This window comes from Chryseobacterium vaccae (assembly GCF_009602705.1).
GTDB lineage: Bacteria > Bacteroidota > Bacteroidia > Flavobacteriales > Weeksellaceae > Chryseobacterium > Chryseobacterium vaccae.
Window position 1 is genome coordinate 1,268,771 of sequence record NZ_VSWH01000001.1, and the last position, 461,373, is coordinate 1,730,143.

Sequence of the window (461,373 nt, forward strand, 5' to 3'; positions counted from 1 at the left end):
GCTTCGTAGTTACAATAGAGATAGATAACTCATTATAGGAATCATTATCACAATAATGGTAAGCATATGCTGTGATTGCAAGCAGGCCACGTCCAGGTGTAATTGAAATAGGTTTCACAATATCACGAACTTCTGCTGGGATGAGCTTTTTCAGCATTTTCATATCAGCAGTATATATTGCCGTTATACTACTGTTACTGTAATAGAAATTAGGAGAGTATGTTGTAAACCCGACCTCCTTTTTCTGTTTTTGAATAGTTTTAAACCAGCTCAGATCAATTTCAGGCGCTTCTTTTTCAACTACTGACAAAGGTGGGTTTGAACGGAATCTGTCATAAAGTCCTCCCTTTAAAACAGGAACCTGATGCCCTCCTAAATTGATGATTGTCTGGTTGGATTTGAGCGTATCCATTTTACTATAATTTTTATTCCGTTCAGAAATTGAAACATTTTTGTCCGCAATCTGCGAGTTAAAAGAAATTGTGCCTTTTACATCGATAGCTGCCATACCATTGGAATACATACCCATACTGGCAGTTATAACTAACATTTTAAATGTGTTCATACTATATTGTTTTAAGTATGACAAAGTTCTAAAGACTGGAAACAAACAGTGTATCCGAATTAAGGTAAGTTGTAACAGAATCTCTGTTGAATAAAATTGGATTAGTAATTTAAAACGATACTATGTCATTCGAACACCAAAAAATCACGGAAAATCATATGTTTTTCGCTAAATTATTTTCAATCGCTGTTCAAATGCAAACAAGGAAATTTCCTTTAAAAAATGATTTATTTTCTCATCATTACCTAAAGTTTCTCCTACTCTTGCCCCAGATTTTTCTAATTTTATTCCAAATATTATTTTTATAAACTCCGGTAACATATTCAGAATATTTTCATTGGTTATTACTTTCTCAGGAAAAAATAATCTTACTATTCTTTGTTTTGTTAATATATCAGAAACCTCATAAATGTCTCCTAAATGACAAAATATATTATTCCCTTCTTTTTTTCCAAACATTCCTACTCCTGCCTTTAATGCTTGCTCACGTAATTCTGAAGCATAATTCCTTAAATAGACTTTACAACTGTTCTTAATGAGAAAATAGTCATCGTAATCGATTTTACCCATTGAAAAAAGCTGATGTGCATTTAAACTTCTGTCAATCGATTTATCCATTGCCCTTCCTATCTCTCGTTTTTTGCTTTGATAAGCTTCTTGTCTTCCTTTATCAATCTCTTTCAAAAAATCATTGGCTACCTTTAAAAAAGGAATATCAATCTGTACTTCTTTAAGGAAAATTAGAAAATTAGTATTAACAAAATCTGTTCTAATACGATACTTGCATTCTCTGGTGCAGTGGTAATAATAGTATTTCTTATATTTTCCCTGCGAAGAACTTGCAGTTAATGTTTTTCCACAGATAGGACACAAAAGAACACCTCTTAATATGAAGTTTTCATTAAGTACTTTTTTCTTTTTGACAAACTTTGAATTATTTGATTCCTGTAATACTTTTTGAACTCCCTCAAACAATATTATAGATACAATTCCTGTATGTAATCCACTAATAACCTTGCTTTCTTCATTTTCAGATTCAGGAACTTTAATTTGTCCACAATAAATGGGATTTCTAATTAATCTATAGAAAGCGCTCATACTACATCTCAAGCCTTTAGAGAAAGCATGCTTATATATTTCTGATATTGTAACTCTTTTTTCTTTTATTATCTCTTCAAAAGCTTCACGAATTATAGAAGCTTCAGGACCATAAGGAGCAATATATTTTTTTCCATCCGCTGTTACTTTATTCCGATATCCTAAAGGAGCTCTATTGATCCATCGACCTTCTAGCCTTGCTTTTTGCATACCTAAACTTACATTCCGGCTTCTTTTATCATTTTCGACTTCAGATGTAGCCAAATATACCGCAAGTATAATCTTACTTTCTGGTATAGAAAAATCTATTGGTTGATCAATAGCTTGAAGAGAAACTTCCATACTTCCTAGTTTCTCAAGCATTAAATAAGCATCTGTAATGTTACGGCTAAACCTATCCCAATAAGTAAAGAGTATAGTGGCCGGACGATGTTTAAGAGATTTAATCTTAATCATTAATCTATTCCATGCAGGTCGATTAAATGTTTTCGCTGAATAGTCCTCGAAAATAGTTTCTGTAATAATCAGGTTATTATATTTACAATAATGCACAAGACGCTCCAACTGGCTGCGCTGGGAATATCCTTTTACAGCCTGCTCATCGGTACTAACTCGTATGTAGAGATAAATGGCAGACATAGTTAGGTCGCTTTTATTAGAAGAAGCCTTTACCTAAAAACGTGAAAATTATGTATTTTATTGAAAAAATTAATGGCTTTTTATTTTTGTATGCTGTTATTTTTTTGTTTAAAAAAATCATTACCTTTTTGATATACGACTTATTTATTGTTAAATATTTACTAAATCATCTGTATATATTTAATCTTCCCATCAATCTCACCTACTCCAATCCAAGTATGTGCAAAAAGCTGAGTTTTTTTATAATGAATGTACTTGCTTAATTTTTCTTTTAGTAAATGTTCATCTTTTGCAATCATATATGTAAATCCAAGCCCACCACGCTCTTTAGTAAAAATCGAACAATCATGCAGCTGCTTATCTTTTTGAAATTGCTTTATATTTTTTTTATATCTTTTAGAAAGTTCAGTGATAGATTTTTTATTAAACTCCATCAACTGCACAGAAGTTTCTATGGACTGTGGTAAATTTGAATCATCAATTTTTGAAATCAATTCTTTAAATTCAATATTCGAAAAATAAGAAGGTTTTCTAATATATTTATTTGGCAAATTGAATTTATACATATAATAGTTATTGATAAAATCAGTCTCAGGTTCAAAATAAAAATGATTCACCCCATCGTTTTTATTCTCTTCAATCATAAAGCTCAATTGAGCCCCTCTTTGTTTTAGAAAATAACCAATCAAGTCAAGTTCTTCATAAATATAGGTATTTTCATAAGTTAAAAACTTATTTCTTACTTTTAAATAACTGATTAACAAAGAAGGTGTTTCAAAAAAGTCATTTACAACAACTAAATCATATATACTTATAATCCATGGAAAATGATTATCATCAAAATAGTTTAGTTTATCTGAAGTTTTTAAAATAGGAACAATATTCCCTAGTTGTTCCAAAGTTAACGAAACCAATACAACTTCTTTAAAATCATTGAGCTGTAAATTTACTTTTTGTTTATTCTTATTCTCAAATACGACATCTTTATTTTCTTTTAAATATGAAAGAGTTCTTAAACATTGACTATAAGATCCCTTTATTATATCATTTAAATGATCATCAGTTTTAAGTTTATGCCCTGATTTTGCTTTAGATGACAACCTGTTTGCTTTTGCTTCAATAATAAATAAATAATCATTAAAGACGAGTAGCCCATCTGTTTCAAACCTATTTTCCTTATTACCATAAAACATATTTGAGTAAAAAGTAGATTTTGGTAAAATGTTTTTAAAATATATTTCGGACTGGCGTAGCAAAAAATCATGTTTATATGAGATAAATTTTCCATACAGCTTTACGTTTTTTTTAAATTCATTTTCAAAAGCGTCCTCAACTACCCATACCAATAACGGAATTGATGGAATAACATATTTATTATTATACTTGATTAAGGGCTTTTGTTTTAGAATAGAATTAGGTTGATATATGTTTTCAGAATTTTCAACAGAAGTGAAGCCACATGAAAATCTATCTAAAAAATTCTCAACATTTTCTAAAGGTATTTCTAAAAAATCAGCTAATTCATATGCTGAAAATGTTCCCGCCTTATTAAAATTAGCCAATAATTCATTAAAAAAATAAACCTTATATATTTTACGAATTTCTGAATCTGATAATTTTGCTATTTCTTCTATATTATCAACTTCAATTATTAATTCATTTTTAGAAATTTTCCCATTTTTAAATCCAATTGTTTGTTTTGAATGATATCTAGCCCTTTCTTCAACCTCATTGAGAAATTTATTGTACTTAAAATTTAAAAATCTAGCTATGTTATCTCGAATTGTAATAGAATTATCCAGAGTAAAGCCAAAAATGGACATAATTTGATTTCCAAAAGGTTTAAATAACTCTTTTGAAAAAATTAAGTGATGTTTAGGATGACCTGGGTTTCTTACTTTTTTTGATTCGTTTTCAATTTTAGATACAATTTCATTAAAAACATCATCTTTCTCTTCTTCTTCAAACATTTGCTTCGCATCTGTCATTGTACAATATTTCAACGTTGCTCTTTGAATGTTTAAAAAATCTTCTAAAATTTCTTCGGTAAGAATAGATGTGTCATCTACAAAATCACTTTTTAGACATTGACAAGCTACTACTTCCGAAACAAAAAAATGTTTATCGTCCCTATAATCAGTATATTCTTCAGAATTATGAAGATGATTGTAAAATGCAATATAAGAAATAAGGTCAAAAGAGTTTATCTTGCTACAAATATCTTGGATTATAGATAAATTGGATTGAATTTCAATTGGAAGTTCATTTTTCCATTTATCTATTAAATTCGGTTCAGTCATTTATTAATGTTTTTGTATTAAAAAAAATAAAATTTAACACCTAAAATAGCTATAATTGTATGAATATTTTTAATAATAAAACTCTTCCATAAAATCCTTTCTTTGCTCATCCTCAATTTCCTTTTTCTTCCAACCTATTTTTTGTTCGAAATAATCTATATGCTCTGAATAGTCTAAAATGTTTGGTAGTGCATTTATCATTTTTAGAATATCCTGATAAAATTCAATTTTCTTCTGAATTAAAGGAACTCGACTGCCCGACCAACTTTCACTTCGTCCAAAATTAATTTTCCTTGTTAGAGTAACTTCCTTATTGATAAGAAGAAACTCTCTAAAACATTCGACAAACCAACCATTAAAATTATGATACACAACTTCAATAAGCATTAACACAATCTTTTCATTTTTGCTATGTTTTTGAGTAAGTTTAATAATGAGCGATTTTACTTTTTCTGTTCTATCCTCATTGACATCCCTAAAACTGAATAAAGAATAAATATCTTCTTCAACAATAAATGTATATTGTTCATTTGCTAAAGCTGTCAATAACAAATCTTCAATCAATTCTTCATATTCCTCGTATTCCCACAACGTACTTGTGTTAATTTTTTCCAACCTCAAATTGGATGAATATCCCAATCCAATTTTTCCATTTTTTAAACTGTCATTGATGAAGTTTTTATCCAAATCTAAAAGGGCTTTTAATTCTCTTCCCTCATAGTCAAAGTGAGAATCTATTTCATATTGTGCCCAGTAAGCATCTTTTAAAAGTTCAGGATGTTTAATAAAGTATGATGAACAATCAGCACAAAAATCAATCCCAAAATCACGTATTGTTTTACGTGTCTTAGTGAGTATGATGCTTGTCAAATAGGTGATGATATTGTGATTTTCAAATTCAGAATTTTCTTTTTTATATTCTTCAAATAAAGGTCCATATTTTAGGTAATCAAGCATTCGATGGATATAAATATATTCGTCAGGCTTTAAAAAAGTATTTATGAAAAGCTTAAAAAAAACTTCATTGACCTGTTCTTCGGGTAACATTACTATTAATACAGATTCCCAATAAGGTTTTCCTTGAAATTCATAATCATTCATTATGTCCAAGAGTTCTTTTCCCGTCATAATAAGTTCGACCAAAGCAATATTTATTATGGTGGTTCGCAATGGAAAAAGTACTCTGCCACTAAAAAACAACTTTAGAGCATTTTCAAATTCAGATTTACTCTTTCTTGCTATGGAAATATAAATATCAGTAACTGCTGATTCTATATGCCATCCGTTATTATCTTTCTGCTGCTTATACAAAGCATTAATATTTAATAGAAATTTCTCTAGACTTTGCCAATCTGTTGCTTTTACAAAAACATCAAACTCTTGCCTTTTTTCTTTTTCAGATTCCTGGATAGATTTTCCCTCTCTATATTCCCAATCCGGTTTTAAAAACTTGGAAAGTTTTCTTATATCAGATTCAATAAACTCATTCCAGCTTTCAGGGTATACAGCTCCCGCTTCTGTTAAATGTTTGGCAAGAACACTTACAAACTTACAATGTGCATATTGTTTATTATCCAATTTTTCAGAAATGAGCTTTTGATAAATTGGTAATTCATCTACATAAATACTTTTGTCAATGTCTCCACCCGGATAAATGATTTGATGTAGTGCTTTTTGCACCTGTTCATTTTCGATTTCAAATAAATGATAAAATTGATTAAGAATGCGATCCCTTAATTTCATTAATTCATCTGATTTATATAAATCAAAATTATAAATTGTAAATGCGTGTCCTTTTGCTGAACGAAATTCATCATAATGCCAACCTAAGAGTGCCTCTGATAAGTTTAGAAAAATACCATTTGCAAATGTTTTTTGAGCATTAATTAAATTATCATCTAACAACATATCCAGCAACATATTTTGCCGTAAGTATCCTTGTTCTCGGTCCTCTAATGTATATTTAAAGTCATCGTGAATGAATTTTAAAATTTCGGATAATCGGCTTGGTTGTTTATTTAATAATGCTAAAGTCAGCTCAAGCGAAGGTTTGAATAATTCATTAGGATGGCTCCAAAAACCTTTTAACAGTTCAAAATGTTTCGTAGCTCTGGTATGGTCATTATGGACATAACTAAATTTAAGTGTTTCAATATATTCTTCCTGTGGAAGGTTTTCTATCCATTTTTTCAAATACAATAGGCAATCCCGACCTTTATAAAACCAAAATAGATTGTAAAAAGCATACAATTCTTCATCGGTTTTTATTTGCTTTATTACTTCATTCAAATGCAGTAATACTAAGTCTCTTACATGATAGTAAACAAATGTGTTATTCACATCTATAAGCGTAGTACGGATTCTATTTGAAAGTTTCTCTATAAAAGTAGCAATCCATTCTGCATAATTGATAACGGAAGATTTATTATCAATAAAACATTTATAGAATGTATAGGTTGCTAGCACCTGGTCTGATACTTTAACTATCTCGTTGGAATAAACATCTAATATTTCATTGTTATGAAGTTCCATTATAGCAGTCCATAGTTCATTCCAGTCAATATTAAACTTGTTTGATAGAATTATTTTCAATTCTTCATTGTTTCTGTCTAGAACACCAAAAAATGAAACAATAGCAAGAGATTTAAGAATGATTGGATTATTGAAAATGCCTATCTCTTCGGAGATTTTTTTAAAGTATTTTTCATACAGTAATACAGGGCTATTTAAATAATTAGTTTCAGAATCAGGGGTAACGGAAGAAGTAGCCATTAGTGCAACTCTTGCATTACCTTTGGCTAAATCCACTATTTTTCTTTTGATATCACTATGATACTTCAGATTGGGTAGAGCTGCTAGAATTATTTCCCTTATTTCTTCATCCTTAAATTCAGGTATATTAAATTCTTTATACAAATAACTATCAAGCGTAACCGAAACTTGTTTTTTTACATAATCTCTGGTTGTAATTATAACTTTTGCTGAATAAGATTGTGAAGCTTCTATTTTATTAAGCAAATAATTTAGATTATTGATTGATTTATTGGCATCGTCAAACAATATTATGTGTTGTTTTCCAGGTAAAAAAAGATGTTGATAATCATCCAATAATGACACTCCTGAACTTTGGATAACGATTGGAACATAATTATCCCTTGAAAGTTCCTCTAAGATTTTGACTGCCAATTTAGATTTGCCGACACCTGCTCCACCTGACAATAATAAAATATCGTATTTCTTTAAAGCCTCAATACTATTTTTAAGTTCCTCTTCTCTACCAATAAATTTATTGGTAAGTGATGGCTGTATGCCTTTTCCTGTTTTCAAAAGGAATTGTTCAAGTGTATAGATGTCCCCTTTTACAACTTGAATGTTGAGATACTCGTCAGCTAATTTAGGAATATCAAATATGAGGAATGGCAGATTCTGAATATTTAAAACCTCGAACTTTGTGCTTGGATTATATGATTTTACTTTAATATTTAATAGGTTATGTTCTTCTGCACTTATTTTTTCATTACAAGCTAATATGACTTTTTCTATTTTCTCTTTTTCTATTGTCGTTATATCTTCCTTAAAACAATGATCCACATCTTTTGAAAGTTTATCAAAAAAGGATTTTGATTCTCCTAATCTTTCCTTAGTAGTGCATTCAACAAAAATATATTTATCTTCATTTACAAAAAAGGAATCAGGTGTCCCTTTACTTGTTTTCTCTTTTCCAACAACAGCACCAGGAGCACCAATAAATTTATTCCCTTGTAAGTATAATAAATGATTTACTAAGGTTTGAAAACTTGCTTGGTTGATTGCCTTTAATGCATTCTCTATTTGAGTTATAGTATTCATGAGCTAATAAGTCTATACTAGCAAATATATTAAAAACAAGATTTAGAAAAATTATAATGAAATGAGGACCTATATTGCAGGTTGTCATTAATATAAAACTCAACAGGATTCAAACCAAATCAAATCACCATAGAATGTTAATTATCAACCAACTACACCTAAAATAGTTTCTATATCCGTAAAAAAAGAGTTTGAATAGCGTCCTGTCAAGTTCACAAGACGGGGATTAAAATTTTTCAAATTTTGATCCCCTCTTTTTTTCCTCCTATTTCCCTCTTAATCAAAAAGATATATTTAGCAAAGCTATTGATTTTAGCGGTTCGAAAAACTGTTCCATCGAAAACTAACTTTTCAGGAAATATCGAACCGACAATTGCCCGCTTATCTATAAGATTTGCACTTTTATAGCGATCAGCAATATTTGTAACAGCGTTAAGGGCTAATGCCAACTTCTTCTCAATTTCATTTTCAGGATTAGATTTCATTGCGAGAAGTTTCTCTTCTAATTCCTCCAACTCTTTTTTATATCTATTCTTAATATCCCTAAAATCATCTTCATCAATTTTGTCTGCAAGAAACATATCTCTTGCTCTAGAAATTCTTTCCTTAAGAGCTTTAATTCTGTCCGTAACATTGTTCCTTTCATCCGCTACACTAGTTGATACATTATTAAAATTATTAAGGATAATTGTATTAAGAACTTTGCGAATGCCAGGCTGAAACTCATACTTTGAAAGTTCATTAACAAACAATTCGTTTACAATTTCAGAATTATGCCTAAAACCACATGCAGAGCTACAATGATAGTAGTAATAATGCTTCTTTCTTCCTTTAGAACCACTTGCTGTCAGATTATTACCACACTTGGGGCATAGTAATAATCCTCGAAGTGGATACCTTTCGTCCTTAATTTAAACTAAAAATATCTTTCTCCATTTTGTCACCGTGTTCCGGCTTAGCTTAAAATGGTTTGCTAACTGGCTATTATTCAATTGATATTTTTTCTGATAATCTAAAATTTGCAGAATATCAGATTTCTTATAAGAGTGCTGTTTTTGGTTAAATTGTTCAGATTCTTTGTCCAAATTCCCAAAAATCTTCTGGTTAAGACTGAGGATATCGACGGCAGATAAACATTTTTTATCGAGCAGCGGTAAGCATTCCTCTATTTTATCCGGAAATTTCTGATGTAGGATATCTCTATAAATGGTTTTGTAATCGGGACTGGTATTTGGATTATATTTCATTTTTCTTGTATTTGATTATCCATTTGTATAATGTTGTTTTAGGGATCCTGTATTTTATTATTACCTCGTCCTTTGTCATTTTATTGGTCACAATCAGTTCCAATATAAAATCTATAATTTCTTTGGTATAGACGTTTTTTCGGAATTGTGGGAGTGAAGATTTCTTAGTTTTTGTATTATTTGCTACCGTTGATGGTGCATATAAGATGATATGCTGGGAATATATTCTGAAAAAATCATATTCCAAAAGCTTGCTCCACTTTAACAGAATTTCAGTGTTGATACTTTTAGCCTTATACATTTCTTCGATCTCTTTTTCCTGACATTTCAAAAAATTGCAGATACGGGATACTTCTATCCCGCTTTCTGCAACCCTATCATTTATCATTTGTCCTATGTGAATATTTTTGAATATCATTTTTATTTTTTTTCTCTTGATACTAATTTCAGAACAAAGGCAAACAGCAGGGTGTTTACCTTTTATTCAGAAAATCAACAAATCTGTTTTATCTCGTGGTATATCCACCGTTTGCAAAGATGGTCTGCCCAGTGATCCACCAACCATCAGTTACCAGAAATTCTACGAGAGGAGCAATGTATTTAATATCTGTAAGCCCTCCTAAAGCAGATGCTGATTTATGATAAGCTACCGCATCATCACTTTCCTGACCATAGAAAAACGGTGTATCCATAGGCCCGGGAGCAACTGCAGTTACAGAAATACCACGGTTTCCGAATTCTTTAGAAGCAGCTCTGGTAAAGTGCTCTACCGGGGCTTTCATGCCTTCATAAGTAGAATAAAGACCTGTATACGCAGCAAGCAAAGAAGTTACAATCGTACAGATTTTTCCGTTGTCATTCAATTTTTTACCCGCTTCCTGAATAAAGAAGTATGCGACTTTAGAATTAATGTCACTCATGCTGTCATATTCAGCTTCTGTGGTATCTATAAATGGTTTTTTTAGTACTTTTCCTACAGTGTTAATTGCAATATCAATACCTCCGAACCTGTCAACGGCTGCATCAAACAGCTTCGTAACATTTTCTACTTTGATAAGATCGGCCTGTACCAAAATTGCTTCGGCCCCTAATGATAAAACAGCAACTAAGGTTTCTTCTGCTTCTGCTTTTGTACTTTCGCTGTTGTAGTGAATAACAAGCTTCGATCCTTTTGCCGCAAGATTACGGCTTAACAATCCACCAAGGTTTTTACCTCCTCCGGCGATTAATACTACTTTTCCATTTACATTGTGTGTTGTCATAAAATTTTATTTTAAAAATTGTTTTTTTTGGCATTTGATTTAATGCCATGCTGAGCTGTCGAGGTATGTTGAGATCCTTTCATTAAGTCCCGAACCACGTTCAGGATAACATTGTAATGTCATGTTGAGCATTGACTGAAGGTCAACGAACGTAGTTCTGAAGTGAAGTCGAAACATCTTCTTTATTATAGCCCCATCGTTCCCCAGGATGACAGTAGTTTGTTTTTTTTAAAACCTAACAGGTTTAAGAAACCTGTTAGGTTTGTTAATGATTAATCAGGGCAGGTCTGTGTAGTGATACAATGCCAAGCCATAGAAGGCTCACCTTCTTTCTGCGTGTACATCTTCATACATTTGTTGGTAGTATCGTACACCATCATCCCTTCTACAAAGTTGGCTGGTGCAATCCCTACAGGATTACCTCCGCTAAAGGCTACTTTATTAGGTACAAAACCTTTGGTTTTCGCTTCTAATGCTATCCAGCCTCCTTTTCTTACCATTGGCCAGTTATCAGCATTCACTCCAGCTCTATTGAGAGCAGTAATACCTACTTTGGTGTCTAATGCAGTACCGGCTGTAATACCAGGTTTGTAACAATATGGTGGAGTACAGTTTGAAACTGATGCATTTGCAGAACTTCCTATAGCCTGTCCTGTTCCTGCAATCGTAGGTATCCCCATTGTTGTTACGGTATTGCCTACCGTATTACCCAGGTTTTGAATAACAGGACCTGCTGTTCCGGTATACCCTCCTCCTGTATTACCTCCCGGCATAGAAGAGTTCACAAGATTAGCCATAGTAAAGCCTCCTGCACCTTCTATAGCATCAGGACAGCCGTCTCCGTCAGAATCAAGATCTAAATAATTAGGAATGCCGTCTCCATCGGTATCACAGGTTTTGCGTCCGAATAAACCATAGCCAACAGCGTCATTTGTTCCAAAGTTATTACTGGTGAGTGTAACAGAAGTAACCAGATTATTTCCTACCCCTCTAAGAAGAAGCCATTGATCATTCACTGAGCCTATTGAAGAAATAGCTCCCGTTACAGGATCATAGTTCATTACAGCAGAAGAAAGACTCGCCATATAATTGGTTGTCAAGTCTTTTATCATCCAGCCATTTACATCTCCACCGTTAATCTTTAAAGAATAGGTGGCTGATGCAGCTCCATTGGAAAGACCATCCAGATCCTCTATGTAAAATGCAAGTTCATTGGCCGGAACTCCCGGTGAAAAACTATACGTTAAACTTACAGAGTTATTGGTATGGGATTTAAAGATCCTTTGGGTAGCTCCATTAGTGTCTACATAGAAATTATTCAGGTTATCATTAAAGTTAGCGGCTGACTGTAAGCCTGTAGTTGGAGCAGTAACAGTAAGGTTAGACGCTGTATTCCCCTTCCATGTACCGCTTACGTTCTGTGCATAATATCCGCCACAGTTTTCAATCAGATTGGGGATACCATCATTGTCATTATCTAGATCGATAATGTCTGGCTTTCCATCATTATCAGTATCGATACATGCATTCACATATGAACTCTGAGAATATCCTATCCCCTGCCCTCCATTGGCTATCACAGGTATTCCGTTAGCGCCTACTGTATTGCCAAGGTTTTGTGAAACCGGTGAAGCAGATGTTCCTGTATAGTCTGCACCCGAATTACCACCCGGCATAGCTGAATTTACAAGATTAGCTGTAGTAAAGCCTCCTGTTCCTTCTATAGCATCAGGGCAGCCGTCTCCGTCAGAATCAAGGTCTAAATAATTAGGAATGCCATCTCCATCAGTATTACAATATACCCTAATTGCAAATACTACACCTTGTTGTGATCCTGATACAGGCTTGAAAGACAGAGTCGTGTTTATTGTAACACTTTGCCCTTTTGTTGAGAATGCAGGGAAATTATTGGTATCTTCTGTAGCAAAATAAGTAACAGTATTTGTACCGGCCCCTGTTGTACTACTTGAGGTACCAGAACCAAATTTTTCTATTTGCTGGAATACACTTCCTGTTGTAGTAACAATTAATTTTTCCTGATCACTATTCTTAGTTGATTCTGCATCAAATACAGCAACTTCTATTGGATAAGCTAAAGGCTGACCACTTAATGCATTTATTGCACTAATTGTAACATCAAAGCTTTGACTACCTTTATCTACTGCCGAAGTGTATAATGCTTCATTCTTATTATTCTCATTGAGGTTTTTGCTAAGTATTCCAGATATAGATCCTCCCCAGGTAATAGCAGACAAATCAGTTCCCACAAGTGGTTGTGTAGAAGCTGGTGAAGTTGATTTTTGATAGTTTGATATTGTCGCAGTATATTGTATCCCTTTATAGGTAAAATTAGTCGTTGTACCATTAGCGATTGGGCTATTTGGCCAATTAAAAAAGACATATTGCCCAGGTTTTGTAACACTGGTACTTTGTGTGGTCATATTAGCCGAATTCTGATCACAGTACATTTCATCTGTATCTAGTATGCCATCATTATCACTGTCCTGATCACACATATCAGCAACTCCGTCACCATCTGTGTCTGTACCGTAACAAGGGTCCACTGCAAATGTGATAAATTTCCCATCTGCTACATTTTGGTTAAATACCCATTTTGCTATTGCATTCGATGTAGGGTTTACTTTTATAACGTTTGTAGTAAAAGCAGCATCATCCGCTATCAGCATTATCACTTTACCTGATGTGGTAACAAATGTTCCACTGTTATAGGCTGTAAGATCTGCCTCAATGAATAAAGAACCGGCATCAGCATCTTTTTCCTGTGCCATCCAAACTCTCTGGATTCTCTTATAGGTATTTGTACCTACTGTAACATCCACAGGTGCGGTAGTCACATTGTTGTTATCTCCTAATAAGAAGTAAGTTTTATCGCTGGTAAAGCCTGTACGTGCTGCATTTAAGTTCGGATTTACAAAATCATTAGTGGTAGCCACTGTAAGGATTGTTCCTGCATTGACCGATTTAGAAACCTTTTGCTCAAAAAGACCGATGTCTTCTCTTGCTACACCAAATACGTTGTTGTTGAAAACTGTATTAGTTCCTCCGTTCCAGACCATATTGCCGCCAGCATCCAGGTAATGGTCTGTATTTACACGACCCATTGTAATACCGTATTTAATAGCCAGATAAGAATCTACTCTTCTGCGTTCAGTTGCTGTTATATTACCGGCTCCATAGATGATGGTTTCTCCAAGATGACCTATAAATCCACGGTTATCACTGCTTGTACTTAACGAAAATCGGGAATCACCAAACAAATGTCCACCGTTCAGATTTCGTATTCCTGTACCTGCATGATTTGTCGTTCCAAAGTTTGCTGCACCGTTAAGAGCTCTTGTTGTTGAATTAGCGGTAAACGTATGATACATAATACTAGGAATCGTAGTAGAAAAGGCTCCTGCAGGAGTAAATACGCCTGTATCAGTGCTTCCACCTGTGTTGGAAAGTCTTTCTATTCCGTTATCCATTTGAATGGCTAAACCATCCCATCTGCGTAAACCTCCTTCCAGAACAGCATTGTCTACTGCCGATCTGAAGATACTTGGCCACTGTCCTCCGCTTGTCATGCCTTCCTTCGTAAATGTAAATACATCATAAGAATCAGCTGAAAAGGTTCTTACCGTATAATTACCCAGCGACTGTGTTCCTGCTGTGAAATTAATACCCGGGTTAAAGTTGAAGTAAGTGGAAGTACCGGTTACATACTTCGGTAAAGGATTGGTTCCCAGCTGTGCAACGGTAGTTCCGCTCCATACATCTTTCCAGGTAGTTACATCTGTTGCTGGGCCTGTGTTTGCAGCATCCACATCAGCTCTGTACCAATAAGAAAGACTGTTGGTAACCCCTCCCGGTGCATGCCCGAAACCTGCAAAGGTGAAGTATTGCCCGTCTGTTAAAGTTACATTGGCAGTGTTGTAAACCACACCATTCACGGTAACTTCCGCAGTCATTGGTGTGAAAGTGTTGCCACCTGCAAAAGTTTGATCCGAAGACTGTACCAGATACAGGTTTTTAATTCCTTTTGGCCATGCTACCGTAACTGTTCCTACAGTTCCTGTATTCTGTACCTTCCAGATAGATTCAAAACGGAAGTTGGTTGCTCCATTAGAACCTGCTGTATAAGATAATGGTATAGCAAGCTTTTTCTCCAGACCGTTATCTCCCCAAACCAGGTATTGCTTGTTATTAAGAGAGCTGGTGTTTGCGTCATTGGTATTGGCTAAACCTGTAGTGGAGATCAGTACCTGATTTCCAACATTTACAGAGTTACTTTGTTTTTGGTTTATGGCTCCATTAATGTCATCATGAACTATACCGGCAATATTAGAAACATATCCTGCATTGGTCGTTAAATTATAAACGCTAACATTGTCTGGGTTTATATAGTCATGAGAAAGAGTAGTACCATATTTTAAAGCCAAATAAGTATCTACCTTTTGTTTTTCCAGTGTATTCAATATGTTTTTATACCAAATTACCTCTTGGATATCTCCATTAAAAAATCCTAAGCCATTAGCAAAGCCAATCTTTAAATAAGGTCCTGCGACACTACTTCTTTTATTTTGCCCTGTAATGGTTGCTTCGCTACCATTTAGTCCCAGTATTAAATTGTCTGTTCCTGTTGCCGTTCCATCACCAGGATATGGATGAGCAAAATAAATAGATGTTTCATTTAATTTAGCTAGTAGTGAAGTTACAGTTTGATTGATTCCATTAGAAAATCTATAAAAATTAGGACTAAGACCAGATCCATTTACATTAGCATTTAAACCTGGCTCGTGACCTGTATTTATCTCATTATCTAAACCGGTAATTTGTCCATTAGTAGCTCCGGTTGCTCTTGCTACTCCATAAATGGAAAGCGGCATATAAGAAACACCATCATTATTAAAATTTCCGAAAACAGGATTTATTTGAGCATTATAGTTTGTTGAATAATTTGGATCAAGAAAATTATAATACTTGGTTGTAGAATACCCTGTTGTCCAGGTATTAAAGTTATGCTGTTGGTTTCCTGGGTTGGTGGTTACACCGTTAGTACTTGTAAGATCTAATTTGTTAATCGATGCGTCTATCCATTGTGTTGAACTTACATTTTCAGACTTATACCACACCCCAGGAAAGGTAGCAATACCCCCCGGATTATTAGCAAGTCCTGCCAAAGTAAAATACTGTCCGTTTCCTAATGTAACAGTAGCAGTGTTGTACACCACGCCGTTCACGGTAACTTCCGTTGCCATTGATGTAAAGGTATCTGTTCCGTCAAAAGCCGCATCAGTAGACTGTACAACATATAAATTGTTCACACCTTTAGGCCACGCAACGGTTACTGTTCCTACAGATCCTGTATTTTGGGCCTTCCAAATTGATTCGAAGCGGTAATTAACATCTCCGTTAGCACCACCTGTATAGGCCAAAGGTGTTGTAAGAGTCTGCTTTAAACCATTATCACCTACCAGAAGGAATTGCCCATCGCTCAACGTATTGGTGTTCGCTGCATTGGTATTCGCCAAAGAATTTCCTGCACCGATAATCAATTTCTGATCAGTGTTAACACTCTTGGATTGTTTTTGATTTAATGCAGATACATCTTCTCTTCCAATCCCGATAATATTATTATAATAAGCACTATTATTAGTTCCATTCCAGATTACATTTCCTGTTGCACTTAAATAATTTCTATTCTGTGTACTGCTTAAGGTCTGCCCATATTTAACAGCTAAATAAGATTCCACTTTTGTTACCTCATCATCCGTAAGTTTATTCGGGAAGATGATTACTTCATTCTGCTGCCCGTTCAATCTTGCATAATCGCTGTCTCCCCCTACTCTTAAATCATTTCTTGTAGCATCAAGCAATACATTCTGAATATTGGTATTGAAAACCTGATGATTTCCTCTGAGTGATAATAACACTGAATTATTACCCGCAACTCCGGCTCCGTTTTCCCAGGTACCACCACCGATATAATGTCCGGTAGTAGATCCTGTGCTTATTGCATCGTATTCACCAATTACGGGATACAGCAATAAATTATTGGTTCCCGAAAAACTGTAAAGTCCCGGATCATCAGACGCCGGCCCAAAACCTAACATCATTGCAATACCCGCAATGTTACCTGCCGAAAACAATGCACCCTTGCTGCGATCCAGAATATTAACATTTCCGTTTGTAGAAGGCTGGTACAACAGAATATCGTTTGAGCCGTCGAAAGTGACAGTCGGATTAAAGTTCGTTAATGTTGTACTGTTAGAATACACCGGTCGGTTTGCCAGAGTTGCCTGGGATATATTTGTTCCAATACCATTGAATTCGTTCCATTGCTGGATAGTGGCATTGTTAGCAGCTGAAGTTGTTCCGGCATCCGAATAAACTGCGGCATCTGCACGGTACCAGGCCGCTGAAACGATACCACCCGGTGCGTACATATATCCTGCAAAAGTAAAATACTGCCCATTTGCTAATGTTATACTGGCTGTATTATAAACCACACCGTTTATGGTAACTTCCGTAGCCATTGGGGCAAAGGTATCTGTTCCGTCAAAAGCTGCATCGCCAGACTGTACTAAGTACAGGTTTTTTACACCTTTAGGCCATGCAATGGTTACTGTTCCTACATTTCCTGTGTTTTCTACTTTCCATATAGCTTCGAAACGGTAATTAACAGCTCCGTTAGAACCTCCTGTATATACCAATGGGGTTGTAAGGCTTTGTTTCAAACCATTATCTCCAACAATAAGGAATTGCCCGTCAGTCAACGTATTGGTATTTGCGGCATTGGTATTGGCTAAAGAATTTCCTGCACCGATAATTAATTTTTGGTTTGGGTTCTCGCTTCGGGATTGCTTCTGATATAATGCACCATTATTATCTCTTGCAATACCCAGAATATTATTCTGATAGGTAGCAGAAGTATTCCATACCACCGTATTACCGGAGCTTACATAATTTCCCAACAATGTTGACCCCCATTTAACCGATAAATAAGAATCTACACGCGCTTTTTCTGAAGCGGAAAGAGGATTTGCAAATACAATCGTCTCATTGAGCTGACCGTTAAGACTTCCCCAGTTGCTATCACCACCTATTCTGAAGATACGGGTAGTATTACCTACACTAACATTTCCATCCGTATTGGTGTAAATATTTTCGTTACCATCCAGCCATACTTTAGCTAATACGTTAGAACCCGGAGTTCCACCACCATTCAGCCATGAAGAACCTGCAACGAAAGCTTTTGTGGCCGTAAACGAATTGGTAGAGTTAGTAGTATAGCCACTTCCTGCCGTATAAAACAAGAGTTTGTCATTCGGGGAAGCCTGAGATGTGTGCAACCCGGGATAATCCATAGTAGCATCAAAACCTGCCAGTCCTGCTGCACCTACTGTATTCATTTTACCGGAAATATAGATACTTCCCTGAGCACGGTTTATAATAGCATTTCCGTTGCCGGGGTCTGCTGCCATAAAGTCGGCATTAAAGGATACAGTTGGGTTGAAGTTAGCCAACATACTCTGGTTAGAGAAAGTTGGTCTTTGCCCGGCAGTTGCCTGAGCAAGGTTGTATCCTGTTCCCATCTGGTCATTCCACTGCTGAACAGTTGCGTTATCTGCTGCTGCGGTGGTACCTGCGTTGGAATACACACCGGCATCTGCCTTGTACCATACAGCGGCCGTTACCCCGCCGGGAGCCTGTCCCAGTACAAACCATGTAGGCAAAACCATACATATTATTAATAGAAGTTTTTTCATAGGGATTTAGTTAATAGTTTTCGGATGATTTATGTAGTACTATCGGACACAAAAAATGTCAATTTTGTGAAGTGTCCAATACTAAGGTTTCCAGAAAGACCATACTTTGCCGTTGTATACAGCAAGTTGTTTCTTTGTGGTATCATACACCATCATTCCCGGTGCCGGGTTGATGATATTGGTATGGGGACTTGCCACTTTGGGTAAAATCATTGCTTTGTCTGTATCGGTTAAAACCAGGATACCATTGGTTCCATTAGCTGAGGCATTGGTTCCGATGGCAGTTTTTGCTGTAGACAGCTCTGTTTTATCCGCTCCCTGTATAGACAGATCTGCTGTTCCTATCGTAGCTGCAGTACCATCATCTTCACTAAGGTTGACCCATACTCCGCCATTCTTCAGGTACTTTACTTTATGATCCGTTGTGTCATAAATGGTACTTCCCTCTTCAGTAATACCGCTTTTATCGGTTACGTAAGGAAGGATAAGTCCCTTATTTTCTGTATTGGCAAATTCCAGAGAAACAGATGTGTTGCTTACCCCCTCTTTGCCAATTGCCACTTGAGATTTTACTGCCGTTGCAGTGACCAGCATTGCCAGTATCAGAATGTTATTTTTCATAGTAGGTATTTTATGCTCATTTTGGGAGCGGTTTTTTGTTACTTTTATTTGTCATATTGATGAGAGATCCTTCGGCTGTTCTGCTTCGCTCCACGCTCAGGATGACAGAGCACTCTTTTGGAAGAGGTACACCTGTCATGTTGAGCAGAGCGTAGCGGCACTGAAACATCTCTGTTTGTTTGAATATCTTCGCTTTTGTGAGATCCTTCGACAGGCTCAGGATGGCATGGTAAATATCCTTTGGCTTTTTACTGTAACAACTTTATTTCTTAATTAATTTAAAGCCCTGAGATTCGTTGTTTATTTTTACGACATAAACACCGGCGGTCAAATCGGAAATATCTATTTTGTTGTCTGAAACTTTTGATACAGATTTTACAAGAGCTCCGGCCGTAGTGTAAATTTTAACTTCAGAAACCGATTTTGAAGACTGTATGGATACAAAATCTTTTGCAGGATTAGGATATAATAAGGTAGATTTTTTATCAGATGAAATATCGTTAACCCCTAAAAAAGCATCTGTACAGGTAACCTGCGTAGGTATATTGGTATTTGCAGGAGTACCGTCACCATTACCTAACTGATACACATTATCGGTTCCCCAGGCCCAGATGGAAGTATCTGTTTTCAAAGCTCCGAAATGATACCCGCCCACTCTTAATGCCAATGTTTTCCAATTGGTATCTGTTCCAAGCTGAGTTGGCGTATTTCCGGAAGTTCCGGTTGTACCACCATGATCCACCCCAAAAACATATAACGTACCATCGCTTTTTATGATAGCAGACCCATCCCATGATGTTGCGATATAAGTATAATTATTAGCAGCTTCTACCGCTTGTGGTGTACTTATCGCTCCTGCAGGAGCAAATCCCAGTCTTCCATTACTACTATTCCCCCAACCAAATAACTTACCGGTAGTTTTAAGTCCCAATGCATGCTCTACCCCACATGAAACCTCCTGCCAGTTAGTATCTGTTCCGACTTGTAAATAAGATGTAGCTATTCCTGCCGTTGTACCTGTACCGGTGATTCCTAATCCATTGGTTCCTGTAGACCAAAGTGTACCATTGGTTTTGATCCCGAATGAGTTATAATATCCTGCAGACGCTTTTTCCCAGTTTGTAGCGAGTGAAGTTTCCTGTTGCCATGATGTTTGGTTTACCAGGTTTCCGTTGGCAAGCTGTCCGTAAGGGTTAGCGCCTACCCCCCACATTGTACCATCTGTCTTTACAATCAGACTGTGATGATAACCAGCAGAAAAAGATTTAACATTCTGAGCCATCAGAAATGGTGCATATTGACTTACAGTAGTTCCTGTTGCTAAATTTCCCCATGTATTATCGCCCCAGCCATAAAGATTGTTGTTGGATTTTTTTGCCAAAACAAACCATCTTCCGACCGAAATATCTGTCCAGTCTGTATCGGTTCCTATCTGTGTAGGATGCTGTACTATTGTTGTAGTACCAGAGCCATCACCAAGAATACCGTTGATGTTTTGTCCCCACATCCAAAGTGTTCCGTCTTCTTTTAAAGCAACACTGAATGTTTCTCCCTGTGAGAATTTCTTCCACCCGGTAGTGGAACATTGTGCGTTAATCGTGCTGAAGCTAAATAAAAACATACCCAGACCAACTGCTGCTGCTTTTTGCTTGTTTGAGAAAAATGTAGTGTGTACCATAATTTGATTTTTTGTGGTTAGTAAATTTGATTTTTTATAGATTTATTGTTATCATGTGTTTATATGAACTTCTTCTCTTTTGTTTGAGATCGACTTCGTTGAACCGTTTCGTTAGGTTTCTTCAACTCCGCTTAGGATGACAGTGCATCGTTTTGAGATCCTGAGCGTGAAGCGCAGCGGCGCCGAAACATCTCTTTTATGTTAAGATTTAATTACTAAGCACAGGTGCTGTACCTCCTGCAGCACACGGAGTGATCACAAGACATACATTACTTACATTATTAACAAGGTTACTGCTTAGCCCGCTTATATTGCTACTTCCGTTGGTAAATGCTGCAGGGTTACTGCCGCAACTTGTATTGGTCTGCCCTGCTGCATTGGTTACATTTACGGTAATGGTAGCTGTAGTATTGGCAGCGATGGAATATCCTGATGTCGCTATGGATGTTCCTCCTGCAGTGACTGTAGTTGTACCCCCTATAAGACCTGTTACCACAACATTAGGGTTAGAAGCAATTCTCAATCCGCTTGGCAGGGTATCTATAAAGCTAAGACCCGATAATGCTGTACTTCCTGATTGGGTATTGTTCACTGTAAAAGTATAGGTAGCAGTTCCTCCCTGTTGGATAATAGCTGGTGAGATGCTTTTGCTTAAACCTGCTACAGGAGTTATGGTAGGAGAAAGATTGTCATATAACTGATATACAGTACCACTCGACATCGCTGATCCAGTCTCTCTCCATTGACCAAATGTCACATATTCTTCCGTTCCATCGGCAGTATAGGTAAGCGTTACAGGTACCCAGGTGTTTCGTCCCGCAGCACCATAGACTGCAGTATTGCTTGCAGGTATCAATACCCTTTTCAATGGATTCCAAGAATTTAGCATACCGCCAGCACCCGCAGCAGTTGAACCTACGCCAGTTGCGTTTGAACTTGTGGGTGCGACAGCTGAAAAGCATACGCCTAAAAAACCTTGTTCTGCTGGTATTAGATCAACAAAGTTTAGCCCTGTATAAAATGTTGTTCCTGATTTACCATAGAGGTGCATGGTGTAGAATGTAAAAGAATAGGTAACACCTGCTGTCAGCTTTGTCGACAATTTGTTGGTGATATACTCTTTTATATTATTTGCCCCTCCTACTATCTGTTCCAGAAAACCTGCAGCATAGGCAGATCCACTTTGAGCACTTACAGGGGTAAACGGGGCAACACCTGTGGCAGAAATACTGATACGATAATCACTGTTACTTGGGTTAGGAGGTCCATAGTAATAATCACAGGTTCCCGCTGTTGACTGTATCCAGTTGGCTGCTTTGTTCATTTGTGATCCCCCATTTGGATACGAACTTGCCGTAGAAGGCGAACCTACTAATAGTTCAAAATCGGGATTACTTAATGCCTGTGCTGCTGTTGTATTGAGGACTCCAGCCAAAAGAAAGCTTCCCAGTGCTAATGCTTTGGTGCTTGCTTTTGTTTGGGTTAAAATATGTTTTGTTTTATTCTTCATTTTGTTTGTTTTTAATAGTAAAGATTGTCTTCAGTTTTGCTCGGTTTGTCATGTTGAGCAGAGCGAAGCGACGCCGAAACATCTTTTTGTCTTTTATATGAACTTCTTCCCTTTGAGATCCTTTGGTTGCTTCGCTTCGCTTCACACTCAGGATGACAGAGTACATCCCTTTTAGAACACCTGTCTGTCATGCTGAGCTTGCAGAAGCATCTTTTATATATTCATTTTTCAGTTGATATTAGGACCTGTATTTCCTGCATTACAACAAGGGGTGATTGTTACTGTTACTGCAGAGCTTGCCGGACTATAACAACTGTTAGTACTGTCATAATAATAGGCATAGTATGTACCTACTGTTGCTGCCGTTGGTGTAGCATAGACAGTCCCAGTATGGGTATCGTTGGTAAACCATACCAGTTGTGAAGTACCTGGTGCTGTAGCCGTATGTAAACTATTGAGGTTTACGGTTGTCGCAGAGCAATTGGCAGAATTATTTAATGTTGTACCTGTAAGCGGAACTGCAGTATTACCTGCAGTACACTCCACAATAGAAGCAGAGCAAATACCTATTAAAGATCCCGTCATACCACCTAGCCCACTCATTGTAAGTGTTGTAAAAGAAGTAGGAGAAGTTAGCTGGAAAATCCCGCCTCCGCCTGGACTAGGTGGTGCTCCTGCTCCAGAAAATATACTGTTCCCATTGATTACAGAATAGCAATTATTAGTTGAACTAATGGAAATTGCTCCTCCATTGGATGTAAAATAGAATTTTTCATTATTATTACCACCTGCAGCAGCTAATAAAATGATAATATTATTGACAGGCTTAGAAAAAGTAAGGACTGTCTGCCAAGGTCCAGTATCAATGCCAGTAGTAGCACCCACATAAAGATTATTATTGGATAAGTTAACACCAGAACAACCTGAAAATGCACCAAACTGTGAAACATAGCCCGTAGAAGCAGAAGTTACCGAAACCCCATTAACAGTAATTGTTCCATTAGGGGGTATGTTGGCAGTAGTACCTGTGCATGTTTGTGCTTTTGCTGTCGCAACACTGATAAAGAGTATCATTATTCCTAAAGCCAATGTCTTGATTGAGATAAGGGTTTTCTTAATGAAATTATTATATGTTTTGTTCATCTTGTTCGTTGTTATTTTTTATTAAAAAGACGCTTCTGGTTTTGCTCGGTTTATCATATTGAGCAGAGCGTAGCGGCGTCGAAATATCTCTGTTTTGTATGAACGTCTTCGCTTTTATGAGATCCTTCGACTGTTTCGCTTCGCTTCACGCTCAGGATGACAGAGTGTCATCCTGAGCGCAACCGAAGCATCTTATTTATTTTTAGTCCGGGCAGGTTTGTGTGGTTACACAATGCCATGCCATTGCAGAATCACCATCTTTCAGGGTGTACATTTTCAGACACTTGTTGGTCGTATCATACACCATCATTCCTTCTACAAAATCTGCAGCTGCAATACCTACCGGGTTTCCCCCTGAGAATGCTACACGGTTTGGTACGAAACCTTTTGTTTTAGATTCCAATACCAACCATCCGCCTTTTCTTGTCATTGGCCAGTTGTCTGTATCTGTAGTGCCGGCTCTTCCAAGAGCAGTGATTCCCACTTTGGTATTTAATGTAGAACCTCCTGTAGTAGCACCCGGCTTGTAACAGAAACATGATGGTACAGCAGCGCTTGATACACAAGCAACAGCATCTGCATAACGTACATAGTAGTTAGTAACCGTACTTGCTACTCCTGTAAATGAAGGAGATGACTGCCAGTTTACATTATCAAGACTATACTCGTAGATAGCACCCAAAGGAGCTGTTACCGTAAGCGTAGAAGCATTACAGTCTCTGCTTGCTGCAAGATTCTGTGGTTTGTTCATTTCAAAACGGATATCATCTAAAGCGATATCATTACCATCACCTCCCGGAGCATTGTTCAGAAGAACCAGATCTAATTGTGTAGAAGTAGGAACAAAGTTCATTGAGTACTCATTCCATACATTATGTGCTGTTATATCACCAGATGAAACCTGGTTCAAAACAGTACCGCTGGCAGGATCTATTACCTGGAACGTAGCATTTGGCTTTATTACATCATCACTAAGGCTCATCAGCCAAGCCGAGAATTTATAAGATTTCCCGGGTACCAGATTGGTAAACTTGCGACGGAAGAAGATTCCTTTGTCATAAGAAGCGTTGATGGTCATCATTCTTCCCGTACCATCGTTACTGGTATGGTCATAAGGAGGATCATCATTCCCCCCCCAGAACTGGCCTACATTTGCTACTACTTTATAATAACCATCTTGTGCAAAATTGTTACCTGTTGCATAATGGTAGCTTGTTTGTCCCGCTAAAGGAGGCCCCACAGTACCAGCGGCATCTGAACCAAAATCTTCAAAGAAAACAGTGCTACAATCATTACCCATGGCAAAAGTATTCACCAACCCGTTTGTAAATACGGCATGTACTGTTTCACCTAAAGCAACATTCACGGTAACAGACTGGTCTGCAAAGTTGCTGGTAGAATTGGAAGTAGGGTCATACACGTCTATACTTTGTAATTCCCATCCGGAAGTTGCCGTTTCTTTGATGGTATAGGTTCCTACAGGAACTTTTATCATGATAGAGTTCCCCTTGTTTGTTGTTCTCACTCTTTCATCATCCAGCCAGGTTGCCGTAGTACCAGCAACCACACGGGTATAGATTGAGCTTAACATTGAATAGGCAGGATTAGTACCCCATGCCTGATCTTTATGACCCGCTGTTATTCTGCCTGCCAAAAGCCTGCTGGTTGTTTCATGTACCCCCCATGTGGTACCGGAGATCCATTTACGGGCAGAACCAACTTCGTTTGAAGAAATTACCTCTCCCGCAGAAGTTACAGCAACATCATCTACATATCCCGGAGTTCCCAAAGATGTTTTCACCCCTGCAGATGTTAATCTGTAGACTATTGTTCCGTCTGTTACAATTGCGTCACCATTAGATGGATCGGCATCAACACCTTTAAGGTTATTTGTGGTAGTTCCCACCTGAGACCATGCAGTACCAGATCCGCTGTAGATCCATATCGTGTTGTTGGAAGTCATAATATAAGGTGTAGTATTCCATGCAGAGCCTACGTCTGTCGCATTTAGTGTGCCGTAGTTCGCAGGACTACCTATCACTGTAGGTGCTGCCACACCATCGTATCTCAATACCTGACCTGCAGTATTGGTGAAGTAACAATCGTTACCTGCAGCTCCGTCTACTTTTGTTGCCGTAGTTACCGTAGTCTGTACCCAATCTGAGCTTCCTGCATTTCTATAATACAAAGTTCCGTTGGCATCTACTGCCCAAAGGCGACCGTTTTCTGAAGAACCCAGATCACTAAGATCTACTTTGGTCTCCTTATCATTAAGTGTAAAGGCTGTAACAGGACCTCCGTTTACGGTAAAGTTAAAGTCTACACTTGAGTTTTCATCTAATGCCTTTTTATTAACGTAGATGTAACCATAATCGGTAACAGGGCAAACACTATCTATCGCTACCATTACCGGACTACCTACCGGTGAGTAACAGTTGTTGGCAGCGTCATAGAAGAAAGGCCAATAAGTACCATTTGCTACTGCAAGAGGGTTGCTTACCTGCGTACCTGCAGTTCTTGTGCTCGTAGTGTACCATACTAAGGTAGAACCATTTGGCACAGAACCGTGAGGTAAAGCGCTAAGATTTACCGTAGGATAGTTACAGCAGGAATTTCTTACCACTGTTGCTTTACTTCCCGGGCTGTAACAAGTATTGGTAGAATCATAATAAAATGCCCAATAGTTGGTAGGGGTAGCTGTTGCATTTACTGTAGTGCTGCTAAGCAGTGTAGATGCAGACGGCGTTGCTGAATTGTGCCATTGCAGCACAGATCCTGCAGGAGCAGCTGCCACCGCAATTGAATTAAGGTTCACCGTTTGTGTGGTTGCAGGTGCCGTACATGGCGCGCAAGCATTGATAGTTACTGTTACTGGAGCAGACGCCTCAGAGTAACAACCATTGGAAGTGTTGTGATAAAAAGCATAGTAGGTACCTGCCGTAGCAGTTTCAGGTGTAGCGTAAGCAGTACCTGTGTGTGCATTATTGGTAAACCATACCAAAGTAGAACCCACAGGAACTGCTGCTGTATGTGCCTGTGTATTTAAATTAACCGTAGCAGAAGGACAGCTGTTTGATACTGCTGTATTGACTGCCGGTGCTGCAGATCCTACATTGCTTACCGTAACGGCAGCGCTTGCAGAGCTATAGCAGCTATTTGATGTATTTTGATAAAACGCATAGTAGGTACCTGCTGTAGCAGCTGTAGGGGTAGCGTACGCTGCACCTGTATGTGCACTATTGGTAAACCATACCAACTGTACGCCTGCAGGTGTTGTACCACTCTCTAAACTGTTAAGATTAGCAGTGGTTGCAGGGCAGTTAATTGCCAATGAGTTAGCCGATAATGACGGCGCAGCTGCAGTATAATAACTTACTGTTGCAGGAGATCCCATCGTTCTGGATTTACCCGATGCTACCGTATAAAAAGCATAGTACGTACCTGGTGCTACAGCAGTAATGTTGGTCATTACAGCGCTACTGGCATCATTGGTAGCGTGCCATTCTACTTCACTTGGATTGGCTTCTGAGTTAGCGTTGTTAAGACTAGCTGTTGTACCTTGGCAAATAACTAAGTCTTTTACAGCAGGGCCTATGTTTACGGCGCATACTGAAATAATAGATGTACTATAGCTATAGGTAGGAACCACAGTATCGGCATTGCTATTATTTCCCATACTACCGTAAACTAAATGTCCAACATAGCCAAATCGGTCCGTCCCTTTTTTTATATTTATAGTAGTATGACCACTTGTTTCTACAGCGGCAACTTGATCGGTTACTTTAAGCCCGTTTGCAGCAGCACTTCTTCCTGGCATATAGATAGGATTATAGTAGGTATTGTCTGCCGCACCGCCAATCATGAAACCACTATTAGATCCCCAAGCCCACAGTTTGTTTTGATAAGTTAATACATTGATTGCGCTAAATGCGCCCGCTCCGTTTTCAGAATGTTCACTAGGTGAAATCCAAGCAATGTTTTCTAATGATCCAGTACCTTGACCATCCTGATTGGTTACTTTTTGTGGCTGTACCCAGTTCGTTTTATTAACCGTTGTTCCATCTCCTAATTGTCTGGCAGAATTGTCTCCCATAGAATAAAGCTTACCATCCTTCGCTAACAGATAGTATGATTGCGATGATGTTGTGCCTCCAGTCATCCCAATCATTTTAGGAATAGCTCCTGAAGGTATTGACACTTGTGTTGCGTAAGTTCTGTTGGCAACAGCAGATCCATCGCCAAGATAAGTTCCCGTACCCCAAGTATAGAGTTTTCCGTCTGAAGTCAAAGCAAACAAAGCACTGTGCATACCTCGCATGGCAACTACATTGGTAAGGTCTGTGGTTGCTGATGTTTTGACACGATGCCAGATAACGTTATTGGTTACGTCCTGCGCTGTTCCATCTCCATTTTTATTACCCGTAAACGATAATACCCAAGCATCACCACTGCAAGTCACAATAGCCAATGTACCATAAGAACCGAACATCATCTTTACTTGCCCCGGTAATACCCCTGCAGGTAAACCATCGGTTTTACCATTGACACTAATCTTACCAAAAGCTGCGGTACTTTTAATAGTAGAACTAATTAACGTATTTGTTCCTCCCCATACGTAGAGACCATCCGTAGTTAATAAAACATGCTGTTCAGGTAAACCACCTGCCGTAATATATCCTCCAGTTGCTTTCAATGGTGTCCCTATATAATTATAGCCATTTGCCGGAGTTATGTCTCTTGGAGAAAGTAAGTTTCCAGTTCCGTTGCTATCGGTCTGTGCTCCCCATGCTTTGAAGGTTCCATTACTTTCTTTTACTATGGTTGAATGAAAAATAGATACTATATTGTCATATTCTATGGTATTCGGATCAGAGCTATTTACATAAGTGTTAGAATTACATCCCGATACACATTGAGCTTGTATTATGCTATTACTCATAAAGAGCAATAGCATCAGAAGCAGCTTTTGTTTTTTTAGAACCCTTGCTATGGGTTTCGTTGGTTGTTTTTTCATCATAAAGTTTTTGTTTTGAATTTTTGAAATATCATATCGTACTTACTGCTTTGCCATCGGTATTTAAATGGGTGGCAAGGTTCAATAATTAAGGTATGCTCCGGAGGAACAGCCTTTTGAGACATGATTTCTTTTCTTTTCATCATTTTTGAAATTGTAATTATTATTCTATTTATATTGTTGTATTCTTTTATGGTGAGATCCTTCGACTGTTCTGCTGTGCAGAACTACGTTCGCAAACTTCGTTACAAGCTGTGCTTGCTCCTCATTTGTGCTCAGGATGACAATGCATTTGTTATGTTGAGCAAAACGAGGTTTTTGAAATAACAGTGCATTGAAACAGTAATCTGTTTTTATGAAATGAACTTAGGCGGAGGTCTTTGAAAATTTTGTAAAAAGTAACAACCGGAGAATAACCGGCTTTTATAGAAAATAGCAAGAAAAATACTGATAGTAAGAATCAATGCCCCAATCATCTTCACTTCATTTCCTATGATGCATTTGAAGCTGAATGATGTACTTCCGAAAGCATAAACCTCCAATATCGAAATGTGTAAATGAGTATCTGATTTTGGATTATTACTGAATCTGTAAACTTCTTTCAGGTTTTGTTTAGGTTTAAAAGTTTTTTGGCAAGATTTTTTAGTTTGCAGTTTCTTTGCAACCAGTAACTTTTGAAGACTTTTTGGCTTAGTGTGGTTTTTTTTTGTTTTAACAGAGGTAATATGCTGATTTCCCAAACCGGAAATTACTGCATCTTCCGCAATTACTATTTTTGCACCTCCATCAATTTCTATATGGTTATAAGCTTCTTCCGGTCTGCCAACTGCCTGCATCATGTGGAAACCTGCAAACAGAAAAAACAACAGAAAAAATCTTCCCTTATGATGAGGGAGGGAAGATTTACGCTTCATGGTTGTATTTTCAGAATCCATATGGGTGCATTCTTTTAAAGTTAACCTTGGGCATACCTCCCGGTTAACTTAAATAATGCTGCGATAATATCATTATAAAGAAGCACTCACAAGCATACAAAGGGTATTATTCCGGAATAATACCCTTTGTATTTATTTTACAAAAAACTAAATAACAATTGGTTACATTGTAAATAACATTGTAATTGTTATTTTATGTTGCTCACAATAAAAGGAACAAGTAGATATTTGTACTTTTGCTAAAATCGTTTTATCATATGAAATATCTCTTTTATATTCTCTCTCTCTTAATATCAGCATCTACAATTAAAGCACAAAGTTCTGCGGAAATGAAAATTTCAGTTATTGATAAAAAACTAAATGAGATGCCAAAAAATCTGGCAAGTAATTCGAACCGAGAAAAAGTATTACTTGAGATAAAAAAAGAATCTGAAACGTTAAAATATACTTCTGGAATCTTGCAAAGCATTGATTATTTAATGAGATTATATTCTAATCAAGGAAAATATAAAAAAGCGGCTGAAATAGGAAATGGAATCAAAGAAATAATTCCGGATAATCCAACTTCTAAAGAAAAAAGGGTTATCTCTAACATATTTCGTACAAGAGCATCTGTTGTAAGTAATTTTGGTTTTTTAGAGGAGGGACTAAAAGATTTTAAAACAGCGATAAGCTATGCAAAAGAGATTGAAAATAATGATCAAAAGTTTTATAATCTTTCCCTATGCTATGAAAATATTACACTCTATTATGGTATCAAACATTTCGAAAATAAAAAATATAGAGATTCTATTATATATTATCATAAAAAAAGTCTCGAAAAAGCATTTCAAATTAGTGATAAAAGTTCTATAATATCTCAGAGTTTAAAATATGATCAGATTGCTTTTAATGATATACGAATGGGTATATTCTATCTCGAACAAGTTGATACTAAAGGAAGTCTGCAATCAGCAGAGAAGTATCTTTTACGGGCATTAAAAATACATGAAAATAAGACATATCAAATACCAGCAAGCAATAAAATTATATTGCTCAACCAGCTCAGCTGGCTGTACATGGAAAAAAAAGATTATAAAACTTCAATTAGTTATGCAAAACATGCTCTCAATTTAGAAAAGCAATATCAAGATCCTTATAACAGAGTAGAGTCCCTTGAGTTTCTTGCCTATTGTTATACGGAGATTGGTGAAAAAGAACAATCGGCAATCTACATGGGTCAATATGCTTCCCTTAAAGACAGTCTTAGTATGATGGAAAAAAATAATACTAAGGAGCCTTTAAAACAGATTGTGTCAGATATAGATAATACCCACAAAAAAAACACTAAAAATCAGTTTATATTGATTGTAGGGATTGTTTTCGTTGCAGCTTTAGCTACATTGTTTTTTTGGAGAAGACAAAATAAACGCCTTCATCAAAAATACAATGCATTAATCACCAAATTAAGCCATCAGGAAGAAAATATCCCGTTACATGAAAATGCAGAACATAAAGAGACTAAACCTGCTTCGGTAATAACTGATGATATTTCAAGAGCCTTACTTCAAAAACTTGAAAAATTTGAAAAATCTGAGAAGTACCTCCGGAAGGACATCAGTTTAGCATGGCTTGCCCATCATCTTGATACCAATACTAAATACCTCTCTGAAGGTATTAAGAAACACAGGGATACTAATTTTTCGGATTATATTAATGGGCTTAAAATTAATTATATTGTTAACAAACTTTATGAAAATCCTGTCTACAGAAAATACAAGATAAGCTACCTCTCTGAAGAATGCGGATATGCCACTCCACATGTATTCCGAAGCTCCTTTAAAAAAGAAACCGGCATTACACCTTCTTATTTTATTAAGGAGCTGGAAAATGAGGAAATATCGTGATTAATTATATTCTTACTAAGGTTTTAATTTTGGCGATAATATACTTGAATACATCAAGTTAAAATTTGATTATTAAACTCTTCTGAATATTCAATTGCAATAATATAGATTATACTTTTGGGAGCTAAAAACTAAATCCCACATTCTTTTATTGTCGTTGGTACATAAATATATTTAATATCAAAGTATATTTTCAAAAATGAGTTATACTTCGTATATATTAAAAATGACAAATATCTTCTTATTAAGTTTCGAAAAAATAATCAACACTCATTAAATGAATTAGTCAATACTTAATCTGACAGTTATAATCAAATTAAATAACTTTAAAACAGATTAAGTATTATGACAACACAACAAAAGATTATCAAAAACAAGTTAGGCGTACTTGAATTAGCACAACATTTAGGAAACGTATCCAAAGCCTGTAAGGTGATGGGCTATTCCCGAGACAGTTTTTATAGATTTAAAGAATTGTATGAGCAAGGAGGTGAATTAGCATTACAGGAAATCTCCAGAAGAAAGCCAGTATTAAAGAATCGTGTAGATGAAGTCATTGAAAAAGCTGTTGTTGATATAGCTATTGAAAACCCTGCTTTGGGGCAGCTTAGAGTAAGTAATGAACTTAAAAAGAAAGGTTTCATTGTATCACCAGGTGGAGTCAGAAGTATTTGGTTAAGACACGATCTACATACGTTTAAACTAAGATTGAAAGCCCTAGAAGCCAAATCTGCTCAAGATGGTGTAGTCCTTACTGAATCTCAACTTTCAGCACTAGAAAGGGCTAAGGAAGAGAAAAAAGCTCATGGAGAAATTGAAACTCATCATCCTGGATATTTAGGAGCTCAAGACACTTATTACGTAGGCAATATCAAAGGAGTTGGACATATTTATCAACAAACTTTTATTGATACATATTCAAAGGTAGTATTTGCAAAGCTATATGACCGTAAAAATGCTCTTATTGCTGCTGACATGCTTAATGATCAGGTAGTCCCTTTCTTTGAGCAGCAGGAACTTCGTTTACTCAGAATTTTAACAGACCGAGGAACGGAATACTGTGGAATAAGAGAACAGCATGAATACCAGCTCTATTTGGCCATTGAAGATATCGATCATACGAAGACCAAGGCTAAAAGCCCTCAGACCAATGGTATTTGTGAACGTTTTCACAGGACGATACAGGACGAGTTTTATGCCATAGCTTTCAGAAAGAAAATTTACAGAAGTATTGAAGAACTGCAATTAGACCTGAACAGCTGGTTGTCGTATTACAACAATGAAAGAACGCATACAGGAAAACATTGTTACGGTAAAACACCGATGCAGACGTTTCTAGATAGTAAAACTATTGCAAAAGAGAAATTATTGGAAACTCTTGCAGAGGAACAAAAAATCCTTACTTTTGGAAGTAAGGATAATATTGGATAACTGACAATTATTTTTAACCCCTAACTGTCAGATAAAGTCGTGGCTATTACACATTAAATAACTTTAGAATTCTATCAAGATCTTCTAGAAATTGGTTCGAAGATAATACTGCCGAGGTCACAAGACCGACATTTGAAGATCTCGCTCTTTGATGTCGGTTTTTTTTATTTCTTAATCCGTTGTTATACTGGCAGATATATAAGTGTATTAATTTCTTCTATAGTATTGTTTTCCATTGTTAATTGAAATTTTTCAATCCACTCGTTTAAAAGCCTATTTTTTCTAACTACTTTTCCAAATTAAAGTTTATTGCTTCTTTTATTAATTCATTTAAGTCATTCCATTGATTACATTTTTTTAGATAGAATGGTTCCATCCAGTCATAATCTTTTATTATACAAACGTTAAAATATCCTTCAATATCAAATGAAGGATTCCATCCAACATCTAATAAATTGCCATTTGCCAATTCAACTTGTAACAAATCTTCCTTTAAATTGTCAATATTATTTTCAATGCCCAGCGATATATCTATTGTACTTAGATCATCAAATACTATTTTACTTTTATTTCCAATTATTCCTTTTATGTTAAATGATTTCATTATAAATTTATTTAGTTAATTTTAAATATACGATACTGTACTTAAATACACCAAGTTAAAATTTGATTATTAAACTCTTCTGAATATTCAATTGCAATAATATAGATTATACTTTTAGGAGCTAAAAACCAAATCCCACATTCTTTTATTGTAGTTGGTACATAAATATATTTAATATCAAAGTATATTTTCAAAAATGAGTTATACTTCGTATATATTAAAAATGACAAATATCTTCTTATTAAGTTTCGAAAAAATAATCAACACTCATTAAATAACTTTAGAATTCTATCAAGATCTTCTAGAAATTGGTTCGAAACTAAACCTATTAACAGTTTCTGAAAGAAAAATAGTAGAATTACTATCTGCTCAAAAAACCAGTAAGCAAATTGCAGAACTTCTTTTCCTGTCCGAAAAAACAGTAGAAGGACACCGTACCAGAATTATAGAAAAATTGGGGATTCCAAAAGAAAAAAAATGCATTACTGATTTGGGCAATACAGAATTATAAAAAAATCCTTGTAGATTTAAAAATAATTATTAAAAAATGAAAGATGTCTTTCACCCTATTATAAACCTACCGGAACATTATTAATATCATAATTTTTTGAAAGTATATTCATCATAGACTGTGTTAATGAGCTCATCAGAATGAATGTTTCGTGAGAAAATAGGATAATGAAAACGATCTAATTTATTGAGAATACGGATCAGATCCATTTTTTCATTATAATTAAGATTCCCGGCAACAATATTAGTAGCCTGACGAATTTTTTCCATTTGCTTTTCCAGCACCATTAATCCTCTCTCAGAAATATGGATTAATTTACTTCGTTTATCCAAATCAGAATCTGTTTGTTCAATCAATCCCTGACGCAGAAGTCTTGTAATGATAAGCATACCAACAGGCTTATCGTGAATATTTTTTTTGATGAGAGCCATCTTAGTCATCTCACCAAAAGCTTTTAAGTTGATCAAGTAAATAAAGTCTTCCTGAGTAGAAAATTCAGAATCTGTGATAGCCGACTTTGAATAGGTCTTAGCATATCGGTTAAGATGAACAAGTAATGTACTAATTGCGCTTTCCGCTGTTCTTCCATTCTCTTTTCCTTCCCAGTATGGCTCATCACCAGCACGCGTAGACTCAAGATTCTCCTTACCAGAAACCCACAGTTTAAAGCCCTCAATAGTGGGTGGATAGGAATTCGGAGATGTTTTATTATCTGATTCGAATTGCTCAAGAAGAGTCATAAAGTCTTTGATAAGGGTAAAATTCATGTCAATTAAAATACTATACAAATATACCTGCTTTTAATTTAATCTCAACTTTTTACTAGAGTGTATACAATTTTGATTTTTTATATTTAATAGTAAATGATACCGGCAGAAGAAAACCGAAATAAAAATTGTATTAATTATAAATAAGTATATTCCTGGAACGAGAAAAAGATAAAACTATCTATATTTTTCTATAAAAGGAATTTACTTTAAATATTTGCCAATTGAAAAAAGAATACAAATAAACTATAAATACTTATTATATACATTGTCCGAAACTTTAAAAAGCTCCGGACAGTATGTATTAAACTAACATTAATTGGTTTTTTTTCTCCATTCAGCCTTCACATCTTCAGCGGCATCTTTGGTATTTTCCCAGGCTTCATCAGCTTTATCCTTAATATCATCCCAGGCATCTGAAATATTTGACTTCACCCTTTCCAACCAGTCTTCATGAGAAGCTTCCTGATCATTATCTCTTTTTTCATTGATATAATCTTTGGCTTTATCCGCTAACTCACTTATTTTCCATTTTGAATTATCAGCTGCGTTTTTTAAAGAATTTTCGGTTTCATTAACTGCATTTTCTGCTTTGTTATAATCTGAATTATTCATAATAATATATTTAAAGTAATCGGTATATAAATAAACAATATTTATGCCTAAAAAACTATTTAGAATGTTAAAATTTATTAAACTTTAAACACCATTGAAGAAACTCCTCTCATATTCAAAACTATAAGCCTTCTATTGTCCGATTCTAAGTCTCAATCATATCTTCATGTAAAGAATAAACTATTTATTTCTGCTAAGCTTTTTAATCATTCCTTTAAAAATAATCCCATGAAACGGAAGAACCATAAACCAATATATCCGGTAGCGCCAGTAAGCAGTATTTTTTCCATGATGACACGATTTAAAGGTATGATAAAAAAACATTACCCTTCAGATAAAAGATTATATCTTCTCCAAAAGATGACCGAAATAGTCCTTTTTTCTAACGAGATAGCTTTCATTTATTCCATTGGGTTCAATTTCTAAAGGAATTCTACGGTTGAGATTGATGCTGCTGCTCTCAACAGACTTAATCTTTTCCGGATTATTGGTCAGCAGGTTTATTTCCTTAATATTTAAAATATCCAGCATTTCAACTGCTATATCAAAGTTTCTTCCGTCTGCCGGCAGTCCCAGTTTCAAATTAGCCTCAACAGTATCAAAACCTTTTTCCTGAAGTTCATAAGCCTTCAGTTTATTGATGATCCCAATATTTCGTCCTTCCTGTCTGAGATAAACAATAACTCCCCCATTTTCAGACATATATTTCATAGCAGCATCCAGCTGTTGTCCGCATTCACATTTTTTTGAATGAAAGACTTCTCCGGTAATACATTCCGAGTGAAAACGAACATTGACCACCTTATTAAAATCAGTATTCTCGGCCACTAAAACCAAATGAGGGCTCCAGTTTTCTTCATTTTCTGAAAATGCATACATCGTGAATAATCCGTAATCTGTAGGGATTCTTGATTTTGCTTGTATTTTGAGCATAAGTTCGATTTTAATTTAAAATTAATTGATCATCTATTTGGCAAACGGACTTTCTTTATCCTGTTTCACCCAGATGAGCTTTGATGTATCATAGCCTATTTCCTGTGCTTTGATCATAAAATTCTGTTTTACACTTTCAGGTATGCTTTTTTCACGGGAAAGAATCCACAGGTAATCTAAATTTTTCCCGGCAACCAATGCATATTGGTAATCTTCAAGTGCAACAATATTATACCCAGCATAAAAGGGTCCGAAAAAACTTACCTTCAATGCAGCTGTATTCTTGTTCTCTCTAAATTTCGCAGTACCATTAACAGAAACCCATTTATTCTTTTTAAAATTGTATCCGCTGTTAACTACTTTTACACTCCCGTCTACATTAAGACTGTATTGAGCCATTGCATTATCAAGGTCTTTTTCAAAACGATAATCAAATCTTGCAATTTCATACCATGTCCCTAAATACCTGTTAACATCAAACTGATTGACTGGCTGTGCTTTTTCAGGCATTGAAGAACATGATGTGAAGACACTAAATAATACTAAAATTATTAAGAACGTGAGAATGATTTTATTTTTCATTTTTAGTTATTTTTTTAAAGAAATAAATATTGAGTAAAAACTGACTGTATCCGTAAACGGTATCTTCAATAGGGATGGTTCCCATTCTGACCCCCAAAAAATCATCAGGATTATAGTTAACAACTGGTGAAGGAATTATAGAGCCCGTCAGTATTCCATTCACTGCAAAAAATCCGGGCATCAAAATCAGATATACAAAACTTGCCTTTCCTATCCATTCTTTTTTAGCAATAAAATGCAGATAGCAAAGGGTTATTAACGTTACAATAACTGTCAGCAAAGTATATATTCTCTCATAGTAAAGAAGTCCTGCCAAACAGAGAACAATAACAGCCGTAAACACAATAAGATTATTAAAGAGATCAGCCCATGCCAGCTTAAAAAATTTTTCAAGGCAATAGTAAGTAAAAACACAGGCGAATGGAATACAGTAAAAGAACAGCCATTCTTCTATAGGAAGCCCTGAAATTTTAACCCCTAATGTATACCTGTAATCAAACCACCATACACCTTTTCCTGTGAACCATATATCCCACACAATAAAAGGAATTGCTACGATTGTAGATGACAACAGAAACTTTCCGAAAAGTTTATTAAACTGTATTCTTCTGTCAAAAGAAGCCAAAAAGCAAATAATGACTGTGAAAAAATTAATCAGTATGTAAGTATATTGCATCATTTTTTATTGAAATACATTTTAAAATAGACCATAGGAACCCACAAAAAGCCAAAGCACTCTCCTTCTTCTTTTCCTAAATGTTTGTGGTGCTGTTTATGAGCACGTCTGATGGCAAGCAAATAGGGGTTCTTTGTTTTTGTAAAAACCTTTGCTCTTTGATGAATAAAAATATCATGGACAAAGAAATAGGCCATTCCGTAAAGACTTATTCCCAAGCCAACAAAAAACAGATAATTGAATTCCTGCCTTACCCCTGCATATAATAATGCAATAGCAGGGCTGGCAAAAATGAAAAAGAACAGATCATTCCTCTCCAGCTTCCCGTCATGGCTGTGATCATGATGATCGCGGTGCAGGCCCCACAAAAAACCATGCATAATATATCTGTGGATCAGCCATGTGGCGCCTTCCATGGAAATAAAAACACACAAAACGATCAGAAAATTCATATTAATTATGTTCTTGGTTAAAAAGATCATTCAACACTCTGTATCTGAAATCGAAAATACTTCTGAGCTTTTCTTTAACAAACAAGCGATGGGCTATTCTTCCTAAAACCCCAAACGGGAGTTCATAATCTACAGTATCTTTCATCAATATACCATTCTCATCAGGAATAAACTCATGAAAATGATTCCAATGCTTATAAGGGCCTTTTTTCTGAAAGTCCGTAAAGCTTTTACCCTCTTCTACCTGACTGATAATGGTTTTCCACTTCATCGGAATTCCCAATACAGGAGAAACTGTATAATCTATTTCCATTCCTTCAAAAATAGATTCATCCTTAATATCTGAAAGAACCACAAAACTCATGTTTTCAGGCGTTATTTCGGATAAGTTATGAGGGGATGAAAAGAATTTCCATGCCGTCTCAATATTGCACCTCAAATGCTGTTCTCTATATAATCTGTACATCATTTATTTTTTTGTTAAACTCCTTTTAAACAGTGCATGTATTACAAATAAGCAGATTTGTATCTTATATAGCTTTTGAATGCAACCAACAACTTCTGTGAATTGGCAATCCTGATTCTCTGCTGCAAAATATGCTGAGAACTTGTTTTCTTTATTTTTTCAAATAGCAGCAGATAGTATCTGTAGGCCAAGTATACTCCGAACATCGAAGAGCTTGGAAGCTTCTTAATTCCTTGTAATGCTTCTTTAAATTCTTCTTCAATTTCTTTTTCAATCTGGGCTTTTACAGTATTATCAAAGACAGACATATTCAGAGACGGGAAATAGGTTCTACCCAAAATCTGATAATCATCTTTCAGGTCCCGTAAAAAATTTACTTTTTGAAAAGCAGATCCCAACTTCATGGCAAATGGTTTAAGTTTTTCAAATTGCTGTTTATCGCCTTCTGTAAATATCTGCAGGCACATAAGACCTACCACTTCTGCAGAGCCATAGATATACTCATTATAAAGATCGGAGTTGTAGTCTATTTTTTGCAGATCCATTTCCATGCTGTGCAAAAACTGATCGATCAATTGAATATTAATATCATAGTGGCGAACCGCTTCCTGAAATGAATGTAAAATGGGATTGAGTGATATACCGTCCTTCAGCGCTTCATAAGTTTCGTTTTTTAGACTTTTCAAAAGCTTCTCTTTATCATACCCATGAAAGCTATCAACAATTTCATCTGCAAGACGCACATATCCATAAACAGCATAAACAGCAGGTCTGATAGAAGGCTTCAAAGCCAATATTCCTAATGAAAAACTGGTACTGTATTTTTGAGTAGTATACTTGCTTACCTTGCGAGACAACTCATCAAACAATTTTTTCATATTATTTTATTTTTAGTTTATTAACCTCTCCTGCTACAATCTTTCCAGAAATAACTGACGGGGGAACTCCTGGTCCCGGAACAGTTAACTGGCCGGTATAAAAAAGATTGCTGATCTTTTTATTCCTTATTTTAGGCTTCAGAACAGCAGTCTGTGATAAAGTGTTGGACAATCCATAGGCATTCCCCTGATAAGCATTATAATCCGAAATAAAATCACTTACACAATAGCTTCTCTTGTATTCAATCCTGGAGATAAGATCGGTTTCTCCTGTATGTTTTTCAATTCTTTCCAGCATTTCCTTCAGGTATTTTTCTCTTACAGTCTCCTCATCATGTATTCCCGGTGTGAGGGGTAACAGTAAAAAAAGATTTTCACACCCTTCAGGAGCTATATCCGGATCAGTTTTGGAAGGGCAGCACGCATAAAAAAGCGGTTTAGCAGGCCATTTTTTATTTTTATAAATGCAGTCTATATGATCATCAAGATTGTTTTCAAAAAATAGAGTATGATGTTTTAAATGAGATATTTTCCCTTTGATTCCCAGGTAATAAATCAGACATGAAGGAGCAAAGGTTCTCGTTTTCCAATAGGCATCATTATAGTTTCTAAGTGATTTGGAAATTAATGTTTCTGTGTGATGGTAATCTGATGATGCAATCACTGCATCAAATTCATAATCTTTACCATTTGCTGTTATTGAGACCACTTTCCCGTTTTCTGTATTGATTTTCTTTACCTCATGATTGAAATGAAAAGTTACCCCCTGCTTTTCTGCAACGTCTTTCATACCAAGAACAAGTTGATAAAAACCTCCCATGGGGTATTTGGTCCCCAAAACATATCCCCCATAATTCATAAGACTGTAAAGTGCGGGAATATTCTGAGGTGAGGCACCAAGGAATATAACCGGGAATTCCATCAGGGATCTGAGTTTAGGATCAGAAAAATAACCTGAAACATATTTCCTGAAATTACTCAAAAGATCAAGCTTCAGTGCACTGCCTGCTATTTTTAAAGAAGCAAATTCCAACCAGTTATAACAAGGTTTTGTGACAAAGTCTTTCATTCCTACCTCATACTTGAATTGAGCAGACTGCATGAATGTATCATACTTCTTCCCCGCTCCTTTTTCTGTTTTTTCAAATAACTCCCGGATCTCATCATTTTTCTCAGGAACTGAAATCTTTTCTTCTGAAAAGACCATCTCAAACTGGGGATCTAAAGAAACAAGCTTAAAAAAATCAGAGACTTTGCAGTCAAAATCGCTGAAAAAGCCTTCGATAATATCAGGCATCCAGTACCAGCTGGGCCCCATGTCAAAAACATACCCTTGTTCTGTTCTAAATTGCCTTGCACGACCTCCCGGCTGGTCATGTTTTTCAAATACATGCACTTCATTTCCTGATTTAGCAGCATATGCAGCAGCAGACAGCCCTGAAAATCCAGAACCAATTACAGCAATTCTCTTTCTTAAGTTTCCAGTATCCATTGTTACTTATTTAATAGTTTTAACAACTCTATTTAATACGGCATCAGCTCAACCTTTTATATGCAATATCCAACAGATCCCTCGTATCCAGATTCATATGGTAAAAAGAATTATGAAATTCATCCAGTTTAGAGAGTATCGCTATGAGCAGCATTTGTTCAGAGTGAGCAAGATTCCCCACTACAACATTTGAGGCTTTACGGATTTCATCCATATTTTCCTCCAATACAGTAAGCCCTTTCTCTGTTATCTGAATATGCTTTGTTCGTTTATCTTTTTCAGAGACTGTCTGCTCAACCCAACCATGACGAATTAATCGATTAATAATAAGTATACCTGAAGATTTTTCATGCACATTATGTCTTATCAATTCCATTTTTGTCATTGCTCCCATCGTTTTCAGACCTATCAGATAAATAAAATCATCCTGGCTTGAAAAAACTGAATTGCCAATTGATCTGGAGTAAGTTTTTGCATACCTTCCCATCCTTATCAATAATGTATTGATGACACTATCAGAACTTCTTCCCGATTCTTTACCTATCCAACATGGATCTATTGATTCAGAAGTATTTTTACAGGAAGAATTGATCCACTCCGTAAAACCCTGAAGATCGTTGCTGTATAACGACTTACCTTCATTTTGCTCCATAAATTGCTGAACAAGTTCTACAACTGATTTTATAAGATCAAAATTCATAACCTATACATTAGTATACAAATATACTTATAAAAGTTTACAAATATACTTATATGTTATTTTATTTTAAAGCTAAGGAATTACAATATGGAGATTTAAAGATTTACCTCTAAAGAAAGAGTAGACACCTAAAAATACAAAACACTAACAAACAACAACTTAAACAACAAGAAAGAAGGTTAAAAAAAAGAGAGTCATGAAAGGGAGATTAACAAGCAATAGTATATTTATAAACCTAATTATATTTTTAATATAAAAATATGGGCCATAATATACTTGAATACACCAAGTTAAAATTTGATTATTAAACTCTTCTAAATATTCAATTGCAATAATATAGACTATACTTTTGGGAGCTAAAAACTAAATCCCCCATTCTTTTATTGTAGTTGATACATAAATATATTTAATATCAAAGTATATTTTCAAAAATGAGTTATACTTCGTATATATTAAAATGGCAAATATCTTCTTATTAAGTTTCAAAAAAATAGTCAACACTCATTAAATAACTTTAGAATTCTATCAAGATCTTCTAGAAATTGGTTCGAAGATAATCCTGTCGAGCTCACAAACGCCAAACAGCGCCACTTTAAGACAAGTGGCGCCGTTTATTTTATCTTCGATTTCAAAATAAGCCAATTGTTTTGGTTTTAGATATTTCTTGCTGCAAGATATTCCGGTGTTTTTGTAGGACTGATAAATTCTGTTGATCATTTAAAGTACATGATCAAAGTAACATCCAGTGAGCGATATACAAAGATACTTCCGTATACGATTTTGAACCTAAAAGGAGCATAAAAGAAGTCAGAAAATCAGCGTATTCCATAATTTCATTGAATCACAATCATTTTTTTATGATAGAAAATTTACTGATTATACAGCCTGAGAATCTTCACCAATTCAGGTATGGATCGTATCTTCAGCTTCTCAAACAACCTGTTTTTGTAAGTACTGATCGTCGATGAATGGAGATTCAGTTGATTAGAAATTTCTTTGAGGGGAAGACCTTCTGCAATCTTATTGGCAATTTGCAATTCGCGGTCTGATAGTGCTTCAAAGGGAGAGTTTTTTGTTGCACCAGTTAATGATTCTAAAAAAATCGTTTCTTTTATATTATCACTGACATATCTGCCCTTACTAAGCATCGCCGTTAAGGCAGTCTCAATTACTTCAGTGGAGCTTAGTTTGCTTAGATAGCCTCCTGCACCCATTTTCAGATAACGCATTCCATATAACTCTTCATCCTGTGAAGAAAATATTAGAATTTTTAATTCAGGTTGGTGAATTTTTATGTAATCTATTGCTTCCTGAACAGTACCATTAGGCATATTAACATCCATAATGGCCAGATCAAATTCTTCTTTCAGAATTAATTTGTACAGCGATTTATAATCTTCTACTTCTGAAATTATGGCATCGGGTCTGAATCGTTTGATTGTTTGTATCAAACCCATCCGGACGATACCATGATCATCTGCCACAACAATGCGAATGTTTACTTTTAAACCCATCATTCTATAAATTTACGTAAAAAAAGGGAAACCGTAGTGCCTTTATTTTCAGTGGAAATGATTTGTACGTTTCCAGACAGCAAGGAAATAAAATTCTTTACAATTTTCAAGCTTAATCCAACTCCTTTCTCGCCCGCAGTTCCCAGGAATATGGGATTATCATAAGTGTAGATCGCAGATAAATACTTTTCATTCATTCCTGTCCCGAAATCAATTATAGAAAGCACAATCTCATCACCTTCCGTAATCACCTGTAAATAAATATCTTGCTCCGGAAAGGAATATTTTAGCGCATTGTTAAAAATTTTGTCTAAAACGTATTCGAGCAACAGGCGATCGCTTGTAAGAAATACATTGTGATCACCTTTAAAATAAAATTTAATGCTTTTTTCTTTTAATTTTGCAGCATATTTTTCTTCTAAATAGTGAAAAAGATCCATCACCATGATTTTAACGGGTTTAATCTTAAAACCTCCGTATTGTGTTTTTATCCAAGTAATGCTGTCCTGGATCGTTTGCAGATTCTTCAGGGTATCACGTTTTACCTGTGGCAACAACTTAAAAAAATCTTCCTCACTTATGGTCTTTTGCTCTAGCCCTTCTATAAGCCACACAAAAATTCCAAACAGTTCTTTTGAGTCATGAGACAATATCGAGATCAGTCCGTTCTTGAAATTGATTTCGTTTTCCAGTCTTTCAATTTTTAATTGTAGTTCGTTGATAAAATCATTCATAAATTCAGTATCATGGTTTTAGAATCTGTTTGAATTATTTTTAAAAAAAAAGTAGAAAAGGTTATATTGTTTAAACTCGAATAAAACATATGGTTCAGACCTTTCTTCCAGAAGTTGGCAAGTTATAAAAAATATCATATTAGTAAAAAGAAAAATCAAATGGGATTTACTTGAAATAATAAATACCATATTTTATCCACTAAAAACGGCTGTGCCTATCGTGACATTCCTGGAGGGTTTCCACCCTGGCAAATCGTTTACCGGCATTACCGAGATGGTGAAAGATGGAACATGGGACAACATCACCAAGGTTACTGATTGCAAGCAGCCGAATGATGCAAGATAAAAAATGGCAACCTGAAGCGGTAATAATTGATAGCCAGGATTGATTCAAAGAAAGAAAACGTTTCTATATACAGATACCCAGGAAGTCTTTTGGAAAGTTTTGTATTTTTGAACCAATTGCTATGATGAAACCACAGCTGTAAAACATTGGCATAAAATGGACTCAGAAAAGAAATTATTGGAAGACATACAGCTTATTTATGCCGATGGATTTTGGAGGAACTTTTCGTAAGCAAATGAAAACAAAATATGAGATCGAAGTGGAAATACCTAAAATCCCGATTACACTAAAAGGCAAAGTTGAAATTTATTTTTTCTAGATACATTTAATCTATCAATATCGTGATGATCCGACGATTGATTATTCCTATTAAAGTGGCCCATAAGGAGGAGTTATTAAATGGCCGTAAAGCTATAATAAACATTGATAGAGTAAGTCGTATTTTCCTTCCCTACCAAACTTTGGGCTCCTGCAGGTGGTATGGTATATCTTACGTTCAGTCCCCGGTCCAAAACCGGTGTTCCGTTAAAGAGTATTTTTTGGGGAGTTTTAGATAAGGGCACATTTACAGAACTTCCATCCACGCCAATTTGTAATATGTTGGAATTGATGTCGGTCTGCAGGCCGCCTTTTTTGAAATAATTTTCGTCCGATTTTACATAGAGTTCAAAATTTTCATTATTGGACAACATAATTTGGTTTGGAATCATCTGTGACTGACCATCGGTGTAATGGGCTGCGGTATTAAAATTGAAGTTTACATTGCGCCCGGAACTTGGGATGGTGATCTCAGACAAAGGAAGTACCTTTAACTGAACAGCCGTATTTTGCAAACTGTTAATTGAGTTATCTGTACTGCTGGCATTGAAGTTCAAATCAAACGTATATGTTCCGGCTTCAAAAAAAAAGTTTTTAAAATCTTCCGCAGACACATAAAGTTGCGGAACGAAATTGTTTCTGTTTCCAGCTACAACACTGAAATTAGCAGCTGAAAAATTCTGAAAATCGGAAGATAAGGCTTTGGTTGTGAGTGAAGATCCGTTACTGCCCAATTTAATGCTTGCTATATTTCTGGTTCCCGGAACACCTTTAGAGGACGTAAACTGAACTGTTGTGGCAGTAGCTTTCGCCCAAAAATTAAAATCAACCGTATTTGCGATTTCCGTATTCCCCAAATCCCACACCCGCGTGCTTGTACTGCGGTAGTCATTCAAAGAAGAGATTTCTATGTATTTTGTTAAAGAGTTTGCTACCCATCGTATAGCTGAAGGAATGACTAAAATTGTTTTAAAATTACGTGGTGTGAAGTCATTATAATTCTGAGTGATATCCATGGAGTAATTCCCGGCCCGGAAGGCATTGGCACTAAATTGGGAGGCAGGAATTTTAAATGTAAAGTTGATATTTCCCCGGTTGAATCCGCCCCCGATACTGATAGATGGCGGTTCAAACCATTTTACAGAGCTTGTACTGAATGACTGAAAACCTGGTAAATAACCTGAAAATCCAGTAGACGGCAACTGCCCGCCCATACTTTCTAACTGCCACAGAAGAGTGGAACCGGGTAAAGTAAGTGAGGAAGAAGAATGAGTAAAAGTTGGTCCGGAAACAGAGGTAAATGTAGGAGCTGTTGGGAGTAATCCTAAAAAGGCATAATCCCAGTTTGTTCTGTTGCCATTCGTCATTACCCTTGTAGGTACTGAGGTAAATTCGCTCCTGTTAAAAATATTATTTTCAGGAACCGACAAGTACACATCCTGAGCTTTCGTAGCTGCAGACCCGCAAAACACGGTAAAAATTCCTATTAAAAAAGTTCTCATCTTTTTCATACTTTTAAATTTAAAACTTTTTCACCTTAATGGTGGTGTCTTTCTTCTTATATTCAAAAACCACGGTTTTTGAATAACCTTCTTTTGGCACCTGAATAGTTTGGGTGGGTTGTGTATAGCTGTATTTATCATTTTCAATATAGAGGTTGTATTTTCCATCTTTCAGGAAAAGCTCAAACTCATTTTTTTGATTAACCACTGCGGTGTAAATTTTACCATCTTCAGCTTTTGCATATACCAAAATTCCTGTTACATCCGTATCTACAGTATCGTAAGCTTGTTTGATCTCAGTTAATTTCCCGCTTACCCTGATGTTTTTTACCAAGCCCACTTTACGGTTGATATTGTTATGTACCATAATGACAGGATCCATCATCAACCGGGAACCCGCACTTTCGTTCACCTTCAGTGTGTAAGTACCTTCAGGCACATTCTGAAAAATTACTTTTCCATTCTTATCCGTCATCGCTACATAATTGTCCAGTTTTACAATTTCATTAGTAAGTACAGATTCACCGGACTCCAGAAGTCCATTGAAATTTTTATCTTCAAAGAACTGGAACGCCACTTTATGATTTCCGAGAGCCGTAGCTGTGGTAAAATATTTTTTAATCCCCACTCTGAACTGGTAATAACTGCCACTGCTTGCATATTCAGCCGTGGATTTATAACCGGAAAGATTAAAATACCCCGTGGTGGACCAGGAAGGTGAAATCTTATATTCCAGATTACCGGTGATATTGCTGTTTAGATTTTTATAAAGTTCCGAATAGAAGGTTCCTAATGAAAAAGATCCGGTCAGACTATGATTTAGCATCTGGAAATTATATGAGGCGTATACATTATAGTTGGCGAAATTACGGTTTACATCATAATAAGAATTTAAATCAAAGACACTGGTTGCATTCCATTGGGCTGTTCCATTAAGGGAGAATGATTTATATCTGTAAGATAAAGTTGTTTTCAAACTGTTGAACCAGTCTGGTTTATTGTTTTCTTTTGAATAAGAATATTCTGCCGTCAGGTTCAATCCGTGTGCTCCTAATGTAGTACTGATGCTGGCTTCCAGCCGGTAAGAAAAAAGTTCCTGTGATGTGTAAAAATTAGCTGTTTTTTGTTTTTCAACCTTTGGATAAAGTAGGAAATTCCACTTCTTTAAAGAAAACTGATAACCTAGTCCCAAAGCTTCTGTACTGTTGAAATAATAACGCAAATTAGCTGTATTCTCAGGTTGGATTGGCTCACTCTGGAAACTCAGGAATTCAGGTTCTACCTGCGAATTCTGATATTGTATAAAAGCGCGCTGAGAAGCAGAAAATTGGAGACCAATCCGCTGATTTGAGAAAAAGGATCCCCGCTTGATCCCTGCATAACTTTTGGTCGCAAAGGAATTGACAGATTGTATATCCCATTTTCCTATTTTCCCCTCGTAATTGGCTCCCATTGAAGCCCCTGCGTTTTCATCGTTGTTCGAAAGACCTTTTTCCTGGCTCAGACCCACCTCCGTACGGATTGTATGTTTATCGTTAATTAACAATGATGTTACCGCGTTCGCTACCTGTGTATCTATCTTAAGACGCGGATCATGGTCGAAAATATAGGATACTTTCCCATTGAAAGATTTAGCATTCCCAAAAGCATATTTTGCTCCCGCCATGGTAGATCCTTCTGTTTGCTGGAAATAAGTACCATACAGATTATAATTGTTTTCCAGTGCAAGAATTTCAATCTGATTATTTTTACCAAATTTGGTAGAAACCTTCCCTCCTCTTCCGAAAACCGGATAATCGTAATCGCTGCTATTAACATTCCCCACCCGTAATACCGTATTTTTTCTCTCCAGTTCCAGCCAGGTATCATACAGATTATAACGGCCGTCTTCAAGATAGTAGTCTGCGCCAATATTGAAGCGTGATTTTAAATTCTCTGTCACCCGAAATGCTGTGTTTCCTCTCAATTGAAGATAATTGAGACGTGAACTGTTTTCATTATAACTCATTTCTGCAAAATTATTTCCACTCACCGCTTCGTTTCCCCGGTCAATTTGTCTGTTATGTGATAAAACGACTAAGTAGAGCGTGTTGCTTCCCACGATTTTATTGTCAAGCAGGTCTGTCACAATTGCATTAATATTAAATTCCGGATAAAGTGTATTCTGTTTTCTGACTGCAATTTTGATCTCAACCGTTTGCTTTTCTAAACCTTCCAGCGAAACAGTTTGTTGTTTTGGCAAAATTTCCAGACCATCAGGAATGGATTGCAAATCAATCTTAACGGTTCGTTTACTATAACCTTGGTTTTCTACAATCAGCAGAATTGAGGATTGAGGTAAAGCAGGGTTAATGAAATTTTCGTATGTGGCGGTATAAATTGCAATGTTTTTATTCTCGCCTTTAGCAACGAGGAAGGAAGCGCTTTCAGTTCTGGTGGCCGTTGGGGTGGCGTAAGAAACCTGAAATTGAATCTGATTGGATCTCAGTTTCATAAAATCCACGTTGGCGATCAATTTCACGGGAAGGTTTTTAGACTGCCCCGCACCTAAAGTAAAGTCATTTTGGGGATAAAAAAGCAATCCCGGATATTTTTCCTGAGGGATGATATTCTGAATGATAATCTCTTCAGAACTTTTATTCTCAATAACCAGGAAATTAGTAAAAGTAGCCCCCTTCTCAACAGCTACACTGTCATTTTCAAAATAGATTCGGATATCCTTCTTTTCCTGCGCAAAAGCCAACGAAAAGTGCAGAAGAACAAATACAAAAAATAAGATTGTTCTTCTTAGGACTGATATCGATATTCTATTCTGTGTTTTCAAAACGTAATTTTAAAATTTAAAGTTTTTTTCTCCTACACGTAAATCATTGGATTCTGCCATTTTAATAATAACCACGCCAAGGAAGTTTCCTGAAATTTTCTCTGGTAAGGAAAACTGAACAACCTGATTGGTATCCGGAAGCATGGAGATCGAAATTGCGGGTAATTTTATTTCCTTACCACTGTCTTTGTCGGTAAGTTCAAACGCAACGGTGGCATCATTGATAGTGTTTCCATCATTATGGATGCTTACTGCAACCTTTCTGTTCGCTGTATTCTCAGTACTCATCTCTGAAATATTGGTAATATCCAGACTTTTTACATGGTTTCCCGGTGGAGTGTAAAAGATGTGAAGCCCCATCTCAAATAAGGTGATAATACCAATACCATTCTGAATACGTGCCTTATCTGCCTGCTGGGGAAGCTGGGTAAAAAACAGCATGCTGTTTGTAACGGCAGAATTTGATGCGTTTGCCGGAATCTGCATGGTTACTGCAATCTCCTTTGTACTTTTCGCAGGAACTGTTACGGTGTTTTCTAAGGTGGATACCCAGGAGGCATTGGAAGTTTTTGAACTGCCTGCTTCAAGATAAACCTTATTTCCGTCTTCTTCTCTAACCCAATCTTTATAGTTGAGATTAAAAACATAATCCTTATCCGAGCTGTTTTGAAGCGTAACTGTTTTTGTTACTTTTTCTCCTGGGTTACCGGTGAAAAACAAGCGTGTAGGCGACATAGAAATACTTTGTGCCAGAAGTGAGGAAACCCCTGTGAGGATAAAGAAAATAAAAAGGTGGATAAACTTGTGCATGATGTAAATAGTTTAATAATATAAGACTGAAAACGTAGCAAAAGGAACCTTTGCAAACTAAAATTTTATTATAAAGCAGTCGCGGTATAAGTTACTGTTTGCGTATACGTTCCGGCAGGTTTACCTAAAATATCAGATGATGATGATTTCGCCGCGGGAATGGTGTAGTCCAGATTCAGTGTTAATGCACTTCCAAGAGGAGCATTTGCAACCAAGGTTTTTTCTCCTGCAGATAAAACTATATCGTTTTTTGTCCCTCCCATTGTTCCCGCAGCCGTTGCAGCTTTGATAGTCAAAACATCTACAGGGATTGAGTTTGAACCATTGACGAAATTCGGGCCGCCTGCTTTTACTTTAACATTAAAGTTCTTCGTTGAAGTAACCTTCAAAGAGTTGGCTTTAGTAATCGTCTGATCAGAGTTATAGTCCATTGCAGTAACATAGTTAAAAGCAACTGTACCACCAATTGCAGTACTTCCTGCATCGATAGAGATTACATCGTTCAGGGTAATGGTTGCGGTTGTGGTTGCGGTTGTATTTTGAGCCTGAACATTATTAGTTCCTAATATGATTGCTCCAATAGTGAAGGCTGAGATTACGATTTGTTTTGTCATGGTAGTAATATTTAATTGTTATTTTGTTTAATTGTTCTCTTTTGAACATTACAAATCTACAACGGCGGTAAAAGTTTCTTTGTAGTGGAAAAAGGAAGTTCATGTAGTAAAATAACTACAGGATTACTCATTTGGTTTAAATAGAAAAACCCTCAATACTTAGAAAGTGCTGAGGGCATATATATTGATGTGTTTTTTTATTATAAAGCAGTCGCGGTATAAGTTACCGTTTGTGTATACGTTCCGGCAGGCTTACCTAAAATATCAGAAGATGATGATTTTGCCGCTGGAATGGTGTAGTCCAAATTCAATGTTAATGCACTTCCAAGAGGAGCATTGGCTACTAAGGTTTGATCCGTAGCGGATAAAACTACAGCGCTTTTTGTTCCGCCCATTGTTCCGGCAGCCGTAGCTGCTTTGATAGTCAAAACATTAACAGGGATTAAGTTGGTTCCATTCATAAAATTAGCACCCCCTGCTTTTACTTTAACATTAAAGTTCTTTGTGGAAGTAACTTTTAAAGAGTTGGCTTTAGTAATTGTTTGATCAGAGTTATAGTCTGCAGCAGTAACATAGTTAAAGTCAACCGTATTACCAATTGCTGTACTTCCTGCGTCGATAGAAATTACATCGTTCAGGGTAATGTTCACGGTTGTTGTTGCGGTTGTATTTTGTGCTTGAACATTGTTAGTTCCTAGCATCATTGCTCCAATAGTGAAGGCTGTGATTACGATTTGTTTTGTCATGATAGTAATATTTAATTGTTATTCTTATTTAATTGTTCTCTTTTGAACATTACAAATCTACAGCGGCGATAAAAGTTTCTTTGTAGTGGAAAAAGGAAGTTCATGTAGTAAAATAACTACAGGGTTACTCATTTGGTTTAAATAGAAAAGCCCTCAATACTTTTGCATATTAAGGGCTTTTCTATTTTAAAATTGGTGTTTACTTACAATGCAGTGGCAGTATAAGTTATTTTTTGGGTATACGTTCCCTGTGGTTTTCCCAGAAGTACCTTGGAAGCATTTTCCGCTGAAATAGAGTAGGCAATATTTAAAGAATGTTTGTTACCTAAACTTGCATTACTCACCAGCACCTGATCAGTTGTAGATAAAGTGACCTGATTCAGGGTTCCCTCCAAACTTCCGCCCGGTATTGCTTTTACCTGTAATATATCTACAGGAATTACGTTTGCACCACTTACAAAGTGTGTACCTTCAGATTTTACTTTTACATCAAAATTTTTGGAGGAAATAATGACTAAACTATTGGGAACGGTCACATTTTTTGCTGAATTATAATCATTTGTGTTCCCATAATTAAAATCTACAGCGCCTTCTGAAGCAACAGAGCCAATGTCCATTGCAATAACGTCTGATAAAATAATATTTACTGATGTACTCACCTGCTCTGAATTTTGTGCCATAACCTGTTTGGTTCCTAAGGCGATTGCTCCCAGAGACAGCGCAACGATAGAGATTTGTTTTTTCATGATTAATAAATTTAAAGAGGTGTATAAAATATTGTCATTCAGAACTAATTATAAATCTAATAACATTATCCAACATTACCAAAGCCTTTTTCATCATTGGCTACATATTGTCATCATAAAGTTTACGGATATTTCAATCTAGAGCTAATTCTTATTACGATCTTTTACTGTTATCAGTATCATAATACTTAAGGAAATTATTGAACGGCCCGGTAAATGTTTACAACAATATATATGAAACAATTATGGGCGGACAGTCATTAATCAATACATTAACATAAACCAATATACAACACCACAACATATAAGTATAATTATTTTAATTAAAATATCACATATATATTTAGTTATTATTATTTATTACGCATTTAATAATGAAAAATCATTATTTTAGTAATAAATTAAAAACTAAAACCAAATGGGGACTTTCAAAATTTTCATAGTTGACGATGACCCTTTTTTCGGAGAAATGTTAAAATACCATCTCCAGCTAAATCCTGACTACGAAGTTCAACTTTTCAGCACAGCAAAAAACTGTCTTTCAGCGCTTTTTCTTAATCCTGATATTATCTGTATAGATTTTGGACTTCCGGATATTCAAGGTGATGAGCTTTTTAAACAGATCAAAAATCTGTATCCTGATCTTCCCATTATCGTTATCAGCGGACAGGAAAACATAGAGGTAGCAATCAATTTTCTCAAACAGGGAGCAAAAGATTATATCGTAAAAAATGAGCATACAAAAGAGCTTCTGTGGAGCTCTATTATCAGGCTGAAAGAAAATATCTCGCTGAAACAGGAGGTGGAAGACCTGAAAGATGAACTTGAAAAAAAATACACTTTTGAGAACACCATCATTGGACAAAGCGAATCTATAAAAGGTATATTTTCAAAAATAAATAAAGCGCTAAAATCCAGTATTAATGTTTCAATTACCGGGGAAACGGGTACAGGAAAAGAAGTGGTCGCGAAAGCCATTCATTATAATTCACTCAGAAAGAACAAGCCCTTTGTAGCGGTAAATATGGCTGCTATTCCTAAAGAACTTGTAGAAAGCGAATTTTTCGGTCATGAAAAAGGAGCATTTACAGGAGCTGCGGAAAGAGCTTCCGGAAAGTTTGAGCAGGCTAATGGAGGAACCATTTTTTTGGATGAGATCGCAGAGCTTGATCTCAATATCCAAAGTAAACTGCTCCGCGCTCTACAGGAAAGGGAAATTACAAGAGTAGGCGGAAACCAGAAAATAAAGCTGGATGTAAGAGTGATTACAGCAACCCATAAAAATCTCGCCCAGGAAGTAAAAAAGGGCACTTTCCGGGAGGATCTGTATTACAGAATTATAGGCCTCCCTATTGAACTCCCACCCTTACGTGAAAGAGAACAGGATACTTTAATTCTTGCCAGGCATTTTATAGACTTATTTTCAAAGGAAAATAAAATCAAACCTTTAGGGTTATCTGCTGAAGCTAAAAAAAAACTTCTCGCTTATAATTTCCCCGGAAATGTAAGAGAATTGAAATCTATCATTGATCTGGCATGTGTAATGTCTGACCATTCTGAGATAATGGCAGATGATATTAGTTTTTATACCCTTGAAAAAGATTCAGAGTCTTTTCTCGGCGAGCAAAAAACATTAAAACAATATACTACAGATATCATCCTACATTTTCTGAAAAAAAATAATAATGATGTGATTAAAACAGCAAAGTTTCTGAATATAGGCAAATCAACAATTTACAACCTGATTAGTCATGCTGAAACTAAAAAACTAAATAACAATTAGATGAAAGTTGCCAAATTACTTTTTATAAACGGAGAATTCAGATATGAAAGAAATGATGAAAACCTTGACTATCAGAAAGCTCAGCTCGTTCTAGGATATGGAGCAAGAAATCTTATTGAAGACAATCATTTTTTCTTACAGCTCAAAGAGAAATTCCCCCATGCAGAGATTACCTTATCATCATCGTCCGGAGAAATTTTCTGTAATGAAGTATATGATAATACGGTAACCGTTACCATTATCAGTTTCTCAACATCTTATATTAAAACTTCACAGATTAATATAGATGATTTTCCCAGCAGCTACGAAGCCGGGAGAACCCTAATGGAAAAACTTCCTAAAGAAAACCTCAAATGGGTATTTGTTTTATCAGATGGCAGTCGTGTCAACGGCAGTCAGCTGGTTCAGGGACTGAACTCCGGACGCCCTGATCATGTGTTAATTTCAGGAGGATTGGCAGGTGATGGGGATAAATTTGAAAAAACAGCAGTTGGCCTAAACCAGGTTCCTGCATCTAATCAGATTGTAGTAATTGGTTTTTATGGAAAAAATTTGGAATTATCTCATGCTTCATACGGAGGTTGGGAAAGTTTCGGACTTGAGAGAACAGTTACCCGTTCTCATCATAACATCCTATGTAAAATCGATCATAAAAATGCCCTTGATCTTTATAAAAAATATCTCGGAAAATATGCAGAAGAACTCCCGGGTTCAGCACTTCTTTTCCCTCTTTCTCTTAAATCTGACAATACCTCCTCTTCTGTTGTACGTACCATCCTTTCTATTAATGAGAAAGATAATATGATGGTCTTTGCAGGCGACCTTCCCGAAGGAAGTAAAGTAAGATTTATGAAGGCCAACATGGACCGGTTGATTGATGCAGCCAATGATGCAGCCAATGAATGCCTTGAAATAATTCATAATAAGCCTAAAATGGGAATTATTGTAAGCTGTGTAGGAAGAAAATTAGTTTTAGGAGACCGGACTGCTGAAGAAGTGGAAATGGTAAGAGATGTTTTTGGCCCTGACACCATCATTACAGGTTTCTATTCATATGGAGAGATATCCCCTCTGAAGCCCTTTGATGATTGTGCCTTACACAACCAGACTATTACCATTACCACCATTAACGAAACTGAATGAAATGGAACCGGAATTTCACAACCTATTAAAAAGACAGATCAACAAGTATCTTACAGAAGACTGTAAGTCTCATCCGCAGTTCAAAAATTTCATCAATGCTGTGAATCAGTCTTATCAATCTTTTGAAAGGGATAAAGAACTCATGGATCATGCTTTTAAACAAAGTGAGGAAGAGTATCAGGAAATCTACATCAACCTTAAAAATGAAAATATTTTAAAGCAAAAGTCGATCTCCAATCTTTATGAGTCCATCAAAATTCTTGATCCTGCCATTGAATATCTGGATTCTGAGGATCTTACAGAGCTGTCATCTTATGTATCTGAACAGTTGAGAAAAAGTTTTTTTTTGCAGGAACAGCTTAACAAGCAACTAGAGTTTCAGAAACTGCTGATGAATATATCTTCAGAGTATATTAATATTCCTATAGAAGAGGTATCCGAAAGCGTGAATAGTTCTCTTAAAGAGATGTCGGAATTTGTAAATGCAGACAGAAGCTATATTTTCAGATATGATTTTGCAGAAAACACCTGTTCCAATGTTTATGAGTACTGCAATGAGGGAATAACTCCTCAAATAGACAACTTGCAGAATATACCACTTGATATCATCAGTGAATGGGTGGAAGCCAACCAAAAAGGAGAAAGCATTTATTATCCGGATGTTCAGGAATTACCGAAAAGTAATCTTAAAAACCTCTTACAGGAGCAGGATATCAAAAGTCTACTTGTAATACCAGCCATGCTTCAAAATGAATGTCTTGGCTTTGTAGGTTTTGATTTTGTCAGGAATTACCATAAAGTATCACATACCGAGAAAAATCTTCTCACTATTTTTACTCAGGTTCTTGTCAATGTACGTGAGCGCCTCGTTCTTGAGAGAAATCTTTCCAGAACAGTAGAAATCCTGAAAAAGCTACTGGCGAATTTACAGTCCGGAATATTAATGGAAGATGAGAACAGACAAATTATATTTACCAATGATTTGTTTTGCAAAATGTTTAATATTCCAATTTCCGCAGATGATATGATCGGAATAGATTGTACAAATTCTGCGGAAGAATCTAAAGCTCTTTTTAAGAATGAAGATTATTTTGTCCAGAGAATTAATGAAATACTTAAAGAAAAGAAAATCGTAACCAATGAACTCATGGAAACCAGGAATGGGAAGTTTTTAGAAAGACATTATATTCCCATTTTCATTAAGGATCATTACAAAGGACATCTCTGGAAGTATAATGATGTAACGGAACGTGTTGTTACCCAAAACCAGCTCAAACAAAGTGAAGAACGCAACAGAATGATCATGGATTCAGCCATGAGTGCCATCATCATTACCAACCACAAGGGGCAAATTACTTTTTGGAATAAAAGTGCGGTCAATACCTTCGGCTGGACAAAAGAAGAAGTAGAAGGTAAAAAAATTCTTGAAAAAATTATTCCGAAAGCAGATAAAACGCTCTACACATCAATGCTGAATAAACAAGTGGAACGAAACGTTATCAAAAAAAACGGAGAAGAACTTACGGTAGAAATATCAGTTATTGCCGTAGAACAGGATGATAACAAATATTACTGCTACTTCATTAAAGATATTTCTGAAAGAAAAAGAGCGGAAGATCGCATCAAGAGACAAGAGGAAAAATACCGGAACATCATTGCCAATATGAATTTGGGCTTGCTGGAAGTAGACAACAACGAAACCATCCGCTATGCCAATCAAAGTTTTTGTGATGTATCCGGCTATGATCCTGATGAGTTAATTGGCAAAAGCCCCTCACAGCTATTTGTATACGGAGACAATAATCTTGAGTTTGTAAAAGAGCAGATCCTATTAAGAAAAAAAGGAGTTTCAAGCGTATACCAGCTTCCTGTAAAAAATAAGAGAGGAGAAATTAGATGGTGGGCAATAAGCGGAGCGCCCAATTATGATGATAACGGTAATCAACTTGGTTCGATAGGAATCCACCTTGATGTTACAGACCAAAAAAAACTGGAAGAAGAACTAAAACAGGAAAAAGCTAAAGCATTGGAGGCATCCAAAGCCAAGGAAGTTTTCCTCGCCAATATGAGCCATGAGATAAGAACACCTCTTAATGCTATTATAGGTTTTCTACGAGAGTTAAAAAGAATAAACCTTAATGCCACCCAAAAACAGTTTGTAGAAAACAGCTATAATGCTTCACAACATTTGTTATCAATTATTAACAATATTCTTGATATCTCCAAAATCGAATCCGGCGAAATGTCTCTGGAAAGCAAAAGCTTTTCATTACAAGAAAGTATCGAAAACGTTATTACCATTCTCCAACCTAAAGCAAAACAAAAAAAGTTACAACTATACGCTGTTTTTTCAAAGTCCCTCACCCCTACTCAAAAAGGTGACTCCTTAAAGATAGAACAGATTCTGTATAATATTATGGGCAATTCATTAAAATTTACAGATAAAGGTGAAATAAAGGTGGATTGTAATGTTCTTAAAGACTTTTCCCGTTATCAGACAGTCTCTATCTGCATTACTGATACCGGAATCGGAATGAGTGAAGAGTATGTAAACAGTATCTTTAAAAAATTCAATCAGGAAGACAGCTCTATTTCCAGAAAATATGGCGGTACAGGTCTCGGAATGACAATTACCAAAGAGCTAGTCTCATTAATGAAAGGAAAAATAGAAGTAAACAGTGAGAAAAATAAAGGAACTGCTATTACCATCACTTTCAATGTTGACAAAGGAAATGAAGAATCATCTTCAAAATCTTCCCAAAAGAAACAGAAAATTTCTATTCGGGGAGTTCATATCTTGCTAGTTGAAGATAATGAGCTGAATCAGCTGGTTGCAGAAAATTCACTGACCCATTTTAAGTGCAGTGTTACAAAAGCTGACAATGGCAGAATGGCAGTAGATCTACTAAGAAAAGAAAAGTTTGATATTATCCTGATGGATATCCAGATGCCTGAGATGGATGGTATAGAAGCCACCAAAATAATACGGGAAGAACTTGGAATCGAAACCCCCATCATCGCCCTTACCGCAAACGCTTTCAAAACAGAGATAGACAATTGTATTAGTGCAGGAATGGATGACTATATTACCAAACCGTTTATTGAAGAGAACCTGCTCAATATTATTCACAAATACACCAAAATTCAAAAAAGAACCAACACAACGATATCCAATATGAACAAAACACTTTATGATCTTAAAAATATACAGATGCTCAGCAGAGGAGATGAGGATTTTATTCAGAAAATGCTTTCCATATTCATTTCGCAGACCCAGGAAACAATTCCTTTGGTAGAAAAAGCATTTGAGGAGAAAGACTATGCAGAAATAGCCAGGCTCATCCATAAGATCAAGCCCAGTATAGAAGGCATAGGTATCTATTCCATTAAAGAAGAAGTAAAGCAGCTGGAAGTATCAGCAAAAGAACAGCATACAGATCTTACTGAACTGTATACTCTATTTGAAAACATAAAAAAAACTCTTACTACCGTAATAATCCAGCTGAAGGAGAAGATTAAATAAGGAGAAACCATCCAAAATCAAGACTCAATTCCATATTTTGGAAAAATACAATATTTAAATAATTGATTTTCAAATAATTAAATACAGGCGCAATAATAGACTCATTGTTTTCAAATTAAAAATATGGAAACAAATAAGCAAAATTTAAAGTTTTTTATTGTAGATGATGACAGATTCTGCGCAAGTGTGTATGAGCAGTATTTGAAAAATCATCATTATGAAGACATTATTTGCTTCAGCAGTGGCGAAGAATGCCTGGATGAACTTCATCAGAAACCAAACATCATTTTTCTGGATCACAATATGGAAGACCTGAACGGTTTTGAGGTTCTAAAGAAAATCAAACGTTTTGATCCCAACATTTATGTGATCATGGTCTCTGCACAGGAAAACATCGATACTGCTGTAAACACACTTAAATACGGAGCATTTGACTATCTGGTAAAAGATGGGAATGTTTCCGAAAAAATGACAGAAACTATAGACAAGATCTTGAAAATAAGAGAAGAAATGTCTCAAAACAAATTAAAAGGTTTCCGCAAATTCTTTTCAATTCTATTTTAAAAAAACTATGGCAAAAAAATTCATCATATCATCCATTTTCCTGCTTTTACTCCTTTCCTGTAAAACATATAATGTACAGGAAGAAGAACAGCCATCCCGAGGTATGCAGGATTTCAGTTTCGACCCCAACTATTAGTTTCGACCCCAACTACGAATACAGAATTCGCAAAGATGACAAAATAACGCTTTCAGTTTGGGGACAGGATGATCTGAGTGTGGGATCCGTCTATGGAATCTATAATTCTAACGAGGTTTATGGAAAATGGCTTTTGGTGGATATTAACGGAAATATTGAAATTCCAAAATTAGGAACAACTTCTGTAATCGGGAAATCTTTGCCCGAGCTGAAGGAAGACATAAAAACAAAACTTAAAAAATGGCTTGTGAACCCTATTGTTGATGTGAAAGTTCTTAACAAAGAAATTGCCGTGATGGGTGAAGTACGAAATCCTGGAGTGATTCAGGTCGATAAGGATCAGAATACATTACTTGAGCTTATCTCAAAAACAGGAGGTTTTGAAATGTATGCCAATTTAAAATCAGTGAAAATTTTAAGACAGGAAGGAGAAAACGCAAGGGTTACCAACATAGACGAAAGATGTTCCCAATCAGAATATTATGCTCCATCCGGGAGACTATGTTATTGTACCCTCTAAGAAAAGTAAGGACTTTTATAAAAGAGTTTCCACAATCATTCCTTTTACAACAGTTACTTCCGCTGCAGGAATATTAATTGGGCTTTTATAAAAAAAAGATCATGAACAACGAAAATATACGGTTTCTGAAACACTTATAGAAGGCAACATTAGCCTTGCAAGAATTGGCATTTTGATCATTGGCAGTATCCTGGCTTTCCTCAAGTACAATTTTTCACAAAAAAACAAAATATTTTTAGGAAACTCCGGGGCACTATTTTTAGGATATCTATTAATTTGCCTGGGTATTTACATTACGAAGTTTGATCACAATACAGCGCATTTCCCTTATGGTATCTTCTTCATTCTGTTTGTATTTACCATCCCGGTCATAGATTCTGTAAGAGTATATACTGATAGAATTTTAAGAGGAAAATCTGCCTTCAAAGCAGATAAAACGCACATCCATCATCATCTTTTACAATTGGGTCTGTCTCACAAAAAAATTACTTTGATCTTTGTATCAATCAATGTTATTGTTCTTGCTATTCAAGTCATCTTTTTCAAAAACTATTCAGTTTATACCATACTATTATCCTTCCTTGCTTTCATCCTAATATTTAAGCTGATCAAAACGATCAATCTTTTTTTAACCTGGAAAAACAACATCAAACAAATGGAAAATTCATAAACATATTGCTCACTTCAAATGTCTGAAACTAAAATTGCAAGAAATTTAGTATTCTATAAAATTACATGATAAAATTAAACTTTTGTAATTCTTGTGTAATTTGGTTCAACCTAACCAAATGGCATCGAGAAAAGTGTTTGAAGATACTCTTAAAGTTCAGTAACCATAACAATTGTTAAGAATTTAAATATTGTTACCTCACAGCAGAGTAAAAAGAAGCCGGTATCTATAAATATTAATGGAGAATAAGTAAAACTATTTTCTTCGTAAAAAGAAAAAAATTACCCCATTAATAGTAATACCGGCTTTGTTCAATTAAGTAAACCTATATTAGCTTTTTGCAGTCCAAGCTTCCGCCTGAAGTTGCTTCACAAAATCTTCAGTTTCTTTTGGATGAACATTTCTGAAGTTTGAATTATCATCTAAAACTACATCAACAATACAATCAGCCATTGATTGAGGATCTAATTGATGCGCCAACGATTCTGCAGCACCATCAAATGCAGATAGTGGTGTAAAATTAGTCTCCGGATTATACCAACGGAAGATTGAATCAACCCCACGGTCATTAAACCCTGTACCAAAAACTCCTGGGTTACAGGTTGCAATTTTAATATTAAATTGTGCCAGTTCTGTTTTTAAACCTTCTGCTATTGCCCCCATGGCATGCTTAGACGAACAATATGCGGCAACATAAGGAACTGTCCATAATTCACCCATTGAAGTTGTGAAGACAATCTTTGCTGCTTTCTTCTGTTCAACCCATTTTTTTATAAACCCCTGTGCAACCAGAAGTCCTCCGAATACATTAACATCAAACATATCTCGGATCAAATCAATTGGTTGTTCTGCGATTGGTCCACCTTGCATTATTCCTGCATTGCTTACCAAAATATCTATATCATATTTCTGATGAATATAGTCCAGATCACGTGCATCAGTTACATCCAACTTATCAACAATAAGGTCAACACCTTGTTCAGCCGCTTCTCTTTTAAGGTCACTTACTTGTGGATAAATCTGCGCTGTTGCAATTACCTTATGTCCTTTTTTTGCCAGATCAAAAGCTACAAGTTTACCAAATCCACTTGCAGCTCCTGTAATTAAAATAGTCTTGCTCATTTTTGTATTTTTTAAACGTGATTAATTATTTATTTATTTATTTATTTATTTATTTATTTGTAAAGATCAAAATTCAAACGACAACTCATCTCGCCATAAAGTCCATTTTCATATCGCTGGATGGTTCTTTTTGAATTATTTTTTGTATTAAATGTACAGCCAGTTCTAGCTTTTAAAAATGTATTACGCACTGTATGCTTTTCCTGTTGTTTTAAAATTGCTGGCCCCATAATCTAAAATTTTCATCATTTGCGAATTGAATGACGGGGCCAATCAATTTTTTTATTATACATACTTTAAAAAATATGAAACCCGATTAATAAGCTAAATATTTACTGTTATAAACAATGCTCCAGATTATTTAATAAATGTATATTTCTGTTATGCAAAAATGTATCGATAGTTAAAAGTCCAATGAATAAAATTGCAAAACCAAGACTTATTCCTTTGTAATAATCTTTTATGAAAAACAACGATAATAAAGCACAAGCTGCCCCGAGAGCAACCCAGATTAATCGCAATTTTTTATAAGTACTATTATCTTTCTGAACTTTCTTGTATTCTGTCTTAAGCACCTGCATCGGACGCTCTTTTATCTTTATCTCTAATTCCTGAACATCATTACTTCGTACCGAAAGAAGATATGTTCCATAACATAAGTTGACTACAAGAAGAAAAGAGATTGGAATAACCATCCCTTGTCCAAGGCTCCACCCACCGCTTTTAAACAGCAGAACTATAATAGGAATAAGAACTATAGCCATCAGGACCATCCATCTACCCTGCTCAATTTCTCCTTTTGTCCATATTTGAAAGTACTGAATCATCTCGATTTTTTCCATTAAAGCAATATATTTACTTAAGCAATCTCAGAGGTTGTAGTTCCGTATTTTACTTTGAACGAAGAGTAGAAATGAGACAGATTCTCAAAACCAAGGTCAAGATAAAAATTGGTGGGTTTCTGTTTCTTATATTTAATCAGATGATAAGCTTCCTCCAGACGCTTGTCTTTAATCCATTGTTTTGGCGGACAATTGAAAACCTTTGCAAAGTCACGTTTAAAAACGGAAATACTTCTACCTGTTAGTTTAGCAAAAGTTTCCAGAGGAACATTGAACATGTAGTTATTGGTCATGAATTCCTCCAAGTCAATAGCATGAGGTTTTGAAAAGTCAAAAAGAATATATTTAAAATCTGGGTTACTGTCTAAAAGCAGTTCGATGGCTTCCCTAATCTTTAAGTCAGCCAATTTCGGTGTGGCTTGCTTTGTTTTATTGATATATGGAGCCAGTGAAATAAAATAACTCTTCAGAAACTCATTAGGCTCAAAGAACATCTTCTGCTTTCCGTTGTAACGTTCCTTAACTGTAATCTTATTTTCCAAAGCATACTGTTGTAAAGTTGCTTTGTCCAATGTAATTGCAATAAACTTATAGTTGCCTGATTTTGAAGGATATTTAATGGTGCGAATCAACTGGTTTTTTCTAACCAGTACAACTGTATTTTCCTTTATTATTATTGAGTCCTGCTCGTGGAATACCTGTGTTTCACCAGCTAGCTGAAATCCCAAAAAATGGTCAGGATAAAATTCTTCTGTCCCACGTTGTGTTTCATAAATGCACGAATACACCAGCTTGTCAAAAATCATTTCGCGTGAAGATTCCATAATATTTTTTTTAGTTACAAGATTGCGGAAGCTCCAGAACTTGCAATTTCTTTATCCTGATCTGTTGTCCCACCAGAGCTACCAATGGCACCGATAACAATACCATCCTTATTTTTTATCACAACACCACCTGCAATTGTCAACAGGCCGTCATTCGAATTAATCATGCCATATGAGTGAAGTTCTGCTCCCGCAATAATTGTCCCCATAACATCACTGTCCACACCGAACATTACAGCTGTTTTTGCTTTTTTTATTGCAAAATCAACAACTCCATAAACACTATCTAATCTGGCAAAAGCGACCAAATGCCCTCCCGTGTCTACAACTGCAATACTTACAGGTAAATTTAAACTTCTTGCTTTTTCAATTGCAGTATTTAATACCAAATTTGATTGTTCATAACTGATATTCATTTTATTTATATTTTATTATTTTGAATTATCCTCTCTTAATGGGCTGTATTTTTTAAAATTTTTTCTAAAACGTCTCTCCCCTATTTCAACATCGTACGTTTTTCCTTTTCTACACTACAACATAAGCAGCTAAAATTGACAAAGAACCATTTAACTCATCCTGTAATAATCATAATGTAAAATTAAAACAATCAAAATGAGGTTTATAGTTTTATTTAGCTCAATTTTATATTTCTAAAAAGTCCAATGATTTAGAATACACATAGCCAGATCAGCGTAAAAATTCTTTATTTAATACATTTGCAAAATGAGATTGTTATTTAATCTACAACACTGATCAAGTATAAATCTCGCCAAAAGCAAAATATTGTATTTTTGAACAGATTGCTTTTACCCTAATGAACAGAGCTACTTTATTTAAAGGCGATATTCTTTGAGTGAAATTGATATAATAAAGATTTTGAAAAGTTCAAAGGTCTTATCCCATACCTGTTATCTTTAGCTCCTTTAAATCAAGCTGCAATTCGGCATTACGAATTTCATCATCACTAAAAAACTTCTCCTTCCGAAGTTTGAATAATTCCTTTCGCTGCAAAGCATAAATTAATAATAAGTTACTATCATAAATTTCCTTCTTTTTATTTTCCAGTGAAAGTGTATTCTTGTTCAAGGAATCATTCTCACTCTCCAGCTCTGCTTTATAATATTGTAAAACTTCAATTTCCTGAACATTATCAGTTCTTTTATTATTTACATAGTTCAAAGCAACAGTATTCAATCTAAACTGAATACCAACCCTTTGTTTATCCTCAGGAACTATTTCGTCGATTTCGCGTACTTTTATCAATCTGATTAAAAACGGAAGGCTTAGTCCCTGAAAAACAAGGGTAACAAAAATGACAATAAAAGTGATAAAGATTATCAGGTTACGATGTGGAAACCGAACATCGTCGTTAATCATTATGGGAATGGATAATGCTGTAGCCAATGAAACAACTCCCCGCATTCCTGACCAGCTGAGCACCATAGATCCCTTCCATCCTCCTGATGGATTCATTCTTGCTTTAGCGCTCATTAAACGGAGAAGATAAGTGGATGAAAATACCCAAAGAAAACGAACCCCTATTGTAATTACACTTATTGCCACTCCATATTTTACAGCGTCCATAATTGAATATCCTTCCAAGCCAGAAACTATTTCCGGAAGCTCCAGACCAATCAATATAAAGACCAGCGCATTCATTACAAAGATCATGGTAGTCCACACTCCGAGCATATTCAATCTTGTACTTCCTGTCTGAAATACTTCATGAGATCGGTAAGACATAAAAAGTCCACCAGTTACAACAGCCATCACTCCCGAGTAATGGAACTGTTCAGCAATTAGGAAAAGAATATAGGGGGTCATCACCGTCAAAACTCCATCAATTGCAGGGGTTGTCGGAAGGAATCTATGGATAACATACATCATATTAGCACCAATCAGACCGATGACAATTCCCATTCCTGCTACAAGAAAAAAATCACCGGTTGCTTCCTCCATTGAAAAAGTGCCTGACAAAACAGCAATTAAGGCAAATTTGAATACGATCAGTGAGGATGCATCATTAATCAAACTTTCCCCTTCTAAAATTGTCATCAATCTTTTGGGAACATTCATTCCTTTGAGAACTGTGGCGGCAGCCACTGCATCGGGCGGTGAAACAATTCCCCCTATCAAAAAACCGAGAGCGACTGTAAAACCAGGAATAAGGGCGTAAGATGAGAATGCTATTATTGAAGAAGTAAAAAAAACAAGCCCAAAAGCAAGTAAGGCAATTGGATATTTCCATTTCCAAAAATCATTCCACGAAGTATACCAAGCTGCTTCATATAGCAATGGTGGAAGAAAAATCAAAAAAATGAGATCCGGATCCAAATGAAGTAAAGGAACCCCCGGTATGAAACTGATGCCCAGTCCGGCAACTACCAAAAAAATTGGGTAGGCTATTTTCACCTTATTGGCAAGTAAAACCAACAGCATTACCACAAAAAGCAAACCTAATATGATTAATAAATTGTTATGCATAAAAATTATAGCTTTAAAGATCAATAGAATTAATAATTATGGTTTTCATTACTTCTGTTAAATTCATAGTAAGTTTTATTATTACCTTTTAAACAAACCTAAATTTTCTAGAGATATAGTAAAAATGAGCCATCCAAGATGCTTGTTTCCTAATATTCTGTCAGTCTGGTACATATATATAATCTGAGGATTAAGCCATTCTAAAAGCTTTATTTCTCCACCAAGAATAATACGATTTCTATTAATTGTTCCATTATCAAGGTTTAAAAAAACTTCATCATAAAGATAGATGTTTAGCTCTTTTTTTAATAATTGGGTCCTATGGTTTATTCCTAGTCGATTTCTATAGAACGACAGGTCAGCCAAGTCTTTCCTAAAGCGGTAAAAATACATATTACGGTCTGTAATTGTCCAATTTTTAGCAACCGGAAACGAAAAGACAGCACTTGCCAGGATCTGATGCTCATATAATGTGGAAATACCATCAGGTTTTATACCAGCATAGGTATAACCTGGAATAAAGGTCAGGTATTTATTAATCACAAAACTGGGCAGAACAACCAACGCCTTTAAATTGTCACTTGGACTATATCCTGCGTATATTGTCAGTTTATTGTTTTTAAAAGTATTTGCACTTACTCCGGCTACAAAAAAAGAACTTTTGCCATCTATATCCTGAGCGTATAAGGAATTTACATTTATTACAAACAAAAAAATAGCGACAAATAAAGTCTTGTTTTTCATAGTATTATTTATTCTATTTCTGTTGTAGTGGCTTTATACTTTAATTTAAAAGAAGAATAAAAATGTGACAGATTCTCAAACCCAATGTCAAGATAGAAATCTATTGGTTTCTGCTTTTTATATTTAATCAGATGGTAGGCCTCCTCTAATCTTTTATTTTTGAGCCATTGTTTAGGTGTACAATTAAAGATCTTTGAAAAATTCCGTTTAAATGTTGAAATACTCGTACCAGTTAATTTTGCAAAGGTTTCTAAGGGTACATTGAACATAAAGTTTTTATTCATAAAACCTTCAAGATCATTTTTTTGTGACTCTGAAAAATCAAATAAAACGTATCCAAAAACCGGATTACTATCTATAAGTAATTCTATAACCTCTTTGATTTTCCCATCCACCAATATTGCAGTTGCTTGTTTTGTTTTATTGATATAAGGAGCTAACAAGAGAAAGTAACTGTGTAAAAATTCACTGGGCTCAAAAATAAACTCATCGACTTCATGATAATGTTCTTTGATTTCTATTTCATTTTCTATTGCATACTGTTTTAAAGTTGCATTATCCAATGTAATTGTAATAAATTTATAAACACCTGATTTTGACGGATAATTAGTAGTTCGGAATAATTGGTTTTTTCTTAATAATACCGCCATATTCTCTTTGATCAAATGAGTACTTTGTTCAAGAAGTATATGGGTTTCCCCTGCCAGTTGAAAACCTAAAATATGTTCACCATAGAAATCTTCTTTTCCTCGCTGAGCTTCATATAAACATGAATACTCCAGCCTGTCAAATATAAATTCGCTCATTGTCTTCATAGGTTCATTTTTTGTTATTTGTTTCACCTGACCGGAATACCCAATTATTATTACCAAAGCTATTTGAAGAAATATCGCGCTATTAGAGCAATATTCTTAATTCGATATAATGATAGAGTTCTCTTTACAAAATTACAGGTAAACAAATCATAGTTTTATATGTATTTAGCTCAAGTACATATTGCTAAAAGGCTCAAGTCGACTTTAAATCGCTCTATAAATTAAAAATATAGAAAACTTCACCATCAAAAATGATATAGATTCATAGGTGTAAAGAAGAAAAATAAAAAAAACCGTCCTTTCTGGACGGTTCGCTTAATGACAAACAATATAGTATTAACCTCTTACAGATTGTCGTCAGACAGTAAATTTAATTTACTTGGCCCAATATTGAAGGATTCTTCCTTCATAATTACTATCGGGTCTTTGATTGAATCTGTGAGGTCTCCAGTTTGCCCATCCGGCAGAACATGAACTGGCTCCTCCATAATCATCCGTACTGTTTGAACATGTACCAATGTGGTGATTAAGTTGTGCTTCAATACTCATCCAGATCCCAAACGTATCATTAAGATCATACTTATTAAAGGTTGCCTGACTTCCATTGCTGGAAGTATAAGTTAAATTATTGCCTGGCGTATTTGAACCTGCATAGCCCACACCTCCCCATATTCCAGTAAAATCTCCTGAAAGACTGTATAAGCCAGGTATAAGATAAGCAAAGTTCTGATTATTGATTTGATAAAATGTGTCACCAGTTGTTGGCTTTCCAAAATTAAAGCCAAAAAGTTTCCCAGTGGATGTATTTCCCCTTGTACTATAGTTTCCTGTTGCAGGGTTTCCATCTGTAATTTCAACATTTAGATAATTATTAGGAACCCATACATCACTTATTGGGGCTACGGTACTACCTTCAACCTGACTGGCAGATGCTCCTATGGCTGTATTATGCCCCTTTTCTTTAATGCTGAATCTATATTGCTTATTTGTACTATGACTACCAATGTTATTGACAACCGCAGAAGGAAGTGAAAAAGCATATTCATTAAAAACTCCGGTTTCTGTTGTTATTAAATTTCTCGACGGCTGATTTCCGATGGGCTGATTATAGCTTTTCTCAACTATCAGGATCTGTCTTTCCGAAAGTGATCTTATGAGTGTCCAACCTCCATTGCTCATATCACAATAGGTTTTGTACTTGTTTCCCGATGCATCTTTTATCCAATAATACCCATCCGTAGAAGACGAAGCAGTGGTTAAAATATCGGTACATCGGTTTGCAGGGTTTACAAATGTTCCTATTGAAGTTTTTGCTGTAACTGCTACCGAACATGAGGAAGCTCCTCCAGGTGAAGTAAAGGAATAAATGTTGGTACCAGGAGCAGTAGGCGTACCTTGGCCAAATAATCTAATGCTTGTTGTGGATGAAGTAACGCTGATGGAACCAGACGAAAATTTAATTCCATTGATCATGGCCGTTTCCACAACAGCTGTTCCCGGTGTAGTTACCGAAGTAACAGGTACATCAATATAATTTGTTCCATCTAATGCGATAGAGCTAGAATAAGTACCATTTACTGTCGCTGCACTACAATTAAGATTAAAGGTCGTAGATGATCCGCCCACATTTACCGTTGGGAGTACACACCCTGGATTAACTGCTATTCCATTGAAACTTAATGAGAGCGTATTATTCTGGGGGCCATTAACCGGTGTTCCCTGCCCATCAAGAACTACGGTTTGAGAACCGGTTTGGGAAAAGACTCCTGATTTGTTAAAGGAATATCCATTGGATGTGTTTCCAACAATTTGATAAGTCCCAATCTCCGTTACATTAATAACCAAAGTATATGTATTGTTACTGTTTAGAGCTGTTCCTGCAGTGAATATTCCTGAAGGGCCTGTGGGAGGTGTACAGCTGATAATATTGAATGAAGCAGGTTCATACGTCCCACATAAACTCTGCCATCTCGAAGTGCTGGTAACGTAATAATTAAAACAGTTGGTTGTTGTATTGTATATCAACAAACCATTGGCAGGAGAGACAATGGCTGAGCGTTCACTCTTTGACAACCGAGGAACCAGCAGCCCTCTATTCGAAGCAGTGATATCCAGCTGGGCACTGGGATCAATGGTGGAACTACCGATGCCAATTTGTCCCGTCTGATAGATATTCTCTGTGCTCAAGGTAGCTCCAGATCCCGTAGCCTTGGATATCCAGGGTTCACTTCCTCCAGTGGAAATCCATAAGCTATTAGGAGCATCATAATAGTAATAACCCGGGCCATGCACTTTTGCTGTCTTTCCTGAAATTCCGACACCATCAGTAACGAATATCATTACACCATTCTGATTATCTCCATAATCACCATCTTTTGCCGCCAAATCCGTGACCGTAAAGCTGGGAATCAACAGTCCTTCCGGGGTATTGACTTTGTTTGTCTTTTTAACATCGAGAGTTGCTTGAGGATTGGGAGTGTTTATTCCAACTTGTCCATAAAACATTCCAATTCCCATAAAAAGTGCCATGCAAAATGTCTTTTTTTTCATATTTGAGGTTTAATTAACATTGTCTCTTATTGTGTTTTTAACTTTGCCATATTAATTCTATTGATCGAAATTATATGGCCTTTTTATACATATTTGCCGATTAATACATTTTTAAAAATGAATTAATCGGCAAATTTAGCATCCAGACTCTACATACATATTTTAAAAAAGTCCAAATAAGAGTCTCTATTTAGTCCTAGTTTTTATAACAGTTTGTTTGGAGCAATTTTTTATAAAATTCTTCTGTTTTCTTCAATCGTATTTTTATACACTGTAGAACTATTAGCATTTATAAGTTATTGATCAAATAGTCATTTGTCCTAATTCAATTTCGGGATATTTCCTAACTTATTCCTCATTAAGATTGATTTCTCTTTGTGTAAACACAAAAAAGAACAATCATTTTCCATTTTTTATATTTTTAATAGTGTTAAAAATAATTAATCATGAAAACGACAATTGAAGAACTGTTTGCAGAAAAAATAAGCAATCATCATAGTACATGAAATACTGTATTAGATAATACTCAACCTCAAAACTATATTTGCAATCATTGGAAAGTAGAAATTAACCCAGATATCACGACTAATACTGACGACGGACATTTATAGTTAGTGATGGTTACCTCTCTTCCATAATTACATTAGTCAAAGGATACAACCTTTAACCTGTATTTTACAACAAATGTTTTATCGCAAAAGGAAAGTTCGAATTCAAAAATTCAGGACAATTGAGGATAATGGATATTAATATTGAGACAGATATCTTCTAACGACCATATTTTTGATGTAAAAAAGATAAAATGGTAGAAAAAGGAACAAGAAAATCCGAATTTCACACTACAACTAAGCACTCCACCATCCATATTATCTTCCATATTAATACCCAGAATAAAGTATTACCTTATAAAGTATAAAATTTATAAAAAGATAGGTAGTGAAAAAAAACTAATTTAGCACAACAAATCAATATCATAAAAATATTAACCATGAAAAATTAATTTATGAAAAATTTACACTAAAAAACTACCCTCTGCTCTAATACTCTCAAAATCAAACATTCTTGAAAGTAAGCAGAGCACCACTATCAACCCTAACATAGAGCCGAACTTTTAATCAATCCATTGTTTTTACCGTCAACCGCGATTGATTTGAGATTGAAACCCTCCAATCTCTTACATATCTACATCATAAAAGGATAAAATTTTGAATTAAGTTGCATTTTAAATAGAGGCTTCTTGCTGATATATGTAAACTTGATTTCATTGTACAATCTTTTAAATATCTGCCTATTTCCGCTTGAGAACACGAGTTGGAAATAACTATTCTCCTATGTAAAATTAAAAACAATAAAAATCATGAACACATTTGAATTACTTAACAATCAATTTAAGTACCCCCTTCCCAACATTAAAAAATCCTAATGCAGAATTATTACAGGATATTACCGAAAATCAATGGATTGATGGAGAATACCTTTGGCTGTATGAGCAAAACCATGATCTTCGTAAAAAGTACAAGAAAACTAAAACAGCACATATTGCTGCCCAATGGTTTCCTACTGCCTCACCTGATAGATTCAAACCGATTTGCAGGCTTATGCTGTGGACCCTTTACAATGATGATCTTTATGAAGAGAGTGGACCCCGAAAATATTGATCATGTCCGTCTACAGTCAATAGCAGTATTAAAAGGTGAAATAAGTGGTGAAAATTCAGGAATACCTTTAGGAAAAATGTTAGCTTCTCTAAGAGAAGAATTACTACAATTTATCCCAGAAGAATCAATCTCTCGTTTCACACAAATGATTGACAGATATTTTATGGGTTTGGAAACGGAGCTCACATATAAAAAGAAGAAAACTTTCCCTACAGTAGAGGAATGCATTGCATTGAGAGAAAATTCAATTTGTCTCTATCCATTTTTACAGCTTACAGAAGTGGAAACCGGTATCATCCTTCCTCAGGAAATTCATGAACATCCTGTAATTCGTCGTTTACAAGCTCTTGCCTGCATTTTCCCTCTATATATCCTATCAATATATTCGAGTAGTTTCTCAAGACTTATTTAATAACCCATCTTTCAGGAACGACAATATACCGTCCGAATCCGCCGTTGGTATTCATCCCCAAATCAAAACCTGTTACCAAAACCTCATCTCCGCTTTTCCACACTTCAACCGTTCCGGCAGCATCGACTCCCGGTATGTCGGGGTATTTCCTAGTCACACCTTTATTGCCTTTGGCGGATAATGCATCTTATAATTAAGAGAACTGTACTCTACTCTTATCAATACTTTCCCATCAGGAATATCTTCAATTTGCTTTTCTACAATTTTTGAGCTGTAAGTGCCACCTTCCTGCTCTGCAGTTTCTAAAACCTGATATGTTTTGGCCATAATGAGTTTTTTTGTACTAATTTAATAAACAGAAGAAACTTCTTTACCTTCAAACTTCAACTGACGGAACCTACTGTTTTCACGCAGTAATTCGATATCATAACCGCTTTTTTCATTCAGATAAATCTTAAGTTCAGCTTTCACAAGATTTCCAGACATCAGATGGCCCGCAAATTTTCTATCATCTGAAATAAAATGAAAATGAAACGGAGAAAGATCAACATTACTTAATAAAGATGGAGTAAAATAACCGACCATTGTTCCTTTAATATTTTTTGCCTTGTATTGAGGCCTCACCTTCATTAAAGTTGCAAGCTCAGTGGTATCGTCGGGAGAAACAGGATCTGCCCCTCCCACAGTAATATCTGCCCAGGTTCCTTCAATTTTAATAGCATAAGGTAGATTCTGAGTGGTTAACATTTCCTGAACTTTACCTTGTAATTCCTTGAAACTTCCCGTGAAAGATAATTTTTTCTCGACATCAGGATTAAAATAAGTGAGTGAAGTAAAGGGCGATTTCAGATTTTCTGATGCTACCTCCACCTTTCCGGAGGATTGAATCCTGTAAACAATTCCATCCAGAGCAATAAGTTCTCCGTCGAGATGATTAAATGTTCCCAGTCCGAAATCTCCGTGTGTTTTTAATTCTTTAACAGTGTGAGTTCCTTCGTAAATTCCTCTGCGCATTGCATCAATCATAGAATAATGCCAGATTCGTTCATCCTGATATTTTTTTTGACTTTTAACAGGCTGTTGCGCAATACCTGAAAAAGGAGACAGCAAAGCCAGAAGAGATAGATTAAAGATTGTTTTTTTCATAATAATAAATGGAAATGATTGTGTGTAAAATTTCAGATAAAAATCTATTTTTTCTCAAAATAATTATCCTTTCCCTCAATCCAGTCTTTTCTTGCCGGACTGAAAAAATCGATGTCAATGGTATCATCCTCCAATGCAGTAAAACTGTGCGGAACATTAGGTGGAATAATGATTCCCTGCCCTGCTTTCACAATATATTCTTTGTCCAGAATATTCACTTTTACACTTCCTTTGGTAATCAGAGAATATTGTTCGTTGATGTGTTGATGAATGGGAACCACTGCTCCTTTTTTATACGTAAAATATCCTATAGTTCCCTGTTCGCCGGAAATCATTCCTCTTGTGAGAAGCTCATTCACAGGTTTTGTTGGTAATTCTTTTAATGTAAATGTCTGTACATTTTGTGCAGAAACGGTTGCTGCAAAAAACAGACTTATGTTTAATAGTAAATTCTTCATTTTATAAAATTTTAATTGATTGGGTTTTAAATTTTAATTCTAAACACTTTAAAAGGCTTTTTAAACTGTTCTTTCCCATCGTGAAACCAGGGCATCAGCTGAATCTGAGAGTTGGAAATATATAAATACCCATCATCAGAAATGCTGTAACTGTCTGGCCAAATCAGCTTTTCATCATCCTTTACAATTGTCTGCATTTTCAAATCCGGAGTCATTTTTACAATTGAATTTTTCTCCAAATCTCCCAAATACAAGTTTCCTTTTTTATCGAAAATCATCCCGTCTGTCGTAATAAATTTTCCTAAATCTTCTACATTTTTGTTTAAAACAGCTTCATTTGTTTTAAAATCTCTCAACAAATCGGTTTTAATTCTGTACATACGATTATCCGTAAGCGGTTTATAGTATAAATATTGATTATCAGGGGTCAGCGCAATACCATCTGAATTTACCTTTAAAAGAGAACCATCGCCTTTTTTAAGTTCCTTTCCTAAAGGAGAAAAATGATAATTCGGGTCAGATTTAACTGAAGAAGAATTGGCTAAAACCAATCTGGATTCTCCTGTATTAATATTTAAAACCACAATTCCACCCGTATTTGAATTGGTTAAATATGCAAAGCCATTCTGGTTATCCACACGAACATCATTGATGTAAACATTTTCACCCCCTGCACTTTCAGGAAACCTATAGATTTTTTCAATTTTATTGGTAGCTAAATTAATTTTCACCACTTTACTGCTATGCTGATACACTTTTCCAAGCCCGATTCCTGCAGCATCTACCACCCAAAGAAACCCTTTATCATCGGTAACTACAGACTGCACGGTCACAAATTTGTTTTGTCCGTCTTCACCTTTTTTAAAGCTGTTCCATTCTGCATTGGGATAAGGAACCGGTTTTCCGTCTTTTACCTCAACAACTGAATAAGAATGCGTGTCCAGCCAATAGGGATAATTCACAAAAACCCGGTTATCTTTTGCAACGGCAACACCCGTTAATTGATAAGTGCTGTCCGAGAAAACCTCTTCTAACTGTGCATTTTTTTCTGTTGAAATTTCATTCTCAGACTTTGGATTTGCCTGATTGGGAGATTTGTTGCAGGCTGTCAATGAAACCAATGCCATTGCCAATACTGTTATATTTTTTATGTTCATTTTATTAATTTTAAATGTTAGATTTTATAGAGTAACTACAATTTTACCAACCGTTCTGCCTGTTTCCTGTTCCAGATGTGCCTCTCTCATTTGCTCGAAAGGAAAAGTTTTTGATACGTGAGGCTTTACAGCACCACTTTCCAATAAAGAAGCAATCTGTTTCATATCTTCACCACTGGATTGTACGAGAATGAAATACCCCTTTACCCCTTTAGATTCTGCTTTGGAAGTTACTTCTTCATTCAAACCTGTTGGAATACTGATGATTGAACCGCCTTCTTTCGTCACTTCAAGGGAATGGCCGATATTGTCCCCGCCAATGGTATCCAATACAAAATCAAAAGTTCTGCCCGCTGATTTCCAGTCGAAACCGTGATAATCAATATGTGAATCCGCGCCTAAACTCAAAACAAAATCTTTGTTTTTTGAAGAAGATGTCCCTGTCACTTTCGCTCCTAAATGTTTGGCAATCTGTACCGCAATATGTCCCACTCCACCTGCAGCCGCGTGAACCAAAACATTTTGACCTTCCTGAATATTCGCATTGTGAACCAAAGCCTGATAGGCCGTAAGCGCAACCAAAGTGGAAGCTGCCGCATCTTCGAAAGAGATGTTTTTTGGTTTTAAAGCTAATTGACTGTCCGGAGCTGCAACATATTCCGCGTACGCTTTGCCGTGCCCGGGGAAATTAACCATTCCGAAAACCTCATCGCCCACTTTAAAATCTGAGCTTTGGGTTTCTTCTACAATTCCAGAAATATCCCAACCCAAAATCAATGGATTTTCTGTTTTTATTCTTCCGTAAACACCTTTTCCAGCACGGCTTTTTACATCTACCGGATTGATGCTGATGGCTTTTACTTTTACTAAAACTTCGCCTTTGTTAATCGTTGGTTTTGCCAATTCTACGTATTCTAAGTTTTCTACGTTTCCGGCTTCTTTTAATACAATTACTTTCATAATATTGGTATTTTTTAATGTTATTTATTTTTGAATTCCTTTATCGCCTTCGATTCTCGGAAAATTAACGAAAAATTTTCCATCCGAACTTGTTGTAACACCATTCCAGACTATATCAGATGTTGCAACTGTTTCTAATTGTGCATTCGATAGTCCGAAGAAAACAAATACTGTAAGAAGGTTGAATTTAGTTTTCATTTCAGTTTGATTTTCAATGATTTTGATAAGCCAAAGGTAGAAGCATTACAGCTGAATAAATAATACATTTCGGGGGAAGAATAGCACATATTTACAGAAATAAAAAAGACTGTATCAAAGCGAAACAGTCTTCTATATAATTATAATTGATTTAAATTCAATTCATCTGCGATTTCCTGAATTCCAATGGTTTCATTCCCGTTTGCTTTTTAAACAATCTCGTGAAATAAGAGGCATTTTCAAAGCCTAATTCATAAGCGATTTCAGCGACTCCCTTTTCTCCCAGTCTCAATAGATTTTTCGCTTCGGAAATCATAAAAATATGAATCAGTTCCATTGCGGTTTTTCCTGTTTCCTGCTTTAATAAATCACTCAGATATCTTGGGGAAACAAAAAGCTGATCGGCCAAAAATGCTACATTAGGAAGTCCGTTTTTCTCCAGCAAACCTTCGCTGATGTATTTTCTCAACGCATCATTGAACTTTGAGGCCGTCTTTCCGGTCACCTGTGCTCTGTCGATAAACTGTCTTTTGTAATATCGCTGTGCATATTTTAAAATCGAGGAAATATGGCTTAAGATAATCTCACGGCTGTATTCATCAGGATTATTAAAATATTCTCCCTGAATTTTTGAGTGAAGTTCCAGAATAATCTGCTCTTCTTTTGGAGAAAGGTGCAAAGCTTCTGTCACTTCATAATCAAAGAAACTATATTTTTCAATTTCCTTGAAAAGCTCGTGACCGTTCAGGTAATCTTCGTGAATCATCAGCATATAGCCTTTTTCTTCAAACTCAAGATTTTTCATCTCGATAATCTGCCTTGGTTTCGCAAAAAACAGACAGCCGTTGTTGTGGTCGTACGGTGTGCGGCCGTACATAAAAATCCCTGATTTTATTTTCTTAAAAGCAATGACATAACAGTCTGTCGTAAATTCCCGATTTCCCAGGGTACACGCCGACTGACAGCCAATCATACTGAAAAGCGGATGTTCCGGAGCGTCCCAATGATTACCCAAGTGTAATTCGGTAAGGGTTTTGTAATGTTGCATCGGTTTAATTTTATCTAAGTTAAAATAATTTACCGGAAACAGGATCTAATTTTATCCTAAAAATAGGTTAATGTATCCTGCCGTAAGCTCCGGGTGCTGATGTTGAGGGCCGTGCCCCACATCATTCAAAATAATATGCTGCATTGTAGGTGCATTTTTCAACAACGGAAACCAGTTTTCTAAAGCTGATATTGTGATCTCCGGAAATCGCCAGAACGGGAGATTTCAGTGTTTTGTAACTTTCTCTGAAGTTCAGCTTATCTTCTTTCATTGTTCCTGAACCTGCAATATATTTCTGGAAAACCTCTATTGTAGAAGGAGTTAATGAACGATGAACGCTCTAATCTCTGCCCTATTCTTTCGTGAGATTCTTTGGCTGGCCGTCTGCTTTTTTCGGAAGCCGGATCAAAGAACAGATAATATTCATCTTCCAAATCATTAATCGGTTTTAAAGCGTGGTCAAAAAACACCTGTTCTATTGGAATTTCATTTTCTCCCGGAGGATTTGTTCCGATTAAAACAGTATCAATTCCCAAATGGTCTGCCAAAGCAGGAACCATATTCGCCACTTCTGAAATTTAATTAATGCCCATGAGCAGCAATACTCACTTCTCTCCAGTTTTGGATATCATTTAATCTTTTTGTGTAAACCTCGTTGACAACGTGATAAGCAATTTTACCAAACAATAATCTTTGCGGAGGATTTTGATTATCAATAAGATTCAAAACTGGCTCTACCGTAGCTTCCGGTTTTCCCCAGGTATCAGGATTATCTCCGCTTTCTGCAAACGCAGCACGCACCGGATTGTAATCTGCAATATCCGAGGAAGTCTGGACTGCTGAAGCTCCTGCCCAATCCGTTGCAAATCCGTTGGGTTCAATTAAAGTAGTTTTGATTCCTAAATGTGCTGTTTCCGAACCGATAGTTTCAATTAAACCTTCCACAGCGAATTTTGAAGCGTTGTATAATCCTAAAAGCGGTAAAGTTGTTAATCCCAAAAAACTGGAAATCTGAATAATATGTCCGTTTTTTTGTTTTCTCATCACGGGTAAAACCGCCTGTACCACCCAAAGTGAACCGAAAAAGTTGGTTTCCATCTGTTCTCTCGCCTGCTGTTCCGTTGTTTCTTCCGTTGTACCGAATAAACCAAAACCTGCATTATTAATCAAGACATCAATTCTTCCGAAATGTTTTTCTACTTGTTCTGTTACTTCAAAAACTTCTGAACGGTTGTTAACATCCAATTTCAAAGGAAGAATATTGTCTCCGTATTTATCTTTCAAATCCCGCAGTGCAGAAATGTTTCTTGCTGTTGCCGCTACTTTGTCTCCTCTTTCCAAAAGTGCTTCTGCCCATAATTTTCCGAATCCTCTTGATGCTCCTGTGATAAAAATTGTCTTTCCCATTTTTAAAAATTTTAATTGTTTTGTTTTTAATTTTGATAGGACAAAGTTATCTCACATCAGAACCAAACTTGTAGCTCATATCAGCGGAAGAATAGCACAGAATTACGAAAAACTTTTTTGATTTAAAATTTTAGCCCACAATCCAATCATTTACTAATATCTTATTCTTCATTGATTAAAATCTTCATTCAACAGTTAAAGACAGTTAAAGCCAACTATGATCTAATTATATCTATTTTGCTTGTTACATGAATAAAAATTATATTGTAAAAAGCTTTGCAACTCCAGAAAACTTAATGCTAGATTTGGGATAGCCAGTTCTTGTTTAATTTGGCTCAAACGAATTAAATATTCTACAAAAGAGTTTGTATAGAGGTGGAAGACGTCACCAACATTCAAACAGCGTTACTTCAAGATTACCCTTCTCAGCCTATCTTCATTCTCATCACCCCAGTACCCTAATGCAGAAATTATCGGAATTAAGGTCTTCCCAAAATCTGTGAGGGAATATTCAACTTTTGGCGGAACAACCGGGTAAATTTTCTTAGTCACGAGCTCGTGCTCTTCAAGCTCTTTCAATTGGATATTTAAAACCCGTCTTGAAGCATCCGGAATTTTACGCTGCAATTCACTGGGACGCAGATGTCCTTCATTGATAAACCATAGCAGACGGATCTTCCATTTTCCGTAAAGGACTTCCCCAATAAGGTCGAGACCGCAGTTTAAATTCAAAGGTATTTTTCTCTCACGCATAAACAAATTTAGCCCAATGTACCCAATTGTACAATAGGGGAAAAAATTATCCCTATGCGATTAGGTTTTCCGTTATTGCCTGAAAGAGTGATAGTTCAGAAATTTGTATCAAAGAATCAGACAATGCAAAATCAATTTAATTACAACAATGAACTTCAAGGTAAAATTGCCCTGGTAACCGGAGGTACGAAAGGAACCGGAAAAGCAATTGCAGAAAGGCTGTTAGAAGCTGGCGCAACGGTTATTATCACCGCAAGAAACGCACCTGAAGAAGAAAAAAGCCACCTTCATTTTATTTCAGCTGATTTAAGTGAGGCAGAAGGAGCTCAAAAAGTAATCAGCGAAGTGCTGTCTCATTACGGCAGGCTGGACATTCTTATCAACAATCTTGGCTCTTCATCAACACCCGCAGGCGGCTTTACCGTGTTATCTGATGAAGACTGGGAGTCAACCCTACGGGCTAATCTGCTTGCTCCTGTTCGACTGGACAGAGGTTTTTTACCCCAAATGATAGAGCGAAAAACAGGGGTTATTATTCACATCGCTTCAATTCAGGGCAAATTGCCTTTGTACGACTCTACTTTGCCGTATGCAGCGGCAAAAGCAGGATTAATCAATTACAGCAAAAGTTTATCTAATGAAGTTACACCCAAAGGTGTTCGTATGCTGACTGTTTCGCCGGGATGGATAAAAACAACGGCAACAGATGCATTTTTGGAAAGGATCGCCAAAGATTCAAATACTTCTGTTGAGGAGGCTCAAAAAAGTGTTATGGATGCGCTTGGCGGAATACCTTATGGCAGACCTGCCGAACCGCAGGAAGTCGCTGAATTAGTAGGTTTTCTTGTTTCACCAAGAGCTAATTATTTAACCGGAACTGAATTTGTCATCGATGGAGGCACTGTGCCAACCATTTAATAATCTTAAAATACAATACAATGAATTTACCAGACATTATCTCAGAATTAGTAAAAGCGCAAAATGAATTTAACAGTTCAGCGTATGCAAATTGTTTTACCGAAAATGCAGAGGTATATGATGAAGGCCAAACCCATAACGGAAAAACTGAAATTGAAAACTGGATTGACAAAGCCAACAAAGAATACCAGGCCACTATGAAACCATTACACTATAATGAAAATGAAAACATCTTATCTGCAGAAGCTTCAGGAAATTTTCCAGGCAGTCCTGTTGTTTTGAAATATCATTTTCAATTATCTGACGGATATATTCAATCATTGAAAATAACAGTTTAATATTTTAGCTGACAAAATTAATCAGAGCTGAGGCTTCCGTAGCCGCAGTTTAATTGGGCTCAATAGAACCAAAATCATCTATAAAAGTGTTTGAAAATAGTCCTGTCTTGGTCACCAACAGCCCAATGGCGTCACTTTAATACAGGTGGCGTCTTTTTTTTAATTCACCGGAACTGTTTTCTACATTAAATTTCTTATACAAATTAATAAATCATTTCAGTTGAACTCATTCTCAATCCCTTAAAAAGTTATCAGCATTCATAAAAATTCGTTATTATCAATTCGCAGCAAAGAACTATATTTAAAAACAAATTTTATATTAAAAAATTGATTTATACAACACTTTTAAATATTGCTGTTTTTCAGGGAATAGTCTTAGGCGTAGTCATTTTAAAATCTTCTCTGTTCAATAGTAATTCAAATAAGTATTTAGCTTACTTACTATTTGCACTTTCCATGGTTTTGCTGAATTATGTTTTTGAAATTGAAGGTGCATTCAGGTCCTATCCTTTGCTACGTTTTCTGGACTATATTGAATGGATATTTTTACCTCCCGTCTTCATTTTCCTTTTTATAATCAACCGGATTGATGATACCATAAAGAACAGACAAAGAACTTATTTGTATTACATTCCGTTTGTTTATTCCTCTACTTTTACTATTATATATCATCTTAATGATATTTTAGGAATTTATAAAATCGAAGATTCCGGCATTTTCATAATCAATATACTTAGACTAATTCAGCTTTTATTTGCCTTTATCATCATCCTGTTTCCACCTTTTTACTCTTATTTTATGATAAAGTACTTAAAAGATCCACAAGAGAAAAAATGGGTAATTGTTTTATTAACTTCTCTCTATTTATTGTTATCTACCTGGCTCATCACGTATATGACCGGCTTCTTTTTTGGAATAGACATTTCCTCTACTATGAGCGGGCTGGCTTTATCGGCAACATTTATCATGCACTGGACAGCTTATATAGGCATTTACAAATACAAACTTGCCAAAAACAAAGATGCCATCTACAATTTTCTAAACAACGATTTGGTTATTATACATCCCAATCTGCAAATTGCAGAAAACAGTATACCGCAAGAAAATAGCCCTGCAGAAGAATCCAGAGAATCTATAACGGCTGACAATCTTTATTTTCAAAAACTTGAACTGCTTTGCAAAGAGCAGCACATGTATACCGACAGTACATTAAACAGAGAAAAAGTAGCTGAAAAACTAGGGATAAGCGCCGGATATGTTTCACAAATTGTAAACACAATAACAGGAGACAACTTTGCCCATTATATCAATCAATACCGGGTGGAAGCCGTGAAGGAAATGATATCAGATCCGGAATATGAAAACTATAATCTGCTGACAATGGGATTGGAAGCCGGCTTTACTTCAAAAACAACTTTTTTTAAAGCCTTTAAAAAAGTTACCGGTCAGACACCCAATGAATATAAAAACACAAGCAAATAAGTACCATTTTGTACATTTTTAAGCTTTTGAAACCCGTTCTAATTTTTATTATTTGAGTTTTGCAGCAAAATAATTCAAATAACTTTTTTATGAAAAAAAAACTTTTACAGCTCATTGTTTTGCTTGCTTTTTATTCTGTCAATGCTCAAAGCGAAACTGATACAAATCCATATCAGAAAAACAATGAAATTAAATTAAATTTACTTTCGCCTTTATCCGGTGCTGTGGAAGTAGGTTATGAACGGTTTCTCAACAAAAATTCATCATTAGGGATTTCTGCATTCAAGGTATATGAGCATTCAACAAATGACGATATGAATTACTATATCTCTCCCTACTACAGGTATTATTTTGGAAAAAAATATGCTTCCGGTTTTTTTGTCGAAGGATTTGGAATGCTTACTTCAATTGATGGAAAAAAAATGTATGCAGCAGACAACGTAACATTCACCGAAGGTAAAGATGTTTATGATCTTGCATTAGGTGCTGGTTTTGGATGGAAACTAGTTACAAAGAAAGGATTTGTTTTTGAAGCCAATACAGCCTACGGAAGACTTGTTTTCAATGCAAATAAAACGGATCACGATCAGGTTCTAAAACTTGGAGTAAGTGTTGGCTACCGATTTTAAAATCAAATACGCCTAAGCAAAACAAGACTTTTGTTTTCCACAAAGATCCTATTACCTTAATACAAATTAAATCATATTATCCGTAAAATATTTGTGCGAGGGTACAATACAATCGAAGTAAACTAAAGTCAAATATTTAATATTAATTAACCTGAATTCGGGTTAAGGAGTTTAAATATAAAAGATTGGAAGATGGAAGAAGGAGGCTGGAATTTACAATGTAATCTTTAATACAGTAAAAAAAATCCCGTTAATACGGGATTTTAGTTTCTTCTATTTAAACTTATTTGATCTCTACAGGAACTGAGATTTTATCCCAATCCATGGTGAATCCATTACTGTTTACTTTATAAACTAAAGTTTCCTGTGTTGTTGGTAAAGCTTTTGTTTTTACATCAACACGTAAAGCATCTTTAGCTTGTTCGTATTTATAAGCTCCCCATTGTTTAGGTTCTTTGTTAAAAATTGCTGTCCAGGTTCCGCTTTGTTTAGGAATTAAGAAAAAGCTGTATTTACCTGCAGGTAGTTTTTTACCCTGAACGGTAATATCTTTATCCGTTTCGAAAGTAGTTGCTTCATTGGCACCCGCACGCCAGACTTTATCATAAGCTTCCAAACCACCCCAGATGGTACGCCCTTTAACAGAAGGACTGCTATAGGCAATGGTAATGGTTGCCTCTTTAATTTTTCCCGTTGCAGTAGCCGGCGGGCTGGCAGGTTTTTTAGTGTCCTGTGCAAAGGCATTCATGGAGATTGTCATTGTCGCAACAAGTACGGCAGCTGATTTAATGATGGATTTCATAATATTTTTGTTTGTATGTTTACTTTGTTCGTTTACGAATTTACTGCTTTCGGCTTATAAAACAATAAACCAATTGCAGAAAATATAATTACCGCCGCTGCCCCAATTACATTAAGCCAAAGGAAAGAAACGATATCAAACTTATAAACGGCAATAACCGCAATTTCTGATAATATTGCAGCAATAAATACATTTGAGCCGGTGATTTTTTTATAGTAAAATGCCACCAGAAAAATCCCCAATATCGGACCGTAGAAAAGAGAGCCTAATACATTCACCGCTTCAATAAGGGAGCCCATTTGAGTAGCAAACATGGCTACGCCGATTGAGAAAATCCCCCAGGCTAAAGTATGCAGGCGGCTATACCTCAATTCGGTGGCATCATCAGGAATTTCTTTTTTAAATATCAAATGAACATCTTTTAATGAGCAGGCGGCCAGGGAATTGAGTGCTGCAGAAATGGAACCCCAACTGGCCAGAAAAATGACGGCAAACAGTAAACCGATCATTCCTACAGGTAAGGTATTTTTTACGAAATACAGGAAAATGTAATTGGTATCTGTTTTCTCGGCATTATAGTTTGATTTATTGATCGCTTCCTCTACCCTGCCGTGAAGTGCTTTTACCTCGGTTTGTGTATTTTTAAAATCCTGAATTGTTTTTTTGAGTTGAGGAGAATTTTCTTCTTTCAGCTTTAGAATTTCTTTGGATTCTGCATTAAATTTTATCTGTAAATCCTGATGCTCTTTTTCAAAAACCGCAGCCTGTTCAGGTTTTGTTTCCTTTAAATATTGATAAGAGCGTTCGTTAAAATAAATCGGAGCCGGTTTCAGAGAAAAGAATGCGAAAAGCAAGGCACCGATCAGGAGAATAGCAAACTGCATCGGAATTTTAACCAATCCATTCAACAGCAAGCCCATTTTTGCATTGGTATTGTCTTTCGCAGTAATGTATCTCCCAACCTGACTCTGATCCGTCCCAAAGTAAGAAAGTGCCAGAAAAAAACCGCCGATCAGCCCGCTCCAGATATTGTATTTGTCTTTCCAGTCGAATTCTGTGGTGATGACATTGAGCTTTCCGGACTTCCCCGCCAGATACAGCGCATCATTAAAACCAATTCCATTCGGCATATTCTGAATAAGCAGATACCCTGCAAAAGCCATGGTTCCCAGAATAATCAGAAACTGTAATTTTTGGGTGTGGGCGATCGCTTTTGCACCGCCAACATAGGTATAAATCAACAGAATACCACCTGTTAAAACATTGGTTAAATAAATATTCCAGTTTAAAACGCTTGATAAGATGATACTCGGAGCATAAATGCTGATTCCCGTTGATAAGCCTCTGGAAAAAAGAAAAAGCAGTGAAGTGAGCACCCTTGTTTTTTTATCAAAACGGTTTTCTAAATATTCATAAGCAGTATAAACGTTTAAGCGCTGAAAAATCGGGATGAAAGTAATGCAGATCACAATCATCGCCAGAGGCAGACCAAAGTAATACTGCACGAAACGCATCCCGTCTGTATACGCCTGGCCCGGTGCTGAAAGAAATGTAATGGCACTGGCCTGCGTGGCCATAATACCAATAAGTACAATGTACCAGGGCATTTTATTATCCGCTTTCAGGTAGGATTCGTTGCTTTTTTGGCCACGACCGATGAATACGCCGTAAACCACCACTGCAACCAATGTAAAAATGAGAACTGTCCAATCTATATTACTCATGCCCAGAATTTAGTAAACCAATAATAAAATACGATCTGCAATACTAATGCAACGGCTAATAGTACGTACCAGATATTCCAATTTTTAAGTTGCTTGTTCATAAGTTTTTCTGTGCAGATAAAAAGTTAAAAAATAGACGTGCCGCACCCACATTTCCCGCAGGCAGCTGTCTGAAAAATGCCAGCGGTGTATAAATAAAATTACCTTTTCCGTATTTGGCATATAAAGTTGATCCCTGCAGTGGCTCTTCATCTGTATCGTGCATTTCAAAAAGCGGTTCATATGCTGCATCCCATTGAGCAGGGAAATAGGCGCCACGCTCCTGTACCCAGCCTTTAAAATCATCCGCCGTAATTTTATTCGGAAAGTTCAGTAATTTATGATTGGGATTTAAAAACGTAACCACAGCATTTTCTTCGGTAACCCGCTTATTGGCAATACTGAAATTGTACATGCCCAATTGATCAACGGTTGTATCCTGGTTCGTATTATACTGCATCACCAGATTACCTCCGGCTTTTGCATAAGACCATAAAAAAGGCATCCAGCGTCCCAGTTTTTTCTCTGTGTTGTTGGCACGAACACCAAGCACAATAGCATCATATTGTGAAAGTTTGTTTTGGCTGCCGTTTCCAGCAGATTCATCTATGTTACCATAAAAATCTTCGTCTTTCAAAACATCTACCTGAACACCTGCAATACGCAGGAACTCAGGAATGAAATCGCCCGCACCTTCTATGTAACCCACTTTTTTAACCTTCGCCTGAATGTCGCCTTTCATTACGGTTACCGTTGCAGGCGCAAAATATTGTAAGGAGGGTAAATGCGGATACTGAATTAATACCTGTTTTTTATTATACGTTACTCCATCTGCAACAAAGTTTGCATCCAATTGTAAGCGGGATGAATGTATTGCGGCAAGCTTAGTTTTTGGAATAACGTAATCGATGGTCGTATCTTTTCCATTGAGTGAACTTACATCAGCGCCGCCTAACCGTTCTCCGTTATACATCAGGTTTACTTTTCCATTGCTAAACTTTTTGCCGGAATTAACCTTAAGATTTAAACTCAAATGTAGATCTTCATTTTCTTTAACCACATAAAGCGGTTGTGTAAATTTCAGTTCCAATGCAGGAACAATACGCAGGGCTTCAACCACATCACCACGCACCGGATCTAATTTCTTGAAAGATAAAGGAAGCTTAACCTGAAACTTTTCCGAACCGATTTTTAAACCAAGCAAAACATTCAGTGTTGATTCTGCCTCAGGCAAACCTACTAGAGTATCATTCGGTACAGAGAAAGTTGCTGTATTTACGGGAGGTTTTGCCAACCAGTAAGGTTCTGTGAGAGCTGCATCTGCAGGAATCTGAAGGTCATGCTGAATGGTAATCAGAGAATCTTTTGATAGCTTTCTGTTGAAGCTTTCTGATTGACCTAACCATTGTACATTGTCTAAAACGACAGGGTTTTCAGCTCTTGAAATTAAATTTAACCTGAAATTATAATGATCCCCGGCAACCGCTTCAGCCTGATTGGTAACGACCTCGCCCATAAACCCGGCACAGCTTAAAATGATATGGTCAAGAGATTTAATTTTATCCTTTTTCAGGTCTGTATCTTTTAGCTCCGTTACCTTTTTTCGTAAAGCAAGCAAAGCAGGCAAGCTAAGTTCCGGCTTATTGAAATTGAAAGCGGAAATAATTTTATCTAATGACTGGTCAATATCAGCGTTTCCTTGTGAAGTCCAGGTTTTGGTTACTCCGTCAAAAAGTGTTGTTTTTGCAGGCTCACCAGTAACATGGGCAAAATATTCAGTTCTGATGCCGGCTACAGACTGTGTTCCCGCACCCTGGCTTTTATGTAAACTTCTGCTTAATCCTGCCAATTCACCATAGCCCATTCCCAATTGCGCATCATATTGCCCAACGGTAACTTTCAGTTGATTTTCAGCGGTCGTATTGACCCCGCCAAAGCGGAAAGTATTCCACAAGACTCGTTTGGGCTGCCATACATTAACATATTTCAGTTGATCCGGGAAAGCCTTTTTATCGCCTGCCAGCTTAAAAGCTTTTTCCGCAACCACGGCTGAAGCCGCATGCTGTCCGTGGCCTGCCGCCGCATTAGGAGGAAACCGACAAATGATCACATCCGGACGGAATTGACGGATTACCCAGACTACATCCGCTGTAATGCTGTCTGCATCCCATTGTTTAAAGGTATCGGTCGTATTTTTAGAGAAACCGAAATCAATCGCCCGGGTAAAAAACTGCTGGGCACCGTCTAATTTTCTGGCCTCTAAAAGCTCATGCGTTCTGATTAAACCCAATGCAGCACCCTGTTCTGTTCCCAATAAATTCTGCCCGCCATCACCTCTGGTTAAAGATAAATAGCCGGTTTCTACATTCTGCTCGTTAATTAACCAGGAAAGCAATCCTGTATTTTCATCATCGGGATGAGCCGCAAGGTATAAAACTTTAGGCAGCTGCTTAAGGGTTTTGAGTTCGCGGTAAATTTCAGATGATTTGGAAGGCCGAACCTGCTGGGCCGAACAAAAAACCGTATAAAAGCCAAGAATAAATACAGTACTTACTTTTTTGAACATTTGAATTTGCTTTGCAGGGCAAATATAAGTAAATCATCTTTCTTTCAGCCTTAAAAGAATCGGACTATGAATTTCACAAAGAAACTGCTTAATTTTTTATTAAACCACAAAAGTCACAAAAGCTTTTTAAACACTTAAGCTATTTCAAGTTATATACTTTGTGTATAAGAAGTACACTAAAGTTTTTTTGAAAATCAAAGATTTTCATCTTATGTGCACATAAAGTGTGCGGTATTTCCCTACACTTTCTAAAGTGTACTAAGGTGTTTAAAAAATAAAACTTTTGTGATTTTTGTGGTTAAATTTAAACAGAATCTTGTGTTTTTCTAATGGTATTCTGCGTAAGATAGATATAATTAAACATGCAAAATGTGGCTGCCGCCCCGAAAGTATGCCATAAAAAGTGTGTTCCGAAGCTAAACCATTCCCATTTATCAGCAATGCGGAAAGTGAGTGCAAGAACAAACGACAATACAGCAAAGCCTACCCATTTTCCGGCTTTCCATTGGGTATAGATTAAATACCTTAATACCGAGAAAAGGACAAATGAAGCCATGATTGCATAATTTATGTTGATAAAAAGAGAAGTATTATCTACCAAAATCCAATTTCTCAACGCAAACATCAATATCAGATATACAAGAACCATTACAACGGCATAGTACCATCTGGTGCTCTGAGCTACAAAATAAAATCCGGCAGACAAACAGAGCAGCATAATGGGCATCCAATCCATCATGATAAATACCGGCCATTGTCTGAATGCATGATAAACAGTTCCCCCTAGGGCACCAATATATAATAAGATTAAGCAGTAGGTTAAAAAAGGATATTCCTTAAAATTACCCTTCATTTTAAGGGTCCAAAAAATGGCTATGGCTAAAAATAAAAGAGCCGTTACGGCATTGAATGGCTCAGGGAAAAGCTGAGCCATATCTGTTTCTTTATATAACATGCCTCCATCCGGAGGTAGTGGGTTTATTGGCATTGTCTTTACTATACTTCTTCTAAATATAGAAAAAATTATGGCATGATACACCCGGATGTACCCGATTGTATTTTATAAAAATGTTAATTCTTTTCTCACTGCTCAATAGAGCATATTTGAAATTATTTTTTGATTAAAAAAGATGAACGTAAAGCTTTTATTATGAATGAGGAGAGAAAACCTAACAGGTCTCAAAAGATCTGTTAGGTTTAAAAAAATCCGCGTCATCTGCACAATCCGCAAGAGAAAACATCTACAAGATCTGTGTATTCTGTGATCTGTGGGAACCAATAATACAAGAAAACAGAATTAACTTTGCTGATTAGATGAAGCGGACGTTTTAGCAGTATGCCTAGCTACCAATCAAGTTGCAGCACTTTGCTCACTTTGATCAATCAGCTATTTTCTTTTCTCTCCTTCTTTGAAGAATAAGGTGTGCGGCATCCAGCATTTTCACCGTGTGGATGTAGGGCATCACGATATTCCTTTCCGGTAGATTTTCATAGACGCCCATTGAGAAATAAACGATTCCGGACATAAAATAATCAAATTCTTTGAGGGTGTATTCCCTGAATGCTTTTTTGAAAACCAGCAGAGGATTCCGGTATTCCTTCTCCGAAAGCAGGCCAAGAACCAACGGAGAAATCTTTTCCTGCCGGGTATCGACCGTCCATTTCCTATCCTTCAGCATGATGAGATAGCCTGCCCGGATCAATGACCTCATCGACTGGTGAAACTGGAAGATCACCGCCGGATCTTCATGGATCCAGCTATTTCTCTTTACCGCATAATTCATCATGTTGCTGAGAATTTCTTTGGAAACATCCAGCTCATTGAACTGAAAAAAAGTTTCCATCAGCTGCAACCCGGAGCGCTTTTTGCCTGCCCGAAACCGGGGATTGAAATTTGTTTTTATCTTTTTCATTGTTTGTATTTTTTTAATGTTATAATCTGCAATGCTTTTTATAATTTCTCGCAGATTTTGCAGATAACGCAGATATTTACTAGTCTGTTTAAATAGTTAGATCTACACAACGCATATTTTTTATTTTGATCCGTGCTTTTATTTGAACCATTAAGGTTTTTAAGCGATTAAGAATAGCTAAGATCATATCTGAAGCTATTTTTTAAACCACAAAAGTCACAAAAGACTTATTTTAAACACTTTAGTGATTTTTAAGTTTAATTACTTTGCGCATAGAAGTTCACTTAAGCCTTTAAAAATCTTTGATTTTTATTCTTTTGAGAACTTTTATTATATCTAAAATCTGTGCAAATAGCTTTTGTTTCTTTTGACTACGTCGAACCTTCGGTTTGTGGTTAAGTTTAAAAAATTTAAACTAGTTTTTTACTTAAAATCTTCATTCTTCTTAATGGTTTATTTTTTTTCATGTGTTTGTATTTTTAGAATGCATGAAACCACCAGCCTACCGATGTACGCTGAGTTGTATGGTAAATGATGAATAGAAATAAAATCTGTTTTCCCGTGAAAGCCCTGAAGCCGCAATGGATTGTACACTCCATTGTACCCTATCATGATACTTTATGTAGTGAAACCACTTAGAAAAAGATGATTGTAGAAAAGCAGAACAGCATGAAATAAAAACGGCATGGGACTCTACAATATCCGCAATAGAGGTACTGGTATACCCAACACACAGATAAGAGAGCCCACGCCTAGGTCGTGAGCTTCCTGCTTATCGTCTTGTGTGTTTAAAAATTACCAGTTTTCTATTACAAGATTCTAAGCAATAGCTTCTATTATTTTTTTGAAGTATCGCAAAGCTACTTTATTGTAGCTTATTGGGCAAATGTAAGAAAAAAACATTAAAACACATATATGTGTTGATGAAAAATTTTAGAAAGCTCAAACTTTACTGAATGTATAAATGGGAAATAGAGGAATTAAAATTTCAAATTGGAAAGCTTATTCAGTTGCATAGGCTCAAAAGAGGGCTTTCACAATTACAACTTGGAAATGAACTCAATATCTCAAGCAACCATGTTGGTAGAATTGAAAGAGCAGAAACTAATCCTACCATTGAAAGTCTTGTTACATTCTGTAATTTTCTTGAGATTGATCTATTAAATTTATTTACTAAACTCAATGAAAAAGAATTAAAGAAGATTGAAAGCGAAATCGATCAACTACAAAAAGAATTTAAAAACCAAAATAAGAGAAAATCCTGACGAAAGTTGGGATTTTTTTGTGGCCAAGCTTTTTAAATCTTTAAGAAATTCAGTGAAAATACTGATTCAAATTTTTAATGTAATTCTTATTTTTGATGTTTACGGAAATCCGTAAACAATTAAGAATAATAGTTTTGTATATTTAGTAATCATATAAAATTCATAACTAATAAAATATAAATGTTTGGAAAACCATAAAATTAAATTATCAGAACAGATTACATTTCACTTTATAAGTATTGATTCTTATCCACCAAAATTAAAAAATTATATTGAAGAAAATATTCATAAAATTTGGAATGGAGATAATGAAGTTATTGAAAGTAGCAATGATATTAGAATTACAAAAACAGAAATTAAAAATTTATTAGAGAACAAAACTGACTTGCAAAAGAATGGTATTGTTTCTGAATTTTTTTGTCATTTATATTTACGTGCGAAGAACTTCAACCAACATTTTCTTTTTAGTAATTTGGAAGAAAAAGGAATGAAAAAAGGTTTTGATGGTTTATATGGCATCAATAATGAATTTTATATTTATGAAAGTAAATCTTCCTTAGAAACAACTCATGATGCCACTCATAATTCTAATATCAGTGAAGCCTACAATGATTTAAAAAAGAAAATTGAAGGTTTAAATACAACTAATAATCCATGGAAAAATGCTTATAATCATGCAACCCTGAGATCTGTAAATTTTAACGATACTATTTCGAAAACTTTAAAAAAACTTTCAAAAGAATATGTTGATAAAAAGTTTGAAAAAATTGATAAATACAATATAATTCCAAGCTCAACAATTTTTCTTGGAGCTAGATACAATGTGATTGATAAAAAAGACCTTATTATTAAGATGGACAATCTAACCAAGAATTATAGTTGCAAACATTTAGATGTACTTTGCTTAAACAAAAATACTATTCAAAACTTTATAGATTATCTAGATGAGTAAAATTACAAGTGCTGAAAAAAGACAGTTAAGTACATTAAAAAGCAATGCAGAGTTTACAAACTGTTTTAAAAAACTAATTTTCAACAATGAATTAACATTTGAGGAAGCTCAATATATACTTAGTGTGGCTCTAATATTCTTTAGATACTATAATAATGACAAAAGATTAAAAGGTTATTTCAATATAGCATACTATATAATTTTGAAATATAGCTTGGTTCACAACGATTATAGACCTCTCTATGATATTTCATTACAGATAGGTTTTTATCCAATTTCTGAATTTATTTTAGCTAATAGCTTATTAAACGAACAACATTTACATGAGTTTATAATAAATCAAGAAATAAGAACCTTATACAAAAATTCAAATTATATTGAAACTGTTGAACAACATAATAGGTCTAAAGAAATTTTAGAGAGAATTTCTATGGAGGATTCAGCATACATTGCACCAACCTCATTTGGAAAAAGCTCAATAATTCGTGAAGTTATTAAACAAAATGACTTTTCTAAGATTGCAATTATAGTTCCTACTAAATCACTTATAACTCAAACTTATATTGATATTAGAAATTTAGGTTTAAATTATAAACTTATTTTGCATGATGAGATGTTCAACGGAGAAAATCGATTTATAGGAGTATTAACACAAGAAAGAGCTACAAGACTCATCAATAAGTTTAATGTTAAATTTGATATATTATTTATTGACGAAGCTCATAATCTTTTAAAAAATAATAGCAGAAATCACTTATTATCAAGACTTATTATGCTAAATTATAAAAACAATACAAATCAAAGAGTATTATATCTGTCTCCTTTAATAAATGATTCAAAAAACTTAAAAACCAAATTCACATCTGAAGGACAAATATTTGAAAGTAGTATAAAACATAACCTAAAAGCTTTTGATGTTTTTTATTTAGATAAAAAAGGAAAACTTTCGTTGTTTGATAGATTTTCTAATGAATTATATCAACTAGATAAAAATATTCTTTTTATCAATTACATAATTACAAATGCTCAGGGAAAGAATTTCCTGTATAACTATCGGCCTAAAAATGTAGAATTAATTGCAAAAAAAATTTCTTTCTCACTTGAAGATATAGAGAATAATGTTTTAGCCAATATATCAAAGACTATTGCAACTGAAATATCGGAAGACATCGATTTGGTTGAATTAGTAAAAAAAGGAATTATATATTTACATGGTAAACAGCCAACTATCCTAAAAGAGTACCTCGAACATCAATATAAAGACACTCCATATTTAAAATTTATCATAGCTAACTCGGTAATTTTAGAAGGTATAAATTTTCCAATTGACACATTATTTATTACATCGACATATAGATTAAATGTTAAAGATCTTAACAATTTAATAGGAAGAGTTAATAGATTAAATTATGTTTTCCAAAACTCATTATCTAAACTTGTATCTAAAATACATTTTATTGATTCAGAAGAATTTACCGACAAAACAAGCAATATGGTAAATAAGCTTTCTTTACTTAGAGAACATACTTTTAAAGACGAAAATAAAAATCCTTTATTAGAGAATTATAATATTGATGATCTTAAATTACCAAAAGACAAACTTGAACAACAAAAAGAAAAAGACCAAAAACTAATTAATTTAACAGAGTTTTTAATTAATGAAAAAGAGGACTCTTTGGAGAATAGAATTAAGCATAGTTTTATAGAAAATAACATTGATGATTTTTACTGGAATATAGAATTTGTAATTCCATCAATTATTAAAAATTTTGAAAAAATATCAAATAAAAGTAATGTTGTATCAACTATTTATGAAGTTTTTATCCTGAATATTGAGAATCAAATTAAGGACTATGAAATTGAACGATTGAAAAATGAAAAAGCTAGAAACTACTATAAGAACTATATTGATATAATACAATTATTAAGTTTAAAAGACAAAATAATTAACACATTAAATTATTTTGAGGTTAAGGCTAAGGATATAATTGATAGTTACTTATTTATTGGTAGTTCTTTTGGAGAAGCAATTAACCCATCTCCAAAATATAAAAATTACCTGCAAGAAGTATATATAAATTTACATGGAAAAAGTAGACAACAGTTAGCAAATATTTCTTTGGTTAAAATTAAGCTGGAAGAAGATTTCGTTAGTTTTAAATTAAAAAAATTGATAACTTTTCTTTATGACTTCGAATTAATAACAAAAGAAGCCTACTTTTTAGCTGTCTATGGAACGGTTAATGAAGAAGTAATTAATCTAACGAGAATTGGCCTAGGACCTAGTGTAACGAAAATGCTAAAAGAAAACAATCAGATAGAAAATATTTCTTTCGATCAAAATGGAAATTTAATATCTAATGATGCATTTAAAAATTTTTTAGCAAATCAATCAGAACTATTTAAGTTTGAAATTAATAAGTTTATAAAATAAATAATTACTCCCACGCTATCCGAAGTCTCCTAACTTTGAAGCAAGTTTAAAGGAAATAATCTTATTTACCAGCTCAACACATCATAAATTAAAAACAAAAAAATCCCAACCTTGGACTGCCCCCAAAAAGTTAGACACTTTTTAGGGGCATTTTTTTATGTATAGAAAAGAAAAATTTAGCGTTGCTTTCAAATTAGAATGTATTAATCTTCACAAAAACTCTTATCGTTCGATTGAATCTATAGCAACAGAGAAAGGATTTAATGAAAGCAATCTGCGCAAATGGATTGGTTTTTATAACAAGTACGGAATCTCGGGGCTACAACCGAGAAAAAACAAGAGCTATTCCCTGAATTTTAAGGTTAAAGTTCTAAAAGCCATCGAAACAGAACATATCTCCCAAAGGGAAGCATGTATCCGATTCGATATCGCAGCTCAGTCTAGCGTGTTGAATTGGCAAAGGGATTACGAAAAAAGTGGTATTTTAGGGTTAAAGAACAAACCCAAAGGAAGACCCTGCATTATGAGTGATCACAAGCGTAAGAAAAGAAAGTCCGATAAGCCATTGACCAGAGAAGAAGAACTTTTATTGGAAAACGAAAGGCTTCGAGCTGAAATTGATTTTCTAAAAAAGTTAGACGCCTTAACTCTCAAAAAGAACAAGCAGAGGCCATCGAAGGATTAAGGCGAAAATATGACCTGTCACTCCTGCTGGATTGTACAGGTATGGCCAGAAGCAGTTTCTATTACCATCAGAAAGCTCTTGATAAAAAAGATAAATATGGAGAAGTAAAAACTTTGATAAAACAGATTTATCATAGGCATAAAGGCCGGTTTGGATACCGTCGTATTACTTTGATTATGAAACAGCAAGGAATTGTAATTAATCATAAAACGGTCTTAAGACTGATGAAGACCCTAGGATTGAAAAGTATCGTTAGGGTTAAAAAATACAGATCTTACCGGGGAGAGCAAGGCAGGATAGCACCAAATATTCTGGAGAGGAACTTTAAGGCAGATCAGCCAAACAGAAAATGGGCCACTGATGTGACAGAATTTAACGTCTCGGGCAGTAAATTGTATCTTTCGCCGATAATTGATCTTTACAATGGCGAGATTATCAGTTACGATCTCTCGGAAAGGCCTGCCTTTGCACAGGTTGTAAATATGCTCAAAAAAGGGCTCAGAAAAATCAAGAATACTGAAAACCTCATTATCCACTCTGATCAAGGCTGGCAATATCAGATGAAAGCCTATCAGCATCTGTTAAAAGAAAAAGGCATTATCCAAAGTATGTCCCGCAAAGGAAACTGCCTGAATAATGCGGTAATAGAAAACTTCTTTGGAACTTTAAAATCTGAAATGTTCTATACTAAGAAATTTAAAACCATTGATGAGCTCAAAAAAGAAATAAAGAAGTATATCAATTACTACAATAACGACAGGATAAGACTTAATCTAAAAGGAAAGAGTCCGGTACAGTACCGAACTCTTTCATATAATAATATTGTTTAATTTTGTCTAAACTTTTGGGTGCAGTCTACCTTCGTTGGGATTTTTAAGCAAAACAACCTACAATTCAATCATTGCAGGATCTACCTTATTTTTTCACCAGCTCTACTCTACGGTTTTGCGCCTTCCCTTCTTCAGAACTATTATCTGCAATCGGGTTTTTGCTGCCGAAGCCTTCTGCTGAAAGTCTTGCTTTATCAATACCGGAAGTGGTGATAGCATTCAATACGGCTGTAGCACGGTCTTTTGAGAGTTGGATATTATGAGCATCATTTCCGCTGTTATCCGTATAGCCGTTAACGGCGAGTTTCAGATTGCTGTCGGTTTTCAGGACTTTTGTTATTTCATCTACGGCTGTTTTGCCATCGGGTTTTAAGGTCGCTTTGTCTGTATCAAAATTAATGTGCAATACGGCCTTGCCTGTGGCATCCAATGCTTTTTTTATGTCATCAGATTTTAATATGGAAATTGTTTGCTCAAACGGGGCTTTCTGTAGAATTTGTATGGCTCCGGTCGCTGTATTTCCATAGAGCTGAATATAAATATCATCGCCATTTGTCCTTCTTATGACATACACTTTTACGGGTTCATTCCAATAATCTATAGAACCTTCTTCTCCAAAATATTTGGCATCTTCTTTTATTCTGTCAAGCTCCTGCTGAGGAACTTTACCATCAAATATTTTTACACCGCCCACCTTTGTAATGGCATCATCATAGCTTTTCAAAAAATAGGGTAACGACCAGTCTTCTTTATTGCTTTTCTCGTTTACGACATAGGTTTTCCAAACTTTTCCTTCTATTGGTGTCATTACGCCTTTAAGAGGAAAAAACAGCATATCATAACTTCTTTGTACGGGTTTGTTTTGGAATTCCAGGCCTTTGGGGAAACTGAAAAAGGGAAAATCACCCACTTCTGCGGAGGAAACCGGTATGGAGTTGATGTCAAAGCTATTTGTTCCTCCCGAAGACTTTTCTATAGCTGTGGGAGTTTCTATGGCGACCGTATCCTGTGCAGTACCTGTTTTTTGCTCAGATTTTTTATTACAAGCAGCAAGCAAAGCGCCTATTGATAGAATAATCAGCGTTTTTTTCATGTTAATAAATTTAGTTTTTGGGGGTATACAATTCTTTTAAATAAGGAGAAATAAAACAGTACAAATCTTTCATCTTCAACATTGTCCGGTATGTTTTTATACTGTACTATTTTCTGCGACACTAACTTACAAATAAAATACGAATGGGAAATCCCTGGCCTTAATGAAATCAATTGAAAATTATCTGTTTCTTAGAGACTGTTTAAATTTCTAAATTTGATTTTTTGTATACCATTCAAATCTTTAAACAGCTTTATTCGGATAAAATCATCTATACTTCTTTAAGCTTTCCTATTTAAATATTAAATTGCACCTACTTTAAAAACCATGGACAAATACAGCTTTTTGGAAATAGCGGCGCTTATCGGGATATTTTTGGTGCTGTTTCTTGCCTTGTTTTTACTTACTGTTAAAACAAAATATAAATTAGGAAACCGCCTTCTCGCTTTCTTCCTTTTTACAAATGCTGTAGATGCATTGAAATTTTTGATGCGTGATTTCCCTGTTAATTTCATCAATCTTGAGGCGTTTCGCTGGAGTATTAACTATTTGGTTCCGGCATCGTTTTATCTCTATGTATTGTCCGTTTGTTTTTCCAACTTTCGATTAAAACCGAAACATTTATGGCACACCATTCCGTTTATTGCCTTCAATTTGTATATGGCGTATGGGATTTATTTTGAAGACAGAGCTTCGAAAGTGAGTTTCATCAATGCTTTGAGCGAATCACCTATCATGCAGTTTTTTCATATTCTTTTCGAAGTTCTATTTCAGGTTTATTTTATTGCTTCATTTTTGGTGATTAGAAAATCTAAAACCATCTATCTCGAGAATTATACAAATCCGGATATCTCTATCCTAAATGCACTTTATAAAATAACAATTCTCTATTATGCCTTACATTTTATAGTCCTTATAAGATGGCTGGTTACTTTTATCTTTGGGTTGGGGGAAATCAGATCCTGGATTGTAACCCTCGATGGGTTTGCATTTTTATTTTGTACCTGCTGGTATCTATTTGTTGCGCTCAACAAGCCTGAATTTTTCAGAGGAGTGAATTCCGATCTGAAACCTATTAAAGAAGGTATTCCGAAACAGAAAATCAGCCCCTTAACAGTTGAAGAAAAAGATAAGGAAATCAAACTCTTAAAAGATTTTATGCTGGAAAAAGAACCTTATCTGGATTCGTCATTAACTATTCAGGATTTATCTGAGCAGGTAAAAATTCCCGTAAAAGATTTATCTACTCTGATTAACCTGTATATGGATAAACACTTTTTCGATTTCGTGAATGAATATAGAATTGAAAAAGCAATGCAGATCCTGAAAGATCCTTCTCAAAAAGAACTGACTGTTTTGGAAATCTTATATCAGGTTGGCTTTAATTCCAAATCTTCGTTTAATACTTCCTTCAAAAAATATACGGGAAAAACACCAACAGATTTTAGAAAACAAGCTTTGTAAAATCCGATTTTTCCCGGAAAATGAGTTCGATTTTTTTTAATCGGTCGCGTATTAACATGCTCTGGCGCATTTTTGCAGCAAAATAATTAACCTGAGTTCGGGTTAAGGGGTTTTATAAAAGGTTGGAAGATGGAAGAAGGAGGCTGGAAGTTACTTTTAGTTATAGCTACTGAAAACCTCTGTAAAATCAAATTAGCTAAAAAAGAGGGCAATCTATTATTGATGACCTTCAGAACCTCCCTCTTCCATCTCCCAGCTTCAAAACTCTATAAATCAAAAATTCTTATCCCGAATTGACGTTAATTAAAAATAAAATGAATTACTATCAAAAAGTTTTCTGCAGCTTTGGTTCACCCATCAGGAAAATTGTTGTACTCAGGTTTATCAAAAGAATAGCATAAAATCAAATTCAAAAAATTACTCATGAAAAATATAATTGTAACCTTTCTTTTTCTTTTTTCAATACATGCATATGCTCAAAAAATTGAGAAAAACAGCCAAATCGTCAGGAATCAAATTGATTCTGTAATGACAAAATCTTACGAAAGAGGTTTATTTAATGGAAACGTCCTTATCGCTAAAAATAATAAAATCATCTATCAAAAATCATTTGGCTTTACAGACGAAACGAAACAAACCCCTTTAACTGATCAGTCAATATTTAACCCGGGCTCTATTGCAAAGGAATTTAATGCGGTCTCCATCATGATTCTAGTGGAACGTGGCCTCCTTAATCTTGATGACCATATATCTAAATTTAATTTAGGACTGCCTAAATGGTCAGAAAAAGTTACCATAAGACACCTTATTAATTATGCCAGCGGTATTCCTAAAATCGAAAACAAACTCATAATTCCGAAAAATGATGAAGAGGCCTGGAAGATTCTGAGAAACAATGATACCTTGTTGTTTGAACCCGGAACCAGTTACAGCTATGATAATAGCAATGTGTTTTTGCAAAGAAGAATCATTGAAAAGGTAACCGGAATATCCTATCAGGAATTTGTCACTAAAAATATAATTAAACCGTTGAAAATGACCAATTCAGTATTCGATCCGGAATTGGGTTATAAAAACCGAACCTCTTGTTATGATATGGACAACGTCCGATGCCCGGAACTGGAATTTATAAGCGGCTGGCTTTGGGTAGACAGCAATGATCTGTACAAATGGCTTCATGCCATGAATTCTAATCGTTTAATATCCAAAAAATCCTTTCAGACTTTATTGAATAATCCATACGCAAAAGACGAAGGCGGATCACTTGGCAGATACTTTGAAAAAGAAGACCTACAAAGACACAATGGCGTCTCGTATAAATTTGAATCCATTTTTTTAAACGATTTTAAAAATAACATTACGATCATTCTATTGTCCAATAATCTCAATAGAGTTTGGGATCTGGGACATATTATTCACAACTTAATGCTGGGAAAAGCGTACGAAATTCCTAAAAGGTCTATTTATCAAGCCATAAGAAAGGAATCGCTTAACGATGTCAATAAAGGTATAAAGACCTATTTCTTGCTCAAAAAAAATTCTGAAAAAGAATACAGTTTTGAAAACCCAGGTGAACTGAATAAATTAGGATATGAATTATTAAGAGGTGGAAATGTAGATTCAGCTATTAAAATTTTCAGTCTTAATGTTTCTGTGTTTCCTCAATCAGCCAACGTTTATGACAGCCGTGGGGAAGCTTATTTCAATAAAAAAGAATATCAGTTATCAAAAGATGATTATCAGAAATCATTAGAGCTAGACCCAGCCAATAACAATGCGAAGGAAATGATTTTGAAAATCAATCAGCTTTTGGCCACTAAAAAATAAATCATCGACAAAAATGTTTAGATAAACGGGCATTAAGTAACTTAAGGAGACAGCTATTTACGGGTTGTCTCTTTTTTATGCCCGCTATATAATGGATATTTTCCCTAAAGTAACGAATCGTAATATTAAAGCTGTTTAAACTTTTTATTAAACCACAAAAGCCACAAAAGATTTATTTTAAACACTTTAGTAATTTTTAAGTTTAAATACTTTGCGCATAGAAGTTCACATAAGCCTTTAAAAATCTTTGATTTTTATTCTTTTGACTACGCTGAACCTTCGGTTTGTGGTTAAGCTTAAAATGAGTTTAACAGACTTATTTTATATTTTTAATGTCCTGCTAAAAAGTTTAAACAAGTTTATCATGAAAACTAAAAAATAGACACTCGTTCTCCGAAGTCTCCTGACTTTGGAGCAACTTTAAAAGAATGATTTCATTTTACTAGCGCAAAGTCTTCCGACGTTGCGTAGTAGAGCCTTTACAAAGTACTGTTTGAATAAGGAATAGCTGTTTTCAATCTGGTTTCCAATTCTTTGCGGTTAATTTTGTGCAATTTCCCGTTTAAAAGAGAATACCACAAATTTTGTTCATGATCCAAAAACATATTACAGTGACGGTACATATTGAATCGCGGATCAGAGATCTGCTCACTAAAATTGAAAACATAGCCTATTTCGAAATGCCCGTCGGTAAAAACCAAACGGTCGTTACCTGCTATGAACCAGATTCCTTGAAGCGCATCATCCTTTACGGCGTTATAAAATACACCTTCGCCTGTAATTGCAGTAAGTTTGTTTTGAATTATTTTCGGAACTTCATCTTTCCCAAGTTCAAAGACACCGTTCCCTGAAAAAAGCAGCTGTCTATCCGGAGAAAGAATAGTCATGGCTTTATTTTGCATGATACTGTTAAGATACAAAGGGATTTCCTTTTTGAAAACTTTGCCCAAATCAATATTGGTTACATTGAACGAACTATCAACAATGGATAAATTCAAACCGAAAAAAATGACAGATTGGTTGCTATTTACACCAATTGACAACCACTTTGGATTATTAGAGTAAGCACTTATCTTAAGTTCGCTATATCTGAAACGTTTTTCTTCATTTGATTGCTTCTTAGTCATTAAAACCCCTTTGTTGTCGAGAATAACTTTCCAATAATCGTCTTCAAAATAATTAACTATTTTGGTTGGTGCTTCGTTGATTTTTTCAAAACTTTTATTGGTAATTAATAACTGATTTTCCAGATAAATAGCATAAGCACCTTGTGTTGCTATGATAAAGCTATCATAAGTGACTGGGGTAATTTCTTTTAATTCAATCCTTTTCTGTGGCTCCGACAACCTGTAATAAACAATAGCCTGATTTTTGTTATCCAAAAAGAGCAGGCGGCTCTCCCATTTGTCAAAATATACATGATGTTTTTCAAAATCTATAACAGCACACGATTCGCGGTCTATGAAATTAGGTGAATAGCCACCGATTCTATTAAGCCAATATTCATTTTGCAGCCTGCTTTTACCAAATGGGTCCCTGTACCATTTTGAGTATTTAACCGTATACTTTTCATAAGCATACGATTCTCCAGTCATATTGGCATCTTTCCAGAAAACAGCAGGCATGAAAAAGATACCGCTGGAATATTGCTTTTTCTTTCCGGTAATCTGAACCATCCAGAGCGGACAGTCTTCAAATGTAACAAAAGAGACATCTCCCTCTCTCGGGTAATCAAAACCGTTCTTACCAAAACCCAGATATTTCTGAAGCGCCAACTCACCCTCATCACTAAAAAAGGTAGTTGCAATTAAACTCAGATACTGCACGGCGTCACTTCCAACCTGTCCTTTTTTATCGGTTTTACCATAAACATAATCCACGAAAAGTTCCATGCAGATCCATTCGTCGAAATCAAAACGTGTAAGAAAATCTTGAAGTTCCTGCGTTGCCTGCCCAAAATGCCTGCAATAGTCAATGATTTCAGATTTTGAAAGGATGGGTTTGCCTGCAGGAATATCGTTCCATTGCAGATTAAAAGTTTGTGTAGCCATTGTTTTTAGTTTTTTATTGCAGGATGTTCAACGGGTGAGTAATGATGATCAAAACAGCAGGTATAAAGAATCCTTACTTTATTTTTATACCTGCTGATCTTCTCATATAGTTCCATTGACAATATTTGTTTTTTAAAAAGGCAGAATGAAAAGCCCTTGCCAAGCTTTATTATTTAATTCCTGCTGATGAGGAAGAGTAAAAGCTAGATTCCTGACAGTTTATACTTGGGTTTATCAATTTAATGAAAATTATACTTTCTAAACAAAATATACTATAAATTATATAAAGGATTTTTTTGAACCGAACGAACATCAAACGGCTATGAATGCCTATTTCATTTGATCAGCTTATTATTTATTAAGAATGTTTTAATGTCATTAACTACTTCGTTCGGGCGTTCGTCTTTTACGCCATGCCAGGTGTTTTCATAAACTTTATGGACAATAAAAGGCGGGTGCTCAGCTGTAAGTTGATCGTTTTCTTCTTTAAAATCGAACCAGTCATTTTTGCTGATAGGGTCCAAAATGAGCACAGGTTTATTCAGATTTCGATAAATAATTTTAGGATTTAGCTGATGCGTTGAAGCACCAAAAGCCGTTTTAGAAGTAAAAGGAGTGTAAATAATAGCAATGTTTTCTTCTGCAGAATTTTCGCCGGTAAGTTCTTCTGCTCCTGGGTTTATTTCATATTTCCCGTTTGCGTTTTTCTTGATCCGGGCGTAAGAAGTAAAAATTTCTTTTTTCAGTTTCTCATTTCCTTTTCCTTTTATACCCCAATTGTTATACATAAACCAATAAGCATCAAAGTCGTTATCAAAAACCATTGTTTTTTTATTGGCATAATATTGTTTTGTTTCTTCAATATCTTTCCCAATGTTAGCCTGCTTTGCCTGAAAATCCCAGGCCACAGAACCGCCATCTTCCAAAATAAGAGCCTGAACCATTTCCGGATAAGCATCATAAAATGCCGAACTTATGGTTCCTCCTCTTGACCAGCCTCCGATAATTGCTTTTTTGACTTTCATTTTATCTAATAGAAATTTGATATCATCTGCAACGTGATAAACAGACAGGTCTTTTTGAGAGATGGGTGTAAATCCGTGTCCGTAGTAATCAATTGCAATGACGTGAAGATTCATTTTTACCAATTGGTCTATCACTTCGTATAGTTCATAGCCATTGCTATACGTTCCGTGAATCCAGACAAGTGTTGGATTTTTTTTATTTCCCCACTCTAAATAATGCATTTTTACATTATTCGTTTGAATATAATTTCCGTGTTGTTTTTCGTATTTATCAAACTCGGGTTTTAAATTCTGGAACAGATTCCGTTGTGCTATAGAATCTACGGAAGCGTTTGTTTGCGCTTTTACCGATAAATACACAATGAGAGAAAGCAATAGAATGATATTTTTTTTCATGGTTTACCTGTTTTTAAATTCTTTCTACCTGTTTTTTAAGGAATTTAGACAGTTTTTGTAAATATTGATTAGAGCTTCTGATACAATTTTGGGATCTTGCTGGTGTATTCCATGGCTGTAACGCGGCAACAACATCAGCTGGCTATTGCTGTTATTTTTTATCATCTCTGCATAATGGTTTATTCTTAATTCATCCAGCTCCTTCCACCACGGGATTAAATTGATCCCTAATTTCAGATTTTCGTTCATCTCTGTTTCATAATTTTCAATGTGCTTATTGTAAGAAATCATTACGGTTACGGGAATGTCCTTAAGGGGTGGTAAGGATTTGTATTTTCTAAAGAATTCCGGTGAACTTTCATTCAGTTCTCTCTTTGCCTCATTTCGAAAACCATCTGATGTTAAGGGATCATTTATGATGTTTTTAAGGTTGATCACAAATAACTCCCTATAACCTGTAGAACTTGATGTATTAATTTTCACTTTGTTGTCTTCGTCTTTTGTAAGCATAAAATCTGTAGGATCTATGAAAAAAAGACCACAAACTTCATTCGGATACATTGAGGCATACAAACGTATAAACGGTCCGCCTATTGAGTGTCCTACTAATAGATAAGGCGGACTTATTTTTAAAGCGGCTAACAAATCGTGAAGTCTTTTGATAACATCTTCATCTGTTTTTATGGAAGCATCTATTTCTGACTCCCCAATTCCATTCCTGTCATAAACTATCCCCGCAAAACTTTTTTGAACGAAAGGAAACAAACTTCCATATCCCCCACCTCCTGAACCGAGGCCACTTTCAAAGATTACTATGGGTTCATTAGGTTTTCTTTCATCAAGTCCAAAAGTTTTATATGCTATTTGCTTATTGTTAATGGATACAAATTTTCTTTCAGAAGTCTGTGAAAAAACCAGTGTTATTGAAAAAAAAGTAATAAATACAGATATGATTATGGATTTCATTTTTTTTGATTTGGCATAAGTGTCAGGTCCTAAAACTCCTGTTAACTCAGAAATATACACAATGTACATTCTGAATATTTTAAACAATATTAATGAATTTTTAGATGATAATATACTCTAATGTACGATTTAACCCTAACATTACTTTTAGGTAAAAACACCAATTGATTTTCAAATATATACATCCAAAATAAATAAATTCTCATTTACGCCATGTGACATTATTGTATAGAAATATAAAAACCGGATGATTGACATCCGGTTCCTGTTTTTTTTGTGATAGCCTGAATTTAGTTTCTGGAAATACTCAGGTTAATGATCTGGTAATTGCCATTCTGCATATCAACCTGTACTTTATAAATACCGGTCGCCAGCTCGGAAACACTGGTCGTCCCACCACTGCTTGTGATCTGGAAACGCTTTCTGATCTGCGAATTCATGTCGTAAATCGTAACATCCGTCTGGTTATTTCTGAATTCAGGACGGTTATTGTTGTCAAGAAGATATAGCTGAATCTGATGGTCGGCTGGATTTGGAGTGATCCCAAAACCTCCTCCATTGTTATATTTTATGGTGACAGGCATCTCTTTGAAAGCTGAGCAGCCACATGCATTACAAGCCCTTACCTTCACCGTTCCATTGGTAGCATTATTGCTTTTTACCTTAATTAAATTCTGATTAGCAGTACTGGCTAACAGTTCCCAGTTTGCCGGAGTAGTGGAGAAACTCTGAACCGTCTGGAAATTACCCGGTAATTGCCATTCATAGTGCGTAGCATCCTGTACAGGATCTACTTCATACGTTAATACCGGAGATATAGGCGGGTTACCGTTTGGCATTGGGAAAACAGTAATTGTTGATGGTCCGTAGATATCCGCAGGCTGGGCAGGCCCTCCTACCATTACCAGTCTTATAGAGCTTTTTTTACCACAGGTACCTCCTGAATCAATGATAACTGTTATCATACTTGTTCCGTGATATGTTGAATTCGGATTTACTTTTACCGTGATGCTGGATGTTCCCTGCCCGGAAACCAACTGAAGGCCATTTCCTACGACCCATGTAAAAGTCACCCCGGAAACATTGATGCCCGGAACACTATAGGTTTGGGTAGCTCCCGAACACACTCTGTTGGCACCTGTTATAATAATGTCTCCACAAAATGCCAAACAGTCTGTATTGGTATAATTGGTCGTGTTATTCAGCAGTTGTGATAACTCATTTCCCAGGAAATTTCCGGTTTTCTCACTAAAGCTGATATGTTTAAAATTATTATTGGATTCTGCAACAAATTCATGGAAAGGAGAACTAAGCCCGCTGCCTTGCAAATTACTGCTGGCATATGATCTTTTATAATCCTGCAGCGTTAAGTTCCCATTCGTTCTCTTGATCCCCAAAGCACTTGGAACCGGTATAAAACTAAAGGTTGGATTTACAATATATCCGGAAACAAGATCTACATCCGTCTTATAATACCCTCCTGCAAGATTTTCAGTAGGAAGTACCGTATTGCCGATATAACCTCTTTTATTGGTTACATCATAGGTGATTGTCCAGTTGATCCCCAGCCACTTCACTCTGAATTTTTTATCATATTTAAGGATTCCGCGGTAAACTTCCCTGTCGCTATTGGTGGTTTCAGGGATCGTCTTGATCTGAAAATCAGCACGCAGCTGGGACGGAAGAGGAATGGTTGAAAATAATACAAGCCCCAGATTATTGGTGGTTGCTCCCCAGAACGTCATGGAAAGATTAATTAAAGTACTGTTAAGCTCGTTTAATGAAGCGGTTTCCTTCTGATAACGGAAAAGATTATCTCCGGCGTTATAGCCCTGGTTCATTCCACACATACTTCCATTGCTGATGGCTACATTCCGGCTTTGTGCAGGATATCCGAGAGCATCAAATTCATTTTGCCAGTTCTGATGATAAGAAGTATTGAACTGCCAGTTAGGAGCGATATAATTTTTCGTCATTTGCAGGGCAGCAGGACAATCTACAATCGTTAACACATCGCTGCCTCCAAAATCAGTAATGAAATTCTGATTGAACAGTCCTATAATATCAAGGACAAAAGGAACCACATGATCTCCCAATGCATGTAAAAACGGATTGGAGGAATAAAGCTCGTTAGCGTGACGCAGCATATACTGGGCACCTACAGGAATATTGGCTCCATCAAGCGGTGAATCGTGGGCAATGAACAGGCCTACCTCATGGTTATAATTCTCCTGTTCCAGTTTTACCAAGGCATATTTGCTAACCAATCCGCCCATACTTTGCCCCAGCAGTACGTTGGGAGCAGTGCTGCCATTGGCTGCTTTCTGACTGTTTACATATTTTATAATCTTTTTCAGCGTTTCGGCATTCTGTCTGATATCGCCTATCCCATTGCGCCAGTCAACATAAATAATATCGTACTTCTGGCCGTTTGATAAGATATTCTGCAGCTGCGGAGAAGCGCTTAAGCTTGCTTTAAAATTGGAAAGAGACAGGTCACCACCCACTTTTTCAGGAGTCAGGGCGCTGCTTAAATCAAATCCCTCAGCTACAATAAGCGGACGTGTAATGCGCTTGTCATTATCGTTGATATAGTCTATACGGAGGGTTGCACTGTGTTTTCCATTATTGATTTTAACATTGTTCAGGTCTCCGAACAGGCCGCCAATCTCTATAGGAAACTTGATTCGTTTGATCTTTCCGGAGGCTAATGTTACCGAAAAAGCCCAACTGTATTTACCTTCTGTAGAATAGTTCAGAGTTATGGGTTCGTCTAACCTTAGGATCTGCTGCGGATTACCACCTCCAAAATCAGCTGAAATAGATTGTATTTCTTCTGATCCATTTCCCAGCAAAAGCTCTCTGGGCAGGACAACATTAAACTTTAAAGAATTCATCCGGTTGATGGGTGCAGTAAGAACAAATATTTCATCTTCCTGATAAGGATTCTGCCATACACCATTGTTGTACACATCTTTAAACTGCTGGTTTTCTACCGTTATTTTGTTTTCGTCATAAGCATTCATCGCAAACTTAGAGAATTTTGCATAAAGCCCCGAAAGAACAAGTGTAGGAGCTGTACTCTCCTCATTGTTGTATTCCTTTCTATAGCTCACCCATCTTGCAGCCATTTCCGGCATTGTAGGGAGGTTTCTGAGGCCATTTTCATGAATAACACCAGAGAAAAGTTCTTTATATACGCTGCCATAGATGTGAATGTCCATTTCCTGTGCTTTTTCACTGTTATATTGTTCTATATCAGTAAGGCCCCAGGCGTAATCGAGCAAAATACCATGGGGTATCCTCTCCCGTTCCAGTTTCATAAACGGTTCCGCCATTCTCTGGGCGAATCCTTCCATATTTTCTTCTGTTTGTGCATACATACCCAGTGTAAAAAAGCTGAGTAATAATAAAAGTAGTTTTTGTTTCATAAAATATTGGGTTTAGTTGGTTGTTCTATGTTGATAATGGTATAGGATTAATAGCCTCAATACCGATATGTATTCTGGAAAAAATAGCAATAAGTTGAATAGCAGGCCTTTTGAAAGGACTGGAAATAATGGTTAAGAAAACGGAATTACAGGGGCAACAAGCCCCGTTTTCGGAAGTTCTTTACTCAGGATTGAGACTTAATTCACAATACAGTAAATGAACCTGTTCAACATCATGATGTTTTATCATTCTAAGTGAACATGAAAGGCACTAAAAAAAACAAAGCGGTAACTTTTCTCCAATATATAACATTTTTTAATACAAACAAAATATATTTTATGTAAAATATTCAATACAATTTAATTATGATTGAATTTTAACCTATTACATCACATTAAAAAGAAGGACAAACAACGAATAAAACAATGTTTTCGACATTTTGAAATTAACATTGAAATTATTATTAAAAAATAATAATTTTTAGTAAAAAATCAATCAATAACACACATAAATAGATAAACTTCCTACAAGCCTTATAATACAATTTCACTATAGAATAGTTCTGGGGTTACAAGTTTAACAGATTTCTATCCGTAATCAGCAAATCCCATTACAGCTCCCTACGAATCTTCATTTAATTTTCTGTATTCAGGTTTAAATTTTATATTTAGGGGAAATTAATAATCTTTACTGACCGTATGAAAAAATCATTAATGCTGTCTACCTTCTTCGGAGGTATTACTTATTTACAACCACGGCATTTTTCAAAATATTTCAAATTGCAACCAAGAATCATACAATTTATGGGGATTAAATCTTTATCGCCGGATAAAAAATAAACTAATACAATGGAAACAACTACTGAAAAACCCTTTACAATACGTTTTTATAAAGAAGAATTTTTCGATGAGGAAAAGCTTTATATGGAAGCAGCTACAGAATGCCTGATAAGTGAAATCACCTGTCGTGTAACACTGGATAACTCTCTTGCGGAACAGACCTGCATGAGCTCTGGAACACCTTCCAATACTATGGATGCAGATATAGGGTCTGCATTTTATGATATCATAAAAGATGTATGGACGGAAAATCCCGGTAAAGAACAGGAGTATTTTACATTTAATATCAATACTAAAATTACAACCACTGAAACACCCTCAAGACTGTTGGAAGCCAAACATGCTGTCCGTGTCAAAAATCCGTTATTCGGAATAAAACGGGAAGAATGGCCAGAATGGGAAGAACCACAGTTTGATATACCTGAAATAGTAAAGGATAAAGCACCACAAAAGGATGATTTTACCATCAGTGTCTCACCTCAATATACAGAGGGAGATATGTGGGATTTCCTTGATGAAACAGCTTATTTTGATTTGACAGTTTCATCAGACAAGCCTATTAAGAAAATAAACGTTACCGCAAACTTCATGCATGAGCAACAAAACGAAAATCTCTCTGTAGAGGTAAATCCGGAAGCACAGTCACACGAGCTGAGAATTGAGGTCTCCGGCAACCTGTTGGATCAGGTGAAGGAACTCGGCAGCTTCAGCCATAGTGAGTACGAAAAGTTCGATTATATATTCAAATTCGAAATCATTGATGTAGAAGATAAGAAGCACATGCGAAAAGTAACTGCACAGCTTCCTAATCCCTACTATGAAGACATAGAAGCTGAAAAACAGATTGCCCGTGAAGTACTGGCTGAGGTATTCCGGAAAAAATATAACGAAGACATTGCTGAGCTGAAAATAGAAAGCCAGTCGGGCTGGTGGGCATGGAAAAAGGATGATGCTTCGTTTCAGTATGGATGGAATGATGATGAGATCCTGCTATACCGTTACTTTGGCTCTGTAGATTATGATGCCGATCAGGACGAGGTATGGGATGAAATGCAAAAGCTGACAAAGCTGACTGACGGTGCAGGAAAATTTGTGTACACAGACAGCTATTTTGTACTGAAATGCCAATTCGGCCCGGGATGGATAGAAGCGGATGATCTGGAAAAGAGGCTTGATGAGTTCGAAAAGTTCGCCGATTCGGAAGAGCTTGCAAAATTCCTGGCGGCATATGAAGGAGAAGGTTAAGACTGAAAAACGCTTACATAATTTTTTAATTTCACAAAAGGATCAACAAGGAATATTGATGCAGTGTATGAATATTCCTTGTTTAAAATGACAAATCCCAACAAAGGCCAAGACTCGTTAATAAAATAATCTCAGTTCGGGATAAGAATTTTTGATTTGTAGAGCTTGGAAGCTGGGAGATGGAGGTTCTGAAGGTCATCAATAATAGATTGCCCTCTTTTTTAGCTAATTTGATTTTACAGAGGTTTTCAGTATCTATAACCAAAAGTAACTTCCAGCCTCCTTCTTCCATCTTCCATCTTCCATCCTTTTATATTTAAACTCCTTAAAAATATGATTTTCGAAACTGAAGCGGAGTTATTCCTGTATGTTTTTTGAAAAATTTAATCAGATGGTTAGACTCCTTGAAACCAAGCTGATAAGCAATTTCATCAATCTGCAGGTTCTTATAGATTAAATCTCTCTTGATTTGTAAAATCAGATGCTCAGAAATCCAGTTGTATGGTGTTTTATTTTCTACTTTTTTAAAAGCATTTTCAATACTTCTGATACTTTAATATATTTTTAGAATCCTGTTTACAGGATTCTTTTTTTGCTGTTTACCAATTAAATCAGTATTTGGTTCAGTGCACTTTTATAACATCCTAAAATAAATTCCGTATAATATAATTGTGCATCTAAAACCTGGATTTTGTCATGAAGCTCTATCCGTTTGGAAAGCACGGTCTCTCCTTGATAACTGAATGAGCAGAACGAGAAAATTTTAAATCCCGAATTTCTTACGGAGGCCGCATATCCCGTAGAGGCAATACCCCAATCTGTTCCGAATAATGTAGCGACCTTTACAGCCATTATATCTGCCATATTTTGTGTTTCAAAACCATTTTCCCGGACTTCGTTCTGATTAATATCCAAAAAACCGCCTTTTTCCGGTAATGTAAAGGTAGTTACCCCTCCTTTGTAAAATAAAGATGCATTAGACATCTGGGAAAAAGCCAGCTGTATCAATCCTGAAGTTACACTTTCCGCAATAGAGACCGTTTCGTTCATTGTAATGAGTGAAGTACTGATATAATCCAGTAAATTTTGCTGAAATTTCATGACATCTATTATTAATATTGATATAAAAAACTTTATAAAATCCTTTTTACGCTACTGAAATCAATTTTCAGATAACGTCATAATCATTTAATGTTGTTGCAAAATAATGTTCAATTGTGTCCCTGGCATTTTTGCACATCCATAAAAGATCTTCCCTTGGGGTATCTTCAAAAATAAAATCATCATGAACCTCAATAATGAACTCGCTCACTTTTTCAGTGTTCATCAGATCATAAACCATTAAATCATTAAGGCTATCTAATCTGCATTCTTCCTTAAAAAAAGGAATTTTGCGGAAAAAGGAATTCTTGAACTGAAAAAGATGTATAATTTTCATGACTGGTACTTTATATTAATTAAGACTAACATTTTGTTCTCAAAGTTTATCTCATTATTGTTTACAAATTCTTTTCTTAGAGATTCTGTATATGGCCTGTAGGAAAAATACTGTAGATTACTTTTTATCATAGGTATAAAAGGACAGAGGCCATTGGCTTCTATCCCTTATTAATTAAAACCTTCTAAAAACAGCTCTACTATTTTATCGGGTTTTAATGAACTCATTATCAAAATTGAGAATTCTTAGGTTGATTAGTCTCTTTATTATAATGTATCTTACCTTCCTATGGTCTGTCCCTTCGGGTGTTGTGTTCTCAGGTTAAATGTCAGCTATTATTTTGCTGCTGCTCAACTAAAATCAGAATAGTTATATTACCTCTGATGGATTTTGAGGATTTCCTGAGTATTATAATACAAAGATGACTGTTTCAATATACAGTAAGCTACATATATTTATAATAATCTTACATATATCCCATGTTTTACAGATCCTCCAGATTCCCAAATCTTCTCTGTTTCAATTGTTTATAGAAAGAAGGTGAAAGTCCGGTGATCTTTTTAAACTGATTAGAGAGATGAGCAACACTGCTGTAATTCAGCTTATAAGAAATCTCTGTAAGATTAAGTTCATCATATAATAGTAACTCTTTTACCTTTTCCACTTTATTGATAATGATAAAATGTTGTAGGGTCATACCTTTCACCTCAGAAAAAGTGTTGGCCAGATAGGTGTAATCATAGCCTAATTTTTCACTTACATAATCTGAGAAATTTTCCTTGGGAAGAACATCCGAATAATGAATCATTTCTATGACTACATTTTTTATTTTTTCTATCAGGATGCTTTTTTTATCATCTAATATTTCAAGTCCGGTTTTCAGTAAATTTTCTTTCAGGATTTGTCTTTGTTCAGTACTGATATCATCCAATAATTCTACAGTACCCAGATCTACAACGGCATTTTTAATACCCAGCCTCTCCAGTTCCTGATGAACAACCATTTTGCAGCGCAAACTTACCATATATTTTATATACAACTTCATCATCCTTACTATTTATACCTGTCAATCATTTCATTAACAGCAATTTACTCAAAGTTACTTTATTAAATTGGAAATAACTATGATTTATATAACAAATTGAAAGACTATTGCAAAGCTTTCTTTTTTTAATGATCGAGATTTACACTAAACAAAAATATTTTACAATGTCAAAAGAAAAAGACGGGAAAAAGAAGCAAGATAAAACACCACCCTCAAAATCCGCAAAAGAGAAACGGGAGGATAAAATAAACAAACGAAGAGACAGGGAAAATGAAGCCCGAAATACCAGCAACTGAATGGTACCCATAAAAAAAGAAGGAATTATACTTAGAAAAACCGAATTAGCCTTTGAGAGCGAAGGTGTTTTAAATCCGGCTGTCATTCGGGATAATGGGAAGATACATTTATTTTACAGAGCTGTAGCAAAGAACAATTTCTCCAGTATCGGCTATTGTATATTATCGGACTATCAGACCATAGAAACCCGGTTCAGCAGCCCGGTTATTATTCCGGATTCTGAAGAAGAAAAGCATGGTGTTGAAGATCCAAGGATCGTAAAAATTGATCATTTATTTTATCTTACCTATACCAGTTATGATGGCCTTAACACAGCGGGAACCCTGGCTATCTCAAAAGACCTGAAATCATGGAAAAAAGCTGGGATTATAGTTCCCAGGATCTCCTATAAAAAATTTAAGCTTTTAGCAGAATCCCAGGGGCCGATAGCAGAAAAATACAAAAGATTCAATAGCCTGCCTGCCGGTCATAAAAAAAACAAGGATGTATTTCTATGGGATAAAAATGTAGTTTTCTTTCCTAGGAGGATAAAAGGAAAATTATATTTTCTTCACCGTATAAGGCCTGATATTCAAATTGTTGGTATAGAAAATATTGAAGATCTGAATCCTGATTTCTGGGAAGATTATTTTCTGCATTTTAAAGACCATATTGTGCTCTCTCCCAAATATGACCACGAATTAAGCTATATAGGAGGAGGATGCCCCCCGATAGAAACTGAGCACGGGTGGCTGATGATTTATCATGGTGTACATGACACGATTGAAGGATATGTTTACAGCGCCTGTGCAGCTTTATTAGACCTTGACCATCCTGAAAAAGAGATCTCAAGACTCCCCTATCCTCTTTTTAAACCTGAGGAAAAATGGGAACTGAAGGGAGAAGTTAACAACGTCTGCTTTCCCACCGGTGCTATTGTAGAAGAGGATATACTTTATATTTATTACGGAGCCGCAGACGAAAGAATTGCTGTTGCCTCCTTAAGCATCCGGGAACTATTGCAAGAATTACTGCACTACACATTATAATTGATCATTTCATAGGAAATGGCAGACTTTAAAATAAAAATCAACATGAATAAAAATATAAATTCAGACGTGGAGGAAAAAGCAAAAAGACGACCTGTCCAAAGTACAAAAAACACAACTTATTATAGGCCTGAAATTGTCTTTATCAGTACTTTTCCTCCTAAGGTGTGCGGTATTGCAACGTATTCCCAGGACCTGATAAAATCTCTTCAGCTAAAGTTCAGTGAATCATTTAAAATAATTATTTGCCCCATGGAAACTGAAGATGAGAATTATCAGTATCCGGAAAAGATAGAATACCGCTTAAATACATCCGATACGATTTCTTATTTGGAACTGGCGGATAAAATCAATAAAAATGACAATATCCAGCTTGTCATGCTTCAACACGAGTTCGGTTTTTTTAATGAATCCAAAAATGGATTATCTCTTTTTCTCCAGAATGTAAAGAAAGACATCATCATTACTTTTCACACCGTTCTGCCCAAACCCAATCAGGAATTAAAAGAAAAGGTAATGGAAATCAGCCGATTATGCAAATCTGTTATTGTGATGACCGGTATTTCAGCGGATATCCTGTCAAATGACTACGATATTCCTTTTGAGAAAATCATCATGATACCGCATGGAACCCATTTATTGCCGTTTATCGATAAAATTTCACTGAAAACAAAATACGGATTGAAGGATAAAAAAGTACTTTCAACATTCGGTTTACTGGGATCCGGAAAAAATATTGAAACAACGTTAAAAGCCCTGCCTGAAATTATCTCTCAAAATCCGGATGTGATGTTTCTGATCATTGGAAAAACACATCCCGGTATTGTAAAGAACGAAGGTGAAAAATATCGGGACTTTCTGCAGGAAACCATTAAAAAGCTCCATCTGGAAAAACATACTCTCTTCATCAACCAGTATTTGCCCTTAGATGAGTTACTGGATTATCTGCAGCTTACAAATATCTATCTTTTCACCTCAAAAGACAGACATCAGGCAGTAAGCGGTACCTTTTCCTATGCCATCAGCTGTGGATGTCCTATTATTTCTACCCCTATTCCGCATGCCCTGGAAGTATTGAAAGAAGACATGGGAATTATTATTGATTTTGAAACTCCTGAGCAGCTCTCTAGTGCTGTGAACAAATTACTGCAAAATGAAAATGCACAGGAAAAATTACGGTCAAAAAATTTAGAAAAAATGGCTCCGACAGCCTGGGAAAACTCTTCTGTTTCACATGCCTTACTATTTCAACAATACAGCCAGGATAAAATGACATTACATTATACCTTACCTACCATCAATCTAAGTCACATCAAAAACATGACAACAGATTTTGGAATGATTCAGTTTTCCAAAATCAACAAGCCTGATATAGACTCTGGCTATACTCTGGATGATAATGCCCGTGCCCTGATTGTGGCCTGCAGACATTATGAACTGAACAGAGATGAATCAGATCTTACCTTAATTTCAACTTATCTGAATGTCATCAAGTTTTGCCAGCAACCAGACGGAAGTTTCCTTAATTATGTGGACAGGCAAAAGAAATTTGCCCAACAGAATTATGAAACCAACCTTGAAGACTCTAACGGAAGGGCCATCTGGGCATTAGGCTATTTGCTTTCTATAAAAGAGATTTTACCACAGTTCTATTATGATGAAGCGGATTCTATCATTGAAAAAAGTCTTTCCTCTGTAGAAAAAATTCATTCCACCAGGGCAATGGCCTTTATTATAAAAGGATTACATTATCAGAACTCTGAAAACAATATTCCATTATTAAAAAAACTGGCCGACCGGCTGGTAAAAATGTATCAGCATGAAAAACATAGTGATTGGCATTGGTTTGAAAGTTACCTTACCTATGGCAACAGTTTACTGCCGGAAGCTTTATTATGTGCGTGGATTACCACCAAAGACGAAATTTATAAACAAATTGCGGATGAATCTTTCCGGTTTCTGCTTTCTAAAATATTTGCGGAAGGAAATATTAAAGTGATATCCAACAAAGGATGGCTGCAAAAAGAAATTATTAAAAATCCTGAAACAATTGGCGGAGAGCAGCCCATTGATGTTGCTTATACAATTCTGGCATTATCTACGTTCTACAAAGTTTTTAAGGATGAAAAATATTTACAGATGATGAAAGATGCCTTTAACTGGTTTCTGGGGAAGAATCATTTACATCAGATCATCTATAACCCTGCTACAGGAGGCTGCTATGATGGTCTTGAAGAAAAAAATGTTAATCTCAATCAGGGAGCAGAATCTACAGTAAGTTATCTCATGGCCAGACTCTGTTTTCCCCAATAGCAATTCTTAACGACTGCTGCCATCGGATATTTCTGATTAATCTGAAATTTGAAGAAGTACGTATTTAAGGTACTATCGTAATGAAAAGATAGATTAAAAATATAGCGATCAGTACAATTCCCTGCATGATATTGGTTCTGCCTGTTGCCAGTGAAACGGTAATAATAAAAAGTGATAATCCCAGAAGTATCGTGGATTTGATATCAATCCCTAATGACATTCTTATCCCGGTCATTACCGATATAATGGCAATGGCAGGAATGCTCAGGCCAATACTTGCTAAAGCAGAACCAAAAGCAAGATTTAAAGATGTCTGTATCTGATCACTTTTTGCAGCCCTGAATGCAGCCAATCCTTCCGGAAGGAGAACAATACCGGCAATAATAATACCTACCAGAGATCTTGGAGCACCAACAGAAACTACAATATGCTCAACATCCTTTGAAAGAAGCTTTGCCAGCAAAACCACTATTCCCAGGGATAAGGTCAATAATATACAGCTGATATACAATTGTCTTTGCGAAATCTTTTCTTGGCTATCCTTTACAGATTTGTTTGCAGACATCTTATTTTGCGGAGAAATGAAAAAACTCCGGTGCCTGAACGTCTGAATCATGGTAAACCCGAGATAAAGTCCCAAAGAAATCAAAGCTATAAAAAGCAGCTGAAAGGAGGTATATTCACCTCCGAGATGGCTTATTGTATAATTGGGCAGGATAAGCACAAAAATAATAACAGATGTAAGCGTTATTAGGGCCGTACTCACCCCCTGCAGTGTAAAGCTTTGTTCCCTATACCTTAGAGAGCCTATCACAATACAGCTCCCTATGATTCCGGTAAGGATAATCATCACTGCCGCAAAAACCGTATCTCTGGCAAGAGTGATGGTTTCTAAACCTTTGGCTCCCATCATGATGGAAATAATCAACCCAACCTCTATTACGGTAATGGCAAATGCCAGAAGTAAGGTTCCGAAGGGCTCTCCCAAACGATGGGCTATCACTTCGGAATGGTAAACTGCCGCAAGAACACTTCCCATTAGAAATAAAGCGAGAATCGCAGAGTAATACCCTGAAGAAAAAACAGAGTTTCCAAAATAAGAGAGCCACGCCAGAAAGGGAACTAAAAATGTCCACATCCCTAAATATTTTTTTGTATTCATAAAAACAGTACTAATTTTTTACAATTGAATTGTCCTTTAGAGAAAATCAAAAGGGTTTATATTTCCTTTTTTGAAAACAGCTTCGATTACCCGTTTGAAGCAGCTTAAAGACATTATATCAGAAAAATCAGATGGTAAAAAGAAGAAATAGGTCAGAACTTAAAGTTTTCAATTGGCAGCTCAATGCAGTTATGCAGCAAGGTACAAATTATCAATCACTTATTTAGAATTATATAGAAAACATTTTACACCGGAGCTTTTGTTTCAGAGCTAAAAATAATCCGGAAAATCTGCAAAAGTGTGATATGTGCAACATAAAAAAAGCAATCTGTAATACAATAGATTATAAAACACCCAACTTTGTATTGTAGCAATTAAGCTACATTAAAATCCACATTATGGACACCAACCCTAATAAAAGTGACAAATCTTTCAAAATTCCAAAGGACTGGAATGTACAGTCAAAACAACTGAGAGAAAAATTTTCAACATTAACGGATTATGACCTGAAGCTTGAAGAAGGCAAGGAAAAAGAAATGCTTGAAAGAATTGGAAACAGACTCAGAAAAAACCGTGAAGAGGTTCTTAATATTATCAAAGAAATTAATCTTTCATAAATTGTTTCAGGAAAGTTAAAACCTATGAGAAAGGTATATTTATCAAAAAGTTTTAACTGAAAAAGGGATGGAAAATTAAACAGTTCTGTCCCTTTTATTTATAATATCCCCACTCTTTCACCTTTAACCGAACTGTGATGAATCATAAAGAACTTGAAAAATCAAAAGTATATATTACCCGCCAGATTGTAGGCTATATTTCAAATTCTGTTGTCAGCAGAACACTACTGGAAAAAATAACCGGCAATATCTGTGCACTTTCGTTTGATGACAAGGAAGGACTATCAGAAAAAATATCTCCTTTTGATGCTGCTGTGCAGATTATCGAGGGTAAAGCAGAAATCATTATAGACGGAGCATCTTATTTTTTAGAAGAAGGTGAATGCATTATAATTCCTGCCCATAAATCCCATTCGATAAAAGGAAATAAACGCTTTAAAATGATATTAACAATAATAAAAAGCGGCTATGAATAAAGTAGATACCATATCATTTCTAACAAAAAAGATATTAAAAAAAACGATTGAAATTCAAAAAGAATTTCCTGAATTGTATGATCTTTTAGACGAAACTCCGCTATTTTTTTCTTTTGCAGAGAAAAATATCACAATCAGAGATTTAAGACAATATCTTATTTCACTTATAATACAGAAAAAGTCGTTTGAAAAAGGGACTATCAAAAAATATGATTTACAATAAAACTCTAATGAAAAAGCTGAATAAACTTCCCAATAACAGATTGGGGATCAGAAATAAGAAAAACATTTTAAGAAGGACCTATTACTCTCAGTTTGTCGCATTGTTCTATATAAGAAATACCAGTATCACCCTGGAAAGAGATGTAACAGAAATTCTTCGGATGTTAAAGGAACTGCAGCATCTTAATAACAGATCCAGATTGATCTTTAGTACCCATTGCAGCTTAAGCAAACATAATCTGTGGCAGTCTGTTTTAGATGATCTGACTGACAACATAAAGTATATTAAAATACAGTTTGAATATACTCTGGAAAATATGATTAAAAAAAATAAAATCAATTCGTCTATATTCTGGAATCAAAACAAAATTTATACTGCTGAACTGGAAGAGGGCCATAAAAAACTGATCCGGCTTGCTGCTGAGATTTTACCGGAAGAAGAAAGGTTATCATGGAAAACAACCATCTGTAACTTTTATGATGAAATTTTTTCTTTGCTCATCCCACTTACAGCAATATGCAGACTTGAATCAGACTTTATTGAAAAACATTCTCTTAAAATCTTTAATACCATCAGCATGGATATTATTAAAGATATTCCGAAAAATTACACCTTAAAAAAAGCAAAGGAATACGAATATGAGTATTTGAAAGCATTAACAGATTACAGCCATGAATTCAGCAAAAAAAATAATTTCTGGGACAGCCTATTATATATACTTTCTGGCGGAATGTATCAATTACCCACAGAACGTACTATGTTTAAAAGATGGATCAACAGAAAAATGAAAAATAAACTTGTTCAGTCCCATCCAAACTAAATCTATCATCATATTAAATATTCTGCAGTGAAAACAATACACCTTTTTCGTTTTAAAGATTCCATTTTTTGTAAAATCCCTTTCTTCAAAGAAGAGCATAGGTTGAAAACTGATGTAACAGAATTCGATTTAATGAACATTGAAATAGTAACTGAGTATGTCGTTAAAACCCATGATGATTTTACTTTTGAGAACACATCCAGGAATGATCTTTTATCAATGTGCAGAAAAGCTCAAAAAACAATCGAACATTATTTTGTGATAGGGCTGGATAATTATGACATTATATGAAAAGATTACTTAACTACATTTAAAGGATTCTTAAAAGAAGATTTTGAATTAAAACCAGTTTTGTGCAGGATTTCAAGGGTGCTTACCTTACTTTCTGTATTATTTTTTTAAACTGCTGAGGTTCCGTGTAGCCGGAACAAAATGCCCTTCTTACACGAAACCCCTTTTAACAGTTATCTCTTTTTATGATTTTTACAGAATAATTATTCTACAACTTCTATATTGGTTATTTTACCATTTTTCCAAAGAGTAGTTACTTTGGCCTTAGTGCCGAGAACATTGGTAATATTGAAAATATATTTTGATCCGTCTTCCGTAAAGTAAGAAAGTTCCGCTTTATTACTCATCATGTTACTGGCAGTAAGAAAACCTTCCTGTGTTGCAATCTCATGAACATTTTTTCCGGTTTCAACATAAGGGGCAAAACCTTCCAGCAACCCAATGGCTTTATTTTCAGAATAAGAATCAAGGATACGCTGTACATCTTCAGGAATAGAATTTTTGCTTTTTGTTGCAGCCGGGTTCAGAACAGTATATTCTGTCTCGGAAGGAGTGGTAATTACAATTTTGTCGATGGTGGTATTTTCATCTACAAGATAATAAGCATCCTCGAATCCTGAATCTACATCATGCGTATAATACATAAGATCGTCTTCATACTTCAGTTCTTTATCTTTGCTGAAGGCTTTAAGAAAAATCATTTCCTTATTCGGGTTTTTCACCTCTAAATAGATATATTTCTTACCTTTTGGCGCCACTTTCACCATTTCGTCTTTAACCGCACGCAACACTTTTCCTTCCTCCAGTTTTATGATCGTTACAGGATTTTGTTCTACTTTAAATTCTTTGCCTATTTCTACATTGGTAGCCTCTTTTCCGCAAGATGTAGCAAGAAGCGTAAGGGAAAGAAGCGGGATTAAAAAAAACGAGTGTTTTCTCATAAGTTTAATGATTTTGAATTAATAGTATTAGTTGATATGATTATTAAAATTTTTCCTTTTTGAATGATTGACAATGCAATAATAGATGAAAGTGAAATATTAATTTTGATCAATGAACATTTGCCGGAGTTTTAAATACATTCGTTGAGATTTTAAACAAATTTGTCGGAACGACCGTTTTTATTATCAACAGAACTGTACTGTCTTCTGGTTTGGTATTATAATCAAAAAGCAACCTTTATTAAATCAGGCCACCCCTTTCTATAAATTTTCATTTTGGCACCAGAATCAAAGAATTATTTTCTTTTTGACTTGAACAAAAATACTATTTTTCACCATTATTCAATCATAAATAACAGAATTAAAGCACAAATCACATACATAAATACCCATAAGCACTTATTATGAATTAATCAAAAATAAATCAAATTATTTATGAAATATTTATCACCATTACTTTAATAGACTATTGAAAATTAAACCTATATTAAAGTGAAATCCCGTTAAAAAAAACGGGATCACCTATAGGGAACAAGACCAAAAATTCCAGCCATTTGATATTGGCTTTTTTTCGAACTATTTATTTTTTATCATTTGCTGTTTCCCCCTTCTTTGAAATTTCAGTTTTTTCGATGGTGTTCAGTGATAAAATATAAAGAATAACAATCCAGACAGCATTAGCTAATCCAAATAACATTAATATTATGTCTGTCGTTGATAAAATATTCATTTTTTACCGTTTAATTTTGTCTGAAACCATCTTCAACTTATTGAACTTTACATTTTAAAACCGCTGCTTAACCTGAACACGGATTCATTAAAAGACTGGAGGCTGGGAGAAGGAAGCTGGAAGTTAATTTTTAGTTATAATGGTTATTTTTCATGGTTTTTATAGCTTCTATCCCCCGGCTTCAAACCTGTTCCGTATCCCGGGCACTGCCGTTATACAGATCATCAGTTTAAAAATGGCCTGTTGCGATATAGAACATAAGCCAGCCCAGACAGCCGACTGCCAGCCTCCAGATCAGTTTTTTTAATAAATTATTTGATATTGCTTTTCCTGTTTCCAGGTGCCCGTCTGTATTTTCATTGGCCGTTCCCACTTTTTTTGAAAGTTTAGTTCCTGCCACTGCGCTTAATGACAATATATAAAGCACCGCAACCCAGGCTGCATTGGCAAATCCAAGAAACATTAATATCATGCCTATTATTGATAAAGTATCCATGTTTTATTAGTTTTAATTTTATTTTTTTTAATTATTTTAAACTCACTGAGCTTTGGATTTTAAATTATCTAATTATTAAAATTTTAAAACAAGCTCACAAGGATTGCTTTGCTTTTAGGCAGCTACTGTTCTCTTTTTTAAATGCAGCTTATAGCTCATGAAAGCACATGCTGATGAAACTGCTAAAGCAACCAATGCGATTAAAGCAACTGTTTTAGGATTCATTCCTGAGTATTTACCTGCTGCGATATCAGGAGCACTGAACCATACCGCAAGTGCCAGAATGGCTACTGCTATACTTAGTTTTGTTACCAGTTCTTTTTTCATAAATGCTGTAATTACCATTACAAAAGCCAGAACCGCTAACAAAATCCCTAATTTCCCTGTATATTCCACCTGCCATCTTGGAGGTGTTTTTGATATAATATCCAGATTTTCCTGAATCTGAGGATCATCTATCTTGGTAATGTCTACTCCTTGTTTCTTTAATTCATCAATTTCTTTTTGTGCATTATCTACCATAGCGTAGACCTGGTCTAGCTTTTGAGAATCTCCATCAGTTCCCATTCTATTTTCTATACCCTTAAATTGAAATACAGATAAAGCTCCGCCTATTATAAAGGCTAAAACCATAAAAATTAAAGTTAATACTCTCATAAAATTGTTGTTTAAATTGAATAATGGTTAATAATATTTTATGCTTTACTCAAGCACTTTTCAAAAATAAAGTAAAAGTTTTTTCAGGTTTCAGTGAATGAACATTCGTAAGGAATCCGAGGAAATTCGTTGAGCTTCCGAATTTGTGAATACTAAAATGGATGTACCTAATACTCGTAATTTTTTATTCATGCTCTCAGTTGTTACATCCGGATTCGTTTCCGGATGGTTATTAGTTTTTTATTTATTTTGTTGTGTAGACTACGGCTTTTTATGGTTTTACAGCTCGAATATACAGCATTGTTCATCGTGAATTTCAGCCAATGAATATTCGCCGGATATTAAAAAATATCTGATGGTTTTTACAGGAAATCTGTTTTCTAAAATTTAAAATCTCTGGTTACAGTTCAAAAGTTTGGCAAAGGTTGTCCAGAAGCATTAAAAACTCTTCTTTTTTCCGTACCGAAAGTGGTATAGCCGTTTTGTTTTTCATGATAATGGTATTCCCGCCATCGGCTTTAATAAAATGATCAAAGTAGGCCATATTAATTAAATGCGATTGGTGTGTTCTGAAGAAATTAAATGGGGTAAGCATGTTTTCATATTCCTTCAGATTGGTAGAAACCACCAGCTTTGGAGCATTGATGAAATAAAAGGTCGTATAGTTTTTATCCGACTCACAGTTGACAATATCCTGAATATTCACAGAATAGATCTTCTCAGCGGTTTTAAGGATCAGATTCTGGAGATTCTTCGGGCGCTCGAGATTGGCAAACAAATTACTGAGCTTCATATCAAAAATATCTTTGCTCAAAGATTCTTCTGCTTTTTTTACAGCTTCAATCAATTCGCCGGTATTGAGGGGTTTTAATAAATAATCAATAGCAGAAAAGCGGAAGGCTTTTATGGCAAAGTCTTCGTATCCTGTAATGAATATCACTTTAAAGGTAATGGGGCTTAGTTTTTGAAGCAGATCAAAACCGGTACCATCGGGCATTTCTATATCCAGAAAAACAATATCGGGTGACAGCTGTCTGATTATTTTTATTCCTGACTCCACTGAATCGGCCTGTCCGATGATACTGATATTCGGGCAGTTGTCCTTAATCAAAGTACCGTTCTTCTGTCTGATTTCTTCATTGTCATCAATTACGATGGCTCTTAACATGGTTGCGCTAGTTTTCACAAATATAAGGTATTTTAAACATAACTTTGGCTCCTTTCAGCTTTCCTTCCGAATCTACCCTGTTTTCTGATATAATTTCAAAATTTTTGTTTTGGGTATAATTCAGCAGTCGCTCTCTGGTAATTCTCATCGCCATTGATTTATGGCCAGGCTGCTTCTTTTCATCATTGAAGCCCAAACCATTATCCGTTATTTCAAAGAATAATTTTTCATGGTTTAACGAAAAAACAATTTCAATCATCCCTTTTTCATCCTTATTTCTCATCCCGTGTTTAATTGAATTTTCGATAAACGGCTGAGCAAGCATTGGAGGTATAAAAAAGGATTCCGTATCAGATATTTTTTCAACATTGATCCTGAAATCAAACTTGTCTTTGTACAGAAGTTGCTGTATGGATAGGTAATTTTCAATCATATCCACCTCTTCTTTCAGCGAAATATAATTCTCATTAGAATTTTCCAGGATCTGCCTTGTCAGTTTGGAAAAGCTATCCAGATAGGATACGGCAACCGTCTCTTTCTGGTTGATAATAAGACTTTGAATGTTATCTATTGAATTGAAAATAAAATGAGGGTTCATCTGGGAAAGCAAAAGCTTCTGCTTGATCCTGTCTCTTTCAAGAACTGTAATTTTCTGCTTCTGTCTGTTGTTCCGGTAATAAAAATAACCTCCAAGCACCATCAGCAACAAGGTTCCCGAAAGCGCGATTAACCAGTTATTCTTGGTTGCTTCCTTTTTTTCGGCCTCCAGTTTTAAATTTAGTTCTTTTTTCTCGTAGCTGTATTTAAGCTGTTGCTGTGCCAGTGCATTTTTAGACGCTTCGGTTTTGCTGGAATCGTTTAACTTCGCCTGAAATTCATAGATTTCCAGTGCTTTTTTGAAGTTATTGTTCTTTTTGAGAACTTTCAGCAATAAGTCTGAGGCGTTCTCCTGAAGCTGTAAATTTTTGATTTTTTTTCCTAAGAGAAAACCCTCCGATAAAAAGGACTCTGACTTGATAAAATCTTTTTGCCGGTAATAGAGATCCCCTAAATTAATATAGGCATTGGCTTTTGATAATTCGTCATCATTATTTTCCAAGGCTTGTTTCAGAAAAGTTTCGGCTTCCGGGTATTTCCCCTGCTCCATTTTTACCTGTGCAATTTTACTCAGACATATGCTGGAATAAGGGACATTGCTCACTTTCTTAAAATAAGCAAGTGCCTTATTAAAATAGTTGAGTGCTTCTTCATATCTTTTCGAAGACAGATAATATGTGCCGCAGTTTATCATTGCTTCACTCAGACGGTATTCATCTTCTCCCGCCAGTTTTTTCTTGGAATTAATATAATCAATGGTTTTTTTGGAATAGGCAATAGCTTTGTCATATATTTCCTGATCTCCGTACAGGGTTGCCAGTGTATTGTTGACATAGGAAATGCCGTCCTCATTCTCTTCAGGATCTTTCTCAAAATACTTTAATGCGGTGAACAGACATTGTATGGCTTTTTCCTTATCATTAATCTGGGAATAGAAAATTCCTTTGCCCACCAACACATAATTCATTTCGTAATATGCCCCTACGGATTTAAAGAGTGCCATACTTTTATCCAGGTAGAACACTGTTTTCACAGCATCTCTTTTCACGGTATACTGTCCGCCTAGGTTGGAATAATAGGCAGCCAGATATTTGGTATATTTTACATGCAGATCCTGTGGGTTTGTGTTTTTTAAGTTTTTTGAAGCCAACTTCCCCATCATTTCATTCAGTTCCTGTGCCCTTTTATCATTGGCAGGTATCTCGTCCATTACCGTGCCGATGCTTACCAGCTTGGTAGTATCATGTATTTTGGGATTCTGCAATACTTTTTTCAGAGAATCAATCGTTCTGTCCTGTGCAAAAGAACCAGAAGACATAAAAGACAGAAATGCAGTTACGGCTATTAGTTTAGTTTTATACATAAAGAAAGTGAAAGAATAAATTTCAGTCGCAAAAGTAAGTATTTTAGGCACTTTTACCTAGTCATATTTATTTTTCTCTGTCTTTATCTTATTTTTTTCTGTCTTTTTAAAGAAATATGTTAATCTCAGGTATACAACAGGCCGGATTTTTGTTATTTTGCACCCGGCTCTATCAACATAATACAATAAAATAAGAAAAATGGAAGAGATATATCTATACAAAGACGAATATGACAATGATTGTCAATTTCTCAGAAAAAAATATTATGAAAAGGTATCTTCTTTAATAACAGATTTTTTTGAAGAACCATTACCCGATAATGAATTTCATCAACGTTTTCTGAATGTACTCAATACTCTTGAAGATTATCATGACGTATACCACATCACAACCGAAATGCCTTTTTACTGGGCTATCTGCATCATTGAAGACAGATGGACCAATAATCATCTGATTAAAAACAAAACCAATGATGAGTATAGGGAATGGAGTAAAAAGTACCGCGCAGAAAACAATATTATCACATTTATTATAGAAGGAATTAATGAAGAAACCTATGTTTTCAACGATAATGAAGGTGGGAAAAGCCTATTTTTAAGGAAAAAATTTTATGAATTTGTAGATAATCTGGTTACTGATTTTTTTAAAAAGCCTTTTGAGTATAATGTGATGAATGCAAGACTTATTAATAATTTAAATGCTTTATTCGCTGATGGAAACTATAAAGATATTAACCGATTTATAGGTAACCCGCCTTATTGGGCGCTATCGATCATAGAAAATAAAGAAACAACCCATGTTCTGAGTGTAGAGCAGTTAAAACTATATCCGGAATTTCTTGAGGAGTTTTATCAGAAAAACGGGATCAGCTCTTTTGTTATTCCGGAGAAGAAATAAAAGATACTGGTTTAATGGAAATTTGATTATTTTTATAACTAAACTATAAACTAAAACCAAGTGAAAAATTTCACCTCTTTGAATATTACAACAATACCCGGCCACGTCTCATCAGTTACCCTATCTAAAGTAAGTTTTCTTAAAAAGTCCATAAGTACTAAGCTTTTTTCCATGAATTTCATTTTGGCAGTATGCCTTTTTACAGGCAATCTGTTATGGGCAATCCAACCCAATTTCACCACCAAGAATATAAAATTCAGCAGCGAAGGCGTATCGCTTTCCGGAACAATTTTTAAGCCTGATCATGTTTCAGCTGCAGTTGTCATTGTGCATGGGTCCGGGCAGGAAAAAAGAATGGTAGAATTTGCAACTCTTTTGGCTGAAACAGGCATTGCTGTTTTGACGTATGACAAACGGGGTGTTGGAGAATCCGGTGGGACCTATGCCGGGCCGGAAGTGGGAACCAATAATGTAGACGCTTTAAATCTTAACCTGCTTTCTTTAGATGCAAGTGCCGCTGTAAATACTTTATCCAAGGACTTACGAAACAATCGTATCAATATAGGTTTGATTGGCGGCAGCCAGGCTGGTTGGATCATACCTTTAGCTGCCAAAAAAAATAATAAGATCAAATTTATGACGATATTCAGTGGAGCATTGATTACGGTTAAGCAACAGCTCCGTTTTCAGTTTTACACCAATGGGAATTCTGGTTTCTGGGACACTCATACGGAAGAAGACGCCCGGAAACACATCATGACCGATCCCGACAGATACGAGTTTACAGACACCGATCCCTGCAATACTCTTGCTCAATTATCAGTTCCCGGACTATGGATTTTTGGAGGTAAGGATATACAAGTCCCAGTGAATCTATCCATTGAACAACTGAATGCATTAAAATCCCATAACAAGCGCTATGAATATAAATTATATCCGGCTTTAGGGCACAATACTGCATTTTCAAGCTCTAAAGAACCCGTTGAATATGCTGTCAGCTGGATAAAAAACAGAAAATTATCGAAATAGTATGGATAGCAGTCAATATAGTCCAAAATAACGTCTGGCTTAGCTCTACGAAGTCAGGAGACTTCGTAGGATGTTTAAGATTACTTTTATTTTATCCGCTCAAAGCCAGAAAACTTTGCGCAGCAAATATCGAGCAAAACAAAAAAACCGCATCTTTCAAAAGAAAATCCCAAATATTCCGTTTAATTCTTAAATTTGACTAATGCAAAAGAATCTTTATTTCATCATTATATTATTTTCTCTTAGCAGCTGCTATACTTATCAGGTAAAAAAACAAGCAGATCCGGCAGCCGATAATAAGCTGGAAGCTAAAAAGAATGCAGCTCTTGCCAATAATACTGCTGCAGAAATGAAAAGTGCACCAGCTGACCCTCTAAGTATAAACCCAAAACAAGCACAAACATCTATGCCGATGAATATTCAGGAGAGGCTTGTCCCTAATAAGAATTTTAAAATTGATGTTGATGGCAGATCCTATAAAATAATCGTTGACCGATGGGAAAGCGACAGCCTGGTAGCCCATCCTATTAATAGTCCTAAAAAAACACTGAAATTCCATAAGAACCAGATTAATGCAGAGAAAATTGCAGAAAAACGATTCTCGCAACCCATAGCTGATATTATTACGGTTGTTGCTTATACCGCAATTGGTGTTGGAGTATATCTGCTTGTCCGCTAATTTTTAAAGTTTTTCCGGTAATCACAGAAATATCACTTTTTGAAGTCTTCCGACTTTGGAACATGTTTTAAAAGAATTATTAATTATTTTTTCTCGCAGATTTTGCAGATGACGCAGATTTTTTTTTAGATGGCTGATAAAAATCTTAAGTGAACTTCTATTCCCAAAGTATTTAATCTTAGAATAACTCTTAAATGTAAAAATCTTTGTGCCTTTTGACTTCTTCGAACCTATGGTTTGTGGTTGAAAAGTATCGCCTCGGATACACGAATTTTTTAATATTTTTCACGGATTTCTATTTGTATGGATATTTTTCTGCCACGCAAAGTCTTAATTTCTTTGAGTAGAATCAACTCCGTTGATTCGATGAAGCGGTGATTTGCCTTTGGTTAATTTTTAAAATAATAGATTATGAATAGATTGTTGTTTAATTTAACACCAAAACAAAATCCATATCAAGAAGAACCCAATTCAGAATATGAGATTTGGGGTGAAATCATTCTTACAATCAACGATCAGTCAAAAACAATTGAAATATTAGGTCATCAATGGGATATTCTTGAAGTTTATGAATGGTTTCTAAAAAATAAATCTGCATTACTCACAGAAATATTCCCATTCTATTTTGAAGATGAAAAATGTATTGCAAATTGCAGAGATATTTTATACGAGAAGCATAATTTTAAAGATTTAAATGAAGAAATTGAGTATTATGATACAATTGAAAATTACTTCTCAAATCACCATTTTAAATTAAAAGGCACAGGTACCCCAATGTTATTTATAGGACTGAAAAATAATAGTGGAGAAGTATCGTGGTTTGACATTAAAAAGCAAGAGTATAGTTATTTCCCTTTTAATATGCAGGATTTCATTGAATCTACTGACCATGAATTCACAAAATTATTTAGCAGATGGCACAACAGTGATGAAGATAAAAGTTTAAAAGTTCTGGAAAGAATTAAAGAGATTGAGAATAGTAATGGTAATCATTTTTAATGACAGTGTCGCCCCACTATCGCACGAACCCTTTCGTACAATAACAAAGCTTATGAAATATAATCCTTCAGGATTGTGGAAATTGTAATTACACTCATCAATTATGTTTTTATAAAGATAAAAAACTTTATCGGAATGGGATGATTGAGATAAAACCACACCATGCAATCGTGTGGTAACAAGGGCTTCGGAGCCACTACTCAAAGCAAGCCATCACAAAGGCATATTCCCCCCACATTTCCCCTCAATCGTAGTTCTACTACAATTTCACAGATTTAATGTAATTTAATATTAAACAACCTATTTTTTATCTAACTTAGGTGACATAATACCAAAAAAACGCACAAAATATTATGAAAAACACCTCAAATTCTGATAAAGTTTCAGAAAACCACATTTCGGGTATCAACCGGGTGGTAAAACTGGACATTGTGGTTGAGGGCAAAGCTATCAATCACTTTAAACACTTTCGTTTACAGCAGAGTGCAAGAAAGCACCATAATTTTGAACTGGTATTGGCTCATGACTCTTTGGGTGAAGTGCAGAACCACAACCTTGCACAGGCCCAGAAGTTTTTAGGAAAAAGAATCACCATTGTTTTCAAATATAAAGATGCAGAACATGAAAGCCCCGAAAGAACATTTGTGGGCCTCATTACCAAAGTAGCATTCAGTCAGGAAAAAATGAGCCTGGGAAATATTATCCTGAAAGGGATGAGCCCCACAATTCTGATGGATGCCGCCCCGCATACCCAGAGTTTCGGAGGAAGCCAGGAGGTGAATACCAACATTATTGCCAGCCGGATTATCAAAGAGACCCTAGGGACTAATAAATTTGATTTCAGGGTAGATACCCAGAATAAAAGCTATATCAGCTACAGTTCCCAATACAACGAAACCCATTACAATTACCTTACAAGGATTGCAGAAGCCTACGGAGAGCAGTTTTATTATGACGGCGAAATCCTTCATTTCGGAAAGCTCCCCTCTTCTGAAAAACCTATCCAGCTGACGTATGGAAGCAATGTAAATGATGTGGTTGTTGAGCTGAAAGCGGTTCACACCAAACCGGAATACTTTGGCTATAACAGCAGCAGCCATACCAAAATGGTGGGTTCCGATGACCGTATACAGCATTTGGGAGAGTTATCTTCCAAAGCCTATGAACTAAATGACACCATTTTCACCACCCGCTCTCTGACCCCTACTCCCGTTAATGCTAATATGTTCCTTGATGTGGATGATTCCCAGAAAAGCGCTAGAGGAAGTAAAGCCGTAGAGGTTTTTACCGTTACTGGGCAGACAACAGTTCCGTTCTTATATATTGGTTGTGTTGCAGATTTGGCCATGAGAAAAACGGACAGCAATGAAACCTCACATTTTACCACCTTAATGATCACAGAGGTGAGTCACGAGGTGGATGCAAGAGGCTATTATACAGGAACCTTTGAAGCCATCGCTGAAGGAACCGGCTTTATGCCCAAACCCAATTTTGAAATGCCCAATGCAGAACCACAGGTGGCCACAGTAATATCAAACGTAGATCCACTGAACCAGGGAAGAATACAGGTACGGTTTGACTGGCAGCTGAATGATACCACCCACTTTATCCGAATGATGAGCCCCGATGCAGGCGGAACAGATGCCATCACCCAAAACAGAGGTTTTGTAGCCGTTCCGGAGATTGGCGATCAGGTAATGGTAGGGTTTGAATACCACAATCCCGATTTTCCGTTTGCCATGGGCGGAATGTTCCATGGGCAGGTAGGCCTGGGCGGAGGTGTGGACAATCATCTGAAATCTATACAGACCAGAAGTGGGATCAGGGTATTAATGAATGATGCAGACAAAAGTGTAACCATTAAAGACCCAAGCGGAAACACCTATTTTATGGATGGCCAGGGCAATATTCAGGTAACTGCACCAAAGAATATGACCTTTATAGCCGGAGAAGACATGCATATTTCAGTGGGCAGGAATATGACCACCAAGATCGGACAGGACAGCACCATCAATATTGGCAACGATCACACCGAATCCATCACCAAAAGATATACCCAGACCTCGGAAAACAAAAGTGTTACCGTAAGAAAAGATCAGACAGAAAGCACGGGTAATAAATTCAAAAGCATTGCCGGAGAAACTGACATACAGACCTCTAAAGGCGATTTAAAACTGAGAGGAACCACACTGGCCGTATTCCAGGGAGGAAAAGACGTTAAAGTAAGTAAAGGCTAAGCCTGTTTCAGCTGATGAAAGTAAATTTTCAATTGTTAACGGCTATAGCAATTGAATCCAAATCCAAAATATGAATACATGGAAGAGCAAAAGACTTCAGCGCATGACCGGAAGCTTTCTGAAAAAAGAGCGGAACGGCAGAAAAAATCCAGCGAAGATTCTCCATCAGAAAAGAGAGAGATGGTAATGCATGGAGCCAAACTGAGCTGTCCTTATGCTCAGGCGCCCGGAGAACTGAAAGTTACCTCCAACGAAATAAATCTTCAGGATAAATTATTTGCCACAAAAGGCGATGGAAACAACATGGTGAACCTTCAGTTTAAAGGAACCTGCGGACACCCGAAATGGCCTGCCCAAAACATGTCTCCCCCACCCTGCATGAGCGTGATCAAATTAAGTCCATGGCAGAGCCTGGGAACCTCCAGCATACAGGAACAGACCGTTCTGGTAAAGGAATCTTACATCAATTGTACTCCTGATTTTAATGTGGCTGTTGCTTCACCGATTCCGAAAGTGGATAGGATTTTAACACCGGAGGATAATGTTTACACCGTTTCTGTCTTTTATAATGATGTGAAAATAGATCCTGAATCTTTTGTTTTTATTTCACCTGAACCTGCAATGCCTAAAATAAGAATTGAGGTTTATATAGGAAAAGATTGTGTCCATAAAAGTTTGCGGTTTAGATTAAAGACGGAATTTAAGTTTAAGGCAATCAAAACAGATTACGATAGAAATGATGTTGATTACTTTCCAGCAAAATCTGACGGGGGGAATGCATTTATGATTGCCGAAAAAGGAAAAACTAAATATGATGTTGACTTTCGTGGGCTATTTAGAGGAGGTACTGCAACTGTAGAAATATGGAATGAAGCAAAAACTTCTATTTTAAGTTATTTCCAATTTTATATAAGAGGAAAAAATCCTACAAAAGAAGTTGTAAAAAAATATATGAGCGATAAGGGATATTTAAAATATTGGCCAGTATACAGGATGATTCTTCACGAGTCAGGTAGCGAATTTTATCCTGTTGTAAGACAATTCTGGGATCCTGAGTTTGTAGGAAAAGGAGAAAAGAGAAAAGAAGCTGTATATGGTCCCTCCGGAAGAGTATTTGAAAGCAAAGGTATTCCAAATTATGGAGAACCAGACGGATGGGGAATATGCCAAATAGATTTTACTTATGAAAAAAGAGAAAAGAAAGACCAAGATTACATTACAAAACTCAATAAGAACCCCAACTATATTTGGAACTGGAAGGAAAATTTATCCATAAAGATGGATAAAAAGATATCGGATAAGTTAGAGGCAGCTAAAAAACATTTGGAAAAATTATTAAAAAGCAGCAATTATTTGGTAAAACCAACTGAACAAAAAGAAGGAAACCTTACCTATAAGTGGTGCCCAACAACCATTCCAGAACTTTCATCTTTAAATAAATATATGCCACAAAAAGCAGACAATTCTGCTGTTAAATCCTTGTTGGATGCTGAATTCATAAAACTATATAATGGTGGACATTATGTAAAGGATATTGATAGTAATGGGAATGCAACTTTTAAAAATCATGAAGAATACAAAGGGATAAAAATTTATTATGTTGAAAAGATTAGCAATATAACTGAATGAAAAAATATATTTTAATACTAATTCTGTTGATTTCCTGTGTAAGAAATCAGCCTAAAAATATCTCAAACAATGAAGATATCCATATAGCAAAAATTGATTCTACGGAGATTGAGGGTAAAATACTATCTCCCACACCTTCCAAGAAACAAAGTACACCAAAAAATATAGATACATTGGGAGTTCCATTAAAGTATGTAGTAACCATTCCATTGGAAGCAAATAAAAAAAAGATAGACATTCGATTGCTACTCTCTAGGTCTGAAGATCTGTTAAGAGGAAAGCATTATACCATTCCCGAAATAGAGGAAGGTACAAGCTTTTTACCTAAGTCTGCATATGAATGTATAGAAGGAACTGTTGAGTTTCAACATTCGCAAGTTATCAATTACAATTCATATTATTATACTTATAATTATTATAAGAATAGCGGATTTATAGAAAATGATTATATCGGTTATGATAAAGTTGATTTCAGGAATGGTAATCTGAATTTTATAACAGTTATGGATATTGATGAAGACGGATATGAAGATCTTCTTATTCTGGATCTTGCAAGCTCTATGAGAGACAATGATATGTATCAATTTTACAGATGGTCTGAAAAAGAAAGCAAATTTATATTTGTTCCGGACTTTTTCGATAAAGCCGCCTTCTATGGATGGGACAAAACAGGAAAATATCTGATAACAGGAGTAAGTGATACTAAAGAAAGAAAACTTTATAAAAATAAAATTGTTAAGGGCAAACTGAAGACTGTTGATCAGTGTACAGAATATGCAGTGTCAGATAAGTTTTGCTGGTAAATCAATATTTTTTAATATTAAATAATTTACAAACAGATGCTGAAATTAACTAAATTATACAATGGAGAACATTACATTGTTGACATTCCTAAAAACAGAACATTAAGATAAAGCAAAAAAATATAAAAAAAACTAGAAGATAAAAAAGCTATTTGGACAATAAGTGAAAAATAGATGTAAAATATTTTAAATGCATATTATGAATTTTATGCTTCCCCTAACGAAATTGAATAGATTATCCTATACTGTTTTATGTGGCACGGCATTTTTTGTCGCTGCATCAATACTGTATTTTATTGGAAAACCTGCATTTTCAGAAAGAGATTCTGTAATTCTTTACCTCTCAGAGGATAAAAAAGATAACCATTATTTTCATCAGAAATACCAATATGATGATGTATTCAAAGATAAAAATGGAAATTATTACAGCTATCCAAAATTCAGAAATACAGAAGATTTGAACTATGTGAAAGAAAATATAAAAGGTTTTAAAACAAATTTAAAAAATAAAAAATTTAATTTAAAAAATTTAGGTCCTGAAGTCAGAAGAATATACTATCCAGAAGAGTTTTATGCAATTAAAAACAATTTTGCACTTCCAATCAAAGGAATTAATTTGAATGAATTAATAAGTTACAGGCTAAAAACATCTTTTAAAAATTTGTAAAATTAACCAGCTGACTTACAAAATCTGGAGATCACGAATTAACAGTTTATTACAAAAAATGAAAAAATTGGTTACTGGTTTTATATTATTTTTCTTGATTTCGATTGGTGGGCAGAATGCTGTTCATGACAGTCTGAAAATGTATTATCAGGACTCATTAATTGTCAATAAAAGTTTTAAAGACGGAACAGGACTCAGTAAACTGACCGTGAAAGTAATTAATCCCTGTAATGCGGAAAAAGAGAGGTTTGACGGCGCAGTAACAATGATCAGTGCTGTTGTTAAAAATAAAAATTACAGCGATAGTATAGCTTATCATTATCCGGATGCACAATCGGGCTTAATTAATTTAAAAGCAGAGAACATATCCGGTTATACCGTAAATAAACATCAGGCTGTTTTCATCCCTTTTACGTATTGCGGAAATTGGGATAATGATACAAAAGTCTCCTGCATCATACTGTATAAACGCAAAAAGTATCTGTATCATATCCAATACTATTGTGGTGAGGATGGAAAATGCAGAATTAATGATAATCTGAACATTAGATTAAAAGATCTGCCTTCAGAATTAAAATTGAAAGTGAAGAAAGACTTGGAAACAAAGTATAATAAATCAGATGATTTTTACTAATCAGCTCAAAATAAAAGGTTATGAGTGACGAACAACAAAAAGATGATTATGCTGTAAACCCCAATCAAAAGGTTTATGATGTACCGCACCAGGTGGATCATGAGGTGAATGTGGTGAAAATATATTTTGCGAAACAGGTTCCTAAAATGACATGGGAAACCAAAGAAGAAACTTACCCTGTAAAAAAAGGAGGCTTAGTATCTGATGTTAAAAAGAAGTATCAAAAAAAAGGAAGAAGGAACATCCAGGCCGATAAAGAAGACTCTGTAAGATTAGCCGCACAAGAAGAGGTGAAAATCACCTGGGAAGAAGAAATACAGGCGAAAAAAGCCGACGGCACTCCGGATTTTGATTTTGAGAGAATAAACAGCAGCACCATTAAAAAGAAAGTCTGGGTGGTAGCCAATTGTGAAGGAGCAAGCGGAAAACTCTCTATCGAGATCCATGAAAACAAACTGGAAAACGCTGAAAACGTCTTCCAAAATCCGGTGAAATTTTTAGATGGAGAAGAAGAGAAAAGTAAAATTGAATTCAACATCAACGGAACACTGGTTTATTCCAAAGAAATATCGCTTCGTCCAAAAAGTGATGAAGATGTAAATAAACTGATCGAAAAACTTAACAAAAGAGATGATTTAAATGCTTTCTTATATTTCAAAGCCGAAGTAAAAGAAACACAAGATGAAGTCAAGTTTCCTGATGATACCCATGAGTTTTTAAATAAGGAAAGTGAAAGATTTGAGATCAGATACTGTGACTGCGGAAAGAAATACACCATTACCTGTACCCGGTACAGTGGTGAATATGGGCCCGCCTACTGGGGCACGAAGAAACTTGAGAACTATGCCGACTGGGATACTTTAATTTCAGACAACAAAATTACCGCTGAAGAAAAAGCGATTTTAGTGGGAATGTCTGAAAATGAAGGCAAGCTGGATTCCGTTCAGTCGTATGACTGGGATCTTTCCGGTGAAAAGATGATATTAACCGCAGGGGCTATGCAGAAAACAGTGGATCATACCGGAAAAGGCGAATTTACCACTCAGGTTGAAGAATTTAAAGCCCAGTACCCTGAAAAATATGAAGAGTTGTTCGTATCATGCGGATGGACGGTTGACTCCGGGATTTTGTATTATAAAGATCCGGCAGACTCCAAAGCGGAAAAAATTACAGGAAATACCTTATCCACTAAAATCAGGGAAAACTGTAAAGAATCTTTATTTGGAAAAGCAGTAGAATCCAAACCTCTGCAGCCAATCGTGAATGCCGTTATTGATAAAACATTTCAAGAAAAGCAGGTGCTGGATTTTATCAAGAGATTAAAAGAAGTAGTCATGCCTATAGTACCTACAGGACATTCCTATAAGCTGTCAGACTATTTAAAATCAAAATTAGGGAAAGCCACTGCGCTGGATCATCACATCAACAGGCCGGGGTATGTAAAAGATGATTTCGGAGCTGCGTTAAACCGGTTTTTTGCTAAAAAAGATGCCCAGACAGACAAAGAAAACAAAACCAGGAAAGAAGGTGAAAAATTAGAAAAAATATCGAGAAATCCTGGCGAATGGGGAAATATGCACAGTACCCATGAGCAGGAAATCCTTGATGATTACGGTAACAAAAGAAGAGGTACCGATATGGATAAACGGTATGAAAAAATGAAAAATAATTCAAACTTATCATGAAAAAAATGACAACCCTGCTGATGATTTCAGTGATTTTAATTACGTGTGGAAATATGGCCTCCCCCCGGAATCATGATGGGCAGAATAAAACGGTAAAGAAAGATACCCTGCTTACTTTAAACAATAATGTATCCCTGTATTATGCTTCATACAACAAGGATATGAAGCTATGGTACAATCTCTATATTATTAATAAAAAGAAGCGAATAAAAATAGATAAGGGAAATAAATACAAAGGAACCGGAAGCGAGCTCTTTACCGCCCTTTCCCCAAATGCCAATTACGTGGTAGTGGATGCCATCATCAAAGATTATGTGCACGAAAGCGATAAAGACAGTACTCTCCACGAAAACTACACGTGTGCGATTATTGATTTAAAAAAAGCAAAAATAGTTAAACAAATGCAGCAGGACTGTGACGGATCATGGAACAAAAAAAACCAGTGGGTTTCCTCCGGAGGAAAAGTAGTTTTTGAGTAAAATAAGGAGTAGAGAATTATGGAGCCAGTATTTCCCATAGATATTCAATTAAACCTTACTGAAGGAAAGAAATTTTATAGCTATTCCTGTAATGAATATACCACCACTCATGGAAAAACGCACAGAAGCGAACTCAATAAAAATTTTCACGTTACGCTGAAGCGTTTAGAAGAAGAAAAATTTGAATACCATCTAGAAATTTTTGACAGGGTTCACCGGGATAAAGAACTGTCACTGTCTGAAAAAGATTTCTTAGCCAGAATTGCAGACATTAATGATGAAGTGATGGTCATAACAGACGAATATGGCCGTTTAAAAAATATACAGGCATTGTCTGTTCTTCAGGATAAAGTGGAAAAAACGGTAGAAAAGCTCTCCCGGTCCTATGTTGGCAAAAAGGCAGAAGATACTTATCGGTTTTTAAAAGATTTTTACCAAAAGGAAAATTTAGTAAGTAGAGACTTTTTAAAAAACAATCATTTCGGAATGATCCTCCATAAATTTTATGGAACGTATGAAAAGGAAAATCAGGCAAAGCATAGTGTACGCTACCGTAATTTTATGGCCAATACCATAATAGATATAGACGAAACGGTAGAATTGGAAGCCATGCGTTATGATGATGAATTATTACTGTTACAGTATACCGGCAATATTCCTTCAGATAAAAACTGGGAAATGTTTTATGGAGAAATGAAAAGAAAGGAAATCGCTTATAATAGTGAAACAGATATTCCAAAACTGGACAAATACAAAGGACAGATGTTACTGGATTTTACCACCAAAGAAGTTTTGGAGCATAAACTTACCATAGAATTTTCCCTGGGGGAAAACTACCAGAAAAAGATCATCTATCATATCAAAGAAATAAGCTATGAAGAATTATAAAAAAACAGGATGGATTGAAGAAATGCAGGACCGGTCAGATGAAAAACCCAGCAAAGGGTTACCCCATGCTGACTGTGTATTTTTATTATTTGGATAACTCCCGTATTAAAAAAAGAAAAATTTTAAAATGGCGACACGTATTACCATAACAGATTCCGGACAGACACAAACCCTGAATAGCCCATCGGCTCCGGATACTCCCGATGATTCATTACAGCGTATCACCGATGTTTATTTTGCCCAAAAAGTAACCACAAATGAGGGAACAAGAGTAAGTTTCACAAAAATTGATTCCGCCCACGTACAGCAGGATCATCTTAACCAGGCAATTCCATACGACGCTATATTAGGAAAAACAGTGTATCTGGTCATAGAAACCAGTAATATGGCCAACCTGAGTGTAGATGTAGTGATAAAACCTTCAGCCAATACACTAACCGGAAATACAGATCCATTACAACTAATGCGTTTCATATCCCCCAACCGATATGAAGCACAACGACTGCTTACCGTACAGATAGGAAATTTTGATGCCCTGAACAACAGAGCAGGCAACCATGATCATTATGCTAATTTAACAGACCATACCAATAAAGCTATTATTAAGCTGCAGCTCAGACCTGATTCAAGAGCTACTCTTGATGAATGGACCGAAAGACTCGCAGATGGCAGCATTAATCTGGAAGTAGCAGTGGAAAGAACAGACAATAATCCCTGTGCCTATAAGGATGGGCAGGAAGAAGTAAACGGAGCCGGTATTTTCCTGAATGATGACAGTGCAAGATTCAGAGTGGTGAATAAAACGATATACAACATTCATCATGGTGATAATACGTACAATACTTTAGCATTAATCACTACGAATCCGGAAAGAAGAAGGAGGATTCAGAAGGTGGTGAGTAATCATTCTACCGATATTGTTTATTTTTATTACGATCAAAACGATAATGAACACAGAATCTGTTCCAGAACCAAAACAAGTGTAACCAGAAAAAGAAGAGTGAATACCGTTCCACCGCTGGCCCAGAGAGGAAACCTTTTGGAGACCATAGATTTCGCAGCGAACAGAGCTGCCGGGGAAAGTATAGATGCCCATCAGCTATTGGTGTACTCCAACGGAACCCTTGGTGATGGAGCCACTGATAAATGGTATGCCAATCAACCGGGGGAAATAGAGCTGATCAATATGGATATTATAGGAAATGCAGGTGTAGGACCGCAGATTTTTGAAGCATTCAATTATAACCGGAATGGAGTTATCATCCGGTATGGATTCCAGCATACCAGGAGAAGAAGCATTCAGCCGGATTTATTTTCCGGTTTCCTGGGAGCATTAGCACAGTTCAGGCAGGCAGGAAACAATCATTATATTGTATCTCAGGGATTTTCCTATTCTGATGCATCCTGCTATCCCAGTGCAGAACATGTGAATGGAGAAGCGGGAGACCTGAATTTATTAACGACTCAGGAGGATGGCGTAAATACGGTCCTTACCGCAGAAAATTTTGATTATGACAGCCAGGTAACGCTTCGGAATCTTCTCTATGAATTTGGGTTTGAATCAGGCCGGTCAGAAAATTTTTCCAACACCTCAAATACCAGTGCTGAAGACAATGCCACCACACGGCTGCCTCATACCACGCATACCGCTACTCCACGACATAATAACCATTTGCATGTTCACGGTTTCACTCCAATATCAGATATATATGCCTAAAATTAATATCGCTTTTACGATTTTGTTTTTCCTTTTTTTCAGCTGCACTACGGCTCAAACGGAAAACAAAGTAGTCAACACAGAACCACAATCGCCAGGTAAAAGATCAATTCCGTTCAACACCAATACAGCGGATTGTATAACGCTGCCCTTTGGATATTCAGATATTTCAAAACGAATGACCATTGACGCTGTTTTGCCTGTCCTACAGGATGTAAATCAATTAAAGGAACTCAATGCCTTAAAATTTGAAACACTCATCAAAAAAGATCTTATCATACTTCCAGAACAATATGATGTTTTTCTGCCATTCAGCAAGGAGGTCAATGAGAAATATGACCGCATTAAAATCGCTTCTGATTTCATTTGTTATGGACAATATTCACTGTACTTTATGGCGGTTTATAATACCGTTCGTTACGCGGAACCGTTCATCGAAAAAATATATCTGATTTCAACAAAGGACAATAAGCCCCTCGATATGAAGAGAATATACCTTCATCATGAAGGAGAAATGGGATTTGCTAACCATACCCTGTTTAATATCGATAAAAACCATATCATTTCCCTTCAGGATTACGAATTTTCTGAAAGTCCTTTTACCTTAAAACCTTTACAAAAATACCAGATTCTGTCCTCCGGGAAATTGGTCAGATACTATGATCAGGATGGTCTTTATAAAAATGATGAAGAACAGGGCATGGTGAAAAACCACAGCAGAGAAGGGAAATGGGTAGAATTCAAACCCAACAGATTTATAGATTTACAGCAATATCCGGAATTTACAGATCCCTATACTTACCTGGAAGCAGAGTATAAAAATGGCTTACCCGTTGGAGAGTGGAAATGTTATAAATTACTGCAGAAATATAATGAAGAAACCGGAGAACCCATCATCATTACAAGGAAAAAAGGAAAGTTGATCTACACTGAAATCTATAAAGACGGATTACTGGAAAAACGGAATTTTCAGTAGCGGAAGCAGGGTGATGTATACGGGAAAACGTAAGGATTTACAAACTGAATGTTCCAAGAGTTTATCAGCGATAAAATATGCGGATACATTATTCCCACGAATCCCTCAGGTTACGCGGATGTTTGTAGAAAATCTGCGTAATCTGAGGGAGAATTAATTTTTTATCGCCACGGATACACGAATCCTTTTTATTCGTGCATCCGTGGCATTTATAAAACAGCATTCAATTTTGTTCGGAAACAGGTAGAAACGCATTCTAAAATTCTACATATAATTTGAATCATTTAAACACAACCCATTCCAATCTATGACAATCAAATAGTCTAATTTCCGGAATTCGAAACCTTCCCAAATTTAAAAGAGTTGTTTTTTAATAACGATATTTAATTATATTTGAAAATAACTAAACTCCATAACCAGGAAACTTAATTGATCTGATTTTTTAAACTTATCCATGAATAAAAGAAAACTATTAGAAGAAAAAGAATGGGAATATTATATTTTTGAGGAAAACCATACTATTCAATTATCAGTTCCAATTCCCAATCCAAGCCCGGGATTTGATATTATATATACGCTGAACGATTCTGAACGGGAAAAATACTTACATACAGGCATTAAAGCCCTTGAAGAAAGAATACAGGATATGAAAGTCAATTTTTCAAATTATACCATGAATTCATGGAGATAGTCCTATATCATTAATACAAAAAACAATTCTCCAAAGCCATAAGGCTTTAAAATGTTCCTTTCTAAAAGAAAATAAACTGATGTATAAACTCACAGACCATGTTGATATAGAGATTATTGCCGGGCAGCAATTATCCGCCATTCCCAGAGTGCTGATCTATGATGTGGAAATTCTTCTGACAGCCTCTAACAGCATTAAGGAAATAGAGCATGAAATACTGACAACCAATGGAAGCGATAAAGGCTGGTTATTTACAGAAAACAACGATACATTCAGGTTTAATGCTGATGACCATTTGCTCACCTCTGTTTACTTCGGTTACAGCGAACTGGAAAAAGAACCTCATCATAAACTGGATCTGGTAACAAATGCAAAAAAGATAGTAGGTATTCCTAAACTCATATATCCCTTGTCATTTGATCTGGAACCATTTGAATACAGGTACTGTGTACCCTCCGGCAACATCCTGTTAGGATATGGTGATATTTTTTTAAACAGTCAGAATCAATGTACGGAGTTACAAATAACTGAAAATATATCTTTACTGTTCAATGAGAACAATTTGTATTGTGCATGGCTTATAAAGCACCCTGAACAATTTTTGGCGGATAAGATAGCACCTGTTGAAAAATACCAGGTTACTCCTCTTTTAAAGAAAAGCTTTTGGGAGGTTTTTCAATTTATCAATCAGGAAAAAATAAGCCTCATGGAAAAAGAAGATATTCCTACATTTCATGAATTACTTTCTTTATACAAAAGCATTCACCATAGCCTTGAAAAGCATGACAAACTGGAAATCTTAACCGATAAATTATTTGATTTTGCAGATAATTTCTACTCTCAGGAGCAAATGCAGCATTTTAAGTAACACAAGATATTCCTGTATATAAATAAATGGAAGCAGATAAAATATAAAAAATGAAAGCAAAGAAAATAATGTATGCCTGGGCAGCAGTCATACAATTTACTTATAAGTTCAACAAAGAAAATAATACCCATATTAAATATACCAGTGAAGTACTGGATGGCTCTCTTTTCGTAACAATAGACTTTAAAGAAACTCCATTTCAGTTAATTTTTGAGTACACTTACGAATTGGGAAGTATCCAGAATCATTTGGCGGGGAAAAGAGAACAGTTCTTACCATTGGAATCGTATCCTTTTCCTCCTGAAGATGATAAAAATATAGCTGACTTTCGCCAAACCAAACAAAAATTATTTGACGGAGATGAAGGAGAATGTTTACAGAAGGTTTTTAACGCCGATGATCAAAAAGCCACCGTAACAGATTTTTACAACAGTCCGTTAAGAGCACTAAAAAAAGAAATAGATGCTGAAAGTTTTGATAAGGTCATTGAAGAAAGTAAATTTAACCTTATTAACAGCCATCATGAAATATATACATCTGAAGAAGGACTGGATGTTCATTATCTCATAAGAAATAAATTGATATACCTGTTTTCCTACGGAGAATATCAGCCAGGCAGATATATGCTGTTTTTAGAAGGGGTCTGGTATTATAAACCATGGAATAAGGATGAATAAAGAACAGTTATTGGATCGTTTTATTAATGCAAGATGACCAAAGAGATTTTAAATATTTTAGGAAATATGGAAAATAATAATTTTGAATTCAACCTCACTTTAAATGGTACTATACCGGGAACTTCATTTAAAAAAATAGAAGAATTAATCGTTCCTCATTTTAAAAATATAGAGAAGATCAATTTCCATGATGATGGGTATGGTAATGTAACGATTGAAAATAAATACTGGGAAATTTATATCTATCTCTCGGATATGCTGATAGAAGATGTAGAAGAAGATTATTTAATAAGTATGGCCTATAGAGGCTCTTTTGAAGAAGGAGAAAAAGAGCTGAAAGAATTTGCAGCGTATCTGCATGAGAAAGGCTTTATCTATTCTCTGGAGTATGAAGATATAAGTGATCATGAGTATCTGATACAACATCCTCAATGGAACACTTCTTTTGAGGAAAGGAAAAAATATTATAAATAATTGAATGAGACTTTGTAGCAAAATAAAAGAGCAGTACATTTAAAATGATAGATATAAAAATTAAAAATAAACTTATTACTGAAAACGAAATCAGTGAACTCACCAATCAAACAGGGAAAATATTTCCAAAAGATTATAAAGATTTTTTGCTGAAAAGCAATGGTACTTATTTTGAATCTAACGATATTTTCTTTGGAGAATATGACGATGATATCAATGTATTTGAAATTTACTCTTTAAAATATGGAAAATCAAACTTTTCAGAACACAACGAATTTACCGGTGGTATTCTTGATGATGGTTATTTTAATATAGGCAGAATTAGAGGAGGTAATATCTGTATGTCTTTGCAGGAACAGAATTATGGTTCCATATATGCTTATTATTCTCCTGTAGAATTAGAATTTCTCGCACCTTCTTTTACTGAGTTTCTGGAGGGCTTAATTGATTACAAAGATATTTTTGGGATAAACCCACTACTCCGCTGCTGTACGAATCACAGGAAATGATGACCAGCTGATGGAAGATGCTCAAAAATTTTTATTAAGTTTTACAAAATATAAGTATTAGCAAGGACAGACCAATAAAAGAAATTATAAAATTTGAACAATCATCAATTAAATTCTATGAAAAGCATAAAACAAAGATTAGATGAAAATTATATACTGGGATGCATCAAACATCAGGAGAAATATCAGTTCTATATCATGCCAATTGCATGGTGGATCTTGAATTATGCAAAATACAGCCCGTCTATATTACAGGATATTTCCCGTCAGAATTTCAGAAATGGGGCATTAAATGTAACTGATGACAAAATACACTCCTTTTTCATGTCCATTTCAGAAGATCAGATTTCAATATCAGAAGTAAAAAGTATCATTGAAAATTTCAGAAAAGAATATTATGGAATTACATTTTTTATAGATTTTGATACAAAAGAATACATCAGTACATTCCACGATATTGACATAGAAACATACCTGCCGGACAAAACCTGGACAGGAAAATATGGAAATCCAACGGATTATATACCTAAAAATATTCTAGATCAAATCAGCTGATTTCGGGAATCAAATATTTTATCTCCGCTACCGCACGAATCCTTTCGTGTGATTCCTAATATTATAAACACGCTCTTACCCTTTTAATAAAACACGACACCTGAAACATAGGCCCTGATCATAATATTTAATTATATTTGAAGATCAACTAATCAACCATTAAGATGAGCGACAGCCAACATGAAATAAAACTCAGGCCAACAACAGTTGCTGATTTAGATATTCTTTATCAGTTCCAGATTGATGATGGAGCCTGTCATCTGGCAGCATTTACTTCAAAGGACTCTGCCAATAAAGAAACCTATCTAACCAAATATACCCAATTACTGAAAGATCCAACCGTTAACAACCAAACTATTTTTGCCGATACTGTTATCGCTGGAAGCATAGCAAAGTTTGTCATGGAGGGCGATGCAGAAATCACCTACTGGATTGATAAAGCTTTCTGGGGAAAAGGTGTAGCCACAACGGCATTAAAAGATTTCCTTAAGATTGAAAAAACAAGACCTATTTTTGGACGTGTAGCCTTTGACAATATAGGCTCACAGAAGGTTCTTGAAAAATGTGGCTTTGTAAAAATTGGTACTGACAAAGGTTTTGCCAATGCCCGGCAGGCGGAAATTGAAGAATTTATCTACAAACTTGATGTTTAATTTCAAAAATGTAGAAATCTCAATGTTCCCGGCTCTCCGATGTCTCCTGACTTCGGAGTATACATTACAAAATTTATTGATTATATTGGATCAAAGGCGGGAGACTTTGCGCAATAAGAAATTCATTAAGCAAAGAAAAGCCTGACCGGAAGGAAATGCGTTGAGAATATCATGACTATTTTTTACTGAAAAATATGAATTATTATTTACTGAGACATGAAATTAATGAAAATGACATTTATGTTAATATTGAACAGCAAGGTTCATTAGAATTGCTGTCACAAGGAAAAACTCCCAAAATATCCAGAACTTATTATACAGGTGAAAATATAACAGATTATATTTCCCTCGGAGGATTTGGAATTTCTTATAAAGCCATGTCATTTTTTAAAAGTGAATGTGGTGAAGACCTTAGCTTTATTTCTACAGTGATATATAGGAAGGACACTGATGAACCATTACCTATTTACTTAACCAAAGTGAATCAGGAAATTGACTGTATAGATGATGAAAAATCTGAACTGTTTATGCTAAGTGATAAAAAAGTAAGACGGATTAAAAGATTATTTTTTAAAAATAATATCACTGAAAACATTTTCAGAGTCAGGGGATTAAAGGACAGGGTTTTTGTAAGTGAAAATTTAAAAAATAAAATGATGAATCTGGGTCTGAAAGGTTTTGAGTTTATTCCTGTTGAAGAATTTACTTTTTAAATCTATCTTTATCAACCCTGAACAATACCGGGATCGGGAATTAAAAAACAGGAAACAATGAAAATAAGCAACGCTTTTTATGCAGACATTGCCGTAATACAGTTCACCCATTGGTTTAATACTCAACACAACACACCAATCTGTGCCTATGCAGAACTTAAAGAAGGTGTACCTTTTGTGGAAATTGATTTTAAGGATACTGATAAGGAGTTAATTTTTAAATATGCACTACGGCTTGGAGAAATACAAAATGAGTTAGCTCAAAAAGAGAAATATTCCTTAGACTATTTAAAATACCCATTACCCCCAAAGGAAGATAAAAAATATCGGTTAGATTAAATAAGAAAGCTCGCCGCTCTCCGAAATCTCCTGACTTGGGAGCATACATTACAAAATTTGTTGAGTGTATTGGCTTAAAGTCAGAAGACTCTGTGCAGCAGACTTAAAAAAGACATTCAATTAGCGTAACACTATAAAGTAGTAGAAAATGATACATCAAAGTTTTATTAACGTATTAGGGGAGCCTGAAATAATTGGTAAAATAGATATCTTAAAATTAAAAACTGTTTTTTCTGAACAATTGAGTAATTTCGAGGACAACCATATTCTTTTAGAATACCTGGAACATTATGGAGTATCTATTTTTAAAGGAGGCTTTTTCTCTTTTATAAATCCCATGGATTATGAAATCCAGTTAAAGAAATTTCCAAAATTAAGAGATCAGTCTATTATGCCATTTGCAAAGACTGCTATGGGAAACTTTTATTTAATTGGCGAAGTAGATGATGAAGTTTGTCTTGCTTTCTATAATATTCATACAGAAGAATATAAATATGTTGATTATGAGTTCACTTTATTTTTTACAACATTGGCAGGAAATAAATACCATACAGAGACGGAGGCATATGGATTGATAGAAATTCCAGCATTAGAAAAATATGGACCCGTAGAAATAGACGAGTGTTTAACATTTGTCCCAGCTTTAGTTCTTGGTGGAGATGAGGATATTAAGAGTATACAGAAAGTAAAAATAAAAGAGAATATAGAAATATTATCAAAGGCTTTCAGCTAAGATATTAATATCCCTGCCGCCACACGAATCCTTCGCGTGGTATCATTATTATCAATTATAACATTTTAAATACCCTGAAAAACAAATAACTTATGAAATATTTCGAGATTGTCATCAATGCAGATTTGCCGGTTACAGGTAAATACCCTCAGGTAAAAGGTTTAAAAATTAATTTTCATGAAGCAAGGGCTTCACAGTGGGGAATAATACGTCAATGGAAATCTGAAGACGATATCCCGGATCTGAATAATTTTCTTTTTCAGAAAGGTACCAAACTCACAGATATTGTCACCAATAACTTTGTAAACATTACCTCCGGAATTTTCATCAGCGAAAGGGCAAAATCTGTTTTTGACTCTTTTAGGATTAACGGTACTATTTATCCGGTTTCCATTTACGAACAGGATAAAAAGCACAGCTATAATTTCCTGTGGTATGAAATAGGTGGCAAAAGTAAAATAGATTGGAAAGCATCTGTATTTATTGAGTATCAAACTATTGAAAAGCTATACGGTGAAATAATTCCGATTGAGGATTTTGAGGATTATAAAATGAAGGGTAGAAAGCTGGATGCAGAGAAAGAAGGATGGGATATTGTTCTTAAAACATTAAAGCTGAAAGAATATTTCGATATTACCCCTGCTTTTGGTATTGGCTTAATCTGCAATGAAAAGGTTAAAAATGCGATTGAAGAAAGTCATTTAACTGGTTTTCTGTTCAGGCAGTTAGATACTGAAGTTGTTTTTGAACAGTCATAAATCAGACTGATACGGGCCTCTGCCTCATTTGTTCGTAGTTTTTTAGATACAAGCGAGACGTTTGCACCAGCAGAGAAAAATTCCTGAAGCTGACTTAAAGTCTGAAAATCCTCTGGAAATTAATCAGTTAATTTTTTTGAATGATCAGTATGGAAAAAGTAAATTATTATAAAATGAATTACTCGGTTGATAAGAAAATAACCGGGACCAGAGAGGCCCAGATTATTAATTTTATTGACCCTGAGAATAACAGTCCGGAAAGAACTAAAAATTATTCCTATATAGGATTAAACCATATAGATTCTTCTATGGATTTCACAAAATTCAAAGCTGATGAAAAGGCAAAAGTGACAGATATTCTGAGCAGTAATTTCTTTTCAAGTTATTATATGATAAGTGGAAAATTCAAAAAAATAATTGAGGATTTTACTTTTCATCATATTATTTTTCTGGACTCAATAGTCACTTTCAGGAACGAAAGGTACCCTTATTTTATTCTCAGTGTAATTGAAACCATTGATATTGTCAACTTTCCGAAGTCAACTTTTATCGCAGACAGACTTTCTCCGGCACTTAGATCGGGAGGAGATATTGTAGCGGTAACTTCAAACAATGATTATGTTCTAAAGTCTTCTCAGGTATGGAATGAAAAAGGGTTTGGCTATTCACTCATACCAACAAAGATCGTCTTAAATTATAGATCAGATCTTGTGAAATTTCCTTTTGGAATGACTTTAATATCCGAAAAATTAAAGCAGAAAATAGAAGAAGAAAAGCTCACCGGAATCGTATTTGAAGAAACAGATATAGAATTTTATATTGATCAATAAGTCCTCATGTTCAAGAGAAGCTTTGGTTGGTACTCGATGATAATTCCCAGGCTAAGCGGAACATTGGCACTAACAGAAGGAATAATCCAGCACCAAAAATTAATATTTAAAATTTTTCAGATCAACAGGATGAAGAAAATAAAGTTTTACAAAATCAGTTACTCTATTGATTCCCAAATAACCGGACAATTACCCAGGCATTCAGATAGCCAGATCAATGGTTTTATTGATCCTGAAAATAACAGTGTTGAAAGAACAGATCAATATCAGTATAAAGGCTTGACGTATATTCCGGAAGGAATAGATATGCATAAGTTTAAAGCAGATCATAATGCAAAAATTACAGACTTAATGAGCAGCTTATTTTTTGCATCACAGGGATTTTTTGTAAGTAATAAATTCAATGAAATATTGAAATCATTAATCACAAGTAATATTAGATCTTATGGAGCAATCGTTTTTTTTCATGAAAGTCCATTAGATTATTATTTTTTAGATTTTACCAGAACATCTGACATTGTCGATTTTAATCGCTCCACATTCGTTGCTGATCATTCAGCTCCTGCTATGAGAAGCGGAGGAGAGAAGGTTTCTGTTTTATCATTCGAAGACTATAAAGAGAAAGGAAGGCTGTTGAGGAAAGAACAAGGCTTTGCTTTTGAGTTAATCCCTGTAACGCTGGCATTGAATTATCCTTCCGATATGCTTCAGTTTCCTTTTTCCGGATTAAAATATGTTTCTGAAAAACTCAGGCAAAAAATAGAAGAAGAAAAACTCACAGGAATCGTATTTGAAGAAACAGATATAGAATTTTTTTGTTGTTTTCAAAACTATTAAATAGTAAATACTTTCCTTAATTATAGGGAAATAACATGGGGCAGCCTTACCTCAAAGGAATTAGATTCCATCAGCACTCTTTGCTTCCCTTGTTTCTTTCTCCAGATTTTTAATGAAATATGAAGGAGGCATATCGGTTTCTTTTTTGAAAATAGAAGTGAAAACCTCTCGGGATGCAAAACCTGACATCTCAGCCAATACGGCTATTTTATATTTTCTGATTTTAGGATTATCGTACAATTCCTGCATGATGTAGTCAATTCGCAGTGCATTAATATAGTTATTGAAGTTCTTTTTCTTGTATATATTAATGATTTGCGAAAGGTATTTAGTATTGGTGTTCAAATCGGTCGATAAGGAAGCCACGCTGATATTGGAATTGAGAAAATTTTTAGATTCTTCGAATTTTTTCAGCTTTTTTAATAATACTTCTGTTGTTTCATCCGCCATTGCAGTTTCTGCCCCTTCATCATTCATTATTTTTGATGAGGCTGTTGCTTTTTGTTTTTTTAGTTTTTCAATGAGTAGCAATGCTTTTGATTGTTTTTGCCTATAGAAATACCAATAAACAAGACTAATAGCAGCCAAAACTACTAATGATGCCCATATTACCCGTAGCAGATCCGTATTGTATTTTTCTTTGGTCTTTTCAGATAGATTCTGGAAGGTTTGGTTGGCTTTTTTTTCATTGAGGATCAACAGACTATCGTTAAGCTTGGTGAAAAGGTTTGAATAATACTTTGACGAATCTATTTTTCCGAGATTCATATAGGATTGATAAAGTATTTCATAAGCCGTCGTTTGCAGAGCCAGGTTTGTATCTGGATTTTGGGACAGCAGACTGCGTTTTGCATACGTAATCGCTTTTTCCGGCTTTCCTGTCGACAAATAAAGCTGTCCTAAATCCGCTAAAATCTCCTTTCTTTCATAAGCTGAAAAATCAATACCCTCGTACATTTCATAAGCTTTCAGATAGAAATATTCTGCAGAATCTACCTGGTTTCTCATATCATACATATATCCTAAACCACGAAAATTTTGGGCGTCCAAATGTCTTTTTCTCAGGAATTCGTTTTTATTGGCAGGCTTAATTTTTTCTGATTCTTTTATGCTCTTTATCATGAATTCTGTCGCTTTCTGAAGATCCGGACCTAAGGCGTTTTCATAATTGGAAGAAATATTTCCATATATCTGAGATTTTGTTAAGCTTCTTTCATTCAGGTTTTCAATTTTATCACTAAGAGTAAGCGCCTGCAGATACAATTGCTGAGCATATTCATAAAACCCGAGCATTTTATACTGAATAGCCTTGTAGTGGCACATATCAGCTAATGCTTTATAATTGTTGGTTTTTCTTGCGATCTTTTCTCCAATTTCAGCTTCTTTTATAGCCGATTTGTAGTCTAATTTTGATACTTCATAGAGATCAATGATCTTATAGATGCATTCCAAAGCTCCTTTATCATAGTCAGACTTTATGCTTTTTTCTTTTAGCTTTTTTAAATCAACAAGTGCTTTATCAGAATTTTCAGTATTTATAGCTGTAATTGTGGTCTCAATTTTTTTTTGCAAAGCAAACTGTTCCGGCTTAATCTGCGAACAGGTAACATAGAAAACATAAAAAAGAAAAAACAAAGACAGGATGAATTTCATAATATCTGAAAATTGGTTACGTTAAAATAGAACAATAAAAAAAATAACCAAAAAAATCATGTAATAATTTCTGAAATCGTCTTCAATTTTATTCACAACACATTGATAATCAGATGTATTTTCTCAACTAAATAACGCATAATAAAAAATATTATTCGCGAAAAATACCGTTTTCTATTACAGTATTTTCTTGTTTTTTACATTCAACTGGATGTTACTTTGTCTCAAAATATAAAAACATGAAAAAAAATATTATATCGATTTGTGCTTTGCTAAATTTAAGTTTTGCATATTCTCAAGTGGGAATCAATACTTCTACTCCCCAGACAACATTTGATATTAATGCCAAAAGAGATGTTTCCGGAACTATTGTAGATTACAACCAATTGATAGGCTTTCAGGCCCCGCGCATGACCCGTTTGGAATTGACTAACAATACCGCAACCTATGGTGTGCAGCAAAAAGGAGCGTTGATATTCATTACAGATATTTCCGGAGGAACAGCTACAGGCCAACGAATTAACATTACAGCGGCTAATAATTATTACTATTTTGATGGCGCTGTATGGCAAATAATCACGGACATCAACCTGTATAAAGATAATGGCACGCTGCTCTCTGACAGAACCGTCTCCCAGGCAGAAAAAACACTGGCTTTTACCAGTACAGCAACCACCGGAACCAGTCACTTTACCATAGACGGAACCACATTGAATGTGGATGCTGTCAATAACAGAATTGGAATCAATAATGCCATACCTACCGCCAAATTAGATGTTATAGGTGCCTCCGGAACTGCCCCCATCCGTGCAAGGAATATGGAATCATCCGAATCCACTGTCTTAGCTGCAAAAAGAGAGCTGTCTCCTGTGATGATAGATAAAAGCGGCGTGATGGTAAGACAATTTACCGGAGTAGATAATAGTGGCAGCTATTATTTTGACGGTGGCTATCTTCTGGCGGTAAACGGAGCTCCGGTAGATGTTGTAACCGGTATTGGATTTGGAACCATTGTAAAATTCGATTTTCTGACCAATTTTTCATTTGGAAACAGTAATTCGGCAGTGATCTATGCTGAGGTTACTTTTTCTGAGCGAAGAGGATTTAAAGTAAACCCAAACTGGACTCACTCAGGAAATACTTTTGTTGCCAACAATATTACGATGACCGGAGAGGGAACTAACACGCTCGTGTTCGGAGATACATTCGGTACGATGACGATCACTTACAGTGCAGGTAAGATAACTGCACAAAAGACCGGTCCTTCAGCTGCCGTAAATACCAATTTGCAAATCCTTGAAGGTTATAAATTCAGAGGAAATTAAAACGATTGTCAACCTTATTTAAATAAAGCTGTTTAAACTTTTTTATTAAACCAAAAAGTTTCTGTGCTACCCTACAAATTATTTTTTACCAGCTCTCCGAAGTCTCCTGACTTCGGAGCATATCTCACAAGCTTTTTTATTGCACTGGCTCAAAACCGGAAGTTTTTTTGAATCCTTTTGTATGGTTTTTAGGGTTTCAAGTTTTTCAAATATTCAAAATTTTCCAAATCTTCGGTATATCCGACTTTTAATAGATCATCTTTTATATTTTTTAGAAATTTATGCCACTCAGATATAAAGACATCAGTATTAACATTTATCGGAAAATTAACCTCTCTAACATTTTGTACAAATAAATTTGTTTCTATATGTTTCAGTCCAGCAGAAAACCATGTAGGAGTAATCGTAATTGAATTTTTTTCTTTTTTGAAATTCCAATATACGGTAAAACCACTGCTTAAAAAACTCGTTAAAAATTCACTATTATTTTCATTCAAGCATTTAAGCATATGTATAATGTCATTGTACATACCAGCTATATCTCCTCTTTTATCTAAATAAATGAGATAATTCCCAAAAGTTATCATTACAGTTTCATCATCATTAGGATATATGGACCAAATTGCTTCACCAACAGAGGTGTCTTCTACATCTATTTTCCCTAATTCCGTTGTTTTATTAAACTTTATTTTAAACATAATTCTGTAATATATTTATTAAAAATCCCCAGTTATCCGAAGGTTGTAACTTCGGAGCATGACTTACAGAGATTTATTATACCAGCTCAAAGTCAGGAGACTTTGCGCAGCGGACAGGCCTTTAGTTTTTCTATTATCATAAGTATTATTCATTTTTATTTCCAATCCACTATTCTTCAATAAAAAGTTCGGGGTTTGCAGGATTGTTAAACTCTTCAAACCAAATGCCTGTAATTCCGGCTTCTTCCATTGCGGTTTTAAGCCTTTCGGAAACCAAAACTCCAATGCTGAAAGGCTCCCGGAACAGATCGGGTGCTTTTTTCAACACTAGCTTTCTCCTAAAGTTAAACATAGGCAGCTGTTCTACATGGTCTACTGTAATGAGCTTTTCTTCCTTTAGATCCCAGAATACCGACTGTGTAAAATCAATATTGTCTTTCCGGTCTATTAAATGGAGAAAATTAAATGGAAGCTGTTCTGTTTTTTTAGTTTTATAACTGGGATCTGGTACGGCTAACTGGCAGTCATAAAACCGGAAATTAAGAATATCATACTTTTTCACAAGGTTTTTGAAGGTATCACTCACATAAATCCCAATGCTTGAATGCAGCATATCCGCACTCAGAACATCAGTTTGTCTGGCAATGCGTTTTAGGGTAAATGTATCCAGATTGGGTGTTTCATCCGGAAATTCACGATTATCGAGGGTTACAAAATTGTTCTTTACTTTGTAATACCCTCTGGACGCTTCCAGTTGTGGCCAGCTGCCTACTTTTTCGCTTTCGGTAGCACTGTGGAGCGCATAATAGACTAATTTTTTTAATAATTTTTCCATCGTATTATTTTAACCTGCTGATTGAATCAAGAGCTCTGTATTATTTTTCTGAAAGTTACAGATACCCGTCGTTTCCGCGGAATTATCGTGTCTAGCCATTTATCATTTTTTACGGCTTTTATACCATGTTTCCAGCTGTATCTTGCCTCTCCGCTTAGTAACAGAATACTTCGGGGCTGTAAGAGTATTTCCTGTCGTTCCTCGTTTTTTGAAAACTGCATGACACAGGAAGACAACAGGCTTACGGAAATGATAACATCTTTAAAACAGGGTACACAGTCGATATGGCCGGATATGCCCTGCCCCGGTTCATATTCATTGATAATAACCTGATCAAAAGAGTTTTCAAGGCTAAGATCCGTCTGAATCTTTCTTTCCAGTAAAAGAAGCCAATGGGGTAATTCACCTGTTTTTAAATCCTGGTTAATATTTTTTTTCTTATAATCATACAGGTACCCATAATGCTGAACCCTTCGTTTCAGATGGGTATCCCATACGGCATGATCTATTTCCGAAAGGATTAATTCCTCTTCTTCAATACTCAAAAAATCTTCCTGATAAATAAGACCGTTTATGCTATTGTGCTTCATTTTCAAGGGTTAAAATATATTTTAAAAATTCGATGAAATCTTTATAAACAGGCTGATACCCAGATTCTAATTCACTGGAAAACCATATTAAATTTTCATTCTCCTGTTCAGCGTGGTACCCATAAAAAATAACCTCATCATTATTGTCATATCTCAGATCTGCCAATACATATACATCAGCATCATTAAGTAACGGGGAAGTAAGAAGACTCGGATTCAGCCAGTCGTCAAAACTAAAAATACTTATATCAAAGCCCTCACCATAAATATTACACCCTCCATATTCGCTTAAAAAATAAAAATAGGCATCATCTCTTATGAACACAGCCTCTTTCATTATACCCATTGTTTCTTCTTCCCAAAGGTGTTCTGTCTTTTTATTATTTCCGGTTTCAACTCTATATTTTGCAGCAATATCCTGCATAAGGCTGTCTACCTCAATAATCTTATTGATCATACGATTTTCTTTATTTTTTTATCAACTTATTCATATCAGCAGACTTAGAATCTGTTTAAAGAATTTTCTCTCGCGGATCGGGCAGATTGAGCAGCCCATTCCCGGCTCCTGACTTCGGAGTAAATTTTATAGTTTTTTTAATTACATTAGCTCAAAGTCTGGAGACTTTGCGTAGCGGACGATCATCATACAATTTACCATTCTGTTCTGCTAAAAGTTGAATATTCTAAAATTAAAAATACTCTTCATAGTCTGTCTCAAAAGAAATACCTTGATAGCTTTCATCCTGCCAGCTTTCATTCGGAAAAAAATGTTCCATATCATAAAAAATATTTCCTGAAGACCTTCATTCTTATCACTCGGAGCTAAATCTTCTAAAAAAAAGAACTGAAATAAACTGACTTTCTCAAGATTATTCAATGTAATTTTCAGACTTTCCCTGAACCTCTGAAAAAAAAGATCATGATCTTTTATTCCCATTATCTCTTCTTTTATTTCATTAAACCGGATGTTATAGGCACGATATAAATCTCTTTCAAAGCTGGCATCTGATGCCTGACTGATTACATATTGTATGTCTTTAAAATAAATGATCTTCATGTTAATTTTTCATTATGTTGGAAGTGCAGATATAATCATTATTCCTGATTAAATAATTTAACCTTACTGGTTTTAATGTATTCTAATCCTGTAATTTTTTCATCCATAAGTGTTTTTGCAAGCCTGGCAGACATCAACATATCAGTATTAAAACAAAAGCCTTTAAACTTAAAAATATCCTGATCGTTATTATTCAACATTATTTCTTTAGCTTTTATATGCGTTTTATTGGTAAAATCAAGCCAGTCAATACCCTTGTTCAGTTCTTCTGATGCTTTTTTAACCTCTTCAAATGAATTGAATTTTGCCGCCATTACTTTTCTGGAACCAAAATTGAGCAGACCTTTCTCTGTGTAGAAAGTTGTATGAGGATAATTTACAAACTCATCGGCATAATTGAAAAAAAAGAGGTAAACATAATCGTTGGAAACGGTTTTCTTACTTTGTACGACAATCTTGTATTCCTGATATTGACCAATATTAAAATTCTTAAGAATTTCAAATAATTTTTTACTGACTACCCACCCGTTTGCTACTCCACTGATTACATCGGTAAGTCTGGCTTCGGAATAAAGCTTTGCTATTCCCAAGTCCAGTTCAACAGGAGCAAACCTGGTTTCGGTCATCATTTCGCTGAACATAGTCATCCATGGAACAAATTCATCATGATCCTCGGTTCGGTAGTAGGTATCAAATAATGATTTCAAATTAACACTCCCAAGAATATCATGTTTTTCAACCTGATCCATATGCTTTTTCCCAATAGGTGTTTCAATTTTCACATAATGCCCGGAATAGTCTGAATCCAGAAAAAAAAGCTCTTCATCTTCCTTCCACTGGATCGCTATTTCATCAAGAATATGGATAGGTTTTGTCATATTTTTCTATCTTTTAAAGTTAAAAATCATTTGAGGTAACAAAGCAAGCCTCAATTTTTATTGGTTTTCCTATGGGATTCAGGGCCTGCAGTTCATCGTCCCCCCCTATTTCGGTTAAAAATTCTTCTTCGGAACCGGCTGTTCCGAAAACAATCCACGGTTTCCCGAAATCGGTCTGCATATAGTACACAGGAACTTGCAACTGACCGGAATCTGAGTAAAAAACATCACCAACCGGAAAACCATGCAGTTCTCCGATGCGTTCGAAATCTGTGCAATTTTCCCGGTTTCCGACTGATTTTAAAAGCTGAGAACGCTGCGCCGATTCTATTTCCCAGCTTTCATCTTCTTCACTTTGGGATGCATTATTAAAAGCCGGCCGCTCTGTACGCAATACAAAATACCGTGTACTGCCCAACGCTTTATAAATGCTGAAAATATAGTGTCCACCTGCCATCAGAATTGATTTTTAGATTATGTACATTGGAAAAACTGACGTACCAAACGCGTTTTCGGTGAAAAATACAGATAATAGCTCCCGAATACTTCGCCATGATATAATTTCGCTACAAATTCCATAGTGTCACCATTTTCGTCTTTTAATTCCGGCGAATCATAATCGGTTACGTAATCTCTGTCATCAAATGGATCCCTCATATCCATATTAAAAGCATCAAAATCTGCCTGAATTTCTTCATCAGTCTTCTCACGCATAAAGTCTGACTGATCCCAGAAAGGCTCAGTACCAATGGCCAGACATAAATCATCGTAGCTGTCTGCATTCCGGTCAACGATAAAAAAGCGGGATTTCTCGTCTACTTCGTCAAAATAGGTATCCATTTCACTTTCACAATGTATGGCAAAATCGTCTGTAAAATCTTTCGGTTCCAGATCATCGAAACGCAGTACATCATACTTGTTATCAGCTGTGAGTCTGAAATCTATCAGGGTGTTGAAAACAGGCATCAATACAAAATGAAAAGCCAGACCTTCATATTTCTTGTCAATAGTCAGCCCCGGAAAACTGTATTTCGGCAGGAGGATTCTCCGTTCGAAATGGGAAGGATCCGTAAGAACACTTCCCGGATCAGAAAGTATTTTTACAAACACCTCCTGCCCATTTAACTCATCCGTTTCGGAAAAATTAATTTCACGTTTTATTCTTCTCGGAAACTGTGAAAACTGACGTACAAGCTTCGTTTCGGGTGAATAAAAAAGGTAATGCGTCCCTGGAAAATGGGCAATATGTAAGCGGCAGACAAATTCTAAAGTGTTTCCGTTTTCATCTTTAAAAACCGGCAGATCGTAATTGGTCGTGTAGTTGAAATCTTCATCGAAATCTTCGTATTCAAGTTCGCCCTCGTCTTGCAGATCATAGAGTATTTCGTCTTCCTCTTCGGTAGTCTGACGTAAATAAGTGCTGAAATGCCATTTTACTTTGCCTGTCAGCAGCATGGCATCTTCTTTATGGTAAAATGGATCTGTTCCGTCTTCTTCACTGTACACTGATGCTGCGTCCGTCTGTTCAAAATGTGGCTGCATCGCTCCGAGGCATTCGGTTATAAATTCCGGAGTGAATTCTGAGACGGGCTTTCCATTAAAGCCTAATAACTCATATCTGTTTCCGTCTATCAGACGGAAATCCGCGTATTCAAAGATGGTGGGGAATGCCATGAAATGGAATGTTAATCCATCCAATTCAGGTTTCGCGAGAATTCCGGGAACGGAAAATTCCGGAATCAGAATCTTCTGTTCGGTGTATTTTTTATCTTTTTCCACCAAAGCTTCTGCCGGATAACTCGTCAGCATTCTGTCTGGTGAACCCGGCGAGGCACCGGGCGATCCTAATTTTTTATATTTGGTAAACTGTCTTGGTTTCATTTTATTTTTAGTCATTATTTTTTCCTGATACAATTCAGGAAACTCATTATTTAATGGATATACCGTCTTATGTTGGTTTGATTTTTATTGATTTCAACACTGTCTGAGGAAATAAATTCTACCCCAAAATCCAGTTCATCAATTGACAAATAAGTGGGCACACTGCTGCCTGTTAATTTTTGAGCTTCTTTCCAGCAGGATTCAAACCAATCATCAAAAATTTCATACTTTTCCTGTTCATATTCCTCCTTCATTTCTTCCCATTCTTCTTCATCCTCACAATCATCTTCCAGATCACTGACAATGTCCATTAACTCTTCTGATTCTGAAAAATAAGCGTTCAGTTCATTCCTCAGGAGGTCAATTTCTTCCGTAATAGTCAAACCAGCTGCATTGGAGCCGAAAAACACCATGGAAAACCATTCGTGACGGTATTCAAAATTATGGGCTGCCATATCCTCTTTCTTAAAATCAGGAAGCATTGAAATGGCATTTCCATTGAGGACATTTACCAACTCATCTATTATTTTCTCACGAATATTATTTAAAGTTGATTTTAATATTCCGTTGGATTTTTTCAGTTCTTCTATTTGTTCCATTGTGTTATTTATATTTCATATGCTGCCCGTGATTTCTGGCAGATTGGTTAATGTTTAAGCCGGAAACCATTCAATGATCCGTTCCTTTACGCCTTCTACCTGCTTTTTTTGGGCCTCTAATTTTTTCACTTCCCAATCAAGAGACTCCATATAATTATCGACGATTTTCTGCTGGATTCTTGTGTTCCCTTCATGAGCAGACAAACCTGCCATCATACGCGACTGGCTTTCTAAATCCGCTTTATCTAGTATATTATTAAAAAGGTAAATCGCTGAGTAATCATCCCAGACTGTTGTTTCCCGGATGATCCCCTGGGCCGTCATTTGAAGTTTCCAAAGCTCTCCGAATACTGAATGAAACATTTCTAACGCTTCATACTCCTCCGGATATTCATTCCTGTCTACAAACTTCATTACATTATGGCATGACTGGGCAGCCAGCTGGTAGATGAACCCTGTTGCCAGAAAGTAACCGGAAATATCTAGTTTACCTTCTTTAAAATTGGATAAAAATGTGGACAATCCTTCTATTTGTCCCCGTGAAAACATGTCCGATGCGTCTTCATGGGTTTTTACAACAATAAAAAATAATCGAAAATTTCTTCCGAATCTTTCATATGCTGCTTCAATTTCCTCGTGTTTATGATCTAAATGATAAGTAAAAACCGTAAGTACATTTTCAAATAACTGCTCATCGTATCCGGATTCTTTGAAATATGTTTCGGTATTCTCTATTCCATTGGCAAAATCGCTGAATTTTGAGCTTTTAAGCTGCTCAAGTATTGCTTCTCGTGTCATCTTAGTTTCTTTTAAATAAATAGGTATACATTGTTTATGATCCGAAAAACGGATTGGCTATTTTAAAAATTCCGTAGTCATATTTCTCATTGGACTTGTCCGGGTTCAGATAAAATGTAATGTGCAGATCAAGTTCTCTTTCATCATCAAGAATATGATCAGGAGCTTGTTTGATAACGTCTAAAAAGTTTTGATGCCCATCAGGAGATGAAAAAATGGGAATTGAAAAATCCAGTTTCTTCTGGTTGTTAAGTGTCATTGGAAGTGTGATCGTCTGATCAAGAATGGCTTGGTGCTGTCCGAATTTGTCATCAGATTTCATCAGATAGATATCGAAAGCATCAATATCCGATTCATCTTCATAGCTGAAAAAGTTTACTTCCTGCAGAGCAATTTGAAAGGTTACATCTTCCACGATGAGCTCTTCGTGCAGATCCAGCGTTACTTCTACATCAAGGGAATCTATATCATAACTTCCGGTGTCCTTTGGATCAAATTTATGTTTAAGTTCTATCTCAATTTCTTTTTTGTAGTTCATAGTTTTAGTAATATGTATTAATGTATTTTAATTGGCAGATCATCAACCATTTTAATGATTCTTCAAAACTTTTAAGGATTTCAATGAATTATTTCTGTTTAAACGAAATTGAATCACAGTACAGCATAAATTCAGGATCGTTCCAGCTGCGTTGAAGATACTCAGTTAAACAGGCTTCAAACACCTCATCTAACTGATAATAGGCCATATCCAGCGCATCCAGGTCCGCGCTTCTTTTTACTTGTGTCAGGATGTTCAACCCCTCAGTAAATCCGATTTCTTTAAATGCCTGTTTTATTTTTGCATGGGTTATTTTTCCATATTTTATTTCATATAAATACATGTCAAATCCGCTGCTTTTTATCATTCCATCGCCATAAACAGCAACATATATATTTTTTGCCACAGGATTACCGTTCAGAATTTCCTGACTATTAACGGTTCTTAATATCGGATTACCATATTCTTCCCGAATGGCTTCATAGAATTCGAGAACTGTGTTCATGTTTATTGTCATCGCTATTTATTTATCGTTTATTAATCGTATTTAGCCTTAGTTCGGGTTAAGAAGTTTAAATGTAAAAGGCTGGAAGTTACTTTTAGTTATACGCATTGAAAGCCCCCAGAAAATCAAATTAAATAAAAACTGATCAATATTTATTCTTAGTGGCTTTCATAACTTCCCTCTTCCATCACCCTGCTTCAAACCTGCTTCCATCAGATATTCTTATCCCGGAATGAGGTTATTTAATGATCGTCTGGAGATTATAATTCAAACTTAAATGATTCGCCTTCTACAAACACTCCTTTTGACTGCACTATTTTAATTTTCTGTTCGGCCGTAAAACCTAATGTTTCACCGCTTTTAAATGTGACATTGCTTTTGATGACATACCCGCAGATTTCGTTTAAATAAGTATACAATTCTCTCAACTCAAGCGGTGCGTTCACAAACTCCATTTCCAGCTTATCAAAAGTTGTTAATCCGTAAGAATAAGCACTATTGCCCTGCTCCCCTTTCCTAACACCGATATAAACCCACAAATCCAGCGGAACCAGATCCGATTTCAATGCTTCTGCACTATCCAAGTACTGTTCTTTTGGAATAAGCAAAGACTGAGAGCCCTGGTATACTCCAATACAGTTGCTTGTAGCAAGAATTGCTGTCAGAACTTTTGTCAAAATGCCAAAGCGTTCTTTATGATTAGTATTGTTTGACAGGATGGTTACGATAAGGTGTGAATTATGGTCTTCCAGATCTGCTTCTGCAGTTGGCCAGTTGTAAGCATATTGTGCCGCGCCCTGAATATCACCCCACGGAATCTGAGCAGCAATTGTCCCCAATACAACCGTTTCTCCCTGAACAGAAAAACTCACCGTTTCTGAAGAACCGTTGATATCCGTTGCTTCAATCCCCCAATCCGATAAAAGGTAGGCAATGACTTTTTCCAGATCAAAAGTTTCTCCGTTATTAAACATCGGCATCGCCAATAATACATTGCTTTTAGGTGTTTCTTCCTTTTTTTTTTTCTTTTTAAATAATCCCATGGTTTTAAATTGGTTTTTATAGTTAATTGTTTTTTTGAATATTTTTTTCTTTTGGGAGGACTGCCGATATTATCCTTTATAATAATCTTCCATCCAGGTTGGATGTTCAGGCTCGGAAATCCTTAATGTATCCACTAATGTTCCGTCTTTTTTTATGGTGATACCCTCTTTAGAAACATTGGATCTTTTATTGTAAATCCATTCAATAACTTCTTCATTTCTTCTTTTTTCAAAATCAAGCTCCCTTGAGGAGGTAATTCTTAAATCTCCATTCACGATACCAACACTAACATTAGTTGGATAAACTTCTGCTCCCATCTCTACATCAGAGCCTAAAAAACAGGAAAAAACGACGTTAGAATCTGCGTTATATATTCCTTTACCGAATTTAGGATTCTCATATTTCCTGATTAAAAACAGTCTCCTTTTTTTAAGATTATTTTTATTATTCTCGAATCTTTTTTTAGTCATTCTTGATTCATCTCTGAATGTATTTATAATTGCATAATACCCAAATCCAGTACTATAGCAATTTTTAAGTTTTACGACTAAAGATTTCCATTCTTCGTTTGTTATTGAACTGTCATAAAAGCCTATCTCAAACTGATATTCCAGCTCTGTAAATTCTAAAATAAAATTTTTAACGTCTTCTAAGGTATAAATCATGTTTTTTTCATGTATTTGTTCTGAAAAAATGTAATCTATAAAGTACTTATCTGTGGATTTTCTATTCCATCATTTATTTATCTTTCCAATATTCATTAAGTGAAAAATTATCCCGGTTACCCGGTTCTGAATAACGTTCTGTTTCAATAAATTTTCCGATTTTTTTGACATCTAAGTCCGAAGGATTGTAAACATTTCCTTTCCAACCCGTTACAGCCATTGTTAAACGGTTTGTATTTATGATCATTTTTCCAATGATTTTCAGTTCATTTCCAATTGTACCCGTAATGAATCCTTCAAAAAATACACTTTTATTAATCTCCCTTCTTGGGTTGGTACTTGAAACATAGGCCACCCATATATTTCCATACATTTTATTTTGATAACTGCTGAGTTTATATAAATGACGGGGAGTATTAGTTAAGGGGTTTTCTGCTATTTCTTTTTCAGTTCTCTTAAAAATACCGAAATCTGTCCTTTCGGAAATCCCTAACCCTTTTCCTACCTGTTCTATAGCCATTTCATATAGTTCTCTTACCGATTGATTAAAAGTATCCAGATTATTAAGATTTAATTTTGTCCAGCATTCGGCTTCTTTAGCTAAAAATTCAAAAATGAACTTTTTAACGTCTTCCAATGTATAATTCATAGTTTTTTTAATGTACTTTGTTCTGAAAAGGCAAACTTCTTAACCAGAAATTCTGATTTTGGAGGTTATATTTCAGGCAGGCAATAACAATTCCTGAAAACTTTCCTGAGTTTTAACTGAATAATTTCTGTTTTGGGATGTATTATTTCTACAGTTGGTGCGTTTACAGTGAAAAAGCTGTACAGAAGGAAATAAATGAATACTGTTTTTTCATGATTTTTAAATTCAAATGGTTATTGTTTTTTGAGCACGTAATGTATTTAAAAATACAGATTACGTCCTGCATTATTAGTTTTGTTCGTGTTCGGGCCTAAATATAGCAAGTTTCATTGAAATGTAAGGTAAATTTTTTCTGTACAGTTTTTCTCCACTCATTTTCATTGCCATTAATCTATTTTTAACCTTCTATTCTTCATCTCATCAATTAAAAATGTCATCAGTGAAAAACACTTCAAAAATACCCTTGAAAGATTTAATTCCTGGGTCACATTTTTTCTAAAACACGTATACTCTATTTCCTGTTATGCCCTTTTTTAGCTATTTTTACGTGATAATATATAAATACCATATGAGAAAATTTGTATTTGCAGGAATAGTGACTCTGGGAGGATTTTTAACGGCAAAAGCACAGTGTAATACCGTATCCACCATTACAGAAAATTTTGATGCATGGAAAGATATTAACAAATGCTGGACTGCCCAGCCGGGAAAAGCAATGCTTTATGCCAGTGACAAAAAAATCATATTTTATTCTATGAGCAGCCCGAGAGAAAATATGTATTTAGTGACCCCAAAAATTAAAGCAGGAAACTATACGCTAACTCTTGATGCATCGGATAACGAAGGAGAAACTACACTGGAAATTTTCTCAATCAGCAACTCATCTGATGCAAAATCATATGTTTCAATAGCTAAGGCATCTGAGATTACGGGAGATAAAAAGACCTTTACTATTTCTTTAAAAAAAGATACTCATCTGGGTCTGAAAGTTTTGCTTAATGGAATACATCAGGCAGTTTATATAGATAACTTTTCTCTGACACCAAAAAAATAAATCGGGGAAGATCTCAAAGGAATTTAATAAAGCCCATATAGCTCGAAATAAATCCTTTAAAGACATGAAAAACAGGTTGTCTCAAAAAGGCAGCCTGTTTTCGTATATGACCGTTAAGCCGATATTGTAGCGGAAATCAGGAGAAATCACAACAAAAACTCATGGATCTATTTTTTTACAACGATAATTTATTTAACATTGCAAAAATAATCTCATGAAAAACTCAAAACTAATTGTAGCTTCTGTTTTAATGCTGTTCTCAGTAATTACGATCAATGCACAAAAGAAAAAACCGGCAGGTTCATCCAAATCAGGGCCTATAGAAATGCCTAAAGACACTGAAGTTCAGCTAATGTCTGGGGAGGAAAGATTTAAAAAAAGCCTTCACAAGCTTGAAAATTTTATAAACTTTAAATATAGTGCAGATTATAAAAAAGCGGATGTCTATATTACGCATATGGGTCCACAAAAGCTCATGTATAAAGTAAAATTAAATGATACCGGAGTTGACACAAAATTAAAAGCCAGAATCTACAACTATAAAGTATATAGTGCAGATGGCAAAACACTTTTGTTTACCTACGAAACGGAAACGGCTGTCACCAGTTTAATAAAAATGATTTATAATTCTCCGGAGAAAAAATCCACCATCCTTGATTTTTCTAACGTATACAGAAGTGATGAATATACACTAGGTAAAACAGAAACTTTTAAGTATTATCCTGTCTTTTTATATTACTCAACATATGATGAGCCCAAATAATCACCGCATTATTTTACAGAATAGAGAAATAAAGCCATAAAACCCGTAATTTCAGATACAACGAAGCTGTTCCGAAAGATCAGCTTCTTTTATTGAACCAATAAAATTACATTCAGGCATCTTGGATCTGATACAAAAATTGGGAGCCGGCATAACGATGTAGCATACCAATCTTTATTTTAGAATCATTTCAAATCTGGGTTTAACAGTATTTAATGATAATTCAGCTTTTAATATTTATATATTTGTAAAAACCTCTGTTTTCCGTAAAAACTAATATAATTTCAATTAAAAGTAAATGAGATTTCACAACTATTTTTTATTATTCATCACCCTGCACATGTTTGCATTGGGAAAAAGCCAGAAAGTATCTGAAGAACAGCTAAAAAACGAACTGCAGCAGATCCAAAACAATATTGCTAAGACAGGAATAGTAAGCACAACCGTCCGGGATCTCGAAAAAAAATACAAAACGGCAAAAGAGAACAAATACGATATTAGTTTCCTGATAGGTGCTGAACTGGTGCGGACCTATAGTACATTAGACAATACAGAGAAAGTTATTGAGGTTTGCACAGATGTAGAAAAATATATTAATGAGCGCAGCCCATCAGAATTAGTATCCAATATGTATAGGATTAAAGCCCGTTCATTGGGGGATCTGGGCTTTCTGGAAGATTCCCATAAAGCATATCAGATTTCAAAAAAATACCTGAAAACAATCAAAGACAACGACGTCCGTCATTATTACGGCAGTTTATTTTACTCCAATTATTCATCTTATTTTGATCAGAGTAAAAAACAGTCCGACTCTGTTCGTTTATGTCTTTTAAAAGGGTTAAGCGAGGCAGAAAAAATCTCTGATAAAAGCACGGAAATACACTCACAAAAGAAATACGACCTGATTCTTTCCATACAGCCCAATCTTGCGCTCTACTATTTATGGATCATGAAGCCTTCCGATCCAAAAACAGCAGAGAAATATCTTTTAAAATCACTGAAGGTTGTTGGCAGCAGAAAGATAAACCCTCTTAATGAAATGAACCTTTACAGAACAGCGGGTGACTTTTATTTTGATCAGAAAGACAATGATAAAGCCATTCATTATGCCAAGGAAGGTCTGAAACTGGAGAAAAGGATTTCTTCACCTGCCAGCAGGGAGGTTTTTTATGAGATTTTAACGGAAGCCTATTTAGCACAGAGTAATACGGCGGAAGGAAAAAAATACAGCCAGCTTCTTACTGAATTAAAAGACAGTATAAAAATAGCAGAAAAACATTCGGTAAACAAGGTTACCCGTGTAATAAAAAAAGAGAAAGACCAGGAAAAGAATACTACGCTTAAAAATTATCTGTATATTTTCCTGATCATTATCATTGCAGTAGGGGCTGCTATATGGTATTACTGGAAAAGAAGAAATAAAATTCTTCAGCATAAATTCCAGGAATTGATAACAAAAATCAAACATGAGACGGAAATCCAGAACTCTGAAAAAGAAAAAGAGGAAGAAAAAACAGTAAAAGCACCCCAAACAATTCCGGAGGAAACCATTAATCAATTATTAAGTAAAATCGCCAGATTTGAAAAAACAGAAAAATACTTAAAGAGTGATCTTACCATCGCAGGGCTTGCAAGTGATCTTAACACTAATACAAAATATCTTTCTGAAGTCATAAAAAATTACAGGGGTAAAAATTTCAATGGTTACATCAATAGTCTCAGAGTTAAGTATATTACCCTGAAGCTTTACGAGCAGGATGTCTACAGAAAATATAAAATCAGTGTTTTAGCGGAGTTATGCGGATATGCCACACCACGGGTGTTTCAGAATGCCTTTAAAAATGAAACGGGCTTAACCCCTTCAGACTTTATTGAGAAACTGAAGAAAGAAAAAGAACCTGAAATATTGGAAGTATAATATCAATAGAGGCTGTCAAAAGTGAGACAGCCTTTTCTTTTTCTTACAATAATAACAAAAGAGATGCTTTTCTTCGTTGTTGTGAAAGAAATTGGCATAGGTCTGGAACCTAAAAAATGATCCATACCAGACAAACCATTCAGCTTCGTGCGGTATTTACGAATAATTTTTTGATAATCAACTAATTAAACCCACATATATTCGTTTATTTTTATTATATATTTGCAAAGCATTTATAAAAACAGGTTTCTGCCTTTGCTATTCTGTCATAGTTTAAAATCACCATTTTTTCTTTCAGTTTTGCTTTTTCAGCTGCCCAATTTTTAACCTCATTTGTAAAAGAACATGAGGTTAATAAAGTCCTGCTTTACAACAGGAAAGAAACGTCATTGCCAATAAATCAATGCTATTATATAATACCAATAAATCATTGAATGAGTTGAAGCAAGCAAAATGATGAATAGAAAAAAAACATTCTTTATTTATCCTTATTCATTAATTCACCAACTTTAAAATACAGATAAAAAGAATTGACAAAGTATAGGAAACCCGGAAAATTTTATAATGAGTTTTAAAGATTTAAATTTAATCAATCCTATTATCCGCGCTGCAACAGAGACAGGCTACTCTAAACCTGCTGAAATACAGTATTCTGCAATTCCCAATATCTTATCAGGAAAAGATATCATAGGTTGTGCACCAACAGGAACAGAAAGAATAGCTGCTTTTGTAATGCCTATACTTCAACTGTTAAAAAAACACACTGCCGAACATAACGGAATACGAATTTTAATACTTACCCCGACGCGGGAACAGATTGTACAGATTGAAAAAGGTTTTGAAATATACAGTAAGTATCTGCCATTGTCTCAACTTTCTATTTCTGAAGATACTTCTGCAGGAAGCCAGCTTGCTGCTTTGAGAAAACGGGTGGATATTCTTGTCGCAAATCCCGGAAGACTTCTGGACGTAATCACCCAGAGACGTATTGATCTTTCTAAAATTGAAATGCTTGTAGTGGATGAAGCAGACAAAATGCTGGATCTGGGATTTATCAGCGATATAAAAAATATTCTGAGACTTGTTCCTGTAAAAAGACAAACATTGTTTTTTTCTGCAACAATGTCTTCTGCAGTAAGAAAATTTGCAGACACTTTACTGAATAATCCGGCTGAAGTTACAACTACTCCGGCTACCTATCAGTACCACAGCTGAAATAAAATCCTGTATGGAATATTTTATATAATCAGCAATATTTAATAAATAAAATAATAATTTTTAATAACAATTACAATGCAACAAGGCACAGTAAAATTTTTCAATGAGGCAAAAGGCTTCGGATTTATTTCTCCTTCAGACGGGAGCAAAGATATATTTGTACATTCTTCAGGATTAATCACAAAATCTATCCGTGAAAATGATAAAGTAACTTTTGATGTACAAAAAGGAGATAAGGGCTTGAATGCAGTGAATGTAAAGCTAGCATAATCTAAATCTTATCATAAATAGTATATTGTTTGAATGAATATTGATATAAGTCTCAAATACTTTTTATTTTATATTCTATTCGTTAGCCTCCCGTATGATTCGGGAGGTTTTTCTTTTCTTAACCTGAATCATTAAATCAATCCATAATAGCATTCTTAATCTCAAAAAAACATAATAGAGAAATCAAAGGAGGCGGAGAACCATGTTTTAAAGATTCGTACTGTTATGAAAGGGATTACAAAGAATAAGCATCAAAATCATTTAAGTTTACTAAAAACTTCAGCCAGTATTAAATTGAACAAAATGTTTAATAAGGCTAAAGGCATAAAAAATATGAAAAAAAATTACTATTCTTCCTACCGTTTCCTGAAATTCCAACATCAGCATTGCAGATAACGAAATGTATGCTCGTATTATCATCCATCATCAGGATACAAGTTTTGGATTTAGAAGGCTTATATTCTGTCAATATCATTTCTTTACGCTCTTCCATCAATAAAAACAGAAACTGATGACTTTTTAATCCCCGCTATGATATACCCTTCAGTTGTTATCTTTATATTAATAACAGAATTCACATGTTCTATTTTGATAAGACAAAATTTAACACAGAGAACAATATCATTCTCTGTGTTGTAAATATTTTGTTAATATATTAGATTGTGTTTTCGACGACAAAAATATTCAAAGATGTGATAGATCAGATATACCAGGCCGTTAAAAAGCGTTAACACAAAAGCCATTTATCAATATAAAACGTTAACAAAATATACATATAAAACTGATAATCAATATTATAAATAAAAAACATTGTTAATTTCATTAAGCAAACAAATAAAACGAACTTTTGTTTTCTATTTTTAAGATCTAGTTATTTTTTTAATAGATATAGAATAATTCTGCCTCTGATCATCATTTTTGCTCTCCTACATTTATTAAAAAAAGCGACAAATATTTCTATAAAATACATTATGAACTCTCCTTAATTTGAAAAAATCGAAACAGCAGAAAATTTGAAAAAATAATATTAAATAACATCTATTCAGAGATTTTTCAAAAAGACATATTAAAATTTAACCAATATTGACAATATATAGGATATTTTAAATTTATTAATAGTTCAAAAAACATAACAGTCTATTTTACAGCTTACTACAATACTGACAATTAACATTATTCTCAAAAAAAACATGATCGGTTAACAAGTATTAACAGCAGTCAATAGCAGGAAATTCAGATTATTGAACTTATTTTACAGCACACTTACTTTTCAACAGCACACAATGATGAAAAACAATTTCAATTTCGGAGGAATATCAGTGCACTGAAAATAGTCTGAATTGAATTTCGCTGTCTTAATCAGGCACAATTTAAAAATTTTAGTTGTGCCTTGGCAGCGGTATCTTATTTTATGTTGGATCGTAGTAACTAATTTATCTTCAATTCCGAAGGCTATATAAAAAAACTTAGCGTGATAATTAAAGAATTGAAACTGCATAGTATTCTACCGCTTCAGCCACACAGATTTAATCTCAATTTTTTAAAGTTCCTGCTTCCCAGGTCAATCAGATCCAATACCCCATCTTAACTCTTAATGAGAAATCAATAATATTATTTGATATTTTCAAACCGTAAGTTTAATAGTTAGACTTATTTGTAGTAAACAGCTTAGAAAAGACTTCAGCGGGGACTTCCTATTTATTATTCCACTCACTTTAATATTCAGTCATCTGCTACTATCAATTATCAATATAAATTACTCCGCACTTATTGCTATTTATCTAAAAATAGTCTTTTCCGTATTTCCGCCACCCCCGCTTTGGTTAATTTAATGGTGGAATATTTTCCATTCACATCTTTAATAAACTCAACAGTTCTGTTATCATCATCTGACCTGAAGAATTTATTATCTGATTCAGGGAATAGTTCAATGTCAAAGTCATTAAAATAGAGCTTTCCTTTGTTTTCAAGAATCTTAATATCTTCATAATTTCCCTCAAAGAGCTTATAAAGTGACGGGTTGCTTTTAACCTTCTGATGACGGTATGGAAGCTCAACCTCTTTACCAAAGCATATTGCCGATAAGCCGTATGCAAGCAGGTAAGCCGGGGACTGATTATTAGAAAGCACAATAACAAGCAAACCATCATCTGTAAAACGGTTGAAGGAAGTCATGGTTCCCAAAAAGCCTCCATCATGAGCGATTAAATGATGTCCATGATTATAGAAAGGATTGATGAGAAATCCATATCCAAAATTTTGTTCGTTATAGGAAGTAAACATTCTGTTTTTCATTTCTTTTGATAAAATAGCAGTCCCATAAAGCGCTCTGTCCCATAATGCCAAATCTTCAACGGTAGAATAAACACCATCATGTCCAATGTTAAATTCCCAATTAATATATGGATTATGGGCCAACCCATGTTCCGTGTGATGATAAACTTTCGCTTTTTTTAGAATTATCGAATCATTATTACTAGTTCCAGTATTCTTCATTCCTGCTTTTTCAAATATATTTTTTTTCAAAAAAACTGCATATTTTTCTCCTGATACTTTTTCAATAATCTTACCTAATAAATAGTAACCAATATTGCTATACTCACTTTTAGTTCCCGGCAAAAATTCATAGGGTATTTTTTTTATTTCCTTATAGGCAGAATCAGCTGATATGGTACTTAAAGCCAATTCTTTAAATCCTAAGGAAAGTCCGGAAGAATGTGATAATAACATATGAAGGGTAACATTTTCGGCATTAGGGAAATCCGGAAGAAATTTATTTAACTTATCATCAAGTGATAATTTTCCTTTTTCTGCTAATTGAAGAATTGCAGATGCTGTAAATTGCTTTGTTACAGATGCTAACTGAAATTTGGTATCTATTGTATTTTTAATATTCCATTCGTAATCTGCTAAGCCATAAGCCTTCCGCAGAAGCACAGAATCATTTCTGGTAATCAGAACGGTACCGCTAAATCCATTCACATCTGCCTGAGTCTGCATATATTTTGATAATTTTTCAGAGAGACTCATCTGACTCTCTGTTACATTACCTTTCTTCTCAATCGTTTTGGTTTGTGAAAAGCCTTTGATGGAGAGTAATCCGATTCCTAAAAAAAATAATACTTTTGAGTTTATCATACTTATTGGATTTTGAATCTAGAATTTTTAATCAGAGATATGTTTTATTTTTGAGTGGGCTTTGGTTATTATTCAATAAATCATTTGCAATCTGTACCATTCCGTTATTAAAGCCGCCCCCCACATTGCTCTTCCAAAAATATAACTCGTTGTATATTCTTTCCAGGTGCTGCAATATTTTTTCAATTCTTTATGGGATTTTGCCAAATATTCTATGAGTTCTTTTTCAGAAATATAATTTAATTCGCAGCAGCAACGTGCTAAGAATACACTTCTTCCATAATTCCAGCCGCTATCTTTTGTCTTTTTTAACTGAGCAAAGTCTGTGACAATCTTCTGCTCAATCAATTCAGGAACAACATTTCCCAGTTTTCTGAACAGGACTAAATAGTATTCAAAAACGTCTTCTTCATCTGGTAAATTTGACTTTAAAATGTCAGTATAATTTTTTGAATTTTCAAATGCTTTATAGACGATATCAAGATTTTCATCCTGATTTCTGTCGTGCAGACTTTGGAGAATTTCCATGGCCTGATTTTGATCTGATATTCCCCAATAGGTTTCAACCAGCTTTGTAGTATCAGATTTATTCAACCCTGTTTCATAAGAGTTCAGGTATGCCGACTGTTGTTCGGCATACATTGAACCTACCAGCAAATGATCTAATAAATAGCCATTTACTCCATTTTTATCATTTAATCGGAGGCTTTTAAATGAATTCAAAAATTTTGAAAAGAGTCCCATGGTATATTAAGTCATTTTTAGGTTAGGGAATTTATCCTGTAAAATTTTCACAAATTTTTCGCCAACTACCTGATATTTTGCTCTTGTTTCTAATTGTTTTTTCAGATTGAGCATATCTTCCGGGTCAACCCTATAGTTAAGTCTATCGTGAATTTCAAGAGATAATGGGCTTCCGTCAATATCGAAAGTAATAATATGGGTCTTTGGTAAATATTCCTCTGAGGATTTTGCATAAACACCCAATTGCGATTTCAAGATACCTCCATATTGAAGCACAGCTTTTTCAATTCTAAAATGATCAAATACAATATGTTCATCCAATTGCCCCACTGTATTGGTGCTGAAAAAGTGCAAATCGTTTCCACTTAACGCCCAAAAACAATCTGTTTCAATTCGTTTGAGTTTTACACCTATTGCGGATAACGCTACATTTCTTATCCCGTCAGTTACAAGCTCCGGCACTTTATTGGTTGTTGACTGGGGAACAGATGCAGAAGTAAAAGCATCAATGGGTTTACCATTCATCCACTCTGTTAATTTTGAAAAATCCTGAGTTAAAAGTTCTTGTTTGTATTGGTTATATTTAGTTCTTTCAGAATCTAAATTAATTTCTGATTTTGCAGTTTTGTGTTTTTTATTCATGATAATCATGAAAGCTACTCCTGCAATTACTAATACGACTGGAATTAAAAATAATGGGTTCATTTTTTTTGGTTTAAGTTTTTATGTTTAGATATGTGTTGTATTTATTTTTTTAGGCTTGTCTTTAGAAAAGATGCCATATAGGATTAGTCCGATGAATTTCCCTCCATATTTTGTGTAAAGTCCAAGCTGCAGAAGATTTTCTTTATTCAATTTATTTTCACTCAAAACCTGATCAAGCTGTTCATTGGTTAATTCGAAATATTCATCACTTTCTTTTTTTGCCAGAACCAATTTGGGTTCCTGCGTTATCCAAGCTGGAATTATCCAGGCAATATTATATTCCTGGTGCATTCTTGCTAAATCCAGGTATTCTTTGGAGCCTTTACTTACAGCATATTTCTCCGTGTCAGGCAAATCTGCTACTATTTCTATTTTGTCAATCCTGCCAAAAGGAATTTTCGCCTTTGCTGACACAAAACTTGTTGTAAACATTAAAACAAAAGTTAATAAGAGCGTTTTTTTTATCATTTTTTGGTATTTGATTTTGGTTCATTAATATTATCAGAGATTGCGGCCTTATCATCTTGTTGCGAGTACGCAAACAGAGCATGGAACAGGAAAATTCCGGTCAGCAATTTTTACATAGGAAGTTTTTATTTATTTTTTTGTAATCTGAACTTCTGTTTTCATGGAATCTCTTATTAAGAGGACAGAATTTACTTTTCCATTGCTGAAATCAAATTTTAATGTGTTCGGATAATCTACGATTTTAAAGGTTCCATTTTTGAGATATAGTAACTCATTCTCATTTTTTCCTTTAAAAAATCCCAAAAATAGAGATTCAACATAGAGACGGTTATTCTTTTCTACAATTTTCGTTTCCGCTCTCTGTCCATAAAGAAAATCATTATACGTTCCGATAAGCTGTTTTTTTAAACTCAAAGGAAGTTCCCGAATGTTTTCATTGGATGCTTTCTTATTCCAGTCCATTAATGTCAGAAGCTTTATGCGGGCCTCATTGATCACCGGAATACGATTAGGCTTTTCACCGTTTGCAAGAATTACAAAACCATTTCCGTCTTCCATCGTAGCTAAAATACTTCCCCCTACTCCTGTATTAGAGCCATTACACATCAACCAGTCATAGTTATTATAAGCAACAGACTTTTGCCATCCATAGCCCCAACCACCAACGGCATCTTTCAAAGCGGTTACTTCCGTTACTTTTTTGGCGACCTGATGAGAAACCACTTTGTTATTTTTATTGCGTAAAGCATTTTGTATCTCAATAGAAAGCTTAGCCAGATCTGTAGGAGTAGACCATACTCCGGATGCTCCGATTTGCGGTGTAATGGGCAGGCCTGTTTTTATAACTTTTCCATCTTTATCGTGAACAGAAGCTACATTTGTTGGAAATCCGTTCTCATTAGGCTGTATCATGGTGGTATTCTTCAACCCAAGAGGGGTAAAAAGATGTTGCTGTGCCAGTTCTGCAATAGATTTATTCAAAGTATCTTCTAATGCCATTTGGACAATTACATATCCGCCGCCGCTATATTCAAAACCGGTTCCCGGCGTGAACAGGAATTCAACCTCCTTATCATATCTTGGGATCTGCCCTAACAGACTTTGTTTTATAGTTGGAATGACATCTCCCTTGTAATAATCTGAAAATCCACCCTGGTTTGTACCTGAAGTATGATTAAAAAATTGTCTCCAGGTTGGGCTATTATTCTCTGTAAACTTACTTTTTGGCAAATGCCAGCGTTTTAAGTACTTATCTATTGGCTCATCCAGGTTTATTAATCCCTTTTCTTCAAGAATATGGCAAAGAAGTGCTGTTATTGGCTTTGTGATTGATGCTGTGGAAAAAGCAGTGTTTACATCTAATTTTTCTTTAGAATCCATTGATTTCACTCCTACCTGGCTGTAGTAAACAATCTTATAATTTTCAAAAATAACAAGACTAGCTCCCGGAAGCTTATACTTTTCTAACTGCTTATCAAGATGTAAACTATCTGTAAGAAAGGTATAATCTCTTTTTGAGGTTACTGCATTATTTCTTGTTTGACAACTCAACATCATGAGTGTAATAATGAATAAATAAAGGGGATTTTTCATGATGTGACCTTCTTTTATGTTAAAATTTTTATTCTTTAGCCAACTTTCACTACTCTATTTCAGGACTTTATCATAAATTTTATTCAACAGGTCTTGTCTCATTTTTGAGTTTCTCTGGTCAAGAAGTATGATAATTCCCCATTTTTTATTCCTGTTGTAGCAGATGATGGAAGACTGGCCCATAGAATCTCCTGATTTCGAATAAATAGTGTTTTTATCATCCGTCATCATGTTAAGCCCCAATCCCATGTCTCTTTTTTCATCTTTATACACGATTTTTTCCGTCATGACAGCAGCTTTTCCAACTGTTGTTTCATTATTTAAAACTGCTTTTAAATAGGTAATCATATCAGAGGTATTGGATTTTACCAATCCTGCAGATGCTGTAATATTCCATTTGAAAAATTCCTGAATTCCTCCATCAGGATTGTGGGCCGTAGTTATATTTTTTACATTAAAGTCTTTAGTTAATGTATTATTCATTTGTAAAGGCTTTATTATTTTAGCTCTGATAATTTCATCATAGCTCCTACCATACACTTTCTCTAGTATTTGCCCCATTAAAGTATATCCAATAGTAGAATAACGAAACTTACCATGGTCTTTTAGCTCACTGCAGTTATTGATTATTCCCGCTAATGTTTCTATGGTCACACTGCTTACGGGCTGTTGCGGGTTCAGTTCCATCAATTTTGGAAAGTCTATATCTGGTAAACCAGACTGATGTGATGCCAGATCCGAAATTTTAATTTTGTTTTTAAGATTCGGCTGTAATACATATTCTTTGGGAAGAAATCCGTCTATATAATCATCTAACTTTATTTTCTTCTCCAAAACTGCCTGTGCAATTAAGTTTGAAGTCAGGATTTTAGTAATTGATGCAATTTCGAATATGGAGTTTTTATCAATTTTTGTTTGACTTTCTGCATTCAGATTACCATAGGCTGTATAATATTCCTTATTGTTATTGATAAAACCAACACTAATTCCTACCTCAGGATTTTTTTTATAATTATCGCTTATGATGGAATCAATCTTTTGGGTAATGTTTTGTCCAAAAGAAAAGCTGCTTATAAATAACAGTACTGTTAAAAATTTTGATGAAGTTTTCATTGTATCGTTGTTTATGTTAAAAATTATTTCGATACAAAGATGTGGGAGAAAAAAAAATTATGCGACCGAATAAAAGTATTCAATCACATTTGTTCAGAGAAATAGGTGCGAATCTTTACAAGAAAGAGTACGAGTAATTACAAATCACTGACCTGTAGGTTCTTACGATAGCTGGTTGGCGTATTTCCCGTGTGTTTTTTAAAAGCAGTATTGAAAGAAGATTTTGAATTAAAACCCACTTCATACAGGATTTCAAGAATAGTTACCCGGCTTTTTGTCTCATCTTTCAGAATATTCATAGCACTTTCGATACGATAAGCATTTACAAAATCATAAAAATGCTGCCCTAGCTGATGATTGATTAAAAGGGATAAATCCCGGACAGGAATTTTAATTTCATCGGAAATATCCTGAATGGTAAGTGAAGAGTTGAGATAAGGCTTTCTTTCAACCATATATTTTTTCAAATTCGATATTTCTTCACTGTACTCTCTTTCATTTATTGTTGACTGTTCATGGATTTTTTCTTCTGAAACAAGCTCAGAAACAAGCTTTTGTTTTGAATCAACATTTCTAAAAAGACCCGGATTATTTAATGCTTTGAACAGATACCAACAAAAAATGAAGAGAGAAGATACTAAAAGTCCCATCTTGATCCATTCTGAAATGTGTGGATAATCAGAAAATTTAAAAATGTTTTTTAAAAGAGCTACCGTATATAAAATGGTCAGGACAATGGTAAACTGGAACAGCCAATTATAGGAACTGATGCTTTTCCCTGCATGGTTTTCAAGATATAGTTTCTTTGATTTCCTTAGTACTCGGAAAACAGAAATGATGTATGCAGTAATCTGAAGATGTATTAAAATATGAATGAACTGAAACTCTATCATATTTTGGCGATTCTGAATAAAACTCATTTTCGATGCTGCATCTACCGTATAAAAACGTGGCAGTAAAACCAAATTAACGATTAGAAATGGAAGCAGATGTAATAAATATTTCGGCTTTAACTTAAAATCTGAGTAACAGACTGATATGATATAGAGATAAAAAACGGGAATCTGCAGGAAAGCGAAGGAGCTCCTAAACATTCCCAGGTTGGATGAACCGTCAACCACCATGTAAAACAAAGGCTCACTAATATCTATGGCATTTAACAGTAGAAAAACAGCAAACAGAGAGTTGCTTATTTTGTACTTTGTTTTAAGTGTAATCAGGAAAAATGCCAGAAACAGTGTGATGAATAAAGAGATTATATTTACAATAATTAATAAATTCATTTTATCCATTCTTTACGCTTCTTTGTTTATGGTTATTTTATTTTTAACATTTTACCGGGATTCTGAAAGTTTTTTAACATCCAAAATCCAACCCGTGCAAATATAAAAATTAGATTGATATTGTATGAGTTTTTTTATTGTAGAAAAAAACAAAGAAAGTACATCAGAAAACATCACTTTGAGATGCTTTTTATACCAATTTCCGGATAAATTCGTCTAAATCATCCGCCTTTTCCAGTCCTAATTTTTGTTTAAGCCTGTATTTGCTCATCCGGATGCTTTTAGGTTCTACATTAAGCAGCACTGCCATTTCTTTGGTGCTTCGGTTCATAAAAATGTAGGCACAATACTTCAGATCCAGTGAGGTGAGCCTGTGGCCCGCTTTTTCCTGCAGACGATTATAAAAATCAGGATGGATTTCCCGCAGATCTGTTTTGAATTCTTCAAAATCCCGGTCAATATGGGAATGTTCTTTCAGAATTTTATTCAGGTTAAAATTATCAAGGCTTTTTCCGGGATTTTCCTCCAGCTGATTTTTCAGGTTCTGAAGGATCTTATTCTTTTGTTCTACCTGCAGGTTTCCGGCAAGGACTTCTTTTTGAAGGAGTTCCTTTTGAGCCAGTATCACCATTTGTTCGGTTTGCAGGCGGTCTGCTTCTTTCTCTTTCAAACGGGCAAGCAGTTCGGCTTTTTCTTTTTCAACAGCCATAATCAGGGCTTCATCCTGTTTTACCTGGGCCAGTAACCTGGCTTCTTCCCTTTCCTGTTCCAGAATTTTTCCGCGCTGCAAAGAATACTTCAGTCTGAAATGATAAGACCGAAACATGAACAATAATCCAAGCAGCAAGGCTACAGCAATCCCGATGTAAAGATATTTCTGGGTTTTGTGCAGGGATTCTCTTTCTTTCAGATATTTTATTTCCTGCTCTTTTTCTTTAGCCTGATACTGTGCTTCCAGTTTCTTACCTGTACTATTCTGTTCACTATCGAATATTTTCCTGTAATCTTCCTGATATGCTTTTTGATATTCCAGAGCTTTGGCATAATTCTTTTTCCGCTCGGCAAGATCTGCCAGATCCCTGTAAATGGAAGAGCGTATATAATAATCAGGTGTAGTACTGCTTAACATTAAAGATAAAGCCTGGAGCAGATAGGTTTCTGCAAGTTCAAAATTACCGTTGCGCTTGGCATCTTCATTCATAATTCCAAAAGAAGCGGCCTGCATTCTCATATCTTTGCCTTTTGTAGCGTAACGCAGTGCAATATCGGCATAATGGCGTATAGAATCTGTTATCTGTGCCGATGCCGGAAAGTGACGGTTATAGGCATCTGCAATATTTACACTTGGAATGGAGATTAATTGTGTGTTCTTCATATAGGGCTCATTCGCAATGTATACCTCAACAGATTTTTTCTGGGCAGCCAGTGCAGAATCGAGCAGTTTTCTGTTTTGTGTTTTTCTGAATCGGTCTGCCGCTGCTGAACCAACAGCCTGCCAGGACTCGCACAAATTATTGGGGTCGCCGCTTTTTTTGGCTGCTTCAAGGGATAATAAAGCGTATTTACCTTCATTGTCCACATCTTCCCAGGTACTGAATATCCCATAAAAGGCATAATAAATAGAAGCTTCCTCCTTCCAGTATCCTTTCCCTTTAATCAACTGCAGGGCTTTCAACTCTGCAGCAACAGCATCTTTCTGATTACCCTGATAATCCAAAGCTCTCCCTTTTCCGTACCATGCCCATGATTGGGCTTTTATATCTTTGGTTTGTCCGGCAAAAGCTATGCTGTTATCCGTATCCTTATTGGCAAGATCTATTTCCTGCATGCTTAAATACACTGCTGAACGGGCTTCGTAAGCATATACTTTATACTTTGTGTCTTTCTCTTTTCCTGCCAGAGCAATGGCCTGTTGTGCCAGTTTCAGGGCTTCAGGCTGATTGTAGTAACGTATCCTGTTTGCTAATTGAGACAATATCATCACTCTTTCTTTCCCGCTGACTGCTGGTGATCTCACCAGATTATACAGACTGTCAGTATAACGGTTCTGAGCAGTACCGGAGATAGGAAGCAGACCTAAAAGCAGCAAAAAGAGATGAGTGATTCTATGTTTCATTACGATTCTAAATTTAGCTAAATAGTATGGCATCACATCTATCAAAATTAAAGCGGGTATTCTTACTTATTTTCACAATATGCAGCTGTCATATACAGGATGTCTACACCACAAAAATAACCTATTTTATGAAGGCTAAAGGCCATGTAGACACATTGTAGACATATTTGATTTCGGCATGTAGATCATTTGTAGCCAGACAGATAACCTCCTGATTAGTCACAGTGTATACCTTTGTTCCGGAAGTGAAAGAAGCCGTACCTCTCACATTAAAACGGTTATAAAAAGAATTCTTTCATCATAAAATCACTCAGCATATTTCATCAAATATATTTTATCAACATAAAAATTAATTAAAATGGACAACAAAACACTTTCTATCGTATCGTACATCAGCATCGTAGGCTGGCTAATCGCTTATTTTATGGGTAAAGATCACTCTGACAGTCTTTTAAGGTATCATTTAAGACAGTCATTAGGACTGGCGATCATCAGTATTCTATTTTCTGTTGTACTGAATGTCCTTGCCATGCTCATTCCGGCGCTGGGCATTTTAGGAATACTGAGCTTGGGAATTGTCATTCTTTGGATCATTGGCATCATCAATGCAGCCAACAATGCTCAAAAGCCTCTTCCGGTTATCGGAAAAATGTTTGAAGATAAATTTTCTTTTATCGGCTAACAGTAGTATAGTGTTCTTAACCGTGGACTCATTGAATATCAGTCCGGATAAGAATTTCTGACTCAGGTGGTATGGAAGCAGAAAGATGGAGATCATGAAGCTTATAAGGTATAACCGCAGCTCTGTTTTAATCCAGTTAATGGCTGTAAAATAACTTTCAGTTTTCCCCTTCCAGCTTCCAGCCTTTTAATCTTAGCCGCCTTCCTCATTCACATTACTTCAAATATTAAAAACTTTTACTATGATTATTTTTGGACTTAGAAGCGGAACTCTTAAATCCGATGAAGGATCTTTGGTCAATTGTGCTCACTGCCATTCCAGCCAGACGGTATACCTCTACTTTTATGTAAGATATTTCCACATCTTCTGGATACCGTTTATCCCTTTACACAAGACCGGTGTAAGCCAATGCAGCCATTGTAAGCAGGTCCTTGGCAAAGCAGAAATGCCTCCGCATCTGTCAGCTGGTTATACAGCAGCCCGAAAAAAAGCTAAAATTCCTTTAAAGTATTACAGCTGGCTGATTATAGTCTTTCTGTTCATTATATTCGTTATATTTAGTGTTCTTTTTGAGAATAAAGACACCAAAGCCTGGTTACAACAGCCCAAACCCGGTGATATTTATGAAATGAAAGAAGACGGCCTATATACGCTCTATCGTGTAAAAGCGATTAAAGGGGACAGTATATTTGTGAACCCTCATGAGTTCACCGCAGATAAACTGTCCGAACTGAGAAAACTTAAAAGCGATCACCAGAGCAGTTATTCCGATACTACCATCGGGTTTACCCAGCATGAACTTGAAGCGCTTTATACCTCAAAAGTACTTAAAAGAATCAATAGAAAATAGAAATGAAGCTGCTGTGGTTCATATTAATTCTTCTGTCAATAATGACATCTAATTCTGTATGTGCCCAGCAAAAGCAGAAAAATAAAGCTTATCTCCGGCTGGAAAACAGTCTGCGAAAATATTTCAACAGCAAGATATCCATGTCACAATTAACAAAACAGGAATTTATTGTGGGTGATTTTAACGGAGACCGGCAGCCAGACACCCTGACCGTATCATTTGTAAGCAGTATTGATAATACTCCTATTATCATAGACACGGTTTCAGATTATGATCAACTCATTCAGAAAACCGTCGCTAAAAAGCCCATATTACAGCTTATTTCCAACAACTTACGGACGTTAAACCTGAATGAAGATAATTTATATATCCTTGGTCTGGATGTACTTCAAAACATAGGAAACATTAATGCCATTCGGGGAGATGACATAGCCGTCATCCTCAGAGCTGCCGATTGGTCCGGTATAAATACATATACCATATACAGTTACAGACGGTCACGATGGATAAAAATAAAAGAAACAGAGGTAAGAGAAGAAGAAATACCCGATATTCGTACAGGAAAATCAAAACCATGGAAGAGATAGAAAAACAACTGAACCAATTGTCCGTATCTAACAAAAAGTATTATGAATTTGAGTTCTCAAAATTAAACGAAACTGAAAAACAACGCCTGGAAGAACTCGTTCAACGGATGGTAAAATCCGGAGCCAAAAAGCCTCTTGACTGGGCGTGGAGTGAATTCCGGGAAGGTATTCCCCAATGGGCGAGGTTTATGATCCTGAAAGAGATGTATCTGTCTGCTTATGATGTGGCGGGCAATATAGATGCTGCTGAGGAGTTCAACCCGGAAATGAATCAGAATTATGATGAAATGAGCTCTGCAATCGGCACAGAGAAGCTAAATCAGTTTCTAACCAGCTATGCAAAGGGAATGTTGTACAATATGCTAGGTATTTTTGATGATGGGAATTTTGATTACGAAAGCAATGACAGCTGGATCCTGATGACCCAAAACAGGGAAACGGATGAATTGGGAGAACCCGTAAGCGGATTGCATGAGGACTTTTTAGAGTTTGAAGAACAGATAGAAATCCCTCCTCAAGTATAACCTGATCCCTTTGTAATTTATTCCTAACCTTAAGAATCAGAAAGCTTAAAAATAAAAACCATGCAAAAAATAATCATACAAAATCAGGAAGCCCAGCTTATACCAATAACCTCCCTTTTAGAGAACTTACCTGACGACAGTTCCTTCAAACAGTATTTCCCAAAGGATGACCATAAAAGTCTTGCACTTTGTTTTGATGGAGATACTGAATTTGACTGCATTGATCTTGATAATCCATTTGACCGACTGGATGCGGACTGGTCTGAACGGTACAGCCGGGCGCTCGATGAAAAAAACACAGCAGAAATTGAACGTCTGGGCAATCTGTATGACAAGCAGATCATACGTCTGATTGTTGTTCAGGGAAATTTATCCGTTACCCGGTTTATCTTTAATGATGAAACGGATGGAGCCTGCAGTCTTATTGTACTGGGCAACCTCCATTGTCCTGACATTATTGTGGGCGGACAGGAAATTTATGTACAGCAGGACCTTGTGGTGAACGAAATATTCTGGGGCGACTATAACCACGGGGAGCTTACTGTAAAAGGAAATATGACCGCAGCTATGCTTATACAAACGGATTATAATGTAAAAGTACACGGCTTTAAGCGCATCGATACCCATTTGGATGAGTATGAGTTTGATTCCAGCGGCGTTATTTTATCTGACCTTATTGATGATGAGGCCTTAAGCCAATCTACAGAATGCCTGAACAGTCAGCTTTCCAGATACGGAATGCATCAGCTTCTGCTTAAAGAACTTCCTCTGCTTAAAGAACAGAAAAAAACATCTTTATTTGCTAATTACGATCTGAGTTTAGAGAACCTCAGGCAATTGAGTCATTTTAACATTATAGGTTCCACTGATTTTGAATACCGGGTAGAAGATGTTCTTGTTACAGTTACCCGTGCCCACACCGATGAACAGGGAAAATCGTGGAAAGATTCTCTCCGGCTGGAACAGGACGACCATGAAATCTTCATCTGTGCAGAACAGATTGAAACAGAAGAAAAAGAAACTTTCCTCAAAAAACTTTTTGTCACTCCCAAAACAAACTTCCGCGAGCAGCTGGCAGTGATCTGGAAAGCCCCGGATGAGCAATGGTACTATGTGGATGAGGATACACCGGCTGCAGAAAAAAACCTGCTGAAGTTCTTCTGGCCGAATGCATTAATGGCTGCCGAACGTATGGAGCAATTAGCACCTGAAGAAATCAACCTCTGCAAGAAGGAAACAGAAGCTGAAATCACTGTTGCTACAATTGAATATTACCTCAACCTTCCTATTGTACTGAAGTACTATAATGATTATGATGACAGCGAAAGAAACGGCTATTGGAGTGACAGTGTTTATTTTGCCTTCCGCCAGAATAATCAGGAATATACTGACAGGATTCAGCTGACACAAAGCAGACCTTCTCAGGACTTACAGTATTTCCCGTCTTTAGCCACAGAAGATGATGACTCAAAAGGGTATCAATATGATATACAGGATGATCTGAAAGGAAATAAAAATGTACAGATCCGCTATCTCCCTCATGACGGAAAAGGGTCTTATCCGCTCGCCCCGCTTGATGTGGACCATTACCGAAAAGCTCTGGGATTATGGAGATATTTTATAAAACACTTTCCGGCTCACAACGCCCGGTTTGAGGCTGGTAACTGGGATGAGAGCGATCCCAATCCATTCATTGATGATGATGATGATCTGTCCTAACAAGAAAACTATATTATGATCACAGAAGAAAATATTACTTTATATCCTGAACCTTCAGAGGTTTTTACAGATCCGTCTCTGGCAGTGTATTTTAAGCCTCTGTTGACCACTTCTGTCCATCTCAGCGGAAAATCTTATAAAATACATCTTTGTTTCCCTTTTCGGAAGCCTGGTTCTCGCTGTGGCAGATCCTGAGCGTGATATTATTTATATGACAGAATACGGTTCCTGATAATATATAAACATATGATCGGGAATTTAAATATTAAAACAATTAAGTTTATGAAATCTATCCTTTTACTGGCTTTTGTATGGGCAGGTACACTTACTTTTTCCGGGCAAAAGCTGAAATCTCCCGAGACAAGTTTTATGATTCAGGATAGTGTAATGATTCCTACCCGGAGCGGTATTCCTATCTCTGCTATTATTGTACGGAAAAAAGGTAACGACCACCCGGTTCCTGCTGTTTTGTTTTATACTACCTATTATCAGGGACCCGGTGATGTCATTCTGGGTAAAAGGTCTGCCGACAGGGATTATGTAGGTATTGTTGCCTATGCCAGAGGGATAAGAACAGATCTGAAAAACTATAGCCCGTACGAACATGAAGGAACGGATATTTACGATATTATCGAATGGATCAATCAACAGAAATGGTGCAACGGAAAAGTAGGCATGATGGGAGGAAGCTATACCGGTTTTTCCCAATGGGCAACGGCGAAGAAAATTCATCCGGCCCTGAAGACCATTGTTCCACAGGTTGCTGTAATGCCCGGTTTTGATATGCCTTATGAAAATAATGTGCCCATCAGCAACATATTGAGCTGGTCCAACGACAATATTTATAAGTATCCACCCTTGAAAAGAAGCCTTCCTTTTGAATGGTTTGATAACGGATCTTCATTCCGAAGCATGGACAGCCTTTCCGGCCGGCAAAACCCGATATTCAGAAAATGGATTGATCATCCGGCCTATGACCGGTATTGGCAATCCTTGGTTCCTTCTCCTGAAGAATATGACAGGATTAATATTCCTGTTCTGAGTACAACAGGATATTATGACGGTTCTCAGCTTTCAGCACTGGAATACTTCAAATTGCATACCCGGTATAATAAAAATGCTGATCATTATTTTGTCATCGGGCCTTATGACCATATCGGCGGGCAGAGAAGTGCAAAGCCTGACCTGATGGGCTATACTATTGATCCGGCAGCCCATATCAATATGGGTGAGCTTGCTTATGAGTGGCTGGATTTTATTTTAAAAGGAGCACCTAAGCCGGCTCTTCTTAAAGATAAAGTCAATTATCAGGTTATGGGAACCAATACCTGGAAGCACAGTCCTGACTTGGATAAAATCAATAATGATACCCTTACCCTGTATTTAACAGAAACAAAGGCTGGCCAGGGTTATCTGCTTGGAAAAAAACGTCCGAACCGCACTGCTTTTATTCCGCAGACCGTGGATTTTAAAGACCGGGAAAATCAGAATAATTATTTCACTCCTACCCTGATATTTGATACGCTGGATACCAGCAACGGTGTTCTGTATACAACAGATCCCTTCGATTCTGATTTTGAAATGAGCGGTTCTTTTACAGGAAATCTGTTTGCTTCAATTAACAAAAAAGATCTTGATGTATCTCTGGCTTTATACCAGATCCTTCCTAACGGCCAGTATTTTCTGTTAACCCGCTATGTAGGCAGAGCATCTTATGCCAAGGACAACACTAAGCGGCAGTTGCTGAAACCCGGAAAAAAAGAAAGCATTCCGTTTCATACAACCAGATTTGTCAGTAAGAAAATCGCTAAAGGAAGCCGTTTTGCAATTCTTTTGAATACAAATAAACATCCTTTTGAAGAAATTAATTACGGATCTGGAAAAGAAGTCCATGATGAAACGATACAAGATGCCAAAGAGCCGTTACAGATCAAATGGCATAATGACAGTTTTATCAAAATTCCGGTCTGGAAGTAATTTTACCCTATCGTAATCACCGCTTCCTTACCATTACATGGGTTGGTAATGAAGAGCTCATTTCCCTTGCCCGGTCTGATGTGCAGTGTGACCATCGTACGGTAAGGTACGCCATCTTCACGGATAAAATGGCCTTCAAAAATCACCGCAATGGTTCCGAACTGGGTGGAACGACTATCTACTACTCCAGCGGTTATGAATTCACGAATTTCCTGACTGCCGTCAGTGACTTCTTTGGGTAATATGAGCAGTTGACCTTTATAATAGACTTCAAAGTGCTGATAGGTTCCCATAGAAAAGTGCTTCTTTTTTACCAAATAGACTTTCCAGTGATAGACTCTGTTTTCCGCAATCAGGTTCTTCTGAGTTCCGTAACAGGAGCTCAGTATAAATATACAGACTAGTGCAGCTGCCAAACCTATGATTATTTTTAAAGTCATTTTAAAATTGGTTTGTTTTACAAAGAAAACATGGTTATTATTTTCAGAAGTTTTTCTCAGAGTGGTTAATTTTCAGCTTTTAACCATTTAAGAACTATGAAAACAATATGTTTATGCAAAGGTGTGATTTCTTTGAATTCAGGCCAAACAGATGGTATCTACATTGTGTCTACATTCATTCAGCGGATGACCAATCTTTCTATATTTATTGCAATCTCTCTGTAATCAGCTTGTCTGAAGGGATTTCATTATTTGCTGTTATCCCGTTTGAAATCAATATGATTATTCTGCTAAACAATTTTATTAAATTACTTTTTACAGACAATCATAATAAAAAAGTCTGTTTTACAGTAAAACAGACCTGAAAAATTCATGTTTATTAAAAATATTTCGTTTTTACCTTTGCAGCGCCATATCCAGTTCTTTTCTGAAAATTTCCGGCTGATCTACCCAAATATTATGTCCGGCCGATTTGATCAGTCTGAAATTAATTTTTTTATGGTTCTTTATCTGCTCCTGATATACTTCTCCATTAAAATCAAGGAAGTCATGATCACCGAAAATAATGGTAGTTTTAGCATTATCATTGAGAGAATTTCTGTAATCGTATTTCCAGTTTACGGTTTCTGACATTACAGACGCCTCTTCTTTATAATAATGGAAACCGCCGCGCATAAGCTTATATCGGTCTATTCTGTATATATTGGATGCAGCAAAGGCCATCCTGTTAAAATCTGTTCTTTCCCTGTCGCTGGTGAATTTGCCCTTCAATTCCTTATATCTTTTATAGATTGGCAAAGCTTTAACCTCAGGTCTTGAGCTCAGAAATTTTACCTGTTCATTCTGTCGTTTTGAAAAAACACTCATCATGCTGTCTGACTTTGCAAGGATAGCTCCTGCCAGGATCAGATTTGAAACTTTCTCCGGATGCTGCTGTAGATATTCCATTGCAACCAGCGTCCCCATGGAATGAGCCATAATCTTAACGTTTTTATTTCCAAGCTGCTTGATCAGTAAATCTAAGTCATTCACATTTTTCTGAAAGGTAAGCTTCTCTTTGGGTCCGGGAGAAAGCAGGGAACCTCTTTGGTCATAGAGTACAAAATGATATTTCTTTTCCAGCCCCTCAATGGCATCCAGCATATAATCATGGTTGGCCCCAAAACCACCATGAATTACCACCACAGTATCTTTTCCTGTTCCTAATTCTCTTACGTAAATATCCTGGTTATAAGCATCAAGGCTGTCCGGAGTTCTCAGATACCATTCAGAATAATTTTTACTCTGGCCAAAAGCCTGATTGCATAAAGCGATAACGCAAAAGACTACCAACCTCATCAGCGGGGTCGTTGCTTGTTTCATATAGTTGTACTAAAAATTGTTTTCAACTGATCAATAGATGGAAATACATCCCTACATCTCCATATTTAGTGCACAAATATATTTAAAATTGGCACAAATCAGCTCATCAGACTTTATCACAATCGTGAAAGAGAGAGAGATCATTACCCTGAATGCACTCAGATTATTACTGTTATTTAATCTGATTCGAGTTAAGGAGTTTAAATATAAAAGGTTGGAAGATGGAAGAAGGAGGCTGGAAGTTACTTTTAGTTATACGTATTGAAAGCTACCAGAAAATCAAATTAAATAAAAACAGATCAATATTAGTTCTTAATCACTTTCATAGCTTCCCTCTTCCATCATCAAGCTTCAAACCTGCATCTATCAGATATTCTTATCCCGAACTCTGAGGTTATTTATTTTAATTGAATGAACTGGGTTATATCTACCTAAAGATTTCCGTATACCACGATATAATCAGCATATTGCAGTTTATCATCCAGCCAGTTTACCAGATCATTTTTAAACTTTTTCACGGCAGGATCTTCCGTTTCCGAATGCCTGATTCTTTCAAAAATCTTTCTGCAGTCTGCATTGTCAAAGTAGTTATGTCCGCAGACATCAAAACCGTCGTCATCATAATTAATATCAGGATAGTGTACGGGAAAAACCGATCTGAACTCATTGATGATATGATCGAAATCTGCTGTGGGAATAAAAGCGTCATTCCGCTTCTCTGTTTTATAATATTTCCAATCTGCTGACATTGGCCACAGAATAAATCCTATTTCATTTCGCGGGGACGGATTTTCTCTTGTTGTAATCATTATCGGAAGTGCATTGATCTTTTCAATGGCTTTTGCGATATCATACCTGCATTCATTGTAGTATTTTTCTGCTATTTCTTCATCACAGGCAGCAGCTATGGAGATCTCCCTGATATTATCAAGATGAAATTCTTTCTCACTGGCCTTTACATCACCGTCATTCTTTTTTAAAAGCTGAATGGCCCTATTCAATGGAATTGAGATGCTGCTTCTGAGGTTATTGAGTTTTTCGGTATCCATGGGATTGCTCCGTTCTTTTTCAGGGATTAAAAATGTTTTCGCTAATGTACAAAAAACACCGGCAAATAGAATTTACCGGTGTATCAGATGTGTTTATTAAGGTCTCATATTAAAAATTATAAACAAAAAAATCATGTTTATCACAGAAATACTTTTCGCCATTTGGTCATTGAATTTCTGCTTAGTCCAAAATGTTTGGCTACCTGCGAATTGTTCATTTTATGAGCTTTCTGGTAATCCAGTATCCGCAAAATATCAGATTTGCTATAAGAACGGTGTTTCTGGTTCTGGTTCCCTATTTCAGTGTTTCGTGTTCCGAAAATTCTTTTATTAAGTTCTAAAATATCAATTACCGACAGTTCTTTTTTTCCTAACAGTCTTTCACATTCCTGTTTCTTATGAGGAAAATTCCGGGTAATGATATCGGAATAGATCCGCTGATAATTAGGCTGGCTGTATTTTTCCATCTTTAGTGTACGTTTTGTTAAGTTCAAAAATCTTCAATGAATGTTTTTTATACTATAATCATTTTTTCATCTGATTTCTATGAGACTCCATATTTATTGATCCATTTATTTAAAGTACTGTTAGGTATTCCATATTCATCAACAATTTCCCGTCTGGTTTTCTCTCCTGTCTTTATCAGCTCCAGTATAAAACCTATAATCTCCTGAGTGTAGATGTTTTTTCTGAATTTTGGCAGTTTTGATACCTCTGTATCGTTGGCCAGTGCTGAAGGCGGAGCATAGAGTATTAAATGTTGAGAATACAATCTGAAAAAATCATACTCAAGCAGTTTACTCCATCTCATCAGAATATCTGTGGGTAGGTTCTCCTGCAAATACATTTCTCTAACTTCTTTTTCTGTGCAGTTCATAAAGCTGCAGATACGGGATACATCAGTTCTGTTTTCTGTAACCCTCAAGTAAATCAGTTCTCCAATATGAATATTTCTAAAGTTTGAAATCATATTATTAAGTTATTTAAGAAACAGCCTTGCCAAGAAATCTCAACAAGGCTGTTGATTTTTACTGCTTTCTGTGAAAAGCTTTTATGTTTGTCAATCTAGTCCGGGCAGGTCTGTGTAGAGATACAATGCCACTTCATGGAAGCATCACCCTCTTTCAGGGTATACATCTTCATACATTTGTTGGTAGTATCATACACCATCATTCCCTCTACAAAGTTAGCTGCCGGAATCCCCACTGGATTTCCTGATGCATCAAACGCTATTCTGTTAGGTACAAAACCTTTGGTTTTCGCTTCTAATGCAATCCAGCCTCCTTTTCTTACCATTGGCCAGTTGTCTGCATTCACTCCTGCTCTGCCAAGTGCTGTGATTCCCATTTTGGTATTCAGTGCTGTTCCGGCCAATATACCCGGTTTATAGCAGAATGGAGGAATACAAGCTGAAACAGCGGCATTTTGAGAACTTCCGACAGCCTGTCCTGTATTGGCAATCGTTGGAATTCCGTTAGTATCTACCGTATTACCAAGATTTTGGATAACCGGGCCAGCTGTTCCGGTATAGCCGCCTCCTGTATTACCACCAGGCAGTGAAGAATTAACAAGATTAGCCGTAGTAAAGCCTCCTGCACCTTCTATGGCGTCAGGGCAGCCGTCTCCGTCAGAATCTAAGTCCAGATAATCCGGAATTCTGTCACCATCCAGATCTCTCTTGGCACACATATTACCAATATGATATTCCGGAGTATTACCATTTGTTCCTACAAAAGTAGCCTCCACCTTACTGATCTGTATACCTGGGGTGTAGATTTCAACATAATTCACATTACTGTTTGCTCCTGAATTACGTGTTGTAGATATTTTCACACCATAGGTTGCATCTGTTGTAAACGTCGTACTGCCTGCTGCAGCTTCGGCTTTTATTGTTGTATATGGAAGAAGATCAGTAATTCTGTTACCATTCTGGTCATAAAAATTAACATTTACTTTCTCCAGAGCATCCAGATCTCCAACCCAGAATCTTAAATTATCAACAGGAAGATCAAACTCATAAGTCACCTTATTATTATTGACTCTTGGGTCTATACCACTCATGTTAAACTGAGCAGCAGGAGAAGCCCAACGTTGTGCAACTGCTGTTGAGGTTAATTTGAAATTAAAGCCTTTAATACCGTTATAATCAACAAGGTTATAGTTCATTACATGATCTGTGGTTAATACAGATGTCGGGATTGAAGCTTTGTCACAAATATAGCCTTCATTAGTATTTAAGATACCGTCATTATCATTGTCAAAATCACACATATCTGCGATACCGTCTCCGTCTGTATCAGGACCGTAGCAAGGATTTGCCGCAAATGTAATAAACTTGCCGTCTGCTATATTCTGCTGGTAAACCCATTTGGCAGCATTGTTTGATGTAGGATTCACTACCGTTACATTGGTTGTGAAAGCCGCATCGTCTGCTACCAACATGGTCATCAGACCTGATGTGGTATTAAATGAAGCGCTGTTATAAGCCGTAAGATCTGCTTCAAAGAATAGGGTACCTGCCTCCGATTTTTTCTCCTGTACCAGCCAGGATTTCTGGATCCTCTTATAAGTTCGGGTACCTACCGTAATGTCTACAGGCGTTGTTGCTACATTGGCATTATCTCCCAGAAGGAAATAAGTTTTATCATTAACAAATCCTGTACGGGCTGCATTTTGGTTCGGATTGACGAAATCGTTGATGGTAGCCACCGTAAGAATCGTTCCGGCATTCACACTTTTTGATACCTTTTGTTCAAATGCTTCTATATCATCACGTGATACTCCAAAAATATTATTGTTATAAGCCGTATTGGAGGTTCCGTCCCATACAATGCTTCCGTCTGCTGAAAGATAATGGTCTGTATTCACCTGTCCCAGCGTAATACCATACTTGATGGCAAGATAAGAATCTACTCTTCTTCGCTCAACCGCTGTAAGATTACCTGAACCATAAATAATTGTTTCTCCTAAATTACCAATGAATCCACGGTTATCACTTCCGTTACCTCCAAACTGAGAATCACCGAATAAATGTCCTCCATTCAGATTACGAACTCCTGTTCCTGAATGATTGGTTGTCGCAAAATTAGCACCTCCGTTAAGCGCTTTAGTTGTTGTAAGCGCTGTAAAGGTATGGTACATGATGCTTGGGATTGTTGTAGAGAATGCTCCTGCAGGGGTTCCGTAATAATCGGTATTTCCACCTGTATTAGAGAATCGTTCTATTCTGTTATCCATTATAATTCCCAAACCATCCCATCTGCGTATATCTCCGGTAAGCAATGCGTTATCTACAAGAGACCTGAAAATACTCGGGTGAGCTCCTCCACTGGTCATTCCTTCTTTAGTGAAGGTAAACACATCATAAGAATCCTCAGAGAATGTTCTGACATTGGTGTTACCAAGAGTTTGTGTTCCTGCTGTAAAATTAACTCCTGGGTTGAAGTTAAAATAATTAGCAGCTCCTGATGTATACTTTGGCAATGCATTGGTTCCCATCTGTGCCACTGTAGTTCCGCTCCATAGGTCTGTCCATCCGGTTACATCTGTTCCCGTACCTGTATTAGCTGCATTTTTATCAGCTCTATACCAGTAAGAAAGGCTGTTGGCAACTCCTCCAGGTGCATTTCCGAAACCTGCAAAAGTGAAGAACTGTCCGTTTCCTAAGGTTACATTTACCGTGTTATATACTACTCCATTGACAGTTACCTCGGTGGTCATTGGGGTAAAGGTATCCGTTCCGTCGAAAACAGCATCTGAAGACTGTATCAGATAAAGGTTTCTTACACTTTTTGGCCATGCCACGGTTACTGTGCCTACATTTCCTGTATTCTGTACTTTCCAGATGGATGCAAAGCGGTAGTTGGTTGCCCCGTTAGAACCTGCTGTATAAGATAATGGTATACTAAGACCTTGCTTCAGGCCGTTATCTCCTGTAAGAAGGAACTGTCCTTCTGTAAGAGCATTCGTATTGGCAGCATTGGAATCCCATAAAGATGTTCCATTACCAATAACAAGCTGTTGTCCACGATTGACACTTCCAGCCTGTTTTTGATGCAGGGCTGTGAAATCGTCTTTTGCAATACCGAAAATATTGTTGTTATAATCAATATTACTTATTCTATCCCAAACCACATTGCTCGTGGTAGAAAGGTAGTTTTCCTTCAAAGTAACTCCATTCTTTAAAGCAAGATAGGAATTGATCCTTGACTGTTCATTTTCTGTTAGTGTACGGTTGTACCAAGCTACTTCCATAATATCACCCGGGAAAGCTCCCGGAGCATCCCAACCGGCATGACCTATTCGCAGGTTTCTACCATAGATCTGAAATTTATTAGCTGTAGCAAAACCGGAAAAAGATTCATAAGAACCATTTAAGCCTAATCTCTTCTCTCCTCCGGCAATTGAGGAAGTACCACCATTGGCTACTGTATTATTAGCAATTGCTGAAAATATATTGGAAACTCCGGTATCGAAGGCTACAGAAAAATCAGAAGACGTTGTCGTATTAAAGAACTCATATTGTCTTGGCTTTCCGTTAGCAATAGAAAATCCAGGTTCAGAAGCATAGGTTACATCATCATCTATTCCTGTAATACGTCCGGTTCCGCTGTCTTCAGTAGGTCTCACTGCTGAAAAAACAGAAGTGCTGATATTCGGATACTGGATGTTGCCCAAAGGATTCAGTGCTGAAGCATTGTTGTAAAAAAACTTCGCCGAAGTATATCCTGTAGTATATGGATGGAAGTTATGGCTTCTGTTTGCGACTGACAGAACTACTCCACCTACATTCGGGATGTCATCTGAATTGGCAGAATGATCCTTCCAGGCTGTGCTTACAGCTCCGGCATCATCAGATTTCACCCAGAAATCAGGTCCTACAACCCCTCCCGGAGCCTGAACAAAACCTGCAAAAGTGAAGAACTGTCCGTTTCCTAATGTTACACTTACCGTATTGTATACTACTCCATTTACCGTTACCTCTGTTGTCATTGGTGTAAAGGTATCCGTTCCGTCAAAAGCAGCATCCGAAGACTGTACCAGGTAAAGGTTTTTTACACTTTTTGGCCATGCCACGGTTACTGTGCCTACATTTCCTGTGTTCTGTACTTTCCAGATGGATTCAAAACGGTAGTTGATTACCCCGTTAGAACCTGCTGTATAAGATAATGGTATACTAAGAACTTGCTTCAAACCGTTATCTCCTGCCAGAAGGAATTGCCCCTCAGTCAGAGTATTGGTGTTGGCCATATTGGTATTAGCCAATGAGCTTCCGGCTCCTATGATTAATTTCTGACCAACATTTTCACTGCGTGATTGTTTTTGATATAAAACAGAAAGATCATCTCGTGCAATACCCAGAATGTTATTCTGATAAGTAGGAGAAACATTCCATACAACGGCATTGGCAGAATTTGTATAGTCTCCCGTAAGCGTTGTCCCCCATTTAACAGCCAGATAAGAGTCTACACGGGCCCTTTCTGATGCAGTAAGAGGAGCAGCAAACACAATAGCTTCATTCATCTGACCGTCATGACTTCCCCAGTTGGTGTCACGTCCAATTCTGAAAACACGGGTTGTGGCATTATCCGTTGTATTTACATTGCCATCCGTATTATTATAAATACTTTCATTGCCATCCAGCCATACTTTTGCTAATACGTTGGAAGTAGGTGTACCTCCTCCGTTCAGCCAGGAAGAACCTGCTACGAAAGGTTTTTTGGCAGCAAACAAATTGGTGGATAATGTCGTATAACCGCTTCCTGCTGTATAAAATAATAGCTTATCCGTAGTGGCATTGTTGGAAATATGTAAGCCAGGATAATCCATTGTCTGGTCAAAACCTGCTAATCCAGCGGATCCAAGAGTATTCATTTTACCAGCAATGTAGATACTTCCCTGAGCACGGTTTATAATGGCATTTCCTGTTCCCGGATCTGCGGCCATAAAGCCACCTTGTCCCGTTCCATGCCCTGTAGAATTAAAGGTCACGGTTGGGTTAAAATTAGCCAATGTGCTTTGGTTAGAGAAAATCGGTTTTTGTGCAGCAGCAGTCTGAACAAGGTGATATCCTGTTCCCATTTGATCGTTCCACTGCTGAGCAGCAGCATTGTCTGTAGCAGCAGTTGTTCCTGCATTGGAATATACACCTGCATCTGCCTTGTACCATACTGCAGCCGTTATACCTCCGGGAGCCGGAGCCTTCACATTAACCGTCAAATCGCTGGTACTGGTACAGGTACCTGTGGTAACGGTCCATCGGAAAGTATATACCCCCGGAGTATTGAATCCTGTAACATTCGTGTTGTAAGCTGATGGCGTTACAATCACCGGATTGGTAGCGCCTGCAGGCTTGGATAGCAATGTCCATGCACCTGTGGCAACTCCCGGATTGTTCCCATTGAAAGTAGTCTGGGTAGTTCCAACCAAAGTCTGTGCAGAACCAGCATTAGAGCCTACCTGCGCAGAGACAAATATGGAAAAAGTCCCTTCTAATGAGGTCCCTGAACAAGCGTATTCTTTATCTATGAAAGCTCCAACACCACCTGCATCCGGAACAGCTTTTATTTTAAAAATATATTCTCCTTCTTTATTCAGGTTACTAATAGTTGTAGAAGCATTTTTAAATGTCCTAAGATTTGTTGATTCATAAACAGGGTTAGCAGCTCCAGCAGGCTTTGAAACTAATGTAAAATCATATCTTCCGTTAAAGTCCTGGAAATAACTAGGATTTGAAGTCGTTTCCTGATAAATAGCAGGCAAAGGTACAGTAGTTGTTACAGTTCCTGACCCCGAATAACATACAGTAATATTATTCACATTAACATTCGATCGGGCTCCATCTGATATATGAACAAAGTAACTTTGGGATGTATTGCATACCCCTGAAGAACTATTTATAGCAAATTTATAAGTAGCAGCTTTCCAACCTCCTGCAGGGGGTGTTAATGTAACGCTTCTATTCATTGTACCTGCTCCATTTTGCACTATTCCCAGAGCTCCACCAGATGGAACTACTCCGGATTGTGTTACTTTAGTAACAATAGTTGGTGGGTTGGCAGGATCAATTTTAAAATAAAAAGAGATAGGGTCATTAGAACCTACCATGTTGCAATACACGGCACCTCCACTATTGCCTGTTGAATATACCTGCATCTGATTGGGATATGCAGGATCTAAAAAACTTACCGGATTAGGATCCGTACCGTTATAATTATAAGTGATCTGAGGTGTTGTATAAGTTCCATTAGTATTGGAAATAGTAATAGTGAACACATATGTTCCTATCGTATTTATTCCATTGAAGTATACATTGGTTCCTCTTATTTCTTTAAAGGAAATATTTCCTCCACTAGGTTGGCTTATTGGGGTAACAGATACTGTTGTGCCAAAAGCGGGGTTACCGGAGACATTTGGATAACCTGTTGCAAATACTGGAGAATTAGCATTTAGACCTATATAACGGTCAGAAGTTGTTGACGAATAACAAAGATCATATGTTGAATTAAATATAAGGTTTTGACTGGGAATAAATCTAACAATAGCATCGTCTTCGTACCAACAGTTAGGGTTATTAATTGATGTAATTCTTAACACCGCACGATAAGCAGGATCAATATCATGATTTGCTTTTTTTATGAGAGTAAGTGTTGGATTTACTGTATTAGTATTCGCCATTACTGCATTGGTAGTGGTAATATCGTTATATCGTTCCTTATCCAGAATGTTATAATACGTCCATGATGCTGTATAACCTGCAGGCACAACACCATTAAGTGTTGCTGTACCTGTAGTGGCAGAAACATTGGTAATATCCGGTCCTGCGGTGAAAGCAGATACATCCCCCGGCGCGGTAACCGTTACCTGAGAAGTTGTTGTTCCCACGGTACAGTTCTGTGCGATCTGGAAAACATAATTACCCGGGAAAGTCATCCCTGTGACCCCGGTATTGTATGCTGAAGGATTCGCGATCACCGGATTTGGTGCGCCTGCCGGCTTGGATACCAGCGTCCAGACGGGATTTCCCGATGTAGTGCCCCCCGGGCTTCCCGAGAGGTTGGTAGACGTGCCACATATAGTGACATTGGCACCCGCATTTACGCTGCAGTTCTGTGCCCTAGCCATCACATTACCCAAAATGAGCAATATGAGAAAAAGGATAGTCTGTTTTTTCATGTTCAATAAATTTTTAACCGGTTTTTCCGGTGGTATGTGTTTTTCGATTGTATATCCAGGGGATTTATCTGTAATTCACATAATCTAGTACTAATACCTACTTGACCATAGGTAATTACATTTATAAATGAGTAGAATTGGTTTTTTCTTTAGATTTTGAGCAAGGTTGAAAATTTTTCAGACCTCCCTGACTTGGTTTATGGTTTCCAGAATGTCCATACCTTTCCGTTGTATACCGCAAGATGCTTTTTAACGGTATCATATACCATCATCCCTGGTGCCGGGTTGATGATGGCCAGATGCGGGCTGGCTACTTTGGGCAGGATCATCGCTTTATCTGAAGCTTCCAGAACAAGAATTCCATTGGTAGAAGAAACAGTTCCTATTCCCGTTTTAGCAGTGGACTTTTCTACTTTATCTGTTCCCTGTATGCTCAGATCGGCTGTCCCGATGGTTGCGGCTGTGCCATCATCTTCGCTGAGATTCACCCATTGCCCACCATTTTTAAGATACTTCACTTTATGATCTGTGGTATCATAAATTAAGCTTCCTTCGGCAGATATTCCGGTTTTATTTTCAACATAAGGGAGAATAATTCCCCTGTTTTCTGTATTGGAAAATTCGAGGGATACCGAAGTGTTGGTAACATTTTCTTTTCCTATTGCTACCTGTGCTTCTATAGTACAGGCCGCAAGTACGGTTAAAATCAGTAGTGTTTTTTTCATTATGTATTTGATTAGTTTAATAATTGACCTAGTCTTCCCGTTAAAAAAATTTAATAAAACTTTTATATTAATTAAATCCTTTAACCTTTAATGCAATATTATCATTACACAGAAAGGTGCACAAGGTTAATGCAGGAAGAATTCAGAAAATTACGTGTCTCTTTCCTTCAATATACAAATAAGCAATACTGATAATCAATCAATTATAATAAAATAAAGTTTATGTCAGGAATACCTGACTTTACATAATCGTTAAAAAAAGGGGGTATTTTTTGATGGAAAAAGCCTGTTTTTTTTATCCGGCTAAAAAAAATCGAAAAATAGAAGTCAGCATTGCGGGTGTAATTATTCTCCAATCTATTATGAAAAGAAATTAAGTATATAAAAAACAGACAGGTATTCAGAAGAATCAATGAATTTCTTTACCACAAAGCTTTGAAAATAAAAAAACCACATTCTACTTTCATATGGGATTCTTGAAATTCTTTAGCTCTTTTATAAAATGGGAGGGAGAAATTCCGGTCTCTTTTTTGAATGTCACTGGTAAATACCTCTCTTAAAGCAAATCCTGATTTTTCGGCCAAATAACTGATGTTGTATTCTCTAAAAATAACACTCTCATAAAGTTGCCGGATGATATACTCTATTCTGAGACTGTTGATATAGTCATTAAAATTATTTTTTTATGCTGTCCGATCACATCATTCCAGCTAAGGACATTCAGGTTTATATACAGTTCCTGAAAATGGAGGGAATCAATCAGGCCTACACTCTGAGACATAGTTACATGCAGGTACATCAGATCAACCCTCACACAAATTAACGGATATCCGGAAGATTGAAGATTTGAAAGCCGGAATCTGTCATCCGCCTGGTGATTTCTGAAAGTTATAATAAAAAGTTGGAGTACTGGAAAGTAGTACCCCAACCATCTGTGCTGTTTCCGGCATTCTATGTTCAGTCCATATCATAGAATTATAATGCCGGAAATACAGGATAATAAAAAAAAATTATTTATATCGTCTGAATGATCATGACTTACCTCGTAGTATACCCTCCGTTGGCAAAAATGGTCTGCCCGGTAATCCACCAGCCGTCTGTAACCAGGAATTCTACTAACGGAGCAATATCTTTAATATCCGTTAATCCTCCAAGTGCAGATGCAGATTTGTGATAGGCTACGGCATCATCACTTTCCTGACCATAGAAAAAAGGAGTATCCATAGGTCCGGGAGCAACTGCTGTTACTGAAATACCCCGCTCACCAAACTCTTTAGAAGCAGCTCTGGTAAAATGTTCCACAGGGGCTTTCATTCCTGCATACGTTGAATATAAGCCTGTATAAGCTGCCAGCAGAGAAGTAACGATGGTACAGATTTTTCCATCATTATTCAGCTTTTTACCCGCTTCCTGAATGAAGAAATAGGCAACTTTCGAGTTGATTTCGCTCATGCTGTCATATTCTGCTTCGGTAGTATCTGCAAAAGGTTTTTTCAGGACTTTTCCTACCGTGTTGATGGCAATATCAATTCCTCCGAACTTTTTAATTCCTGCATCAAAAAGTTCAGTGATCTTCTCTACTTTCGTAAGATCTCCCTGTACCAGAATAGCTTCTGCCCCTAAAGCCTGTACATCTGCGAGTGTTTTTTCGGCATCGGATCTTGTGCTTTCGCTGTTATAGTGAATCACCAGTTTTGCTCCTTTTGCAGCAAGGTTGCGGCACAGTAAGCCGCCAAGATTTTTGCCTCCTCCGGCCACTAAGATTACTTTTCCATTTACATCGTGTGTTTTCATACTATTGGATTTTTTAAATTATATATTAGCTTATTTTGCTATTTATGATTTTCTCAAGAAAAGAAATCTTCTCCCCAAACAAAGAGAGAAGATTTTGTACATCATCGTATTTTCAGAATCTGCTCGAAACATTTCTTATCACTGGTTGCCCCGCAATATTAGATTTCTGCAGGATAACACACAACATTAACTTAGGAATAATTCCGAATGTATCACGGTATTGAAAGTTATTTTACAAAAAATAATTACTGATAATCAATCAAATATACAATCAAAATGCATTTTTATGAAAAGATACATACTGCCTGTGTTGGTATGTGCAATTTTAAAATAAAATTCTTCTTTACATTTGTTTTAAACAATAACTAACATGGCAAAACTTTACTGTTTTATCCTCGTTTTATCTTTTTTTCCTTTTCTTATTTCAGCCCAGAATAGCCTTCCAACAAAGCAAGAGATCAATGCTCTGTATGAGAAAATTGCCTCCCAAACTAATGATAAAGACATCAGGCAAATTGATAAACTTATTGAATTATCAAAGAAAATCAATTATAAAGAAGGAATTGGAGAAGGAAAAATCAAGATGCTGGATGTTTTTTACCGGCGCTCTGATTACAAAAAAATGCTGGAATTGATTAAAGATACAGAAGCGCTGGATGTTAATAATAATGAGCTACTCACAAGGCTATTTATCTATAAATCTTTTGTAAATAAAGCAATAGGGATACAGAAAGAGGAGTTTAAGAATATGAACGATGCATTGAAATATGCCAATAAAGTAGAGGATACCAATGAAAGACATTTTTTAACGGCTACCGTGTACAATAGGTTTTCATCTTTTTATGACTATAAAAAATCAGATTCACTTATTCACTATTTAAAAAAAGAACTGGAAGAGCTCCAACAGATAAGTGATACCTATCAAAAACTAAAGTCTGAAAAATATGAAAAAATTGCACTTAATAATCTCAATATTGGTAACTTTTATTTAGGTGTTGTACAACCTCAGCGTCTGGATCTGGCAGTGCCATACTATTTAAAAGCATATAACTATAAAACCACACAGCCTGATATTTTTGAAAAGCTTGATTTACCTATACTATGTGGTACAGGAAGGTTCTATTTAGAAAAACAGGATTATAAAAAGTCTATTGACCTTGCTAATGAAGTTTTAAAACGGGAACAGTATAAGAAAAATCCAAGTTACAGACTATTTGCTTATATGCTTCTCGCTGATTCTAATGAGGAGCTAAAAAACTCTGCAGAGCAGGCAAAATATACTCTTTTATATGCGAAACTGAACGACAGCCTCAATGATGTTGCTAAAAAGGAAGCCGGGAAAGAATTTGACAGACTTGTCACTGCTGCAGAAATAAAAAAAGATAAAGAGCACACCTCTACTATCAGAATTCTGCTCTTATCTACGGGCTGCTTCATTCTTCTTTTAGCATTGTCTATATGGCATTACTGGAGGAAAAAAAATGAGATCTCCCATAGAAAATATGAAGACCAGATTACCAAAATAAACAGTGAACAAAAGGCTATTCCTGCAGAACATGCAGAAATCAAAGAAAATGCAGAAGCTAAATCCTCTGTCAGCATTACAGATGAAACGGTAAAAATACTGCTTGCCAGACTTGAAAAATTTGAGCTGTCTGAAAAGTATCTCAGAAAAGATCTCAGCCTTACCTGGATGGCCAATAATCTTAATACCAATACCAAGTATCTTTCGGAAATTATAAAAACCTACAGGGATAAAAGTTTCACAGGCTATATTAACGGACTTAGAATCGGCTACATCACTAAAAAGCTATATGAGGATCCTATCTACCGTGAATATAAGATTAATTATCTCGCTGAAGAATGCGGTTATACAACCCCAAGGGTTTTTGTAACGGCCTTTAAGAATGAAACAGGTTTCACGCCTTCCTATTTTGTTGAACAGCTTAGGGTTCCATCATAATTTTAAGAGAAAATAATGATAGAGCTGCCTACTTTTGTAAGGCAGCTTTTTAGATCACAAACAGTTTCCTCCATTTGGCAATTGTATTCCGGCTCATTTTGAAATGGCGGGCAAGCTGGCTGTTATTAAAGTTGTGCTTTTTCTGATAATCCAGAATCTGGACAATGTCGGATTTTTTATAGGAACGATATTTTTGATTGGCAGTCTGGGTTTCTTCATCTGAGATACCAAAGATTTTACGGTTGATGCTAACAATATCCAAAACAGATAGTTCCCCTTTTTCCAATATTTTCCGGCATTCGAATTTCTTTTCGGGATATTTCTGATCAATAATATCCGAATACAGACGTTTATAGTCCGGTTTTTTTTTCTCCATATTTGTGTTTTTAAATGAATTAATTTCTAATGGCAGCTCTGTACCCAATCTGAAAAGATCAATGAATTGGGTTTTCCGGCTCAGCTTTATATTTGGTGATCCATTTGCTTAAGGTTGTCCTTGGAATCCTGTACCTTTCCATAATCTGTTTATTGGTCATTTTTCCCATCTCAATCTGCTCTATGATAAAATTAATGACCTCTTTGGTATAAATATTTTTACGGAACTGAGGCAAAGCAGATTTTACCGGGGTTTTATCAGCGTTCTCTGCTGCAGGAGGAGCATATAAAATCAAATGCTGGCTGTATAATCTGAAAAAGTCGTACTCCAGCAGTTTGCTCCACCTCAGAAGGAACCGGGTATTCAAATCTTTCTGCAGGTACATTTCTTTTATTTCCTTTTCTGTGCATCTGAAGAAGTTACAGATCCGGGACATTTCTATCCCGTTTTCTGCAACCCGTTTCTTCACCATCTGTCCGATGTGAATGTTTTTATAATTCATAACCGTAATCTTAAACAATAATCTGAGGATAAAACAACTCAATTCCTTTTAAAAAATAAAAAATATCATATACTATCAAAGCTCTATTTTAAAGCAACAAACTGATATTCAATTATTTAATTTTAATCAATTATCATTTCCTAAGACCAAACAGCTTTTCTCTTATTGAAATTGATTTTTAGAAAGGTTTTTAAACCATAGTTCAAGATCTTCATCAGCTGGAATTTGCAATTTCGTACGGAGATTCTGCCTTCTGTTCCGCACGGTATTGATCGATTTGAAAGTATATAACGCCACATCCTTTGTTGTAAATCCTAAGAAAAAATAGGCGCATAATGCCAGTTCCGAAACCCTGAGCTTAGAATCCCTTGCCAACAGCGCCCTTATCACTTCAGGATAAACTTCCTGAAAGCGGGTAAAAAATTCAGGGCTGTTATTTTTGGCCAGAAACAATACCTCATCAAAAGACTCATTTACTTTCTGTTCAAGCTTTCGGGTGTCTTCTTCATATCGCATTGCGATTTCTTCTTTCTGCTGAATAAGCATTTGTTCTTTCTGGGTTGAGACCTTTTTATAGGTGCTTAATTTTTTAGCCTTTTTCTTGTAAAGCATCCATAAGCCAATAAACAGTAATAGGGTAATGCTTATGATCATGATGAGATAGGACTGATGTTTTTTATTTTCCTTCACAAATTCTTCCCGCTGATCTGAAAGAATTGAATTAACAGCCATATTTGAGGCTGCCAGTGCCTCAGATCTCAGGCTGTCTGTCAGCTCGAATGATTTCAGTCTGTATTTTTCTTCCGAAACCGTATTTCCCAGAAGCTGGCTCACATTGGCTATTTTCAGGTAGATCGCCGGAAGTTCGCTTTTCAGTTTGGTTTGCTCAGAAATTTGTAAAGCTTTGTTATAGTAAAACAAGGCAGAATCGTTTTTCTTATGATACAGCATCAAATCGCCATATGTTCTGAAGGTAAAAGAAAGAAAAGGATATCCGTTTGCTTTAGCAAAGTTCACCGCTTTTACCAGAAAGTATTCCGCTTCCTCTGCTTTATCAATGGACAGATAGTAATCTGCCAGTCTGGTATAGTTATTAATAATACTGATCATGCTTTTCTTCACATCCAGCTTTCTGAGCACCTTCATGCCACTATTCAGATAAAAATACACCGAATCCTGCTTTTTCATGAAACCATAGGTGTTGGCCAGATTTTCATAAATTAAAGCTCTGGCTAAATTTTTATCTTCTTCGGACCTTTTCATTTCCGGGATGATAGCAAGTGCTTTCTTATTCTCTGCAACCGCATTGGTATACAGCTTGGAAGAGGCGTAAATACGGGCACGTACTCTTCTTATTTCAAAATTCAGACTGGTATCGTTAAGATTTTTGTTTTCCTGCTGGGCTTTATCCAGGTATTCCAGCCCCTGTTTATAGGTATTAAGCTCTGTTAAACACTGGCCAATACGAAAATTCCCTATTGCAATACCTCTTGAATAGTTTTTCTTTTTGCTGATATCGAGTGCTTTTTTAGCATAAAATATTCCGGTCTGCACATCGAATTCCATTGTTTTGATATAGGAAGAATCCAGCAGCTGCTCAATTTCAGGAATTTTTTTTTGGGGTGTCTGGGAAAATAAAAGAACGGGAATTAATAAAAATATATAGAATATCTTTTTTTCTATCATAATTTCAATCTTTATTTAATAAATGATTAAAAAAAACAACAATAACAATGCAATAAAGTGAAATTTTTAATTAAAAACCACAAATATGCATTTATTTTTCGTTAAATACGTTAAATAATTCAATTATGTTATATTACAAATCTTACCATTCATCTTCAGTCCGGTTAAAAAATTCTGCTCCCATCCCTACATCAGCACAGACACAGGCATATATTGATAAAAAAAGCACCAGATATCTTTCAACTGGTTTCAATGGTATCAAATAGTTCAGACAGAAAAGATCACATGCCAACTTGATCATTATTTCTAAGAGAATTTAGAAAAATTATGTTTTTTGACGGTAAATTAAAGATGAAAAAACCATTTTGATTTCCATGATATAGAAATCAAAATGGTTTTAAGAATGGCAATCAGGGTTTCCAAAATGTCCATTTGGCTCCGTTGAATACGGCCAGACGCTTAGAGCCTGTCTTATTGATATAGACCATCATTCCTGCTGCAGGATTGATCACATCATCGGTACTGTTCACCTGAGGCAGAACCATTGCTTTGTTGTAGGATTCGAGAATCAGAACTCCATTGGCTGAGGAAGTTGCTGCACCAATAATGGCACCTTTCTTCGTATCTTCTGTAACAGCAGCTGGCTGTTTCACAAGAGCTGCATTGATATTTGCTCCGTTTCCACTACTGAGATCCTGCCAGGTTCCGTTATAATACTTTACTTTTGCCTGAGCAGCATCGGAAGCATCAACAAGTATCGTACCTTCCACCAACCCGGTTCCTGATGGAAGAGTTCGTGTATAAGGGAGAATAATTCCTTTATTCTGATTAGCGGCAAAATCTACAAGAACAGAAGTTTTATCGGCTGCCGTTCCGGTCTCATCCCCAAAGATCACCTGGGCTAAAGTGAGATGGGAAACTATTAATAAAGAGGTGATAATTATTTTTTTCATTGTTTTCATTTTTTATTTTAAATCAACCGAAGAATACTCTGCTGATCAGTCTATTAAAAATCCGGGCAAAATTCTTTTCAAAGCATTTACCATCATCTTACCGGAGAAGTTACACACATTCCCTCTATAAGAAAGATCCGGACGGATTATTGTAATTAACTGCTATCTATTCAAAGTTCAGCTGGTTTTACGGACAAGCCGGTGTACTGAAACATTTCCAGGCCCCGTCTGAATATATTTTCAGACATTTATCTGTGGTATCGTAAACCATCATTCCTTCCTGTGGAATACTGATAATTCCTAAATTGGCTTTAGAAATCCGGGTAATCACCAGCCCCTGAGTATTGGATTCCAGAGCAATATGCCCGGATTTTCTTACCGTAGGCCAGTTATCTGTATCTGAACTTCCGGCTCTTTTAAGTAAAGTAATTCCTATCTTGGTATCCGGTGCATTACCTGCTATAATCGGATCTTTAAAACAGATACAGTTGATGAATTCAGGATCAGATGCTGTATAATAGGACACAACTACCGGAGATCCTGTAACGGCTGTACATGTACCTGCATCAGCAATATAAAAGGCATAATAAGTACCCGGCCCGGCAGCGGCAGGATTAGTCACCTGGGTACCCGCCGTACGGTTAGGAGTTGTCCACCACTGTACTGAATAACCTGTTGGCACAGCATCTTCCAAAGCGTCATTAAGAGTAGCTGTGTTTCCGGAACACATTTTCAGATTTCTGACCACAGGAGCGGCAGGTGGAAGTTCAATACTGCATAAATTGTTGAATGACGGGGTCTGGCTGAACTGGAAAGTTGCATAATTATTGGAGTCAACAATTCCCATACTTCCGTTTGCACTATGCCCTATATATCCAAGTGTATTTGAGCAGGCTTTGAAAACCATATTGGTATGCCCTCCGGTTTCCACAGCAAGGATTTTATCTGTGCTGCTTAGTCCGCCAGTCATTAACACAGGATCCATAGCAGCATTATTGGTACTGCCTCCTAACATAGATCCTGCATTATATCCCCACGACCAAAGTTTCCCATCTGTCGTAAGAGCCTGATTGGCTGCATATCCTGCATTGTCATGTTCATTAGGGCTTATCCAGGCTACATTGGCCAGGTCAACAGAAGCACTGGTTGATTTTACACTGACCCAGCTTTTCTTTTCAACAGCATCAAAAGTTCCCAGCTGTTTGTAGGTGTTATTCCCTAAGCTGTACAGCTTTCCTGCCGTACTTAGCAGGTAGTATGAATTTTCTAATACAGTAGAGGAATTATCTGTTGGAGTATTCTTATACAGGGTCATTCCAATCATTTTAGGAATCACTCCTGATGGTAAAGTCATTTCTGTTGCATATACTCTATCTGCTTTATCGGTTCCGTTTCCTAAATAGGATTTGGAGCCCCAGGTATAGAGCTTTCCACTGCGGGTTAAAGCCATCATTGCCGTTCTTGTTCCTCTCATGGCTACGACACCGTTAAGGGTAGTTGAAGAGTTCAGCATGACTCTGTGCCAGCTGCTGGAATTTGCCCCAGTATCATCGGTACCGTCTCCGTTTTTCGCTCCTGTCCATGATAAAACATAAGCTTCTCCTGTACAGGTTGTAATAGCTAATGTAGCATAAGAACCAAAAAGCATCTTGACATCTGTAGGAGTGACCCCTGACGGAAGCCCGTAAGTATTGGCATTACCAACTGTTGCATTGGTAATCTTTCCGAAAATACGGTCACTTTTAACCGCACTGTTGACCAGTACATTCGGACCTCCCCAAACATATAATCCATCTTCGGACAACAAAGCGTATTGATCTGCATCACTGCCGGAAACGCCTTTTGTTCCGATAGTTGTTTTCAAAATCTTCCCGGTATAATTAAACCCATTTACAGGGTTTATTGCAAGCGGTGAAGTGATATTTCCTCCTGCAGACCCCGGCTGTGCATTCTGTCCCCAGATCATATAGGTCCCGTCTGCTTTTTTAATGGTACTTGAATGGAAACCTGAAATAAAGTTGTCATATTCAATGGTATCAGGATTAGACGTATTCAGGAATGTATTGGAATTACAATCCCCTGTAATACAATTATTCACCACCGGACAACTGTTTATCGTTACTGTTACTGGATTGGAAGCAAGGCTGTAACAACCCGTACTGCTATTATAATAAAATGCATAGTAAGTACCGGCACCCGCATATTGTACTTGAGCACTGTTCAAAGGAGTTCCTGCATGGCTGCTGTTGGTAAACCATACCAGAGCTCCCCCTGAAGGAACCGTTCCTGTAAAAGCGGTATTCAGATTCACAAAATTATCAGGGCAGATATTGCTGATATTCTGAACCGGAGGAACAGTAAAACGTGTTGCAGCCATAGTCACAGCTGTATTATACACCCACTCCTCAACCATCAGAATAGATATCACGTCACCAATATTCAGTCTTAAAGTAGCAAAATTATTCACGGGCACTACATTGAAAGCATCCTTCTGCTGATTGATCTTTACCCCATTTTTATAGATAAAAATATGATCATCACCGTAGGTCAGGTCAAATTTGTAAAGTCCTTCTTCACCGCTTTTAATGGTTTTATTGAAAATTACAGCATAGTCTTCATTAGTACTGTAAGGAATCCTTGTTCCCACATAGTTAGAAATCTGTGGATTGGAAGGGGTAAGACCAATGGTACCTGTCTGAAAATTAACTGTAAAAGCATTATTGGTATTAGCATTTACATTATAATCGAATGTAGCGATCTGTGCATAGCTTGATGTCGGGAAACTGTTGGAACCAGAAACCTGTGTCCAGCCGTCAATTCCTGCCGGAGCATCATAAACAACCGCTTTCCATCCTGAATTACTATAGGACGAAGAAGAAAAACACACTGCAGCATCGTTAATACCATAACGAAGTCCGGTGATTGCATTATAGCCTACAGAAAGAACAATCCTTCCGTCCGGTGTTCCGTCGTTTCCGGTAGAAGAAGTGGCCTCTCCTACTGTCAGCCATCCTTCCGGAAGTTCCTGAAGAGGAGCAACCGCTCCTATTGTTCCTGTATTTTTACTGAGTTGTAGAGTATATGTACTTCCTTCAGTAACATACCCTGCAGGAATCGTAAATACTCCAGAAGTATTTACTGATGCAGAGTACACCAATCTTCCGTCTGATCCTACCGCATTTACATATAATCCTCCGGCATTGGTTACTGTACCGTTGATATTGGTATATCCATCCGTATCTTTGTAAACGGTTCCGGTTACAGATGGCTTTGCAAGAGGTAAGAGTGATAAAAAATTGAGACGTACGGTGGCAATCCTGTTATTGGAAGCCCTTGTTAGGGTCATTGACGGAGCGGCTGTACTTCCTGTGAAATACCACGTAGATGATCTTATCCCATCCGGTTCGTTTTGCGGTGCATTGGTTGCTGTAAACCCGCCATTACCCTCTGTATTGGTTACACTTACATCAGTTGTATTAATCCATGAAGATGGAGATACCGTATAAGTTTCATCTTTTGTCATTCCTGCAAAAGCCAGATACATGATATCAGAATTACTTCTTCCTGTCTGGGTAGCTGTGGGAATTCCTGAATAAGAATAGGTTGTGGTATTTGTATTTCCGGAGCCCCAAAAGTTTCCTCCGGTTGCCGTATAAGTATTAGCATCACTTACATTTCCGTAAACCTCAATATGAACTGCAACTTCATCTCCTGCATTTTTGGGAGTATTGATATCAGGAAATGCTATGGCAGTAATTCCTGTTGGTAATCCCTGTGTTTCCGTAAAAACATAACGATGCATAATCGTTGAAAAATGGGCGTTTGCTGCTGTTGCCGTCACTGCATCATTTCTGAAGTAAGTCAGAGTGGCATTTTTTCCTGCCATGGAAACTCCGCCTATTGTTGGAGGAATATAATCAAATCCTGAATTTCCGGATGGATAATTACTTCCATCTGCTCCTGCCCTGTGATCGCGTTCAAACCAATAGGTAATAATCATTACTCTATTTTTTCCTGCCGGAATATTCCAGTTGAGGGCAACCGGATTTCCTGTAGCTCCACTACCTTTGGCGGTAACAGAAGTTTTGCCCAATAGCGTGATATTCTGCCCCGAAAGGTATGCTGAAAAGAACAGCAATATCGGAACAAAAAGATTAAAAAATCGTGATTTTTTCATTTTTTCATTTTTAAGTACGGCAATACATTACTGAACAAGTTTGCCGGTTGTTGTGTTAAATAAGAATTATTGGAAATTTAATTTGTAAAGAATAGCTGTAGAAACTGTATTATCTACTTTGAAATGAGTTCAAAAAGCAACTTATACACTTTAGATCACCTGAAAAAGAAAAAACTGCTGCCCATCATGAGCAGCAGTGCTCTTTTCATCATTTAGAATCTATATGGAGTTCCTCCCGTATTCCCTCCTGTATTTCCTCCGCCATCACCTGAACAGTCTTTGGATACAAGAGTTGTTGTTGTGTAGATCGCAAATCCCAGGAAATATTTGGTGACATGTTTATACTTTACATTACAGCTTCCTTCTTTTCTCGTTGAATAGGTAGTAACATAGTAAAAACTCTTCACAGACATTTCTGTTTCCGGTTTTGCATTTGCTGATGTGTTGAAATTGTTGGCACAAACTCCTGTTGTTCCAAGTGCCGCAAACAGCACTCCTGCGAAAATCATTTTTTTCATAAGTGTTTAATTTAAAAGGGTTAAAAAAAGTGTATGTATTATTTGTGTTTAAAAAAAATAGGACAAGGGTAAAGGGTGATGATGAATTATTACAATTCGGGCATAATAATCCCTGCTTCCGTAGATTGAGGCTTCATTAGGCCCCTTTACTATCAGAAGTAAGAAACTGAAGATTATATGAAGGAAGTAATAGCAGGCGGAGGTCTTGTATGATAGGATTTCAGGGTATCCTTAAATGTCTCATTCATGTGATTGGGATAGAGAACCCTGGAAAAACCTGAAAAGAAAAACAGAATGGTACTGAAAGAACTTTTCAGACCGAAAGATTTAACCTTATTATTCTGTGAGGTCAGAATATAACCTGTCCACGTATTATCCGGGCTGAAAAGAAATTCAGACGATATTCCGGACTTATATTTTGTGGAAACAATTGGTTTTATCTCTTTCTTTGATGTCGTTTTATGGGAGGTCGGAGATTTTCCGGGAACCGGCAAAGCCTTTTCAATACGCTTTTTATTTTTCTGAGAAACCGGTTTTATAGAAACAACTTCTATAGGGCTACCAATATTAACAATGACGGTACCTTCGGAGAGGTATATTTTTGCTTTGGAAGAAATATTCGAAATTTTCTTTTCTTCAGATCCGGAAATATCAGCTTCGTCATCAGTATTAAGAATAACTGTCTCGTTGGCATGAGCTCCTGCGAAACTCAAGTATGGAATCAGAACCAAAAGGAACAACAGGGTTCTCACAAAAATCTGTGGAAACCCATGGGTTCTTTTTTCATCACTTGTGTTTTTCATAATTAGCCAAATCGGTGATACAAATGAACAAAAACAGGATTAGTTTTCCGGCATTTCACTTATACCATCGTTGCACTATTTTATTTCAAGTCATTAAAAATCAACACAATACATTAACATTATTTTATTTCCTGAACAGTAAGTCTAATTTTCAAATGATAAAATTTTCAGATTTAACACTTTTTAAATTAATAATTTTCATTAATATTAAATAAATGATTGTTATTTTTTTTGGAAAAAGACTGGTTCTGATTTGCAATACTATAGCTATGGAACATTATCAACTAAAACATTTCATGAGTAACCATAACCAAGCTGCTTTCTTTATTTCTTTCTGATGACAAGATCACCTTCTGACAATCTTATTTTCTCTCCGGAAATACTTACTTCAAGCCATTGGTCCGGATCATCAAATTCACAGTCGTTGATTATTCTGTAATCTGAGTATCCCGTATTGGAAACCGGGAGTTCAAAAACAGTTTCAACAGTTTCTTTTTTAATCCGATACTTTTCGAAAATATCAAGAAGATATAGGGTTTCTGACAGGTCTTTCTTCAACTGAATATTGGTTTCTTTATCTTTTCCTTCTGCAATGAAAGCATTCACAGAGTCAATTTCTTTGATGATAAACTCTTTTACGGTCATAGACTTTTATTTTATCCCGTTATTTTTCTGAGAGGAATTTATATTTATCAATCAGAATATCGAGAATTGCAACACAAAAATAATAAATTCCCCCAGCCAGCATATTGGTCAGAATATCCCTGTCTGAATACCACACCAATGAAATCATGGACAGCAATAAAACAAAGAACCACAGAAGCAGCTTTGCGGCAAAAACTCCGGCAGCCCGGAAAAGCATTTCGTCATCTTTTATGGTTCTGGATTGGATCAGGCACTGAATCACCGTAAGTATAGATCCATAAAGAAGTTCCTTCTGCTGATACAGATCAAAGGTATAGAAAAAGAGTGCTGGCCCAAGAAGGATCATCAGCCATATAAAAAATTTCAGAAAAAAACCTGCTTTCACCTCTTTAGAAAACATAAGCGTTGAAAAAATAAATAACGGATACACCATAAAAACCGAATACAACATATACTTATAAAGCAGAAGTTCTTCAGTCTCCGTTCCGTCTGAAAGCCAGAACATCCGGAAATACAAAAAAGAAAGGTACAATGAGTTTAATTTAAAGATAACCGAAACGTTTTTATATTTCATAATGAGTCGTGTTACAGGTGGATGAAAAGCAGATCTCTGAACTATTTTCAAGTGTTACAATTTATAAAAAAGAGAGGAGAAAAATGAGACTTCCTGTTCCTAATAAAAACGGGCAGCACAAATCAAGATCTGTACTGCCCGAACAAAAGCATTCTTCTTCATTCATCTCCTTCATCATTAATATAATAATAAAATCCCCTTTAATAAAAAACTCCTAATTTCTATTTTTCACAAGGATCCATCCCGAATAAGCTACAGGGGTCTTAGTCTCCGGTTCGGTCCAGGTGATTTCGTACCAGTAGGTTCCGCTGCTCACGGGAGTTCCGCCAATGGTACCATTCCATTTCAGGCTGTTATTTTTTTCCGAAGAAAATATAAGCTGTCCATATCTGTTGAATACATTGAATTTCAAATCTTTCAGGTAGCTCAGTTCACTGTAGTCCAGATCATCATTAATTCCGTCGCTGTTCGGAGTGATTGCGTTCACAAGATTAGGTACTGTAATCTGTATCTGTACCGGATCGCAGTTGAATGAATCTTTTACATAGAATGTATTTCGTCCCCGTGGAAGATCGGTAAATACATTGGAATCCTGCCATAGAATTCCATCTCTGGAATACAGATAAGGTGGCTCTCCTCCTTCTACTGTAATGGTTGCTGTATTGTTTTTAACATCAACCCGCTTAATTCTCGGGCTCGGAACAGCAACCACTCTCACCGTCTGCTTCGTCTGGCAGCCATCTGATGTAAGAATTACCCAATAATCTCCCACCGGCACATTCTGAATGGCTTGTGTAGTAGCTCCCGTACTCCATAAATAGGAAGTATAGCCAGGTCCTGCATCTAACTTGGTAAGCGCCAGAGGACAGATGTACTGATCCACTAAAAGAGCTGATGGTTTTGGCGGGATAACGTTCAGGGTTATTTTAGCATAATCAGAACAACCGTTCACTGTGGTGATCTTTACGTATACTGTTGCATTTGGAGAAATATAAGGATTGGGAGTTGTGATCTCGCTGGTTCCGTTAATCGCGTCATTAAGGGTCGGATAATATTTTTTCGTAACGGGATTGGTAGAAGTAACAATTGCTGTTGTCAGGTTAAAAGTCCCCTGACTTGGCTGATTGGGAACAGAACACCCGGAAAGCACCGCATCTATAACATCCGGACCACGATAATACTGAAGGGTAATCTTTGCATTAGCCGTACATCCCTCTACTGTAGTCACTTTCACATAAACCGTGGCAGGTAATGTAGCCGCATAGGCATTCGCCGGAATAATCTCTGCGGTTCCTGCATTCAGGTCTGCCAGTGTAGGGTAATATTTTTTAATGGCTGTAGCAGGTCCGCCCACATTAGCCGAAGTAAGATCAAAAATCCCGGATCCGTTAATATTACATGCACTTACCGTAGTATCTGTAAGAACCAGAGGCTGTACGGTAACATTCACTTTTACCTGTTCGCAATCTGTAAATTCCGGATCATTTCCACAGAATTTATACGTGAAGGTATCTGTTGTTGTTCCTGTATTGGCTGTATAAGTCAAGATACCTGTAGCAGGATCTATGGTTAAAGTACCGTTGGCAGGAGGCGTTATAATCTGTACACTTCCCGGAACCGGGGTCTGTGTTGAGTTGCTGAATGTTGGAGTAATCTGTGTAGGCATTCCGGCACCACAGGCATTAAGCGGTTTTACCGTGTTTGCCAGACAGGAATATACTTTATATGGATAAGTAGTGTACACACAATTTTCATTAGTGATAGACACTGTATAGTTTCCGCCTTGCGTAGGGCTAAAAGTATTGGCATTGGCTCCCGGAATAGGATTTCCGTTAAGGTTCCACTGGTAATGGGTAAAGCCGCTTTCAGCCTGTAAAACAATTCCCGGGGCGCAATCCCCGGAAGCTTTAGTGATTACCGGAACGGAACTGAATCCTGCAAAATAACCTCCGTAACCTAAGTTTCCGCTTCCTCCGGCAATTCCGGCAGTAACTGCTTTAGTGGAATTTACCGTGACATTTCCTGCAATATTGGGAATGGTATAGGAAACCCAATCAGTTGTTCCTGTCACAGGAAAAGGTCCCTGTGCAGCAGTAGTTCCCACACCGTTTACGGTTACATTGGCTCCTGCCTGGGTAAGAATATTAAGCTTTACAAAAAGCGGTGGATTAAAAACAGCTCCATAAGGGAATTCGTCTATTTTCCCGATTTCATCAATGATTTTAGGTAAAAAACAGTTTAAAGGCGGGATATAATTAAATCCTTCCGTAGCATCATTATCTGCAGTACCGGATAAAAGCTGATAGGTATACACATTTTTACTTGTTTTGATATACATATTGAGATGAGAAGGTCCGTTTACCACATAACCGGAAGCTTTTACACGATAATAACCCCCTTCGTTTAATGTGGCAACAGGGGTAGGATTACCATTCAGCCAGACTTTGGTATCATTTTCGGTGGCTACAATAATAGCTCCTTCAATTTCAGGAAGAAGATTCCCCATTCCTTTGATCAGGACAAATTCATTTCCAAGACGTTCCACAGGAACCGACTGATCCATGATAATGTCCTCTCCGTTATAAGGTGGAATAAGCCCGAACTGGCCGCGGAAATTTCCATTGGTTACGGAAACCGGTTTTGTAGCTTCTATTCTGGCCCCGATAAATCCGTCCTTATTTCCGGGTCTGGTGGCAGATCCTGAAAATATGTAAGATTGCCCTTTGTTCAGGGTAATGGTGATCGTAGGTTGTGTAAGCCCGTTGAAATTATTAATGAACCAGGTGGTCATATTGTATCCTGAAACTTTAACCTGTGTATTGTCTTCAGTAGCCAGAACACCACAGGTAAAATTCAGGGTATTGGTATTATTCGTCAGCGGAGCATACACCGCATAAAATTTTGTCCCGATTCCGGCTTTACCTTTTGACGTCAAGATTTCACCATGATTAATTTCTGAAAATCTGTAGGTGGCAAAAAACGGAAGATCACCGTGAAGATAAAGTCCTCTGGTTTTTACACTCATGGCATCAGCCGGATTTTGTCCTAACATGAGATTGAGAGGAACATCAAATGTCTGAGGATTTCCTTTACTGATCGTAACGGTTCCTATTACCGCGTTATTATTGTAAATGGTAACAGGAAAAGGAACAGTACTGTCTGTAGATAAATATAAAGCCTGCTTGGGGCTTCCGTTCACAAGACTTCCGGCCATAGGGGCAAACCAATGATCCGTATCTCTCTGTGCCTGAATGGAAAGAGAGAATAGCAGCATAAAAATAAATAAGACCCTTTTCATAAATTATAAGGAGATTTTTAAATTAAGCAAATCATAACGGCCGTTTAATCAACCTTTTGCTGATGATATTGCGATGATTATTAATTATATTTTTTTCAGAGACTATTCTCTGTTTTTCACCAGAATCCAGCCGGTATATTTAATAGCTGTATTTTGTTTGTCAGATTCTTTCCATGAGATTTCGTACCAATAGGTTCCGGAAAGGATTTTCTTATTGCTGAATTTTCCGTCCCATGTATAGTTGTTGAAGGCTGTCCCTTTAAAGACATTATTCCCATACCGGTCATATACCGAAAAAGACAGATCTTTCTTGTACCGGAGTTCTGAATATGAAACCATATCATTAATGTTGTCTCCGTTCGGAGTAATGGCATTGATAATATTGATGACCATCATTTCTACCGCAACAGGATCACAGTTATAAGAATCTTTCACGTAAAACTTATGCTGTCCGTTTGGAAGGTTCCTAAATACATTGGAACTCTGCCAGTTGACATTATCCGTGGAATAGCTGTAAGGAGGCTTTCCTCCAATCACAGTAAGCGTAGCTTTTTTATTATCCAGGTCAATATTCTTGATTACGGGTTGAGCAGCGGGTGTTACAGACGCTTCATACTTGCTGAAGCAGCCATTATATCCTACAATCACCCAGTAATTCCCGATTCCGGCATTGGAGATGGATTGTGTGGTAGCTCCTGTACTCCATTCATACGACTGGAATCCAGGTCCGGCATCTAATGTTGTTGTCTCATTAACGCAGATCACCTTGTCGGTAATCAGTGTTGGAATCTGGGGAGGCATTATCACTTCAAATACAGGGGTTGTCCTAGGAGGACAGTTCCCACCCACAGATACTGTCACGGTATAATTTCCTGCTTTAGTCGGAGAATAGGTATTAGTAGTCGCTCCCGGAATAGGATCTCCATTGAAGTTCCATTGGTAAGAAGCATAGCTGTCATCCACTTCCAGAATCATTCCCGGAATACAGTTTCCATTCTTTTTGGCAATAACGGGAATGGAAGAAAATCCTGCGAAATAACCACCGTAACCCACTGCCTCATGCCCTGCCGCAATACCAGCAGTCACCGCTTTGGTAGACTGTACGGTAATATTACCTGTCACATTTTCTAGAGAATAGGTCTGCCAGTTTGAATTTCCTGTAACAGGATAGGGTCCCTGAACTCCAGACAATATTGTTCCGTTCACAGATACCGTTGCCCCGGATTCTGTAATGATATTAAGCCTGACTTTGGGGTCAATATCCGTGAAATAAGGCAATGTATTGATAAGACCTATTTCATCTATTTTTTTAGGAAGGAAACAGTTAACCGGCGGAATATAATTGGCTCCGCCAGTATTATAATATGTTCCCGAATTACCACCGGACATCAGCTGATAGACATAGATTTTTCCGGTACTTCTGATCCGCATATTATAATGTCCGCTAAAATTCTGACTGATAAATGATGTAGATCCGATACGGTAAAACTGTCCTTCATTCAGGGTAGCAGTTGGAGTTGTTTCATCATTTACATACACCTGGGTATTGTTTTCTGTAGCTACAACGACAGCTCCTTCCAGCTCATAAGAAATCGGTGCCATCCCCTTCATTACGATATACTCATCACCTAATCTTTCTACAGGGATAGACTGATCCATGTAAATATCAAGCCCTCCTGCTCCATTTCCAATCAAGGTATGCTGTCCGTTAAAGTTCCCATTGGTTACAGAAACCGGTTTATTGGCTACTATTTTAGCTCCGATAAAACCTGTTAAATTAGCAGCTATATCTCCATCTCCTTCTATAATATATGACTGTCCCTTATTTAATGTGAAAGTCATCGAGGGAGTATTAGTTCCGTTGGTTCCATTGGAAAACTGAACGGAAGGTTTGTATCCGGAAACCGTCACAGTGGTATTGTCCTCAGTAGCCAACACACCACAGGTAAAGTTAAAGCTTGCATTGGTAACCGATAATGGGGCGTACGCTGTATAAAACCTCGTCCCGATTCCGGCTTTGCCTTTAGAGGTCAGAATTTCTCCATGCTTATCCACTGAAAATCTGAATGTACAGAAGAACGGTTTATCTCCTTTTACATAAAGGCCTCTGGTGGTAGTGCTGAATGCTCCTGACTGAGCATCTGTCATCATAAGATCTTTTGGAACATCATACGAAACAGGATTTCCTTTACTGATGGTCACTGTTCCTAAGAGCATATTGTTATTATAGATACTTACAGAAAACGGAACGGTGGAATCTGTTGATAAAAACAAAGCCTGTTTATTCGTATCCGTAAAATAACTTTGCTTCATAGGAGCAAACCAATGTTCAGTATCCCTTTGTGCCCACACAGAAAAGGAAAAAAAGAAAAATATAAAAAATAATATTGTCTTTTTCATATGCTTTTTTACAGTTAATACTATTTTGTAATGATTATTCTCTGTTTTTCACCAGAATCCAGCCTGTATATTTAATAGCTGTATTTTGTTTATCAGATTCTTTCCATGAGATTTCGAACCAATAGGTTCCGGAAAGGATTTTCTTATTGCTGAATTTCCCGTCCCATGTATAGTTGTTGAAGGCTGTCCCTTTAAAGACATTATTCCCATACCGGTCATACACCGAAAAAGACAGATCTTTCTTGTAGCGGAGCTCTGAATAGGAAACCATATCATTAATGTTGTCTCCGTTCGGAGTGATAGCATTGATGATATTGATGACCGTCATTTCTACCGCAACAGGATCACAGTTATAAGAATCTTTCACGTAAAACTTATGCTGTCCGTTTGGAAGGTTCGTAAACACATTGGAAATCTGCCAGTTGATATTATCCGTGGAATAGCTGTAAGGAGGCTTTCCTCCAATCACAGTAAGCGTAGCTTTTTTATTATCCAGGTCAATATTCTTGATTACGGGTTGAGCAGCGGGTGTTACAGACGCCTCATACTTGCTGAAGCAGCCATTATATCCTACAATCACCCAGTAATTCCCGACTCCGGCATTGGAGATGGATTGTGTGGTAGCTCCTGTACTCCATTCATACGACTGAAATCCAGGACCGCCATCTAATGTTGTTGTCTCATTAACGCAGATCACCTTGTCGGTAAGCAGCGTTGGAATCTGGGGAGGCATTACCACCTCAAATACAGGAGTGGTTTCAGGAGGACAGCTCCCACCCACGGATACAGTTACGGTATAATTTCCTGCTTTGGTTGGAGAATAGGTATTAGTAGTCGCTCCCGGAATAGGTTCTCCATTGAAGTTCCATTGGTAAGAAGCATAGCTGTCATCCACTTCAAGGATCATTCCCGGAATACAGTTTCCATTCTTTTTGGCAATAACAGGAATGGAAGAAAATCCCGCAAAATAACCGCCGTACCCTACTGCATCGTCTCCTCCTGCTATTCCTGCGGTTACCGCTTTGGTAGACTGTACAGTAATATTCCCTGTCACATTATTGACGGAATAAGTCTGCCAGTTTGGATTTCCTGTAACGGGATAAGGTCCTTCTGTGCCCGATAAGGTTACTCCATTTACAGATACCGAAGCACCTGCTTCTGTAATAATATTCAGTTTAACCGCAGGAGTGAAAGTGGTATAATAAGGCATAATATCAACCATACCGATTTCATCTATTTTCTTGGGAAGAAAACAGCTCAGTGGCGGAATGTAGTTGGCTCCTGGGGTAATATCACTCCTTGAGGTTGTTCCTGCCATCAGCTGATAAACATAGATCTTTTTGGTACTTTTTATCCGCATATTATAATGCCCGCTGAAATTCTGGCTGATATATCCTGTAGAATTTATTCTGTAGGATTCACCTTCATTCAGGACGGCAACAGGAGTCGTCTCATCATTTAAGAAAACCCGGGTATTGTTTTCTGTAGCCACTACTATAGCTCCTTCCGTGTTCTCTGCCAGGAGAGCCATTCCTTTCATCAGTACATATTCATCGCCAATACGTTCTACAGGAATAGACTGATCCATCAGGATATCACCTCCGTTATTTGAACCAACAATCTGCCCATTGAAATTCCCGTTGGTAACTGTTATGGGTTTTGTAGCTTCAATTTTAGCCCCGATAAACCCAGTCTGATTCCCGGGTATATTTCCTAATCCATCTAAGATATAGGACTGTCCCTTATTTAATGTAAAAGTCATCGAGGGAGTATTGGTTCCGTTGGTTCCATTAGAAAACTGAACGGAAGGTTTATAGCCCGAAACCGTTACTGTGGTATTGTCTTCGGTAGCTAAAATGCCACAGGAAAAGTTATATACTGATGAGGATATGGTAATAGGCCCATAAGCTGTATAAAACTTTTTACCGATTCCTGCTTTTCCTTTGGAAGTCAGAATTTCAGCATGTGCTTTTACAGAGAACCTGAATGTACAGAAAAAGGGTTTCTTTCCTTTTACATAAAGACCTCTGGTCGTTGCCTTAAAAAGTTCAGTCTGAGAATCGGCAATCATCAGTTCCATAGGAATATCAAATGTCTGAGGATTTCCTTTACTGATCGTAACCGTTCCTATAGCTATATTGTTATTGTAAATGGTAACAGGGAAAGGAACAGTACTGTCTGTAGACAGGAACAAAGCCTGTCTGTCATTATTACGGTTGAGCCTTGACATCATAGGGGCAAACCAATGTTCGGTATCTCTTTGCGAAAAAAGATCATTGCTGGCAAAGAGAAGTAATAAAAAACCAAACAAAAGCTTCTTTGAAAAGGCTGACCATTGCTTTGTATGATAGAATATTTCTTTAGGGATCATTAAAATACTTTTGTTTTATAATAAAAAAGGGGTATAGCTTTCATCATCCTCCTTATTCGCTTTCAGAATAAATAATAAGTCCTGGTCATCAGAATAAAAATCTGCCATGAAATGCAACGGGATGAGTTCGCTGCTAATCATGGCAGAGACAACATATTTATTTTTTGACTGCTTTTATGGTTTTGGAGGTACCATCCATCATGATTAATCTGATCATGTACACCCCAGCATTAAGCTCTTGTAATGAAATTGTTTTCTCAGGAAATCTCAGCTCTTTTACCATTTTTCCTGAAGCATCATACACCACTACAGACTTCAGCTTTATCTCTCCCGAAATTGTAATGACATCCGTAAACGGATTAGGATAGATAATAATATCATGTTTTGCCGTTACTTCATTTACACCCAAAGCAACAGTAGGTGCCCAGGATACATCATCATAATAATAGATCACGTTTCCACCGTCGGCGAAAGTGGTGAATATGGCCAGTTTTGCATTGGTAGGAACCGTATTAGGAACTGCTACCACATATTCGCTTGCTCCTGTATAAGAGGTATTGGTAATATTTACATCCTGAATAAGTACAAATGAGTTAATGTCCGTTGGATTTGTCACATAACCAATTTTCATTTTACCGGTAGCCGCACTGCAATACGCTCTGAACTTTAATGAGTGTGTTCCTGCATTAATATTGCTCAATTCAGGTAAAACGGCCATAGAAGACCCTGTAACTGGTCTCTGGAAAACCTGTTTAGTCCCTGAATAACCACCACTATAGGCATCAACGTTTACAATCCCGCTTCCTGTGGTCAGTCTTCCCCAACAAGGCACACTGGCAATTGATCCGTTATTGTAAGCTTCAAAGTTTTCAAAAAGAGATGTTTTCGGAGCACACAGCGTAAGTACGGATGCAATATTTGACCAGGTACTCTGATCTGTACTGCTGCATCTTGACCTTACCCAGATATAATAGGTTGTCGCAGAATTCAATCCCTGCAAGGTATAAGAATTTGCAGTTGTTCCTGTTACATTGGGAGGTGTTGTTGACGTTGGGGGTATATTGCTTGTACTGTAATAAATATCATACCCTGAAGCAGGCGCAGGTACAGCAGCTGTCCATGAGATATCCGCTCCTGAACTGGTCGCGTTGGATAAAACAATATTCCCCGGAGTAAAGCAGGTTGGTTTGGGTTCCCAATACATATTATCCCAGTATATGATGGTGTTGGGTACTCCTCCATGTCTTACAGCCAGTCGTGCATTGGCAGGCACCGTGTTCGGAATGACTACCGAATATTCATAACCATCCATCGTTGTATTGGTCATGGTAACAGACTGAATATTCACAAAAGACGATGCATCTGTATCATTGGTAACGTAACCTACATCCAGCGTTCCGGTTCCGCTGCTTACCTTGGCTTTAAACCTCAGCCAGTGGGTTCCTGCATTGACATTACTGAATGCCGGAAGCACTGCAATAACGGTATTGGCAGCACCATTTGCATATTGGTACATTCCTTTTGATCCGTTCACCCCCACTGTGTTGTTAATGGATTGTGTACCATTTCCTAAAATAATCTTATCCCAGCAGTCCAGATTGTAAAGAGTTCCAGTGGTTCCGCTTTCAAAATCCTGAAACATAGAAGTCACCGGATTACATTTCGTTTTAAATATTCCTCTTAAAGACCATGCACTTTTACTGGATGCACTGCAAACAGATCTTACATAGTAATAATAGGTAGTAAATGCATCTAATCCGCTGATAGAAGCAGAAGTTGCTGAGCTTCCTCCCGAAGCTGTAGCGGAAGCATCAGGAGCCGCTGCAGAAGAGGTATAATAATATTCGTAACCATTTCCGGGTGCCGTGGAAGGAGCCGTCCACGAAATAGAAGCCGTACTCGTTGTTATATTATTTGACGTAAGAGAAGAAGGCACAAAGCAGGTTGGAGCTGCAGGTTCAATTTTCAAGCTGAAATCTACAAAGTTGCCATTGTTACCAGCATTAGGTCCACAGGGATTAGGAGAAGTAGTAAGCGTTGTTCCCGTCTGTACTCTTATCCTGTAAATACCCGGTGCCAGTGTTGGCGGAACAAAAAACTGATCATCAACTGTTGAGTAGCCCGATACTCCTATCGGATTTTCATAAAAATCATTAAAATCTCCATTCGCATTCCAGTCTACCCATACAAGGGCTTTGGTTCCGTTTCCTGCAAATTCCAGATGTACCTTTACCGTACTTCCTGGATATGAGGTTACTGTATGACTTGCGGAATTATCCACATAAGCCTGGTAAGCCGCTGCATCATAATATAATGCCCCCTGATCCGAAAAAACAGCGTTTTTCAGATAATACGTGGAGTTTGTTCCTCCACTGACAGGAATACAATAGGTCTGTGCATTCAGTGATAAAAACGGAAGAAGTAAAATCATCCAAAATAACAGGTAATGTTTTCTCATGTTTTATTTTGTTTTGTTGTTAGTCTGTACTGTCTGAAAATTAAAAGGATGGAATTGTCATAGAAAAATGACCGATCTGTCCAAAAGCGGTGAAAAAAGTATCACCGCTTTATGATGACAGACAACCTATTTACTTTTTAACTGCTTTTATGGTTTTCGAAGTTCCGTTCTTCATGATTAATTTAATCATGTACACTCCTGAGTTAAGCTCGTGTAATGAAACTATTTTTTCAGAAGACTGTATCTGTTTCACCAATTTCCCTGAAATATCATATACTGAAATCGATTGTAGTGCTACCTCTCCTGAGATAGTAATCGTATCTGTAAACGGATTAGGATAAATAACAATATCATGTTTTGCTGCTATTTCACTCACTCCCAAAGCAACAGTTGGTGCCCAGGATATATCATCGTAATAATAATTAAGATTGGCACCATCTATAAATATGGCAAGTCTTGCATTAGCAGGAACCATATTAGGAACCGCTATGCTGTACTCACTCGCTCCTGTGTAGGATGTATTGGTAATATTTACATTCTGAATCAATACAAATGAAGCGATATTCGTTGGATCAGTTACATATCCGATGTGCATCACCCCTGTATTTGCGCTGCAATAAGCTCTGAATCTCAGTGAATGTGTTCCTGCATTAATATTACTCAATTCAGGTAAGATAGCCATAGAAGATCCTGTAACAGGTCTCTGCATAATATGTTTTGTTCCTGAATAAGCTCCTGTTGCGTTGATATTTACACTTCCTGTTCCTGTAACCAATCTTCCCCAACATGGAACATTTGTAATAAGACCGGCATTATAAGAATCAAAATTTTCAAAGAGTGCTGTTTTCGGGGCACAAAGTGTTAATGCAGAAACAATATTGGTCCATGCACTCTGGTCTGTGGTGCTGCATCTTGCTCTTACCCAGAAATAATAGGTTGTTGCAGAGTTAAGGCCTTGCACTGTATAAGGATTTGCCGTTACTCCGGTTGCATTTGGCGGTGTAGAAGCATCAGGAGCCGTATTACTTGTACTGTAATAAATATCATATCCTGATGCAGGAGCTGGTGTCGGAGCGGTCCAGCCAATAGTAACAGAGGCACTGGTAACACCTGATAATACTACGTTAGACGGAGTTATGCATGTTGGCTTAGGCTCCCAATAAACATTATCAAAATACAGACTGTTGTTCGGAACACCAGCGTTTCTTATGGCCAGTTTTGCATTGGCAGGAACTGTACTCGGAATAACTACCGAATATTCATATCCGTCATATGCTGTATTGCCTACACTTACTGACTGAATGTTTACAAAAGTAGAAGCATCCGTATCATTGGTAACATATCCGATATCCAGCAGACCTGCTGCACTACTCGCCGTTTTTGCTTTGAATCTCAGCCAGTGAGTTCCCGCATTTACATTACTGAATGCCGGGAGAACTGCAATTACAGCATTGGCTGTACCGCTGGTATTCTGGTTCATCGCTTTTGTACCATTTACACCAGCTGTACCACTAATAGCCTGATAACCAGTCCCTGTTATTATTCTCTCCCAACAGTCTACAACGTAATTCGCCCCTGCTGTCGCATTTTCAAAATCTTCAAACATATAGGTCATAGGGCTGCATTTTGTTTTAAATGTTCCTCTTAATGACCATGCACTTTTACTGGATGTACTGCAAACCGATCTTACATAGTAATAATAAGTAGTAAAAGGATCCAGTCCACTGATAGAAGCAGAGGTTGCTGTACTTGATCCCGAAGCTGTCGTAGAAGCATCCGGAACAGTTGGAGAAGAGGTATAATAATATTCGTAACCACTTCCCGGTGCTGTGGAAGGAGCTGTCCAGGAAATAGAAGCTGTATTCGTTGTTACATTATTTGAGGTAAGAGCGGAAGGAACAAAGCAGGTTGGAGCAGCCTCAATTTTTAAGCTGAAGTCTACAAAGTTTCCATTGTTACCGGCATTAGGTCCACAAGGGTTGGGTGCAGTATTAAGGTTTGTTCCCGTCTGTACCCTTATTCTGTAAATTCCCGGAGCCTGTGCAGGTGGAATAAAGAATTGATCATCCACAAAGGAATAAGCAGATGTTCCTATTGGATTTTCATAGAAATCATTAAAATCTCCATTGGCATTCCAGTCTACCCATACCAGAGATTTGGTTCCGCTTCCTGCAAATTCCAGATGTACTTTCACTGTTCCTCCGGGATAGGAAGTCACGATATGGCTCGCAGAATTGTTTACATAAGCCTGATAGGCTGCTGCATCATAGTAAAAGGACCCCTGATCTGAAAAAACAGCATTTTTCAGATAATAGGTGGAATTTGTTCCTCCACTGGCCGGGGTACAGTACGTCTGTGCATTCAGCTGTAAAAACGGAAGAAGTAAAATCATCCATAAGAGGTAATGCTTTCTCATTTTTTATTTTTTTAGAGTTAAGAATGTATTGTTCTGTTGAAGAATTTATAATCATCAATAGGATCTTATTCATATCATTTACCCGGATTCTGTTATCTTAAAAAGAACAGGAGGCATTAAGCTCCGGAGTTTATCTATTTATTAAACCATCACGGAAACACCATTGTTTTTTTTACAACTATAACACCGGATAAGTATGATAATTTCATTAAAATCTCCAGATAAGTCTAATATTTTCAATCAGCGTAAAGGTTTAAACAATATTAGCGTTATATTTGCCTCTTATAAAGAGATTGGCTTGCAGAATTCATTCATTTTACAAGAATTTAAAATGCAAAAATCTAATAATCAAACAGTTGAAAAACAACCCTTAAAAAAGGCAAATGCCAGGAATATCAAAGGAAAACAAGCAGAAAAGAAACAATCTGCTGCAAAAAATACTGAAAAGTAATGTCTGGATATTATTTTTCATCGCCTTGTTCCCTATTTTTATTGGCGGGCAAACCGGTCCGGATTTTAGCATTTCGACGGACAAAGCTTTTCAGAAATTGTATCAAAATCCGGAGGATTGTATCAGCTATTCACAGAGTCTTCTGATCAGTGATAAAAATCCTGAGCATAAAATTATTCTCAGAAAAATCATTTCACAGGCTTATGCTCTCCAGGGAAATTATGTTCAGGCGGTGAATATCTCCAATCAAAAGGAAGATGAAAACCCAAACGAAACCCTCTCCCACTTTATCCAGCTGTTCGGGGATTATAATCTGGCCGACCAATATCAGAATCTGGGACTATACGGACAGTCTCAAAAAATAATCACCAGGGTTCTGGCTGACCGTGAGCTTTTAAAAAGCAGCCATCTGAAAGAAAGGATGACTATTGCCAAACTGTTTCAGCTGCAGGCCATCAACTCAGGAGTTAACCGTAATTATAATACAGCGCTTCAGCTCCTTGATAAAAGTGACCGGTATCTCGACGGAAATAATGAAGAAAACCGGATTATAAGCCAAGAAAATATCATCTTCCGTGCTACTTTTCTGATGAGGATTAATAAATTGGAAGAATCAAAAAAATTGCTGGACCTCGTAATACAGGATATTGAAAGCCATGGAAATGATGCTTTTCTCGCCGCTTTTGCGTATGAAAGTATATCCCGTTATTTTTTCATGAAAGAAGATTATACAACTGCTGTAAAATATCTTGATGAGGGTTTCTCAAAGATTGAAGGGCTGCCTTATCACGATATGAAAGTTATTTTTTACGAATTGTTTGCCAAAAATTATCTGGCTCTCAATAACGATGAAAAGTATCATTATTACAATAACCTTTATACGGAGCTGAAAACCAAAATTGATTCCAGCAAAAAAGAGGGAATACAGTATATTGTAAAACTGGTTGAAAACTACCATCACAAAGACATTGAATTTCAGAGACAAAGCAAACTCAGCCAGTTCAAAATTATTACTACCGTTATCCTTTTCTTTATTATAACAGCAGGAGGATATTTTTTATATGAATCTGGAAGAAGTAAAGACCTGAAAAAGCAGCTCGTATTTTTTGAAAAGCTGAAAGAGAGGGAAAATGCAATACCCCTTAAAACAGAAGGTCCGAAAGATGAACCCCAAAAGGTAAATAAACCTCAGGAAAAAGATCCGCCGAAAATTTCCAAAGAAAAGGAAGACGAAATTCTTCAAAAGCTGAAAGAATGGGAGCAGACAGATAATTATCTGAACAAGAATATGTCTATTTCGGTCCTTTCTGCGCAGACTGGGATCAATACAAAGTATCTGTCGGAGGTCATTAATAACCATAAAGAAAAAAACTTCAATGGCTACATTAACGAACTGAGAATTAACCATATTGCGCATTTGCTAAAGACCGACCCCGCTTATCTCAATTACAAGGTAAGCTATCTTGCAGAGCATTCGGGATTTTCTTCGCACGGTGCCTTTACAAACGTTTTTAAATCTATAACAGGGATGTCTCCTAATACCTATATCCAGGAAATCATTAAAAATAAAAGATTATGAAACTAGCGGCCAGAATTTTCCTGTTTATAATACTGTTCTGTCAAGGCTTGTTGTTTGGGCAGAACATTTCTGATGATTCCCTGATCAAAAAGGCTAACCAGGAGATCTACAATAATCCGGACAATGCAATCAGTATAGGAAAAAAACTACTTCAAAAAGAGAAAGATGTTAATAAATCCATCAGAATCTACCTGCTTCTGTCCACGGCAGAAATTGCCAAAAGAAACTTTGATGAATCACTCAGACATATTCTAAAAGCCAGAGAACTGGTTCGGAAAACCAATGATCCCAAGGTACAGACCACCTTCTTTATTTCGGCTGCCATTCAGTTCCAACAAATGGAGCTTTATAGTAAAAGCCTTGAAACACTGGATGAAGCAGACGAATATCTGGCCAGACTTCCCGAAGGGCTTTCTTTTAAATATTTTGAAACTGCCAGAAGCTATGCTCTGCGGGGAATGATCTATAAAAGCCAGTCCAATCCTGAAATTGCACTTCAGGAATTCTTAATTGCCGTGAAAAACTTTGAAAAGGTGAAAGAAAAGAAGACCACCTTTTTTAACCAGAGTATCATGTATTATAATATCGGATACTGCTATCTCAATCTCAACCAGCCTGAAAAAGCAGAGCCTGCCTTTATGAGATCGATGGATTTTGCTGGCCTGATCAAAGCCAAAAGTCTGGAGGCTTTTGCCTTAAAAGGATTGGCTGAAGTACACAAACAGAAGCACCAGAATCAGGCAGCTCTGGACCTGCTGCTTAAGGCACAGAAGTTGGGAGAAGAATCAGGAGATCTTACCCTGAATGAAGGAATTTACAAAGAAATGGCAGATAATTACCTGGCAATGGGAGAACAGAACCATTATCAGAACTACAGCAAAAAGTATATTGAAACCCGTTTTAAAAGGGAACAAAGCGAGCTAAGTTCCATTAACCATGCCATTGATGCCCATACCATAGAAACCGAAAAAAAGAACAGTGAGCTAATCTCCCATTATAATTATCTTATTGCTATTTCAATGGTAACAGGATTGGTTATTCTCAGCGTGCTTATTATGATGATTTTAAAAATAAGAAGGCGTAATAAAAATGATCAGAAAGAAATTCAGAAGCTTCTCAGATCTTAGATTAACCTGAGCCCGGGCTTTTGATCCTTCAGAAACGTTGTTTTCTGCTATTAACAATTACGGTTTCTGGCATTATTTTAGCTGATAATAAAACTATAACAGCGCTGCGGTTGACACCGTACCTTAAAAATCCATCATTATGAAAAAGATTTTAACAGCCACTGTTTTCATTTTATTAACAGGATTCATTGTTTCCTGTAATTCTGTGAAAACGTCTGAAAACGGAAGTACTACCACAGCTGCGACATTTAAATCAGGAAAATATGCAGGGAAAACGCCCTCCGGAAATGTAGTTATTACGTTCAAGCCGGATCAGACTTTTACTCTGCAGGAAACTATACCGGGGAGTACAGATCCTATGTCCAGCACCGGCACATGGAAATATGATGAAGGCTCTAAAAAAATAATTCTCGCTTATAAAGATATTGCCGACAGGGTAACAACATTCTCCATCGTTAACAGCAAAACGATCCAGATGAACAGCGGAAGTGCCTGGACTACACAGACATCAGGCTCCGAATACAATTTAATTTTACAGTAAAATAATAATTAGATTTTTATAAAACACCCCAGGAATACTTTTTTAGGGTGTTTTCTATTTTTAAGGCTGCGTTGAATTGATGTTATCAGTACACCTCTCCTTGTTGCTTATTTTCTGTATTAAAATCCTGTTCTTCAGTTTTGCAGAGGATTTTTCAATAATTAATCTATAAAACAGTCCTCCTGCAATACAGCCTGACAGGCAAATCAAAAGACTTAGATTATCTGAAGACTGAATATTCAGCTTTTCAAGAAGAAACTGGACCATATGAATAATTCCCTTATGAGAAAGGTAAACCGCATATGACAATCCGGCCAGCTGGGATGTAATATAAGATTTTGTTCTGAACAGGAATGAAGTTTCCGAAACCGCAGCCATCACGATTATACCATAGCTCAATGCCACAAAAGTAAATCCGAATATAGAAGCCATTTCTGAAACCTGATCTCTGCAAAACCAAAATGAAAGGGATAACAGTACAACTCCCAGTACAAAAAGTAGATTTCCGTTATGGTGAACCATTCGTTTAGTCTTTGTTGAATGATTCATCAGAAAACCGACAAGAACTCCAACCGCAAGACCATCCAGCCGTGTATGGGTAGGATAATAAATATTCATATACCAGTTTTTCCAGAAATCTGGGGAATCAATAACCGGAATAACATATTCCTTCCAAGCTATAACCCTGGCTGTCAATGAAAAAGCAATAAGTAACATACATAATAGTACCATATGCCTGAATAATCTTGTTTTTTGAGTAATCAGAAGCAGCAAGGGAAGGAAAAAGTAGAACTGCTCTTCAATACATAAAGACCATGCATGGGAAAACGTTCCCCTATTGATAACATCCAGGCCATAGTTCTGGGTAAATGTGATGAATTTCCAGAAAGAGGATAATGCTTCTCTTTCCCGGAAAAAAGGAATACAGAAATACAGGAAAAGCGTAAAAACATAGGCAGGAATGATTCTGAAGAAACGTTTGGTAAAGAATGTTTTTAAGCTAATCCTTCCCTTCTTTTCTATTTCTCTGAACAGCTGACCTGATATGAGAAACCCGCTGAGCACAAAGAACAGATCAACGCCCGTCCACCCGAATTGTCCGACAATATCAATCCATTCCGGATGTTTAAATGCGCGGTAATGATATAGTAATACCAATGCGATAGCCAATGCCCGCAGGTGATCCAATCCATGAAGTTTGTCTGATGAGTTTTCTATAACCATTTTTCCTGCAAATATGCGTTTGCCTGAAACTCATTTTTAACAGAAACTGCAGATAACAGGCTAAGACAGGCAGACGGTTGGATATGTTGTCTGGATGACAATCTCTGCCTTCCATCATCAATCTGAATATTTTGACAGGAATTTCACCCATCTTGTATCCGGATTTTATATTTTTGAAAATAATGAAAGCTGCATCAGAAAATCCCCTCAAAAAGAACCTATATTTTCAGTTTTTCTTCTGGACTGCCTTATTTTTATTCGGAACAGCCAGAAGTTACAGTGAATACGAAAAGGGAGCATTCCATAATTTGATTATTTATAACTTTTGCCACTGGATTTTTCAGATCGCAGGAGCCAATTTCATTTATTATGTTCTGGTCCGTAAATTCCTTGACACTAAAAAATACCTTCAGTTTTCCTTATATTTTCTAATCTGCATTTATCTTATTTCTGTTGTGAACAGACTCTTCATTGTTTATGGAGCTGAACCTTTTTTCATGAAAATTCCGCAAGACAGCCTGATCAGTATTTTTACAGACATTGGGTATCTTTTACCACATTACAGCTTTCCGATTGTCAGCGGGACATTTATGTTTACGGCTGTCATGTTTTTTATACGATATAAAGACGAAAAGGAAAACACCCTGATATTACAGAAAGAAAAAGCAGAACTGGAACTGAAATCTTTGAAATCCCAGCTAAATCCTCATTTTCTGTTCAATACGCTGAATAATATCTATTCCCTTTCATTAATCGGATCTGAAAAAACATCAGAATCCATCAATCGTCTTGCTCATATTTTTGACTATATTCTATACAAAGCTCCTAAAAATCAAATTCTTATTTCGGAAGAGCTTGCGGTTATTGGTGATTACATTGCACTCGAAAGTCTGCGTTACCATGAAGGAAGACTAAAGATCACCCAAACCATACAACCCGACTGTACAGGAATTATTCCTCCTTTGATTTATCTTACTTTGGTTGAAAATGCATTCAAACATAGTTCTGCCACAGCTTACGGACAGACAAAAATCAGAATAGAAGTACAGATGGAAAACGGGTATTCAATATTCAGAATAGAAAACACCTGCCAAAGTAACAGGAATACAGCTGAAACTCAGGGAATCGGTTTACAGAATATTGAACAGCAGCTCCGGCATCATTATCAGAGTCAATTTGTATTCAATGTTTCAAAAGAAAACAATATTTTTAAAGCTGAAATAAAAACTCCTCCGGCCTATGATTAACTGTATCATTGTAGATGACGAACCTTTAGCCTCTTCCCTGCTGGAAAAACATATTGCCATAATCAGCAGCCTCCAATTGATTGGAAAAGCAGAAAATGCGATGGAAGCCTATCAGTTGCTGCAAACAAAATCAGTAGACCTGATGTTCCTAGACATCGAGATGCCTCATTTAAACGGAATTGATTTTTTAAGGTCTCTTTCTCATCGGCCTAAAATAATTTTCACTACTGCTTACCGTGATTTTGCGCTGGAAGGTTTCGAATTGGAAGCCGTAGACTATCTTCTGAAGCCCATCACTTTTGAACGTTTTTTCAAATCTGTGGAACGTATTTTAAGGGATAAAAAAGATTCTGAAGAGGATTTTATTATTTTCAAAACAGAAGGAATGAGCCGGAAAATTTCAGTACGGGAAATTATTTATTTTGAAAGCCAGGGAAATGATGTAAAAACATTTCTGACCAATAATGAAAGTTTCATTTCCAAAAACAAGATGACAGATCTGGAAGCAGCTTTATCTGATAAAGGTTTTATTAGAATCCACAGGTCGTTTATGATCAATTCCAATTATATAACGGCTTTTAGCAATCAGGAAGTTGTACTGAACCCTTATACGGTTCCTGTAGGAAGAAGCTACAAAAATGAGTTCGATGCTTTTATTGCGAAGCTTTCTGAGAAACGTTTATTATAAAACGTAGCATTATTGAGGGATTACAGCAAAACTTAAAGGTATTTTTATATATTTAGTGAAAATTTCAGAAGCAAAAAATATCTGTTTTACAAAGCTACAGTGGGATTTTATACAATAGTTTAACATAGGGAAATAAGCTGAACTGACACCCTCAAACAGTAGTAAGCATTAGTTAAAGCAAAAAAACAAATGATGAGAAATTTTAAATACTAAAATACACTGATAAAAATTTCCTCAACATTGATAGAATAGAGGTTTATAATTAAATTTATTGTTTCTGTAAAGAAGATGCCAATGCGGTGAGTATTGGCTTTTTTACTGATCTTAAAAACGATATATTCCCGTAGTGCAGATAATATATTAATTTTTTATAGATTTTATTCTAAATTATCATTACACACATTAAACACTGTATATAAATAACTTACATCACAAACAACCCTATTATATTACTAAGCTGGCCGAATAGTAAAATTTAACTTTTCACCCATAAAAACCTGATTTTCAAAGCAGTGACCATACGAAGACATACATAACATCTATGCGCAAGCTCCTATGGATATTAAAAAAAAGTATTATTTTTGCCTGAAGGAATAAAGTTGCCCATCAGCATTTTTATTAGTAATTTTAGTACACCAATTTATAAAACATTAAAATTCATCCACATGAGAAAAATACTTCTACTCATTACATGTATATTCGGCATTTCAGTTTTCTCACAGATTAAAGTGCTGAAAAATGAAAGCTTGGTGGAAATTGGCAAAGATAATTCCGTAGGTTTATATAAAAAAGATGATAAATTTACCATCAACTATCAGGATCTGAATACCAGTAACCTGAATACCATAAGGTCTTTTTCTTTTCAGAATCTGGATGGTGATGTTTCTGGCCTGTATACCCTTATTATGGAAGGCTTTACAACAGTTCCGGAAGCAAATGTTGTACTGGAGCTTCCCAATGATATTATTGAACTTCATTACGAAAAAAACTATGGCCAGCCGACCATGCAGTTTATCCAGTACATTAACAAAAACCGTAAGTATGTAGGAAAATCGCAGTTTTTAACGAAGAAACAGATGGAAAAGGTTTTCGGGAGAACCAACGGAAAATATACGATGTATGATAAGCCTGCAGCTCCCACTCATCAGGTTAATACCTCAAAGCCCGCTGCGAACCAGGCATCTACTGCTGCACCCGCTTCAAACAGCAGCAATAAAAACAAAAAATCAAAAAAATAAACATATTTTTTCAATATTACTGAACTCATTCATCTGAATGAGTTTTTTTATTTTTACTTTTGCAGAAAGACAATACCTATTATGCCGCTTCAGATAATCAATTTGACCAAGAAATTTGGCGAACAGACCGCACTTGACCAGATCAACATTTCTATTGATAAAAATGAAATCATCGGACTTCTCGGACCCAATGGTGCGGGAAAATCTACCCTGATGAAATCCATTGTCGGTGCTTTGAAAATTGATCAGGGTGAAATTATCTTTAACGGAATGAATATTGCTGAAAATGAAATTGCCTGTAAAAGAAAAATAGGTTTTCTTCCCGAGAACAACCCGTTGTACCTGGAAATGTACATCAAAGAATATCTTCAGTTTGTGGCCAATATTCATAAAATTCCGGCCTCCAGAGTAGATGAAGTGATCGAGCTGGTAGGCATTACTCCTGAAAAATCAAAAAAGATAGGGCAACTGTCTAAAGGATATAAACAAAGAGTCGGGCTTGCCCAGGCTATTATCCATCAGCCGGATTTACTGATTCTGGACGAACCTACCAATGGTCTTGATCCTAATCAGATTATTGAGATCCGGAATGTTGTGAAAGAAATCGGGCAGCAGAAAACTGTTCTTCTCTCTACCCACATCATGCAGGAGGTAGAAGCATTATGTTCGCGGGTTATTCTGATTCATAAAGGGGTAATTCTTCAGGACTGCCCTATTGATGAGTTCAAAGGCAGATTCAACAGCCTGGAAGAAGCTTTTGCAAGCTATACGGCTGTTTCATAATTATCATGGAATTTTCTGTTACCAACGGACAGGGAATTATCAGACTTGTGTTTGATGGTTTTGCCAGCTGCCTGAGCATACGGCGTCCTGTTGCTGTCAACTGGCCTGATTGCAGAGGCAGTGTGGGTGAATACTATGCTGTATCTGAACTTTCAAAAGAAGAACAGATCAGTATGGCCGATCAGCTTAACCGGGCTCTCATGGATAGTACAGAAGAAGAAATAATGACCGGCATTCAGGATTTCCTGCAACTTTTTGAAAATGGGACCTATCAAGTATATCTGGGAAATATGCCGTTTGACAATACGGATTTCCACACCTATAGATCTTTACCTGCTGATAAGGTGCAATCTAATAGTGGTTTTTTTTCAGGCTGGTTTTATCCTATTAAGGATTTCGATCATATTCTTACTCTGGAAAGCAGCAGTATTGATGAAGCAAGAGTTGTCTATTATATGGACCTTATCCGGAAAGGAGCGTGCCCCAAAGCAGTGGTATTCTGCCATCTTTACTATTCAGACCCTGAAATGAGCACTTCCTTTATTCTGGACGGCCATCATAAAATAGAAGCCTATATCCGCCTGAAAATGGATATTCCTGCCATTTTCATCCACAAAGAGAACGAAGGTTATGAAACAGTCCGGGATCTGATGCACGATGCCCGTCTTCTACTCAATGATAATGAATTTGAACACCTGTTTCAGAATGATGACGAAAATATTCCTGAAATTAAATTTACAGATGATGAAATGCTGACTGCTGAACTGGACAGAATTCTCAGGTCATCCGAAAGAATCGACACGGGAATTATCAATATTCTGATCAGGCATCATAAGTCGGGATCTCCGGAAGATAAAACATGGCTGGATAAGCGTTTTGAAGCATTGAGGACTAATATCAATATAAATCTTTTCAATGATAATAAAAACCTTCTGACCTTTTCCCGGCAGTATGTAGAAAAATACAGAAGCTACGGATGGTTTTCAAAAACTATTAAACATCATTACGAGCTGGACAGCTGGATCCGGGAAACCATTTTAATATAAAATGGCTTTATTTTTGATGGGCAATTAATCTCAACAATAACCAATACAAAATGACCAAAAAAATTGTACTAGGAATTTTCTGCGTTGCCCAGTTTTCCTTCATGAACGCTAAAAATCTTGCAGACGGAGCATTAACGCTTAGTCATACAGCTTCTCACAGCTTTTTCCAGCAGGTTCCCAAAACAGTAATCATCAAGACCAAAAAGTTTAAGATCCGAATTGATAAACAGCCCAATGGCAAATATCTGTACCAATCATGGGGAGCGAATTCCAGCATCACCACTAAACCTCATATGATCATCAGCGATGGTGAACTGGTTCCTGACGGTAGTGGAGGCAATTATTCCATCGTTTTTAACAATAATGGCTATACGTACCAGGTCTGGAGAAATTACTTGACAGATTCTGCAAAAAAACCTCCTTATACTTTAACGGTTACAGATAATAATGACCAGGAGATCGTAAATGAATATGGAACTGTAGTGAAAAAATAAAGAAAGAATCCTGCTGCTATGCAGGATTTTTTATACCTGCAATGAATAAATCACTGATACTTCCGGCTTTAACAGTACTACTGCAGCTATTAAGCACAGGACATCTTTACTATACCTATCAGAATGGAAGCACCCAGATACCGGCTGCATTTATTGAACTGATCATTCTTGCTGCTGCCAATACAGTCATACTGATCCTATTTTATGTTCTTTTTTATAAAAATTCTTCCCCGCGGAACTTTTGGGAGATTCCAGCGTTTATTGCCTGGATCACCATTATTTTTACATTGATCTGTACTCTCTTTATGTGGGGGAATATCGTGGGATAAAAAAACGAATCAGCAGCTCGCGGTGAAGTCAGGATTATATTAGGTTCCGGATTTTCTGAGCTCTGTATGAAAACGGCTGGTTTCAAAGCTTTCTTCGGCTGCTCTGTACCCGATGTTGAAGATTTGGTCCAGACGGTCTTTTTTTCGTTCAAAAGTTCCGTAGGTAGACAGTTGCTGTGAGGAAATGAACCAGTCGCAGTAATCAAATTTTATTTTCTCAATCCTGTAGGAAAGAAGATCATAGGAACGGGAAACAATAGCTTTAATTGATTTCAGGTCTTTGATATCAATGTCATTAGGTGGAGATACAAAAACACCGATTAGCTTGTCACATTCATCGCGGATAATATCAGCGGGAAAGTTATTCAATACCCCTCCATCACAATACATTTGGTCATTAATAATATAAGGGGTTGTAATACCCGGAATGGAACAGGATGCAATGATAGCGTCTACGACTTCGAAATTTTCATCAAAGATTTTCTGGGTTCCGGAAACAAGCTCTGTGGCTACAATCTTTACTTTGATATCCAAATCCCCTAACTTCATATCATGGAAGATAGGTTTAAGATAATTCCTGAAAATAACGGAGGAAACCAGCCCCGGCTGATTAAAAGCAAAATGTTTCCAATTGAAAAAGTAAACTGAATTGAAGAATTCAAGAATTTCTTCGGGAGTTTTTCCTACAGCATGAAGACATCCCACAATAGAACCTGCACTGCAGCACGACAGGACGTCTACTTCAATATTTTTTTCGTTCAAGAATTTCAACACTCCGGCATGGGCAATTCCTTTGGTACCACCTCCTGACAAAACAAGTCCTACTTTCTCAAAATTCATAGAATAAATGTAAGAAAAGACCGCGAGAAAATCAGGTTAATTTTTCTAAATATGCAGATTTTACCATTATTTTAACAGAGGAACTCATTCCGGATTGCAGTGTTCGTCGAAAAATAAGAAATTTGATTCGGAATATAAGATTAACCTGACTTCGGGTTAAGGAGTTTAAATGTAAAAGGTTGGAGGTTGAGGTTGGAAGAAGGAGGATGGAGGTTACTTTTTAGTTATACGTATTGAAAGCTACCAGAAAATCAAATTAAATAAAAACAGATCAATATTTGTTCTTAATGACTTTCAAAACTTCCTTCTTCCATCATCAAGCTTCAAACCTGCATCCATCAGATATTCTTATCCCGAACTGAGATTAAGATTAGCTAAGCTTCCCTTATCAATCGGCAAGGATACTGCATTCTTTATCTTTTTATTTCTAAATATTAAACTAAAACCGTTATCAACTATGCTTAATCATTCTGAAATTCCGGATCCTGTTTTAAGAAGTCTCATCAGGCAGGGAGAAATCTGTTTCGGAGGTAATATGAAGCTGAAAATTTACGGACGGCTGGGATGCCGCTCGGGGAAGCGTCTTTACAAAGAAAACAGAGTATTTTTCACTTCTGAGCAGGAAGCATTACAAAACGGGTTCCGCCCTTGCGGACACTGCATGAAGGAGGCTTACAAACAATGGAAATCTTTGAACTAAAATAAGTTCTATCCATTAAAAAAGCCCGGATAAATCCGGGCTCTATTATGATGAGTTTATCTTTATAAAAGATTAGATGTGAATCACTTCACCATAAGCTGCTGCTGCTGATTCCATGATCGCTTCAGATACTGTTGGATGCGGGTGGATAGATTTGATGATCTCGTGGCCTGTCGTTTCAAGTTTTCTTGCTACTACAGCTTCAGCTACCATATCTGTTACCCCTTCACCAATCATGTGGCATCCTAACCACTCGCCGTATTTGGCATCAAAGATTACTTTGATAAATCCGTCCGTATTTCCGTTCGCAGTAGCTTTACCACTTGCAGAAAGAGGGAATTTACCTACTTTGATCTCGTATCCTTTTTCTTTAGCCTGTTTTTCTGTAAGACCTACAGATGCTACTTCAGGGTGACAGTATGTACATCCCGGGATATTTCCGTAATCGATTTTTTCAACATGCATTCCCTTGATCTTCTCAACACATGTAATTCCTTCAGCAGAAGCAACGTGAGCTAATGCCTGAGTAGGAATAATATCTCCGATTGCATAGTAACCTGGCACTGAAGTTTCGTACCATTCATTTACCAGTACTCTTCCTTTATCTGTCTGGATTCCCACTTCTTCTAAACCGATGTTTTCGATGTTTGCCGCAATACCTACAGCAGAAAGCAGAATATCAGCTTCAAGTGTAATGTTTCCGTTTGCAGTTTTCACATTGGCTTTTACTCCTTCTCCACTTGTATCAACGCTTTCTACAGAAGCATTGGTCATAATTTCGATTCCGGATTTTTTAAGAGATTTTTCTAAGTGCTTAGAAACTTCTTCATCTTCTACGGGAACGATATTCGGCATAAATTCCACAACCGTTACTTTAGTTCCCATGGTATTATAGAAATCAGCAAACTCTACTCCAATAGCTCCGGAACCTACAACAATCATAGATTTCGGCTGCTCAGGAAGAGATAATGCCTGTCTGTATCCGATTACTTTTTTACCATCCTGCGGCAGGTTAGGCAGTTCTCTTGAACGTGCTCCTGTTGCAATGATGATATGGTTTGCTGAATATTCGGTTACTTTACCGTCTTTGTCTGTAACAGAAACTTTTTTACCTTTCTGAACTTTAGCAGTACCAAGAATTACATCAATCTTATTCTTTTTCATCAAGAATTCGATTCCTTTGCTCATTTTGCTGGCTACACCACGGCTTCTCTGGATTACATTGGGAAATTCAAAGCTTGCTTCTACTTTGTTTAATCCATAATCTTCAGCATGGTTAATATAATGAAAAACCTGAGCAGATTTCAATAAAGCTTTCGTTGGAATACAACCCCAGTTAAGACAGATTCCTCCTAAATTTTCTTTCTCGATAATTGCGGTTTTGAAACCCAACTGTGCTGCTCTGATTGCAGTAACATATCCACCAGGACCACTTCCAATGACAATAATATCGTAATTCATTATTTTAAAAATTTTTATGCGAATTTAAGGAAAAAATTTTGATGTTTCATGGTCTGCTGTTCCATATTTCACTGAACACAAATCCTGTTTTATCAATAACAGGCTTAAAATACAACAGGAAACCTCCTGTTTTTGTTTTAAACACAGAGATTTAATTTTAGTATATTTCACTTTTCAGCATATCCCATAAATGGGATTTATTATTAATAAATAAATTTTAACATCCTATAAATAAATATAATAGCGTAATTTTTCATATTTTAGTGTTAAATATAAAAATATGAAAACGAAGATTATTATTTCCCTCATTTTACTTTGGGGTATTTTTTCAAAAGCACAAGTTGGTATTAATACTCAGACACCCAACAGTACTTTAATGATCAACGGATCATTAGGGGCCCATTACAAAGAGGTTACTGCAGTATCGTACAGCATTATCGCGACAGATCATTATCTTACCTATAACGGATCTGCCAATACCACATTTACGCTTCCGGTAATCGGAGCGGGAACTTCCAGCTTTACGGGCAGGATTTATAAAATCAAAAATATATCGGCCTTCGATATTACTCTTCAGGCATCCAGTGGTAATACATTGAGAGTAGACAACAACCCCGTCACTTCTTTCACCATTCCCACAGGAGCTTACGCAGAAGTGGTGAATAACAGCAATACTACTGCGGGAACCTGGGATTTATCGTTCACGGTATTGCCTAAGCCTAACAATGTTGAGATTTTTGGAGTTCAGCTTTCTATTCCTCCGCATAAAGACGGAACTTCCCCTGTGGCGGACTGGATTAATCATAATGTCAGTACATATGATACAGGAACAGGAACAAACGCGTGGTGGATAATCAGTAAAACCTCTACACCTTACGCACACACAGCGGATTACTCAAATGCGAGCAGAATGACTCTTGTTTATGAATATCAGGGGCCTCCATTCAATGTGAATAATATGTACCCTATACTAACCGCAGGAAATAACTCTAGTTTTCCGGACGTGTTTACGGCTTCTTTTGTGAGTCTAGCCAATAGCGGACCGGGCGGAAAAACCCGGCTTACGGTTTCGGTAGCCCGTATTGACTTTATCGGGAACAACGGATCCAACAACAGTAACTGGACAGGAACATTTCTCCTTAATCTTCTTTTGGCCAGAAAGGTGTATTAAAAGCTTATATAAAATACAAGAGCAGGACTTTTCGCCTGCTCTTTTTATTTATTAATGGAAAACCTGCGTTATTTCATTCTTTTAAGCAGCTGTTTCTGACTTTGATATTTTTCATTGAGTGCCTGTAATTGTGCTCTTTTCATCTTTTTGGTTAAAAGAGGGTATTTCTGAATCAGCTTCTTTTCGGCTTTATATCTTTTATCCAGCTCACTCATTTTGTGATTAATCAACTCACTTTTTGAAGGATGCGGAGGAACCGGAGGATGTTCCTGAGCAAAAACATTCATAGACAAACCTAATAGCAATACGGTTGAAATAAATAACTTTTTCATGATATTTACATTTTTAGAGAATTTAATTAAATTAATCCTGATTTACTCTAAATGTACATATACCATACCAAAGATAAATTCAATTTCTGGATTATCTCTCAGGGCTAGCTTAAAACGATTAATCTTCTGTTCACTTATTTCTTCATTTGAATAACCATAGCGTATTGTAATGCTGTTCTGTTCTGTGGTATTGTCACCTCAATCTTATCACCGTTCTGCCTCCATTCTATTGTTGACTGAATACCTAAGATCTGTAAAGTTTTCGGTTTAAAGTTTTCGGTTTAAAGTTTTCGGGAACTGAGAATGTAAGGTTTGCTGGAGCTTTATATTCTGCCTTTTCACTGATATGAAAAACATTTACCGTTTTGCCGTCTTTACTCCGGGTGTAGTAAAGATCTCCCTCATGATAGGGGGCAATACCTCTCGTAGCAAAAACTGCAGACTGGTTCTTTTCCATCCAGTTGGAAATTTCTTTCAGCCTGTCATAGACCACCGCATCGTAGTCGCCATTGGGTCCGGGAGCAATATTCATCAGATAATTACCTCCTCTGGATATGATCTTAATTAGGGTTTCAATGATTTTCTGGGAAGATTTATAATTGTCGTTGGGAACATAGGAAAAGGAATCTCCCATCGTAATACAGCTCTCCCAGGGAATAGAAAGGGCATGTTCAGGAACGGCCTGTTCAGGAGTTATGTAATTTTCCCATTTTCCGGGAACAGTGCGATCTACAATAATAATTCCCGGCTGATTTTTCCTCGCCATCTTCCCGATTTTATCCATGTCAATGTCCTGTTCTACTTTAATGGTCCTCTGCCATTCCACTGCAGGATCAATGGTGTGAAAAGGTCTTACCCAGCCGCCGTCCAGCCATAGAATATCAATTTTACCATAGTTGGAAGTAATCTCATTCAGCTGGTTGAAAGTGAATTTTTTAAAGCTATTCCATCTTTCGGGATATTTCTTGGGATCGTAATTGACGTTTCTGTCTTTTGGCGGAAAATAGGGCCACCAATAGTTTTCGGAGTGCCAGTCGGGTTTTGAAAAGTAAGCCCCAATCTTAAATCCGTCATTCCTGAAAGTATTGAAGATCTCTTTGGTAACGTCCGCTTTGGGATTTTTTGAAAAAGGAGTTCTGGGAGAAGTAATTTTATAATCAGATTCTTTGGTATCGAACATGGCAAATCCGTCGTGGTGCTTTGTAGTGAATACCACATATTTCATTCCTGCCTTCTTTGCAGCATTTGCCCATTTTTGAGGATTGAACCCGATGGGATTAAAGGTCGTCTGCAGGTTTTCGTAGTTTTTCACGTACTCATTATATGATTTTCCATGCTCCGGCTTTCTCTGCGTCCAGGATTCATCTTCCGGGCAAAGGCTCCAGCTTTCCACAATTCCCCATTGGCTGTATGTTCCCCAATGCATAAACAGTCCGAATTTAAGATCCTGCCACTGTTCCAGATTCTGTACCACAAGAGGATCATCCGGCTTAACGTAGCCCTCAGAAACATTGTGCACCTGAGAAAAAAGCACAGACGAAATAAGAAATGACGACAGCAAAAAGGTCTTTGACTTCTGTTTGATGAGCATAAAGGATTCGTTTTCTGCTAATTTAATCATCCCTTCATTAATTGGCAAGTTTAACTTCTGAGCAGATCTTTCAACGCCGCCTCAAGGTTGAAATAGGTAAACTGAAAACCGCTTCTCATCATTTTTTCAGGGTATACATTTCTACTTTTGAGCAGCAATTCGGTTTCCGTTCCTAAGAATAAAGAGGCTATTTCCAGTTGCCAGACCGGAGCGTTTAATCCGAAAGGGACTTTCAGCAGTTTCCTCATTGTTGCCATCAATTCTTTATTGGAAACGGGTTCAGGGGATGTTATATTGATCACGTCTGAAATATCTTCGTGTCTGATGATCCAATCTACAGCCCAGCAGAAATCATCAATATGAATCCAGCTTACTTTTTGTTCTCCCCTTCCCTGCTTTCCGCCCAGCCCTAGCTTTGTAATCATTCTCAATTTTGGGAAAGCACCACCGTTACGGCCTAATACAATAGAAGTTCTTAATGCAACTTTTCTTACCTCTTCATTCTGAACGCTGAAGAATTCTTTCTCCCAGCTTTTGCAGATATTCATGGAAAAATCGTCTCCGATAATTCCGTTCTTTTCAGTATTCAGCTGAGTTTCGGAATGGGTATAAATGGTTGCAGAGCTTGCATTCAGCCAGATTTTAGGTTTTATCTTACACTGGTTAATAGCATCCTGAAGGATTTTCGTACTGTTGATCCTTGAAGTGTAAATTTCTTTTTTGTTTTTGTCGTGGTATCTGCAGTCAACAGATTTTCCGGTGAGATTGATCAGCACATCAGATCCATCAAGAACATTCTGCCATTCACCTAACTCTGATGCATTCCAGTAGATTTCATTTTTCCGTTTCGGATTTCTGGTCAGGATAAATACCTGATCTCCTTTTTCGGTAAAGTATTTTTCAAGGTTTTCTCCGAGGAATCCGGTTCCTCCGGCTATGATGATTTTCATGGGATCTAGGGTTTAAAGTTCAAGGTTTAGGGTTTAGGGTTCAAGGTTTAGCGGTTAAGAATTTAGATACTGGTTTCCAAAGAGGGTTTTCAGATTTTTCTGAGGTGTTTTTTTGTTTTCACCTGAATTTCTGATCCTTCCGCAAGCATTACGGAAACAGGTTTCTGATGGTTTAGGCATTCAAAATCGGTTCCGTATATTTTGCTGAAACAGAGGTTCAGCTGATGATCTTTTACACGATAATGATCCCATTTCGGATGACAGACCTCATATTCCGAAGTGCTATTTTCCCGTTTGGTAAATCCGTAATAATGTTCGGTAATAAATTCAAATTCTGAATTGGCTTCCATTTTTAAAAGTTGGTTTTCTGCAGTTATTTCAATGGAATGCCAGGTTTTGTCTTTCCATGAATATTGAATGAGCAGCTCATTATCTTTTTCATACATCTTATTTTTCATCGGCATCGTGGTATAATTTTCTTGATAAACGGAATTCGCTACAAAGCTGAGGGCAGGTTTGGGAACAATTTCTTTAATGAAAACCACTCCCCTTTTCCAGATTCCGTTTTCTTTCTTTTTTACATAAAATCTGAGGTTTACTTCTTCAAAATTTCGGTGAAACGGAATAGGAAGGCCAAGCAGCTTAGTATTCAGGAACATAAATCCGACCAGGCTTACATAGCATTTATTCTGATAAAAATCGAGCTCAGTACCTTCTGGCAGGTATTTTAAAAGAACTTCAGGGTTGATATCGTAATTGATGATGGCCAGTTTACGCCATTCTGCTTTTAAAAAGTTCATTTTTTTAGGTTTTAATGGTTAAAATAGGATTTACAAACTTCCCTCTGCAGCTTTCCTGATGAGTTCGTTCCGTTGGAGCAGAAATTTTCTGAGATAGCTTTTAAGAAAAAATTTGCTGAACATTTTCCCTATTATTCCCAATGGTGATTCAAACTCAAAAATGTCGACCATCAGGGTATCTTCCTTTTTAACTTTAAAAATATGCTGGTGTTTCATACTTTTAAAAGCTCCCTCCAGCATGGTATCTGTAAAGTGATAAGGCTTTTCCATACTGATGATTTTTGAAGTGAGAGACTGGTAAATTCCCAGATGTTTTGCTCTCCAGGTTACTGTCTCATTTTCTTCAATGAGTCCGGAAGTCCGTCCTGCAATTGCTTTCTCATGGGTTCCTGCTGTAGATTTCTGGTGCAGATCTATATCTCTTGCAAGGTCAAATACCTTCTGAATATCTGCTTTGATCAGGGTTTCTAAATAGATTCTTTCTATCTTTTAAAAGGTTTGTTTTTTATCCAGTTCAGGGAGGGCTTTATCAATTCGTGCCGCCAGTTCAGGCAGCTTAATGGTAGGAACTGCCGGAAACAGATGATGCTCCATATGATAAAACATGCTGAATGTGAGCTTATTTTTCCAGAATCCGCGCTGGGTTCTTGCCACATTTGGATGTTCATGGGTATCGTGGTGAACCGTCCATACCGCAAAAAAAGCCATTAAAAATTCTCCGAAGATCATCACAAGGATATGATAGATCAGGAAATGAATCTGTAAATAAAAGGCTACTGCTGCAAAAACGACGATTGAAATCAGTTCAAAGATCATTTTCATCCTGTAATTTTTATTGGCCAGCCTGAAAGTGACCCAGTGAATCAGAAACATATGCTTAGGACCATACAAGACGGCTTCATACCATTTCATAGAAGCAGATTTCCCTTCATAATCTTCTTCGGAAAGGCAGTATTTATGGTGTCTTATATGGTTGAATTTTACTGCGTGGATAGAAGCCATCATTAAAATACTGTTGAGATACATGGACAGCCAGGTGAGGAATTTCCCTGTTCCGAGCGAATTGTGAAAACCGTTGTGAACCTGTCTGAGAGCAGTCAGAAAATAAAATCCCGAAAACGGAAGGGCTGCCCAGTAATATCCGTGATAAGCCAGAAACAGCGAAATAAAGAACCATGGAAGACTGATATTATTTTCAATCAGCATTTCCTTTGTGGAAAGAGATTTCAGGTCTTTCCATTCTACTTTTTTGATGAGTTCGGCATGATTCATTTTTTAGTTTTTTAAAGGTTAAGCAGAATAAGTAAGGCTAAAACGGTCATTCTGAATATCATCCATGAAAGGGTCGGGAGAAGGCTTAGTTTTAAAACCCTGCATCTTCTCAGGTGTTCCAGGAACATAGTGAATACGACTATTCCAAAATAAATTATGGCAGAAACAGAGGTCAGATTCAACAATAAGGCGGGGATCAAAAGCAGCGTACCGATCAGGGAAACGGTCATCATATTTCCCAGATAGTCCCAGATCCGGTTTTTTAAATAAGCTTTTAAAAATAAGGCCTGCCAGACGATCTGTCCTAAACAAATCATTAATTCTCTCCAAAAATTCTGACCAATGCCTAATCCCAGTTTTGCAGAAAATATACTTAGAACAGTAGATGAGAACAGGACTACAAAAACCATGTAAGCCAGTCTGTATTTCAGGTTAAAATCAGGAGTACAGGCCTGTTCCGTATGATCTTTTTGTGAAGGAATAATCTGTTTTCTATTGTAGGAAACAAAAGAATACATTTTTCTGAAAACCCAGTACAATGGCTGTATTCTTGCCACTTTTCCCAACAAAGGAAATGAATTTCCGATAATCAGCAGCAGGCTGTCCAGGCCGTACACAACCTTGTTATTTTCCTGGTTGATTAATGCAATTTCATTTTTGGCACGGTGGAAATCGATCAGTTTTCTGTTTTTTAAGCTTAACTCCGTAAATGCTTCCCGGCCGTTTTCATCAAGCATGCCGCAACTGGTAAAACCTTTGGAATAAATGCTGCACATCGGACATTCATTGTCGTAGATCAGGGTATGTTTTTTTAAGGTTTTCATGATTCTGAGTTATAGAATTGATATTTTTTATAGCAGTAGTAAATGTATATAGCAGTCATAACCGGGCTGTATATCAGAGAAGACATTAATACATACAGTAGAAAACCAGGATATTTAATGGTATTTCCAAACAGAAAAAAGACCAGCAAAATCATCCAGACCGGGAGAATGAGTATTCCGTAGGCAATATATCCCGGAGATTTTTTTTCTTTTAAAAACAGCCTTATCAGAAAGCTGATCAGCTGTGAGCCTCCCACAATAAAGTAAAAACGTAAAGCTCCCATATCCTGAAATCCGTTAATTAAAGACAGGAATCCCACTACCAGGGCGAAGATCTGAACAAAATAATCAATCTTTGTAAACGTTTTCATCGTGATTCATTTCAAAAATTAATAAATTCACCTTTTGATTTATTGGTGTTGTATCTCAATTGGTATTACATTTTCTTTACATGCAGGATTTCAATAAGATCCAGATATCTTTTATGAGTCAGAACCGATAAGTCTTCACTGATAAAATGTTCCTTAAGATTTTGAAGACCTTCATACTGATTGATATAATGAAATAATTCTTTAAACTCTTTTCCAAAGATCTTTGAAACAAATATTTCGATATAGCATTTCACACAGCTGAATCTCCATGGAGTTTTGGGTTTCACAAATTCTACAATGATGATCTCCCCGTTTTTGTCAATGATCCTCGAAAGTTCTTCTGCGAAAAACTGTTCTTTTTCTTTTTCAATGGTTTTTGTTCCGTAAGAACACAGGATAATGTCTATGGAACGATCCTGAATCCCGTTGCTGAAAAAGTCATTTTCAATCTGCTTTATAGAGTAGCGTTCTTTAAACTCTGAGGATAATTTCCTGTTCATGGCTGAAGAAAAATCAAGGGTTACAATATGGGTATTTTTATTAGGCTTTTGAATATACCTGAGATTTTCTCCCTGCCCGCTCATTAGGTCCAGTACCCTTTTATCACTATAATTTTTCACTTTTCTCACCGCCATTTTTCTGAATAATCCTGTAAAACCTAAGGAGGCGATTTCGTTGATATAATATTTTGGCTGGATGTGGTTAAAATAGGTTTGCAGATCAGTCATGGTCAGATTGGTTTTTAATGGAATTCAATACGTGCCCCTGCATTTTATCCAGGATATAATTGGACCATTTTTTCCAGTACCATTGTGGAGCAATTTTATAGCTGTACTGGGTTTTCGCAGTTATTTTTGTTTTGTTTTCTGAAAGTTTTTCCAGGGAAATTTCACCGTAATCTACAATAAAATAATCATGTAAATGTTTGGCATCAATATCTTCATAAGGACTTACCTCCTTCATAGGAATAGTTTGATTTTCAAGGGAAAATTTCACTTTTTTGTTGTCTATGAATTCATTAATGTTCAGGTTGATCTTATCATTATTGGTTGTACAGGTATAAACAGACTTGCCGTTATGTTCCGTCAATTTTATGCTTTGAGGATAGCTTACTCCTTTTTCAAATAAAACGAAATCAGGTTTGTTGAACTTAACTTCGGTACTTAACAGCTGCCATACTTTCTCTGAAGGAGCATTGACAATCATTTCTGTAGTCACTGTATCCTGGATGGGTTCTGTATACGTATCAAAAATATAGGAAGCCGGATTAATGATAAGAAAAAACAGGAGAACACTGCCGGTATACCTTGCTTTATCCAGGCTTCCAAGGATTAATCCCACAGAATATCCTACCAGTACAGCAAAAGCGATAAACGGAAGTGCCATAATGATACAAATGGCTCCTTCTATACCGCAAACAATCAGAATAACGGATAAAATGACCAGACCTCCTGCAATTTTTGCAGACATCGTAAGAATCTTTCCTATGCTGAAGTCTTTAAAATACTTTAAATATCCAATGATAAATCCAATAGAAATAGGAATGGTAAGGAACAGTGTAATTCCATAGCTCCCATTTTCTATCAACAGGAACCAGGCAATAATAATCAGGGCAATGATGGTGAAAACCAGCAGGTAAAGATGTTTTTCAAATAGTTTTGTCATGGCTTTTGTTTTTAAGTTTTAAAAATCAGATTTTTACAAAATAAAAGATCAGAAATAAATGAATGATTAAACTTTTCATAATTTTTATTTATTTTATACTTTCAGTAATTTTTGAAAACAAATCTGAAATAAAAAAGGATGAATATCCTCTTCTATTTTAACAGGTTGGTGATCTTCCCTACCAGCCAGTGATCGTCGCTTTTTATCGCCAGATCCATAATATTGCTGATCTTATTGGTTACTGAACTGAAATCCCCCATCAGCTTTATAAATTCTTTTGCTTCGGCAGAATCCTTGTCTTCAATGTTTTTCAACTCCTCCAAAAAAGCAATCACAGGATCAATTTCTCTTTTTCTACGTTCTTTGGTGATTTGCTTAAACAGATACCAGACATCTTTTTCTGCAACAAAATATTCTTTCCGGTCTCCTTTGATCAGCTCTTTTCTTACAATTCCCCAGTCAATTAAAGCCCGGAGATTCATATTGGCATTTCCTCTTGAAATTTCCAGCTGCTCCATTACCTCATCAGTAGAAAGCGGCTTTCCGTTCGCCAGAAGCAATGCATGAACCTGAGCCATGGTACGGTTGATCCCCCAATTGGTAGCAAAGGTTCCCCACGTCTGTATATACTTTTCTTTTGCTTCTGAAAGCTGCATTGTTCTTTCTTTTAAATTTCTGTTACAAATCTAATTAAATATTTTGAATTTTCAATAATTTTTGAAAGTTAATTTTATTTTCTTTCTCTTTTTGTCTGTTATTAAATGAATGAATGTTAGAAAAACGCAGTGGTGCAAGGGTTTTAGACCATGATGATTCTTTTAAGCCGCAAAAAAAAATCAAAGATTTTCAGCAAGGTTTTACCATGACCTTCAATTCTTATATGTTGAAATAAAGATCTGCCTAATCTGCAAAATTTGCGAGAGAATAAAAAAAAAAGCCTTTGCTAAGTGCTAACGCCCTTGCCTCCTATAAACATCCAGCATAAAAAAGCTTAGCGTTTTTCCAACAACATTCAATCTAAAAATCTGTGTCATCTGTGGGACACAAAAAATCCCGGATCATGTCGACCGGGATTCATATTATTCTTTCATTTGATTTTAATATTCAATTTTTGCTGTTACCCCCTGATTCCAGAATTTGGACTCCGGCATGTAATACATATAGACATTGCTGGATTTTCCGGTGTACTTCCCTGCGAATTCCACTTTCAGATCAAGGTTGATTACTTTGGTTTCTCCGGCATCAAAATGTTCCCAATACAAAACCAGATAATTATCGAAAATCTCATAATAAGAGATCTGCTTTTTATCGATAAGATCTTTCAGCAGAGCATTTTGTAGTGTCAGTCCCGCGGGAATACCAATTTTTGCAGTTACCATCGGCAGAGGTCCGTTGATTTTATTTTTAACGCTTACCGTCATTCTGCTGGTCTCTCCTACTTTTGAAATTCCCTGTTTTAATCTGGTTTCCAGTGTTACCGGAATATCTTTGCTTTCAGGAGCCTGAAGTGTGTAATATTCATATTCCAGCTTGTAAGGCAGTCCTTTCTGAACTGAAGCGTCATAATCTATTTTAATTTCATTCTGTCCGGTTTTGTAGGCCGAAGCGAGGCTCAGATCCGGTTTTGTTTTTACCCCGTTGATGGTAATAACCGGTCTCTGTATACCGTATAATTTTTCATTTTTTGCAAAGAAATCAGATAAAGCTTCCAGAGCCAGTGCCGTAGCCTGTGTAGACCCGAAACCGTAATATCCGCTGTAATTAATGAGCTTATCAACAGCTTCTGCAATTTTCAGCTGGTTCAGTTTTTCATCTTTCTGCAGTGCCATGATGTACAGCGATAAAGTTTCTGCTTTGGCGGAAAAGCCTCCCGAACCGGTAAAAGTTGTTTCTGTTTTCAGCTTATCATTTTCATACTGTTGATTCAGAAGGGTTATCAGTTCCTGGTAATCGCTGTCTTTATTGAAATGGGCCGCAGCATTAGTCATTAAAGCCAGCTGGTACGAATCTCTGGTCGATTTTGCTTTATCCAACGCTGTTTTATAAGCCTGATCTAATCCTTCCTTTATCCCTGATTTAGAAAGTGCATAGATTACATATAGATTCCTGGACCATGCATGCTCATTAAAAGGACGTTGTATTTCATAGCTTTTTCTCACTTCGAAAACTCCGTTCTGATTTTTCTTAGATAAAATAAAGGAGGTCAGGTTCTGTATGATTCTCTGGTCAATAGGAACGTATTTTTTCAGGTCTTTAAATTCCAGCAGGGCAAACGCAGATACCGCAACATCAGACTCCGAAGAACTGAAATATCCGAAACCGCCGTCTTTTCCTTTATAGGCAAGCATTTTCTGAAAGCCTTTCCTCATATTTCTTATCACTAAAGCTTCTGTTTCTGGTGTTATCCTTTTAATTGCCCTGAGATAATCAAGAATAAAAATATTAGGATATACGGTTGATGAAAGTTGCTCAAAACATCCGTGAGGTTCCCGTTTCAGTCTTTCAAGATCTTCAAACAGCTGAAGGGCTGTATTATCAAATATCATATAGGAAGAAGAAAAACTTCCGTTGATATAATCCGGAATAACCGGCTGTATGTTCTCGGCCTTATTGCTGATCAGGGCATAATGATGCGGAAATCCTTTTTCTCCCACATTCAACGGAAAAATTGCTGTTTCCCTGAAATCTCCAGACTGTACGGCAAATTGTATATTGGAACTGATGACCTCATCCGTCTGCATTCTGACCAGCATTCTTCCGGATTCCAGTGGTTTTAAAGTAATAATACTGTCGAATTCTATTAATTTAACCCGGTTCGGTACAATAACGTCCAGCTTCATTTTCCGGGTTTCTGACGAATTGTTTTTGATAACAACAGGAATGGTCATCTGGTCTGTTCTTGTCAGGTACTGTGGAATTTTCGCATCAATGGCGATCAGACTTTGTACGGCGTAGGTGATTTCATCCCTTCCAATTTGTCCGGTTCCGGAAATTCCTTCTGTCATGATCCTGAATGTGGAATTGGCATCAGAATTATAAAATTCAACTTTGGCTTTTCCGTTCTTATCGGTTTCCACTACCGGATTCCAGTACAGGGTTTCCCGATAATCAAAACGATAAGAGGTATTGGTATTTTTGTAGACAGGATAAGAAAAATTTCTGCTGTACGAATAAGACAAAAGGCTGTCCCTCGGAACAGCCATTACGGCATAGTACGTTTTCGGGGTAATATCAACATTAAGCCCAGATCTTTTATTGCTTAAAGAATTGATAATCACCACCCCATTCACAGCCCTGCTTCCGTACACAGAGGTTGCCACAGCATCCTTCAGAATGGTTATATTGCTGATGTCATTAGGATTAATAACTGTTTTAAAATTCTCCACCGGCACTCCGTCTACAATAAACAGAGGGGTTTTATTTGAGATTGAAGTCGTTCCTCTGATCCGCAGGTTGATCATACTTCCGGGCTGCCCGTTTGAAGAATTTACTGTTATTCCGGCCACTTTACCACTCACAAGAGAAGCTAAATCCGGATTTTGCAATTCTTCTGCTTTGACAGTCGTTACAGCTGCTGTAAGATCCTTTTTTCTCACCATACCATATGAAACCACTACCACTTCTTCAATATGGGAGCTTCTGATGGTATCACTCTTAGTGCCTCTGCCTCTTGACCTATAAGGTCTTTCCCTCTGATCTCTGGAATCTGTTCTTGAAGCTTCAATGTTCGTTTGTATCGGTTGTGGTTCTGCCTTCAGTTTTATAGTTCCTGCCTCTTTCAGTGCTTCTTTTACCACCTCTTCCACATTTACGTTATTCAGAGATTTTTTTGCCAAAGGATTGACAGCCAATCTGTAAGACAGAATCCTGATTTTAACCTCCTGTTTCGGCTGAAAAGATTTGGCAATCAGCTTGTAGTCATACGATTGTTTGAGATCGGAAAAATAAAAAGTTCCTTCGTTTGAAGTTTCCTGTTTCAGCACTCTGTTTCCTTCCACCAGATAGATGTCTGCTTTCACAGGGTTTCCTTTTTCATCTTCTACAACTCCGTAAATAGGATTCTTTTTTTCGGGAAGGTATTTGTATTTCTGATTTTTAATCACTTCCGGAACCAGCTCAAAATACCGATATCCGTTGGTAAGCATAACCAGATCAAGACTTTTCTTTGCTTTTTCTTCTTTTTTATCGAAATAAAACTGGGGCTTTTCTATTTTCCCTTTCAGTTCAGAATCCATGAGGAGCCATGAAAGAATATGATTCTGCTTGTCATCTGCATAAGTCCATAGTTTATCATCCACGACGCTCATCGCAAGATTGGCAGGAATTGGTTTTCCACTGTGGTCTGTGGTTTCAATATCCAGAACTACTTTTTCTCTTGGAAGATAATGCTTCTTTACCGGTTTTATCTTAACGTTCATCTGCCGGTCTTCATTGGTGAAAACAATCCGTTCTGCAAGGGGTTTTTCTCCGTCAAATACCGTAAATCTGCTGATTCCTGCCGGAAGTTCATTTTCCGGAATTTCAAAACGGTTCTGGCCTTTTTGCAGAGAAAGCGACTGGCTGTAGATCTCTTTTTCACGGAAACTGCCTTTCACCACAACATTTCTGCTATCTGTGGAAGTAATGGTGAAATAGATCTTCTGATGATCTTTCCGGAGGTTAAAAACAATACCAGTATCCTGAGCTGTCGGAAGCGGAAAAGTTTGTGAAATATTCTCAGGCCGGGCCACTTTTGCATAATACGTCTGTCCTTTTTCAGGGGTTAAAACGAAGCTTCCCATTCCGAAGTTGTATGCTGAAGCTTCAGCTACTTTCTGGTGATTCTGGTTATAGATTTCCAGCACGGCATCAACAGGTTTTTCAAATTCATCTATAATTTTGAATGCTATATTCTGCTCTGTTCCATTGATAAAAGTTCCTCCTTCCGGCATGAATTTCACATCCAATTTATTGAGAACTACCGGAATATTTCTTGAAATGGATTCTGTAAATCCATCAAAAACCACTTTGATATTCAGAAGTGCATCTGATGATGTTAAAACTTTGGGAAGATTAAATTTAAGCTGTTTTTTTCCTTCTTTATCTGTTATCAGGCTGCCTTCTGTCACATTTTCTCCGTTATGCATCACGGTGTAATATGCTTCATAGAAAGGGATTGGCAGGTTGGCAAGGCTTCGTATTGAAAAATCGGCAGTTACCTCATCTCCTGCTCCATATCCTTTTTTAGGGAAATCAAGCTTCATCAGAATTCTTGGTGAAACCACTTTTTGAAGGGTAATCTCTTTTTCAAAGGCATTTTTTCCCTCTTCATTCTGCATCCAGCCTGTAAATGCCCTGATTTTGTAAATTCCCCCCTTCATATCCTCACTGAAATGAAAAGAACCTTCTGACCAGCCGTTGGTAATTTCATATTTATTTTTTGAAATAACGCTTCCGGACGGATCAATCAGTTCAAAATTCACCACACGGCTCTGGTCTGCGGGAAGATTATTTTCTGCCTGTACCGTGTAGATTTTAAAATACATTGTCTCACCGGGTTTGTAAAAAACATGGCTGGTCTGTATATACGTTTTTTCTTTTTCGAAATCTTTAAACTGCTTCTGCGCTTTCAAATCCATTGAAAACAAAGTGAAGAGCAGTACAATATATGCTGTAAATCTGAAATTCATACTTTTAAAATTGAAATGAAACCATACATCCGAAAGTCTTGTAGGAAGGGAGATTGAAGAAATCAAGGCCTCTTCCGTTATCCAGATCATAAAAATTCTGGTTAGGATCTGCCCCCTTATTCGCCTGCCAAAGCAGAATATTATTCACATAAAATGTTATACCAAGTCCTCTTTTAAACCGCCCGACATTGAACTTTCCGGTCAGCGAGATGTTACTGATCCTGATGTAATCTGCTTTCTGAACATAGTCTTCCGCTACTCCCAGATAACCGTACCTCATCCACCGGTTCTCTGAAACATTCTGCCCGGAATCATAGAAATCCACCGGGATCTGATTGGTATTTCCTCCTGCATTCACTCCCTGGAAGACATAATTTTTGATATTTCTGTCTTCACCAGAACTTTGGGAACGTCCGTAATAATCAAGTACCGCCTGCGTTCCGTTCCAGATCTGACCACCTTTTTTCCATTCCCAGTTAATATCCAGTGTCAACATCTTATAGTTCAATGTATGGTTGAATTTCATAATAAAATCGGGAGTGGGATCGGCAATAATTTTCAGGCCATCTGCTTTTTTGGGATACCCGAATTCGTCAATAATCAGCTCTCCTGCAGCATTTCTTTCAAAATAACTTCCCTTTACCGCACCCAGAACCTCTCCTTCTGACAATGTCTTGTAAATATCTCTGAATCCTGAAACAGCTAATCCGTTATACCCTGGATTTACGCTGTTTACAACATCTTTATACTTAAAGAAAGAAGCCTTATTAGTCGTCGTAAAATCGGTTCCCAGATATAGGTTATTGTATTCGGCATTGACTTCAAAGCCGCTGTAGGTATGGTCTGCTACATTTTTAAGCTGCAGTCTGTTGTTTTCAAAAACAGGGAAAACATCATCAGTTATTTTTCTGTTAAAATATTCGGCATCAATATTCAGGTGACGGCCTGCCGTGTAAACAACCCCTACTTTTCCTTCTCTGCTGTTGATATTGGAAAGATTACGGAACGTTTCTGCTTCAAGCACCGGAAAATACTGATAGGCATCCTGAGCATTCAGCCTTGTGGTGGTATAAGAGGCATAGGATCTTGTAATTTCCGGTTCTGAACTCAGCTGGGTATAGCTTCCCAGAATTTTGAAGCTTGTATCGTACCAATCAAAGATCTCATCAAAAAGCAGGTAAGCACTTAGCTTTGGAAGCCAGTAGTTATTTTGAGTTGAAGTATTTGATACGTAAAAAGCATTTCCTGCATTAAATCCCGCTCTGAACCCCCGATAGCCTTCATAATCAAATTTATAATTCAGAATATAATCCTGTGAAGTTCTCTGATAGGCATATTTTGTCTGAGTAAGACTGTTATATACATCGGTTTCCCTGTTATTCAGAATAAAATTAAAACTTAATACGCTTTTATGATTGTAATCTCCCAGAGAATAAGAACCCTGAACGTTGGAATAATAAAGTCTGTTTTTCTGTTCCCTGCTGTTATAGGTGCCGTTTACAAAGCCATACGTGGAAGGTTTATAAAGATCTGTATTTCTGAAAGCATCATTTTCATAAGTCTGACTGATATTCAGTTTCCATTTATTCCAGTTTCTTGACAAATCAAAGCTGAACTGTCTTCTCTGGTCTCTGTAATTGTATTTGTTGTTCTGATTCAACAAAAAATAAGGATTGTCTGCCGACTGGCTGTAGCTTCTTTGGGTGTCGTCCGGGAGCATACTGTTCTGAGCATTAGAAAAAGAAACCGGAGTCAGCAGTGAATTTTGATAAACCCTATTATAAAGTCCGATCCGGTTTGAATTCACCGCTTTATTATCGTCATAATTGAAACCAAAATTCAGGGAAAATTTAAGAATATCTGCATTCAGTTTGGTTTTGAACGAGTTAGAAATATTATACTGATCAGCAAAATACATCATATCTTTCTGCTGACCCAGATCGACGGACAAACGTAATTTTTCGTAATATCCTCTTTTCAGAGCGGTACTCAATTTAAGCTGGTTATTATACCCAACAACTGTTTTGAAGATATCATTACGATAGGCTTTTGCCGGAGGCATTCCATTGGTTAAAGGAATCAGTCTGCCACTCACATCATACGGATAAGGCTGATGATCATATCCCAACGAAGAAATATCAGGACCAAAGCTGAACATTTCCCCTGTTTCAGGACCTCTCCATATCAGCTGTCCACTTTCTGAACGCCCCTGTACATAACGGTTTTGGGTCTCGGGAATTGAATTTCTATTTTTAATATCAAAGGATGTGGTAAAGCTCCCGTTAAAGACAAGATATTTTTCCGGCTGACTTTTTATTTTGTAAGAGTTTTCGCCTGTTTTACTTATCCTTCTTACCTTGGGAGAAGAATATCCTGAATTGTAATCTCCGTGGGTGAATGTTTTCGAATTCTCCAGACTGAACTCATCTTTAAATTCTTTGGTAACGAGACTGTCATAAGCACCGCTTCTGATGTTGTTCACACTTTCTCTCCCAATATGATCTTCTAAAATCTTTTTGAGCTCCTGAGTTCTACCTACTATGAATCTACTTTTGCCATTGTTCCAGGTCAGAGTATCATTCTCTTTAGCTTCAATAATGGCAAAACCTCTTTCATCGGTAAGTTCATAAATCCCATTATTTTTATTATGAATCTTTAAAAAATTCCTTGGTTTATCTTTCAGGTCTAAAAATGTTCCTGAATAATAGGTGTTTTGTGAAAACAAGAAATTAGCCGCCAATGGCAGGAGTGTCAGATAAATTTTCTTCATACATGGTTATCTGTTTAAAAGTAAAGAAAAAAAAGAAATCTCCGAAGAAATTTCTCTTTTTTTGTCATTAATTTTTAATCACTTTAAAGGTTTCCCAACGGTCATTGAACCTCATTCTTATCAGATAAATGCTCTGAGGATATGCCGTGATGTCGATTGTGTTTTTACCTCCTTCCAGCTTCTCTTTTCTCATGATGATCTTGCCAGCCAGGTCATAGACAAACAGTTCATCTACGGCATTTCTGGATTTGATATTGATGAGCCCTTTGGTAGGATTCGGGAAGATGGTGACTTTAGAATCCTCCTGGTTATTGGCTTCTGTTTCCAGTTTTTTATTCAGGTTCTGATTGGTAATTCCGTTCTGGCATTCCGGAAGGGTTGCTCTTTGCAGAATCAGCCTTAGCAGCAGGGCGTTCAGTTTTTCCACTTCATAGGAATCAATCGTCGGTTTTATGTGATGATTTCCTATTCCGCTGTCGTTGGTAAGGAAAGTATACGTTCCGTTGGTCATCAGGGCGAAGGTTCTCATCAGATACTCGGTCTGCTTGTCTGTATCACTTGCTGCAAGAGGAATAATGGTAATTCCTTTTTGGGCAGCCGCTTTTATTTTTTCATAAAGAACGGCAATATTTTCATCAGACCTGTGTGGCGGTGCATCCAGGATCAGAAACATTATTTTCGCTGAATTTCCGCTGCTCCATCTTAATTCATCTATAGAAACCTGCAATGCTTCTACTACGGCTTCCGGGGTATCTCCGCCTCCGCTTGCCTTTTGTTTCTTTATAAAACTGATCAGATCTTCTGCATTCTCAGAAAAATCGAATTTACGGGTTACATATTCATCACCTTTATCCCTGTAAAAAACAGAACCATATCGTACGTCTGTATTCTTAAGGTTTCCTTCTACTTTTTTAAGCACATCCAGAAGCTCAGACTGCAGGTAAGAGATTTCATCCCCCATAGATCCGGTAGCATCTACTACAAAAGCAATATCTAAGTTTCTTTTGATCATACAGGGTTTGTCCAATACAATAAGATTCTGCCCGTTCTTAAATTCCCTTATATTGGTACTGATGGTTTGTCCTGAGCCGTCAGTCAGAGAATATTTTCCTGAAAAATCTCCGCCTTCAGTCATGGGATTGATCCACAGCTCTGCGTTTCCTAAGTTGTCAGAAACCGCTTCCCAGATCACTTCTTTTCTATCATTCAAAAGCTTTACTTTTTCCCCGATCACTGGTTTTTTATTTTTATTCACCAGCTGAACAGACACTCTTCTGTCCGGGAAGAATTTCCAGCTATTTTTATATTCGTTAAGGGTGGGAACGGCAATATCTTTCCAGTACTCCCATTTGGAAAAATCATTGAGTTCTCCTGCTGTCAGCTGTCCTGCTTTCGGAAGTTCTTTTTCCGGCTCAGGATCTTCTTCTTTCTTGGATGGAATTTCTTTAATTTTTTTAAGTTCAGATTCGGACAGGCCTTTCACGGTTGTAACGACCACCACTCCTTCACTGGCTTTGCTTCCGTATAAAGAGGTTGCTTCAAAACCTTTCAGTACTTTTAGTTCTTTGATATTTTTAGAGTCTAAAACATTCAATATCCCCGCTTTCGCATCTATGATTTTTCCGTCTATGACGTAAAGTGGAGATTTCACAGCTCCAAGGCTGCTGGCTCCTCTTATTCTGATTTCAGATCCTTTCTCTCCCGGTGAAGAAACTGACACCCCTGCTACTCTTCCGCTTAAGGCAGAAGAAGCACTCACATCTGATGAGGCGATTAAAGTGCTTGATGAAGCGACTGAGGCTGTTTTTTTCATTCCATACCCTATCATGACTACCTCATCTATACTCCTTTCTTTCAGCGTATCACTTTCAATCCGGGAAACCCTATTTTCTTCATATATTTTTGGAGGTTCCGGCAGATGGCAGGAAACAGGAGGAATAAACGGTTCCGGCACTACTATCGGCTTATATGCTAAAACAGGAGGTTCAATTTCTTTTATTTCTTTCTGAATATTAGCCTTTACCGTACTGTCTATCTTCTGAATATGAGTTCCTGAAGGCTTTTCTTTTGTACTTTTTGCAATCACAGGCTGTGAGGGAAGAACCGTATCTTTTTTATTCAGAAAATAAAAGACTCCCAGACCAAGGATCAGGCTGGCTGCAATTCCATAAGGGAACCATGCCGGAATGATTTTCTTTTTGTTTTCTTTTTTATCCAGTTTTTCTTCAACTTTTGCCCAAACTTTTTCAAAACCAGGAAATCCGGCAGGTTCTTCTGAAAGCTTTGAAGCATCATTGAATCTTTTATCTATATCGTGATTATTTTCCATTGTTGTAAAGTTTAAATGTTTTGACTAACCAAAAGTTCCTGTAGTTTTTTCCTGGCAAAATTGAGCTGGGACTTGGAAGTTCCCTCGCTTATGGAAAGCATGGCTGCAATTTCTTTATGCGGATACCCTTCAATCGCAAAAAGATTGAATATGGCCCGGCAGCCTTCGGGAAGAAAGCTCAACAGGCTGAGGATATCCTTTTCAAAAGAAATACTTTCTGCTGGTGCACCGGATGTTTCTATAAAGCCCTCTTCTAAAGAAACGAATTGTGTCTTCCCTGCTCTTAATTTCTGAAGACATTCATTCACTGCAATTTTTCTGGCCCATGCTTCAAAGGTATCCAGGTTCTGGAGCTGGGTAATCTTCGTGAATATTTTGTAGAAGGTATCTGCCAATACTTCTTCAATATCTTCATCATTTTTCAGGTAGCGTCTGCAGACTGAATACAGCCGGCCCGCCATGGTCTCGTAAACTTTCCGCTGTGCACTGCGGCTGTTACGCTGGCATTCTATTAGTAATTCTCTTTCCATAGTATGGCTTTATACTGATATAGATGCATTAACTTTCGGATAGGTTGGAAACATATTAACTTTTTTCTAAAATAAATAAAGGAAATTCATCAATAAACAAAGAAGACGTAAAAGTCTGATATGCAAAGAAAACCTCTCATTATCTGGTCTTTAAAATCGTTTCTTTGTCTTATAATACCTCCCTATTTATGAAAAATTTTCAGTTTCAAATTTAACTTTTCCCTTTGTAACAAATCTTTACTATGAACGACTATTCATATAAATAATCTTTTTATAGTAATGAAAAATAACAAATTTATGTCATTACTTTTTGTTTTGTCTGCAGGAAGTATGATGTTTGCCCAAGATGATTTGATCAACAAACTAAAAAACAATCACTCTCAAAATGCTAATTTTCAGTTTACCACGTTAAAAGACGTAGGAGCTACTTCAGTAAAAAACCAAGGTTCTTCCGGAACATGCTGGAGTTATTCAGGAAATTCTTTCCTTGAATCTGAAATGCAGAGAATGGGTAAAAAACCAGTAGATCTTGCTGAAATTTTTACTGCCAGAAATTCATACCACGACAAAGCTAAATTATATGTACTGAACAGCGGAGCGATCAGCTGGGGTGACGGAGGTGAACTTCACGACGTGATCAATATGTACAAAAAATACGGAGCTGTACCTCAGGATGTATATACCGGACTAAAAGCCGGACAAACCCTTAATAATTTTAAGGAAATGCAGGAAAAACTTAAACCTGTTCTTGACAGCCTTGTGCAGGCAGGTTCAAAAGGAAAGCTTACGGATAACTGGATGAATTCTGTAGATGCTATCCTTGATGAATACCTTGGAAAAGTTCCTGCTAATTTTACTTACGAAGGGAAAAATTATACACCGAAGACTTTCGCTAAAGAAGTTGTAGGCATCAATCCTGAAGATTATGTAGAAATTTCTTCTTACAAAGATTATCCATACTACCAGAAATTTGTAGTTCCGATTCCTGATAACTGGAGCCACGATTCTGACTGGAATGTTCCGATGAAAGATCTTACAGCAATCATTGACAATGCTGTAAGCAAAGGATATTCTGTAGGTTGGGCTACTGATGTTTCCGAGCCTTATTTCTCTTATAAAAACGGTGTAGCCTATGTTCCGGACATGGATCTGGACCAAATCAACGCGGAGAATAAACAGTCTCTGTTTACAGAACCTAAAAAAGATAAAACCATTACTGAAGATATGCGTCAGAAAGCTTTAAATAATCTTTCTACAACAGATGATCACGGCATGCATATTGTAGGATTGGCTAAGGACCAGACCGGAAAGGAATATTATATGGTTAAAAACTCATGGGGTGTAACCAATGATTTTGAGGGGTATCTTTATGTAACAAAACCTTACGTTGAGTATAAATCTACCGCGATCCTGATTCACAAGAATGCAATTCCAAAAAACATTCTTAAACAATTGAAACCAACCAAAAATATTGGTTTATAAACACAATCACTATTGCCGTTACGGCAGTTTTAGATATTTAAATCTGTTAGTAGTCCGCTCCGTCATCTGGAGCGGATTTTTTTATTAATGATGAGTAATGAAGTTTTCTTCTTTTGAAACTTTTTTGGTTTGGAGATAAAGGTTTCCCACAGATTGCACTGATTACAAAGATCTTTTTATCTCGCGGACTCTAAACGTTATAGATTTTGGAAACCTATAACGTTTTAATTACAAGGCAAACATGTGCAGATCCGCGACAGATTTTTATGCTCGATGATAACGCAGATAAAGCAGTTTTTTTAAACTTAAGTGTTCTTCTAAGGATAAAGTTTATCCATTCAATAAACCATATTGATGGGCTCGTGAACCGGCAATGAATGGATGCAGATAAAAAAATCAACTGCGGCTTTCAGAAATTTCCGAAAGCCGCAGTTTTTAATAAATAGGTGAAAAATTAAATATAAAATAAAGTGTATTGAAATTTTTATGACGGGTAAATGCTAATGGTGACCGTTAATTTTTGTTCCGTAAAGTGAATCTTTACCCCCCAAACAATTGACTGCGAAGCAAATTCACTATTCAATATTCACATTAAAACAGATTCCCCATGCTTTCTGCCGAAAAGTCCAGCAGTTCTTCCATATTTCCGGTTTTGATTTTCTTAACCCATTGATAATCCTGAAGAATAGCACGTCCTACTGCTACCAGATCAAATTCTTCTTTCTCAAGTCTGCGTGTCAGTTCGGTAAGATCTGTTTTTTCGGTTCCCTGTCCTGCAAATGCATTAAGGAAATCACCTTTCAATCCCACAGAACCTACTGTGATTGTTGGCTGCCCGGTGATCTTTTTGGCCCAGCCTGCAAAATTCAGATCAGAACCTTCAAATTCCGGTTCCCAGAAACGGCGTTGTGAACAATGGAAAATATCTACTCCGGCCTCTTTTAACGGTAAAAGCCAGTCTTCCATTTCATTTGGAGTTTCGGCAAGCCTGCTTTTATAATCCTGCTGTTTCCATTGGGAAAGACGTAAAATAATGGTAAAATCCTCTCCTACTGCCGCTCTGATTGCTTTTACAACTTCTACAGCAAAACGGCTTCTTTCTTTAATCGTTTTTCCTCCGTATTCATCAGTTCTGGTATTGGTTACTTCCCAAAAGAACTGATCAATAAGATACCCATGAGCTCCGTGGATTTCCAGACAGTCGAATCCAAGGTCTTTTGCTGATTTGGCAGAAGCGGCAAACTGGGCAATGGTATCCTGAATATCCTCAATGGTCATGGTAGATGCCTTTTCCATTGGAACCAGCGGATAATCCTCTGCCATTCTGGTATCTCCTACATGCCAGATCTGAGGCCCCATTTTGCCCCCATTCTGATGAACAGCATTGATAACGTTTTTCCAGCCCGCTAATGCTTCATTTCCGTAAAAATCCGGGATATTCTGAAGGTTTTTGGAAGCTGGTCTGTTAATGACTGTACCTTCCGAAAGGATCAATCCTACTTCTGAAGCCGCTCTTCTTGCATAATATTCTGCAATTTTAAGAGTTGGTACTCCATTATCAGACTGGGCTCTCGTCATTGGAGCCATAACGATTCTGTTTTTAAGCTCTAAATTTTTATAGCTAAATGGTGTAAACAGTGATTCTGTACTCATTTTGTAATATTTTTTGCTAGTGCATTTTTAAATTGTTACACAAAGTAACTAATAATAGTTTGTTTTTGTATCTTTCATTAAAAAAATAGTGGTAACTTCGCGGTAACCTACAATAGTAACATTGAAGTAACATATGAAATTCCGATTCCATATGATGTTCAAGAAATAAATATCTTTCCCATGAAAAAGAATGAATTGATGCAATACAGCTGCCCTCTTGGCAAGGCAATGTCTGCTTTAGGAAGCAAATGGAAACCCATTATTGTTCTTGTGATCAAGGACCGCAAGCTGCGTTTCGGGGAGCTGGCTGTACGGATTAATGTGATTTCAAGAAAGGTACTGACCGACCAGCTTAGAGAAATGGAAGCCGATGGATTGATCATCCGTGAAGAATTTAAAGAGCTGCCTCCAAGAGTGGAATATTCCCTTACAGAAAAAGGATTGGCTTTACTGCCTATTTTATATAAACTGGAGGAATGGGAAGCACAATATCAGAATAAAGAAATGCAGTCTGAGCATTGCAGTGTATTGAGTAAAGAAGAAAAAAAGATTAGCCTCGCAGATGCTGCAGATTGAGCAGATTTAATTATTTATTCCTTGATATTGAGCTGCCAAAATAATTTTTACCATCCTTGAAAATGTGTGCGATCAGTGGGAAATATTTTTGCTACCAATGCACAAATTAATTTACTGTTTATGTAAAATAGGAGAAAAGAATTAAATGTAAAGTTGATGATTGATACTGATGATTTCAGGATGCAAAGGATAGAATCAACTCCGTTGATTCTATGAGGCTTTGGTTGTCCTTCGGCTATTACAATCTTAGCCTACAAAAAATCTGCGAGAGATATTTCAAAGATTGAGAAGTTGGAAAACTAAAGGATTTTGAATTATTATACTGTTTTTAAGGCGCAAGAAAGCCAAAGGTTTTCGGTAATCTCTTACAATTCAAACTTCATAATGCTTTCATTTATTTTCAATGGAAATAACTTCAATCATTTCTTATCACCAGCATATCGGCAAAAGGAGTGATCTTTTTATTCTCTGATATTTTCAAACCGGCAGAAAAGATTGCTTTTTCCCATTGTTTGCGGCTTAGAAAATGAAAAGCACCTATATTAAAGAAGATAAAATTGGTTACATCTCTGAACTGTTCCGAAATAATGATTAATCCTCCCTTTTTAACTACTCTTTTAGCTTCTTTAAAGAACAAAACCCTCTGATCATGATTCAGTATTTCATGAACGGCAGTAACAGCAAGAATAATATCCTGGGAACCGTCTTCAAAAGGCAACTGATTGGGTGATATTTTGATCTCTTTCTCATTGGGTGGAAACAGTTTTTTTGAAACATTTATTCCGCTTTCATGCTCATGCCTGTTACCGTAAATATCACAGACCGTTAAATGTAGTTTCGGATATTTTTCCTCTAAATGTCGGGATAAAGGATCAAAACTGGCATGAACTAAGACCGCTTTCTCTGTTTTATTCCAGTCTACAATATCTTTCAAATTATTTAATTCATAAAGATCGGACTTGTCATAAAGAATATAAGACGCTGTAACTGATGCAATGATATTCAAGAGGATAAGAACACCGATTATTCTTAAAAACAGAATCCATTCATGAGAATCCACCTGGAAAGATAAAAGAAAAAGAATGAAAGAAATAACAGCTCCTAAAACGATCTTCTTGTAATTGAACAGGATGACAAGCTTGGTGATTTTCATGGAAAGTAGTTTGATATTGATTCAAATGTAGGAATTTAAATGGAATTAAGGATCAGGCAGAAATCAGGATGAGCATAAAGCTGAAAATTATCATTTTTTTCTTGAAATCGAAGATTCGACATAGTCAAAAAAAAGTATACAAAATTCAAGACTGGAATCATCCGCTATAATTTGTCTTTGTCTGCCGTCGCAATTATAAAAAATATTTACTCTTGTTTTACCCACAAAAAAACCGCTCTCCATTGGAAAGCGGCTAGTTATATTTTTAATCCTGATTAAAATGAAGGATATTTCTGAGGATTGGTTTCGTGGAACATCGCATAGATTTTTTCAACCATATCATCTGAAGATGGTTTGCTGAAATAATCTCCGTCACTTGCATATGCAGGCCTGTGGTCGTTTGCAGCGATCGTTAACGGATCAGAATCCAGATATCTGAACGCTTTCTGTTTTTCAAGGATCTGCTGTAAAATGAATGCGGAAGTACCTCCTTCTACATCTTCGTCAATCACCACCAATCTGTTGGTCTTTTTAACGCTGTCTGCAATTTCGTGAGAAAGGTCGAAAGGAATCAGTGACTGAACATCAATAACTTCAGCTGAAATTCCCAATTTTTCCAATTCTTCTGCGGCTTCCATTACAACTCTCCATGTTGAGCCGTAAGTGACCAAAGTAACATCTTTTCCTTCTTTTGTCACTTCAATTTTACCTACAGGAACAGTGAATTCACCTAAGTTATCAGGCTGTTTTTCTTTTAATCTGTATCCGTTCAGACATTCAACGATAACCGCAGGATCATCGCTCTGAAGCATCGTGTTATAGAATCCTGCTGCTTTGGTAAGGTTTCTAGGTACCAATACTAAAATACCTTTGGAAAGGTTCAGGATTCCTGCCATTGGAGAACCTGAATGCCATACTCCTTCCAGTCTGTGCCCTCTTGTTCTGATGATTACCGGAGATTTCTGACCTCCTTTTGTTCTGTACTGAACCGTTGCAAGATCGTCACTCATTCCCTGAAGGCAGTATAGGATATAGTCCAGATACTGGATCTCAGCGATTGGTCTCAATCCTCTCATCGCCATACCGATTCCCTGTCCAAGGATCGTAGCTTCACGGATTCCTGTATCAGCTACTCGTACATCACCATATTTTTCCTGCATTCCTTCAAGTCCCTGGTTGACATCACCGATATTTCCGGCATCTTCACCAAATACTAAAGTTTCAGGATATTTTTCAAAAATTTTATCGAAATTATTTCTTACCACTACTCTTCCGTCTACTTCTTCAGAAGAATCTGAGTAAACTGGTTTGATTTCTTTTACATTTTCAGCTTTCCATTGAGACTGGGAATACAAATGGGAAGAATAGTTATCTTTTTCCACTTCAAATACTTCCTGGTACTTCTGCATCAGCTGATTTCTTTCCGCAGAATGAGTTCCTCTGGTTGCCATAAGGGTTTTTCTTGCCAGGTGGAATATATCTTTTTTAGCTTTGGAAACCAATTTGCTGAACTGGGCAATATACCCTTCCACTTCAGTATTCTGTCCTTTAAGGTTTTCTACCAAAGGAAGAACAGACTGAATAAGATCTGTAATAGCTTTCTGGTAGTTTTCCCAGGCATTTTTCTGGCCCGCTTTTACTGCTTTTTTAGATTCTTCGTCAATAGCATCTAATTCTTCGGCAGTAGCAATGATTTCTTCTTTACCTTCAATCTCTATAGAATAATTAAGGATCCACTCTCTGAATTTCACCAATCCGTCAAAATCTGCTTCCCAGGCAAGACGCTCTTCATTTTTATATCTTTCGTGAGAACCGGAAGTAGAATGTCCCTGAGGCTGGGTAACTTCTATCACATGCACCACTACCGGAATGCTTTCTGTTCTTGCAAAATGTTCTGCTCTGGCATATGCATCCAATAATGCAGGATAATCCCATGCTTTTACCTGAATGATCTCACATCCCTGGTTTTCGCCTTCTTTTCTCTGGAAACCGCTTAACATTTCTGAAATATCAGCCTTTGCTCTCTGGTTTTTAGTTGGTACAGAAATTCCGTAACCATCATCCCAGATAGAAACAATCATAGGAACCTGAAGGGCACATGCTGCGTTCAAGGTTTCCCAGAAATGGCCTTCTGCTGTAGAAGCATCACCAATGGTACCAAAAGCGATCTCATTCCCATCTTTCGAGAATTTTTCTGATCCTTCAAATTTTACACTCTTATAAACTTTAGAAGCCTGTGCCAATCCTAATAATCTTGGCATCTGTCCTGCAGTAGGAGAAATATCAGAAGAGATGTTTTTCTGAGCCGTAAGATCTTTCCAGCTTCCGTCTTCATTTAAACTTCTTGTGGCAAAATGCCCGTTCATCTGTCTTCCAGCTGAGGCAGGCTCTCTTTCTACGCTTGTATCAGCATATAGCTGTGCAAAGAAACTTTCCACGGTTAAAGCATCTGCTGCTAATGCAAAAGTCTGGTCTCTGTAATATCCTGAACGGAAGTCTCCGTTTCTGAAAACTTTTGCCATGGCCAGCTGCGGAAGCTCCTTACCGTCTCCAAAAATTCCAAATTTAGCTTTTCCCGTAAGCACTTCTCTTCTTCCGAGGTAAGACATTTCGCGAGAAATCCTTCCTAACCTGTAGTCTTCAAGTATCTGATTTTTAAAATCCTGGAAGGAAATTTGCTGTGTTTCAATATAAGTTGTCTGCATAGCTAGATATAAAAGTTTTTATTCTTCAAGTATTCCGCTAATATACAATTTTTAAATTAATTTTAATTTTTAATAATCTTTTTTAAAAATTTGATAATAAAAAAAATTGTGTTTTATTTTGAAAAAAATTGTAACAGATGGAAAAAAAGTCACCTCATATCCTGAATGCTTCCAGTAATCTTTTAGGGTTTTCACTGATCATCATCACCTCTCTTAAAATCACAAAGATCAGTCACAACACGCATTTAGACGAATTTGCAGGTCTTGCCTGTCTTCTTTTTGCATGCAGTTGTTTTTTTTCATTCCTGGCCATCAGGACCAAGCATGAAAAGCGGGAAATCAGGTTTGAGACTATTGCGGATTATTTATTTTTAATCGCCTTATTTTGTATAGTTCTAGCTGTTATTATTCTTACAATGAAGATTATTTAGTCTAAAACTTTCGCTCAATAACATAATCCAGCATACTCTGTAAAGATCTTCTGGGTTCAGAATCCGGGAATTCGTTCAGAATATCTTTGGCTTTCTGTTGAAAATCTTTCATCACTTTAACGGCATAGTCAAGACCGCCTGAGCTTTTAACAAACTCAATCAGTTCTTTTACCCGTTTAGGATTGTTATTATAACGTTTTATGGTATTGAAATAGTATTTTCTGTCCTTTTCTGAAGCTGTTTTCAGAGTATGGATCAGAGGAAGTGTCATTTTTTGCTCCTTAATATCGATCCCTACAGGTTTTCCGATAACATTTGAGCTTAGATAATCAAAAAGGTCGTCCTTGATCTGAAAAGCCATTCCGGTATAGGTTCCGAAGTCCTGCATCTTTTTGGCAAGAACTTCATCAGCGTTATTGGATAAAACCCCTATCTCACAGCAGGCAGCAATAAGGGTTGCTGTTTTCTGGCGGATAATCTCATAATAGACCTCTTCCGTAATATCCAGTTTTCTTGCCTTTTCAAGCTGAAGAAGTTCGCCTTCTGACATTTCACGGATCGTTCTGGAAATTACGCTGAGCAGATCATAATCTTTATGGTCTGTAGAAAGCAATACGGATTTGGATAAAAGATAATCCCCAACCAAAACAGCAATTTTATTTTTCCACAGAGCATTGATTGAGAAAAAATTACGACGTTTGAAGCTTTCATCCACTACATCATCGTGCACCAGTGTAGCCGTGTGGATCAGCTCGATCATGGAAGCTCCGCGATAGGTTTTCTCATTAACCTCACCAATCAGCTTGGCACACAGAAACACAAACATTGGGCGCATCTGCTTGCCTTTGGTAGTAACAATAAAACGGGTTACTTTATCTAATAAAGGCACTTTGCTCTGCATTGATTCATAAAACTTCTGCTCGAAAAGTTTCATTTCCTCATTGATCGGTTGTTTGATGTCTTCTACAATGTTGGCCACAATCTGTGAATAATAGGTAAATACTAATTAATGATCACAAAGATAATTTTTTTCAGGCAATTTTAAGATATAATTAATCTTTGAGTTGGTCTTTCGAAATAAAAAAAAGTGCCGGTTCTGCCTTTCCAAACTTCGATTTAAATTTCTCACCTGAAATGTATATTCCTCTTTCATCAACTGCAATACCTTCAATCTGGCCTACCGCTAAAGCGCTTCCCAGATAATAATGCCTTGGTTTTTCTTTAAAAAACACCCCTGGTTCCGCTTCGGTAAATACATTCATAAAGACTTCTGTTCTTTTGGTGTATCCAACCAAATATAGCTTTTTATCAAAATAAGCAGCATCAGTTACTACAAAATTGGTATTATAAGATTCAATTTTCCGGGCTTCCTGTTTTTCAGATACTTCCGGATCAACAATATAATGAGTAGTCGATTTTGAGGTCCATTCTTTGGTAAAGATATGCAGCTTGCCATTCAGGTAAATCATCGCTTCCGCATCATAGTCATTGTCGGTATATTTAGGAATGAATTCCGTTTGATCCGGATAATAAAAAGAGATTTTAGCAATGGAGTCATTTTTTGGCTCACCATTCCCGAAAGGTAGTTTGTAGATTTCCAAATCTCTTCTCGTTCCGGCATTATTTCCAAAATCCCCGATATAGAAATTTTCCCCGTCATTCGTCAAAGCTTCCCAATCTTTATTTTTTGCATTGATTTTAAGGGTGTTTTTTATGCTCCCGGTTGTTTCATCCAGTTCAAAAAGTTCAGGATCATTACCACTGTCATTGAAAGTATATAATTTCCCATTAAAAATACTCAGGCCCGAAGTCTCCTTGATCTTATCATCTAAATAGCCTACTCTGTGTTTGCGTATCTTCAAAAATTCGGTCTGCTGGGCAACCACGTATTGGAAACTTATCACTGTAATAAACAGAAGGATCTTTTTCATAGGGTAAAAATAAAGGTTTATGAATAATTGAAAGAATGAACATTACAATTTCTGATCTTTCATTCAATAAAAAACGGGCTTAAGCCCGTCCCATCGATTTTTATTGTAGATTTTTATTGATGTAAAATGAATGTACAGACATCAGGCAGACTGCTTTTTCTGTTCCTGTTTTTTTGCTTGTCTTGCCCAGTATTCTTTCTGGTATTGCCTTACCGTCTTTCCGGTTCCGTCATGTCTCCATCCCGGAGAATTGAAGATATAGTTGATTCTGTCTGTAAATGTAAGGCCAGGCTGCCGGAGATCTTTCCATATTTTCCTCCATTCATAGAACAGAACCGTGTCCGCTCTATTATCCGGCATTTTCGGATAAATACCAAATTTTACGGGCACATTAGGATCTTCTTTTTCAAAAGTTCCAAAGATTTTATCCCAGATGATCAGACACATTCCCATATTCTTATCCAGATACTTGATATTGCAGGCATGATGAACCCGGTGATGAGAAGGGGTAACCAGAATATATTCCAGGAAGCCCATACTTTTTACGGTCTGGGTGTGCACCCAGGTTCCATATACCTGCCCGATAGCATACGCAACCATGATGTGCCATGGATTAAATCCTAAAAATGCCAGCGGAGAAAAATATAAATATCGGTAAAGCGGCTGTAGAACAGGACTTCTGAACCCGGTTGTAAGATTAAAGAATTCTGAATTGTGATGCGTGATATGAACCGCCCAGAATGCTCTTGAGCGATGATCTACATAATGCAGTACATAATAGGCAAAATCTGTTATCACAAAGCAGATGAGCCAATACCATAGTGTAAAATCCCATGAGAAAAGCCTGTGGCTGTAAAAGAAAAACATGACTCCCATGGCGAAAGCCTTCATGATCAGATCCAGACCAAAATTCATCAGGGCAAGATAGACATTGGTAGCAACATCTTTCCCACTATACAATTTAGCTTCTGAAACGTGGCTGTAGATCATTTCGGCCAAAATAACAGCGGCATGCAACGGAATTGCCCATGCGTATACACTTTCAAGACCGTCTTCATTCATTAAAAAGTCCATCATCACGTATTACTTTAATGCAAAGGTAGGACTTTAAGAAATTTTTAAGAGAAATTTTCGATTTTTTAAGGAAATTTTAATCGGCTGTTTTATTGGCCAATTGTCCGCAGGCTGCATCAATATCGCCGCCACGGCTTTTTCTGATCATAACGGTAATTCCGGCATTTTCTAACTGACGAACATAATTCTCTTCCGCTTGCTTGTTGCACTGGTCATATTTTCCGTCTCCGATTGGATTGTACTGGATCAGGTTTACTTTAGAAGGAACCTGTCTGCAATACCTGATCAAGGCTTTAATATCTTCATCTCCGTCATTGATGCCTTTCCATACACAATATTCGAAAGTAATCACGGAACCTGTTTTCTGGTACCAGTACTGAAGCGCTTCCATAATGTCCGTTAATGGAAATTTATCTGAGAAAGGCATGATCTCATTACGCTTTGATTCGATTGCTGAGTGAAGGGACAAGGCCAATTTCACACGCAGTTCGTCATCAGCAAGCATTTTGATCATTTTCGGAATTCCGGATGTAGAAACGGTAATTCTTCTTGGAGACATTCCCAAACCTTCAGGCTGGGTAATTTTTCTGATCGCTTCCACCACATTTTTGTAGTTCATCATCGGCTCTCCCATTCCCATGAATACGATATTGGAAAGCGGTCTGTCGAAATACATTTTACTTTGACTGTCAATCAGGGCAACCTGATCTACAATTTCGGCTACTTCAAGATTTCTCATTCTTTTCAGTCTTGCCGTAGCACAGAATTCGCAGTTTAATGAGCAGCCTACCTGTGAAGATACACAGGCCGTAGTTCTTGTTTCGGTTGGAATAAGAACAGATTCTACCAATAATCCATCATGGAGTTTTACTCCATTTTTGATGGTTCCGTCAGAACTTCTTTGAAGCTGGTCTACAGAAACCGGATTAATGGTATATTCTTCGGAAATTCTTTCACGAAGGGTTTTCGAAAGATTCGTCATTTCATCAATCGAATGGAGGTTTTTACTCCATAGCCAGTCGTAGACCTGTTTCGCACGAAACGGTTTTTCTCCCAAAGACACAAAGTAGTCTTTAAGCTGGTCTAATGATAATGTACGGATATCTTTCAAAATAGGGTTGATTATAGATTTTAAATTATAAATTTTAGATTAAAATCCCTTCCGGAGGTTAGAACCTAATCTAAAATTTATAATCTATAATTTAAAATTAATTACAAAATAAGCATTGCATCACCGTAAGAATAGAATTTATACTTTTCTTTTACGGCTTCTTCATAAGCGTGCATCACGAAATCTCTTCCGGCAAATGCAGCAATCATCATTAGTAATGTAGATTTTGGGGTGTGGAAATTCGTAATCATTGAATTGGCTACTCCAAAATCGTGAGGCGGATAAATGAATTTATTAGTCCAGCCATTGAAAGCAGAGATTTTTTTATTGGAAGAAACAGATGTTTCCAATGCTCTCATCGTAGTGGTACCCACTGCACATACTCTTCTGTGAGCATCTACAGCTTTATTAATGATGTCAGCATTTTTCTCGTCAATGATGATCTCTTCAGATTCCATTTTATGCTTAGAAAGATCTTCTACTTCAATTGGGTTGAATGTTCCCAAACCAACGTGAAGGGTAACTTCAGCAAAGTTGATTCCTTTGATCTCCAGTCTTTTCATCAAATGTCTGGAGAAATGCAATCCTGCCGTAGGTGCAGCAACAGCTCCTTCTACTTTTGCATAGATGGTTTGGTATCTCTCTGCATCTTCAGGCTCTACTGCTCTTTTGATGTATTTTGGAAGTGGAGTTTCTCCTAATTCTTTCAATTTAGTTCTGAATTCATCATAAGATCCGTCGAATAAGAATCTCAGAGTTCGTCCTCTTGAAGTGGTGTTATCAATTACCTCAGCAACAAGAGATTCATCTTCGGTAAAGAATAATTTGTTACCAATTCTGATTTTTCTTGCAGGATCTACCAATACGTCCCAAACTCTTGTTTCTTTATCAAGCTCTCTTAAAAGGAAAACTTCAATTTTAGCGCCTGTTTTTTCTTTATTTCCATAAAGACGTGCAGGGAAAACCTTGGTATTGTTAAAGATAAACAAATCATCCTCGTCAAAATAATCAACAACATCTTTAAACAGTTTATGCGAGATGGTCTCAGTTTTTCTGTCAAGAACCATTAATCTGGCTTCGTCTCTGTGCTCTGATGGGTGTTCTGCTAATAACTCCGCAGGAAGATCAAAATTAAAATCTGATGTTTTCATTTTTTAAATTACGGTTTAAAAATTATTGAAATTACAAGGTGTAATTTTCGGAGTGCAAATATACGACATTCAATACCCCTTTGTCAAGTATTATTTAAATTCAAATATAAAACCGTGATTTTACGGGAGTTTTGCATTGAAAAAAAGTCTATTTTAGCCCGGAATTAAAAACAGTTATGAAAAAATCTCCTTGTAAAATCTATTTTTTAAACAATCCTTACCCTGACGGACATGAGATCATTGATTTTGTATGGAGCGGAAGAATAGATGATGATGAATTCGCTCACCTTAATTCTAAACACCACTGAAAAGAGTACAAATTATACCCAAAGAACAACACTAAAAAATTATATATCATTTAAATTTCAAAACATTATGAGCAAGTATTCAATTGAAGCATTTATTAATGAAACCAAAGAAAATCCACAACAGAGAGACTATTTTGAGCTGGAAACCAAGCACCTTCTGGAAATCAACCTGAATAATCAGGCAGTATGGACGAAGAAAGGAAGTATGGTAAGTTATGTGGGCAACATCAATTTTGAAAGACAGGGAATGCTGTCCGGAGGAATAGGAAATCTTTTAAAGAAAGCAATCAGCGGAGAAGGAGCCAAACTCATGAAGGCTGAAGGAACAGGGAAATTATATGTGGCAGATTCCGGAAAGAAAGTTCGTATCCTTTATCTGAACAATGAGTCAGTATGTGTAAACGGAAATGATGTTCTGGCCCATGAGCAAAGTGTAAAAAGTGATATTACCATGCTTAAAAGTGTTGCAGGAATGCTGGCTGGCGGACTTTTCCAGGTAAAGCTATCGGGAACGGGGCATATTGCCATAACCACTCACGGAGATCCTTTAACGTTATTGGTAACTCCTGATACTCCGGTGTTCACAGATCCTAATGCTACAGTAGCATGGTCCGGAAACCTGAGCCCTGAACTGAAAACCAATGTTTCATTAAAAAGCCTTATCGGAAGAGGAAGCGGTGAAGAATTCCAGATGAAGTTTTCAGGACATGGATGGGTACTGATTCAGCCTTATGAAGAAGTATATTATATGGAAAAATAATAACATAAATACTTATCTTTGAAGTAAGTAATTCTATGTTCATTTAAAAATACAGCCCTATGAAATATATCCTATCAGGATTTCTGCTGATGATGTTCAATACTGTTCATCCTCAGCTACAGAAAGTCGAAAAAGTAATTGACTCTTCTGTAAAAGAAGATAATTTTAACGGCTCTGTTTTATTGGCGAAAAATGGCAAAACTGAATTACTTACTTACAAAGGTTTCTCCAACAGGCATTACCAGATTCCATTTTCTGATGAAACCAGATTTCATATTTTTTCACTCACCAAAACCTTTACGGCAGCATTGATTATGCAGCTTTATGACCAAGGAAAAATAAATCTGGACTCCACCATTTCTACCTATTACCCGGAATACAAAGGGGAAGCCGCGAAAAAAGCCACTATCAGGAATCTTCTTACCTACAGCAGCGGAAGAGCCAATAAAGACATCAGTACACCGGAATTTATCCACCAGGCATATGATAATACAATATGGGAGCTGGATGATTTCATCAATACCTTCCTTTCTGAAAAGCTGGTTGATGAGCCGGGAACTAAATTCAGCTACAACAACGGAGATTTTATTCTGCTCGGAAAGATCATTGAAAAAATTTACCATAAGCCGTTTGAAAAAGTTTTACAGGAACAGATCCTTACTCCTCTGAAAATGCAGAATACCGGCTTTCTTCATCATAATGACATTATTAAAAATATTGATGAAGGATATTCAGCAGATGAATCTGACCCCTTTTCGCTGCATATGCCAACGAATACCTACATTGACAATTTCTATTCTGCAGGAGCCATGTACTCCACCCCTAAGGATTTACAGATCTTTGACCAGGCTGTTTTTAATCATAAGCTGTTCAGCAAAAAATCACTGGATATCATGCTGACTGCTGATAAGAAGCTGGAAGATACAGCTCTTGGTTTCTGGGTGTATCCTAAAAAATTCGGTTCTGTTAACACGATATTTGCAGAGCGTCAGGGTGAAGGATATGGGCACAGCGCCAACTGGGTACATTTAGTAGATAAAAACCTCACTGTAATTATTTTATCGAATACCAAAGACATCAAATATCTGAATAAGATGAGAGAAAAAGTAATTGCAGCTTATTATGGTCAATAGCTGAAGGACCAGCTCTGGCTGCTTGTTTATTTTTTAGTTACCATTTTTATGCTATTATTCTCCAGTCTTTGAACCAGTAGCCCCCACTCCATCGCTGTCTGCAAAAGTTTTAATATATTTAGAAAAAAAATAGATGGACAATCATACTTCCCGCAGAAACTTTATTAAAACAGCTGCTCTGGCAAGCTTTGGTGCTTTAGTTCTGCCCAATTCGTTATTTGCCTATTCCAATGATTTTAAAACAGATAAAAAAGTTCGCGTAGGATTTATTGGCGTAGGACTTCGCGGACAGGAACATGTAAAATTGCTGGCAAAACGTAATGATGTAGAAATTGTAGCGTTTGCAGATCCGGATAAAAGAATGCTTGCCGCTTCTCAAAAGATATTAAAAGACAATAACAAATCAGCTGCTCAGGAGTATTCTAACGGTGACTATGATTATCGGAATCTCTTAAAATTAAAAACAATAGATGCTGTTGTTATTGCTACTCCATGGGAATGGCATCTTCCTCAGGGTGTAGAAGCGATGCGTGCTAAAAAGATTGTTGGCATGGAGGTTTCAGGAGCCATAAAACTTCAGGACTGCTGGGAGTTTGTAAAAGTATATGAGGAAACAAAAGTTCCTATTTTCATGATGGAAAATGTCTGTTACCGCAGAGATATCATGGCCATTCTGAATATGGTTCGTAAGGGAATGTTCGGAGAGCTGGTTCATGGAAGAGGCGGATATCAGCATGATTTAAGAGGTGTTCTTTTCAATGACGGGGTTACTCCTTACAATTCCGGGGCTGAATTCGGAGATAAAGGTTTCAGTGAAGCGAAATGGAGAACGGAACATTATGTAAAGCGTAACGGAGAATTATATCCTACCCATGGATTAGGTCCGGTTGCCATGATGATGGACATCAACCGCGGGAACCGTCTGACAAGGCTTTCTTCATTCTCTTCAAAGTCTGTAGGGCTACATAAATATATTACAGAACATGCTAAAGGAGGAGAAAATCATCCGAATGCCAAGGTAAAATTCAACCAGGGAGATATTGTAACCACTCAAATTGCATGTGCTAATGGAGAAACGATCCTTTTAACCCATGACACCAGCTTACAGAGACCTTATGATTTAGGCTTCAGAGTACAGGGAACTGAAGGATTATGGCAGGATTTCGGCTGGGGAGATTTTAACCAGGGGCATATTTATTTTGAAAAAACAATGAACCACAGCCATCGCTGGGAGAATACGGAAAAATGGATGAAAGAATACGACCATCCTATGTGGAAGAAGTTCGAAAGTACAGCTGCCGGAGCCGGACATGGCGGAATGGATTTCTTTGTGATGAATACTTTTATTGAATGTATCAAACGAAATATAGAATTCCCGATGGATGTTTATGATCTTGCGTTATGGTATTCTATCACTCCGCTGAGTGAAGAATCTATTGCCAAAGGAGGACAAGTGGTAGATATCCCTGATTTCACCAACGGAAAATGGAAAACCCGTAAACCTGTATTTGGAATGACTGATGAGTTCTAAAAAAGCACTGCTCATATTAGCTGGCGGATTAGGAAGCCGTTACAAAGGACTGAAACAGGTAGACGGAATATTCGATAACGGATCTCCTATTTTGGAGTACTCTATCTACGATGCGCTGGAAGCCGGCTTTCGGAAAATCGTTATTATTGTCAATAAACTGATTCCCCAAAGTTATATTGACCGGCTCAACAACATTTCTGAAACCAAAAATTTTGAGCTCCACTGGATATATCAGGAAATCAACAGTATTCCGTTACAGGGCTTCGATTATCCTGCGCGTGAAAAACCATGGGGGACTGCCCACGCTGTTCTTTGCGCCAAATATACAATACAGGAACCCTTCGTAATGATCAATGCGGATGATTTTTATGGAAAGGAAGCTTATCAGCTGGCTGCTGATGAAATTGACCACCATCATATTTCAGAATCGCAGTTCGGAATGGTTGCCTATCCTGTAGGCACAACATTAAGCGGCCATGGAGCAGTAGCGAGAGGAATATGTACACTGGATCCTGAACATTACCTGATTAGCGTAGAAGAACAGACTTCCATTCAAAAACTCAACGGTTCCATTATTTATAACGAGAACGGAGAGAATATACAGTTATCCCCCGATACCCTTGTATCTATGAATTTCTTCATTTTCAATCCACATATTTTCTGCTTTCTGGAGGCTTACTTTTATGATTTCATAGAATCTGAGCCGGGACCCGGCCAGGAATTTTATATTCCTTCCGCAGTTCAGAGAATGATAGATGAAAAGGAAATAAAGGTCCTGGTAAAGGCTTCCCCTTCACATTGGATGGGAGTTACGTATGCTGATGACAAAAAGAATATTAAGGATTTTCTGCTATCGGAGATTCGAAACAACAGATACCCGGAAGATTTATGGAAATAAATGATATTGTAACTCAATTTATAGGAACGAAAAATTATGCCCTCTCTCCTATCAATGACGGCCTGATCAATACCACTTATCTTTTAGAGGATTCAGACCGCAAGAAAAAATTTATCCTGCAAAAGATCAACCATCATGTTTTCAAACAACCTGAGATGATTATCAGCAACCATTTAGCAGTTAATCAGCTTCTGGAAAACGGGAATTATCCATTACAGCTTATCATTCCAATCCCCTCTTTAAACGGAAATTTTATTGCAAAAGATCAAGAAGGCGGATCATGGAGAATGACCGGTTTTATAGAAGATACGACAACTTTTTTCAGGATTCCGGATGCAGAAACAGCGTATGCATCAGCAAAAGCAATAGGTTGTTTCCTCAATACCATCAATACCGGAAACATTCCTGAAATCCGAACTCCGCTTCCTGATTTTGTTAACTTTGAAAAAAGGATTTCAGATTACAAGATTGCTTTACATAAAACGGAAAGCACTTTGATAAAGACTGCTTCTGCTGAAATTGAAACCACCAATCAGCTTCTTCCATTTCCCCAACAATGGATTGATATGGAAAGCAGCGGTTCCCTTCCCAAAAGGATTATTCACGGAGATCCGAATGTAAGAAATATCCTCTTCAAGAATTCCAAACCTTTAGCTATTATTGATCTGGATACCATCATGGTTTCTACTTTACTGTATGATTTTGGAGATATAGCCCGATCTTATACCAATACTACAGTTGAAGATGACGGAACGGCCACAGACAATTTCAATGCAGAAATATACGAAGCTGTAAAAGAGGGTTTTTTATCTGATTTAAAAGAAAAACTGGTTCCTGAAGAAATTAATAATCTGGATTACGCGGCACAGGTTGTCATTTATATTCAGGCCGTGCGCTTTTTGACAGATTACCTGAATGGGAGTACTTATTATTCCATACAATATCCTGAACATAATCTGGACAGAACAAAAAATCAGCTGGAGCTGTTGAAAGGATTAAGGAAATACTTAAATGGTAATTGATTTCTGTCTTTCGCTGAATGTTGGACCATAAAGGCTACAACTTTACACTTTAGTAGAAGTAAGCTTAAAAGCTTTGTGCATAAAAGTTCACTTAAGCTTTTAAAAATCTACGATTTTTATGTATTTGACAGTGTGAAATTTTATCGTAAATAAAATCATTGCGACTTATACCCATAAAGCTGGTGAAAAAATAGCGCCTGTGCCAAACCCCAACAAAAACATATAAATAAAAAAACTGTGTAATCTACACGATCTGTGGGAAACAGAAATGAATGTTGGAAAACGCCAAAGGACGCAAGGATTTTGACCTATTATGCTGTCTTTAAGACGCAAGAAAATCAAAGATTTTCAGCAAGTTTGTATACAAAATATTCAGATCAAATTTTATTGGAGATAAAATCATTGCGCCTTATTTATACGGCCTCAAAAATTATTTTGCGGCTTTGCGAATTCCAGCAAGAAAATCGGCAGAATCCGTGACATCTACGAGAGATAAAAACTATTTCAGGAAATCCAGAATTTTCGTCCATTCCCCTAATTTTTTCTCAAAAGATATCGTGTGAAGCGGGCTGGTAGATGGCAGTAAAAAGATTGGCAACCTATAGTTTTTCCCTAATAATTTCTGTAAGTTTTTGTAGGATTTCCCACCATTGCAGAAAATAGCTTTAACGTTTGGATATTCTTCCAGAAGTTCGGCAATCTGATTAGCTTCTTCATTTCTGATCTCAGAATCCAGGCTCCCTTTTCTTTCACAGGAATCAATGACATCCCAAAGAGCGATGTGATGTTTCTTCAGAATCTCAGTTCTTTTAGTATAGCTTTCTGTAACCTCTTCATTCAGCAGTTCAAAGATAATTTTCCAGAATTTGTTTTGCGGATGAGCATAATATTGTTGTTTCTCCAGAGATTTCACACCGGGAATTGAGCCTAAAATTAAAATTTCAGATTGGTTATCAATAAGGGGTAAAAATGAGGAAATACGGTTTTGCATATTCAAATATATAAATTTTGGCTAAAGCCTTTAGATTTTTTCAATATAAAAAAAGCGGGCTAAAGCCCGCTTGTATTGATCTATTACAATGTTTCTTTCAACCAGTCGAAGAATTCTCTCTGCCATACCAATCCGTTTTGTGGATGAAGTACCCAGTGGTTTTCATTCGGGAAATATACCAGTTTAGATTTTAATCCTTTTAATTTCGCAGCCTGGAAAGCTTCCTGCCCCTGCTCGTAAGGTACACGGAAATCAATTCCACCCTGAACAATCATGATAGGCTTGTTCCATTTATCTACAAAATTGCTTGGATTGAATTCTGTGTATGCTTTTGGCTGTGGTTTTTCCCATGGAGAACCGATGTCCCAGTTGGCAAACCAAAGTTCTTCCGTTGTCAGATACCATGATTTCATATCAAATAATCCATCGTGTGCGATGAATGTTTTGAATCTGTTTTCGTGGATTCCTGCTAACATGAATACGCTGTACCCTCCATAGCTTGCTCCTACTGCTGCTACTCTGTCTCCGTCTACGTATGGTAATGTTTTTGCGTAGTCTGTTGCTGCCAGATAATCTCTCATTGGCTGTCCGCCCCAGTCTTTTGAGATATCTTCATTCCATTTTGTTCCCCATCCCGGCATTCCTCTTCTGTTAGGTGCTACTACGATGTAATCGTTGGCTGTCATTAAGGCAAAGTTCCATCTAACGCTGAAATATTGTGTCAATGCAGATTGCGGACCTCCCTGACAATATACCAGTGTGGGATATTTTTTATTCGGATCGAAGTTCGGTGGATAGTGAAACCATACTCCCATTTCTTTACCATCGGAAGTTTTCACCATTTTAAGTTCAGATTTTCCCTGAGCCAGCTTTGCATAAGCATCTTTGTTCGCTTCGGTAACCTGCTTCATTTCTCCATTTTTAACATTAACAGAGAATAATTCCGTGGCGTGGTTTACGTCTGTTCTTCCTACTAAAAGTGAAGTTTTATTATCAGTGAAAATTTCGTTAACATCGAAATCTCCTTTGGTAATCTGCTGTACTTTTGCCAATTTAGAATCTAATGAGAAAAGCTGTTTTGTTCCTCTGTATGCGGCTGTAAAGTAGATTGTTTTTGAATCTGCTCCCCAAAGAACATCTCCGGAAACACTTTCATCCCAGGCTGCTGTTAGATTCGTTGTTTTCCCGGTTTTCCAATCCATGATTTTTACATCATTTTTATCCGCTTCATAACCGTCTCTGGCCATGCTCTGCCAGATTAAAGATTTACCATCCGGACTGAATTTAGGGTTTACATCATAGCCTTTATTGGATTCTGTAAGGTTTTTAGTAGTCCCTGAAGCCATATCATAGGCAAAGATATCTGTATTGGTACTTGTTGCATATTCTTTACCGCTTTTAGGTTTTGTAACGTATAAAAGCTGTGCAGAATCCGGGCTCCAGATAAAATCTTCAGCTCCACCGAAAGGTCTCTGGGGAGAATCCCATGTCTTCCCTTCCAATAGATCTTTTGCACCGTCTACTTTATCAGAAGTATTAACAACAAATACGTGGTTGTATTTTCCTTCATTGAAGTAATCCCAATGTCTGTGATTCAGATCGGTGTATACCTGAGCAGTTGTTTTTGGGGTATCGGCATATTTATCTTTCCCCATTAATTTCTCCACTAAAACCTGCTTACTAAAAGCAATTCTTTTCCCGTCCGGAGAAATAACAATATTATCAACCTCTCCGATAGTATAAAATTCACTCCATGTTTTTCCGGCATCTTTTGAAAGGTAGATTTTGTCTCCTTCCTGAGCATAGATTCCATTTTTATCCCATTGGATCAAAGATTTTTTACCGAAATCGATTTTGGAAGACTGATGATTAAGAACGTTCAGAAAATAGTTCTCACTTTTTGTTTTTTCTGTTTTCAGATCTACCTGCCCTACTTTATAAATAAGGGAAGCCTGATCCGGTGAAACTGCCTGTACTCCAACTTTTTTCAAAGTCCAAAGAATTTCAGGCGTCATTACTTGTTGTGCATTCATTAAGAGCGGAGCTGCTAGAGCCAGCAGACTGTACTTAAGTTTCATATGTTGATATTCATTTTTAACGGATGTGTACTCATGTTAATTCATACATTCCTATTATTAAATTCAAAGATTGCCAAAGTTAGTACTTAAAATAAAGATTAACGAAATAATTAACATTAAAATTAGGACTATCGTGAAATCAGGATGGAAGATGGAAGAAGGAGGCTGGAAGTTACTTTCGGTTATAGATATTGAAGGTCACTGTAAAATCAAATTATCTTAAAATAGTTCAACACTTATTTTGGGTTGCTTTCATAGCTTCTCTTTTTCAGCATCCTGCTTCAACCCCGTCTAAAAACACCTGAGTACTCTTACCGTTTCCAACAAAAAAGTCCGCCGGCATTACACCAGCGGACTTTATAACTTTATTTGAATCAATTAATCTCCATCTGAGAACATTGAATTGGCCAAAGAGGTGACGATTGATAAGAGTATACTAAAGATAAATGCCCACCAGAAGCCATCTACCACCATACTGTTTATAAAGTAATCCGCAATAAGGATAATGGCTGCATTAATAACCAATGCAAAGAATCCTAACGTGATAATAGTCAGTGGAAGTCCGAATAAGCTTAAAATAGGCTTAACAAATATGTTCAGGACTCCCAGTACAATAGCAAAAATAATGGCTGAAGAAAATCCTTCAAAATGTACTCCCGGTAAAATTTTCGTTAAAAGATAGGCAACTATTGCCGTTACGAACAATCGGATAATTAAGTTCATATCGTAAATTTTTAATGTTTATGGGGGATATGGAGCAAAAGCTATTCCATTCCGGTTAAAGAAATTCTGTAAACCCTTTTATTCAGGGATTTTTTTTATGATCAGGGATTATTTTATTTTCATCATCGTAACCAATGAAGTAGCCACATGACTTTCTGAATCACCGCTTTCATTCTGAACATAAATTTCGGTTCTGACTACAATAATCTTCCCACCACCTTTGATTACATAAGATTTTGAAACAAGGGCATCACCGATAGCCGGACGCAGGTAATTCACCTTCAGTTCCACCGTAACCACATAACAGTCTTCCGGATAATGGCTTACCGAGGCATATCCCGAGGAAACATCCACCAATGAAGCAATCATGGCCCCATTGAACATTCCTGCTTTTCGGGTCATCATGTCCATTTTAGGAATTTTAATGGATACGAAATCCGTTTCCACCTCCAGCAGTTCTGCTTTATAGAATTTTAAAGTTTCTGAACGGCTGAAGCTGTCGGTCATGAGTTTCTTTTTCTCTGGTGTCATTATCTTTTTAATTTGATGTAAATTTAAAGATAGATTTAAAAGAATTAGTATTTAAATGTTCCAATAAATTTTCTGTTATAAAGAATCAACTATAACAGCTGCCGAATCTATATCGGTATAAGTTGCTACTTCTCCATTGCAAAAAGATTCATATATTAACTCTCCTATACTATTAGGTATCGGTCTTTCGCGATAAATTGATCTATCTCCACTTGAAATTACTTTTCCTTTCGAATCATAGACTACATAATCTTCAATTGAGTAATATTTTGAATATTTACTACAATCACATTTCCAATATTCTAAAATATCTTTACTGGAACTTGTTATTATTTTACCTTTACTATTCTTTACCTTCTTTGGAAAATCATGAAATTTGACCCAACCACTTGATGAACTTGTATTCTCTTTATAAATAACAGTTTCTTTACTCCTATAAATTTCAAAAAAGTCAGTTTTAATGGATACAAAGCTTGCAAAACAACAAATAACTCCGATAAAAATGATCAAATAAATAAATGGTGATTTCATGTTAATTATTAGTTTAATCAAAAATAATAAAGATTTTACAAATAGATATTATTTTGAGAAATAGTTTAGTTTAATTCTATTTGAAAAATTTCAGTCAAAGACAGAACTCCTTCTGCCAAATCTTCAGGATGCGTGCTAAAGCCTTTAAGCTTTGAAGTTTTTCCTTTTACAACCAGATCCATCAATTGTTTATCTGAAAGCTTCTTCCCAAAAATTTCAAAACTAATTTTAAAACCGCAGTTTTTGAAGTCGGAACAACCGACTGCTGTTTTCCCTTTCATCAGGGTATGGTCTTTACATTTCGGGCATTTTGTTTCCTCCCAGGACTGAAGTTCTTTTTTCTGTGCAGGTTCTCTTTTTTTCTTTTCCTTTACTTCTTCTTTCTCTTCTTCCTGCAGGGTAATCACTTTTCCTTTTCCGTAGACTACTTTTGCAGTCAGCTCTGTTACCATCTGGATCAGTTCTTCTTTAAAAAGATTGGCTTCATATTCCCCTTTCTCAATTTTACGGAGTTTTGACTCCCATTCTCCGGTTAATTCCGGGCTCTTTAAAAGCTCGTCTTCGATGGTATCAATCAGTTGGATTCCGGTTTGAGTAGCAATCAGGTTTTTCCTTTTCTTTTCGATGTATTTTCTTTTGAAAAGGGTTTCAATAATGTTGGCCCGGGTAGATGGCCTCCCGATTCCGTTATTCTTTAATAATTCCCGAAGTTCTTCATCTTCTACCTGTTTTCCGGCCGTTTCCATTGCTCTAAGCAGGGTTGCTTCCGTATAAGGTTTTGGAGGGGAAGTTTTCCCCTGGTGGATCATAGGATCGTGAGGGCCTGTTTCACCAGCAATAAATTCAGGTATGGTTTGTTCTTCTTCCTTTTCTTTTTCTTTATCTGTAGGTTCTTCTTTGGGTTCTTTTGAATAAACAGCTCTCCATCCCGGTTCCAGAATCTGCCTTCCGCTGGTTTTGAAAGGGATGGTTCCTACTTTTCCTTCTACTAAAGTATTTGAAATTTTACATTCAGGGTAGAAAACGGCAATAAAACGTTTGGCAATCAGGTCATAGATTAGTTTTTCTTCCCTGCTCAGGTTTTGAGAAGGAGGAATTTCGGTAGGGATAATCGCATGGTGATCCGTCACTTTTGTATCATCAAAAACAGCTTTTGATTTGGGAATAGGGGCTTCAAGCAATGGGGCAATCAAATCCTGATAAGGGTACATTTTCTGAAGGATACCTTCTATTTTCGGATATAAACTTTCGGATAGATAAGTGGTATCAACACGCGGATAAGTCACATGCTTTTTTTCGTAAAGACTCTGAATATAATTCAATGTATTTTCTGCAGAATAGCCGTATTTTTTGTTGGCTTCTACCTGAAGTCCGGTCAGGTCAAAAAGTCTTGGGTTCTTTTCCTTCCCTTCTTTAATTTCAAAGGAAACGATTTCAAAGGGATTAACCTTAAGATATTCCAATCCTTTTTCGGCACGCTCCAAAGTTTTTAAACGGTCAATGGCAGCATTGAAAATAACATCTCTGTATTTTGTTTTAAGCTCCCAGTATTCTTCTGTGGTAAAGGCATCAATTTCTTTCTGACGCTGTACCAGCATGGCTAATGTTGGGGTCTGCACTCTTCCGATAGAAAGAACGGCTTTATTTCCGCCAAATTTTTTAGTAAAAAGCCTTGTTGCGTTAATTCCCAGTAACCAATCTCCGATGGCTCTGGCATTTCCGGCAAGATACAGGTTCTTATAATCTTCGGCAGGTTTCAGGCTTGCAAAACCTTCTTTAATGGCTTCTTCCGTTAGTGAAGATATCCATAAACGCTGAATAGGTTTGTTACATTTTGCCTTCTGCAATACCCATCGCTGGATGAGTTCTCCCTCCTGCCCGGCATCCCCGCAGTTAATGACCTCATCACATTCCTCAACTAATTTTTCAATTACTTTAAACTGGTTTTCAACGCCTTTATTCGGGATTAGCTTTATGCCAAAACTGTTGGGAATAATTGGCAGCAGAAATAAATTCCAGGATTTATATTGAGGACCGTAATCGTGAGGTTCTTTCAGGGTACAAAGATGTCCGAACGTCCATGTCACGCAATAGCCGTTCCCTTCCATATAGCCTTGTTTAGGCGTAGTAGCGCCCAATACTTTGGCAATATCTCTGGCAACACTGGGTTTCTCGGCAATACATAATTTCATGAACTCGGGTTTATTGAAGGAGTGCAAAAATCGGGATTTTTTTTGACTTTAGCTAATTTTGTTAAACATCAACAGCTAATAATTCACAGCCAAAATGCGGAGGAATCTCTTCTGCTGATATGTAAGAGAATTCGGTCTCAAACAAAGAAAAAATATATTCTTAATATTGGAGGTAAAATGAATTTGTATCTATTTTTTTGCCGCTAATGCACGAATAATTTTGGATAACTTTTTTATTAGCTCTCTGATTTTGCAGAGCATGCAGAATGTTTTATATATTGTTGTTTTGTTGGGCGCAATTTGTTTTTTTATATCGGATAAATAAAGCGCTAGGATTTTATCTCCGATAAAATTGTATATCACATAATCAAGCCTAAATCTTGCTAAAAATTTTTGATTTTTTTGCGCCTTAAAAGCAGCATAACAACAACATCTACTTTTAACTAATTCTCATAAATTTCAATTTATTTTATGTTTTTCATAACCTTAATTATTAATGAAAATGAATGAAATTTGATTAAAATAAAATTTAACAAGCAGTTATTCTTTTATAATATTGAAAAAAATAAAAACATAAATAACTAATATACAATCAATTAAACTATTAACAATAAATTAATATTTAAAAACCCTACTTTTTTAGTGGACTAATAAAAATTATATTATATATTTGCAAACGTATTCAGGAAATAAAACAAAATGAAGGCAGAATTAAAAAATAATTCAATAACGAAACATAGCATCAAAAAAATGATGATGTGGATCCGTATGCCTATACATCAGGAATATTGTGGATGACCTTAACTTTATATGACATATTTTTTAAAGGCTCTACAACACTGTAGAGCCTTTTTCATTAAAAACGAACAACATTAAAAAAATAAAAATGAACAATTCTAAAAACAAATGGCTGGTTCCATTGGCTTTTACAAACATCTATGTAATATGGGGAATTACGTTTTTAGCTATTTCATTTGGCTTGAAAGGCTTTCCCCCATTCATACTTTCCGGATTGAGGTTTCTGGTAGCAGGCATTCTGATGATCGGATATCTGCTCTCTAAGGGAGAAAAAGCAAACGCTCTGGTTAACTGGAAAAAGAATGCCATCACCGGAATCCTTATTCTTACAGGAGGAACAGGACTTGTGGCATGGGGAGAACAATATGTAACCGCTTCAGAGGCGGCAATATCCATTGCTACCGGACCATTTTGGTTTATTGCTATCGACAGAAAAAACTGGAAATATTATTTTTCAGATAAGTTCATTCCAATAGGTTTGGTTATTGGTTTTGTTGGATTGGTATTATTTCTGAAAGGAAGTGTACATTCCGCTCATGCAGCAGTTGACGGAAATCTTCGTATCACCGCATTTGTGGTATTAGGCTTAAGTTCTGTAGCCTGGGTATTAGGTTCATTATATTCTAAGAAAAATCCTGCTTCCCAATCTACTTTTATGAATATTGCCCAACAGCTTATCATAGCCGGATTAGCCTCTTTTCTTATCGCTTTTTTAAGAAAAGAATGGACCGGTTTTTCCGTTTCAGCGGTTCCGTTATCGGCTTGGCTGGGCGTTCTGTTTTTGATTTTCTTTGGATCGATAGTCGCTTATTTGTCGTACATTTGGCTCTTGTCCGTGAAGCCCGCTGCCCTGGTAAGCACCCATACCTATATTAATCCTATTGTTACAGTGATTGCTGGCTGGATTGTTGCTCATCAAAGCATTAACGGAGGTCAGCTATATGGTTTATCCATCATATTGCTGGGGGTACTTCTTACAAATGTTACCAAGTACTTCAAACTTTCGAAACGGTCAAAGGTTAAAATCAGACGGGTAAGAAGATTTTTTAATAGAACAAATAAGCGGTTTCAGCCTGTTTAAAATAGTATAAAGCATCAGAATGATAGAAATTAAAAATATATCAAAAACTTTTCACCAGAAAAAACAGTCCTTTAAAGCACTGGATCAGGTGAGCCTCAATATAGAGAAAGGTGATATCGTAGGAATTATAGGATTTTCCGGTGCAGGAAAAAGTACGCTGATTCGTACAGTTAATCTTCTGGAAAGGCCAGATGAAGGCCAGATCATCATTAATGGCAAGGATTTTACCCGGTTAAGTTCAAAACAACTGGCCGAAGAGCGTAAAAAAATAGGAATGATCTTTCAGCATTTCAATCTGCTTTCTTCGAGAACTGTCTTTGGTAATATTGCGCTTCCTTTGGAACTGGATCATCTCAATAAAGACCAGATCAGCAAAAAGGTACATGAGCTATTGAAAATCGTAGGTCTTGAAGATAAAGCCCACGATTATCCCAGAAGTCTTTCCGGGGGCCAGAAACAAAGGGTAGCCATCGCAAGGGCATTAGCCAATGATCCTCACCTTCTGCTCTGTGATGAAGCAACCAGCGCTCTTGATCCTGTTACCACACAGTCTATTTTACAGCTGTTAAGAGATATCAACCAGAGATTAGGAATTACCATCCTTTTGATTACGCATGAGATGGAGGTCATTAAAGCAGTCTGCAATCATGTTGCTGTTATCGACCACGGAAAATTATTAGCTAAAGGAACTTTAAGTGAGATTATTTCGGATAAAGAAAATCCGGTGATCCGACAATTTATAAATTCAGATGTCATGACCTTGCCACAGGAACTCAATAACAGACTACAGAAAGAGCCCAAAGAAGGTTTATTTCCACTGGTCGAAATAGAACTTAACGAAAATATCAGTGTTGAAGAACTTCTTTCAACTTTATATTCCCAATATAAAATTCCTTATAAACTTTTGAAAGCTGATGTGGAATATCTTGGCCATTCCAATTTTGGAAAATTGCTGCTGCAGCTTCAGGGAGGAGCGGAAGAAAACCAACAGGCCATCTATTATTTCAATCAGAATAAAATTCAAAATACAGTAAAAGGATATGCTTAGTGATACGGTAATTGCTCTTTTGGCAAAAGGAGCCTGGGAAACAGTTTACATGACTTTTGTATCCGGATTTTTCGGATTTGTTTTAGGTCTTCCCGTTGGGATTATGCTTTTTTTAACCAGAAAAGGACAATTGTTGGAAAATACATTCTATCACAGAACACTTTCTGTTGTGGTGAATATTTTCCGTGCTATTCCTTTTATCATTTTAATTGTATGGATGATTCCTTTTACAAGAATCCTGGCCGGAACTTCTATTGGCGTCAATGCAGCTTTGGTTCCTTTGAGTATCGGAGCTGCTCCGTTTATTGCAAGATTGGTGGAAAATAGTCTTCTTGAAGTTCCTCATGGCTTAATAGAAACAGCCAGAGCTTTGGGAGCGTCACCATTCCAGATTATCAGGAAAGTATTGCTTCCGGAGGCCCTTCCTTCTCTTATCAATAATGCAACCATCACATTGATTACTTTAGTGGGGTACTCTGCTATGGGAGGAGCTGTAGGTGCCGGCGGATTAGGGCAGGTTGGCTATCAGTACGGATACATCGGCTATGATATTGTCATTATGAATACAGTCCTCATATTGCTTGTATTATTAGTGTTTATCATACAATTTTTAGGCGACAGACTGTCAAAAAAATTTGACCATAGGTAGTATTTTAAAGTGAGAATAATAAAATAATGAAAAAAATAAAGATCTTAGGTGTATTGGCTGCCGGAATACTTCTGTTTTCAGCATGTTCCGGAAGGAAAGATGATCCTAATTTTATCCGGGTAGGCATAACGTACGGCCCAGAGCAGGAAATTGCCGAAGTTGCTAAAAAGGTGGCTAAGGAAAAATATAACCTTGAAGTAGAACTGATCCCTTTCAATGATTATGTAGTTCCCAATGAAGCATTAACCAATGGTGATATTGATGCCAATGCTTTCCAGCATGTACCTTACTTAACAGAACAGTCGAAACAGAGAGGATATAATTTAGCGGTTGTAGGCAATACTTTCGTCTACCCTATCATTGCCTATTCTAAAAAAATTAAAAATATCAGCCAGCTTCAGGAGGGAAATACAATTGTTATTCCTAATGATCCAACCAACGGAGGACGTTCCTTGCTTCTGCTTCAAAAAAGTGGTTTACTGAAATTAAAAGACGGTGTAGGACTTCTTCCAAAAGTGACTGATATTACAGAGAATCCGAAGCAGCTTAAAATCATGGAAATTGAAGGTGCCCAGATCCCAAGAGTACTGGACGACAGAGATGTTGTGGTAGGAATTATCAATAATAATTTTGCCGTTCAGGCCGGTTTGGATTCTGAAAAACAGGCTATTCTTAAAGAAGATAAAGATTCCCCTTACGTAAATGTAGTGGTGGCAAGACAGGACAATAAGAACAGTCAGAAAGTAAAAAACTTTGTAAAAGCCTATGAATCTGATGAAGTGGAGAAGAAAGCCAAAGAAATTTTCAAAGGAGGCGCTGTAAAGGGATGGTAATGAATATTTTGAATATTTTCAATCCGAAGAACCCGAATTTCAGAGATTAAAACTAAAATTGAATGATCAATATCTGATTTTTTCAGCTTTAAAACTGATAAAAACTGCCGACAGATAATCCAGGCAGTTTTTTTATAATTTAATTTTCATTTTCTCAATTTGAGATAATAAAAAATTTTCTTTACTTTTGCTTACAATCAAATAACCAGGCATTATGTTAAAGAAAACCGCCATTCTAAGTTTATTCACCTTCATTTCTGTTTCTTATATGGCTCAGACCACACCTGCACTACCCGTTTATTTAGATGAATCGAAACCTGTAGAACAGCGTATCCAGGATGCTCTTTCGAGAATGACTCTGGAAGAAAAAGTGGCAATGCTTCATGCCCAGTCGAAATTCAGCTCTCCGGGGGTTCCAAGATTGGGAATTCCGGAATTCTGGACAACGGACGGTCCTCACGGGGTACGTCCGGAAGTAATGTGGGACGAATGGGACCAGGCCGGATGGACGAATGATTCTATTATTGCCTACCCTGCCCTGACTGCTTTATCCGCTACATGGAACAAGAAAATGTCATGGAATTATGGAAAAGCTTTGGGGGAAGAAGCCCGCTACAGAAAAAAAGATATTCTTCTGGGGCCAGGGGTTAATATTTACAGAACACCGTTAAACGGTAGAAATTTCGAGTATATGGGTGAAGATCCTTATCTGACCTCAAAAATGGTAGTTCCTTATATTAAAGGCGTACAGTCTAACGGGGTGGCTACTTCTGTAAAGCATTTTGCGCTCAATAATCAGGAAATGTTCCGCCATACCAGCAATGTTATTGTTGATGACAGAACGCTTTATGAAATCTATCTTCCGCCTTTCAAAGCCGCTGTAACTGAAGGAGATTCCTGGACGATTATGGGAGCATATGATCTGTATAAAGGTCAATACGCCAGCCAGAATCAATATCTTTTAAACGATATTCTGAAAAAAGAATGGAAGTATAAAGGTGTCGTAGTATCCGACTGGGGCGCTGTAAATAATACCGAACAGGCAATCCATAACGGGTTGGATCTTGAATTCGGAACATGGACGAATGGCCTTTCCGCAGGCACAAAGAATGCTTACGACAATTATTTTCTGGCAAAACCCTATTTAGATTTAATCAAATCCGGAAAAGTAGGAACCACTGAACTGGATGATAAGGTAACCCGACTGCTTCGCCTTGCCTACAAAACAACAATGAACCGAAACAAACCTTTCGGAAATATTGCTTCTGAAGAACATAAAGCCATAGCCAAAGAAATTGGTGAAGAAGGTATTGTTCTATTGAAAAATCAAGGAAATGTTCTGCCTATTGATCTTAACAAAGCAAAAAAAATAGCGGTTATTGGAGAAAATGCTATTAAAATTATGACGGTAGGCGGTGGCTCCTCTTCATTAAAGGTAAAATATGAAGCACTTCCTTTAGACGGAATTAAATCCAGATTCGGGAAGCAGACTGATGTACAGTTTGCCAGAGGGTATGTAGGAGACATCGGCGGAGAATATAACGGGGTAAAATCCGGGCAGGATTTAAAAGACACCCGTTCTGAAACAGAATTGCTTACCGAAGCTGTAGAACTTGCTAAAAAGTCAGATTATGTGATCTTCGTTGGCGGACTGAATAAAGCCGATTTCCAGGATAGTGAAGGAAATGACAGAAAAAGTTATGGTCTTCCTTACAATCAGGACAATGTAATCTCAGCTTTAGCAAAAGCCAATAAAAATCTGGCTGTAGTTCTGGTTTCCGGAAATGCAGTAGCAATGCCATGGATCAAAGAAGTTCCCACAATATTGCAAGCCTGGTATCTAGGGTCAGAAGCAGGAAATTCAATCGCTTCTATTTTGGCGGGAGATGCTAATCCTTCAGGAAAACTTCCGTTTACATTTCCTGTAAAGCTTGAAGACAATTCGGCTCATCAATTAGGAGAATATCCTGGACAGAAGGATGAACTGGCAGCAGGAAAAGGAAAAGATCAGAAAAATCCAATCAATATTACCTATAATGAAGGAATTTTTGTAGGCTACCGCTGGCATGATACTAAAAACATCAAACCTCTTTTCAGCTTCGGACACGGATTGAGCTATACGACTTTTGAATTCGGAAAAGCAAAAGCGGATAAAACCACAATCTCCCAGGATGGTACCATCACTTTTACAGTAACAGTGAAAAATACAGGAAAAAAAGCCGGTGCTGAAGTAGTCCAGCTTTACATCAGCGATTTAAAATCTTCTGTACCACGCCCTGCCAAAGAATTGAAAGGTTTTGAAAAAGTATATTTAAACCCCGGCGAACAAAAAGAAGTCACCTTCACCGTTGATAAAACCGCATTAAGTTATTTTGATGCCAATAAACATGACTGGATTGCAGAACCTGGAGATTTTGAGGCTTTAATCGGGAATTCTTCAGATGGAATTAAAACGAAAGTAAAGTTTACTTTAAAATAGGTATAGGCAGGAAAAGAAAATCTCACATTTCCGGCAGTTTTTTTTAGTTGATAAAGCAGGTTTCTGACAGGAATCTGCTTTTTTATTTTTTGACCTTGTAAATTTCTAAAAACTAATGCGTGCTTTTATGCATTAAGCTCTTAAACTTATTTATACTAAAGTGCAGAACCTTTTGTGATTAAACACGGGTGCACGAATTCTTATTTATTGTGGATTTTACATATTTTCTTAATAGTATGTGCTTCTCCAACGATTTTTTTAAATTTACATTTGAAAGCCCTTATCAACTCTTATGCAGCAACAACTTCCCGCCCATTGGCATGCCTTTATCAAAGTATTTCAGAAAAAATACACTGAAGAAATCGTGTATGGCATTTGCCGGGTATTCCGGGATAAGGAAGAAATATTAGAGCGTTATACCACCTATGATTTCGAACAATATCTGCCTGACTATATCCCTGTTGCGGATGATTCCGGAGGCCGTGTGGCGGTCATCTCCGTTCATGAGAATGACAAAAAAGTCTATGTAAGCGATTACGGTGTTTTACAGGAGTCTGAACTGGCTGTACTGGACCGGGATCTCATGCACTGGATGCAGAGAAAGCTTCCTTTTGACTATGATTCGCCTAAAGAATCATCAAAAGGAGAAATAGAAAATCTTCAACAGCTGAACCATAAATTATATGACGAGATTGCTCAGCATATCGATATCGTCAATTTTCTGAAAGCAAAAATCAGGATAGAAGGAATGTCCCTTCCTGAAAATTACGCTAACCCTGAAGAACTCTGCTATTTCCAGCAGGGATATCGTTACAATGCTAATAGTGAAGATTTGGCGGGATTAAAAACAGGTGATTTTAAACCAACCTGGCTGGTATTGGCCACCAATTATTTTGATGATCCGTTTTTTATTGATCTCGAAGAATCTGACCGACAGTTCCCTGTCTATTTTGCCTTTCACGGACAGGGAAAATGGACTCCTATTATGGCCGCACCTTCTATCCGGCAATTTGAGAAACAGTTAAACGATATTCAGAGTATTCAGTATAATAAGGATGCTTTGACTGATTATCTGAAAAACGTTCCGGATAATGAATTCTGGAATGAGGTACGGGAAGTCGCTGAATCTATGTCACCATTGGATGAAGAAAAGATTGAGGAGAAAATATCAGCTTCAGACTTTCGCAGAGCACGGCTTTATATAACAGATACCGGTCCCAATAAGATCAAAATAATTTCTCTGTTGAAAGCAGAATTAGGTATTTCAGGCCCTGAAGCATTGCAATTGAGCAAACGGCCCAGGATCTTATTCTCCGAAGCCTATTTCAAATGGATAGAAGCCGACATTAAAAAACTGGAAAGCCTCGGAGCAACAACAGAAATTGAAATCATCACCGAAAAATAAGAGAATGAATCCATTAGCAGATCACCCAGATTTTACCATAAAAACCGGTTCAAATGGAAGACTTTCAGAAGACTTTTTGAAACGTTATCCAAAAATTCCTGAAGATTATAACATCTTCCTGAAATCATTTTTATTGCTTACCAACCTATCTGACACTACATGGTTCAATAGTATTTCTGATTTTAACGACTCTCATACTGAAAGTGAGTTCAGCTGGAACGAGTTTGAACAGCAGTCTCTGGCAGCTTTTGAAGGTGATGAAACAACCCGGAACCAGATCATTAGTTTTTGGAATGCTCATCTGCCTTTCATTCTTTCCGTAAAAAACAGCTATGCTTATTTCTCAATTGGCACGGCAGATAATAATTTTGGGAAGATTTATTTCGGGGAAGAACCTGAGTATGAGGAAACTGATCATGTAGCCGACAGCTTTTCTGAGTTTCTGGAAGCTTTAAAAAATAAAACCCTTGAAGAAAGATATTTAAATCTGTTTTAAAATATACTTTACAAACAAACTTTACCGCTTACTTCTGCCAGCTTCACTTTTAAATATATCCATATTCAATGGCTACTTTCACAAGCTCCGAAACTTTTCTGCATCCGGTTTTTCGGAGAATACTTTTCCGGTGTGTGGTTACTGTATGATAGGAAATACTGAGCCTGTCCGCAATCTCTTTTGCAGAACTTCCTCCGGCCAGCAGGGTAAGCACCTCAACTTCTCTTTTAGTCAGCAGATCCTTCAGTTCAGGATTCCTGATATCGGGAAGACAGTGCATCTGGTGAAAATCATTCCGGCTGCCAATTCCCTGCACCAATACAATATAGCTGTTTTCTTTTGTAATATGCTGGATATTGGTATGAATATTAACAGCCTGCAGGAGTTTTCCGTCATCACTTTTCGCAGTATGCAGGGCCTGATGGTGAAACATTTCATAATTTCCTTTTGCCGTTTTCATCCGGAAACAATAACTTGTCTTAAGCTCCTGCTGGTGTTTAAAACCATCTATTTCTCTCATCTTTTCAATAGTCATTCTTTCCGCTTCCATTACAAAATCCAGATCTGCAGGATGTATAAGATCTATAATTTCTTTAAGGTGGTGAGGAAGCTGCTTCAGGCCGTGCATTTTAAGGATATTGGGATGATGCCCGCTTAAGGTACTGTCTGCAATATTAATTACATAATAATAGAATTCTCCCATGGAGAACACATCCCCTATGATCTTTTCAATAGAGGGTGGAGGAGAAATTTCATTTCCGTTTTGTAAAACTTCAGGATAATTATTCCAAACCTTTACAAGAAGATGAGGTTTTTCAGCATCTGTTAAAAACTTTTTACCCATAAAGTTACTTTGCTATAAAATTAACATAATTTATGTTAAAAATTACCCGAAAGTAGTATTTTTTTGTAAAGAGACAAAATCTAACTTTGATAGTGTTCAGAGAGCTCACCTGCTATTATCAAAAGTTCCGGAACCATTAAAAAACTTTATAAACAACCACAAAATTTTTTACCCATGAGAAAAATCATCAACATCGAACTGAGACTTAAAAAGAGAGGCTCAGTCTTCACCTGGGAAGTTTTCCTTGAAAACACCAACAGTAATTCGAGAATCGGCAGCGGATGGGACTACAACGCAAAATCTGGATATTATTATGTAAAGTTACAAGACTATCCAATTGACGACAATGCACTGGATGTCTTTATTGGCTGCGAAGGTAAAGAAAATGGAGAAATTGAATGCTCAGTTCTCATTAACGAAACAGAACAGTCTAACAAAGTTACCTGCAGAAATACTGATTATAATTACGGACATCAAGCTTATGAATTCGTATGAAAAAGATTAACTTTTGTCTGTTCTTTTTACTCATCTCACTCTCTTTCATGAAAGGACAGCTTCTTATTGAAGACAAAAACGGAGATGCCTTATTTCAACCCATGCTGACTGTAAATGAGTCTTCATCTCTCATGAGCAGCGGTTTGATTAAGTTAAATACAGGAGATCAGAGTATAGGATTTGACTATTACAACAGAACAACCCCATTTGGTCAGCCAAAATATAAATTCTGGACATTGGGAGTCAAAGTAAAGCCCACAGAAGGATATGCTGCTGTTTTTAAAAACGGACAGTTTTCACCGGGTATCAATATTTCCGGATCCCTCAATCAGGTTAAAATATTTGATAGAGAAGCAACGAAGCCCGAAAATAACTTTTTAGACTGGGGCAGCATCTATGCCAGTTATTCCGTGAATAAATACCAACTCTATAAAAGTGATACAACTTTTAAAAGTCAGCTTTCTTCAAAGAGCTTTTCAGGATTATCGCTAGGCCTCAATTACAATATGCTTATAAAAAGCAGTTGGCTGATTAGCTTTAGGGCAGGATATTCTAGAACGAACAATTATAATGATTTAACTTCCGTTGAAGTAAGGGACAGTAAAATACAAATAGACACAGAAAGTTCGGTAACAAGAGAGATTCTAACAACTAAAACAGCTAAACAGGGCAATTATAAGGAATATGACAGTTATCCTTTCCATGTCAGTCTAAGCAGGCTTACACCCGATAATATGGATGAAAAAAGTCTGACATTCGGTTATAGCATTTACGTTAGTGGAAAACCAAATAATATTACAAAACCCATAACGGATGCGGGAGTAATGGTATTTGTATCCCAGATGAAAAAAGATGTCAGTATTACCACTATAGGATTAAGCTTTCAATTCAATGATTTTTTTGATACGCAGAATCTTAATAACGGACTTATGAAACGGTTAAGCATTGGACTGACAACCAACTTTCCATTGTTCAGCAAAACAGAATAAATAAAAAAAGTGCCGGATTAACGGCACTTTTTATGTTATCTTATAGACTACTTGCCCCCTCCTGCATTTTTCTCTACATCAGTCTTAGTATTCGATTTCACTTTCTGGTTTCCAAAACGTTTTACAAAGGAAATTGAGGCTCCGTACCAGTCCCATTTTGAGGAAGTTCTGATAGTTCCGTACTGGCTGAAGCTGGTAGCATCATAATTTGGTCTCTGGAAAATATTCATCAGCTGAAGGCTGACCTCCATCTGGGTTTTAGGGAATATTTTTGTGGCTGAGAAATTATGAAAAACATTCACTTTGTTTCCATATGAATTACCGCTGTTCTGATTGGCAATCTCCACCCAGGCACTCAAATTAATATTTTTGTTGAAAAGATTGGTGTACGACAGATTGGCAGAGCCTCCCAGATAACTCAGGTATTTGGCTCCCTTCAGGTCATTCTTTTCATTGAAATCATGGTTATCAACATAATACCATCCTATTCCTACATTTACATTCAGTTTATTTTTCAGGAAAGACTGATTGGTATTGGCAAAAACGTAATATTTCTGAACTTTACCATTTAGGTTCGAAGGAAGGGTAACAAGTAAATTATTTTCTTCTTTTAAGGTGGTCCAGTAATCCTGGTCGGTGAACATATACCTTGCTGAAAGGAAATATTTTTTCTTGAATCCGAATTTCATATACAACCTGTGGCTTGGGTTAGGGTCCAGTTCCATATTTCCTCTGCTGTACGTTCCGTCATTGGTGGGAACAAGAAAAGGATTGAACTCGGAATACCATGGACGCCATAGGTTTTTGTTATACGTAAGACTCAGATCATATTTATCTGAAAAAGTATACTTCACCAATAAATTAGGAAGGAATGCCCCGTAAGAATCTTTTCTTTCTGTTCCGGCTATATCCTGTCTCATTTTAAGATCAATATGCTCATAACGTAGTCCTACTCTGGTTTCCAGCTTTTCAAAAAAGGTTTTGCTGTAGTTGGCATAAAGGGAATTGATATTATCTTCATAATGGAAAACATCATTTTTACGGATATTATTCAGGTAACTCCCGTTTGCGTCATTCGCAATCACATTATTATTGAAATCCATTTTTCCTCCTACTTCAAAGCTGCCTCCTGATTTCCCTATAGGCTGCGTATAATCTACCTTCACGTAATAATTACGGGTCTGTTCATCAGAATTGGTTAACAAAAGATCCGAAACAGGGGAAACATTAAATGTTTTTAAGAAGGTATTAGAATTGATCTGGGAATTATAATTAGTCCCTACGTTGATATCAAGAATTTTATTTTTCTCTTTATCATAATACTTATAGAAAAGGTTGGTTCCCAAAGTCCTGTATTTTCCCACTACATCCTGGTCCTGATGATAGGAATCCTGGTATTGATTATAATTAAGATAGTTGATTCCGTCAGCATCCGATGTGGAAGTATTTCTGCTCTGATAATATTCCAGGATAAGTCCTACATTGTTTTTATCATTCAGTTCAAACTCAGAGGTCGAGGAGAAAGAAGGACTCTTCCCTCTTCCGGTTACTTCATTATTTACCTGGCTCACAGAGTTATCTTTATACAGTGTATTTTCAAAAAAACTTTTCTGAACATAGGTATTATCACTGTAACTTCCGATAAGGGTCTGGGTAAAATTCTTCTTATGATAATTCAGGTTAAGATTGGTATACTGAGAGTTCTTTGTCTGTTGTCTGTTGTTAAAAGTCACACTCCCTTTCAATCCCTCATCATCTCTTCTTTTCAACACGATATTAATCACCGAACCTGTTGTTTCATATCGTGAGGAAGGACTTGTGATTACTTCAATCTTCATCAGGTTATCCGCAGGAATGGTTTTAAGATATTCCTTTAACTCCTTTCCTGTAAAAACAGATTTACGGTCGTTAATGTATACCGTCACCGATTCTCCCTCCGCTTTTACAGCATCATTGTTATCGATACTTACCATAGGGGTCATTCTCAGGACATCCCAGGTTGTATTTCCGGCAAGAATAGAGCTGTTGGCAACATTAAAAACAGTACGGTCCACTTTAGACTCTACCGTTGGTTTTCTGGCAGTCAATGTTACTGCTTCTATTTCTTTCTCGTTTTTCTTTATTGTGTCATTCGTGGCTTGGGCTAAAGTTAAAGAACCCATTAATAAAGCTACCGAACATATAATTATTTTCATCCAAAGTAATATTTCTCTTATAAGACACCTATGGGTGAAAGTTTGTTACACGAAAAATGAAAAAAAAGGAAAATATTTCAAAGTCCTTCTTTTAAAGGAAAAATTAACACTACATATATCACTAAATAATGAAAAATGTCCGGAAAAATCCGGACATACAATAGCAAATTTACAAGGATTAAAAAATAGATATGCTAGTTTACATTTTCAAAATAATGGATCATGCCTACCTCAGGAAGATGACGGCTGGAAGTTTTCAGGGTAACTTCATTATTACTGCTACTTTCCAGAAATGAATTGCTGAATAAAGCATAGGAAGGCTGTTCTGCAAAATCATTCTTCAGCATTTGATGAGCTTCCACAACCGGCTTTCCATAAAGCTTTTTAAAATTCCCGATCTGGTACTGCGAAAATTTTCCGTAATGCACAATAAATTTCAGCGACAGATCAATAGATGTACTTAACGCTTTGCTCAATTCTTCAATCTTTTTATTAAAAGCATTCCGCATTTTCAAGAGCATTGCAGAAATATTTCCATAAGACGGATTTTCATCGTAACGGTAGAACAAAATAGCATCACCTTCGATCTCCGAAATCTCGAAATAGCGCCCGTTCACATCAATCAATGTTGAAAGAAGCTGTCTCACAATATATTCTCCCGTATAAAGCTTTGTGTTGAACACAAATTCGGTAAACCCGCTGAAATCGGGGATAAGAATAATACCATCTTGTATATCTGCATTCTTCATAATAGTATGGATTAAAAACCTGCTGCATCATTACAGACGAAGCAGGTTTAATTTTACTTTATTGCCATCCGCCTCCTACCGCTCTGTAAAGCGTAGTAATGGCATTCAGTCTTTGAGCTTTCAGGGAAGCCAGATCAAGTTCCGTCTGAAGTTTATTCGTTTGGGCGATAATCACCTCAATGTACGTGGCTGAATTGTATTTAAACAGAATATCCGCTTTCTTTACCGCTTCATTCGATTTTACAACTAACCCTTCCGCTATTTTCTGCTGCTCTTCAAGCTTCTGGATCTGCACCAACGCATCGGAAACCTCTCCTACAGCCTTCAGTACGGACTGTTTAAAACTGATCTCAGCCTGACCTGCCAATACTTTGGACTGTTCATACTGTGTTTTCAGCTGTTTTCCATTCAGAATAGGCTGTGCAATAGCTCCGGCAGCCATTCCGAATAGTGATCCGGGAATACTGAACCACTGGCTTGCCTGGAAAGCATTCAAACCACCCTGCGCTGTAATATTCAGTGAAGGATACATGCTCATTTTTGCAACATGAATGGCTGCAGCACTTTTTCTTACTTCAAGCTCCGCACTTTTAATATCCGGCCTGTAACTTAATAATTCTGAAGGAATACCCGTTGCCAGATGATCCGGTGACTGTACGTTATTCAGGCTTGCACTTCTCTCAATCCTGTCCGGCATGGAGCCCGTGAGCAGACTTAATGCATTTTCCTGAGTGGCTATAGAACTTTCTATCGCCGGAATGGATTTCAGGATCTGATCTTTTACAATTTCCTGCTGCTGTACTGCCAGGGCAGTGGTAAGCCCTAATTCCTGCTGTTTTGCTAAAAACTTCAGGGTGTTGTCTGCATAGGTAAGATTAGATTTTGTGATTTCCATCTGGGTATCCAGCATCAGGAGATTATAATATCCCTGCACTACAGAGGCCACAAGCTGAGTTTTAACAGCCTTGGCAGCTTCCTGTGTTTTAAGGTATTCTGTAAGAGCCTGCTCTTTTCTGCCTCTGATCTTTCCCCAGATATCCGCTTCCCACGAAAAATTGAGCGAGGCAGTATAGTCTTCCATATACCGTTTCCCCATAAACTGTCCGGCCATCATTCCGTTCATGCTGTTATCCGAAGGTCTGCTGATATTCGCATTGAGACCACCGCTGATCACGGGAACATTTCCCCATTTGCTCTGGTTATAAGCTAATGACGCAAACTCTATCTGTTTTAAAGCAACAAGAAGGTCATTATTCTGTGTAACAGCTTTATCAATCAGGGCAACCAGAACCGGATCTTTGAAGAAATCCCTGTAGCTGGTTTTCGCGATATTTTCCTGAGTATCTGTAGTAATGCTGTCACCTCTGAAAACCTCAGGCATTTTGACTTCCGGCCGTTCATATTTCTGAACCTTACAGGATACTGCCGCTCCTGAAATAAGTGCGATATAAGCTATATTTTTAATTGAATTCATTGTCATAATCATTTGGATTTAATATTCCCAGTCGGCATCCGTTATCGTTTTTCCGCTCATCTTTTCATGCAAAGCCTGAAAGACTACAAAAAGTACCGGAACCACAAAAATCCCCAGTATTGTTCCGAAAAGCATCCCAGAAACGGCCGCATAACCGATGGAATGGTTTCCTAGCGCAGAAGGTCCTACCACAAACAGCAACGGAAGAAGTCCCGTAATAAATGCCAGTGAAGTCATCAGAATTGGACGCAGACGTGCTTTTGCTCCTTCTACTGCCGAAGCGATCAGACTTTTCCCTGCTCTTCTTCTCTGGATGGCAAATTCTACGATCAGGATCCCGTTTTTGGCCAGAAGCCCGATCAGCATCACCAAAGCAATCTGTACGTAGATATTGTTGGAAAGATCTGCCAGTGTAATTCCTACAAATACCCCTGATAAACCTACCGGAATAGCGATCAGAACGGCTAAAGGAAGTACATAACTTTCATACTGTGCGGAAAGAAGGAAGAATACGAACACGATACACAATCCAAAAATCATCACCGATTGTGAACCTGCGGAAACTTCTTCACGGCTCATTCCTTTATAATCATAGGTATATCCCGGAGGAAGAACCTGTTTGCCCACCTCTTCGATTGCGGCCATAGCCTGTCCTGTACTGAATCCCGGAGCCGGCATCACCGTTAAATTGGAAGAGTTGAACAGATTGAAACGGTCTACCACTTCAGCACCTGTTACCTGCTTTAAAGTAACTAATGTGTTCACAGGAACCATTTCCCCTGAATTATTTTTCACGAAAATACCGTTCAGAGATTCTTTATCCTGTCTGGTTTCCGGAGTAGATTGTACCAATACCCTGTAATACTTCCCGAACCTGTTGAAATCCGAAGACTGTATACTTCCGTAATATCCCTGCATTACGCCAAGCACATCAGCTACACTTACACCTAACTGGGCAGCTTTCACCTCATCTACAAGCACTTCAAACTGCGGATAGGTAACATCGAAGGTGGTAAATGCCACTGCTACTTCCGGTCTCTGCATCAAAGCGCCCATCATTCCGTAAGAAATGTTTCCTAAATTCTGAAGTTCCCCGTTGGTACGGTCCTGAAGCACAAGCTCCATCCCGCTGGTATTTCCGAAACCATCTACCGTTGGTGTATTCAGCACAAGGAAATTGGCTCTTTTATCCTGCGAAAGCATTCCCTGAACCTGCCCGATAATATCATTGATATTACTCACTTTTCCTCTCTCCTCTCCTTTCTTCAGCTTTACGAAAATAGAGGCTGCTGAGGATGACATTGATCCGCTGAAGAGATTCAATCCATCTACGGAAATCACCTCATCTACAGCCGGATTTTTCATCAGAAGATCTTCCGTATCTGAAACCACTTTTGAGGTTCTGTCTTTTGAAGCTCCCGGTGCAAGATTGGCTGTTACAATAATAAAACTCTGGTCTTCATCCGGAATAAATCCTTTAGGGGTTGTCATTGACATCCAGGCAAAAAGCCCTCCGAAAACAAGAATAAGAACCATTGCTACCCATTTTCTTTTTAACAGGAACAACACCGATTTTCCGTAACGGAAGATCAGTTTGTTGAAGCTGGCATTAAAACCGGCAAAGAAACGGTCTTTGAAATTCATTTTCTCCTGAGCTCCTCCGTGGTTATGCTTCAGTAACAGGGCACATAAAGCAGGGCTCAGTGTTAAGGCATTCACCGCAGAAATAACAATGGCAATGGCCAGTGTTAAGGCAAACTGCTGGTAAAACAATCCTGTAGAGCCGCTCATAAATGCGACTGGTACGAATACCGCAGACATGATCAGGGTAATTGAAACAATCGCTCCTGTGATCTCACTCATCGCCGACATGGTTGCGGCCCTCGGGTTGAGTTTTTTATGTTCCATTTTAGCATGGACCGCTTCCACGACGACAATGGCGTCATCTACCACAATACCAATGGCCAGTACCAAGGCAAATAACGTCAGGATATTGATTGAAAACCCGAAAATTTTCATAAAAAAGAATGTTCCTATAATGGATACCGGAACTGCAATGGCCGGAATTAAGGTGGAACGGAAATCCTGCAGGAAGATATACACCACAATAAATACCAGGATAAATGCTTCTATCAGGGTATGAATTACCTGATCGATCGACTGGTCCAGTGCTTCTTTCGTTGCATAAGGAATTTCATAATTCATCCCTTGCGGGAACGATTTTTCCAGCTCTTTCATTCTTTCCTGAAGGGCAATCTGCACTTCATTGGCATTAGATCCTGCCATCTGGAATATCGCCATCGTTACTGAAGGCTTTTTGTTATAATTGGAGGAAACCGTATAGCTGTACGCCCCAAATTCTACTTTTGCAATATCTTTCAATTTTAAAACGGAACCATCGCTCAAGGCTTTGATCGTAATATTCTCATATTGTTCAGGCTCTGTAAATTTTCCTTTGTAGCGGAGAACATATTCCATCGCTTCTTTACTTCTTTCCCCGAATCTTCCGGGTGCCGCTTCCAGGTTCTGAGACTGAATAGCACGGGAAACTTCTGCCGGGGTAAGATTATAGGAAGTCAGCTTATTCGGATCGAGCCATACCCTCATGGAGTAGTCTTTATTTCCATATACCATGGCATCTCCTACTCCTTTCACCCTTTTCAGCTCGGGAACGATATTGATTTTAGCATAGTTTTCCAGGAAAAGATCATCCATAGTACCATCTTTACTGGTCAGAGAGACCATGGCGATCATACTGTTCTGTCTTTTCAGCGTAGTGATCCCGGCCTGTACTACTTCTGCCGGAAGCTGGTTGGTTACCTGTGCTACCCTGTTCTGTACGTTAATGGCCGCCTGATCGGGGTCTGTTCCCAATTTAAAAATCACGGTAATGCTTAAAGTACCGTCATTACTTGCAGTGGACGTGATATAATCCATATTCTCCACCCCGTTGATGGCATTTTCCAAAGGTGGTGCCACGGACCTCGCGATGGTTTCCGCGTTGGCTCCCGGATAAGCAGCCGTTACCATGACAGTAGGCGGTGCAATGTCCGGAAATTTGGTAATCGGCAGGCTTACCATACCGACGATCCCCAGAATGACAAGCAGCACGGAAATTACCGTTGCCAGTACGGGTCTTTTTATAATTCTTTTTAACATGATTTTTTCTTACGATTTTTTCTGTTGCGCATTTTTCTTCTGTGCCGTTACGGGAGTTCCCGGCTGCAGCCTGTCGAATCCTGTGGCAATGTATTGGTCACCAGCTTTCAGACCTTTTGAAACAATAAAGTTATCTCCTGCTTTTCCGTTCACTTCTACCGGAAGCATCACTGCTTTTCCATCTTTAATGGTGAATACGAAGATCTTATCCTGAATGGTTCTTGTGGATGCAATCGGAAGAAGAACTACATTGCTGTAAAACTGATCGAGTATGATTTTCCCTGTATTTCCGCTTCTCAGAAGATTGTCCGGGTTGCTGAACTTCGCTCTTAAGGTAATGGAACCTGTTGTTTTGTTGAACTGGCCTTCCACCGCATCAATTTTTCCGGTCTGGGCATATTTCTCACCTCCTGAAAGCAATAAAGAAACCGCAGGCGTATTTTTGATAATTTCATTAATACTGCTTCCTGCATTCTGCTTCTGGAAATTATTGAAATCATTTTCACTCATGCTGAAATAGGTGTATACCTCATGAATATCGGATAGAAGGGTGATCGGCTCCTGGTTGGAAGGTGTCATCAGGCTTCCCAGACGGTAATTGAATCTTCCTATAAATCCGCTTACAGGAGCTTTAATAGTAGAGAAATTAAGATTAATCTTCGTTGATTCAATGGAGGACATCGCCTGGCTTACAGCTCCTCTTGCTCCATTATACGCAGCTTCCGCTTCTTTCACCTGAATATCGGAAACCATTTTGTTTTTCAACAGCTCTTTTTTACGGTCCAGGTCTATTTTAGATGTCGCTAATGCAGCCTGTGCGGTAATGAGGGCTGCCTGTGCACTTTTCAGCTGTTCACGGAATACCTGATCCTCAATTTTGAAAAGGGGCTGTCCCGCTCTTACATAATCTCCTTCATCTACAAAAATTCTGCTTAAATAGCCTGTTACCTGGGGACGGATTTCTACGTTGGAAACTCCTTCTACCGAGGCAGCATATTCTCTGGAAACAGAGGCGTCTCCCTGCTTTACCGTTTCTACCGGAAGCTCAGGTGCCTGCTGCTGATAAGACTGATTGGGGTTACTTTTCTTACATCCCGCTAAAACAATAAGCGAGAGGAAAAGGATAGTGGATTTCTGGATAAAAAATCTCTGCATAACAATATTCCTTTTAAATTTACCGGGCAAAATTCGTCCGAAAAAAATTCAATAGAAATATTCAAAAAACCTCTTCTTTTGTCAAAAAGACCCCCTTATTTAGAAAAACATGAGAAATATCATTTATAGAGTACATAAATGATAATATTTTATATTTTTAATCAAATTTACTGCTCTTATTTAGCAAAAAGACATCTAAAAATATAACCTACTGATTATCAATACAAATCATCTTTACGATATTCCAGCGGAGATTTTCCGGCATGTTTTTTAAAAAATTTACTGAAGGATGCCTGATCAGAGAATTTAAGCTGTGCAGCCACTTCTCCTACATTCAGATTGGGGTTTTTAAGCAATAGCCGGGCTTCTACTGCCAGTACCTGATGAATAATGTCTCTGGGAGATTTAAACATGGTTTTATTGATCACTTTGGTCAGGTATTTACGGCTGATAAAAAGTTTATCTGCATAGAACTGAACATTATGCTCTTCTTTAAAATGCTCCTGTACCAGAATGAAAAAACTGGTAGTAAGCTCATCTTCCCGGAGCGTTACCTGATGTGGTTTTTCTATTTTTTTGAAGTAGTTATCAATTTCATAGATCACCAATGAGAAGTGATGCCAGATCATTTCATTGAAGTAATAATCATCTTTTTCTGTATTATTCAGGGCTTTTAATTCATCCAGGTGAAAGTTCATTTTCCGGTACAGATCCGGTTCGTTCCTGATAATGTGGGTAGGATCTGATGACAGGCTTTTCATTACGTGATTAGACTTATAGTTAAACCCGGCCTGAGAAATAAAATCCATGGAAAAGAAAATATATTTGGATTTGTAATCATCGGCAATCTTTTCTACCCAGAATGTTTCTGACATGGGACAGAAAACAACATCTCCTTTAGCCACCTCATAGCTTTCATCATAAAGTCTGAAACGAATATCTCCCTGCTGCACCAGAAAAATACAGAAATAATCTGAACGGTAAGGGGTATTCAGTTTGACAGCATAGCTGGCTTTATCAATCTCCATAACTACAAATTCTTTCACACGAAGATCAAACTCCACCTGTTCGAGAAGCTCTTCAAAAGTGAATATGGAAACGAATTCCGGTAATGCTGCTGCTGATTTTTTAGGCATCGGAAGTGAAATTATATGCTAAATTAGGGGATTTTTGTGAAAAAGCGAAAGCCAATAGTAGGTTAACTGATAGCTGACAGCTTATACTTCAACAAAAAGCTCTTTATCATAGCCGTTGTATTTTTCATCAATATAACCGTGAGGATTACAAATGACTTCGGTGGCACCGATCTTATATCTGCACGGGGTATGGATATGCCCGTGAATCCAGTATAAAGGCTCATAATCCATGATCAGATCCTCAAGGTCAGAAGCGTAAGCAGCTGTAAGAGGATCTTTGCTGTAATGTTCAGGAACGGATTTTATACTTGGCGCGTGGTGGGTAACGATTATATTTTTCAGACCCGCTGATTCTTCAAGGTTTTCTTTCAGCCAAAGTTTTGAAAACTGATGAATTTTAAAGGTGTCAATGGTCCTCATTTTTGAATAGGAAGGATCACGGCGGATCATTTTGTAGTCGTTCATTTTTGACTGACAAAGCATTCCGTATTGTACGGGGTTTCCAAAAATGGAAAAGTCGGTCCAGAGTGTGGCCCCGTGAAAACGTATTCCGTCAATATCTACTGAGGAATTTTCAAGAACAAAAACAGAAGAGTTTTCTGCTGCAGCTTTGATCTTATTCAGTGTTTTTGGATAGGAACCTTTATAATATTCATGATTTCCCAAGACATAGATGACCGGCTTATTCTGAATCTTAGATTTGATCCATTCTATCCCTTTTGTCCCCAGGTTAATATCTCCCGCTAACACCACAAGATCTGCACTGCTGAAGTCAAGATCAGTAAATCCGAATTCCTGATGAAGATCGCTGATGATCTGTATTTTCATACGGCAAAAGTAAAATATAATCACCAGAAGTAAAAATATGGCTATCTAGGCCGTTATATTAGAAACAGTATAAATTAAAGTACACTTAATCCCTACAGGAAATTAACTCTATGCTGATTATTTATATTTAATAGAAAAATAGATATATTCCTTATTTGAGCAGAGGAAAACTAGATTTTCTCAGCAGATTAAATTGATTGCATATATTTTTATTGATTATAAAACGATTAAAAACAGTATAGTCCATTTTAGACTCTACCGTTGGTTTTCTGGAGGCTGTCTCAAAAGGACAGTCTTTTTTCTTTTTATTCAGTTGGTTTATTTTCCCATTCAAAATTTTTCTCTATACCTAACCTATTGGTGCTGTATTGAATTTTGGCACCTGGAGGAAGGGTCTCTATAATTTCTTTATTATTTTTTAAAAGTAGCTGGTCTTTAAGCTCTGTAAATTTGTTCATTTCAATTTTTGGATATTGTTTAAATGACGGTGTTAAATTGATATTTTCTTTATAATCAATTTCGATCTTTTCTGCTTTCCAAATATTATACGCCTTGTTATCAACTCTAATATCTAAAATAAGTCCAGGTAAACCATAAAATTTAAATGGCCCAGCAGAATAAGGGAGATCTTTTGCAAAGTACGCAGTTATATTTGAACCTCTAAAATTCGTAGTGGCTTTAAAACATTCATATCCTAAAATTTTCTTTCTGCTGCTTTTTTCTATGGTCCATATCGGCTTGGGAACATTATCATGTATAAAATAGTTATCATTAGGATCATTTCCATTTACAGTACCAGTAAAGAAAAAATCTTTTGTGTTCTGATCCTTGTTTATAGTAGACATATAGTAAAATGCTCTTGTAATTTTTGACGGCTTAAAAGCGGTTATTGTACCGCTCGATGTATTCTGATTTCTGAATTGAATAAGTGAATCCTGTCTTGACATAACTTTATTATTATCAATATATAGGTCTTCATAAAGCGTTGCAATCTCTGAGCGGACGTTTAAATACTTTACGTGGATTTTTTGTGAAAACCCAAGTCCCGATATTAATACTAAGCTTAAAAATATAATGTTTCTCATATTACGTTTAAAAATGGGAAATTAATATTAATTTCCCATATTATTTTTTTAGTCCATTGAAACAATAAAGCCCTTTTTCTGTAATCTGTGGATTACTAAGCTTTGCCACATTTGGCAGTTCTCTAATGAACTTTGATCTGATGTTATGAGATCATATCCCGTAATATTTCCATCACCATCGTAATAGGTTACACTAACTCCACAAAGCTGGAAAGGAACAGCATTAGAATCTTCTTTTTTGGTTTCTTCTGAAATTTTCACTTCATACGTTTTCACGTTTGTTAACCCTGTTGGAACTTTCACATCGGCTGTTTTCGCATTTGCTAACCCAGCAACTCCGAAAGCTGCTAATAAAATAACTTTTTTCATTTTTTTGATTTTTTAAATTATTAATTTCTGTGATTGCAATCTTGAACAAGTATAAGAACTTTTTTTATATCACAATTAAGGGAAACTATAATTACTAAAACTTTTTTAGTTTATATAAAATCAATAACATAAAATATTTTTTTCTTTAGTTATTTTTTTTAAATACCTTAAAAACGTATAAATTATTAATCAAGAAAATTACCATTTCCGTGATTATTTTCTATCTTTTCTAACCAAAATCAATTCATATGACTATATAATCAATAAAGTTTTTTTCCAGGATCCTTGAGTTTAAATCTTCTCTAAAGTTTGATTCTTTGTATAGGGTTCTATATCCGAGACGATTGATTGAACCGTCAGTATTCATATCGATTTTTTAATTTCTTTAAAGAAAATACGGTAAAAGAAAAATTGGATATGGTTCAAAAAAAGAACCGATACTCAAGCACCGGTTCTTTTATTATATAGTTTGTGTGTTTTTAAGATTATGAAACTGCAACGGCAGTCTGCCTTACTTTTAAGCTTCTGAATATAAAGTACAACAACATTCCCAATGCCAAAACTGCATAACCAATCAGAATCATCAGGCTCAGATCTCCTACTGCATATTTTGATGGAAAGATCTGGCTCATCAGAGTCATGAATGAAAGTCCGATTCCTGCGCCCAGGAAGTAGCTTGTAGAACTTAAACTTGAAGCTACCCCGTAATGAGAAGGTTCAACATCCTGAATTCCCATCACCGAAAGGGCGGTAAAGCAGAAGGTCATTCCTATTCCGGAAATACAGGCGGCTCCCAATAATACTACAGCCAGAGGATGTCCAATATAGACAGACAACAATAAAGATAAAGCTCCAAACAGCATAAAACTCCATCCGAAAACTCCCATTTGGGAAGAGCTCAGTCTTTTGGATACATGAGGCAGTACAAATTTTGCTGCCAGTGCTGACATAATGCTGAATGGAACCAGCATTAACCCCGCAGATGCTGCACTATGTCCCATATCTTTCTGAAGCATCAGGGAAATAAGGAATAAAAATCCGATAAAAAAGGCCCCTAAAGTAAAGAATACTGCATTGGAGACAACAAGCGATCTATGTCTGAACAGTTTCAGATCGATCAGCGGCTGGGAGACAGATTTCAGTCTTCTATAAACTGTTATCAAAAGCAGAACTGACAACACCAGTGAACCCACAATCAGCAAAGGCTGTTCCTGAATGTGAATCAATTCATGAGTTCCGTAGGTAAGGCTTAACAGTCCCAGTACAAGCAGGATTCCTGAAACAAGATCCGTTTTCTGTGTCGTTTCATTTTTCTCATCTAATGGCAGATAACGATAGGCAAAGATCAAAGTGATCAGAAGAATAGGAACATTAATCAGGAAAACCCAATGCCAGCTCATGTAGGTACTGATGATTCCACCAACGGAAAGCCCGCTTCCGGAACCAATGGCGGCAAATGAACTGAAAATACCAATTGCCCGGTTACGTTCCTGTTCTCCTCTGAAGGTGTTGGTTACAATAGATAAAGCAGAAGGCATGACCAATGCCGCTCCCAATCCCTGCAGGGCACGGAATACCGCTAATGCTTCAAAGCTCTGAGAAAGCCCCGCTCCTAATGAAGTCAGCATAAAGATGAGTGCTCCGATCAGAAATATTTTCCGACGCCCTATCTGGTCTGAAAGCTTACCTCCAATGATCAGAAATCCACCGAAAAATAATACATATAGCGTCTGCAGCCATTGTACTGTGGCCGCTCCGATGCCGAACTGCTCCTGGATAGAAGGAATGGTTAAATTAATAATAGCAATATCCAAAGCTTCTACAAAAGTCCCCACCGATGCAATAATTAATATTAAATTCTTCCTTGTATCCATATATTCAAATTTCCTGCAAAATTAAAATTAACAGAACGTATATAAAAATTATATAGTAAATTTGGAACAATATAACGTATATATAAAAATAAAAAGAACAATTGTACTTTAACAATCAACTATTCACTTAAAAACAGAACAAATGACTACAGACTCATACACTCCTGACGAAAAAGATCTTTTTATTCTTCGTCTGCTGCAAAAAGATGCTAAAATGAGCGTGCGTGATATCTCTGCAAGAATCAACCTGAGTCCTACTCCAACTCATGAGCGGATTAAACGAATGGAAAAAACAGGGATTATTAAAGAATACACCGCTGTTCTTGACCGAAAAAAAGTAAATAAAGGCATGATGGTGATCTGCATGATTGCTTTGAATGTTCATAACAAAAAAACCGCAGGAAAGTTTATTGAGGAAGTCGGAAAACTGAAAGAAGTGGTTGAGTTTTATAATATCAGCGGTGATTTTGATTTCATGCTGAAGATCCTGGCTCCCAATATGGATGAGTTCCACGAATTTTTCATCAACAAGCTTTCAGAGATTGAAGGCATCGGGCAAACCAAGAGTATTTTTGTTATGAACAGCATTAAAGAAAGTGTACAGATTATCTAGAAACGGTACACAATATTGAATAAGGCAATGATATACTTTAATGTACAAGACTCTATTCTTAAACAAAGTATTAAATTTTATTACTTATAGGTGGTAAACTGAATGATGAATCGGAGAGTAATCTTTAAGAATTTTTACTATTGGTACATTAAAGTACATGATTACCTAAATATATTAACCTTGCGTTGTGTATTACTGCTATAACAGAACCATTTCTCCTGGTATGTATTATGTATTTTTAGAAATAGGTTTTGGCAATTAATTTAAGCGTTGCGCCGTAAAGTAAAAATAATAGTTAGCAGCATCTCTCGTTGCATGCCAAGTACAATTGTACCATTGTCCATCAGGAAAGGTTAACATTACATTAATATATTCGGCTCCATCATTCTCAGTAGTCAGTAAATCATCATCTCCGTCAATATAATTACTATAATAATTTCCTAAAACATTATTGTTTACACCATAAATATTTGCATTGTTTGTGGATAGAGCAGAAATGTTATATGTAATAGTTCCAGCAGTAGTATTGAAAAATCTAGGAGATACATCTACTCCATTATAATTTACTCTCATAAAATCCATCCTTAGCCCATTAATTATAATAAACTTTGCCTTTTCAATTGCACTGGAAAGTTCATAAGCCGACTGTCTATTCGTTGTAGCAGTTTGATTTACAGCTTTCCCTGTCATTATATTTCTTATTCCCCCATTAGTCGTAAATGATGTTGCTGGAACAACTGCCCTAAACGATTTAATGGCGCCTACCACAAAAGTAGTGTCATTAGTAACACTGGTTTGTTGAAAAACATCCCATAAAGCATTTGAAACGTTATTATTTGAATTTTTAATCACCATTACCGACTCTCCTGATTTAAGAATAATACTATTCGGGCTTGAGGTTGGTCCATTTTGTAACATCTGTGTTCCATTTCCCTTAATAGTTACTTCAAAAGAAGAAGTATTTTTAATATGATATACTCTTCCATAAAAAGAGTCCTTCACTACATCTGCTACTATAGCATCGGGAAGAGTAACTGTAATAGCAGATGAAGCCCCAAATACATTTACAAATTGATCGGTAATAGTTAAGTTAGTACTAACAGCTATCGATTTGTAGCTTCCCGCATATGACCCATTTACAGTCAGGGTACTCTTCGGATACTGTGTATTAATCCCAACTTGAGAATATATGATAGAAGAAATAAGAATAATTCCTAATCTAATAATTTTTTTCATCTTGTTTCTATATTTATTTAATTAACAAAATTACTGAGTTTCAATATTCAAAAAAATGACATATATCTGTCATTTTTCATTAATTTTATTCATTAGACTTAAGAAAAATACCTCTGAAGTAGCATCCGCACTTTTCATTTCTTATCATACAGTAGAAAACCATAAGCGTAACCTGAGACAAAAACCAATACAAAGACATCCTCAGAATTGATTGTCCATACTATGACACATAGTCTGCTGCTTTTCTAAAGCAAGGGATCAATTAATAAATCAGGCAATATTTAAGAATTTTTATTATTGTACATTAAAATATATTAGCACCTAAAATTTACTATAATTGGGCACTTTCTTCAAAGTATCTACCCAAATCGTATCCGGTCCTTTGATGGAAAAACTGGCTGGATTGATATGATAAAGCTTTTCTTTATAATCCTTTTTCTGATGCCTGTAATAGTCTTTGATGGTAGAAGGATTAAGTTCATAGATCGCATTGACGAGACTGTCAATTTTTGTTCCGGACTTCACTTTTTTAGAAATGAGAATCCGGTCATTGTCATTCAGTTCAGAATTGGGCAGTGGATTCAGATTTTCTTCTGCTCTGACCATTGTATTATCTGGCTGAACAGTAGGTACCGTTTCAACATTCTCTGAATTTTCAGAAACGGAAGCCTCGGTATAAGGGATTTCTATCTTATGCCCTTTACTAAAAAAAAGAAAATAGGAAAGGTAAGATCCGGCTAAAAGAAACAGCAATACAAAAGTCATTATTTTATAGATCATGGATCTGGACTTTGAGTTTTCTTCTCTGCTTCGGCCGGTATTAAACTCTGCAAGACTGTTTCCGGAAAAAGAATTCGGTTTTAAAGTTCCCGGTCTTGCCGGACCAGAAGATGATACCGTATCAAGAGAAGGTATATTTTTATTCTGAATGACTACAGAACCCAGTGCTTTCTTATTTTCCTGATATTGTTTTCTGACTATCTCTGTCTTTCCTCCAGATTTTAAGTTATTCACCAGCTCATCTAACTTTTTTGAATACTGATCATATTCCTGACTGATCACCCGGACACTGTCTCTCGATGCCTGAATCTTTTTTTCGTTGTCCTGATGGCGCTGTACATTTCGTTCAATCTGTTGACTGGCTTCGTTGATAACTTTCTGTTTTTCATCTTTCAGACTTTCTTTTTCAGTTTCCAGTTCACGGATCATATTCTGAACTGATCTTTCTTTTTCTTTCTGAAGGAGCTGAATTTCATTTTCAAAGCCGTCTGCGTTCACTATTTTAAAAATCCCTTTCTGTTGTACAAATTCAGCGATCTCACTGCTTTGGGTAAAGTAGATGGCATCATACATATTGAGCAGCTGGACTGCTTTTGTCAGCTTTTCTTTCAATTCTGCCGGATCTGTGATACAGTATACCACCAGATAAGTTTCACTGAATCTGGTAAAATCCACCTCATCAATATCCTGCAGATGAAATCCTAATTTATCAAAGTCTTTAGGCTTCTGTACAGTAAACTGATCAGAATGACCAACTGAAATGACTTCTTCCGTCACATTATTTTTTTCCAGATTTTCATGAAACTCATTCAGGATTTCGATTACGAGGCCTTCTGAGGCCGATTTACCGGAAAACAACAAACCTGATCCGATAAAAGTTCCGCCTCGGTTTGAATTCTGCTCTTTAGCAAATGTATACAGACAATAAGAAATGAAGCTTGAACCTCCGGCATAGTCTTTCCGTAAAGCATAAATACGGCTGTCAGGAAATAGCTTAATCGCATTTGTTTTCAGATCAAATGTCCGGATTTCTTTCGCTATTGCCGCATTCCCTCCTAACACAAAAGACTGCCTGAATCCATTCGGGTTTCCAAAAGTACCGAATGCTATGAAAAAATAACTCCCATCCATCAGTTTGTAAAACTAAATTTTATACGCTCCCAAAATGTCCCTTCATAATCCAGATCATATCCGGTAATGCTTCTGTACAGCCATTTGGAGAGAACACCCGCTGTAGACAGATTAAGCAGGCTGATCCTTTCCCGCCCTGTGGTATTCTGAACGCTTCCTACCGTATAATAGGTTTTGCTCAGTCCATAGGTATCAATTCTCTGTGATGTCATCGGCAGACGTTCTATAATAAAATCATCAAGTTCTCCGGCATTTTCCACGTCCATTCTTCCAGACTTATCCCACTTGGAAATAACAAGAATGGCATTGACCGATTTCAGGTTTTTCCCTTTCCTTTCCAGCTCATCCAGAAACTCGTTAATCAGGGCATCATCTTTATGAGCCGACTCATAGCTTGTTACGATGATAAACGTGAGTGGAATATTGGCATTCAGAAATGATTCTATGCTGCTGTGATAGCTCCCTCCTCTTCTGATATCTTTATGGTTTTCACCGGATGTTTCCAGAAAAGTAAGATTAATGGGAACTACTTTCTTTGATTTATTGTTAGGTTCAAAAACAAGATCCAGCCGTGTAACCTGATCTTTTGTTGTTCTTTCCGGTAAAATACCTTGTCTGATGTTTTCAAAAAAGTCAGACAGTAACACATTGGCTTCCTTTGTATTGGGTGTTCCCAATTTAGGGCGTACTACTCCGGCGTGGGCTCTGAAATAATACAACATGGTGGATAGGATCACAGATTTTCCCGACTCTGCCGTTCCGAAGAAGAAAACAAAGTTGCTGTCCTTATTTTTAATATCATCCGAAATGGTTCTGGCAATAGGAATAAAGTCTTCCTGAATGTCATTATTATTTTCAAATGAAAGGGGTTTTAAAGGCTGGCTTATGTCATTGTCAAAAGACAACGGTTTCAGATTATTATTGTTGTTATTTTCCATGGTTTAGCTGTTAGGAATTAAAGTATTACCGCTTCTTTTATTTCTGAAGACACTTCCGCCGCTGTTTCTTCCGTTGTCAGGACTTGTTACCAGCAAAATGATAATGACAATTACAAAATCAAGTAAAATACATCCTGCCAGTACAACAAACTGGTACATTCCGAAATTCTTCACGGCGTGTTCAAAAGCAAATCCTATCTTTCCGACTTCCTGAGTTTGTGAAACTGCCGGTTCAAAATGCATTTTTTCTGCTCCCAAAACGTTCTGGGCACGGCTTCCGAGCTTGTTATATTCTGCCAGTGACTCATCAATCAATCCTTGCGACAGAAGGTCTTTATCTTTTTTGGACAACAGTAAGAGTTCCTGTATATTTTTGCTCCATTTCGAGGCTGCATTGTTGATGTCTGTTTTTAAAGTTCTTTCTTCGGGAGACAAATCTGAGATGATATTATCAATCTGCCGTCCCATTCTTTCTGCCAGATCTGCGTAATCATTTCCTACGGGTGTCAGAAGATCAACTTTTTGCCCGGTAAGCTTTTCTATGTCGTTGATGAGAGCCTGAGCTCGGGTTCCGATACCTTTGTTACCCGGATCTTTGATCTGTTCCATCAGCTGTTTTTTCTTGATCTCGATATTCTGTGTGGTTGCCTTGTTGTATTTGTAGCTTAACCTTGATTCTACGTCACTTTCCAAAGCGGTATAGAGTTTATTAATTTCCCGCAGTTCATTGGTGTAAATATCTGTTTTCATAAACCGGGTGTAGAGCGCGTTAAAGTTGGCAATAAAGCAGAATGATGCTATAAAAATATAGATCCCGACCAGACTTCCGGTAGGTTTTCCTTCGAGTTTGGCGTTTCTGAGCATCCAGCACAGAAAAAGAAGCAGCAGAGACAAAACGAGAGCAATAATAAACGAGGCGGGGCCAAAGATCTGCTGTAATCCAAGCCAGGTCTGATAAAAGCTTACGCTGATGAGAAGCAGTGCAAGAATCCCCAGAAAGAGATCCGCAGGTGTGGTTTTTTTATTCATAATTATTGAGTTGTTGTTTTCAGATTTTTACAAAGTTTTATAATGCCCGAAACTACAAACAAGCTCAAAAAAAAAATTACGGCTTCCCGTAATTTAGTGTATTTATTCTCCGAATACAGAATCCTGTTTTATGGCTCAACCATAGCCAGACTAATTTTTTTAATATAATCTATAACTTCATCAAAGCTCTGAAAACGCCCAGTTTCATTACCCGTCTCTTCATCTTCAGCAATAAAAACATCTTCATAAGGAACCAGCTTCAAACTTTCATTACCGACAAGGATTGACGGACTGTTTTCCCAGCCTTTGGTACGACGGGATAGGACAGCATCATTATCATGGAAATAGGTAAACTTCATATATTCACAGAGCAGATCGTTAAAATAGCCACCTGTAGTGCTTGCATTTAATTGGTAACCATATTTTTCATTAGCCAGCCTTATAAAACCATAATCTCCATATTTAAATAATTTCTTACAATAGATATACAGCTGATGATATTTTAAGTCTGACAGCTTTTGACTTATATAAGTTGTTTCCGGATTTTGTCTGATATACCGATCTATTATCAGTTGCAAAGAGTTCTTTATATCCGAATCATCATAGAGCGGATCATCAACTAAAGAGATCAGTATTTGATTTTTTTTGCTATCTGTAAGGAACCCCAGCCAGTTTTCTCTTCTGGATCTATATGTTTCACCATCATTTTTGAAAAATGATCTTTTACCTCTGCCCTTACTTCCGAAATAGTTCCCAAAGGTTAATAAAGCTCTTTGCAGCAGATAATCTTTATTATTCAAAATATCGTTTTCAAATAACGGTTCTATTTTTTTGCTATATGTTCTAAACAGATCTTTATCATTATTGGACATTTTCAGCAGGAATCCGATTTTTCCTTTAAAATAAGGATGTGCTTCTGCTTTACGGATTAATGCATTCCATGAATCTTCAGAGGTCTTATCAGATTCTGAATTGATTAATTCTGATTTTAAAATCTCCTCTTCTATCTGATCTTTAGTGAAAACAGATATGAATGTATTCGCATTGACATCTGAAAGCCATTGATGAGTGTTCCTATTATGTTCCTTAATATATCTATTTATTTTTTTTATATCTCTCAGAGCATTTTTATAAAGTTGGGGACTATCAAAAGTTTGATTGTTATATAAATTAGATAACACCCTGTAATATTCATTAAAATGGTCTTTATCAAAAGCCGAATCAGAATTGGCTTCTATGAAAGCTATAATACTATAATTTTTAATCAAATCAGTCCATGCTATTTTCGATGTATTATTAAACAGGAATCTGAAAAACCCGGAAACTTCTCCTCCATAATCTTCCATTTCGAAAATATTTTCTGAACAGTAATTTAAAACATCAAAATAACATCCAAGTTTATCTTTGAAATCATTCTGATAAATCATTTCAAAATCGAAATCTGCCGTATTATTCATAATATCCTCAATAACCTCTCTATTTTTACCTTCTTTAAAAGCAGAATTAACCAAATCGGTTTTTAACACCAGGTCGGTTACGTATACAATTTTAAAGAAATTAAAGTAGGCCATGTCTATTTCAAAAACCGTTTCCTTCTTGTAAGTCCAGAACAGATCATTCCATTCAACATCAAACTTCAGGGAATCTTTTTCCCACCTTTCTTCACTGACCCATTTTTCATGTTCAATCTTTCCAAACAGCCAGGCTTTAAAGTTTTCAAATTCACTAAGCTCTTTTCCGCGGGCATTCATTTTCACGTACAAATCATCAGACAGACTGAAGTTTTTAAGATTAAGAAAATCAAAATGCAGAATTTCCTGGCCTGTAAGGTTGTTCCAGATCAGTTGATAATCCGGCAGCTCAGTCTTCTTTTTAAAGTAACGGTGTATTTCTTCCAGCACATTCAGCATAGATTTTACAGTAGGATCATCCAGCCATGTATTAGAAAATGTTTCATGATTAACGATCTCTTCTTTCAGTGAATCTTCAAAGAGAAATTTAACATCTTTGCTGCAAAGCATTTCTATAAAAAGTTCTGTGCTTTTTCTGGTTTTATACCTAAATCTTTTCAGCAGCCCCAGCTGATCTCTGTTCCCCAACTTTGAAAGAACAAACCAATGGATCAGAAACAAAGCCGTAAGTCTCTGCTGCCCATCTAATGGAATCAGAAATACACTTTGTCCGTTATCATTGCTTTTGGTAGTAACACCAGTTTCCGGAACAATAAGATCAATACTGTCCGCATAATCCCGGATACTTTTTAGAAGCGATGTAATAGCCGATGTGTTTTTCCGGATCTCCTCCTCATTCTTTTCCCCATAAATTTTCCCATAGACGAAATCAAGTCTTAACGGACTGCTGTTCTCCAATGCGGACAACAGTGCTGTGATAAATTTCCTTCTGATCACCGGAATTCTGCCACTATCTCTCCCTTGTGCATAATCTCTCTGTATGGCAGGAATTTCGATTCCTATACCGGTTACTATTTCCCAAAATGTACTATATTGATGATCAAGCATGATTTAAGAATTAATTGTTGGTAAAAAGTATTCTAATCTTTCTGCAATAGAACTTTTATATTTTTCGCCGTCTTCTCCCGACCACTGTTCCAGCTTAAGATTTTCTGAAAAGGTTTTATTAAAGGCATTAAGAGTTTCTACAGGAATGAATACAGGTTTATCATCATCATTCCTTCCCTCTCTGTCAAATTCCAATATCTTGTTTCTTTTTGTTTTAAACAGATGATTGCTTAATGAACTGTTGGTATTCCGGTCAAGAAGTACCAGATTTGATATCAGGTGTGTTTTATCTTCAAAGGACTCTATAAGCTTATCTACCTGATCCTGCAGTTCTTTATCTTTTTTAAGTTCTTCAAAGCTGTTTTTGTTTTCCAGCTCATCTAGAATCGTTTTTTCAGCATCAGAAATTTCCGTATTTTCTTTTCTGTATTCCAGCTGATCTTTAATCCAGAATCTATACTGTTCAAAATCTTCAAGGTTTTTGGGTTTCTGCGGAACAATATGTTCTATGCTCCATTTCTCATTGACATACAGCTCAAACGGAAATTTATTCGCTGACATTTTATCTACATAATAGAGAACATTATACAAAAGAAGTACGTTTTGGGTTTGTTTGTAAAAATCATCATAATGAAGATTTTCTACAGCATAAGCCAGAATATCACGATCGTCTTTTCTGAATGTTTTTCCAAATTTCTCTTTGACTCTGTCTTTAAGGTTCTCCTGGAAAACCTTTTTGGTTTTTCCTTTGCTTAAATCCAGAATATCCTGAAGACTGCTTAAGCCCGTCACCGTTAAATAACCTATATAATGAAAGAAAAATGAATCATTATACCAATCTACCAGTTTATTGAAGAGCTGTATAATTTCATCCCATTTTGCCTGGAATGCTCCTTCCCTGTCATCTTTTAGCTCATCGAAAAACTTTTCATATTTGCGGTAAGCTAAAGTATCATCATTACGGGAATTTTGTTTCAGTTTTAAATCAAACAGATAATCAATTCGGGTTCCTTTGTTATATCTCTCTGAATCAGGCTGTATAAAGTACCAGAATGTATCATCCTGAAGCTTTTTTTCTACCTGATCCCACTCCAGAGCAAAACGATTGATCTTATATTCGGCAACGGCTTTGCTTTCTTTATTTGAAATATCCAGAATAAACAGCGCTTTAATCAATTCGGAAGTTGTTAAAGATATTTTTCCTTTATTGTTGTTCAGAAAAACGTCAATAACTCCATGATCACTTACAGCATCATCTAAAGAATACCATATTACATGAACATGATGAAGCAGTTTTTCGATAAAACATTTCTGTTTATCACTTTCCAGGCACTGTTCAAACCAGTTTTTTATATAATATCCAACGATAAAAAAATGATAAATGTCTACATTATCAAAATGTCTGTTTGCCGTTACAAAATCTTTCCAGCTGTTATTGGCTTCAGCTACATATTTTTTATAATTCTTATCTTCTAATAGATCCTCATTGATTTGTGAAGGGATATAACTGAACATTTCAGTAAGCTTCTTAGAAAGAAACTCTCCGCTTTTTTCCCGGATTTTATAATGAATAGAATACCGGATGATGTCTTCATACGCACCAAGAGAACGGAGATAATGCAGTAAAATATAAATTGTTGTCATCCTCTGCTGCCCGTCAATCACTTCATTTTCGAGAGACAGACTATTTCCTTCATATTCCTGTTTATCGATTCCCAGCGGCTTCAGAATTACAGGTTGTATACAGTAGATTCCTTTTGTATCATCATATTCATTAATATCATTTAACAGTTCAAGAATCTCTTTCTTACCCCATTTATATCCCCGCTGGTATTTTTCTATGATAAAACTTTTGTTGTTTAATCCGCGAACAGGCATCAAAAGCAGTGTATTATCTTTCATGCAGTATGTTTTCAGGTTTGTTTTTATTTTTACAATAAGCTTCCACAGTGCTTATTTGCTAAACTACCGCAAGTATACTCAAAATCTTTAATTCCTGATTACGGGAAAACGTATTTTCTGAAGAAATTTCACAATCCTTTCTTTCCCTCGATCCAGTAAGCCTGTGACCGGATGCATTTATGAGCAACTCCTTTTGCTTTCAGGAATTTTCGGACCAGGGACATGGTGTTTCCGTTTCCGGTGAGATAAAATATAACCTCATCATTATGAATGGTTTCTTTTTCATCTCTCAGAAAGTCATTTAGGGCTTCTATAATTTCCAATGGGGAATTTTTGGGAGTGTGGTATCCGAAAAGTCCGAATATTTCCAAAGCGGCAGGATCTTCAAGTTCGTGAAGACAGACAAAAGAACCACCTGTTTCTTCAGCCGTTTGTTTAATAGAAAGAGAACTTCCCAACGAGGTTTCATCACCAATGGAAAAATGGATTTTAGCATCGGGCTCAAAAAAGCGTTTTCCTCTGGGCATAAGGATTTTTATGGAATCTCCGGAAGATAAACCGTTGATAAAACGGCTTCCTACAGCATCGGTATCATGAAGATGAAATACCACATCAAAAGTTCCTTCTGTTTTGTTAAAGTTCAGTAGTGAGTAATTCCGGAAGTCCCTTTCATTCACCCGGATTCCGATGGCATAGGCAGGTTCAAAATCAACATTAATCAGATCGGTGCTGAAACGAAGTCTGCGAAGGTTCTCTGAAACAGACTCTATATGGGTAACCGTGCATTCTTTAAATTTTGAGGACCAGACATTTTCTACAGTGTCATTGATCCATTTTGGCAAACTTGGCATCTTTATTTTTTACTGCAAAGGAAGCCTTAAAATGAAAATATACCGATAGCTGTTTCGTGGTAATGATTGGACAAAACGTGGTTTATTTCTACTTTTGACTGGTATCACGGAATTCTGAAGGTGGTTTTCCTTCTAATTTAGAAAAAAGCCTTGTAAAATAAGCATGATCGCTGTATCCAAGTTCATAGGCAATCTCTTTTACAGTAAGGCGGGTAAAAAACAGAGTTCTTTTTGCTTCGATCAAAATTTCCTGATGAATCCAGTATTGTGCTGATTTTCCTGTTATTTCCCGGATCACCTCTGTGAGATAACTTCGTGAAATATTAAGAAGGCCTGCATAATCAGATGGACTTTTCATAGTTTTAAAATTCTTCCTTACCAAAATTCTGAACGCTCTGGTCAGCTGTAGAGAACGGCTTTCGTTTGATATTTCCGGACCAATATTCTGGATATAAATAAACGCAAACATTTCTGTAAAAGCATTCAACAGGGATCTTATCACCAGATTTACCTGTTGAGCAGAGAACATTTCGTCTGTACAACACTTATTCAGCAACTCTGCTGAACGGTCCAGCAGATCCATCCATTTTTCCTCAACGGGTAATGGTTCTATTTCAGTCAAAGTTTCTTCAAATACCGCCCTTACAGTGTCTGGAACCAGGTCTACCTTCACGGCTGCAAACCATCCGGAAACCTCCTTCATCAGAAGCCCCTGATGTACCTGGCCAGGCAGTACACAAAACATGGAAGCCCCTTCTGCCTCCACTCTGTTAAAATCTACCATCATTCTTACATGGCCGCTTTTCATAAAGGTGAAAATATAATGGCTGTCACGATGGACACCTTTATCCACAAGGATTTCTTCGGAATGTTTGGCCCGGTTATCCATTCTTTCGATAATGAAACCCCGCTGTGAGATATCGTCAAGATCATAGGTAGGAATAGATTGTTTCGCTTTGGTCATGATATAAATTCATTAAAAGAAAGAAAGTTAATAATCCTGAAGTGTAGTGCTCTATTTTTTTAAGATCACCCGCTGACTGTATTCAACTTCCTGAGGCTTTTCCGCAAACAAAGATAAGATTCCGGAAAATAAAAAGAATCTTTTTTTCAATACTTTTTTAATGCATTTTCAGGTATTTTTTCATTAATTCTACTTTCAAATATTTTTTTTGGTGCAAAAAACAGCTTACACAAAGGGTTTCAGGAAATATGAAAAATAATCATATAATTCTACATGTTGTGATAAATATTTTGTATATTGCATAAACAAACCAACGTTAAAAATATTTTTTTATGAAAAAGGCAAATAATTTTACTGCTGCAGACATGGTCTCCGGCAAAAGTATTTCAGGATTTGTATAGAGGCTAAAACCTGCTTCCGAATCAAAGAAGTTCAACAAAAAATATACTCTTCTTCTTTGATCATCATGCAGAACTTTCGCTAAAAAACAAAATAATCTGAAACCACCGGTCTGTTTACTTTACAGACACGCCTAGGCACTCTCAGGCAGAGAAAAACTTTAATTCTTTGGGAATCCGTAGTTTCCAATTAAGATTTGCAGGTCACTCTTCAAATCCGGATTTTACCGGAATACAGCTTTGTATTCAACTGGAAAAATTAATCATCAATATCCCTTTTATAGTAAAATAAAATCGAAAAAGACTAGCCATACATAGGTCGAGGTTATATTATTATCTGTAATATACTCCTTATACCTTCCTGAAACCCTTAAAGGCTCTGCTGTGTAAGTTAAGGAGCTCAGCTACTCCTTAACTAAAAATCAGCCTGGACATATTATGTTTTGAAATTACTGAAACTTTTCAAGTTGGCAGCAGGTTTTTTCTATGCATTTTTTAAAATATTTCTGGGATTGATTTATAATTATAATGTAGATAACATAATTCACATTAACTCCCATTAATAAAGGGAATGGAGCCAAAACAGCATTAAGATAACTGTCAGCATTATATAAAACTAATGAATAATTAACCATTAAAACCAGTATCATCCAATGGAAAATGTTACCCTTCACATTTCGGCAATAGATAAGTATGCTGTTAATTTTAATGAGCATGCAAAATCCAACCGCTATGACCCTGTTTTTTACAGAAATATTGAGATTAAGAAAATTATTGAAACATTATGCAGAAGGGTTAAAAACAATGTCATTCTGCTGGGACATCCCGGTGTAGGAAAAACGGCCATTGTGGAATGCATTGCCCAGATGATTGTTCGGAATGAGGTTCCTGACGGGCTTCAAAATAAAAAAGTGTATGGAATCAAAATGTCTACAATGCTGGCCGGAACAAGTTACAGAGGCGAGTTTGAAGAAAGGGCGGAAGAGCTCCTGAAAGAAATATGCCGCAGTGAAGTGATCCTGTTTATTGATGAACTGCATACGATTATGAAAGCCGGAGCCTCTGAAGGGTCGGTAGATTTTGTAAACCTGCTCAAACCTTATATTGCCAGGGGTGATATCCAGCTGATTGGGGCAACTACTTTTATGGAGTATGACAGTTCTATCTTTCTTGACAAAGCATTGGACAGACGGTTTCACAAGGTAACCATCGAAGAACCGGAAGACTATGTTACTTACCTCATCATCAAAAAGCTGAAACACCGGTATGAGGAATTTTATAAAGTACTGATCAATGACGAGGCTGTTCTGGAAGCCGTAAAGCTTACTAAAAACATAAAGGACTCCTATTTTCCGGATAAGGCCATTGACCTTGTGGATCTGGCATGCTCAAGCCTGGTGATGAATAATGAATTTAAATATTCTGATGCTCTTATTGAACTGGAATATAAAGAAGATTTCCATGATAACTTAAATAATGATCCGCTGTTTAAAGATATTTTTAAGAATAAGCAGGATATCAATATCAGTCTGGTAAAGGAGACCAAAGAGAAGATTATTGAAACTTTTGAGATCAATAAAAAAAATTTCGCAGAACAAAAAAAGAAATTAAAACTACTGAACTCTTACATAAAAGAGGCCGGCTCTATGAAAAAACAGGGTTATAACTCTAAATCTGAAGAGATACTGGAAGTCATCATCCCCTCCATTATCAGCGATATTCAACATCATAAAGTGGAATTGACAAAGGAATTTATCAACTTATTTTATACCAATAGCTATGGAAGATAATATCACCTACAAACTGAAGCAGGTATGTGTGCAAAACCCTATTTTCGGACCAAGAAATCTGGGGCACTACTGGGGCTCTATGAAAGATTTTGTTAACAGCCAGAGTCAGCATGAATCATTTCTTGTTATTGATGATGTCATGGCCATACTCATGAATCCCAAGGAAGCCGGAGCCATTAAAAACAGAACTTATTTCGTACTGCAGGATTTCATCAACTGTGGATATGATTTTGAAAAAAACCGTATTGTTCTGACAAGTTCCTTTATGCCTGAAATTATGGAACTGGTTATTTTTTACTCCGATTTTATAGATTTCAAGTTTTGCCATTATCTGTATGAGAATTCATTTTTAGGAGGACTCAAATCTTATCAGAGAGATGAACTTGGCCTTAATCTGTATCCTTCCGTTTTTGAACTCCTCTACCCTCAGCTGAGCATACCAGCGATTTCATTTGCTCTGGAAACCGAATTATTTATGGGAGGAGAAGAAATCATAGGCTACACTTATATTATGAATATCATTAAAAATAATATCAAAAAAGTATACAACGATTATAATTATCCTCCTTTATACGAACCTGCAAGAAATGGCTATGTATTGGGCCTGGATGGTGAGTATATGTTTCAGCACAACAGTATTTTTTTATCGGAGGATGAAGATTCTCTGGTCGAAAAAATTGACAAAATTGACAATAAAAAGGTTATTGAGGACTGGCTGACCTCTGCAGGCCATCAGAATGTTTTTGAATTTTATTCTGCCGATCAGGATTTTACTTATCTCAAAAATCTGCTTAAAGACATATTGGTTAATGAATTGAGGCCTTTCAGGGAAAACCAGCTGGAAATAGATGATCTTGATAAAATTATTACCAGCAATTATGAATCTGTAAAAGATCAGTTTTCCGGCCATATCAGGACCATGAAAAGAGAAATTTATAACATTCTCTGAAAAAATTTAACTACTAAAAAACAAAATAATATGGAAAGATTCATCTTAAACCCGCAATTAAAAGTACGGAAAGAAGGTTTCGGCTGCATTGTTCTCATTAATAAAAGAAAATCGGTCCGGTTTTTCAACAGACTTGGTTATCAGATCATTCTGGCTTTGAAAACCCCTAAAAGTATTCCTGAGATCTATGAGAAGATATCAGAAGATTTTGATATTTCCAATGTTCTTCCTGAAGAGATTGAAAGCTTTGTCAGCCTCCTGAAAAGAGTTGATATCTGCCTGAAATTCGAAAATCAGATTTTTAAGGAAGAGCCTGTTTTCTATTTCGAAGATGTTCCGGACGAGCACTTTTCGGATGAATATTTTTACGCTCCTCTGGGTGTAGAGATTGAAAGCACCAATAAATGTGCAAGAGAATGTTCTTACTGCTCTTATTTCAGCAATCCACGTGTTGATATTTCTCTGGAACTATCTGTGGAAGAATGGCTTCCGGTGATTAAAAACATCTCTGATTCCGGGGTTTATTATGTCCGTTTTACCGGTGGAGACCCTTTTACCAGAAGAAATGATCTGCTGGAAATGGTATCATATGCGGATCAGCTTGGTCTGATGGTATCGATAGGTTCTGACCTGACTTTAACTACGGAAAATGATATTATCCATTTAAGTAAGCTGAAGAATTTTGTTTTCCTGCAGACCACACTCGACGGTTCAACACGGGAACTCTGTGAGCAGTACCGCGGTAAAGGAAATTTTCAGAAGGTTATGAAGGGTATGGATCTGCTTCACAGGCATCACGTCCCGTTTATTGTAGGAACCGTACTCACGAAACATAATAAAGATGATATCTACAATATAGGAAAGCTTATCGCCCCTTACAAGCCGATTGGATACAGCTTCGCTCCTCTTTATATAGCGGGAAGAGCACTTAATTTAGAGAAAGATATGCCCAACAATCAAGAGTTGTATGAAGCTAATCTTCAGCTCAAACAGCTCGTAGATGAAAAAATCATTAAGCCTGCTGACTCTGCGTGGCAGGAAATTGTGAATGACGTAAGTGAAGATACTTTCAGAAATCTGATCAATGACCAGCCTTTACTGACGAGAACAGGGGAACGGCTAATGAGAATTACGCCCCAGGGCCAGTGTTATGTTTCTGTAAAACTTAAAAGAGTGGATGTTGAAAACGACCATGAATGGAATGCCGGAAGCATCATTGGAAATGATCTTATCCAGGTCTGGCAGAAATCTGATAAAATGAATGAATGGCGAAATCTGACAACCAGCGACAATTATTTCGGAAAAACAGCAAATATTAAGGAATTGCTATAATTAACTATCAAAATTTATTAAAATGAAAACCTTAAAAGAAAACACCAAAGAGATCAAAGGAAAAGTAAAATCCCTTGATAGTAAAGCCACTCCGGTTTTTGAGAATGTAAAGCCTATGCTGAGTACTCCTCTGGAGATCACTAGAGACAAGCTTAGAATGATGAATATGGTAGATGAAAATATCATCATTCACGACAGTGATATCAAACAGGATTGTGAATAATTAAATGACAAAACAATGAAAACCCTGAAAGAAAACACCAAAGAGATCAAAGGGAAAGTAAAATCCCTTGATAGTAAAGCCACTCCGGTTTTTGAGAATGTAAAGCCTATGCTGAGCACTCCCTTGGAAATAACGAGAGACAAACTCAGAATGATGAATATGGTAGATGAAAATATCATCATTCATGACAGTGATATCAAACAGGACTGCGAATAAGTCTTATTAAAAAAGTAATTCCTTAATAGAATATAGGGACCAATTTATTGGTCTCTATATTTACCAAATCATAAAAAAATTAATAAAAATGGAAAGAAAAAATTTAATCAGTGCACACAACCCGGTAACCGGACCCAGACATTTAGGACATTATTTCGGAGCGATGAAATCCCTGGCAGAATCTCAATATGAGTACAATACATTTGTAGTCCTTGATGATCTTCTGGCCTATTTTATGTACCCGAAAGAAAGAGAATACATCCAGAACAGGACTTTATTTGTCGTACAGGATTTCATCAATTCAGGTTTCGATGTAGAAAACAATAATATTCTTCTGACATCGGATATTGCTCATTTATTCCTTGAACATATGCTGTACTACAGCACCGTTATTGATGTAGAATACTGTAATCACCTGTATCAGAACTCATTCCTGGGATCTTTGAAGTCATATCAGAGAAAAGAACTTGGCCTGAGCAATTATCCGTCTGTTACCGAATGGCTATACCCCCAGATAGGCATTGCAGCGATGGCATTAAGCCTTAATGCAGATTACTTCCAGGGAGGAGAAGAGATTATCGGCTATATTTATATTATGGAAGAGATAGCAGAAAACCTGAAAAGACGGAATGGCATTTCCATTGGTGTTCCCCAATATCTTCCGTCAAAGATCGGATACATCAATGGAATTGACGGTAAATACATGATCCAGAAAAACTGTGTTTTCCTGAGTGAAGATATGGAGGATCTGGAAGCAAAGATCATGTCTATACAGGATAAAAAAGTACTGCAGGAATGGTATAACTCGCTGCACAGAGAAGATCTCTCCCAAGCTCTGGAACAGAATGTACTCAGCCTTGAGGAAAAAATGAAGTTTTTCAGTATTTTATCCGAAGAACTGCGTCCTTTCAGAGAAAACAGACTTACCAACGAATATTTGCTGAGCGTACTCGATAAAGGGAAAGAATCAGTAGAAGATATTTTGAAGTCCTCACTGGAGCCGCTTAAAAATTCACTCAACATCTACAGCATCTGAGTGTAACCGCATGTTTTTCTTACCCGTCAGCATGATCAGACTTTTAAAAATTAATGTACAATGGAAAATAGAATCATTTTAAGGAAACTGTCCGTGAACGATGCAGCCACATTAAGCAGGTTAGCTGATAATAAAAATATATGGGACAATATGAGGGATATATTCCCCCATCCTTATACTCTTAAAGATGCTTTTCAATTTATTGATATGGTATCTTCGGAAGACCCTCAGCTGACATTTGCGATAGAATACGATAGCCATTTTGCAGGAATGATAAGTCTTATTAAACAGCCTGACGTGTACAGAAAAAGTGCAGAACTCGGATTCTGGATCGGGGAAGAATACTGGGGGAAGAAAATAGTGAGCATAGCAACAAAAAAACTGATTGACTATGCGGTAAACAACCTGGATCTGAACCGGATTTTTGCCAGAGTTTTCGAATATAATACAGCTTCTATGAAAGTACTGAAAAACAATGGCTTTATTGAAGAAGGAATCTCTATTGATGCTGTTTATAAAAATAATCAGTTCTATGATCTTCATCATTTCTATTTGCTGATCAGGAACGTTTAATCTGTAATAACTCCGGAACCCGAAAAATCTTTTGCTCCTCTATTGGTCATTACTGGCCCATCCATATCAGAGAGACAGGGCTGATGATATTTTTCATGGTTCCGGAGATTATTCAATTGAAATACTGTAATGTTTTCTGGAAAAATCTTTCAAGAACTATTCTGAACTTAAAATGACATGAGCAATATCATCACTTTTTTTTCAGACGCTTATAAAGGATTAGCAAAGGAATCCTGGATGCTGTCCATTATTATGCTGATCTACCGTTCAGGATCTATGGTTCTGCCCTTTCTTGGAGTCTACTTAACGGAGGAGCTGAGCCTTTCCCTACAAGAAACGGGGGCCATATTAAGTTTTTATGGCCTGGGGGCTATTCTGGGGGCTTATCTGGGCGGAAGACTGACCGACAGAACCGGATACTTCAGGGTTCAGGTCTTCAGTCTTTTTATCTGTATCCCAGGACTTTTACTGATTCCTCAAATAAAAAACATCTATTTTCTGTCGTTGATCTTTTTTTTACAGAGTACCATCAGTGAGACTTTTCTTCCGGCCAATGCAGTTGCCATTACCAAATATTCTTCAGCAGAAAACAGGGCCCGTGCCTTTTCACTCAACCGGCTGGCTCTCAATCTGGGTTTTTTTATCGGTCCTTCTTTAGGAGGTATTCTCTCTTCTGTTTCTTATAGTCTGATATTTTATGTCAATGCTGCCGCAGCATGTATAGCAGGAAGCATAATGTATCTGTACTTCAGAAATAAAGACCATCATATATCTGCGGACAAAATGATTACCTCTCAGCATTTTCGCTCTCCTTACCGAGATACGGCATTCCTTATTTTCATTTCTTTTTGTGTTATCTATGCCCTGTGCCTTATGCAGCTGTTCAGTACACTGCCTCTGTTTTATCAACATACCGGGCTTTCCAAAATAGAGATCGGAATGATATTCGGCTATTGCGGTATTTTGCTTTTCATTGTTGAAATGCCTCTGGTCAATTGGGCGGCTAAAACCTTCAGTACCATTCAAACAGTGGTATTGGGTTTACTCTCACTCTGTATCGGTTATCTGATACTGGCTTTTTATTCACACCCATATCTCATTATTCTGTCAGTTACTTTTATCTCCTTTTCCAATGTATTGGTAATCCCATTTTTATCAGCGATCACGTCTATCCGGGCAGAAGGCAAAAATATAGGGGCCTATATGGGCTTATTCGGAGGAATATTTTCGATAGCATTATTCCTTTCTCCACTTTTAGGATCGTTTATTGCCGAAAATTATGGTTTCAGCAGGTTATGGCTCACCATTTCTTTACTAATAATAATCGCTTTATCAGGAATATATTACATCTACACCCAAAAACTTTCCGAAGAAAAAAACTCGACATCGGAAAATGAAAAAAATAAATCGCCGGAAGAATATAAATAACACGTATTCCGATGCGAGTTTGTATCCAGATCTGAAAAAATGTAATTTAGCGGTCAGAAATTAATTAAAAATATATTTCAGAATAACCACTGTTATGTCTAAATTAAAAGCTGTAAGGGAACAGAAAAATCTGACGCAGGAAGAACTGTCGGAAAAATCTAAAATTTCGGTAAGAACCATTCAACGGATCGAATCCGGAACTGAACCCAAAGGACATACATTGAGAGCGCTGGCCCAGGCATTGGAAATACCGGAAAGTTCATTACAGGAAACAATGATTGCTCCTGAAACTGATACTTCAAAACAAGAGACAGAAGTAAAACCGGAGACAGAAATTCAAACCATGGAAGAAGAACCCGGGATCAATTATTCAAAGATCAAACTCATCAATCTTTCATCTCTGTTGTTTGTAGTCCTTCCTCCCCTGAACATCCTTGCTCCTCTCCTTCTGATGTTTGCACTCAAGCAGCGAAACACTTTGGCAAGACAGATTATTTCCGTCCAGATGATATGGACAGCCATGGCTCCCATTGTATTTATGCTGGGTATCTTTTTAAAACTCGGAAGACAGTTTACATTGATTCTTATGATCCTGATTGTACTGTCTAATATATTTATCATCCTCCGAAACGCAGCTTCCATAGACAGGAATAAAAAACTTTATTTCAAACTGAATTTCAACATGATATAAATCCCGACAGGACTTTGGCGGGTTTTTGTCAGGTTCATTTTTAGGATAAAAACAACGGAAATCCTAATCTTTGTCAAAATTTTTCAATCATGACAAAGTATACTCAGATACTGTTCTGTTTTATTATTATTTTCCTGAATACTGCCAAAGCGCAGGCTGACAAAACAAGCACCATTTATAAAACCATCCTATCCCGAGACAGCCTCCTTTTTTCAGTTGGCTTCAACACCTGTGATTTTAAGCAGATGGAAAACCTGCTAAGTGACCAGCTTGAATTTTATCACGACAAAGACGGTATTTCTGATAAGAAGAAGTTCATGACAGATTTCAGAAATGGTTTATGCAAATCTCCGGAAACTTATCGTGCCAAACGGGCTCTTATCAGCAACAGCACTCAAATTTATCCGATGTACAAAAACGGAGAACTTTATGCTGTCATTCAGAATGGAGCTCATCAGTTTTATGAAAGTATCAACCATCAGCCTGAACAATTAGTGGGTTCTGCCCAATTTACTAATTTCTGGTTTTTGGAAAACGGAAACTGGAGACTGAGGAAATCTCTGAGCTTCGATCATCAGGCAAAGCAGGCTTCTGAAGATGCTTCTTCTGAAAATGATCAGGACATTGAAGACTTGTTGAAAAAATTTAATATTCCTACCCTTGGATTAGGGATCATTGAAGGAAGTGAACTCAAACAGATCAAAGTCTTTGGTGAAATAAAAAAAGATGTTTCAGCACCCTATAATACCTATTTTAACGTAGCCTCTCTTACCAAGCCTGTAACGGCAATGGTTGCCTTACGTCTGATCAGTCTTGGAAAATGGAAACTGGATGAACCTCTTGCATCCTACTGGACAGATCCGGATATCGCCCATGATCCCCGACATAAAAAACTAACAACCAGACTAATTCTGAGCCACCAGACCGGTTTTCCTAACTGGAGATGGATGAATCCAGATAAAAAACTAAGCTTCCAGTTCGATCCCGGAACAAAATACCAATATTCCGGAGAAGGCTTTGAATACCTGAAAAAAGCTCTGGAAAGTAAGTTCAGAAAAACACTTGATCAATTAGCCAAAGAACTGATCTTTGAGCCTCTCAAAATGGGTGATACCAATTATGTATGGGATAAAAATACAGATGAATCAAGATTTGCCATCGGATATAACAAAGAAAGCCTGCCCTATCCGGTTGAAAAAATAAAAACAGCCAATGCTGCCGACGATCTGCATACCACCATAGAAGATTATGGAAATTTTATAGTAAGTGTAATGAAAGGCAGCCTTCTGAAGCGGGATATCTTTCAGGAAATGATCAAAAGACAGGTTAAAACCAAGGAGAATAAGTATTTTGGATTAGGTTTTGAAATCTATGATCTCGGCAATGGTGAATATGCTCTGGCCCATGGAGGTGCGGATCTTGGCACCCGATGTATTGCGATTGTTCTTCCAAAATCGGGAAAAGGAATTCTGATATTTACCAATACGGATGACGGGTATAAAGTATATGAAAAGCTGGCAATCCATTATCTGGGTGAACAGGGAAAGAAAATTGCAGAGATAGAAAATAAATAATCAACACCATCTTGAAATCAACATAAGCAACTGCAAAACCTGTTAATCACAACTCTAGAAACCTGCTGAAAACCTTCGGTTTTCTTACGCCTTAAAAACAACATAATGCTTTAAATCCTTGCGCCTATTGCGTTTTCCAACAAAAGGTCTGCCCAATATGCCGAATCTGAGCTTAAAAAACAAACATCCATGCAATCTAAGAAATCTAGAGGAAACTAAAATAAGAAGCCTGCTTTAATTTTGAATAAGCAGGCTTTATTATGACTTTACGACGACTTCATTATGGATTAAATCGTTCTACTTCACTTTCTCCAGCAGATATAATTTGGCTCCGGAAAAGGCAAGCTTAGGCATTACATTTCCCTCCAAAACCATCGTTTTATTATTGACATCAATCACAGAGATATAGTTATTGGAATTGTACTCAATATAGTTTTCTTTTTCTTTGGTGAGAGGATTTTTACCGAATTCAAGGGAATATTTTACCCAGTCTTCTTTATCGGAGCTGCAGTGCACCGGTTTGAACTTCGATTTTTTGGCCTTAAAAATAATCTGATCAAAGCTTTCTGTACAGTCTGAAGTAAATGAGGCATCCGGATTCTGATCTTTTGAAAAGTCTTCAAAGGAACCGCGGTATACCCCTACTATTTTCCAGGTTCCGTCCAGGCGGTCTTCATCTATTTTCCCTTTGGCTTTGCTTACTGCCCAGCTGATCCCGTTTACGGTACCTTTTACAGCTTTATATCCGAGTGTTGCAGCACCGGTTACCACTTTTGCGGCAGTTCTTACTACACAGGAATTTAATATGAATACCGCTGAAACGAGGAAGATTATTTTTTTCATATTGTCAGGTTTTGTAGTGCGAAGATAAGGTTTTTGATTAAAAGCGGGAAGATGGAGACTGAGTATGGAAGTTGTTAATGTTCTTTTTTATTGCCACGTATTTTTATTTATTACCGATTTCACAAATGACTGTATAGGATTTGGCTGAAGCCAATGGATTGTTTTTTATTATTTAGGCGGACTAAAGTCCACCTCTATTGAATAGATTCTGCAATTATATGTAATTCCCAGATCTTTATAAATGTTTTATTTGCTCGCTGATCCGGCAGATTGAGCAGATCTTTTATCTGATAAAAATCGTAGATTTTTAAAAGCTTAAGTGAACTTCTATGCAAAAAGTATTTAAACTAAAAATAACTTAAGTGTTAATTTTATTCGTGCATTCGTGGCAGATAATAGGGTTATTTTTGCTAGGAAATCACAGCTATAATCAGCAAAAACAGAATTACTACTGAAGTTTCGTTTTATTGATCAGCGGATTGGCATACATCGCCAGGAAATATTCTTTTGAAACAGGATCAGACGGATCAATACGCATCTCAAGTCTCCTTGCGAACAGCTGTTTTTCCTGTTCCGTATATTGAGAAGCATAGGTATCGCTATTCCGAAGCAGATCGTAGGCGATAAATTTAGTCGGCCAAAGCTTATAGTTCCGGATAATAGAATCGTCTATTACCTGGGCAACAGCCTGCAGCTGCTTATTTTTATTCTCAATCTCTGCTGCAATTTCATCCAGTTCTGTATTAAGAACATTGCCGGCATGCAGATGGATCCGTTTTTTCTGGCCTAAAATTCCACTGAGCATGGTGGTAAAATCTTCATTCTTACCTTTAATATATTCCTCTTCTCTGTGCTGAGCCAGTAACTGAGGCATTTTCAGGGAATCTGTAGGATCATATTCATAGGAAATAGAGATAGGAACGATCTTCAGGGTTTTGAAATACTCCATCAACGGCTGGTCTCCAGCGGCCATGGCCAACATTTTTAAAACGCCCTGTTGGGTAGAGTCATTCCCGTCTTTTGTGCGGCCTTCCCGTTGGGCGATCCATACTGAATGTTTTTGGACATGTAAAAGCTGATCAATATACTCCGACATGGTTTGGGAACTTTTCAGCTGCTCACGAAGCGAAAGTCCTCTCTGAACCAAAAAGTTACGGTTCAGCTTGGCTAGGACATTTAAAAACTTCCTGCGGACAAGGTTATCCCCAATGGCGGAAGCCGTCATAATATGGCCGCTTTCCAGCAAAGCCAGATTAAGCAGTGAAGTATCCAGCACAATATCCCGGTGATTCGAAATGAAAAGATATGGCGTGTTTTTATCCAGTTGGTCGAAGCCTGAAGTCGTTAAGCCATCAGAGCTTTTCGCAAGGATCTGACGAACAGTATGCGCAATGAAATGGGTTTGAAAATCACTCGTAGAATGAACATTTTTCAGCTGTTCCTGCCAAACTTCCTCTTCTCTGTCCGGGAAAGTAAAGTTCATCAGCGCTTTCATCATAGGATCCCGGGCTATTCCCGCCAATGCTTCATTCACTTCATGATCATCAAAAAACCGGATTTCATCAAACTTCGACATGCAATTATTTAAGATTAAAAACTTTTTGCAAAAGAACGAAAATTTATCTGGGATGCGGCTATAAAGGATGTTAAAGTATTATGAATGGCGTAGGAGTAATTATCTTCATTACTTATTTTTATCCTTGTAACCTTTAATTTCAGAGCTAATCATTCAGCACTTCCTAAACTTTCATCACACCAACCTTCCTGCTGGCAAATACATAGACAACAATTACCTCATCACTATTCCTTAAAATAATATTCCGTCAGTCTTTGTTCTCCAGATTTAGATAAAATCCCTTGTTCAACAGCCCATTTCAAATCTCTGCTTGCTGTGGGGCAGAAATATTTCTGAAGTTTTGCATATAGTCTTTTCTGCCAAACCTGTTCTGATTGATCTTTCCTTTAAGCAGGGAAATCCTGTCTTCTGTATAAAGCGTCTTATTTTGAGACCGTAAAAGTTCCTGTAAAATATGATACTAAAGTCTATTGAATATAATCAAAACTTATTAATCTACATCCATTACCCTTGGAAGTCCTCATATTGGCAACTTTGCCTGATTCTTATTTTATACTATATTTAAAGAATATTATTACCTTAAAATGAAAAAAGGCCTTTTATTAATTATACTATTTGCAGGCGTATTATTCAGTGCCCAAACACTAAAGCTGGATGATTTTAAGCTCATTACTTATGATACAGAATCAGATAATAGCATCAGCATACATTCATATTCCAAGATAAACAAACAAGGCATCTTAAACGTCTACTTAAAAAGATACAAAGACATTGTTTTTTATCAGTATCAACTGACCAAAGATGAGATTGAAAAGGTTAATCAACTCTCTTCAAAAAAGATGGAAGGTTTTGTCGTGAAAAAACAGCTTGACAAAAATCAGGGCTATGCGGGAAATAGAAATTACATCACATTTCAGGTTGGAAAAAATAAAGATAAGCTTTGTTTTATTAAACCTTTTATGGATCCAAACTTTAACAGTATGATCAGTTTACTTGAAGATAAAATTTATAAACAGGATGAATCGGAAAAATCTTCAGGCTTTACGATTGATTTTGAATCGATAAAAAATGAAATTATCAGACAAAATGAGATAGATAATTACCTTCCACAAAAACAACTTCCGCCACCACCAATGAGAGCTCCTAGATAATTATAGTACACTCTTCTATATACAAACTAATCTTCAGTAACAGAATTGAAAATTAGTTTGTATAATATAATGATTGGGAAATATTAAGTGATTATCTCAATTCTCCTCCCCATCCACCTTCTCAATCTCCACACCGGCAAATACACAAAAACCACAGACAACACTCCTGCCAATACTCCCACCACCACAGCCATCGCTGCACCATCCAGCTTATAATCCTTGGATAAATTAAACTGCCCCACAAACAACAAGCACAGCACCAGCGAACCAGTAACCAAACCATGCAAAATACTCAGTTTGGTCATTAATTTTTTAATATTCAACTGTTCATCTACGGTAAATTCTATGGCTTCCTGACTGGCTGCATCGGTGACTCTTTTGATAATGTCAATGGTGAGGACTACCGGAAGAAAGATAGCCATAGGCAGGGTGAGGCGGGCCAGGTTCTGTTCTCCGGCGAAGAAATGGGTGTAGCCTAACTCTTTGAAGCTGGCGTAAGCGATGATGAAATTAAAAAATACGTTGGGTAGGACATAATACATTGTGCGCTTTAATAAAAAGCGTTTCAGGGTGGTTTTCTTGAGTTTTTTGGGTTGTGGCGGCTTTATTTTCAATTTCATACGGGCTGGGTCAGGAATTCAAGGGCTTTATCTTTAATTGCTGTGGCTTCTGCTTTGGGTAAAAAGTCTTCATGCGAAATAAACATAAAATCCATCTGTTGGTTAAAAGTAGTGGTCACCAGTGTTGTTGAGTTCAGCCACGGGAAAGCCACCGTCGGACTGAAGATGGTTTCCACTTTAAAATGTTTGTAATCAGCCGGAATATTGAGCTTTCCCATATTGGATAAGGTAACGTCATGCCCTCCCCTGCTTGATTTCAGCAGGCTGATCATACGCTCAACAATCGGATGCATCTGTTCCCCCATCCACAACAGCTCACGGGCCTGCATCTTTTCTATTTTCAGAACCAATTCTTTTTTGATCTGCTTAGCATTGTGTACCACATCCCGGCTGTCTCTTCTGATCGAAAGTTCAACAGTAGGCGCAAACGCAAAGACATGATCCTGTTTGATCTCCGGAATGAAATGACGCACATCCACAGGACTGATCACTTTCCCTTTAGCCTTATTTCCCTGCTTCTCCTGAAAAGCCTGCATAAAAGAAGCACACAACAGAGCATGCACTGAAATTCCCTGTGATTTACACATTTCTGTGATCTGTGAAGTGGCTTCAGCATCCATTTTCCAGTGAATCACGTAATTTTTTCCATGGTTTCTTATTTTACTTTTCCGCTGCATCAGGAAAAACAACTTAGCCATCAGCAAATAAAACCTGGCGTTTCGTTTCTTCTTTTTCAGATCAAAATCAGGAGGCAGAAAATCGTCTGCCGAACTGAAAACCTCATAAGACTGCAGTTCAGAAGAGGGATTATCCAGCAATTCAAGAAGTTCCCGCATCAACGTGACCAAAGATGCTCCATCACAGATGCAGTGAGGCATTACCCAAAGAATTTCGGAAACCCTTTCCCCTTTTACCCACACCAGTTGAGCCAACGGCTTTTTTTCATCCTTAAACATTCGGAACCATTCTTTCTCCGACTCTTTCATCCAGTCGTCATCCGAACTTCTTTCAACCATACGGAGAGGAATTGGTCCCATTTCTTTTTCTTCTATGTAAATGGGATATTCTTCCAATTTATGATCAATTCGCATCCTCAACAGGGGATGTTTCTGCTGAATTTTCGCCAGGGCCGTTGTAAAGTTTTCTTCGGCAATTTTACCGTTGATCTTTGCTGTAAATATACAGTTGACAGGCGTTTCAGGATCCACATACATGATCCTTTCCGCCATCATTAATCTTCGTTTCATCATACGGCAGTATATTCCATTTCTTTTTTAACAGTTTGAATAACTTCATCCCGGATCGCCAGAGCCTCGATGTAAGGCAGGTATCCTTCGCTTCCTACAAAGGAAAAATCCATTTCTCCCCGGAAGGTTGAAACCACCATAGTCGTTGTATTTCCCAAGGGACCAATCACTGAAGGACTAAAAATGGTATCCAGGGTAAATTCTTTATATTCATGTGGAATCTGAATCCGTCCCAGATTGGAAAACATACAGTCGTTGGACGATTTCCCATTCTTCAGGAGTTTCGTAAAGTTCTTCAGCGCATCGTGTCCGGATTCCATAACCATCATGGTGATATAAGGGTTCAGCTTAGAGGTTTTAAGTTCCACGGCCTTCTGCATCACAGGTAAGTTTTCGGAAAAACTTAATTTTTCATTCGCGGAAACCACAATCATCAATCCAAACGCGAAAATATGATCGTTTTTAATCTGTGGAGCAAACCTCCGGATGTCTACAGGACAGGAAACTTTATTGAAAGCAGCTGTCCCTTTTATCTTTTTGAAAGCCTGAAGTATGGCCGCACTTAAAAAAGTATTCACGGTAACATTTTGAGACTTACAATACTCCATAAATTCCCGGCTTTCCGTTGGACTGAATTTCCAATGGATCAGGTAATCATTTTTTCGCTCAATGCCTTTTTTACTGACAGGAATGCATTTGATGGCCGTAGCCGCCAGTCTTCCGATAAATTTAGCTTTGAGCTGCTGTTTTCGGCTGGCCAACATAGCAGCAGGTACCACATCTTCAATTCCCAGGATCGGATTTTCTGTTCCAATGTCTGCAGAAGGATCATCCAGCACCTTCAGGAACTCATACAGGAACATCATTGCAGAACCGCCATCGCATAAACAATGGTGGAACGCAAAAAGCATATCAGAAACCTCCTCTCCTTTGATCCACACAAAACGGATAAGGGGAAGTTTTTCATAATTAAACAGAGTTTGCCATTCCTTTCTGGATTCCTCCTGCCATTGATTATCTCCCTGACGGACCAGAATCCTTACCGGAATGGATATCGGTTTTTCCGGAACATCAAACCAGGGTATATTTTTTTCATCATGGCTGATCAATGCCCTGAGCCACGGATGCTTGTCCTGAATACATGCCAATGCCTGCTGGATCTCTTTCAAAGTAAAAGTTCCTCTCAGCCTGAAAGGGATCACCGCATTGAAAGGTTCCGTTCCATCACCCAAAAGCATCCGTTCACCAAATAACAGTTTTCTTTTCATAGGCTTATATTAAAGCTAATGCTGCTTGTTCCTGTTGTACAAAATTCTCTAAAAGTTCTACTGCTTTATCGTTACCACCAGCGGTAAGGAAGGTATTCTGAACTTCCTGAGCCGCTATTCTGAATTCCGGGTTTTCCAGCAGTTCAAAAACAGTTTCACGGAGGGCATCCACACGCAGTCTTTTATATCGGATACTTTTTCCGCAACCTGCCTGTTCAATTAATTTGGCGATATGGAAATGATCGTATGCAATAGGCGTGATCAGCATCGGTAATCCGTTACGGAAAGTATCATTTACAGTATTGAAACCACCATGACAGATCACCATATCCATATGAGTCATCACTGCGGATTGCGGTACAAAACTGCTCACGATAAAGTTATCCGGCCATTCTTCAAAGATCTCCGGCGGAGTGGCTGCTACAACCGTTACCGGCTGGTCTGCAAATGCAGCAATGATTTTTTCAAAGAAAGCCTTACGGATGTCGACCAGCAGTGTTCCGAGAGACACAAATATTTTCGGGGTGGTTGAAGCATTCAGTTTTTCCCAGTCGAAAGGAACATCATTCGGACGTCCTTTCACCGGACCTACAAATTTCATATGAGGCGGAACGGTTTCAAAGCCTGCGAAAGCCTGTGAGGTAAACACCATATTGAGTTTATGGGAATGAATATAAATACCTTCTTCATAAATTCCGACTTCTTTCTGTAAGTCTTTAATAAGATTTTGCTGCCATTCCCAGATTTTAGGGGCATTTTTTTCCGTATCTCCCATTACATCCGGCGGAACAGGTGTTGTTGTGACACAAGGAATATTGTTTTTATGAGCAAAAAGCGCACCTCCGAAAGTAATACAATCATTCACGATCACATCTGGCATCCAGTTTTCTGTCAACCTGGTCAGTCCCGGCATCATCATTTTAGCAAACGGAACATAGGTTTCTTCCAGGGCCAGCTTCATGACTTCGGGGCCGGAACATGAAGGTCCGTCGTCCTGTCTTTTTAAAATACGCTGAAGCTCTTCCTGATGCGAAACAAGTTCTTCTTCAGGATAGAAGTAAGATCCTCCTTCCGGAATATGTTTGCTGTCCAGCGGAGTAATTCCGAACCATTTCACTTCATGGCCGCGCGCAATCAGGCTGGCTCCCACACTTAAAGTCGGGCTGATATGTCCGAAAAACGGGGGAACAACAAACAAAAACTTAGATGGTTTTTCAGGTTTTGAAGCCTTTGATATTGCCTGTTCCAATAAATCCGCTGCGGTTGCTGAACCTCCGGCTTCTGCGAAAGACTGCCCTACTTTTTGAGCCGCTTCACGGTAGCTCGGGTTATTTAAAATCTGCTGTACAGCTTCTCTCAGGTGGTTGGCTTTAAAACGGTTGAAGTTCAGACGTTCACCCGCTTCTGTACGTACTACCCTTCCGGCAACGTGCGACTGATCATAAGCGATTGGGATTACGACCAAAGGAATTCCGTTGGATAATGTTTCGGAAACGGTATTGTGACCACCGTGGCAAACCACTCCATCAAGGTGAGGTAACAGATCCAATTGGGGAACCTGCTGATACACCATGAAGTTATCCGGCCATTGCTCAAAAAGCTGCGGATCTGAAACCACGACAACCGTTAAGTTTTCATCTTTAAAAGCATCAATTACTTTCTGGAAAAATGCTTTTTTATGATCGTGATCGAAGGTTGTTCCGATGCTTACCAGAATCTTTTTATTAGTAGCGTTTTTTAATCGATCCCAATCAAATTCACATGAGATACGTCTTTCTGTAAGAACCGGACCCGTGAATTGATATTGAGAAGGCAGATCTTCCATTTCACCAAAGAAATAATTCGAGGTTAAAACAAGGGTTAACAGGTCTGAAGTGGCCAGAGATCGTTCTTCAGAGAAGCCAAGTTCCTTTTGTAAATCGATGATTTTATTTACCTCCCATTCGTGTACCTTAGGCAGCTCATTCATGATTTTAATGGCAGCCGGAGCGGTAACGGAAGTAGCATAAGGGATTCCAAGAGTTTTCGCGGCAACAGGAGCGGCAAATAGCTGGTGGTCCCCAATAATCAAATCAGGTTGGTCTATTTTTAATAAAGCGACAATTCCTTTATAGCAATGTCTGTTCAGCGGGATAAGGACCTCTTCGTAAAGAAACTTAACACTGTCAATGCCATACACTACTTTTTTTGAAATAATATCGAGATATTGTTCACTTTCTTTCTTTTCTTCGTCGGTCTGATCGTATTGAATCAGTAATAATTTTCCTCCTTCGGGAAGTTTAGCCTCTAAAGTCGGGTCAAGGCTGATCCAGACTACATCATGTCCTCTTTCCAGCAAAGTAGCACCGATGCTTAAGGTAGGGTTGACATGTCCTGTTAATGGTGGAATTATAAATGCAAATTTAGCCATGGTTCTTCGTTAAGATATTAGATAAAAAATGAGCGATCGTCTCTGCTATGAGCTGAGGCTCCTGGATGGGAATATTGTGATCGCCGGGAATTAATTCAAGTTCGGACTGCCCGATTTGAGACTGCAGCCATTCTCCTGTAGGTCTGCAGTTGGAATCAGTACCGTAAAGCAATAAAGTAGAAGCCGTCAGTTGGCTGAAATCAGCTTCATCAAGGAAATGTTTTTCCCTGATCATATCTGCTTTGATGCTGGTCTGATTAAACAGGAATTCATACATACGATGGTTCTTTTCCATTTGTCTTTTACCCATCTGTATTTTGGTGGTATCTGTAAAGTTGGCCACATAATGCTCAAGGAATTCTTTACTGTATTCATCAATGATATTACGGGCTTTTTCGTCTTGAGGATCCGGAGCTTCCATCACTACCAATTGATTGATGCGGTCAGGGTATTTCAATGCTGTTTTTAACGCAATAAGCCCTCCGAAGCTGTAGCCGACAAGATGTACTTTTTCCAGTTGAAGATGATCTATTAAACCCATCAGATCGGATGACATGTTTTCAAGGTCGTAGCCATCCAAAAAGCGCTCACTCATCCCGTGGCTTTTCAGATCGTACATCACCACATGGAAATGCTTTGCCAATACGGGGGCAATATTAAAGTAATAAATGGACAGGTTGCTGAACATCCCGTGGATCAGTACCACGGTTTGTTCGGCTCCTTTGTTGAGTTCCTGTATATGAACTTGTCTGTTATTGACCGTAATTATTGGCATTCGTAGATATAATTGATGATCATACTAAGGTCAAGATTGATCAGCTGATCAAGGTCCATAGAAGATAACCAGCCTGTAAAATCGATCTGATCGCCAAAATGCGCTTTGATCTTTTCAGAGAAAGAGACAATCTCAATGCTGTCCATTTCAAGATCTTTGGTGAATGAACTTTCCGGAGTAATGTCCATTTCCTCTACAAATTCAGCGCCTATCACTTCAGTAATAAAACCTTTTAAAAGGATAAAAAGTTCTTCGTGGTTCATTTTTAATGTTGCGTTTACAGTGTCCATCCGATAATATAATTTTTATGTTTAATAGTTTTGATTTCAATGTTGTTGATCCACAGGTGATCGTCTTTTATAAGTTCGACTTCGAAAGCTTTAGGATTTCCTTTCAGTCCGGTTCCCAGGAATTTCCCATAAGCTTCCTTGGCTACCCAGAACCGGGTGGTCCATTCTGCCTGATCTCTGTCTTTTAATAAGGTTAATTCTTTGTCGGTAAATACCATGTCGTAGAATCCTGAACTGCGTTCTTCCATCAGTTCCATATCGATTCCTACAGACTTGCCATATCTCGCGATACCCACCGCTTCTTTTCCCTTGTGAGCCAGTGAAATATGAATATCTTCTGTAAAATCACTGATGAGATAAGGTTTCCCCACTTCATCAGAACGGATCTCAAAAGTGATCGGGAAGCAGGCATGATTTTTTTCCTGACGAAGAAGGTTTCTAACGGCATCTTTCACAGCTACACGGCTTACCATCCAGTTTTTCTTCTTGTTTGGTAATAATTGCTGATGATGTTGTTTTTCAGTTTGGTTGAAATATCTTTTCAGGATAAAATCCCATGAAGCGACTCTGGTATAGGCCTGATGGAAAAAGAAAACTTCAGGAGCAATCTCTTCCGAAAGGCGGTTATGCAGTGGGGACATGGAAACATTCCATAAAGCGGCATCAATTTCCAGTCTTCTGTTCTGCCAGCCGGTAATAGCGCACCATATTTTTCCGTCTCTTTTCAGGATGATATCTGCAATAGCAAATTCATCATTGAGTTCGGTCAGCATACAGGTACATTCAAAAACACCTTCCTGATCATGCATATCGCCAAAGAATTCAATATCTCTGATCTTTACAGGGAATGCGATACGGTCTTTCACTAAGGTAAGCTGCAGCCAAAGCCCAAATAACTGTCCTGCATTGTCTAATAGAGAACCTTTACCTCCGTTTCCTTTTATTTTTCCGACAATTCCTTTGTCTCCAACAGCTGAAACTTCCGTAATTCCCTGATATTTTTCTCCGTGGAACATGTGCATGTCATAGATTTCTTCAGGGGTTCTTTCAATAGGCAAAAGATTACCAATGGAAAGATTGAAAGCTGGAACAGGAACAGATGATGATTTTAAGATCACTTCTGCATTCGCAAAGTTTTCAATATCCAGATAAGCATGGTTAGATCCACGCCATTCTCCTTTTACGGTTTTCTCAAAAGGCTTGGCCACGTTCATCCATTGGAAAACACTTACGTTCATGATTTTATGAACCAAAGTTCCCGGAATTTCCGCTTCTGCAATTTCTGCCAGCTGCTCAAAGATCATCGTCATGGGGATTACCGGTTCCATATCGGCTACATGAGCCCATCCTTTAGGCTGTCTCAGTAAGCTGTGATCGATGAGATATGGATGACTTTCCAGTGTTACATATAAATCTTTAGAAAAGGTTGTACTTCTCGGTGTTTTTGGAGCAACTTGCTGTGCTACAGGCGCAGGCCGTTGAATGGTGATTTCCGGACGGTTCTGGAATAAAGTCAGGACTTCTTCCTGCATACGGATCATATCGGCAACATTGTCCTGGAATGCCTGTACCAGCGGATGGCCGCTTTTGGTGGCAATGGCCGAACCTGCATATTGTTTTGGCGCATCCAATGATTGAGCCAATGCTTTAACTTCTTTAAAATCACGGATAATAGGCGAACCTAATTCCAGTTTAATGCCCTTACCTGATGACTTTTTTGAATGATTCTGAATGTCTAAAAAGTCAAGAGCAATTACTTTTCCTTCTACAAATAATGAAGCGACTACACGCTGTAACTGCGCCAATGCAGAACGCGCCGGAACACTGGAAGCAATCGTGCTGAATGCTTTTCCTTTCAATGTATCATCAATAAATCCGATCAGACCCCCAGTTCCCACCTGAATGAACACTCTTGCCCCTTCTTCGTATAATTTATCCGTCAGTTCACGGAAACGAACCCGTTCAACCAAGTGTTCGGCACTCAGTTTTCTGATAGCTGCCTGATCTGAAGGATAAGGTTCCAGAGTTGTAGCAGACCATAACGGGATTTTTGTTTTCTGAAACTGAGCCTTTTCCATTCCGGCAAGGATCACATCCAGTTTATCCTCGATAAAAGGTGAATGGAACCCTGATTGGAAAGGCAATACCTGATGGAAAATCTGCTTTGATTTTAACAGAGGAACCAATTCATCCAATGCAGCATTGCTTCCGCAAAGAATCACCTGGTTAGGGCAGTTGTCATTGGAAACATATAAGTTTTCAATCTCCGCAATAAAAGGTTTTACGACATCAATTCCTGCTCCGATAGCAATGAATTTGGAATCTTTTAATTCAAATGTTTCCGGATTCAGGACATCAATTAAGGCTTTTACAGAATTGGCTTCTGCAAGCTCTGATGAATATCCGGCCAGCCATTCTCCTAAACTGTGACCTGCATTCATATCCGGGATGATCCCCAATTTTTTCAGTGAATTGTCAAGGATACTGCAATTGTTGAAGATGTTCAGGGCATCCGTTAAAAGGCCTTCCCCTTCGGTTTCTATAGGCGCTGCTAATCCGAAATAACGGCTCACACTCTCAACTTCACCTTTTGCAAGACCATCTAAGCCCGGAAATACAAAAGCTACTTTTCCGCCATCTTTTAGCAATGGTGCAGAAGTGTACCAGATATCCTGTTTGTTTTTCCAGATAAGATTCTTGGAAACGATTTTAATGGCTTTTTCTATTCTTACAGGGGTCGGATCGAATATTGCTACTCTGAAATCTCCCTCCCCTATTGCTGTCTCATTATTTTGTAAAGCAGAAAGCAGTTCTTCATGGGTTGGTCTTGCCAATATCAGGATATGATCTTTTTTGGGCATATCATAACCTTCAAGAACAACATGTGCATTAATTCCCCCAAATCCAAATGCATTCACAGCAGCAACTTTGGGAAGTCCTGTTTTTGACCAGTTTTTCGGTTCCTGTACAGGCTCGAAACGGGTTTGCTGCATATCTGCAACCGGATTTTCACAGTATAATGTTGGTGGTAATGTGTCGTGATGCAGGGCGAGGCACGTTTTAATTAACCCGGCAATTCCTGCGGCAGGCATAGCATGCCCGATATTGGATTTCACAGATCCTATCCCGGCAACAGGAGCCGTTTCTTCTCTCCCAAAGAACTGAGCTAAGGTCTGAAGTTCTGTTTTATCTCCAAGCGGAGTTCCGGTACCATGAGCTTCAAGGTAACCTACTTTATTTTTATCTAAACCGGCATTGAGCCATGCCTGTTCTAAAGCTTTCAGCTGGCCTTTCACGGACGGACTCATCACACTGGTTCCGTTTCCGTCACTGCTTACGCCTACTCCTTTAATCACAGCATAGATTTTATCCTGATCCCGGACTGCATCTTCCAGCCTTTTCAGAACCACAAAACCGCAGCCCTCCCCGATCAGCAGTCCATCCGCATCCTGACTGAATGGTTTGATCTGTTCCTGACGGGACATGGCCCCAAGCTGGGCAAAAATACTCCAGAAAGCAGCATTTTGTCCGGTGTGTACACCTCCTGCAATCATGATATCGGAGCGCTCTCGCTGAAGTTCCTGCACCGCATGATCTACTGCAATCAGGGCACTGGCACAGGCCGCATCCACGGTAAAGGCCACTCCTCCCAGATCAAAACGGTTGGCCACCAGTGAGGCCACGAGATTAGGAATCAATCCCATGGCGGTATCTGCCGCAAAACGTCCTTTCTTTTCCTGAAAGGCATATTTAACTTTTTCAATATCTTCTGAAGAAACCTGAGGCAGCAATTCTTTCAGTAATGAAGAAATCTGTTCTCCGGTTCTTACAATTTCAATGGCACGGGTAGCGCCCGGCCCGGTATAGTTTCCTTTTCCGATGATGATTCCGGTCTTTTCAAGGGAGGTATTTTTTTTAAATATTCCGGCGTCTTCTAAAGCTTTCTGAACTAAATCAAGAGTCAGTAGATGATCCGGTTCTGTTCCTTCCACGGCAAGGGGTAAAATTCCAAATGCGGTAGGATCAAATTCATAATCAGGGATAAATCCTCCCCGTTTACAATAGAAACGGTCAACCGGGCTGGTAGCATCGCTGAAGTGAACAGGATCAATTCTGTCAGCAGGAACGGATTGGGTGGAATCTACTTTATTGACAATATTCTGCCAGAAAGTGTCGGCATCCTGTGCTCCGGGAAAGACACAGGATAAGCCGATTACAGCAACATCTGTTTGTTTCATATGGGTTCTGTACAGAGGTTTACCAGTTGTTTCCTGACATAATCAATACCTGACTTTCTGTTCCGTATCTGATCTCGTTAAGGAAGATTTCTTTTCCTTCATCCAACGGAATCATGGAAATTCCACGGCGTTCGTATTCTGATTCGAGGGTGGAAGAAACCATACCGGCTCCTTTCCACGGGCCCCAGTTGATGGAGATTACTTTTCCTTTCAATCTTTTATTCAAAGCATTAGCGTAATCATCCAAAACACTGTTGGCAGCCGCATAATCGGTCTGGCCTTTATTACCGTATACAGAAGCAATACTTGAGAATAATACAACGAACTGGCAGTCTGTATGAAGCTGTTCTGCTAGTACACGCAACGGTTTTACTTTGGTATCAAACACACGTCCGAATGAAGAAGTTGTCTTTTGCTTGAATAATTTATCTTCTAAAAGACCTGCTCCGTGAATCACTCCATCCAAACGGTTGTATTGTTCATAAATACTGCTGATCAGATTGCTTAAGCCTTCTTCGTCACAAAGATCTAATGATTGATAAACAATTGTGTTTCCAAGTGCCTCCATATCGCGGATCGTGCGCAGAATCTGGTTATTTTTGTAAACTCTGATGGTTTCTTTTTCTATTTCGGCAGGGGAAGTGAATGCTCCGGATTTGATAAGATAACTTCTTATTTCTTCCTTGGTTTTCATTGTTTCCAATTCTTTTACCATGTTTCCGTTTCTCGGATCTGCTGATCTTCCAACCAGAATATAAGTGCACGGATAGGTCTGAGACATGTGTTTCACCAATTCCGCAGTAATTCCCTGTGCTCCTCCAAGTACCAGCACCACTGATTTCTGATCTAACTGAATATGAGCTTCATTTAAGCTTGTAGACAATGGTGAAGGGATAATATTGACCTTATGTCTTTTTTCGTTTTTATAAATAACCTCAGCCGGTTTATCGTTGATCAGTATTTCCTTTAGCGTAATTTCAGCGATCTGATCCATTTCCTGTGGTGTATTCAGGCTGATCAGTCTGCAGGTTGTATTTTCAAATTCCCTTGCTAAACTTTTGAAAAGTCCGGGATATCCCTGGTGATGGCGTAAAACACTTACATCAGTGATTTCCTGAAGATGGGCAGGAATATCAGAGATCAGATATACCCATTTTACTTTGTCAAAATCAAGTTTTTTAATTAAATCAACATGATCAATAATGCTTGGCTTATCAACGGCTGAGAATAGGTCCAGCATGATTAATCCATCAACATTTGAAAGATCTTTTTCTGTATCTACCAATTCTACGATAGCTCCATGTTTTTCCAGTTCATTTTTGATTGCAGAAGTTTGTTTGCTGTCATCCTGAGTGATGGCAAAACGTTTTCCCTGAAGGGTTTCCGTATTTTGTACTGAGGAAGCATCGGTAGGTGTAATGTCAAAACGAAGACGTGATAATACATTATTGGCAGCTTCAGGAGTGATTTCTTCCTTTATTTCTTTTTTTACTTCATGGGTATCACCGTTCATTTCACTGATCCAGCCAGCCAGTCCGCGAAGGGTCTTAATGGCCGCCAGTTTTTCCATTACATCATCAGCCTGCTCAAGATTTTCACCAAAACCGATCTTATTTTTAAGATCTGCAATGATCTCCATACGTTTGATGGAATCGATACTAAGGTCTGCTTCCAGATCCAGATCAAGTCCTAGCATCTCTTTCGGATAGCCTGTTTTTTCACTTACGATATTGAGAATAGCATTTTGAAGGTCTTCCAGGGATAAAGCAGATTTTGCCTGTGGTTCTGAAGTATTTTCAACTGCGGTTCCGTTTTTTTCAGGAGTTGTTGATGTATCTGCTCCGGAGAATTCAGTAAGCCATGAAACTAATCCGCTCAGGGTTTTGACTCCTGCCAATTGTTCCATCACCATATCTTCATTGGTACTGCCGTTACCTAATGTTCCCAATTCATTACGAAGGGTTCCTATGATTTCCACTCTTTTAATGGAATCGATGCTCAGATCAGCTTCAAGATCCATTTCCATGCCCAGCATTTCCTTCGGATAGCCTGTTTTATCGCTTACTACCTGCAATAATAATGCTTTGATATCTCTTGTAGGAGCTGATTTTACGGCAACCGCAGAGGCTGCCACCGCAACCGCTCTTTCCTGATGAACAGGCTGCACAGGAATCATACGTTCAGGAGCAGGAGCAGGCATTGGGCTATTATAAACAGGCATCGGATTCGCCTGAGGATTCTGTCCCATAAAGGAGAGCATCACATCACGCTGTGCCTGTATCATTAATTTCATGCTGTTTAAATATTCCTGCAGCATACGTTCAGCTGTAGATAAGCTTTCCGGAGCAGGGTTTTGTGTAGTATTATTAGTAGTAAAATTGTTCATGGGAATAGGATTTATAATAGGGAGTGCACCATTAGCAGGCAGTGAACCTGTTGTCGGATGTGCAGCTTGTCCGTTCACCCGCCAAATGGCAGGATTTTTCTTATACAGTTCAGGCTGATTGATATCGATAAGCTGAACGCTGCGGCCATCAAAAAGTTTCTCAATATTGAAGTTTCGGCCTGTTCCTAAATATTGGGCCAACATGCAAAGCAAATGGGTAAATTTATTACGGCTGCTGTCTTCAACATATAAGGTCAGCTGATCTTTTTCAAGACATGATTTGGTTAATCCGGTAAGTACTTTTCCAGGTCCTACCTCGATAAAGATTCTTGCACCGTCGTTATACATCGCCTGAAGCTGCTCTACGAATCTTACAGGCTGTACCAGATGTTCAGTCAGTCTTTCTTTGATGTCTGAAGGATCTGCCGGATATACTTCTGCTGTGGTATTGGACCATACAGGGATCTGCATTTCCTGAAAAGGAATGTCTTTTAATACCTCAGCATATAAATCTTTTGATTTTGCCAGTAAGGGGCTGTGGAATGCACAAGCCACTTCAAGTTTCTTAGCAGAAATACCTTCCTGTTTAAGGGCTTCCAATAGTTTATGGATAGCTTCTGTAGTTCCTGCAATGACACATTGATTAGGAGCATTGAAGTTAACCGGATAACACCCTTCCGCTTTAGCCAGGATGGGTTGTAAACGTTCATGGGTAGCACTTGCTGCGAGCATTGAACCCGGATCTCCGCCTTCTACTGAATTTAAAATAGACTGAGCTCTCTGAATACTTAAGTCAACCAATTGATCTTCTCCAAATACTCCTGAAAAACATAGTGCAGGCAATTCACCATAGCTGTGACCAGCCAGCATATCCGGAATGATCCCTAATGACTCTAAGAATTTTGCCAATGCCAGATCAACAATTCCTAAAAGCGGCTGTGCCAGGCGGGTATCTTTAATGGTTTCTTTCTGTTGTTTTAAATCTGCTTCATTGAATGTTGCAGAAGGGAAAACTACTTTTTCAAGTTCAGGATATTCATCAATAAGCCTACGCATTGCCGGGAACACTACGAACAGATCACGGGCCATATTAATTCTCTGGCTTCCCTGTCCGGGGAATGTAAAGGCTACTTTACCTTCTTTTTTATTAACGGTGAAGGTATCTTTGGTTTCGATTCCTAATAATACCAATTCAAGCTTCATCATCAGATCTTCAGCAGTGTCTGCAACGATACTGAACTGAATTGGTTTTTCTGAACTGATGCTTAAACTATATGCAATATCTTTTAACGGAATACCGTCATTGACTTCCAGTAAGGCTTTGATATGACCTGACTGTCCTTTGGCTTCTTCATAAGTATCCCCACGGAATACAAATAGTTCTGAAGGCCACGACTGCATGGCAATGGAATCATCCTGTTTCGGATGGTTGGCAATGACCGTGTGGAAATTGGTTCCTCCAAATCCAAAGGCACTGATTCCCGCATAACGGTTCTTTTCAGTCCATAATCCCGTTTCTGCATGGAAAGAGAATGGACTGGTTTCCGGATTGTAATAAGTATTAGGCTTCTGAAGGTGAAGTGTTGGTGGTTTTACCCCGTGATAAACTGCAAGAGAAGCTTTAATTAAACCTGCTAATCCGGCAGCACACTTCGTATGCCCTATCTGTGTTTTTACTGATCCTAAATGAGTCTGTCCCGGCAAAGCTCCTGAATAACTGAACAGGTTGGTTAAAGCGCTAAGCTCTGTTTTGTCCCCCACTACGGTTCCTGTTCCGTGAGCTTCTATCAATCCAACCGCTGCCGGACTAATACCAGCCTGGGCATACGCACGTTCTAAAGCACGCACCTGCCCTACCTTTCGCGGAGCTGTAAGCCCCAGTGCTTTTCCGTCACTGGATCCGCCTACTCCTTTGATTACGGAATAGATACGGTCACCGTCACGTAATGCATCTTCATATCTTTTTAAAACGAGGATTGCAACGCCTTCTCCCAAGGCAATACCGTCAGCCTCACCGTCAAATGTTGCACATCTTCCTTTTCTGGAAAGTGCATGGGTACTGGAAAACATCAGGTAATCGTTAATCCCGTTGTGTAAGTCTGCGCCTCCGGCAAGCACCATATCAGATTTTCCTAATACAAGCTCCTGACATGCCAGATCAATAGCTGCCAGAGAGGATGCACAGGCTGCATCTACGGTAAAGTTTCTTCCGCCAAGATCCAGACGGTTGGTAATACGGCCTGCAATTACATTGGCCAGAATACCCGGGAAAGAATCTTCTGTGGTATGCGGGAAAGCTTCTTTCACTTCTTCATGAAGTTCACCGAAAACCTGTTTATAATAGCCTCTGAAACTATAACTGTTGGCAAGGTCATTACCTCCTTCAGCCCCAATAATTACAGAAATATTTTCTCTGTTGATGTGTTTTTCTCCATAACCGGCATCCTCCATTGCCCGTTTGGCAACCAATAAGGTCAGCAATTGTGTTGGTTCAATAGCAGCAAGAGACTGTGGCGGAATTCCGAATGCCAGCGGATCGAAATCTATTTTAGGGATAAATCCTCCCCATTTGGAATGGGACACGTCCGGTCCGTCTGAATCCGGATGGTAATAAAGATCTTTATTCCATCTTTCATCCGGGACTTCTGTTACGCTGTCTTTTCCAAGAATGATGTTACGCCAGTACTCCTGAAGGTTTTTAGCTCCCGGGAAGATACATTCCATCCCAACAACGGCAATATCCAGTGGTTTTTCACCTGATACCGGAAGTTCCGGAAGTTCAGCGTTTCTGATATATTCATAGTTGTTGATGCTTACGTCGTGGTGAAGGCTGTCAAGAGTGATCACACGGTTATGCATGGTAGCTACCTGTCCGATCATGTACATTCCCAGGTCAAGCTGATCATTTTTAGGAATATTCACCAACTGATCTCCCTGGCGCTCTACCCCTTTCGCTGCAATTCTCAGACGGCCTACATTTAATTTTTCAAGCTGTTCCCAAACTTCTTTTTTATCAGCTCCGGCAGCCAGCAATTTTGCTTTTTCTGCATTGAAGTGATGAGCAAAAGCAGTATTCAGGCAGCGTGTTTCATGTCCCGGTGCTGTTTCAAGCAGAACGGTATCTTTTGCCTGCATAGCCTGCAATTGGAATTCTTCTTGGATAGCCCCTGTAAGGACAGCTTCCTTCGTGTAGAGATAAGCTGTTCCCATCAATACACCTACTTTTACACCTCTTGCTGCCAATGGAGCTGCCATCACAGAAACGAATGCTGTTGAAAAGGCATTATGGATTCCCCCTGCAAAAAATACACTGATTTTTTCAGGGTGTTCTTCTTTTAAGATCCTTTCGATCTGTTTTTCCCAAAGTACCATGCTTGAAAGCGGGCCTACGTGACCACCACATTCCCTTCCTTCAAATATGAAGTTAGTGGCTCCTTCTTTCAGGAAAATATCCAGTAATGCAGGAGATGGGACGTGAAGAAATGCTGTAATTCCGGCTTTTTCAAATACTTTGGCCTGAGCGGGTCTTCCTCCGGCAATGAGAACCACAGGTGGTTTGGCCTCCAATATATAAGATGTCTGCTCTTCACGGAGTTCCTGAGGTGCAAATCCTAAGATCCCTACTCCCCATGTTTTTTCCCCGGCCAGTCTTTTGGTTTCCATTACCAGAGATTTCGCAGCTTGTCCTTTCAGTAAAGACAACGCAACAAAAGGCAACGCTCCTGCTTCTGCTACAGCATCGGCAAATAAAGGAACATCGCTTACACGGGTCATTGGTCCCTGAGCAATAGGATAACGCAGGTTAAACTGCTTTGCCATCGCATTGTTTTCATCAATTACCTGAAGGGCTTTTGCCTGTTTCAGATGTCCGTACATTGCTTCTTTGAATCCGAAGACCAGTTTTTTAAGACTTTTAAAATCTTCATACAGATCTATGGCTAAGGAAATATCCTGCCCCATTGGGATATAGTTACTGTTAAGATCAAAACCGTTAAAATATTCCGTAAGTTCTTCAGCTGTGATATTTTCCGGTAACACGGGTGAATTAGGCCTTACCAGTACACGATGATTGGCTATAATCCTGGTTTCTGTTCCGTTCAATTTTGAGCAGAGATCTTTGATATCCTGCGGAACATTGGTTTCCTGAAACAGAGCCAGCTGACTGTCCAGCACCACTCCTGTTGCTCCAAGAGCTTTTACTGCTGCTGCCGTATGAATTCCTATCCCTCCCTGTACCCAAACAGGAATAGTAGTAATCTCTTTAATTACGCGCTGAAACAGCACAAATGTTGACTCATAGCCCACAAGCCCGGCAGCTTCGTTTCCTTTAACAATAATTCCTGTTGCCCCTAATTCTTCTGCTTTTCTGGCTTCTTCGAGACTGCTTACCTGGCAGATAACCGGTAAATCTGTAGCTACATTTAACGAAGCACCACATGGCAGAATGGCAAATTTTACTTTTTCAGGAATCTGAAGGGATAAAAACCGATCGTCAACAAGACAAATACCATAAGAAGGCATATCGGTGTGATCCAGTGCTTCCTGAGCAGCAGCCAGTTCATATCCTAAGTTTAGAACGGGAAACGCACCCGCCTGATGCAATTTAGGCAAAAGATTGACATCGGGTTTTTCAAAGGGTGTTAATCCAATAATGGTTAAGTTTTTCATGCATCTATAGTATTGAAGTAATAAATTGGAAATTCCATATCATAAGCCCACTTTTTATTGGTGAAAAAAGCAGAAAATTATGACGGAATAAAAATAGATAAATTATATTATATTTTCAATCATAAATGAAATTTGATAATAATTTTTTAATAATAAATTATTATTCAGTCAAATAAAATTAAAATAAAACAATTTATATTATTAATCCTCGAAACAATAGGGCACAATCCTAGTATTATAATTATAAACAATTATAATTAAATAATATTAGGCAAATATAGAAATAAAAAACAAAATATTTCAATAATAAGTGATTACTTTTTTCAATATTACAAAAATGTAATATATTCAAAAGAGGAGTTAAAATGAGCCAAAATTCATTAGTCAATTCAGGATGAAACAGATACGAATTCCCAGTTTATTTAAAAAAAATTCAAAATACAGTGGGAAATTATCTTTCTATTTTTGAAAATTTAACATGATGGAAAATGGGCTAAAGAATGGAAGTTATGATTGCATCGTAATTTCAGGTTGTTATCATAGACTTTCAGAATAAATTTGAGATCAAGTAGGATTTTATGACTGCTGATTCTGTTCTTAGCTTTATGCTTTTCTGATGGTATTGATATCACTTTTTGTAACGCAAAGTCTTGGCTTCTTTGCACATATTTTAGGGAGCAAAGCGTAGAATCAACTCCGTTGATCCGATGAAGCGATGGATTAGCCTTCGGCTGGTTTTTGATTCTTAAATAGTTGATCATTGTTCAAAAAACTACTGAAAATCTTTGATTTTCTGGCGCCTTAAAAGCAGCATAATGCTTTAATTTCTTTGCGCCCTTTAGCGTTAAACCAACAATACATTAAAAAAATATGCGTTATCTGCCACATCTGCGAGACAAAAGATCCTACAAAGACCCGTGTAATCCGAGGTATCTATGGGAAATTCTTAATATCAAAAAATATATTAAAATATACTCAGGTTATACTGCTTTACCAGATCCAAAATCATATGATATCCTGCCAACGAGTTTCCATGCTGATCTAATGAAGGGCTGAATACTCCTATTCCCATTTTTCCAGGTACACTTACGGTAATTCCGCCTCCTACACCAGATTTACTTGGAAGTCCAACCGTGCGGGCATATTCTCCACTGAACTCATACATTCCGGCAATCAGCATCTGTGATTCTATTAATTTGGCAGTTTCTGCGTTTTTGTAGGTGGAATCTCCATCAAAACGGGTACACTGATTCGCAAAGAAATATCCGATCTTGGCCAGGTCTTCTGCGGTCAGTTCAATGGAACACTGTTTGAAATAGTTATCTAACTGGTCTTCATCTCCTGAGATCAGTCCGTTATTTTTCATCAGATAAAACATTCCCCGGTTACGATGGCCGGTAGATTTTTCCGATTCATAAACGGATTTACTGTAATCAATTGACGTGTTTTTCGTAATGTAACGTACCATATCCAATACTTTAAGGAATGGCTTTTCTCCTTCTCCGGAAATCAGTGAAACAGTAAGGATAGCTCCTGCGTTCATCATCGGATTAAGCGGTTTTCCGGTTGTTTCCAGATTGGAAAAATGATTGAAGGGCTTATCGGATCCGAAATAGCCCATTTTATTAAAGACATCAGCCTCTCCTCTTTCATTTACCGCAATCATGAGGGCAATAATCTTGGAAATGCTCTGCATGGTAAATTTCTTGTGAACATCGCCTACGTTCAGCACTTTCCCATTTTTATCCACTACTGAAAAGGCAATTGCCTTAGCATCCATTTTTCCCAGCTCAGGAATATAATCGGCTACTTTACCCTGTGTATAATACGTTCTGTTCTTTTCCAAAATACTGCTTAATACTTTTTCTGAAACTACCGGAACGTCTACCGTTTTCTGGGCATAAGCCATTGTGTTAAAAGACAGAAAAGCCGCTATAAAGATTCCTTTTGCTGAAAACAGAATGCTATTTTTTTTCATGTAGAATATTTTCAATTATCTATTGGGATAAGTCCCGGAAGCAAAGATAAAATATTTTGTCTTGTGGAGGTTATTCTTTGAGAAATACATTCTGTTCAGTATTTATACCCAAAGCTTCAATTACTGATTTATACTCTACAACAGGTGTTTTCATCTTTGTTACTTTGTCATGCTCAGGTATTTTCATATCTGTGTGAGACCACAAAAACAAATAACACATGATCACAGAAAACTACGACGTTATCGTCATCGGAGGAGGAGCAATAGGCCTGGCCACGGCTTATCATCTGGGTAAAAGAAAGGCAAAAGCCCTAGTTCTGGAGCAGTTTACTTTTATGAATCAATTGGGAAGTTCAGCCGGAGTTTCCCGCCAGTTCCGAATCCCCTATCCGGATGAATATATGGTGCAAATGGCTCTGGAATCACAACCGTATTGGGATGAACTGCAGAAAGAAACGTCTACACAGCTTCTTGATAAGGTAGGTACCCTTTGGTTTGGAGATCCTGAGGTACATTCCACTGAAGGAAATATTGCTGAAGCTGAAGCGTCTTTAAAAGCATTAAAAGTCCCTTACACAACTCTTACCGCAAAAGAAATTGAGCAAAAATACCACTTCAGAAACCTTCCGGAGAATTATACCGGACTATTTCAACCGGATGGAGCCAGCATCAATTTTAAAGCAACTCTTGAAACGCTTTTGAATCTGTGCACAAAAGAAGAAACGGTTCATCTGGAGGAGAACTCGCCTGTTCTTCAAATTAATCCCAAAGGCGAACTCTTTGAGATTACTACACCTCACGGAATTTATATTACCAAAAAACTGGCCATTATTCCTGGTCCGTACATCAACAGTGTGATTAATTTACTGGATTTTAAAATAGAAGCGACTTACTGGAATATGTCTTCTGCTTATTTTAAAAAGACAGATCCTGAGATACAGTACCCGACCTGGTTTGTCTTCCAGAATTCTATAGAAAAAAACGGCAATCAGTTTTATGGCTTCCCTTCTGTTGACTGGGATCATCCGGAATACATCCGGGTAGCACCGGATTTTGTCATCAACCCCTTAGAGGAACCTAATGACAGGACTTTAATTCCCAATCCGCAGGAACTGGCCTATACTTCTGAATGGATACAGACCCATATGACAGGGCTAAGTACACAACCGGAATACACTTCCACATGCCTTATTGCTTTAAGTACGATTCCTGATAAGGAACTGCTGATAGATTTTGCCCCTCCTTATGTTTCCAATTATAAAAACATCGTGGTATATGCTACCGGGTGGGCTGCAAAATTCACCCCTTTTTTAGGAAAAATCATGTCTGATCTTGCCTTAGACGGAAAAACAGATTTTAATATTAAACCTTTCCGCTTAGGACGCAAATATTTTCAAGCCATTTAAAAAACCATACAACCATGAATAAAAACACGCCATTGAATTCAGGAATGCATCCTGATCTAAAAATAGAAGTCGCTGTTATCGGAGCCGGAACTTCCGGACTGTATACAGCTTATCGTCTGGTAACTGATCAAAGATTTAAAGCCAGTGAAGTACAGATCTTCGATATGAGCAATAAGCTGGGCGGAAGACTGGAATCTGTCATTATGCCCGGGATGAATTTCTGGGGCGAATTGGGCGGGATGCGCTACCTGACTTCCCAGGAAATAGTAACAACACTCATTGAAGGCTACCCTCTCACAGAAAGCGATCTGAACAAACGAACTCCTGTCCTGAAAGATAAAATGACACCCATCCCTTTTCCAATGGGCGATCCTTCAAAGCTGTTGATGTATCTTCGTAAAGAACGTTTCAAACAGGATGCATGGACGGTTGCACAGAGAGAAAATAAAAAGCTGGCGACCCGGTATTATCTGAATGATGACGACGACGGATTCAGCTCAGACCAGCTGTTCAATAAAATTATCTATGATGTTTTAATGGCTGATTCATGGGTTGCCAAGACCTATAGAAGCAAAATCATCAAAGGAGCTTCAATTTATGATTATTCTTTTGAACTGACCAGTAAAGACTGGGATGATATAAAACCAAAATTAATGTACAATTTTCCCGGTTCTCCTTACAATAACCGCAAGGTAAATGATATTGGTTTCTGGAATCTGATCAAAGACCAGGTATCACAGGAAGGATATGAGTTTCTGGCCAATGCGGGTGGATACTATTCAAATACCATCAACTGGAATTCTGCGGAAGCATTTCCTTATATGGTTGGAGATTTTTCGGCAGGAACTATTTACAAAACCATTGAAGAAGGATATGACAGCATTGCCTACGCAGTCGCCAATTCTTATATGGAAAATAAAGAGGCCTGCATCTGGTCTGAAAATAAACTGCTGACGTTCACCAAAGAGCATCCTTTAACTCATACGCATAAATACCTGCTGACGTTTCTGAACCTGCAAACCAACAAAGAATGGAACGTTTATGCCAACAGAATTGTCCTTGCCATGCCTAGAAAGTCTCTGGAGCTTATGGATCAGAACAATTTCTTTTTTAATGGTGATGAAAGTTCAGCTCTGAATAAAAATATCCGCTCTATCATTATGGAACCGGCCTTCAAAATCTTAATGGGCTTTGAACATCCATGGTGGAAAAAACTGAAAATTGATTCGGGACATTCGATTAGTGATCTGCCTATGAGGCAATGCTATTATTTCGGAACGGATCATGAAACGGATAATTCTATGCTACTGGGAAGCTACGGCGATATGGAAACTGAAACCTTCTGGAAAGCTCTTACCGATGATAAGGTTCTTTTTAAAGTAAAAGCAACCCAATCAGCTTCTCTGAAAGAACTGCATCAATTGGATGATGTTCAGGCTACTCAATTGATGGTCAATGAACTGATGAACCAGCTTCGGGAACTGCATGGGCCGGATTTGACTATACCGGAGCCTTATGTAACCTATTTTAAAGACTGGACTGATGATCCTTTTGGCGCAGGATACCATGCATGGAAAGCAGGATTCTCTGTAAAAGATGTTATGCCTTATATGAGAAATCCAATTACGGATGAACAGATTCACATTTGTGGAGAAGCTTATTCTGACCAGCAGGGATGGGTGGAAGGAGCTTTCTGTGAAGCGGAAAAAATGCTGCAGGAACATTTCGGACTGGACAGGCCGTACTGGCTGAGCCCTGATTATTATCTGGGATGGTAAACACAAATACATTATATTCAGTAAAGCTCCGGAGCATTCCGGAGTTTTATTGTATTGCTCACAATGCTTATTTTAGAATGAGATTTTACAAAAAGATTTTTCATCCTGACAGGCTGTTGTCATAAATCCTTCTTACATTTACATAATCAACAGAGACAAAATAACAGGGAATTACCATGCAAAAAGTAAAGGAAAGACTTACGGTTTATGTCAATACAAAAACGGAATGGCGCCAATGGCTTCAGGAAAATCATCAGACGGAACAATCCATATGGCTTGTCTGCAACACCAAAAAATCGAGCTTACCTACCATAAGCTGGAGCGAACTGGTTGATGAAGCTCTTTGCTTTGGCTGGATCGACAGTACCAGAAAAACGATTGACGAATCCTCTTTTGTACAATTGTTCAGCAAGCGTAAACCCAACAGTACCTGGTCAAAAATCAACAAGGAAAAAATCCAGAGACTGATTGACAACCAAATGATGACTGAAGCCGGCTATGAAACGATTAAAACAGCAAAACAAAACGGCTCATGGACCATTTTAGACTGCGTAGAAGATCTAACTATTCCTAAAGACCTGGATGAAGCATTTAAAAACTATTCAGGTTCAGAAGATTATTTTTTAAGCCTTAGCAAATCCATGAAAAAAATGCTGCTACAATGGATTGTTCTTGCCAAACGGCCGGAAACCCGAAAGAAACGTGTTGATGAAATCGCAGAACTCGCAGCCCAGGGAAAGAAACCAAAACAATTTTGATTGACATCCACAATAAAATATGAAAGGCTGGAAGATGGAAGAAGGAGACTGGAAGTTACTTTTAGTTATAGACATTGAAAGCCATCATAAAATCAAATTATCTTAAAACAGATCAGTACTTATTCTTAATGACCTTCATAACCTTCCTCTTCCCTCTCCCGGCTTCAAACCTATATCAACCCTGAACCGAGGTTTATCAATAAAATAAATTCATCCTATTTATCTTCTTGTCTATTCCTTATTTTTGCAAAGAATTAAACGACGTAACAGTTTACTTTAAATATGGACGATATATTTTCTAAAAGCGATCAAATCGGAGTAGTTTCCACTTTTTCTGAACTTGTTAACACCCATTTTCAGGGAAGTATGAATGCCATCTGCTGGCACAGGAATTTAGCCGGAGATTTTAAGGAAATTGTATCTAAGCTTCAGCTAAAAGATAATATTACAGAAGTTTCCACCGAAGACCTTTTGGCATTGCAGCTCTCAGAAGAAGGCCATACTGCCAGAGAAATTATCTTACATGACTTACAGCAGTTAACAGATTTCGGAGCGTCCCCTACCCTTAATTTACTAAAATGTTACGAACGGGATGAGGAGTTCGATTTCATTTCAACAGATGTCTATTCCTATCATGTAGATCGATCACCCATCGGAACGAATACCTTTTTATGTACCTATCATGGTACGGCAAGTGATATTTTGCCTAATGATCAGGCAGAACAAAAGATTCTTATTCCGGAAATCAGGGAAAAGCTTAAAGAACTCCACGACGGTCCGGAAGCTGAGTTTGAGACTTTCATGAAAGACTGTTTCTTTGATCTGCATTACCAGCCGAAGCCCAATGCAGAGCCTGTTAATTTAGGGCTGGGGCATCTTTGGCGTCTGGCGGTAGATCATCCTGAGCAGGAAGTCCTGCCTTGTGTGCACAGAGCGCCTGTTGAAAATAAAGGGGAATACCGGCTGCTTTTAATCTGTTAGGGGTTTTATTGTTGATGCAACCTGAATTTCATTTAATACTTATTGAAAAAAATTAATCAAATAATAATTCTGACAGTATATTCCTTTATTTTTATTAGGTATTGGCTTATTAATTGATGCTGTTAATTTCATTGAATTCCCGATGGCTAATGACTAGATCGATTATAACTTTAATTTTATTTTTATGTGGTTTTTTCTTTTTAAATGCGCAGGAGAAAAAAGATTCGCTTTATTATAAAATAGAGGAATTTTCGGATAAAAGAAAAGTCACCAAATTCATTCACCGTTTCATATTCCGCAGGGAGGCAGATTCATCCTCTGTTAAATCCAGAACCGAAAAACTCCTGCAGGAGACCTATAACAAAAGATACATCAGAAATGTCCGTATTGAAACTATTGACCCTTTTGGATATGGCTCTCAAAACCATAAAGAAAAATTAAAATGGTACGACTGGGTAGCAGACAAACTTCATTCCGCTACAAAAGCATCTACTGTTAATAATTATCTTCTTTTTAAGAAAGGGGAAGAATATAATGCCCAGAAACTCTATGAATCCGAACGTTTGCTGAGAACAATGCCTTTTATAAACAGGGTTAACATCAGTGTTTCCGACAGTACTTCCGGCAAAGATTCTATTGATGTTGTTGTAAAAATTCTCGATTCCTGGAGTCTGAAACCGAGCCTAAGCTATTCTGGAAGTAAGATTGGCCTGGGAATTAGAGAGGAAAATGTATTGGGTTTAGGTCACACGCTTGATTTTCTTTACAGAAACGATTCCAAAGAAAAACAAAATTATCTTTTGGGAAGTTACACCACTTATAATCTTTTTGGAACTTACATTAATGCCCAAATTCTGGGTGAACGGGATTTTCTCAAGAATGAAAGAATCAATTTCAATATGAGGAGAGATTTTTTTTCACCCCTCACAAAATGGGCAGGTGGCTTTACTTTTGAATATTTTATGCGAAATGTTTCACTTCCTACAGAAACCGATACTACTTTTCCGGAAGGTCAGATCAAGGTATACAGTCAGGATTTATGGGGCGGTTATCAGATACCGGTTTCCTCTGATCCGGGTGAAAAAGTAGCCAGCAATATTGCTATTATAGGAAGATTCCAGAATTATCAGTATAAAGACAGTCCGGAAATAGATCAGTATAGATATTTCAGCTCTTATAACAGTTTTTTGATGTCCGTTGGGCTTATTAGCAGAAAATTTTCCGTGCAGAAGAATATTTTTCAATATGACCTTCCGGAGGATATTGCTTATGGGAAATCGGTGAGTTTTATTGCAGGCGGTTTATCAAGAAACAGGGAGGTAAAGCCGTATGTGGGAGTTTCCGCATCTTACGGTAATTTTACAAAACTGGGGTATTTTACTCTGAAAGCTCAGTTTGGAAGATTCCTTAATGAGGACAGCCAAAACCGTGAATCTTTCCGTTTAGACGGGACTTATTTCACCCATCTTCAGGACTGGAAATTTGCCAAAGTAAGACATTTTTTTTCTCCTACTTTAGCATTAGGAAATCCTCAACATAATTATTCTTATAAAGACAGAATCAATCTTTCCTCTTCCGATGAGTTTCCTGTCTACAATCCGGATTATATAGGAACTAAAAAAATGGTTTTAAGATATCAGCTTCAGATGTTTATTAATAAAACCTGGAAGAATTTCCATTTCAGTCCTTATTTAACGATGGCAGCCGGCTGGCTGGGAATGCCTGATGAAAAACTTCTGAAAACCCGTACCAATACAAAAATAGGAGTTGGTGTTTTAATTAATAATCCGTTTTTGGTCTTCAACAGAATCCAGATCTCTTTCACCTATTATCCTCATGTGCCGTTTGATGATCATTCAGTTTCTGATTTTAACAGCAACCGGAATAATCTTCTGCCTATGAACAGTTTTGCCACGGAAGTTCCTCATTTTGTTAATTTCGGAAATTGACGGTTAGGGTTTAAATCACAAACAGCTCCCACAAGTGGAAGCTGTTGATCATCAATATATTTATTATTTATTTCTTTATTAATTTGAAACTTTGAGTTTCGTTGTTTACCTGTACAAGATAAACACCAGCCGGCAAGTCAGAGATATTAATTGCTGAGCCATTATCAAAATCTGAGATAGATTTCACTAATGCCCCATTTGTATTATACACCTTGATTTGATTCAATTTTTTCTGATGTTTGATAAATACTTTATCTTTTGCAGGGTTGGGATATAAGCTAATTTTGCTTTCATTGGTTTTTATTTCATTAACCGCAAGAAACTCAGAACAGCTTACCTGAGTAGGGAAATTTTTATCTGCCGTTACTCCATCACTGTTACCCAATTGAAACAGATTATCTGCCCCCCAGGCCCACACAGTAGTATCTTCTTTAACAGCTCCAAAATGATAACCACCAACACGCAGTGCTAATGTTTTCCAGTTGGTATCCGTTCCTACCTGTTGAGGTGCCAGATTAAAGGTGTCACCAGCAGTTCCTCCGGTAATCCCATTATGATTAACTCCAAATGCATAAATCCCATTATCACTTTTCATAATCGCTGAAGCATCCCATGAAGTAGCGATCTGCTTATAGTCAGAAGCAGCTTCAATAGCCTGTGGTGTATAGAAAAACTGTGAACCTGCACCTGCTATTCCTAGTCTTCCATTAGCACTGGATCCCCATCCGAACAATTTCCCTGTTGTTTTAAGACCTAAGACATGATAAACCCCGCAAGAAACATCTTTCCAGTTGTTATCAGTTCCTATCTGCGCAAAATTAACAGCTGCTCCGGAAGTTACTCCGGTACCTGTCTGCCCTTGTACATTGGCACCAGCTGACCAAAGTGTTCCATCTGTTTTAATTCCGAATGAGTTATAGTATCCTGCTGAAGCTTTGTCCCAATTCGTAGCAAGTGAGGTTTCCTGTTGCCAAACATTATAATATCCGAGGGTTGTTCCTGCACCAAGATTTCCCCATTCATTATAACCTGTTCCCCACATCGTACCATCTGTTTTTACAATCATGGTATGGTGATACCCCGCAGAAAAAGATTTAACATTTTCAGAGATCATGACAGGGGAATACTGTGCTGTATTATTGCCGATTCCTAAATTGCCATATTGATTGTCTCCCCATCCGTAAAGCTTGTTATCAGATTTTTTTGCTAAAACAAACCAACGTCCTACAGAGATATCTGTCCAATCATTAGCCGTTCCTATTTGTGTAGGAACCTTCACAATAGTTGCTGCACCAGAACCATTTCCAAGAATACCATTAATATTCTGTCCCCACATCCAAAGTGTTCCATCTTCTTTTAAAGCAACACTAAAGGTTTCTCCCTGTGAGAATTTTTTCCATCCAGTTAAAGAGCACTGGGCATTCATAACACTTAAGCCGAACAAAAACGCAATAAGACTGAGTACTGCGGTTTTCTGCCTGTTTCCGAAAAATACAATTTGTGACATAATTTTTTTTAATTTACCTGACGAATTTATTTCAATTCAATAGGTGCATCCAAAGTATATATGCGCAAAATTCAGAAATCAGCCTATATCAATTAACAATCCGAATAATCATAACCAACTAATTAACAGCATTTAACAAGATTATTATTTAATATTTTTCATTAATATTTGAATTATTTTGCATGGATATAAAATCAGCATAAAATAACATTAAAGTTTCTAAAAAGATATACTTCACCGTACCTCAAACTGCTTTTTACAATATCGTTTATCATCATTCCTGGCAGGATTATTATTGAAATACAGGTATTTCCCACCGTTAAAATCACTATTCCAGTTCCTCTATTAGTCTTTCAAAAAAAGAACTTTCATTCCTACGATTACCGTTTTACAAATAAGCATATTTGATTTTCAGGTAATTAAACTAAATGGTATAGTTTGTTTTTAGTTAAGCTTTACCTCAATTAATTATTCTCGAAATAATTTATACAAACACTCTCAAAAAATATTCGATCTTATTTTATACCGAAGCCCCTTATCATTCGGTTCTTTTCGAAGATAAAATCAATATTGTGGTGTATTGTAATACCCAAAAAGACAGGCCAGCCTATGAAGCGTTAAAATCGCAACATTTTTGTGCGAACCAATACCAATCTGGGGTATTTCATGCATATCTTAGGATACTCTTTACGGAAGACATTTTTGGAGCAAAAAGATTGAATCCTAACGGATACCAAAGCTGATATCAATGCTGTTAGAAATGCCAGTACATATAGAAACACAAAAATAAAGTTTTTCCAAAGCCTAAGATTGGGTGTTGGATAATCCCGAAAAGATTCCCTATGTTTCTTTATATAAGACATACTCATTTATATCATATGGAACCTATAAATCAGGAGATTATTTTCAAAACGAATTTAACCAGCTACTACCATTTCTCAGAAAAAATATTTTGCAATGAATAAAGTGCACTACTTCTTAGTATTAATAATTAATAATTAATAATTATTAATTGATAGCTAATATTTTCAAAAAAAGTATTAACTAATATTTCATAGAATATTAATAACCAATTAATTAAAATAAGCAAAGTGTTAACTGATTATAATACAAGAAATAATATTATATCTGTTTTGTTTAATATAAAACACTATATGCATAAAATTTACTTATCTCCGGTTACAATTATTATATCGTTTACAGCATTATTTTACCTGTTCTGCTCCTGTAATACATCCGGACAAGATGGCAATGATTATCTTTATAAGTTCAATGATGAGGTTTCTGCTGTTAAAAATCAGCCTGAAAAAGTAAAAGCATTAGAAAAAAGAGAGTTGGAGAAATACAGAAAAAGCGGTAACCGCCTTTATCTGATCAGCAGTAAATACAGCCATCTTTTTATTAATTTTGGAATTTTTCCTAATGCAGGTGAAATCCCGTACATTTATGAACTTATGTGTCTGAATGACGACCAATATGCCTATATAACGATTGTCTGTAACTTTAACCTGGCCTATCAATTTGAAAATATCTCTCCGGAGCAGTCCATGCAATTTCTGAATAAAGCTATAGAAGCTGATGAAAAGACAGGCAAAATGTTATTATTACCTCACCTGTACCATCTAAAGGGAAAATTATATTTCAATGAAAAAAACTATAGTAAAGCTTTGATTTATTTTAATAAGGCTATGGAAGGTTATATCAGAAGAGGAAGAAAAGATGATACTGTGTATGTAGCCTCTATGTACAATAACATAAGTATGGTCTATCAAAAGGTGAACAATATAGAATTGGGTATCAAAAATGCACAGAAAGGCATTGATATTTTAAGGAAAAAGAAAAATCTTAATCAGGAAGAAGAATATTATATTCACTATTTCAGTGGTAATCTTGCTACTTATTTTATAGAGCAACAGGATTATTTAAAGGCAGAAAAATTATTAGCAGCAGAATTAGAGTTTTGTAAAGATCGAGAAGTTTATTATAAGGATGCTATTGCTTCTTCACGGCGTTTGATTGATATTTATACCATTACCGGAGAAAAACAGAAGCATAATGCCGTTATTAATTTCCTGATCAATCTGGAACCTAAAATAAAATCCATCCATTATAAAATAGCCACCAATGAGATTCTTCAGAGTTATTATCTGAAAATGGATGATCTTCAAAACTTAAAAATGGTTTCAAAAAGGATGGAATCTCTACAGCGTGAGCAGAATTCAATTTCTGAAAAGAAACTGCACAAGGTTTCTGATGCATTATATCAATATGTATTAAAAAAAATATACGAGGAATATGATCATAAAATGGATGACAACAAAAAGAGAAACTGGTTTCTTCTGGTCCTTGCATTATTTATCGTTTTATTCTTAATTTGGTTAATCTGGTATACTAAAAAGAAAAATAAAACAGAAAAAGAACTTCTGGAACAACAAAAGCTTCTACTGGAAGACAATAAAAAATTACTGGAAAAGGATGTACAGCTGCAAAAAGAAAAAAATAAAAATCTCCACTTAAGTCTTAATCTGAAAATTGAAACCGAAAAAGCTCTTCTTGAGAATCTGAAAAAGATAAGAAGAACAAAAAAAACCGATGTAGAAGAGAGTTTGAAGGAATTACAGTTCAAAATCAACAACCTGATCCAGATTGATAATAAAAACTATGATTTTATGAATGAAAGTTCGTTGGAAAACAAGCTCTTTACGGAAAAACTTTCTCATCAATTTCCTTGTCTTACAGAACAGGAACTTAATTTATGTGTTTATTTCAAGCTCAATCTTTCATCCAAAGAAGTTTCTTTGCTTGAAGGAATTACTTCGGGAAGTGTAAGGGTATACAAAACCAAAATCAAATCAAAAATTGGATTAGGAAAAGAACAAAAATTGGACGATTTTCTCAATACAATCTAAATTAAAAGCCTGCTACCCTTCTAAAATGTAATCCCCCCCTCTTCAAGTGGCTGCATTTAATGTTGTATTATTGGCTATTAAGATTCTTTCCAGGTCAGGGAAGGATCTGTTCTTTCATGTTCATAATAATATTTTACTGCTTTTAAAGCCAAATCGAGAGCTACATTGATGTTTGAAGAAAATGGCCCGAATTGGTCACCTATAACAATATCTTTATAATCTTTGTTATCTTGTTCTTTTATATTTGTTAAATCAAAAAACTCTCCACTACCACAGTAGGTGATAGAATATACTCATCGTATCCACCACCGATCAATAAATATCCAATGGAACTATCCATTAATACTTGTGTAAGCTCTTTTTGATTTAGTTTTAAAATGCGATTTTCAACTTGATATAGCTATTATTTTAAAAATTGCAGCAGTTCTACAACTTAGAAATAAAATACTGTAAATCAAATATTTAAATAAACAATTTTCATCATTTCCAGATCTGTAAAGCTGCCCCATTGTCATTCAACCAATGAGGAAGAATGTCTGAGGTTAAATTTCCAGATTATATACATTGAATTTCTATTTTTTATATAGCCAGGCTAATATTTTTTTCCCGGATATGCCCTTTGTAATTCATATATATTAAGTAATCCCTTTTGCTGCAGTAAATATAACTTTCATCTTCAGACAAAGCCAATAACACTTCTTCTTTTTTGACTTTAATATTGTCTTTTATTCAATCACTTTTAAACTAATTTAAATACAACTGAATAAGGCAGAACAAAACGCACAGATTCTACATAACTAACTAAAAATCAAACACACTTATTTGTAAAAACGTTTATTGGCATCTTGTTATTATTCAAAAATTTACATCTGAAAATTTCGGAAATCGTCCCATATGTTCTTTGCTAAAGAATATGAATTATCTTAATTATGCGCCTGAGAAATAATATGCTTGATAGCAAATCTGCAGCAAAAAAACGGAACAGAAATATTAAACACCCTGCACTAGCTTCCGTAAAACGTCTATGATTTGAATTTTTAATACGTTATTCCGGCATAAGTATTTTTACACCTGCTTTTTATGTTCTAAAGTTTCTAAATCATAAAAAATACCCAAAATATTCTCTCAATCAGATTGACGATAGCACCATCAGAAATAGATATAAAAATACAGGAAAAATGAACTTTAAAAACATTCATATAGGATCCCTGATCAGTCAGAGAGTAGCAGAATGTGGAATAGAAATTTCCCGTATCTGTAACTTTATGAAGCTTGAAGAAAAAGAAATAAAAAAAATGTATCAGGAAAAAATCCTTGATACCAAAGTCCTTCTGAAATGGAGCAAACTTCTGGAGCATGATTTTTTCAGGATCTACTCCCAGCATCTTATTCTGTATGCTCCTCCCCCACATCCGCAGGTTCTAAAAGTGGAATCACAGCTGCCGCAATTCCGGAAAAATATATACACCAAAGAGATTATAGATTTCATTCTTGCACAGATTCAATCTGAAGAGATGAGCCGGAATCAGGTCATAGAACAATATAAAATACCCAAAACAACACTCTATAAATGGATGGCAAGAAACAAAAAACAGAAGTAAAAACAATAAAAAAACGATTCTAAAAAACAAATAATGAAAAAACAAAAACTACTTTTTATCCTGTTGCTCTTTCTGGGTAATGTGATACTTTACGCACAGTGTAGTATCAATGCAGGAGGGAATGCCACGATATGCGGTACATCCTATACCCTACAGGGAAGTTCATCCGGCAGTACAAACGGGACACCAGTCTGGACACTGGTATCTAAACCTTCCGGAGCACCGGACCCGGTTATAAGCAACATTAATTCCCTGACCCCCAATGTTACGGGAATGACTTATCCAGGCAATTATGTATTTCAGGTGGCACAGAGCTGTAACCCTTCCGGAACAGTAACCTCACAGGTAACCATTACAGCACCTGGAGATACCTCTACCTTTACCGCAGGCCCGGATATTACGGGCATACCTGCAACCACAGGAGTAGCTGCACTCAATGCTACCATCCCGGCAGGATATACCGCATCATGGACATATTATAACATTTTCAGTTTTGAATCTAATGGAACTATTGCTACAACTAATGCCACGATGAGCAACACCACAACAGCAAGTCCTACATTAACGCTTACCAATAAAGCGGATCATACAACAGATCCTGCTTACCGTGCTGTACTGAGGATCACCTCCGTTAATAACCCGAGTTGTTGGTATGAGGATGATGCAATCGTTAGGTTCATCCCGAATCCCAATATGACATTTCCTGCCACTTCTAGTCAATGTGTAACACCTGGTACTAGCGGTGCTTCATTTTATTATGATGCTAATTCAACTTCACCAAAATTTTCAACATCTACGACTAATTCATCGGGAAATTCTTCTTTCGGGACAACCGTTACCATGACTGTGGTAAGCCAGCCGGCTGGGGGGAATATTCAGTATTCCCGTATAGAGAACGGAAGACTTTACTTTTCAGGAATTACGACTACAGGTGCTTATACATTCGATCTTACTATTTCGAATACCTTAGGCAGCTATACCAAAAGACTTACTTATAACTTTAATGGTACCCAGCCTGGCTTTTTAGATTTTATAGATCCGGCATATCCCAATCAGATGGAGATTTTCAGTAATGTAGGTAGTGCAGGATCATTATATTGTAATATGGTGGGTTCTACAGCACCTATTACTTTTTACTTTCAGATTAATTCAGCAGACCCTCCTACTACCATAACTTCAATAGCACCTTCCGGCGTAATCCCTTCAGGAGGAACACTATCTATAGTAGAAACTGGTGCAGGAACTATGAATAGAAGCGTAACCCTTACACCACCGTCTGGAGGATGGAGGGCAGGAACCTACAGATTTAACATTAATGTTGTTGGTGCTGGAGGTTGTAGCAGAACACCTTATTATTATGTTCATATATCAGATAATACCCGTCCTGCCGTTAATGTCGACAACATTACGGTATGTTATCCGGGATCTGGGGTGGTATCGGCAACAGTACCATTACCTACAAGATATCAGACAACAACAGCAAATCCAAGTTATTTTCAGGATTTTGCAGGAAGATATGATTTCACTCTGGTTTCAGGTCCTGCAGGGGCAGCTGCTCCTACTTATGAGGCTACTACCGCAAGATCATTTACCAGCGCATCTACACAAATCAACAATCTCAATAAACCAGGAGAATATGTTTTCAGAATAAAGGCTGCCGGCAGTAGTGGTTCTCAGGGGTTTATAAATGCAGAATACCTATGTGCAGGAACCTCATCCGAGGATACATTCTCCATATTTGTATCTGCGCAGGTAGGTTCTAATGCAGGATCTGCCCAGACTTTGGTTGGAACTACCCAGACTACTTTCAATGGGAACAATCCGGGAGTTGCCACAGGTGCATGGACATTGTTATCCAAGCCTGCGGGTGCTACCGATCCTGTAATTGTAACACCATCAGCTTACAACACCAATGTTACAGGATTCAATACTCCGGGGGTATATACCTTCCGATGGACCGTTACCACAGGTACTTGTATAAGTACAAGTGATTTGACGGTTAATGTGGTGGCTCCGTCTCCCGGAGGTATAGCGGCAGCTGTATGGTACAAGGCAGATGCAGGTGTATATTCTGATGCAGGTACAACCGCAGCAGCAGATAATACTGCTGTTCAGCAATGGAATGATCAGATGGGAACAGGCCGTAACCTTTTACAGACTACCGCTGCACAAAAGCCGGCTTTCTCTAACCAAAGCACACTGGCTAACTTCAACCCTACCGTAACTTTTAATGCCGATTTTATGGCTGCTGATCCGGGAAGCGGAAATGAAATTATAACCCGTACCCAGGGAAGCATCTATATTGCCGGTAAAATGAATACTGTTGGAGCCTCAAAAACCTCTTTTGCAGGTTTTGACCAGACCATGAATTATCCGGGATTGAGTACTTCCAATACTAATCCAAGTGATAAGCTGATGTTTTACAGTGGAGGTACTTACAATTCGATATCTACCAATTTGTTTGTTACCCAAAAGCCTTTCGTTGCAGGTTCTTCATGGCTGAACGGAGGTGGTACACCTAATACCAATGTATTAGCGAAAGTATGGTTAGACGGTAACGAAAATATCTACAACAATACATCCTCGAATGTTAATACCGGTAATGGGTTACGCATTTTCAGGGTAGGTGGTGATACTGACTGGGGAAGCCTTGACGGGCAGTTGAATGAAACGATTGTATTTGCCAATCCTCTTTCCGCTTCAGAAAAAGCCCGTGTAGATTCTTATTTATCCGTTAAATGGGGATCAACATTGACAGGAGATTATGTAAGCTCCGATAATACTGTGGTGTGGACTACTTCCCCTATCTATCAGAATAATATTCTGGGTATTGCAAGGGATAATATTTCTGTTTTATACCAGAAACAATCGCGAAGTGAAAATATCGACCAGAAGCTGATCATAGGCGCAGGAAGTTCATTAGCAAATACCAATGCGGCAAACACCAATACCCTTACAGATAGACAATTCCTTCTTGCCGGTGATAACGGACTGGAGCAAAAGCTTAAAATACCTCTGTCTTATACAACTGGTTCCAACGGTGTTGCCAACACCCGTTTCGAATCTATCTGGAAAGTACAGAATACCAATTCGGTAGGTACGGTAACGGTTGCATGGCCTAAAGATGTTAGCAATCTCTACTTGGTACAATCTACCGATGCAGTTTTTGACGGTACCGATACCTTTACCCCAATGGTAACAGAAGTTACCGTAAACGGTGTAGTGTACAATACAACCAATGTAACTTTAGCAAACGGACAATATTTTACTTTTGCAGGCTTTGTACCGAACTATTGTGTTAACGGCTGTAATCCAAACACCTTTGTAAATAGTTCAGACCCTAATACCATAGAATACGACAATATAGTATCTATCTTTCATTCTACGATAGTAAAAGAAGGTGATGGAAGCTTTAAAACATGGGGAGCTATGGCTGCCCCTAACGGAACTTCACACTTGTTAGTCCCAACACCAATAACCTCCGCAAATGGTTTTAATTATACAGGAACACCGCTGAAAGCAACCGGAGGTATGAATGTAGTAGCTGGTTTACCGGAACAACATGCTTTATTAACTACCGATGGGCTATATGTGTGGGGAGCAGCTAATATATTAATAAGTTCTTCCATTAAAAGTACCACAGCTTTTGGTAAAATTACAGTTAATGGCAAAGCAGACGGTCTGCCTGCTGGTGTAATGCCTACCGATGTAAAAATGATGTTTGGATCTTACGGAACGTTAGCTATTGTAACCTGCAGTGGTGAGGCTTGGGTATTGTCTATGAATGGTGCTAAAAATGGGGATGGTACAGCACAGAATGCAGTCAACAATGTGATCTGGCACCGTGTAAAAACATCGGCGATCGATAATCTTAACAACGTTGTAGCCATGCGAGGTACAACAAATGCTTTGTTTGCTTTAACTTCCGAAGGAAAACTCTATACTTGGGGTACAGGTACGTATATTAATAACGGAGCTGCCGCCAACAGAACATATGCTACGGAAGTATCTGCCCCAGCAGGAATTACTCCTAAGATGATTGGGATGACAGGTGGTTCATACTATCTGCTGGCTGACAATGGAAAACTCTATACCATGGGAAATAATGCCTACAAACAATTAGGAGATGGTACCACTACAACCAAAACGACTTGGGTACAGCCGCTAAAAGTAACCAATCAGAATGGACAGGGTACGGGGCTATTAGAGAATATTGTATGGATCTCACCTAGCGAACATGCTGAAGATGCTGGTGGTCAACTTAGTGCTATTAATGTATTGACTAATAATAATAAACTATGGGCTTGGGGATCTAATAGTGGTTATATGATCGGAGGAGCCGTAGAGTCCGCCACCTATGATCCTATCTATATGCCGGGTGTAAGTGCCGCCTCCAATGGAATGAAAGTGACAGATGAAATTATTGCCGTAGAAACAAGTGGACATACCACTATGAATATTAAAAAGGGTACCGACACGTTTGGTTACGTAGGACACAGAGTCTATGGCAGTATGGGTGATGGCAGTTCTGCTGATCAAATGATCTCTACCTATAGTTATACTACCGCTATTTTGATGGTATGTGCTGTAAACTCCTCATCCTACTGCTACAAGCCAGGTATTACAGCCGGTACCGCATTAGAAACCAAAGCAGGTATCACCTCTCTTGGCAGAGCCGGAGCAGATACAGATAACTGGCCAATGGTAAGAAAAGGAGGATGGATGGCTTTAGAATCTAAAACCAAAGCTTTTGTACCGAACAGGGTCGCTTTTGATGCATCAGGAAATCCTGTGGGTATTACAGCTGCCAACTTTGTAGAAGGTATGATGGTATATGATACTACCAACAAATGCATGAAGATATACACCTTAAAAGAAGGAGGCGCTTCTATGGCCTGGCATTGCATCTCCACACAAGCATGCCCAGATGGTAGTTCCGGAGGTGGTGGCAGTACGTTATCACTGAATTGCTCATCAGCAGTATTCAGCCCTGCAACAGCTACACAGGGCACGATGTACAATGGTACCCTTACCGTACCTTATACAGGTGGAAACGGGAGCAGTTATACAGCACAAAGCTTCACACAAAACGGATTGACATTTACCCGCCCTGCCGGTAATTTTGCTACAGGTAGCGGAAATATTGTGTACAACGTTACAGGTACTCCGGCAACGGCAGGTTCAATATCTGTAAGTATCAGTATAGGAGGACAAAGCTGTAATGGGCTTAGTCTTACTGTAAACCCGTATGTGGGAGGTCCGGGTACATTAGCACTTAGCTGTTCATCAGCTATATTCAGTCCTTCAACGGCTACACAGGGTACAACATACAGTGGTACACTTATGGTACCTTACACTGGAGGAAATGGAAGCAGCTATGGAGCACAAAGCTTTATACAAAACGGATTGACCTTTACACTTCCTGCAGGTACTTTTACCACAGGCAGCGGAAACATTGTATACAACATTGCAGGTACTCCGGCAACAGCAGGTGTAACTTCTGTAAACATCAGCATAGCAGGACAAAGCTGTAGCGGGCTTAATCTTAGTGTAACCCCGGCCGGAGGAGGTATTTTACCATCTACCATCACTCTTCTACAGGATAGAAAGTCCTGGATAGCGTCAGTTTACGATACGGATTATATTCCTTATACAGCACCTACGGCGCCGGCAAGCTACAACCGCCCGGTAGCAGCGGACGGTATTAATGAATCCAAAACAGCAGACTATCAGGGTTCTATTACGACTACAGGCTTCACGGTGCAAATTCCTGTAGCGAATGTAACAGGCAGCGGAAATATAGCCGCATGGACGACTACAGCAGTAATACCGGCAGCTTATACAGAAGACGGACAATCCAGAATTTTAGAATTATCCTGGGCTGCACAGTCTTATACCACAGCTACCAAATTTATTACGGCTACCATCAAATCTTTGGGTGGAGATATGCTTGCCAAGAAACTGGACATTAATGCAGGTATCGGAAATGATTACATGGGGGTATTGCTAGGCATGTTCCAGTATCCTTACAATAATGCAGGAACACTTACAGGGTATGAAGTACGTGATATTCCGGGAATACCAGACAGAATGTTTGGGCTGGCAGATAATAATGGCAGCACAACCAGCCATCTGATGCTTTATCTGCCGGTTCAGGGAGAAGACGGAAATATCTGGCTGAACAATAATCTGGGCGCCGATTATACCAATCTGATGAACACAAACTTTAATCTGACGCAGCAGGCTACAACTGATCAGGATTATCTTGCCTATGGATCTTTGTTCCAATGGGGAAGAAAGGGAGATGGGCATGAGCTCACCAACTGGAACAGTGGTACTGGAGGATTAGCGGCAACAGCCGTATATCTGGGTGCAACAACGGGTCCCCTTACAGAACCACTAACAACCCCTAATTATATAGCATCACCTGGAGGAACAAACTCGGACTGGAGAAGCCCTGCTTATGATACCACTCGATGGTTGGGAATGTCCGGGGTCAACAATCCTTGTCCTCAGGGGTTCAGAGTTCCAACTCAGGCAGATCAGAATAGTCTGGCTAATGCAGTGAATGCTAAACCTCTACCAACCAATGCAGTTGAAAGATCGGCTTTACGATTACCTCGTCCGGGTTATAAGAGTGGCAGGATTAATTATACCAATACAGGGGCCTTTGGATATTACTATAATTCATATTCAGGTACTGCAGGTACTTTAGGATACCTTTCAACCGTATATGGAAGTGGTAATACTATAGGACAAGGAACTAGTTCTATTGGTCTTACAAGTGCAGCATCGGTTCGCTGTATAAAAAACTGATAAAGGAGTTTAGATTCATCCTTTAGCAGATATAATCTTTAAAACAGATCTAACAGGTTTCAAAAAGCCTTATCAAAGTTCAACATCTTGATAAGGCTGAAAACCTGTCAGACTAAAAAAATATAATCCAGATAATGGCGTACTGCAGGATTTTATATTTGCTTTCCGCTTGGAAAGTTTCTTTTATTAATGAAAGCAGAAACAAATCCATAACACCAACTGATCTCAACAGGATACTAAAGAGGCTTGTCAGATGTTTTTTGGAGTCCTTTGGTCAGAAAATTCAGGTAACTCAGTAGACGATATTCTTCATCAAACAGCAGAATAATGAAGTCATTCCATTAAAAAAATACCTTTTAGCTTATTGTAATGAAGTTCGTAAGAAAAATCAAATTTTAAAAACAATTATCATGGCTTAACCCCCATTCAATAAAGGGAAGTTAATCAGAATTCATGATGATAATCAATATAATATCGAAAATAGAAAAGTGTGCTCGGATCCTATAAAAATTGATATTAAAAATTATAAATCAGCCGAGGAATTAGTTATTTTAGTCTCCTGACTTTGAGTCAATAGCGACAAAAAATCACCGTAGTTTCATTAATTTTATTATATATCTTTGCAATGAAAATACTGCAAAATGAAAAAGAAAATTGTGCTTATCCAAGATGATAAAGATGTTCTTGAAGTTATGGATGAAATCTTGGAAGATGAGGGTTTTGATGTTATACCTTCATTGACAACCGAACCAATCAAAAGAATTGACAAAATCGATCCTGACTTGGTTATAGTAGATGATAACATAAAAGGCAGCAAAAAGGGATCAAAAGTAATTAAAGGATTAAAGGATGATCCTCAAACCGAAGATTTATCTGCTGTTTTAACCTCTACATCTTATGATTTGCCCAAAACGGCCGAAGCATGTAAGGCTGATGACTTTATTGAAAAACCGTTTGATATTGATCATATGATTAATGTAGTTAAAAAAAATTCTTGAGAAAAATGAATACAGAATTTTATTATAGGTTATCTTAACTATATATTATTTAAAATATCGAAAAGTTTTCCGGATTTATCTGGGTTTACTTTAGAGTTAATCCTTGCTTTAAAAACCCTTACACTTCCCTCTGTTATGTCTTCAAGAACTGAAATCTCCTTTGAACTTAAATTAAGTTTGAAATAAACGCACAGCTTAAGCTCTTTAGTACTAAGTAACGGAAACTTCTTTGAGAGATTAGTTGTAATAGCCACGACTTTATCTGACAGTTAGGGGTTAAAAATAATTGTCAGTTATCCAATATTATCCTTACTTCCAAAAGTAAGGATTTTTTGTTCCTCTGCAAGAGTTTCCAATAATTTCTCTTTTGCAATAGTTTTACTATCTAGAAACGTCTGCATCGGTGTTTTACCGTAACAATGTTTTCCTGTATGCGTTCTTTCATTGTTGTAATACGACAACCAGCTGTTCAGGTCTAATTGCAGTTCTTCAATACTTCTGTAAATTTTCTTTCTGAAAGCTATGGCATAAAACTCGTCCTGTATCGTCCTGTGAAAACGTTCACAAATACCATTGGTCTGAGGGCTTTTAGCCTTGGTCTTCGTATGATCGATATCTTCAATGGCCAAATAGAGCTGGTATTCATGCTGTTCTCTTATTCCACAGTATTCCGTTCCTCGGTCTGTTAAAATTCTGAGTAAACGAAGTTCCTGCTGCTCAAAGAAAGGGACTACCTGATCATTAAGCATGTCAGCAGCAATAAGAGCATTTTTACGGTCATATAGCTTTGCAAATACTACCTTTGAATATGTATCAATAAAAGTTTGTTGATAAATATGTCCAACTCCTTTGATATTGCCTACGTAATAAGTGTCTTGAGCTCCTAAATATCCAGGATGATGAGTTTCAATTTCTCCATGAGCTTTTTTCTCTTCCTTAGCCCTTTCTAGTGCTGAAAGTTGAGATTCAGTAAGGACTACACCATCTTGAGCAGATTTGGCTTCTAGGGCTTTCAATCTTAGTTTAAACGTATGTAGATCGTGTCTTAACCAAATACTTCTGACTCCACCTGGTGATACAATGAAACCTTTCTTTTTAAGTTCATTACTTACTCTAAGCTGCCCCAAAGCAGGGTTTTCAATAGCTATATCAACAACAGCTTTTTCAATGACTTCATCTACACGATTCTTTAATACTGGCTTTCTTCTGGAGATTTCCTGTAATGCTAATTCACCTCCTTGCTCATACAATTCTTTAAATCTATAAAAACTGTCTCGGGAATAGCCCATCACCTTACAGGCTTTGGATACGTTTCCTAAATGTTGTGCTAATTCAAGTACGCCTAACTTGTTTTTGATAATCTTTTGTTGTGTTGTCATAATACTTAATCTGTTTTAAAGTTATTTAATTTGATTATAACTGTCAGATTAAGTATTGACTAATTCAGATTAGTCATGAATAAATTATTTTCAAAAGAGCTTTCACCAATGAAATCATAATTTTTCTTATCTATACGAATTAAATTATTGATCTGAATGTATAAATCTTTCAATATTTCTTCAGTTTCAATATTTTTTGACATTCTTGTTCTTTTAAGATTGTATAAAAAAGCTTTTTCTGTTTCTATTTTTAGATTAAGATTAAGACGCATATTTTTATTTCTTTCTCTCTGAAGTAACAAATCTTGTTCAAGTATCTCCTTTTGATTTTTAATATGTTCCTTTTCCGCTCTATTCTTATTTTTTATACTTCTAAAAAATAGAATCAATACGATTAAGATCAGAAGTGATAAAATTAAAAAAAATCTATTTTTTCTTTCCTGATCATGTATCTTGAAATTATACTTTTGATTGATGTCCTGTACCATATAATTATTTAGTACATCAGCAGTTTTACCAGCATCCCTACTTCTCTTCAGATCATAACTATTATTCAAATCAAACAATTTTGCAGAAATTATTTTTAAATTTCTGAAGTCATTGGTTTCGGCATAATATTGTTGAATTATACTATTAGCTCTGATTCTATTTGGGTAAGAATTTACTTTGGATTCGACATTTAGCAAGAAATTAATAACTTTTTCTTTTTTATGATGCTGTTTTGTAGTCCCAAATAAACTGAATAGCTGTTCTAAAATAGTAATGGAGTTTCTGTAAAATTCTTCTTTGTCTTTAAAAAATTCGAATGCATTACATAAAAATGTTTCAGCATTACTGTAATCTTTGAGTGAATAATAATAAGCTCCTGCATTTGCAATCATAAGATTCATCAGAAACCTTTCTTCATTAGTTAGAATAGCTTTATTTTTTAGAATATTAATACCTATTAGCGTTTGCTGAATTGCCTTCCCTTGTTTTCCTAATTTATTGAAAGTCATCCCAAAATTATTATACATTGAAGCAATATAAAGGAGGTCATCTTTATTTAGATTTTGTAAAGATTTATTAAAATAATAAATGGCGGAAGAATATTTTTTAGCATTATAAAACCATCTTCCCTTTGCATGATAAAGATGAGGCAAAAAATATTTTTTGCCATATCTTTCATCAATTTTTATAGCATCATCAAGGAATTTTAATCCAAATTCCGGAGAGTTTTGCTCAAATTGAAGAGCCAAAGCAAAATTACAGGAAATAGAGATATACTCACTTTTGCTATCATTAAGTTTCAATAATTCATAAATTAAAGGAACTTGCTTGATGTTATTGTCTTCTCCTATGTATAAAAAGCGTTCCAAATATTTACTGCTCATTAAATATTTGAGATCGTTAGACTTCTTATATTTTTTCAGCTCTCTGTCATATAATAATCGGATTTTTTTGGGATCAGAAACTATTGGTTTTATTTCTTCTTCGGTCAATTTATAAAAATACTCATTCGTATTATCATTCTGGCATGATAAGATGATGAAGAATGTGAATATGATAAAAATTCTACTCATGAGCAATATTTATTACGTCAAATTAAGAACAAAAAGGATTTACAAAATAGAATTTTCAAATGCAAGATCTATTATTAACAAATAAAAATTATAATTAACTAAAAGCCAATATTTTAAATTAATAAAATTAACATATTTCACTAAGAAATCTCTTTTTTGTTAGCAATTGTTAACAACAATTTTAGCATTGATAAAATTATCATGATATAAATTCGCTGCCAGATCTCACACTAAGGATCGAAAAAAAAACCAAGTATTTATGAAAAATTTATTCGGATTACATTTGTTATCCCTCCCTCTTCGCTGTGATAAGGCACAGCAATATATCCACAGAATACAAATAACAGACAGGAGATCTAACAGCCCACCTATCTATACTGGAATACCAATTCTTCCAGATACTAATAATCGGCCTATAGAAAATACCCCTTCTTATTGTTTAGTCCGGGCTTTCCAGCACCATTTCCAGAGTAAACCACACAGTCTCTTGGAGCACTTCACCATTTACTTAAGCATTAGGAAAATATTTGTACATCTAAGACACATCCGAATTGCATATATCCGGAAGCCAAAAGCTATTATTTAAGATGCTCAGAACCATTACTCTTCCTTGTATATATCATACAAACAAAGTGTAGGAGGTTAAGATTTTTTTCAAAAAAACACAAATTTATCCTGTTCAAAAAAACTGAACAACAGATCATTATAAACTTACTTGATAAAACAATTAATGATGAAAAATTTTATTTTAGCAACCAGTTGCCTCATATTAAGCAGCAATATTTTCGGTCAGGTTGGTATTAATACCTCAACCCCTGATATCTCCTCCATTTTAGAAATCAGGAGCACTAATAAAGGCATAAAAATCCCGAAAGTACAACTTACCTCTGTCACGGTGAAAGCCCCGGTTGCCCAGGTGGCGGACGGATTAATAATTTTTAATACCGCAGAAAACCTAACGGCAGTTCCAATACTTCATAAAGGTCTGCATGTTTGGAGCGAAGCATCGCAGAGATGGGAATATCTTATTTCAAAGACCAAATTGACAGAAATTACTGATGGGTTCGGAATTGAATTAGCTCAGGTTGCTTCAAATCAAACTACACCGCAAGCTTTTACGGCTACATTATCAGAACTTACATTCTCTTCCACTCTTCTTAACTATATGTCCGCATTTACTACGGGTACAGACAGTTACTATACTGCCCCGGTAAAAGGAAGATATTATGCCAAATGCGGAATGGTGATCAATGCGTCAACATCAGCACAAATCCAGATCCGGGTTTACAATGCTTCCGGTACCGAAGATACCGGAAAAAGGCAAACTTTTGTTATGACCAGAGATAATATCGTAGGCGGACTTACAGTCAATGGCACAGTGTATTTAGAACTGAATGCAAATGAACAAATACGATGTTGGGGAAGCTCTACCGGGAATGCCAGCAGTACTTCAAAATATTTTTATCTCACAAAATCTTAAAATATAAACTTATTCAATGATCAGGGGGCTGCTCATTCGAATTTCCACAGAAAATCAGACATCATAGAATAACAATTCTAAACATCTAAAAACATAAAAAATGAAAAACATATTAATCTTTCTGATAACAACATTAATGACGAATGTCAAAGGGCAGGTCATTATTGGCAGCAGCAGTTCATCCGGTTCCGCCGTGTTGGAGGTGGTATCTGCCAACAAAGGAATGCTGATACCAAGACTGGATATTCCTGATTTTGACAATCCGAATCCCGTTACCAATCCCGCAGATATGCTGATAGCAATGAATACCAATACCAGCTCCGGAACCGGGCTGGTTTATTGGGATGCTTCCGCTCCCAAGCAGTCAAATCCTTCCCTTACAGGGAGATGGGAACTGCTTTACGAGCTGAGTACAATAATTAAAGATATCAGTACAAACGCAAGACGAGTTTATTTAGTCAGCCTTCAGACTTCCACAGCGGCTTTCAATCCAAATGTAGAGGTACAGACCCTTATGCAAAGCAATACAGTACTCCAGGGCAGTATCAGCGGTAATATTTATACTGTTCCCGAAACTGGTATATATGAGATCAATGCCAGGGTAAGTACATTTCAGGGAACAACATCTAGTGATGGATATCTGGAAGGCCGGATAAAGGTAAACGGTACTGTTGTAAAGGTAGGTCGGGCAAATAAAAATTCAGGCGCTCCAAATTCGTCAGCAGAGATGGTTCACAGGCTTTCTCTTATCGCCGGTGACCAGGTTTCGTACTATTTCTTTCAATCTATACCTACCGGTACGGGAACTACTCAGAATAGAAGGGCCTCACAGATTTCCGTAACAAGGCTGGACCCTTTATAAAGCAACACAATATAGATACATTCATAGATCATGAAAAACTTAAAATATAATTTAGCCATCATCACATTCCTGTGTTTTACTTTATTATCAAACGCACAGGTAGCCATAACGCTTTCAAATATTCCCGACCCAACACCGCATGCTTCAGCTGTTCTGGATATGGATTTTCCAGTCAATACAAACAATGGGATTCTGTTGCCTAAAATTCCGCTGAAAAACACTACTGATAAAGATATCATTACCAATCCTGCCAATTATCTTCTTGTTTACAGCAACCCTAATCCGGCACTTAATAGCCCTTCCAAAGGACTCGCTTACTGGGACCCCGGCGCTCCCGTTCAGCCGCAATGGTCTACCGTGGCTAATATAACGAATGTGTCTGAGAGCTTAGGCATCAAGGGAGTAATAAAAACTTTAGCTTATGCCAGGCAAAATACCCCGGAGACTACTTTACATATCACAGGTACTAGTGGCGGCTATAAAATTAAATTTGAAACGGAATATCTGGATATTATGAATGCATTTAACCTTTCAACACATGAGTATACGATTTCCTCCCCCGGAGTCTATTCTGTAAAGTGTTTGATCAATATAACAGTTGGCCAGGCAGCCGCATCAGCACAGGCATTTGTTATCCGAAATGGTGCTGTGATGTCTTCGGGATCTCTTGTTCAAACCACAGGAGCAGGTACAAGCTGGCCGCTTTCCATAAGCTCATATCTTAATCTGGCAGCGGGAGATAAAATGGCCTGTGGAGCAGGCTATGGATCATATGGCGCAAGTACATTTAAAGTAAATAACGCAGTTTTAGTTATTTCCCAATAAAAAAGTAACAGCTTAAAAATTTTGTTTTTGTTAACCTTTAATTTTCCTAATCAATTTTTACATTATGAGAAACCTTTTCCGATTTATTTTTTTTGGTATTTCACCGGCATTGTTTAAAAGCATAGTCATATTCTTTATGCTTTCACTGACCGGTCTCGTATATGCGCAATGCCCAACCCAGGTAGAAAAAATAACCCCTACGACCAACTTCTATGATTTCAATGGAGCCACTGCGGCTGCAAATATGCCTATTACAAGCATACCTGCTACAACGGGCTGGACAGGCTCCTATACCATGAGCAATAACGATGGTACACCTTTTACAGGCAGTCCCGATCCGGCCACGGTCAACCAGGTGTTTGCCGGCAACGATTATACACTTTTTAACCAGCAGATGGTTAACGGACATCTTGACCAATTCGCAACGCACCCTATTACCAATGCAAATCCTTTAGGCACAGGTGCTAAAGTGACGCTTGTAGTCTGGGTAGTTGACTCTGGCACACCCGGTTATAATATGGATTTTTATATACGTTACGGTAATTCAGCTACTCCGGCTGGTAATCCTATATATGGAACAATAAGCTCTGCAATCAACACAAATGCCAATGCAACGGTAACAGCCAGTAATGGAGCCACATTATTATCGCCCGCAACTATTGCAGTGGGAGGCTACCGAACCATTACCATCCAACTGCCTCCAGGCATTCCCAATAACGGAAACATTATGTTGCACTATGCTCCTGCCTCATTTGCTAATCCTGCCAATGGAACAGCAGATGATATCAGGGTTCAAAGCGTAAGCTTCCTGGCATGTCCGGACTTAGATAGCGATGATGACGGAATTTTAGATACAGCCGAAGGGTATTGTCAAAATTCATTGTTTGATATTGGATGGACCAGCAACACTCCTCCAGGAACACTGACACAGGACATATATTGGCCCACTGCTCCTGCAGGTAGCAGTATTCCCGGGCGTGATACCAGTATAGCAGCTACTGCCGACAGCTTTGTCTGGGGATCAGGGATTAGTCACACGCAAGATGGTACCAGATGGCAATTAAGTGGGGTAAATCAAAGCTCTTTGGCCAATGCCAAAGCCAACAATGATTATATACAATACTCGTTTACTACACCTGCAGCCTTAGCAGGATATCATGAAATTAGCAAATTCGGTTGGGCGTCTACTCCAAATATCAATGAGTATTGGGTTGGAGCTGAAGTTTCTACCAATGCCTTTACTACACCGGGGACATTGTTGCTGGAAAACTTCATAATTCCTGTTACGGGCAGCTATACCTATTTATCGGCAACCTCTTTGGTTAATAAGGTCCACCTGTTGCCCAATACCACGTATACATTCAGGATATACGTATATGGGGCATCCGCCGCCGGTACTCCTGTAAGATATGATGACTTCCAGATCGGAACCTGCCAATCTTTAGACACCGATAGCGACGGCATACCAGACTTTCAGGATCTGGATTCTGACGGGGATGGATGCCCTGACGCCATAGAGGGAGATGAAACTGTTCAGGCAGGACAGCTCAATCCTAACGGCAGCATTAATACCACTGCCAGCGGAGGCATCAATGGAAATGGTGTTCCTAATCTTGTCAACTCAGGAGGAACAGCAGATATCGGCGGAGATGTAGGACAGGATGTGGGAGTCTCCACAAGCACTTTAGTAAATTATTGTACAGATACTGATCATGATGGAATTCCTGACATCGAAGACATTGATAAAGATAACGATGGGATTTCAGATACTGACGAAGGGTATTGTCAAAATTCACTGTTTGATGCCGGATGGTTCAGCAACACTCCTGCTGGAACACTGGTTCAGGACAGGTATTGGCCTACGGCACCTACAGGCACAAACATGACCGGGCGTGATACCAATATAGCAGCATCTGCCGGTAATATGGTTTGGGGTTCCGGAATAACCCGTGCCCTAGACCCGAACACTTCTAACAGATGGATTTTAAGCAGTATCAATGAAAGTTCATTAGCCAATGCCCGAAGCAATAATGATTATGTGCAATACTCTTTTACGACGCCTACCACGTTAACAGGATACCACGAGATCAGTAAATTTGGCTGGTCCTCTGCATTAAATGGCAATGCATACAGAGTTGGAGTTGAAATTTCTGCTAATGCCTTTTCCACAGCGGGAACATTGTTGTTGGAAAATTTTACAATACCAGCCTCAACACCTTATTTATATCTCATCGGCTCTCCGCTAAATAATAAAATTCATCTGCTACCCAATACAACATATACATTAAGGGTTTACATATATGGATTAGCCACCAGCAATCTAGAGGCAAGGTATGACGACTTCCAGTTCGGAACCTGCCAATCCCTTGACACCGATGGTGACGGCACCCCTGATTTTCTGGATCTGGATTCTGACGGAGACGGCTGCCCTGACGCTATAGAAGGAGATGAAAATGTATTAAACGAACATCTGAATACGGACGGAAGCATCAACACTACAGCTAATGGAGGTGTGAATGGGAATGGTGTCCCTAATCTGGTAAATAATGGAGGTATTGCTGATACTGGCGGAGATGTAGGACAGGGAACCGGAGGTTCTGTAAATGCTTTAGTAAATAGCTGTTTTTGTTATAAGAATGCGGTGATTTCAGGCACATCGCTGGATACCACTCTAGGAATTACTTCATTAGGCAGAGCAGGTATAAACAATGGCAATTGGCCTATGGCCAGAAAGGGAGGATGGATTGCGTTGGAAGCAAAAACTAAAGGTTTTGTACCTAACAGATTAACAACAGTACAAAAGAATTCATTAATACCCGTGGAAGGAATGATGGTTTACGATACTAATCTGGACTGCTTAAGTATTTATGACGGCCTGGGATGGAAATGTTTCAACGTTCAGACATGTCCTTAATTTATATAAAAAGATAATTTAATATTAAAAAGAAGATGAAAACTATATTATTCGCAACAGCGGGCTTACTGTCTTCCTTTGTGCAGGCACAAATAGCAATAGGCAAGACATCAGTATCCAATACATCCGTTTCTTTAGAGTTTGCAGCAGAAAATAAAGGGATGATATTGCCATGGGTTACCAATACTGCATCAGTAACAGGAGCAGTAAACGGAACCTTAGTTTATGATCTTACTGATAAAAAAGTGAAGGTGAAATATGCCTCAGGATGGAAAGACTTATCTGTAGACACTACAGGAAGTACAATAGATCCAATAACAAATATTGATGCAGCCATCATCCAGAATTCTGCGAATGAAAACACTTCGGCAAAGACAAGCATAGGAACCGTAAATACAACCTCCGGAATACTGGTACTTGAAGACACCAATAAATCAATGATATTACCCAAAGTAGCCAGTCCGCATCTTAATATCATCAATCCCGCGCCCGGCCTGATTGTGTATGACACCACTGCAAAACTTCTGGCAGTTTTCAACGGGAAGGTATGGAGCTTCTGGAAACCATAAAATATTTTTTACAGTGAAATTTTGATTCACAGTTCCCTTCAGCCATACAAAATGTTTTGATCTTTATCATTTCCCAGTTTTGGCTGAAGGTTAGCTGTTAACTTTCTCTGATAAAATTTAAAAAATCCTTTTAAGATCTTTATAATCAATGCAGAATTCAATTTTAGTTTCAAAATTTTTCACAAAAACAATAAGTTGTATTTCATGAAAAACTTTCAACATATCAATATTGGTGCTCTACTTAAACAAAGAGCACAAGAATTAAATATCAGCGAACAACGTATCTGTAATTTTCTTAAATGCAAGGAACAAGAAATTGCAAAAATGTATCAATCGGAACATATGGAAACAGGTTTATTACTTAGATGGAGCAAACTTTTGGAATACGATTTTTTCAGGATTTATTCACAACATCTGATATTATTTGCTCCCCCTTCAAATAGACAGAAATCAAATAATAAATCTACCATGCCACAATTTAAAAAAAGCATTTATACCATAGAGATCATACAATTTTGTATGGAACTTATCAACACAGGTCAAAAAACAAAACAGCAAATTATAGAAGAATATAATATTCCTAAAACCACATTATATCGATGGATAAATAAGTACGATAAGTAGATTCAATCAAAAGTATTAAATAATAATATTGCATGTCACGCATAACATTTAAATATATGAAGTATTCCAGCACACCGAATTACAAGAAAATCTATGAAGATATTTTGGTTTTTAAATTCCCTAACAAGAAAGAAGATTGCAAAGCTATTCTTTCTAAAAATAATATTTCAGTGATAAATATAATTCGTTTAAATGAGATTATATTTGGAACAGAAAATTTATTAAATACTGTTCAGAACCAGCGGTTCAGGTCTTATGACAAATCTATCATATTTGAAATGCTGGAGTATCAGAAAAAGAATAATTTAAATAACACTGAGCTTGCTAATCATTTTAAACTAAGTAGAAATACTGTAACCAAATGGAAAAAAATGTTTATTATTTAACCTCAGTCCGAGATAAGAATATCTGATGGATGCAGGTTTGAAGAAGGAAGAAGGAAGAGCGAAGTTTTGAAAGTCATTAAGAACAAATATTGATCTGTTTTTATTTAATTTAATTTTCTGGTAGCTCTCAATACGTATAACTAAAAGTAACTTCCAGCCTCCTTCTTCCATCTTCCAACCTTTTAACTCCTTACCCCCAACTCCAGGTTATTTAAAAGAGTATTTTTAAAGTAAATGGTAGTAATAGAGATATAATAATTAAGTCGAATGTCCGCAATCTAACCGATGATCTTGGATGAAGAGGTATGATAGAAGATGTGGATGAAAAGAGCACATAAGAAACAGCCACGGGCTTGGTTATTAAACACATTTATAATCAGTGAATTATACTTAAATTTCTAAAACTCTTTGAATAGAAATTTTGGGGATATTCCCTGAGCCATTTCTTACAAATCTTTAAGTTTCATTACGCCGTGGTTCCGCAAATTGTGCAGGATACAAAATTACCATTTACCACTCTGCAGTTCAATGCCCTTTTAATGCCAATATAGTTTTCATCATTATATGTATTTTTGTTACTATAGAGCCTTAGTTAATTGATATTTTCTTGGTTATAATTTCCCCTTGGTTTGTTATTATTGATTGCTGGAAGTGCTTGGTATTATATTGTAAATAGAAAACGTATATATAAAGAAAGATATATTCCGTTAATTGACAAACTTAAAAATGTTAGTTTTGTATGCGGGATTTGGAATTGAATCCGAAGCCTTTTAAGAAGAGGAATAAAGGAAAAAAATATCATAAAAATGACTGATGTACTTGAAAAGTATCTATCCTCAATAGGAGGACTATCAACTGAGGAAATCAATTTTTCTGTACAGTTCTTTAAACCAATTCACTTAAAAAAAGGTGATTTTTTTATTCGTGAGGATGACTTCTGCCGTCATATTGGATTTATTGCTAATGGTGCTGTAAAAGCATACGCTATAGATCAGGATGGAAAGGAAAATATAACCTGCTTTAAGTTTGAAAATGAATTTGTCACCTCATTTATGGAGTTTGTAAGGCAGGAAAAATCAAGAAGGAGTATCAAAACTATAGAGGATAGTGTCATCTATAGCATAAGCTATGCAGATTATCAGCACCTGCTTAGTGAGGTTAACTCTTGGAATGAGGTTATAAAGTCAGTGATGGAGCATGAGTATAAGCAAAAGGAAAATTATATGTTGAATTATAATAATAGGTCGGCTGTAGATAAATACCGTCATATGCTGTCTATTGAGCCCATGCTCGTTCAGCGCATAACTACGCAGGATCTGGCTTCATATCTGGGGATCACACAACGATCTCTTACACGAGTGAAAGGACATATAAACAGACCCAACGTATTATAGGACAAATGTCCATATTCAGTTCTGATCAGTGATGTAGCTTTGTACAAAAAAATGTTACATCAAATAGCTACTGAAGTATTCCATATTCCGCTCATGCCAAGAAACAGTATCAACTGTTTTATTATCGAAGGTGTTTTGGTAGACTCTGGAATAAGGAGTTCATATGCGACTATAAAGAAAGTACTTCAGGAAATCAACGTTTATCAACATGTACTCACACATGCACATGCAGACCACCAAGGGTGCAGCGATCAGGTATGTGCTGAATTTGAGATACCTTTACTCTGCCACCCCAACGAAGTTTTCAGAACCGAAACGGGGATGGTAACCATGGACTATCCAACTCCGCAACATTGGATCGCAAAACTTCAACAAAGGTACTGGGCAGGCCAAGGACATAAAGTTGGAGGGACAATCGTTGAAAACGATAAAATCGGAGACTTTCGGGTAATAGAAACTCCCGGACATTCCGCAGGTCACATATCTTTATTCCGTGAGCAGGATGGTGTACTGATAATGGGAGATACAGCGGTAAATATGAACCTAATCACAACAGCAGTCGGCTTACGGCTTCCACCAAATATGTTCACATCGGATCAGAAGCTTAATATCAAATCGCTCCAGAAGTTAGCACAGCTGAACCCCGCTATGATTTGCTTCGGGCACGGACCGGTGCTTCGAAATAAGGATCGGAAGTTTGAGCAATTTGTGGCTCAATGCAGTGCTGCTATTTAAAGATATATTGTATTTAATCCTGTAAAGAATTCTGCCGGACCTGCCAGAACTCACTGTTTATGTTATAATAGAGTTGGTTTTTAAGAGCAGAAAATGAATTCTAGCTATAATACAACTTTAAAAGCTTTAAATTGGCAGAAAGAAGAATGAGAACAGCAATATTATTATTTTGCTATTCTCATTCTTATACAAAATCGAATCCGATGAGTATCATTCTATCCAAATATTTCCCCTAGAATAAGTTCTGGCTTTACCCGCCACAATTACCCTTTCATTTTTATTTTCACAATACAGCTCTCCGCCTCTTTCTGATAGCTGACGGGCATAAAGTTTGTCTTTTCCCAGTCTTAATGACCAGAATGGAACGAGTGAGCAGTGTGAAGAGCCGGTTACAGGATCTTCAAGAATTGAAGACTGGGGTGTAAAGTATCTCGAAACAAAGTCGCTGTCAGTACCCGCTGCAGTTACAACCACACCTCCGGGATCCAGATTGATAAGGTCTAAAATGGATCTTTCAACACTGATTTTCCTGATGTCTTCCTCAGACTCATATACCAGTAAATAGTCTCTTGATTTGAAAACTTCCTTTGGCTGAATATTGAGAGATTGGGCTATATTCTCAGGAAGAGTCGAAGGCTCAGGCATTCTTGAAGGTAAATCCATATAATAAAGTCCGTCTTTTACATCTACTATCAGCTCACCGCTTTTAGTTTCAAAAACAATCCTGCTCTTCTGATAGTTTAAGATGGAAGTTAGGCAATAAGCGGTGGCAAGAGTGGCATGTCCGCATAAATCCATCTCTATTTCAGGAGTAAACCATCTCAGATGAATGGTATTACCGTTATCAATAAAGAATGCTGTTTCTGCTACGGCATTTTCACAGGCTATTTTTAAAAGAATCTCATCAGGTAACCAGGTTTTCAACGGGACAACACAGGCAGAATTTCCTTGGAAAATAGCTTCTGTAAAAGTATCTATTTGAAATAAATCCAACTTCATGATTAATAAATTTAAACCAATAACAAAGATAAATAATATTGTGAAACCGGACAGCTTTATGGATGACTAATAAAGTGAAATTTTAGATCACCTTTTGGCATTAGTTCTCAAATATACTTTGTCACTCAACACGAGCTTACCGGTACTAACACTGTCCAGTATCATGACCTTACCAGGCTATTTCCAAGCTTCCGCTATCCAATCCTCTAAACTCTGAACATCTGCAACTTTGATTCTAGTGAGAACAATCTCCGGGATGTCCCTTCTTTTAGCACCATGTGAAATTACTACTCAGAAATAAAGCTATTTGATTTACAGTAGTATAAAAGAGTTACTGGAAGTAGTTTTCATATGGTTTAAACTGGATGTATGTAAAGGAGTTATCTTCTTTAACTGAACAATAAATATATCACGATAATTTTCCAGAATTCTGAAATATCAACTGCTATTTTAATAAACCTTATGGTTTGCAGTGCTTGCATAGTAGCTCTGCAACTGTAATGTTATTAGAATATTTTTCCATCATTTGTGTTTTTATCTCTGGGCCTTACTAATAAGTGCTTTTATATCCACGTCTTTTAGCTAAATATTTATATTTTAATGGTGTTAAGCTTACTCTTGTCCGAAACAACCCACCCGAATGACAAAGAGCACTTATGAAAAGATTGCATTCTATTTCCCTATACAAAACTTAGAAAAAATATTCCCCAGTACCTCATCGTTCGTCACTTCACCAGAGATCTCGCCAAGATATTCCAAAGCGTTTCTCAGCTCATAGGCTAGCAGCTCTGTAGAGATCTGGAAAGAAATAGCTTCTTTTACTTTATGTACGGCATCCATTGACTTCTGTAAAGCTTCAAAATGACGTTGATTGGTGATTACCACATTATTTTCCTGGGTTTTTAAATGTTCTACATAAGATGACAATTCATTTTTAAGATCCTGGATATTCTGATTTTCCACTGCTGAAATTCTGATAAAATCAAACTCTTGGGAGATTTCATCTCTGAAAATATTTTCTACCGATTCATACTTCGGAGGCAGTACCTCATCAATTTTGGTAGCACAGATAATCAGCTTCAGATCCTCTCTCAACAATGACCGGATCATTTCAATATCTTCCGAATAGTCCTCAGTGGCAGCATCGGCAAGGTATACCAGAATATTGGCATTTTCAACCTTTTCTTTGGCTTTTTTTACTCCAATGGCTTCAATTTCGTCCATAGTCTCGCGAAGTCCGGCTGTATCAATCAATCGGAAGGCATGACCTTTAATATGAAGAACTTCTTCAATGGTATCTCTTGTCGTTCCGGCAATATTGCTTACAATGGCTCTTTCCTCTTTCAAAAGAGCATTCAACAAAGTAGATTTTCCGGCATTGGGTTTTCCTATGATGGCAACGGCTGTTCCGTTTTTGATGGCATTTCCGTACTGGAAACTTTCAATAAGAGAACTTAATTTCACCTCAATTTTATCCAACAATCCGCTAAGGGCTGTTCTGTCTGCAAATTCCACATCTTCCTCGGCAAAATCCAGTTCCAGCTCGATCAGAGAAACAAAATTCAAAAGGTCTGTTCTTAATAACGATATTTCATTGGTAATTCCGCCTTTCAGCTGGTTGATAGCTACTTTTCGGGAGGCTTCATTTTCAGAGGCAATTACATCGGCAATCGCTTCTGCCTGTGAAAGGTCTATTCTTCCATTGATAAAGGCACGAAGGGTAAATTCCCCTGCCTTAGCCATTCTTGCCCCGTTTTTTATAAGGGTTTCCAGAATACGTTTCCCGATGTGCGGAGAGCCGTGAAAAGCAATTTCCACAGAATTTTCTGTTGTAAAGCTTTTCGGAGCCAGGAAAATAGACAGCATAACCTCATCAATAGCCTCTTCACCATCCATAAAATATCCGTAATGAATGGTATGGGATTTCTGTTTTTCCAGTTTCTTACCTGGAAAACTTTTCTGAACAACCGGTAAAGCATCGTTCCCGGAAACTCTGATAATCCCTAAAGCCCCTACTCCATTGGCTGTAGCCAGTGCGCAAATCGTATCGTTATTCATGGTGCAAATTTACGTTTTTTCGGAATAATTTCTATTGAAGCAGCTTATCTGAATTGTCTATTGGCCTGATTGGTGTTTTTAAAGCTAATTTTTTTGGTGAGAATAATTAAAATATTACAACACAATTCTATGTTGATTAATGCAAAAGAAACAAGTTTTTTATCATTATAATGTTTTTAAGATACCTGAAAATATAACAGAATATAATATGTGCCGACATTCATATAGATTTTAAATGCAAGTAACTTTTGCCATGAATAATATCTGAATCAAAACAATTATTTCAAAGCTCTACCAAGCTTATCTACTTTTTTAATCCATTTATTCCGCTGTCCTTCTGTAGAGTTTCTTATAATTCCGATATAGGTAACCTTTATCGGTTTGATGCCGCAGAATTCCAGTGTTGATTTTTTCAGCTGGTTAATACTTGGCCGGCCATAAAAAAGACGGTAGTACCAACCAGGCTGATCCAGCGTGGTAATGATATGGGCTGTTTTACCTGTCAACAATTTGTCCCACCAGACCGAATTATCTCTGTATTTATAAGCTAATCCAGGCAGAAAAATCCGGTCGATAAATCCTTTCATCAATGCAGGCATACCGCCCCACCAGACGGGATGGACCCAAACCAGATGATCCGCCCATTGAATAATTTCCCAGGCTTTACGAAGATCCGGTTCCAGCTCCATTCTTTTCTGATATCCAAAATGCAGAACAGGATCAAAGTTCAAAGTTGCTATTGTAATTTCTTTCACCTCAGCTCCGGACTGTTTTGCCCCTTCTCTATAAGCTTTCGCAATCCCGAAATTGAAAGAATCTTTATTGGGATGTCCGTTAATAATGGCTATTTTTTTCATAAATATTAGTTTATACTGATCGTTTCGTAGGCTTTAAGCCTTTTAAGCAGGATCTCCGGCTGATGAAGCTGATGACTGAAATAAATACGGTTTTCATGAGTGTTCATAAGCAATTCCTCCATATGAAGCACAGCAGAAAATGCTGTTAATTCAGCCTGTCCTTTAAGACTTTGCAGACTTAATTTTTTATGCCCATCCTTTGTTTTCACCTCGATTTCAAATATACTCTGATCTCCGTTCCCACTCGATCCGAAAATCATTTTTCTTTCCTTTAACGAAAGGATATTAAAAAGCCTTATTTTTTGAAATGCCCCCAAAAGCCATGTGATCAGCTTTGAATTGTAGGTCATCTTAACGCTTACATTGGGTATTTTTTCAATCTGATTTAAAATATACAGATCCGGTACATCGAAATTATAAGCCTGTCTTTTTCCAATTCCAAAAGAAAAATTAAAATCTTCAGCATCCAGGAAATGTTTTATGGAAACAGGGCTGTTATTTTCATACCGGACAAAAGGCTTAGCTACATTTTCTGCCATAAAATGTGCTGAACTTTCTCCGGCAAGATCCTTCACAGAATAGTATACAAATAGCTTTACTTCCAGTATATCTTTCTCATCCGAAAGTGTTTTCACCAACCCGTTTACAATACCGCCCATCCAGCCGGAACTGAATACAATCCTACTGCGGACAGTGTTGCTTTTAGCGATATCATATGCTTTTATAAGATCGGGAGTAGGTTTGGTGATGTCTAAATAATCAATCCCGTTGGCTATAGCAAACTTAAGAATATGATCAGATTGGTCATTCACCGAAAGAATGATCAGATTAATACGATGATCTGTAATTTTTTTTAAAGTTCCGGGATCAGTAACATCAATTTTCAGGTCATTTTCTGTTTTACCTCCTTTCCTTCCACCAATGAAAATATTAACATCCGGATTTCTTTCTTTCAGAATCCGAATCATTGTTTTACCTACAAGACCATTACCTCCAACGATCAGAATATTGTGCTCCATAATTATTTTTTTACAAAATTATAGAGCTCCCTCTCCCAAATACAGGACAAATGTCTAAAAACGAAATCCTGTATCTGTTATATTATATGAGTAAGTAATAATTATATTTCTTTTCTGATACGGCTGAGATGTCTTTGAGTAATTCCAAGATAAGAAGCCAGATATTGTAACGGGATTTTCTGTATATAGTCCGGCTGGTTACCGAGAAGAGTTTCATACCGTTGTGCTGCATTGTCCCTTTGCAGTTGGAAAAACCGGTTTTCAAGTTCAAGATATTCTTCTTCAGCGATCATTTTTAAAAATCTGGTCCAGTTGAGATCATCCCGGACGAGTTGATCCACGGCATCTTTTTTTAAAATCATCAGATCCCCATCGGTAATGGCCTGCATGTTTTCCCGGCTGGGACATCCTGAAATAAAAGACGAATACCCAGCCATCATCTGATTGGGAAACCTGAAACAATAGGTCATATCTTTCCCTTGATCTGAAATATAAAAAGACCGGAAAATTCCGGAAATTATAAATGCGATCTCTTTGCACTTTTGGCCTTCCTGTACAAAAAAATCATTCTTATATACTTTTCTTGATTCAAAAAGCTGTAAAAAATCCCCGATCTCTTTTTCTGAAAATATCTTAAAGCTCCGGAAGTAATCTTCTATCATATCTTTTTAATTGCGGTTAAGGAATATGAAACTCCCTGTAAACTTCTGCTAAATTAAACAAATCTCTTGATTTTACTTTACACTCTTATATAATTACTTTTTACTTTGAAGCTTCAGAAATGAGGATCAATATAGAAAAAAGCCATTTCAGGACGAAACGGCTTACTGCTTTGAATTTACTAAAGTTATATATGAAGATATGAAATGATTGATGTCTCTTTTACTGAAGCAAAGATAGATACCTCAGGACAGATCTGCCTCAGGAAAATCCCTAAAATTATCTCCGTAAAAATACGGTTGTACAATATAAAAAAGCCCTGCAGAAAAGCTGCAGGACTTTGGTTGTTTTATCTAACAATTATAATGTTCTGGGTTTGAGTTCTGGGTTTAAAGTTTCAGGTTCAATGTTCTATATTCACTATTCACACTCCCCCTTTCTCAATTTTAAAGTGGGCTAACCAGAGCCAGGAACCATTCCTTTACCTCTCCTTCAAGATAAGGGCCGATTTTTTCTTCACAGGTTCTGTGATAATCATTCAGCCATGCAATCTCTTTTTCAGAAAGGATTTCTTTTACAATGGTATCTTTAAAGAATGGGCAGAACGTCAAGGTTTCAAACTCATAAAAAGTTCCGTGAATCGTTTTTTCTGCTTCTTTTACCGCAATAAGGTTTTCATGACGGATTCCATAATCTCCTTCCAGATAATATCCCGGCTCGTTTGAGCATACCATTCCCGGCAGAAGATCTTGGGGATTCAGATCTTTTCTGATATTCTGAGGACCTTCATGTACGTTCATAAAGCTTCCTACTCCATGACCTGTTCCGTGGTTAAAATCTTTACCTTCCATCCACAGCGGAAGTCTTGCAACGGCATCAAGGTGAACTCCTTTTGTTCCTTTCGGGAATTTCACCATGGACAGGCGGATCATACCCTGAAGTACCAGAGTAGAGTTTCTTTTAAATTCTTCAGAAACCGCTCCCAAAGCCAATGTTCTGGTAATATCGGTAGTTCCTTCAAGATATTGACCTCCTGAATCTACCAGTATGCTCGCATCATTCGTCACTTCTTTGCTTCCTTCACTTTTTGCAGAATAGTGCATAATAGCACCATTATCTTTATATCCTATGATGCTTCCGAAGCTTTCGCCCACAAAGTTTTCACCTTCTGCACGGAACCCTCTCAACTTTTTACCGATTGAATATTCGTTCATAGTTTCTTTTCCCGCATTATGGGTCAGCCAGTAAAGAAACTTTACCATAGCCACACCATCTCTCACCATTACTTTTCTGAAACCTTCCAGTTCAGCTTCGTTCTTCTGGGCCTTCATCAGGTTACCCGGAACCGGAGCTTTAATAAACTGATTGTCTGCTTTTAATGTTTCAAAGATCTGCTGATTGCTGTTAGGCGATACCAACACGGTTTCATTTTTAAAAGCTTTCAAATAGTTGTAAAATTCTTCGTAAGGCATCATTTTTACGAATGAATCATCCATTTGTTTTCTGGTCTCTACTTCCAGTTTTTCAAGATCTGTAAACAGAACCGCATCGTTCTTTGTAATCACAATATAACCTAAGAATACGGGATTACTTTCCACATCGCTTCCTCTTAAATTCAGTGTCCAGGCAACATCATCAAGGCTTGAAATTACATGAACCGTAGCATCCTGCTCTTCCATTTTCTGGCGGATGGCCCCAAGCTTATCGGTAACAGATTTTCCAGCTCTTTCTAACGGATGTACGAAAATAGGATTCTTCGAAGGGGTGCCTCTGTCTTTCCAGATTTCCTTTAAAAGAGGAAGGTCTTCCAGAATCAGATTTTTGGATTGTAATTTTTGTGAAAGCAGCTGCCAATTGGCATGTGAAGCTGCCTTAGCATTTAAAGCGACTTTACCACCAGCTGGAATTTCAGAAATAATCCAGTCGATATAATTAGGGGTTCCTTCCATTCCATCCTTGAAAAGATCAATTCCGGAACCATCCAGTTCAATGGCAGCCTGGGTAAAATACCTTCCGTCTGTCCAGAGACCTGCTTTATCTTTTGTTACTACCACAAAACCGGCAGAACCTAAAAACCCTGACAGCCATGCTCTTTCCTGCCATTCTTCAGGCAGATATTCGCTCATATGAGGATCTGCAGAATATACTATAAATGCATCAACATTATTTTTCTGCATTTCCTGACGAAGTGCAGCAACTTTTTCCTTTGAAGTCATTCTTTTCTTTTTTAAACACCGAAAGTTACGAAAAATTTAAGCTCTAAAAATGTAAACTTTGTGAACTTTTGGGGATAAAACTAAAATCTGTTGTGCCTGTTGTAGTTAAAAAAATTTCCCACGCATTGTGCAGATGACACAGATCTTTGCGCAGATATTTTCTTTCTGATCTGCAGATGAGGGCGGCAATATAAACCTTATAGGTTTTGGAAACCTGTAAGGTTTGAATAAGATATTGAGTAAACATATTTTGAAATATTGTAAATTTTAAGATACTACAAAATCGAATTTAATATTAATAATGTAAAATTTTGGAAAGATTATTGCTACATCTATAATATGAAAATACAGAATTATAACAATCACAGGAAATTTTATCCGCCGCATCACTTCATATATCTTCCTTTGCTTATCCTTCTTGAAGTCTTTGGAATGTATAAAATATGGGATGATCCCGAAAATAAACTCATCTGGATTTTGTTTTCTATTGTTGTATTTCTGCTTTTCTATCTGGCTTTCATGACCAGACAACATTACGCTTTGGGGCTTCAAAACCGTATGGTAAGGCTTGAGTTTAAACAGCGATATTTTGAGATTTTCGGTGAAAGATCTGATGAAACAGCTGAAAAATTAAGATTTGACCAGATTGCCGCCCTGAGATTTGCTTATGATGATGAATTTAAAGAGCTTCTGAACCGGGCTATTCACGAAAACATTTCCGGGGATGAGATTAAAAGATCCATTAAGCGATGGAAACCTGATCTCTATAGAATTTAACACATCCAAAATATATACATCATGAAAAAGTTGAGCTTATACAGTATGACGATACTCAGCTTGTTGACACTAACGAGCTGTGAAGCAGTAGAAACAATTTTTAAGGCTGGAATGTGGTGGGGAATTATCCTAGTCTGCGCCATTGTAGTTATTCTTTTACTGATCTTTTCGAGGGGTAAAAACTCTTAACCATTTTTTATGGAGAAGAATGCAGACACAGAGATTATTTCTCATCTTAGACCTTCAAAAATTGTAAAAATCATGAATGATCCGGAAGCTTCTGCAAAGGCGGTACATCTTGTATATACCACCGATGCAGAAACCGCCGGAATTATCCGTAAGAAAACCGGAAAAAAATATTCTTACTTCAAAGACGGTGAGAAGATCAAAGATAAGACCGAGATCAACAGAATCAATAAGCTGGTGATTCCTCCCGCCTGGGAAAATGTATGGATATGTGCCCTGGAAAATGGTCATCTTCAGGCCACAGGTTTCGATATAAAAAAAAGGAAACAGTACCGCTATCATCCACTTTGGAGTGCTTTGAGAAATCACACCAAATTTTATAGAATGCTTCAGTTCGGATATGCGCTTCCGGATATAAGGCTTCAGGTAGAGCAGGATCTCGCTCTGAGAAATTTTGAAAAGAGAAAAATACTGGCTCTGATCGTCAGTCTGATGCAGCGTACCAATATCAGGATCGGCAATAATGCCTACGAAAAGCTGTATGGTTCTTTCGGCTTAACGACATTAAAAGGCAGACATGTGAAGATCAACGGTCAAAAAATTACGTTTGAATTCAAAGGAAAAAAGGGAATCATGCACCATGTGGACCTCAAAAGCAGAAGACTTGCAAGGCTTGTTCAGAAGTGCAAGGATATTCCAGGAAAGGAGCTTTTTCAGTATATCGATGAAGAGGGAAACCGTCATTCCATAGACTCAGGAATGGTGAATGATTACATTAAAGAAATAAGCGGTGAAGATTTTACGGCCAAAGATTTCAGAACATGGTCCGGAACAGTGAGTGCTCTCATTGCATTTAAAGAGATAGGCTATGCAGAAAATGATTCCCAGTATAAAAAGAAAGTGAAAGAAGCTCTGGAAATTGTTGCAGGACACTTGGGAAACACCAGCACCGTATGCAAAAAATACTACGTTCACCCGCTGGTTATCAATCTTTATGAAAACAATACCCTAAAAAAATATCTCGACGAGCTTGAAGAAATTGAAGTAAATGACGGGAAAGCAGACCTGACACAGGAAGAAAAACTTGTGCTGAAAATTTTAGAAAACGAGAAAATGTGATAAAGATGAATGAATTGTGAATGGGCAATTTGTTTTGCAGTGAATTTCCTTACGGCACTTTTTTATAATTCACCATTAACTTGCCCAGCAAAATTCACTATTGATATTTACATCAAACCGGAATCCTGTTCTTCAAAAACTGTGTTCTGTACTCTTTAGGGGTAATTCCTGCAATTTTTTTGAAAAGCTGGGTAAAATGTGAAGCTGTATGAAAGTTCAGTTCATAAGCGATTTCAGCAATATCTTTACTGGAATGAAGGAGAGCCTTGCTATAATTGATGTCTATTTCATTGATCCATTGTTTCGGAGATTTCTGGGTAACGTTTTTCACACATTTATTGAGATAACTTTCTGTCACAGAAAGCTTATCAGCATAAAAGGCTACTCTTTTTTCTATCACATGGTATTTAAAAAGAAGGTCACGGAACTGAAGAGACAGTTCCATCGGGCGGGTGGCTGATTTATGATGCGAATCGGAATCTGTACTGAGCATTTTCACCAGAATAAGATGCAGCATGGTAACGACCACTTCGTTGATATTGAGGCTATTCAGCCATAATTCCTGTTCCATGATCGGAAGCAGCTGGGTAATCGTTCCATAAGTGAGGCTGTCCAGGTTCAGGAAAGGTGTCATAAAGAAGATGCTGCTTTTGTGTTTCGGAAGCTCCTGTTCAGACAGAATATTATTTTCATATGCCAGAAAGAACCCTTCAATATCATCGGAAAGTTCCACGGTAGCTGTTATGGTTCCCTGTTTGATAAAAATAACACCACCTTTTTCAGCATGATATTCTTTATTTTCAAGATATTGTCTGATGTGTCCTTTAGTTACAAAAATAATGAAGTTAAAGGTCGTACGGTAAGGGATTACCGGCATCAGGATTCCTTTAAGGTAATTTTCTATCCGGTAAAGCTGTATATCCGCATTATTAGCTAGTATTTTCTCCGTGATATTCGGGAGGAAAAGTTTTTTATACTGAAAATTGGATAATACTTCCATATCCGTTTAATGATTATTTAAAGTTAATAAAATTTATTCAGGAAAAAGGAGATAATTTGGAAATTTGAAAATGAGTTAATTTGAAAATGATGAAAAAAAATTTCATTACCCCTTCTCAAATTTCCAAACTCTCAAATTTTAGAATTTATAATACACACCTACCCTCACTCCGAAAGGGCTTCCGGGAGTATAGGTAAGATCTGTCACAGGCTCTGCTTCGCCTTTCAATTGGGTTTCTGTAGCAAACTGCGCTTCATTCCATTTTACATTGAAAAGGTTATTCACCTGAAGATTAGCTCCCCATTTCTGGCGGTTGTAAGAAAGCATAAGGTCGTTAACAAAGTAAGCTTTCGTTTTGATGCTGTTGTCTTCTACCGCAGGTCTTGAACCAAGGTACCTGTATTGTAATCCCAGAGAGAATCCGTTAAGGAAATCCCAGTTTACGGAACCTGTACTGGTGACTACAGGAGCCAATGGGACGTAGTCATTTCCTTTTTCTTCTTCAATGAATCTGGCGTGGGAATAGTTCACATCTGCATTCAGATAGAAGTTCTCCAATGGCTGGAAACGTACTCCAAGATCGGCCCCAAAACGTCTTGATTTTCCGGAAGGCTCTACCACCGCATCGTCTCCTACATACACAAATTCCTGCTGCAAATCCATATACCATAATGTTGGGGTAATGATCAAAGATTTGAAGGGATGTAATCTTACTCCGAAATCTGCACCGATAGAATACGGAAGGGTCTTCTGATCTGCGTTCGGAACAACCACTCTTAAATCGTTGGAGTGAAAGCCCATTCCGGTTTTCAGGAACCACATTACATTGTCATTCTGGGCATAGGAGAAGTTTAACTTAGGACTTAGTCTGGTAGCCTCTTTTGACTGTCCGGACGGAAGCTGTTCAGGATCCAGAAGGTTATGCATATTGAATATAAAATGATCTACTCTTAATGCCGGGTTGATCGTCCATTTTCCTATTTTCCAGATCAATCCTGAATACGCATGAAGATTGGTTTCCGTTCCGGTTACATCCGCCATTCTGTCCAGCAGCAGATCCCTGTGATATACATGGTTCAGCTGAAGTGTATTGATGTCATCATTTCTAAACCCTACGCCTGAGATCCAATTCAATGAGCTGTTCGGCAGTGTAAAGTTTTTAGTATATTTTATTTCGGTTCCGTAAATGTTTCTTCCGTCGGTCTGGTGGATCTCGTCACCGTGGTCTTTATCTTTTAAATAAAAAGTAAAATCAGAATACAGATTGAAATTATATTTTGAATAAAAAGCCATGGCATCAATCTGTTCCGAAGATGAAATAATATGTTTGAAATTCATCTGAAGGTTGGTTCTGGAGGTTTTTCCGCCTTCTGAAGGATCAATGCTTCCCCATCTGCCGATGATTCCTTCATCTACCGCACGTTCAGGAATCTGTCCGGAAGCATTCCAGGAAGAATTAAAGGTGGAGAACTGGATGTTGAAATAATCATTATCTGTGATCCACTGATTGTACTTTCCGAAAATATTAATCCTGTTAAAATTCTGCTTTACATCAAAAGGACCGTCTGTATAATTGTATTCCGCGGCAACATAAGCATTTTTCCGGCCGGCATCATCGTGCAGGATATTGAACATTCCCAAGATTCTTTTTGAGTTGAATGAACCTCCTTCCAGCTTGATCATACTGTTTTTCAAACCATTGTAGGTCTGAAAATCCACATATCCGGCGGTATTAAAATCTCCACGGTCCATATAGTAAGCTCCTTTCCCGAAATCAATATTATTTACTGTTTCCGGAATAACGAAGTGAAGGTCTGAATATCCCTGGCCGTGAGCATGGGAAACGATATTGACAGGCATTCCGTCTACATTCACACTTACATCGGTACCGTGATCTGCATCGAATCCTCTCAGGAAAAGCTGTTCGGCCTTCCCGCCTCCTGCGTGCTGGGCAATAAATAGCCCCGGTACTTTTCTCAGCAGGTCCTGAGCTGAATTTACAGGAAATTTATTCAGATCCACTTTGGTAATCGCGGATAAAAAAGAGCTGTGGTTGATGGCTACTTCAGAGATCTGAAACGGCTTATGTTGTAAAAAAATAACTTTATTTTTATCTTCATCATTGGCTACGGCCCATTTTACCTCATCATATCCCTGGCGGCTGATCACCAGTGTATCAGGAAGTGAAGCAGTGGGTATACTGAACATACCGTCTGTTCCGGAATGGGTATGGCTGTTTCCGTGGTTATACTTTACGAGAACGTCTGCAATGGGAAATTTGTCATCTGCATCTTTTATTAGCAACTGCTTTTCTGTTTCCTGTGCCATTATTTTTCCACTGAAAGCCATTGCCAGAAACACTGCTGCTATTTTAGTTATCTTCATTTTGATTGATTTATTGTTATTTTTCTTTTAAATGTATTTATGATTTTTAGAGGTAAGATGAGGAACCTCAGGGCTTATCTATTTCTTTACTTTAAACATTTTCTGGATCAGAAGCGTGATCCATGTTCCGGCAACGAAAGGAAATGTAAGCACCCCTCCTACTTCACTCAATGTATTATGGTCTACCAGCAGGTCATCAATGCCCACAGTAATTGTTACTGCAATTAAAACCCATAATCCGTTGATCTTTTTAAATCCTGAAAAGACGATGGCAGAAAGCACCGCATTAAACCCGAAAAGTCCCATATGGATTTTCTCTATGGGTTCCCCGTTCATATGAGAGAGAGAGGAACCCAAGATTGCCCCCGCAAAACCATACAATGCGGCAGCCGGAGAACTGATGAAAACCGCCACAAAGAAAATGATTCCCGATAGAATTCCCCCCTGGAAAATTACTTCCCCAAATGCGTTGGTGCAGGTCAAAAAGTCATCATAATCTGCAGGTCCAGCCGGCGCAGACATCATTTCTGATGGCGGAATCTGTGTAAAATGATGTAATACAAAGACACATACCCAGGTAATCAGAATAAACGGAAGGGTAAATACCGGAATTTTTTTCACGATAAAAAAATGCTGGATTACCGCAGCCAAAGCACCTCCTATGATGATCAGCACCCAGATTAGAAACGTTGCCTGAAATACAAAAGATAAAGCCACACCTACCAATGCTGCACTGAAGCCGTACAATCCTGCATTGATTTCAGATGGGTTATACTTTAACTTCATTGCGGTAAAAGTTCCGGCTGCTGTTGACAACAATACAGCAACACCGCCCTGCCAGCTTCCGATAAAGATACCGATAAGAAACAGGAGCCCGGTCCACCGATTTTCCTGAAGCATAATCTGCCCGATTCCTTTTAAAATATTGTCTATAAAAGGGATTTTTTTGAAAAATTCGTCCATAGTTTTTTTAATTATATTAATGAAGGGTGATTTGAGATTTGACGTTTGAAATTTGAGATTTGAGATTTGAGATTTGAGATTTGAAGCACTCTTCATTTATCTTACCACCCCAGAAAGACCATTCCGACACCGCATACGGTAACCACAGCCCCGCTGACCACTCCCATATATCTTTCCAGTTTTTCTGTGTTAAATAAGGTTGAATATCCGTAACGTCCCAGAAGAACCATTCCCAGCATGGTAAGAACTGTTGTTGCAGTAAATGAGGTCACAAGGACAGCAATTTCAGACATGGAATGCTTTACTCCGGAATAGAACAGTAAAGGAATCAATGGTTCACTCGGCCCCATCACGAAGATCATGAAAAGGACTAACGGAGTTACCTTAATTCTTTTCTGAGGCATTATCATTTCAGTGTGATTGTGTTCATACACGTATACATCATCACCCATGACATCAAAATGCTTGTGAGGCTTGTTTCTTACTGCCTGAACCAATCCGTATATCAGATAAACCCCTCCGAAAATCAACAAGGCCCATCCCGAAAAATTCCCCCTGATATCCTGAAACCATGAAATTTTATTCAGCTGCCATCCAAGAAAAACTCCGATAAAGCCTAAAATAAGGGAGCTTAATACGTGCCCGAATCCACATACTACTGTGAGTATGGCGGTTTTCATTCCGCTCCATTTTTTAGATTTTGAAATAACGATAAACGGGAGGTAATGATCCGGCCCTGAAGCGGTATGTATAAAACTTATTGAAACGGCACTCAACAGAAGCGCCCAAACTGTACTATCCATTTTTTCTAATTCTATTATTCTTTCTTAAATTTTGGCTAAAGCCAATGGGAATATCCTTCTTTATTTAAGTGGGCTGAAGCCCACCTCTATTGAATATTTTTCTCTGCATTTTCCACAGATGATCATGTTTTAAATTATGTTCATTTTTCATATCTGGTTCTGGCGAATTTCTTTCATTAACGCGGGCTAAAGCCCGCTCCAATTCTTAACTTTTTGTTGATCTCTTTACAAACCTTATAGGTTTTTGAAAACCTATAAGGTTTCGCTGCATCTATTCATATTTATTCAAGAGACCAGAGTAATTCCTGGATATGAAGAAAGAAATTATACATCAGCTCTCCTCCGTGTCCTAAAGCTCTTACGACAAAGCCATTGTCTTCCATTGCGGAAACACCCACCTCCATCTCTTCTTTATGCTGTTCTGCTGCTTCAATAATGGTTTCAATCAGTCCATTTTTATCCACGTTCTTCTTTGTACTGTAGAAAATGAGCGTTCCCTGGTGGGTATACTTTTCCAGATTTCCGATGCAGCTGATGGGGATCAGATCCGGCTGGATCACCACGTTATCTTTTATTACCAGTTTATCGTTGTGATAAATTTCCATGAGATTCTGAAAACGTTTCAGCTTAAAGACTTCTCCGTAATGTTTTCTTCCGCAGGTAATGATTTCGCTGATAATGATCTGGCTGTTTCTTCCGACATGGATATTGGCTTTACTCTGAAAATTAGAATCTTCATGCGGAACCACAGGATGCGGAACATAAGCAAAAGAGGTATTATCTTCCATTTTTACATTGAGTTCCTGCACTGCCCTATCCTTCATATTGAACAGCCTTTGATACGACTGCGACTGCAGCTGAAGAGAGGCTCCTTTTTCCAGCGCTACCTCCAGATGATAATGGTCTCCGTCCAGAATTCCGGGAGAAGAGCTCATAATCATCTGATAGAGTTTTTTGTCGCTTTTCCGCTGTCCTACAGAAACTACCCTGAAAGGAAGTGAGACATAAAGGTCTTTCACATACGATTCTCCTCCCTTGAATCCTGCAATAATATTTAAACGACTGTCCATTTATCTTACCAGGTTCGGTTCTTCAATTTCTTCAAGAAGTGCATATTTTTTAATCCACCCGATTACTTTATCCAGACCTTCATCCGTTTTAAGGTTGGTGAATACAAAAGGATTTCCTTTTCTCATTCTTCTGGCATCATTCTCCATGACTTCAAGGCTGGCTCCTACATAAGGGGCAAGGTCAATTTTATTGATGATTAAAAGATCTGATCTGGTAATACCGGGACCTCCTTTTCTCGGAATTTTTTCTCCTTCAGCCACATCAATAATAAAGATGGTAACATCGGCAAGGTCCGGACTGAATGTTGCTGAAAGGTTATCACCCCCACTTTCAATAAGAACCAGTTCGATTTCCGGGAAACGTGCTGCCAGCTCATCTACTGCTTCAAGGTTCATACTTGCATCTTCACGGATAGCAGTGTGAGGGCATCCTCCTGTTTCTACTCCGATAATTCTCTCGTGGGGAAGAAGACTGTTTTTCGCCATGAATTCAGCATCTTCTTTGGTGTAAATATCATTGGTAATTACTCCAAGATCGTAAGTCCCGAATAATTTTCTGCTTAAACGTTCCAGTAATGCGGTTTTTCCTGAACCTACAGGTCCTGCCACTCCTACTTTTATATATTTTCTGTTTTCCATTTTTTTTAAATTTTACTTTGTTTTTTAACGCTACGAGCGCTAAGTTTTTTTTATTGATTGAGAATATTTTACAGTCGCAAAGGCATTTCAATCAGCAAAAGAACTTCTCTATTCTAATCATTTGCCCTTTGGATTTTCGCGAATTATTATGACATATACAGTCTGGAATAAAGTCTTTCATGCTGCATACACCTGATATCAAAAGCCGTGTTGCATAGTCCTACCATATCTCTGTCCAGTTCGATGGTTTCATGAGCTGTTTTTTCCATGACCGGATAGAGAGAGAACAGGATGTCCTGCCCATCTAACTGTCCCAGCGGAACCAACTTTACAGCATTCGTGATCATTCCGGCTACTGAGGTATAGTAAAAGCCAAGAAGAGCTTCGTACAGGGGAATTTTCATTAGATAAGCATACACTCCGAATACGATACAGTAATGTGAATTGGCTTCACAGTTCCGCACTGCTTTTTCAAAAGCTTCCATGAAGGGAAAATTTTCTCTTCTTTTGAAGATCTTAATCAGCCTCAATCCCAGTTTCTGACTGGCCTGGCGAATTTCTCTAGGACATTTTATGGCATTACATTCGTTATCCAGGCTTAAAAGCAGTTCCAGATCGTTATTTTCAGCGGCTTCATAAGCTAATTTTACAAAAGCGCCGTCATTGTATTTAAGATTGTACTGAAGCATGTTCTGTACAAATCCCTTTGCTGTTTCTCTGGTATGTACGATTCTTTCCTGTACATAGGTTTCCAATCCATTGGAATGGGTATACCCTCCGATAGGTAATGTGGGATCTGCCAGATGAAGCAGTCCTGATAAAAAATTCAGATTCATGTTATTCATCTTTCGGGGCTGCCATTTTTAAGATTTTTGTAAAGATGGATGATCCCAGACTTCCGTGTCCGTGAGGTTCCACATTGGATTTAAGAAGATTCAGCAGTTTTACGGATTGTTTTTCCGGTTTAAAGCCACTTGCTTCCAGCCATCTGAACATCGGCATTTCAAAAGGAAGCAGTACTTTGTCCTCCTGAATGAAAAGCGGGATATGCTTGTTACCGATTTCATAGCAAACGGTTCCCATTTCCAGCAAAGATCCCGGCACCATAACGATAGCATCTGTTTCCACAACGTTGATGGCAATCACTTTTTCGGTATCCTCAAAAAGAATATCTCCTTCATGCAGACGCTGTCCTTCTCTAAGAAATTTAATGGCAACATCTGTTCCCTGTCTGGTTTTTTTACGCTGGATTCTTTTGGTGGTTTCAAACCATTCCAGATCCAGATAATCTATATTTTTTTCGGTAGGGTTTTCGGTAAGATTGCCTATGATTTGATTAATGATCATTTTTCGATTTTTTTCTGAAGTCAAAGTTTTTGGAAATGCCTGCCCCGAATGTTGAACCACTGATTCCTGCCACATAGCTCTTCGTCCAGCCTTCCTGTTTGGTTTTGGTCTGAAGCATTGAAAGTTCTGCAAATTTGAATTTCAAAGCCCAGCCTCCGCCTAATAATATTCCGATGAGCGGATAGGCACGGAGACGGAATCCGTTAAAATTCTGCATTTCGTCTGCTGCTATGGATTGCTGTTGCCCCCAAACGTAATGTGCATCAACCTGAGCAATCAGGACAAAGTATTTTCCGAGCATTAATGACGGACTGTACCAGAGTCCAGCTTCATTTTGCTTATAGACCACATTATGGTTAACTGTATTCTGAGAATAGGCGTAATTCACTCCGACAAGGTCATTGTTATTGATAAAATATCCTACTCCAAGCGGTGCACTTGAAACCGTGCTGCTGCTGTTTGACGGGGTACTGATTTTAGAATAATCTAATGAACCATACATCATAATTTGCCCTTTTGGTCCGTCTTCGTCACTTTTAATCCTTGCTCCTCCCAGAAACTGAGCGTTTAGATTTCCTGAAAGCAGAGACATTCCGGCTATGGCAAGAGAGAAAACTGTTTTATTTAAATATTTCATTCTAAACTTAGTTCTATAGTTATTGTAAATGTTGTTTGATGAATCTTTTTTACTGTTAAATAAACCTAACAGGTTTCAGAAATCTGTTAGGTTTCGGTATACAAGATTTATCTTAGAACAAGTAATACAGCTGTGTTAAAGGAAGTGTTTCTGCCGGTTCACAAGTGATGTATTCACCGTCTACCGTTACTTTATAGTTTTCAGGATTCACTTCAATTAAAGGGGTTTTATCGTTATGAATAAGATCTGCTTTAGAAATATTTCTGCAGTTTTTCACCGGAAGAATCATCTTTTCCAGTTTGTAAGAAGCAATGGTTCCGTTATCAATAGAGATCTGGGAAACGAAATTGGCACAAATACCATATTTCGCTTTTCCATGAGCACCAAACATATTTCTATAGATAATAGGCTGTGGTGTCGGAATAGAAGCGTTAGGATCTCCCATTTTAGACGCAATTACGAATCCTCCTTTTACAATCATTTCAGGCTTTACTCCGAATAATGCAGGTTTCCAGATCACCAAATCGGCTAATTTTCCTTCTTCAAGAGATCCTACATATTCTGAAATACCATGTGCAATAGCAGGGTTAATTGTATATTTAGCCACATATCTTTTAGCGCGGTAGTTGTCATTTCCTGTGTCTTTATCTTCATCCAGGTCACCTCTCTGCTCCTTCATTTTGCTTGCCGTCTGCCAGGTTCTTGTAATCACTTCACCAGGTCTTCCCATTGCCTGGGAATCGGAACTCATGATGCTGAACACTCCCATATCGTGAAGAATATCTTCTGCGGCAATGGTTTCAGGGCGGATACGTGAATCTGCGAATGCCACATCTTCAGGGATGTTTTTACTTAAGTGGTGGCAAACCATCAGCATATCTAAGTGCTCATCAATCGTATTTATGGTATAAGGACGTGTAGGGTTGGTAGAAGCCGGAAGTACATTCGGGTACATAGCTGCTTTAATGATGTCCGGAGCGTGACCTCCACCTGCTCCTTCCGTGTGGAAGGTGTGAATTACTCTTCCGTTGATTGCTCTCATGGTATCTTCCAGGAAACCTCCTTCATTTAAGGTATCGGTGTGAATGGCAACCTGTACGTCGTATTTATCGGCTACTTTTAATGCAGCGTCAATTGTTGCAGGGGTTGCTCCCCAGTCTTCGTGGATCTTTACTCCTAAAGCACCTGCTTCTACCTGCTCTTCAATAGGTTCTTCTGCAGAACAGTTTCCTTTTCCGAAGAAACCAAGGTTCATAGGATATTCTTCTGCGGCTTCAAGCATTTTCTGCATATTGAATCTTCCTGGGGTAACGGTGGTCGCATTTGTTCCGTCATTAGGACCTGTTCCTCCTCCAATCATTGTAGTGATTCCACTGTATAGAGAGGTTTCGATCTGTTGCGGGCAGATATAGTGGATATGGGTATCAATCCCTCCGGCCGTTACAATATATCCTTTTCCGCCGTGAACTTCTGTTGAGGCTCCGATAATCATATTAGGCGATACACCATCCATTGTATCGGGGTTTCCTGCTTTTCCAATCCCTACGATCTTACCATCTTTAATTCCGATATCTCCTTTTACAATTCCCCAGTGATCGATGATTACCGCACCTGTGATACAAAGATCCAGAACTCCTTCGTCTCTTTTTGCCGTCACATTTTGTCCCATCCCGTCACGTACGGTTTTTCCACCTCCGAAAACGGCTTCGTCTCCGTAGTGGGTAAAATCTTTTTCAATTTCAATAATAATTTCAGTGTCTCCCAGTCTGATTTTGTCTCCGGCTGTAGGACCTAATATATTGGCATATTGTTTTCTGTCTACATTTAAGCTCATCTTAATGATTTTTAAAGTTTAACTCTTCAACTTTGGCAAGGCTTGCTTTTTTCTGTTCTTCAGAATCTACCTGTCCATCAACAAGGTTATTGAAGCCCATTGCTTTTTTGGTTCCTCCTATTTCTACCAGCTCCACTACTTTTTCTTCTCCCGGTTCGAAACGCACGGCAGTACTGGCTACGATATTCAGTCTCTTCCCGAATGCCTTTTCACGGTCAAAACTCATGGCTTTGTTTACTTCAAAAAAATGGAAGTGTGAACCTACCTGAATAGGACGGTCTCCTGTATTGGTTACTTTTATTTTGACCGTTTCTCTGCCTTCATTGCAGATAATGGTCCCTTCTTTTACAAAAATTTCTCCTGGTATCATAATAGAAATAGGTATTAACGGATGGGGTTATGAACGGTTACCAGTTTGGTTCCGTCCGGAAAAGTGGCTTCAATCTGAACATCGTGGATCATGTCTGCCACACCTGGCATTACATCATCTTTGGTAAGAAGCTGGGCGCCTTCCTGCATCAGTTCGGCTACTTTTTTTCCGTCTCTTGCTCCTTCCAGCAAAAAGTGACTGATCAGAGCGATGGATTCCGGATAATTTAATTTAAGACCTCTGGCCTTTCTTTTTAGGGCAAGTTCTCCTGCCAGGAACAGCATAAGCTTTTCCGTTTCTCTCGGTGTTAAATGCATAGTATTGAATTTAAAATTGGGTATACGATTCCCCGTCTGCCTTTCTGTAAAGGCAAATAGAAGGATTCAAAGTATTGGATAAAGGGCAATGAATTTATGGATATGTCGTTCCGCACATATCAATCATAATGAATCATTAAAAATGGGTGTGATGATTAGCAGCCTGCAATCTGCAGAGAATGATACAGGATGTATCTTGGTGCTGTAATATAAACGTGGTTTTGTACAGCCGCTACTTTGGTATTGTACGTATAACCATTGAAGAAAAAGTTCAGCCATTGCTGTGTGATGATTGAGTAATCAAATTTTACTTTTTCAAGGTCTTCGGAATCCTGGGTATCCTGATCGTCGGAAAGGTTGTAAATCTCAGCCTGGGTCTGGTTATCGGATTGTTTTAGAAGGTGTGCTTTTGATGAAGCATCAGCATATGACTGATTCTTGCCCTGATCTGCAAAGAGACCTGCACATAAGGCGGCAAAAAACATTACAAAGGAGAATAATAGAATCCTGTTTTTCATATCAGTCATTGATGGTGTAAAATTAGGACAATACCACATCTTTCAGCTATCAAAAAAAAACTTTAAAATGTTCAAAATCGGGACAAATGCAAAATGCAACAAATTCAGAATTTATCTATAAACACCTTGAATACAGCACATAAGCATCACATACTAACTGTGACAAGTCTTACAGTGTTCATATTTATATAAGTATTCAAATCCTGTACATTCTGAGATCTATTTTAAAAGATTGAACAAAAAAACACGAAAATGCTTCTATTATCTGTTCTTAAAAATGATATTTTTTAAAGATTATTTACAGGTATTCCTGATTTTATAAAAATAAAGTGTATTTTTTCTTTAGCGTTAATTATTGTAAATTTGTATACCAACATATTTTTAATTTAAAATAATACGATATAATATGTCAAAAGCAATTTCGCAAGTACCATTAGCGGTAAACGAGCCGGTAAATTCTTATGTACCGGGGTCTCCGGAAGTTAAAAGCCTTATTGCCACTTACAAAAAGATGTGGGCGGAAAAGACAGAAATTCCAATGATCATCAACGGAAAGGAAGTAAAAACTGATGAGAAAGTACAACTTCAGTCTCCACAGGATCATGCGCATGACTTCGGATTTTACTATAAAGGTGGTATGCAACATGTGGATGACGCTATTAACGCGGCATTAGCAGCTAAACAGGAATGGAACGAACTAGGCTGGGAACAACGTGCGGCCATTTTCTTAAAGGCAGCTGATTTGTTGGCTGGTCCTTACAGAGATGTGATCAATGCAGCAACGATGATCGGACAGTCTAAAAATGTACACCAGGCTGAAATTGATGCTGCATGTGAATTCATCGATTTCTTAAGGTTCAACGTAGAGTTTATGACGGAAATGTATTCTGAGCAGCCAGTATCTGACAATGGTATCTGGAACCGTGTAGAATACAGACCGCTTGAAGGATTCTGTTTTGCAGTAACTCCATTCAACTTTACGGCTATTTCAGGAAACCTTCCTACCTGTATGGCTATGCTTGGAAACGTTGTGGTTTGGAAGCCTTCTGACAAACAGGTTTATTCTGCGAAAGTGATCATGGATGTATTAACTGAAGCAGGTCTTCCTGCAGGGGTGATCAACATGATCTTTACAGACGGAAAAGAAACCGCTGAAAAAGTATTGGCACACCCTGATTTTGCAGGTCTTCACTTTACCGGTTCTACGAAAGTATTCCAGGGAATGTGGAAAATGATCGGTGACAATATCCACAACTACAGAACATATCCAAGAATTGTTGGAGAAACTGGTGGTAAAGACTTTGTAATCGCTCACCCGTCTGCTAACGTAGAGGCTGTAGCTACTGCTTTAGTAAGAGGAGCTTTCGAATATCAGGGACAAAAATGTTCTGCAGCTTCAAGAGCGTATGTACCTAAATCTCTTTGGGCTGATGTGAAAAAAGTAATGGAAGCTCAGATGAGCACAATCAAAATCGGTTCCCCTGAAGATCCTTCTAACTTCGTGAACGCTGTCATCGACAAAAATTCTTTCGAAAAATGTAAAGGATATATCGACAGAGCTAATGCTTCCGGTGAAGCTACTGTAGCTATTGGCGGCACATGTGATGATTCTAAAGGATGGTTTGTGCACCCAACAGTAATTGAAACGACAAATCCTCAGTATGAAAGTATGGTTGAAGAAATCTTTGGCCCTATCTTATCTGTATTCGTTTATGAAGATCAGGACTGGAAAGAAACGCTGAAATTAGTTGATTCTTCTTCTCCTTATTCATTGACAGGTTCTGTATTTTCTCAAGACCGTTATGCAATCAATGAAGCTTACAAAGCATTAGAAAATGCTTCAGGAAACTTCTACATCAACGACAAACCGACTGGTGCGGTTGTAGGACAGCAGCCTTTCGGAGGAGGTAGAGCTTCAGGTACCAACGATAAAGCAGGTTCTAAAATGAACCTTCTAAGATGGACGTCTGTAAGAAGCGTAAAAGAAACTTTTGTTTCTCCAAAAGATTATAAATATCCATACCTAGGATAATCATGAGTAATAGGCAATAAGTAATTGCTTCCTACCTTTATTACACAGCCCCGAAACTTTGGTTTTGGGGCTTTTTTGATGGTCATAAAGAACGAGAACAAAAGATATAAAATTCAAAAAAGTTTTAACCCTTTTACTCAAACTCCCTGAAATCTAACACCTTTTAACAAACTTTATTGATGTTTTAATATTTCCGGCAGGTGCTTAGGAACAGTTATTGGACTTTTACGGATACACCCCAAAATAAAATCGTATGAAAAAGTTATTGTTAGCAGCCATAGGTTCAGGAATATTAGCCTTGAGCTGCGGAACCAAAGAGTCCACAATGTCATCAAAAAATTCTGACTCGGCAGCGACAGGCCAGATGAAAACATCACCACCTTCGACGACCGACACTATGAAAACAAAGATGTCCAATCCTGATACCATCAAGATGAAAATGGATTCAGCGGCTACAGCACCACCGGCTAAATAAATATAATATGTTCAATTTAAAACGGAAAATCTGCAGATGAAAGTTCTGCAGATTTTTTTATGATTTCATAGGAACCGGTTCCACGGAATAACCCAGGCTTTTAAACTGCTCTATAAGTCCGCAGCTATAAGAGAAATGCCCCAAGCCTACTGCTACAAAAACATTCTTTGTCTCTATCAGTCCGGGAAGAATCTGCATCCATCTGCCATTTCTTTGAGTAACAAGAATCTGATCGCTTTTGCTAAGACTTTCGCAGGACTTATTAAAGATATAGCGGTCTTTCAGCTCAAGATATTCATTCTGCATTCCCCGGCATTTCTTTTCGTTCGATGCCATCGTTTTTTCATATCTTTTTAAAGTTCCTTTTATTACGGCTGTTCCGGATTTGTATCTTGATATTTTCGATTCTTCTATATAGTTCTGCTGCATTTCTGAGGTTTCAAGATAGGCCATCTCTTTGCCGTTATCTTCACCCTGCTTTTGAATATAGCTGTCCAGCATGTATTGATCTGAGCCTGCACAGCCGGATTTCCAGATTCTAAGCTGCATCATTTTTACAATTTCATCACGACGCAGCTTTTTGAGGTCTATTCCTGTATTTTTAAAAACAGATTTCAGTCTTGTATATTCTTCCGGCGACAGTTTAGATTCAAGGTCATTGGAATCCTCACGGCTATTGAATTCATCAATAACTCTGTTTCTTTTTGTTTCTGTTTCTGTCATCACCATATCACAGGACAAAAGAGAAGTATTAATGACCGGATATTGATTATAGAATGATTCACCGGCCATATGCATGGTTCCGAAAAAATAAGAAATATGTTTTCCGTTCTTGGAAGTAACTTTCCATAGATAAGTTTCCTGCGCAAAAGTAAATGCTGCCATTGCTGTAAACATTAGAATCAGACCTTTGTTTATACTATTTTTCATAATGTTTATGTTTTTCATTAACTCAAAAATAGTAGTTCATAAAATCAGAAAATTGTAAAAATGTAAACATTGAAGGATTAATTTTCTTCTTTGTTGATTTTTTAAACCGATAGAGATAAGAAAGGTGAAGAGTTCATCTATTACATTAAAATTAATTTTTCAAAAAATCCATCATAAATCGTTATAAAAAAATTATTATTTTTATATATTTGATTACACTAAACATCAAAATAATAGAATATGAAAAAACTATTGGCAGGAACAGTTTTGGGAATTATCTTTTTGGGAAGCTGTGCTCAGAATAAAGAAAAAAGAGAAGAATTCAAAGAAGCCCACGATAAGGATTTTATGAGAAACAGTATGGGGTCTACTGCTGTTGCCCATTCTGAGCCTGCTGTAATTCCTAAAGATTCTACAAAAGTAAAAAACGACAGCTTAAAGGCTAAATAATACAAAAACAAATCCGCGGCAATGCCGCGGATTTGCACTTAAAAAAACTTGACTGAAAAAAACCGGGCAATCAACCCCGATTGTATGATATATAAATTCTAATTGTGTTTAACAATTTGTAAAGATGTATTTTGTTCTTACAGAATTGGTATCTGTTTTTTATTGAAGTCTAAAATTATAGTAAGCTTTTTACAATTTTAATTTTAGGAGTTGGGGTTTCCAAAACGAAAAACCTTCTGGATAAAGCTTTCGCAAAGATATAGCAGTGAATAGCTTACATAAAACAATAGGTTATCTGTTTTCGTGAAAATGAAAAGACAGAATGCAGAAAACAGACTATATTTTAATTGTTTTCACGAAAATGGGTATTATCCGGCTGAGCTTCTGCATCAAGATGTTTAATATAAGCCGAAGGAGAAAAATCCGTAACCGCCTTAAATACCGAAGCAAATTTACTGTGCGAAGAAAACCCGCACTCATCTGCAAGAATACTGATCTTATACTGTCTGTACCGATCATCATTAATCAGCTTATCTACAATATAGTTAATTCTTAAACGATTGACATAAGTTTTAAAGTCAGCATTTTTATGCTGATTGATGACATAAGAAAGATACTTTGTATTGGTATTAAGTTCAGCTGCCAGAAATGACAGTGACATATTTTTGTTATTGTACAATTCTCCTTTTTCAAAATCCTCCAGAAGTTCCAGGAGTTTGGTTTCTGTTTCCTGGGTCATTAAAGGTTCATTTTTTTTCTTATTGCCGCCATTGTCTTTATCATCTACTTCTTCTACTGAAATATTGGAGAATTCTAAACCTCCGGATGATTTCACCTGTAAAGCTTCATCCTGGCTGGCAATCAGCTGTATCTGACTTCTTATAATGTTTCTTAACTTTGACCGTTGTTTTTTCTGTTTAATCCTGAAGAAAATGATAATTCCTACCAGAGAAGTAAGCAGTACAATGATGGCTGTATTTTTGATGACACTGATGTGAGCACTTTTTTTATGAGGTTTCAGTACATTCTCAGTTATCCCGGTGATTTCACGGCTCCTGGCATCCATATCTTCATAAGCTCTTACATATTTTACCGCATACAATGAAGCTTTGAAATTATCTCCTATTCCTTCATAGTAATCATTGATATTGGAATAAACAGCTTTTTTCAACTTAAGACTCCGGGAACTGTCGGCAATTTTTTCAGCTTTTTTAAGGTATACCTCAGCTTCCTTCCAGTTTTTCTGTTTCAGACGAATACCTCCAAGCCCGTTGTAAATTAGCCCCAGAATACAGCAGTCTTCTTTAAGCAGGGATTCCGCCTTATGATAATATGCTTCTGAAAGGTCATAATTCTCAAGCCTGAAATAGACATAGCCAAGCATCTGATGAGAGGCTGCTGCCGGCCGGTCATTATATTCTGGATCATTTTTTTCAAATTCTTTCAGTGAACGTTCAATATAGGGAATAGCGTTGGGAAAATTTCCTAATTCCATTTCATAATAAGCCAGTTCCTGATTCAGTAATCCTGCTGCTTCGCTTCTTTTCCCGGGATCGTTGATCTGTCCGGCTGATTTTAATCCTAACAGGGTATATTTTTTTGATCTTTCATACAGACCTACCAACCGATACTCTTTGGCAAGAAACCCATTGACCCGGGTAATCCATTCTGCATCTTTAATCTGGTTCAGCAGGGAATAGGCATTTTCACCATAGCATAGAGATTTCTTAAATTCTCCGGCAAAATGATGAAGCTCTGCAACAAGTATAAGACTCTTCACCTTTTCCAGAGGTTCGTGTGCAGACATATATAAGGAATCTGCTTTTTTCAGGGCTTTGGGAATATCTTTTGGAATAACATGAACAGAAGTTCTTTCACAGATCTGATCGAAACTGTACTTCTTTTGGGCCAGAACAGGCACAGCAGTTATCAATAAAAACAAAAATTTCAGCAGACTTCTGAACATAAAAGAATAAATTATTATGTAAATTGTATAATAATTCATCATTTTCATGGAGTGTCTTTTTGTTTTTTACAAAGCTACTAATATTTTATTTTTTAATGAAACATTATCTTATTATTTAATTTTTTAACTAAAAATGTAAATTAAATTTATTTTAATAACAATATAAACGAAATTTATGTTAAATTTTCTAAACAAATTATAACAATATTGAAAATAAAATTTTCGTAACTATTTTTAATTTGTATCGACTGATATGTTATCATAATTATTACATTTGTAATCAATAAAAAGTTTTATGAAAAAAATAGCAATACTTTCCTCTTTATTTATAGGAGTTTTATCCTGGGCACAGGGAATTAAATTTGAAGACAGCAATTTTGCTGCAATTCTGGCAAAAGCAAAAAAAGAAAACAAACTGGTATTTATTGATGCTTACGCGTCATGGTGCGGACCATGTAAACTGATGGTAAAAAATATATTCCCGCTTCAGACGGTAGGAGATTATTATAATTCCCATTTTGTGAATGCAAAGATCGACATGGAAAAAGGAGAAGGAGTTGGCCTGGCAAAGAAATACAATGTAAAAGCATTTCCAACATACCTTTTTATTAATGGTGACGGTGAGGAAGTACACAGAACTTTAGGTTATGTGGAAGAAAAAGACTTCATTCAATTTGCGAAAGATGCAGAGGATCCTAATAAAAGACTGACTTCCTTGAAACAGAAGTTTGAAAAAGGAGAAAAGGATCCTGAATTCCTTAAAAACCTTGCCAGCCTTACCATCTACAATGATGCAGAATTGGCAGGCAAAGTATTGGATCGTTATTTCCAGCAGAAAACAACTCTAGATCAGGAGGACGTACAGATGCTTCTATCAGGAACTCAGAGTACAGAAAGCCCTTTGTACAAGATTTTCCAGGCTAAGAAAGCTGATATTACCAAAATTGTCCCTGAAGCTCAATATGACAGATTCGACAAAAGTATTAAGCTGAATACTATCGCTAAAAAAGCATATAATGCTGATACAAAAACATGGAATGACAGCTATTTCATCACAGAAACTCAGAAGTTCATGACTAAAGAGGAAGCTGAAAAAACGCTGAAAAGAGCAAAAGCTTCCAGAGCCTTAAAAGATAAAGATATTCCGGCTTACGAAAAGTTAACCATAGAACTGTATCAGGATATCAGTAAAGCAAGTTCTCAGGAATTAAATTCTATTGCATGGAATTTCTTTGAAAACGTAAACAGTAAACCGTCTTTACAGCAGGCCATCGTATGGGCTCAGGAGTCGGTAAAGAAAAAAGAAGAGTATGCCAATACAGATACATTAGCTAATCTTTATAACAAGATTGGAGACAAAAAGAATGCAAAAATCTGGGCTGAAAAAGCAATCCAGCTTGCAAAAAGCGAAGGACAGGATTCAGGAGACACTGAAAAATTACTGAAAAGTCTTTAATCAATACCATTTAAAAGCCCCGCAGAAATTTTCTGCGGGGCTTTTTTATTTTTAACAGGTCAATTACTTTCCTTCTCCCAGCTTCAAACCAGTTTAAGTCAAACGTTTTATCCCGGACTCTGAGGTTATAATTGTTTTCAAATTTTGGTCGTATTAAAGCTCTATCAGAACAATATGAATCATTATAATGATCAGGTCGCTCCTACGGAGCACTTAAAAAAAATCAAATAACATTATATTTTTTTACAAAAATTTATAAATTGATCATCAATTATAACTCTAAATATAAGTCTGATTTTCTTATCCCGGATTGAGGTTAATTTATATTTCAGCTGCCCTTACTCTTTATTAATATTCAAATAAAACACTTCCCCATGTAAATCCGCTTCCGAACGCTGAAAGAAGTACTAGATCTCCTCTTTTGATTTTTCCTTCTTCAATGGCTTCACTTAAAGCAATAGGAATAGATGCGGCTGTTGTATTTCCGTATTTCTGAATATTGTTGTGGATTTTTTCATCCGGAAGTCCGAATTTCTGCTGTACAAATTGGGCAATTCTAAGATTGGCCTGATGCGGAATGAACATATCCAGATCTTCAATCTTTTTCCCTGCTTTATCCAAGGCTTCCTGCATGGTTTCAGGGAATCTTGTTACCGCATGTTTGAATACGAAGTTTCCGTTCATGATTGGGTATACTTCTTTATTCGTCACATTTTCCGGTTCTTTTCTCATTCTGTCGCTCCATCCGAATTTAGATCCCGGGAACTGGGTACACAATTCATCAGCATATTTTCCTTCAGAATGCATATTTACGGCTAAAATATCTCCTGCATTTTCATCTTCTGTAGCAGAAAGTACAATAGCTCCTGCCCCATCTCCGAAAATCACGGAAACTCCTCTTCCTTCATCAGAAAAATCAAGTCCGAAAGAATGAATTTCTGCTCCTACAACCAATATATTTTTATAAGTACCCGATTTAATGAATGCATTGGCAACGCTCATCGCATATACAAATCCGGAGCATTGATTTCTTACATCCAAAGCACCAATTGTTCCGCATCCAAGCATTTCCTGAAGTAATACCCCACATCCTGGAAAATAATAATCCGGTGAAAGGGTTGCAAAAATAATATAATCGATATCCTGAGCGATTAACCCTGCTTTTTCAATTGCTTTTTCAGAAGCTTTGAAACCTAAATAAGCACTGGTTTCCTGAGAATCATTCCTGTTTTTTCTGTGTCTTCTTTCCTTGATGCCTGTTCTTTCTGTAATCCATTCATCATTGGTAGTCATTAGTTTTGCTAGATCATCATTGGTAACAACATTATCTGGCACATAAAATCCGATCCCTTTTATTGTACTTTTAATCATATAGTTTTTTAATTTTGGCAAAGATAAACTTATTTAACACATAGTATTTCAAAATATTAGTATTTTTATTATATGCCAATTGATACAATATACAGAGACTCCCAATGCGAATGGGTAGATGTAGAGGCTCCCACAGCGGAGGACCTGAAGTTTCTTCACGAGAGATATGAGATCAATAATCTTCTTCTGGAAGACACTATGGATCCTAACCACCTTCCGAAATATGAAGAAGACGGAAATGTAAAATTCTTTCTTCTCCGTGAAAGTACGGAACTGGAACGAAAAAATCTTAACACCATCAGTGATATCAGTACAAAAATCGGGATCTTTCTGCTGGACAACACCATTATTACCATCCACAGGATGAAAACGAAAAGTATTTCGGAGACGAAAAAACAGCTTTCAACCCAACAGACAGAAGCTTCACCTTCCAAAGTTGCATTAATGATTGCGCTTCTGGTAATGAAAAGTTTTGACGATGAATCCGTAAGTCTTCTGGAAACCATGGATAATATTGAAAACGAGATCTTTCTTAAGAACACTAACCATACAAACCAGATCCGGAGGCTTTATAAGCTGAAAAGAAAATCGGGACTTAATTCGCGGGTGCTTGTTATTTCCACGGATGCTGTAGATAAATTCAAATTGTTAAACCTTCAGGATTCTGAGATTGTCGATTTAAAAGATAAGCACAAGGACGTTGTTGCCGATTTTGACCATCTGAATATTCAGATTACCAACCTTATTTCCATGTTCCTGGCTCTTTCTGACCAAAAGGCGAATCAGGTGATGAAAGTACTGGCCATCTATTCGGTTTACTTCTTACCGATCACGTTTATTGCCGGACTGTATGGAATGAACTTCGACAATATGCCGGAACTTCATCATAAATACGGCTATTTTATAACGCTTGGAGTAATGGCTGTGGTGGTGATCTGTACCTTTATTTACGCGAGAAGGAAACAATGGTAGCCAATCTGTAATAGCTCTCCCAAATAAACACCACCAACTCTAAAATATCCACCATGAAAACCGAAGACCTGAATACAATTCTTGAAAACGATATTCTTTCCGCGGAATCCAAAGAGAAACTTATTGCTCTGCATGAAAACATCTCTTCTAAAGAGTTTTCTGATCTGCTGGATGTTTACGGAAACCAGTATGTAGAATTTGTACAGGAAGGCGGCGGTGTGTGGGGAAGCGCACTCGTCGGTTATCTGTACGGACTGGAGATTTTTGGAATCCGTTTTCTGAAAGTGGCAGGAACAAGTGCCGGAGCGATCAATACGATGCTTATCGCAGCCTGTAAAACAAAAGAGGAAGCTAAAAGCGAAGTCATTAAGGACATTTTATTCAGCTGGAATTTTGCTGATTTTATGGATGGAAAAACGTACGTAAAAACGACCATCCATGCTATACTGAATAATAAAAATTTCTTTAAAATCAATATCATTATCGCTATCGTATGCATTATTCTTCTCATCACCATTCCTTTTGCTGTTCCTTCTGAAACGATTCTGAATGCTAAACTCCTGTTTTTAATTCCCTTGATTCCGGCTATTATCCTTTTTTTCTGTATTAAAAAGCTTTATAATAATTTCAGAAAAGCCAACAGCGGGCTTAATCCGGGAACTGTTTTTTCAGACACTATGAAAACGGCACTGGACGGGTTCGGGATTAAAACGGTTGCCCAGCTCAATCAAAAGTTTATTCAGAAAGAACATGATCTCAACCTTAGTTACCGTTACGGAAACAATCAGGAATATTATCAGAAAACCCTTCAGAGTATTGAAGCCATTAAGCATAAAAATATTGAGCATATTGACCTGACACGGTATAAAATTTTCTATGAAAGTGCAGCCAATAATGATTATTATAAAAACAATCCGTTTTACCAGCTCCGGTCGGAATATGTAGTGGTTGCTACAGATATCAATGCCAAAATCAAAGTGGAGCTTCCTACAATGGCTAATCTGTACTGGTCAGAAGAAGAGTTAAAACACATCAGTCCAGCTGAATTTGTACGGGCTTCCATGTCTGTTCCCTTCTTTTTTGAACCATTTCAGAAAAGAATTAATAAAGATGAGGATTCCGTGAAGTATGCCTGGAAGTTCTGGATGAGTACAAAGCCCGAAGACATCTACCCTGTCGGAATTTTTATTGACGGCGGAAGTATTTCTAATTTCCCGATTGATCTTTTTCACGCCAATGATGTTTTTTATCCCAGACTGCCATTATTCGGAGTACAGCTTACCAGCGATTCTGATATTCTTTCAGAGAAAGGAAAAACCAGTGAAGAAATTCTCAAAACTCCTTTTTCGTATGCAGGAAACATCATCAGTACTTTAAAAGGATTTAATGATAAATCTTTCCTTACCAAACACAGCTTTTACCGTCTGTTCAGCATTCAGTCTGTCAACTGTGGAACCAGCAGCTGGCTAAATTTCTTTATGAAGAAGGAAGAAAAAGAAGATCTTTTCAACAGAGGCTTTCAGGCGGCTTTGGATTTTCTTAATCAATTCGATTGGGAAAAATATAAATATGAAAGAATGATGCTTTCAATGAAAGACAAAAAAATACTGAAGGAAGAAGATACACCGACAGTGGGGTAAGGAATTTTGAGTATTTTTAACTATTAAAATCTGTAAAAAGAATTTTCAATAATCGGAATACATGAACTGGATTATCAGAAGCATTAAAAAGGTAAAATTTCATACCAATCTTCAGGAAATTTTAAAGCCTGTCTGGAAAAACATCACCGCCTATAACTGGATTCTTACTGATCTTGATTTCATGCCTGATGGTACCATTCCTATTAACTTTGACCATGATTTTTTTATTTTGAATCACGGACAATTTGAGCGGATTTACAACAGCAATACTCAGATCATCTGGGGAATCATTGCTGCTGTACCTTCTGCTACTGAACCGGATTCAATGTACATTTCTCAATTATCTGCTGAAGATCCTGATGTCTGGAAAAGCAATCATTTTTCAATTCAGGAAAGCGTTTTAGAAATTATAGCTTTTGACAGCAGCTATACCATCGTGAAATTTAAAGATAAAAACCTTTCTGATCGGTTTAAGGACTATTTTCAGGAGCAGGCAATAGATTTGGATTACTTTAATAAAAAATATTCCGGCTAAAAAAATAACATCAACATCACAGTATGCCATTAACTCATTGAAAATGAAATCAATTTTAATTAGAAGTTATATTTATATTTTGTAATTTCACCTATAATTCACAAAAAACCACCCTTCAAAAGTACTGTTTATGAAAAATATATTTACTTTTTTGTGTACTGTATCATGTCTGGCTGTTTACTCACAAGGCTGGATACAAACCTGGAAAATAGCACAGAGTGAAAGAAATGTAGCTGCGAATTTTGGCTTTGATATTTTACTTAAAAACAATGTTCTGTATTCCAATGCCACGGGTAATAATACTGATTCCAACGGGCAGAACTCTATATTTCAAGCAGGCAGTCTATATGTATTTGAGCGCGAAAATAATGCATGGATACAGAAAGCTAAGATTGTTCCCAATGACCGGGCTACGGTTGACGGATTCGGAAAAAAGTTTGCAGTAGACAATAATGATCTTTTTATCAGTGCTCCTTATAAAGACGGAAATCTATTCACTAATCAGGGAGCCGTATATCGTTTCAGTAAAAACAATACCGGAAACTGGATTCAGCTTCAGAAAATTGAACCTCCTGCAGCCATTACTGAAGGAGGTTTCGGATCAAGTCTGGCTGCCGAATCAAGAATTCTGGCTGTTGGATCTGTTCAATCTGATGTTTCCGTTTTTGAGTTTAACAACGCTACGGAGCAATTTGAATTTACACAAAGCCTGCCTTTTTCAAGCAACGGAAATATCAATAATCCTGCAGTTTTTATAAAAGGGAACAGGATATTTACAGGAAAACGAAATGCAGAGGCTAATGGTACTCCTAATGCCGGCCAGGTTAATATTTACAGGAAGAATACAGCAGGAAGCTGGGAAATTATACAGACCATTAATTCTCCTATAGCGGGAGAAACCGAATTTGGTTCTAATGTTTATGCAAAAGATGATTATCTTTTAGTAACCGCCTATGCGGGCTTATTTGTTTCTGTTTACAAGTACAATTCTGCATCGGACAGCTATGAATATAAACAAACCATTAATGATGACAGCACCTCTTTTTTCGGGACTTCGGTTTCTATTGAAAACAATATCCTGGCCATTGGAGCTCCCGCCTCTATGAACGGAACAATTAATGGCGGAAGCGTTTTTATTTATAAGCCTAAGGCAGATAGTGAATGGGCACTCGATCAAAAGATCTACCACTCCAATCCTTCTTCTTTTGATAATTTTGGCCGTGGAGTAAGTATCAGCAACGGACTGATAGCAGTAGGAGCTCCCCATCATGCTCTGGATCCTGCAGGAATCAATTATGTATCCACAACCGGAGCCGTATATGTATTCAAAGACCCCACCCTGTCTGTTCACGAGACTGATCCCGGAATTTCATTTCAAATATATCCCAACCCTTTTTCCCATTCTGTTTCCATCCAACTGGGAAAACTGTATGAACAGCTGACCACAGAAGTATTTGATCTTTCAGGAAAAAAAATATATACTGAAAACTTTTCACGAAAACAGATCATTGATCTGCATTTAGGATTTCTTACTTCAGGAACTTATCTTATTAAAGTTTATTCAAAGGACTACACACTGGTAAGTTCAAAAATCATTAAGAAATAATCTGCAATAACAAAATATATCCAATAGTTAATAAGAGTTTATAGAGTGATATAAAAATGATTTTATGCTATAGTGTATCTAAAAATTCCAGATACATAGGAACACTTTTTTCAACCCATTCTTCTGAAGGATCATTTTCTATTCCGTAGTATACAAAAGGTTCTTTATAATCTGCTTTTATATAATCAAAAGTCAGCTCATAAGGCCGGAAAAGCTCGTTCATGGTATATTTGTATTTTCCTGAAGCACTATATCCTTCCTCATCAATTCCTGCGGAAACAGCCAGCGACATTTTCTTACCTCCAAGTTTATAGCCGCTTTTACTTCCGTAGGCCCAGCCGTATAAGAGTACTTCGTCCAGCCATTTCTTCAGAAGCGGAGGGCTGCTGAACCAGTAAAAAGGAAACTGAAAAACTATTTTATCATAGGCCTCCATTAAATGCTGTTCTCGGACGGCATCAATTTTTTCATCGGCATATTCTTCATACAGTGCGTGAACCGTATATTTTTCAGGATATTTTTTTAATTCTTCTATCCATCTTTTATTGATCATTGATTTCTCCATATCCGGATGGATGACAATTACTAATGTTTTCATTTTTTTAATTCGATTTCTGATACAAAATTAATATACATAACTTACATTTCGTACATTAGCAACCAATTGTAGGGTACTATAAAAAATGTAAGTAATGACTAAAATAAAAGAAACCTCCACCAATTTTGCCAATAAAAAGGCACTTGCCGATGAATGCCCTGAAGTATATGCCTCCAACCTGATCGGCGGCCAATGGTCTCTGGCAATCTGCTGTTACCTCATCAACGGAAAACTCAGATTCGGGGAACTGAAGAAATGTCTTCCCAATATCACGGAACGAATGCTCACGCTTCAGCTCCGCAGACTGGAAGAAGAGAAGATCATTACCCGAACGGTTTATGCTGAAGTCCCTCCCCGCGTGGAATATGAACTTACAGAGATCGGTTATCAACTTAAAAACATTATTCTTGAACTTGAAAAATGGGGAAAGCAACACAAACGGATTGTTCAAAAAATATAAAAAAAGGAAAGCAGGAAGAGGAAGAGTGGAAGTTATTCGTGTCCGGGACCTTCCAAAAATCTTTTAAACACCAAATAATCCTTTTACTTCAGGTTTATACTTTTAGTACTACAGGGGATTTATTGTGACATAAAAATGAAAAACAGGGAAAACAATAAATTATTTTAATATTTTATTATATTTTATATAATTATTTTATTTTTCAATATTATAAATGGTTTTTTTTATAAATTTAATAATTATTACCCATAAAATATGATATTATGAAAAAACTGTTTTTTTTTATCTGTACGACAGCTGCTTTATGCTGCGGAATTTATACGAATGCCCAAAAGATCTCTGACGGCGAAACAGTAGACGTAAACGGTATGAAGGTTACTTTCTCTATTCTCAACAAAGAAAGCACACAGGCAGGCGGAAAGCCCTATGACCGTTATAAGGTTTCTGCATCTGTAAAGAACTCAACAGATAAATCTTACAATATCAGGCTCTCTTCTTATCCCCAGATCGTAAACGATACCGGCATCGTAGAAATAAACTGCATTAATGCTACGGGAGCAAAACTGACCTCTAAAAAGATCCAGCTGAGAATGAAAACCCAGCTCATTAATGTAACTTATTCTGCTTATGATAAATCCGGTAAATATATAACCAGTACCATTCCGGTAACAGGAAGTTATTATTTCGATTCTGGAGATACCATCAATGATGATGCTATTTTTATTGTTCCTCAGGGTGAAAAACCTGATGTTTCAGTACGAAGCTTACGATAGAATACCTTCTTTTTATAAACTGCAGTTTCGGTTTCAGGGAGCGGCGGCTCCGCCGCCGCTCCCTGAAACCGAAACTTTTACCTCATCATTTTAGCCTTCCTCCGTACTTTTCCACAAGGGTTTATGTTCCAAAACTTTAGCATGTATAGGACATGTTTCATGATGTGCTCCTTTCAGATATCCGGTACTCATCAGAAATTCATTCACAATTTCACCTCCTGTGAACTTGAAAGTCTTCTTAAAGAGTTTCATCCATTCCTGAAGGTTTTTGGGGTGATGATGATCCAGCCATTTTTCAAATGAGCCGAATTCATTCTGCAGTTCCAGAATGGTTTTGGCGTTTTCAATTGCGGCGTTCACTTTCAGTCTGTTTCTGATAATCCCCGGATCATTCAGAAGTCTTTCTCGGTCTTCTTCCGTATAAGACGCGATTTCCCGGATATTAAAATTGCTGTAGGCTTTTCTGAAGCTTTCTTCTTTTTTCAGTACTGTTTCCCAGCTTAATCCTGCCTGATTGATTTCCAGGATCAGCCTTCCAAATAATTCATTGTCATCGTGAATCGGGAACCCGTAATAATTGTCGTGGTAGTTCTTATGCAGTTCTTTTCTGCTTTCGGGCTGCATTCCGGATATAGCTAAGCAATAACTCATTGAAATATATTTTCTGTTTTTGTTAAGAATTTTTCCAGGGCTTCTTTCATATCAATTCCTGTACGGTCTGCCAGAACGATCAGCCACCAGATATTTTCTGCTAATTTATGTTCAAGTTCTTCTGCTGAATCTTTTTTCAGCCATCTTTTCTGATGAGACATGATATCTCTTCCGATGAGCCCTGCATCTGTAAGATAGGCTAAGGTATCTTCTTCCAGGGTCCATTTTGTTCTCAGGCTTTTTATTTCAAGTTTATGATACTCTTCTCTGATGTGTAAAGAGCGTTTTATGATCTCGTCAAAATTATTGGTGCTCATGATCTTTATAATAATCGTTAATCTCTATTTAAAACTTTTCAGAGTATAAAGATAAGACACCACATTGACAACTGTTAGTCAGTAGGGGTTTTAATTTTTATCATTTAATCAGAATTCAGATCATACTATGACCATTTCTTTTGGAATATTCATTAGTTTTGAGATCCTAAAATCAGGATCATGAAACTATTGAAAGCCCTCATTTTTTCTCTGTTTTCCATTTTCTTCTCTGCACAGAATATCTATTCCAAAGCGTATGGGAATCAGAAAAATCCTGCGATTATTTTTATTCACGGAGGCCCAAGCGGAAACGCAACCTTATTTGAAGGAACAACCGCCCAGAGTCTGGCTGACAAAGGATTTTATGTAATTGTTTATGACAGGCGCGGAGAAGGACGTTCTAAAGACAGCACCGCAACAATGACTTTCAGGGAAAGCTTTAAAGACCTGAACCGGATCTACCGGACGTATCACCTCAAAAAAACTTCAATCCTGGCTCACAGCTTTGGAGGAATCATCGGAACCTTATTTACCAGACATTATCCTGAAAAAGTTAGTTCTTTAGTTCTTGCGGGTGCGTTATTTACTCAGCAGGAAACGTACAATCATATTTTAAAACAAGGAAAAGAAACGTTTAAAAATGATCCGTCACAACTGAAAAAAATTGCAGATATTGAGAGTATGAGCAAAAATTCTGCTGATTACCGTAAAAGATGTTACGAACTGGCCAGTGAAATGCACTTCTTTACCATGCCCTCTCCTACTGCTGAAAGTCAGAATCTGAGAAAAGCCTATGAAAATGGTGAATTTTACGCAGCAAATATCAGAAACAACGAGTCACCCGTAAAGTTTTACAAAAATGAACCGTTGAACAATCTGGATAATACCTCAGCTTTAAATGCTATTAAAAAAAAAGGAATTCCAATTTATGCGGTATATGGTAAAAATGACGGAATATTCTCAGAAAAACAGCTTAATGACATCAAAAACCTTGCAGGAAATGATCACTTTACAGCCATAGATAATTGTTCTCATTACCTGTTTGTAGATCAGCAGAATGAATTTCTGAAATTGATCAGTCAATATTTAAAATAAAGTGTAGTTTTGTAGTATGCCGGCAGCCAGAATTCATATGAAAACCTATAAAGCATTCCTTACTATGCTTATTCTGGTGTTTTCATTATCCCCGTGTTCTGTGAAACGGGATGTGCTCAGTATTTTGGATATCCAGTATATCAGTGGCTTAAACAAAGTAAAAATAACTTTCGGATCAGTACTTTCCTGTGACGGAACGACAGAAAATTCAACATCAAAATCTTCTGTTTCTAAAACCAACCGTAAGCATCAAAACAGAGAATTTTCTCTTCCATCAGACAGATTATCATTCTTTATTGACGATGCGGACCGTTTCAGCTCTTATTCAGGAAAGGTTTCAGGAAACAGTCCTCCCAAATATATTTTATTTAAAAGACTGAAGTTACATCTGGGGTAGATCATTTTTTTGACCCTATTTTACTATCAATCTTTCAATACATAAAATATAATGAAACATACAGCAGACAGCCGGTCTTTCGATCTGGCAGGTCTATATACCTTGTCCCTCCGTCTTGTGATCGGATGGACTTACTTCTCAGCATTCTGGAGAAGACTTATCCTGGAAAACAAATTAAATCCTGATGAAAACGGATACATCGGTGAAAAATTCAATCATTTCCTGCCTAATGCTTTAGGAATTAAACCTCTCATAGAATATCTCGTGACCCATCCGGATGCCTTGCAGAGATCGATGATGATCTTTACCATCGTTGAGGCTGTTGTGGGATTATTTATTATTCTGGGACTTTTTACGAGACTGATGAGTATTGGAATTTTCAGCCTGGCTCTGGGAATCCTTCTCGGCTCCGGCTGGATTGGGACTACCTGCCTTGACGAATGGCAGATTGGAGTCTTAGGAATTGCAGGCGGATTTGTCCTCTTTCTTTCTGGAAGCAGCTCTTATTCTCTGGATCATTACTTCATAAAGAAAAACAGGAAGTTTACCCATAAAAAATGGTTCTTATGGCTGGGTTCCGGCAGTCTTCCTCTATCAAAGCCTAAAACACTTGTATTGGCAGGCTCGGCACTCATCTTTGGATTAACGTTGTATACCAACCAGTATTTCCATGGTGGAGTCTGGGGAAAGCTTCACAATAAATCGGTAAAGCCTAAGGTTGAGATTTCCAATGTATCTTTTCATCACCAGCATCTGCAATTTGAAATATACCGAACAGAAGGAGTTGATGTGTACGGATCTTTCCTTATCGGGATTCAGATTCTGGATAAAAACGGAGAAATATTAAAAGAATTGAAGCAGGCTGATCTTTCAAAGTTTCCGAAAGAAAATATCAAAAATCATTATGTAGCCAAAGTAAAACCGGGAAAACATAGTATGATTATTCCTCTCGGTGCTAAGGCAGATATTCTAATTAAAGCTGATGACCTAAGAAAAGAAGAAATTCATAACGTAAAACTGATTGACATCAGTGGAGCCGAGTGGACAGCAGAAATCCAATGATGTAAACACAAAAAAACCTCCGGCAGTTCCGGAGGTTTTATATATTTTAATTAGTGCATCGCTTCACTCAGATCTATTTTCTCTTTGCTTTTTCTTTCTTTAATGAAAAGAATAAACGGAATACAGACCAGGAATATCACTCCCAGATAGAGGAAGACATCCATATAGGAAAGCACCGTTGCCTGCTTTGTTACGGAAAGATCCAGCATTTTATAAGCGGCATTCATTGCAGCATCTGGTGTCATCCCTTTTGCAATGAAATTAGCTTTTAATGCGGCCAGCCTTTGCTGAACTTCAAAACTATTCTCATCTAAATGGGAAATCAAATTATTCCTGTATTTCTGGCCTGCATTGGCAATGAAAGTGGTAATGGCTGCAATTCCGAAAGATCCTCCCAACTGCCTCATCATTCCAGTAAAGGCTGCCCCTTGTCCAATCTCCTGACCTTTCAGTGTACTCAGTGACAATGAAGTGATCGGGATGAACAAAAGTCCCAAACCTGCGCCCCTTACAATCAGCATCCAGAAGAATGCATCCTTGCTGGTATCCGGTGTCAGGATTTTATACCCCCAGAAACTGTAAACAAAGAAAATAAACAATCCGAGGGATACCAGAATCTGTTGTTTAGCTCCTTTCGTCAACAATTTTCCGATGATCGGCATCATGAAAGCGGTTGTCAATGCTGCCGGAATCATCAATGCACCCGACTGAAGCGCCGTCCATCCCAAAATACTCTGGGTATACAACGGAACAATAAAGGTAGAACCATATAATCCGAATCCTAAAACAAATGACATAACCGTTCCAATCCTCAGGTTCCCATTTTTCAGTACCCTGAGTTCCACAATCGGATATTTAAAGGTAAGCTCCCTCCAGAGGAAAAGAATGAATCCTAGAATAGCTGCTACCGTAAAAGCTACAATCATTCCGCTTTCAAACCAGTCTTCTTCATGACCTCTTTCCAGAATGAACTGTAATGAACCTACTGTTACGGCCAATAAAGCAATCCCGATCCAGTCGACATCCGAAACTTTACGTTTTTCTGCATATTTCGGACTTCTTACGAACTGAAGTGTCATTAAGGTTGCCGCAATCCCAATTGGAATATTAATATAAAAGATATACGGCCAGCTATAATTATCTACGATATATCCACCTAGTGGCGGTCCTAAAGTTGGCCCGATAATTACCCCTAATCCATAGATGGCCTGGGCCATACTTCTTTTCTCGACCGGATAAGATTCTGTAATAATCGTCTGTGAAGTTACCAGAAGAGCTCCCCCTCCGATTCCCTGCATCAGTCTGAAAAATACAAGTTCCCATATATTGGTAGCATTTCCGCATAAAAATGAAAATACCGTAAATATAATGATGGAAGCTGCAAAGTAGTTTCTACGTCCGAACTGCTGTGAAAGCCAGCTCGTCATCGGTACGATAATTACGTTACCTATTGCGTAAGCTGTAATTACCCAGCCTACTTCAGAAAGTGTGGCTCCAAGATTCCCCTTCATCTCATTCAATGCAACATTGACGATTGTGGAGTCCACAATTTCAAGCAAAGCACAGAGGATTGCCGTAATCGTAATGATCACTCTCCGTGCTCCATATTCTACTAATGATTCTTGCATAAGTTTTTTTACAATGTAAAAAAGTCAATGGTGAATTTTACTGCGCAAGTGAATGGTAAATTTTAATACAAGCTGTAAAAAAACACTATTGACAGTAAAACTAATGGACCTGTTTACAATTTTAAGTATTATTTAAGCGAAACCTCTGCCTTCACATTCATTCCCGTTCTTAATCGTTTTGCAATGGATTTGTCAAGATTTACAAAATCAATTTTTACAGGAAGACGCTGCACTACTTTCACGAAGTTACCACTCGCGTTGTCCGGAGGAAGAATGGAGAATGTTGCTCCCGTTGCAGGCGAAAATGAGCTTACCACACCTTCAAATTCTTTATCCGGGAAAGCATCAATTTCAATTTTCACTTTCTGTCCTTCTACCATTTTATCAACCTGGGTTTCTTTGAAATTGGCTACCACCCATTTCTGATCATTTTTAACCAAAGCAAAAAGCTGGGCTCCTGTCTGAAGATACTGCCCTGCCTGGGTAGGAACTTTCCCTACATATCCGTCTTCCGGAGCCAGGATTACAGTATATGACAAATTGAGCTTAGCATTTTCCACATCTACTTCTCTCTGTTTTGCTACAGAGCTGGCAACACCAATCTGCTGTGAGCTTGCTGCAGTCTGGGAAGAGGCAATCGTCGTCTGCTGAGCGATCTGATTTCTTTGATCCACCAAAACCTGAAGCTGCTTATCCGCAGATTGTTTTGCCGCTAAAGCCTGCTCATACTGCTGCTCCGTGATAGAATGATCTTTCACCAGATTCGCATATCTTTTTAAGTCCTGTGAAGTTTTCCAAACATTTACTTTCGCTGCTTCAATCTGTGCGTTTGCTGTTGCTACAGCGGCCTGTGAACTGTTGATATTTTTAGAGGTAGCAGTAGTTGTTGCTTCTGCATTGGAGATATTACTTTTTGCTGTAGATAAAGCTGCCTGAGCCTGTTCCAAAGCCATTTTCTGATCTCTGTTATCCAGAATGACCAGAGTATCTCCTTTTTTAACGAACTGATTGTCTTTTACCTTTACCTCAGCAACATATCCTGAGATTTTAGAAATTACCGGGGCCATATTGGACGTGATCTGAGCATCATCCGTTTCTTCATGGTACTGTCCGTAAGTATAAGCTCTGTAACCATAGATCCCTCCACCGATTACTACAGCTGCTAAGATGATAGGAAAGACTAAACTTTTTTTCTTTTTAGGTTCAGCTGCCTGTGTATTATTATTTTCCATTTTGGTTTCGATCTGATTATTTAATTGTTAAAGTTCCTGTTGTCTGTAATAGTTTTCTGTAAGCTAGGGCAGCATCTGCCTTAGCATTGATAACGCCCACATTGGCGGCAATCTGAGCGGCATCTGCGTCTAGAAGTTCCGTCATGGTCGCAAGCCCGTTATCATATTTATTCTTAGTGATTCTGTAGTTTTCATTAGCCTGCTCAGCAGATTTTTCAAAAACGGTGATTCTCTTTTTAGAAAAATCGGTATTCTGATATTCTCTGTTAACGTCAAGTTTAATGTTGTCATTCAGTAATTCATCGGTGGCTGCCAATTGCATTTCTCTTGCTTTTGACTGTTTCAGGGATGAATTTTCTTTCCAGATATTGGATAAATTGTATGAAACTCCGACTCCTACATTCACTGCATTATATACAGTAAGAAACTTAGGAATATCCGCTGCCACATAACCTCCTGTGAAAGCAATTGACGGAAGATTTTCAGCTTTTGCGGCTTTCGTTCCCAATTCGGCTGCTTTTCTCTGCTGTGTCAAAGCCTGAAGATCCTTACGGTTTTCTCTCGCCTCATTTACATAGAAGCTGACAGGTTTTACTTCATTCCCTTCTTCAATATAGTTCTGGTCCACTTCAATTTCTGTTGTTTCAGGAAGTCCTAATAACAGATCCATATTGATATTGGCAATATTATAGTTGTTCTTTGCTTCCAGTAACTGAAGTTCAATGTTGGAGGTCTGCAGGTTCGCTTTCAAACGGTCATTTCTTGCAATAATTCCATTATTTTCCATTTTAAGGAAAGTTTCATCTCTTTTTTGAGAAGCGGTAAGATTTTCCTCTAAAACTTTGATAGACTGGTTGGCTTTAAACAAATTGTTATAGGCCTGAGCAACATTGTAAGCAATGGCAATTTTATCGTTCTCTGTACTTAATTTCGAGGCTTCCACCAGATATTTCGCAGACTGGATCCCATATTTAATTCTTCCTCCGCTGTAGATCGGAACGCTAAGATTAGCCGATGCATAAGCAACCTGATGCACTTCCGGTCCTCCTGAACCTCCTGAACCTGTTGAAATCTTCAGGTCAACCGTTGGTTTTGTAGGAAGATACATATAGCTGCCTGAAACTTTCAATTCAGGAAGCTGTCTGTTTTTTGCTTCCAAAAGATCTGCCGTTGCTTCTTCAATTTTAGCGGCATCAATCTTTAAGCTCTTGCTGTTCTGGATTCCCAGCTGTACGGCCTCATCAAGGCTGAGCTGTTTCTTCTCCTGAGCATGAATGGCGGTAAGTCCCATTAACAGGGAGAGTGCCATAACCGAGTTATTTATTCTCTTCATAACCTAAAAGGTCTTTTAGTAAATATTTAATGTGTTTATTAAGTTCTGTGTAGTATTTTTCTTCGAAAATCTCGTCTTCTTCCGTATCATTCAAGAATTCTTTATACATTTCTTTAGCATTGGATGCATAGAATAAAGTTCCGCTTATGGTAGAATGAAGCAGATAAATAGGAGGGTTTTTCGTAAAGATGCCCTTCTTCAGCCCACTTTCAAGAACCTGAGAATACATGGAAAGAAATCCCATTTTTGTCTGCTTCAGAAATTCTATAATCTGTGGGTTTTTGGTATGAAGCTGCTCCCGTTGCATAATCCTGTAAAAGCATTTGTGGTGTCTTACCCTTCCTGAAAACTGGTCTACAATTCTTTCGATCTTCTGCCATTCATTGATATCTGTTCTTTCCAACAGGTCTTTTGAGAAGAACTGACCTTCATTCATTCTGTATTCAACAAGTTTTTCGTATAATTTTTCTTTTGATCCGAAATAGTAAGAGATCATAGAGATGTTCACATTGGCTGCCTTTGAGATTTCCCGGGTTGAAGTTCCATCGAAACCTTTTTCTGCAAAGAGCTTTTCTGCGGCGAATAATATATTTTCTTCTTTTGAAATCATATCACTTCCATTTTTTCAAGGCGCAAATGTACACAAGATTTTTATAAAATCAAACGATTGATTGATTTTTTAATGTAGATTTAATTTATATTTACAAAAAACTAAATGTATGGGCCTATTTGATTTCCTTTTTAAGAGGAAGAAAAAAAATCAGACCAATGAAGTAACTATTAAAAATGACTCTCCGGAGGAAGTGATCACTGCATTACCGGAAGAAGAAGCAGTCAACTTAATTGAAGAGACAAATATCAGACCGGAAGAGACAGCTCCTCCATTTCATGAAGAGGGAAATCGCTTTGATCTTGAAATTAAAGAAGCATTCAAAAGATTTCATTCTGATCCCGGTATTGATATCAACATTCAAATTGAAGATGACAAAGGTAATTCCCTTACTGCTTATCAGGCTTACGGAGACCTATTCCAGGAATGGATGAGTATCCAGTCAAAATGGGACCGCATGTCATTATTCTATCGCTTTTGGGATCAGTCTCAATTTGAAAAACTTGAGTCGTGGCAGGTCATTGAAAGATTTGTAAAAGACCGCTATCCTAAAAAAGCACTCTCCTACTTTGAGCAAAACATGTCTGATAAAAGAGATTTTACCAAAGAAGAACTGGTTTCGCTTTCAAAACTTCACCGGGTATTGCTGGATAATCCTACGGCAAAGGAATATATTGAAACAGCCTATCGGAATCACCCTGAAGACAGCTCTGTAAAAGTGGAATATGCAACTGTGCTCCACATCATAGGAAATCATTTCGAAAAAGAGCTTTCTCATCAGCTTTTTCATGAAGTAATGGACAAAAAAATACAACAAAATGATACGGAATCTGTTTTCGATTGTTTCAGATTCTCTGAAGGCTACACTGACTCTTCTATTTTTGCCATGCTTTACCTGATGAATACAGAAGCTGACAATGATGCCTGGGACTATGTCGCGGAAGAATATTATTACTGCCCTGTTTTCAGATATGAACATGCTGTACAGTTGTCACAAACTGAAAATCCCTTGAGAGCCCTGGCAAAGCTTACTTCTTTAAGCCAGGAATTTCCATGGTTCAGGATAGCTTTGGAAAGTACTATCGGTAATATAAAATCTATGCGGAAACAGCTTAACGATCCCGGTTTTATGGAAAAAGAACTTCAGGAATTCCAGAACTCATTAAAAAATTTATAGATAAGCAAAACTCCGGAAAATTTCCGGAGTTTTTATTTTATGCACTTTTATGGATATATCTTGATAGTTTTATTCCAAGATCTGTCCAGACAATCTTAGGATTTCCGTTTCTGGTAAGATGGAGATCTGCTGTATTGATTTCTTCCAGAATGCTTTCGATATTGGCCCCACTGATGAATTTTGAAAATCCTGCCCAGTTGAATCCATCGGCATTGATCTTTTTATACACCAGACTTTCCGACTGATAATTCTGAAGCAAAGCCAATCTGAAAATCTCGGAACAGTAATTCAAAAAATTCTTTTGCTTTTCTCTGTTCCAGCCTGCAATTTCTCTTGCCCAGAAGATAATACTCTTAAGAAACTGAGGTTTCTTTTTCACCATAAATGCATCACGCACCCACTGTACAAACAGTTTTTCGAATTCATCCGACTTGTGTCCGGAATTCAGAAGCTTTACAGCATCATTAAGATTTCCCTGTGCTTCATGAACAATTTCCCGTACTTTATCATCAGCCAATGTAAAGTTCTTTTTAAGAAAAACTTCAAGATCTTCATCGTCAATCCTCGGAATCTCTACTACCTGGGTTCTTGAAAGAATGGTAGGAAGAATATCGTTAGTGCTTTCTGCTGTAAGAAGGATAATGGTTTTCGCCGGAGGTTCTTCCAGAAATTTTAAAAATTTATTTGATGCTGCTATGTTCATTTTATCAGCTCTCCATACAACCAGGATTTTGGTTCCGCCTTCAAAACTCTTTAAGGCAAACTTTTGGTTCTGGTCATCTATCTCATCTGCAGAAATAAAAAGCTGCTTGTTTTCAGACTCCAGAAAAGCAGTCCAGTCATCATAGCTGGAATAAGGAGAAGCCATAATCATTTCCCTGAACTCTTCGAATTTATTTTTACTCAAGGAATTTTTATTATCCGTAAAAACCGGAAAACTGAAATGCAGATCAAGGTGATTCAAGTGCTCCACTTTTGATGCGGCATGTTCATTTTCTCTGCTCAGGATCTCTTTGGCATAGGCTAATACCATAGGAAATGTTCCATATCCCTCTTTTCCTACAAAAAGCTGGGCATGGCTCACTCTGTTTTCGGCAATGCTTTCTTTAAGAAGCTGTTTCAGGTTCTGCTGCCCGGCAATGTTCTCCCAATTCATGTCCCAAAGATAAAAAATCTGGAGGAGAATATAGAATTAAAATGTGAATGTGAATTTTGCCAAGCGGTAAAAATCTACTATGAAACTGATAGACTATTTACCTTCACCATCAATTATTCAATATTCATCAACTTTCCGGCTTCCCTGATGCCCTTAACAAACTTTAACCACATATAATTTTTACAATTCATTAATATTTAAGATATTTGCGCATTGTTTTAAAAATAAAGAATGAAAAAAATCTTTGTAGTATCATTCATATCAGCTGGATACTTCCTGAATGCACAGAGCATAAGCAACTCACCTTATGCCACTTACGGGATCGGAGATGTTAAATATGATAATACGATTGAAACTGCCTCTATGGGCGGTATATCTACTGCTTATATCAGTGATTTCACCAGCAGTTTCAACTTTGCAAACCCTGCAAACAACTCTAATTTCGAGCTTACAAGCATCAGACTGGAAGCAACCAACGAAAACAATTATTTCAAAACCAACTATAACGATACGAAGTCTACCAAACATTCTACGTATCTTTCTAACATTGCACTGGCTTTTCCTTTGTCTTCAAAGGTAAAAATGGGAATTTCTTATCAGCCATACAGTTCCAAAAGTTATGAAATTTTAAATACCGAGACTTTAACTTTAGAAGACGGGACAAAAGTAATATATGGAAACCGTTTTAAAGGAAGTGGAACATTAAATACAGCTCAGGCAGCAGTATCTTATAAGATCAACCAGCAGTTTGCAGTAGGTTTAAGAGCGAATCTTTATTTTGGTAACCTTTATGACCTTAATGAATTTACATCATCCAATGCCGATCTGATTAACGGTTATGAGACCAAAAACAGTATCAAAAACTTCAACTTTACCTTAGGTGGAAGCTACCAAACCCTGAATACCCGTACCGATAAAAAGTTCACCATCGGAGCCACAGCTACTTTTGGGAACACCCGTAGTACAACTACTGATTATACTAACAGTACTTACCGATATACTGATTTAGCCCAGACAACAAAAGATAATGTAAGTATTATTGAACAGAAAAGCACCAGTTCTAAAAACCTTCTTCCATTGCAGGCTTCAATTGGGGTAGGTTACGGAAGTGAAAACCACTGGTTCTTCTCCGGTCAGATTGATTATAAAAAAGGAGAAGATATTTCTTACTTCGGAAAAACATTTGATTTCCAGGATACCTACAGGATTTCTGCAGGAGGATGGTACCTTCCGAACTATAACAATTTCAGAAATTATTTCTCCAGAGTGATCTACCGATATGGAGCGTTCTATGAAAGAGGCAATCTGAAATTAGATGGCAACAGCATTAATAAATTCGGGATTTCCGGAGGGGTTGTACTTCCATTCAAAACAAGTAGTATTACAAGAATGAGCGGTCTTGAACTGGGTCTTGAACTGGGTAAAAGAGGAACGCTTAAAAATAACCTGATCAACCAGAATTACATCAATCTGAGAGTCGGTTTCAATTTTGCTGATAAATGGTTCAGAAAGAATCTGTATAACTAAAATGAATTTTTCATACAAAATATCATATAAAAATATAGCATGCCTTTTTAGTTGTGCTATATTTTTTATATTGACGTCCTGTGAAGAAGATCTTACAAAGCTTAACGGAAAAGACAGCAAAAATTTCCCTTCACAGATTATCAAGAAGGCTAATATTATACAGCGGGATTCGGGTTTTATTGTATTAAAAGCTAAAGCACCGATCATTGAAAAATACGAGCTTATCGACAGCCCGTATACTGTAGCGAGGAAAGGAATTGAGATAGAATTCTTCGATAAAAAGAAACCCAAAATTCCGGGGAAAATCACTGCAAAATTTGCCCGCATTTTTGAATACAAAAAATTCTATGAAGCTAAAGGCAATGTAAAAATCACTACCAACGAAGGCCAAAAGTTTGCCATGCAGAGTATTTTCTGGGATCAGAAAAAAAACAGAATTTACACCAAAGATACCGTGTATGTAACGATGGAAGACGGTTCTACCCTGGTAGGCGCCAATGGAATGACCGCCAAAGACGATTTCTCCGAATACACGTTCTACAATAATTCAGGGAATTTCAGCTCCAAAAGACTATCTGAAGATAAAAAAACACCACAGTAATGAAGGTACAGGCTATCGGGTTAATGTCGGGAACCAGTCTGGATGGTCTGGATATCTGTTTTGCTTCTTTTGAAAAGAAAGACAGCAGCTGGGCCTTCCATATTCTAAACGCTAAAACGTTTCCTTACTCTTCAGAATGGGAAGAAAAACTCAGAAATTCAGTTCATCTATCTTCCGAAGATCTTCTTGAACTGCATTCGGAATACGGTTTTTATATTGGCAGACTGGTTAAAGAGTTCATAGAAAAAAATCAACTTGACAACATCAGCCTGATCGCATCACATGGACACACTGTTTTCCACCAGCCTCAAAAGAAATTTACCCTTCAGATCGGAGACGGCAGAGCCATTAAAATAGAAACAGAACTTCCTGTTATTTATGATTTCAGAAGTCAGGATGTACTTATGGAAGGAAATGGTGCTCCTTTAGTTCCGATCGGAGATCATCTGCTGTTTTCAGAATACGATGCCTGCCTTAATTTAGGGGGATTTTCCAATATTTCTCTTCAGAAAAACGGCAAAAGGATTGCGTTTGACATTGCACCGGTTAACATCGTTTTAAACCGACTGGCACAAAAATCAGGCAAACATTTTGACGAAAACGGAGATCTTGCCAGAAAAGGGGTAATCAGCGAAACACTGTTAAGCCAGCTCAATACTTTAGATTTCTATCAGCAACCCCACCCAAAATCTTTGGGAATAGAATGGTGTTATGAGTATATATTTCCTGCTTTGGAATCCATTGATGTTTCAGATGCATTGGCTACATTTACCGAGCATGCTGCCTTACAAATTGCCGCAGTCATCAACGAAAGCACTATAAAAAATATTCTCGTTACCGGAGGAGGTGCCTACAATACGTTTTTAATTGAAAAAATAAAGGCAAAAACAAAATCTGAGATTATTATCCCTGAAAAAGAAATCATTGAATATAAAGAGGCTCTTATCTTTGCTTTCATGGGTGTTTTAAGGATGAATAACGAAGTCAATGTTTTATCTTCTGCAACCGGAAGTACTGCTGATCACAGTTCAGGAATAACAGCATAAAAAAAACCTCCAGCATTGAAGGTTTTTAGTTTTTATTTATAAGCCTCGATCTTATCGGTAAGCGTATTGATAAAGTTCTGTAATGGTTTTTCCACCATCATTTTAATAAAAGGATTGAACTTTCCTTCAAAAAGCATCTGAACCTCAGTCTGGTTTTCACTAATAGGATTCAAAGTTGCTGTTAAAGAAAAGTCTAAGCTTGAACTTGCCGACTTCAAAACTGCTTTCTGGTCAGTCACTTCATCTATTTTCAAAGCGATTTCAGGCATTCCCTGAAGACCGAATTTAAATCCGTTGTCTCTTGTTTCAAACTTCTGAAGACCGTCCGGCATAAAATCTTTATAGTTCTCAGGTGTTTTTAATAATTCTGACAACTCCTTTGATGATTTATTGACAATAATTTTTCGTCCTTCTAAATTCATTTTTTATTTTTGTATTTAAATTCTTAATTCTTACAAATGTATAAAGTTTTTGTGAACGAAAAAAAATTATTAGTGTCTAAGCATCCTGAGAATCTTGAAAAAGAGCTCAAGTATGAAAGTTTCACAACTTTAGAGATCGCATTGGATCTTTTGGAGAACACTTCAGTGCATGAACTTAATGTATTCGGTGAGAATATAGAAGAGATCTGGAAAGAGTTTCAAGGGCTTTTCAAAATTATAGAAGCAGCCGGCGGCCTTGTCAACAATCCGCAGGGAGATATTCTTTTCATCAAAAGATTAGGGAAATGGGATCTTCCGAAAGGTAAAATGGAAAAAGGGGAATCCCGCGAAGAATCTGCTGTAAGAGAAATTGAAGAAGAAACCGGGCTCAGAGAGGTGGAACTGATTAGATTCCTCAACACCACTTATCATATTTATATTGAAAGAAATGGTGAAAAAATCCTGAAATGTACCCATTGGTTTGAAATGTTTTTCAATGGAGAAGATACATCAAAACCTCAGATAGAAGAAGGAATTACAGAAGTAGCCTGGAAAAATACGTCACAAATTGAAAACGAAGTTTTTCCAAGCACTTTTAAAAATATTAAGCTGATCGTTAAAGAATTCTGGGATTCTCAACATCAATAACCTGAATTGGAAAGGAAGTTAATTAAAAGGCTGGAAGCTGGAAGAACGAAGTTGGAAGCTACTTTCAGTGATAGCTACTTAAGTCCGTTATTGAATCAAATTACTCTCAAGAAAGATCCACATTTATGAGTGATTCCCTTCAAAACTTCCCTTTTCCAGCTCCCGGCTTCAAACCATTCTTATCCTGAATTGGTATTAAATAAATTCTATAGATTTTTCCAGCGCAATTCCTCTGGATCCTTTTAACAGGATATTTTCAGAGTGTATTTTGTACTCTTTAAGGTATTCTATTAATTCGGCAGTATTTTCGAAAGATACTCCTGAAAAATTAGTGGCCTTAAAGTTTTTTCCAACCGTAATAATTTCATCAAACCCTAACGTATGAGCGAGTTCCAGGATATTCTGGTGTTCTTTTATACTTTCATCGCCCAGTTCAAGCATATCTCCTATAATAATTGTTTTACGGCCTTCAAAAGAGATAAAGTTATTCAGGGAAGCGGTCATTGAGCTGGGATTGGCATTGTAAGTATCCAGGACCAAAGTTTTCCCCTCTTTTTTTACAACCTGAGAACGCATATTTGTTGGGGTATAACTTTCAACAGCATGCTTTATATTTTCAAAACTGATTCCGAAATGCAATCCGAGACTTGCAGCCGCGCAAAGATTGGTAAAATTATATTCCCCGGTAAGCTTTGACACCGCTTTCATGCCTTGGTAGCCTAGTCCAACAAAATGTTCTTCTGAGATTAGATCAAACTTATACTCTGAATTTTCACTGCCAAAAGTGATTTTAGACGGATAGTTCTCTGTTTTCTCTTTCTGAATCGGGTCGTTTTCATTAACAACAATAGTCTGATCGTTGTTTTTCAGATAATCATAGAGTTCAGATTTCCCTTTAATTACGCCTTCAAATCCTCCGAATCCTTCTAAATGAGCTTTCCCGAAGTTGGTAATATATCCAAAATTAGGTTGTGAAATGGTACACAGAAGTTCTATTTCTTTTTGATGGTTAGCTCCCATTTCAATCACAGCCATCTCATGTTCCGGCTTAATGGAAAGAATGGTAAGCGGAACTCCAATATGGTTATTCAGGTTTCCAAAAGTATACTGAACATTGAATTTTTCTGAAAGCACCGCATGAATAATCTCTTTAGTCGTTGTTTTTCCGTTGCTTCCTGTAAGTCCTATAATAGGTATCTGAAGCTGGTTTCTGTGATGAATAGCCAGTTCCTGTAAAAATTCCAAAGTAGATGGAACATAGAATATATTCCGACTTTTATTTTCAAATTCAGCCTGTTCAACAATCACTGCCAGTGCTCCATCATCTATAGCTTTCTCTGCTAATGTTGCCGCATTGAAATTTTCACCGGAGAAGGCAAAGAAAACATCATTCTTTCCTATTTTTCTGCTGTCGATTGTCACTTTATCTGCCTGTAACAGTAAAGGATAAAACTGTGCTGTATTCATAGTTCAAAAATAAAAAACCTTCCGAAAATCCGGAAGGTTTTTTGTAAGTATTTTTTGATAAATATTATCTTCTAGTTCTACCTTTGTCATTAGCTCTGGCATCCTGTGCAACACGGAAACCAACCCATCCAAAAGCTCTCCCTTGATTCTTATATCTTCTCTGTCCCGGATCTAACCAGTATGCAGTATCCATCCAAGAACCTCCTTTTACTACTCTAACCTCGTTAGAGATTGCAGAAGTTCTGTCTTTAGCATCTTTCTGCATTTTCACTTTTCCGCTGGCATCTACAACAAATCTTGTTTTAGGAGAGTTGTACATATCAAATGAAGAAGCGGAGTCTGAAGCTCTGTAATATTCAAGAGAAGACTGTCTGTCTCCATCTCTGAAGTTTCTGTAGTCTGCGATAGTTTCTCTTTCAAACTGTCCAGGAAGTCCTTTATATACTAATCTTCCGTCAGCTAATGTATCATACTTGATTGTTCCTTCATCAATCATTTTGTAAGTTCCGTCACCGTTTCTTACGATTGCCTGAGGCATATTTCCTCTGTAGTAGTTGAAGTCACTGAAATCTTCATCAATGATAGGTCTGTAAACATCGGCAGTCCATTCAGAAACGTTACCGTACATTCCGTAGATTCCTAAATCATTGGAAGGATATTGTCTAACGTCTGAAGTTTGTGCAGATCCGTCATTTTTCCATCCCGGAAGACCTGAATAGTCACCTTTACCCATTTTGAAGTTTTCAAGGAACATTCCTCTGTCTCTTCCTTTGGATCCTCTTAATCTTTCAATTTGAGGTTTTTTACCTACGTATTGGTTGTATTCTCTGTTTTTAGCCATTCCCAATGCTGCGTATTCCCATTCAACTTCTGTAGGAAGTCTGAATTTCTGAACCATAGAAGCGTTTGGAGCTCTGTTGGCAGCAAGAAGTCTTTGGTTGGTAGTTTTCATACCGCTTTTCTGCTGCATTCTTTTCTCGTTGATGTACCCTTGCATTTCAGGATCATTCGATTTGAATTTATCCATATTGAAAGCAGTTCCACCCTGATTATTAGATTCGTTGATATACAAATCTTTTGCAATAATACCAGCCTGCATCAAAGCTTTTTCATTTGCTCTGTCTGAAAGCCATTCACAATATCTGTTCGCCTGAGTCCAGGAAACTCCTACTACAGGGTAGTAATCGAATTCCGGGGAACGCAGATAAGTTTCATTATAATCGTTTCTAGCTAGTTTGTTGTCCCATAATAAGGTATCCGGCAAAGCACCGTTATAGATTTCCTTAAAGCTAGGATCGCTCGGTGGGAATACATACTTCAACCATGTAAGGTATTCGCGGTATTCGTAGTTAGTAATCTCAGTTTCTCCGATAAAGAACGAACTTACCTGCATTCTGCGCGGTGTATTGTTCCAATCGTGCATAACATCATCTTTCACTAATCCCATTGTAAAAGTTCCACCTTCTACATATACCATTCCCGGCCAACCTTTCTGCTTTTGTTGCTTTCCTGCAAAAAACCAACCCTGTTTTTCGTTTGGTTTCCAACCTGTCTTGCTGACAAATTTTTTGGTGCCGCCTCCTTTGCTGGTTCCTGACCCGCCACAGCTGGTTAATGCAAGTGTAGAACTTAATGCTATTAATGAAAACAACTTTAGTTTTTTCATAGTCGATATAAATATTTTCAAAGTACAAAGAAAAAATAAATTATTCAATAAATCAAGTAAACATTTGATTTTTTTGAAAAACGTTAACAAATTAATTTTATTGTATCACAATTTAATTCTAAAATTTTCATTTATTTTGTAATTCAGAAATTTCAATAATAAACATGAAACAAAAAATCACGCTTTTATTTCTATTCTCTTTTGCATCAGCACTTTGGGCCCAAAGGAAAGCCATAGAATGGGATGGTTCCAAAATTCAGGACTTTGGCGAAGCAAAATTAAATCTTCCAAATTTTAAAAATGAAGGTTTTTCGTTTGGCCAAAATAACATTTTTATCATAACTAAACAAAAGATAGGAGAAAAGCAGCTTAAAGTTTCAGATCTCGCCTGGGAAAATGTTTCCAACAGAGAATTATATGAACTGGATAAAGGCAGCCTTCCCAATTATGACATCGCTAATGTAACCTATTATAATCTGGAAGGAGAAAGATATGCCAACATCAGCGTTGCTTTATTTAAAAATATAAAAGGGCGTGTTCAAAGACTTTCTTCCTTCAACATTACAGAGACATCGGTTTCCAATGATATGAGATCCGGAATGGCCAATAAAGTAGGAACAAGTGATAACCCTCTTGCCAACGGAGGATTTTATAAAATTAAAGTAGACCGTTCCGGAGTATTCAAAATCACGGCACAGTTTTTAAGAGACAACGGAATCAGCCCGTCTTCAGTTAATCCGAAAAATTTCAGAATCTATGGAAACGGAGGTATTATGCTTCCTGAGTTTAACAGAGATACAAAATACAGTGCTCTTCAGGAAAACGCCATCCAGGTTGTAGGGGAAGAAGATAATGTATGGAATGAGGGCGATTATGCTCTTTTCTATGCACAAGGCCCTAATGGATATAACCTTTACGATACGTCCAACGGAAATGGTTTTAAAAGAACAGAAACCCGTACGGACAGAAGCAATAACCTAAAAAATATATACGAGGACTTCTCTTATTATTATATTAACTTCGACAAAGGGCCAGGAAAAAGGGTGCAGACCATTGATGCCAATTTACCTGCCACACCATTAATTACGAGATATGATAATTACCAGGTAGTTAATAATGATCAAAAAAATCTTTTGAAGGTAGGAAGAATCTGGACAGAAGATACACCGTTCATTACTGAGAAGGTGATCACTTTTCCTATCAATTCCCCTATTCAGGCTTCTGACGCCATCAGATTCAAAACACAGGTGATTGGGCACAGGGCACAGAAAAACAGTGTTGAGTTTAAGATCAACAACACCAATCCTTCTCTTCAGGCGGTTCCAAGTAATACCCCCAATTTTAACTATGATTATTATCCGCTGCAATACCAGGATGTATTAACCAACCTGAGCGGAAATCAGATTACATTCAGCTACAACCCCAATATCACAATAAACCCAAACGGAGCATTCTATTTTGATTATGTGGAAGTACAGTATAAAGAAAATCTTTCCTTCAATGGTACCCAGATGAATTTCAGAGACTTTTCTATTGTAAGCGGATCTAACACCAGTTATGGATTCGGAATCAATAATGCAGCTGCTTTAGAGCAGGTATGGGATGTTACTGATATTACCAATGCCAACAGGAGAGTAAACAAAGCAGGCGCAGGAAGTTTTAATTTTGGCTATCTGGCTTCAGATCCTAATTTCAACAATGAGTTTGTGGCCTTCCGTGCAGATGCCGCTTTTTCACCTCAGTTTGTAGAAAGAATTGCCAACCAAAATCTTTCTGCTCTACAAAATGTGGACTATCTGATCCTTACTGTTCCTGAAATGATGGGACAGGCACAGAGATTGGCCAACTATCACCAGACCAAAAACAATTACAAAGTAGAAATTGTAGACATTAATAAAATATATAATGAGTTCGGAAGCGGAAGCAGGGACCTTACGGCGGTAAGAGATTTTGTAACAAAATTAAATACTCCGGCAGGAAGCCTTAAATATGCATTTATATTAGGTGATGCTTCATTTGATTATAAAAACAGAATCTCCAACAATTCCAATGTTGTTTCCAGCTACCAGAGTGAACATTCTTCTGATTTTGTAGGATCTTTCGTAACGGATGATTATATTGTAATGACCCAGCCGCAAACCTCGTCAAGTATTGATGGCAACTTACCTGATCTCCCTATTGGAAGAATTCCTGCAGCTAATGCCAGCGAAGCCGGAGATATGATGAATAAAACGCTTGCTTATTATAATTCACTTCCGGGGCAATCCAGCCCATTTGGAGAATGGCGTATGAAGCTTGACTTTGTTGTGGATGATGATAAAGATAACGGAAGTCCGTTCCATAACGTAATGAACTCCTCATTGGTTGATATCTTTGAACAGCCGGGGCAAGTGGATCTTAAAGAATATAACGTAAGAAAATTGTATATGGACGCCTTCCCTGCTCAAAGTACAGCAGGCGGACAAAGATATCCACAGGTAACTCAAGCGATCTCCAATGATATAGGAAACAGTATGTATATCTTCTATTTTGGACATGGAGGGATTAACGGATGGGCACAGGAAAGAGTTCTTACCTCTACAGAGATTCAGAATTCCAACAATTTCTCTACTGTTTACAGCAGATTCCCGTTTGTATCTACCATTACCTGCGAATTTACCTTATGGGATGAGCCCGGAACATCTTCAGCAGGAGAACAGTTTATCAAGCTGAAACAAGGAGGTCCGGCTGCCATGATTACTTCCAGCCGAGCCATTGGAGTAGATTACGGACGCAGCTTTACCGATTTTTATACTAAAAACATCTTTAAACTTACCAATGATGATTTTGAAACGTTAGGATATGCTCATTTAACGGCAAAAAAACAAAAAACAGCAGGTATTGACCACCTGAAAGTTAACTTCCTTGGAGACCCGGCAATGAAGTTAAGCAGACCACAAAGACTGCTTGTAATTGACAATATTGAAACTCCGGTTCCGGGACTGATCAGAGGTCTGGACTTTGTGAAAGTAAAAGGCCACATTAATAATCCTAACGGAACTTTAAACAGTACTTTCAACGGAAGGGTTTCTATTAATATTTTTGATAAAAGACTCAATAAAAAGACCCTGAACAATGACGGAGGACTTACTCCTATATTGGATTACACGGAAGAAGGAAGTGCTATCGTTAAAGCTTCAGGAACGGCTGTAAACGGAGTATTTACCGTAGAATTCTATGTTCCAAAAGACATTAATTATGCTGTTGGACAGGGAAGAATTCTAGGATATGCAGATAATAAAGTATCCGATGTATTCAATAACCAGGCTGTACAGGTAGGAGACATCAACCCGAACGGGATTAATGATAATGAACCTCCAAAAGTAAGATTGTATATGAATAACACCAACTTTGCAGACGGAGGAATCACCAATCAGAATCCAATGCTGCTGGCATGTGTTACCGATGATACAGGAATTAATTCCACAGGATCAGGGATTGGTCATGACATTACCGTATACCTAGATGGCCAGATCATCAATACGGTTGTTCTGAATGATTTCTTCGCTCCGGGAGAAGGCAACGGATGCGTAAATCCAAGCCTGGCCGATTATCAGAAAGGAAATGTAACCTATCCTTTCAGAAATCTTGCTATCGGGCAACACCAATTAACATTTAAAGTTTGGGACATAAACAATAATTCGACAACTGCTACGTTAAACTTTGAGGTTAAGGATGAATCCGATCAGCACCTGATCATTAACCGACCGCTGAACTGGCCGAATCCTTTCACCAATAAAACGTATATTCAGTTTGAACACAATTGTGACGATATTCTGGATGTTAATGTTCAAATCTATACCATTACCGGAAAATTAGTAAGAACATTATCTCAGCCGGTAGTCGCAGAACCTTTCCTACAGGGCTTTAGAACGCCTCGTCAGGCAATAGAATGGGACGGAAGAGACGATTTTGGGGCAACTGTTGCAAAAGGTACGTATATTTTTAAGATATTTGCAAAAAGTCAAAATCAAGAAAAATGCAAAGGAAGTGCCACAGCTGTAGAAAAAATGGTACTTTTGAAATAATTTAGATAATACATAGATAACAATATTTATAAAAAACTGATAATATATAAAAGACAACATATGAATTTAACTACAAAACTGCTTTTGGGATTTGGTTTGAGTGCTGGTTTTCTAGGCTATTCACAGGATTTAAGCAAGATAAACCCAGTGTTAACCGGAGCTCCATTTCTAAGGATTTCACCGGATGCGAGAGCCGGTGGTATGGGGGATCAGGGGGTTGCTACCTCACCTGATGCTTTCTCACAATTCTGGAATGCAGCAAAATATCCTTTTAGCAGAACAAGTTCTTCCGTAGGTCTTAACTATACACCTTATATGGGGAAGCTTACTAATGATGTATTTTTACTGTATGGTGCATTCCATAAATTCTTAGGACAGGAAGAAAGAGCTACCATCTCTGCCAGTATTTATTACTTTAATATGGGAGAAGTGGACCTTACTCAATTAGTAGGTACAGAAGTAGCATCAATGGGTACTTCAAAACCCAACGAATTCTCTATTGACATAGCTTATGCCATGAAACTTTCTGATTCCTTCTCAGGAGCTGTTACTGGTAGATTTATCCGTTCAGACTTAGCCGGAGGTTTCAACACCGATACTACTCTTAAACCAGCTAACTCTTTTGCTGTGGATGTTTCCGGATATTATACCTCTCCGAAGTTCTCAAGTTTTGGAGGCTATGAAGGTAAAGTGAATGCTGGTTTCGCTATTCAGAATGTTGGTCCGAAGCTGGATTATACAGGAAATGAAGAGTCCAGATCTTATCTTCCTACTATGGCAAGATTAGGGGTTGGATATGATATGTACCTGGATGATATGAATAAAATTGGTTTAAGCGTAGAAGGTTCAAAAATTCTAGTTCCGGGATCAGAATATGTAGGTATAGATCCTAATACAAGACAGCCAAGATATGAGATTCCTAACGTAGGTCCTATTGCAGGAATCACAAAATCATTCAAAAATAAGAATAGCATCATGTACAGTGGGGCTTTGGAATATTCATATGACAATGCTTTTGCTGTAAGAACAGGTTATTTCCACGAAAGTGAAGAGCAGGGAGCAAGACAGTTCGCTACAGCCGGTATCGGATTAAAGTACCGTTCTTTCGGATTGGATATCTCTTACCTGATCAATATGTCAAAAATCAATACTGCTTTAGATAATACCCTTCGTTTCGGTCTTACCTGGAACATTGGAGAAGAAACATCTAATGTAGATTATTAAGATATTTTTTCCAGATAAAAAAGCTGTCTCATTTTTGAAACAGCTTTTTTTATGCAGAAAAGTTAATAGTGAACAGTCAATTTGCTGAGCTGCTCATCTGTAAATCAGTCTCATTCACATCTCAAGGTGAAACAAAATTTACAATTGATAAAAATATAATAGCAGACGGTCTGAAATAAGTTCATAAAAGTCTTATTTTTATAAAGCTTTTTATCTTTCCAATAATTATTTTTGTAGTATGAACTATTCAGCAGAACTCAAAAAATTCGTTACCAGCCAATATCTATATTCTGCGATCAGAATTACGCTGGCCACCGTTCTGCCCTGTTTGGTTCTCGCCCATTTCGGAATTTTGAAAGAATACTTTCTTTTTCCTTTGGGGACCAGCTTTGTAGCGCTTACTGACCAGCCCGGTCCTTTTATCCGAAGAAGAAATGCACTGGCTTTCGCCATCTGCTGTTTTGTATTGGTAGCAATGATTGCAAGCCTGGTGATGAATTTTAAGGTCCTGGTTCTTCTTGAAATCATTGTATTCGGGATGTTTTTTTCCCTGATTGGGGTTTACGGACAAAGACTGGCCGCAGTAGGTTCATTATCACTTGTTGTACTTGCCATCTTTATTGACGGACACCTTACAGGAAGCGACATCTTTAAAAGCTTACTGATCTTTGCCAGCGGCTGTATATGGTTTCTGCTTATATTCCTTGTTGTAACAACTATCCGTCCGTATAAACTGGCAGGCCAGATGATTGGTGAAAATTACCTTCAGCTTGCTGAATTTTTAAAGATCAAGGCCAATTATTATCAGAAAAATCCTGATTTCGACAAACTGACTACTCAGGTTATTGCGAAACAGATTGAGATCAAAAACCTTCAGGAAGAGACACGAGAGACTGTTTTTAAGACCAGAACCATCGTTAACGAATCTACAACAACGAGCCGACTGCTGATGCTGATGTTCCTGAATTCAATGGACCTTCATGAAAAGCTGATGACTTCTGAAAGTGATTACCAGAAGCTGCAGCAGAGTTTTGAAGACAGTATGATCCTGGTTAACATTCACGATTACCTCAACCTTCTGGCCGAGGAAATTACCAATATCGGGATTGCCCTTCAGAGTGGAACGAGAGCGAAACCCATGTTTAATCTGGAGCTTGAATTGAAAAATCTTAATTTTAATTATTTTGAACTAAGAAACAAACAATTATCTCCCGACAGCCTTGAAAACTTTATGATCCTGCGCCAGATTCTGATGCGCATCAATGAAATCACGAAGGAAATCAATGAGATCTACAAAGTATTTTCCCAAAACGTAAAATTGGCCAAGAGTTTATCTACCGGATTAGATTTGAAAAAATTCATGCCTAATGAGCCGAAACTTAATTCTAAGGTTTTAAGGAACAATATTTCGTTATCGTCCTCTCATTTCCGTCATGCGATAAGAATTACGACAGCTTTACTGCTTGGATACCTTTTCTCCATGTTTGATTTTCTGGGATTGGGCCATACCTACTGGATATTAATTACCATTACCGCTATTTTAAAACCGGCCTACTCCATTACCAAACAGCGAAATCTTCTTCGTCTGTATGGAACGGTTGTGGGGGCTACCATTGCGTATATCATTCTGCATTTTATTCATATCAACAGTATTTTATTTGCTATCCTGCTGATCAGTATGATTATGTGCTTCAGCTTTTTAAAAGGCCGTTACTTCTGGGCTGTCCTGTTTATGACTATTTATGTTTTCCTGAGTTTCAATTTTTTAAATCCGGGGAAAGTAAATATTATCTTCAAAGACAGAGTACTGGATACAGCCATTGCCGGAATCATTGCTTTTGCCGTGTCTTATATTGTTTTACCGGTTTGGGAACATACGCAGAATCTTGATCTGATGAAGAAGTCCGCGGCAGATAACCTCATCTATTTTCAGAGTGTAATATCCAAATTCCTGCAGGGAGATTTAGACATTGAAGATTATAAAATAAAACGAAAAAATGCCATCATTTCTCTGGCCAATCTTTCCGACAATTTTCAGCGAATGATTTCTGATCCTAAAAATCAGCAGAAAAAGCTAGAAGTGGTGCATCAGTTTGTAGCGACCTCTCATCTTATTACAGCCTATACCGCTTCTCTTTCCCAATATTCCAAAAGTAATGAGCAATATCCGGAAATAGATTCTGAAAGCTGGAGCCGGAAGATTGAAGCCGAAATGCAGCAGACCTCTACCCTGCTCAATGGAAATGACATCAACGAAACCCTCAAAATGGAAAGCCGCCTTGAACCGGAAGATTCTTCTATTGAAGATATGCTGATGAAAAGAAAAACAGAGATTGAAGAAAACGAGATTATTGACCGGAGAGATCCAGATAAAATCTCCCATTTAACGGAACTTAAAAATATCCACGATATTTTAGAGTTGATTTATGATGTTGCCAAAGAACAACGCAAGGTGATAGAAAAATATAAAGCGGAGAAGGTAGATGAAGCTTAGTAGTTCCTTTTAACTTTTCATTATTCCTCTACAATGGTAAAGCAGTAATCATCAAAAAATTCCACTCTTGCTTTGAATTCATCTGAAAACTGCTCATCGTATACCCGGCAGCTTATTTTATGAAGATGCTTCAGCTCAAAAGGCTTCACTTCGTAGTTTTTCTTCAGAGACCAGTATTTGGAATGGTGGATTTTGTACATGCTTTCCTTTACACTCCAGATAATGGTATAAAATGTATCGGCTTTATCTTCAGGAATAAATCCCCTTTCATTTTCATAAGTAAACTTATCAATCACCCTTAAGATCTTCGGATTGAATTTCTCAATGTCGATTCCTATTTTATTTTTGGAAATTGCAATGGCAGCAAAAGGAAAAGAGTGGGTAATGGAAATTTCGGCATCTTTAGGAGACAAAAAGGGTTCCCTCTCTTTATACAGGATTTTGGAATGGGGTTTTAAACCTTTCAGAAGCTTTCGTACCATCAGAACTTCCTGAAGTTTTTTGGGGTGGTAGTCCTTTACTTTTTCAGCGTTTTCGGGTTCCAGAAGTTCATGGATATTGAGTTCTTCACTCTCATCATATTTCCACACAAGAATCGTGGCATTATCATCTGAAAAATCTCGGTAAAGGGGCATCGCTTTTTTATATCTGCAAAAATACAAAAAAAGGATGGGAGATGGAAACGGGAGGATGGAAGTTATGGCGGTCTTTAAAAACCTCTTGTAAACTTATGATTCAAAAAATCTAATAATACAACCCTCAGTTCGGGATAAGAATATCTGATAAATGAAGGTTTGAAGCTAGATGATGGAAGAGGGAAGTTATGAAGGTCATTAAGAGCAAAATTGATTGCTTTTATTTAATTTGATTTTCTTGAGGCTTTCAATACGTATAACTAAAATTAACTTCCAGCCTCCGTCTTCCATCTTCCAGCCTTTTATATTTAGAACTCACGTTAATACATCAAATCCAAAAGAACTTCCCGTCCTACCTTAACTGGTATAAACTTCCCCGCTTCCCTCTTCCAGCTCCCCTTCTTAATTTATTTAGACTGATGATTCACATCATTTCTATGCTCAAGGATTTCCAGATTTTCATCTACAAAATAGGCATTCCCAAATCCATTTACATAAGAACCTTTTACAGGCTGTAATGCAATAAGAATAAAATCTCCCATTTCTGAAATAACATCCACAACTTTACCATGAGTTTCCTTAAGTTTAGCAACCACTTCATTCCATGTTTCAGAATCTCTTTCTGTTTGGGAAACGGCTGCTTCAATCGTTAAGCGTTCACGGGCATAGATCTGTTTTGTAGCCGACTCATCTTCAATAAACATCATTGAAGTTTTTCTTCCGTCTGCCAGATTTTTAGTATGTTTTGCCATAAAAGACACCAGAATATAAAAGGTATTGCCCACCTGTACAAAAGGGGCATAGCTGGCATTAGGATTTCCTTCCGCATCAACTGTAGCTAAAATAACACTCTTAGATCTGTCGATCAGCTCTTTTACTTTTGGTGCAACTGGCCTTGCCTTTCTCTGTTCGTCGTTCTGTGTATTGGTATGATCCATAATATATTGATTTATCAGGTAAAAATAGTTATTTATATTAAGACTAAATAATTTTAAGCCCTGTATAATCTCATCATATGTGAAATAGATCTGTGTTTTTATATCTTAATTATTAATTGTAATTTTGCACTTCGTTATCAATTGAATTTTAAAACTATTCATTACATATGAGTACTACAACACAATACATTCCTTATAAAGTTAAGGATATCTCCCTTGCAGAATGGGGAAGAAAAGAAATTACTCTTGCAGAAGCAGAAATGCCAGGTTTAATGGCTATCCGTGAAGAATACGGACCTTCTCAGCCGCTAAAAGGAGCAAGAATCGCAGGATGTCTTCACATGACTATCCAGACTGCTGTACTTATCGAGACATTGGTGGCTTTAGGAGCTGAAGTTACCTGGTCATCTTGTAATATTTTCTCTACACAGGATCACGCTGCTGCGGCTATTGCTGCTGCCGGAATTCCGGTTTATGCATGGAAAGGTCTGAATGAAGAGGAATTTGACTGGTGTATTGAGCAGACTTTATTCTTCGGTGAAGACAGAAAACCACTGAACATGATCCTTGATGATGGTGGTGACTTAACCAACATGGTTTTTGATAAATACCCAGAATTTACAAAAGATATCAAAGGACTTTCTGAAGAAACCACTACCGGAGTACACAGACTGTACGAAAGAATGAAAAACGGTACTTTGGTAATGCCTGCAATCAACGTAAATGATTCAGTAACCAAGTCCAAATTCGACAACAAATACGGATGTAAAGAATCTGCCGTAGATGCGGTAAGAAGAGCTACAGACGTAATGCTTGCCGGAAAAAGAGTGGTAGTTTGCGGATACGGAGACGTAGGTAAAGGTACTGCTGCATCTTTCAGAGGAGCTGGTTCTATCGTTACGGTTACTGAAATTGACCCAATCTGTGCGCTTCAGGCAGCTATGGACGGTTATGAAGTGAAAAGATTAGATACTGTAGTAGACAATGCAGATATCATCATCACAACAACCGGTAACTTCAACATCGTAAGAGGAGAACACTTCCTTAAAATGAAAGATAAAGCGATTGTTTGTAACATCGGTCACTTCGATAACGAAATCGATATGGCTTGGTTGAACAAAAACTACGGTCAGACAAAATCAGAAGTGAAGCCTCAGGTAGATATCTATACCATTGAAGGTAAAGAAGTAATCATCCTTGCAGAAGGAAGACTGGTAAACTTAGGATGTGCTACAGGACACCCTAGTTTCGTAATGTCAAACTCTTTCTCTAACCAGACTTTAGCTCAGATCGAGTTATGGAACAACTCTGCAGCTTACGGAAACGAAGTATACATGCTTCCTAAGCACTTAGATGAGAAAGTAGCCGCTTTACACCTTAAGAAATTAAGCGTAGAACTTGAAACCCTTTCTCCTGAACAGGCAGAATATATCGGAGTAGACGTAAAAGGGCCATTCAAGCCTGAATACTACAGATACTAATATTTTTTAATCTTATTATAGTAGAAGACTTTTCAGATTTCTGGAAAGTCTTTTATTTTTCTACCCATCTTTTTTATTTCCGGAAGCTGTTTCCCGCTATCCGCTCATACTCCTCGCTCCATTGCTGAATCCAGGGCATGCTGTGGGGTAACCGCTGCTATCGGGGCTAGGAAGAAAGCCCGGATATAAATATTCACTTATTCTATTCAATAGCCCATTCACATCATAGAAAATCCCATTCAGCCAGAATCTGCCGTTTTTAATAATCCGATTGGAAGTTAATACACGTCCTTCGTCCGTATTTTACCTATATTTATCTCCCTTATTGCAAGGTTCACAAAAAAATGAATATATTTAGCCCATCAAAAACATATTACTATGAAAAAACAAAGAGTATCGAATGCATTTGTCGCAGCATCATGGGTGGCATTGGGAGCAGGAATGATCGGCTTTATCGTTGGTCTTGCAAGAGCTGAAATGCAGCTGAATGAAAAGGGATATTATTTTACCATTCTGCTATACGGTCTGTTTGCCGTTGTTTCTCTTCAGAAAGCAGTCCGGGACCGATTAGAAAACATCCAGGTAACAGATATTTATTACGGAATCTGCTGGTTCGCTACATTATCTTCTATCGTATTACTGGCCATTGGCCTTTGGAACGCCACCATCCTTCCAAGCGAAAAAGGTTTTTATGCATTTGCCTTTCTTCTCGCTCTTTTTGGCGCAATTGCTGTGCAAAAGAACACAAGAGACAATATGCTTCAGGAATAATACAAAAACTAAAAACTCTCCAGGCCTGGAGAGTTTTCTCTTTAAATAATCAGACCATAATGTTACCGTTCGAAAAAAATTTCCAGCCATTATCTTCCATACCTGCCAGAGGACTTACAGTTGCCCTAAAAGTCTTTTTACTAAGCCTTTTTATATTGATAATGGGCTCACTAGCAGGTATGATTATTTTCTCTTTCTGGGTAAAAGAACTTGAAATCAAGCTGATTATATTAGGATTTTCAGTACCTGTTCTATCATTTCTGACATGGATGGCTATAGCAGAATACCGTGCAAAGCCCCCCAAATACACCCAAATACAGGTAGATGAAAAAGGACTGCATCATTATGGTGAAAATACTCTCCCTCAATCTCTTCTCTATGAATCACTTTTCGCCAATAGTGAAGGCGGAGCCTATGACGTGCTATGGACGGACAGAGGATATTCAGAAAGTGAGTTTGACCTTTATATCTTTACAAAAAATGAACTGGACGTCATAAAAGCCCAGCCTGTAAAATTTAAAACAACCGTTCTGGTGCGTAACCCCAATGCCCTTTTTGCTCATTTTGTAAAAGGAATCATGTATTTTCGCCCGGATTTAAAAATAGATCCGAACGTATTGGAGCGATATCATATATCACCTCATAAATAAAAAAGAAACGGATGACTATTCATCCGTTTTATTGTTTATCAGTGTTTTCAAACTGTTATGTAAACTAAGCTATACTGTTTTACAAATCGTAATGATTGGGATGCTTTGCCTTAATATCATCTACGGTTCCCAATACTTTATCTTTCAGGGAATCCTGGTATTTCTGAAGATTTTCTGCGACTCCTGCATCTGCGACTCCTACAATTTTAGCCGCTAAAATTCCGGCATTTAAAGCTCCATTTAAAGCTACTGTTGCCACAGGAATTCCACCCGGCATCTGAAGAATAGATAATACAGAATCCCAACCGTCAATAGAATTACTGGATAAAATAGGAACTCCGATCACAGGAAGCGTCGTGCAGCTCGCTACCATCCCGGGAAGATGAGCAGCCCCTCCAGCTCCTGCAATAATTACTTTCAACCCTCTTTCCTTTGCTTTCTTGGCATAGTCGAACATTCTTTCCGGTGTTCTGTGGGCAGAAACTACCGTTAATTCATAGGGAATATCCAGACTTTTTAAAAAATTTGCAGCCTGTTCCATAATTGGCAGATCGCTCTGGCTGCCCATAATAATTCCTACCATCTTCAATTTTTATTAGATGCTCAAAGATAAAGAATTTTAACCTGCTGTTAAAATTTTAGAAAGCAAGCCGAAGTTGTGAAGATGGAAGTTCTATTGCTCTGAAAATATCATTTTACTGCCCTTATATAAATATTATAGATTAAAAACAAGCTATTTTACCTTCAGACTTCATGGTTTTCCGACTTCCAGCCTGTATTACCTATCTGTACCGCTAAAAATTTCCTCAACTGTATCCATCTGATGTATTTCAAAACCAATAAATTTGTGTGTTATATCCCGCTTTACCTTGAAAGATTACAAACTCATTTTTGCTGTTCTTACCGTTGCTATTGTATGGGGAACTACATTTTTAGCGATCCGTGTGGCTGTAGAAACCATTCCAGCATGGTTTGTAGCCGGGATCCGACAATTTCTTGCAGCGGTTATTATGCTTTTTATCCTTCTTTCAAAAAAGGAATTCAAATGGATCGGCTGGAAAAGTCTGGGCTATCAGGTTATCTTTTCATCATTAATGCTGGTTGTGGCGAATGGAATGACCACCGTGGCGGAAGAAACTGTATCCAGCAGTCTGGCTTCTCTCATCAGTGCCTGCTCTCCTATTCTTGTCTTTCTGGGAAGTGTGGCTGTAGGATTACAAAAATTCAGTCTCCGGGCTCTTGCAGGTGTACTGATGTGCTTCAGCGGAATTCTTTTCATCTTCTGGGATGGTATACAGGATCTCGCCAATCCTGATTACAGAATGGGAATGATCTTCCTTTTCTGTGCTATTTCAGGATGGGCATCAGGAACTATTTTCACCAAAAAATTAAATATTCAGAGCGGAAATATTACCCTAAACTTATTCTATCAGTTTCTGTTTGCCGGAATAGTTCAGATTGGATTCGCCTTCCTTTTTTCAGAACATTATAATTTCGGAAGCTGGACTTTAAAAAGTATTTCAGCCATGCTTTACCTTGCTGTTTTCGGTTCTGTAGCAGCTTTCTTCGCATTCCATTATGCCTTAACCAAAATTTCTCCGGTACAGGTTTCCATATTGGCCTACATCAACACCATCATTGCCATATTCCTCGGCTGGCTAATCATGGATGAGCCTATCTCTGCTAAATTCATTCTTGCTGCTGCATTAATCATCTGTGGAGTTTTCATCATCAATTACAAACCCGGAATGTTCAAAAACGGAAAAACAGAAACCTTGAAAACCGGCACCTAAAGTATTAGGAGACCTACTGAAAAAGTTAGCGTACTCGCGGCAATAATTTTCTAACTACAACAGGCACAAAAAGGTTTTACACTTTAGTATAATAAGTTTAAAAGCTTAATGCATAAAAGTGCACATTAGTTTTAGAAATCTAGGATTTCTATTGATCACGAATAAAGAAATCTGCGTCATCTGCATGATCAGCGAGCGATTTAAAAATAAAAATTCTTACATCATTTATAATTCAATTATTTTATGGGCAAAGTCTCCAAACTGCATTTTTTTTGGTTAGAAAACGCTAAGGGAAGCAACTGTTATGCTGCTTTTAACGCGCTAGAAAATCTAAGATTTTCAGCAAGTTTTATAATTATGCAGTTTAAAATTTTATCGCTGATAAAATCGTTGCGCCTTATTTATGCAGCCTCAAAAATAATTTTGCCTCTTTGCGCATTCCAACAAAAAAATACGAAAAAAAACCATCAATACTTATCTGCAATTCCTATTGATATGACAATCATAAATATGATCTCTTTCATTATTCACCAACTAAGTAACGATAGTATAAAAATCTGACAGAATTGCTTTATCTCTTCAACAAAGTGATATTTTTCTCATTTTTATATTTTTTTCTTATCTTGTATACTCCAACCTACACAATATGCTTAAAAACACATTTTTTTTACTTGCAATGGTTTCTTTTCTTCTGATAAGCTGCGATTACAAGGAAAAGGAAAAGAATCTTACAGAAAGAGAAAAACAACTCCTTGAAAAAGAACAACTATTTGCTAAAAAAGAATCTGAATATCAGGCGCTCCTGAAAATGAAGGACAGTATTTTCTCTAAAAAAGATTCTGTAGAAATAAAAGCAGCGGTATGGCCGGCAGAAATATCAGGACCATGGAACGGAAAGGTAATTTGTACCGAATCCAACTGCAGTGATTATGTGGTAGGTGATCTGCGTACAGACATCTGGGAATTTGATAATGATCCTACCCAGCCTGTTACCAAGATCATCAACAATAACAATCTCGTCAGACTATATTCAGGGAAATTTGAAAACAATGAGATCAGGCTTTCCTTCAAAACTGATTCTACGGCCAAAAAATATGTGGAAATGAACGTTATTCTTAATGATATTTCCGATAACAAGATCAAAGGAACAAGAACCGTTACTTCTGACAACGGCTGTACGGCTAAATTTTCCGTCGAATTAGTACGTTCCACCAAATAAAAGCACCTATGATTTTACTGAGTATACATAATCTGAGTTTTCCTATAGAAGATCCGGTATTAAAATTCCTGTTGGTACTGATCATCATCCTTGCAGCACCTCTGCTGCTGAATAAAATTAAGGTTCCGCATCTTTTAGGGCTTATCATTGCCGGAGCCGTTATCGGACCAAATGGTTTCAACGTGCTTGCCAGAGACAGCAGTATTGTTGTTACCGGAACCACAGGCCTCCTTTACATTATGTTTCTGGCCGGACTGGAAATTGATATGGGTGATTTCAAAAAGAATAAATGGAAAAGCCTCACTTTCGGGCTTTACACCTTTATCGTCCCCTTTGTCCTCGGATATCTGGGTGGATATTACATTCTTCATTTTTCCATGCTTACCTCTATCCTGTTTGCCAGCCTTTTCTCTTCCCATACGTTGATTGCCTATCCGTTGGTGAGTAAGCTGGGAATTGCAAAGAATAAAGCCGTTAATATTACTGTTGGAGGAACGATGATCACGGATATTCTTGCCCTTTTGGTTCTTGCCGTAATTGTAGGAATGTCTCAGGGAGATGTAGGAACCGAGTTCTGGGTTAAACTGTCCGTTTCCTTTATCGTCTTTGCATTGATTGTCCTGATTGTATTTCCTATTATCGGACGGTGGTTCTTCAAAAAAGTAGATGATAAGATCTCACAATATATTTTTGTCCTTGTCATGATTTATCTGGCCGCCATGCTTGCGGAACTGGCAGGGGTTGAAGCTATTATCGGGGCATTCTTCGCGGGACTGGCCTTAAACAGACTGATTCCTCACACCTCATCCCTGATGAACCGGGTGGAATTTGTAGGAAATGCAATCTTTATCCCGTTCTTCCTGATCAGCGTGGGAATGCTGATTGATTTTAAAGTCTTCTTTAAAAGCTGGGAAACCCTTGAAGTTGCAGGAATCATGCTTGCAGCTTCCATCGGAGGGAAATACCTTTCGGCAGTGGCTACTCAGAAAACGTTCAGACTTTCCAAAGAAGAGGGGAAACTTATTTTCGGATTAAGTTCTGCTTCTGCTGCGGCAACGCTGGCATCCGTTATGGTAGGGTATAATATTATCCTTTCCGAAACTGAAACCGGAGAACCCGTAAGATTGCTGAATGAGCACGTATTAAACGGGAGTATTCTTCTGATTCTCATTTCCTGTACCATTTCATCTTTTATCTCATTGGCTAGTGCCCAGAAAATTGCAGAAAGCGATAATGAAGATACCGTTTCCGGAAATACCCATGAAGAAGAAAACATCCTTCTGGCCGTTAATCACGAAAAAACCGTAGAAAGAATGGTTAATCTGGGAATCCTGATCAAAGCCCATTCTAATACAGAAGACCTTTTTGCCCTGAACGTTATCAATGAAGACAAAAATGAATCTTCGGTGAAAAATGCTGAAAAACTACTCCATCAGGCGGCCGATGCTGCGGCAGCGGCTGACGTCAAAATGCAGACTTTAAAGCGTTACGACAATGATGTCATCAATGGAGTTAGCAACGTAATCAAAGAACAGAATATTACCGACTTAATTATTGGCCTGGAAGATGAGAAAGGCTTTTCTCCTTCGTTCGTTTATAATCTCTATAACGGTTATCTTCAGAATGATGATGTGAATGTTCTGGTTTATCATGCGGCCCAGCCTCTTTCTACCATTAAGAAGTATGCCGTAATGATCCCTGAAAACGCCCACAAAGAAGCCGGATTCTTCCATTCACTTTTAAGGGTATGGAATATTGCCAGAAACTCCGGAGCCACCATTATTTTCTATGCTCCTGAAAATATTCTGGATATTCTTCAGAAGATCATTAAAAAAGCCAATATAGAAGCCGAATTTATCATCATGAATACATGGCAGGACGGTGAAAGAACAGCCGCACAGCTTAAAGATGATGAAGCTCTGATCCTGTTTATGGCGAAGCGGGGCATGCAGTCGTATATTCCTCAAATGAGACTTATTCCGGAATTACTGAACCGATATTTAAATGATAACAATTATCTTCTTATCTTCCCGTTCTCAGAATTTGATAAAAACAGTCCGGAAATCCGTTCAGTTGGCAATCACGGTGATTTTGTGGAAATTGGAAATGTAATCCAGAAGATCTTTAAATAATATCCTTAATTTTTAAAATTCAGTCATTGAAAACAAAGAAAATAATATTCCTGGCAGCTGTTTTAAGCTTCCAATGGTCTTTAGCCCAGTTCGCCAAAATAGTTGACAAAGACGGCTATGTGAATATCAGAAAAAATGCTGATGCCAAAAGTGATATTGCCGGAAAAGTCAATTCGGGGGAGATTATTTATGTTTACGATCGCGACGAAAGCAGTAAAAACTGGCTAATGGTGGACTATCCCGTCAAAAACAGAGATTTGATTTCAGGATACGTTTATAATTCAAGAATCAGGTATATTGAATCCTATCCACGTGTGCCCTCTGTTTCCGTTAATGAAAGTAAGACTGTTTTGGCCTCA

At 37.1% G+C, this 461,373-nt stretch carries 387 protein-coding genes and 2 pseudogenes (2 of these 389 only partly in view); 165 read left to right on the forward strand and 224 right to left on the reverse strand.

Going from position 1 to position 461,373, the window contains the following annotated elements; translation table 11 throughout:
* The 16 genes and pseudogenes from FW768_RS05805 to FW768_RS05875 form a co-directional block, all read right to left on the reverse strand.
* A protein-coding gene (locus FW768_RS05805; protein ID WP_231128637.1) for an acetoacetate decarboxylase (ADC) crosses the window boundary here: on the reverse strand, positions 1-565 show its 5' portion. 506 nt of this gene lie to the left of the window's left edge; the window shows 565 of its 1,071 coding nt (coding positions 1-565); the start codon lies at positions 563-565; its stop codon lies off the left edge, out of view.
* Between the two features lie 168 nt (positions 566-733).
* The gene (locus tag FW768_RS05810; protein WP_153393605.1) at positions 734-2,302 is read right to left on the reverse strand and encodes a recombinase family protein; all 1,569 of its coding nucleotides are present in this window, start codon (positions 2,300-2,302) and stop codon (positions 734-736) included.
* 161 nt (positions 2,303-2,463) lie between these two features.
* Positions 2,464-4,602, reverse strand: a complete 2,139-nt coding sequence (locus tag FW768_RS05815) for a hypothetical protein (protein WP_153393607.1) — start codon at positions 4,600-4,602, stop codon at positions 2,464-2,466.
* A gap of 69 nt (positions 4,603-4,671) precedes the next feature.
* Positions 4,672-8,451 carry an nSTAND3 domain-containing NTPase gene (locus tag FW768_RS05820; protein ID WP_153393609.1) on the reverse strand — a complete coding sequence of 1,260 codons (3,780 nt, stop codon included), beginning with the start codon at positions 8,449-8,451 and terminating at the stop codon, positions 4,672-4,674.
* A gap of 236 nt (positions 8,452-8,687) precedes the next feature.
* A complete protein-coding gene (locus tag FW768_RS05825; RefSeq protein ID WP_231128638.1) occupies positions 8,688-9,203 on the reverse strand; it encodes a hypothetical protein in 516 nt (171 codons plus the stop codon).
* Between the two features lie 48 nt (positions 9,204-9,251).
* Positions 9,252-9,362, reverse strand: a pseudogene (locus tag FW768_RS23970) (zinc ribbon domain-containing protein); the annotation flags it as partial.
* The gene (locus FW768_RS05830; RefSeq protein ID WP_153393611.1) at positions 9,363-9,698 is read right to left on the reverse strand and encodes a helix-turn-helix domain-containing protein; all 336 of its coding nucleotides are present in this window, start codon (positions 9,696-9,698) and stop codon (positions 9,363-9,365) included. It abuts the pseudogene before it with no gap.
* The gene (locus FW768_RS05835) at positions 9,688-10,116 is read right to left on the reverse strand and encodes a transposase (protein WP_153393613.1); all 429 of its coding nucleotides are present in this window, start codon (positions 10,114-10,116) and stop codon (positions 9,688-9,690) included. Before FW768_RS05835 ends, FW768_RS05830 begins: the two co-directional genes overlap by 11 nt.
* A gap of 88 nt (positions 10,117-10,204) precedes the next feature.
* On the reverse strand, positions 10,205-10,960 hold the full coding sequence (locus FW768_RS05840; protein ID WP_153393614.1) for an SDR family oxidoreductase: 756 nt from the start codon (positions 10,958-10,960) through the stop codon (positions 10,205-10,207).
* A gap of 272 nt (positions 10,961-11,232) precedes the next feature.
* Positions 11,233-18,732: a thrombospondin type 3 repeat-containing protein gene (locus FW768_RS05845; RefSeq protein ID WP_153393616.1), complete on the reverse strand. Its 7,500-nt coding sequence runs from the start codon at positions 18,730-18,732 to the stop codon at positions 11,233-11,235.
* A gap of 81 nt (positions 18,733-18,813) precedes the next feature.
* Positions 18,814-19,353, reverse strand: coding sequence for a hypothetical protein (locus FW768_RS05850; protein ID WP_153393618.1), 540 nt, complete (start codon positions 19,351-19,353; stop codon positions 18,814-18,816).
* Positions 19,354-19,615: 262 nt separating this feature from the next.
* Complete coding sequence (locus FW768_RS05855) at positions 19,616-21,031, reverse strand: RCC1 domain-containing protein (protein WP_153393619.1); 1,416 nt, start codon at positions 21,029-21,031, stop codon at positions 19,616-19,618.
* A gap of 208 nt (positions 21,032-21,239) precedes the next feature.
* A complete protein-coding gene (locus FW768_RS05860) occupies positions 21,240-22,541 on the reverse strand; it encodes a DUF7933 domain-containing protein (RefSeq protein WP_153393621.1) in 1,302 nt (433 codons plus the stop codon).
* A gap of 228 nt (positions 22,542-22,769) precedes the next feature.
* On the reverse strand, positions 22,770-23,684 hold the full coding sequence (locus FW768_RS05865; RefSeq protein WP_153393623.1) for a hypothetical protein: 915 nt from the start codon (positions 23,682-23,684) through the stop codon (positions 22,770-22,772).
* 202 nt (positions 23,685-23,886) lie between these two features.
* Positions 23,887-28,701: a hypothetical protein gene (locus FW768_RS05870; RefSeq protein ID WP_153393625.1), complete on the reverse strand. Its 4,815-nt coding sequence runs from the start codon at positions 28,699-28,701 to the stop codon at positions 23,887-23,889.
* A 350-nt stretch (positions 28,702-29,051) separates the two neighbouring features.
* Entirely contained in the window at positions 29,052-29,633 is a 582-nt protein-coding gene (locus FW768_RS05875) for a hypothetical protein (protein ID WP_153393627.1), read from the reverse strand.
* 257 nt (positions 29,634-29,890) lie between these two features.
* Here FW768_RS05875 and FW768_RS05880 point away from each other — a divergent pair, with 257 nt between their 5' ends.
* Together FW768_RS05880 and FW768_RS05885 are read left to right on the forward strand one after the other, a co-directional pair.
* Complete coding sequence (locus tag FW768_RS05880; RefSeq protein WP_153393628.1) at positions 29,891-31,519, forward strand: helix-turn-helix domain-containing protein; 1,629 nt, start codon at positions 29,891-29,893, stop codon at positions 31,517-31,519.
* Between the two features lie 345 nt (positions 31,520-31,864).
* Entirely contained in the window at positions 31,865-32,950 is a 1,086-nt protein-coding gene (locus FW768_RS05885) for an IS481 family transposase (RefSeq protein WP_153391442.1), read from the forward strand.
* A 286-nt stretch (positions 32,951-33,236) separates the two neighbouring features.
* On the opposite strand, the gene FW768_RS05890 is transcribed toward FW768_RS05885, so the two are convergent.
* Positions 33,237-33,554: a hypothetical protein gene (locus FW768_RS05890; protein ID WP_153393630.1), complete on the reverse strand. Its 318-nt coding sequence runs from the start codon at positions 33,552-33,554 to the stop codon at positions 33,237-33,239.
* A gap of 349 nt (positions 33,555-33,903) precedes the next feature.
* Here FW768_RS05890 and FW768_RS05895 point away from each other — a divergent pair, with 349 nt between their 5' ends.
* Positions 33,904-34,065, forward strand: a complete 162-nt coding sequence (locus tag FW768_RS05895) for a response regulator transcription factor (RefSeq protein WP_317163089.1) — start codon at positions 33,904-33,906, stop codon at positions 34,063-34,065.
* 86 nt (positions 34,066-34,151) lie between these two features.
* On the opposite strand, the gene FW768_RS05900 is transcribed toward FW768_RS05895, so the two are convergent.
* The 18 genes from FW768_RS05900 to FW768_RS05990 form a co-directional block, all read right to left on the reverse strand.
* On the reverse strand, positions 34,152-34,832 hold the full coding sequence (locus FW768_RS05900; RefSeq protein ID WP_153393632.1) for a MarR family winged helix-turn-helix transcriptional regulator: 681 nt from the start codon (positions 34,830-34,832) through the stop codon (positions 34,152-34,154).
* Positions 34,833-35,147: 315 nt separating this feature from the next.
* On the reverse strand, positions 35,148-35,447 hold the full coding sequence (locus FW768_RS05905; protein ID WP_153393633.1) for a hypothetical protein: 300 nt from the start codon (positions 35,445-35,447) through the stop codon (positions 35,148-35,150).
* A 342-nt stretch (positions 35,448-35,789) separates the two neighbouring features.
* Entirely contained in the window at positions 35,790-36,380 is a 591-nt protein-coding gene (gene ribA / locus FW768_RS05910; protein WP_153393635.1) for a GTP cyclohydrolase II, read from the reverse strand.
* 33 nt (positions 36,381-36,413) lie between these two features.
* A complete protein-coding gene (locus tag FW768_RS05915; RefSeq protein ID WP_153393637.1) occupies positions 36,414-36,962 on the reverse strand; it encodes a lipocalin family protein in 549 nt (182 codons plus the stop codon).
* Entirely contained in the window at positions 36,952-37,641 is a 690-nt protein-coding gene (locus tag FW768_RS05920) for a lycopene cyclase domain-containing protein (protein ID WP_153393639.1), read from the reverse strand. The genes FW768_RS05915 and FW768_RS05920 overlap by 11 nt, the downstream gene beginning before the upstream one ends.
* Positions 37,638-38,090, reverse strand: a complete 453-nt coding sequence (locus FW768_RS05925; RefSeq protein ID WP_153393641.1) for a sterol desaturase family protein — start codon at positions 38,088-38,090, stop codon at positions 37,638-37,640. Before FW768_RS05925 ends, FW768_RS05920 begins: the two co-directional genes overlap by 4 nt.
* Position 38,091: 1 nt before the next feature.
* On the reverse strand, positions 38,092-38,559 hold the full coding sequence (locus FW768_RS05930; protein ID WP_153393643.1) for an SRPBCC family protein: 468 nt from the start codon (positions 38,557-38,559) through the stop codon (positions 38,092-38,094).
* Positions 38,560-38,597: 38 nt separating this feature from the next.
* Positions 38,598-39,434: a phytoene/squalene synthase family protein gene (locus FW768_RS05935; protein WP_153393645.1), complete on the reverse strand. Its 837-nt coding sequence runs from the start codon at positions 39,432-39,434 to the stop codon at positions 38,598-38,600.
* 1 nt (position 39,435) lies between these two features.
* A complete protein-coding gene (locus tag FW768_RS05940) occupies positions 39,436-40,926 on the reverse strand; it encodes a phytoene desaturase family protein (RefSeq protein ID WP_153393647.1) in 1,491 nt (496 codons plus the stop codon).
* 43 nt (positions 40,927-40,969) lie between these two features.
* Entirely contained in the window at positions 40,970-41,626 is a 657-nt protein-coding gene (locus FW768_RS05945; protein WP_153393649.1) for a MarR family winged helix-turn-helix transcriptional regulator, read from the reverse strand.
* A gap of 869 nt (positions 41,627-42,495) precedes the next feature.
* Positions 42,496-43,143: a response regulator gene (locus tag FW768_RS05950; protein WP_231128639.1), complete on the reverse strand. Its 648-nt coding sequence runs from the start codon at positions 43,141-43,143 to the stop codon at positions 42,496-42,498.
* Positions 43,140-43,874: a sensor histidine kinase gene (locus tag FW768_RS05955; protein WP_153393651.1), complete on the reverse strand. Its 735-nt coding sequence runs from the start codon at positions 43,872-43,874 to the stop codon at positions 43,140-43,142. Before FW768_RS05955 ends, FW768_RS05950 begins: the two co-directional genes overlap by 4 nt.
* Before the next feature lie 741 nt (positions 43,875-44,615).
* A complete protein-coding gene (locus FW768_RS05965) occupies positions 44,616-46,049 on the reverse strand; it encodes a hypothetical protein (protein ID WP_153393653.1) in 1,434 nt (477 codons plus the stop codon).
* Between the two features lie 10 nt (positions 46,050-46,059).
* On the reverse strand, positions 46,060-48,864 hold the full coding sequence (locus tag FW768_RS05970) for a collagen binding domain-containing protein (RefSeq protein WP_231128640.1): 2,805 nt from the start codon (positions 48,862-48,864) through the stop codon (positions 46,060-46,062).
* Positions 48,865-48,873: 9 nt separating this feature from the next.
* Entirely contained in the window at positions 48,874-49,674 is an 801-nt protein-coding gene (locus FW768_RS05975; RefSeq protein ID WP_231128641.1) for a WxL protein peptidoglycan domain-containing protein, read from the reverse strand.
* Positions 49,675-49,742: 68 nt separating this feature from the next.
* Positions 49,743-50,288, reverse strand: a complete 546-nt coding sequence (locus tag FW768_RS05980; RefSeq protein WP_153393655.1) for a peptidoglycan-binding protein LysM — start codon at positions 50,286-50,288, stop codon at positions 49,743-49,745.
* A 200-nt stretch (positions 50,289-50,488) separates the two neighbouring features.
* Positions 50,489-51,034 carry a peptidoglycan-binding protein LysM gene (locus FW768_RS05985; protein WP_153393657.1) on the reverse strand — a complete coding sequence of 182 codons (546 nt, stop codon included), beginning with the start codon at positions 51,032-51,034 and terminating at the stop codon, positions 50,489-50,491.
* Between the two features lie 203 nt (positions 51,035-51,237).
* Positions 51,238-51,780, reverse strand: coding sequence for a peptidoglycan-binding protein LysM (locus tag FW768_RS05990; protein WP_153393659.1), 543 nt, complete (start codon positions 51,778-51,780; stop codon positions 51,238-51,240).
* Between the two features lie 418 nt (positions 51,781-52,198).
* On the opposite strand from FW768_RS05990, the gene FW768_RS05995 reads away from it, so the two are divergent.
* The 6 genes from FW768_RS05995 to FW768_RS23975 all read left to right on the forward strand — a co-directional run bounded on the left by FW768_RS05995 (position 52,199) and on the right by FW768_RS23975 (position 60,119).
* Positions 52,199-53,563: a sigma-54-dependent transcriptional regulator gene (locus FW768_RS05995; RefSeq protein WP_153393661.1), complete on the forward strand. Its 1,365-nt coding sequence runs from the start codon at positions 52,199-52,201 to the stop codon at positions 53,561-53,563.
* A complete protein-coding gene (locus FW768_RS06000; protein WP_153393663.1) occupies positions 53,564-54,706 on the forward strand; it encodes an FIST signal transduction protein in 1,143 nt (380 codons plus the stop codon).
* Positions 54,648-58,229, forward strand: a complete 3,582-nt coding sequence (locus FW768_RS06005; RefSeq protein WP_153393665.1) for a PAS domain S-box protein — start codon at positions 54,648-54,650, stop codon at positions 58,227-58,229. The genes FW768_RS06000 and FW768_RS06005 overlap by 59 nt, the downstream gene beginning before the upstream one ends.
* A gap of 123 nt (positions 58,230-58,352) precedes the next feature.
* Positions 58,353-58,793 (forward strand): response regulator, encoded by a 441-nt coding sequence (locus tag FW768_RS06010; protein ID WP_153393667.1) that lies wholly within the window; start codon positions 58,353-58,355, stop codon positions 58,791-58,793.
* Positions 58,794-58,864: 71 nt separating this feature from the next.
* On the forward strand, positions 58,865-59,449 hold the full coding sequence (locus tag FW768_RS06015; protein ID WP_153393669.1) for a polysaccharide biosynthesis/export family protein: 585 nt from the start codon (positions 58,865-58,867) through the stop codon (positions 59,447-59,449).
* Positions 59,450-59,585: 136 nt separating this feature from the next.
* Positions 59,586-60,119 carry a hypothetical protein gene (locus tag FW768_RS23975; RefSeq protein ID WP_153399821.1) on the forward strand — a complete coding sequence of 178 codons (534 nt, stop codon included), beginning with the start codon at positions 59,586-59,588 and terminating at the stop codon, positions 60,117-60,119.
* 330 nt (positions 60,120-60,449) lie between these two features.
* Here the strand turns inward: FW768_RS23975 and FW768_RS06025 are convergent, their stop codons facing one another.
* The 8 genes from FW768_RS06025 to FW768_RS06060 form a co-directional block, all read right to left on the reverse strand.
* Positions 60,450-61,241 (reverse strand): SDR family oxidoreductase, encoded by a 792-nt coding sequence (locus tag FW768_RS06025; protein ID WP_153393671.1) that lies wholly within the window; start codon positions 61,239-61,241, stop codon positions 60,450-60,452.
* A gap of 338 nt (positions 61,242-61,579) precedes the next feature.
* Positions 61,580-62,083, reverse strand: a complete 504-nt coding sequence (locus FW768_RS06030) for a hypothetical protein (protein ID WP_153393673.1) — start codon at positions 62,081-62,083, stop codon at positions 61,580-61,582.
* A 17-nt stretch (positions 62,084-62,100) separates the two neighbouring features.
* On the reverse strand, positions 62,101-62,907 hold the full coding sequence (locus FW768_RS06035) for a helix-turn-helix domain-containing protein (protein ID WP_153393675.1): 807 nt from the start codon (positions 62,905-62,907) through the stop codon (positions 62,101-62,103).
* A gap of 14 nt (positions 62,908-62,921) precedes the next feature.
* Positions 62,922-63,323, reverse strand: a complete 402-nt coding sequence (locus FW768_RS06040) for a GlcG/HbpS family heme-binding protein (protein WP_153393677.1) — start codon at positions 63,321-63,323, stop codon at positions 62,922-62,924.
* A gap of 478 nt (positions 63,324-63,801) precedes the next feature.
* Positions 63,802-65,391: a Na+/H+ antiporter gene (locus FW768_RS06045; RefSeq protein ID WP_153393679.1), complete on the reverse strand. Its 1,590-nt coding sequence runs from the start codon at positions 65,389-65,391 to the stop codon at positions 63,802-63,804.
* A gap of 81 nt (positions 65,392-65,472) precedes the next feature.
* Positions 65,473-66,135 carry a DUF2490 domain-containing protein gene (locus FW768_RS06050; protein WP_153393681.1) on the reverse strand — a complete coding sequence of 221 codons (663 nt, stop codon included), beginning with the start codon at positions 66,133-66,135 and terminating at the stop codon, positions 65,473-65,475.
* An 8-nt stretch (positions 66,136-66,143) separates the two neighbouring features.
* Positions 66,144-66,950, reverse strand: a complete 807-nt coding sequence (locus FW768_RS06055; RefSeq protein WP_153393682.1) for a helix-turn-helix domain-containing protein — start codon at positions 66,948-66,950, stop codon at positions 66,144-66,146.
* A gap of 375 nt (positions 66,951-67,325) precedes the next feature.
* Positions 67,326-69,500, reverse strand: coding sequence for a fibrinogen-like YCDxxxxGGGW domain-containing protein (locus tag FW768_RS06060; protein WP_153393684.1), 2,175 nt, complete (start codon positions 69,498-69,500; stop codon positions 67,326-67,328).
* Between the two features lie 1,367 nt (positions 69,501-70,867).
* Here FW768_RS06060 and FW768_RS06065 point away from each other — a divergent pair.
* The gene (locus tag FW768_RS06065; RefSeq protein WP_153393686.1) at positions 70,868-71,158 is read left to right on the forward strand and encodes an isoprenoid biosynthesis enzyme family protein; all 291 of its coding nucleotides are present in this window, start codon (positions 70,868-70,870) and stop codon (positions 71,156-71,158) included.
* On the forward strand, positions 71,130-71,570 hold the full coding sequence (locus FW768_RS06070; protein WP_153393688.1) for a terpene synthase family protein: 441 nt from the start codon (positions 71,130-71,132) through the stop codon (positions 71,568-71,570). Before FW768_RS06065 ends, FW768_RS06070 begins: the two co-directional genes overlap by 29 nt.
* Here the strand turns inward: FW768_RS06070 and FW768_RS23475 are convergent.
* From FW768_RS23475 to FW768_RS06125, 12 genes are all read right to left on the reverse strand, one after another.
* Positions 71,563-71,727, reverse strand: coding sequence for an alcohol dehydrogenase catalytic domain-containing protein (locus FW768_RS23475; RefSeq protein ID WP_185151945.1), 165 nt, complete (start codon positions 71,725-71,727; stop codon positions 71,563-71,565). The genes FW768_RS06070 and FW768_RS23475 overlap by 8 nt on opposite strands.
* Entirely contained in the window at positions 71,724-71,897 is a 174-nt protein-coding gene (locus FW768_RS23480; protein WP_185151946.1) for a hypothetical protein, read from the reverse strand. Before FW768_RS23480 ends, FW768_RS23475 begins: the two co-directional genes overlap by 4 nt.
* 21 nt (positions 71,898-71,918) lie before the next feature.
* Positions 71,919-72,716 carry an acetolactate decarboxylase gene (budA, locus tag FW768_RS06080; RefSeq protein ID WP_153393690.1) on the reverse strand — a complete coding sequence of 266 codons (798 nt, stop codon included), beginning with the start codon at positions 72,714-72,716 and terminating at the stop codon, positions 71,919-71,921.
* Positions 72,717-72,760: 44 nt separating this feature from the next.
* Positions 72,761-73,174, reverse strand: coding sequence for a cupin domain-containing protein (locus FW768_RS06085; protein WP_153393692.1), 414 nt, complete (start codon positions 73,172-73,174; stop codon positions 72,761-72,763).
* Positions 73,175-73,200: 26 nt separating this feature from the next.
* Entirely contained in the window at positions 73,201-74,331 is a 1,131-nt protein-coding gene (locus tag FW768_RS06090; RefSeq protein WP_153393694.1) for an L-dopachrome tautomerase-related protein, read from the reverse strand.
* A 24-nt stretch (positions 74,332-74,355) separates the two neighbouring features.
* The gene (locus FW768_RS06095) at positions 74,356-75,291 is read right to left on the reverse strand and encodes an NADP-dependent oxidoreductase (protein ID WP_153393696.1); all 936 of its coding nucleotides are present in this window, start codon (positions 75,289-75,291) and stop codon (positions 74,356-74,358) included.
* Positions 75,292-75,315: 24 nt separating this feature from the next.
* Entirely contained in the window at positions 75,316-75,489 is a 174-nt protein-coding gene (locus FW768_RS06100) for a hypothetical protein (protein WP_153393698.1), read from the reverse strand.
* A gap of 157 nt (positions 75,490-75,646) precedes the next feature.
* Positions 75,647-76,537 carry a helix-turn-helix domain-containing protein gene (locus FW768_RS06105; RefSeq protein ID WP_153393700.1) on the reverse strand — a complete coding sequence of 297 codons (891 nt, stop codon included), beginning with the start codon at positions 76,535-76,537 and terminating at the stop codon, positions 75,647-75,649.
* 121 nt (positions 76,538-76,658) lie between these two features.
* Positions 76,659-76,808, reverse strand: a complete 150-nt coding sequence (locus tag FW768_RS06110; RefSeq protein ID WP_153393702.1) for a hypothetical protein — start codon at positions 76,806-76,808, stop codon at positions 76,659-76,661.
* A complete protein-coding gene (locus FW768_RS06115) occupies positions 76,795-77,106 on the reverse strand; it encodes a hypothetical protein (RefSeq protein WP_153393704.1) in 312 nt (103 codons plus the stop codon). Before FW768_RS06115 ends, FW768_RS06110 begins: the two co-directional genes overlap by 14 nt.
* Positions 77,107-77,119: 13 nt before the next feature.
* The gene (locus FW768_RS06120; RefSeq protein WP_153393706.1) at positions 77,120-77,944 is read right to left on the reverse strand and encodes an SDR family NAD(P)-dependent oxidoreductase; all 825 of its coding nucleotides are present in this window, start codon (positions 77,942-77,944) and stop codon (positions 77,120-77,122) included.
* 405 nt (positions 77,945-78,349) lie between these two features.
* Complete coding sequence (locus FW768_RS06125) at positions 78,350-78,676, reverse strand: winged helix-turn-helix transcriptional regulator (protein ID WP_231128642.1); 327 nt, start codon at positions 78,674-78,676, stop codon at positions 78,350-78,352.
* A gap of 75 nt (positions 78,677-78,751) precedes the next feature.
* Here FW768_RS06125 and FW768_RS06130 point away from each other — a divergent pair, with 75 nt between their 5' ends.
* The 4 genes from FW768_RS06130 to FW768_RS06145 all read left to right on the forward strand — a co-directional run bounded on the left by FW768_RS06130 (position 78,752) and on the right by FW768_RS06145 (position 82,064).
* Positions 78,752-79,615 carry an SDR family oxidoreductase gene (locus FW768_RS06130; RefSeq protein ID WP_231128643.1) on the forward strand — a complete coding sequence of 288 codons (864 nt, stop codon included), beginning with the start codon at positions 78,752-78,754 and terminating at the stop codon, positions 79,613-79,615.
* A 20-nt stretch (positions 79,616-79,635) separates the two neighbouring features.
* Positions 79,636-79,953, forward strand: coding sequence for a nuclear transport factor 2 family protein (locus tag FW768_RS06135; RefSeq protein ID WP_153393710.1), 318 nt, complete (start codon positions 79,636-79,638; stop codon positions 79,951-79,953).
* A gap of 798 nt (positions 79,954-80,751) precedes the next feature.
* Positions 80,752-81,435 carry a helix-turn-helix domain-containing protein gene (locus tag FW768_RS23640; protein WP_231128644.1) on the forward strand — a complete coding sequence of 228 codons (684 nt, stop codon included), beginning with the start codon at positions 80,752-80,754 and terminating at the stop codon, positions 81,433-81,435.
* 89 nt (positions 81,436-81,524) lie between these two features.
* Entirely contained in the window at positions 81,525-82,064 is a 540-nt protein-coding gene (locus FW768_RS06145; RefSeq protein WP_153393714.1) for a DUF3575 domain-containing protein, read from the forward strand.
* Between the two features lie 283 nt (positions 82,065-82,347).
* Here FW768_RS06145 and FW768_RS06150 read toward each other — a convergent pair whose 3' ends face one another.
* From FW768_RS06150 to FW768_RS06170, 5 genes are all read right to left on the reverse strand, one after another.
* On the reverse strand, positions 82,348-82,866 hold the full coding sequence (locus FW768_RS06150) for a DUF2911 domain-containing protein (RefSeq protein WP_153393716.1): 519 nt from the start codon (positions 82,864-82,866) through the stop codon (positions 82,348-82,350).
* 32 nt (positions 82,867-82,898) lie between these two features.
* On the reverse strand, positions 82,899-84,590 hold the full coding sequence (locus tag FW768_RS06155; RefSeq protein ID WP_153393718.1) for a sodium:solute symporter: 1,692 nt from the start codon (positions 84,588-84,590) through the stop codon (positions 82,899-82,901).
* Between the two features lie 97 nt (positions 84,591-84,687).
* Positions 84,688-87,195 (reverse strand): PIG-L family deacetylase, encoded by a 2,508-nt coding sequence (locus tag FW768_RS06160; RefSeq protein ID WP_153393720.1) that lies wholly within the window; start codon positions 87,193-87,195, stop codon positions 84,688-84,690.
* Between the two features lie 304 nt (positions 87,196-87,499).
* A complete protein-coding gene (locus FW768_RS06165; protein ID WP_153393722.1) occupies positions 87,500-88,183 on the reverse strand; it encodes a hypothetical protein in 684 nt (227 codons plus the stop codon).
* Between the two features lie 391 nt (positions 88,184-88,574).
* Positions 88,575-89,108, reverse strand: a complete 534-nt coding sequence (locus FW768_RS06170) for a hypothetical protein (RefSeq protein ID WP_153393724.1) — start codon at positions 89,106-89,108, stop codon at positions 88,575-88,577.
* Between the two features lie 956 nt (positions 89,109-90,064).
* On the opposite strand from FW768_RS06170, the gene FW768_RS06175 reads away from it, so the two are divergent.
* The 5 genes from FW768_RS06175 to FW768_RS06195 all read left to right on the forward strand — a co-directional run bounded on the left by FW768_RS06175 (position 90,065) and on the right by FW768_RS06195 (position 95,274).
* Complete coding sequence (locus tag FW768_RS06175) at positions 90,065-90,373, forward strand: helix-turn-helix domain-containing protein (RefSeq protein WP_153393726.1); 309 nt, start codon at positions 90,065-90,067, stop codon at positions 90,371-90,373.
* Positions 90,374-90,557: 184 nt separating this feature from the next.
* Complete coding sequence (locus FW768_RS06180; protein ID WP_153393728.1) at positions 90,558-91,325, forward strand: hypothetical protein; 768 nt, start codon at positions 90,558-90,560, stop codon at positions 91,323-91,325.
* Positions 91,318-93,759: a DEAD/DEAH box helicase gene (locus FW768_RS06185; RefSeq protein ID WP_153393730.1), complete on the forward strand. Its 2,442-nt coding sequence runs from the start codon at positions 91,318-91,320 to the stop codon at positions 93,757-93,759. The genes FW768_RS06180 and FW768_RS06185 overlap by 8 nt, the downstream gene beginning before the upstream one ends.
* 157 nt (positions 93,760-93,916) lie before the next feature.
* Positions 93,917-94,444: a helix-turn-helix domain-containing protein gene (locus tag FW768_RS06190; protein ID WP_153393732.1), complete on the forward strand. Its 528-nt coding sequence runs from the start codon at positions 93,917-93,919 to the stop codon at positions 94,442-94,444.
* Entirely contained in the window at positions 94,432-95,274 is an 843-nt protein-coding gene (locus FW768_RS06195; protein WP_153393733.1) for an IS3 family transposase, read from the forward strand. Before FW768_RS06190 ends, FW768_RS06195 begins: the two co-directional genes overlap by 13 nt.
* 85 nt (positions 95,275-95,359) lie before the next feature.
* On the opposite strand, the gene FW768_RS06200 is transcribed toward FW768_RS06195, so the two are convergent.
* Positions 95,360-96,367, reverse strand: coding sequence for an OmpA family protein (locus FW768_RS06200; RefSeq protein ID WP_153393735.1), 1,008 nt, complete (start codon positions 96,365-96,367; stop codon positions 95,360-95,362).
* A gap of 327 nt (positions 96,368-96,694) precedes the next feature.
* On the opposite strand from FW768_RS06200, the gene FW768_RS06205 reads away from it, so the two are divergent.
* The 3 genes from FW768_RS06205 to FW768_RS06215 all read left to right on the forward strand — a co-directional run bounded on the left by FW768_RS06205 (position 96,695) and on the right by FW768_RS06215 (position 99,658).
* Entirely contained in the window at positions 96,695-97,831 is a 1,137-nt protein-coding gene (locus FW768_RS06205; protein ID WP_153393737.1) for a helix-turn-helix domain-containing protein, read from the forward strand.
* Between the two features lie 129 nt (positions 97,832-97,960).
* The gene (locus tag FW768_RS06210; RefSeq protein WP_153393739.1) at positions 97,961-98,128 is read left to right on the forward strand and encodes a hypothetical protein; all 168 of its coding nucleotides are present in this window, start codon (positions 97,961-97,963) and stop codon (positions 98,126-98,128) included.
* Positions 98,129-98,359: 231 nt separating this feature from the next.
* Positions 98,360-99,658, forward strand: a complete 1,299-nt coding sequence (locus tag FW768_RS06215) for a serine hydrolase (protein WP_231128645.1) — start codon at positions 98,360-98,362, stop codon at positions 99,656-99,658.
* A 479-nt stretch (positions 99,659-100,137) separates the two neighbouring features.
* Here FW768_RS06215 and FW768_RS23645 read toward each other — a convergent pair whose 3' ends face one another.
* The 4 genes from FW768_RS23645 to FW768_RS06235 form a co-directional block, all read right to left on the reverse strand.
* A complete protein-coding gene (locus FW768_RS23645; RefSeq protein WP_231128646.1) occupies positions 100,138-101,709 on the reverse strand; it encodes a hypothetical protein in 1,572 nt (523 codons plus the stop codon).
* 335 nt (positions 101,710-102,044) lie between these two features.
* Positions 102,045-103,130, reverse strand: a complete 1,086-nt coding sequence (locus FW768_RS06225) for an alpha/beta fold hydrolase (RefSeq protein WP_153393743.1) — start codon at positions 103,128-103,130, stop codon at positions 102,045-102,047.
* 24 nt (positions 103,131-103,154) lie between these two features.
* Complete coding sequence (locus FW768_RS06230; protein WP_153393745.1) at positions 103,155-104,165, reverse strand: alpha/beta fold hydrolase; 1,011 nt, start codon at positions 104,163-104,165, stop codon at positions 103,155-103,157.
* 221 nt (positions 104,166-104,386) lie between these two features.
* Positions 104,387-107,527 carry a T9SS type A sorting domain-containing protein gene (locus FW768_RS06235; protein ID WP_153393747.1) on the reverse strand — a complete coding sequence of 1,047 codons (3,141 nt, stop codon included), beginning with the start codon at positions 107,525-107,527 and terminating at the stop codon, positions 104,387-104,389.
* Between the two features lie 849 nt (positions 107,528-108,376).
* Between FW768_RS06235 and FW768_RS06240 the strand changes: the two genes are divergently transcribed.
* Positions 108,377-109,612: a hypothetical protein gene (locus FW768_RS06240; protein ID WP_153393749.1), complete on the forward strand. Its 1,236-nt coding sequence runs from the start codon at positions 108,377-108,379 to the stop codon at positions 109,610-109,612.
* Positions 109,613-109,937: 325 nt separating this feature from the next.
* Here the strand turns inward: FW768_RS06240 and FW768_RS23650 are convergent, their stop codons facing one another.
* The 4 genes from FW768_RS23650 to FW768_RS06260 all read right to left on the reverse strand — a co-directional run bounded on the left by FW768_RS23650 (position 109,938) and on the right by FW768_RS06260 (position 112,095).
* Positions 109,938-110,162: a helix-turn-helix domain-containing protein gene (locus tag FW768_RS23650; RefSeq protein ID WP_317163090.1), complete on the reverse strand. Its 225-nt coding sequence runs from the start codon at positions 110,160-110,162 to the stop codon at positions 109,938-109,940.
* Between the two features lie 56 nt (positions 110,163-110,218).
* Positions 110,219-110,713 (reverse strand): CinA family protein, encoded by a 495-nt coding sequence (locus FW768_RS06250; RefSeq protein WP_153393751.1) that lies wholly within the window; start codon positions 110,711-110,713, stop codon positions 110,219-110,221.
* Between the two features lie 67 nt (positions 110,714-110,780).
* Positions 110,781-111,050: a heme oxygenase gene (locus tag FW768_RS06255; RefSeq protein ID WP_153393753.1), complete on the reverse strand. Its 270-nt coding sequence runs from the start codon at positions 111,048-111,050 to the stop codon at positions 110,781-110,783.
* A gap of 484 nt (positions 111,051-111,534) precedes the next feature.
* Positions 111,535-112,095 carry a helix-turn-helix domain-containing protein gene (locus FW768_RS06260; RefSeq protein WP_231128792.1) on the reverse strand — a complete coding sequence of 187 codons (561 nt, stop codon included), beginning with the start codon at positions 112,093-112,095 and terminating at the stop codon, positions 111,535-111,537.
* A gap of 164 nt (positions 112,096-112,259) precedes the next feature.
* Here FW768_RS06260 and FW768_RS23815 point away from each other — a divergent pair, with 164 nt between their 5' ends.
* From FW768_RS23815 to FW768_RS06270, 3 genes are read left to right on the forward strand one after another with little or no spacing between them, the layout of a single operon-like run.
* On the forward strand, positions 112,260-112,391 hold the full coding sequence (locus tag FW768_RS23815) for a hypothetical protein (protein ID WP_262885771.1): 132 nt from the start codon (positions 112,260-112,262) through the stop codon (positions 112,389-112,391).
* A complete protein-coding gene (locus tag FW768_RS06265; RefSeq protein WP_153393755.1) occupies positions 112,392-113,420 on the forward strand; it encodes a glycoside hydrolase family 130 protein in 1,029 nt (342 codons plus the stop codon).
* Positions 113,421-113,465: 45 nt separating this feature from the next.
* Positions 113,466-115,733, forward strand: a complete 2,268-nt coding sequence (locus tag FW768_RS06270; protein WP_231128647.1) for a glycosyltransferase — start codon at positions 113,466-113,468, stop codon at positions 115,731-115,733.
* A 64-nt stretch (positions 115,734-115,797) separates the two neighbouring features.
* Here FW768_RS06270 and FW768_RS06275 read toward each other — a convergent pair whose 3' ends face one another.
* Complete coding sequence (locus tag FW768_RS06275; protein ID WP_153393759.1) at positions 115,798-116,895, reverse strand: calcium:proton antiporter; 1,098 nt, start codon at positions 116,893-116,895, stop codon at positions 115,798-115,800.
* A gap of 398 nt (positions 116,896-117,293) precedes the next feature.
* On the opposite strand from FW768_RS06275, the gene FW768_RS06280 reads away from it, so the two are divergent.
* The 5 genes from FW768_RS06280 to FW768_RS23655 all read left to right on the forward strand — a co-directional run bounded on the left by FW768_RS06280 (position 117,294) and on the right by FW768_RS23655 (position 119,322).
* Positions 117,294-117,512 carry a hypothetical protein gene (locus tag FW768_RS06280; protein WP_153393761.1) on the forward strand — a complete coding sequence of 73 codons (219 nt, stop codon included), beginning with the start codon at positions 117,294-117,296 and terminating at the stop codon, positions 117,510-117,512.
* Between the two features lie 137 nt (positions 117,513-117,649).
* The gene (locus FW768_RS06285) at positions 117,650-117,988 is read left to right on the forward strand and encodes a cupin domain-containing protein (RefSeq protein ID WP_153393762.1); all 339 of its coding nucleotides are present in this window, start codon (positions 117,650-117,652) and stop codon (positions 117,986-117,988) included.
* Positions 117,981-118,211, forward strand: a complete 231-nt coding sequence (locus FW768_RS06290) for a hypothetical protein (protein ID WP_153393764.1) — start codon at positions 117,981-117,983, stop codon at positions 118,209-118,211. Before FW768_RS06285 ends, FW768_RS06290 begins: the two co-directional genes overlap by 8 nt.
* Positions 118,212-118,218: 7 nt before the next feature.
* The gene (locus FW768_RS06295) at positions 118,219-119,031 is read left to right on the forward strand and encodes a hypothetical protein (RefSeq protein WP_153393766.1); all 813 of its coding nucleotides are present in this window, start codon (positions 118,219-118,221) and stop codon (positions 119,029-119,031) included.
* Positions 119,032-119,163: 132 nt separating this feature from the next.
* Positions 119,164-119,322: a hypothetical protein gene (locus FW768_RS23655; protein ID WP_231128648.1), complete on the forward strand. Its 159-nt coding sequence runs from the start codon at positions 119,164-119,166 to the stop codon at positions 119,320-119,322.
* Positions 119,323-119,525: 203 nt separating this feature from the next.
* On the opposite strand, the gene FW768_RS06305 is transcribed toward FW768_RS23655, so the two are convergent.
* The 6 genes from FW768_RS06305 to FW768_RS06330 form a co-directional block, all read right to left on the reverse strand.
* Positions 119,526-120,263, reverse strand: a complete 738-nt coding sequence (locus FW768_RS06305; RefSeq protein WP_153393770.1) for a hypothetical protein — start codon at positions 120,261-120,263, stop codon at positions 119,526-119,528.
* Between the two features lie 580 nt (positions 120,264-120,843).
* Positions 120,844-120,993, reverse strand: a complete 150-nt coding sequence (locus FW768_RS23660) for a hypothetical protein (protein WP_153393772.1) — start codon at positions 120,991-120,993, stop codon at positions 120,844-120,846.
* A 229-nt stretch (positions 120,994-121,222) separates the two neighbouring features.
* A complete protein-coding gene (locus FW768_RS06315) occupies positions 121,223-121,489 on the reverse strand; it encodes a hypothetical protein (protein ID WP_153393774.1) in 267 nt (88 codons plus the stop codon).
* Positions 121,490-121,603: 114 nt separating this feature from the next.
* Positions 121,604-122,146 carry a hypothetical protein gene (locus FW768_RS06320; RefSeq protein ID WP_153393776.1) on the reverse strand — a complete coding sequence of 181 codons (543 nt, stop codon included), beginning with the start codon at positions 122,144-122,146 and terminating at the stop codon, positions 121,604-121,606.
* Positions 122,147-122,546: 400 nt separating this feature from the next.
* Positions 122,547-123,332 (reverse strand): LytR/AlgR family response regulator transcription factor, encoded by a 786-nt coding sequence (locus FW768_RS06325; protein ID WP_153393778.1) that lies wholly within the window; start codon positions 123,330-123,332, stop codon positions 122,547-122,549.
* Entirely contained in the window at positions 123,322-125,325 is a 2,004-nt protein-coding gene (locus FW768_RS06330; RefSeq protein ID WP_153393780.1) for a tetratricopeptide repeat-containing sensor histidine kinase, read from the reverse strand. Before FW768_RS06330 ends, FW768_RS06325 begins: the two co-directional genes overlap by 11 nt.
* 148 nt (positions 125,326-125,473) lie before the next feature.
* On the opposite strand from FW768_RS06330, the gene FW768_RS06335 reads away from it, so the two are divergent.
* The 27 genes from FW768_RS06335 to FW768_RS06465 all read left to right on the forward strand — a co-directional run bounded on the left by FW768_RS06335 (position 125,474) and on the right by FW768_RS06465 (position 149,231).
* Complete coding sequence (locus FW768_RS06335) at positions 125,474-126,172, forward strand: hypothetical protein (RefSeq protein WP_153393782.1); 699 nt, start codon at positions 125,474-125,476, stop codon at positions 126,170-126,172.
* 171 nt (positions 126,173-126,343) lie between these two features.
* Complete coding sequence (locus FW768_RS06340; RefSeq protein ID WP_153393784.1) at positions 126,344-127,201, forward strand: alpha/beta hydrolase family protein; 858 nt, start codon at positions 126,344-126,346, stop codon at positions 127,199-127,201.
* A gap of 202 nt (positions 127,202-127,403) precedes the next feature.
* Entirely contained in the window at positions 127,404-127,880 is a 477-nt protein-coding gene (locus tag FW768_RS06345; RefSeq protein WP_153393786.1) for a hypothetical protein, read from the forward strand.
* Between the two features lie 411 nt (positions 127,881-128,291).
* Positions 128,292-128,879, forward strand: coding sequence for a hypothetical protein (locus FW768_RS06350; RefSeq protein WP_153393788.1), 588 nt, complete (start codon positions 128,292-128,294; stop codon positions 128,877-128,879).
* A gap of 353 nt (positions 128,880-129,232) precedes the next feature.
* Complete coding sequence (locus tag FW768_RS06355) at positions 129,233-131,116, forward strand: type VI secretion system Vgr family protein (protein ID WP_153393790.1); 1,884 nt, start codon at positions 129,233-129,235, stop codon at positions 131,114-131,116.
* Between the two features lie 186 nt (positions 131,117-131,302).
* Positions 131,303-132,745 (forward strand): PAAR-like protein, encoded by a 1,443-nt coding sequence (locus tag FW768_RS06360; RefSeq protein WP_231128794.1) that lies wholly within the window; start codon positions 131,303-131,305, stop codon positions 132,743-132,745.
* Positions 132,742-133,548 carry a hypothetical protein gene (locus tag FW768_RS06365; protein ID WP_153393794.1) on the forward strand — a complete coding sequence of 269 codons (807 nt, stop codon included), beginning with the start codon at positions 132,742-132,744 and terminating at the stop codon, positions 133,546-133,548. Before FW768_RS06360 ends, FW768_RS06365 begins: the two co-directional genes overlap by 4 nt.
* A 199-nt stretch (positions 133,549-133,747) precedes the next feature.
* Positions 133,748-134,215 carry a hypothetical protein gene (locus FW768_RS06370; protein WP_153393796.1) on the forward strand — a complete coding sequence of 156 codons (468 nt, stop codon included), beginning with the start codon at positions 133,748-133,750 and terminating at the stop codon, positions 134,213-134,215.
* A 58-nt stretch (positions 134,216-134,273) separates the two neighbouring features.
* Positions 134,274-134,849 (forward strand): hypothetical protein, encoded by a 576-nt coding sequence (locus FW768_RS06375; RefSeq protein ID WP_153393798.1) that lies wholly within the window; start codon positions 134,274-134,276, stop codon positions 134,847-134,849.
* 20 nt (positions 134,850-134,869) lie between these two features.
* Complete coding sequence (locus FW768_RS06380) at positions 134,870-136,534, forward strand: hypothetical protein (protein ID WP_153393800.1); 1,665 nt, start codon at positions 134,870-134,872, stop codon at positions 136,532-136,534.
* On the forward strand, positions 136,531-137,013 hold the full coding sequence (locus FW768_RS06385; RefSeq protein ID WP_153393801.1) for a hypothetical protein: 483 nt from the start codon (positions 136,531-136,533) through the stop codon (positions 137,011-137,013). Before FW768_RS06380 ends, FW768_RS06385 begins: the two co-directional genes overlap by 4 nt.
* An 18-nt stretch (positions 137,014-137,031) precedes the next feature.
* Complete coding sequence (locus FW768_RS06390; RefSeq protein WP_153393803.1) at positions 137,032-137,901, forward strand: hypothetical protein; 870 nt, start codon at positions 137,032-137,034, stop codon at positions 137,899-137,901.
* 127 nt (positions 137,902-138,028) lie between these two features.
* Positions 138,029-139,618 carry a hypothetical protein gene (locus tag FW768_RS06395; RefSeq protein ID WP_153393805.1) on the forward strand — a complete coding sequence of 530 codons (1,590 nt, stop codon included), beginning with the start codon at positions 138,029-138,031 and terminating at the stop codon, positions 139,616-139,618.
* Complete coding sequence (locus tag FW768_RS06400) at positions 139,611-140,594, forward strand: hypothetical protein (RefSeq protein WP_153393807.1); 984 nt, start codon at positions 139,611-139,613, stop codon at positions 140,592-140,594. The genes FW768_RS06395 and FW768_RS06400 overlap by 8 nt, the downstream gene beginning before the upstream one ends.
* Positions 140,595-141,048: 454 nt before the next feature.
* Positions 141,049-141,285 (forward strand): hypothetical protein, encoded by a 237-nt coding sequence (locus FW768_RS06405; RefSeq protein WP_153393809.1) that lies wholly within the window; start codon positions 141,049-141,051, stop codon positions 141,283-141,285.
* 79 nt (positions 141,286-141,364) lie between these two features.
* Positions 141,365-142,153, forward strand: a complete 789-nt coding sequence (locus tag FW768_RS06410; RefSeq protein WP_153393811.1) for a hypothetical protein — start codon at positions 141,365-141,367, stop codon at positions 142,151-142,153.
* Between the two features lie 50 nt (positions 142,154-142,203).
* Positions 142,204-142,830, forward strand: coding sequence for a hypothetical protein (locus FW768_RS06415; protein ID WP_153393813.1), 627 nt, complete (start codon positions 142,204-142,206; stop codon positions 142,828-142,830).
* A gap of 66 nt (positions 142,831-142,896) precedes the next feature.
* A complete protein-coding gene (locus tag FW768_RS06420) occupies positions 142,897-143,304 on the forward strand; it encodes a hypothetical protein (RefSeq protein ID WP_185151947.1) in 408 nt (135 codons plus the stop codon).
* Between the two features lie 44 nt (positions 143,305-143,348).
* Positions 143,349-143,813, forward strand: a complete 465-nt coding sequence (locus FW768_RS06425) for an SMI1/KNR4 family protein (protein ID WP_153393817.1) — start codon at positions 143,349-143,351, stop codon at positions 143,811-143,813.
* A 117-nt stretch (positions 143,814-143,930) separates the two neighbouring features.
* The gene (locus FW768_RS06430) at positions 143,931-144,368 is read left to right on the forward strand and encodes a hypothetical protein (protein WP_153393819.1); all 438 of its coding nucleotides are present in this window, start codon (positions 143,931-143,933) and stop codon (positions 144,366-144,368) included.
* Between the two features lie 164 nt (positions 144,369-144,532).
* Positions 144,533-145,021: a GNAT family N-acetyltransferase gene (locus FW768_RS06435; protein WP_153393821.1), complete on the forward strand. Its 489-nt coding sequence runs from the start codon at positions 144,533-144,535 to the stop codon at positions 145,019-145,021.
* A 194-nt stretch (positions 145,022-145,215) separates the two neighbouring features.
* The gene (locus FW768_RS06440) at positions 145,216-145,734 is read left to right on the forward strand and encodes an imm11 family protein (protein ID WP_153393823.1); all 519 of its coding nucleotides are present in this window, start codon (positions 145,216-145,218) and stop codon (positions 145,732-145,734) included.
* A 57-nt stretch (positions 145,735-145,791) separates the two neighbouring features.
* Positions 145,792-146,073, forward strand: a complete 282-nt coding sequence (locus FW768_RS06445) for a hypothetical protein (protein ID WP_153393825.1) — start codon at positions 145,792-145,794, stop codon at positions 146,071-146,073.
* Positions 146,074-146,221: 148 nt separating this feature from the next.
* Positions 146,222-146,806: a T6SS immunity protein Tdi1 domain-containing protein gene (locus FW768_RS06450; RefSeq protein WP_153393827.1), complete on the forward strand. Its 585-nt coding sequence runs from the start codon at positions 146,222-146,224 to the stop codon at positions 146,804-146,806.
* Positions 146,807-146,898: 92 nt separating this feature from the next.
* On the forward strand, positions 146,899-147,564 hold the full coding sequence (locus FW768_RS06455; protein WP_153393829.1) for a hypothetical protein: 666 nt from the start codon (positions 146,899-146,901) through the stop codon (positions 147,562-147,564).
* A 173-nt stretch (positions 147,565-147,737) separates the two neighbouring features.
* Positions 147,738-148,394, forward strand: coding sequence for a hypothetical protein (locus tag FW768_RS06460; protein ID WP_153393831.1), 657 nt, complete (start codon positions 147,738-147,740; stop codon positions 148,392-148,394).
* Positions 148,395-148,523: 129 nt separating this feature from the next.
* Positions 148,524-149,231 carry a hypothetical protein gene (locus FW768_RS06465; RefSeq protein WP_153393833.1) on the forward strand — a complete coding sequence of 236 codons (708 nt, stop codon included), beginning with the start codon at positions 148,524-148,526 and terminating at the stop codon, positions 149,229-149,231.
* Positions 149,232-149,291: 60 nt separating this feature from the next.
* Here FW768_RS06465 and FW768_RS06470 read toward each other — a convergent pair whose 3' ends face one another.
* Entirely contained in the window at positions 149,292-150,884 is a 1,593-nt protein-coding gene (locus FW768_RS06470) for a helix-turn-helix domain-containing protein (protein WP_153393835.1), read from the reverse strand.
* A gap of 239 nt (positions 150,885-151,123) precedes the next feature.
* On the opposite strand from FW768_RS06470, the gene FW768_RS06475 reads away from it, so the two are divergent.
* Positions 151,124-152,209 (forward strand): hypothetical protein, encoded by a 1,086-nt coding sequence (locus FW768_RS06475; protein ID WP_153393837.1) that lies wholly within the window; start codon positions 151,124-151,126, stop codon positions 152,207-152,209.
* A 188-nt stretch (positions 152,210-152,397) separates the two neighbouring features.
* Here the strand turns inward: FW768_RS06475 and FW768_RS06480 are convergent, their stop codons facing one another.
* From FW768_RS06480 to FW768_RS06550, 15 genes are all read right to left on the reverse strand, one after another.
* Positions 152,398-152,907, reverse strand: a complete 510-nt coding sequence (locus tag FW768_RS06480) for a hypothetical protein (RefSeq protein ID WP_153393839.1) — start codon at positions 152,905-152,907, stop codon at positions 152,398-152,400.
* 169 nt (positions 152,908-153,076) lie between these two features.
* The gene (locus tag FW768_RS06485; RefSeq protein ID WP_153393841.1) at positions 153,077-153,742 is read right to left on the reverse strand and encodes an imm11 family protein; all 666 of its coding nucleotides are present in this window, start codon (positions 153,740-153,742) and stop codon (positions 153,077-153,079) included.
* Between the two features lie 26 nt (positions 153,743-153,768).
* Positions 153,769-154,332 (reverse strand): alpha-ketoglutarate-dependent dioxygenase AlkB, encoded by a 564-nt coding sequence (locus FW768_RS06490; protein WP_153393843.1) that lies wholly within the window; start codon positions 154,330-154,332, stop codon positions 153,769-153,771.
* Positions 154,319-154,789 carry a hypothetical protein gene (locus FW768_RS06495; RefSeq protein ID WP_153393845.1) on the reverse strand — a complete coding sequence of 157 codons (471 nt, stop codon included), beginning with the start codon at positions 154,787-154,789 and terminating at the stop codon, positions 154,319-154,321. The genes FW768_RS06490 and FW768_RS06495 overlap by 14 nt, the downstream gene beginning before the upstream one ends.
* A gap of 210 nt (positions 154,790-154,999) precedes the next feature.
* Positions 155,000-155,389: a hypothetical protein gene (locus FW768_RS06500; protein ID WP_153393847.1), complete on the reverse strand. Its 390-nt coding sequence runs from the start codon at positions 155,387-155,389 to the stop codon at positions 155,000-155,002.
* Between the two features lie 38 nt (positions 155,390-155,427).
* Positions 155,428-156,267, reverse strand: coding sequence for an Imm43 family immunity protein (locus FW768_RS06505; protein ID WP_153393849.1), 840 nt, complete (start codon positions 156,265-156,267; stop codon positions 155,428-155,430).
* A 19-nt stretch (positions 156,268-156,286) separates the two neighbouring features.
* On the reverse strand, positions 156,287-156,724 hold the full coding sequence (locus FW768_RS06510; RefSeq protein ID WP_153393851.1) for a hypothetical protein: 438 nt from the start codon (positions 156,722-156,724) through the stop codon (positions 156,287-156,289).
* 17 nt (positions 156,725-156,741) lie between these two features.
* Entirely contained in the window at positions 156,742-158,163 is a 1,422-nt protein-coding gene (locus tag FW768_RS06515) for a hypothetical protein (RefSeq protein WP_153393853.1), read from the reverse strand.
* A gap of 35 nt (positions 158,164-158,198) precedes the next feature.
* Entirely contained in the window at positions 158,199-158,747 is a 549-nt protein-coding gene (locus tag FW768_RS06520; RefSeq protein ID WP_153393855.1) for a hypothetical protein, read from the reverse strand.
* A 54-nt stretch (positions 158,748-158,801) separates the two neighbouring features.
* On the reverse strand, positions 158,802-159,545 hold the full coding sequence (locus FW768_RS06525) for a hypothetical protein (protein WP_153393857.1): 744 nt from the start codon (positions 159,543-159,545) through the stop codon (positions 158,802-158,804).
* Positions 159,546-159,579: 34 nt separating this feature from the next.
* Entirely contained in the window at positions 159,580-160,083 is a 504-nt protein-coding gene (locus FW768_RS06530; RefSeq protein ID WP_153393859.1) for a hypothetical protein, read from the reverse strand.
* A gap of 88 nt (positions 160,084-160,171) precedes the next feature.
* Positions 160,172-160,588 carry a DMP19 family protein gene (locus FW768_RS06535; RefSeq protein ID WP_153393861.1) on the reverse strand — a complete coding sequence of 139 codons (417 nt, stop codon included), beginning with the start codon at positions 160,586-160,588 and terminating at the stop codon, positions 160,172-160,174.
* A 260-nt stretch (positions 160,589-160,848) separates the two neighbouring features.
* Positions 160,849-161,631 carry a DUF4261 domain-containing protein gene (locus FW768_RS06540; RefSeq protein WP_153393863.1) on the reverse strand — a complete coding sequence of 261 codons (783 nt, stop codon included), beginning with the start codon at positions 161,629-161,631 and terminating at the stop codon, positions 160,849-160,851.
* A 69-nt stretch (positions 161,632-161,700) separates the two neighbouring features.
* Positions 161,701-162,297 (reverse strand): hypothetical protein, encoded by a 597-nt coding sequence (locus FW768_RS06545; RefSeq protein ID WP_153393864.1) that lies wholly within the window; start codon positions 162,295-162,297, stop codon positions 161,701-161,703.
* A 73-nt stretch (positions 162,298-162,370) separates the two neighbouring features.
* Positions 162,371-162,946: a hypothetical protein gene (locus tag FW768_RS06550; protein WP_153393866.1), complete on the reverse strand. Its 576-nt coding sequence runs from the start codon at positions 162,944-162,946 to the stop codon at positions 162,371-162,373.
* A gap of 568 nt (positions 162,947-163,514) precedes the next feature.
* On the opposite strand from FW768_RS06550, the gene FW768_RS06555 reads away from it, so the two are divergent.
* The 5 genes from FW768_RS06555 to FW768_RS06575 all read left to right on the forward strand — a co-directional run bounded on the left by FW768_RS06555 (position 163,515) and on the right by FW768_RS06575 (position 168,169).
* Positions 163,515-164,000 carry a hypothetical protein gene (locus FW768_RS06555; protein ID WP_153393868.1) on the forward strand — a complete coding sequence of 162 codons (486 nt, stop codon included), beginning with the start codon at positions 163,515-163,517 and terminating at the stop codon, positions 163,998-164,000.
* Positions 164,001-164,214: 214 nt separating this feature from the next.
* Positions 164,215-164,763 carry a hypothetical protein gene (locus FW768_RS06560; RefSeq protein ID WP_153393870.1) on the forward strand — a complete coding sequence of 183 codons (549 nt, stop codon included), beginning with the start codon at positions 164,215-164,217 and terminating at the stop codon, positions 164,761-164,763.
* A 298-nt stretch (positions 164,764-165,061) separates the two neighbouring features.
* Positions 165,062-166,681, forward strand: coding sequence for a helix-turn-helix domain-containing protein (locus FW768_RS06565; RefSeq protein WP_153393872.1), 1,620 nt, complete (start codon positions 165,062-165,064; stop codon positions 166,679-166,681).
* A 564-nt stretch (positions 166,682-167,245) separates the two neighbouring features.
* Positions 167,246-167,896: a DEAD/DEAH box helicase gene (locus FW768_RS06570; protein ID WP_231128649.1), complete on the forward strand. Its 651-nt coding sequence runs from the start codon at positions 167,246-167,248 to the stop codon at positions 167,894-167,896.
* A gap of 78 nt (positions 167,897-167,974) precedes the next feature.
* On the forward strand, positions 167,975-168,169 hold the full coding sequence (locus tag FW768_RS06575) for a cold-shock protein (RefSeq protein ID WP_153393875.1): 195 nt from the start codon (positions 167,975-167,977) through the stop codon (positions 168,167-168,169).
* 1,773 nt (positions 168,170-169,942) lie between these two features.
* Here the strand turns inward: FW768_RS06575 and FW768_RS06580 are convergent.
* The 8 genes from FW768_RS06580 to FW768_RS06615 all read right to left on the reverse strand — a co-directional run bounded on the left by FW768_RS06580 (position 169,943) and on the right by FW768_RS06615 (position 179,329).
* Entirely contained in the window at positions 169,943-171,307 is a 1,365-nt protein-coding gene (locus FW768_RS06580; protein ID WP_231128650.1) for a serine hydrolase domain-containing protein, read from the reverse strand.
* A 72-nt stretch (positions 171,308-171,379) separates the two neighbouring features.
* A complete protein-coding gene (locus FW768_RS06585) occupies positions 171,380-172,030 on the reverse strand; it encodes a DUF1266 domain-containing protein (protein WP_231128651.1) in 651 nt (216 codons plus the stop codon).
* 27 nt (positions 172,031-172,057) lie between these two features.
* Entirely contained in the window at positions 172,058-172,756 is a 699-nt protein-coding gene (locus FW768_RS06590) for a hypothetical protein (RefSeq protein ID WP_153393877.1), read from the reverse strand.
* 24 nt (positions 172,757-172,780) lie between these two features.
* Positions 172,781-173,224: a hypothetical protein gene (locus FW768_RS06595; RefSeq protein WP_153393879.1), complete on the reverse strand. Its 444-nt coding sequence runs from the start codon at positions 173,222-173,224 to the stop codon at positions 172,781-172,783.
* Between the two features lie 129 nt (positions 173,225-173,353).
* Positions 173,354-174,817, reverse strand: coding sequence for a serine hydrolase domain-containing protein (locus FW768_RS06600; protein WP_153393881.1), 1,464 nt, complete (start codon positions 174,815-174,817; stop codon positions 173,354-173,356).
* A gap of 54 nt (positions 174,818-174,871) precedes the next feature.
* Positions 174,872-175,930 carry a serine hydrolase domain-containing protein gene (locus FW768_RS06605; protein WP_153393883.1) on the reverse strand — a complete coding sequence of 353 codons (1,059 nt, stop codon included), beginning with the start codon at positions 175,928-175,930 and terminating at the stop codon, positions 174,872-174,874.
* Between the two features lie 137 nt (positions 175,931-176,067).
* On the reverse strand, positions 176,068-177,213 hold the full coding sequence (locus FW768_RS06610; protein WP_231128652.1) for a helix-turn-helix domain-containing protein: 1,146 nt from the start codon (positions 177,211-177,213) through the stop codon (positions 176,068-176,070).
* A 190-nt stretch (positions 177,214-177,403) separates the two neighbouring features.
* Entirely contained in the window at positions 177,404-179,329 is a 1,926-nt protein-coding gene (locus FW768_RS06615; protein WP_153393887.1) for a hypothetical protein, read from the reverse strand.
* A gap of 358 nt (positions 179,330-179,687) precedes the next feature.
* Here FW768_RS06615 and FW768_RS06620 point away from each other — a divergent pair, with 358 nt between their 5' ends.
* The 6 genes from FW768_RS06620 to FW768_RS06645 all read left to right on the forward strand — a co-directional run bounded on the left by FW768_RS06620 (position 179,688) and on the right by FW768_RS06645 (position 185,668).
* A complete protein-coding gene (locus tag FW768_RS06620) occupies positions 179,688-180,011 on the forward strand; it encodes a DUF4870 domain-containing protein (RefSeq protein WP_153393889.1) in 324 nt (107 codons plus the stop codon).
* A 241-nt stretch (positions 180,012-180,252) separates the two neighbouring features.
* On the forward strand, positions 180,253-180,861 hold the full coding sequence (locus tag FW768_RS06625) for a zinc ribbon domain-containing protein (protein WP_153393891.1): 609 nt from the start codon (positions 180,253-180,255) through the stop codon (positions 180,859-180,861).
* A 41-nt stretch (positions 180,862-180,902) separates the two neighbouring features.
* Entirely contained in the window at positions 180,903-181,448 is a 546-nt protein-coding gene (locus FW768_RS06630) for a hypothetical protein (RefSeq protein WP_153393893.1), read from the forward strand.
* Positions 181,436-181,972: a hypothetical protein gene (locus FW768_RS06635; protein ID WP_153393895.1), complete on the forward strand. Its 537-nt coding sequence runs from the start codon at positions 181,436-181,438 to the stop codon at positions 181,970-181,972. Before FW768_RS06630 ends, FW768_RS06635 begins: the two co-directional genes overlap by 13 nt.
* A 60-nt stretch (positions 181,973-182,032) precedes the next feature.
* A complete protein-coding gene (locus FW768_RS06640; RefSeq protein ID WP_153393897.1) occupies positions 182,033-183,691 on the forward strand; it encodes a hypothetical protein in 1,659 nt (552 codons plus the stop codon).
* Between the two features lie 282 nt (positions 183,692-183,973).
* Positions 183,974-185,668 (forward strand): CocE/NonD family hydrolase, encoded by a 1,695-nt coding sequence (locus tag FW768_RS06645; protein WP_153393899.1) that lies wholly within the window; start codon positions 183,974-183,976, stop codon positions 185,666-185,668.
* A 2-nt stretch (positions 185,669-185,670) separates the two neighbouring features.
* Here the strand turns inward: FW768_RS06645 and FW768_RS06650 are convergent, their stop codons facing one another.
* From FW768_RS06650 to FW768_RS06680, 7 genes are all read right to left on the reverse strand, one after another.
* Complete coding sequence (locus FW768_RS06650; RefSeq protein WP_153393901.1) at positions 185,671-186,108, reverse strand: hypothetical protein; 438 nt, start codon at positions 186,106-186,108, stop codon at positions 185,671-185,673.
* Positions 186,109-186,504: 396 nt separating this feature from the next.
* Positions 186,505-187,470 (reverse strand): alpha/beta fold hydrolase, encoded by a 966-nt coding sequence (locus tag FW768_RS06655; RefSeq protein WP_153393903.1) that lies wholly within the window; start codon positions 187,468-187,470, stop codon positions 186,505-186,507.
* Positions 187,471-187,901: 431 nt separating this feature from the next.
* A complete protein-coding gene (locus FW768_RS06660) occupies positions 187,902-188,519 on the reverse strand; it encodes a hypothetical protein (protein WP_153393905.1) in 618 nt (205 codons plus the stop codon).
* A gap of 140 nt (positions 188,520-188,659) precedes the next feature.
* Entirely contained in the window at positions 188,660-188,986 is a 327-nt protein-coding gene (locus FW768_RS06665; RefSeq protein ID WP_153393907.1) for a helix-turn-helix domain-containing protein, read from the reverse strand.
* A gap of 77 nt (positions 188,987-189,063) precedes the next feature.
* Entirely contained in the window at positions 189,064-189,489 is a 426-nt protein-coding gene (locus FW768_RS06670) for a transposase (RefSeq protein WP_153393909.1), read from the reverse strand.
* A gap of 95 nt (positions 189,490-189,584) precedes the next feature.
* Positions 189,585-196,694 carry a thrombospondin type 3 repeat-containing protein gene (locus tag FW768_RS06675; RefSeq protein ID WP_153393911.1) on the reverse strand — a complete coding sequence of 2,370 codons (7,110 nt, stop codon included), beginning with the start codon at positions 196,692-196,694 and terminating at the stop codon, positions 189,585-189,587.
* A gap of 197 nt (positions 196,695-196,891) precedes the next feature.
* Entirely contained in the window at positions 196,892-197,419 is a 528-nt protein-coding gene (locus FW768_RS06680; RefSeq protein WP_153393913.1) for a hypothetical protein, read from the reverse strand.
* Positions 197,420-198,104: 685 nt separating this feature from the next.
* On the opposite strand from FW768_RS06680, the gene FW768_RS06685 reads away from it, so the two are divergent.
* A complete protein-coding gene (locus FW768_RS06685) occupies positions 198,105-198,242 on the forward strand; it encodes a hypothetical protein (RefSeq protein WP_153393915.1) in 138 nt (45 codons plus the stop codon).
* 215 nt (positions 198,243-198,457) lie between these two features.
* Here the strand turns inward: FW768_RS06685 and FW768_RS06690 are convergent, their stop codons facing one another.
* Positions 198,458-199,213: an SDR family oxidoreductase gene (locus tag FW768_RS06690; protein ID WP_153393917.1), complete on the reverse strand. Its 756-nt coding sequence runs from the start codon at positions 199,211-199,213 to the stop codon at positions 198,458-198,460.
* Positions 199,214-199,583: 370 nt separating this feature from the next.
* On the opposite strand from FW768_RS06690, the gene FW768_RS06695 reads away from it, so the two are divergent.
* The gene (locus tag FW768_RS06695) at positions 199,584-201,176 is read left to right on the forward strand and encodes a helix-turn-helix domain-containing protein (protein WP_153393919.1); all 1,593 of its coding nucleotides are present in this window, start codon (positions 199,584-199,586) and stop codon (positions 201,174-201,176) included.
* Positions 201,177-201,225: 49 nt separating this feature from the next.
* Here the strand turns inward: FW768_RS06695 and FW768_RS06700 are convergent, their stop codons facing one another.
* The 15 genes from FW768_RS06700 to FW768_RS06765 all read right to left on the reverse strand — a co-directional run bounded on the left by FW768_RS06700 (position 201,226) and on the right by FW768_RS06765 (position 224,353).
* Positions 201,226-201,552 carry a helix-turn-helix domain-containing protein gene (locus FW768_RS06700; RefSeq protein WP_153393920.1) on the reverse strand — a complete coding sequence of 109 codons (327 nt, stop codon included), beginning with the start codon at positions 201,550-201,552 and terminating at the stop codon, positions 201,226-201,228.
* Positions 201,553-201,610: 58 nt separating this feature from the next.
* Positions 201,611-202,054, reverse strand: coding sequence for a transposase (locus tag FW768_RS06705; RefSeq protein WP_153393922.1), 444 nt, complete (start codon positions 202,052-202,054; stop codon positions 201,611-201,613).
* A gap of 162 nt (positions 202,055-202,216) precedes the next feature.
* On the reverse strand, positions 202,217-203,740 hold the full coding sequence (locus FW768_RS06710; protein ID WP_153393924.1) for a transcriptional regulator: 1,524 nt from the start codon (positions 203,738-203,740) through the stop codon (positions 202,217-202,219).
* Positions 203,741-204,150: 410 nt separating this feature from the next.
* Entirely contained in the window at positions 204,151-204,693 is a 543-nt protein-coding gene (locus FW768_RS06715) for a hypothetical protein (protein WP_153393926.1), read from the reverse strand.
* A 187-nt stretch (positions 204,694-204,880) separates the two neighbouring features.
* On the reverse strand, positions 204,881-208,870 hold the full coding sequence (locus tag FW768_RS06720) for an RCC1 domain-containing protein (RefSeq protein WP_153393928.1): 3,990 nt from the start codon (positions 208,868-208,870) through the stop codon (positions 204,881-204,883).
* 212 nt (positions 208,871-209,082) lie between these two features.
* Positions 209,083-209,388, reverse strand: a complete 306-nt coding sequence (locus FW768_RS06725) for a hypothetical protein (protein WP_153393930.1) — start codon at positions 209,386-209,388, stop codon at positions 209,083-209,085.
* A 173-nt stretch (positions 209,389-209,561) separates the two neighbouring features.
* On the reverse strand, positions 209,562-210,191 hold the full coding sequence (locus tag FW768_RS06730) for a hypothetical protein (protein WP_153393932.1): 630 nt from the start codon (positions 210,189-210,191) through the stop codon (positions 209,562-209,564).
* A gap of 324 nt (positions 210,192-210,515) precedes the next feature.
* On the reverse strand, positions 210,516-210,836 hold the full coding sequence (locus FW768_RS06735) for a hypothetical protein (RefSeq protein ID WP_153393934.1): 321 nt from the start codon (positions 210,834-210,836) through the stop codon (positions 210,516-210,518).
* A gap of 19 nt (positions 210,837-210,855) precedes the next feature.
* The gene (locus FW768_RS06740) at positions 210,856-211,410 is read right to left on the reverse strand and encodes a hypothetical protein (protein ID WP_153393936.1); all 555 of its coding nucleotides are present in this window, start codon (positions 211,408-211,410) and stop codon (positions 210,856-210,858) included.
* A gap of 214 nt (positions 211,411-211,624) precedes the next feature.
* Positions 211,625-214,708: a T9SS type B sorting domain-containing protein gene (locus FW768_RS06745; RefSeq protein ID WP_153393938.1), complete on the reverse strand. Its 3,084-nt coding sequence runs from the start codon at positions 214,706-214,708 to the stop codon at positions 211,625-211,627.
* Between the two features lie 102 nt (positions 214,709-214,810).
* The gene (locus FW768_RS06750) at positions 214,811-217,108 is read right to left on the reverse strand and encodes a T9SS type B sorting domain-containing protein (RefSeq protein WP_153393940.1); all 2,298 of its coding nucleotides are present in this window, start codon (positions 217,106-217,108) and stop codon (positions 214,811-214,813) included.
* A gap of 34 nt (positions 217,109-217,142) precedes the next feature.
* Positions 217,143-219,479: a T9SS type B sorting domain-containing protein gene (locus FW768_RS06755; RefSeq protein WP_153393942.1), complete on the reverse strand. Its 2,337-nt coding sequence runs from the start codon at positions 219,477-219,479 to the stop codon at positions 217,143-217,145.
* A gap of 15 nt (positions 219,480-219,494) precedes the next feature.
* A complete protein-coding gene (locus tag FW768_RS23820; RefSeq protein ID WP_262885772.1) occupies positions 219,495-219,620 on the reverse strand; it encodes a hypothetical protein in 126 nt (41 codons plus the stop codon).
* A 16-nt stretch (positions 219,621-219,636) separates the two neighbouring features.
* The gene (locus tag FW768_RS06760; protein WP_153393944.1) at positions 219,637-221,937 is read right to left on the reverse strand and encodes a fibronectin type III domain-containing protein; all 2,301 of its coding nucleotides are present in this window, start codon (positions 221,935-221,937) and stop codon (positions 219,637-219,639) included.
* A gap of 130 nt (positions 221,938-222,067) precedes the next feature.
* Positions 222,068-224,353, reverse strand: coding sequence for a T9SS type A sorting domain-containing protein (locus tag FW768_RS06765; RefSeq protein ID WP_153393946.1), 2,286 nt, complete (start codon positions 224,351-224,353; stop codon positions 222,068-222,070).
* A 196-nt stretch (positions 224,354-224,549) separates the two neighbouring features.
* Between FW768_RS06765 and FW768_RS06770 the strand changes: the two genes are divergently transcribed.
* The 4 genes from FW768_RS06770 to FW768_RS06785 all read left to right on the forward strand — a co-directional run bounded on the left by FW768_RS06770 (position 224,550) and on the right by FW768_RS06785 (position 228,051).
* Positions 224,550-224,804 (forward strand): hypothetical protein, encoded by a 255-nt coding sequence (locus tag FW768_RS06770; RefSeq protein WP_153393948.1) that lies wholly within the window; start codon positions 224,550-224,552, stop codon positions 224,802-224,804.
* Complete coding sequence (locus tag FW768_RS06775) at positions 224,737-226,383, forward strand: helix-turn-helix domain-containing protein (RefSeq protein ID WP_153393950.1); 1,647 nt, start codon at positions 224,737-224,739, stop codon at positions 226,381-226,383. Before FW768_RS06770 ends, FW768_RS06775 begins: the two co-directional genes overlap by 68 nt.
* Positions 226,380-227,510, forward strand: coding sequence for a tetratricopeptide repeat protein (locus tag FW768_RS06780; RefSeq protein ID WP_153393952.1), 1,131 nt, complete (start codon positions 226,380-226,382; stop codon positions 227,508-227,510). Before FW768_RS06775 ends, FW768_RS06780 begins: the two co-directional genes overlap by 4 nt.
* Before the next feature lie 139 nt (positions 227,511-227,649).
* Positions 227,650-228,051 (forward strand): copper resistance protein NlpE N-terminal domain-containing protein, encoded by a 402-nt coding sequence (locus FW768_RS06785; protein WP_153393954.1) that lies wholly within the window; start codon positions 227,650-227,652, stop codon positions 228,049-228,051.
* A 60-nt stretch (positions 228,052-228,111) separates the two neighbouring features.
* On the opposite strand, the gene FW768_RS06790 is transcribed toward FW768_RS06785, so the two are convergent.
* On the reverse strand, positions 228,112-229,275 hold the full coding sequence (locus FW768_RS06790; protein ID WP_153393956.1) for an acyltransferase family protein: 1,164 nt from the start codon (positions 229,273-229,275) through the stop codon (positions 228,112-228,114).
* 182 nt (positions 229,276-229,457) lie between these two features.
* Here FW768_RS06790 and FW768_RS06795 point away from each other — a divergent pair, with 182 nt between their 5' ends.
* From FW768_RS06795 to FW768_RS06825, 7 genes are all read left to right on the forward strand, one after another.
* Complete coding sequence (locus FW768_RS06795; RefSeq protein WP_231128653.1) at positions 229,458-230,522, forward strand: sensor histidine kinase; 1,065 nt, start codon at positions 229,458-229,460, stop codon at positions 230,520-230,522.
* A complete protein-coding gene (locus FW768_RS06800; RefSeq protein WP_153393958.1) occupies positions 230,515-231,210 on the forward strand; it encodes a LytR/AlgR family response regulator transcription factor in 696 nt (231 codons plus the stop codon). Before FW768_RS06795 ends, FW768_RS06800 begins: the two co-directional genes overlap by 8 nt.
* 665 nt (positions 231,211-231,875) lie before the next feature.
* The gene (locus tag FW768_RS06805; RefSeq protein WP_153393960.1) at positions 231,876-232,448 is read left to right on the forward strand and encodes a hypothetical protein; all 573 of its coding nucleotides are present in this window, start codon (positions 231,876-231,878) and stop codon (positions 232,446-232,448) included.
* Between the two features lie 81 nt (positions 232,449-232,529).
* Positions 232,530-233,231, forward strand: coding sequence for an ABC transporter ATP-binding protein (locus FW768_RS06810; RefSeq protein WP_153393962.1), 702 nt, complete (start codon positions 232,530-232,532; stop codon positions 233,229-233,231).
* A 5-nt stretch (positions 233,232-233,236) separates the two neighbouring features.
* Positions 233,237-234,277 carry a hypothetical protein gene (locus FW768_RS06815; RefSeq protein ID WP_153393964.1) on the forward strand — a complete coding sequence of 347 codons (1,041 nt, stop codon included), beginning with the start codon at positions 233,237-233,239 and terminating at the stop codon, positions 234,275-234,277.
* A 50-nt stretch (positions 234,278-234,327) separates the two neighbouring features.
* On the forward strand, positions 234,328-234,771 hold the full coding sequence (locus FW768_RS06820; RefSeq protein ID WP_153393965.1) for a hypothetical protein: 444 nt from the start codon (positions 234,328-234,330) through the stop codon (positions 234,769-234,771).
* A 41-nt stretch (positions 234,772-234,812) separates the two neighbouring features.
* A complete protein-coding gene (locus FW768_RS06825) occupies positions 234,813-235,100 on the forward strand; it encodes a hypothetical protein (RefSeq protein WP_153393967.1) in 288 nt (95 codons plus the stop codon).
* Positions 235,101-235,139: 39 nt separating this feature from the next.
* On the opposite strand, the gene FW768_RS06830 is transcribed toward FW768_RS06825, so the two are convergent.
* On the reverse strand, positions 235,140-235,940 hold the full coding sequence (locus tag FW768_RS06830) for a patatin-like phospholipase family protein (RefSeq protein ID WP_153393969.1): 801 nt from the start codon (positions 235,938-235,940) through the stop codon (positions 235,140-235,142).
* 457 nt (positions 235,941-236,397) lie between these two features.
* Here FW768_RS06830 and FW768_RS06835 point away from each other — a divergent pair, with 457 nt between their 5' ends.
* A complete protein-coding gene (locus FW768_RS06835) occupies positions 236,398-236,640 on the forward strand; it encodes an Ada metal-binding domain-containing protein (protein ID WP_153393971.1) in 243 nt (80 codons plus the stop codon).
* Positions 236,641-236,712: 72 nt separating this feature from the next.
* Here the strand turns inward: FW768_RS06835 and lpdA are convergent, their stop codons facing one another.
* Complete coding sequence (gene lpdA / locus FW768_RS06840; protein WP_153393973.1) at positions 236,713-238,101, reverse strand: dihydrolipoyl dehydrogenase; 1,389 nt, start codon at positions 238,099-238,101, stop codon at positions 236,713-236,715.
* A 280-nt stretch (positions 238,102-238,381) separates the two neighbouring features.
* On the opposite strand from lpdA, the gene FW768_RS06845 reads away from it, so the two are divergent.
* On the forward strand, positions 238,382-239,272 hold the full coding sequence (locus FW768_RS06845; protein ID WP_153393975.1) for a hypothetical protein: 891 nt from the start codon (positions 238,382-238,384) through the stop codon (positions 239,270-239,272).
* A 68-nt stretch (positions 239,273-239,340) separates the two neighbouring features.
* Here the strand turns inward: FW768_RS06845 and FW768_RS06850 are convergent, their stop codons facing one another.
* The 15 genes from FW768_RS06850 to FW768_RS06920 all read right to left on the reverse strand — a co-directional run bounded on the left by FW768_RS06850 (position 239,341) and on the right by FW768_RS06920 (position 258,375).
* Positions 239,341-239,604 carry a hypothetical protein gene (locus FW768_RS06850; protein WP_153393977.1) on the reverse strand — a complete coding sequence of 88 codons (264 nt, stop codon included), beginning with the start codon at positions 239,602-239,604 and terminating at the stop codon, positions 239,341-239,343.
* Positions 239,605-239,848: 244 nt separating this feature from the next.
* Positions 239,849-241,225, reverse strand: coding sequence for an alpha-L-fucosidase (locus tag FW768_RS06855; protein WP_231128654.1), 1,377 nt, complete (start codon positions 241,223-241,225; stop codon positions 239,849-239,851).
* Positions 241,226-241,245: 20 nt separating this feature from the next.
* The gene (locus tag FW768_RS06860) at positions 241,246-242,145 is read right to left on the reverse strand and encodes a TIGR01777 family oxidoreductase (RefSeq protein WP_153393979.1); all 900 of its coding nucleotides are present in this window, start codon (positions 242,143-242,145) and stop codon (positions 241,246-241,248) included.
* Positions 242,146-242,234: 89 nt separating this feature from the next.
* Positions 242,235-242,945: a YqjF family protein gene (locus tag FW768_RS06865; protein ID WP_153393981.1), complete on the reverse strand. Its 711-nt coding sequence runs from the start codon at positions 242,943-242,945 to the stop codon at positions 242,235-242,237.
* Between the two features lie 30 nt (positions 242,946-242,975).
* Complete coding sequence (locus tag FW768_RS23935; protein ID WP_317163053.1) at positions 242,976-243,215, reverse strand: SRPBCC family protein; 240 nt, start codon at positions 243,213-243,215, stop codon at positions 242,976-242,978.
* Between the two features lie 219 nt (positions 243,216-243,434).
* A complete protein-coding gene (locus tag FW768_RS06875; protein WP_153393985.1) occupies positions 243,435-244,217 on the reverse strand; it encodes a fatty acid desaturase family protein in 783 nt (260 codons plus the stop codon).
* A gap of 11 nt (positions 244,218-244,228) precedes the next feature.
* The gene (locus FW768_RS06880; RefSeq protein WP_153393987.1) at positions 244,229-245,041 is read right to left on the reverse strand and encodes a DCC1-like thiol-disulfide oxidoreductase family protein; all 813 of its coding nucleotides are present in this window, start codon (positions 245,039-245,041) and stop codon (positions 244,229-244,231) included.
* Positions 245,038-245,412 (reverse strand): hypothetical protein, encoded by a 375-nt coding sequence (locus tag FW768_RS06885; RefSeq protein WP_153393989.1) that lies wholly within the window; start codon positions 245,410-245,412, stop codon positions 245,038-245,040. The genes FW768_RS06880 and FW768_RS06885 overlap by 4 nt, the downstream gene beginning before the upstream one ends.
* 65 nt (positions 245,413-245,477) lie before the next feature.
* Positions 245,478-246,140: a class I SAM-dependent methyltransferase gene (locus tag FW768_RS06890; protein ID WP_153393991.1), complete on the reverse strand. Its 663-nt coding sequence runs from the start codon at positions 246,138-246,140 to the stop codon at positions 245,478-245,480.
* Positions 246,133-247,077 carry a hypothetical protein gene (locus FW768_RS06895; protein WP_153393993.1) on the reverse strand — a complete coding sequence of 315 codons (945 nt, stop codon included), beginning with the start codon at positions 247,075-247,077 and terminating at the stop codon, positions 246,133-246,135. The genes FW768_RS06890 and FW768_RS06895 overlap by 8 nt, the downstream gene beginning before the upstream one ends.
* A 152-nt stretch (positions 247,078-247,229) precedes the next feature.
* Positions 247,230-247,733 (reverse strand): GbsR/MarR family transcriptional regulator, encoded by a 504-nt coding sequence (locus tag FW768_RS06900; protein ID WP_153393995.1) that lies wholly within the window; start codon positions 247,731-247,733, stop codon positions 247,230-247,232.
* Between the two features lie 441 nt (positions 247,734-248,174).
* Positions 248,175-252,836 carry a TonB-dependent receptor plug domain-containing protein gene (locus FW768_RS06905; RefSeq protein WP_153393997.1) on the reverse strand — a complete coding sequence of 1,554 codons (4,662 nt, stop codon included), beginning with the start codon at positions 252,834-252,836 and terminating at the stop codon, positions 248,175-248,177.
* A complete protein-coding gene (locus FW768_RS06910) occupies positions 252,751-255,516 on the reverse strand; it encodes a TonB-dependent receptor (RefSeq protein ID WP_153393999.1) in 2,766 nt (921 codons plus the stop codon). Before FW768_RS06910 ends, FW768_RS06905 begins: the two co-directional genes overlap by 86 nt.
* 67 nt (positions 255,517-255,583) lie before the next feature.
* Complete coding sequence (locus tag FW768_RS06915) at positions 255,584-257,845, reverse strand: TonB-dependent receptor plug domain-containing protein (RefSeq protein ID WP_153394002.1); 2,262 nt, start codon at positions 257,843-257,845, stop codon at positions 255,584-255,586.
* An 11-nt stretch (positions 257,846-257,856) separates the two neighbouring features.
* On the reverse strand, positions 257,857-258,375 hold the full coding sequence (locus FW768_RS06920) for an RNA polymerase sigma factor (RefSeq protein WP_153394004.1): 519 nt from the start codon (positions 258,373-258,375) through the stop codon (positions 257,857-257,859).
* Between the two features lie 297 nt (positions 258,376-258,672).
* Here FW768_RS06920 and FW768_RS06925 point away from each other — a divergent pair, with 297 nt between their 5' ends.
* A complete protein-coding gene (locus FW768_RS06925) occupies positions 258,673-259,857 on the forward strand; it encodes a C1 family peptidase (protein WP_153394006.1) in 1,185 nt (394 codons plus the stop codon).
* A 591-nt stretch (positions 259,858-260,448) separates the two neighbouring features.
* On the opposite strand, the gene FW768_RS06930 is transcribed toward FW768_RS06925, so the two are convergent.
* Complete coding sequence (locus FW768_RS06930) at positions 260,449-261,510, reverse strand: NADH:flavin oxidoreductase (protein WP_153394008.1); 1,062 nt, start codon at positions 261,508-261,510, stop codon at positions 260,449-260,451.
* A 180-nt stretch (positions 261,511-261,690) separates the two neighbouring features.
* Here FW768_RS06930 and FW768_RS06935 point away from each other — a divergent pair, with 180 nt between their 5' ends.
* Positions 261,691-262,086: a winged helix-turn-helix transcriptional regulator gene (locus FW768_RS06935; protein ID WP_153394010.1), complete on the forward strand. Its 396-nt coding sequence runs from the start codon at positions 261,691-261,693 to the stop codon at positions 262,084-262,086.
* Positions 262,087-262,501: 415 nt separating this feature from the next.
* Here the strand turns inward: FW768_RS06935 and FW768_RS06940 are convergent, their stop codons facing one another.
* Together FW768_RS06940 and FW768_RS06945 are read right to left on the reverse strand one after the other, a co-directional pair.
* Positions 262,502-263,239 (reverse strand): class I SAM-dependent methyltransferase, encoded by a 738-nt coding sequence (locus FW768_RS06940; RefSeq protein ID WP_153394012.1) that lies wholly within the window; start codon positions 263,237-263,239, stop codon positions 262,502-262,504.
* A 275-nt stretch (positions 263,240-263,514) separates the two neighbouring features.
* Complete coding sequence (locus FW768_RS06945; RefSeq protein WP_153394014.1) at positions 263,515-265,944, reverse strand: alpha-ketoacid dehydrogenase subunit alpha/beta; 2,430 nt, start codon at positions 265,942-265,944, stop codon at positions 263,515-263,517.
* A gap of 137 nt (positions 265,945-266,081) precedes the next feature.
* On the opposite strand from FW768_RS06945, the gene FW768_RS06950 reads away from it, so the two are divergent.
* On the forward strand, positions 266,082-266,375 hold the full coding sequence (locus FW768_RS06950) for a hypothetical protein (RefSeq protein WP_153394016.1): 294 nt from the start codon (positions 266,082-266,084) through the stop codon (positions 266,373-266,375).
* 1 nt (position 266,376) lies between these two features.
* On the opposite strand, the gene FW768_RS06955 is transcribed toward FW768_RS06950, so the two are convergent.
* From FW768_RS06955 to queA, 5 genes are all read right to left on the reverse strand, one after another.
* A complete protein-coding gene (locus FW768_RS06955; protein WP_153394018.1) occupies positions 266,377-267,354 on the reverse strand; it encodes a polyprenyl synthetase family protein in 978 nt (325 codons plus the stop codon).
* A 73-nt stretch (positions 267,355-267,427) separates the two neighbouring features.
* Positions 267,428-268,306, reverse strand: coding sequence for a hypothetical protein (locus FW768_RS06960; RefSeq protein ID WP_153394020.1), 879 nt, complete (start codon positions 268,304-268,306; stop codon positions 267,428-267,430).
* A 141-nt stretch (positions 268,307-268,447) separates the two neighbouring features.
* A complete protein-coding gene (locus FW768_RS06965; protein WP_153394022.1) occupies positions 268,448-269,383 on the reverse strand; it encodes a sterol desaturase family protein in 936 nt (311 codons plus the stop codon).
* A 73-nt stretch (positions 269,384-269,456) separates the two neighbouring features.
* Complete coding sequence (gene rlmN, locus FW768_RS06970) at positions 269,457-270,491, reverse strand: 23S rRNA (adenine(2503)-C(2))-methyltransferase RlmN (RefSeq protein ID WP_153394024.1); 1,035 nt, start codon at positions 270,489-270,491, stop codon at positions 269,457-269,459.
* A gap of 101 nt (positions 270,492-270,592) precedes the next feature.
* The gene (queA, locus tag FW768_RS06975) at positions 270,593-271,642 is read right to left on the reverse strand and encodes a tRNA preQ1(34) S-adenosylmethionine ribosyltransferase-isomerase QueA (RefSeq protein ID WP_153394026.1); all 1,050 of its coding nucleotides are present in this window, start codon (positions 271,640-271,642) and stop codon (positions 270,593-270,595) included.
* A 176-nt stretch (positions 271,643-271,818) separates the two neighbouring features.
* On the opposite strand from queA, the gene FW768_RS23825 reads away from it, so the two are divergent.
* The 6 genes from FW768_RS23825 (at position 271,819) to FW768_RS07000 (ending at position 277,294) form a co-directional block, all read left to right on the forward strand.
* Positions 271,819-271,950 carry a hypothetical protein gene (locus FW768_RS23825; RefSeq protein WP_262885773.1) on the forward strand — a complete coding sequence of 44 codons (132 nt, stop codon included), beginning with the start codon at positions 271,819-271,821 and terminating at the stop codon, positions 271,948-271,950.
* 67 nt (positions 271,951-272,017) lie between these two features.
* The gene (locus tag FW768_RS06980; RefSeq protein ID WP_153394028.1) at positions 272,018-272,710 is read left to right on the forward strand and encodes an AIM24 family protein; all 693 of its coding nucleotides are present in this window, start codon (positions 272,018-272,020) and stop codon (positions 272,708-272,710) included.
* Positions 272,711-272,769: 59 nt separating this feature from the next.
* Complete coding sequence (locus FW768_RS06985) at positions 272,770-273,843, forward strand: serine hydrolase domain-containing protein (RefSeq protein ID WP_153394030.1); 1,074 nt, start codon at positions 272,770-272,772, stop codon at positions 273,841-273,843.
* A 133-nt stretch (positions 273,844-273,976) separates the two neighbouring features.
* Positions 273,977-275,374, forward strand: coding sequence for a Gfo/Idh/MocA family protein (locus tag FW768_RS06990; protein ID WP_153394032.1), 1,398 nt, complete (start codon positions 273,977-273,979; stop codon positions 275,372-275,374).
* Positions 275,364-276,272 carry a nucleotidyltransferase family protein gene (locus tag FW768_RS06995; protein WP_153394034.1) on the forward strand — a complete coding sequence of 303 codons (909 nt, stop codon included), beginning with the start codon at positions 275,364-275,366 and terminating at the stop codon, positions 276,270-276,272. Before FW768_RS06990 ends, FW768_RS06995 begins: the two co-directional genes overlap by 11 nt.
* The gene (locus FW768_RS07000; protein WP_153394036.1) at positions 276,263-277,294 is read left to right on the forward strand and encodes a phosphotransferase enzyme family protein; all 1,032 of its coding nucleotides are present in this window, start codon (positions 276,263-276,265) and stop codon (positions 277,292-277,294) included. The genes FW768_RS06995 and FW768_RS07000 overlap by 10 nt, the downstream gene beginning before the upstream one ends.
* 499 nt (positions 277,295-277,793) lie before the next feature.
* On the opposite strand, the gene FW768_RS07005 is transcribed toward FW768_RS07000, so the two are convergent.
* The 6 genes from FW768_RS07005 to FW768_RS07030 form a co-directional block, all read right to left on the reverse strand.
* Positions 277,794-278,285, reverse strand: a complete 492-nt coding sequence (locus FW768_RS07005; protein WP_153394038.1) for a DNA-deoxyinosine glycosylase — start codon at positions 278,283-278,285, stop codon at positions 277,794-277,796.
* An 83-nt stretch (positions 278,286-278,368) separates the two neighbouring features.
* Entirely contained in the window at positions 278,369-280,363 is a 1,995-nt protein-coding gene (locus tag FW768_RS07010; protein WP_153394040.1) for a S9 family peptidase, read from the reverse strand.
* Between the two features lie 378 nt (positions 280,364-280,741).
* The gene (locus tag FW768_RS07015; protein WP_062696468.1) at positions 280,742-281,086 is read right to left on the reverse strand and encodes a phage holin family protein; all 345 of its coding nucleotides are present in this window, start codon (positions 281,084-281,086) and stop codon (positions 280,742-280,744) included.
* Positions 281,087-281,194: 108 nt separating this feature from the next.
* Positions 281,195-281,617, reverse strand: coding sequence for a PaaI family thioesterase (locus FW768_RS07020; protein WP_153394042.1), 423 nt, complete (start codon positions 281,615-281,617; stop codon positions 281,195-281,197).
* A 75-nt stretch (positions 281,618-281,692) separates the two neighbouring features.
* Complete coding sequence (locus FW768_RS07025; RefSeq protein ID WP_153394044.1) at positions 281,693-282,148, reverse strand: hypothetical protein; 456 nt, start codon at positions 282,146-282,148, stop codon at positions 281,693-281,695.
* A gap of 65 nt (positions 282,149-282,213) precedes the next feature.
* Positions 282,214-284,340, reverse strand: coding sequence for a type IA DNA topoisomerase (locus FW768_RS07030; RefSeq protein ID WP_153394046.1), 2,127 nt, complete (start codon positions 284,338-284,340; stop codon positions 282,214-282,216).
* A gap of 886 nt (positions 284,341-285,226) precedes the next feature.
* On the opposite strand from FW768_RS07030, the gene FW768_RS07035 reads away from it, so the two are divergent.
* From FW768_RS07035 to FW768_RS07065, 7 genes are all read left to right on the forward strand, one after another.
* On the forward strand, positions 285,227-286,219 hold the full coding sequence (locus FW768_RS07035) for an EamA family transporter (RefSeq protein WP_153394048.1): 993 nt from the start codon (positions 285,227-285,229) through the stop codon (positions 286,217-286,219).
* Positions 286,220-286,238: 19 nt separating this feature from the next.
* Positions 286,239-287,267, forward strand: coding sequence for a methionine ABC transporter ATP-binding protein (locus FW768_RS07040; protein ID WP_153394050.1), 1,029 nt, complete (start codon positions 286,239-286,241; stop codon positions 287,265-287,267).
* On the forward strand, positions 287,260-287,916 hold the full coding sequence (gene metI, locus FW768_RS07045) for a methionine ABC transporter permease MetI (RefSeq protein WP_153394052.1): 657 nt from the start codon (positions 287,260-287,262) through the stop codon (positions 287,914-287,916). The genes FW768_RS07040 and metI overlap by 8 nt, the downstream gene beginning before the upstream one ends.
* Before the next feature lie 26 nt (positions 287,917-287,942).
* A complete protein-coding gene (gene metQ, locus FW768_RS07050; protein WP_153394054.1) occupies positions 287,943-288,749 on the forward strand; it encodes a methionine ABC transporter substrate-binding lipoprotein MetQ in 807 nt (268 codons plus the stop codon).
* A gap of 268 nt (positions 288,750-289,017) precedes the next feature.
* Positions 289,018-291,228, forward strand: coding sequence for a glycoside hydrolase family 3 C-terminal domain-containing protein (locus FW768_RS07055; protein WP_394349972.1), 2,211 nt, complete (start codon positions 289,018-289,020; stop codon positions 291,226-291,228).
* A gap of 292 nt (positions 291,229-291,520) precedes the next feature.
* A complete protein-coding gene (locus FW768_RS07060) occupies positions 291,521-292,633 on the forward strand; it encodes an SMI1/KNR4 family protein (protein WP_153394058.1) in 1,113 nt (370 codons plus the stop codon).
* Between the two features lie 4 nt (positions 292,634-292,637).
* Positions 292,638-293,129 (forward strand): SMI1/KNR4 family protein, encoded by a 492-nt coding sequence (locus FW768_RS07065; RefSeq protein WP_153394060.1) that lies wholly within the window; start codon positions 292,638-292,640, stop codon positions 293,127-293,129.
* A 49-nt stretch (positions 293,130-293,178) separates the two neighbouring features.
* On the opposite strand, the gene FW768_RS07070 is transcribed toward FW768_RS07065, so the two are convergent.
* On the reverse strand, positions 293,179-293,973 hold the full coding sequence (locus FW768_RS07070) for a response regulator transcription factor (protein ID WP_153394062.1): 795 nt from the start codon (positions 293,971-293,973) through the stop codon (positions 293,179-293,181).
* A 174-nt stretch (positions 293,974-294,147) separates the two neighbouring features.
* Between FW768_RS07070 and FW768_RS07075 the strand changes: the two genes are divergently transcribed.
* On the forward strand, positions 294,148-294,468 hold the full coding sequence (locus tag FW768_RS07075; RefSeq protein ID WP_153394064.1) for a hypothetical protein: 321 nt from the start codon (positions 294,148-294,150) through the stop codon (positions 294,466-294,468).
* Positions 294,465-295,457 (forward strand): hypothetical protein, encoded by a 993-nt coding sequence (locus tag FW768_RS07080; RefSeq protein WP_153394066.1) that lies wholly within the window; start codon positions 294,465-294,467, stop codon positions 295,455-295,457. The genes FW768_RS07075 and FW768_RS07080 overlap by 4 nt, the downstream gene beginning before the upstream one ends.
* A gap of 47 nt (positions 295,458-295,504) precedes the next feature.
* Here FW768_RS07080 and FW768_RS07085 read toward each other — a convergent pair whose 3' ends face one another.
* The 10 genes from FW768_RS07085 to FW768_RS07130 all read right to left on the reverse strand — a co-directional run bounded on the left by FW768_RS07085 (position 295,505) and on the right by FW768_RS07130 (position 309,481).
* Complete coding sequence (locus FW768_RS07085) at positions 295,505-297,652, reverse strand: outer membrane beta-barrel protein (protein ID WP_153394068.1); 2,148 nt, start codon at positions 297,650-297,652, stop codon at positions 295,505-295,507.
* Between the two features lie 194 nt (positions 297,653-297,846).
* Positions 297,847-298,401 carry a DUF2652 domain-containing protein gene (locus FW768_RS07090; protein WP_153394070.1) on the reverse strand — a complete coding sequence of 185 codons (555 nt, stop codon included), beginning with the start codon at positions 298,399-298,401 and terminating at the stop codon, positions 297,847-297,849.
* A gap of 58 nt (positions 298,402-298,459) precedes the next feature.
* The gene (locus tag FW768_RS07095) at positions 298,460-299,875 is read right to left on the reverse strand and encodes an efflux transporter outer membrane subunit (RefSeq protein WP_153394072.1); all 1,416 of its coding nucleotides are present in this window, start codon (positions 299,873-299,875) and stop codon (positions 298,460-298,462) included.
* An 18-nt stretch (positions 299,876-299,893) separates the two neighbouring features.
* Entirely contained in the window at positions 299,894-303,034 is a 3,141-nt protein-coding gene (locus tag FW768_RS07100) for an efflux RND transporter permease subunit (protein ID WP_153394074.1), read from the reverse strand.
* A 9-nt stretch (positions 303,035-303,043) separates the two neighbouring features.
* A complete protein-coding gene (locus FW768_RS07105; protein ID WP_153394076.1) occupies positions 303,044-304,189 on the reverse strand; it encodes an efflux RND transporter periplasmic adaptor subunit in 1,146 nt (381 codons plus the stop codon).
* 218 nt (positions 304,190-304,407) lie between these two features.
* Positions 304,408-305,325, reverse strand: coding sequence for a helix-turn-helix domain-containing protein (locus FW768_RS07110; RefSeq protein ID WP_153394078.1), 918 nt, complete (start codon positions 305,323-305,325; stop codon positions 304,408-304,410).
* Between the two features lie 81 nt (positions 305,326-305,406).
* Positions 305,407-306,153 carry a metallophosphoesterase gene (locus FW768_RS07115; RefSeq protein ID WP_153394080.1) on the reverse strand — a complete coding sequence of 249 codons (747 nt, stop codon included), beginning with the start codon at positions 306,151-306,153 and terminating at the stop codon, positions 305,407-305,409.
* A gap of 305 nt (positions 306,154-306,458) precedes the next feature.
* Positions 306,459-307,238, reverse strand: a complete 780-nt coding sequence (locus tag FW768_RS07120) for a GLPGLI family protein (RefSeq protein WP_153394081.1) — start codon at positions 307,236-307,238, stop codon at positions 306,459-306,461.
* Between the two features lie 48 nt (positions 307,239-307,286).
* Positions 307,287-307,607, reverse strand: coding sequence for a hypothetical protein (locus tag FW768_RS07125; RefSeq protein WP_153394083.1), 321 nt, complete (start codon positions 307,605-307,607; stop codon positions 307,287-307,289).
* A gap of 485 nt (positions 307,608-308,092) precedes the next feature.
* Positions 308,093-309,481 carry an MFS transporter gene (locus FW768_RS07130; RefSeq protein WP_153394086.1) on the reverse strand — a complete coding sequence of 463 codons (1,389 nt, stop codon included), beginning with the start codon at positions 309,479-309,481 and terminating at the stop codon, positions 308,093-308,095.
* A 142-nt stretch (positions 309,482-309,623) separates the two neighbouring features.
* On the opposite strand from FW768_RS07130, the gene FW768_RS07135 reads away from it, so the two are divergent.
* On the forward strand, positions 309,624-310,094 hold the full coding sequence (locus FW768_RS07135; protein ID WP_153394087.1) for an Lrp/AsnC family transcriptional regulator: 471 nt from the start codon (positions 309,624-309,626) through the stop codon (positions 310,092-310,094).
* A 258-nt stretch (positions 310,095-310,352) separates the two neighbouring features.
* On the opposite strand, the gene FW768_RS07140 is transcribed toward FW768_RS07135, so the two are convergent.
* Positions 310,353-311,330: a hypothetical protein gene (locus FW768_RS07140; protein ID WP_153394089.1), complete on the reverse strand. Its 978-nt coding sequence runs from the start codon at positions 311,328-311,330 to the stop codon at positions 310,353-310,355.
* Positions 311,331-311,439: 109 nt separating this feature from the next.
* Here FW768_RS07140 and FW768_RS07145 point away from each other — a divergent pair.
* Positions 311,440-311,579 (forward strand): annotated as a pseudogene (locus FW768_RS07145) (LuxR C-terminal-related transcriptional regulator); the annotation flags it as partial.
* Between the two features lie 72 nt (positions 311,580-311,651).
* Here FW768_RS07145 and FW768_RS07150 read toward each other — a convergent pair.
* The 7 genes from FW768_RS07150 to FW768_RS07180 form a co-directional block, all read right to left on the reverse strand.
* Positions 311,652-313,241 (reverse strand): hypothetical protein, encoded by a 1,590-nt coding sequence (locus FW768_RS07150; RefSeq protein WP_153394091.1) that lies wholly within the window; start codon positions 313,239-313,241, stop codon positions 311,652-311,654.
* The gene (locus FW768_RS07155; protein WP_153394093.1) at positions 313,241-314,179 is read right to left on the reverse strand and encodes a hypothetical protein; all 939 of its coding nucleotides are present in this window, start codon (positions 314,177-314,179) and stop codon (positions 313,241-313,243) included. The genes FW768_RS07150 and FW768_RS07155 overlap by 1 nt, the downstream gene beginning before the upstream one ends.
* Positions 314,180-314,182: 3 nt before the next feature.
* Positions 314,183-315,208 carry a hypothetical protein gene (locus tag FW768_RS07160; RefSeq protein WP_153394095.1) on the reverse strand — a complete coding sequence of 342 codons (1,026 nt, stop codon included), beginning with the start codon at positions 315,206-315,208 and terminating at the stop codon, positions 314,183-314,185.
* Positions 315,209-315,336: 128 nt separating this feature from the next.
* Positions 315,337-317,727, reverse strand: a complete 2,391-nt coding sequence (locus FW768_RS07165) for a DUF262 domain-containing protein (RefSeq protein ID WP_153394097.1) — start codon at positions 317,725-317,727, stop codon at positions 315,337-315,339.
* A 3-nt stretch (positions 317,728-317,730) separates the two neighbouring features.
* Positions 317,731-319,629 carry a DUF262 domain-containing protein gene (locus tag FW768_RS07170; protein ID WP_153394099.1) on the reverse strand — a complete coding sequence of 633 codons (1,899 nt, stop codon included), beginning with the start codon at positions 319,627-319,629 and terminating at the stop codon, positions 317,731-317,733.
* 128 nt (positions 319,630-319,757) lie between these two features.
* Positions 319,758-320,480, reverse strand: a complete 723-nt coding sequence (locus tag FW768_RS07175; RefSeq protein WP_153394101.1) for a siderophore-interacting protein — start codon at positions 320,478-320,480, stop codon at positions 319,758-319,760.
* Between the two features lie 88 nt (positions 320,481-320,568).
* Positions 320,569-321,444 (reverse strand): helix-turn-helix domain-containing protein, encoded by an 876-nt coding sequence (locus FW768_RS07180; RefSeq protein WP_153394103.1) that lies wholly within the window; start codon positions 321,442-321,444, stop codon positions 320,569-320,571.
* A 1,051-nt stretch (positions 321,445-322,495) separates the two neighbouring features.
* On the opposite strand from FW768_RS07180, the gene FW768_RS07185 reads away from it, so the two are divergent.
* From FW768_RS07185 to FW768_RS07230, 10 genes are all read left to right on the forward strand, one after another.
* Positions 322,496-323,632, forward strand: a complete 1,137-nt coding sequence (locus FW768_RS07185) for an AAA family ATPase (protein WP_153394105.1) — start codon at positions 322,496-322,498, stop codon at positions 323,630-323,632.
* Positions 323,622-324,581 (forward strand): hypothetical protein, encoded by a 960-nt coding sequence (locus FW768_RS07190; protein WP_153394106.1) that lies wholly within the window; start codon positions 323,622-323,624, stop codon positions 324,579-324,581. The genes FW768_RS07185 and FW768_RS07190 overlap by 11 nt, the downstream gene beginning before the upstream one ends.
* Before the next feature lie 30 nt (positions 324,582-324,611).
* Positions 324,612-325,913, forward strand: coding sequence for a radical SAM protein (locus FW768_RS07195; protein WP_153394108.1), 1,302 nt, complete (start codon positions 324,612-324,614; stop codon positions 325,911-325,913).
* 22 nt (positions 325,914-325,935) lie between these two features.
* The gene (locus FW768_RS07200; protein ID WP_153394110.1) at positions 325,936-326,136 is read left to right on the forward strand and encodes a hypothetical protein; all 201 of its coding nucleotides are present in this window, start codon (positions 325,936-325,938) and stop codon (positions 326,134-326,136) included.
* A gap of 15 nt (positions 326,137-326,151) precedes the next feature.
* The gene (locus FW768_RS07205) at positions 326,152-326,352 is read left to right on the forward strand and encodes a hypothetical protein (protein ID WP_153394110.1); all 201 of its coding nucleotides are present in this window, start codon (positions 326,152-326,154) and stop codon (positions 326,350-326,352) included.
* 88 nt (positions 326,353-326,440) lie between these two features.
* On the forward strand, positions 326,441-327,388 hold the full coding sequence (locus FW768_RS07210; protein ID WP_153394112.1) for a hypothetical protein: 948 nt from the start codon (positions 326,441-326,443) through the stop codon (positions 327,386-327,388).
* Positions 327,389-327,448: 60 nt separating this feature from the next.
* Complete coding sequence (locus FW768_RS07215) at positions 327,449-327,961, forward strand: GNAT family N-acetyltransferase (protein ID WP_153394114.1); 513 nt, start codon at positions 327,449-327,451, stop codon at positions 327,959-327,961.
* Positions 327,962-328,138: 177 nt separating this feature from the next.
* Complete coding sequence (locus FW768_RS07220) at positions 328,139-329,389, forward strand: MFS transporter (RefSeq protein ID WP_153394116.1); 1,251 nt, start codon at positions 328,139-328,141, stop codon at positions 329,387-329,389.
* A gap of 94 nt (positions 329,390-329,483) precedes the next feature.
* A complete protein-coding gene (locus FW768_RS07225) occupies positions 329,484-330,080 on the forward strand; it encodes a helix-turn-helix domain-containing protein (RefSeq protein WP_153394118.1) in 597 nt (198 codons plus the stop codon).
* Positions 330,081-330,169: 89 nt separating this feature from the next.
* Entirely contained in the window at positions 330,170-331,654 is a 1,485-nt protein-coding gene (locus tag FW768_RS07230; RefSeq protein ID WP_153394120.1) for a serine hydrolase, read from the forward strand.
* A 297-nt stretch (positions 331,655-331,951) separates the two neighbouring features.
* Here the strand turns inward: FW768_RS07230 and FW768_RS07235 are convergent, their stop codons facing one another.
* Together FW768_RS07235 and FW768_RS07240 are read right to left on the reverse strand one after the other, a co-directional pair.
* Positions 331,952-332,497 carry a hypothetical protein gene (locus FW768_RS07235; RefSeq protein WP_153394122.1) on the reverse strand — a complete coding sequence of 182 codons (546 nt, stop codon included), beginning with the start codon at positions 332,495-332,497 and terminating at the stop codon, positions 331,952-331,954.
* A gap of 448 nt (positions 332,498-332,945) precedes the next feature.
* Positions 332,946-334,073: a 1-acyl-sn-glycerol-3-phosphate acyltransferase gene (locus FW768_RS07240; RefSeq protein ID WP_153394124.1), complete on the reverse strand. Its 1,128-nt coding sequence runs from the start codon at positions 334,071-334,073 to the stop codon at positions 332,946-332,948.
* A gap of 584 nt (positions 334,074-334,657) precedes the next feature.
* Here FW768_RS07240 and FW768_RS07245 point away from each other — a divergent pair.
* Positions 334,658-335,224: a hypothetical protein gene (locus FW768_RS07245; protein ID WP_153394126.1), complete on the forward strand. Its 567-nt coding sequence runs from the start codon at positions 334,658-334,660 to the stop codon at positions 335,222-335,224.
* A gap of 83 nt (positions 335,225-335,307) precedes the next feature.
* Here FW768_RS07245 and FW768_RS07250 read toward each other — a convergent pair whose 3' ends face one another.
* The 9 genes from FW768_RS07250 to glsA all read right to left on the reverse strand — a co-directional run bounded on the left by FW768_RS07250 (position 335,308) and on the right by glsA (position 355,104).
* Positions 335,308-335,844: a hypothetical protein gene (locus FW768_RS07250; protein WP_153394128.1), complete on the reverse strand. Its 537-nt coding sequence runs from the start codon at positions 335,842-335,844 to the stop codon at positions 335,308-335,310.
* A complete protein-coding gene (locus FW768_RS07255; RefSeq protein ID WP_153394129.1) occupies positions 335,841-337,094 on the reverse strand; it encodes a condensation domain-containing protein in 1,254 nt (417 codons plus the stop codon). The genes FW768_RS07250 and FW768_RS07255 overlap by 4 nt, the downstream gene beginning before the upstream one ends.
* Complete coding sequence (locus FW768_RS07260; protein ID WP_153394131.1) at positions 337,091-338,359, reverse strand: condensation domain-containing protein; 1,269 nt, start codon at positions 338,357-338,359, stop codon at positions 337,091-337,093. Before FW768_RS07260 ends, FW768_RS07255 begins: the two co-directional genes overlap by 4 nt.
* Before the next feature lie 4 nt (positions 338,360-338,363).
* Positions 338,364-340,769 carry a glycosyltransferase gene (locus FW768_RS07265; RefSeq protein WP_153394133.1) on the reverse strand — a complete coding sequence of 802 codons (2,406 nt, stop codon included), beginning with the start codon at positions 340,767-340,769 and terminating at the stop codon, positions 338,364-338,366.
* A complete protein-coding gene (locus FW768_RS07270) occupies positions 340,762-341,544 on the reverse strand; it encodes an alpha/beta fold hydrolase (protein WP_153394135.1) in 783 nt (260 codons plus the stop codon). The genes FW768_RS07265 and FW768_RS07270 overlap by 8 nt, the downstream gene beginning before the upstream one ends.
* Positions 341,535-341,834 (reverse strand): acyl carrier protein, encoded by a 300-nt coding sequence (locus tag FW768_RS07275; RefSeq protein ID WP_110366628.1) that lies wholly within the window; start codon positions 341,832-341,834, stop codon positions 341,535-341,537. Before FW768_RS07275 ends, FW768_RS07270 begins: the two co-directional genes overlap by 10 nt.
* Positions 341,822-346,072 carry a type I polyketide synthase gene (locus FW768_RS07280; RefSeq protein WP_153394136.1) on the reverse strand — a complete coding sequence of 1,417 codons (4,251 nt, stop codon included), beginning with the start codon at positions 346,070-346,072 and terminating at the stop codon, positions 341,822-341,824. Before FW768_RS07280 ends, FW768_RS07275 begins: the two co-directional genes overlap by 13 nt.
* 19 nt (positions 346,073-346,091) lie before the next feature.
* Positions 346,092-353,126 carry a type I polyketide synthase gene (locus FW768_RS07285; RefSeq protein ID WP_153394138.1) on the reverse strand — a complete coding sequence of 2,345 codons (7,035 nt, stop codon included), beginning with the start codon at positions 353,124-353,126 and terminating at the stop codon, positions 346,092-346,094.
* Positions 353,127-354,090: 964 nt separating this feature from the next.
* Positions 354,091-355,104, reverse strand: a complete 1,014-nt coding sequence (gene glsA, locus FW768_RS07290; protein WP_153394140.1) for a glutaminase A — start codon at positions 355,102-355,104, stop codon at positions 354,091-354,093.
* Between the two features lie 218 nt (positions 355,105-355,322).
* Between glsA and FW768_RS07295 the strand changes: the two genes are divergently transcribed.
* From FW768_RS07295 to FW768_RS07315, 5 genes are all read left to right on the forward strand, one after another.
* Positions 355,323-356,510, forward strand: a complete 1,188-nt coding sequence (locus tag FW768_RS07295; protein ID WP_153394142.1) for an FAD-dependent oxidoreductase — start codon at positions 355,323-355,325, stop codon at positions 356,508-356,510.
* 14 nt (positions 356,511-356,524) lie between these two features.
* Positions 356,525-358,288: a flavin monoamine oxidase family protein gene (locus FW768_RS07300; protein ID WP_153394144.1), complete on the forward strand. Its 1,764-nt coding sequence runs from the start codon at positions 356,525-356,527 to the stop codon at positions 358,286-358,288.
* A 176-nt stretch (positions 358,289-358,464) separates the two neighbouring features.
* A complete protein-coding gene (locus FW768_RS07305; protein ID WP_153394146.1) occupies positions 358,465-359,046 on the forward strand; it encodes a YdeI/OmpD-associated family protein in 582 nt (193 codons plus the stop codon).
* A gap of 282 nt (positions 359,047-359,328) precedes the next feature.
* Positions 359,329-360,027 (forward strand): DUF1826 domain-containing protein, encoded by a 699-nt coding sequence (locus FW768_RS07310; protein WP_153394148.1) that lies wholly within the window; start codon positions 359,329-359,331, stop codon positions 360,025-360,027.
* A 149-nt stretch (positions 360,028-360,176) separates the two neighbouring features.
* Positions 360,177-361,976, forward strand: coding sequence for a BamA/TamA family outer membrane protein (locus FW768_RS07315; RefSeq protein ID WP_153394150.1), 1,800 nt, complete (start codon positions 360,177-360,179; stop codon positions 361,974-361,976).
* 67 nt (positions 361,977-362,043) lie between these two features.
* Here the strand turns inward: FW768_RS07315 and FW768_RS07320 are convergent, their stop codons facing one another.
* Positions 362,044-363,483, reverse strand: a complete 1,440-nt coding sequence (locus FW768_RS07320) for a T9SS type A sorting domain-containing protein (protein WP_153394151.1) — start codon at positions 363,481-363,483, stop codon at positions 362,044-362,046.
* Between the two features lie 1,154 nt (positions 363,484-364,637).
* On the opposite strand from FW768_RS07320, the gene FW768_RS07325 reads away from it, so the two are divergent.
* From FW768_RS07325 to FW768_RS07340, 4 genes are all read left to right on the forward strand, one after another.
* Positions 364,638-366,392, forward strand: coding sequence for a tetratricopeptide repeat protein (locus FW768_RS07325; RefSeq protein WP_153394153.1), 1,755 nt, complete (start codon positions 364,638-364,640; stop codon positions 366,390-366,392).
* A 1,178-nt stretch (positions 366,393-367,570) separates the two neighbouring features.
* On the forward strand, positions 367,571-367,993 hold the full coding sequence (locus tag FW768_RS07330) for a transposase (RefSeq protein WP_153394155.1): 423 nt from the start codon (positions 367,571-367,573) through the stop codon (positions 367,991-367,993).
* 33 nt (positions 367,994-368,026) lie between these two features.
* Entirely contained in the window at positions 368,027-374,809 is a 6,783-nt protein-coding gene (locus FW768_RS07335) for a hypothetical protein (protein WP_153394157.1), read from the forward strand.
* Between the two features lie 641 nt (positions 374,810-375,450).
* Entirely contained in the window at positions 375,451-375,807 is a 357-nt protein-coding gene (locus tag FW768_RS07340) for a response regulator (protein WP_153394159.1), read from the forward strand.
* Positions 375,808-376,100: 293 nt separating this feature from the next.
* On the opposite strand, the gene FW768_RS07345 is transcribed toward FW768_RS07340, so the two are convergent.
* Positions 376,101-377,186: an IS481 family transposase gene (locus FW768_RS07345; RefSeq protein ID WP_153391442.1), complete on the reverse strand. Its 1,086-nt coding sequence runs from the start codon at positions 377,184-377,186 to the stop codon at positions 376,101-376,103.
* A 59-nt stretch (positions 377,187-377,245) separates the two neighbouring features.
* A complete protein-coding gene (locus FW768_RS07350) occupies positions 377,246-378,667 on the reverse strand; it encodes a tetratricopeptide repeat protein (RefSeq protein WP_153394161.1) in 1,422 nt (473 codons plus the stop codon).
* 814 nt (positions 378,668-379,481) lie between these two features.
* On the opposite strand from FW768_RS07350, the gene FW768_RS07355 reads away from it, so the two are divergent.
* From FW768_RS07355 to FW768_RS07390, 8 genes are all read left to right on the forward strand, one after another.
* Positions 379,482-380,228 carry a hypothetical protein gene (locus FW768_RS07355; RefSeq protein WP_153394162.1) on the forward strand — a complete coding sequence of 249 codons (747 nt, stop codon included), beginning with the start codon at positions 379,482-379,484 and terminating at the stop codon, positions 380,226-380,228.
* 100 nt (positions 380,229-380,328) lie between these two features.
* Positions 380,329-381,090 carry a hypothetical protein gene (locus FW768_RS07360; RefSeq protein ID WP_153394164.1) on the forward strand — a complete coding sequence of 254 codons (762 nt, stop codon included), beginning with the start codon at positions 380,329-380,331 and terminating at the stop codon, positions 381,088-381,090.
* Positions 381,091-381,120: 30 nt separating this feature from the next.
* Positions 381,121-381,915 (forward strand): hypothetical protein, encoded by a 795-nt coding sequence (locus FW768_RS07365; RefSeq protein ID WP_153394166.1) that lies wholly within the window; start codon positions 381,121-381,123, stop codon positions 381,913-381,915.
* A gap of 136 nt (positions 381,916-382,051) precedes the next feature.
* Positions 382,052-384,829, forward strand: coding sequence for a hypothetical protein (locus tag FW768_RS07370; RefSeq protein ID WP_153394168.1), 2,778 nt, complete (start codon positions 382,052-382,054; stop codon positions 384,827-384,829).
* Between the two features lie 35 nt (positions 384,830-384,864).
* A complete protein-coding gene (locus FW768_RS07375; RefSeq protein WP_153394170.1) occupies positions 384,865-385,398 on the forward strand; it encodes a hypothetical protein in 534 nt (177 codons plus the stop codon).
* Between the two features lie 204 nt (positions 385,399-385,602).
* The gene (locus FW768_RS07380) at positions 385,603-386,022 is read left to right on the forward strand and encodes a transposase (RefSeq protein ID WP_153394172.1); all 420 of its coding nucleotides are present in this window, start codon (positions 385,603-385,605) and stop codon (positions 386,020-386,022) included.
* 1,192 nt (positions 386,023-387,214) lie between these two features.
* Entirely contained in the window at positions 387,215-387,802 is a 588-nt protein-coding gene (locus FW768_RS07385; protein ID WP_153394173.1) for a Crp/Fnr family transcriptional regulator, read from the forward strand.
* 51 nt (positions 387,803-387,853) lie between these two features.
* Positions 387,854-388,537 carry an MBL fold metallo-hydrolase gene (locus tag FW768_RS07390; protein ID WP_153394175.1) on the forward strand — a complete coding sequence of 228 codons (684 nt, stop codon included), beginning with the start codon at positions 387,854-387,856 and terminating at the stop codon, positions 388,535-388,537.
* 210 nt (positions 388,538-388,747) lie between these two features.
* Here the strand turns inward: FW768_RS07390 and FW768_RS07395 are convergent, their stop codons facing one another.
* The 6 genes from FW768_RS07395 to FW768_RS07420 form a co-directional block, all read right to left on the reverse strand.
* Positions 388,748-389,536: a PhzF family phenazine biosynthesis protein gene (locus FW768_RS07395; protein ID WP_153394177.1), complete on the reverse strand. Its 789-nt coding sequence runs from the start codon at positions 389,534-389,536 to the stop codon at positions 388,748-388,750.
* A 672-nt stretch (positions 389,537-390,208) separates the two neighbouring features.
* Positions 390,209-391,594 (reverse strand): tRNA uridine-5-carboxymethylaminomethyl(34) synthesis GTPase MnmE, encoded by a 1,386-nt coding sequence (gene mnmE / locus FW768_RS07400; protein WP_153394179.1) that lies wholly within the window; start codon positions 391,592-391,594, stop codon positions 390,209-390,211.
* 278 nt (positions 391,595-391,872) lie between these two features.
* On the reverse strand, positions 391,873-392,451 hold the full coding sequence (locus tag FW768_RS07405; RefSeq protein WP_153394181.1) for an NAD(P)H-dependent oxidoreductase: 579 nt from the start codon (positions 392,449-392,451) through the stop codon (positions 391,873-391,875).
* A gap of 5 nt (positions 392,452-392,456) precedes the next feature.
* The gene (locus tag FW768_RS07410; RefSeq protein ID WP_153394183.1) at positions 392,457-393,470 is read right to left on the reverse strand and encodes an NAD-dependent epimerase/dehydratase family protein; all 1,014 of its coding nucleotides are present in this window, start codon (positions 393,468-393,470) and stop codon (positions 392,457-392,459) included.
* 101 nt (positions 393,471-393,571) lie between these two features.
* Complete coding sequence (locus FW768_RS07415) at positions 393,572-394,132, reverse strand: Crp/Fnr family transcriptional regulator (protein WP_153394185.1); 561 nt, start codon at positions 394,130-394,132, stop codon at positions 393,572-393,574.
* 444 nt (positions 394,133-394,576) lie between these two features.
* Positions 394,577-396,346: an aminopeptidase P family protein gene (locus FW768_RS07420; protein ID WP_153394186.1), complete on the reverse strand. Its 1,770-nt coding sequence runs from the start codon at positions 396,344-396,346 to the stop codon at positions 394,577-394,579.
* A 339-nt stretch (positions 396,347-396,685) separates the two neighbouring features.
* Here FW768_RS07420 and FW768_RS07425 point away from each other — a divergent pair, with 339 nt between their 5' ends.
* Genes FW768_RS07425 through FW768_RS07435 form a run of 3 tightly spaced genes read left to right on the forward strand, consistent with a single transcriptional unit; the run spans position 396,686 to position 398,428 of the window.
* Positions 396,686-397,123, forward strand: coding sequence for a DUF6526 family protein (locus FW768_RS07425; RefSeq protein WP_153394188.1), 438 nt, complete (start codon positions 396,686-396,688; stop codon positions 397,121-397,123).
* Between the two features lie 21 nt (positions 397,124-397,144).
* A complete protein-coding gene (locus FW768_RS07430; protein WP_082377001.1) occupies positions 397,145-397,312 on the forward strand; it encodes a phosphatidate cytidylyltransferase in 168 nt (55 codons plus the stop codon).
* A 9-nt stretch (positions 397,313-397,321) separates the two neighbouring features.
* Positions 397,322-398,428, forward strand: coding sequence for a DNA topoisomerase IB (locus tag FW768_RS07435; RefSeq protein ID WP_153394190.1), 1,107 nt, complete (start codon positions 397,322-397,324; stop codon positions 398,426-398,428).
* 112 nt (positions 398,429-398,540) lie between these two features.
* Here the strand turns inward: FW768_RS07435 and FW768_RS07440 are convergent, their stop codons facing one another.
* The 13 genes from FW768_RS07440 to FW768_RS07500 form a co-directional block, all read right to left on the reverse strand.
* Positions 398,541-399,428 (reverse strand): helix-turn-helix domain-containing protein, encoded by an 888-nt coding sequence (locus FW768_RS07440; RefSeq protein WP_153394192.1) that lies wholly within the window; start codon positions 399,426-399,428, stop codon positions 398,541-398,543.
* 138 nt (positions 399,429-399,566) lie between these two features.
* On the reverse strand, positions 399,567-401,813 hold the full coding sequence (locus tag FW768_RS07445; protein ID WP_153394193.1) for a TonB-dependent receptor: 2,247 nt from the start codon (positions 401,811-401,813) through the stop codon (positions 399,567-399,569).
* A gap of 78 nt (positions 401,814-401,891) precedes the next feature.
* Positions 401,892-402,776 (reverse strand): urea transporter, encoded by an 885-nt coding sequence (locus FW768_RS07450; RefSeq protein ID WP_153394195.1) that lies wholly within the window; start codon positions 402,774-402,776, stop codon positions 401,892-401,894.
* A 101-nt stretch (positions 402,777-402,877) separates the two neighbouring features.
* Complete coding sequence (locus FW768_RS07455; RefSeq protein ID WP_153394197.1) at positions 402,878-403,579, reverse strand: hypothetical protein; 702 nt, start codon at positions 403,577-403,579, stop codon at positions 402,878-402,880.
* 281 nt (positions 403,580-403,860) lie between these two features.
* Positions 403,861-404,649, reverse strand: a complete 789-nt coding sequence (locus FW768_RS07460; RefSeq protein WP_153394199.1) for an urease accessory protein UreD — start codon at positions 404,647-404,649, stop codon at positions 403,861-403,863.
* Positions 404,650-405,288, reverse strand: coding sequence for an urease accessory protein UreG (gene ureG / locus FW768_RS07465; protein ID WP_153394201.1), 639 nt, complete (start codon positions 405,286-405,288; stop codon positions 404,650-404,652).
* Positions 405,289-405,434: 146 nt separating this feature from the next.
* A complete protein-coding gene (locus tag FW768_RS07470) occupies positions 405,435-406,124 on the reverse strand; it encodes an urease accessory protein UreF (RefSeq protein ID WP_153399833.1) in 690 nt (229 codons plus the stop codon).
* Between the two features lies 1 nt (position 406,125).
* On the reverse strand, positions 406,126-406,635 hold the full coding sequence (gene ureE / locus FW768_RS07475) for an urease accessory protein UreE (RefSeq protein WP_153394203.1): 510 nt from the start codon (positions 406,633-406,635) through the stop codon (positions 406,126-406,128).
* Positions 406,625-407,272 (reverse strand): hypothetical protein, encoded by a 648-nt coding sequence (locus FW768_RS07480; RefSeq protein WP_153394205.1) that lies wholly within the window; start codon positions 407,270-407,272, stop codon positions 406,625-406,627. Before FW768_RS07480 ends, ureE begins: the two co-directional genes overlap by 11 nt.
* Positions 407,273-407,384: 112 nt before the next feature.
* A complete protein-coding gene (ureC, locus tag FW768_RS07485; RefSeq protein WP_153394207.1) occupies positions 407,385-409,106 on the reverse strand; it encodes an urease subunit alpha in 1,722 nt (573 codons plus the stop codon).
* Between the two features lies 1 nt (position 409,107).
* Complete coding sequence (gene ureB, locus FW768_RS07490; RefSeq protein WP_153394209.1) at positions 409,108-409,476, reverse strand: urease subunit beta; 369 nt, start codon at positions 409,474-409,476, stop codon at positions 409,108-409,110.
* Between the two features lie 14 nt (positions 409,477-409,490).
* Positions 409,491-409,793: an urease subunit gamma gene (gene ureA, locus FW768_RS07495; RefSeq protein ID WP_153394211.1), complete on the reverse strand. Its 303-nt coding sequence runs from the start codon at positions 409,791-409,793 to the stop codon at positions 409,491-409,493.
* A gap of 155 nt (positions 409,794-409,948) precedes the next feature.
* On the reverse strand, positions 409,949-410,311 hold the full coding sequence (locus tag FW768_RS07500; RefSeq protein WP_153394213.1) for a hypothetical protein: 363 nt from the start codon (positions 410,309-410,311) through the stop codon (positions 409,949-409,951).
* 406 nt (positions 410,312-410,717) lie between these two features.
* Here FW768_RS07500 and pruA point away from each other — a divergent pair, with 406 nt between their 5' ends.
* Both pruA and FW768_RS07510 read left to right on the forward strand, forming a co-directional pair.
* A complete protein-coding gene (gene pruA / locus FW768_RS07505; protein WP_153394215.1) occupies positions 410,718-412,343 on the forward strand; it encodes an L-glutamate gamma-semialdehyde dehydrogenase in 1,626 nt (541 codons plus the stop codon).
* A gap of 253 nt (positions 412,344-412,596) precedes the next feature.
* Positions 412,597-412,818 (forward strand): cytochrome C551, encoded by a 222-nt coding sequence (locus FW768_RS07510; RefSeq protein WP_153394217.1) that lies wholly within the window; start codon positions 412,597-412,599, stop codon positions 412,816-412,818.
* 57 nt (positions 412,819-412,875) lie between these two features.
* Here the strand turns inward: FW768_RS07510 and FW768_RS07515 are convergent, their stop codons facing one another.
* On the reverse strand, positions 412,876-413,748 hold the full coding sequence (locus FW768_RS07515) for a TraB/GumN family protein (protein ID WP_185151949.1): 873 nt from the start codon (positions 413,746-413,748) through the stop codon (positions 412,876-412,878).
* Positions 413,749-413,988: 240 nt separating this feature from the next.
* Between FW768_RS07515 and FW768_RS07520 the strand changes: the two genes are divergently transcribed.
* Positions 413,989-414,198 (forward strand): hypothetical protein, encoded by a 210-nt coding sequence (locus tag FW768_RS07520; protein ID WP_153394221.1) that lies wholly within the window; start codon positions 413,989-413,991, stop codon positions 414,196-414,198.
* Between the two features lie 343 nt (positions 414,199-414,541).
* Here FW768_RS07520 and FW768_RS07525 read toward each other — a convergent pair whose 3' ends face one another.
* Positions 414,542-416,164, reverse strand: coding sequence for an AraC family transcriptional regulator (locus FW768_RS07525; RefSeq protein ID WP_185151950.1), 1,623 nt, complete (start codon positions 416,162-416,164; stop codon positions 414,542-414,544).
* Between the two features lie 295 nt (positions 416,165-416,459).
* Between FW768_RS07525 and FW768_RS07530 the strand changes: the two genes are divergently transcribed.
* Entirely contained in the window at positions 416,460-417,620 is a 1,161-nt protein-coding gene (locus tag FW768_RS07530) for a thioredoxin family protein (RefSeq protein WP_153394225.1), read from the forward strand.
* Between the two features lie 348 nt (positions 417,621-417,968).
* On the opposite strand, the gene FW768_RS07535 is transcribed toward FW768_RS07530, so the two are convergent.
* Entirely contained in the window at positions 417,969-418,991 is a 1,023-nt protein-coding gene (locus tag FW768_RS07535; protein WP_153394227.1) for a 3-oxoacyl-ACP synthase III family protein, read from the reverse strand.
* Positions 418,992-419,063: 72 nt separating this feature from the next.
* Here FW768_RS07535 and FW768_RS07540 point away from each other — a divergent pair, with 72 nt between their 5' ends.
* From FW768_RS07540 to FW768_RS07555, 4 genes are all read left to right on the forward strand, one after another.
* The gene (locus FW768_RS07540; RefSeq protein WP_153394229.1) at positions 419,064-419,963 is read left to right on the forward strand and encodes a magnesium transporter CorA family protein; all 900 of its coding nucleotides are present in this window, start codon (positions 419,064-419,066) and stop codon (positions 419,961-419,963) included.
* 53 nt (positions 419,964-420,016) lie between these two features.
* Positions 420,017-421,603, forward strand: coding sequence for a patatin-like phospholipase family protein (locus FW768_RS07545; RefSeq protein WP_153394231.1), 1,587 nt, complete (start codon positions 420,017-420,019; stop codon positions 421,601-421,603).
* Positions 421,604-421,664: 61 nt separating this feature from the next.
* On the forward strand, positions 421,665-422,138 hold the full coding sequence (locus FW768_RS07550) for a hypothetical protein (RefSeq protein WP_153394233.1): 474 nt from the start codon (positions 421,665-421,667) through the stop codon (positions 422,136-422,138).
* A gap of 130 nt (positions 422,139-422,268) precedes the next feature.
* On the forward strand, positions 422,269-423,744 hold the full coding sequence (locus FW768_RS07555; RefSeq protein WP_153394235.1) for a T9SS type A sorting domain-containing protein: 1,476 nt from the start codon (positions 422,269-422,271) through the stop codon (positions 423,742-423,744).
* Positions 423,745-423,811: 67 nt separating this feature from the next.
* Here the strand turns inward: FW768_RS07555 and FW768_RS07560 are convergent, their stop codons facing one another.
* Positions 423,812-424,342 (reverse strand): NAD(P)H-dependent oxidoreductase, encoded by a 531-nt coding sequence (locus tag FW768_RS07560; protein WP_153394237.1) that lies wholly within the window; start codon positions 424,340-424,342, stop codon positions 423,812-423,814.
* A gap of 94 nt (positions 424,343-424,436) precedes the next feature.
* On the opposite strand from FW768_RS07560, the gene FW768_RS07565 reads away from it, so the two are divergent.
* Both FW768_RS07565 and FW768_RS07570 read left to right on the forward strand, forming a co-directional pair.
* Complete coding sequence (locus tag FW768_RS07565; RefSeq protein ID WP_153394239.1) at positions 424,437-424,802, forward strand: winged helix-turn-helix transcriptional regulator; 366 nt, start codon at positions 424,437-424,439, stop codon at positions 424,800-424,802.
* A 263-nt stretch (positions 424,803-425,065) separates the two neighbouring features.
* Positions 425,066-425,575 carry a hypothetical protein gene (locus tag FW768_RS07570; RefSeq protein WP_153394241.1) on the forward strand — a complete coding sequence of 170 codons (510 nt, stop codon included), beginning with the start codon at positions 425,066-425,068 and terminating at the stop codon, positions 425,573-425,575.
* Positions 425,576-425,665: 90 nt separating this feature from the next.
* Here FW768_RS07570 and FW768_RS07575 read toward each other — a convergent pair whose 3' ends face one another.
* Both FW768_RS07575 and FW768_RS07580 read right to left on the reverse strand, forming a co-directional pair.
* Positions 425,666-426,226: a DNA-3-methyladenine glycosylase I gene (locus tag FW768_RS07575; protein ID WP_153394243.1), complete on the reverse strand. Its 561-nt coding sequence runs from the start codon at positions 426,224-426,226 to the stop codon at positions 425,666-425,668.
* Complete coding sequence (locus tag FW768_RS07580; RefSeq protein WP_153394245.1) at positions 426,223-426,543, reverse strand: nucleoside triphosphate pyrophosphohydrolase family protein; 321 nt, start codon at positions 426,541-426,543, stop codon at positions 426,223-426,225. The genes FW768_RS07575 and FW768_RS07580 overlap by 4 nt, the downstream gene beginning before the upstream one ends.
* Positions 426,544-426,723: 180 nt before the next feature.
* Here FW768_RS07580 and FW768_RS07585 point away from each other — a divergent pair, with 180 nt between their 5' ends.
* From FW768_RS07585 to FW768_RS07595, 3 genes are read left to right on the forward strand one after another with little or no spacing between them, the layout of a single operon-like run.
* Positions 426,724-427,638 (forward strand): alpha/beta hydrolase, encoded by a 915-nt coding sequence (locus FW768_RS07585; RefSeq protein ID WP_153394247.1) that lies wholly within the window; start codon positions 426,724-426,726, stop codon positions 427,636-427,638.
* Positions 427,639-427,675: 37 nt separating this feature from the next.
* On the forward strand, positions 427,676-428,035 hold the full coding sequence (locus FW768_RS07590) for a hypothetical protein (RefSeq protein WP_153394249.1): 360 nt from the start codon (positions 427,676-427,678) through the stop codon (positions 428,033-428,035).
* Between the two features lie 51 nt (positions 428,036-428,086).
* Positions 428,087-429,097: a TQO small subunit DoxD gene (locus FW768_RS07595; protein WP_153394251.1), complete on the forward strand. Its 1,011-nt coding sequence runs from the start codon at positions 428,087-428,089 to the stop codon at positions 429,095-429,097.
* Positions 429,098-429,147: 50 nt separating this feature from the next.
* Here FW768_RS07595 and FW768_RS07600 read toward each other — a convergent pair whose 3' ends face one another.
* The 4 genes from FW768_RS07600 to FW768_RS07615 form a co-directional block, all read right to left on the reverse strand.
* Positions 429,148-430,725 carry a DHA2 family efflux MFS transporter permease subunit gene (locus FW768_RS07600; RefSeq protein ID WP_153394253.1) on the reverse strand — a complete coding sequence of 526 codons (1,578 nt, stop codon included), beginning with the start codon at positions 430,723-430,725 and terminating at the stop codon, positions 429,148-429,150.
* Between the two features lie 128 nt (positions 430,726-430,853).
* Positions 430,854-431,957 carry an HlyD family secretion protein gene (locus tag FW768_RS07605; protein WP_153394255.1) on the reverse strand — a complete coding sequence of 368 codons (1,104 nt, stop codon included), beginning with the start codon at positions 431,955-431,957 and terminating at the stop codon, positions 430,854-430,856.
* A gap of 16 nt (positions 431,958-431,973) precedes the next feature.
* Positions 431,974-433,290 (reverse strand): TolC family protein, encoded by a 1,317-nt coding sequence (locus tag FW768_RS07610; RefSeq protein WP_153394256.1) that lies wholly within the window; start codon positions 433,288-433,290, stop codon positions 431,974-431,976.
* Complete coding sequence (locus FW768_RS07615; RefSeq protein ID WP_153394258.1) at positions 433,274-433,900, reverse strand: TetR/AcrR family transcriptional regulator; 627 nt, start codon at positions 433,898-433,900, stop codon at positions 433,274-433,276. The genes FW768_RS07610 and FW768_RS07615 overlap by 17 nt, the downstream gene beginning before the upstream one ends.
* Before the next feature lie 109 nt (positions 433,901-434,009).
* On the opposite strand from FW768_RS07615, the gene FW768_RS07620 reads away from it, so the two are divergent.
* Entirely contained in the window at positions 434,010-435,077 is a 1,068-nt protein-coding gene (locus FW768_RS07620) for a hypothetical protein (RefSeq protein ID WP_153394260.1), read from the forward strand.
* Positions 435,078-435,114: 37 nt separating this feature from the next.
* Here FW768_RS07620 and FW768_RS07625 read toward each other — a convergent pair whose 3' ends face one another.
* Positions 435,115-436,233, reverse strand: coding sequence for a DNA polymerase III subunit (locus FW768_RS07625; RefSeq protein ID WP_153394262.1), 1,119 nt, complete (start codon positions 436,231-436,233; stop codon positions 435,115-435,117).
* Between the two features lie 231 nt (positions 436,234-436,464).
* Between FW768_RS07625 and FW768_RS07630 the strand changes: the two genes are divergently transcribed.
* From FW768_RS07630 to FW768_RS07640, 3 genes are read left to right on the forward strand one after another with little or no spacing between them, the layout of a single operon-like run.
* A complete protein-coding gene (locus FW768_RS07630) occupies positions 436,465-437,760 on the forward strand; it encodes a hypothetical protein (RefSeq protein WP_153394264.1) in 1,296 nt (431 codons plus the stop codon).
* A 1-nt stretch (position 437,761) separates the two neighbouring features.
* Positions 437,762-438,361 carry an LPS export ABC transporter periplasmic protein LptC gene (gene lptC, locus FW768_RS07635; RefSeq protein ID WP_153394266.1) on the forward strand — a complete coding sequence of 200 codons (600 nt, stop codon included), beginning with the start codon at positions 437,762-437,764 and terminating at the stop codon, positions 438,359-438,361.
* On the forward strand, positions 438,361-439,407 hold the full coding sequence (locus FW768_RS07640; RefSeq protein ID WP_153394268.1) for an anhydro-N-acetylmuramic acid kinase: 1,047 nt from the start codon (positions 438,361-438,363) through the stop codon (positions 439,405-439,407). Before lptC ends, FW768_RS07640 begins: the two co-directional genes overlap by 1 nt.
* 32 nt (positions 439,408-439,439) lie before the next feature.
* On the opposite strand, the gene FW768_RS07645 is transcribed toward FW768_RS07640, so the two are convergent.
* Positions 439,440-439,829 (reverse strand): SRPBCC family protein, encoded by a 390-nt coding sequence (locus FW768_RS07645; RefSeq protein WP_129055476.1) that lies wholly within the window; start codon positions 439,827-439,829, stop codon positions 439,440-439,442.
* A gap of 36 nt (positions 439,830-439,865) precedes the next feature.
* Between FW768_RS07645 and FW768_RS07650 the strand changes: the two genes are divergently transcribed.
* Positions 439,866-440,477, forward strand: coding sequence for an NUDIX hydrolase (locus FW768_RS07650; protein ID WP_153394270.1), 612 nt, complete (start codon positions 439,866-439,868; stop codon positions 440,475-440,477).
* A gap of 195 nt (positions 440,478-440,672) precedes the next feature.
* Here FW768_RS07650 and FW768_RS07655 read toward each other — a convergent pair whose 3' ends face one another.
* The gene (locus tag FW768_RS07655) at positions 440,673-441,944 is read right to left on the reverse strand and encodes a UDP-N-acetylmuramoyl-tripeptide--D-alanyl-D-alanine ligase (protein WP_153394272.1); all 1,272 of its coding nucleotides are present in this window, start codon (positions 441,942-441,944) and stop codon (positions 440,673-440,675) included.
* A gap of 64 nt (positions 441,945-442,008) precedes the next feature.
* Entirely contained in the window at positions 442,009-443,610 is a 1,602-nt protein-coding gene (gldJ, locus tag FW768_RS07660) for a gliding motility lipoprotein GldJ (protein ID WP_153394274.1), read from the reverse strand.
* A gap of 164 nt (positions 443,611-443,774) precedes the next feature.
* On the opposite strand from gldJ, the gene porU reads away from it, so the two are divergent.
* The 3 genes from porU (at position 443,775) to FW768_RS07675 (ending at position 451,395) form a co-directional block, all read left to right on the forward strand.
* The gene (gene porU / locus FW768_RS07665) at positions 443,775-447,677 is read left to right on the forward strand and encodes a type IX secretion system sortase PorU (RefSeq protein ID WP_153394276.1); all 3,903 of its coding nucleotides are present in this window, start codon (positions 443,775-443,777) and stop codon (positions 447,675-447,677) included.
* Positions 447,678-447,737: 60 nt separating this feature from the next.
* The gene (gene porV, locus FW768_RS07670; protein ID WP_153394277.1) at positions 447,738-448,901 is read left to right on the forward strand and encodes a type IX secretion system outer membrane channel protein PorV; all 1,164 of its coding nucleotides are present in this window, start codon (positions 447,738-447,740) and stop codon (positions 448,899-448,901) included.
* 238 nt (positions 448,902-449,139) lie between these two features.
* Entirely contained in the window at positions 449,140-451,395 is a 2,256-nt protein-coding gene (locus tag FW768_RS07675; RefSeq protein ID WP_153394279.1) for an FUSC family protein, read from the forward strand.
* 20 nt (positions 451,396-451,415) lie between these two features.
* Here FW768_RS07675 and FW768_RS07680 read toward each other — a convergent pair whose 3' ends face one another.
* Both FW768_RS07680 and FW768_RS07685 read right to left on the reverse strand, forming a co-directional pair.
* Positions 451,416-452,030: a 4'-phosphopantetheinyl transferase family protein gene (locus FW768_RS07680; protein WP_062696571.1), complete on the reverse strand. Its 615-nt coding sequence runs from the start codon at positions 452,028-452,030 to the stop codon at positions 451,416-451,418.
* Between the two features lie 407 nt (positions 452,031-452,437).
* On the reverse strand, positions 452,438-452,968 hold the full coding sequence (locus FW768_RS07685; RefSeq protein WP_153394281.1) for a pyridoxamine 5'-phosphate oxidase family protein: 531 nt from the start codon (positions 452,966-452,968) through the stop codon (positions 452,438-452,440).
* 167 nt (positions 452,969-453,135) lie between these two features.
* Here FW768_RS07685 and ahcY point away from each other — a divergent pair, with 167 nt between their 5' ends.
* The 3 genes from ahcY (at position 453,136) to FW768_RS07700 (ending at position 455,870) form a co-directional block, all read left to right on the forward strand.
* Positions 453,136-454,449, forward strand: a complete 1,314-nt coding sequence (ahcY, locus tag FW768_RS07690; RefSeq protein ID WP_153394283.1) for an adenosylhomocysteinase — start codon at positions 453,136-453,138, stop codon at positions 454,447-454,449.
* 378 nt (positions 454,450-454,827) lie between these two features.
* Positions 454,828-455,220: an inner membrane protein YiaA gene (yiaA, locus tag FW768_RS07695; RefSeq protein ID WP_047098325.1), complete on the forward strand. Its 393-nt coding sequence runs from the start codon at positions 454,828-454,830 to the stop codon at positions 455,218-455,220.
* A 59-nt stretch (positions 455,221-455,279) separates the two neighbouring features.
* The gene (locus tag FW768_RS07700) at positions 455,280-455,870 is read left to right on the forward strand and encodes a hypothetical protein (RefSeq protein ID WP_153394284.1); all 591 of its coding nucleotides are present in this window, start codon (positions 455,280-455,282) and stop codon (positions 455,868-455,870) included.
* A 79-nt stretch (positions 455,871-455,949) separates the two neighbouring features.
* Here FW768_RS07700 and purE read toward each other — a convergent pair whose 3' ends face one another.
* Positions 455,950-456,453 carry a 5-(carboxyamino)imidazole ribonucleotide mutase gene (purE, locus tag FW768_RS07705; RefSeq protein ID WP_153394286.1) on the reverse strand — a complete coding sequence of 168 codons (504 nt, stop codon included), beginning with the start codon at positions 456,451-456,453 and terminating at the stop codon, positions 455,950-455,952.
* Between the two features lie 286 nt (positions 456,454-456,739).
* Here purE and FW768_RS07710 point away from each other — a divergent pair, with 286 nt between their 5' ends.
* From FW768_RS07710 to FW768_RS07725, 4 genes are all read left to right on the forward strand, one after another.
* Positions 456,740-457,663 carry a DMT family transporter gene (locus tag FW768_RS07710; RefSeq protein WP_153394288.1) on the forward strand — a complete coding sequence of 308 codons (924 nt, stop codon included), beginning with the start codon at positions 456,740-456,742 and terminating at the stop codon, positions 457,661-457,663.
* Between the two features lie 646 nt (positions 457,664-458,309).
* Complete coding sequence (locus tag FW768_RS07715; RefSeq protein WP_153394290.1) at positions 458,310-458,882, forward strand: hypothetical protein; 573 nt, start codon at positions 458,310-458,312, stop codon at positions 458,880-458,882.
* Between the two features lie 8 nt (positions 458,883-458,890).
* Positions 458,891-461,014, forward strand: coding sequence for a cation:proton antiporter (locus FW768_RS07720; protein WP_153394292.1), 2,124 nt, complete (start codon positions 458,891-458,893; stop codon positions 461,012-461,014).
* A 26-nt stretch (positions 461,015-461,040) separates the two neighbouring features.
* Positions 461,041-461,373, forward strand: the beginning of a protein-coding gene (locus tag FW768_RS07725; protein ID WP_153394293.1) for an SH3 domain-containing protein. Its footprint extends 378 nt past the window's final position; the window shows 333 of its 711 coding nt (coding positions 1-333); it begins with the start codon at positions 461,041-461,043; its stop codon lies beyond the right edge, outside the window.

Bases quoted from the DNA above. Each gene is read 5' to 3' on its own strand.
- FW768_RS05810 (WP_153393605.1), bottom strand. From the start codon at position 2,302: ATGTCTGCCATTTATCTCTACATACGAGTTAGTACCGATGAGCAGGCT.
- FW768_RS05815 (WP_153393607.1), bottom strand. From the start codon at position 4,602: ATGACTGAACCGAATTTAATAGATAAATGGAAAAATGAACTTCCAATT.
- FW768_RS05820 (WP_153393609.1), bottom strand. From the start codon at position 8,451: ATGAATACTATAACTCAAATAGAGAATGCATTAAAGGCAATCAACCAA.
- FW768_RS05830 (WP_153393611.1), bottom strand. From the start codon at position 9,698: ATGAAATATAATCCAAATACCAGTCCCGATTACAAAACCATTTATAGA.
- FW768_RS05835 (WP_153393613.1), bottom strand. From the start codon at position 10,116: ATGATATTCAAAAATATTCACATAGGACAAATGATAAATGATAGGGTT.
- FW768_RS05840 (WP_153393614.1), bottom strand. From the start codon at position 10,960: ATGACAACACACAATGTAAATGGAAAAGTAGTATTAATCGCCGGAGGA.
- FW768_RS05845 (WP_153393616.1), bottom strand. From the start codon at position 18,732: ATGAAAAAACTTCTATTAATAATATGTATGGTTTTGCCTACATGGTTT.
- FW768_RS05850 (WP_153393618.1), bottom strand. From the start codon at position 19,353: ATGAAAAATAACATTCTGATACTGGCAATGCTGGTCACTGCAACGGCA.
- FW768_RS05855 (WP_153393619.1), bottom strand. From the start codon at position 21,031: ATGGTACACACTACATTTTTCTCAAACAAGCAAAAAGCAGCAGCAGTT.
- FW768_RS05860 (WP_153393621.1), bottom strand. From the start codon at position 22,541: ATGAAGAATAAAACAAAACATATTTTAACCCAAACAAAAGCAAGCACC.
- FW768_RS05865 (WP_153393623.1), bottom strand. From the start codon at position 23,684: ATGAACAAAACATATAATAATTTCATTAAGAAAACCCTTATCTCAATC.
- FW768_RS05870 (WP_153393625.1), bottom strand. From the start codon at position 28,701: ATGATGAAAAAACAACCAACGAAACCCATAGCAAGGGTTCTAAAAAAA.
- FW768_RS05875 (WP_153393627.1), bottom strand. From the start codon at position 29,633: ATGGATTCTGAAAATACAACCATGAAGCGTAAATCTTCCCTCCCTCAT.
- FW768_RS05880 (WP_153393628.1), top strand. From the start codon at position 29,891: ATGAAATATCTCTTTTATATTCTCTCTCTCTTAATATCAGCATCTACA.
- FW768_RS05885 (WP_153391442.1), top strand. From the start codon at position 31,865: ATGACAACACAACAAAAGATTATCAAAAACAAGTTAGGCGTACTTGAA.
- FW768_RS05890 (WP_153393630.1), bottom strand. From the start codon at position 33,554: ATGAAATCATTTAACATAAAAGGAATAATTGGAAATAAAAGTAAAATA.
- FW768_RS05900 (WP_153393632.1), bottom strand. From the start codon at position 34,832: ATGAATTTTACCCTTATCAAAGACTTTATGACTCTTCTTGAGCAATTC.
- FW768_RS05905 (WP_153393633.1), bottom strand. From the start codon at position 35,447: ATGAATAATTCAGATTATAACAAAGCAGAAAATGCAGTTAATGAAACC.
- ribA (WP_153393635.1), bottom strand. From the start codon at position 36,380: ATGCTCAAAATACAAGCAAAATCAAGAATCCCTACAGATTACGGATTA.
- FW768_RS05915 (WP_153393637.1), bottom strand. From the start codon at position 36,962: ATGAAAAATAAAATCATTCTCACGTTCTTAATAATTTTAGTATTATTT.
- FW768_RS05920 (WP_153393639.1), bottom strand. From the start codon at position 37,641: ATGATGCAATATACTTACATACTGATTAATTTTTTCACAGTCATTATT.
- FW768_RS05925 (WP_153393641.1), bottom strand. From the start codon at position 38,090: ATGAATTTTCTGATCGTTTTGTGTGTTTTTATTTCCATGGAAGGCGCC.
- FW768_RS05930 (WP_153393643.1), bottom strand. From the start codon at position 38,559: ATGATGTACAGATTATATAGAGAACAGCATTTGAGGTGCAATATTGAG.
- FW768_RS05935 (WP_153393645.1), bottom strand. From the start codon at position 39,434: ATGAAAAAATTGTTTGATGAGTTGTCTCGCAAGGTAAGCAAGTATACT.
- FW768_RS05940 (WP_153393647.1), bottom strand. From the start codon at position 40,926: ATGGATACTGGAAACTTAAGAAAGAGAATTGCTGTAATTGGTTCTGGA.
- FW768_RS05945 (WP_153393649.1), bottom strand. From the start codon at position 41,626: ATGAATTTTGATCTTATAAAATCAGTTGTAGAACTTGTTCAGCAATTT.
- FW768_RS05950 (WP_231128639.1), bottom strand. From the start codon at position 43,143: ATGATGGGTTTAAAAGTAAACATTCGCATTGTTGTGGCAGATGATCAT.
- FW768_RS05955 (WP_153393651.1), bottom strand. From the start codon at position 43,874: ATGAATGATTTTATCAACGAACTACAATTAAAAATTGAAAGACTGGAA.
- FW768_RS05965 (WP_153393653.1), bottom strand. From the start codon at position 46,049: ATGAAAAAGATGAGAACTTTTTTAATAGGAATTTTTACCGTGTTTTGC.
- FW768_RS05975 (WP_231128641.1), bottom strand. From the start codon at position 49,674: ATGCACAAGTTTATCCACCTTTTTATTTTCTTTATCCTCACAGGGGTT.
- FW768_RS05980 (WP_153393655.1), bottom strand. From the start codon at position 50,288: ATGACAAAACAAATCGTAATCTCAGCCTTCACTATTGGAGCAATCATA.
- FW768_RS05985 (WP_153393657.1), bottom strand. From the start codon at position 51,034: ATGACAAAACAAATCGTAATCACAGCCTTCACTATTGGAGCAATGATG.
- FW768_RS05990 (WP_153393659.1), bottom strand. From the start codon at position 51,780: ATGAAAAAACAAATCTCTATCGTTGCGCTGTCTCTGGGAGCAATCGCC.
- FW768_RS05995 (WP_153393661.1), top strand. From the start codon at position 52,199: ATGGGGACTTTCAAAATTTTCATAGTTGACGATGACCCTTTTTTCGGA.
- FW768_RS06000 (WP_153393663.1), top strand. From the start codon at position 53,564: ATGAAAGTTGCCAAATTACTTTTTATAAACGGAGAATTCAGATATGAA.
- FW768_RS06005 (WP_153393665.1), top strand. From the start codon at position 54,648: ATGATTGTGCCTTACACAACCAGACTATTACCATTACCACCATTAACG.
- FW768_RS06010 (WP_153393667.1), top strand. From the start codon at position 58,353: ATGGAAACAAATAAGCAAAATTTAAAGTTTTTTATTGTAGATGATGAC.
- FW768_RS06015 (WP_153393669.1), top strand. From the start codon at position 58,865: ATGTACAGGAAGAAGAACAGCCATCCCGAGGTATGCAGGATTTCAGTT.
- FW768_RS06025 (WP_153393671.1), bottom strand. From the start codon at position 61,241: ATGAGCAAGACTATTTTAATTACAGGAGCTGCAAGTGGATTTGGTAAA.
- FW768_RS06030 (WP_153393673.1), bottom strand. From the start codon at position 62,083: ATGGAAAAAATCGAGATGATTCAGTACTTTCAAATATGGACAAAAGGA.
- FW768_RS06035 (WP_153393675.1), bottom strand. From the start codon at position 62,907: ATGGAATCTTCACGCGAAATGATTTTTGACAAGCTGGTGTATTCGTGC.
- FW768_RS06040 (WP_153393677.1), bottom strand. From the start codon at position 63,323: ATGAATATCAGTTATGAACAATCAAATTTGGTATTAAATACTGCAATT.
- FW768_RS06045 (WP_153393679.1), bottom strand. From the start codon at position 65,391: ATGCATAACAATTTATTAATCATATTAGGTTTGCTTTTTGTGGTAATG.
- FW768_RS06050 (WP_153393681.1), bottom strand. From the start codon at position 66,135: ATGAAAAACAAGACTTTATTTGTCGCTATTTTTTTGTTTGTAATAAAT.
- FW768_RS06055 (WP_153393682.1), bottom strand. From the start codon at position 66,950: ATGAAGACAATGAGCGAATTTATATTTGACAGGCTGGAGTATTCATGT.
- FW768_RS06060 (WP_153393684.1), bottom strand. From the start codon at position 69,500: ATGAAAAAAAAGACATTTTGCATGGCACTTTTTATGGGAATTGGAATG.
- FW768_RS06070 (WP_153393688.1), top strand. From the start codon at position 71,130: ATGAAGAGAGTGGACCCCGAAAATATTGATCATGTCCGTCTACAGTCA.
- FW768_RS23480 (WP_185151946.1), bottom strand. From the start codon at position 71,897: ATGGCCAAAACATATCAGGTTTTAGAAACTGCAGAGCAGGAAGGTGGC.
- budA (WP_153393690.1), bottom strand. From the start codon at position 72,716: ATGAAAAAAACAATCTTTAATCTATCTCTTCTGGCTTTGCTGTCTCCT.
- FW768_RS06085 (WP_153393692.1), bottom strand. From the start codon at position 73,174: ATGAAGAATTTACTATTAAACATAAGTCTGTTTTTTGCAGCAACCGTT.
- FW768_RS06090 (WP_153393694.1), bottom strand. From the start codon at position 74,331: ATGAACATAAAAAATATAACAGTATTGGCAATGGCATTGGTTTCATTG.
- FW768_RS06095 (WP_153393696.1), bottom strand. From the start codon at position 75,291: ATGAAAGTAATTGTATTAAAAGAAGCCGGAAACGTAGAAAACTTAGAA.
- FW768_RS06100 (WP_153393698.1), bottom strand. From the start codon at position 75,489: ATGAAAACTAAATTCAACCTTCTTACAGTATTTGTTTTCTTCGGACTA.
- FW768_RS06105 (WP_153393700.1), bottom strand. From the start codon at position 76,537: ATGCAACATTACAAAACCCTTACCGAATTACACTTGGGTAATCATTGG.
- FW768_RS06110 (WP_153393702.1), bottom strand. From the start codon at position 76,808: ATGAAAGAAGATAAGCTGAACTTCAGAGAAAGTTACAAAACACTGAAA.
- FW768_RS06120 (WP_153393706.1), bottom strand. From the start codon at position 77,944: ATGGGAAAGACAATTTTTATCACAGGAGCATCAAGAGGATTCGGAAAA.
- FW768_RS06130 (WP_231128643.1), top strand. From the start codon at position 78,752: ATGCGATTAGGTTTTCCGTTATTGCCTGAAAGAGTGATAGTTCAGAAA.
- FW768_RS06135 (WP_153393710.1), top strand. From the start codon at position 79,636: ATGAATTTACCAGACATTATCTCAGAATTAGTAAAAGCGCAAAATGAA.
- FW768_RS23640 (WP_231128644.1), top strand. From the start codon at position 80,752: ATGATAAAGTACTTAAAAGATCCACAAGAGAAAAAATGGGTAATTGTT.
- FW768_RS06145 (WP_153393714.1), top strand. From the start codon at position 81,525: ATGAAAAAAAAACTTTTACAGCTCATTGTTTTGCTTGCTTTTTATTCT.
- FW768_RS06150 (WP_153393716.1), bottom strand. From the start codon at position 82,866: ATGAAATCCATCATTAAATCAGCTGCCGTACTTGTTGCGACAATGACA.
- FW768_RS06155 (WP_153393718.1), bottom strand. From the start codon at position 84,590: ATGAGTAATATAGATTGGACAGTTCTCATTTTTACATTGGTTGCAGTG.
- FW768_RS06160 (WP_153393720.1), bottom strand. From the start codon at position 87,195: ATGTTCAAAAAAGTAAGTACTGTATTTATTCTTGGCTTTTATACGGTT.
- FW768_RS06165 (WP_153393722.1), bottom strand. From the start codon at position 88,183: ATGCCAATAAACCCACTACCTCCGGATGGAGGCATGTTATATAAAGAA.
- FW768_RS06170 (WP_153393724.1), bottom strand. From the start codon at position 89,108: ATGAAAAAGATAAAAACAAATTTCAATCCCCGGTTTCGGGCAGGCAAA.
- FW768_RS06175 (WP_153393726.1), top strand. From the start codon at position 90,065: ATGTATAAATGGGAAATAGAGGAATTAAAATTTCAAATTGGAAAGCTT.
- FW768_RS06185 (WP_153393730.1), top strand. From the start codon at position 91,318: ATGAGTAAAATTACAAGTGCTGAAAAAAGACAGTTAAGTACATTAAAA.
- FW768_RS06190 (WP_153393732.1), top strand. From the start codon at position 93,917: ATGTATAGAAAAGAAAAATTTAGCGTTGCTTTCAAATTAGAATGTATT.
- FW768_RS06200 (WP_153393735.1), bottom strand. From the start codon at position 96,367: ATGAAAAAAACGCTGATTATTCTATCAATAGGCGCTTTGCTTGCTGCT.
- FW768_RS06205 (WP_153393737.1), top strand. From the start codon at position 96,695: ATGGACAAATACAGCTTTTTGGAAATAGCGGCGCTTATCGGGATATTT.
- FW768_RS06210 (WP_153393739.1), top strand. From the start codon at position 97,961: ATGGAAGAAGGAGGCTGGAAGTTACTTTTAGTTATAGCTACTGAAAAC.
- FW768_RS06215 (WP_231128645.1), top strand. From the start codon at position 98,360: ATGACAAAATCTTACGAAAGAGGTTTATTTAATGGAAACGTCCTTATC.
- FW768_RS23645 (WP_231128646.1), bottom strand. From the start codon at position 101,709: ATGGCTACACAAACTTTTAATCTGCAATGGAACGATATTCCTGCAGGC.
- FW768_RS06225 (WP_153393743.1), bottom strand. From the start codon at position 103,130: ATGAAAAAAAATATCATTCTATTGCTTTCTCTCATTGTGTATTTATCG.
- FW768_RS06230 (WP_153393745.1), bottom strand. From the start codon at position 104,165: ATGTACATTGTGTATATTTCTGAGTTAACAGGAGTTTTAGGACCTGAC.
- FW768_RS06235 (WP_153393747.1), bottom strand. From the start codon at position 107,527: ATGAAACAAAAACTACTTTTATTATTACTCAGCTTTTTTACACTGGGT.
- FW768_RS06240 (WP_153393749.1), top strand. From the start codon at position 108,377: ATGGAAACAACTACTGAAAAACCCTTTACAATACGTTTTTATAAAGAA.
- FW768_RS06250 (WP_153393751.1), bottom strand. From the start codon at position 110,713: ATGAAATTTCAGCAAAATTTACTGGATTATATCAGTACTTCACTCATT.
- FW768_RS06255 (WP_153393753.1), bottom strand. From the start codon at position 111,050: ATGAAAATTATACATCTTTTTCAGTTCAAGAATTCCTTTTTCCGCAAA.
- FW768_RS06260 (WP_231128792.1), bottom strand. From the start codon at position 112,095: ATGAAGTTGTATATAAAATATATGGTAAGTTTGCGCTGCAAAATGGTT.
- FW768_RS23815 (WP_262885771.1), top strand. From the start codon at position 112,260: ATGTCAAAAGAAAAAGACGGGAAAAAGAAGCAAGATAAAACACCACCC.
- FW768_RS06265 (WP_153393755.1), top strand. From the start codon at position 112,392: ATGGTACCCATAAAAAAAGAAGGAATTATACTTAGAAAAACCGAATTA.
- FW768_RS06270 (WP_231128647.1), top strand. From the start codon at position 113,466: ATGAATAAAAATATAAATTCAGACGTGGAGGAAAAAGCAAAAAGACGA.
- FW768_RS06275 (WP_153393759.1), bottom strand. From the start codon at position 116,895: ATGAATACAAAAAAATATTTAGGGATGTGGACATTTTTAGTTCCCTTT.
- FW768_RS06280 (WP_153393761.1), top strand. From the start codon at position 117,294: ATGGACACCAACCCTAATAAAAGTGACAAATCTTTCAAAATTCCAAAG.
- FW768_RS06285 (WP_153393762.1), top strand. From the start codon at position 117,650: ATGAATCATAAAGAACTTGAAAAATCAAAAGTATATATTACCCGCCAG.
- FW768_RS06290 (WP_153393764.1), top strand. From the start codon at position 117,981: ATGAATAAAGTAGATACCATATCATTTCTAACAAAAAAGATATTAAAA.
- FW768_RS06295 (WP_153393766.1), top strand. From the start codon at position 118,219: ATGAAAAAGCTGAATAAACTTCCCAATAACAGATTGGGGATCAGAAAT.
- FW768_RS23655 (WP_231128648.1), top strand. From the start codon at position 119,164: ATGAACATTGAAATAGTAACTGAGTATGTCGTTAAAACCCATGATGAT.
- FW768_RS06305 (WP_153393770.1), bottom strand. From the start codon at position 120,263: ATGAGAAAACACTCGTTTTTTTTAATCCCGCTTCTTTCCCTTACGCTT.
- FW768_RS23660 (WP_153393772.1), bottom strand. From the start codon at position 120,993: ATGAATATTTTATCAACGACAGACATAATATTAATGTTATTTGGATTA.
- FW768_RS06315 (WP_153393774.1), bottom strand. From the start codon at position 121,489: ATGGATACTTTATCAATAATAGGCATGATATTAATGTTTCTTGGATTT.
- FW768_RS06320 (WP_153393776.1), bottom strand. From the start codon at position 122,146: ATGAGAGTATTAACTTTAATTTTTATGGTTTTAGCCTTTATAATAGGC.
- FW768_RS06335 (WP_153393782.1), top strand. From the start codon at position 125,474: ATGGAAGAGATATATCTATACAAAGACGAATATGACAATGATTGTCAA.
- FW768_RS06340 (WP_153393784.1), top strand. From the start codon at position 126,344: ATGAATTTCATTTTGGCAGTATGCCTTTTTACAGGCAATCTGTTATGG.
- FW768_RS06345 (WP_153393786.1), top strand. From the start codon at position 127,404: ATGCAAAAGAATCTTTATTTCATCATTATATTATTTTCTCTTAGCAGC.
- FW768_RS06350 (WP_153393788.1), top strand. From the start codon at position 128,292: ATGAATAGATTGTTGTTTAATTTAACACCAAAACAAAATCCATATCAA.
- FW768_RS06355 (WP_153393790.1), top strand. From the start codon at position 129,233: ATGAAAAACACCTCAAATTCTGATAAAGTTTCAGAAAACCACATTTCG.
- FW768_RS06360 (WP_231128794.1), top strand. From the start codon at position 131,303: ATGCATGGAGCCAAACTGAGCTGTCCTTATGCTCAGGCGCCCGGAGAA.
- FW768_RS06365 (WP_153393794.1), top strand. From the start codon at position 132,742: ATGAAAAAATATATTTTAATACTAATTCTGTTGATTTCCTGTGTAAGA.
- FW768_RS06370 (WP_153393796.1), top strand. From the start codon at position 133,748: ATGAATTTTATGCTTCCCCTAACGAAATTGAATAGATTATCCTATACT.
- FW768_RS06375 (WP_153393798.1), top strand. From the start codon at position 134,274: ATGAAAAAATTGGTTACTGGTTTTATATTATTTTTCTTGATTTCGATT.
- FW768_RS06380 (WP_153393800.1), top strand. From the start codon at position 134,870: ATGAGTGACGAACAACAAAAAGATGATTATGCTGTAAACCCCAATCAA.
- FW768_RS06385 (WP_153393801.1), top strand. From the start codon at position 136,531: ATGAAAAAAATGACAACCCTGCTGATGATTTCAGTGATTTTAATTACG.
- FW768_RS06390 (WP_153393803.1), top strand. From the start codon at position 137,032: ATGGAGCCAGTATTTCCCATAGATATTCAATTAAACCTTACTGAAGGA.
- FW768_RS06395 (WP_153393805.1), top strand. From the start codon at position 138,029: ATGGCGACACGTATTACCATAACAGATTCCGGACAGACACAAACCCTG.
- FW768_RS06400 (WP_153393807.1), top strand. From the start codon at position 139,611: ATGCCTAAAATTAATATCGCTTTTACGATTTTGTTTTTCCTTTTTTTC.
- FW768_RS06405 (WP_153393809.1), top strand. From the start codon at position 141,049: ATGAATAAAAGAAAACTATTAGAAGAAAAAGAATGGGAATATTATATT.
- FW768_RS06410 (WP_153393811.1), top strand. From the start codon at position 141,365: ATGTATAAACTCACAGACCATGTTGATATAGAGATTATTGCCGGGCAG.
- FW768_RS06415 (WP_153393813.1), top strand. From the start codon at position 142,204: ATGAAAGCAAAGAAAATAATGTATGCCTGGGCAGCAGTCATACAATTT.
- FW768_RS06420 (WP_185151947.1), top strand. From the start codon at position 142,897: ATGGAAAATAATAATTTTGAATTCAACCTCACTTTAAATGGTACTATA.
- FW768_RS06425 (WP_153393817.1), top strand. From the start codon at position 143,349: ATGATAGATATAAAAATTAAAAATAAACTTATTACTGAAAACGAAATC.
- FW768_RS06430 (WP_153393819.1), top strand. From the start codon at position 143,931: ATGAAAAGCATAAAACAAAGATTAGATGAAAATTATATACTGGGATGC.
- FW768_RS06435 (WP_153393821.1), top strand. From the start codon at position 144,533: ATGAGCGACAGCCAACATGAAATAAAACTCAGGCCAACAACAGTTGCT.
- FW768_RS06440 (WP_153393823.1), top strand. From the start codon at position 145,216: ATGAATTATTATTTACTGAGACATGAAATTAATGAAAATGACATTTAT.
- FW768_RS06445 (WP_153393825.1), top strand. From the start codon at position 145,792: ATGAAAATAAGCAACGCTTTTTATGCAGACATTGCCGTAATACAGTTC.
- FW768_RS06450 (WP_153393827.1), top strand. From the start codon at position 146,222: ATGATACATCAAAGTTTTATTAACGTATTAGGGGAGCCTGAAATAATT.
- FW768_RS06455 (WP_153393829.1), top strand. From the start codon at position 146,899: ATGAAATATTTCGAGATTGTCATCAATGCAGATTTGCCGGTTACAGGT.
- FW768_RS06460 (WP_153393831.1), top strand. From the start codon at position 147,738: ATGAATTACTCGGTTGATAAGAAAATAACCGGGACCAGAGAGGCCCAG.
- FW768_RS06465 (WP_153393833.1), top strand. From the start codon at position 148,524: ATGAAGAAAATAAAGTTTTACAAAATCAGTTACTCTATTGATTCCCAA.
- FW768_RS06470 (WP_153393835.1), bottom strand. From the start codon at position 150,884: ATGAAATTCATCCTGTCTTTGTTTTTTCTTTTTTATGTTTTCTATGTT.
- FW768_RS06475 (WP_153393837.1), top strand. From the start codon at position 151,124: ATGAAAAAAAATATTATATCGATTTGTGCTTTGCTAAATTTAAGTTTT.
- FW768_RS06480 (WP_153393839.1), bottom strand. From the start codon at position 152,907: ATGTTTAAAATAAAGTTTAATAAAACAACGGAATTAGGGAAAATAGAT.
- FW768_RS06485 (WP_153393841.1), bottom strand. From the start codon at position 153,742: ATGGAAAAATTATTAAAAAAATTAGTCTATTATGCGCTCCACAGTGCT.
- FW768_RS06490 (WP_153393843.1), bottom strand. From the start codon at position 154,332: ATGAAGCACAATAGCATAAACGGTCTTATTTATCAGGAAGATTTTTTG.
- FW768_RS06495 (WP_153393845.1), bottom strand. From the start codon at position 154,789: ATGATCAATAAGATTATTGAGGTAGACAGCCTTATGCAGGATATTGCT.
- FW768_RS06500 (WP_153393847.1), bottom strand. From the start codon at position 155,389: ATGAAGATCATTTATTTTAAAGACATACAATATGTAATCAGTCAGGCA.
- FW768_RS06505 (WP_153393849.1), bottom strand. From the start codon at position 156,267: ATGACAAAACCTATCCATATTCTTGATGAAATAGCGATCCAGTGGAAG.
- FW768_RS06510 (WP_153393851.1), bottom strand. From the start codon at position 156,724: ATGGCAGGTGGACACTATATTTTCAGCATTTATAAAGCGTTGGGCAGT.
- FW768_RS06515 (WP_153393853.1), bottom strand. From the start codon at position 158,163: ATGACTAAAAATAAAATGAAACCAAGACAGTTTACCAAATATAAAAAA.
- FW768_RS06520 (WP_153393855.1), bottom strand. From the start codon at position 158,747: ATGGAACAAATAGAAGAACTGAAAAAATCCAACGGAATATTAAAATCA.
- FW768_RS06525 (WP_153393857.1), bottom strand. From the start codon at position 159,545: ATGACACGAGAAGCAATACTTGAGCAGCTTAAAAGCTCAAAATTCAGC.
- FW768_RS06530 (WP_153393859.1), bottom strand. From the start codon at position 160,083: ATGAACTACAAAAAAGAAATTGAGATAGAACTTAAACATAAATTTGAT.
- FW768_RS06535 (WP_153393861.1), bottom strand. From the start codon at position 160,588: ATGAACACAGTTCTCGAATTCTATGAAGCCATTCGGGAAGAATATGGT.
- FW768_RS06540 (WP_153393863.1), bottom strand. From the start codon at position 161,631: ATGGGATTATTTAAAAAGAAAAAAAAAAAGGAAGAAACACCTAAAAGC.
- FW768_RS06545 (WP_153393864.1), bottom strand. From the start codon at position 162,297: ATGATTTATACCTTAGAAGACGTTAAAAATTTTATTTTAGAATTTACA.
- FW768_RS06550 (WP_153393866.1), bottom strand. From the start codon at position 162,946: ATGAATTATACATTGGAAGACGTTAAAAAGTTCATTTTTGAATTTTTA.
- FW768_RS06555 (WP_153393868.1), top strand. From the start codon at position 163,515: ATGAGAAAATTTGTATTTGCAGGAATAGTGACTCTGGGAGGATTTTTA.
- FW768_RS06560 (WP_153393870.1), top strand. From the start codon at position 164,215: ATGAAAAACTCAAAACTAATTGTAGCTTCTGTTTTAATGCTGTTCTCA.
- FW768_RS06565 (WP_153393872.1), top strand. From the start codon at position 165,062: ATGAGATTTCACAACTATTTTTTATTATTCATCACCCTGCACATGTTT.
- FW768_RS06570 (WP_231128649.1), top strand. From the start codon at position 167,246: ATGAGTTTTAAAGATTTAAATTTAATCAATCCTATTATCCGCGCTGCA.
- FW768_RS06575 (WP_153393875.1), top strand. From the start codon at position 167,975: ATGCAACAAGGCACAGTAAAATTTTTCAATGAGGCAAAAGGCTTCGGA.
- FW768_RS06580 (WP_231128650.1), bottom strand. From the start codon at position 171,307: ATGATAAACTCAAAAGTATTATTTTTTTTAGGAATCGGATTACTCTCC.
- FW768_RS06590 (WP_153393877.1), bottom strand. From the start codon at position 172,756: ATGAACCCATTATTTTTAATTCCAGTCGTATTAGTAATTGCAGGAGTA.
- FW768_RS06595 (WP_153393879.1), bottom strand. From the start codon at position 173,224: ATGATAAAAAAAACGCTCTTATTAACTTTTGTTTTAATGTTTACAACA.
- FW768_RS06600 (WP_153393881.1), bottom strand. From the start codon at position 174,817: ATGAAAAATCCCCTTTATTTATTCATTATTACACTCATGATGTTGAGT.
- FW768_RS06605 (WP_153393883.1), bottom strand. From the start codon at position 175,930: ATGAAAACTTCATCAAAATTTTTAACAGTACTGTTATTTATAAGCAGC.
- FW768_RS06610 (WP_231128652.1), bottom strand. From the start codon at position 177,213: ATGAATTTATTAATTATTGTAAATATAATCTCTTTATTCATCACACTG.
- FW768_RS06615 (WP_153393887.1), bottom strand. From the start codon at position 179,329: ATGAAACATAGAATCACTCATCTCTTTTTGCTGCTTTTAGGTCTGCTT.
- FW768_RS06620 (WP_153393889.1), top strand. From the start codon at position 179,688: ATGGACAACAAAACACTTTCTATCGTATCGTACATCAGCATCGTAGGC.
- FW768_RS06625 (WP_153393891.1), top strand. From the start codon at position 180,253: ATGATTATTTTTGGACTTAGAAGCGGAACTCTTAAATCCGATGAAGGA.
- FW768_RS06630 (WP_153393893.1), top strand. From the start codon at position 180,903: ATGACATCTAATTCTGTATGTGCCCAGCAAAAGCAGAAAAATAAAGCT.
- FW768_RS06635 (WP_153393895.1), top strand. From the start codon at position 181,436: ATGGAAGAGATAGAAAAACAACTGAACCAATTGTCCGTATCTAACAAA.
- FW768_RS06640 (WP_153393897.1), top strand. From the start codon at position 182,033: ATGCAAAAAATAATCATACAAAATCAGGAAGCCCAGCTTATACCAATA.
- FW768_RS06645 (WP_153393899.1), top strand. From the start codon at position 183,974: ATGAAATCTATCCTTTTACTGGCTTTTGTATGGGCAGGTACACTTACT.
- FW768_RS06650 (WP_153393901.1), bottom strand. From the start codon at position 186,108: ATGACTTTAAAAATAATCATAGGTTTGGCAGCTGCACTAGTCTGTATA.
- FW768_RS06655 (WP_153393903.1), bottom strand. From the start codon at position 187,470: ATGAAACAAGCAACGACCCCGCTGATGAGGTTGGTAGTCTTTTGCGTT.
- FW768_RS06660 (WP_153393905.1), bottom strand. From the start codon at position 188,519: ATGGATACCGAAAAACTCAATAACCTCAGAAGCAGCATCTCAATTCCA.
- FW768_RS06665 (WP_153393907.1), bottom strand. From the start codon at position 188,986: ATGGAAAAATACAGCCAGCCTAATTATCAGCGGATCTATTCCGATATC.
- FW768_RS06670 (WP_153393909.1), bottom strand. From the start codon at position 189,489: ATGATTTCAAACTTTAGAAATATTCATATTGGAGAACTGATTTACTTG.
- FW768_RS06675 (WP_153393911.1), bottom strand. From the start codon at position 196,694: ATGAAAAAACAGACTATCCTTTTTCTCATATTGCTCATTTTGGGTAAT.
- FW768_RS06680 (WP_153393913.1), bottom strand. From the start codon at position 197,419: ATGAAAAAAACACTACTGATTTTAACCGTACTTGCGGCCTGTACTATA.
- FW768_RS06685 (WP_153393915.1), top strand. From the start codon at position 198,105: ATGCTGTCCGATCACATCATTCCAGCTAAGGACATTCAGGTTTATATA.
- FW768_RS06690 (WP_153393917.1), bottom strand. From the start codon at position 199,213: ATGAAAACACACGATGTAAATGGAAAAGTAATCTTAGTGGCCGGAGGA.
- FW768_RS06695 (WP_153393919.1), top strand. From the start codon at position 199,584: ATGGCAAAACTTTACTGTTTTATCCTCGTTTTATCTTTTTTTCCTTTT.
- FW768_RS06700 (WP_153393920.1), bottom strand. From the start codon at position 201,552: ATGGAGAAAAAAAAACCGGACTATAAACGTCTGTATTCGGATATTATT.
- FW768_RS06705 (WP_153393922.1), bottom strand. From the start codon at position 202,054: ATGAATTATAAAAACATTCACATCGGACAGATGGTGAAGAAACGGGTT.
- FW768_RS06710 (WP_153393924.1), bottom strand. From the start codon at position 203,740: ATGATAGAAAAAAAGATATTCTATATATTTTTATTAATTCCCGTTCTT.
- FW768_RS06715 (WP_153393926.1), bottom strand. From the start codon at position 204,693: ATGAAAAAAATAATTATCACCTCTTTATTAATAGTTTCCCATCTCACT.
- FW768_RS06720 (WP_153393928.1), bottom strand. From the start codon at position 208,870: ATGAAAAAATCACGATTTTTTAATCTTTTTGTTCCGATATTGCTGTTC.
- FW768_RS06725 (WP_153393930.1), bottom strand. From the start codon at position 209,388: ATGAAAAAAATGATTTTCGCAGGAGTGCTGTTTGCGGCACTTGGAACA.
- FW768_RS06730 (WP_153393932.1), bottom strand. From the start codon at position 210,191: ATGAAAAACACAAGTGATGAAAAAAGAACCCATGGGTTTCCACAGATT.
- FW768_RS06735 (WP_153393934.1), bottom strand. From the start codon at position 210,836: ATGACCGTAAAAGAGTTTATCATCAAAGAAATTGACTCTGTGAATGCT.
- FW768_RS06740 (WP_153393936.1), bottom strand. From the start codon at position 211,410: ATGAAATATAAAAACGTTTCGGTTATCTTTAAATTAAACTCATTGTAC.
- FW768_RS06745 (WP_153393938.1), bottom strand. From the start codon at position 214,708: ATGAAAAGGGTCTTATTTATTTTTATGCTGCTATTCTCTCTTTCCATT.
- FW768_RS06750 (WP_153393940.1), bottom strand. From the start codon at position 217,108: ATGAAAAAGACAATATTATTTTTTATATTTTTCTTTTTTTCCTTTTCT.
- FW768_RS06755 (WP_153393942.1), bottom strand. From the start codon at position 219,479: ATGATCCCTAAAGAAATATTCTATCATACAAAGCAATGGTCAGCCTTT.
- FW768_RS23820 (WP_262885772.1), bottom strand. From the start codon at position 219,620: ATGATTAGCAGCGAACTCATCCCGTTGCATTTCATGGCAGATTTTTAT.
- FW768_RS06760 (WP_153393944.1), bottom strand. From the start codon at position 221,937: ATGAGAAAACATTACCTGTTATTTTGGATGATTTTACTTCTTCCGTTT.
- FW768_RS06765 (WP_153393946.1), bottom strand. From the start codon at position 224,353: ATGAGAAAGCATTACCTCTTATGGATGATTTTACTTCTTCCGTTTTTA.
- FW768_RS06770 (WP_153393948.1), top strand. From the start codon at position 224,550: ATGATAATTTCATTAAAATCTCCAGATAAGTCTAATATTTTCAATCAG.
- FW768_RS06775 (WP_153393950.1), top strand. From the start codon at position 224,737: ATGCCAGGAATATCAAAGGAAAACAAGCAGAAAAGAAACAATCTGCTG.
- FW768_RS06780 (WP_153393952.1), top strand. From the start codon at position 226,380: ATGAAACTAGCGGCCAGAATTTTCCTGTTTATAATACTGTTCTGTCAA.
- FW768_RS06785 (WP_153393954.1), top strand. From the start codon at position 227,650: ATGAAAAAGATTTTAACAGCCACTGTTTTCATTTTATTAACAGGATTC.
- FW768_RS06790 (WP_153393956.1), bottom strand. From the start codon at position 229,275: ATGGTTATAGAAAACTCATCAGACAAACTTCATGGATTGGATCACCTG.
- FW768_RS06795 (WP_231128653.1), top strand. From the start codon at position 229,458: ATGAAAGCTGCATCAGAAAATCCCCTCAAAAAGAACCTATATTTTCAG.
- FW768_RS06800 (WP_153393958.1), top strand. From the start codon at position 230,515: ATGATTAACTGTATCATTGTAGATGACGAACCTTTAGCCTCTTCCCTG.
- FW768_RS06805 (WP_153393960.1), top strand. From the start codon at position 231,876: ATGAGAAAAATACTTCTACTCATTACATGTATATTCGGCATTTCAGTT.
- FW768_RS06810 (WP_153393962.1), top strand. From the start codon at position 232,530: ATGCCGCTTCAGATAATCAATTTGACCAAGAAATTTGGCGAACAGACC.
- FW768_RS06815 (WP_153393964.1), top strand. From the start codon at position 233,237: ATGGAATTTTCTGTTACCAACGGACAGGGAATTATCAGACTTGTGTTT.
- FW768_RS06820 (WP_153393965.1), top strand. From the start codon at position 234,328: ATGACCAAAAAAATTGTACTAGGAATTTTCTGCGTTGCCCAGTTTTCC.
- FW768_RS06825 (WP_153393967.1), top strand. From the start codon at position 234,813: ATGAATAAATCACTGATACTTCCGGCTTTAACAGTACTACTGCAGCTA.
- FW768_RS06830 (WP_153393969.1), bottom strand. From the start codon at position 235,940: ATGAATTTTGAGAAAGTAGGACTTGTTTTGTCAGGAGGTGGTACCAAA.
- FW768_RS06835 (WP_153393971.1), top strand. From the start codon at position 236,398: ATGCTTAATCATTCTGAAATTCCGGATCCTGTTTTAAGAAGTCTCATC.
- lpdA (WP_153393973.1), bottom strand. From the start codon at position 238,101: ATGAATTACGATATTATTGTCATTGGAAGTGGTCCTGGTGGATATGTT.
- FW768_RS06845 (WP_153393975.1), top strand. From the start codon at position 238,382: ATGAAAACGAAGATTATTATTTCCCTCATTTTACTTTGGGGTATTTTT.
- FW768_RS06850 (WP_153393977.1), bottom strand. From the start codon at position 239,604: ATGAAAAAGTTATTTATTTCAACCGTATTGCTATTAGGTTTGTCTATG.
- FW768_RS06855 (WP_231128654.1), bottom strand. From the start codon at position 241,225: ATGATTAAATTAGCAGAAAACGAATCCTTTATGCTCATCAAACAGAAG.
- FW768_RS06860 (WP_153393979.1), bottom strand. From the start codon at position 242,145: ATGAAAATCATCATAGCCGGAGGAACCGGATTCCTCGGAGAAAACCTT.
- FW768_RS06865 (WP_153393981.1), bottom strand. From the start codon at position 242,945: ATGAACTTTTTAAAAGCAGAATGGCGTAAACTGGCCATCATCAATTAC.
- FW768_RS23935 (WP_317163053.1), bottom strand. From the start codon at position 243,215: ATGGAAAAGCCTTATCACTTTACAGATACCATGCTGGAGGGAGCTTTT.
- FW768_RS06875 (WP_153393985.1), bottom strand. From the start codon at position 244,217: ATGAATCATGCCGAACTCATCAAAAAAGTAGAATGGAAAGACCTGAAA.
- FW768_RS06880 (WP_153393987.1), bottom strand. From the start codon at position 245,041: ATGAAAACCTTAAAAAAACATACCCTGATCTACGACAATGAATGTCCG.
- FW768_RS06885 (WP_153393989.1), bottom strand. From the start codon at position 245,412: ATGAAAACGTTTACAAAGATTGATTATTTTGTTCAGATCTTCGCCCTG.
- FW768_RS06890 (WP_153393991.1), bottom strand. From the start codon at position 246,140: ATGACTGATCTGCAAACCTATTTTAACCACATCCAGCCAAAATATTAT.
- FW768_RS06895 (WP_153393993.1), bottom strand. From the start codon at position 247,077: ATGACAAAACTATTTGAAAAACATCTTTACCTGCTGGTTTTCACCATC.
- FW768_RS06900 (WP_153393995.1), bottom strand. From the start codon at position 247,733: ATGCAGCTTTCAGAAGCAAAAGAAAAGTATATACAGACGTGGGGAACC.
- FW768_RS06905 (WP_153393997.1), bottom strand. From the start codon at position 252,836: ATGATCTGGATAACGGAAGAGGCCTTGATTTCTTCAATCTCCCTTCCT.
- FW768_RS06910 (WP_153393999.1), bottom strand. From the start codon at position 255,516: ATGAAGAAAATTTATCTGACACTCCTGCCATTGGCGGCTAATTTCTTG.
- FW768_RS06915 (WP_153394002.1), bottom strand. From the start codon at position 257,845: ATGGAAAATAATCACGATATAGATAAAAGATTCAATGATGCTTCAAAG.
- FW768_RS06920 (WP_153394004.1), bottom strand. From the start codon at position 258,375: ATGGAAAGAGAATTACTAATAGAATGCCAGCGTAACAGCCGCAGTGCA.
- FW768_RS06925 (WP_153394006.1), top strand. From the start codon at position 258,673: ATGTCATTACTTTTTGTTTTGTCTGCAGGAAGTATGATGTTTGCCCAA.
- FW768_RS06930 (WP_153394008.1), bottom strand. From the start codon at position 261,510: ATGAGTACAGAATCACTGTTTACACCATTTAGCTATAAAAATTTAGAG.
- FW768_RS06935 (WP_153394010.1), top strand. From the start codon at position 261,691: ATGAAAAAGAATGAATTGATGCAATACAGCTGCCCTCTTGGCAAGGCA.
- FW768_RS06940 (WP_153394012.1), bottom strand. From the start codon at position 263,239: ATGAAAATCACCAAGCTTGTCATCCTGTTCAATTACAAGAAGATCGTT.
- FW768_RS06945 (WP_153394014.1), bottom strand. From the start codon at position 265,944: ATGCAGACAACTTATATTGAAACACAGCAAATTTCCTTCCAGGATTTT.
- FW768_RS06950 (WP_153394016.1), top strand. From the start codon at position 266,082: ATGGAAAAAAAGTCACCTCATATCCTGAATGCTTCCAGTAATCTTTTA.
- FW768_RS06960 (WP_153394020.1), bottom strand. From the start codon at position 268,306: ATGAAAAAGATCCTTCTGTTTATTACAGTGATAAGTTTCCAATACGTG.
- FW768_RS06965 (WP_153394022.1), bottom strand. From the start codon at position 269,383: ATGATGGACTTTTTAATGAATGAAGACGGTCTTGAAAGTGTATACGCA.
- queA (WP_153394026.1), bottom strand. From the start codon at position 271,642: ATGAAAACATCAGATTTTAATTTTGATCTTCCTGCGGAGTTATTAGCA.
- FW768_RS23825 (WP_262885773.1), top strand. From the start codon at position 271,819: ATGAAAAAATCTCCTTGTAAAATCTATTTTTTAAACAATCCTTACCCT.
- FW768_RS06980 (WP_153394028.1), top strand. From the start codon at position 272,018: ATGAGCAAGTATTCAATTGAAGCATTTATTAATGAAACCAAAGAAAAT.
- FW768_RS06985 (WP_153394030.1), top strand. From the start codon at position 272,770: ATGAAATATATCCTATCAGGATTTCTGCTGATGATGTTCAATACTGTT.
- FW768_RS06990 (WP_153394032.1), top strand. From the start codon at position 273,977: ATGGACAATCATACTTCCCGCAGAAACTTTATTAAAACAGCTGCTCTG.
- FW768_RS06995 (WP_153394034.1), top strand. From the start codon at position 275,364: ATGAGTTCTAAAAAAGCACTGCTCATATTAGCTGGCGGATTAGGAAGC.
- FW768_RS07000 (WP_153394036.1), top strand. From the start codon at position 276,263: ATGGAAATAAATGATATTGTAACTCAATTTATAGGAACGAAAAATTAT.
- FW768_RS07005 (WP_153394038.1), bottom strand. From the start codon at position 278,285: ATGCAAAACCGTATTTCCTCATTTTTACCCCTTATTGATAACCAATCT.
- FW768_RS07010 (WP_153394040.1), bottom strand. From the start codon at position 280,363: ATGAAACTTAAGTACAGTCTGCTGGCTCTAGCAGCTCCGCTCTTAATG.
- FW768_RS07015 (WP_062696468.1), bottom strand. From the start codon at position 281,086: ATGAACTTAATTATCCGATTGTTCGTAACGGCAATAGTTGCCTATCTT.
- FW768_RS07020 (WP_153394042.1), bottom strand. From the start codon at position 281,617: ATGACACCAGAGAAAAAGAAACTCATGACCGACAGCTTCAGCCGTTCA.
- FW768_RS07025 (WP_153394044.1), bottom strand. From the start codon at position 282,148: ATGAAATCACCATTTATTTATTTGATCATTTTTATCGGAGTTATTTGT.
- FW768_RS07030 (WP_153394046.1), bottom strand. From the start codon at position 284,340: ATGAAATTATGTATTGCCGAGAAACCCAGTGTTGCCAGAGATATTGCC.
- FW768_RS07035 (WP_153394048.1), top strand. From the start codon at position 285,227: ATGAACAATTCTAAAAACAAATGGCTGGTTCCATTGGCTTTTACAAAC.
- FW768_RS07040 (WP_153394050.1), top strand. From the start codon at position 286,239: ATGATAGAAATTAAAAATATATCAAAAACTTTTCACCAGAAAAAACAG.
- metI (WP_153394052.1), top strand. From the start codon at position 287,260: ATGCTTAGTGATACGGTAATTGCTCTTTTGGCAAAAGGAGCCTGGGAA.
- metQ (WP_153394054.1), top strand. From the start codon at position 287,943: ATGAAAAAAATAAAGATCTTAGGTGTATTGGCTGCCGGAATACTTCTG.
- FW768_RS07055 (WP_394349972.1), top strand. From the start codon at position 289,018: ATGGCTCAGACCACACCTGCACTACCCGTTTATTTAGATGAATCGAAA.
- FW768_RS07060 (WP_153394058.1), top strand. From the start codon at position 291,521: ATGCAGCAACAACTTCCCGCCCATTGGCATGCCTTTATCAAAGTATTT.
- FW768_RS07065 (WP_153394060.1), top strand. From the start codon at position 292,638: ATGAATCCATTAGCAGATCACCCAGATTTTACCATAAAAACCGGTTCA.
- FW768_RS07070 (WP_153394062.1), bottom strand. From the start codon at position 293,973: ATGGGTAAAAAGTTTTTAACAGATGCTGAAAAACCTCATCTTCTTGTA.
- FW768_RS07075 (WP_153394064.1), top strand. From the start codon at position 294,148: ATGAGAAAAATCATCAACATCGAACTGAGACTTAAAAAGAGAGGCTCA.
- FW768_RS07080 (WP_153394066.1), top strand. From the start codon at position 294,465: ATGAAAAAGATTAACTTTTGTCTGTTCTTTTTACTCATCTCACTCTCT.
- FW768_RS07085 (WP_153394068.1), bottom strand. From the start codon at position 297,652: ATGAAAATAATTATATGTTCGGTAGCTTTATTAATGGGTTCTTTAACT.
- FW768_RS07090 (WP_153394070.1), bottom strand. From the start codon at position 298,401: ATGAAGAATGCAGATATACAAGATGGTATTATTCTTATCCCCGATTTC.
- FW768_RS07095 (WP_153394072.1), bottom strand. From the start codon at position 299,875: ATGAATTCAATTAAAAATATAGCTTATATCGCACTTATTTCAGGAGCG.
- FW768_RS07100 (WP_153394074.1), bottom strand. From the start codon at position 303,034: ATGTTAAAAAGAATTATAAAAAGACCCGTACTGGCAACGGTAATTTCC.
- FW768_RS07105 (WP_153394076.1), bottom strand. From the start codon at position 304,189: ATGCAGAGATTTTTTATCCAGAAATCCACTATCCTTTTCCTCTCGCTT.
- FW768_RS07110 (WP_153394078.1), bottom strand. From the start codon at position 305,325: ATGCCTAAAAAATCAGCAGCAGCATTACCGGAATTCGTTTCCATATTC.
- FW768_RS07115 (WP_153394080.1), bottom strand. From the start codon at position 306,153: ATGAAAATACAGATCATCAGCGATCTTCATCAGGAATTCGGATTTACT.
- FW768_RS07120 (WP_153394081.1), bottom strand. From the start codon at position 307,238: ATGAGAAACATTATATTTTTAAGCTTAGTATTAATATCGGGACTTGGG.
- FW768_RS07125 (WP_153394083.1), bottom strand. From the start codon at position 307,607: ATGAAAAAAGTTATTTTATTAGCAGCTTTCGGAGTTGCTGGGTTAGCA.
- FW768_RS07130 (WP_153394086.1), bottom strand. From the start codon at position 309,481: ATGGATACAAGGAAGAATTTAATATTAATTATTGCATCGGTGGGGACT.
- FW768_RS07135 (WP_153394087.1), top strand. From the start codon at position 309,624: ATGACTACAGACTCATACACTCCTGACGAAAAAGATCTTTTTATTCTT.
- FW768_RS07140 (WP_153394089.1), bottom strand. From the start codon at position 311,330: ATGAAAAAAATTATTAGATTAGGAATTATTCTTATTTCTTCTATCATA.
- FW768_RS07150 (WP_153394091.1), bottom strand. From the start codon at position 313,241: ATGGATGGGAGTTATTTTTTCATAGCATTCGGTACTTTTGGAAACCCG.
- FW768_RS07155 (WP_153394093.1), bottom strand. From the start codon at position 314,179: ATGGAAAATAACAACAATAATAATCTGAAACCGTTGTCTTTTGACAAT.
- FW768_RS07160 (WP_153394095.1), bottom strand. From the start codon at position 315,208: ATGAATAAAAAAACCACACCTGCGGATCTCTTTCTGGGGATTCTTGCA.
- FW768_RS07165 (WP_153394097.1), bottom strand. From the start codon at position 317,727: ATGCTTGATCATCAATATAGTACATTTTGGGAAATAGTAACCGGTATA.
- FW768_RS07170 (WP_153394099.1), bottom strand. From the start codon at position 319,629: ATGAAAGATAATACACTGCTTTTGATGCCTGTTCGCGGATTAAACAAC.
- FW768_RS07175 (WP_153394101.1), bottom strand. From the start codon at position 320,480: ATGCCAAGTTTGCCAAAATGGATCAATGACACTGTAGAAAATGTCTGG.
- FW768_RS07180 (WP_153394103.1), bottom strand. From the start codon at position 321,444: ATGACCAAAGCGAAACAATCTATTCCTACCTATGATCTTGACGATATC.
- FW768_RS07185 (WP_153394105.1), top strand. From the start codon at position 322,496: ATGGAAAATGTTACCCTTCACATTTCGGCAATAGATAAGTATGCTGTT.
- FW768_RS07190 (WP_153394106.1), top strand. From the start codon at position 323,622: ATGGAAGATAATATCACCTACAAACTGAAGCAGGTATGTGTGCAAAAC.
- FW768_RS07195 (WP_153394108.1), top strand. From the start codon at position 324,612: ATGGAAAGATTCATCTTAAACCCGCAATTAAAAGTACGGAAAGAAGGT.
- FW768_RS07200 (WP_153394110.1), top strand. From the start codon at position 325,936: ATGAAAACCTTAAAAGAAAACACCAAAGAGATCAAAGGAAAAGTAAAA.
- FW768_RS07205 (WP_153394110.1), top strand. From the start codon at position 326,152: ATGAAAACCCTGAAAGAAAACACCAAAGAGATCAAAGGGAAAGTAAAA.
- FW768_RS07210 (WP_153394112.1), top strand. From the start codon at position 326,441: ATGGAAAGAAAAAATTTAATCAGTGCACACAACCCGGTAACCGGACCC.
- FW768_RS07215 (WP_153394114.1), top strand. From the start codon at position 327,449: ATGGAAAATAGAATCATTTTAAGGAAACTGTCCGTGAACGATGCAGCC.
- FW768_RS07220 (WP_153394116.1), top strand. From the start codon at position 328,139: ATGAGCAATATCATCACTTTTTTTTCAGACGCTTATAAAGGATTAGCA.
- FW768_RS07225 (WP_153394118.1), top strand. From the start codon at position 329,484: ATGTCTAAATTAAAAGCTGTAAGGGAACAGAAAAATCTGACGCAGGAA.
- FW768_RS07230 (WP_153394120.1), top strand. From the start codon at position 330,170: ATGACAAAGTATACTCAGATACTGTTCTGTTTTATTATTATTTTCCTG.
- FW768_RS07235 (WP_153394122.1), bottom strand. From the start codon at position 332,497: ATGAAAAAAATAATCTTCCTCGTTTCAGCGGTATTCATATTAAATTCC.
- FW768_RS07240 (WP_153394124.1), bottom strand. From the start codon at position 334,073: ATGTCGAAGTTTGATGAAATCCGGTTTTTTGATGATCATGAAGTGAAT.
- FW768_RS07245 (WP_153394126.1), top strand. From the start codon at position 334,658: ATGAAAAAAGGCCTTTTATTAATTATACTATTTGCAGGCGTATTATTC.
- FW768_RS07250 (WP_153394128.1), bottom strand. From the start codon at position 335,844: ATGAAATTGAAAATAAAGCCGCCACAACCCAAAAAACTCAAGAAAACC.
- FW768_RS07255 (WP_153394129.1), bottom strand. From the start codon at position 337,094: ATGATGAAACGAAGATTAATGATGGCGGAAAGGATCATGTATGTGGAT.
- FW768_RS07260 (WP_153394131.1), bottom strand. From the start codon at position 338,359: ATGAAAAGAAAACTGTTATTTGGTGAACGGATGCTTTTGGGTGATGGA.
- FW768_RS07265 (WP_153394133.1), bottom strand. From the start codon at position 340,769: ATGGCTAAATTTGCATTTATAATTCCACCATTAACAGGACATGTCAAC.
- FW768_RS07270 (WP_153394135.1), bottom strand. From the start codon at position 341,544: ATGCCAATAATTACGGTCAATAACAGACAAGTTCATATACAGGAACTC.
- FW768_RS07275 (WP_110366628.1), bottom strand. From the start codon at position 341,834: ATGGACACTGTAAACGCAACATTAAAAATGAACCACGAAGAACTTTTT.
- FW768_RS07280 (WP_153394136.1), bottom strand. From the start codon at position 346,072: ATGAAACAAACAGATGTTGCTGTAATCGGCTTATCCTGTGTCTTTCCC.
- FW768_RS07285 (WP_153394138.1), bottom strand. From the start codon at position 353,126: ATGAAAAACTTAACCATTATTGGATTAACACCCTTTGAAAAACCCGAT.
- glsA (WP_153394140.1), bottom strand. From the start codon at position 355,104: ATGAAAAAAAATAGCATTCTGTTTTCAGCAAAAGGAATCTTTATAGCG.
- FW768_RS07295 (WP_153394142.1), top strand. From the start codon at position 355,323: ATGATCACAGAAAACTACGACGTTATCGTCATCGGAGGAGGAGCAATA.
- FW768_RS07300 (WP_153394144.1), top strand. From the start codon at position 356,525: ATGAATAAAAACACGCCATTGAATTCAGGAATGCATCCTGATCTAAAA.
- FW768_RS07305 (WP_153394146.1), top strand. From the start codon at position 358,465: ATGCAAAAAGTAAAGGAAAGACTTACGGTTTATGTCAATACAAAAACG.
- FW768_RS07310 (WP_153394148.1), top strand. From the start codon at position 359,329: ATGGACGATATATTTTCTAAAAGCGATCAAATCGGAGTAGTTTCCACT.
- FW768_RS07315 (WP_153394150.1), top strand. From the start codon at position 360,177: ATGACTAGATCGATTATAACTTTAATTTTATTTTTATGTGGTTTTTTC.
- FW768_RS07320 (WP_153394151.1), bottom strand. From the start codon at position 363,483: ATGTCACAAATTGTATTTTTCGGAAACAGGCAGAAAACCGCAGTACTC.
- FW768_RS07325 (WP_153394153.1), top strand. From the start codon at position 364,638: ATGCATAAAATTTACTTATCTCCGGTTACAATTATTATATCGTTTACA.
- FW768_RS07330 (WP_153394155.1), top strand. From the start codon at position 367,571: ATGAACTTTAAAAACATTCATATAGGATCCCTGATCAGTCAGAGAGTA.
- FW768_RS07335 (WP_153394157.1), top strand. From the start codon at position 368,027: ATGAAAAAACAAAAACTACTTTTTATCCTGTTGCTCTTTCTGGGTAAT.
- FW768_RS07340 (WP_153394159.1), top strand. From the start codon at position 375,451: ATGAAAAAGAAAATTGTGCTTATCCAAGATGATAAAGATGTTCTTGAA.
- FW768_RS07345 (WP_153391442.1), bottom strand. From the start codon at position 377,186: ATGACAACACAACAAAAGATTATCAAAAACAAGTTAGGCGTACTTGAA.
- FW768_RS07355 (WP_153394162.1), top strand. From the start codon at position 379,482: ATGAAAAATTTTATTTTAGCAACCAGTTGCCTCATATTAAGCAGCAAT.
- FW768_RS07360 (WP_153394164.1), top strand. From the start codon at position 380,329: ATGAAAAACATATTAATCTTTCTGATAACAACATTAATGACGAATGTC.
- FW768_RS07365 (WP_153394166.1), top strand. From the start codon at position 381,121: ATGAAAAACTTAAAATATAATTTAGCCATCATCACATTCCTGTGTTTT.
- FW768_RS07370 (WP_153394168.1), top strand. From the start codon at position 382,052: ATGCTTTCACTGACCGGTCTCGTATATGCGCAATGCCCAACCCAGGTA.
- FW768_RS07375 (WP_153394170.1), top strand. From the start codon at position 384,865: ATGAAAACTATATTATTCGCAACAGCGGGCTTACTGTCTTCCTTTGTG.
- FW768_RS07380 (WP_153394172.1), top strand. From the start codon at position 385,603: ATGAAAAACTTTCAACATATCAATATTGGTGCTCTACTTAAACAAAGA.
- FW768_RS07385 (WP_153394173.1), top strand. From the start codon at position 387,215: ATGACTGATGTACTTGAAAAGTATCTATCCTCAATAGGAGGACTATCA.
- FW768_RS07390 (WP_153394175.1), top strand. From the start codon at position 387,854: ATGTTACATCAAATAGCTACTGAAGTATTCCATATTCCGCTCATGCCA.
- FW768_RS07395 (WP_153394177.1), bottom strand. From the start codon at position 389,536: ATGAAGTTGGATTTATTTCAAATAGATACTTTTACAGAAGCTATTTTC.
- mnmE (WP_153394179.1), bottom strand. From the start codon at position 391,594: ATGAATAACGATACGATTTGCGCACTGGCTACAGCCAATGGAGTAGGG.
- FW768_RS07405 (WP_153394181.1), bottom strand. From the start codon at position 392,451: ATGAAAAAAATAGCCATTATTAACGGACATCCCAATAAAGATTCTTTC.
- FW768_RS07410 (WP_153394183.1), bottom strand. From the start codon at position 393,470: ATGGAGCACAATATTCTGATCGTTGGAGGTAATGGTCTTGTAGGTAAA.
- FW768_RS07415 (WP_153394185.1), bottom strand. From the start codon at position 394,132: ATGATAGAAGATTACTTCCGGAGCTTTAAGATATTTTCAGAAAAAGAG.
- FW768_RS07420 (WP_153394186.1), bottom strand. From the start codon at position 396,346: ATGACTTCAAAGGAAAAAGTTGCTGCACTTCGTCAGGAAATGCAGAAA.
- FW768_RS07425 (WP_153394188.1), top strand. From the start codon at position 396,686: ATGAAAATACAGAATTATAACAATCACAGGAAATTTTATCCGCCGCAT.
- FW768_RS07430 (WP_082377001.1), top strand. From the start codon at position 397,145: ATGAAAAAGTTGAGCTTATACAGTATGACGATACTCAGCTTGTTGACA.
- FW768_RS07435 (WP_153394190.1), top strand. From the start codon at position 397,322: ATGGAGAAGAATGCAGACACAGAGATTATTTCTCATCTTAGACCTTCA.
- FW768_RS07440 (WP_153394192.1), bottom strand. From the start codon at position 399,428: ATGGAAGTATTATCCAATTTTCAGTATAAAAAACTTTTCCTCCCGAAT.
- FW768_RS07445 (WP_153394193.1), bottom strand. From the start codon at position 401,813: ATGAAGATAACTAAAATAGCAGCAGTGTTTCTGGCAATGGCTTTCAGT.
- FW768_RS07450 (WP_153394195.1), bottom strand. From the start codon at position 402,776: ATGGACGAATTTTTCAAAAAAATCCCTTTTATAGACAATATTTTAAAA.
- FW768_RS07455 (WP_153394197.1), bottom strand. From the start codon at position 403,579: ATGGATAGTACAGTTTGGGCGCTTCTGTTGAGTGCCGTTTCAATAAGT.
- FW768_RS07460 (WP_153394199.1), bottom strand. From the start codon at position 404,649: ATGGACAGTCGTTTAAATATTATTGCAGGATTCAAGGGAGGAGAATCG.
- ureG (WP_153394201.1), bottom strand. From the start codon at position 405,288: ATGGAAAACAGAAAATATATAAAAGTAGGAGTGGCAGGACCTGTAGGT.
- FW768_RS07470 (WP_153399833.1), bottom strand. From the start codon at position 406,124: ATGAATCTGAATTTTTTATCAGGACTGCTTCATCTGGCAGATCCCACA.
- ureE (WP_153394203.1), bottom strand. From the start codon at position 406,635: ATGATCATTAATCAAATCATAGGCAATCTTACCGAAAACCCTACCGAA.
- FW768_RS07480 (WP_153394205.1), bottom strand. From the start codon at position 407,272: ATGAAATATTTAAATAAAACAGTTTTCTCTCTTGCCATAGCCGGAATG.
- ureC (WP_153394207.1), bottom strand. From the start codon at position 409,106: ATGAGCTTAAATGTAGACAGAAAACAATATGCCAATATATTAGGTCCT.
- ureB (WP_153394209.1), bottom strand. From the start codon at position 409,476: ATGATACCAGGAGAAATTTTTGTAAAAGAAGGGACCATTATCTGCAAT.
- ureA (WP_153394211.1), bottom strand. From the start codon at position 409,793: ATGCATTTAACACCGAGAGAAACGGAAAAGCTTATGCTGTTCCTGGCA.
- FW768_RS07500 (WP_153394213.1), bottom strand. From the start codon at position 410,311: ATGAAAAACAGGATTCTATTATTCTCCTTTGTAATGTTTTTTGCCGCC.
- pruA (WP_153394215.1), top strand. From the start codon at position 410,718: ATGTCAAAAGCAATTTCGCAAGTACCATTAGCGGTAAACGAGCCGGTA.
- FW768_RS07510 (WP_153394217.1), top strand. From the start codon at position 412,597: ATGAAAAAGTTATTGTTAGCAGCCATAGGTTCAGGAATATTAGCCTTG.
- FW768_RS07515 (WP_185151949.1), bottom strand. From the start codon at position 413,748: ATGAAAAATAGTATAAACAAAGGTCTGATTCTAATGTTTACAGCAATG.
- FW768_RS07520 (WP_153394221.1), top strand. From the start codon at position 413,989: ATGAAAAAACTATTGGCAGGAACAGTTTTGGGAATTATCTTTTTGGGA.
- FW768_RS07525 (WP_185151950.1), bottom strand. From the start codon at position 416,164: ATGTTCAGAAGTCTGCTGAAATTTTTGTTTTTATTGATAACTGCTGTG.
- FW768_RS07530 (WP_153394225.1), top strand. From the start codon at position 416,460: ATGAAAAAAATAGCAATACTTTCCTCTTTATTTATAGGAGTTTTATCC.
- FW768_RS07535 (WP_153394227.1), bottom strand. From the start codon at position 418,991: ATGATTAAAAGTACAATAAAAGGGATCGGATTTTATGTGCCAGATAAT.
- FW768_RS07540 (WP_153394229.1), top strand. From the start codon at position 419,064: ATGCCAATTGATACAATATACAGAGACTCCCAATGCGAATGGGTAGAT.
- FW768_RS07545 (WP_153394231.1), top strand. From the start codon at position 420,017: ATGAAAACCGAAGACCTGAATACAATTCTTGAAAACGATATTCTTTCC.
- FW768_RS07550 (WP_153394233.1), top strand. From the start codon at position 421,665: ATGAACTGGATTATCAGAAGCATTAAAAAGGTAAAATTTCATACCAAT.
- FW768_RS07555 (WP_153394235.1), top strand. From the start codon at position 422,269: ATGAAAAATATATTTACTTTTTTGTGTACTGTATCATGTCTGGCTGTT.
- FW768_RS07560 (WP_153394237.1), bottom strand. From the start codon at position 424,342: ATGAAAACATTAGTAATTGTCATCCATCCGGATATGGAGAAATCAATG.
- FW768_RS07565 (WP_153394239.1), top strand. From the start codon at position 424,437: ATGACTAAAATAAAAGAAACCTCCACCAATTTTGCCAATAAAAAGGCA.
- FW768_RS07570 (WP_153394241.1), top strand. From the start codon at position 425,066: ATGAAAAAACTGTTTTTTTTTATCTGTACGACAGCTGCTTTATGCTGC.
- FW768_RS07575 (WP_153394243.1), bottom strand. From the start codon at position 426,226: ATGAGTTATTGCTTAGCTATATCCGGAATGCAGCCCGAAAGCAGAAAA.
- FW768_RS07580 (WP_153394245.1), bottom strand. From the start codon at position 426,543: ATGAGCACCAATAATTTTGACGAGATCATAAAACGCTCTTTACACATC.
- FW768_RS07585 (WP_153394247.1), top strand. From the start codon at position 426,724: ATGAAACTATTGAAAGCCCTCATTTTTTCTCTGTTTTCCATTTTCTTC.
- FW768_RS07590 (WP_153394249.1), top strand. From the start codon at position 427,676: ATGAAAACCTATAAAGCATTCCTTACTATGCTTATTCTGGTGTTTTCA.
- FW768_RS07595 (WP_153394251.1), top strand. From the start codon at position 428,087: ATGAAACATACAGCAGACAGCCGGTCTTTCGATCTGGCAGGTCTATAT.
- FW768_RS07600 (WP_153394253.1), bottom strand. From the start codon at position 430,725: ATGCAAGAATCATTAGTAGAATATGGAGCACGGAGAGTGATCATTACG.
- FW768_RS07605 (WP_153394255.1), bottom strand. From the start codon at position 431,957: ATGGAAAATAATAATACACAGGCAGCTGAACCTAAAAAGAAAAAAAGT.
- FW768_RS07610 (WP_153394256.1), bottom strand. From the start codon at position 433,290: ATGAAGAGAATAAATAACTCGGTTATGGCACTCTCCCTGTTAATGGGA.
- FW768_RS07615 (WP_153394258.1), bottom strand. From the start codon at position 433,900: ATGATTTCAAAAGAAGAAAATATATTATTCGCCGCAGAAAAGCTCTTT.
- FW768_RS07620 (WP_153394260.1), top strand. From the start codon at position 434,010: ATGGGCCTATTTGATTTCCTTTTTAAGAGGAAGAAAAAAAATCAGACC.
- FW768_RS07625 (WP_153394262.1), bottom strand. From the start codon at position 436,233: ATGAATTGGGAGAACATTGCCGGGCAGCAGAACCTGAAACAGCTTCTT.
- FW768_RS07630 (WP_153394264.1), top strand. From the start codon at position 436,465: ATGAAAAAAATCTTTGTAGTATCATTCATATCAGCTGGATACTTCCTG.
- lptC (WP_153394266.1), top strand. From the start codon at position 437,762: ATGAATTTTTCATACAAAATATCATATAAAAATATAGCATGCCTTTTT.
- FW768_RS07640 (WP_153394268.1), top strand. From the start codon at position 438,361: ATGAAGGTACAGGCTATCGGGTTAATGTCGGGAACCAGTCTGGATGGT.
- FW768_RS07645 (WP_129055476.1), bottom strand. From the start codon at position 439,829: ATGAATTTAGAAGGACGAAAAATTATTGTCAATAAATCATCAAAGGAG.
- FW768_RS07650 (WP_153394270.1), top strand. From the start codon at position 439,866: ATGTATAAAGTTTTTGTGAACGAAAAAAAATTATTAGTGTCTAAGCAT.
- FW768_RS07655 (WP_153394272.1), bottom strand. From the start codon at position 441,944: ATGAATACAGCACAGTTTTATCCTTTACTGTTACAGGCAGATAAAGTG.
- gldJ (WP_153394274.1), bottom strand. From the start codon at position 443,610: ATGAAAAAACTAAAGTTGTTTTCATTAATAGCATTAAGTTCTACACTT.
- porU (WP_153394276.1), top strand. From the start codon at position 443,775: ATGAAACAAAAAATCACGCTTTTATTTCTATTCTCTTTTGCATCAGCA.
- porV (WP_153394277.1), top strand. From the start codon at position 447,738: ATGAATTTAACTACAAAACTGCTTTTGGGATTTGGTTTGAGTGCTGGT.
- FW768_RS07675 (WP_153394279.1), top strand. From the start codon at position 449,140: ATGAACTATTCAGCAGAACTCAAAAAATTCGTTACCAGCCAATATCTA.
- FW768_RS07680 (WP_062696571.1), bottom strand. From the start codon at position 452,030: ATGCCCCTTTACCGAGATTTTTCAGATGATAATGCCACGATTCTTGTG.
- FW768_RS07685 (WP_153394281.1), bottom strand. From the start codon at position 452,968: ATGGATCATACCAATACACAGAACGACGAACAGAGAAAGGCAAGGCCA.
- ahcY (WP_153394283.1), top strand. From the start codon at position 453,136: ATGAGTACTACAACACAATACATTCCTTATAAAGTTAAGGATATCTCC.
- yiaA (WP_047098325.1), top strand. From the start codon at position 454,828: ATGAAAAAACAAAGAGTATCGAATGCATTTGTCGCAGCATCATGGGTG.
- FW768_RS07700 (WP_153394284.1), top strand. From the start codon at position 455,280: ATGTTACCGTTCGAAAAAAATTTCCAGCCATTATCTTCCATACCTGCC.
- purE (WP_153394286.1), bottom strand. From the start codon at position 456,453: ATGGTAGGAATTATTATGGGCAGCCAGAGCGATCTGCCAATTATGGAA.
- FW768_RS07715 (WP_153394290.1), top strand. From the start codon at position 458,310: ATGCTTAAAAACACATTTTTTTTACTTGCAATGGTTTCTTTTCTTCTG.
- FW768_RS07720 (WP_153394292.1), top strand. From the start codon at position 458,891: ATGATTTTACTGAGTATACATAATCTGAGTTTTCCTATAGAAGATCCG.